The following is a 448,816-nucleotide window of genomic DNA, read 5'->3' on the forward strand; positions in this document are numbered from 1 at the left end:
CTTGATGATCGAGAAGAGGTAGTCCCAGCGCCCCGCGTTCAGACCGGAGGCGTGGTCGCGCAGCTCGTAGAGGATCTCGTCCATCTCGTAGGCGGCGGTGATCGTCTCGATCAGGACGGTGGCGCGGATGGTGCCCTGCGGAATGCCGCAGTGCTCCTGGGCGTAGACGAAGACATCGTTCCACAGCCGCGCCTCAAGGTAGGACTCGGTCTTGGGCAGGTAGAAGTACGGGCCCTTGCCCAGGTCCAGCAGCCGCTGCGCGTTGTGGAAGAAGTAGAGGCCGAAGTCGACCAGCGCGCCCGGCACCGCGCGGCCCTCCAGCTGGAGGTGGCGCTCGTCCAGGTGCCAGCCGCGCGGGCGGATCACAGCGGTGGCCAGTTCGTCCGCCGGGCGCAGCGCGTACGCCCGCCCGCGCTCGTCGGTGAAGTCGAGGCGGCGCTCGTAGGCGTCGGTCAGGTTGAGCTGCCCGCCGATGACGTTCTCCCAGGTGGGTGCGGAGGCGTCCTCGAAGTCGGCGAGCCAGATCCGGGCACCGGAGTTGAGCGCGTTGATGGTCATCTTGCGGTCGGTCGGACCGGTGATCTCCACCCGCCGGTCCTGGAGCGCGGCGGGGGCGGGCGCCACCTGCCAGTCGCCGTCGCGGACGTGCGCGGTCTCGGGGCGGAAGTCCAGCGCGCTGGTACGGGCGATCTGCGCGCGGCGTTCGCCCCGCGCGGCCAGCAGCTCGTCACGGCGCGGGGTGAACCGGCGGTGCAGCTCGGCCAGGAAGCCGAGCGCCGCGTCGGTCAGTACCTCGTCCTGGCGGTCGACAGGTGCGGCGTCGACGACGGCCGGCTGGGACGGCGCTGGTGCGGACATGTGCGGTCACTCCTTCGGCGAACGGTGTCCCGCAGCCGCCGGGTGCCTCCCCGAGCACCTGTGTGGCACCGGGTGCCACGCAGGGTCGGGGCGGGGCCGAGGCAGCCCGCGGGCGCCGTCGTCTGCCAACGGCGCTTCTGACCAGTGGAGAATAGTTTCCTTATGGTGGAACTTCAATAGTTTGTTGATATCGAGAGAGCCCGTGCCACTCCACGGTGCCCCGCGGTGGCGCGCGGTGCCACCCCGGACACGCCGCGGGTGGGCGCCGCGCCCTCTTGGTGCGGAGGTGGGCGGTGGCGGTCGCGCTACGACCCCAGGTAGCGCAGCACCGCCAGCACCCGGCGGCTGTAGCCCTCCGCGCCCGTCAGCCCCAGCTTCTCGAAGATCGCGTTGCTGTGCTTCTCCACGGCGCTCTGCGAGACGAACAGCCGCTCCGCGACCGCCGCGTTCGTGTGCCCCTGCGCCATCAGGTCCAGTACGGACCGCTCGCGCCCGGTCAGCCGCAACAGCGGATCGGTGTGCGTGCTGCGCGCGACGAGCCGCCGCACCACCTCCGGGTCGAACGCGGTCCGCCCCGAGCCGACCCGGGCCAGGGCGTCCAGGAACTCGTCGATCTCCACCACGCGGTCCTTGAGCAGGTAGCCGACCGCCTCCGTGTTGCGCTCCAGCAGTTCCGCCGCGTACCGCTTCTCCACGTACTGGGAGAGCACCAGCACTCCCACCGAGGGGTGCTCGGCGCGGATGCGCAGCGCCGCGCGCAAGCCCTCGTCCGTGTGCGTCGGCGGCATCCGCACGTCGACCACCGCCACGTCCGGCGGCTGCGCGGCCACGGCCGCGAGCAGCGCCTCGGCGTCCCCGACAGCGGCGGTCACCTCGTGCCCCTCATCCGCCAGCAGCCGGGCCAGCCCCTCGCGCAGCAGGGTCGAGTCGTCGGCCAGGATCAGGCGCATGGCAGCTCCGCGGTCACCACGGTGGGCCCGCCCGGCGGACTGCTGACGCGTAGGACGCCGTCCAGCGCGGAGACCCGCCGGGCCAGCCCGAGAAGCCCGCCGCCCCCCGGGTCGGCGCCGCCGTGTCCGTCGTCCTCGACCCGCACCCGCAGTACCTCCGAACCCTGGGTGACCCGCACGCTGACATGGCTGGCACCGGCGTGCTTGGCCGCGTTGGTCACCGCCTCGCTCACCACGAAATAGGCGACTGTGCGCACCGCGTCCACCGGCTCCTCCGTCAGATTGTCCGCCAGCCGGACCGGCAGCCCGGAGCGCTCGGCGACGGCTTCCAGCGCGGCGTGCAGACCCGCCTCGTCCAGCACCGCCGGATACACCCGCCACGCCACGTCGCGCAGTTCGTCCAGCGTACGGCGGGCCTCCTCGTGCGCCTGCCGTACGAGTTCGGCCGACCGCGCCGCGTCCTTGGTACGCCGGGCGCGGCCCAGCAGCATCCCGAGCGCGACCAGCTGCTGCTGCACGCCGTCGTGCAGGTACCGCTCGATCCGCCGCCGCTCGTCGTGCACCACGTCCAGCACCCCGGCCCGGCTGGTGGACAGTTCGGTGATCCGGCGGCGCAGCAGATCCTGGGCGCTGGGGCCCAGATGGTGCTGGACGAGCCAGGACTCCAGGGCGACGACGCCGAAGAGTCCGTTGACACCGAGGAAGGCCAGCAGGGCGCCGCCCAGCACGGCCGGGATGATCTCCTCCGACCCGCTCAGATCGAAGACCAGCCAGCCCCACACCAGCATCGACGCGTACAGCAGCCCCACCAACAGGGTCAGCAGCACCAGCCCGCCGAGCAGACCGACCAGCCAGCGCACCGCCACGTACCGCAGCGCACGGTCCGCCGGATACCTCTCCGCCGACTCCGTGTCGAAGTACCGGGCCAGCCGGCGACGCTCGCGCCGGGTCAGTGCCGCCGCGGCCGTACGCGCCCGGGAGAGCACCGCGCGCTGCCCACGGGGCGAGCCCAGCACCGGCAGCAGGCACAGCCCGGTGAGCAGCGTCAGCAGCAGACCGGCCAGCCCCGTCGCCGTCCCGGCCAGCACGCCGGCGGCGGTCAGGCCCGTACGGCGCAGCACTTTATGCATGATCACCACGTTAAGCGCTGCCCTGTCCGCAAGGGACTGCGGTTTTCCGCAGGAGTGCCGTGCGGTGACCACCATGGCCCCACCTGACCAGGGTTTTCTAGCCTTCCTCGTATGATCGAAGAATGGGCCACGGACCTCATGGAGTCCCTCGGCGCGCCGGGCGCCGGCATCGCCATCGCGCTGGAGAACCTCTTCCCGCCGCTCCCCAGTGAGCTGATCCTGCCGCTGGCGGGCTTCACCGCGAGCCAGGGGGACATGAATCTCCTGGCCGCCATCGTGTGCACCACCTTGGGCGCCGTGCTCGGCGCGTACGCCTTCTACGCGATCGGCGCGCTGCTGGGCCGGGACCGCACGGTCGCGCTCGCGGTGCGGCTGCCGCTGCTGAAGCTCTCGGACATCGAGCGCACGGAGGCGTGGTTCGAACGGCACGGCACCAAAGCCGTCTTCTTCGGCCGGATGATTCCGCTCTTCCGCAGCTTCGTCTCGCTGCCCGCCGGGGTGGAGCGGATGGGGCTGGTCACCTTCGGGGTGCTGACCGCGCTGGGCAGCCTGATCTGGAACTCCCTGTTCATCCTGGGCGGCTACGCACTGGGTGAGAACTGGCACGACGTCACCGACTACGTCGGCGCGTACTCCAAGGCGGTGCTGGGCGCGGTGCTGCTGTGCGTGGTCGCCTTCGCCGTGCTGCGGCTGGTGCGTTCGGGGCGTGGCAGCCGCCGGGCGCCGTGACGTCCGCCCCGGCGCCCGGCGGCTCGTCCGCCCCCTGCGGGAGGGGCGGTCAGGTGGCGCAGCCTTCCCGTTTCATGGAGCCCTTGAGGTAGGCGATGGTGAACTCCCGCATGTCGGCGCGGTGCTGCTTCTCGTCCGCCTCCAGCCGATCGGGCTGGGTGCTGAGGTCGAGATACAGGTAGGCGGGGCCGTCACCGCCGCACTTGACCGTGGCCAGCGAGTCCTCGCTGCCGGTCACGCCCGCCGCCCCGAAGGGCAGGCGTGGCATCCTCTGCGGGTCGTCAAGGTTTTGGCCGCCGCCGTCGGGAGACATCGGGGCGTAGTACTCCGGCACCTTGTTGAGCCGGGCGATGAAGACCATATGGCGGCCGACGCCGACTTCGCAGGTGCGGAAGGTGTCGTTGTTCTGCCCCAGGTACACCTTCGCGGAATCTCCCTTAGCAGGGAGCAGGGGAGCAAGTATCTCCTGGGGCACCTTGACGCCGCAGAGCGACCGCGGCACCGGTAGCTCCTTGTCCTGCGAGCAGGTGGTGATGAGCGACAGGAGGACGGCCCCGGCGGCCGTGCAGCAGGCCAGGCGTACGGAGCGGGTCGCGGCGGGCCTCAATCCTGGTCTCCCGTGCCGCCCTCGAACCGCTTGTTGCCGTCGTTCGCCGCGGAACCGATCTGGTCGTAGATGCCCCGGCCATCCGAGTAGCCCGTCTCGCCCTGCGCCCAGTCCTTGTTCACCTTGTACCACTGGTCGGCCAGCGCCGTCGCCTGGCTCTCGCGGGCCTTCCAGGTCGTCTCGTACTGCTCGTTGGCCTTCTCGTGGATGCGGGCCTGCTCGCCCTGAATCCACGCCTCGCTGGCGGCCGTGGCCCCGGCGAACAGCGGCGTACCGATACCGATCTTGCCTTCCCCGACGGGGATGCCCGGCACGTACTCGGAGCCGATCAGGGCGACCGAGTCGAACGCCTTCTTCTTCCAGCCCGCCTCGACCAGTTCCTCCTTGCTCCAGTCGCCGATGGCCTGGTGACGTGCCTCCTCCATGAAGCCGAGGGTGTAGCCGGCCCGGTTGAGGCTGTCCTCCGGATGCTTTCCGTCGCTCGGGTAGTCGGTGTCGGAGTTGAAGTCCGCCACCATGGCGTAGTTCATGCCGTTGTTGAGGATCTTGTAAGTCTCCGGGTCGCGGGAGATCTGCTTGGTGACCTCCATCAGGTTCGCCTCGTCGATCGGCGAGCCGCCCGCCTTCACGTTGCTCATCGCCTCGTGCACGATGTCGCCCTGGTTCGTCATCACCTTGGCCATCGAGTCGCGCAGCTCGGGGGGCATGTCGTCGCCCTGCGGGCCGAGCACGTCGATGGCGTGCTTCATGATCTGCCGCTGTTCCCCGCTGTGCGGTCCGGTGGGTGCGGAGTCGTCGCTCGGGGTCATCCCGGAGGTGGCGGCGAAGAGCGCTTCGCCGGTCGCGTCCCTCCACGCGCTGGGGCCCTCGTAGCCGTCCCGGCCCCCGCCGAAGCCGTCACGCCACACGTCGGTGTAGTCCGGGCGGTCGTCGAGCAGGTACCGCATCCGGTCCTTGCCCTCGTCGAAGAACTGCGTCGAGGCGTCCGGGTTGTGCGAGAGGGCCTTCATGTATCCGGTCATCGGGTCCGTGCCGGCGTCGTTCTCGTCCCCGAAGTGCATGAGGTTGTTCCGCGCGTAGCTGGGGTTCCTGTCCCAGGGCAGCACGTCCTCGCGGGACCCTTCCCGCGGGCCGGGGATCTCGACGTCCCCGGTCTGCTCCTTCTCGAACGCGAGCAGTCTGTCGCCGTACTCGGCGAGGAAGCCGGTCTCGTACTTCCCGTGCCGCATCAGGTTGCTCATCACCTGGAAGCCGTAGACCCGGACGCCGCTGCCGCCGCCGTGGCCGACCTCCTTGCCGCCCAGGGCGAGCGCCTGGCGTTCCCACTTCTCCATGGCCGTGCTGTCCGACTGCGTCGCCGTGGCCAGGGTGGTGCCGTAGGTCTGCTCCAGGCTCGCGAGCAGCTCCATGCGCTTTGTGGGGTCGTGGTCGCCGAAGTTGTCCTTGTCGGCGAGCCCGGCGTAGAACTCCAGCGAGGGGCGCGCCTTCATCTCGGTGACCAACTGCTCGGCGAAGACGTCGTTGTCCTGGTACTTCTTGCCCAGCGCGACCAGGCGCGCCAGCTCCTTGTTGTCGACGTTCTCCGGCTTCTGTTCCGCCAGCCGCTGGTACTCGGCCGCGTCCAGGATCACCTGCACCGACCCGTCGAAGTTCTTGAAGCCCTTCTCCCGGAAGTCGTACTTGCTCTTCGCGTGGTAGCGCAGTGCCCCGGCGGCCTTGGTGTCGGTGCGGGCGGCGGCCTGGAGGATCTCGCCGACCTCCTCGGCGGCGGCGTCGACCTCGGCCTGGGTGGGCCCGTCGGCCGGATCGGCGTAGCAGAGGGAGGGGCGCGCGACGCCCTTCGGGTCGATCGAGACGTTCTTCTTCGCCGCTCGCGCGACGGCCTCCTTGAGGTCTTCCTTGTGCTGCTTGAAGTCCGTGCAGGCGCCGTCGAGGATGGTGTGGATGCTGCGGGCGGCGGTGACCAGGTCGGCGAACTCGCCGGTCGCCTTGGTGACGAACGCCTTCATCTTGGTGGCGTTCTCCCCCTTCCACTCGGCGCCTTCGGCCCGGGACGCCAGGCTCGCCGCGGAGGCGCCCTCGTCCTTTCCCCCGTTGGCCACCTTGTCGAGCTTCTCCGCCATCTGCTGCCACTGGTCGGCGGCTTTCCTGAGCTTGCCCAGGCGCAGGTTCTCGAGATCGGAGTAGGAAACCAAGACTGCCCCCGTCAGTTGTCGATGTAGTCGGAGATCCGGGAAACAGTCATCAACTTGCCTTCCTCGTTCCTCATGTTCGTCTCGATCGTGTCCTCGTCCTGCTTGTGCGCCTTCTTGGTGAAGTCGAGGTGGTTGGAGATGTGCGCGCACGATTCGGTGAGGGTCCCCAGCTTGGTCTCCCAGGCGGCCTGCAGTTCGCCGAGCGCCGAACCGGTGTCCATGCCGTCCTCGGCGAGCCAGCTCTTCGCGGCGCTGGTCGCCTCGTCCGCGTGCTTGCCGTCCTTGGACAGGCGGCCGTGCAGCTCGTGCGCCATGTTCCCCAGTGCGCCCAGCTCGTCGTCGCGGACGGTCAGGTCTTCGCCGCCGCCGGCACGGGAGCCGTGCGGAGCGGGTATCTCGTTCAACCGCATTCGAACCGGCGGGTCCGCCGTACCGGTGGAGTCCGTCATGGGCCGTCCCCTCCTCGTTGATCTGCCGCTCTCTTCGAAGCCACACGGGAGGGTAACGAGGGCGGCCACAGGTGTCACCGTTCCGTCGCCGGAATCCAGCAGCCGCCCCAGCGGGCCTGCCGCCGCTGTGTGACGGGCCGCACCGCCCCGTCCGTTGGCGTACCTCTGGCATCCTGCGCCCTGCACGTGCCGGGGTGCGAGGGTCTTTGCCGGGTTGTTCCGGAATCATGACGCGCGGGCCGGGCGGGAGACAGGAGGCAGGCGGTGTACGAGTTCGCCCCAGCGGTTTCTCAGGAGATGATGACCCGGTGAACACACCGGGGCAGCGTCGGCGCAGGGCGCGAGAGGAAGCCGCTCGTCTCGACGGTCAGCTGACGGCGTTCGGCGAGATGCTGGCGGTGCATCCGTTCGCCACGGATCGGCCGGGCACCACGCACGTGATGGCCGTCGAGTTCGCCCGCGCCCTGGACGCCTACGAAAGCGCCACGCGGGAGGCCGTCCGTGACCCGGCGCTCGCGCGACGGGAACTGGACGAGGGCCTCGCGGCGCTCAACCGGCTCAATGCCCGCCTCGTCGGATCGCCGTCGACGGAGGCGGCGCAGCAGCCGGAGGACCGGAGCGCGTGGGAGGGGACGGTGAAGCCCCGTGCGCCGCAAGGCGGTCAGGACCGGGGTGAGAGGCGAGCGCAGCGGCCCCCGGACGGGGCGGCGATCGCCGGGCCGCACCACGCGTCCACGCGTTCCGGTGCCGCGCTGCCGTCCGGGCGGGCGAAGCCGCGGCTGCGGGACCGCCACGCCCCGGAACGGCTTCTGCTGTGGGCAGGTCTCACGGCCGTCGCCGCCTACTGCGTGCTGGTGGGTCTGCTGATCGCCTGGCCGGTGGCCCTCGTCTGCCTGCTGGCCGCGAACATCGGGGTGGGGCTCGCCGGTGGCGGACTCGTCTTCAGCCTGGTCCCGATCATCCAGACCCGGGGGGCTCTCAAGGGGGGACGGGTCGGGGCCGTCTACCGCGGCACGGAGAAGTCCCTCTCCCTCCGCTCCCCGTGGGAACAGCGCTACGTCCACAGGTGCGCCGACGGTAGGGAGGTGACGTATCGGCGCGGGGTTCCCAGCGAGTCCCTGGCACCGTTGCCGACCCGCCGTCTGTGGCTGGTGGCGGGGCCCAAGCCCGAGCTGATCACTTCCACGACGCTGTTCCTCACCCCGCTGTCGCTGATCCTCGGCCTCCCGCTCTTCCTGGCCGGGTCCGCGCTCACCATGGCGGCCGTTCCGGGCGTCCTGGTCGGGGCGTTGACGGGGCACCACTGGTGGTGATCCCCGGGAGGATGCCGGGGATCGCGGCAAGGGTCAGGGGGCGAGGCGGCCCAGGTCCTCGGGGGTGTCGAGGTCAGCCGGGTCGGCGACGTCGCCGCACTCCACCAGCGTGAGGCCGGCGGCGTGCGCGGCCAGGTACGCGCGTGCGCCCCGGTCGCCCTTCGCGGCCCGTACGACGCCCGGCCAGTGGTCCGCGCCGAGCAGTACGGGGTGGCCGCGCCGCCCCTCGTACGCGGCGGCGGCGAGCGAGGCGGCGGAGCGGCCCGCCCGGCGGACCCGGTCCACCGCCGCCGCGCCGATCCCCGGCTGGTCCACCAGCAGGACGAGCGCGGCGCCGCCGCGGGTGGCGTCGAGGGATGCGAGGCCGGTGCGCAGCGAGGAGCCCATGCCCTCCTCCCAGCGCGGGTTCTCCAGCAGGACGCACCCGCTCAGTTCGGCCCGCGTGCGCACCTGATCGGCGGCGGCGCCCAGTACGACGCGGACCGCCGGATCGCAGCCGCCCTCGCGCAGCGCCCGTACGGCGTGCTCGACCAGCGGCCTGCCGTGGTGGGTGAGCAGCGCCTTGGGACGGCCGCCCAGCCGCCGCCCGCCGCCCGCCGCGAGCAGCAGTGCGGTCACGGGCGGGGGCGTGGGGGAGTCTTGTTCCGACACGGTCGCCCAGCCTACGAGAGCGAGTTGCCTCCGGCGCGACGACGGGCGTCGGGAGGAAAGGGGACCTGAATTCCGGGAGTGAGCGTGACACAGGGCTATCTCGTGATAACAATGACGGCCTGAGTTTCGCCCTCCGTGTGGCAGGATGCGCGGAGAGTGGCGTTGACTGTGCCGATCTCTCCCGTGCGGACAGTACAGAGGGAGAGAGTTCGGCACCTGTGGGGGAGATCAGCCTTGCGTATCGAGATTGTGGGCCGGCGGGTCGTGGCGGCGGGCGGCGAGGACCCGCGCTGCGCCGCCCTGTGCCGGGCGATTGACCGGCTGCGGCGTGAACTGGCCGCCCATCCCGCGTACCTGGCGGACCGGCACGCGGCGGAGGAGGAGATGGCCGCCCTCGACGCGACGGCCCGCCAGGGCATATCCGATGTGCCCGGGCTGCGCCGCTCCCTGCTGCTGGTCACCGCGGCGCTCGGCTCGGTGAGCGCGCTGGCCGCGGCGCTGGCCGAACTGCGCCAGGCGATCGAGCTGTTCGGCGAGGCGTGACGCCGCACCGGCTTCCGTGCAGGCCTCCGTGCCGCCGCGGGCACCGCCCGCGCGCTCAGTCCGGCTGCGCCGCCCCGGCCAGCGCGGCGGACAGTTCGGCCGCGACCTCGTGCAGCACGGGGACGAACTTGTCCGTCGCCGCCTCGGTCACCCGCCCCGCCGGGCCGGAGACGGAGATCGCCGCGGCGGTGGGGGAGTCCGGTACGGACACCGCGATGCAGCGCACCCCGATCTCCTGCTCGTTGTCGTCCATCGCGTAGCCGTTCTCCCGCACCTGGGCCAGGGCCTCCAGGAAGGCGTCCGGGGTGGTGAGGGTCTTCTCGGTGGCCGCGGGCATTCCCGTACGGGCCAGCAGCGCCCGCACCTCACCGGCCGGGGCGTGCGCGAGCAGCGCCTTGCCGACGCCGGTGGAGTGGGGCAGGACCCGGCGGCCCACCTCGGTGAACATCCGCATCGAGTGCCGTGAGGGCACCTGCGCGACGTAGACGACCTCGTCGCCGTCGAGCAGCGCCATGTTCGCCGTCTCGCCGGTCTCCTCGACGAGGCGGGCCAGGTGCGGGCGGGCCCACGTGCCCAGCAGCCGGGACGCGCTCTCGCCGAGCCGGATCAGGCGGGGGCCGAGCGCGTAGCGCCGGTTGGGCTGCTGGCGGACGTAGCCGCAGGCGACCAGGGTGCGCATCAGCCGGTGGATGGTGGGCAGCGGCAGGCCGCTGCTGCCGGCCAGTTCGCTCAGTCCGACCTCGCCCCCGGCGTCCGCCATCCGCTCCAGCAGGTCGAAGGCGCGCTCCAGCGACTGGACGCCGCCCGGGGGTGCGGGGGCTGCGGAGGTGGGCTTGCGCTCGGCGGACGGCGGCACTTCGCGTTCCTTTCCTGGCGGACGTGGCGCATGCTACCGGTCCGCGGTGCCAGGTCCTGGGTGGCGGAGGGGTGTTGTCGCCGGTCACGGCCGTGCCGGCCTTGCGCGCGGGGGTCTGCCGAGTGGGCCGGGCAGGGTGGTGAACTTCTGTAGGTCGAGAAATTACTTCCGTTGTGCGGAATCTGTCAGAGGTGATCACCCTTGACGGGGGAGGGTGCGAGCAGGAAGACTTCTCAACAGAACGTTGAATTTCCGCTGTGCGGAATACGCCGCGCGACGGCGTGCGAGCAGGAGGAGGACCGCGTTGCCCCAGCTGCCCGGCGAATCCGAGGTATCGCTCGTCCTGCGCTCGACCCGCGCCGTCACCCCTGAGGGCGTACGGCCCGCGTCCGTCGCCGTGGCCGGCGGGCGGATCGCCGCCGTCCTGCCCCACCACGCGCCGTCGCCCCCCACCGCCCGGCTGGTGGAGCTGGGGGACGACGCGCTGCTCCCCGGCCTCGTCGACACCCATGTCCACGTGAACGACCCGGGCCGCAGCGAGTGGGAGGGCTTCCGCAGCGCGACCCGGGCGGCGGCGGCAGGCGGTATCACCACCCTGCTGGACATGCCGCTCAACTCCCTCCCGCCGACCACCACCGTCGGACACCTCGCGGTCAAGCGGGAGGTGGCGCGGGAGCGGGTGTACGTCGACACCGGCTTCTGGGGCGGTGCCGTACCGGGGAACGCGGGCGATCTGCGCCCGCTGCACGAGGCGGGGGTGTTCGGCTTCAAGTGCTTCCTCTCGCCCTCCGGCGTCGAGGAGTTCCCTGAGCTGGACCCGGCGGGCCTGGAGGCCGCGCTCACCGAGATCGCCGCCTTCGACGGGCTGCTGATCGTCCACGCGGAGGACCCCGAGCGGCTCGCCGCCGCCCCCCGGCGACAGGGGCCGCACTACGCCGACTTCCTCGCCTCCCGGCCGCGCGCCGCCGAGAACGACGCGGTCGCCCGGCTGATCGCGCTGGCCCGCGACCTGGGGGCGCGGGTGCACGTGCTGCACCTGTCCTCCGCCGACGCCCTGCCGATGATCGCCGCCGCGCGCGCGGAGGGCGTACGGCTGAGCGTCGAGACCTGCCCGCACTTCCTGACCCTGACCGCCGAGGAAGTCCCCGACGGCGCGACGGAGTTCAAGTGCTGCCCGCCCATCCGCGAGCGGACCAACCAGGACGCCCTGTGGCAGGGCCTGGCCGACGGCACCATCGACTGCGTGGTCTCCGACCACTCGCCCTGCACCGCCGACCTCAAGACCCCGGACTTCCAGGCCGCCTGGGGCGGCATCTCCTCCCTCCAGCTCGGGCTGCCCGCCGTGTGGACGGCGGCCCGCTCGCGCGGGCACACGCTCGGCGACGTCGCCCGCTGGATGTCCACCGCCCCGGCCCGGCTGGCCGGGCTGAGGGGAAAAGGCGCCATCGAGCCCGGCCGGGACGCCGACTTCGCCGTCCTCGCGCCCGAGGAGGCCTTCACCGTGGACCCGGCCGCGCTGCACCACCGCAACCGGGTCACCGCCTACGCCGGGCGGACCCTGTACGGCGTGGTCCGCTCCAGCTGGCTGCGCGGGCGGCAGATCACCGACCACGGCCGCACCACCGGCCACGCCACCCCGGCCCGCCCGGCGCCCGCCGCCGTGTGCACCGGACGACTCCTCGAGAGGAACTGAGCCCCGTATGACCGCAGATACCCCCGGCACCCCCCGCTTCACAGGCGACGCGAGCCCCTACTCCGGCGGCGATCCGTACGCCGACTACCGCACCGCCGACTTCCCCTTCACGGCGCTCACCGAACTCACCGACCGGCAGCTGGGCGCGGGCGTCATCGCCGCCAACGACGAGTTCTTCGCGGAGCGGGAGAACCTCCTGCGCCCCGAGGCCCCCGAGTTCGCCCCCGAGCGCTTCGGGCACAAGGGCAAGATCATGGACGGCTGGGAGACGCGCCGCCGCCGCGGCGCCTCGGCCGAGGTGCCGCACCCGCACGAGGACGACCACGACTGGGCGCTGATCCGGCTGGGCGTGCCCGGGACCGTGCGCGGCCTGGTCGTGGACACCGCCCACTTCCGCGGCAACCACCCGCGGGCGGTGTCCGTCCAGGGCGCCTCGGTGCCCGGTGCCCCCTCGCCCGAGGACCTGCTCGGCGAGGACGTCCTGTGGAGCGAGCTGCTGCCGCCCACGGCCGTCGGCGGCCACGCCGCCAACGGCTTCGCGGTCGCCGCCGAGCGGCGCTTCACCCACCTGCGGCTGCGGCTGCACCCCGACGGCGGCGTCGCGCGGCTGCGCGCGTACGGCGAGGCCCTGCCCGACCCGGGCTGGCTGACGGCCCTCGGCACCTTCGACCTGGTCGCCCTGGAGAACGGCGGCACCGTCCAGGACGCGTCCGACCGCTTCTACTCCTCGCCCGCCAACACCATCCGGCCCGGCCGCTCCCGCAAGATGAACGACGGCTGGGAGACGCGGCGGCGGCGCGACCAGGGCCACGACTGGATTCGCTACGCGCTCGCCGGCCGCTCCGTGCCCCGTGCCGTCGAGATCGACACCGGCTACCTCAAGGGCAACGCGGCGGGCTGGGCCACGCTGCTGGGCAGGGACGGCGCGGACGGGGAGTGGCGCGAACTGCTGCCGCGCACCCGGCTCCAGCCCGACACGGTGCACCGCTTCGTCCTGCCGGAGGGCCCGGCGGTCACCCATGCCCGGATCGACATCTTCCCCGACGGGGGCATCGCCCGGCTGCGCGTACACGGTTCGCTGACGGCCGACGGGGCGGCGGCGCTGGCCCGTCGGCACCAGGCGCTGGGCGGCTGACGCCCGCCCCCGGCGCCGTCCCGGCGTGCTCCCGGCGCGTGGATGGACGGCGGATGAAAGGCTCGTGCGCGGGATTGACAGGGCATCTACGCGCATCACCATGGAGGGCATGAGATTCCCCCCACACCGCGCGCGCCTGCGTACGCTCGCCGCGCTCCTCGGACTCACCGCCGCGCTGTTCGCGGGTGGCCCCGCCGTCGCCCACGCCCAGCCGCCGCCCACCCTCGGCGCCGCGGCCGCCGCCGTGGGCGACATCTGCCACTCGCAGCTGCCCCCCGAGGCACACGACACCCTCGAACTGATCGAGGACGGCGGCCCCTACCCGTACCCGCAGGACGGCACGGTCTTCCAGAACCGCGAAGGACTGCTGCCCGACCAGGACACCGGCTACTACCACGAGTACACGGTGGAGACGCCGGGCTCCGACGACCGCGGAGCCCGGCGCATCGTGACCGGTGAGCAGCAGGAGGAGGACTACTACACCGCCGACCACTACGAGTCGTTCGATCTGGTCGACCACAGCTGCTGAACACCGCGGCTCCCGCCGCCGGTGCCGGTCGGGCTCAACAGCCAGGCCGTCTGGCGGCGGGGGCCCCTGCGTAGACAGCGGCATCCTGGTGCCCGGCAGGTGCGACCCCCGAAGGTGCTCTCCAGCGCTCCGACCGGTAGCGTTCCCCCCTCAAGGTGAAGCGGCAGGCGGCGGCGCGGAGGTAGCGGTGACAGCTGGACCGGAGGCGGTGACCTGCGGCGAGGCGATGCTCCTCATGCTGGCCGAGCCGGGAGTCCCGCTCGACCGCGCGGTGCACTTCCGCCGCTCCGTGGCCGGTGCCGAGTCCAACGTGGCGGCGGGCCTGGCCCGGCTGGGGCACCGCTCCCGCTGGCTCGGGCGGCTCGGCGCGGACCCGGCGGGCGAGGCGGTCCTGCGGGAACTGCGCGCCGACGGTGTGGACGTCAGCCACGTGACCACGGACCCGCTGGCCCCCACCGGACTCCTGCTGCGCGACAGCCATCCCGGGCGCGCCATCGACGTGCAGTACTACCGCACGGGCTCGGCCGCCGCGGCCCTCGCGCCCTCGGACGTCGGCGCGGAGGCGCTGGCGGGCGCGCGCCTGCTGCACCTGACCGGCATCACGCCCATGCTCTCGGCGTCCGCCGCCGAGACGGTCCGCAGCCTGATCGAGCTGGCGCGGCGCGCGGGCGCCGCCGTCTCCTTCGACCCCAACGTGCGCCGCAAGCTCGGCACCGAGCACGAATGGATTCGTACGGTGGGCCCGCTGCTGCGCGAGGCCGACCTGGTGCTCGCCGGTGAGGACGAACTCGAACTGCTGCTCGGTGGCGGTGCCGAGGAGGGTGCCAAGGCACTGCTGGAGCTGGGCCGCTCGCGCGCGGTGGTCATCAAGCGCCGGGACCACTCGGCGACGGCGATCAGCCGCTCCGGGCGCTGGGAGCAGCGGCCCTTCGCCGTGCGGGTGGCCGATCCCGTCGGCGCGGGCGACGCCTTCGCGGCGGGCTGGCTCTCCGCGTGGCTGCGCGGCGTCGCGCCCCAGCGGGCGCTGGCCGAGGCCGCGTGCGTGGCCGCGCTGGTCGTACAGGCGCCGTCCGACACCGAAGGGCTGCCCACGGCCGAGTGCCGGGACCGTACGCTCGCCGCCCTCCAGAGCGGCGCCGACGCGGTGCACCGCTGAGCGACGGGCGGCACGCTCCGGGTGAAACGCCCGCAGAACGGACCGGAAGGACGGGGAACGGCACGTGTACCGCTGGGAGATCACCCAAGCCGCGCTGACGCAGCGCGTCCTGGCCATCGTGCGCCAGGACAGCGCCGAGCGCGCCGTCGCCACCGCCCGCACCCTGCTGGGCGCCGGGATCACCAGCCTGGAGATCTCGCTCACCACACCGGGAGCGACCAGCGCCGTGGCCGCCCTGAGCCGGGAGTACGGGGGCGACGGGCCGGGCGTGCCGGGCAGGCCGGACGGGCCGGGCGCGGTCATCGGCGCGGGCACCGTACTGGACGCCGCCGCGGCCCGCGCCGCCGTGGAGGCGGGCGCCCGCTTCCTGGTCTGCCCGCATCTGGAGCCGGAGGTCATCCGGACCGGACACCGCTACGGCGTGCCCGTCTTCCCCGGCGTCGCCACCGCCGGTGAGGCCGTCCGGGCGCTGGAGTCGGGCGCGGACGCGCTCAAGCTCTTCCCCGCCTCGGCCCTCGGCCCCCGCTGGGTCACCGACGTACGGGCCGCGCTGCCGCAGGCCCCGCTCGTGCCCACCGGCGGGATCACCGCGGAGCGCGCACCCGAGTGGATCGCCGCCGGCGCGGTCGCCTGCGGCATGGGCGGGTCCCTCGCCGCGGGCGGCGAGGGTGCCGTCCGCGCCCGGGTCGCCGCGCTGCTCGCCCGGCTGGCTGCGGCGGCACCCGCCCCCGGCCGGTAGCCGTCCCCCCCAGGTGCGGGTGTTCCGGACGGATCGTGTGGACGGAGCGTGCTGGCCGTCGAAGATCCACCGCGAACCGCCTAGCATGACTGCCCGGGTACGGCTCCCCGGGCGCCCGGACGGCAGACAGACGCGGCACCACGCCGTACCGAGGCACCCGGCCCGGCCGCACCTCCGCCCCCAGCCCCCGAGGACCGCCGAACCATGAGGATCACCGAATGCCGGAAGGGCGACGTCGCCCTGCTGGAGCGTCAGATGCCGTCACCGGGGGCGACCTCCCGGCACGCGCTGCGCTTCGCCCGGCACCGGGAAGGCACCGGGACCTTCCTCGTCGCCTGGCAGGGCACGGTGCCCGTCGGCAGCTGCGAGGTGCGCTGGGACGGCTGCGCCGCGCCGGAGGTGCGGGCCGCGCACGCCGACTGCCCGGAGATCAGCGGCTTCGGGCTGTGGCCGGGGGTGCTGCGCTCTCCGGGTGCCGGTGCCCTGCTCATCCGGGCGGCCGAGGACCTCGTGCGGCAGCGCGGGCTGCCGTCCGCCGGGCTGGGCGTGGAGAAGAACAACCCGCGGGCCGAGGCGCTGTTCGCGCGGCTGGGCTACCGGCTGTCGGTGGCCTATCTGGCCTACTGGTCCTACGAGGACGCCGCGGGGATGATCCACCGGGTGGCGGACGCCTGCACGTTCATGCACAAGTCGCTCGCCGGCCGGGCGGGCTGACACCCCGCCGGCCCGGCGGCGGGTCCGCGGCCGGGCGGTCAGTTCAGCAGGAAGTCGGCGTCACCCTTCTTCGCACCCTCGATGAACGTCTCGATCTCGTGCGGTGAGTAGATCAGCGCCGGCCCGTCCGGATCGCTCGACTGCCGCAGTGCCACGCGCCCGTCGTGCAGCTTCAGCGCCTCGACACAGTTTCCGCCGTTGGTCCCGCTCCAGGGCTTGTGCCAGCCCTGCGCGCCGAGATCCTTGGCCGGCATGCCGTTGTATATACGATCCATGGGTCAGAACTCCTTGCGCAGGTCACCGAGAATGCGCTCGGTGTCTCCTAGTGGCGCGGCTTGCGCGCCCATCCGGTCCAGGGCCTCCAGATAGGCCACGGTGTCCGGACGCTCGTCGTGGTAGACGGCCCCCGTCAGGCTTTCGGTGTAGACGATGTCGGGAAGCTCCGGGATGTCGAAGCGGAAGAGCTGGAACGGCCCGAACATCCCCGGGTGCGGGCCGGAGCTGAAGGGCAGGATCTGGAGCGTGACGTTCGGCATGGCGATGGCCGCCGCCAGCCGGTCGAGCTGGCCGCGCATGACCTCCGGTCCGCCCACGGGGCGGCGCAGCACGGTCTCGTCGATCACCGCCCACAGCCGCGGTGGACGGTCCCGCATCAGCAGCGCCTGGCGCTCCATCCGCAGCGCCACCCGGCGCTCCAGTTCGTCGGCGGGGCCGTTGGGGAAGCCCACGCGCAGCAGCGCGCGGGCGTAGTCGGCGGTCTGGAGCAGCCCGGGCACGCAGTGCGGCTCGTACGCCCGGATGAGGTCGGCGGCCTCCTCCAGGCTCACGTAGAGGCTGAACCAGCTGGGCAGCACGTCCCGGAAGCCGTGCCACCAGCCCGGGTTCCCGGCCTCCTCGACCAAGGAGAGGAAGGACTCGGTCTCCGCGGCCGGCACGTCGTAGACGTGCAGCAGCTTCTCCACGTAGACCGGCTTGAGGCCGACGTCGGCCTTCTCCATGCGGCGGATGGTGGTCTGGTTGACACTCAGCGCGCGGGCGGCTTCGTCGAAGGTGATCCCCGCCCGCTCGCGCAGGTCCCGCAGCCGGAGGCCGAGGACGATCTGCCCCACGGTCGGTGCTGATCGTGCGTCAGGCACCGTCCCCTCCCTCTCGGTCAGATTCATTGAGGCGTCAACAGCCCTGCTGGACATGCAGTGTTACATGCCATCCCGGGAACGAACAGCCTGCGCCACCTATTATGCAATTTGCAGAACGCCCCTTGCCATCTGCCCCTGGCGGGCTGGATAGTGTCAGGGAAGACAGTCGGTGGAACCCCCGTTACTGGCGGACGGAAGGCGGAATGGCCGTGGCCTTACCTCGTGGCACCACGGTGCTCGCTCTGCCGCAGCAGGACGGCGCGGACACCGAACTGCTCTGGGCGGGCTTCGAACTTCCCGCCCACGACACCGCCGTCGCGGACGCGCGCCGCCGCGTGCGCAGGCAGCTCCGCCGCTGGGCCTTCCCGGCGGACGTGTGCGACACCGCGCAGCTGCTGGTCTCCGAGTTGTTCACCAACGCAGTGCTGCACAGCGACAGTTCGCGGATCAGCTGTCTGCTGCACGGTGGGGGGACCAGGCTGCGGATCGAGATCCACGACCAGGGCAGCGAGACCAGGGTCCCGCTGCCCAGCTGGGCCACGCCCGATGACGAACACGGGCGCGGACTCCTGCTGGTCGACGCCCTTTCGGAGGAGTGGGGGGTGGACCGTACGGAGAACGAGGAGGGCCGGGTGGTCTGGGTGGAGCTGGGTCCCATCTCCACCTGACGGCGCGGTGGTCTCCGCGGCCGGGCACCGCCCGGCGGCGGCCGGTGCGGCGCGGGGGGACGTACCGGCCGCCGGGTCCGGCCCGGCATGCGGCCGAGCGGGTGCGGGCGGCCGATCCGTGCGGGCCCGCGCCCCGCCGCTCAGAAGCCGTACGTCCGCACCGCCCGCGTCGTGCACCTGATGCACCCGCGTGCCGGACGGTGCCCGCGCCTCCCCGTGCCCCTGACCGGCGGATCTCGGCGCCCACGAGGGCATTAGGTTGTCGCATTGTCCGGACAACCGAACGTACGGCTTCCGGCGTACCCGCACGGGCGATACCCTCCCCAGGTGGCCAAGAAGTCTCCGGTGGACCTCCAGCTCGGCGTGGACCGCAACAGCCCGGTCCCGCTCTACTACCAGCTCTCCCAGCAGCTCGAAGCCGCCATCGAACGGGGCAGACTCGCCCCGGGAAGCCTCCTGGGCAACGAGATCCAGCTTGCGGGACGCCTCGGCCTCTCCCGCCCCACCGTCCGGCAGGCCATCCAGGCGCTGGTCGACAAGGGCCTGCTGGTGCGCCGCCGCGGCATCGGCACCCAGGTCGTGCACAGCAAGATCCGCCGCCCGCTGGAACTGAGCAGCCTCTACGACGACCTGGAGGCGGCCGGTCAGCGCCCCGCCACCCGGGTGCTCACCCTGGAGACCAGGGCCGCCGACACCGAGACCGCCGCCGTCCTCGCGGTGAACGAGGGCACCGAGGTGCGGCTGCTGGAGCGGCTGCGGCTCACCCACGGCGAGCCGGTGGCCTACCTGCGCAACCAGCTGCCGGCCGACTTACTGCGCGCCGACGGCGAGGAACTGGAGCGCACCGGCCTCTACCGGCTGCTGCGCGGGGCGGGCATCACCCTGCACAGCGCCCGGCAGACGATCGGCGCCCGCGCGGCCACCCCCGCGGAGGCGGAGCTGCTGGGCGAGCCCGCGGGCGCGCCCGTGCTGACGATGCAGCGGGTCACCTTCGACGACACCGGGCGCGTGGTCGAGTACGGCTCCCATCTCTACCGCGCCTCCCGCTACTCCTTCGACTTCCAGCTGCTCGTACGGAGCTGAGGCGGGCAGGACCCGGTGGGGTACTTTCCGGCAGCGGTGACCGATACTTGTCCGGAAATCCGCAGAGATCGCGATGACCTGCGGCGAAGACCGCGTCGAAAGGACAGAACCACGTGTCCACGGTGGAGAAGGTCCGCAGGCGCAGCAGGCGGCTGCGGGCGAAGGGCGCCGTCCTGGCGGCCGTGATCGCCGCCGTCGCGGCGGCCGGATGCAGCAGCACGGGCGGCAAGCGCGCCGAGGAGGAGCGGGAGCGGGCGCAGGCCGGGGGCCGGTCCGCGGTCGACACCCCGCGCTGGAAGGTCGCCATGGTGACCCACTCGGGCGACGGCGACACGTACTGGGACATCGTCCGCAAGGGCGCCGACCAGGCGGCCGTCAAGGACAACATCGAGTTCCTCTACGAGCACGACGAGGCGGGCGGGCGGCAGGCACAGCTCGTCCAGTCGATGATCGACAAGGACGTCGACGGCCTGATCGTGACGCTCGCCAAGCCCGACGCCATGAAGCAGGTCGTCAAGAAGGCCGTCAAGGCGGGCATCCCGGTGATCACGATCAACTCCGGCCAGGACCAGTCCAAGGAGTTCGGCGCCCTCACCCACATCGGCCAGGACGAGAACGTCGCCGGTGAGGCCGTGGGGACGGAGCTGAACGGGCGCGACCGCAAGAAGACGCTCTGCGTCCTGCACGAGCAGGGCAACGTCGGCCACGAGCAGCGGTGCGACGGCGTCGGGAAGACCTTCGAGGGCAAGGTCGAGAAGCTCTACGTCGAGGGCACCAACATGCCCGACGTGGAGTCCTCCCTGACCGCGAAGCTCCAGGCGGACGACTCCATCGACTCCGTCATCACCCTGGGCGCACCCTTCGCCGCCACCGCCGTGAAATCGGTGGACCAGGCGGGCAGCGACGCCGAGATCGCCACCTTCGACCTCAACGCCAAGGTCGCCGCCGGGCTGGAGGACGGTTCGATCGGGTTCGCCGTCGACCAGCAGCCCTACCTCCAGGGCTACGAGGCGGTCGACCTGATGTGGCTCTACCGCTACAACGGCGACATGCTCGGCGGCGGACAGCCCGTACTGACCGGCCCGCAGATCCTCACCAAGAAGGACGCCCCCGTGCTCAAGAAGTACACGGATCGGGGGACGCGATGACGGCAGCGCCGACGGCCGGACCCGCCGAGAAGCGGCAGGACGACCGGCTGGCGCACCGCTCCCTGCTGCGGCGCGTGCTCAGCCGCCCGGAACTGGGGTCGGTCGTCGGCGCGGTCGCCGTCTTCGTCTTCTTCACCCTGGTGGCCGACAGCTTCTTCCAGACCTCCAGCTTCGCCACGGTCCTCTACCACTCGTCCACCATCGGGATCATGGCCGTGCCGGTCGCCCTGCTGATGATCGGCGGCGAGTTCGACCTGTCGACCGGCGTCATGGTCACCTCCTCGGCGCTGGTCTCCTCGATGTTCAGCTACCAGATGACGGCCAACGTCTGGGTGGGCGTCGGCGTCTCGCTGCTGGTCACCCTGGCCCTGGGCTTCTTCAACGGGGTCATGCTGGTGCGCACGAAGCTGCCGAGCTTCATCATCACGCTCGGCACCTTCCTCATGCTCACCGGACTCAACCTGGGCGTGACCAGGCTCGTCAGCGGCACCGTCTCCACCAAGAGCATCGGGGACATGGAGGGCTTCGGCTCGGCGCACGCGCTGTTCGCCTCGCACGTGACGCTCTTCGGCGCCGATTTCCAGGTCACCATCCTGTGGTGGCTGGGGCTGGTCGCCGTGGCCACCTGGATACTGCTGCGCACCCGCACCGGCAACTGGATCTTCGCGGTCGGCGGCGGCGCGGACGCCGCCCGCGCCGTCGGCGTCCCGGTGGGCCGCACCAAGATCGGCCTCTACATGGGCGTCGCGCTGGCCGCCTGGATCTCCGGCCAGCACCTGCTCTTCAACTACGACGTCGTCCAGTCCGGCGAGGGCGTGGGCAACGAGCTGATCTACATCGCGGCGGCCGTGATCGGCGGCTGCCTGCTGACCGGCGGCTACGGCTCCGCGGTCGGCGCGGCCATCGGCGCCCTCATCTTCGGGATGACCAACAAGGGCATCGTCTACGCCCAGTGGGACGCCGAGTGGTTCAAGTTCTTCCTGGGGGCGATGCTGCTGCTCGCCACCCTCCTCAACGCGTGGATTCGCAGGCGGGCGGAGGCCAGCTCATGAGCACCCTCGTCGAACTGACCGGGATCAGCAAGAACTACGGGAACATCAAGGCTCTGGAGGGGGTCTCACTCGAGGCTGAGCGCGGCCGGATCACCTGCGTGCTGGGCGACAACGGGGCGGGCAAGTCCACCCTGATCAAGATCATCGCAGGGCTGCACCAGCACGACGCGGGCACGTTCGCCATAGAGGGGGAGGAGACCCGCCTGCGCTCCCCGCGCGAAGCCCTGGACCGGGGCATCGCCACGGTCTACCAGGACCTGGCCGTCGTCCCCCTGATGCCGGTCTGGCGGAACTTCTTCCTCGGCTCCGAGCCCCTGATCGGCCGCGGCCCGCTGGCCCGCCTCGACGTGGGGCACATGCGGCGTACGACGCACGAGGCGCTGCTGCGGATGGGCATCGACCTGCGCGACGTCGACCAGCCCATCGGCACCCTCTCGGGCGGCGAGCGGCAGTGCGTCGCCATCGCCCGCGCCGTCCACTTCGGCGCCAAGGTGCTCGTCCTGGACGAGCCGACGGCGGCGCTGGGCGTCAAGCAGTCGGGCGTCGTGCTCAAGTACGTCACCGCCGCGCGGGACCAGGGCCTCGGCGTCGTCCTGATCACCCACAACCCGCACCACGCGTATCTGGTCGGAGACCGCTTCGTCCTGCTGATGCGCGGGACGATGGCCGGAAGCTACGCCAAGGACGAGATCAGCCTCGACGAACTGACCCGCCAGATGGCGGGCGGCAGCGAGCTGGAACAGCTGAGCCACGAGCTGTCCCGCCCCACGCCCTGACGGCCCCGCCCCGCCCGCCCCGGCCGCCGCCCCGCCCGCCCCGGCCGCCGGCCCGCCCGCGCGCACGCCGGGGTGCGGGGACCCTTGGTCCTGACGGGGCAGGGGAGACCCCGGCGTCCGCCGCCGCCGACCGATCCGGCAGGACCCGCACGGCGCGACCTCACGGGCCGCCCGTCCGGTCCGGGCCCCGCGGGGAGGTCCGGGCTGCTCACGACGGGCCTGCGGCCGTTTCGGCCGGATGCCCGGCCCCGGCGGCGGACGGCAATCGCGGGCGGTGCCGGACGGCGTGCGGGTGCGCGCCCGCACGCCCCCGTGCGCCCCCGCACTGCGCCGCACCGCACGGCCCGTCACCCCCACGTGGCACAATCGGCACGCGGGCTCTCATGCCAGTCCCGACCGACCACCGTGATCACGCAGAGACGAGACGACCGTTGCGCGCACCCACCCGCAGCCGCCATCGCACCCGCTCCGCGCAGAGCGCAGGTGTCGCGGAGTGAGCATGTACCGCGACCGCGCGTATCCGCGCAACGCGCCCAGCGCGAGCGTGCTGCGGACCGTCGGTACGCGTGAGCGCCGCTCCCACCTCTCCGCGCCCCGGGTGCCCACCGTCGGCATCGACATCGGGGGCACCAAGGTGATGGCCGGTGTCGTGGACGCCGACGGCCACATCCTGGAGAAGGTGCGGGCGGAGACACCGGAGAAGTCGAAGAGTCCCAAGGTCGTCGAGGACACCATCGCCGAACTGGTGCTGGACCTCTCCGACCGGCACGACGTGCACGCCGTCGGCATCGGCGCCGCGGGCTGGGTGGACGCCGAACGCTCGCGGGTGCTCTTCGCCCCCCACCTGGCCTGGCGCGACGAGCCGCTGAAGGACGCGCTGACCGCCCGCCTCGCGGTGCCGGTCATGGTGGACAACGACGCGAACACCGCCGCCTGGGGCGAGTGGCGCTTCGGCGCGGGCCGCGACGAGGACCACCTCGTGATGATCACCCTCGGCACGGGCATCGGCGGGGCCATCCTGGAGGACGGCCGGGTCAAGCGCGGCAAGTACGGGGTGGCCGGCGAATTCGGCCACATGCAGGTCGTGCCCGGCGGCCACCGCTGCCCCTGCGGCAACCGCGGCTGCTGGGAGCAGTACAGCTCGGGCAACGCACTGGTGCGCGAGGCGCGTGAGCTGGCCGCGGCCGAGTCGCCCGTCGCGTACGGGATCATCGCGCGTACGGGCGGCCAGATCGCTGACATCACCGGGCCGCTGATCACGGAGCTGGCGCGCGGCGGCGACGCCATGTGCGTGGAGCTGCTGCAGGACATCGGCCAGTGGCTGGGCATAGGGATCGCCAACCTCGCCGCCGCCCTCGACCCGGGCTGCTTCGTCATCGGCGGTGGGGTCAGCGCCGCCGACGAGTTGCTCATCGATCCGGCCCGGGAGGCGTTCCGGCGCCATCTGACCGGGCGCGGTTACCGCCCGGAGGCGCGTATCGCCAAGGCCCAGCTGGGGCCCGAGGCGGGCATGGTCGGCGCGGCGGACCTGGCCCGCCTGGTGGCCCGCCGCTTCCGCCGCGCCAACCGGCGAAGACTGGAGCGTTACGAGCGCTACGAACGCGCAGCCGACAACCTGCGCCGGGCGGTGGGTCAGTGAGCCAGGGCGCCGCCTCGAACGGCCAGGTGAGCACGTCCGCCGCGTCCACCGCGCCGAGCAATCCGACCACTCCGACCACCTCGAACACCCGCACCGCCTCCGGGGAGCCGATGGAACCGCGGTCGCAGACGCCGCCGAACGGGCAGCGTCCCCCGCACCGGCCGCGGCACCGCCTGGTCACACTGCTGATCGTCGTACTGCTGATCGCGATCCCGGCGGGCTATCTGGTGATGTCGGCCTTCGTCAGCCGGGAGAGCGGCCAGAAGAAGGAGCGGGAGGCCTCGCTGGACAACCTCACCTGGGACTGGCCCAGCAAGGTGCAGCGGCGCATCTACGACGTGCCGATCCCGCCCGGCTCCAGCTACGTGGCGCACTACGAGGCCAACTCCTGGAAGACCAGCTCGCTGCACGTGCAGTTCCGCACGACGGACAAGAAGCTGCGCTCCTTCCTCAAGGAGGTCGGCACCAAGCGGTCGGAGCTGGAGAAGGGCCGGATCACCATCAACGACAAGCAGGCCGAAGAGGTCGGCTGGCGCTTCACCGGCGGCGCAGAGACGTACTCGGGTCTGGAGTACCAGCGCTCCAAGAGCACACCGGAGCTGAACATCGTGGTGGACACCCGGGCCGAGGACCGGCCGCGCGTGTACGTCGTCTCGACCGTGCGGTTCACCGGGCCGTAGCGGGTCTGTGGCGAATTTCCTACCCGCGAAGCGGAAGGCGCGCCTCCCTCGATAGCGTGCAGGGGTGACCGAGACGAAGACCCTCCAGCACCGGACCGACGGCCCCGACGACGCCCCGCTGCTCGTGCTGGGCCCCGCCCTCGGCGCGACGTGGCACATGTGGGACCGGCAGATACCGGAACTCACCAGACACTGGCGGGTCCTCCGCTTCGATCTGCCCGGCCACGGCGGCGCCCCCGCCCACCCCGCCTCCTCCGCCGCCGACCTGGCGCAGCGGCTGCTGGCCACCGTGGACGCGCTGGGCGTGGACCGGTTCGGCTTCGCGGGCTGCTCGCTGGGCGGCGCCGTCGGCGTCCAGCTCGCGCTCGACCACCCGCAGCGGGTCTCCTCGCTGGCCCTGGTCTCCGGCTCGGCCCGGCACACCACCCCCGACGCCTGGCGGCAGCGGGGCGTCGTCGTGCGGACCAACGGGCTGGACCCGATCGCCGCGTCCACCCCGGAGCGCTGGTTCACCGCCGCGTTCGCCGCGGCGCAGCCCGCGATCGTCGAGTGGGCCGTGCAGATGGTCCGTACGACCGACCCGGGCTGCTACATCGCCGCCTGTGAGGCGCTGGCCGCCTTCGACATCCGTACGGAGCTGGGGCGCATCGGCGTGCCCGCGCTGGTGGTGGCCGGTGCCGAGGACGAGGCGACGCCGCCCGCCGACGCGCGTGCCCTGGTCGCCGGGATTCCGGACGCGCGGCTGGCGATCGTGCCCGGCGCCGCGCACCTGGTCCCCGTCGAGCAGCCGGGCGCCGTCAGCGAGCTGCTCCTCCGCCACCTGACGACCACCTGGCAGCAGTCGGCCGCCGGGCCGCCTGCCCCGGCCCCCGTCATCGCCCCCGTGCCGCCGCAGCCCGCCGCGGTGGCCGAACTGGAGGCCGGAGAGGCCTCGGCGGCCCGGATGGACCGGTACGAGGCGGGCATGAAGGTGCGCCGCGAGGTGCTCGGGGACGCGCACGTCGACCGCGCCGCCGAGACCGCCGACGACTTCACCCGGGAGTTCCAGGACTTCGTCACCCGCTACACCTGGGGCGAGGTCTGGGACCGCTCCGGCATCGACCGCCGCACCCGCTCGGTGGCCACGCTCTCCGTGCTGGTCGCCCGCGGCCACCTCGACGAGCTGGCCTTCCACACCCGCGCCGCCCTGCGCAACGGGCTCACCCCGGCGGAGATCAAGGAGGTGCTGCTGCACACCGCCGTCTACTGCGGGATGCCCGCCGCGAACGCCGCCTTCCACGTCGCGCGCGACGTCATCCGGGAGGAGACGACGCCGGGGGACTAGGGTCTTCCGCTCGGAGCCCGCCGTACGGTCCCGCCGGGGGCGGTACCGGCCGAATCCCGCACCGTGCGTTGCCGGGCACCGCATAATGGCGGACATGGAGCTGACGAAGAAGGGCCACGCCTGCGTACGCCTCGTGAAGGACGGCCGGACCCTGGTCATCGACCCGGGTGCGTTCAGCGAGGAGGACGCAGCCCTGGGCGCCGACGCGATCCTGGTCACCCACGAGCACGCCGACCACTTCGACGAGGCGCGGCTGCGCACCGCGCTGGAGGCGAACCCGGCGGCGGCGATCTGGACGCTGGCCAGTGTCGCCGGGAAGCTGTCCGCGGCCTTCCCCGGCCGGGTGCACACGGTCGGGCACGGTGACGCCTTCGAGGCCGCCGGATTCGAGGTCGAGGTGCACGGCGAACTGCACGCCGTGATCCACCCGGACATCCCGCGCTGCACCAACGTCGGTTACTTCGTGGAGGGCGCGGTCTTCCACCCGGGCGACGCCCTCACGGTGCCGGAGCGCCCCGTGGACACCCTGCTGCTGCCGGTGCAGGCCCCGTGGAACAAGGTGTCCGAGATCATCGAGTACCTGCGCGAGGTGCGCCCCCGGCAGGCGTACGACGTGCACGACGGCCTGCTCTCGGACTTCGCCCACCCCATCTACGGGCGGATGCTCGGGCCGAACGGCGCGGGCGTCGGCGAGACGGTGCACACCCGGCTGGCACCGGGCTCGAGCACCGTTGTCGGTGCCGGGCGGTAGGTTTTCCCCATGCGTATCGCGACATGGAACGTCAACTCCGTCACCGCACGGCTGCCCAGGCTGCTGGCCTGGCTGGAGTCCTCCGGCACCGATGTCGTCTGCCTCCAGGAGCTGAAGTGCTCCGCCGAGGCGTTCCCCGCCGAGGCGCTGCGCGAGCTGGGGTACGAGGCCGCGGTGCTGGGGGACGGGCGGTGGAACGGCGTCGCGGTCCTCTCCCGCGTCGGCATCTCCGACGTCGTGACGGGGCTGCCCGGCGGCCCGGCGTACGAGGGGGTCCAGGAACCGCGCGCCGTCGCGGCCACCTGCGGCGGCGTCCGCGTCCGGTCGGTCTACGTACCCAACGGCCGCGAGGTCGGCCACCCCCACTTCGCGTACAAGCTGGAGTGGCTGGAGGCCCTGCGCAAGGCCTCGGAGGCGGACGCGGCGGGCCCGCTGCCGTTCGCGGTCCTGGGCGACTACAACGTCGCGCCGGCGGACGAGGACGTCTGGGACATCGCGCGGTTCGACGGCGCCACCCACGTCACCGAGGCCGAGCGCGGCGCGCTGGCGGCGCTGCGCGGCACGGGCCTGTCCGATGTCGTACCGCGCCCGCTGAAGTACGACCACCCCTTCACCTACTGGGACTACCGCGAGCTGGGCTTCCCGAAGAACAAGGGCATGCGCATCGACCTGGTCTACGGGAACGCGCCGTTCGCCGCGGCGGTGCGGGACGCGTACGTCGACCGCGAGGAGCGCAAGGGCAAGGGCGCCTCCGACCACGCACCGGTCGTGGTCGACCTGGAGGTGTGACGCCGGCGCGGCGGGTCTCGCCGCGCCGACGCCCGTTCACGGCACGAGCTTGCGCAGGTCGACCGATTCGCCGAGTGCCGCCAGTCCCGCGTCGCCCGGATGCAGGTGGTCGCCGCTGTCGTAGACGGGCAGCATCCGCTCCGGCTGCGCCGGGTCGCGTACCACCGCGTCGAAGTCGAGCACGGCGTCGAAGGTGCCCTCGTTGTCGCGGACGAAGTCGTTGACGGCCTGCCGCCGTTCCTCGACCTTGGCCGTGCAGTCCTTGTAGCCGCCGCAGGGCGTGATCGTGGCGCCCACGACGCGCAGTCCCCGCTCCCGCGCCCGCTGGGCGATGGCCCGCATGCCCGCGATCACCTCCGCGGAAGTGGTGCCCCAGCGCACGTCGTTGACGCCCTCGAAGAGCACCACGGTACGGGCCCCGGTCTGCGCCAGGACGTCGCGCTCCAGCCGGTGCTGCGCGCTGACCCCGCCGGTGTCGGTGCTGATGCCGTCGCCCGGGTAGCGGTCGGTCACCACGCGGTTGGCCGAGATCCCGTGGTTGAGCACGCCGTACGCGGGCACGTCGCCGGGCGTGCCGTGCTGCTCCCGCAGCCGCCGCGCCAGGACGTCCGGCCAGCGCCGGTTGGTTCCGGGTGTCGACTTCACCCCGTCGGTGATCGAGTCGCCCAGGGTGACCACCGAGCCGGGGCCGCCCTGGACGTCGACACCGGTCAGATACGGCCACGTCTTCAGCGTCCCGGTGTAGGCCGCCCCGCCCCGCTCGCCCGTACGGTCGCCGCTGCCGTCCGCGCTCAGGTACGAGGTCTGGAGCGCCTGGCTGTGCACCGGGGCCGCCGCGACGGGGTCGGGCAGGTGCAGGCTGACCAGCAGGTTGGTGTCGGCGGGCACGTCGAAGCCGACGGTGTCGCTGAACACCTGCGCGCCCGCCGGGATCGTCACCTCGTCCCGTCCGCCGAAGCGCAGCGGGACGGGGTCGCCCTGTGCGGTGGCGCCCTCCGCCTGGACGGCGATCGAGGCGGCGCCGATGGTCACCGGCGCGGAGGCGAAGGTGTTCTCCAGCCGGACCCGGGCGCGCGGCCCGCCCGCCGAGGTGTGCACGACGAGCCGCACCGTCTGGTCCCGCCAGGGCCCCACGCTCGGATACCCGGCCATGCTGGTGGACCAGCTGCCGGTCCAGTCCCGGCTCTCCGCACGGACCGAGGCCGCGAAGACGTGCAGGTCCGCCCGCGGCCCGGGGTCGGCAGGGAGCGTGACCGAACTGATCTCCCGGCCCTGGCGCACCGGCACCGTCACGGCGTACAGCTTCGCCTTCTCCACGCGCTGGGCGCCGTCCTCGGTGTTGACATGCGGCAGGGCCACCGACTTGGTGCCCAGCGGGCCGCCGCGCCAGTCGGGGGCCCGCAGCTGGTAGGAGGACGAGGAGCCGTCGGCGTACCGGATCGTGCCGGTGCCGGCGACCTCGCCGCCGGGCACGCCCGGGGAGGTGGCGGCGACCAGGAAGGAGACGGCGTCGCCGCGTCCGGTCAGCCGCACCTGCTGCCCGTCGGCCCGTACGTTGTCCCGCTGGCCGGGGCGGCGGTCCGGCCAGCGCAGGCGGGCCGCGTCGATGTCCAGGTCCCGGCCCGGTCTCCAGCCCGCCGCCGTCAGGTCCTGGGCCGAGAGCGAGTTGCCCGCGCCGTCGAAGTCCGCGCGGCCGGGCCGGGCGTCGTCGCTCACAGCCCGGTTGTCGAAGAGCCGCTCCAGGGGGAGCGGCTTGGCGGGCGCCTCCCGCCCGGGCGCCGCCGCCTCCCGCTCTCCGGCGGAGAAGGCGGCGGGTGCCGCGGTGACGGTCAGACAGACGGCGATGACGGTGCTCCACAGACCTCTGCGCACGCTTGTGCCCCCTCCGGTGGAGACCGGCCGCCCGGTGCTCCGGGCGCGCCGGCCTCCCGGCTGTCTCGACGGTGGTGTGCCGTTGCCGATCCCACAGGTGCCGGGCGAAGCGGGAGCAGCGCAGGAGTGGCGACCAGGCACAGTCGCGGTGACACTACGGCTGCCACGCGGTGGCGAACGCCGCGCGCCTGTGGTGCTCGGAGCGGTACGGATGCCACCCTGAACCGTATGAACATCCCCTTCTTGGACAACTGGCGCAAGAGGCACGGAGAGTCCGGGGGAATCACTCTCACGGACGCACTCTCCCGTGACCCCGAGGGCGTCGCCCAACTGCTGTCCGAGTGCGAGCTGCTGCGCGTCCACGCGGAGCGGTCCGGGGTGGAACTCGACGACACGGCGGAGTCGTTGGCCGCGCTCGACCAACTGCTGCCGCGCTGGCGCGAGGACCCCGAGGTCGCGCCCTGGCTCGGCACGGACGCGGGGCTCTACCTGGGCACGGTCGTCGTGCGTACGGTCCCCGGCGCCGTGTGGCAGCTGGGGCCCGACGGGCAGCCGGAGGTGCGGCTGCCGTCGGGGCGGGCCGTGGACGTCCTGGCGGAGGGGCACACCTGGGCGGCCACCGGCACCCCGGAGCTGTCACAGGTCTGCGCGGAGGTGTCCGAGGTGTGAGACCGGGGGCCGGTGCGGCGCGGCCGGGCGGGACGGCTGGTCCGACCGGTCCGGAACCGGAGCGAGCAGTGCTCAGCCGGCGCGGTGGTTGCCCTTGCGCGAGCCGCCGGCCGCGGCGGGCGTGGTGGCGGCGCGGGTGACGTCGGCGACCAGTTCCACCACGTCGGGGCCGTACGCCTGCGAGTTGACGACCCGCAGCAGCAGGCAGAAGTTGCCGCCGACGCCGTACTTGCGGGCCAGCCGCGTGTGGTGCCGGGCGAGATAGCGGGCGGCGGCCTGGGCGGTGATGGAGCGCTGGCCGCAGAAGAGGAAGACCGGCCGGGTGTTCTGCGTCTGGCCGGCGGTGAGCCGGGCGAGGAGCACGTGCTCGGCGGTGCCGTTCTCCAGCCGGTAGCGCTCGTTGCCGATGAGGAAGGAGCCGCGGTCGGGTCCCGGCTCCATGTCGGCGTTGACCGAGACACCCGGCAGCAGCGACTGCATGTGCGCGGCCATGCGGCGGTGCGAGACGGGCCCGCCGACGCAGAACTCGGTGCGCTCGCCGAAGCCCTGGGGCGCCGTGTCGTGGGATATGACATCCGCGTGCGCGTCGCAGTCCTTGATCAGGGCGGACAGTTCCAGCATCGCGAACACGTCGTGCCGGGCGACGGCCCAGTCACCCGGACCGGCGTCGCGGTTGACCACCAGGACGCACTCGGAGCTGGTCGGCAGACCGAAGAAGCGCTGCTTGCGCCGGAGTCTGCGACGCCACAGGTAGGAACGGGCGAGCCAGCCAAGGGAGGCCGCGACCCCGGCCACGAGCACGCCGAGCACGATCTCGCGAAGGTTGTCTGTCATGGGGCGGCAGCGTACCGGTCGGACGGGACGGGTGTTCGAGGCGGTGCGTGCGTCACCGGAGGACTACTCTGCGCGTCAGACCGAACACCTGGAGGTCGAATGCACCGCCGCTCCGTTCGCGCCCTGTCCCTGCTGACGGCCACCGCCGCCGTCGCCGCCCTCACCGCCGCCGCCCCGCAGGCCGCGGCTCCGCAGGACGCCGCCCCGCCGGGCCGTTCCGCCGCGCCGCCCAAGTCGCCGGTGCAGGCCGGCCACGGCGGGGCCGTCTCCAGCGTGGACCCGGACGCCTCCGCCGCCGGCATCGAGGTCCTGCGCCGCGGCGGCAACGCGGCCGACGCCGCGGTCGCCACCGCCGCCGCCCTGGGCGTCACCGAGCCGTACTCGGCGGGAGTGGGCGGGGGCGGCTACTTCGTCCACTACGACGCGAGCAGCGGCGAGGTCGGCACCCTCGACGGCCGCGAGCGCGCCCCCCTCAGCGCGGACGAGGACCTCTTCCTGGAGGACGGCGCACCGCTGCCCCTGGACGAGGCGGTCACCAGCGGCCTCAGCGTCGGCACCCCCGGCACCCCCGCGACCTGGGAGGCGGCACTGGACGCCTGGGGCACCACCTCGCTGCGCGCGGCGCTGCGTCCGGCCGAACGCCTGGCGCGCCAGGGCTTCACCGTCGACGAGACGTTCCGCGCGCAGACCGCGCAGAACGAGGACCGCTTCCGGGACTTCCCCGCGTCCGCCGCGCTCTTCCTCCCCGGCGGCGAACTGCCAAGGACCGGCTCCACGTTGCGCAACCCCGACCTGGCGCGCACGTACCGCACCCTCGGCGAACACGGCGCGGACGCCCTCTACCGGGGCGCACTGGGACGCGACGTGGTGCGCGCCGTGCGCGAGCCGCCGGTGCGGCCGGGCGCGGGGCGTCAGGTGCGGCCCGGCGACCTGCGCGGTGCCGACCTGCGCGACTACGCGGTGAAGGCCCAGGCACCCGCCCGCGTCGGCTACCGCGGGCTGGACGTGTACGGCATGGCGCCCTCCTCCTCGGGCGGCACCACGGTCGGCGAGGCGCTCAACATCCTGGAGCGCTACGACCTGGGCGCGCCCGGACGACGCGGCGCGGCCGACGCCCTGCACCGCTACCTGGAGGCGAGCCGCATCGCGTTCGCCGACCGGGGCCGCTGGGTCGGCGATCCGGCCCACGAGGACGTGCCCACCCGGGGCCTGCTCTCCCAGCGGTTCGCGGACGCCCGCGGCTGCCTCATCTCGGACGGCGCGGCGCTCACCAGCCCGCTCGCCCCCGGTGACCCGCGCGCCCCGCGCGACTGCGCCACGCACGGCCGGGCCGCGCCGCTGACGTACGAGGGGGAGAGCACCACCCACCTGACCGTCGCGGACAAGTGGGGCGACGTCGTCTCCTACACGCTGACCATCGAGCAGACCGGCGGCAGCGGGATCACCGTGCCCGAGAGGGGCTTCCTGCTCAACAACGAGCTGACCGACTTCTCCTTCGCGCCCGCCGACCCGGCGGTCCCCGACCCGAACCTGCCCGGCCCCGGCAAGCGCCCGCGCTCCTCGATGTCCCCCACCCTCGTGCTGGAGGACGGCGAGGCGGTGCTGGCACTCGGCTCGCCGGGCGGCTCCACCATCATCACCACCGTGCTCCAGACGCTGGTCAACCACCTCGACCGCGGCATGCCGCTCGGCGAGGCCATCGCGGCGCCGCGGGCCAGCCAGCGCAACACCAAGGAGACCCAGTTGGAGGCGGGCCTGTGGGACGGCCCGCTGCGTGCCCCGCTGGAGGCGATCGGGCACCGGTTCGCGCGCAGCCCGGAGATCGGCGCGGCCACCGGCGTGCGGCGGCTGCCGGACGGACGCTGGCTCGCGGCGGCGGAGCCGGAACGGCGCGGCGGCGGCGCCGCCCGGGTCGTCCGCCCGGACCGGGGCTGACGGCACCGTGCCCGGACGGGGCGGAGGGCCGCGCACCCCCGCGCGCGGCTGCTCCGTCCGCCGTAGCGTGCCGAAGTGATCCCGCGACCTGATGCCGATGCCCTTGCCACCGTCCATACCGGGCTTTACGGTCGCATCCTTACGCGGATCTCCGCCGCGCCACGCGGATCTACGCGGGTCAATCCCGGCTGACGCCCGTTCAAAGGAGCTGTCCATGCCCGATGTTGTGCGCGCCGCGCTCGTGCAGGCGACCTGGACCGGCGACACCGAGTCGATGATCGCCAAGCACGAGCGGCACGCGCGGGAAGCGGCCCGCCAGGGCGCCCGGATCATCGGCTTCCAGGAGGTCTTCAACGCCCCCTACTTCTGCCAGGTGCAGGACCCGGAGCACTACAAGTGGGCGGAGCCGGTGCCCGAGGGGCCGACGGTCCGGCGGATGGCCGAGCTGGCGAGGGAGACCGGCATGGTCATGGTCGTGCCGGTCTTCGAGGTCGAGCAGTCCGGCTTCTACTACAACACCGCCGCCGTGATCGACGCGGACGGCACGGTGCTGGGCACCTACCGCAAGCACCACATCCCGCAGGTGCGCGGCTTCTGGGAGAAGTACTACTTCAGGCCCGGCAACCTGGGCTGGCCGGTCTTCGACACGGCGGTCGGCAAGGTCGGGGTCTACATCTGCTACGACCGGCACTTCCCGGAGGGCTGGCGGGAACTGGGCCTGGCCGGTGCCCAGCTCGTCTACAACCCCTCCGCCACCTCCCGCGGCCTCTCCGGCTACCTGTGGCAGCTGGAGCAGCCCGCCGCCGCCGTCGCCAACGAGTACTTCGTCGCCGCCATCAACCGCGTCGGCACCGAGGAGCTGGGCGACAACGACTTCTACGGCACCAGCTACTTCGTCGACCCGCGCGGCCAGTTCGTCGGTGACACCGCCAGCGACAAGGAGGAGGAACTGCTCGTACGCGACCTCGACCTCTCGCTGATCGACGAGGTGCGCCGGCAGTGGGCGTTCTACCGGGACCGCAGGCCGGAGGCGTACGGCGGGCTGGTGCAGCCGTGACCGCGCTCCACGACCGGCACCGCGCCGTCCTCCCCGACTGGCTCGCCCTCTACTACGAGCGCCCGCTGGAGATCACGCACGGCGAGGGGCGGCACGTATGGGACGCCGAGGGCCGCCGCTACCTCGACTTCTTCGGCGGCATCCTCACCACCATGACCGCGCACGCCCTGCCCGAGGTCACCAAGGCCGTGGCCGAGCAGGCCGGGCGCATCCTGCACACCTCCACCCTCTACCTGGACCGCCCGATGGTGGAGCTGGCCGAACGCGTCGCCGCCCTCTCCGGCATCCCCGACCCCCGGGTCTTCTTCACCACCTCCGGCACCGAGGCCAACGACACCGCGCTGCTGCTCGCCACCGCCTACCGCCGCTCGAACCAGGTCCTGGCGATGCGCAACAGCTACCACGGCCGCTCCTTCTCCGCCGTCGGCATCACCGGCAACAGCGCCTGGTCACCCACCAGCCTCTCGCCCCTCCAGACGCTCTACGTGCACGGCGGCGTGCGCACCCGCGGCCCGTACGCGCACCTGGGCGACGCGGAGTTCACCGCTGCCTGCGTCGCCGACCTCACGGACTTGCTCGGCCAGACCCGCGGCGGGGTGGCCGCGCTGATCGCCGAACCGGTGCAGGGCGTCGGCGGCTTCACGGCCCCGCCCGACGGGCTGTACGCGGACTTCCGCGAGGTCCTCCAGCGGCACGGCATCCTGTGGATCTCCGACGAGGTGCAGACCGGCTGGGGCCGCACCGGCGACCACTTCTGGGGCTGGCAGGCGCACGGCCGGGCCGGCCCGCCCGATCTCCTCACCTTCGCCAAGGGCCTGGGGAACGGCGCGTCGATCGGCGGCGTCGTCGCCCGCGCCGAAGTCATGAACTGCCTGGACGCGCACTCCATCTCCACCTTCGGCGGCAGCCCGGTCACCATGGCCGCCGGCAGCGCCAACCTCAACTACCTTCTGGAGCACGACCTCCAGGGCAACGCCCGGCGCGTCGGCGGCCTCCTGCTGGAGCGGCTGCGCGCGGCCTGCGCGGGCCTGGAGATCGTCCGGGAGGTGCGCGGCCGGGGCCTGATGATCGGCGTCGAGCTGGTACGCCCCGGCACCGACGAGCCCTCGAACGAGGCCGCGTCGCTGGTGCTGGAGGCCGCGCGGGAAGGCGGGCTGCTGCTGGGCAAGGGCGGCAGCCACCTGGGCAGCGTCCTGCGCATCGCGCCACCGATGACACTGACCGTCGCCGAGGCGGAGGAGGGCGCCGGCATCCTGGCGGACGCTCTGCGCACCGCCGAGGCCGAACTGGGAGGGAGTGCCCGCCCGTGAGCCGTACCGCGATCCGGGGCGGTCTCGTGATCACCGCCGCCGACGAACTGCACGCCGACGTCCTCATCGAGGACGGCCGCATCGCCGCGCTCGCCGCCCACGGCAGCGACTACGCGCAGGGCTGGACCGTCGACCACACCCTCGACGCCACCGGCAGGTACGTCCTGCCGGGCGGCGTCGACGCGCACACGCACATGGACTTCCCCTTCGGCGGCACCTTCTCCTCCGACACCTTCGAGACCGGCACCCGCGCGGCGGCCTGGGGCGGCACCACCACCATCGTCGACTTCGCCGTCCAGGCGCGCGGCCACGCGCTGCGCGAGGGCCTGGACCAGTGGCACGCCAAGGCCGACGCCAAGTGCGCCATCGACTACGCCTTCCACATGATCCTCTCCGACGTGCACGAGGGCACCCTCAAGGAGATGGACCTGCTGGTGGAGGAGGGCATCACCTCCTTCAAGCTGTTCATGGCCTACCCCGGCGTCGTCTACAGCGACGACGGCCAGATCCTGCGCGCCATGCAGCGCACGGCCGCCAACGGCGCGCTGACCATGATCCACGCCGAGAACGGCATCGCCATCGACGTCCTGGTCGAGCAGGCCCTCGCCGCCGGGCGCACCGATCCGCGCCACCACGGCGAGGTCCGCAAGGTGCTGCTGGAGGCCGAGGCCACCCACCGCGCCATCCAGCTGGCCCGGGTGGCCGGTTCACCGCTGTACGTCGTCCACGTCTCCGCAGGCGAGGCCGTGGCCGAACTGGCCGCCGCCCGCGACAAGGACCTCCCCGTCTTCGGCGAAACCTGCCCGCAGTACCTCTTCCTGTCCACCGACAACCTCGCCGAGCCCGACTTCGGCGGCGCCAAGTACGTGTGCAGCACCCCGCTGAGGCCGCGCGAGCACCAGGCGGCGCTCTGGCGCGGCCTACGCACCAACGACCTCCAGGTCGTCTCCACCGACCACTGCCCGTTCTGCTTCAGCGGCCAGAAGGAGCTGGGACGGGGCGACTTCTCCAAGATCCCCAACGGGCTGCCGGGTGTCGAGCACCGGATGGACCTGCTCCACCAGGCCGTCCTGGAGGGGCACATCGGCCGCCGCCGCTGGATCGAGCTGGCCGCCGCGGCACCGGCGCGGATGTTCGGCCTCTACCCCAAGAAGGGCACGCTCGCGCCCGGTTCCGACGCCGACGTGGTCATCTACGACCCCGCCGCCGAGCAGACCCTCTCCGCCGAGACGCACCACATGAACGTCGACTACTCGGTCTACGAGGGCAAACGGATCACCGGCCGGGTGGAGACCGTGCTCTCGCGCGGCGAGACGGTCATCGACCGCCGCACGTGGGTGGGCCGGGCGGGCCACGGCCAGTACACCCCGCGGGGGCTGTGCCAGTACCTCGAACACGGCAGCGCCGCCCGGGACCAGGGGAGCGTACGGCCATGAACCCCGGCACGCTCGACTTCGGCCTCGTCCTCCAGACCGACCCGCCCGGTGCCGCCACCGTCGGCCTGATGCGCCGCGCCGAGCGCAACGGCTTCCGCTACGGCTGGACGTTCGACTCCGCCGTGCTGTGGCAGGAGCCGTACGTCATCCACAGCCGCATCCTGGCGCACACCCAGCGCCTGGTCGTCGGCCCCATGGTGACCAACCCCGGCACCCGTGCCTGGGAGGTCACGGCCTCCACCTTCGCCACCCTCAACGAGATGTACGGCAACCGCACCGTGTGCGGCATCGGGCGGGGCGACTCCGCGATGCGCGTCGCCGGGCGGCGGCCCCACACCCTGGCCCGCCTCAGCGAGGCGATGTCCGTCATCCGCGACCTGGCCGAGGGCCGGGAGGCGGTGGTGGACGGCACCCCACTGCGCATCCCCTGGGTGCGGGACGGGAAGCTGCCGGTCTGGATGGCGGCGTACGGCCCCAAGGCGCTGGCCATGGCCGGGCGCGAGGCGGACGGCTTCATCCTCCAGCTCGCCGACCCGTACCTGACGGAGTGGATGGTCAAGGCCGTCCGCACCAGCGCCGCGCAGTCCGGGCGCGACCCCGACGAGATCACCGTCTGCGTGGCCGCCCCGGCCTACCTCTGCGAGGACACCCCGGAGGCGCTCGCGCACGCCCGGGAGCAGTGCCGCTGGTTCGGCGGCATGGTCGGCAACCACGTGGCCGACCTGGTCGCCCGGTACGGCACCGACACCGACCTCGTACCGGAGGCGCTCACCGCCTACATCGCCACCCGGCAGGAGTACGACTACGCCCACCACGGGCGTGCGGGCAACCCGGAGGCGGCCTTCGTGCCCGACGCCGTGGTGGACCGCTTCTGCCTGCTGGGCCCCGCCGAGGCCCACATCGACAAGCTGCGCGCGCTGCGGGCCCTGGGCGTCGACCAGTTCGCGCTCTACGCGATGCACGACGCGAAGGAGAGCACCATCGACGGCTACGGGAGCGACGTCATCCCCGCCCTGCAGCGCTGAGCCGGATCAGCGCTCACGGACCGGGGTAGCCCTGCCCGGGGTAGCCAGGCTCGTACGCCTGCACGGGCCGGCGCGGCCTGCGGAACCAGTCGGCGGCGGTCCCCTGCTTGAGCAGCACGACGATCGCGATCGCACCGGCCAGGGCGAAGATCCCGCCGGGGAGGCCCTGGGCGGTCCCGCCGAGTGCGAAGACGATCTGCACGCCCGCCAGCACGATCGACGTCCTGCGCAGGCGGTCGCCCCCCTTGCCGTAGAAGAACGCCAGCACGAAGAGCACGCAGCCCATCATGTTGGTGCTGAAGGACGCGCCGGCGTCCTCGGCGCTGCTGTTGATGCCGATGAGGACCGACATCGCCACACAGAGCGCCATCATCGCGAAGACCACGACCTGCGCACCGCGCACGCTTCCCGGCATGCGGGCCGGGGGAGGGGCGTACGGGAAAGGTATCTGCGGCGGTGGGTTCCCGTAAGGACCCGGCGGGTGCGGGTATCCGGTGGACATAGGTTCACCTTAGCAATCAGGAAATCAGGAGGGTCCTACCGCCCGTGCGGCGGGCGCAGGGTGGCGAGGGCCGGGCCCTCGGGGCGGACGGTGATGCCGTACGACGTCTTGGCGGGCCTGGCGTGGAAGTCCAGGGTGTGGGCGGGCAGCAGGAGTTCGAGGAGGGCGGTCGACTCGCGCAGCGCGAACTGCGTGCCGAGGCAGGCGCGGGGACCCATGCCGAACGGGAAGTACGCGCCCAGCCGGCCGGGGCGGGCGTCCGGGCCCAGGAAGCGGCGGGGGTCGAAGTGCTCCGGGTCCGGCCACAGTTGCGGGTCGCGGTGCGTGAGGTAGGGGCAGACCAGGACGTCCGTGCCCGCCTCGACGGCGAAACCGGCGAGCGTGTCGGCCTCCGTGGCGTGGCGGGGCAGCAGCCAGGCGGCGGGGTAGAGCCGCAGCGTCTCCTGGACCAGGGCCTGAAGGGCCGCGCGGCGCTCGGCCGAGCCCTCGGGCCCGGCGGCGAGCGCCTGCTGCCGGGCCTCGGGATGGCGGTCGAGGAGCATGTAGAGCCAGGTCAGCGTGGTGGCGGTGGTCTCGTGCCCGGCCGCGAGCAGCGTGACCAGCTCGTCGCGGATCAACTGGTCGGTGTATTCGGGGTGTTCGGCGGCGGCGTCGGTCAGGACGCGCAGCAGCCCAGGCCCCTCGGGTCCGGCGGCGGCATCCTCCGAGCGTGCCGCCCCGATGGCGTGCTCGGCGACCGCGTCGATCCGTGCGAGGTCGGCGGCGACGGTCTCCCGTGCGCCGGCGGCGTCGGAGGGCAGCGTCGGCAGAGCGGTCGCCACCACCTGCACGGCGTCCAGTTCCCGTTCGGTCCTGTCGTCGAGCGGGCGCCCGGTGAGGGAGCGCCAGATGGTGTCCAGCGCGAAGCGGTGCATCTCCCGTCCGACGTCGACGGGCTCCCCGGAGCGCGCGTACGCGGCCCAGCGCTCGGCGGCGCAGCGGGCGGCCTCCTCGATCCGCCGCTCGTGGCGGCGCATGCCCGCACCGGTGAACTGGGGTTGCAGCAGGCGGCGTTGCCGCTTCCACGCCGGCCCGGTGGCGGAGAGGACGCCGTCGCCGACCAGCAGCCGGGCCCGGTGCGAGCGCTTGACGTACCGGTCCGGGCGCTGGGCGAGCACGTGCTGCACCGCCTGCGGGCCGGTGACCAGGACGGTCGGGGCCGGGGCCGGACCGACGCGGAACGCGGCGACGCCGCCGCACCGCTCGCGCACCTGGGCCAGCAGGTCCACCAGTTCGCCCCCCGCCGAGAGCCACCGCTCCACCAGGGCGGGGTCGGCCTCGGGGACAGGGACGGGCTGCCCCGGCCGGGACGGGTACGAGGCGTCGGTCTCGGTCTCCACCGTGCTCCCCTTCGTGCGCCTGCGGTACGGTCCGCACGCTCTGCGGCCCCCCGGACTGTACGGGAGCGCGGCCTGTCGGTGACAGCGCGGTCGGTGACGGCGCGGTCGGGAGTCCGCGGCGTCAGGGGACGCGGGCGGTCCACTCGGGCGAGCTGAACTTCGTGGCCGCCAGCGCGAGCGCCCGCGTCCTCTCCTGTTCGGTCACACCGTCCAGGGTGAGGCCGTAGCGGTTCCGGAAGGTGGCGATCATCCGGTCGATGACCTCGGTGCGCGGCAGGCCGGTCTGGCGGCGCAGCGGGTCGACGCGCTTGCGGGCGCTGGCCGTTCCCTTGTCGGAGAGCTTCTCCTTGCCGATGCGCAGTACCTCGAGCATCTTGTCGGTGTCGATGTCGTACGCCATCGTCACGTGGTGCAGCACCGCGCCGGACCCGGCGGGACCGGGGGCCAGCCGCTTCTGCGCCGCACCCGCGATCTTGCCGTCGGAGGAGGTGATGTCGTTCAGCGGCTGATACCACGCCTGGATGCCCATGTCGGCGAGCGCGCCGATCACCCAGTCGTCCAGGTAGGCGTAGCTGTCGGTGAAGGACAGCCCGTTCACGAGTGCCTCGGGCACGCACAGCGAGTACGTGATGGTGTTCCCCGGCTCCACGAACATCGCGCCGCCCCCGCTGATGCGGCGCACCACCTCGATGCCGTGCCGCTCGGCGCCCGCCGGGTCCACCTCGTTGCGCAGCGACTGGAAGCTGCCGATGATCACGGCGGAGGAGGCCCACTCCCACACCCGCAGCGTCGGTGGACGCCGCCCCGCCGCGACCTCCTCGGTGAGCACCTGGTCCAGCGCCATGTGCAGCGCGGGCGGCTGCGGGCCCTCGTGCACCAGCTGCCAGTCGTAGTCCGCCCAGTCGGTGGCCTGCGCGACGGCACGGCGCACGGCGACGGCCACCGCGTCGGCCGAGAAGCCGAACATCACGGTGCCCTCCGGCAGCACCGCCCGGATGCGGGCGGCCAGCTGCGCCGCGTCCGCGTCGGCGGAGGCGCCCTCCAGGCCCTGGTCGATCAGTGCCAGCGCCTCGTCCGGCTCCAGGAAGAAGTCACCGGCGACCCGTACGTTCCGCAGGGCCCCGGCCACCACGTCGCAGTCCACCACGACCAGCTTCCCGCCGGGCACCTTGTACTCGCCGTGCATGCCGTCCCGCTTTCCGCCGCCGTCGTCGAAGATCACCTGCCACGATAGCGCGGGGGCTTCCTGCTGCCACGGTGCCCGGGAGCGGCCTGGCCGCGACCGTCGTTCCCACCGGCTCCTCCTGCCGTTACCGGTAGCCCGGGAGAAGCCTCCGGTAGGCTTCGCCGACGTCCCAGGCGGCCTTCCCGGGAGCGGCCTCGCCGGAGAGAACCTTCCGCAACGGCTCCGTGATCGGCTCCAGCAAGGAGTCGCCCTCGGGAATCCACGGGCGTTCGACGGCCGTCTCCACGGCCGGCCCGAAGAACTGGACCGTCCTGTTGTTCCTGACGGACGGCGCGGCGTACACCGAGGTGCGGGTGGGAAGCCAGTTGAGTTCCCTGGCGGCCCGCTGCTGCGTCTTCGCGGAGCTCATGTACCTGACGAACGCGTAGGAGGCTTCGAGGTTGGCGGAACCGGCGTGGACGGAGAGGTTCCAGCCGCTCTGCGAGGAGCCCCGCCGCCGGGAACCCTTGGGTACGACGGCGACCCCCAGGTTGTCCTTGTCGCCCTTGAACTCCCGCCCGGCCAGGACCTCCTCGACCGCCCACGGGCCGTCGAGCATCATGGCGACGCGGCCCGTCTTGAAGGCGAAGAGCTGCCGGTCGTAGCCGTCGAAGGCGTCGGTGACCGCCGCCTTCGAGGTGAGCAACTCCTTCATGACCGAGAAGGCGGCGGACCCGGGCTCGTCGTCGACCAGGACCTTCTTGGACTTGGTGTCGAGCAGGTCGCCGCCCTCACCGTAGAGGTAGGGCAGGTAGTAGTACGGGTTTTCGCGCAGGTAGAGGCCCGGATCGCCCGTGGCCTTCCGGATGGCCCGGCCGGCTTCGCCGAGTTCGGCGAAGGTGCCCGGGACTTCCAATCCCACCTCTCCGAACATCCGCCTGTTGTAGAAGAGCGCGAGGGTCTCGATGGTCTGCGGAACGGCGTACGTCTTGCCGGTGAACCTGGTGCTCGCGAGGGCCTGCGGCAGATGGTCCTTCTCGTCGTCCAGGGCCGCGGTGTCGTCGAGGGGCGCCAGATAGCCGCGCTTCGCGAAGTCCGCCACCCAGGTGACCTGTGCACGCATCACGTCGGGGCCGCGGCCGGCACCGGCCGCTGTCCTGAACTTGGCGTCGGCCTTGCCGGACACGTGCACCACCTTGACGTCGACCCGCGGGTGCTCCTTCGTGAAGCCTTCCGCGAGCTTGCGGTGAGTGTCCTGCTCCGGGCCGTTCGAGGTGTCCCAGAAGGTGACGGTGCCGGAGAGGTCGCCCGCCGTGCCCTGGCCCGAGCCCGTTGCGCCCGTCGCGCCGCCGCCGTCGCCGTCACCGAGAAAGCGCCACCCCGTGTAGCCGATGCCCGCCGTGCCCAGGGCAGCCGCGGCGGCCAGTATCCGGCGGCGGGTGGGTGCCGGAGTGCGCGTGGACCGGTTGTCCACCGCGGGCGGTGCTGGAGCCGCCGTGGTCCTCCTCAGGGCCGGCGGGGTGGGCGGGGCCCCCGGCGTCTGTCCGGGCCCCGGTGGGGAGAGGGCGGTCGGCGGGTGGGCCGGGGCCGGTGCGGCTGCCTTGCCGGGACGGGTGGGAGCCTGGTGGACGCCTGGTTCGGTGCCGCCCGCCGACGCGTCGTTCCCCGCCCCCGGCCCCTCCGCGGACTGCGCCTCCGGCTGCGGTGGCTCCGGTGCGGGCGCGCCGGCTTCGGCGCGGCCGTGTTCCCGTAGAGCCCGCGCCACCGGCCGGGGCAGCCAACTGCCGTCCCCGAGCGACTGGACCGCCTCCGAGTGGTCATCCGGCAACGCGCGGGTGAGGGTGCGTACGAGGGCTGCCGGGCCGGGCCGCTCCTGCGGCGACTTGGCCAGGCATGCGGCCACCACGTCCCGCAGCGCCGCGGGCAGGGCGCCCAGGTCGGGCTCTTCGTGGACGATGCGGTAGTGGAGCGCGTGGGGTGCACCGCCGCCGAAGGGACCGCTGCCGGTCGCGGCGAAGGCCAGCACCGCTCCCAGGGCGAACACGTCACTCGCCGGGCCGGGCCGTCCCTGCGAGGTCAGCTGTTCCGGGGCGATGAAGCCGGGGGTCCCGATGACGGCGCCGGTCCGCGTCAGAGCGCTGCTGCCGTCCGCTACCTCGGCCATGACGGAGATCCCGAAGTCGATGACCCGGGGCCCGTCGGTGGCGAGGAGGACGTTCGAGGGTTTGAGGTCCCGGTGGACGACCCCTGCGTGGTGAATGGCCCCCAGCGCCTCGGCGAGCCCGGCGCCGAGCGCCAGTACGTGCGGTGCCGGCCAGGGCCCGTACTGCACGACCGCCTCGCTCAGGGGGATGCCCGGGACGTACTCGGTGGCCAGCCAGGCGGGGGACCCCTCCAAGTCGGCGTCGACCACCCCGGCGGTGAAAAGGCCGGTGACCCGGCGGGCGGTGGCCACCTCCCGGGCGAACCGGCGCCGGAACCCGGGATCTTCGGCCAGCTCCGCCCGTACCACCTTCACGGCCAGGGCCCGGCCCCCGGGGGAACGCGCGAGGTAGACGCGGCCCATGCCGCCCGCGCCGATGCGGGCCACGATCCGGTACGGGCCCACGCGGCGCGGGTCTCCTGCCGCCAGCTCTGCCAACACCGTGTCACCCCTCCTGTTCGGTACCCGCCAAGATCAAACGTTGCGGGGCGCAGCAACGATACCCACGACCATGGATCGCTCGATCTCCGCCGGCACCAGGATCACCGGGTAGCGGACCTCCCTCGAACGGCCGCTGTGCCGCGTACGGTTGAGCAATCCCGTCGACTCCCTGGCCGGAGCACACGACGGCCCGCCACACCCCGCCCACGACGGCCGCACGCCCGGGCGCCTCCCTGAGACCACCCCCACCGGTCGCGCACGGAATACCCTCGCAACCATGGTCACCACCCGGCCCACCCTCCAGGGCACCTTCGGCATGGCCTCCACCACCCACTGGCTCGCCTCGCAGACCGCGATGGCCGTGCTGGAGGACGGCGGCAACGCGTACGACGCGGCCGTGGCCGCCGGTTTCGTCCTCCAGGTCGTGGAACCCCACCTCAACGGCCCCGCGGGCGAGGTGCCCGTACTGATCGCCCCCGCCGACGGCCGCCCGGTGCGGGTGCTGTGCGGCCAGGGCACCGCACCCGCCGGGGCCACCCTCGCGCATTACACCGGGCTGGGGCTCGAACTGGTCCCGGGCACCGGCCCGTTGGCGGCGGCGATCCCCGGAGCCTTCGACGCCTGGATGCTCCTGCTGCGCGACTACGGCACCCGCACGCTCGCCCAGAGCCTCACCTACGCGATCGGCTACGCCGCGGGCGGCCACCCGGCCGTGGAACGGGTGGGGGAGACCGTCGAGTCGGTGCGCGCGCTCTTCGAGACCGAGTGGACCGCCTCCGCCGAGGTCTACCTGCCCGGCGGGCGCGCGCCGCGCCCCGGCGCGCTGCTGCGCAACCCGGCCCTGGCGGCGACCTGGCAGCGGCTGATCACCGAAGCCGAGGCCGCCGGACCGGACCGCGAGACCCAGATCGACGCGGCCCGGCGCACCTGGCGGGAGGGGTTCGTCGCGGAGGCGCTGCTGCGCACCGCGGGCACCCCCGCCATGGACACCAGCGGCGAACGCCACCGCTCCACCCTGACCGGCGACGACCTCGCGGGCTGGAGCGCCACCTACGAGGAGCCGGTCACCTACGACTGGCACGGCTGGCGGATCTGCAAGGCGGGCCCCTGGACCCAGGGCCCCAGCCTGCTCCAGCAACTCGCGCTGCTGCCCGGCGACTGGGCCGAGTGGGACGGCCCGGAGGCCGTACACCGCCTGGTGGAGGGCACCAAGCTGGCGATGGCCGACCGCGAGGCGTGGTACGGCGACGCGGCGGGCGCGGAGACCGTACCGGTGGAGGCGCTCCTCTCGGACGCCTACACGGCGGAGCGGCGCACGCTGATCGGCGCGGACGCGTCGTACGCGCTGCGGCCCGGCAGCCCCGGCGGGCATGCGCCCCGCCTGGCCCGGCACGCGCGCGCCGCCGCCTCCACCACCGGCGAGGAGGCAGCCGCCGACGCGCACCGCCCCGTCGGCGCGGGCACCGGCGAACCGACCGTCGCCCGGGACGGCTCGACCCGCGGTGACACCTGCCACCTCGACGTCGTCGACCGCTGGGGCAACATGGTCAGTGCCACCCCCAGCGGCGGCTGGCTCCAGTCCAGCCCGCTCGTCCCGGAGTTGGGCTTCCCGCTGGGCACCCGGCTCCAGATGACCTGGCTGGAGCCGGGTCTGCCGGGCTCCCTCACCCCGGGCCGCCGCCCGCGCACCACCCTCACCCCCTCGCTGGCGCTGCGCGACGGCGTACCGGTGATGGCCTTCGGCACCCCTGGCGGAGACCAGCAGGAACAGTGGCAGCTGCACTTCCTGCTCGCCGTCGCCCGCCGCCCCCACGTGCGCGGCGGCCTCGACCTCCAGGGCGCGATCGACGCGCCCAACTGGCACACCGAGAGCTTCCCCGGCTCCTTCTACCCGCGCGCGATGCGGCCCGGCAGTGTCACGGTCGAGTCCCGCATCGGCGAGCGCGTCATCGCCGGCCTCCGGCAGCGCGGCCACCGGGTCACCGTCGGCCCGCCCTGGTCGGAGGGCCGCCTGTGCGTCGTCGCCCGCGACCCGGAGACCGGCCTCCTCAGCGCCGCCGCCAACCCCCGCGGAGCCCAGGGCTACGCGGTCGGCCGCTGACCCGGCGGGTCCGGTCTTGGTGTGCAGGGAACGTGCCGGGTTACGGCCATGACGTGGCCGTAACCCGGCACGGACGGGGGATCGATCCGCCTCAGCGCGGCCGAAAGCGGGCCAGGCGGCCCGTCTTGACGGAGTCCAGGAGCGTGCTCAGTACGGGGGCGGTGACCGTGAGTATGGTGTCCGGCTCCTCGCTTTCGCGGAGCATCACGGCGTCGCCAGCGGCGGCGACGTACACGCAGTTCGAGGAGTCTCCGCTGTGGGAGGACTTCTGCCAGACGCGGGCGGGGGTGTCCATGAGAGTCAGATACTCCGAGCGATGCGGTGGATGAAGTCGCGCGAGGCGGACTCTGTGAGTGCGCTTCGCTCCATCCGGTCGAGTACGGTCCGGTACTTGTGCAACTGAGCCTCGGAATCGAGGAACTCGCATCCGTGGTGGACGTCGAGTTGAACGGTGTCCAGCTGCGGTACGTCACCGCGAATGTAGTCGAACGGTTGGCCGTTCCCGGGGAAATCGCCCTGTTCGAAGGGGATGACCCGCACCGAGACGTTCTCCAGCTGGCTCATCTCGGTGAGGTGCGCCAGCTGTGCGCGGGCCGTGTCATGGCCGCCGAACCGCATCCGGAGAGCCGCCTCGTGGATGATCCCCGCTGAATCCCCCCTCGGCGCCCCATGAGGACGACTACGCGGGCCTGCCTCCCGCCTTCGGCGAGGAGTTGTGCGCGCTCGCGCTCGACTTCGCGCCGCAGTTGTTCGCCGTGGCTCAGGTCTCCGCGCCCGGCACCGATGAGGCGGACGGCCGGGTCGCGGCGTGGGGGATGGCGTACGAGGACGGGCACGCGCAGGTCGTCAGCGTCGAGGGCGGGCTGCGGATGCGGCTGCGCTCGCCCGAGGGCGCGGTGCGGTGGTTCGCGCGGCCGGAGGGGGTGGCCGCGCGGCTGGTGTGGCTCTCTCCTTCCGGTGCCGCCTCGCTCCGCCGGGAGGTCGGCGGGTGACGCCGGGGAACGGAAGCCGTGCTTCCATGGACGTATGATCGATGACGCGCTGGTCAACGGCGCCGAGGAAGCCGTACGCAAGGCCGTGGCCGAGGAGGTCCTGCCGCGCTGGCGGCAGCTGGCGGCCCACGAGGTGATCCAGAAGACGGGTCCGCACGACTTGGTGACCGTGGCCGACCGGCTGGCCGAGGAGCATCTCACCCGTTCGCTCACCGCGCTGCTGCCCGGCTCGGTCGTCGTCGGCGAGGAGGCGGTGCACGCCGACCCGGCCTCCTACGACGCGCTGCGTGGACCGGACCCGGTGTGGATAGTGGACCCGGTGGACGGCACCCGCCAGTTCGTGCGCGGGGAGGACGGCTTCTGCACCCTGGTCGCCCTCGCCCGGCACGGCGAGGTCCTGGCCTCCTGGACCTACGCGCCCGTGCTGGACCTGATGGCCACCGCCCGGCTGCGCGGCGGCGCCCTGCTCAACGGCGAGGCGCTGCGTGCCGGGTCCCCCGCACCGGACGCCGACCTCCAGGTGGCCACCTCGCACCCGGACTTCACCGACGAGGAGCAGAAGCGGGCGCTGCTGGGCCTGTGGACGGAGGGTGTGGCCGCGCGAGCGTGCGGCTCGGCCGGTCTGGAGTACCTCAACGTCGCGCGCGGCCTGCTCGACGCGGTGGCCTTCTCCTGGGAGCTTGCCTGGGACCACGCCGCCGGGCTGCTGCTGGTCTCGGAGGCGGGCGGTGCCTCCGCCACCCTCTCGGGCGATCCCTTCAAGCTCGCGGGCGGCAACGCGCTGCCCTTCACCGCGGCGCGTGACGGCGGAACAGCGCGTCGTATCCTGACTCTGCTTCAGCGGGCCAGCTGAGCCAAGCGGCGAGGGGAGAGCCGACGGTGCCGTCGATCCTGGACGCGGTGGTGGTGGGCGCGGGTCCCAACGGGCTGACGGCGGCCGTGGAGCTGACCCGGCGCGGTTACGCGGTGGAGCTGTTCGAGGCGCTCGACACCGTCGGGGGCGGTGCCCGTACCGAGGAGCTGACGCTCCCCGGCTTCCGGCACGACCCCTGCTCGGCCGCGCACCCGCTGGGCATCTCTTCCCCCGCCTTCCGCCGCATGCCGCTGGAGCGGCACGGCCTGGAGTGGCTGCACTCCGGGCTGCCGATGGCGCACCCCTTCCCGGACGGCACCGCGGCCGTCCTCGCCCGGTCCGTCGCCGAGACCGCCGCCTCCCTCGGCGCCCGCGACGCAGGTGCCTACCGTCGCCTGGTCGACCCGCACCTGACCCGGTGGGAGAGCCTCTCCGAGGACTTCCTCAGCCTCGGCTCGGCGCTCAACGGGCGGCTGCCGCAGGACCTGGTCTCGCTCGCACGCTTCGGGCTGACCGGGCTCCAGCCCGCCTCCTGGGTGAGCCGCCGCTTCCGGGACGAGAAGGCACGCGCGCTGCTGGCCGGGCTCGCCGCCCATGTCATCGCCCCCACCAGCACGTTCGCGACGGCCGGGGTCGCCCTGGTCTTCGCCCTGGCCGGGCACGCACACGGGTGGCCGGTGGCGCGCGGCGGCTCGCAGGCGATCTCCGACGCGCTCGCCGGGTACCTGCGCGAGCTGGGCGGCACGGTGCACACCGGCGTCGAGGTCAAGCGGCTGGACGAGCTGCCGCCCGCCCGCGCGTACGTCTTCGACACCTCGCCGACCGCGCTGGCCCGTATCGCCGGGCTCGGGCACGCGTACAGCGGATACCGCTACGGAGCCAGCCTGTTCAAGATCGATTACGCGCTGGACGGCCCGGTGCCGTGGACGGCGCCGGAGGCGCGGCGGGCGACCACCGTGCACGTCGCCCCCACCGCCGGGCTCATCGACGACGCGATGCGCCGCGCGGTGCTCGGCCGCGACCCCGAGCGGCCCTTCCTCATCACGGTCCAGCCCTCGATCGTCGACCCGTCCCGGGCGCCGGAGGGCAAGCAGGCGTTCTGGGCCTACGGGCACGTGCCGAACGGCTGGCGGGGCGACGCCACCGCCGTGGTCGAGCGGCAGATCGAGCGCTTCGCCCCCGGCTTCCGCGATCTCGTACTGGCCAGGGCGACCGCCGGGCCGCCCCAGCTCGCGGAGCGCAACGCCAACTACGTCGGCGGCGACATCGCGTGCGGGGCGGCCTCCGGACTCCAGCTGATGGTGCGGCCGAAGCTGACCCGCGTCCCGTACGCCACCGCGCACCCGGCGGTCTTCCTGTGCTCCTCCGCCACCCCGCCCGGCCCCGGCGTGCACGGCATGTCCGGCCACCACGCGGCGCGGGCGGTCTGGCGGCGGCTCTCCCTCGGCCGCTGACGCACTTCGGGTCTGTCCGCCGTGACCGCCCGCGGCGGTTCGGCCGCCACTGCCCACGGCTTCACCGCCTCTCGCGCGCAGGACGTCAGGCCGCCTCGCGGCGGTCGGCCAGGACCAGGTCGCGGACGGGGGCCGGGTCGAGACCGAGGCGCCTCAGGAGGTCCTGTGTCACGCGGTCGTCGGCGCGCAGCAGCCCCAGCACCAGGTGCTCGACGCCGATGCGCCGGTCCCGGAGCGCGACGGCCTCGCGCAGCGCCAGCTCCAGCGCCTTGTTGGCGGGAGGCGAATGGGATGTGCCCCGGCCCGGCCCTGTACGCACTGCGGGCCCGGACGGAGAATCCGTCCGGGCCCGCAGTGCGTACGGTCGGCTCAGCCCTGTGCGGCAGCCCGCGCCTCGCGGCGGTTGTCGCGGAAGCTGTTGACCCGGCGGGCCGTCGCGAAGAGCGGGATCACCGCGCCCAGGACGACCTGGAGCGCGCAGCCCGTCTGGAGGAGCAGCTCGCCGCCCGGCGCGTCGAAGGCCCAGGCCGCCAGCAGGCCCATGCTCAGCACGATCCAGCTGAGCATCGCGATCGCCAGCCGCCCGCGCGGCTTGGGGTACTCGACCCGGCTCACCATCAGCCAGGCGACGCCGACGATGGCCAGCAGCGTCGGGACGAACGGCAGCCCCAGCAGGACGATCGAGACGACCGTCAGCGCCCCGAAGGGGCTGGGCATGCCCTGGAAGATGCCGTCGCGCAGGGTGACGCACGAGAACCGGGCGAGTCTGAGCACCACCGCCAGCAGGACCACGACCGCCGCGACCACCGACACCCTCTGGTGCGCGTCGCTGGCGACCATGCCCCAGACGGCCACGAAGTACGCGGGCGCCAGCCCGAAGCTGATCAGGTCCGAGAGGTTGTCCAGCTCCGCGCCCATCGCGGAGCTGCGCAGCTTGCGCGCGACCAGTCCGTCGAAGAGGTCGAAGACGGACGCCAGGAGCATCAGGATGACGGCGGTGGCGGCGCTGTGCCGGGCCATGCCGCCGTCCTCGTTGCCCGCGAGGTGCGGGATGAGCACGCCGGTGGTGGTGAAGTAGACGGCGAGGAAACCGCAGGTGGCGTTCCCCAGGGTCAGCGTGTCCGCTATCGAGAGCCGCATGGACAGCGGCATCTCGTCCTCGTCCTCGTCGGCCTCGGGAACCCAGGCTGCCTGGGTGTCGGGATCAATCACGGTCAAGGCGCGTCACCCCAGCCGTCGTGGTCTGGCCGACCTCGACATCTGCCTCGACCCCCTGCGGGAGGTAGAGGTCCACCCGCGAGCCGAAGCGGATCAGCCCGATCCGCTCGCCCTGCTCGACCTTGGTGTCCTGCGGCACGTACGGGACGATGCGGCGGGCCACCGCACCGGCGATCTGGACCATCTCGACGTCGCCGAAGTCGGTGTCGAAGTGCCAGACGACCCGCTCGTTGTGCTCGCTCTCCTTGTTGAACGCCGGCACGAAGCCGCCCGGGATGTGTTCCACGGAGGCGACCGTGCCCGCCAGCGGAGCGCGGTTGACATGCACGTTCAGCGGGCTCATGAAGATCGCCACCCGGGTGCGCCCGTCCGGCCACGGCATGATGCTCTGCACCACTCCGTCCGCCGGGGAGATGAAGCGGCCCGGCGCGATCTCCCGCTCCGGGTCGCGGAAGAACCACAGCATGCCCGCCGCGAGCGCGGTGGCGGGCAGGGCGACCGTGGCCGCGGTCCGCGACCGGCGGGACCGGAGCAGGCTCACGGCCGCGGTGGCCACGGTCGGAACGAGCCACGGCGACGCTCCGCGCGCGAGGCGGAACCGGCCGCTGGGTGCAGACGATGGGCTGTGGGGCATGGATGACCTTCGTAGCGGAGGGTGGTGCCGCGTACAGAGAGGGGACGGCGGCTTTCCGGGATGCTATCGGTTACGGGTGGCAACTGGGCAAGCCAGAGGGCCAGTCCGCCTCCGGGAGCCCCGGCCGGGGTGCCGTCCTGACCTGCGGGACAACACCCCGAATCGGACAATCACCCCTGAAGGCGGTACTCCTCCAGCAGGCGGCGCCCGACGATCATTTTCTGGATCTCGGCGGTACCTTCACCGATCAGCAGCATGGGCGCCTCCCGGTAGAGCCGCTCGATCTCGTACTCCTTGGAGAAACCGTACCCGCCGTGGATACGGAAAGCGTCCTCCACGACCTCCTTGCAGTACTCGGAGGCGAGATATTTGGCCATCCCGGCCTCCAGGTCGTTGCGTTTGCCCGCGTCCTTCTTACGGGCCGCGCCCACCATCAGGGCGTGTGCGGCCTCGACCTTGGTGGCCATCTCGGCCAGCTTGAACTGGATGGCCTGGTGCTGGGCGATCGGCTTGCCGAAGGTGTGCCGCTGCTGCGCGTAGGAGATGCCCAGCTCGAAGGCGCGCTGGGCGACCCCGCAGCCGCGCGCGGCGACGTTGACCCGGCCGACCTCGACCCCGTCCATCATCTGGTAGAAGCCGCGCCCGGTGCTGCCGCCCAGTACCCGAGCTGCGGGAACGCGCAGCCCATCCATGATCATCTCGGTGGTGTCCACCCCCTTGTAGCCCATTTTCTCGATCTTGCCGGGGATGGTCAGGCCCGGCCGCACCTCGCCGAAACCCGGCTCCTTCTCGATCAGGAAGGTGGTCATCGACCTGTGCGCGGCGGTGCCCTCCGGGAGCCCCTCCTCGGTCCGGCACAGCACCGCCACCAGCGAGGCGGAGCCGCCGTTGGTGAGCCACATCTTCTGGCCGTCCAGGACGTACTCCTCGCCGTCCCGGACGCCCTTGGAGGTGATTGCGGACACATCGGAGCCCAGCGCCGGCTCCGACATGGAGAACGCGCCCCGCACCTCGCCCGTCGCCATCCTGGGCAGGAAGTGGTCCTTCTGCTCCTGGGTGCCGTGCCGCTCCAGCAGGTACGCCACGATGAAGTGCGTGTTGACGATGCCGGACACGCTCATCCAGCCCCGCGCGATCTCTTCCACGCACAGGGCGTAGGTGAGCAGTGACTCGCCCAGACCGCCGTACTCCTCCGGGATCATCAGGCCGAAGAGGCCCAGCTCCCGCAGCCCCTCCACGATTTCGGTGGGGTACTCGTCCCGGTGCTCCAGTTCGGTGGCGACCGGGAGTATCTCCTTGTCGACGAATCCCCGCACGGTGGCCAGGATCTCCCGCTGCACCTCGGTCAGCCCGTCGGTCCGCGCCAGCCTGCCCATGTCACTTCGCTCCCTTCGCGCCGCGCGGCGCGTCCACCGGTTCCGGGCGGCCCGGCGCTTCCCCGCCGCGCGCCTCGACGTACGCGGCGGTCGGCACCATCACCTTGCGGCGGAAGACGCACACCAGCGTGCCGTCCTGCTTGTGGCCCCGGGTCTCCACGTGCACCACGCCGCGGTCGTCCCGGGACCGGGAGGGGGTCTTGTCCAGCACGGTCGTCTCGCCGTAGAGCGTGTCGCCGTGGAAGGTGGGGGCCAGGTGCCGGAGCGACTCGATCTCCAGGTTGGCGATGGCCTTCCCGGAGACGTCCGCCACCGACATGCCCAGCAGCAGCGAGTAGACGTAGTTGCCGACCACGACGTTCCGGCCGAAGTCGGTGGAGTGCTCCGCGTAGTGGGCGTCCAGATGCAGCGGGTGGTGGTTCATGGTCAGCAGGCAGAAGAGGTGGTCGTCGTACTCCGTGACCGTCTTGCCGGGCCAGTGCTTGTACACGTCACCGACCGTGAACTCCTCGTATGTGCGGCCGAACTGCATGCTCACACCTCCGGTGCTTCGAAGCGGGACGTACGGGTGAGGCCGGCCGCCCGGCCCTTTCCGGCGATCACCAGCGCCATCTTGCGGCTGGCCTCGTCGATCATCTCGTCGCCGATCATGGCCGAGCCCTTCTTGCCGCCCTCCTCGGAGGTGAAGTACTCGTAGGCGTCCAGGATCAGTTCGGCGTGGTCGTAGTCCTCCTGGGACGGCGAGAAGATCTCGTTCGACGCCTCCACCTGCCCGGGGTGCAGCACCCACTTGCCGTCGAAGCCGAGCGCGGCGGCGCGGCGGGCCACCTCGCGGTAGCCCTCCACGTTGCGGATCTGGAGGTAGGGGCCGTCGATCGCCTGGAGGTCGTGGGCGCGGGCGGCCATCAGGATGCGCATCAGGATGTAGTGGTAGGCGTCCGCCGGATAGCCGGGCGGCTGCTCACCGACGACGAGCGTCTTCATGTTGATCGAGGCCATGAAGTCGGCGGGCCCGAAGATGAGGGTCTCCAGCCGGGGCGAGGCGGCGGCGATCTCGTCGATGTTGACCAGGCCGCGGGCGTTCTCCAGCTGGGCCTCGATGCCGATGCGGCCCACCTCCAGACCGACCGTCTTCTCGATCTGGGTGAGCAGCAGGTCCAGCGCGTGCACCTGCTGGGCGTCCTGCACCTTGGGCAGCATGACGCAGTCCAGGTTCTGCCCGGCGCCCTCGACCACAGTGATCACGTCGCGGTACGTCCAGTGCGTCGTCCAGTCGTTGACCCGCACGACCCGGGTCTTGCCGCCCCAGTCGCCCTCGTTGAGCGCCTCGACGATGGTGTGCCGGGCGCCCTCCTTGGCGAGCGGGGCGCAGGCGTCCTCCAGGTCCAGGAAGACCTGGTCGGCGGGCAGGCCCTGGGCCTTCTCCAGGAAGCGCGGGTTGCTTCCCGGCACGGCCAGGCAGGAGCGGCGCGGGCGCAGGCGGTTCACCGGGCCGGGGGAGGGGGCAGTCATGTGCGGATCTCCATGGGTTCGAGGGGCTGGAGGGCGTTCGCGCCGCGGATCTCGTCGACGATACGGCCGATGATCTCCGTGATGCCGAAGTCCTTGGGGGTGAAGACGGCCGCCACACCGGCGGCGCGCAGCGTCTTCGCGTCGGCGGCCGGGATGATGCCGCCGACGATGACGGGGATGTCCTCGGCGCCCGCCGCGCGCAGACGCTCCAGCACGTCGGGCACCAGGGCGCTGTGCGAGCCGGAGAGGATCGAGAGGCCGACGCAGTGCACGTCCTCCGCCACGGCCGCCGCCACGATCTCCTGCGGGGTCAGCCGGATGCCCTGGTAGACCACCTCGAACCCGGCATCGCGGGCCCGTACGGCGATCTGTTCGGCGCCGTTGCTGTGCCCGTCCAGGCCCGGCTTGCCCACCAGCAGCCGGAGCCTGCCGCCGCCGACGGTGCCCGCCGCGGCGGCCAGCTCGGACGCGGTGCGCTCCACCTTGCGCCGTACGGCGGCCAGGGCCGAGCCCGCCTCGGCGGCCACCGCCACCGGCGCGCCGCTGACCCCGGTCGGGGCCCGGAACTCGCCGAAGACCTCACGCAGCGCCCCGGCCCACTCCCCGGTGGTCACGCCCGCACGCGCGCAGCCGAGCGTCGCCTCCATCAGGTTGGCGTCGGTCGCGGCGGCCTCCCGGAGCAGCCGGAGCGCCTCGGCGGCGGGCGGGTGCACGTACGGCTCGTCACGCTCGGCCCGCCACCGGCGCACCGCCCGCACCACTCCCGCCTCGCCCGCCGGATCGACGGTCAGCACGGCGGTGTCCAGGTCGGCGGTGAGCGGGCTGGGCTCGGTGCCCTGGTAGCAGTTGACGCCGACGATCTTCTCCGCGCCGGACTCGATACGGGCGCGCCGCTCGGCGTGCGAGGAGACCAGCTGCGACTTGAGGTAGCCGGACTCCACGGCGGCCATCGCGCCGCCCAGCTCCTGGATGTGGTCGATCTCGGCGAGCGCCTCGGCGACCAGGGAGGAGACCTTCTCCTCCACCACGTGCGATCCGGCGAAGAGGTCGCCGTACTCCAGCAGGTCGCTCTCGTGCGCGAGCACCTGCTGGATGCGCAGCGACCACTGCTGGTCCCAGGGCCGGGGCAGACCCAGCGCCTCGTTCCAGGCGGGCAGTTGCACCGCGCGGGCGCGCGCGTCCCGGGAGAGGGTGACAGCCAGCATCTCCAGCACGATCCGCTGGAGGTTGTTCTCCGGCTGCGCCTCGGTCAGGCCCAGCGAGTTGACCTGGACGCCGTAGCGGAAGCGGCGCTGCCCCGGGTCGGTGACGCCGTACCGCTCGCGGGTGATCTGGTCCCAGATCCGGCCGAAGGCGCGCATCTTGCACATCTCCTCGACGAATCGGACGCCCGCGTTCACGAAGAAGGAGATCCGGCCCACGACGTCGCCGCGCCGGTCCTCGGGCACCTGCCCGGAGGCGAACACCGAGTCCAGCACCGCGATCGCCGTGCTCATCGCGTACGCGACCTCCTGCACCGGGGTGGCCCCGGCCTCCTGGAGGTGGTAGCTGCAGATGTTGATCGGGTTCCACCGGGGCAGGTGCCGGACGGTGTACGCGATCATGTCCGTGGTCAGCCGCAGGCTCGGGCCGGGCGGGAAGACGTGCGTGCCGCGCGAGAGGTACTCCTTGACGATGTCGTTCTGCGTCGTGCCCTGGAGCGCGGAGACGTCCGCGCCCTGCTCCTCGGCGGTCACCTGGTAGAGCGCCAGCAGCCACATGGCGGTGGCGTTGATGGTCATCGAGGTGTTCATCCGCTCCAGCGGGATGTCTTGGAAGAGCCGCCGCATGTCACCGAGGCAGGAGACGGGGACCCCGACCCGGCCGACCTCGCCGCGGGCCAGGACGTGGTCCGGGTCGTAGCCCGTCTGGGTCGGCAGGTCGAAGGCGACCGACAGGCCCGTCTGGCCCTTGGCGAGGTTGTTCCGGTAGAGGGCGTTGGACGCCTCGGCCGTGGAGTGCCCGGCGTACGTCCGCATCAGCCACGGGCGGTCCCGTGGTGTTCCGGACCCCATGTCACACGTCCCGGAAGCGGTTCAGCGCCTCGGCGTGCACGGCGCGCAGTTCGGGGTCGCGCACGCCCAGGCCCTCCGCAGGTGCCAGCGCCAGGACGCCGACCTTGCCCTGGTGGAGGTTGCGGTGCACGTCGTACGCGGCCTGCCCGGTCTCCGTCAGGGGGTAGGTCTTGGAGAGGGTGGGGTGGATGCGGCCCTTGGCGACCAGCCGGTTGGCCTCCCACGCCTCCCGGTAGTTGGCGAAGTGCGAGCCGACGATCCGCTTGAGCGACATCCACAGGTAGCGGTTGTCGTACTCGTGCTGGTAGCCGGAGGTGGAGGCGCAGGTGACGATCGTGCCGCCCTTGCGGGTGACGTACACGCTCGCGCCGAAGGTCTCGCGGCCCGGGTGCTCGAAGACGATGTCCACGTCCTCGCCGCCGGTCAGTTCGCGGATGTCCTTGCCGAAACGTTTCCACTCCCGCGGGTCCTGGCGGTGCTCGTCCTGCCAGAACCGGTAGCCCTCGGCGTTGCGGTCGATGATCGCCTCGGCGCCCATCCGGCGGCAGACCTCCGCCTTCTGGTCGCTGGAGACCACGCAGATGGGCGTGGCGCCGCCCGCGAGCGCGAACTGCGTCGCGTAGCTGCCCAGTCCGCCGGAGGCGCCCCAGATCAGCACGTTGTCGCCCTGCTTCATCCCGGCGCCGTTGCGGGAGACCAGCTGCCGGTAGGCGGTGGAGTTGACCAGTCCGGGCGAGGCCGCCTCCTCCCAGGAGAGGTGGGCGGGCTTGGGCATCAGCTGGTTGGACTTGACGAGGGCGATCTCCGCCAGCCCGCCGAAGTTGGTCTCGAAGCCCCAGATGCGCTGCTCCGGGTCGAGCATGGTGTCGTTGTGCCCGTCGGAACTCTCCAGTTCGACGGAGAGGCAGTGCGCCACCACCTCGTCGCCCGGCTGCCAGGAGTTGACCCCGGCCCCTGTGCGCAGCACGACACCGGCCAGGTCGGAGCCGATCACGTGGTACGGCAGGTCGTGGCGCTTGGCCAGCGGGGAGAGCCGCCCGTAGCGTTCCAGGAACGCGAAGGTCGGCAGCGGCTCGAAGATCGAGGTCCACACGGAGTTGTAGTTGACCGAGGAGGCCATCACGGCCACCAGCGCCTCGCCCGGCCCGAGTTCGGGCACCGGGACCTCGTCCAGGTGCAGCGACTCGCGCGGGTCCTTCGCCCTGCTCTCGAGCCCGGCGAACATCTCGGCCTCGTCCTTGTGCACGGTCACCGCGCGGTAGGACTCCGGCAGTTCGAGCGCGGCGAAGTCTTCGGCCGTTGTGTCGGACGCGAGGATCGCGTCGAGGATCTTGTTCACGGTAATGCCTCCGGCGAAGCGCGTTGGGAAACGCTCTGGGGGACGTCGGTGCTGAGGCAGTGCCGTCGGTTCGGCGTGACGTGCGGTGCGGGTTCCGCGGCGCCGGGTGGGCGCACGAGGGTGCCTGTGACGCAGGCGTCCGGGCACGCACGGGGGTGAGATCCATGGGGACAGCGCCCGGACTGGGGACGACGTTATGGCACCCAGTGCCAAGACGCAAGACACTGGGTGCCAAAAATTCCACTCGCATGTCGGGCGCTGTCCACAGATGAGCGCCTGGGTGTGCCCGGGGCGGCACTCAGTTCGTCGCGGGCAGCTGCGGCGGCTCGCCCTGGGTCCAGGTCAGGTGCATCGACTGGCGCTGGATGCGCCAGCCGTCGGGCGTACGCAGCAGCGCGTAGTCGTTCCATCCGCCGGAGGCGAACAAATGGTCGGCGGGACGCTCGCCGCGCAGCACGTGGATGCTCACCACGTTCGCCCGCACGGTGGCGCCGTCGCCGTCTCCGCCGAGGGAGATCGCGTAGTTCAGCCCGAGGTGCTGGGTGCGGGCGAAGAGGCCGATGCCCTCGGTGGTGGAGCGGGCGATCTCGGCGTGCCCCTCGGCGACGCCGACCGGGACCTCGATACGGGCGTCCGTGGTGTAGTGGTCTGCCGCCCACGCGAGGTCGAAGGGGCCCTGGTCCAGGGAGTGCTGGTAGCTGTCCAGCAGGGCGGTGATCTCCGCGTGGTCGGTGAGGGTGCGCAGCTGCTGAGTGATGTCGTGGGTAGTCATGAGCACAGGCTTGTACTTCAACCAAAGATGAAGTCAAGCTCCGGCGCCGGCGCCTGGGGCGACGCCCCTGCTCAGTGCTTGCGCAGCGCCTCTTCGATGGAGTTCATGATCGCGGCCAGCGGCGCGTCCGTACGGGCCACGGTGACCAGCACCTCGCCCCGCCGCGCCGTCTCCGCCGCCGAGGGCCGGCCGCCCGCGTCGGCGCGGCCCGCGCCGAAGCCGGTGCCGAAGGTGCGCCGCACGATCGCGAAGGCGTGGTCGAGCTGGGCCTCCACGTCGCCCGCGCCGCCGCCGCGCAGCCAGCGCCGCAGCACGTGGTTGTGCGCGGTGACCACGGCCGAGGCGGCGACCTCGGCGAGCAGCGGCTCGTCGAAGTCGCTGACCATGTCGCCGTGCGCCGCCTCGTCGAAGTGGCCCAGCAGATAGCGGGTGAACAGCCGCTCGTACCGGGCCACCGAGGCGATCTCGCGCTCGCGCAGCGCGGGCACCTCACGGGTGAGCTTGTACCGCTCGACGCTGCCCTGGGGCGAGGCGGCGTACATCTTCATGACCTCTTTGATGCCCCGGCACACCGTGTCCAGCGGGTGCTCGTGCGCCGGCGCCGCCTCCAGCACCGCCTGGGCCCGTACGAGGGTGTCGTCGTGGTCCGGGAAGATGGCCTCTTCCTTGGAGCGGAAGTGCCGGAAGAAGGTGCGCCGGGCGACTCCGGCCCGGGCCGCGATCTCGTCTACCGTCGTCGCCTCGTAGCCCTTGGTCGCGAACAGCTCCATCGCCGCGGCGGCCAACTCCCGGCGCAGCTTGAGGCGCTGGGAGGAGGCGGCGGGGGAACGGGAAGGCTTCGCGGGCTCCGGCATGTGGTGAACGCTACACGGTGTGACAGCTTCTGGCGGAGGTGTGCCGGACGGAGGGTCCAGCAGCCCGCCCCAGCCGCCGCCGGGCACTCCGGCGCCGGTCACCGCCGGGCGTACTCGCGGAAGCCACGGCCTGTCTTGCGGCCCAGACAGCCCGCCGCGACCAGGTGCTCCAGCAGCGGCGCGGGGGCGAGCCCCGGGTCGCGGAACTCCGCGTGCAGCACCCGTTCGATCGCCAGCGAGACATCCAGGCCGACCACGTCCAGCAGCTCGAACGGGCCCATCGGGTAGCCGCCGCCGAGCTTCATGGCGGAGTCGATGTCGTCGAGCGAGGCGTAGTGCTCCCCGACCATCTTCACCGCGTTGTTCAGGTAGGGGAACAGCAGCGCGTTCACGATGAAGCCCGCCCGGTCCCCGCAGTCCACCGGGTGCTTGCCCAGCGTCCCGCAGACCTCACGCACGGTGGCGTGCGCCTCGTCGCCCGTCAGGACGGTGCGGACCACCTCGACGAGCTTCATCGCGGGCGCGGGGTTGAAGAAGTGCATCCCGATCACGTCCTGCGGCCGGGAGGTGGCCCGGGCACAGGCGACGACCGGCAGCGAGGAGGTGGTGGTCGCCAGGACCGCACCCTCGCGGCACACCCGGTCCAGCGCGGTGAACAGCTGCCGCTTGGCCGCCAGGTCCTCCGCGACGGCCTCGACCGCCAGGTCCACCCAGGCCAGCGCCGTCAGCGAGCCCGTGGGCGTCACCCGCGCCAGCGCGGCGTCCCGGTCGGCCGCGCTCAGCCGCCCCTTGGCGACCGACCGCTCCAGCGACGCGGCCAGCCGGTCCTTCGCCGCCTCCGCCTTGTGCTGACTGCGCGCGGCCAGCACGGTCGGGTATCCGGCCTTCGCGAAGACCTCCGCGATCCCGGCGGCCATCGTGCCCGAGCCCACCACGCCGACCGACTTCACGGTACGGGCGGCGGCGCGGGCACCGGCGGCAGACGGCACCGCCGCGTCCGGCACCGCCTCGGTGCCGCCGGGGGAGGCGTAGGTGTAGAAGCCGCGGCCGGACTTGCGCCCGTGCAGCCCGGCGTCGCTCAGCTGCCGCAGGATCGAGGCGGGGGCGTGCAGCCGGTCGCGGGACTCGGCGTACATCGCGTCGAGCACGGTGCGCGCGGTGTCGATGCCGATCAGGTCCAGCAGCGCGAGCGGGCCCATCGGCAGGCCGCAGCCCAGCCGCATCGCCGCGTCGATGTCCTCCCGGCTGGCGTACCGCGACTCGTACATCGCCGCGGCCTGGTTGAGGTAGCCGAACAGCAGGCCGTCCGCGACGAATCCGGGCCGGTCGCCGACCGCGATCGGGTCCTTGCCCAGCTCGCGGGCGAGATGGGTGACGGCGGCCACGGCCTCGGGCGCCGTCAGCACCGAGGAGGCGATCTCGACCAGCCGCATGGCGGGCGCGGGGTGGAAGAAGTGCAGGCCCAGCACGCGTTCGGGCCGGTCCGAGTCGGCGGCCAGCCGGGTCACCGAGAGCGCGTTGGTCCCGGTGGCCAGAACGGTCTGGGGCTTGACGATGCCGTCGAGGGCGGCGAAGACCTGGCACTTGGTGTCGTAGTCCTCGGGCACCACCTCGATCACCAGGTCCGCGTCGGCGGCGGCGCGCAGTTCGGGGAAGGTACGGAAGCGCGCCAGCGCCTCCCGGCGCTCGGCGGGGGTGATCCGCCCGCGCTCGACGGCGCGCGCGGTGGAGTTCTCCAGCGCGGTCACCGCCCGGCGGGCGGCCGACGCGTCGATGTCGATGCCGATCACCTCGCGGCCCGCGCGCACGAGCAGTTCGGCGATACCGGTGCCCATGGTGCCCAGGCCGATCACGGCGATGGTGGTGAGGGAGGGACGGTCCATCACGGGACTCCAGAGAGTGTGTGCCACGGACCCCCGACGGGGGCGTGGCTGATGAGGGTTGCCGCGCGTCCACCCGCGCGGGGCGGGGGAGCGGGAGATCCGGCCGGCCCTGTCCCGGGGCCGTGCCGCATTCAGGTCGCCGAACCGACTGCACTCTCGGCGGCTGCGTCACCAGGCCGCCTGAGCGGTGGTACCGCTCTGATGAGCAGGCTAACCCGTCAGTAACAAGAACGCCAGAGGGTCGGCGATGTGACCTTGGAGGCGCTCGGGCTGCCTCTTGGCCACGCGCACGGCCCGCCGCGCTCTCCCCGGGCCGCCCCGGGCCGTTCCGCGCACTTCCGCGCGGGTACGGACTCTGTAGCCGCGCCCGCGCGTGCGGTTCAATGGCACCTGAGGGGGCTCTATGACAACCGGTGCACTGTCGGAACCGCAGGACAGCAGAGAGTTCGAGCAGCTCCTGAGCAGAGTCCGCGCGGAGACGGACCGGCGGGGTGCGAAAGCCGACCGGATGGAGCTGGAGGCGCTCGCGCGGGACTGCGGGCCTGGTGCGCGGGACGCGCTGGCGGCGGTGCTGGCGGAGAGCGGACGCCCTCTGTGGGCACAGGAGATGGCCGCGTTCGCGCTGGGCTGCGCGGGCGACCGGCGCGCCTTCGAGACCCTCGTCTTCCTGCTCAACTACCGCGACCCGCTGCGCGGCGCCACCGCCGCCCACGCGCTCGTACGGCTCCGCGACCCGCGCACCGCACGCGCCGCCGCGGCGCTGGCGACGAACGAGCTGCGGACGGCGTACGCCCTGCACCCCGTCCGGGTCCTGGTCGCCCTGCGCGCGCCCGAGTCCGTACCGGCGCTCGTCTCGCTGCTGGGCAGGCTGCTGGACGGGCCCGGTCCGCACTGGCCGCTCGCGCTCGCCTGCGTGGAGGGGCTGGGGCGTATCGGCGACGCGCGGGCCCGCCCCGTCCTGCGGGACGCCGCCGTCCACCACCGGCTGCGCCCGGCCGCGCAGGCCGCGCTGGCCAGAGCGGGCGGCTGAGGGTCAGCGGCGCGTGCGCGCGGGCGGCGGGCTCCCCGTGCCGTCCGCCGCGCCGGGTTCAGCCGCTGCCCGGCGCGGACTCCCGGCCGGGCTCTGCGGCCCACGCCGCCGTACGGTCCGCCAGCCGCCGTACGTACCGCACCTCCGGTACGGGCACGCCCTCCACGTCGTACGAGACGTGCGCCCCGTCGGCGGTGAAGCCCGCCCGCTCGTAGAAGCGCCGGGCGCGGGTGTTGCCCTCGACGACCCACAGCAGGACGCGCGGGAAGGACCGCTCGGCCGCCTGTGCCAGCGAGGCCTCCAGCAGCTCGCGCCCGGTGCCGGTGCCGATCCACTCCGGCCGCAGGTAGAGCGCGTACAGCTCGCCGTCCGAGGCGGAGGGCCGATCTCCGGGCGGGCCCGCGGCCGTGTCCTCCTGCGCTCCCTCCTCCGGTTCCTCGTCCCGGTACGGCCCCAGCGCCGCCCAGCCGATGACCTGGCCCGCGTCGTCCTCCACGACGAGGCTGCTGGTGACCGCGCGGGCGCGGGCGAAGGTCTGGCGCCCCCGCTCGGCGTCCTGCCGCGGGGACATCGCGTCCAGGTACGACTGCGGCATCAGCCCGGCGTACGCGAACTGCCAGCCCCGCACGCGCACCGCCGCCACCGCGTCGACGTCCGCCTCCGTCATCTCCCGTATCCGCATGCGTGCGATGTTCTCAGAGCCCCTCGGCCGGCCGCCGGGCGGGCGGCCGTGTCCGGAAGAGCCCGGGGGCCGGGCGTGCGCGCCAAGTCACGGAGAGTCGACGCCCCGACGGGGAGTAGGGTTTGCGGGTGAGATCACACGGAGCGAACGGGCGGCGGGTTTGTTGAGCGGGGACGCGAAGAGCGAGGCCGCCCGACGGCGTACCTTCGCCGTGATCAGTCATCCGGACGCGGGAAAGTCGACACTGACCGAGGCCCTGGCGTTGCACGCGCACGCCATCACCTCGGCGGGCGCGGTGCACGGCAAGGCCGGGCGGCGCGGCGTCTCCTCGGACTGGATGGAGATGGAGAAGGCCCGCGGCATCTCGGTGACCTCCGCGGTGCTCCAGTTCGAGCACCGCGGCGTGGTGCTGAACCTGCTGGACACCCCGGGGCACGCCGACTTCTCGGAGGACACCTACCGGGTGCTGGCCGCCGTGGACTGCGCGGTGATGCTCATCGACGCGGCCAAGGGCCTGGAGGAGCAGACCCGCAAGCTCTTCGACGTCTGCCGCCACCGTGGCGTCCCCGTCATCACCTTCATCAACAAGTGGGACCGCACGGGCCGGGACGCGCTGGAGCTGCTCGACGAGATCGAGCGCGAGTTCCGCCTCAAGCCCACCCCGGTCACCTGGCCGGTCGGCATCGCCGGACACCTGCGGGGGCTGGTCGACGTCCGCGACCCGGACCGGATGCTGCGCTACACCCGCGCACCCGGCGGTGCCAAGGAGGCCGTCGAGGAGGTGCTGAGCGCGGAGGAGGCCGAGGCCGACCACGCCGAGGAGTGGGAGCAGGCCACCGAGGAGCTGGCCCTGCTGCGCGAGACCGGCGGTGTGCACGAACCGGCGGAGTTCCTCGCGGGCAAGTCCACCCCGGTCTTCGTCGGCGCCGCCGTCTCCAACATCGGCGTACGGCTGCTGCTGGACGCCGTCGTGGACATGGCCCCGCCGCCCGGCCCGCGCGAACTGGACGGCGGTGGCGAACGCCCCCTGGACGCCCCCTTCTCCGGCCTCGTCTTCAAGGTGCAGGCCAACATGGACCGCGCGCACCGCGACCGGATCGCGTTCGTACGGGTCTGCTCCGGGGTCTTCGAGCGCGGCATGACGGTCAAACAGGCGGCGACCGGCAGGCCGTTCGCGACCAAGTACGCGCACAGCGTCTTCGGGCAGGACCGCACCTCGGTGGAGACGGCCTACCCGGGCGACGTGGTCGGCCTGGTCAACGCCGCCGCGCTCCGGGTCGGCGACACGCTCTACGCCGAACGCCGCGCGGTCTTCCCGCCGATGCCCACCTTCGCGCCCGAGCACTTCGCGGTGGTGCGCCCGGTGGACATCGGCCGCTCCAAGCAGTTCCGGCGCGGCATCGCCCAGCTGGACGAGGAGGGCGTCGTCCAGGTGCTGGTCTCCGACCGGCGCGGCGACCAGGCGCCGGTGCTGGCGGCGGTGGGGCCGATGCAGTTCGACGTCGTGCGGCACCGGATGGAGAACGAGTTCACCGCGCCGGTGCGGCTGGAGCCGCTCGCCTACAGCGCCGCCCGCGCCACCGATCTGGAGGGCGCCGAGGCGCTCAACCGCTCCCGGCTGGTGCACGGCGAGGCGATGCTGCGGGTGCGGGACGGCGTGTGGCTGGGGCTCTTCCCCAGCCGCTGGCACGTCAGCTCCTTCGAGCGTGAGTTCCCCGACTTCGCGCTGGAGCCGCTCATCGCCGCGCACCAGTAGCGCGCCCGGGGCATCCGTACGGCCGCCCGGCCGATACCCGACAGAGGATGTCGGGTATCGGCGCCAGCATGGGGCATGACGACACGGACGACACGGACCGCACGCTGGGGCGGCTTCGAGGCCGCCGCACCGGACCTCGCCGCGACCATCCGGAGCCGCTTCGGCGCGTACAAGCACCACGTCCTGGCCACGCTGCGGGCGGACGGCGCGCCGAGGCTGACGGGCCTGGAGGCGAACTTCAGCCGGGGCGAGCTGTGGCTCGGCATGATGCCCGGCTCCCGCAAGGCGCTCGACCTGCGGCGCGACGGGCGGTTCGCCCTGTACGCCAATCCCGGTCCGGGCGCCGAACTGGCGGAGGGCGACGCCCGCGTCTCCGGCCGCGCCGTGGAGGTGACCGACCCGGCCGAGCCGGCCCCCTTCACCCAGGACGCGCCCGAGGGTGAGGTGCCGGAGGTGTTCCACCTCTTCCGGGCCGAGCTGTCCGAGGTGGTCCGCACCTACCTGGTGATGCCCGACATCTGCATGGACGTCTGGCAGCCCGGCCGCCCCGTCCGCACGATCCGCCGGGGCAACGACGACGCCCCGCCCCGCGAGGACGCGTAGCCGGCCCGGCTGGCACAATCCCCGGGCGTAGGGACCGGGCGCGCGGGGGAGCGGGGGATGCGGTGGGGGAGCCGGACGGCGCGCGGGCGGCGACGGAGGCGGACGGTCCGGCCGGGCGCGGCGGGCCCGGCTGGCGGCGGGTGCGCCGGGCCGTACGGGTGCTGGCCTGGGGCGCCGGGGCGGCCTGCCTGGCGTTCACGGGGTGGTTCGCCTGGGCGGTGTACTCCTTCGCCACCACCGACGACCCCTTCCGCACCCATACGGAGATCAGCTGTTCGCGCGCCATGTCCTTCGCGCACGGCGAGCTTCCGCCAGCCGCCGCCGACGAGGACTGCTCGATGGCCGAATGGCTGGACACGGCCGTGGACGGGACGTTCCGGATGCCCCGCGCGCAGGTCGGGCCCTGGCTGCGGGAGAACTACCCGGACGCCGAGCCGGAGGAGTACTGCCAGCAGGACGTCTGCCTGGAGATGTCCTTCGACCCGGCCACCGCGGAGGGCGCCCACGTGGTGCGCCTCCAGGTGCGCCACGAGGCCGGGGGCGCGACTTCCCTGGTGACCCTGGAGGCGCTCACCACCTGAACCCGAGCCGCTCAGCCTGCCCCGAAAGTATTGCAACGATCAGTCCAGAACGTGGTACGTTACCGCCATGGCCCGACCGAGGACTTTCGACGAGGCGCGGGCCCTGGACGCGGCGATGCACGCCTTCTGGGCGAACGGCTACGAGGCCACCTCGACCCAGGACCTGTGCGATGCCACCGGCCTGGGCCGCAGCAGCATCTACAACACCTTCAGCAGCAAGCACGACCTCTTCCGGCGCGCGCTCGCCCACTACATCGACACCATGAACGCCCCGCAGTCGGCGCTTCTGGAGGACGTGTCGCGCCCGGCCGCCGAGCGCATCCGGGAGCTGTTCGCCGTGATCGTCGAGAGGGAGGCGGAGGGGCGGCGGGGCGGTCGCAGCCAGGGCTGCCTGACCGTCAACGCGACGGTGGAGCTGGCCGACCGCGACCCGGAGGTCGCCGCCATGCTGGAGCGCGACCTCGCGCTCCGGCTCGCCGCGCTGCGCGACGTGCTGGAGGCAGGGCAGCGGGCCGGTGACATCGCGGCGGAGCGGGACGCGGAATCCCTCGCCCGCTTCGTCAACGCGGTGATCGGCGGCATGCGGGTCTCCGGGCAGGGCGGCGCGGGCCGCGCCGCCCTGGAGGCCATCGCGGCCACGGCCATGGACGCGCTGACCCCCGGCCCTCGCTGACTCCCGCCGCTCCGGCGCCCGCCCCTCGCTGACGTTCCGCCAGACCTCCCACGCCTTCCGCCGATGGCCAGGTGCACGTGTGCCCAAGTTTCGTACCAATCAATCCAAAACTAGCCCAGGGAACCCCGCATGCCACGAGCCGTGTACCTGCTCGCCATGGGCATCTTCGCCATGGTGACCAGCGAATTCGTCGTCGCCGGACTGATGCCCCAGATGGCGGAGGGGCTGGACGCCACCATCCCGCACATCGGCTACCTCATCACCGCCTTCGCCCTCGCCATGGCCGTCGGCGGCCCCCTGCTGGCCGTTGCCGTCCTGCGGCTGCCCGGCAAGCGCGCCCTCCTGGTGCTGTTCGCCGTCTTCCTGGCGGGCAACGTGATGGCCGCCTCCGCCGCCACCTATGGGGTCATGCTCGCCGCGCGCCTCATCACCGGGACCGCCTCCGCCGCCTTCTTCGGCGTCGCCATCTCGATGACCGTCCAGCTGGTGCGCCCGGAGGTGCGCGGGCGGGCCATCGCGGCCGTCATGAACGGGCTGATGCTGGGCACGCTCCTCGGCCTCCCGCTGTCCACCCTGGTCGGCGAACGCTTCGGCTGGCGCAGCGCGTTCTGGGTCATCACCGCGCTGGCCGCCCTCGCCGCGCTGGCCACGGTGGCGGGCGTGCCCTCGGTGGCGCGGACCCAGAGCGCCGGCTTCCGGCAGGAGTTGGGCGCGTTCCGCAACGGCCGGCTGTGGCTGGCGTTCTCCACCAGCACCTTCCTGATCGGCGCGACCTTCTCCGCGTTCAGCTACTTCAACCCGATCCTGACCGAGATCACCGGATTCGCCACCGGCACCGTCCCGTTGCTGCTCATCGCGTACGGCGCCGCCACAGTGGTGGGCAACCACGTCGTCGGGCGGCTCGCCGACCGGTACACCCTCACCGTCCAGCTGTGGGGCCTCGGCCTGAACTTCGTCTTCCTCCTCGGCTTCGCGCTCCTGGCCGACGTGCGCGCGGCGGCCGTGCCCGCCATGCTCGGCATAGGCCTGGTGGGCGTCACGATGAACCCGGCGATGGCCACCCGGGTCCAGCGGACCGCCAACGCCCGGCCGCTGGTCAACACGGTCCACTCGTCCTTCATCACGCTGGGCGTCGTCATCGGCTCCTGGCTGGGCGGCCTCGGCATCGACCGGTACGGGCTGCGCGCGCCGCTGTGGCTCGGTGCCGCGCTGGCCGTGGCCGGGATCGGCACCCTGCTGCCGGACCTGCTGCGCCCTCGGCCCGCGGTGGCCGCGGCGGCGGTGCGGACGGGGGCGGCCCAGCCCGAGGCCGTACCGGCCGAAGCGGGGGCCCGCGGAGTCTGAGACCGCGGGCGGGCGGACGTGCGGGCCGTCCGCCCGCCGCGCGGCGCCGGGCGCCCCGGTCAGGCGACGGCGAACGCCTCGATCTGGAGCAGGATGTCGTCACGTACTAATCCGGTGACCTTGATCGCCGTGCTCGCGGGGCCGCGGTCCTTGTCGATGACGGCGTCGCGGGCCTCGCGCACGGCGGGGAGAATGCTGAAGTCGGTCATGTAGAAGGTCAGTTTGATGACGTCCTCAAGAGTCGCCCCGGCCTCGGCGAGGCACAGCCGGAGGTTCTCGAATATCTGGGCGGTCTGGGCGTAGGGATCGTCCTTCCCGACGAGCGTGCCGTGCGCGTCGAGCGGGACCTGGCTGGAGACGGCGATGAACCGGCCCTCGCCCCAGACGACGTGGCTGTAGCCGTTGCGGGGTGCGACCCCTTCGGGTGCGAAGACATGGGTGAGATCAGACATGCCGGGATCTTCGCACCGCGTGCCCGCACGCGCTATACGGCGACAACCAGCCTCAGAGCAGGGTCAGTTGGGTGCCCTGGCGCGCCTCGTCGGGCGCTCCGTCGCCGGGTGCCGCCCCACCAGGTGCGGCCTCGGCGGCCTGTCCGGGCGGCATTCGGTGTGCGCCCGGCGCGGACGGCCCGATCCCGTACTCGTTGGCCAGTTCGTGCACCTGCCCGGTGATCCGGCGCTGGTACCACGTGGGGGCGTAGGCGCCGTCGGCGTACAGCGCCTCGTAGTGGCGGACGAGCCGCGGGTGGTGGATGCCGAGCCAGCGCAGGAACCACTCGCGGGCGCCGGGCCGCAGGTGGAGGGTGAGCGGGGTGACGGAGGCCGCCCCGGCCGCCGCCACCGCCCGTACGGTGGCGCGCAGCTGGGCGGGCGAGTCGCTCAGGAAGGGGATGACGGGCGCCATCAGGACGCCGCAGGGGATACCGCTCCGGGCGAGCGTGCGCACGACGTCCAGGCGCCGGTCGGGTGCGGGTGTGCCGGGTTCGACCGTGCGCCACAGCTCCTCGTCGGTGAAGCCGACCGACACCGAGACACCGACATCCGCGACGGCGGCGGCCGAGCGCAGCAGGGCGAGGTCGCGGAGGATCAGCGTCCCCTTGGTGAGGACGGAGAAGGGGTTCGCGTAGTCGCGCAGCGCGGTGAGGATGCCGGGCATCAGGCGGTACCGGCCCTCCGCCCGCTGGTAGCAGTCGACGTTCGTGCCCATCGCGATGTGCTCGCCGTTCCAGCGCCGGGAGCCCAGCTCCCTGCGCAGCAGCTCGGGTGCGTTGGTCTTGACCACGATCTGGGAGTCGAAGCCGGTGCCGGTGTCGAGGTCCAGATAGCCGTGCGTGCGGCGGGCGAAGCAGTAGACGCAGGCGTGGGTGCAGCCCCGGTAGGGGTTGACCGTCCATTCGAACGGCATCCGGGAGGCGCCGGGGACCCGGTTCACGATCGACCGGGCGCGTACTTCGTGGAAGGTGATGCCTCTGAACTCGGGGGTGTCGAACGTCCGGGTGACGACGCTGTCGCTGTCGAACAGCGCGGCCGGGCCGTCGCCGCTGAGGTGGTCCCAGCGCATGGCGCCTCCTTCGTGGTCGTCGGGCGGGCGTCGGGCGGTCTGCCGTGTGCCGTGAATAGAACAACTGTTCCCATCGTAGCCGTCAAGCCGGATTTTGGCGGGGGGCGTCCGGATGGTTGGCTGGCCGACGAGTTCGGAGCGGTCCGCAGGCGACCGCCGGTGACCATCACAGGAGGAGCAATGGCGCAGGTCGAAGCGGCCACCCAGCGGGAGATCCAGGCGAAGCCCGAGGAGGTCTTCGGTGCGCTCGCCGACTACCGCGGAACGCGGCGGGAACTGCTGCCCGAGCAGTACAGCGAGTACGAGGTGCGGGAGGGCGGCGAAGGCGCGGGCACCCTCGTGCACTGGAGGCTCCAGGCAACCAGCAAGCGCGTGCGCGACTGCCTGCTGGAGGTGACCGAGCCCGCGGAGGGCGAACTGGTCGAGAAGGACCGGAACTCCTCGATGGTCACCACCTGGCGGGTCACCCCCGGCGGCGGCGCCGGAGCCGCGCGGGTCACCGTCACCACGGTCTGGGACGGTGCGGGCGGCATCGGCGGCTTCTTCGAGAAGGCCTTCGCGCCCAAGGGGCTCGCCCGGATTCACGACGCGGTGCTGGAGCGGCTCGCCGCGCGCACGGAGGGTTAGGGCCTGTCTGGCAATTTGCGTCGGGTCAGGCCGGGCGGTCCGGACCCGGTCAGAATCTTGCAGAGGTCTGGACCTCAGTAACCGCTGACCGGGGTACTGCCGGGGTCCGCGACGGCGTACCGTGGCACGTCATGAGCAAGATCCTGATCTCTGCGGACATGGAGGGCGCCACCGGCGTCACCTGGCCCGCCGACGTACTGCCCGGGACGCCGCAGTGGGAGCGCTGCCGCCCGATGTTCACCTCCGACGTCAACGCGGCGATCGCCGGGTTCCTGGACGGCGGCGCGGACGAGGTCCTCGTCAACGAGGCCCACTGGACCATGCGCAACCTGCTGCTGGAGCAGCTGGACGACCGCGCGCAGATGCTCACCGGCCGGCACAAGTCGCTCAGCATGGTCGAGGGCGTGCAGCACGGCGACGTGGACGGCATCGCCTTCGTCGGCTACCACGCCGCCGCCGGGGCCGAGGGCGTCCTCGCCCACACCTACCTGGCCAACTCCCTCACCGGCGTCTGGGTGGACGGCACCCGCGCCAGTGAGGGCCTGCTCAACGCCCTGGTGGTGGCCGAGTACGGCGTCCCGGTGGTGCTGGTCACCGGCGACGACCTCGCCTGCGAGGACGCCAAGGGGTACGCGCCGCAGGCCCGCACCGCGGCGGTCAAGGACTACGTCTCGCGCTACGCGGCGGTCTGCCGTACGCCCGCCGTCACCGCGCGGGACATCCGCGCCGCCGCCCGCGAGGCCGCGGCGCTGGCCGTACGGCACGAGCCCGCCGCGCGGGGGCCGCACGAGGTGGTCATGGAGTTCGACGCGGAGCACCTGGCCGGTGCGGCCACGGTCGTGCCCGGGGTGGAGCGCACCGGCGAGCGCCGGGTCGCCTACACCTCACCGAACATGTACGAAGGCATCCGGTGTTTCAAGGCGGTCACCACCGTCGTCTCGTCCGCCGTGGAGGAGCAGTATGGCTGACGCGTCCACCGCCCAGGAGACCCGCGAGGTCCAGGGCGCGCACATCGACCAGCGGGCGCTCGACGAGGTGGTCACCTACACCTCCGAGCTGATCCGCATCGACACCACCAACCACGGCCGCGGCGACGGCGTCGAGCGGCAGGCCGCCGAGTACGTCGCGGAGCGGCTGGCGGAGGCGGGCATCGAGCCGGTCCTTCTGGAGAAGGCGCCGGATCGCACCAACGTCGTGGCCCGCATCCCCGGTACCGACCCCTCCGCCGACGCGCTGCTGGTGCACGGCCACCTCGACGTGGTGCCCGCCGAGCCCGCCGACTGGACCGTCCACCCCTTTTCCGGCGAGATCCGCGACGGCGTGGTCTGGGGCCGTGGCGCCATCGACATGAAGAACGCGGACGCGATGGTGCTCTCCGTCGTCCGCGCCTGGGCCCGCGCCGGGGTGCGTCCCCGCCGGGACATCGTGCTGGCCTTCACGGCGGACGAGGAGGACAGCGCCGACTACGGCTCGGGCTATCTGACCGAGCACCACGCCGGCCTCTTCGAGGGCTGCACCGAGGGCATCAGCGAGTCCGGCGCCTTCACCTTCCACGCCGGTGACGGGCTGCGGCTCTACCCGGTCGCAGCGGGGGAGCGGGGTACCGGCTGGCTGCGGCTGACCGCGCGCGGCAAGGCCGGGCACGGCTCGAAGGTCAACCGAAAGAACGCGGTGAGCATGCTCGCCGCCGCCGTCACCCGCATCGGCGCGCACGAGTGGCCGGTGCGGCTGACCCCGACCGTACGGGCGGCGCTGACCGAACTGGCCCGCCTCCACGGCCTGGGCGCCCCCGACCTGGACGCCCCCGATTTCGACGTGGACGCTCTGCTGGCCCAGCTGGGGCCCGCCGCCGAGCTGGTCGCGCCCACCGTGCGCAACAGCTCCAACCCGACGATGCTGGAGGCCGGCTACAAGGTCAACGTCGTCCCCGGCAGCGCCACCGCCTTCGTCGACGGCCGGATGCTGCCCGGTGGCGAGGAGGAGTTCCGCACCACGCTGGACGCGCTGACCGGCCCGGACGTCGACTGGGAGTACCACCACCAGGAGGTCGCGCTCCAGGCGCCGGTGGACTCGCCGGCCTACGCCGTGCTGCGCGAGTCGCTGGAGCACTTCGACCCGGCCGGCCGCGTCGTGCCGTACTGCATGTCCGGCGGCACCGACGCCAAGCAGTTCTCCCGGCTGGGCATCAAGGGGTACGGCTTCACCCCGCTCAAGCTCCCGGCCGGCTTCGACTACCAGGCGCTCTTCCACGGCGTGGACGAGCGGGTGCCGGTGGATGCCCTGCACTTCGGCGTCCGCACCCTGGACCGCGCGCTGCTCCGGCTCTAGACCGGCCTCACCCGGCCTCATCCGGCACCGCTCGGCCCCCCGCCCCCTCGTCCAGGCTCCGAGGAGAACGAACTCCACATGACGCACATCCGGGCCCCCTACGGCAGCTGGCCCTCCCCGATCGACGCGACCCTCGTCGCCGCCCACGACGGCAGCCCGGAGTATCTGGGCGCCGTGGGCGACGAGATCTGGTGGACGGAACCGCGCCCCCAGGAGGGCGGGCGCCGCGCCCTGATGCGGCTCGGTGCCGACCGGAAGGGCCCCGCCCGCCCGGCGCTGCCCGCACCCTGGAACGTCCGCAACCGCGTGATCGAGTACGGCGGCAAGCCGTGGGCCGGAGCCGTCCGCGAATCCGGCGGCCCGCTGATCGTCTTCACCCACTTCGCCGACCAGCGCCTGTACGCCTTCGCCCCGGACGACCCGGGCACCGCGCCCTGGCCGCTGACCCCCGTCTCCCCGGTGGGCGGCGGGCTGCGCTGGTGCGACCCGGTGGTGCGGCTCGCGGCCCCGGTCCCGGACGCCGGGCCGGGCGCGGGGGCGGGCGTGGCGGTCTGCGTGCTGGAGGAGTTCACCGGTGAGGGCCCCAGCGACCTGCGGCGGCTGCCGGTGGCGGTGCCGCTGGACGGCTCGGCGGCCGGGGACCGGACCCGGGTGCGGGAGCTGACGAGCGCCGACCACCGCTTCCTCACCGGGCCGCGCTTCTCCCCGGACGGCAGCCGGGCGGTGTGGCTGGCCTGGGACCACCCGGCGATGCCCTGGGACGGCACCGAGGTCCGGCTCGCCGAAGTCGCCGCGGACGGCACCTTCACCGCCGTACGGACGGTGGCGGGCGGCCCGCAGGAGTCGGTCGCGCAGGCCGACTGGGCGGCGGACGGCTCCCTGCTGGTCGCCACCGACCGCACGGGCTGGTGGAACCTGCACCGCGTCGACCCGGACACCGGCGAGGCCGTCAACCTGTGCCCCCGCCAGGAGGAGTTCGGCGGCGGCCTGTGGAAGATCGGGCACCGCTGGTTCGCGCCGCTGCCCAGCGGCCTGGTCGCCGTCGTGCACGGGTGCGGCGGGGCGACCCTGGGCATCCTCGACCCGGCCAGCGGCGAACTGGCCGACGTGCACGGGCCGTGGACGGAGTGGTCCGCCTCCCTCGCGGTCGACGACACCCGCGTGGCGGGGATCGCGGCGGGACCGCACCGCTCGCACGAGATCGTCGAACTCGACACCCTCACCGGCCACAGCACCGTCATCGGCACCCCGCACCGCGACACGGTGGACCCGGCGTACTACCCCGAGCCGCGCGCCCGCGTCTTCCGCGGCCACGGCGGGCGCGACGTGCACGCCCACCTCTACCCGCCGCGCCACCCCGGCCGCGCCGCGCCCGAGGGCGAGCTGCCGCCGTACGTGGTCTGGGTGCACGGCGGCCCGACCAGCCGCGCGCCCCTCGTGCTCGACCTGGAGATCGCCTACTTCACCTCGCGGGGCATCGGCGTCGCCGAGGTCAACTACGGCGGTTCCACCGGCTACGGGCGGGAGTACCGCAACCGGCTGCGCGAGCAGTGGGGCGTCGTCGACGTCGAGGACTGCGCCGCCGTCGCCCGCGCGCTGGCCGCCGAGGGCCTCGCCGACCCCGCCCGGATCGCGATCCGCGGCGGCAGCGCGGGCGGCTGGACCGCCGCGGCCTCGCTGACCTCACCGGCCGCCGACGGCCTCTACGCCTGCGGCACGATCTCCTACCCCATCCTCGACCTCGCGGGCTGGGCGGACGGCGAGACCCACGACTTCGAGTCCCGCTACCTGGACTCCCTGGTCGGCTCCCCGGGGGCCACCGCCCGCGAGCGGTACCGCGAACGGTCCCCGGTCCACCGGGCGGAGCGGATCGCGGTGCCGTTCCTCCTGCTCCAGGGGCTGGACGACGTCATCTGCCCGCCGATCCAGTGCGACCGCTTCCTGGCGCGGCTGGCGGGGCGCGGGGTGCCGCACGCCTATCTGGCCTTCGAGGGGGAGGGGCACGGCTTCCGCCGGGCCGAGACGATCATCCGCGCGGTGGAGGGCGAACTCTCCCTCTACGCGCAGACGTTCGGGATCGCCCGGGACGACGTGCCGGCCCTGGAGCTGTCGCCGTGACCGGCGGCCCGGCCCTGGACGAGCCCTGCTGCGCGTTCCCCGGCCCGTAGCAGCAGCTGGCCGAACCGTCTGACCGTCATGCCTGGCGGATCGGCGCGCGCCGTCCGGCGCGGTGGAGCGCAAGGCGAGCTTGCACGGTGGCGAGGCGTCCTGGAGGGCTGCGTGCGCGCCCCTCGGCCCTGCGGGCCGGAGAGCCTGCTCAACTTCGTGGGCTACCCGGGCTTTCGGTCGACGCAGCGGTGAGGGGTCCCCCGTGCCCGCCCGGCCTCCGGCTGGACCCCGGCGGAGCGGGTACGCACCTGCCGCACGTTGCCCGGCGCGGTGTGCCCGCTCCCGGGAGGGGAGGCGTCCACCCCGGGCGGGGTTCTCTGCCGTCCGCTCCAGGAGTACGCGCGCCGGCCGACGCAGCGGTCAGGGAGTGCCCGGTGCCTGGGGCGGTCCCGGGCACCCGGACTCCCGACAGCGTGCCTCAGGCGTAGACCTGCTCCACGAAGGCGGCGATCTGGCTGTCGGACAGGTGGTGCGCGAGGTCGGCCTCGCTGATCATGCCGACCAGCCGCTTGTTCTCGATCACCGGCAGCCTGCGGATCTGGTGGCTCTGCATCTCCTCGAGCACCTCGCTGACATCCGCGCGGGCATCGATCCAGCGCGGCGTGCCCTGCGCCATGTCACCGGCAGTCACCTTGGACGGGTCCTTGCCGTGTGCCACACAGCCGACCACGATGTCGCGGTCGGTCAGGATGCCGCACAGCCGCTCCTCCGCGTCACTCACCGGGAGCGCCCCCACATCGAGGCGCCGCATCAGCTGCGCGGCGCGGTCGAGGGTCTCGGTGGCGGGAATCCACTGCGCACCGGGGTGCATGATGTCTCCGGCAGTGGTCATGGGATACCTCCGAACGGGTGGGTCCCCCCATCGTCCCGCGCCCGCGTGCTCCCGCAACCGGGCGGCGTCCGCCGCACGTCAGAGCTTCGCCACCGCCGCCAGAATCCGGGCCTGCGCCATGAGCTCGACGCTGCGGTCCAGATTCTCGTCCTCGACCACCGACCACAGCGTGTACTCGATGTGCCGGGCCACCGTCCATGCCCGTACGCGCCAGGGGTCCAGGTCGAGCAGGTCCGCGATCAGCGCGGTGCGGTGGGCGAGCACCGCGTGCGGGTCCGGCTTCGCGAACGGGTCGTCGACCTGCTCCAGCAGCGGCCAGGGGTCGAACGCCGGGTCGCCGGTCATCGGCTTCGGGTCGATCGCCAGCCACGGCCGCCGCCCGGCGGCGAGCAGGTTGCCCGGGTTGAAGTCCCCGTGCACCACCACCTGCCGCGAGGCCGTGCGCGGCAGGTCGCGCAGCAGTTGCGCGCCGAGGGTGAAGAGGCCGGTGTCCACGGCGGCCGGCCAGTCACGGGCCGCCCGCTCGTCCGCGAGGTCGGCCCACTCACCGGCGATCGTCGCGACCTCCTCCAGCTCCGGCCGCCGGGTCCCCAGCCGTTCCAGTCCGGTCCGCTCGGGTTCGGGCTGCTGCCGGGGGGCCTGTCGCGGCCCGGCCTCCGGCAGCGGTGCCGCCTCCCACAGCTCGCGCAGCACCTCCGCCGCGGCCGTGAGCCGCTCGTCCGCCGGTATGCCGTGGGCGGCGCCCAGCTCCGTGCCCGGGGAGCAGGACTCCAGGAGCAGCGCGTAGCGGTCCGGGTCGTCCTCGTACACCCGTACGGCGCCGTGGCCCGCCCACCGCCGCAGCATCGCGGCCTCGCTGTCGGCCTCGCGGTGCGGCCAGGTCAGCTTCAGCACCGCGGGCGTGTCGTCGGCGCGGCGGACCGGGGCCACCCACGAGCAGCTGCCGCCGTGGTAGGGCTCGCCCACCCGCAGATCCCACTGCCGTACCGACTCCTCGATCAGGCGCGGCAGTTCGGCGAGCCAGGACCGGCCGCTGGCGTGTGTGCCCATCTCGGAGACCACCGGCAGCGAGGAAGGGACGAGCTCAGGGGGCGTCATGGGCGCGATTCTCGCAGCCCAGGCGCACATGCCGGAGGCAGGGGCGGCAGAATACGTCCATGCCTACGACGTCATCGATCACCAGCCGCCTGGTCCTGCTGGACGCTCCCTCCAACCTCGGCCTGAAGCCGCCCTCTCCCGGCACCGTCCCCGGCTGCTACAAGCTCGCGGGCGCCCTGCGCGAGGCGGGCCTGCTGCGGCGCCTCGGCGCCGAGGAGGGCGGCGTCGTCGTGCCGCCGCGCTACGACCGGGGCGACTGGCAGCCCGGCGACGGCGTCTTCAACGCCGCCGCTCTCGCCGGCTACAGCCGCCGTCTCGCGGACCGGATCGAGGGCCACGTCCGCGCGGGGGACTTCCCCGTCGTCCTCGGCGGCGACTGCTCGATCGTGCTGGGCTCCTCCCTGGCGCTGCGCCGCCTGGGCCGCTACGGCCTGGTCTACCTCGACGGCCACGACGACTTCCGGCACCCGGGCGTCGACCCGCAGGGCGTCGGCGCGGCGGGCGGTGAGGACGTGGCGCTGGTGTCCGGCCGGGGCCAGGCCGACCTCACCGACCTGGAGGGCCTGCGTCCCTACGTCCGCGACGAGGACCTCGCGCTGCTGGGCCTGCGCGACGTGGAGAACGAGCCGGACAACAGCCAGGTGGAGCTGACCGCACTCGGTATCCACCACGCCCCCGTCGCCGCCGTGCGCCGCGACGGTCCTGAGGAGACCGCGCGCACCGTGCTCGACCGGCTCACCGCGTCCAAGGTGGCGGGCTTCTGGGTGCACATGGACGCCGACGTGCTGGACCCGCAGGTGATGCCCGCCGTCGACAGCACCGAGCCGGGGGGCCTGACCATCGAGGAAGTCCGCGCCCTGCTGCGGCCGCTGGTGTCCTCGCCGCAGTGCGCCGGGTTCCAGCTCACCATCTACGACCCCGACCTGGACCCCGACGGCTCGTCCGCCGTGCTGCTGGCCGAACTGCTGGAGGACGTCCTCCGCTGAGGGCACCTCCCGCAGGTTCCGAAGGGGGCGGCGGACCGTCCGGGGATAGCCCGCGGCGCCGGAGGGAAGGAACTCACCGCCGCCCCGTGGTGATCCACCGCGGGGCGGACGGGCCCGGAGCCCGGCGCGGCACGCGCAACCAGACCAGCAGCAGGCGGGCACCCTCCCGGGGCAGCCGGGCCCGCAGAGAGCGAGGCAGCCGTCGTGGCCACGACCGTACGCAGCAGCACCCTGACCCTGCCCGCCGCCGCCGTCGGCCTCGAGAACCCGCTCCCGCCCCTGCTGCCGCTGGCAAAGCCGCACACCCTCCCGGCCGCCGAACGCGCCGCGCTGCCCGCCGAGATGGCCCGCCAGGTGGGCTACGAGCCCCTGCGGTCCGTGCTGCCCGCCCGCATCCTGGACGGATACGGCCGCGACCGAGCGGAGACCGTCCTGGACACCCTGGTGATCGAGAACGACCGGCTGCGGGCCACCGTGCTGCCGGGGCTGGGCGGGCGCGTCCACTCGCTGCACCACAAACCGACCGGGCGGGAACTCCTCTACACCAACCCGGTGCTGCAGCCCGCCGGATTCGCGCTCAACGGCGCCTGGTTCTCCGGCGGCATCGAGTGGAACATCGGCGCGACCGGCCATACGACGCTCGCCTGCGCGCCCGTGCACGCGGCGCGCGTGCCCGCCCCCGACGGCGGCGAGATGCTGCGCCTGTGGGAGTGGGAGCGGCTGCGCGACACCCCCTTCCAGGTCGACCTGTGGCTGCCGGAGGGCTCGGACTTCCTGCACGTCGGTGTCCGCGTCCGCAATCCGCACGACCGCACCGTGCCGGTCTACTGGTGGTCGAACACCGCCGTACCCGAGGACGAGCGCACCCGGGTGCTCGTACCGGCCGAGGAGGCCTGGCACTTCGGCTACGAGCGCAGCCTGCGCCGTGTCCCCGTCCCGCACCGGCGCGGCGCCGACCGCAGCTACCCGCTGCGCGGCGACCTCCCGGCCGACTACTTCTACGAGGTGCCGCGCGCGGAGCGCAAGTGGATCGCCGCGCTGGACGAGCGGGGCCGGGGCCTCGTCCAGACCTCCACCGACCTGCTGCGCGGCCGGAAGCTGTTCGCCTGGGGCTCCGGGCCCGGCGGGCGCCGCTGGCAGCGCTGGCTCACCGAGCCGGGCACCCCCGGCTACGCCGAGGTCCAGGCCGGGCTCGCCCGCACCCAGCTGGAGCACATACCGCTGGAGGCGGGGGAGGAGTTCGCCTGGCTGGAGGCGTACGGACCGCTCGACGCCGACCCGGCCGCGGTGCACGGTGAGGACTGGGCCGCCGCCCGCACCGAGGCGGCAAACCGGCTGGAGGCGGTGCTGCCGCGCGCGGATGTGGAGGCCGCGTACGCCGCGTGGCGGCCCTGCGCGGACGCCGACCCGCAGGGGCCGCGGCTGGCCACCGGGTCGGGCTGGGGCGCGCTGGAGGTGGCGCGCGGCGGACACCGGCTGCCCGGCACGCCGTTCCCGGCGGACACGCTGGGGCCCGAGCAGCGTCCCTGGCTCGAACTGCTGACCACCGGCCGGCTCCCCGAGGCCGACCTTCGGGACGGCACGCCGCCGGGGCCCTCGCTGGTCTCGGCGGCCTGGCGCGACCAGCTGGAGTGCGCCCCCTCCGGCGCGCTGACCGACTACCACCTCGGCGTGGCCCAGTGGCACGCGGGCGACCGCGCCCAGGCCGTGCGCAGCTGGGAGCGTTCCCTCAAGGCGCAGGAGTCCCCGTGGGCGCTGCGCTGCCTGGCCGTCGCGGACGCGCACGACGCCGCGGCCGGGCTGCACCCGCAGCGGGCCGCGGACCGCGTACTGGGGGCGCTGGACCTGGTCGTCGACGTACGGGCGCTGTCCGCGCTGGTGCGCGAGGCGGTGCCGCTGCTGCTCTCGGCCGGGCGCCTGGCCGAGGCCCGGGAGGCCCTGGACCGCCTGCCGGCGGGCCTGCGGGCGGACGGGCGCTTCCGGCTGCTGGAAGCCCGCGTGCTGGGGGCGGAGGGGGATACGGAGGCGGCGCGCGCGGTTTTCGCCGACGGCTTCGAGGTCGCCGACCTGCGGGAGGGCGACGAGATCCTCCACGAGACCTGGGCGTCCCTGACGGGCGACCCACTCCCGGCGGCGTACGAGTTCCGGATGCGCCCCTGAACCGGGCGTACGTGGCCGGGCCGGCGCCGCTTCGGGTCAACTCCTGCCCGGAGTGCGGCTTCCGGCCCGGTTCCAGGCGATGTTCCGTATCTTTCTGGTGTTGCCGGACTCGGCGAGCAGGGCGAGCAGCGGCCGTGAAGCCGTCCCCTCGGCGAGGCGGCGCTGCATCCAGTCCGTGACCTGAGCCAGCTCGGCCGCCGTCGGTACGTGGCCTTCCTCCACGGACAGGCAGAAGATCCAGTCGTGGACGCGGCGACGGAGGAACGCGCGGTTGCCCTCGGTCCTCAGCCGGTCGGTCTGCGCCAGCAGCGCGGCCGACCACGCCCGGAACCCGGCCGGGCCGGTCGAACCGAGCGCGATGCTGTCCACGAGGGCGACCACCGCCGTCTTGGCCCCCAGTTCGTGGGGGTCGCGCAGGATCGCGGCCACGACGTCGTGGTCCCGCTCGCGGCTCTCCGAGTCGGCGATCACGGAAACGACGCGCTGGTACGCGGCCGACCGTACGTGCTCGTCCGCGACGGCTTCGCCGACGTCCACGTCCGCGATGCCGGCCTTGGCGAGCAGCGCGGTCACGTCTGCGTGCAAGGTCACCACTTCACCACACTTCATCACTGTCCCGAGAGCGGCTCTTGGCGGCCTTGTGCCGCTCCCGGTCCTCCCGCTCGTCCGGTGATCTTCCGCGACACACCCGTCGCCTGCTGTGCGGCGTCTGGCACGCGTCCCCTCGGCCCTTCGGGCCTGGGGAGGCCCCATGCTCGCCGCGTTGTCGGAGTCGCCCATGTACGGCCCGGTACGAGGGCGGTTCTCCGCCTTGTGAGCGCACGCACCAGACGCCGCACAGCCCGGCCTCCGGCCGGACGCCGTCATTTCGACGACAGAGCCTAAGGGCTGTCCCGTAATCCGCGGTGGATCAGCGCACGGCGTCAGATGCGGTGCCCTGCAAGGCGGAGGGTCGTCCTCATACCGGGCCGTATTCGGACGATCCGACAACGCGGCAGGGGACCGTAGCTGGCGTCGTGCGCCCGCCGGGGATTACGGGACGGCCCTTAGCGCCGCATCAACGGCCCTTGTGCTGTGGTGAAATGACGTGCCGTCCGGATTCCACTGTGGCGGCGCGCGTCCGGCAAGCTGTGCCGGTGCGGCAGAGCGCGTGCGGGTTCGTGAGATCGATGAGGACGAGGGCAGGCGGCTGCTGCGGATCATCCGTAGGGGCGCCGGGGCGGTGCTGACTTCCTGGACTCCGAGGGGGTGGTCGACGGCATCAGCCACGAGGGCTCGCGGGCCCTGCTCCGCGAGGAGGGAGTCTCGTTTCCACGTGCGGCACCTGTTCGCCGCCTACGACCTGGCCAAGGACAAGCTCTCAACCGCCACGCCGACGACCGGCGCCTACGGGCCGTCGTCGACAGGGCAAACGTTGCCTGCTGCGGCACGAGCGACTTGAGGACACTGGTTTCGAGTGATCTCGAGCGGAGAGGACGCCGGGACCATCAGCACTCCCGCCGTCAGTTCCCAGCGTGCCTTCGGGTCCGCGGCCCACTCCGGCTCGTCCGGCCAGTCGCTCAGGTAACGCCGTCCGAGATAGGCCGCCGCGAGCGGCGCTTCCAGCTGAACTGGCGGATCCTCCTCCATGAAGGACAGATCATCGTCGTCGGCGGGGACGAACCCGAGGTATGTGTTCGCAAACTGGGCGGTGATGCCGATCAGCTTCGCCAGGACGTCGGTGTTGCCCCGGTTCTCGTCGTAGTCCTCGTCCAGCCGGCCCTCGTCGACGGCGATCTGCACCATCCAGCTGTCATCGATGCGGACCGAGGCCACGAACTCCGAGGGGTCCGGAAGCCACACCTCCAGCGACGGCCCGAAGTCGGCGGGCGCGGTCCGGAAGCCCTGCCCCGCCAGGAACTCGGTGAGGCGCTGCCGGTCGGCCGGGGTGGGTTCGTCACGGTTGTCGTCGTAGGGAAGACCGATGAACCGGAACTTGTCGTCCATGGTGGCAACCTGTCATGTGCGGAGCGCATATCAGTAGCGCGATTCTTTCACCTCTCCGTGCTTCTCTGAGATTTCCCTCAGCCCCTTTGGACGTCGGACAGCGCTGGCCTGAAAAAAGAACTCGAGCTGCGCATCCGGTCGTAGACAGCAAGTGCGGCGACGTCGGAGCGCAGCGCCGTTTCTTCCGCGCCAGGTCGGCTCATGTACTCACCGCCGGCGGCTCAACCTGACCAGACCGACGTCAGGTCCCCGCACTCCACGTAGATGCGGGAGTCGGTCAGCGCGATCTCGTGCGAGCAGCCGGTGTCCAGCGGCAGCACTTCGTCCATGAGTACCGCCTCGTCACTCATCCAGTCCGCCATCCGTGTGAAGTCCAGCTGGAACCGGGTGACCTCGAAGTGCCGCGCCGGGGGGATTCTTCGTGCTTCCACTGGTTCGGCGTGAACCGGACCGACAGGGCGTCGCCCTTGCTCGCGGGCGTGGAGATCCCCGCCAGCTGCAGATCCTTCACACATCTGAGGCTGTGGAAGTCAAAATGGCCCGGCTCGGTGACGAAGCTCCGTGCACCGGGCGGCAGTGACTTGAGGAGGTTCGGCAGTTTCGCACGGTAGCCGCTCGGGTCGATATCGAACCCCGAGAACTCCGCATCCCATTCCACTTTCACGGGTGAGATAGCGGGCGGTTTCGGGGTCGTAGTAGCGGAAGTAGCCGGTCAGGTCGGTGATGATGGCGTGGAAGCGGGTGTCGCCAGTGAGGGGCTCCCGGTCGGTCTGAGTGAGGGGGCGGTGGGTGCTGGGGGCGTAGTCCCAGGTGCTGGTGGTGCTGTTGTGGGTGGTTTGTTCGGCGAGGCGGGTGGCGTCCCAGGTGAAGAGGAGGGTCGTGCCGGTGGGACCGGTCTTGCATATGCGGCGGCCGAGGGGATCGTAGGCGTAGGTCCATTCCTCGCCCTGGGGGTTGGTGGCGGATATGAGGCGGTCCTGGGCGCTCCAGGTGTAGGTCCAGGTGCGGGTTTGGCCGTTCAGGAGCTTGCGGGTCTTGCGGGTGAGGCGGCCCGCGTCGTCGTGTTCGTAGGTGGTGTTTCCCGCGTGCCGGATGACGGTGCCGTTGAACTCGCGGTCGCCTGGGGCGGGGTGGTCCGGTGCGGTGGCGTGGGTCGCGTTGCCTGCGGTGTCGTATGCGTACGTCTCACTCCAGCCGTGTGCCTGGGGGCCGGTCACGCGGCCGACGGGGTCGAGGGTGAAGTGCCGCGTGCCGGTGGTCAGTTCGCGGATCTCGGTGACGTAGCCGTCGGGGCGGTAGGTGTAGGTGCGGTGCTGGAGGGAGGTCGCGGGGGGAGGTTGAGGAGGCAACGGACTGGGCGGTCAGGCGGTCGGTGGTGTCCCAGTCCTGGATGAGAGTGACATCCGCCCAGAGCGCGTTCGACCTCGCGGCCTGCCGCGTCGTGGGTGTAGCGCAGCGTCTCGCCCAGGGCGTTCGTCGTGGCGATCAGGCGGCCCGCTGGATCATAGTCGTAGCGCCACTGCCTGCCTTGGGGGTTGGTGACGGTAGTGAGGCGCAGTTCGGTGTCGTAGGTGAAGGTGTAGTGCGTGCCGTCGGGGTCGGTGCGGGTGGCGGGGAGGTCGAAGTGGGTGCTCGTGTGGCGGGTGGTGCCTCCGGTCTGGTCGGTGTGGGTGACCAGGCTTCACGATCGCGATGACGGTGACCCGGTGCGCGGTCGGCTGGACCCCGCGGGGGCGCAGGCCTGGGGGAGGGCGCGTGCCCCCGGTTCAGGCGTCCGAGCCGTGGCGGCCCGCGCCCGCCGCGAAGCGGGCCGCGCCGTGCAGACCCTCCGCCAGCACGGCCCGGCCGTGGCGGAGTTCGGCCGCCAGCGCGTCCTCCTCGGAGCGGCCCTGCTGGTCCAGTACGGAGGCCCGGTCGCTGCGCAGGCAGTCCTGCGGGAGTTCGGCGAGACGCGCGGCCAGCTCCTCCGCCGCCGTACGGGCGGTGCCGTGCGGCACGAGGCGGTTGGCCAGCCCCATGGCGTGCGCCTCGGCGGCCGGTACCGGGCGCCCGGTGAGGATGAGGTCCAGCGCCCGGGAGGTGCCGATCAGCCGGGGCAGCCGCACCGTGCCGCCGTCGATCAGCGGGACGCCCCAGCGGCGGCAGAAGACCCCGAACACGGCGTCCTCCTCCGCGACCCGCAGGTCGCACCAGAGCGCCAACTCCAGGCCGCCCGCCACCGCGTGCCCGGCGACGGCGGCGATGACCGGCTTGGTCAGCCGCAGCCGGGTCGGCCCCATCGGGCCGTCGCCGTCCGGTGCGACGCGGTTGCCCCGCTCCGTGCCGACGGCCTTGAGGTCGGCGCCCGCGCAGAACGTGCCGCCCTCGCCCCACAGCACCGCGACCCGCGCCGCGTCGTCCGCCTCGAAGGCGCGGAACGCGTCGGCCAGGGCGCGGGCGGTCGGCCCGTCCACGGCGTTGCGGACCTCGGGCCGGCACAGCACCACCGTGCTGACGGGACCCGCCCGCTCCACCCGTACCGCGCGCGGCCCGGTGCTCATGCGGCGACCGCCTCCTCGCCGCCGGGACGGGCCCGCTCCAGGATCGCGGCCAGGTCCGCCCCGGCCGGCAGCGTCCCGAAGGCGTGCCCCCACTCGCCGCCCAGCCGCGAGGCGCAGAACGCGTCGGCCACGGCCGCCGGGCTGTGCCGCACCAGCAGCGAGCCCTGGAGGACCAGCGCCATCCGCTCGGCCAGCCCGCGCGCCCGCAGCTGCGCCGCCGCGGGGTCGGCCAGCCGGGCCAGCTGGGCCAGCTCCTCGCGCAGGGCGGCCACCGCCGCGTCCAGCCTGCGGTCCGCGCCGGCCGCCCGCTCCACCTCGGCCAGGAAGGCGTCCACCGTGCCGGGGTCCTTGACCAGCGCGCGCAGCACGTCCAGCGCGACGACGTTGCCCGAGCCCTCCCAGATGGAGAGCAGCGGCGCCTCGCGGTAGAGCCGGGGCATGCCGGAGTCCTCGACGTAGCCGTTGCCGCCCAGGCACTCCAGGGTCTCCGCCGTGTGCGCGCTGCCCCGTTTGCACACCCAGTACTTGGCCGCCGCCAGCCCCACCCGGCGCAGCGCCGCCTCGGCCGGGTCCCCGGCCAGCGATCCGTCCAGTGCGGTGGCCAGCCGCAGCGCCAGCACCGTCGCCGCCTCCGACTCCACGGCCAGGTCCGCCAGCACGTGGCGCATCAGCGGCTGTTCGGCCACCGCGGCGCCGAACGCGCGGCGGTGCGCGGTGTGGTGCAGCGCGAGGCGCAGGCCCGCCCGCATGCCGGCGGCCGAGCCCAGTACGCAGTCCAGCCGGGTCAGGTTCACCATCTCCACGATGGTGCGCACCCCCCGCCCCGGCTCGCCCACCCGCCAGGCCAGCGCGTTCTCGTACTCGATCTCGGCGGAGGCGTTGGAGCGGTTGCCCAGCTTGTCCTTCAGGCGCTGGAGGCGCAGCCCGTTGCGGGTGCCGTCGGGCTGGACGCGGGGGAGGAGGAAGCAGGTGGGGCCCTGCTCGGTGCGGGCCAGGGTGAGGAAGAGGTCGCTCATCGGTGCCGAGGTGAACCACTTGTGCCCGGTGATCCGGTACGCCCCGTGGCCGTCGGCCGGGGAGGGCAGCGCCCGCGTGGTGTTGCTCCGTACGTCCGAGCCGCCCTGCTTCTCGGTCATCGACATGCCGGCGATCAGCCCGGACTTGCCCAGCGGCCGGCGCAGCCCGTAGTCGTATTCGCGGGAGGCCAGCAGCGGTTCGTACGCTCGGGCCAGCGCGGGTTCGGCGCGCAGGGGGCCGACCGCCGCGTACGTCATCGAGACGGGACAGCCGTGCCCGGCCTCCGCCTGGGACCAGGCGTAGAACTTCGCGGCCCGCAGCAGGTGCGTGCCCGGGCGCGGCTCGGCCCACGGCGCCGCGTGCAGGCCCTGGCTGATGGCCGCCCGCATGAGCGCGTGCCAGGCGGGGTGGAACTCGACCTCGTCGATCCGGTGGCCGAACCGGTCGTGGGTGTGCAGCCGGGGCGGGTTCTCCTCCGCCTGCCTGGCCTGCTCCTGCACCTCGGCGGACCCGGCCCGCGCGCCCAGCTCCCGCAGTTCCGCCTCGCCCCAGCCCGCGCCGCCGCGCCGCACCGCCTCCAGCAGCGCGGGCTCGTCCGCCGTGCTGAAGGCGGTCAGCGGCGGAGCCTGGTTGAGGACTTCGTGAGTGGCCATACCTCGATGTTACGCCGATTCGATACGTGAGCAGAAGACGTAAGGCCGGAGGGTGGCGGGCCGCGGCGGCGTTAGGATCTGCGCTGAGATGGACGACCACGGAACTCTCACACTGCGGCCCTTGACGGCCCGCTCCATCGTGCTCAGCACGCTCCTGGGCCACCACCCGCCCCGGCTTCCGGTGCGGGCGATGGTGCGCGTCGGCGAGCTGTTCTCGATCGCGGAGGGCACCATCCGCGTGGCGCTCTCCCGCATGGTGGCGGCCGGGGACCTGGAACAGCGCGACGGGACGTACGGCCTCACCGCCCGCCTCCTGGAACGCCAGGCGCGCCAGGACGACAGCCGCTCACCGCGCACCCGGCAGTGGGACGGCGGCTGGGAGATCGCGGTCGTCACCGCCGACCGCCGCCCCGCGGGCGAGCGGGCCGCGCTGCGCCAGGCGATGGCGCGGCTGCGGCTGGCCGAACTGCGCGAGGGCAGCTGGCTGCGGCCCGCCAATCTGGACCGCCCCTACCCGTCCGTCGTGCGGGAGCAGTGCACCCTGCTCAGAGGCACCCCGGACGGCGACCCCGCCGCGCTGGCCGCACGGCTGTGGGACCTCCACGGCTGGGCCGACCGGGCCCGCGCCCTGGAGGCGGAACTGGCCCGGGCCCGCTCGGGCGTCCGTACGGGGGACGCCGCGCTGGCGGGCCAGTTCACCGTCTCGGCGGCGGTGCTGCGCCTCCTGCTGTCCGACCCGGTGCTCCCGGAGCCCCTGCTGCCGCCGGACTGGCCCGGCGCGCGGCTCCGGCGGCGCTACGACGCCTCGGAGCGGGAGCTGCACGAGGTGCTGCGGCAGTACGTCGGCCCCGGGCGCGGCCCGGCGTGAGCGGCCACGGCGGCTGACGCCTGGTGCTGCCCGGTGCCGCCCGTACTGTCAGGCGCCGACACCCTGGCGGTCGACGTACTCGAACACCGAGCCGTCGGGGTGCCGGGCCACCACGTTGCGCCCGGCGGGCGTCGGCTTGGGGCCCGCGATGATCTCGGCGCCCACCGCCCGCAGGTCGGCCAGCGCCTGGTCCACGTCCTGGACGGCCAGCGTGGCGACGATCCGGCGCAGCACGTCCAGATGCTCCTGCGGACCGCTCATCAAGAAGAACGGCCCGACGGCGGCCACCGTGACCGGACCCATCCGGAACCGGGCCGCCTCCGCGTCGGCGAGCTTCTCGTACACCGGAATCGCGGTGTCCAGATCGTCCACACACACCCGCAGCGCGGTCCCCAGAATCTCCATGCCCCGCAGGGTAGTTGCTCCCGGCGGTCCGGGTCAGCGCATCCCGCCCGCCGCCCTCGGGCTCCCGCCGGGACGGGCCGCCGCAGCCAGAAATCCGGCTGCGCTCGCCGCGCTCCCCCAAGAGGGTGGGGCCATGGATTCCGCACTGACCGAGGGCGACCCGGTCACCGTCACCCTGCACAAGCACCAGCGGCCCGAGGTGCGCTACCCGGCGACGGTGCTGGCCGACGACGGCGTACGCGTCGTCCTCAGCGCCCCCTGGGCCGGACCGCCGGTGCGCGACTTCGGGTTCGTACGCTTCGAGAGCGGCGACGTCTTCACCGAGCACTACTGGCGGGACCGCTGGTACGCGGTCAAGGAGGTGCGGGACGCCGCGGGCCGCCTCAAGGGCTGGTACTGCGACATCACGCGCCCCGCCCGCGTCGGACCGGGCACGCTCACCGTCACCGACCTGGAGCTGGACCTGTGGGTCGCCGCCGACGGCCGCGAGGTGCTCCGCCTGGACGAGGACGAGTTCCTGGCCGCCGGGCTGACCGAGACCGACCCGGACGCCGCCGCACGGGCGCGCCGGGCCCTGGACGAGCTGGACGCCCTCGCCCGCACGCCCGGTACGCGCGGCATCCGGGGGCTCACGGCGAGGTGAGGCGGTGGCGGAGCGCTGCCGCCGGTCGCCGTGCCGCCGTCCGCCGCCTCTGCGACAGTGGAGGCCACGTACGCGGACCGCGCGCGGGCCCGGGCGCGGGGACGAAGCGCTGGAGGCAGCCTGTATGCGGCACACCGACACGGCGACCGCCGCCAGCGGCTACTGGCGGCGGCGCGGCCTGCCCACCGGTCCCGCCCAGGTGGTCACCGCCCCCGGCGCACCGCTGCTGCTGCTCGCGCTGCTCGCCGCGGCGGACCGGGCCGCCGCGTCCGGCGACGCCCCCGTGGGCGGCGTGCTCCTGCCGCGCCCCGCCGCGGCCTGGCACGCGCCACAGGCCCGCCTGCTGGGCCGCCCGCTGCACCCCGTGCCGGTGCCCGCCGAGTGCGGCGGCGTACCCGATCCCGTCGCGCTCCGGGAGGCGGCCCGCCGGGCCCGTACGGCCGGGGGGGAACCCCGGCTGCTGCTGCTCTCGATCGCCGACGACCCCACCGGCACCGCCGTCCCGCCCGAACTGCTGCACGAGGTCTGCGAGGCGGCGTCGGACGAGGGCCTGCTCATCGTGAGCGACGAGACCTGGCGGGACACCTCGCACGAGCCGCACCACACCGTCGTCGTCAGCCCGGCCGAGATCCTCGGCTCCGCAGCGGACCAGCCGGTGGTGGTGCTCGCGGGACTGGAGGTGGCTCTGGCCCGGCCCGGCCTGCGCGCGGGCATCGCCCGCTTCCCGGACACCGGGCAGGGCCGGGAACTGGGCGGGCTGGTACGCGAGGTGCTGGCCGCGCTGGACACCGACCTGCGCGGTCCCGACGCCGCCGAGACGGCCGAAGCACTGACCGAACCCGCCTCCGTACGGGACCGGCGCGCCGCCGAGGCGGCCCGGCACGGGGAGCTGGCGACGGCGCTGCACGGCGCCCTCACCGAAGCGGGAGCGCTGTGCCGCCCCCCTCAGATCGGGCGGCACCTGTACGCCGACCTGGAGGAGCTGCGGCCCCGCCTCGCCGCGCGCGGCATCGGCGACGCGGCCGGGCTGGAGGCCGAACTCGTGCGGCACCTGGGGACGGGCGTACGCGGCGGGCACCGCTTCGGCGACGACCCGGAGGCGCTGCGGGTACGGCTGTCGACCGGCCTGCTGGCGAAGGGCGGACCGGCGCGTGACCCGGCGCTCGCCGAGGCGGCGCTGCACGCGCTGCGCACGGTGCTCACGGGTCCGCCCGCAGGCGCCTGACACGCGCCGCGCCACCGGGGCGGCGCGGCGGTTCCCGGTGGGGCGCCACCGTGGGCGTGTGCAGGCGCGGCCGGTCTTCCCGGATCAATGTGATGTGCAAGGCCGCGGCCGCGGCACAGGTGTCGATCTGTTCTGTGCGCAGTGCACTCGGCTCGGCATGTGAGTGGCTTCCTCGCGCGCCGCCGAAAACCCGGAGGCCGAACCGTTTGCGCATCAACGCCAGATGCCGTCGACAACCTCTTCGAAGGCCAGATTCCACTGTGATTCCTCGTCGGAAAAGGGAAGTGGATCGAACTCTGTGATCTCATCGCGCAGGGCGTCTACACGTTCCTCGACTGCATCGTCGTCCTTCTCGAGCTGCTTGCGCAGCGCCTCGAACCTGGTCAGCGCGTATACCAGGGATTCCACGTCCCGGTGGAGCGGGCGGTAGTTCAGTTCCTGTTCGCCGTCGGCGAGGGCGTATACGGTCCCCTTGTCCGGGTCGAGTGTGAGCGTGGTGTCGGCGAAGAGGCCGAGCACGAGCCAGTGCCGGCAGGAGTCGGGTACGGTGCCCCGGCTCGCGTACCAGCTGACGAGGTCGATGGGGTCGTCCGTGCGCAGGCTCGCCTTCGACATGAACCAATCGGTGTCGGGGAGGCCGATGGTGCTCAGGAGGAGCGCTGTGCGGTCGTCGAGCCGGTTGTGCCGTGCGCTGTGGCGGGGGAAGTGGATGACGCCCGTCAGGCCGAATGCCGAGCGCACGTCATCGGCGGTGATGGCGAAATGCATGCTGGAGCCTTTGCGTTTCCTGGTTCCGGCGTTCGTGGTCGGACTCGCTGCTTGGTGAACGGTCCTGGCTTCCTTGAGGTGGCCGGGGCCGGGCAGTACGCGCGGCGCCTGGAGAGGCGACGGGCACGTTCGTGCGGTCCGTGCCGTCGGCCGGGGCGCCTCACCCCGTCGCGTCGCCGCGACGGCGCCATGGGCGCCGGATGCGCCGCACGCGGCGGATCAGCGCGGGCAGCGCGCTCAGCAGCAGCGTCAGCCCGATCGCCGCCGCCACGCCCTGCCACGGCTCGGGGAAGAGCGAGCCGCCCGCGACGCCGATCAGCTGGTAGGTCGCCGCCCAGGCCAGGCACGCGGGGCCGTCGCCCCGTACGAAGTCCCGCATGCGCATCCGGGACATCAGGCAGGCCAGCATCACCGGAATCCGGCCGGCGGGCACCAGCCGGGAGATGACCAGGACCGTCACCCCGTGCCGGTCGAGCTTCTCGCGCGCCTGCTCCAGCCGTTCCGGCGCCGCCCGTTCGCGCAGCGCTTCCAGCCAGCGCGAGCCGTTGCGGGAGCGCATCCCGCGCTGCCCCAGCCAGTACAAGCCCAGGTCGCCGAGGAAGGCGGCGACCGAGGCGACCGCGAACACCACCAGTAGGGAGAACGCGGGCACGCTCTGGTGGAGGGCGACCACCGCCGCCCCGCTGACCAGCGCGCCCGTGGGCACCACCGGGACCAGCGAGCCGAAGACGACCAGCAGGAAGAGCGACGGGTAGCCGATGGCCTGCTGGGTGGACTCGGGGGGCACGGCCCGTGCGGCGGCGAGCACCTCGTCCCTGATGAGGCCGATCATCCGGACGGCTCCGGGCGTGCGGGCGGCGCCTCGACCCGGGCGGTCTCACCGTGCCGCAGCCGGTGCACCACGGCGTGGGGTGCGCGCAGCGCCGCCAGCCGTACGAACTCGTCGCCGGGGGAGTGGAACTCGTGCGGCCGGACCGCGTCCATCCCGATCGGCCAGTACGTCCCGTAGTGGACGGGCACCGCGCTGTGCGCACCGAGCCGCAGCAGCGCCTCGGCGGCGCGCCCCGGGTCCAGGTGCCCCTCGCCCAGATACGGGCCCCAGCCGCCGACCGGCAGCAGCGCGAGGTCCACCGGGCCGATCGCGCCGGCCATGTCGTCGAAGAGGCCGGTGTCCCCGGCGAAGTAGGTGCGCGCCTCGCCCGCCAGCACGAAGCCGAGCGCGGGTGCGCGATGCGCACCGTAGGGCAGCCGCCGTCCGTCGTGCGCGGCGTGGACGGCCCGTATCCGCACGGCGCCGACCCGCACCTCGTCCCCCGGCACGACCTCGGTCACCTCCAGGGACGCGGCCAGCCGCCGCAGCCCCGGCACCGCGCGGATCGCGCCGCGCGGCACCAGGACCCGGGTCCCGGCCGCGAGCCGGGCCAGGGAGCGCAGGTGCAGATGGTCGGCGTGCAGATGGGAGACGAGGACGACGTCGGCGAGGGCGGCCGAGGCGGGCGGCACCGCGCCGCGCCGCCTGCGCAGGTGGGCCATGCGCCGTACCAGCAGCGGATCAGTGAGCACGGTGACGCCCGAATCCCGCACAGTGGCGGTGGCATGACCCCACCACGTGACCTCCACCGGCACGGCCGCTCCTCTCCGTCGCGGACCCGGCACCGCCGCCGGCCGCGCGTACGGCCGCCCCGCGCGGAGCAGCTCGCCTCCGAGCGTAAGGGCTGCCCCGCGGGTGCCACCCGGTGCCCTGCGGCGCGGTGCCCGACAGCGGCCCGCGCGTGCGCCGTCCCCGCCGTCCCTGCCCGTGCCGCCCGCACCCGCACCCGGGCCCGCGCGCCGCAAAAGATCGTCCGTCCCGCCGCCCGCTGTGTGAAAGTGGAGGATGTCCCGTGCGGCTCTCGCGGCGCGCGGGGCCCGGGAACCTGCGGCGGCACCGCGGAGAGGACGAGGAGACCCGAGCGTGCGAGTGCGGATGCCCCCCTGGAGAGCCGTGGGCAGCACCCTGCTGCGGGTGCTCGCGGTATGGGCGGTCAGCACCCTCACCATGCTGCTGCTCGCGGGCGGCCTGCCCGACTTCCGGCTCACGGTCGACGGCGGCGACAGCGCGACCCGGATCGCCGTCACCGGCGCCATCGGCGCGGGCGCGTTCGGCGTCCTGAGCGCCCTGGTCTGGCCCCTGCTGGTACGCGCGCTGCTGCTGGTGCCCGCGCTCGTGCTCGGGCTGCTGGTCTTCTTCCTCAACGGCTCACTCCTGTGGATCGCGCTCCGCCTGGTGCCCGTGCGCGGCGACGTCAATCCGGAGACGGCCGTCGTGGTCGCGGCGGTGATGTCGGCCGCCTCGTCGGCCACGAGCACGTTCCTGGCCGTACGGGACGACGGCGCCTACCGCCGCAGGCTTGCCCGGCTCGCCGACCGGCGCCGCCGCCGCGCCGGAGCGGGCCCGCCCGAGGACACCCCGGGCACCGTCTTCCTCCAGCTGGACGGCGTGGGCTACGCGGTGCTGCGCGAGGCGACCGAGGGCGCCGTCCCGCTGATGCCCACCCTCGCCCGGCTCCGCGCCGACACCCACCGGCTCACCCGCTGGCGCACCGACTGGTCCAGCCAGACCGGCGCCAGCCAGCTGGGCATCCTGCACGGCAGCAACGAGGACGTGCCCGCCTTCCGCTGGTACGAGAAGGAGACCGGCGAGGTGCTGGTCAGCAACCGGCCCAGCGGCGCCGTCGAACTCCAGCGGCGTGCTGTCGCCCGCACCGGCGAGTACGGGCTGCTGGAGCGGGACGGCGCCAGCCGGGGCAACCTCTTCAGCGGCGGCGCGCGCCAGCTCGCGCTGGTGCTGTCCGTCGCCGCCCGGCGCGGCCGGTACACGCGTTCGCGCGCGGGCTATTTCGCGTACTTCGCGGACCCGGCGAACGCCACCCGCACCGCTGTCTCCTTCGTGGGCGAGATCTTCCGCGAGCTGACCCAGTCCGTCCGGGCGCGGCTGCGCGGGGAGCACCCGCGGGTGCGGCGCGGCGGCCTGTACCCGCTGGTCCGCGCGTTCGCCACCGTGGTGCAGCGGGACGTGGTGGTCGCCGCCGTGATCGGCGACATCTTCGGCGGGCGCACCGCCGTCTACGCCGACCTGGTGGCCTACGACGAGGTGGCGCACCACTCCGGGCCGCGCGGCCGGGACACCCGGCAGGTGCTGCGCAGCCTCGACCGGGCGGTGCGGCTGATCGTCAAGGCGGCCGACCACGCGCCGCGCCCGTACCGCATCGTGCTGCTCTCCGACCACGGGCAGAGCTTCGGGCAGACCTTCGCGGGCGCCTACGGGCTGACGCTGGAGGACCTGGTGCGGGCGGGCTGCGGGCTGCCGGTCTCGCGGGCGGCGGAGCGTACGCCCAGCGGGGCGGAGGCGCGGGCTGCGGCACGGGTGGCGCTGCACCGCCCCGAGGGGGCGGGCCGCCGGGGGGCGGCGGCACAGAAGCCGCCGCGCGGTGCGGGGCCGATCGTGCTGGCTTCGGGGAACCTGGGGCTGGTGTCCTTCCCGGACGTGCCGGGGCGCATGTCGCGCGAGGCGATCGAGGCGCGGCACCCGGCGCTGCTGCGGGCCCTGGCGGATCATCCGGGCATCGGCTTCCTGCTGGTGCACAGCGAGCGGCACGGGCCGGTCGCGATCGGGGCCGACGCGTGCGAGCACCGGCTCGCGACCGGGGAGACCGTCGGCGGGCGGGACCCGCTGGCCGTCTTCGGGCCCGGGGCCGCCGCCGCGGTGCGGCGTACTTCGGGCTTCCCGCACGCCGCCGACATCATGGTGAACTCCCGTGTCGATCCGGAGACCGGTGAGGTGCACGCCTTCGAGGAGCAGGTCGGCTCGCACGGCGGGCTCGGCGGTGAGCAGAGCGAGCCCTTCCTGCTGTCGCCGCTGCGGCTGTCACCGCCGGTGGCCGACGGCGGTGAACTGGTGGGTGCCGAGCAGGTGCACCAGGTGCTGCGCCGCTGGCTCCGGGAGGGACGCGCCGCCGGTGTCCGCCGGGCCGACGGGCGGCGCAGGCGCGTGGCGCGGGACGGGGCCGGGTCTCAGGAGGAGTCCGGGCCGCGGGACGAGCCGGTGGACGGGCCGCGGGACGAGCCGGGAGGCCGGGACGAGCCGGTGCACAGCGAGCGGGTGGGCTGAGGCGGGGGCGGCGCCCCCCGCGCCGCCCCGCACCACCCCTCCCGCCCCGGGGCGGTCAGACCGCCGCGCCGCTCTCGCGGATGGGCGCGCCCACCTCGTCCAGGTGGCGCAGCGCCTCACGCCAGGACTCGATCAGCCCCGTCTCGTGGTACGGCACGCCGATCTCGGCGCAGTAGTCGCGCACGATCACCTGCGCGCGGCCGAGGTGCGGGCTGGGCATGTTCGGGAAGAGGTGGTGCTCGATCTGGTAGTTGAGGCCGCCCATGGCGTTGTCGACCAGCCAGCCGCCGCGCACGTTGCGCGAGGTGAGCACCTGCTTGCGCAGGAAATCGGGGCGGTCGTTGCCCTTGAGCATCGGCATGCCCTTGTGGTTGGGCGCGAAGATCGAGCCGAGGTAGACGCCGAACACCGCCTGGTGGAGGAAGAGGAAGGCGAAGGCCATGCCCACCGGCAGGACGAGGAAGAGCGCGGCCAGGTAGCCGCCCAGGTGCGCGAAGAGCAGCGCGCCCTCCAGCAGCCGCTTCTTCATGTGCGGGGCGCGCAGCGCGCGCACGCTGGCGACGTGGAGGTTGAAGCCCTCCAGGGTCAGCAGCGGGAAGAAGAGCTTGGCCTGGTGGCGGCCCATGAAGCGCGGCAGTCCCTTGGAGGCGCGTGCCTGGTCCTGCGACCAGACCAGGATGTCGGGGGCGACGTCCGGGTCCAGCTCCTCGTGGTTCGGGTTGGCGTGGTGGCGCGTGTGCTTGTTCATCCACCAGCCGTACGACATCCCGATGCCGACGTTGCCGACGACCAGGCCGCCGATCTCGCTGGGCCGCCGCTTGCTGAAGACCTGCCGGTGCGCGAGGTCGTGCGCGACCAGCGCACCCTGGCCGAAGACCAGGCCCAGGAGCACCGCCACGCCCAGCTGCCACCAGCTGTCGCCCAGAACGAAGAACGCGGTCCAGGTCGCGACGAAGGCCAGCCCGATCAGGCTGAACCGGAGGGTGTAGTAACCGGGGCGCCGCCGCAGCAGCCCGGCCTCGGTGATCCGCCGGGAGAGCCGGGCGAAGTCGCTGCCCTGCCCGTCGCGTGCCGCGCCGGACCGCGCGGCGGGGAGCGACGGATCGAGCGGTGCCTCAATGCTTGTCGTCATGTACTCAGAGTCGCCCGCAGGGCGCGCCGGGCGACAGCCGCGCAGCACGCCTCTTACCCGGGGGGTGTACTCCCGGGCGAGAGGGGGTGCTGGCTACACCCCGGGGCATCCCTGAAGGGATCGCGGTGGCCGCGCGCCTCGCCGCGGGGCCTGCCTCACGTCCTGCTCCGGAGACGTCAACTCCGTCGCACCCGGAGCTATTCCGTGGTGAGGGAACCTTTTTCCGGGCGGCCCTCCGGAGCCCGCTCACTCCGCCCCGGCGGCGACGTTGAACAGGCCGCCGTCCGGGTCCCGCAGCCCGGCGTGGCGTACGCCCAGGTGGTGCGACGCCTCCTCGGTGACCGTGCCGCCCGCCTTGACGGCGGTGGCCACCGCCTCGTCCACGTCGGGCACGGTGAAGGACACGTGCCAGCGCGGCCGGATCTTCGGGTCGGGGGCCGACTCGACGCCGCCGCCGCGCAGCGCCGCCACCTGGTGGTTTCCCACCCGTACGACCACCGCGCCCTGCTCGTAGTCCACCGAGCAGTGGTCCGGCCGGTTCGCCGCCCATTCGAGGACCTCGCCGTAGAAGATCGCGGCGGCGAAGGCGTCGCGGGTACGCAGCTCCAGCTGGGCGGGGGGCGGGCTGTCCGGCGACTGCCAGCCGTGCCGCACCTGGCCCTCCCAGAAGCCGAAGGCGGCCCCGGCCGGGTCGGCGGCCAGCGCGGCGCGGCCGTTGCCGAGCGGCATGGGGCCGATGGCCATGGTGGCGCCGCGCTCCCAGACCCGCGAGGCGACCGGGTCTGCGCTGTCCACGTAGAAGTAGGGCGTCCAGGCCACCGCGACGCCGATGGTGGGGGTCACCGCCGCCACCCCGGCGACGACCGAGCCGTCGGCCACGGCGACGGAGAACTCGGGACCGAGCGCCGCGTCGGGGCGGAAGCTCCAGCCGAGCACCGACCCGTAGAACTCCTGGGCCGCCGCCAGCTCGCGGGTCGCCAGGCTCACCCAGCACGGTGCTCCGTACACCGGGCGTGTTCCGGACACGTGCGCTCGCCTCGTTTCCCTGCTGGTGAACCCGGGACGGCTGCCCGGGCCCGCCCCTCGCTCACTGTGCCACCGGCGCGGGCCGCCCGCAGCCGGAGCGCAGGGCTTCGGCGGCCGGGCCGTGTCCGGCAGATGGCTTCCCGGAGCCGGGAGAAGGCGTTGGGACGAAGCGAGCCACGCGAGCGCTGTGCACCGGACGCCGCCCGCCCCGCGGACGGACGGCGCCCTGTGCCGGCCCCGACGTAGCCGGCGGCTCAAGCCCCGGGCCGCCGCTCGGGCGCGAGCACCCGGGTGAGCGCCCCGCCCCGGGCGAGCAGCTCCGCCCAGGTCCCCGTCTCCGCGATCCGTCCCCGCTCCAGTACCGCGACGCGGTCGGCCCGCCGGATCGTCGCCTGCCGGTGCGCGATCACCACGGTGGCCCGTTCCGCCGCCGAACGGGTGAGCGCGGCGGCCAGCTCCGCGTCGCTCGCGGCGTCCAGCTGTGCCGTGGTCTCGTCGAGCACCAGCACCCGCGGCCGTACCAGCAGCGCACGGGCCAGCGCGACGCGGGCGCGCTGGCCGCCGGACAGGGTGGCGCCGCGTTCACCCACCAGGGTGTCCAGGCCTTCGGGCAGGGTGTCCGCGATGCGGTCCACGCCGCACACCCGGGCCACGGCGGCGACGCGTTCCGCGTCCGCGTCCGGCGCGGCCAGGCGCAGGTTCTCGGCCAGCGTCCCGTGGAAGAGGGGAGCGTCCTGGCCGACCAGGGCGACGGCCGACCGCAGTTCGGCGTCGGCGAGCTCCCGCAGATCGACGGGCTCCGCGCCTGCGGGCAGCAGTTCCACGGCGCCACCGGAGGGGTCCCAGAAGCGGGCCAGCAGATGCGCGCACGTCGACTTGCCCGCGCCCGACGCCCCGACCAGCGCGACCGTCTCACCTGGGGCCACGGTCAGATCCACCCCGTCGAGCACGGTGGCGTACGCCGCCGCACCGGCGGGCGCGGCACCGTAGCCGAAGCGCACGGCCCGCATCCGCACCCCCAGCGGCCCCGGCGGCAGCACCCGCGGCGCGGCGGGAGCCGGTGCGCTCGCGGGCGCCGCCGCCCCCGCGGCCACCCGCGCCGCCGCCTCCCGCAGCCCGGCCGCCCGGCTCGCGGCGGACCCCGCCTCGGCCACCGGGGCCAGCACGCCCAGCGCCAGCGCCATCGCCGCCGGTGCCCACGCGCCGTCCAGCTCCCCGGCGGCCACGGACCGTCCGGCCAGCGCGACGACGCCGAGCACGGACGCGACGACCAGCAGATCCCGTACGGCCGCGCCCGCCGCCTCCCGCGAGACCTCGGCGCGCTGCGCGTCACCCAGCGCGCGCCCCCGCGCGGCCAGCAGCTTCCGGCGCCTGCCCAGCGCACCGAACGCGAGCAGCTCCCGCAGCCCGTCCACCGTCTCCACGGTCTCCGCCGACAGGGCTGCCGCCTCCCGCCTCCCCCGGGCGCCCCGGGCCGCCCGGCCCGGCCCCTCCAGCAGCGGGACGAGCACCAGCAGCGCGGCGGCGGGCACCACGACGGCCAGCAGCACCGGCTGCGTGACAGCCAGGACGACGGTGCCCGCGCCGAGCACCGTGCCGGAGGCGAGGAACTGGGCGAGGGTGTGCGCGTAGAAGAACTCCAGCGCCTCCACGTCGCCCATCGCGGTCGCGGCGAGATCGCCGCTGCGCCGCCCCGCGACCCGGGCCGGGGCGCTGCGTGCCAGCCCGTCGAAGACCCGCACCCGCAGCGTCGCCAGCACTCCGTACGCCAGGTCGTGCGACAGGTCCATCTGCCGCCAGGTGGACAGCGCGCGGAGCAGTACCAGCCCGGCCAGCAGCGTGACCGTCCAGGGGCCGGGGGTCTGGCGCGCGGCCACGGCGGCGCCGACCGTGTGCGCGGCCAGGGTGGCCAGCAGGACCAGGGCGGCCTGGTCGACGAGGACCGCCGCGCAGGTGCGTGCCACCTCGGCGCGCCGCGCGGCCAGCGCGGGCAGCAGGGCGCGCAGTGATCCGGCGGGCGGGGCGGGGGCGTTCATGCGCGCGGCCCCCGCTCCTCGGCCGCTCCCGCCGCGAGGGCCGCTCCCGCCGCGAGGGCCGCTCCCGCCGCGACCAGCGCGGCGTAGGTGCCGCCGCCTCGCAGCAGCTCCTCGTGGGTGCCGACGGCCTCCACCCGGCCGGCGTCCAGGACGACGATCCGGTCGGCGTGCCGTACGGCGTCCAGCCGGTGCGCGACCACCAGGCAGGTGCGGCCGTGCGCCGCGTCCAGGAGTTCCCGGGTGATACGGGCCTCGCGCCGCTCGTCGACGGCGCTGGTCGCCTCGTCCAGGACGAGCACCGGCGCGTCGCACAGCAGGGCGCGGGCCAGCGCGAGCCGCTGCCGCTGGCCGCCGGAGAGGGTGGCGCCGCGCTCGCCCAGCACGGTGGCGTACCCGCCGGGCAGCGCGGTGATCTCGTCGTGGACACCGGCGGCGCGTGCGGCGCGCACCAGTTCGGCGTCGGTGGCCTCCGGCCGTGCCAGCCGCAGGTTCTCCGCGACGGTCGCGTGGAAGAGGTAGACCTCCTGGGAGACCGGCGCGATGCCCGCCCGCAACGCGTCGAGCGTGTACGCGGCGACCTCCTCGCCGGCCACCGTCACCCGGCCCCGCCGGGGGTCGCACCGGCGCGTGAGCAGGGCCAGCAGCGTGGACTTGCCCGCCCCGGAGGGACCCACGAGGGCGGTCGTACGCCCGGCCTCGGCGGTGAAGCTGACGCCGTCCAGGGCCGGCCGCCCCCCGGGGTCCCCTCCCGGGCCTCCCTCGCCGTAGCTGAAGGACACGTCCTCGAAGCGGATCGCGGGCGCGGGCCGCGGCAGGGCGGTGCGCCGCCCGGTGTCCCGTACGGCGGGCTCGGCGCGCAGCAAGGTGGCGATGCCGTCGGCGGCGGACACCCCGAGGTAGCCCGCGTGCCACTCCCGGGCCAGGTCGCGGACGGGCCGGAAGCACTCGGAGGCGAGCAGCAGCACGAGATACGTCCCGGTGGCCTCCGTACGCCCGGAGGCGGCGGAGGCGCAGGCCACCAGCGCCGCCGCGACCGTGCCGCCCTGAACGGCCAGGTCGGTGAGCCCGGTGTCGACGAGCGAGACCCGCAGTTTGGCCACCGTGGCCCGGTGCAGCGCCGCCGACCGGTCCTCCAGCCTGCCGCGCACCCGGGGGACGGCCCCGGCGGCGCGCAGCGCGGGCATGCCCTGGAGCGCTTCCAGGTAGTCCGCGCCCAGCGCCTCGTAGCCGTCCCAGTGCGCGCGGCCCCGGCGCGCCAGCAGCCGGTCCCAGCCGCGCGGTGCGAGCAGCGCGAGCAGCAGCGCGGGCACCAGCACCGGCAGGGCGTACGGCTCGGTCAGCGCGACCGCCACCAGCAGCGGCACCGGCAGCGCGCAGGTGAGCACCCACTGCGGCAGATAGCGCGACACATAGGCGTCCACGCCCTCCACCCCGTCCACCAGCGTGGTGCGTACGGCTCCGGCGCGGGCCGCCGTGTGGTGCGCGTCGCCGAGCCGTCCGAGCTGCGCGACCAGCTGGTCCCGCAGCTGTACCCGCACCAGGGCGCCCGCCCGCTGCGCCGCACGGCGCTGCCACCAGCTGAGCTGGGCGCGCAGCAGCACCACGGCGAGGACGCCGCACAGGAGCGGCGGCAGTTCACCGGACGCGCCGCGCGCGACGGCGGACAGCGCCAGCGCCAGCAGCGCTGCCTGCGCCAGCCAGGTGGCGGCCACGCCGGCCAGCAGCGCGGTGGCGGCAGCCAGCGGGCGGCGTACGCCGCGCGCGGCCCGCAGCAGTTCCGGATGGAGCATCACCCCGCTTCCTCCGCCCGCGCGTCCGGCGCCGTTCGCGCGCGGGGGAGGGGATGGTCGGGGAAGCACAGCGGCCAGCCGCCCTCCGGGTCGCGTCCCACCCGGCCGACCACGTCCAGCGCGTCGGCCAGCAGGCGCGGTGTGACCACCTCGTGCGGGGTGCCGTCCGCCACCACCCGACCGTCGCGCAGTGCGATCAGCCGCTCGGCGAACCGGGCCGCGTGCGCGAGGTCGTGCAGGACCATCACCACGGTCAGGCCCCGTTCGTCGCGCAGCCGCACGACCGTCTGGAGCACGTCCAGCTGATGCCGCAGGTCCAGGTAGGTGGTCGGCTCGTCCAGCAGCAGCACCCGGGTGTCCTGGGCGAGCGCCATCGCCAGCCGTACGCGCTGCCGCTCCCCGCCGGAGAGCGCGTCGACGGGGCGGTCCGCCCAGTCCTGGACGCCGACGTCGCGCAGCGCCCGGCGGCTGGCCGCGTCGTCCCCCTCGCGCAGCATGCCCAGCGGCCCGCGCGCCGCGTACCGCCCCTGGCGCACCAGCTGGCGGACGGTCATGCCCGGTACCTGGGGCGCCGACTGGTGCAGCAGCGCGACGTGGCGGGCCGCCTCGCGGCGGCTCAGCGCCGCCACGTCCCGCTCGCCGACCCGTACCCGCCCGCTTACGGGCTGCAGAAGTCCGGCGAACAGGCGCAGCAGCGTCGACTTGCCGCAGCCGTTGAGGCCGATCATTGCCGTCAGCTGACCGGGCGCGATCCGCAGGTCCACCCCGCGCAGCACGGGGCGTCCCGGGTAGCCGAAGGAGAGGTCCTCCGCCGTGATCCCCAGGGCTCCGGACGCGGGTCCGGCATCGGATTCGGTCATGTCGCCTCTCTCGTCCCGTGGTTCCGCGCGCCCGGCCGGGCCGCGCGGCTGTGTCCCCGCGTGTCGCGCGGGTCCTGCGCCTGGTGCCTCAGTACGGCTCACCGGGCCGCCGCCGTACCACCACGAGCAGCAGCACCGCTCCGGCGCAGGTGGTCAGCGCGCCGACCGGCAGGGTCAGCCGCTCGGCGTCCAGCAGCCCGGAAAGAAGGCGGGAGAGCAGCTGCGCGGCGGCGTCCGCGCCGCACACCACGACCGCCCCCGCCAGCGCGGCCCCCGGCAGCGCGACCCGCAGATCGGCGCCGAACAGGGCGAGCGCCAGATGCGGCACCAGCAGCCCCACGAACCCCAGCGCCCCGACGGCCGCCACCGCGCCCGCCGTCAGCGCGACGGAGCACACCAGCGCGGCGCCCCGTGCGGGGCCCGGGGCCAGTCCGGCCGCGCTCGCCTGCTCGTCGCCGCAGCGCAGCAGCGTGAGCGGTCCGGCCAGCAGCAGGACCGGTCCCGTCCACAGGAGCAGCCAGGGCCACAGGAAGTGCCAGTGCTCCCAGACGCGGCCCTCGGTGGTGCCGATCAGCCACTGCACCACGCTGCCCAGTTGGCCGGGCGCGGCCATCAGCACCACGGCGGTCAGCCCGCCCAGCACGGCCGAGACGAGCACGCCGTAGACGGCGGTGGTGGCCGCGTCGCCGCGCGTCCTGCCCGCGAGCAGCCACAGCAGGCCCGCACCGGCGAAGCCGCCGAGGCCGGCGGCCGCGGTGACCGCTGCCGGGGACTCCCAGCCCGCCAGGCCGAGCCCGCTCGCGGACACCGCGCCGAGCACCGCACCGGGTGTGACGCCGGTGACCTCCGGCCCGGCCAGCGGATTGCGCAGCGCGAACTGGAGGACCAGTCCGGCCATGCCGAGCGCGGCGCCCGCGCCGAGCGCCACCAGCAGCCGGGGGAGCCGCAGCCGGAGCACCAGATGGCGCTCCACGCTTCCGCCGCTGCCGGTGAGGACGTCCCACACGCCGGAGGGGGAGAGCGCCGGTCCGGCCAGCAGGTCGGCGGCGGCGCAGAGGAGGGCGAGCAGTGCGAGGAGGACGAGCCGGGTGCCCGCGCGCGTCCTCATGACCGCACCGCCCGCGCTGCCCGTACCGCTCGTACCGTCCGCGCTGCCCTGCCGGTCTCCCGCCGGGTGCGCAGCAGCACCACGCCCGCGGGCACCCCCAGCAGCGCCGTCCACGCGCCGACGGGTGTCTCCACCGGCGCCAGTGCCAGCCGGGCGGGCAGGTCGGCGGCGGCGACGACGAGCGCGCCCCAGCCCGCCGCCCACGGCAGCCGGCGTACCGCGTCCCCGTACGGCAGCAGCCGGCGGGCCAGCTGGGGCGCGAGGAAGCCGACCCAGGCCACCGGGCCGCAGACCGCGACGACCGGGGCGATCAGCACGACGGCCACGGCCAGCGCGGCGAACCGCGCGCGGTGTACCCGTACGCCCAGCGCCCGCGCGTCGTCGTCGCCGAGCCGAAGTACGGCCAGCACCGGGGCGCAGAGCACCAGCGCGGGCAGCGCGACGAGCAGCCACGGCCACAGCCCGGCCACCTCGTCCCAGGTCCGCGCGGAGAGCGAGCCGAGCAGGTAGCGGTAGATGAGCTGGAGGTCGAGCTGGTCGGCCATCACCATCAGGACGAGCAGCGCCGCTTGCAGCGCCGCGGCGACCGCCGCCCCGGTCAGCAGCACGGCGGACGGGCCGCGGCCGAATCCGGCGGCCATCAGCGTCAGTGCGCCGCCCAGCGCGGCACCGCCGAGCGCGAGCAGCGGCTGCGCCACGGCGGGCACCGACAGGGCGAGCACGAGTGGCGCGGCCACCCCGAGCGCGGCTCCGGAGGAGACGCCGAGCATCTCGGGCACCGCCAGCGGATTGCGCAGCGCCTCCTGGAGCACGAGCCCTGCCGCGCCGAGACAGGCACCGGCCAGCAGGGCGAGCGTGAGCCGGGGCAGGCGCAGTTCGGTGACGACGACGGCGGCCAGGTCCGGGTCCTCGGCCAGCAGGGCGGCGGGCAGTTCGGTGAGCGGGACGACGGGCGTGCCCAGGCTCAGGGTGCACAGCACGGTGGCGATCAGCGGCACGGTCAGGAGCAGCAGCCGGCGGACCGCGGGGCGGCGGGGCCGGGCGCCGGGCGCGGTGGCGCCCGGGCGGTCGTGGGGGAGGCTCACCGCAGTGCGGCGGTGGCCTGGTCGAGGACGATGCCGAGGGAGCGGGTGCCCCGGCCCTTGGCCCACACCTCGGCGTCGACCTCGTGCACGTCGCCGTTCCGTACGGCCGGAATCCGGCTCCACAAGGGGTTCTCGGCGAGCTTCTCCGAAAGCTTTCCCTTCTGGTCGCCGAAGCTGAGGGATTCCACGAAGAGCACGTCGACCTCGCGGGCGAGGATCTCCTCCATGCTGTAACTGCCGCTGACGCCGCGGGACTTCCACGGGTAGTCGGATATCCGGGGGAAGAGCCCGGCGGCCACGTCGGCGCCGGGTGCGGCCACGCCGAAGTTCTCGTCGCTGCCGAAGATGATGAGCGAGGTCTTGTCGCTCTTCGCCCGCTCGGCCGCCGCGAGTTTCGTGCGGAAGCGCTTCTCCGCCGCGAGTGCTTTGCCGGTGCGTCCGGTCAGGGCTCCCAGGTCCCGCAGATATGCCACGCTCTCCTGCCACTTCGTGGGCTGCACGGCCCAGAAGGTGGTGGCGCCCTTGAGAGCGGGGGCGAGTTTGCCGTGCGTGTCGTCGAGCCCGATGACCAGGTCCGGTTTGTGCGAAAGGATCGCCTCGATCTCGGGCGCGACGAACCCCCCGGGAATCACGGGTATGCGTGCGGCCTTCTTCGCGCCCAGGAAGTCCGGGTGGGACAGGAGCGTGTTGTTGGTGGCCGCGGGGGCCATACCCAGCTCGTGCAGGATGTCGTCGCAGAGGCCCACCAGGCAGACGACGCGCTTCGGCTCCTTCCCGGTGGTGACGGTTCTGCCCCGGACGTCGGTGATCTTCCGGGCGGGTTCGAGGGGCTCGACCTCGACGCTCGTACGCGCGTCCGGACCGCCGCTCCCGTCCTTCCCGCCGCTCCCGGCGTCGCCGGAGCCGTCGGCGGAGGTGCCGCAGCCCGCCAGCAGGAGAGTGCCCGCCAGGGCGGCGGTGAGCCGGTACCGGAGGGACCGGGCGGATATGCGTGGCATCGCGAACTCGCAGTTCTTCTCGGGGGAACGGGGCTGGTCCTGACGGTGGAGCCGCCGGGGCGGCGGCACCGCGAGCGATCATACACATGATAATCATTATCAACTAACACCCTCGGGAGCCCTCGGGGACAGGGGTGCCTGTGCCGTCCGCCCGGAGCCGGGTCCCCGACCCTGCGCCGACCACCCGGATACGCCCGGCGGGGTGTTCCGCGAGTGCTGCGCCGCACCGCGGGTTACGGTGAAGACACGCGGAAATCCATCACCCCATCGCCGTTCACCGGCAGGGAAAGGTGAGCGCAGTGTTCGAGGTGGAAGACATTCGAGAGTGGATCGGCCACGACGTCGTCGACGCGGCCCGCCGGAAAATCGGCGCACTGGAGTCGATCTACGTGGACACCGGAAATGACCAGCCCTTGTTCGCCACGGTGACGGTGGGTGTACCGACACGCCGCCGCCTGGTCTTCGTCCCGCTGCCCGGATCGACGGTGGGCCCCGGATATCTCCGAGTCCCGCACGACCGGAAAACCGTGAAGGACGCCCCGGCCATCGACTCCGACGGTGAATTGCTGGCGGAGGCCGAAGAGTCCGTATTCGCGCACTACGACCTGCCCTACGAGAACCGGGCAGGGGGCGAGCGGCGGCTCGCCCGCCGCTGACCCCCTCTTCCTCTTCCCCGGCCGCTTTCGTATCCCGACGGAGTGAGTTCCGATGGTGCTCGTTCTTCTGCTGCTCTTCGCGGCGATCGTGCTGGGTCTCGTCGGACTGCTCGCCGAAGGCCTGATGTGGCTGCTGGTGCTGGGCGTGCTGGTGCTGATGGCCGATCTGGTGCTGCTGGGTCTCCTGCTTGGCCGGGGCCCGGGCCGAGGCCGCGGCAGGCGTGGACGCCGCTGAGGACCCCTGCCGGGGCGGGGCGGTGGCTCGGTCGGCAGGGGGCGTACGTGGGCGGCTCCGGCAGCGCACGCGTGGGGTGCGAGCCCGCCACCCCTCCGGGAGAGACGCGTGCGCCCGCGGTCTCCGGCGGCCCTCAGCCCATCAGCAGGTGGAGGTTCTTCGCCGTCTGCGGGTCGGCGGGCAGGAGGGTCTCCACCGCCAGCTCGGAGACGGTCACGTCCATCGGGGTGTTGAACGTCGCGATCGTGGAGAGGAACGACAGCACCCGGCCGTGGTGTTCGATCACCATCGGCAGCGCGAAGAGGCTGCCCGGGTCTTCCTGCCCCGGCGGCTCCGCCGGGGCAGGGTCCGCGCACTCCCCGGCGAACGGCGCGAGCGGATACGCCGCCACCTCCTCGTACAGCGCGCGCAGCGCCGGCGAGCGCACCAGCGCCAGCTGCCGGTCCATCTGCTCCAGCAGATGGCCGCGCCACTGGCGCAGGTTGCGGATGCGTGGGGCGAGGCCCTCCGGGTGGAGGGTGATCCGCATGGCGTTCAGGGGAGGTTCCCGCAGGTGACCGGCGACACCGTCCATCAGCAGGGCGATGCCCCGGTTCGCCGCCAGCACCTGGTAGGTGCCGTCCATCACCAGCGCCGGATACGGCTCGTACGCCGCGATGACCCGCTCCAGACCCTCGCGCACGGCGGACATCGCCGGATCGGTGAGCGAGGTCTCCGCGTAGCGGGGCGCGTAGCCGGCCGAGACCAGCAGCGCGTTCCGCTCCCGTACGGGCACGTCCAGCTGGTCCGCCAGCTTCAGCAGCAGTTCGGGGCCGGGGCGGGCGCGCCCCGTCTCGATGAAGCTGATGTGCCGTGCGGAGGAGTCGGCACGCAGCGCCAGCTCCAACTGGCTGAGCCGGGCCCGCCGCCGCCAGCCGCGCAGCAGTGCGCCCACCGGGCTTTCTTCCTGGCGGTTCGTCATGGTCTCAACCCTATGCCGCCCTCCCGCTGCGTTCTCGCGTGGCAGGGTTGGCGGTAGCGCTCCGCCGGCACGCGTGAGCGCTACCGCCAGTACGCACCGTCGAAGGGAATCCCCGTGGCACCCGAACCGCTTTCCCCGCAGGAGACCGCCGAGGCCCTCGCGGAGCTGCCCGGCTGGCGGGAGGCCGAGGGCAAGCTCGCCCGCGAGTACTCCTTCCCCGGGCACCTGCCCGCCGCGGCGATGGTGATCCACGTCGCCGCGATCCAGGAGGAGCTGGGCCACCACTCGGACCAGGCGCTGAGCTACAACACCCTGGGCATCACGGTGAACACCCACAGCGTCGGCGGCCGGATCACCGAGCTGGACGTCGCACTGGCCCGCCGGATCGAGGAGATCGCGGCGGGCCACGGCGCGGGCTGACCCGGCAGGGTGGGCCTGCCCGTTCAGGACTTCGGCATCAGCACGGTGTCCACGAGGTACACGGTCGCGTTGGCCGTCGGGACATTGCCGCAGACCACGCTGGACGCCTTGTTGACCTTGTACGACTCGCCGGACCCGGCGGTCGTCAGCTCCGTCTTCTGGAGGGTCGGGTACGAGCCGCTCTCCAGGTCCTTGGGAGCCAGCTTCTCGCCCACCACGTGGTAGGTCAGCACCTCGGTGAGCATCGCCTTGTCGTTGAGCAGCGCTTCCAGGTCCTTCGCCGGGACCTTCTCGAAGGCGGCGTTGGTCGGCGCGAACACGGTGATGTTCTCCGCCGTGTTGAGCGTGTCGACCAGGCCCGCCTTCTTGACCGCGCTGACCAGGGTCGACAGCTCCGGGTTCGCCGAGGCGGCGGTGGCCACCGGCTCCTGGGCCATCCCCTCGAAGCTGCCCTTGCCGTCTTTCGGCACGGCGGCGCAGCCGGGGCCGAACGGACCCTTCGCCGCCTGGGCGTCGGTGCCCTCGTCGGCCGACGACTCCTTGGGCTCGGACTTCTTCGACTCGCCGGCGGAGCTGTCGGAGGAGCCGGAGTCGCCGCTGTCGTCCGAGCAGGCGGTGACGGCCAGCGGAAGTACGGCGACAGCGGCGACGGCGACGGCGGTGCGGCGGAATCGGCTGATGTTCATGAGAACTGCTCCTCGAGTTACGTGGACTGCCTGTCAAAGGTGCTGATGAGGCAGGGGTGGGTGATCTGGTACGGGTGGGATCGCGGCTGCTCAGTCGACGTTGACCACCACCGAATGCCGTCCGGTGGCCCCGTTGGGCACCGTCCCGGCCCGGTCCGCCGTCTGGGTGCGGCCGGTGCGGTCGGTCGCGCGGACTTCGAGGGTGTGCGAGCCCGAGGTCGCCGGCCACTGCCACACCCACTGCCGCCAGGTGTCCCTGGAGTCCTCCGCCGCCAGCCGGGCGCGCTGCCAGCTGCCGCCGTCCACCCGCACCTCGACCCGGTCGATGCCCCGGTGCTGCGCCCACGCCACCCCCGCGACCGGGACCGTGCCCGCCTTCGGGGTGGCGAACGGCTTGGGCGTGTCGATGCGCGACTGTGTCTTGACCGGGGCCCGCTGGGACCAGTCCCGCTTGACCCAGTAGGTGTCGTAGTCGTCGAAGGTGCTCAGCTCCAGGTCCTTGAGCCACTTGCAGGCGGAGACGTAGCCGTACAGACCGGGGACGAGCATCCGGACGGGGAAGCCGTGGGTGAACGGCAGCGGCTCGCCGTTCATGCCGACCGCGAGCATCGCGTCGCGCCCGTCGAGCACCGTCTCGACCGGCGTGCCCAGCGTCATACCGTCCACCGAGCGGGCGACGAGCTGGTCGGCGGGCCCGCCCGCGGACGGCGGGCGCACGCCCGCCTCGCGCAGCAGCTCCGCGAGGGGGACGCCCAGCCAGCGGGCGTTGCCCACGTACGGACCGCCTACCTCGTTCGAGACGCAGGTGAGCGTGATGTCCCGCTCGATCAGGTCGCGCTCCAGCAGGTCCTGGTAGCTGAGCGTCAGCTCCCGCGTGACGCCCCGGCCGTGGAGGCGCAGCCGCCAGCTGTCCGCGTTCACCCGGGGGATCACCAGCGCGGTGTCGACCCGGTAGAAGTCCGCGTTGGGCGTGGTGAACGCGGACAGCCCCGGCACGTCGGGACGCGCACCAGCGGGCACCGGGGCGGCCCGCGAGGCGGGCGCGGGCAGCCGGACCGCCTCGCGTGAGGCGACGGCCTGGGCCGCCCCGGCCGCCTGGAGCCGCCGCCCCGCCACCGCCGCACCCGTCGAGACGGCCGCCGCGGCGCCGGCCGTGAGGACGAATCCGCGCCGGTCGAACGAACCGGCCGTGCCGAAGCGCGGCGCGTCCTGGGACAGCCGCTGCCCGGTGCGCGCTGACGAAGCAGCCGGGCCGGCCGCAGCCGCCGGGGTGATGCGGGCCAGCCGCCCCGCGAGCAGGAAGAGCACCCCGGCCCCGGCCACGGCGCCCACCAGCGAGGGCAGCACGTCGGCGGCGCGGGACTCCGGGCGGCTGAGCGCGGCCACCACGCCCACGACCCCGAACAGCAGCACCCCGGCCGAGCCGGTCCGCCGCAGCCGCAGCGCCAGCACGCCCAGGGCCAGGGCGAAGAGGGTGAGCAGGGCCAGGATGCCCAGCTGGAGATAGAGCTTGTCGTCGTTCCCGAAGGTGCGTACCGCGAACTCCTTGACGGGCGTCGGGGTCAGGTCGATGACCGCTCCGCCGACCGCCGTGACCGGACTCGCCTCACGGCGGACCGGCACGGCGGCCAACTCCGCCACCGCCAGCGCCGAGGCTCCGGCGAGCAGCCCGCTGAACGCGCCCAGCGCCACCCGCAGCAGGGCCGCGCCCCGCCTCGGGGCCGCACCGGGCCGCCGCGTCGCTTCCGTGTCATCGCTCACGACGGCCATTCGGCGCCGGGGGCCGCCCGGATTGGTCGCGCACCCGGCCGGGTGAATTTCTCTCCGGCGCGCGGGCTTTTGCGCCGGCGACCAATCCGCGCGCGGTGCGGCGCCGAATGACACGGAGGGAGCTGACCCCTCGTCGTACCGGAGGGAGCACCATGTCCAAGGCACGGCATCGCACGGCCGTGGTGGGGAGCGGAATCGCGGGACTGACCGCCGCCTACATACTGCGCCGCACCCATGAGGTGACGCTGTACGAGGCCGACGACCGCCTCGGCGGCCACGCCCACACCCACGAACTGCCCGTCGCCGGGGGCCGGACGCACCACGTCGACTCGGGCTTCATCGTGCACAACCGGCGCACCTATCCCCACTTCCTGCGCCTCCTGGGCGAGCTGGGCGTGCAGACCCAGGAGACCGAGATGAGCATGTCCGTGCGCTGTGAGGGCTGCGGACTGGAGTACGCGGGGGCACGCGGTGTGCGCGGTCTCCTCGCCCGCCCGCGCAACGCCCTCGACGGCCGCTATCTGCGCATGCTCGGCGAGATCCCCCGCTTCCACCGCAGGGCCCGCGCCCTGCTGGCCGAGGACGGCACCGGTCGGCGGGGGCTCGCGACCCTGGGAGAGTTCCTGGCCGCCGGCCGCTTCTCCGCCTACTTCACGGCCCATTTCGCGATCCCGCTGGTGTCGGCGGTGTGGTCGTGCGCGCCCGGCACCGCGGCGCGCTACCCGGCGCGCTACCTCTTCCGCTTCCTGGACCACCACGGGCTGCTCTCCGTCACCGGCTCGCCCGCCTGGCGCACGGTGAGCGGCGGGTCGCACAGCTACGTGCGGCGCATCGGCAAGCAGCTGGACGCCGTGCGTACGTCGACACCGGTGCGTGCGGTGCGCCGCTTCCCGGACGGTGTCGAACTCGTGACCGAAGACGGCGCGGCGCACCACTACGACTCCGCGGTGCTTGCGGTCCACCCGGACCAGGCGCTGCGGCTGCTCGCCGACCCCACCGAGGCCGAGCGCCGCACCCTGGGCGCCTTCCGCTACTCGCGCAACGAGACCGTGCTGCACTCCGACAGCTCACTGCTGCCGCGCGGCCCGGCCGCATCCGCCTCCTGGAACTACCTGCTGCCCGACTGCGCGGCGGGCGCGGGCCGTGTCCTGATCAGCTACGACATGAACCGGCTCCAGCGGATTCCGGCGGAGGAGGGCGGAGGAGGGCGCTACGTGGTCACGCTCAACGGCGGCGAACGCGTCGAGAGCACCCGAGTGCTGGCCCGCATGGTCTACGAGCACCCCCTCTACACACCCGAGTCGGTGGCCGCCCAGCGCCACCTGCCCGCGCTGAGCGGCCCGGTGACCGCGTACGCCGGGGCGTACCACGGCTGGGGTTTCCACGAGGACGGCTGCCGGTCCGGCGCCGAGGCCGCCGCCGCGCTGGGGGTGACCTGGTGAGCACCGCGAACGGCACGGTTCCCGCGGCTGCGGTGACTCCCGCCCTCTACGAGTGCACGGTGGCGCACACCCGCGTCAGCCCCCTGCGGTACGCGTTCCGGCACCGCACCTTCCTCTGGCTCGTCGATCTCGACCGCCTGCCGAGGCTGCCGCCGCCGCTGCGCCCGTTCGCCCGCTTCGATCCCCGTGACCACTTCGGCGGCACCGCGCGGGACATCCGCACCGGCCTGGACAGGTTCCTCGCCGCCGTCGGCGCGGGGCCCCCGGACGGCCCGGTGCTGATGCTCGCCCACGCCCGGGTGCTGGGGCACGTCTTCAACCCGCTGACGCTCTACTGGTGCCACCGCGCCGACGGCACCCTCCAGTCCGTGGTGGCCGAGGTGCACAACACCTACGGGCAGCGGCACTGCTACCTGCTGGCCACCGACGAGCACGGCACCGCCCGCGTCCCCAAGGCCCTCTACGTCTCCCCCTACTTCCCCGTCGACGGCGCCTACCGGATGCGGCTGCCCGAACCCGGCGAGGGGCTGGACCTGACGGTTCAACTGGAACGGGACGGCCACCGCCCCTTCACCGCGACCGTACGCGGCCACCGCCGCCCGGCCACCGGCGCCGCGCTGCTGCGCGCGCTCCTGCGGCACGGCTGGTCCACCCTCGCCGTCTCGGCCGGCATCCGCGCCCACGGCATCCGGCTCTACCTGCGGGGGCTGCCCGTCGAGCCCCGCACCTCGCACCGATCCCAGGAGGGAATGGAGTGACCGCCGCCACCGAACCGCACGCCGGTCCGCCCGACGCGCCCGACGCCGCACCAGCGGCCGCACCCGGCGAGGGGCCCGACCCGCGCCGCTGGCCGGACGTGGCCGCGCGGCCACGTGCCGCGTGGCCGCGCACCGCCATCGCCGCCCGGCTCGTCCGCCGCGCGCTGGCCCGGCTCCCGCTGCGGGCGGAGCTGCCGGACGGAACGCGGCTGGGCCGGGGCGGCCCGCTGCTGCTCCTGCACGAGCCGGACGCCTTCCACCGCCGGATCGGCGCGGACGGACTGATCGGCTTCGGCGAGTCGTACCTGGCGGGGGAGTGGGAGGCCCCCGACCTGGTCGGGGTGCTGACCGTACTGGCCGAGAACGTCCGCACACTGGTGCCGCCGTCCGCCCAGCGGCTGCGGGCGGTGTGGGCACGACGCCAGCCCGGTCCGCACCGCAACACCCCGGAAGGCTCCCGCGACAACATCCACCGGCACTACGACCTGTCCAACGACCTGTTCGCGCTCTTCCTCGACCCGACCATGTCCTACTCCTCGGCGCTCTTCCAGAGCTTCCCCGCCCAACCCGCGCACCTGGCCGCCGCCCAGCACCGCAAGATCGACCGGATGCTGGACCTGGCCCGGGTCGGGCCCGGCACCCGGCTGCTGGAGATCGGCACCGGTTGGGGCGAACTGGCCGTACGGGCGGCCGGGCGCGGCGCGCATGTCGTGTCGGCCACGCTCTCGCGTGAACAGCTGGCCGCCGCCAGGGAGCGCGTGCACGGCGCCGGGCAGTCCGGCCGGGTGGAACTGCTGCTGCGCGACTACCGGGAGCTGACCGGGCGCTACGACGCGGTGGTGAGCGTGGAGATGATCGAGGCGGTCGGCGCGGAGTTCTGGCCCGACTTCTTCCGCACGCTCGACCGGCGGCTGCGCCCCGGCGGACGCGCCGCGCTCCAGGCGATCACCATGCCGCACGACAGGCTGCTCGCCACCGTCGGCACCCACACCTGGATACAGAAGTACATCTTCCCCGGCGGCATGCTGCCCTCCCTCCGGGCGATGTCCCGGACCGCGGCGGACCACACCTCCCTGCGCCTCGAGCGCTCCGAGGCGTTCGCCCCCCACTACGCGGAGACGCTCCGGCTGTGGCGCGAGGGCTTCACCGCACGGGCACCCGCCGTGCGCGCACTCGGCTTCGACGAGACCTTCCTGCGCATGTGGACCTTCTACCTGGCCTACTCCGAGGCGGGCTTTCGCTCCGGCTACCTCGACGTCCGGCAACTGCTGCTGACCAAGCCGGAGGAGGCGGGATGAACGGCTTCCACTGGGCCGCCTTCGCCGGCGGCCTCGCCGTGACCGCCGCGGTGTCCCTCGCGGTCATGCTGCTGTTCGCGGCACGCGGCTTCGCCAAGGGCACGCACCGCGTCGTCGACGCCGCCTGGGGCACCGCCTTCGCCGCCGTGGCCGCCGCCTCCTACGGGCTCTCGACAGGGCACGGAGACGACGGCCGGCGGCTGCTCCTGCTGGTGCTGACCGTGCTCTGGGGGCTCCGGCTGGCGGCACACATCACCTGGCGCTCCCGGGGCAAGGGCGAGGACCCGCGCTACGCCCGGATGCTCGGCCCCGACCCGCGGCCCCTGCGGGTGCTGGCCAAGGTCTACCTGCTCCAGGCGGCGCTTGTCTGGTTCATCTCCGCACCTGTGCAGGCGGGCATGTACGGCGGCGGCCCGCTGGGCGCGGTGGCCGTCGCCGGAGTGCTGCTGTGGGCGGTCGGCCTGTTCTTCGAGGCCACCGGCGACTTCCAGCTCGCCCGCTTCAAGGACGATCCCGCGCGGCACGGGATCATGGACGAGGGGGTGTGGCGCTACACCCGGCATCCGAACTACTTCGGCGACTTCTGCGTGTGGTGGGGCCTGTTCCTGGTCGCCGCCGGCAGCCGGCCGGTGGCGGCGGTGTCGGTGGCGGCGCCGCTGCTGATGAGCTACCTGCTGATCGGAGGCAGCGGCAAGGCGCTGCTGGAGCGGCACCTCGCCCAGCGGCCCGGCTATGCCGAGTACGCGGCGCGCACCAGCGGGTTCGTACCGCTGCCGCCGCGGAAGGGCCGGGACTGACGCGGACCCGCCCGCCCCGCCCCGCCTCGCCGTGTAACGCGGGGCCGGGCGGGACGGGCGGGGCTCAGGCGTCCGGGAACGCCATCTGGGCCAGCGGCTCGGACGTCGGCCGGGGCGAACCCCCCGCGGGCTCGACCGTGAGGCCCATCCCGGAGGCACCGGCGACCGAGCCGTCCATGAGCACCGTGTCGTCGGCCGCCGAGGCGTCCAGGAGCCCCGCCGGGCGCATCGTGTCCCCGTCGCTGAACCACAGCTGGTAGACCTTCCCGCTCGGCGGGCTGGGCAGGTCAGAGGCGAAGAAGGCCGCCCGGTCCCGTTCGCGGGAGACCACTACCGAGGCCGTGCCGCCGTCCGGCAGCGCACTCGCGGTCACCTTCGCGTCCGGTGCCGCCAGCACCGAGGCCAGCGACCCGGCCCGCGCCTCGGCGCGCTCCGCCTGCTGCCGGGCGTCCTCGGCGGCCTGGTACTGCCACACGGCGACCCCGCCCAGCGCCGCCGCCGCGGCCAGCGCCGCCGCCAGCCCGAAGTGCCGCAGGGCGCGGGCGGACCGGCCCCAGCCACCGCCGGAGCGCTCCGTGCGCGGCAGCCGGGGCGGCTCCTGCCGGACGCTGGCGATCTCCCGCAGCACCGCCTCCCGGAGCCCGGCCGGCGGTGTCGTGGTGACGGCGAGTCCCAGCCGCTCGGCGGTGGCCGTCAGCTCGCGGACCTCCTGGGCACAGGGCGGGCAGACCTCCAGGTGCCGTTCGAACTCGGCCCGCTCCGCGGCGGGCAGCGCGTGCACGCTGTAGGCACCCGTGAGCGTGTGCAGGTCGGGGGCGGTCACGCGCTCACCCCCAGGCAGTCGCGCAGCCGGATCAGACCGTCGCGCAGCCGGGTCTTGACCGTGCCCAGAGGCGTCGCCAGCAGTTCGGCCACCTCCCGGTAGGTGAGTCCGCGGTAGTAGGCAAGGGTCACGGACTGGCGCTGCACCTCGGTCAGCGTGCGCATGCAGCGCCGTACCTGCTCCCGCTCCAGCCTGGCCTCCACCTGCTCGGTGACCTCGTCGAACGCGGGGGTCTGCGACAGCATCGCCGCCCGGTGCTCGCGGTCGGCCGCGGACTGGGCGGAGCGGACCCTGTCCACCGCACGGTGGTGCGCCAGAGTGAGCACCCAGGACATGGCGCTGCCGCGCTCCGGACGGAAGCGCGCCGCGCACCGCCACACCTCCACGAGCACCTCCTGGGTGACCTCCTCGGACTGGGCCGGGTCCCGCAGGACGCTGCGGACCAGGCCCAGTACCGGGCCCGCGACGACGTCGTAGACCGCGGTGAACGCCTCCTGGTCACCGCGGGCCACCTGGCCGAGCAGCTCCCGCAGGTCGGGGCCGGGCTCCTGCGGACCGGCCAGGCGGGCGGACTGCCTCATGGGCGTCCCCCGCCGACGGCCGCCGCACGACGTGCGCGGTACGGCGGGGGGTGGGCGTCGGTAACTCTCATACGTTCCTCCGGGACGGGAGCGGGCGGGCACGCGGCCCGCACACGGGGACAACGGTGGTTCGTCGCCGGAGGCACTGCGGATTGGTCCGGATTCCGCCCTTCGCGCGGGAGCGGGCCACGGGCGGGCTCAGAAGTCGGCGTCGTCCGGGTCCGCGCCCAGCCGGGTGCCGGTGTCCAGGGCCGCGACGGCCGCCAGGTCGGCGGCGTCCAGCTCGAAGCCGAACACGTCGGCGTTCTCCTTGATCCGGGCCGGGGTGACGGACTTGGGGATGACGACGTTGCCCAGCTGGAGGTGCCAGCGCAGGATGACCTGGGCCGCCGTCCGTCCGTGCTTCTCGGCGAGCGCGACGATCGCCGGCTCCCGCAGGATGTCACCGCCCTGGCCGAGCGGGGACCACGCCTCGGTGAGGATGCCGTGGTCCGCGTGGAAGGCGCGCGGCACCGGCTGCTGGAGGCGCGGGTGCAGCTCGATCTGGTTGACCGCCGGGACGGTCCCCGAGTCCTCGATCACTCGGTGCAGATGCTCGGGCTTGAAGTTCGAGACGCCGATCGCCCGGGTGCGGCCCGTCTCGAGCAGCTCGCCGAAGGCGCGCCAGATCGTCACGTAGTCGTCGCGCATCGGCCGCGGCCAGTGGATGAGGTACAGGTCCACCTGGTCGAGCCCGAGGCGGGCGAGCGAGGCGTCCATCTCGCGCAGCACTCCGTCGCGCGTCCAGGTCTCGGACGCGCTGTTCCACAGCTTGGTCGTCACGAACACCTCCTCGCGCGGCAGCCCGGACGCCGCGATGGCCGCGCCGGTGCCCTTCTCGTTGGCGTACACCGCAGCCGTGTCGATGCTGCGGTATCCGGCCTCCAGCGCGAGGCCCACGGCGTGCGCCGCCTCGTCGTCGGGCACCTGCCAGACGCCGAAGCCGAGCTGCGGCATGCTGACGCCGTTGTTGAGCGTGAGGGCGGGGGCATGGCTCACGGGGATCGTTCCTCACCTGCTGATCGGGGATGGTGCTCTCTCCAGGGCCCGAACGAACACGGCGGGCGATTGATTCCGGCCGGGCGTCCCGCCGGGCGTACGGCCGGCCGGCCCGCATCGCGAGGCGCGGCGCGGGCTCAGGCGTGGTAGAGCGCCTGGATCTCCACGCCGTACGCCTGCTCGATGGCCTTCCGCTTCAGCTTGAGGGACGGCGTCAGCAGCCCGTGCTCCTCGGTGAACGGCGCGGCCAGTATCCGGAAGGTGCGGATGGACTCGGCCTGGGAGACCTGGGTGTTCGCCGACACCACGGCACGCCGGATCTCGGTCTCCAGATCCGGGTCCCGCACCAGGTCGGCGGCGCCCATCCCCGGCTTCCCCCGCGTCCCCAGCCAGTGCCGCACAGCCTCCGGGTCCAGGGTCACCAGCGCCGAGACGTACGGCCGGTCGTTGCCCACCACGAGGCACTGCGCCACCAGCGCGTGCGCCCGTACCCGCTCCTCCAGCGCGGCGGGCGAGAGCGTCTTGCCGCTGGAGGTCACCAGCACCTCCTTCTTGCGGCCGGTGATCGTCAGATAGCCGTCCTCGTCCAGGGCACCGAGGTCACCGGTCGCCAGCCAGCCCTCGCGGAGCGCTTCCGCGGTGGCGCGCGGGTTGTTGAGGTATCCCTGGAAGACCTGGCCGCCGCGCAGCCACACCTCACCGTCCTCGGCGATGCGCACCGTGGTGCCGGGCACCGGGCGGCCGACGGTGCCGAAACGTGTCTGCTCGGGGGGATTGGCGGTGGCCGCCGCCGTCGACTCCGTCAGCCCGTACCCCTCGAACACCCGGATGCCCGCGCCGTCGAAGAACAACCCGAGCCGCCGCTCCATCGCGCTGCCGCCGGACATCGCGTGCCGGCAGCGCCCGCCCATCGCCTCCCGCAGCCTGCCGTAGACCAGCTTGTCGAACATCTGATGGCGCATCCGCAGTCCCGCGGCCGGGCCGGGGCCCTCGCCGAACGCCCGGCGCTCGGACGCCTCCGCGTACCGCACCGCGGTCTCCACCGCCTTGTCGAACGGCGCCAGCTTCCCGTCCACCTCCGCCCTGCGGCGCGCGGAGGCGAAGATCTTCTCGAACACGTAGGGCACGGCGAGGACGAAGCTGGGCCGGAAGGAGGCCAGATCCGGCAGGAGCGCGGCCGAGGTGAGCTGCGGCTGGTGGCCCAGCCGGACCCCGCCGCGGATCGCCGCGACCTGGACCATGCGGCCGAAGACGTGGGAGAGGGGCAGGAAGAGCAGCGTGGAGGCCTGGTCGTCCGGCTTGGAGCGGAAGACCGGCTCGTAGCGGCGGACGATGTTGTCGGTCTCCGCCATGAAGTTGGCGTGCGTGAGGACACAGCCCTTGGGGCGGCCGGTGGTGCCGGAGGTGTAGATCACGGTGGCCACCGTGTCGGGGGTCAGGGCGCGCCGGTGGCGGTGCACCACCTCGTCGTCCAGGTGGGCGCCCGCCGCCGTCAGCTCCGTCTCGGCGCGCGCGTCCAGCTGCCAGAGCCGTTTGAGCGAGGGCAGCCGGCCGATGACGGAGCCGACCGTCATCGCGTGGTCCTCGTGCTCCACGACGGCGGCGGAGACGTCGGCGTCGTGCAGCATCCAGTACACCTGCTCGGCCGAGGACGTCGGGTAGACCGGCACCGGCTGGGCGCCGATCGTCCAGAGGGCGAAGTCGAACAGCGTCCACTCGTAGCGGGTGCGGGACATCAGGGCCACCCGGTCGCCGAAGCGGACCCCCTCGGCGAGCAGGCCCTTGGCCAGCGCGAGCACCTCATCCCGGAAGGCGCCCGCGGTGACCTCCCGCCAGACTCCCGCCGCGTCCTTGCGGGCGAGGGCGGGGCGGCCCGGGTCCGTGGCGGCGTGCTCGAACACGGCGTCCGCCAGCCCGCCTGCCTGGGGCGCCGTCGCCTCGGCGGGGACGGTGAACTCGTGCAATGGTGACGCTCCGGTGTGCGTGGTGCCGCGGTGCGCGGCGCCGTCATGCGGGGCACAGTGCCGCGACCGTATCGGATGGGAGGCGGCGGGGGGAGACGTTCGGTACTGGCCGGTAGGGCAATTGCGGTCACTTCGGAAGGCGCCTACCCGGTCGTTGCACAGCGCCCGTGATTCCTGCACGGAACCTCCCCGGCGGCGCCCGCGGTGCGGCGCTCAGGCCGTGGGAGCGGCGCCGCCGTCCAGGCCGCCGAGGTCGATGCGGTGCGCGCCCGCGTAGACGTTCATGGAGGCGCCCCGCAGGAAGCCGACGAGCGTCAGACCGGCCTCGTGCGCCAGGTCGACGGCGAGGGAGGAGGGCGCGGAGACGGCGGCCAGCACCGGAATCCCGGCCATCACCGCCTTCTGCGCCAGCTCGAAGGAGGCCCGCCCGGAGACGAGCAGCACGGTGTCCCCGAGCGGCAGGCGGCCCTGCTGGAGGGCGCGGCCGACCAGCTTGTCGACGGCGTTGTGGCGGCCGACGTCCTCCCGTACGTCCAGCAGTTCGCCGGCGCCGGTGAACAGCGCCGCCGCGTGCAGGCCGCCGGTGCGCTCGAAGACCCGCTGCTCCCGGCGCAGCCTGGTGGGCAGTTCGCTCAGGACCTCGGGGGTGAGCGGGCCCGGCCCGGCGCCGGCGGCCTCCAACGGCCAGCGGGTGCGCGTCCGTACGGCGTCCAGGCTCGCCTTGCCGCACAGCCCGCACGAGGAGGTGGTGTAGACGTGGCGCTCCAGACTGATGTCCGGTACGGCCACGCCCGGGGCCAGCCGCACGTCCACGACGTTGTACGCGTTGGCGCCGTCCGGGGTGTTGCCCGCGCAGTACGCGATGCGCGCGACCTCCGCCGCGGCGCCGACCACGCCCTCGCTGACCAGGAAGCCGGCCGCGAGCGCGAAGTCGTCGCCCGGGGTGCGCATGGTGATGGCCAGCGGGCTGCCGTTCAGCCGGATCTCCAGCGGCTCCTCGGCGACGAGGGTGTCGGGGCGCTCGGTGACGGCGCCGTCCCGTACGCGGATGACCGGGCGGCGCGTGGTGACACGGCCCATCGGCGTTCACTCCTGGCTGGCTCGTGCGTCGGCTGGTGCGTTGGCCGGTCCATTCTCGCGTACGCCGCGAGCCGCATGCCGCCGCTCCCTCATCCACCAGGAATTACGGGACAGCCCTTATACGCTGGCCGCGGGTGCGGTGCCGCCGTGGCGCCGCGGGAGCCGTGCGCGGGCGCGGGGTGAGGACGGGCGGATGACGCGAGCGCGCCCCCTGGCGGTGTTCGACCTGGACGGCACGCTGTCCGACACCCGCCACCGCCTCCACCACGTGCGTTCCTCGCCCCGCGACTGGAACGCCTTCTTCCGCGAGGCCGCCGCCGACCCGCCGCTGGAGGCGGGCGTGGCGCTGGCGCTGGAGTGGGCGCGGACCTGCGATCTGGGCTACGTCACCGGCCGCCCGGAGCGCTGCCGCCGCGCCACCGTGCGGTGGCTGGCCGAGCAGGGGCTGCCGACCGGCGACCTGTGGATGCGCGGTGCCGACGACCGGCGGCCCGCCCGTGTCACCAAGCTGCGGCTGCTGGAGCGGCTCGCGGGCGAGCGCACGGTCGCGGTGGTCGTCGACGACGACCAGTTGGTGTGCGACGCGTACCGGGCGGCGGGCTTCCGGGTCGTACGGGCCGACTGGATGCCCGACGCGCCGACGCTGGGCGAGGCGCAGGAGAAGCACGGCCGTACGTGAGGGAGGTTGGCGCCCGCCCCTTTGTCCTGACACTGGAGAAAGTTCGAAGGATTCCTGCACGACTTCTTCCCAGCCGTGCCCGCCGCTGCTACGTTCCTCGTGAATTCCCGGCCTGGGCTCCACGCACCGGGAGCCGGCGCCGGGACCGGTGTCCCCGTGCCGGCGGTCAGGGGAGGGAGGGGTGAAGTGAGGCGAATGACAGCTCGGCCCGCGAACGCACATCAGGCGCGGCTGCTCCGGCTGCTGCGTGACGGCGGGCCCAACTCCCGTGCCCGGCTGGGCGACGAGGTCGACCTCTCGCGGTCGAAGCTCGCCGTCGAGGTGGACCGGCTGCTGGAGACCGGTCTGGTGGTGGCCGACGGGCTCGCCGCCTCCCGGGGCGGACGGCGGTCGCACAACATCCGGCTCTCCCCAGGGCTCCGCTTCCTCGGTATCGACATCGGCGCGACCTCGGTCGACGTGGCGGTCACCAACGCCGAGTTGGAGATCCTGGGCCATCTGACCCAGCCGATGGACGTGCGCGAGGGACCGGTGGCGGTCTTCGAGCAGGTCCTGACGATGGCCGGGAAGCTGCGCGACTCCGGTCTCGCAGAGGGCTTCGACGGCGCGGGCATCGGAGTGCCCGGTCCGGTCCGCTTCCCCGAGGGCGTACCGGTCGCACCCCCGATCATGCCCGGCTGGGACGGCTTCCCCGTACGGGAGGCGCTCAGCCAGGAGCTGGGCTGCCCGGTCATGGTGGACAACGACGTGAACCTGGTGGCCCTGGGCGAGCAGCACGCGGGAGTGGCCCGCTCCGTGCGGGACTTCTTCTGCGTGAAGATCGGCACGGGCATCGGCTGCGGCATCGTGGTCGGCGGCGAGGTCCACCGGGGCACGTCCGGCAGCGCCGGGGACATCGGGCACATCCAGGTCGACCCCGACGGACGCCGGTGCGCCTGCGGGAACCGGGGCTGCCTGGAGGCGACCTTCAGCGGTGCGGCACTCGCCCGCGACGCCGAGTCGGCCGCCCGTGACGGACGTTCACCCGAACTCTCCAGCAGGCTGGAGCGGTCCGGGCGCCTGACCGCCGCCGACGTCGCCGCCGCCGCGGCGGCGGGTGACAGCACCTCGCTCGACCTGATCCGCGAGGGCGGCGCGTGCACCGGACAGGTCATCGCCGGACTCGTCAGCTTCTTCAACCCCGGACTGGTGGTGATCAGCGGCGGCGTGACCGGCCTGGGCCACACGCTGCTCGCCAGCATCCGGACGCAGGTCTACCGCCGGTCGCTGCCCCTGGCCACCGGAAACCTTCCCATCGTGCTCGGTGAACTGGGCCAGGCCGCCGGGGTGACCGGCGCGACCCGCCTCATCACCGACCATCTCTTCTCCCCGGCCTGAGCGCCGGGACCGCACGCCGAAGCCGCACCCCCCGAGGACCCCCGCACCCCGCGGTGCGCCGGTCGCCCCTGTTCAGCGCACCGCAGCAACCCCGGCACCGCAGCACCGCTGCCCGCCCGCACCCCTCGCACCCCCCTTACGGCTCCCCCCTGCCCGTATGCACGGAGGCTTCGCCATGGCACCACTGCTCACCATGTCCGGCATCACCAAGTCCTTCCCCGGCGTACGCGCGCTCGACGGCGTGGACCTCGACGTCGAGGAGGGCGAGGTGCACGCCCTCCTCGGCCAGAACGGTGCCGGGAAGTCCACCCTGATCAAGGTCCTCGCCGGCGCGCACCAGCCCGACGAGGGCGAGATCACCTGGCAGGGGGCGAAGGTCCGGCTCACCGGCCCGGTGGCCGCCATGCGCCTCGGCATCGCCACCATCTACCAGGAACTCGACCTGGTGGAGCACCTGTCGGTGACCGAGAACGTCTTCCTCGGCCACGAGGTCGCCACCCGGGGCTTCATCCGCCCCCGCGAGGCCCGCGCCCGTACCGCCGCACTGCTCAGCCGGCTGGGCCACGGCGAGATCGACCCGGGCACGCTGGTGGGCACGCTGCCCGCCGCCGGGCAGCAGATCGCCTCCATGGCACGCGCCCTCTCCCACGAGGTCCGGCTCATCGTGATGGACGAGCCCTCGGCCGCGCTCGACCCGGACGAGGTGGACAACCTCTTCCGGATCGTCGGGGACCTGACCGCAGGCGGCGTCGCCGTCGTCTACATCTCCCACCGGCTGGAGGAGATCCGCCGGATCGGCGACCGCGTCTCGGTCCTCAAGGACGGCCGGGTCGCCGCGCGCGGCCTGCCCGCCCGGACGACCGACACGCGCGAGGTCGTCGCGCTGATGACCGGGCGGGACATCGAGTACGTCTTCCCCGAACGCCGTACGCCCCCGCCCCCGGTCCCGTCCGAAGGCGCGGACGCGGACGCCGCCGCGACGGGCACCGGGCGAGGCCCGGCCCCGCCGCCGCCCGTACTGCGCGCCGAAGGGCTCAGCCGCGAGGGCGAGTTCGCTCCCCTCGACCTGGAGCTGCACGCCGGCGAGATCGTCGGGCTGGCCGGGCTCGTGGGCTCCGGCCGCTCCGAGATCCTGGAGACCCTCGCGGGCGCCCGGCGCCCCACCCAGGGCCGGATAGTGGTGAACGGCGAGCCGCTGCGCCCCGGTTCGGTGCCGGCCGCCGTTCGCGCCGGTATCGGGCTGGCCCCCGAGGAGCGCAAGGCGCAGGCCCTGCTGATGCTGGAGTCGGTCACCCGCAACGTCTCCCTCTCCTCGCTGCCGCGCTTCTCCACCGGCGGCTGGCTGGACCGCAGGGGCGAGCGCGCCGCCGCCCGCAGCGGCACCCGCGACCTGTCGCTGAGCCCCGGCGACCCGGACCGCCCGGTGCGCACCCTCTCCGGCGGCAACCAGCAGAAGGTGGTGCTGGCCCGCTGGCTGCTGCGCCGGTGCCGGGTGCTGCTGCTGGACGAGCCCACCCGGGGCGTCGACGTCGGCGCCCGCGCCGAGCTGTACGCCGTGATCCGCCGCCTCGCCGACGAGGGCGTCGCCGTCCTGATGGTCTCCAGCGAAGTGCCCGAGGTCCTCGGCCTCGCCGACCGGGTGCTGGTGATCCGCGAGGGACGGATCGTCCACACGGCCCCCGCCCCGGAGCTGGACGAGCACCGGGTCCTCGACCTCGTCATGGAAGGAACCCCGACGTGCTGAGCACCACGGCCAGTGGGCAGAAGACCACCCCGGAGCCACCGGTCAGGTCCCGGCGGAGGCTGGCGCTCGGCCGCCTCGACCTGGGCCACGTCTCCCTGATCGCCGTACTCGCCATCCTCACGCTGGTCGGCGGACTGACCAAGCCGGCCGAGTTCCTGAGCACCGACAACCTCCAGCTCATCCTCACTCAGGCCTCGGTCATCGGCGTGGTCACCGTCGGCGTCACCTTCGTGATCATCGGCGGCGGCATCGACCTCTCCGTCGGCGCCGTCGTCGCGCTCGCCTCGGTGTGGGCCACCACCGTGGCCACTCAGGAGTACGGGCTGATCGGCATCCTGGGGTGCGCCCTGCTCGTCGGCCTGGGCTGCGGGCTGGTCAACGGCCTGCTCATCGCGTACGGGCCGATGGTCCCCTTCATCGCCACCCTGGCGATGCTCGCCTCCGCCCGCGGACTCGCGGAGCAGATGAGCGACGGCAAGACGCAGATGGTCACCGTGGACGCGGTGCTCGACCTGGGCCTTCCGGACGCGTACGTGCTCGGCGTCCCGCCGCTGGTGATGATCTTCGCGGCCGTCGGCGTGATCGGCTGGCTCGTGCTCAACCGCACCACCTTCGGCCGCCGCACCGTCGCCGTCGGCGGCAACCCCGAGGCGTCACGGCTGGCCGGCATCGCAGTCAAGCGCCAGCGGCTGCTGCTGTACCTGCTCTCCGGCCTGTGCTGCGGCATCGCCGCGTTCATGCTGATCGTCCTGACCGGCTCCGGCCAGAACAGCAACGGCAACCTCTACGAACTCGACGCCATCGCCGCCGCGATCATCGGCGGCACGCTGCTCAGCGGCGGCCGGGGCACCATCACCGGCTCCGTGCTCGGTGTCCTCATCTTCACCACCATCACCAACCTCTTCGCTCTCAACAACCTGGAGAGCGCCGTCCAGGAGATCGCCAAGGGCGCCATCATCGTCGCCGCCGTACTGATCCAGAAGGGTCGTAAGACAGCATGAGAAAGATCGCGAAGACCCCGGTCGGCCCGCTGCTCTCCTCCCGCAGGGGACTGATCTTCGGCACCGCCGCGGCGGGCGCCCTGTTCGCCACCGGGTGCACCAGCAACGAGAGCAACGACGACGCGGACGGTGAGGACAAGCAGGCCGCGAACACCACGGACGACAAGCCGGGCAAGAAGGTCACCATCGGCTTCGCGGGCCCGCAGGCCGACCACGGCTGGCTCAACGCCATCAACGCGCAGGGCAAGGAGCGCGCGGAGGAGTACGAGGACGTCACCCTGGTGACCACCGAGGGCTCCAACGACACCGCCCAGCAGCTCGGCCAGATCGACACGCTGATCAACAAGAAGGTCGACGTCCTGATCATCCTGCCCGCCGACGGCAAGGCGCTGACCCGGGCCGGGCTCAAGGCGATGCGCGCGGGCATCCCCGTCATCAACCTCGACCGGATCTTCAACTCGCCCCAGGCCTACCGCTGCTACGTCGGCGGCGACAACTACGGCATGGGCCTCAACGCCGGGCACTACATCGGCGAGCAGCTCAAGGGCAAGAAGGGCGCCAAGGTCGTCGAACTGGCCGGGACGGACAGCCTGGAGCTGACCGGGCAGCGGACCCAGGGCTTCGACGACGCCCTCAAGAACTACCCGAACATCAAGAAGGTGGCTCGCCAGTCGGCCGAGTTCACCGTCGAGTCGGGGCAGGCCAAGATGGCCGAACTGCTCCAGGCCGAATCCTCCTTCGACGCGCTGTGGAACCACGACGACGACCAGGGCGTCGGCGCCGAACGGGCCATCAAGCAGGCCAGGCGCGACGAGTTCATCATGGTCGGCGGCGCCGGCTCCAAGCACGTCATGGACGCCATCAAGGCGGACGACACCGTCATGAAGGCCACCGTCCTGTATCCCCCCACCATGGCGGCCTCGGCCGTCGACCTGGCCCGCGCGCTCGGGCAGGGCAAGGGGGTGAGCGGCCTGGCGTCGCTGGAGATCCCGGCCTCGCTGACCCTCTACTCCGCCGTGGTCACCAAGGAGAACGTCGACGAGTACCTGCCCAGCGGCTTCAGCTGACCGACACGTCCCGACCGGGAGGAGCTACATGCCGTACGACACCTCCGCGCCCACCCTGGGCGTGGGCATGATCGGCTATGCCTTCATGGGCGCCGCGCACTCGCAGGGCTGGCGCACCGCGGGCAGGGTCTTCGACCTGCCGCTGAGCCCCGTCCTGAGCGCCGTGTGCGGTCGCGATCCGGAGGGCGTACGGGCGGCGGCCACGCGGCTGGGGTGGGCGGCCAGCGAGACGGACTGGCGGGCGCTGATCGCGCGCGACGACGTCGACCTGGTCGACATCTGCACCCCGGGCGACAGCCACGCCGAGATCGCCATCGCCGCGCTGGCCGCGGGCAAGCACGTGCTGTGCGAGAAGCCGCTGGCCAACTCGGTCGCCGAGGCCGAGGCGATGGCGGAGGCCGCCCGGGCCGCCCGGCGGCGGGGGCGGCTGGCCATGGTCGGCTTCAACTACCGCCGGGTGCCCGCCCTCGCGCTGGCCCGCCGCATGGTCGCCGACGGCCGGCTGGGCACCCTGCGGCACGTACGGGTGACCTACCTCCAGGACTGGCTGGTGGACCCGGACTTCCCGCTGACCTGGCGGCTGCGCCGGGAGCTGGCCGGTTCGGGCGCGCTGGGCGACCTGGGCGCACACGCTGTCGACCTCGCCCAGCACCTGAGCGGCGAGCCGCTGGCGGGCGTGTCCGCGCAGACCGCGACGTTCGTCGCCGAACGGCCGCTGCCCCCGGGCCGCACCGGCAGCGAGGACGGGGTGCGGCAGAGCGCAGGGAGCGGGGCGAGGCGCGCGGCCAGGGGCGCGGTCACGGTCGACGACGCGGCCCTTCTCCATGGCCGCCTCACCTCCGGCGCGCTCGCCTCCATCGAGGTCAGCCGGGTCGCGGCGGGCCGTAAGAACGCGCTGTGCGTCGAGCTGAACGGCACCCTGGGCTCGCTCTCCTTCGACCTGGAGCGGCTCAACGAGCTGTCCTTCCACGACGAGACGCTGGACGTGGCCGAGGCGGGCTTCCGCCGCATCCTGGTCACCGAGCTCGCCCACCCCTACCTGGAGGCGTGGTGGCCGCCGGGCCACGGGCTGGGCTACGAGCACACCTTCGTGCACCAGGCGCGCGACCTGGTGCACGCCGTCGCCGACGGCGCGGGCCCGCGCCCGGACTTCGAGGACGGCCTCCAGGTCCAGCGGGTGCTGGCGGCGATCGAGGAGAGCGCCGCGAAGAACTCCGTCTACACCGCCGTCCCCACGGACTGAAGCACGAAACAGAGGAGTTGCACGATGCCGCGATCCTTCACGCTCTTCACGGGGCAGTGGGCGGACCTGCCGCTGGAGGAGGTCTGCCGCCACGCCCGCGACTTCGGCTACGACGGCCTCGAACTGGCCTGCTGGGGCGATCACTTCGAGGTCGACAGGGCGCTGAACGAGCCCGGTTACCTGGAGGGCCGCCACCGCCTGCTGGAGCGGTACGGGCTGCGCTGCTGGGCCGTCTCCAACCACCTGGTGGGTCAGGCGGTCTGCGACGACCCGATCGACGAACGCCACCAGGCCATCCTGCCCGCCCGCATCTGGGGCGACGGGGAGCCGGAGGGCGTACGTCGGCGCGCGGCGCAGGAGATGGCGGACACCGCCCGTGCGGCGGCGGCCTTCGGGGTGCGTACGGTCGTCGGCTTCACCGGCTCCTCGATCTGGCACCTGGTCGCCATGTTCCCGCCCGTACCCCCGCACATGATCGACCGCGGGTACGCGGACTTCGCCGACCGCTGGAACCCGATCCTGGACGTCTTCGACGCGGAGGGCGTGCGCTTCGCCCACGAGGTGCACCCCAGCGAGATCGCGTACGACTACTGGACGACGCACCGCGCACTGGAGGCGATCGGCCACCGGCCCGCGTTCGGGCTGAACTTCGACCCGAGCCACTTCGTGTGGCAGGACCTGGACCCGGCCGGGTTCCTCTACGACTACCGCGACCGGATCTACCACGTCGACTGCAAGGAGGCCCGGCGGCGGCTGGACGGGCGCAACGGCCGGCTGGGCTCCCACCTGCCCTGGGGCGACCCGCGCCGCGGCTGGGACTTCGTCTCGGCCGGACACGGCGACGTGGCGTGGGAGGACGTCTTCCGGATGCTGCACTCCATCGGCTACGACGGCCCCGTCTCGGTGGAGTGGGAGGATGCCGGGATGGACCGGCTCCAGGGCGCGCCGGAGGCGCTGCGCCGGCTGAAGGCGTACGACTACGACCCGCCCGCCGGCTCCTTCGACGCCGCCTTCGGAGGCGGTGGGGAGGCCTGAGCATCCGGCGCGCACGCCGCGCCGTGAAGACGTCGTCCGTGGTCCGAGGGGGACCGCGGGCGGCACCGGCGGCGGGTGCGGGGACGCCGACCCCCGCCCGCCGCCGACCTGCGGACAGCCACGCAGGGTGAGCGCGGCCGGACGCCGTGCACTCTCCGTCCGGCGGGCCTTTACGCAGATGAGAACCGCCCCGAAGTCTTGGTATGGTGTTCCTCGTCGCCACGGCAAGCACTGTGGGGCATCACCCGTCCGGGTGGCGGAATGGCAGACGCGCTAGCTTGAGGTGCTAGTGCCCTTTACAGGGCGTGGGGGTTCAAGTCCCCCCTCGGACACTCCGGAGTATTGACGCAACGGCGTCCTGCGCGGTGGCGAAAGCCGCTGACGAGGGCGCCGTTTCGTCGTTCGCGTGGCCTGGTCCGGCCTGGGAGCGGCGGGGGGCGCGGGCTTCCGTGGCGTCACCGGCCGCCCTCATCCTCGTGGCGTGGCCATCTGCCGCGATCCTCTACAGTGCTGTAGATTCACGCTCGCTTCCGTCGACCCGCAAGAGGCCGCACGTGCGCCCGAGGGAGAAGATCAGCAGCGATGTTCGGAATCAGTGAGATCGCCGTCATTCTGATCGTCATCGTCATCGTGCTGGGGGTGAAAAAGCTTCCGGAACTGGCCCGTTCGGCCGGGAAGTCGGCCCGTATCCTGAAAAAGGAGGCCAAGGCGATGAAATCGGAGCACCCCGCCGACGGGGGCGGGTCCGCTACGCACACCACCTATCAGGCAGGCCGGGCGGACGTCGGGAACGCCCGTGCCGTGCCGGGGTCGGACGCCGCCGCGCAGGACGGCTCGGAGCGCTGAACCCCCTCGATGCGGTACTGGCGTGCGCCGCCCCGGCCTGCGGTGCGGGGCTGGCCCGCCGTGCGTTTTCAGCCGTTTCCTGATGAGTGGCCCGGAATATCATCCGGGCGGAGCCCGCCCCCCTATGCTTCTACACGCGTGTAGAGAATGCGAGTGGCGGCCCGGATGTGCCTGGCTGGGCCTGCCGGAGATACTCGCCGCGCCGGTGGCGGCTCCGTCCTCCGCCACGCAGTACGGGCACACCCGCAGGCGGTTGAAGGAACGACACGTTGACCAGAAGGAGTGGACGCCACGATGGTGTTCAAGCGGTTGCTCGGCTCGCTCGGTGTGGGCGGTCCCACGGTGGACACGGTGCTGACCCCCGACGGGGTGATGCCCGGCGGCACGCTGAGCGGTGAGGTCCGCCTGAAGGGCGGTGACAGCGACTTCACGATCGACTACATCGCCTTGCAGTTCGTGGCCCGCGTCGAGGCGGAGCACGAGGACGGGGAGGACGAGGGCGCTGTCGTCTTCGACCGGTTCAGCGTCGGCGGGAACTTTCGCCTCGCCGCGCACGAACTGCTCAGCGTGCCCTTCAGTGTGACGGTGCCATGGGAGACCCCGGTCACCGAACTGCATGGGCAGTCCCTGGGAATCGTGCTGGGAGTACGTACCGAACTCGCCGTTGCGGGCGCGAAGGACAAGGGCGACCTCGACCCTCTGGCCGTGTGCCCGCTGCCCGCGCAGCAGGCCGTCCTCGAAGCCCTGGGGCAGCTCGGATTCGGCTTCAGGTCCGCAGACCTCGAGCTGGGACACATCGGGGGCACCGGGCAGCAACTGCCCTTCTACCAGGAGATCGAGCTTGCCCCCGCTCCGCAGTACGCGGACCGGTTCAACGAGATCGAGGTGAGCTTTCTCGCTGATCAGGAAGGGCTGGGCGTGGTCTTGGAGGCCGACAAGCGCGGCGGTCTCCTCACCGGTGGGCACGACGCGTTGACGCTGTTCCGCGTCGGCCACCACGAGGTGGGACAGCTCGACTGGCACGCCGAAGTCGACGGCTGGATGCGCCGGCTGGCCGGGAAGCAGGCCGCCCACACCTCCCCAGGCGCCGCTGGCCACGGAGACGGCCACGGCCACCGGTCCGGTCCGGGCATGGGTACCGTCGTCGCCGCCGGTGCAGCGGGCCTCGCCGTCGGTGTGGTGGGCGGCATGGTCGCGGCCGAAGCCGTCGACGAAGTGGGTGACTTCTTCGAGGGCGACGACGAGGAAGGGGGGGAGGGGTAGGAGTCCGCCCCGCCCTGGCCGCCCGTGGACACCGGTACATCCCGGGCGGTCTTCTCCGCGCCTGTCGGGTCAGACGGCAGAGGGTGGCGGAGCCCCCGACGTGGAGTCCGCGCGGAAGACGTGCGTCAGGGACCCGGCGAGCGACTGGGCGACCGCCGTGGCGAAACCCGCGACGACCACCTGCGCGGGATGCCGCAGACGCAGCCGCCGCCACCCCGCCACGGCGGGACTCACCCGGACTCACCGGAATCCACGTTCATTCGCGCCGGGCGACGATTTCCCATCGCCCGCGGATGGGAAGCGGACATAGGCGGGAGTTCATGTGTCCGGCAGGCCGCGGTGGGTTTGCGCGGGCACCGGGCACCCGCGCCGAGCGCGCGACTCACGGGTCGCCCCGGCAGCGGGATGCGTACTCCGGTGAACGCATGGGCTCTCAATTGAGCTTTTCCTGACGAGGGTTGACAATTTCGTTGGTCTAGTCCAGTTTGGTGGAGCGCAGGTTCCGGTGCGGGGCGAATCGTGGCTCCTTGCCGGATTGCATACCGGGCGGCCGAAAGCATAAGTCCCCTGTGCGTTCCCGTCCTGTGCGCGGTGTCGAGCGCGAGGAGTCCGTCGCACGAGCAATCCACCGAACTGACCCCGCCGCCTCAGCCGCAGGCATCCGGGGCCACACATTTCTTCTTTGCGAGCCGGTCAGCAGAGCACTCTTGCCCGGTGCTCCTTCGTGCTGCGCCGACATCCTTTGTGTCACCGAAACACCAACTCTGGAGCGACTGCATGCCGACGCTCGGCCGATACTTACATCGTGCCTCTTCGGGAACCCCGTACTTCAGCTCGGACGCGGACACCTATCTGGCCGCGACACCGTTAAGGGACATCCGTAAGTCACAGAAACTCCGCGTGCTCTCGGAGGATGACTGGAACTTCTGGCAGACCTACGGATACGTCGTGGTGAAAGAGGCGATACCCGCCGCCGCGGCAGCGCGGCTGCTGGAATTCACCTGGCAGTTCCAGGGCCTCGACCCGGGCCGTCCGGACAGCTGGTACACGGAGCGCAGTTTCCGTTCGGACCTGGACCGGGACCTGTACATCTACGGATTCGTCGAGGCGTACCACCACCAGCTGATGTGGGACAGCCGGCAGGCGCAGCGGGTCTACGACGCCTTCGCCGACGTGTGGGACTGCGAAGAGCTGTGGGTGACCCTGGACCGGCTCAACCTGAACCCGCCCAACATCCGCAACCGGGACCGGGCCCTCATCGCCCCCACCGAGCGGGGATTCGACATCCGGCTCCACTGGGACGTCGACACCACTCTGAGCGTGCCGCCGCAGCGGGTCCAAGGGATCATCGCGCTGAACGACACCCGGCCCGACCAGGGCGGCTTCCAGTGCTGCCCCGAACTCTTCCGCCGGTTCGACTGGTGGAAGGCCCATCAGCCCGCGGACCGGGACCCGGTGCGGCCCGAGATCGACCGGGCGGAGTACCCCGTCGTCCGACCGGAGCTGAAGGCCGGTGACCTGCTCATCTGGAACGGCCTGCTGGCGCATGGAGTGGCCCCGAACACCTCCGAGCAGGGGGTGCGTGCGGTGCAGTACCTCTCCATGATGCCCGCGCTGGAATCCCACCACGAACTGCGGCGCTCCCGGATCGACTCCTGGCGCCGGCTGAGCACCCCGGAATGGAACCAGACGCTCGTCGGCGACCCGGTGCGGCACGAGTCCCTGCGGTACGGGACCGCCGAACTGGACAGCCTGGGCGCGAAACTCCTGGGACTCGACACCTGGGGCGGAAAAGAACCCGAAGGCGAGGGCTGAGAAGCGGATGCACAAGATCTGCCTGAGCCTTCCCACCAACAGGCCCTGCGTGCCGACCCTTTCGGCCGTCCTCGACGAAGCGGCCTACGCGGCGGCGCATTTCGACGTCGAGGTCCACGTGCTGGTCCTGGACTCCTCCGATGCGGGTTCCTTCGCCGAGCACGCCCGCGTGGTGAACAAGGCGCCCGGCACACCGAATGTCCTCGTGCGCCACCTCGGCGAACCCGAACAGCGAGAATTCCTGCGGCGCGTGATCCAGCGCGCCGAGGTCACCAAACCCGACCTGCTGCTCGACCTCATGCTCCCGGCCGGCGTCTCCTACGGCGCCTGTACCAACCGCGCGTTTCTCCTCGCCGCCGCGCTGGGCTGCCGATCGGTGCACCGCCGTGATTCGGACAGCAGTTACCAGGTGCTGGCCGGCGAGCCCGTCTTCCCCATTCACCACGAACTCGCCTCGCTCGGCAAGAAGGCCGCCGACGCGGCGGGCGGCGTGACCGAGACGGCTCTCGATCCCGCACACGCGTGCAAACCGGTGGTATTGGCGGGGAGTTCCTTCGTGGGTGAACTCTCCGTCGACATCGGGGAGATCCACCGGCTCGACCCGGACGTCTACCACGACGTCGTGAGCCTGTGGGCACCCGAGGACCTGCCGGAAGCGGAGAAGCGGGAACTGGTCGAGGAGTCCTTCAAGGGAGCGGGCACCGAGGTGTTCACCCGGGACCACTCGATCCTCACCCTGGTCGACCCCATGCGCGTCGACATGTGCAACGTCGCCTTCCACCAGGTGTACGAGGACGTGCCGCTGCCACCCGCGACCGACACCATCGGCAGCGACTACTTCCTGCTGCACCTGGTGCACGACGCCCGCCTGCCCGGGGTCTGGCACAACCGCCACATCGTGAACTTCCACACCCCGGAACGGCGTACGGACCCCGGCTTCCGCGCCTACCAGGTGCGCCTGGCCAAGTTCTTCCTGTCGATGCTCTACTTCCACTCCGTCTACCGCGCCATGGCGGCCGCCGGCGAGTCGCTGCTCGACGAGCGGCACCGCGTCCGCGCGCCGCGCGTCGCCGAGTTCGTCCGCGAGAGCACCTGGCTGGACACGGCGGAGAACGTCACCCGCCTCGAGCGCCTGGCGCGCGCCTACCGGCGGCTGGGCGGCCGGTACGCCGACTTCGCAGAGAGCCTGGACGTGCGGGGCCCGCGGCTGCTGGACGAAGTCCGCCAGGACACCGAGGACTTCGCCCTGCTGATCGACGCCTGGCGGGCACTTCTCGAGGCGAGCAGGGACACCCCGCTCGCCCCAGCCGCATCACCGGCGGACCGGAGGGACCAGCGGTGATCCGGATGAGCGCGGAGCTGCGGGCCGCGCTGGCGGCTGCCTCGGAGGACCAGATCGTCTTCGACCTGGCCGGGATCGGGCAGCGGTACGAGACGCTGGTGCACGAGTTGCCCGGCGTCGACGTACGGTTCGCCATGAAGGCCTGCCCGGTGGACGAGGTGCTCGACGCGCTCGCGGCCAAGGGCGCCGGATTCGACGCGGCGAGCCCCCAGGAGGTCGCGCAGGCGCTCCGCACCGGGGTGCCCGTCGGCCGGGTCCATCTGGGCAACACCATCAAGTCCGACCGGGACATCAGGGACGCGCACGCCCTGGGAGTCCGCGACTTCGCGACCGACAGCCTGGAGGACGTGACGGCGATCGCCGCCCAGGCCCCCGGAGCACGGGTCTTCTGCCGCCTCGCCACCGACGGCGAGGGGGCGCTGTGGGGCCTCAGCCACAAGTGCGGCGCCTCGGCCGCCGACGCCGTACGGCTGCTGGAGGCGGCGCGGGCCGCCGGGCTCAGCCCGGCCGGGCTGTCCGTCCACGTCGGCTCGCAGCAGATGACGGCCGAGGCGTGGCAGCGGGCGTTCACCCGGCTCGCCGACGTACTGGTGGCGCTGCGTGAGCGGGGAATCCTCCTCGACCACGTCAACCTCGGCGGCGGCCTGCCCGCGCTGGGCTACGTCGACGGTGACGGCAGGCGGCTGAACCCGCCGACGGACCGGATATTCGACACGATCCGGGTGGGCATGCGCGAGCTGCGGCGGCTGTCCGGGGGCGGCCTGGACTTCGTCCTGGAGCCGGGCCGCTATCTGGTCGCCGACCACGGCGTGATCAGGGCGCACGTCTCCCGGTTGTCCGTGCGGCAGCAGCTGGACGGAGAGCGCGAGTACTGGCTCTACCTCAGCTGCGGGAAGTTCAACGGCCTCTACGAGATCGACAGGCTCCAGTACCAGCTGGTGTTCCCCTCCCGCACCCGCGCGGAGTACGTGCCGGCCGTGATCGCGGGCCCCACCTGCGACAGCGACGACACCTTCCCGCACGGGCGCGAGCTGGTGCGGGTGCCCAAGGGAGCCGCCTCGGGCGACCCGGTCTGGATACTCGCCTGCGGCGCGTACGCCACGAGCTACACGACGCTGGGCTTCAACGGGTTCAGCCCGCTTCCCTACACCTGGGTCCACGGCGCGGGCGGCACCCGCAACGGGCTGCGGTACCAGCAGCCGTCGATCCGCCCGGACCTGTCGGACCTGACCCCGGCACACCCCGCGTAGAAGGAGTCACGTATGCGCCTCCGGCAACTCGCCGCACAGGACTGGGACGGCGTCGTGGCGCTGGAGGCCGGCGCGTACGGCGGCAGCGGACTGTCGGAGGAGCGGGCCGCGTTCGAGTCGCGGGCCCGCTCCTCGCCCGGCACCTGCTTCGTCCTGGAGACCGCGCGCCGCCCTGCGGGCTACCTGCTGGCGCTTCCCTACCCCATGTACCGCTACCCGGACCTCCAACGCCCGGAGGAGACCGTCTTCCGCACCTCCCACCTGCACCTGCACGATCTCGTCGTCGCGCCGGAACACCGCGGCGAGGGCCTGGCGAGGTGGCTGCTGCGCCATCTCACGCGGACCGCCCGAGCGCGGGGGTACGAGCGCGTCTCACTGATCGCGGTGGCGGGAAGCCGCGGCTTCTGGTCCGCGAACGGCTTCGACGCGCGGCCCGAGGCGATGCTCCCCGCGAGCTACGGCCCGCGGGCGGCGTACATGTCGAAGGCGGTGTAGCCCGGCCGGTCCAGCAGCCGCACCAGATCAGGCATCCGCCGCACCGCGCACGCACCGGAAGGCACCCCGCCGCATGCTTCAGCCGCCCCTTGTCCGCGATCAGTTCCGCCGCTCGCAACTGGCGATCGCCGCGCTCTTCTGCTTCCTCGGCTTCCAGTACGCCACCTGGGCCTCGCGCCTTCCCGCGATGAAGTCCGAACTCGGCCTCACCGCCGCCGACCTGGGTCTCCTGCTGCTGGCCTGCGGCGTGGGCGCGGCGGTCTCGTTCCCGCTCGTCGCGGTGCTGATGAGGCGGCTGGGTTCGCGCCGCCTGGCCTTCGCCTCCGCCGCGGGCCTGGGCCTGGTCCTGCCGGCGCTGGCCGTCACGCCGAACTACCCGGTCGCGCTCGCGGTCATGTTCCTCGACGGCGTCGGCGTCGCCTGCCTAAACGTCGCGATGAACGCGCAGGGCGCCGCGCTCGAGGTCGCCTACGAGCGCACGGCGATGGCCAAGCTGCACGCCACGTTCAGCGCCGGTTCACTGGCCGCCGCGCTGCTGGCCTCCGGCGTGCACACCGCGACCTCCTCGCTGCGGGTGCACTTCGGGACAGCCGCCGCCCTGCTGCTCCTGCTCGTCCTCTACGCCCGCCCGGGGCTGCTCACGGAGGACCTGCGGCCCCCGGAGAAGACCACCCGGCGCAAGTTCACCGTGCCCTCGCGCGTCACCGCCTGGATGGGCGGCGCGATGGTCTTCGGCACGGTCACCGAGGGGGCCATGAACGACTGGTCGGCGCTCTACCTGGAGGATGTCGCGCACGCGTCCGAACAGCTGGCGCCCATGGGCATCGCGGTCGTCTCGGTCATGATGGTGCTGGCCCGCCTCTTCGCCGACGGCTGGCGCACCCGCTGGGGCGACGGACGCATCGTCCGCGTCGGCAGCGCGCTGGCGGGCACCGGGCTGGCCCTGGCCCTGCTGGCCGGGGGAGTGGTGCCCGCGCTGATCGGGTTCGCCTGCGTGGGGCTGGGCATCGCGGCGGTGACACCGTGCGTCTACGTGGCCGCGGCCAAGCAGGGCCCGGACGCCCTGACCGTGGTCGCCGCCACCGGAGCCACCGGGCTGCTGGCCGGTCCGCCGGTGATCGGCTTCATCGCGGACGCGAGCGACCTGGCGTGGGGCATGGGCGCGGTCGCCGCCTCGGCGATCCTGGTCTCCCTGTGCGCCACCCGCATCCGCTGGCCCGCACCCGCGGACGACTGAGAGCCCAAGCGGAACCGGCTCGACACCGAGGCCGCGCCGCCGGTGCGCGGCGCGCACACGTCAGCCTCACCGTGCAAAGCGCGGGGACTGCGGCGTTTTCGGGGCACCGAGCCGGTCTCATCCGCCTTTCGGGAGAGCCCTCATACCCTGGTATGCCTCTCGTAGGTCGGAAGCGTCCGGGAACTGTCGGTGTTCGACGGCCGTCACCACTTCGAGTGCGCGCCAGTGGTTCGACGGAACGATGCGACCGGAAAGTATAGCCCGCTTCGCTGCGTCACAAGCCTCGTCCATCCGGTCGCTGCCGAGGAGTGCCAATGCCAAGTCGATGTTGGCCGAGGCTACGCGGCGCGGCCATTGGAGTGCACGTGTCGGGCGCAAGCAGCGTATCCAGCTCTGCCGCTGTGATCGACAGAACTCTTGCGATCTTCGGGCGTTGCCAAGGCTGCGGATCGTTGGCCCCGCTCTCCCAGCGCTGAACGGTCGAGCGGTCAACGCCTACCACTTCCGCGAATTCCTCTTGGTTGAGCCCGCACGCCTTCCGGCGCTCTGCCAACCTCCGCCGCCGACTGGTCATGTGGCCCCGTTCCTTCCCGCGCCGGTGCATCGTCCCTGGCCAGCGTAGCTAGTGCGGCCAGGGTGCGGCGCAACTGCGGCTTTTTTGCTGTGGTGATGCACGCATCAGATGCGTTTCCGTGGATCAACACCCAACATCCGAAGCAGGATTGAACGAACAGCGGGTTGGTGACCATGGTGAGTCAGACTACGACGCACACGAGCTCCACGGGAGCGGGTGCCTTTGATCTGTCGTCGGAGGCGGGGCCTCGCCGCCTTCCGGTTCCGGGGTGCGCGCACTGCGACGGTGTGGCCATAGATCGGGACCATGCGGAAGCGAACGGCGACGGTAGCCGGGTGAGCGACTGCAACGTCAGGCTGGAACGGCATCTCACCGACGCGCACTGATGGACAGCGCCGCCGCGTTGCCGGATATGCCGCCCGAGGTGGTGACCGTCTTGTCTGCGGCTCGACTCTCGGATTTTGAAGCGGAAGCAACGTGTCCCGGAAGTAATCCATGCACCGAGACCGTGAATTCACGCATTCGATGCTCCGTCCGGGCTGGATGCGGGACCCATTTTTCCCGATGAAGAACAAGCAAGGAGGGCTGTTGATGCCTGTGGAGAGTTTCCAGGGTGGTCCTCATGTGACCGTGTGGTCGGTGCGGGTCGGCGATGTGGTGCATGTGCGGGGTGGCTGGCGCATGGTGCGGGAGATGCGTGCCTGCTCGGGCGGGGACCGGCTTTTGATGTTCGAGGGCGGTATCACCTATCGGCTGCTCAAGGACGCCTCGTTGCGGGTGCGCGTCCATGCCGCTCCGGCGCCGTCGCCGGTGATCTGGCGTGCGGCTCCCGACCCGCGCCGGGACGCGGTGGCCCGGCAGGTGATGCAGTGCCTGGCCTGCAACGAGCAGTCCCGACCGGCCAACGCTTTGGAGTCGCTGCGGGAGTGGGTGACCTCCCATGCCCAGGCACACCCGTCGCACCGCAGCTACCGCCACCTGACCGTCCAGCCCTGGCACGCCACCCCCACCACCGGGGAGGCCGGGTGAGCGGCGGCAGTGGTCCGCGTGACAGCCGTCTGCGCAGCCTGCACTGCCCGCGCTGCAAACGCCACATCAAGATCAGCGTTCTTGAGGCCCGCCTCGAAGAGCACAACCGCCACGGGGACATTCCGTGCACGCTCTCGGGTGCGCTGGTCGAGGACCGCACCGGGACACCGACACCGGCCCCCTTTGGAGAACCGCTGATGCTCCAGTGCACCGCCACCGGCGAAGTCCCGCCCCCGCCACACCTACTGCCCCACGTCGAGACGGGCTACGCGCTGTGCGCGCTCGCGCAGGACCATGAAGGGCCCCACGCCGCGCACCTGTGGGACTTCGACCGCAACTGGGCCGTCTGGCGCCGTTGGAACGACGAGGACGCGCGCTTCGTCCTCCTCCCCTGGTGCACCCACACCACCACCGAAGACACCCACGGCGACGCCTGCGCCCTCTTCCGCAACCACCCCCACGCCCACACCTGGCACATCACCGACCCCACCCACGACGCCCTCCGCCAACACGCCACCCACCACCACCCCGACACCTTCCGCCAAACCTGACCCGCCCCCGTCCAGGCGCGGGCCGCGTGGGCGGGGGTGAGCCGTGCTCACCTCGGCTGGAGACGGGTGCGCAGGAGGCAGAACTCGTTTCCCTCGGGGTCGGCCAGGACGTGCCAGGTCTCGGTGCCGGTCTGGCCTACGTCGGTGGGGCGGGCGCCGAGGGCGAGCAGCCGTGCCAGCTCGGCATCCTGGTCGCGGTCGGTGGCGTTGACGTCGATGTGCAGCGGGAGCCGCCCGGTGCGCGGGTTGCTGCTGGGGCTGAGGATCAGGGTGGGCTGAAGGCCGCCGAAGCCGGTGTCGGGAGGCCCGATCTCGATGCTGCCGTCGTCCTCCCGGCCGAGTTCGACGTAGCCGAGGACCTCGCTCCAGAACGCGGCGAGCTGTTCGGCGTCGGCGGCGTTCAGGACCAGTTCGCTGATGCGGCATGCCATGGCCGCCAGTGTAGGCAGGCGGGGCGGCGGGTGCGTGGGTACGGGCGGCGCGTCCGTTGGGAGGAACGTCGGCCCGTGCCCAGGGTGTCTGCGGGCGGGTCCAGGGGCGGTCGCCCTAGTTTTCGATCATGAACAGCTCATATGTGCAGGTCGCCGCGGGCAACGGGTTGAAGATCGACTGGACGCGGATGCCGACGTACAACACGATCATGTCCCTTGCCGCCGGCGCGGGGCTGCTGCTGGTCGTGGCGCTGGGACACCGGCTGCTGACGAACCGTCGGATCGTCCCGGACAGCTGGGCGCTGGCCTTCGCCGGGATCGGGTTCACGCTGGTGGTCACGGGCCTGCACATGACGCTGACCTGGCCGCTGGCCGGGCAGGGCTTTCCGTTCGACAACATCATCTTCGGTGAGCCCGCGCTGGCCTTCGGCGTCTTCCTCAGCGCGGCGGCCTTCTATCTGTGGCGGCGCGGGGCCGCGCTGGCCGACGCCCCCGACCCGGCGCACAGCGCGTCCGTCCTCGCCGGTCCGATCTCGGTGTTCGTCCTGGGCATGGGCCTCGGCTGCTTCGGCATCGCCGCCGCCGGGTGGAAGTACACGCTCTTCGCCGCGCCGCCCGAGGAGCCGATCTCCGGTGAGTTCGCCGACCATCCGATGCTGGAGGCCACCTTCATCTCCAGCCTCTACGTGCTGGTCGGGGTGGGCGCCGTACTCTTCCCGCTGATCTTGCTGCGGCGCCCGCGCGCGGTGGCCGCCGTGGTCGGGGTGTGCTGGGGACTCGCGGGGCTGGCGTTCCTGCTGTTCGGCGGGTTGAACTACTTCACGCACATCGGACTGATCGTCAACACCATGTGACCGGAGAGAGGCGACATGTCGAAGATCCTTTTCGTGGTGACCGGCGCGGACCACTGGACGCTCACGGACGGCACCCGGCATCCGACCGGGTTCTGGGCGGAGGAGGTCGTCGCGCCGTACGAGGTGTTCACCGCCGCGGGGCACGAGGTCGTGGTGGCCACCCCGGGCGGCGTGACGCCGACCGTGGACCGGGCGAGCCTGGCGCCGGAGGCCAGTGGGGGCCAGGACGCCGCCGACCGGATCGCCGCCGCCCTCGCGTCGATTCCCGGTCTGCGGCAGCCGCTGCGGCTGGCGGACGTGGCCCTGGACGACTACGCGGCGGTCTTCTACCCCGGTGGCCACGGCCCGATGGAGGACCTGGCGACCGATGCTGCCTCCGGCACCCTGCTCGCCCGGGCGCTCGCCTCGGGCCGGCCGCTCGGGGTGGTCTGCCACGGACCGGCCGCGCTGCTGGCGGCCCGGGACGCCGACGGCGGGTCCCCCTTCGCGGGCTACCGGCTCACGGGGTTCACCAACGCGGAGGAGACCCAGGCGGGCCTGGCCGCCAAGGCTCCGTGGCTGCTCCAGGACCGGCTGACCGGCATCGGCGCCGTGTTCCAGGAGGGCGACCCCTGGGTGCCGAACGTCGTCGTGGACCGCAACCTCTTCACCGGTCAGAATCCGGCCTCCTCCGGTCCGCTGGCCGTGGAGCTGGCCGGTTGCCTGGACTGACCGGCCGCGGGCGCCCTCACCGGCCGGGCGGGGGCGGGGGAGTGGGGCGGGTGTCGCCCTCGATCACGTGCTCGACGATCTGGGTGACCGCGGCGAGCCCCTCGGGGGAGAGCTCCAGGGCGCGCAGCGCGAGATGGCGTACGCCCAGGTTGCGGGCCACCCGGGCCAGCTCGCTCTCGGCCGCGGCCTGCGCGGCGGTGGTGTCGTCGAGGAAGTAGGAGGGGGGCACGCCGAAGAAGCGGGCCAGCGCGGTGAGCAGCTCCGTGGAGGGGTTCCGCTTGGTGCCCTTGCGCAGGGCGGAGAGGTACGCGCCGCCCACCCGGATGCCGGGATGGACGTGCTTGACGGCGGTGGCGACTTCCTCGTTGGTGTACGGGCGCCCATGCGGGCCGTGCGGGCGGATGTCGTGGAAGAGCCGGTCCAGTTGGGCGGCCAGGGTCGGACGGTCGGCCTGCGCCGGTCCCGGCTGCCGTGCGTGCTCGGGCATCGCTCCCACCTCCACCGCGCGGCCATTCGGCCCGAAGCGACCCTAACTGGCCCTTTTCCAACGGTGGTTGACACCCGGGGCCGTCGCGAGTCTAGACTCACCCAGCGCAACCGCTCAACTACTAGTTGAGTTGAATGATGAACCAGTCACCGCAGTTGTCCGAGGCTCCGGGCGGAACGCAGTGGACCCCGTGCTTCCATCATGTCGGGAGAGGCAGTCGATGACCACCGTGCCAAGGCCAGCCGAGCAGAAGCACTGCGCACTGTGCAGGAAGCCGCTGACCGACCGGCTGACCGGCGTGCTGGACAGACTGGAGTGGGACAACAGGGCCTCCCGGGCCGCCGCCGGCGCCCGCCGCCACGGGCAGCCGCTCGCCCTCGTCCTCGCCGACCTCGACCGCTTCAAGGCGGTCAACGACACCTACGGACACCCGGTGGGGGACGCCGTGCTGCGCGCCGTCGCCGGAGCGCTGGACCGCATCGAGGGCAGCATCGTGGGCCGGTACGGCGGGCACACGGGGGACGAGTTCCTGATATTGCTGCCCGGCCTGACGGAGGAGGAGGCGCTCGGCGTCGCCCGGCGCACCCAGGAGACCGTGCGGCGGATGGCCGTCACCGCCCGCTCCAGTCGCAGCAGTACGGTCACGCTGACCGGCCAGGCGGTCTCGATGGGCGTCGCCTCCTGTACGGGCCACGGGGCGGCCCGCGCCAACCTCTCCGACCTCATGCTCGACGCCGACCTGGCGCTGCGCGCCGCGAAGCGCGCCGGCGGCGACCGGGCGTACGGCGAGCAGCCGGGTGCGGGCGCGGGCGCGGCGGTGAGCGCCCCGGCCCTGCTGCCGGACCGGCTGGACCGGCCTGAGCGACCCGACCGGCCTGACCGCCCGCCGCTGCCGCGCCAGCGGCGCCAGACGGCCCCGCCGCAGGCGCGGCAGCAGCCGGGGCAGCCCCGGCGGTCGGCCGCGGTCGGCATGGGGGAGCGGGGCGCCCAAGAGGTGCGCGTCCCGCTCGACTCGCTGGGCGCCGGTCCCCTGAGCGCCTCCGGCGAGCTGGTGCTCTCGTACGCGGGCGCGGAGCGGCTGCACGCCCTGCTCGGCGAGGCACTGGGCCGGGCCCCGGCGCACGCCCCGGCGCCCTGACCCGTCCCGGGCCGCCCGCCGCCGGGCTGCCGGCCGCTGACGCCGCCGAACCGGTGCGGGCACCGCATCGTCCGCACCGTCCGCTCTCCGCTGGAGGGAACATGTCCGCTCGCCCCCGCCGTACGGGCGCCCGGCTGGCCGCGCTGCTGGCCGGAGCCGGGGCGGCGCACTTCGCCGTGCCGAAGCCGTTCGACGCGATGGTCCCGCGCGGTCTGCCCGGCAGCCCGCGCGCCTGGACGTACGCGAGCGGGGCCGCCGAACTGGCGCTGGCCGCCGCCCTCCTCCATCCGCGTACCCGTCGGCTGGGCGGCCGGGCCGCCGCCGCCTACTTCGTGGCGGTCTTCCCGGCGAACGTGCGGATGGCCCGCGACTGGCGCGACCGCCCCGCGCCGCTGGGCGCGCTGGCCGCCGCCCGGCTGCCGTTGCAGGCCCCGCTGGTGTGGTGGGCCCTTCGGGCGGGGGCCGCGGACCCGGGCGCGGGCCAGGGTGCCGGGGGCTCCGCGAGCGCGCCCGGCGGGCACCGGGCAGGATGAGCACGTGCCCCACTACGACCTGGTCATCATCGGTACCGGCTCCGGGAACTCCCTGGTGGACGAACGCTTCGCCGGGTGGCGGACGGCGCTGGTGGAGAAGGGGACCTTCGGTGGGACGTGCCTGAACGTCGGCTGCATCCCCACGAAGATGTACGTGCACGCGGCTGATGTCGCGGCCACCCCCGCCGCCGGTGCCCGGCTCGGCGTGGACGCCGAACTGCGCGGCGTGCGCTGGCGTGACGTACGGGACCGGATCTTCGGCCGCATCGACCCGATCGCCCGCGACGGACGCGCCTACCGGCGTACGCACGAGGACAACGCCCAGCTGACGGTCTACGAGGGCCGGGCCCGCTTCACCGGGCACAAGCAGCTCACGATCACCTTTCCCGGCGGCGGCCCGGGGCACGGAGGCCCTGTGCGCGAGGACGAGACGGTGACCGCCGAGCGGTTCGTCCTCGCCGCGGGCAGCAGGCCCGTGGCCCCCGACATCCCCGGCCTTGCCGGGACCGGGTACCACACCTCCGACACGATCATGCGGATCGAGGAGCTGCCCCGCCGCCTCGTCATCCTGGGCAGCGGGTTCATCGCCGCCGAGTTCGCGCACGTCTTCGCCTCGTTCGGCGTCGAGGTGACGGTGATCGCCCGCTCCGGCGCGCTCCTGCGGGCGGAGGACGGGGACATCAGCACCCGGTTCACCGAGCTGGCCGCCCGGCGCTTCGACGTACGCCTGCACCGCACCACCGAGCGCGTACGGCGGACGCAAGCGGGATTCGTCCTCGACCTCATCGGGCCCGCCGGAGCGGAGACCGCCGAGGGTGACCTGCTGCTGGTGGCCACCGGGCGCCGGCCCAACTCCGACCTGCTGGACGTGTCCGCGACGGGGGTGTTGACCACGGACGAGGGCCGGGTGGCCGTCGATCCGCACCAGTGCACCAACGTGCCGGGCATCTACGCCCTGGGCGACGTCTCCTCGCCCTACGAGCTGAAGCACGTCGCCAACCACGAGGCCCGGATCGTCCAGCACAACCTGCTCCACCCCCAGCAGCCGCTCTCCGCCGACGACCGCCCGGTGCCGCACGCCGTCTTCACCGCGCCCCAGATCGCCTCCGTCGGGCTCACCGAGGAGCAGGCACGCAAGCGCGGCGTCCGCTTCGTCACCGCGACCCAGGACTACGCGGGCATCGCCTACGGCTGGGCCATGGAGGACACCACCGGATTCGCGAAGCTGCTCGCCGACCCCGCCACCGGGCTGCTGCTCGGCGCCCACCTCATCGGGCCGCAGGCCGCCACCCTGATCCAGCCGCTCATCCAGGCGATGACCTTCGGTCTGGACGCGCACACCATGGCGCGCGGGCAGCTGTGGATTCACCCGGCGATGCCGGAACTGGTGGAGAACGCACTGCTGGCCCTGCCGCTGGACCGCTGACCGCCAAGGGCGCCTCCCGCTCCCCGCTCCGCCGCTCGCCGCGCGCCCGCGAGCGACCGGGCCTACGCTCGATGCCGGAACCATCCACCGCAGGAGGGGACGCCATGCCCGCCACCAAGATCGCCGACCAGCTGGTCCAGGTCCTGATCCAGTCAGGGGTCGAGCGGGTCTACGGAGTGGTCGGCGACAGCCTCAACCCCTTCGTCGACGCCATCCGCCGCTCGGACGGCGCGCTGCGGTGGGTGCACGTACGCAACGAGGAGGCCGCGGCCTTCGCCGCAGCCGCCGAGGCGCAGATCACCGGACGGCTCACCGTCTGCGCGGGCTCCTGCGGCCCCGGCAACACCCATCTGGTGCAGGGCCTCTACGACGCGCAGCGCAGCGGCGCGCCCGTGCTCGCGATCGCCTCGCACATCCCCACCGGCCAGATCGGCACCGGCTTCTTCCAGGAGACCCACCCCGAGCTGCTGTTCAACGACGTGGCCGAGTGGTGCGAGATGCTCTCCCAGCCCGGCCAGATGCCCCGCCTCGCGCGGATCGCCGCGCAGCGCGCCCTGGGCGGCTCCACCGTCGCCGTGCTGGTGCTGCCCGGCGACGTCGGCGAGAAGCCCGCACCCAACCCCACCGGCCGCACCGTCCCCACCCCCGCCTGCGGCACCGTCAGCCCTGCGCCGGAGGTGGTCGACGAGCTGGCCCGCGCCCTGAACGCGGCGGACAAGGTGGCGCTCTTCTGCGGCGCGGGCGCGCGCGGCGCGCACCGCCAGGTGATGCGGCTGGCCGAGACGCTCAAGGCGCCCGTCGGGCACACGCTGCGCGGCAAGGAGTGGATTCAGTACGACAACCCCTACGACGTCGGCATGATCGGACTGCTCGGCTACGGCGCCTGCCACGATGCCCTGCACGGCGCCGACCTGACGCTGATGCTCGGCACCGACTTCCCCTACGACGCCTTCCTGCCGCAGGCCCGCACCATCCAGGTCGATCACGACGCGCGCACCCTGGGCCGCCGCACACCGCTGGAACTGGCCGTTCACGGCGACGTCGCCGCGACCCTGGACGCCGTGCAGCCGCTGCTGGAGCCCGCCGCCGACCGCCGCTTCCTGGACGGCATGCTGCGCAAGCACGAGCGCGCGCTGACCACCGCCGTCGACGCCTACACCCGCAACGTCGACCACCACGTCCCGATCCACCCCGAGTACGCGGCCAGCCTGCTGGACTCCCTCGCCGACGACGACACCATCTTCACCGTCGACACCGGCATGAACAACGTGTGGGCCGCCCGCTACCTCACCCCCAACGGCCGCCGCCGCGTGATCGGTTCCTTCACCCACGGCACCATGGCCAACGCGCTGCCGCACGCGGTCGGCGCCGCCTTCGCCGACCGCTCCCGCCAGGTCGTCTCCCTGTCCGGCGACGGCGGCCTCGCCATGCTGCTGGGCGAACTGCTCACCGTGCGCGAGCACGATCTGCAGGTGAAGACCGTCGTCTTCAACAACGCCTCGCTGGGCATGGTCCGGCTGGAGATGATGGTGGACGGCCTGCCCGCCTACGAGACGGACCACGCGCCCGTCGACTACAGCGCCATCGCGCGGGGCGTGGGCATCCCCGCCTGGCGGGTGGAGCAGCCCGGCGAGATCCGCGCCGCGCTGACCGAAGCCCTCGGCAGCCCCGGACCCGCGCTGGTGGAGCTGATCACCGACCCCAACGCACTCTCCGTGCCGTCGCACATCACCTTCGGCCAGGTCAAGGGCTTCGCGCTGGCGGCGGGACGCACGGTGCTGGACGGCGGCGTCGGCACCATGCTCGATCTCGCGCGCACCAACCTGCGCAACATCCCCCGGCCCTGACCGGGCGGCGCGCCGCCCGTCGGCTCCGTCCGCCGCCTGCCCGCTGCTTCCGCCGCCCGCTGCCCGCACTGCGGCAGGCGGTTCACTTCAGCAGGCGGGAGAGACGGCGGTCGGCCAGCAGCCTGCCGCCGGTCTGGCAGGTGGGGCAGTATTGCAACGACGAGTCGTGGAAGGCGACTTCGCGCACCGTGTCCCCGCAGACGGGGCAGGGCAGCCCGGTGCGCCCGTGCACCCGCATGCCGCCCCGCTTCTCCGCCTTCAGCTTCCCGGCGGCAAGTCCCCGGGACCGTGTGACGGCGTCGCGCAGGGTCTCGCCGAGGGCGGCGTACAGCGTCCCGACGTCCTCCTCGGAGAGCGTGCCCGCCGTCTTGTACGGGGACATGCGGGCGGCGTGCAGGATCTCGTCCGAGTAGGCGTTGCCGATCCCGGCGAGCACCGACTGGTCCCGCAGGACGCCCTTGATCCGGCGCCGTTCGCCGTCCAGCAGCGCGCGGAAGACCTCGGGGGAGAAGTCCTCGGCCAGGGGGTCGGGGCCCAGCCGGGCGATGCCGGGCACCTCGGCCGGATCGCGTACGACGTACACCGCGAGGCGCTTCTGGGTGCCCGCCTCGGTGAGGTCGAATCCGGCGCCCTGCACCGGTGGCCGCTCGTCCAGCAGGACGCGCAGGGCCAGCGGGCCCTTGCCGGGCCGGGCCGGGGTCGCGGGCGGCCGCTCGTGCCAGCGCAGCCAGCCGGCCCGCGCCAGGTGGATGACCAGGTGCAGTTCCCCAGCGGCCAGGTCGAGGAACTTGCCGTGCCGGGCGGCGCCCGTGAAGGACTCGCCCTCCAGCGCTGTCAGCGGCGGATCGTAGGTCTTGAGGACGTTCACGGACAGGGCGCGCACCTCGGCGACCGTCCGGCCGTCGAGCCGGTCGGCCAGGAAGTCACGGAGGGCGGCCACCTCCGGCAGTTCCGGCATACCGCCCATTCTGCCGCGAGGGTGCGGAGGCCGCCCGCCGGGCACGGCCGCGGTGCGGCGGCCTGGCGTGGCGGGCGGCCGGCCGAGGGCCGGGCTCGGAGCCCGACAGCCTCTCAGGCGAGCTTGGCCGACAGCGTGATCGTCGTGCCGGACAGGGCCTGGCTGACCGGGCAGTTCGCCTTCGCGTTCTCGGCCGCCTCGGTGAAGCCGCTCTCGTCCACGCCCGGCACCTCGCCCTCCACCGTGAGGTGGATGCCGGTGATGCCGGTACCCGGCTGGAAGGTCACCTCGGCCTGGGTGGTGAGCTTGGTCGGCGGGGTGCCCGCGCTGTTCAGCCCGTTCGAGAGCGCCATCGAGAAGCAGCTGGAGTGCGCGGCGGCGATCAGCTCCTCCGGGCTGGTCTTGCCGTTCGGCTCCTCCGAGCGCGCGGGCCAGGACACGGGGTAGGCGCCGATCCCGGACGAGTCGAGGGTGACGGTGCCCGACCCCTCCATCAGATTCCCGTTCCAGACCGTGTGTGCGGTGCGTGTGGTCGCCATGCGGAATGCCTCCTGTGTATGGGTCGGAATCAGCGTATGCAATCGGCGTGCAGGCCCGATCCTCCGCCCCCCGGCCGGTGTTGACCACCGTGACGCGCCGGGGCCGGGTCGCGGGGAGGCGCGGTGCGGTGCGGGGCGGGGCGACGGGACGCGGGGCGGCGACGGCCGGTAACCTCCGGGACTACCGCTTGTGCTCGGGGGATGGAAGGTGTGTAACGGCGATGACGGCACTCGACGACGAACAGGTCGACGCTACGGACGTACGCGAGGCCGGCGACCTGGACCGGGGAGCCGACCTGGACGGGAGCGCCGACCCGGACCGGAGCGCCGGGCCCCGCCGAGCCGCCGCCGGGCGCGAGCCTGCGCGGGACGCGGAGAAGCCCGCCGCGGACGCGGAGAAGCCCGCGCCGGACGCGGACGCCGAGGCGGTGCCGGAGCCGGAGTTCGACGCCGACCTCGCGGAGGAGCCCGACCAGCGCCCGCGCCGGACCAAGGCCTGGCACGCGCGCCGCACCCGCGCGGTGACCTCGGGTGTCGTGATGCTGGCCGTCGCCGGTGCGCTGGTGGTGCGCCTCGGCAGCGCCCCGTCCCTGCTGACCGTCGGCCTGTACGGCATCGCGCTCATACTGTCCGGGACGGCGATCGTGCTGAGCCGCCGCGGCCGTACGCGGGTGGCCACCGCCGTGCTCGCCTGCGGGTTCGTGCTGGTCGTCCTGGCCGAGCAGATGCTGCCGGACGGCGGCTGAGCCGCCACCCCCGCCACTCCTCCCGTCCTCACCCGGAACCTGCCGGGCCGTTCGTCGTGACGCGGACACGGCACATCGGCTAGGTTCCGTGCCCATGAGCCTCAAGGGGAAGCTGAGACGAGCGGGGTCGGCCGGGCTGTGCGGGGCGGCCCTGGTCGCCGCGCTCGGTACGGGCCAGGCCCAGGCGGCGGCGCAGGAGCGGGCTGCCGGGCCGGAGCGGGCGGCCGGTCAGGCATTCGGCGGGCTGGACTGGTCGCTCCAGGACAGCGGCAGTGACGCCCGCTTCCGCGGACTGGCGGCCGTCAGCCGCTCCACGGCGTGGGTGGCGGGCAGCGGCGGCACCGTACTGCGCACCCGGGACGGCGGGCGGCACTGGCGCGACGTGTCGCCGCCGGACGCGGAGGGGCTGGAGTTCCGGGACGTCGAGGCGTTCGGCGCGCGGCAGGCCGTCGTGCTGGCCATCGGGCCGGGCGAGGAGTCGCGGGTCTTCCGTACGGCGGACGGCGGGGAGAGCTGGACGGAGACCTTCCGCAACGGCACCCCCGAGGCGTTCTACAACTGCCTCACCTTCTTCGACAGCCGCAACGGACTGGCCGTCAGCGACCCGGTGGACGGCCGGTTCCGCATCCTCTCGACCTCCGACGGCGGGCGCTCCTGGCGCGTACTCCCCGACGACGGCATGCCGCCCGCCCAGCCCGGCGAGGCGAACTTCGCGGCGAGCGGCCAGTGCCTGGTGAGCAGCGGCCCGCGCGACGTGTGGATGGCCACGGGCGGGCCGGGGACGGCGCGGGTGCTGCACTCGGCGGACCGCGGGCGCACCTGGCGCGCGTCCGAGGCGCCGATCCCGGCGGGCGCGGCCGAGCGGGGGGTCTTCGGGCTCGCCTTCCGCGACGCCCGGCACGGTCTGGCCGTCGGCGGCGACTACCGGCCCGGGCAGGCCTCGCCCAGCGCTTCGGCGGTGACCGCCGACGGCGGGCGCGGCTGGACGGCGAGCGCCCGCCCGGTACCCGAGTACCGCTCGGGCGTGACCTGGCTGCCGCACTCCCGGCACGCCGCCCTGGCGGTCGGGCCGACCGGCACCGACGTCACCCTCGACGGCGGACGCAGCTGGCGCACGGTGGACGCAGGCTCGTACGACACGGTGGACTGCGCGGCCGACTTCGGCTGCTGGGCCTCGGGCGAGCGGGGCCGGATCGCCCGGCTGGAGCCGACCCGCTGACCCACTGGCCCGTCGCGGCGGCGCCGTGCGGCGGTGCCGCGACCGTGCCCCCGCAACTGTGCGCACCACCGCCGCCGGGCCGCCCGGCGCCGCGCGGCGTGCGGCGCGACGCCCCGTGCTCCACACACGGGCACGGGGCGTCGCTCACTGTGCACCGCCCCGGCCCGGGGGGGGGGCGTCGCCGGAGCGGTCAGGCGGTGTGGCCGCCGTCCACGGCGATGGCCGCGCCGGTGATGTAATCGCCACCGGGCCCCGCCAGGTGTGCCACGGTCGCGGCGACCTCCGAGGGCAGCCCGTGGCGGCCCAGCGTGGTGAACTCCCGCTGGAGCGAGGCTCCGGGGCCGTCCGCCGGGTTCATGTCCGTGTCGGTCGGACCGGGCTGCACCGTGTTCGCGGTGATGCCGCGCCCGCCCAGCTCGCGGGCGAGCGCCTTGGTCAGACCGGTCATCGCCGCCTTGCTGGTCGCGTACAGGGTGGCGCCGGGGAACGGCACCCGCTCGGTGATGCAGGAGCCGATCCCGATGATCCGCCCGCCGTCCGGAAGTTCCCCGACGGCGGCGCGCGCCATCAGGTAGGCGCCCCGCACGTTGACGGCGAGCACCCGGTCGATGTCCTCCAGGGAGAGTTCGCCGATCGGGCCCATCGTGCCGGTACCCGCGTTGTTGACGAGGATGTCGAGCCGCCCCAGCTGCGCGACGGTGCCCGCCACCGCCTCCGCGGCGTCCGACGCCTCCGCCAGGTCGGCCCGTACGGCCCACGCGCGACGGCCCGCCGCCACTATCCCGGCGACGACCTGCTCGGCCTGGTCCTTGTTGCTCCGGTAGGTCAGGGCGACGTCCGCGCCGTCCTGCGCCAGACGCCGCGCCACCGCCGCGCCGATGCCCCGGCTGCCGCCGGTGACCAGTGCGACCTTGCCGTCGAGCGGGGAGATGCTGGTGCTCATTCTCGGTCCTTGTCCGTTGCCTTGTTTCGGCCTGGACCGATATTCGCCCGGCGGGCGGGGGCCGGGCTGGCGGATTCCGGACACGGCTTCGCGATGCTGCCGCGGTCGGTCTCCGGCGGACAGACATCGCCGTCCGAGCGATAATCGGATGAATATCCGCAACAGGAGGGTTAGCGTCCGCATCGTGACCACTGTGGAATTTCATACCCTTCCCGAGGCGCACGTGGACCGCGCCCTGGACCACGCCGATCTCGTCTTCCACGAGCGGGCAGAGGAGAAGCGGCGCAAACAGCTCCGCGACACGCTGCTGCACTGCGAGCGGATCGGCGCCTACGAGGCGGAACGCCTGGTCGGACTCGCCGCCGCACACGACTTCCGGCTCTCCGTGCCCGGTGGCGAACTCCCCGCCGCCGGGCTGACGTTCGTCTCCGTCGCGCCCACCCACCGCAGGCGCGGCGTGCTCACCGGGCTGCTCGGCGACGCGATGCGGCGCGCCACGGCGAACGGGCAGCCACTGGCCGTGCTGTGGGCGTCCGAGGCCGCCATCTACGGCCGCTTCGGGTTCGGCGCGGCCACCTACGGCTGCACCGTGGAGATCGACTCCACCCGGCCGCTGGCCCTGCGCGTCACCCCCGACGAACGGCCGCTGCGGCTGGCCGACCTGGACGAGGTCCCCGAGCTGCTCGGCCCCGCGCACGCCGCCGTCCGCGCCGAGCGGGCGGGCCGGATCGCCCGCGACGAGCGGTGGTGGCGGGAGGAGGTCCTGCCGGAGGAGGACGAGGACGACAAGGAGCTGAGTCCGCCCCGCGTGGTGGCGCTGGGCGACGGAGCGGGCCCGCCCGCCGGGTACGCCGTCTACCGCACCCGGGGCGAGGACGAGGCGCGCGGCGCGCCCGGCCTGGTCCAGGTCTGCGAGCTGGAGGCCGACACCCCGGCCGTCGCCGCCGCCCTGTGGCGGTACCTCGCCTCCATCGACCTCACCGGCCGCGTACGCGCACACGGCCGCCCGCTGGACGACCCGCTGCTGCTCTTCGCCGAAGACCGCGACCAGGTCAGCGTCACCCGGCAGTTCCCGGCCCTGTGGCTGCGCCTGGTGGACGCCGCCGCCGCGCTCACCGCGCGGTCCTGGGCGAAGCCGGTGGACGTGGTGCTGGAGGTCTCCGACGCGAGGCTGCCCGCCAACGCGGGCCGCTTCCGGCTCACCGCCGGACCGCAGGGCGCGAGTTACGTACCCACTCCCCGCGCGGCCGACCTCACCCTGGACATCCGCGAGCTGGGAGCCTGCTACCTGGGCGGTACGGAACTGGAGCGGCTGGTCCTGGCCGGACTCGTCGCCGAGCACACACCGGGCGCCGCCCGCCGCCTCGACGCGGCACTGCGCACCGACTTCCTGCCGCACGCCACGGACGACTTCTGACGCGCCGGCCGGGGCGCGGAGAGGCGCGCCCCGGCCGCCCCCCCGAGGCGGTGATCGCGGATACTGGGGGCATGGACGAAGCCGCCGTCGACGCCTACCTGCGCCGCATCGGCGCCGACCGCCCCGCCGCCCCCGACGTGGCCGGGCTGCGGGCGCTGCACCGCCTGCACCTGATCGCCGTGCCCTTCGAGAACCTCTCCGTCCACCTGGGCGAGGACATCGTGCTGGAGGAGGAGGCGCTGCGGGCCAAGCTCGTCGACCGGCGGCGCGGCGGCTTCTGCTACGAACTCAACGGCGCCTTCGCCTCGTTGCTGCGCGCCCTGGGCTACCGGGTGGACCTGCTGGGGGCGCAGACCTTCCCGGACGGGCGGCCGAGCATCCCCCGCAGCCACCTGGCGCTGCGCGTCGAGGCCGGGGACGGCTCCCGGTGGCTGGCCGACGTCGGCTTCGGGAAGCACTGCACCTACCCGCTGTCCCTGGACGTGCCGGGCGAACAGCGGGACCCGGGCGGTGTGTTCCGCCTGGAGGAGGCCGCCGAGGGCCGCCTGGACGTGCTGCGGGACGGCCGGCTCGGCTACCGGCTGGAGCTGACCGCGCGTGAGCTGGCCGACTTCGAGCGCGCCTGCCTGCACCACCGCACCTCGCCCGAGTCGCACTTCACCCAAGCGCTGGTGTGCTCCCGGCTGACCGAGGACGGCGGCCGGATCACGCTCAGCGGGCGGCAGTGGGTGGCCACCGCAGCCGAGGGCGTACGCGCCGAACGCCGCCTGGGCCAGGACGAGGTGCTCGCGGTCTACCGGTCCCGATTCGGGCTGGAGCTGGAGCGCGAACCCCGGGTGGCACAGCCGTGACCGTGCCTGGGCGGCCCCCGTGGCCGGTGACCGAGGAGGAGGCGCGGGCGGAGCAGGACCGGCTGCGCGCCGCCGTCGAGTCCGCCGACACCAGCCCGGCCCCCGGCGCGGCGGGCACCCTGGTGGCCGGGGTGGACGTCGCCTACGACGACGCGCGGGACCTGGTCGCGGCGGCGGCGGTTGTCCTGGACGCGGGCACCCTGGAGGTCGTGGCGCAGGCGACGGCGCTCGCCCCGGTGCCTTTCCCGTACGTGCCCGGGCTGCTGGCCTTCCGGGAGATCCCCGCCGTGCTCACCGCGCTGGAGCGGCTCACCGTCGCGCCCGGTCTGGTGGTGTGCGACGGCTACGGCCGGGCGCACCCGCGCCGCTTCGGGCTCGCGAGCCACCTCGGGGTGCTGACCGGGCTGCCGACGATCGGCGTGGCCAAGACCCCGTTCCTCTTCCGGCACCCGCCGGTGGGCGCACGGCGCGGTGACAGCGCGCCGCTGCTCGACGGGGCGGAGGAGGTGGGGCGGGCGCTGCGGACGCGCGCGGGCGTCAAGCCCGTGTTCGTCTCGGTCGGCCACCGCACGGGGCTGGACACCGCCTGCGCGCACACGCTGCGGCTGGCCCGCGACTACCGGCTGCCGGAGACCACGCGCCGGGCCGACGCGCTGTGCCGTACGGCGCTGCGGGAAGCCTGAGTCGGCCCGGCGGGCTGACCCGCCCCGGGGCGCAGGCGGGACGTTCCCGTGCGGGGACGGTGTGGAGGCCGTGACCGGATTCGAACCGGCGTCACTCGCTTTGCAGGCGAGTCCCTGAACCACTCGGGCACACGGCCGTGTCGTGCGGATGACTCGACCGTACGGCGCGCGGCGGGAGGGGTACAGGCTTCGGGGGACACCGCCATGAGGCCGCAACATGGACGAAACACTCGGGGGCCGCAGACCCGCCGCCCAGCCCTGTCCGCCCCTCCGGCCCGCCCCAGACCCGCCGCTCGCCGTCAGCTGGGCCCGGGCCCCGGGGCCGCTTCCGCCTCCGCCGCCGCGCGGGCCGAGGCGAGCGCGCGGGTGCCCGGGGCGCAGCGCTCGCGCAGCTCGGCCAGTTCGCCCGGCGGCAGCCGCAGCGCAGCGCCGCGCCGAGCGCCGTCGAGCAGGGCCGCGCCCTGGTCGAGCCACCGGGGGTGTGGCGTGACGCCCAAGAACGCGGCAAGCCGGGCCAGTTGCTCGTGCGGCGCGTCCAGCAGCTCCTCGTACGCCAGCGAGGTGCGCTGCCCGGTGGGCAGATCGGACAGCTTGCTCCCGCACTCGGTGACCAGCCGTGACCACAGTGCGCCGAAGTCGGCCACGGGCATCGGCCGCTCCAGCAGCAGCGCCGGATCGAAGCGGTCGCGCAGCAGCCAGCTCAGGTCCGGCGGCAGCCGCTCGGCCTTCTGCGGGGTCAGTTCGCCCAGCGAACGGACTCCGGAGCGCCGGAAGATCTCCCGCAGCAGCGCGATCGAGCGGTACCCCACGTGGCGGCTCATGGAGAGCGCGCAGTCGGGGCCGTCGCGGTGGAGGTGGACGAAGCGCGCGTGCGGGAAAGCCGCGCGCAGGCGGGGCACGGCGCCCACGGAGTAGCCCGAGCGTTCGACCACGGCTCGCGCACCGCCGCAGCGGGCGCTGAGCGCGTCGAACAGGGCGGCGTACTGCTGGGCCGCCGGGCGCCGGGGCAGCGCGCGGATCTCCGCCTCGATCGCGTCGAGCAGCCCGTCCGGGTCCTCGCTCAGATGGGGCAGCACCATCAGGCTCAGCGCGGGGATGCCGCCCTCCTCCGCCGAATAGCGCCCCGGTTTCCGGTTGTAGAGGAACTCCGGGAGCGGCACGCCGCTGCGGGTCATCCGGTCGAAGAAGGCGTTCGGCTGCGTCAGGACGCGCCAGAACTCCTCGCCGGTGAACGGCGCGCGGGGCAGCGCGTCGTCACCGAGCGAGGCGAACATCTCGTTGAGGCTCAGCACCTCCGGATGCAGGTTGACGATCCGGGACAGCGCGGTCGACCCGCTGCGTCCGGTGCCGACGACGAAGGTCAGGGGGCGTTCGGGCACGTTCACTCCGTTCGGTCCGTCCAGGTGCCGGACAGTGCCGGACACTCTCGGGACAGTGCCCCGCCACGCCGCCCCGCACCCCCGCCCGACGGCACCGGTGCGGCTGCGCGGCCGTACGATGCGCCGTGCCCGCTGCGTCTCGGCTCCCTCTGCCTGCCCCGGGAGGCCGAGCGCACTCGCGAGGCGGAGGGCGGGGGGCCGGACCGTGCCACGCCGGGTGGATATCGTCGGGAGGGCAGCGCGGGCGAAGGAGGACTCATGAGCGACCCACGACGCGGCGTTCCGCCGGAATCCGAGCCGGACCACGGCGCGGATTCCGCCGCCGATCCGGACGCGGACGTCCGGCGGCTGGTGGCCGAGGCCGCCGGGACCGGCGAGGCCCCCACGGGCTGGTTCGAGCGGCTGTACGCGGCGGCGGCGGACGGCGAGGCGGTCGTCCCGTGGGACCGGCGGGCACCGCACTGGATGCTGGCCGAGTGGGCGCGGGCGCGCGGGCTGGAGGGGGCCGGACGGTCCGCCGTCGTGGTCGGCGCCGGGCTCGGCGACGATGCCGAGTACCTCGCCCGGCTCGGCTTCACCACCACGGCGTTCGACGTCGCCCCGTCCGCCGTGGCGGCTGCCCGCCGCCGCTTCCCAGGCAGCGCCGTCCGGTACACGACCGGCGATCTGCTGAATCCGCCACCGCGGTGGCGCCGGGCCTTCTCGCTGGTCTTCGAGAGCATGACGGTGCAGGCGCTGCCGCCCGACTACCGCGAACGGGTCACCGCCGGAGTACGGGAGCTGCTCGCCCCGGGCGGCACGCTGCTGGTCGTCGCCCACCTGCGGGACGAGGCGCGGGAGTCGGGAGGGGCGGCGGACGGCCCGCCGTGGCCGCTCAGCCGCGCCGAGGTCGACGCGTTCGCCGCCGACGGACTGCGGAGGGTGCGGGTCGAGGCCGTACCCGACCCCACGCGGCCGGAAACGCACCGCTGGCGCGCCGAGTTCACCCGCGTACCGGAGGGCGCGAGCCAGCGCACGCACCCGCCGGCACCCGGCGGGGAGGGGACCGTGGAGGGGTGACCTCCCCGCCGGACGCCCGGGCCTCCCGACGCCCAGGTATCCCCGACGCGCTGGCCTCCCGACGCGGGTCACTACACCTAGCGGCCGGTGGCGCCGTCCAGCCGCTCGCGCAGGATGTCCGCGTGGCCCGCGTGCCGCGCTGTCTCCTCGATCATGTGCACGAGCACCCACCGCAGGGACGGGGGCGCCGTCTCGCGCAGTGAACGTACGCCGGGCCGCCCCAGATCGGTGCAGCCCCGTACGGTCTGCCGGGAGCGCTCCACGGCGGCACGGTAGCGGTCGAGAACCTCCGCGACCGTGGCCGCGGCGGGTGCTGCCGCCTCGTCGTCCAGCTGCTCCTCGCCCTCGCCCTCGTACGCCCACACGAACCAGTTGTGCTCGACGGCCGTGAGATGCCGCACCAGCCACAGCAGGCTCGTCCCCGAGGACACCCCCGGCGCCCTGGCGTCCTCCTCGCCGACGCCGGAGAGCTTGGCGGCCACGGCCTCCCGCAGGTAGTCGAGGAAGGCGGAAAGCGTGGTGGCCTCGTCGGAGTTGAGGCCGGGCGGCCGGACGTCGGGCCGGGCTGCGGATTCGGTCATGCCGCCGACGATACGTGCCGTCAGTGCGCCTGTTCAGGTGCTTTACGCGGCAGCAGCCCTGACCCGACGCCGTCCACCCGGGTCATCAGGTCTCCGGTGTCGCGGGGCAGCAGCTTGTACGCGCCGAGCAGCGCGCCGCCGCCGAGCAGGATGTTGATGAGGAACATGGCGCGCCAGCCCAGGCCCAGCAGGTCGGCCTCGATGAGGAATCCGCCCAGCACCGGCCCGCCGACGGCGGACGCGCCGAGCACCGGACCGAAGGCGCTGAAGGCCTTGCCGAGCTGGTCGCGGGGGAAGACCGCCCCGAGAATGCCGAAGCCCTGCGGGATGAGCAGTGCGCCGAAGGCGCCCTGGAGCAGCCGGCTCACCACCAGGAACGTCGCGGAGGGCGCGGCACCGCAGGCCACACGCAGGGGCTGCACCCCACGGATCTGCAGTGCCTGAACCTGCTCGACCAGCAGGACGGTCCGCTGAGCACCGGCCGGATCGCGGAGCTGACCGGGCTGACCCCCGGCTCGGCGACGCGGCTGGTGGACCGGCTGACCAAGGGGGGCCTGGTCGAGCGGCAGCCGGACCCCAAGGACCGGCGCCGGGCGATGGTCGCCCTCGCGCCCGCCGCGCGGAAGCGCCTGTCCGAGTCGTGGGACGAGCCCGGTGCGGCCTACAACGAAGCGCTGGAGAGCTTCACGGACGGCGAACTGGCCGTCATCCGCGAGTACTTCCGCCGGACCTCGGCGGTGGGGCAGGCGCAGGCCGAGCGGCTGGGCGCAGCCCGGCCGGACGCCGCCGAGGACGCCGGGTAGTGCTGCCGGGCAGTGCTGCGGAAGGGCTTGTGAAACGGGGAACGCGTTCTTAGCATCACTGGTGTTACATCATTAGTGTCACAAGGTGCGGATGTCACGAGGGCTGGGGACGCGATGGCGACGGAGCACGGGCGGCGCGGCTCACCGGACGGGCCGCCCGGCGGGCCGCTCGACGGCGTGCGGGTGGTGGAGCTGGCCGGGATCGGGCCAGGCCCGTTCGCCGCCATGCTGCTGGCCGACCTGGGGGCGGACGTCGTACGCGTCGACCGCCCCGGCGGGCCCGCGCTGGGCATCGAGGCGGGGCAGGACCTGACCAACCGCAACAAGCGCTCGGTCGTCGTCGACCTCAAGAGCCCGGACGGCCCGGCCACCGTCCTCGGCCTCGCGGAGCGGGCCGACATCCTGCTGGAGGGCAACCGCCCCGGCGTCGCCGAGCGGCTCGGCGTCGGCCCCCGCGAGTGCCTCGCCCGGAACCCGAAGCTCGTCTACGGCCGGATGACCGGCTGGGGCCAGGACGGCCCGCTTGCCCAGCGGGCGGGCCACGACCTGGGGTACATCGCGGTCACCGGCGCGCTGGGCATGACCGGACCGGCCGACGGCCCGCCGTACGCCCCGGCCAACCTGCTGGGGGACTACGCGGGCGGCTCCCTCTACCTCGTGGTCGGCGTCCTGGCCGCGCTGCACCGCGCCCGCGCACAGGGCGGCGCGGGTCAGGTGGTGGACGCCGCGATCGTGGACGGCACCAGCCATCTGACGACCATGATCCACGGCATGCTGAACTCGGGTGACTGGCAGGACCGGCGCGGCGCCAACCTGTTCGACGGCGGCAGCCCCTTCTACGCCACCTACCCGACCGCCGACGGCGGCCACATGGCCGTCGGCGCCCTGGAGCCCCGGTTCTACGCGGAGTTCACCCGCCTGCTCGGCCTCGGCGACACCGTGCCGCCCCGCGAGGACCTCGCCCGCTGGGACGAGCTGCGCCAGGCCGTCGCCGACCGCTTCCGCAGCCGCACCCGCGACGAGTGGGCGCGCGTCTTCCAGGACTCGGACGCCTGCGTGGCCCCCGTCCTGGGACTGCGCGAGGCGCCCGGACACCCGCAGTTGGCGGCCCGCAAGACCTTCGTCGAGTACGAGGGCCGCACCCAGCCCGCGCCCGCGCCGCGCTTCTCCGCGACCCCGGCCGCGCTGCGGCGCCCGCCCGCCCGGCCGGGGCAGCACACCGCCGAGGTCGCCCGCGACTGGGACCTCCCCGCCCTCGGGCACCCCGGCGCCCCCGCCACCTCCCAGGACACGACGCCTCCCCCCGGGACCACGACGAAAGCGAAGTGAGCATGGAACGCCGGCTGTTCACCGAGGACCACGAGGCCTTTCGCCGCACCGTGCGGACCTTCCTGGCCAAGGAGGTCGCGCCGCACTACGCCCGCTGGGAGGCGGAGGGCATCGTCTCGCGCGAGGCGTGGCTGGCCGCCGGGCGGCAGGGCCTGCTGGGCCTCGCGGTCCCCCAGGAGTACGGCGGCGGGGGAGTGGAGGACTTCCGCTACGCGGCCGTGCAGGCCGAGGAGTTCGCCCGCGCGGGCGTGAGCGGACTGGCCGTCGGCCTGCACAACGACGTCATCGGCCCCTACCTCACCTCCCTGGCCACCGACGAGCAGAAGCGGCGCTGGCTGCCCGGCTTCTGCTCCGGGGAGACCATCTCGGCCATCGCCATGACCGAACCCGGCGCGGGCTCCGACCTCCAGGGCATCCGCACCGCCGCCGAGGACCGGGGCGACCACTGGCTGCTCAACGGCTCCAAGACCTTCATCTCCAACGGCATCCTGGCCGACCTGGTCGTCGTGGTGGCCAAGACCTCCCCGCAGGGCGGCGCGAAGGGCCTGAGCCTGCTGGTCGTGGAGCGCGGCGCGGAGGGCTTCGAACGGGGCCGCAACCTCGACAAGATCGGCCAGAAGTCGCAGGACACGGCGGAACTGTTCTTCACCGACGTACGGGTCCCCAAGGAGAACCTCCTCGGCGAGCGGGACGGCGCCTTCGGCCACCTGATGACCCACCTCGCCCAGGAGCGGATGACCATCGCCGTCGGGGCGGTGGCCGCCGCCGAATCGCTGCTGGAGATCACCACCGCGCACGTCAGGGAGCGCGAGGCGTTCGGCCGCCCGCTGGCCCGGCTCCAGCACGTGCGCTTCGAGATCGCCGAGATGGCCACCGAGTGCGCCGTGACCCGCGCCTACCTCGACCGGTGCATCGAGGACCACACCGAGGGGCGCCTGGACGCCGTGCACGCCTCGATGGCCAAGTGGTGGGCCACCGAACTGCAGAAGCGGGTGGCCGACCGCTGCCTGCAACTGCACGGGGGCTACGGCTACATGAACGAGTTCCCCGTCGCCCGCGCCTTCACGGACGGGCGCGTCCAGACGATCTACGGCGGCACCACCGAGATCATGAAGGAGATCATCGGGCGCTCGTTGCTCGACTGACCCGCCCGCCCGCCTGGCCCCGCCCACCGGCGCCGCCCCGCCCCGTACCCCCGAAAGGCTGCTGACCTTGACCACCGAAGCGTTCCTCTACGAGGCCATCCGCACCCCGCGCGGGCGCGGCAAGGCCAACGGCGCCCTGCACGGCACCAAGCCCATCGACCTGGTCGTCGGCCTCATCCACGAGCTGCGCCGCCGCCATCCCGGCCTGGACCCGGCCGCCATCGACGACGTCGTGCTCGGTGTCGTCGGGCCGATCGGCGACCAGGGCTCGGACATCGCCAAGATCGCGGCCATCGCCGCCGGGCTGCCGGACACGGTCGCGGGCGTGCAGGAGAACCGCTTCTGTGCCTCCGGTCTGGAGGCCGTCAACCTCGCCGCCGCGAAGGTCCGTTCCGGCTGGGAGGACCTGATCCTGGCGGGCGGTGTGGAGTCGATGTCCCGCGTTCCCCTCGGCACCGACGGCGGCGCCTGGGCGATGGACCCGATGACCAGCATGGAGACCGGCTTCGTGCCGCAGGGCATCGGCGCCGACCTGATCGCCACCGTCGAGGGCCTCAGCCGCCGCGACGTCGACGAGTTCGCCGCGCTCTCCCAGGAGCGCGCCGCCGAGGCGTGGAAGGACGGCCGCTTCGCCCGCTCCGTCGTGCCGGTCACCGACCGCAACGGGCTGACCGTGCTCGACCACGACGAGCACATCCGCCCCGGCACCACCGCCGAGACCCTCGCCGCCCTCAAGCCCTCCTTCGCCGACATCGGCGACCTGGGCGGCTTCGACGCCGTGGCGCTCCAGAAGTACCACTGGGTGGAGCGGATCGACCACGTGCACCACGCCGGCAACTCCTCCGGCATCGTGGACGGTTCGGCCCTGGTGGCCATCGGCAGCCGCGAGATCGGCAGCCGCTACGGGCTCACCCCCCGCGCCCGTGTCGTCTCCGCCGCCGTCTCCGGAGCGGACCCGACGATCATGCTGACCGGCCCCGCCCCGGCCACCCGCAAGGCCCTCGCCAAGGCGGGCCTGAGCATCGAGGACATCGACCTGGTCGAGATCAACGAGGCGTTCGCCGCCGTCGTGCTGCGCTTCGTCCGGGAGATGGGCCTGTCCCTGGACAAGGTCAACGTCAACGGCGGCGCCATCGCCATGGGCCACCCGCTGGGCGCCACCGGCGCCATGATCATCGGCACCCTCGTCGACGAGCTGGAGCGCCGCGACCTGCGCTATGGCCTGGCCACGCTGTGTGTCGGCGGCGGCATGGGCATCGCCACCGTCATCGAGCGCGTCTGAGTCCGCCCCACCCCCCTTACGGAGAACCAGAAACCATGGCCGAGCCCGCGAAGCCCACCCCGTCCGCGCAGCCCACCACCATCCGCTGGGAGCGGGACGGGACCGGTGTCGTCACCCTCGTCCTGGACGATCCCGGCCAGTCCGCCAACACCATGAACGCGGCGTTCAAGGAGTCCCTCACCGCCGTCGCCGACCGCCTCGAGGCCGAGCGCGACGAGGTGCGGGGCATCATCGTCACCTCCGCGAAGAAGACCTTCTTCGCCGGCGGCGACCTGCGCGAACTGATCGCCGCCCGCCCCGAGCACGCCCAGCACGTCTTCGACTCCAGCCTCGCGATCAAGCGCGACCTGCGCCGCATCGAGACCCTGGGCAAGCCCGTGGTGGCCGCCCTGGGCGGTGCCGCGCTCGGCGGCGGGCTGGAGATCGCGCTCGCCTGCCACCACCGCGTCGCCCTGAACGCCCCCGGCTCCAGGATCGGCTGCCCGGAGGCCACCCTCGGCCTGCTCCCCGGCGGCGGCGGTGTCGTCCGCGCGGTGCGCCTGCTGGGCATCGCGGACGCGCTGCTCAACGTGCTGCTCCAGGGGCAGCAGTACCGGCCGGCCAGGGCCGCGGAGGTGGGGCTGGTGCACGAGGTGGTGGAGACCGAGCAGGAGATGCTCACCGCCGCCCGCGCCTTCATCGACGCCCACCCAGAGTCCCATCAGCCCTGGGACCTGCCCGGCTACCGCATCCCGGGCGGCACCCCCGCCCAGCCCCGGTTCGCCGCCAACCTCCCCGCCTTCCCCGCGAACCTGCTCAAGCAGACGGCGGGAGCCCCCTACCCGGCGCAGCGCAACATCCTGGCCGCCGCCGTCGAGGGCGCGCAGGTCGACTTCGCCACCGCCGAGGTCATCGAGGCCCGCTACTTCACCGAGGTGGCCTGCGGCCAGATCTCCACCAACATGACCCAGGCGTTCTTCTTCGACCTCCAGGCCGTCAACTCCGGCGCCAGCAGGCCCAAGGACGTCGAGCCGCGCCCGGTGCGCAAGGTCGCGGTCCTCGGCGCCGGGATGATGGGCGCGGGCATCGCCCACGCCTGCGCGAAGGCGGGCATCGAGGTCGTCCTCAAGGACGTCTCGCGCGAGTCGGCCGAGGCGGGCAAGGCGTACTCCGCCGCGCTGCTGGACAAGGCGCTCGCGCGCGGGCGTACGACCGAGGCCGCGCGGGCGGCGCTGCTCGCCCGCATCACCCCGACCGCCGACCCGCAGGACCTGGCGGGCTGCGACGCCGTGATCGAGGCGGTCTTCGAGGACACCGCGCTCAAGCACAAGGTCTTCCAGGAGATCGAGGACGTCGTCGAGCCCGGCGCGCTGCTGTGCTCCAACACCTCCACCCTGCCGATCACCTCGCTCGCCGAAGGCGTCCGGCGCCCGGGGGACTTCGTCGGGCTGCACTTCTTCTCGCCCGTCGACAAGATGCCGCTGGTCGAGATCGTCCGGGGCGGCGACACCGGGGACGAGGCGCTGGCCCGCGCCTTCGACCTCGTCCGGCAGATCCGCAAGACGCCCATCGTGGTCAACGACTCGCGGGGTTTCTTCACCTCCCGGGTCATCGGCGGCTTCATCAACGAGGGCATGGCCATGCTGGCGGAGGGCGTGGACCCGGCCACCGTCGAGCAGGCCGCCGCGCAGGCGGGATACCCGGCGAAGGTGCTCGCGCTGCTGGACGAGCTGACGCTCACCCTGCCCCGCCGGATTCGCGACGAGACCCGCCGGGCGCTGGAGGCCGAGGGAGTCACGCTGCCCCGGCACCCCGCGGACACCGTGCTGGACCGGATGGTCGACGAGTTCGGGCGCACCGGCCGCAGCGGCGGCGCCGGGTTCTACGACTACGGTGAGGACGGCAGGCGCCTGGGGCTGTGGCCGGGGCTGCGCGAGCACTTCGGCCCGGCCGGCGGCGCCCCCGCACCGGAGGCGGTCCACCTGGCCGGGCTGGGCGAGCGGATGCTCTTCGCCGAGGCACTGGACTCCGTGCGCTGCCTGGAGGAGGGCGTGCTCACCTCGGTCGCCGACGCGAACATCGGCTCCGTCCTGGGCATCGGCTTCCCGGCCTGGACCGGCGGCGTCCTCCAGTACATCAACGGGTACGAGGGCGGCCCGGCGGGCTTCGCGGAGCGGGCCCGCGCGTTCGAGGCCGAGCACGGCGAGCGGTTCGCGGTGCCCGGGCTGCTGGCGGAGAAGGCCCGCACGGGCGAGCACTTCACCGACCCGTCCTGACCCCGGGCCCGTCCTGACCCGGGCTGTCCTGACCCGCACCGACCGCTGTGCGACGCCCCGGCTCCGGCACCGCCCGGAGCCGGGGCGCCCCGTCAGGTGGCCTCCGGCCCCGGCGCCGCCTCGTCGCCGCGCGCCCCCGGCTCCCCGCCCCCGCCCCCGCCCGCCGGGAACGCGTCGCGCAGTTCCTCCCGCAGCGAGCGCTGGAAGGCGGTGAGGAGGGCCTGCACCACCATCGGCTGCATGTGAGCGGAGAGGGACTTCATCGCCGCCACCTGCTCCGGGTCCGCCTCCTTCTCGCGGTAGGGGAACCACACCTCGTCCCGGAAGAGCCTGCTCAACTCGCGGGCCGCCGCCCGGGTGTGGTCGAGCACCACCTCACGGGCCGCGAGCAGCGTCTCCTGCGAGATGGGGACGTCCAGCAGCCGCACCCCGAGCTGGAGCAGGCCCGGATCGACCAGGAAGACGTCCGCGTCCGGGATGTCCTCGGCGGTGCCCTCCGCACCCCGTCCGGCGGGCTCCAGCACGTTCATCGCCGCGAGCCTGCGCAGGTCCTCGTCGGTCAGCTTCCGGCCGACCCGCGCCGCCAGCTGCTCCCGGCTCGCCTCGTCGACGGTGTCCGGCATCCAGGAGGCCACCAGGGCGCGGTGGATGGCCAGGTCGTAGGCGCTGATGTCGTCCGGGAGGCGCTGGAGGTAGCGTTCGATCGCGGCCAGCGTCATGCCCTGGCTCTGGAGTTCCTCGATCAGCGCCAGCCGGGAGAGGTGGTCGGGTCCGTAGCGGCCGACGCGGCGGGGGCCGATGGCCGGCGGTGGCAGGAGGCCGCGGGTGCTGTAGAAGCGGACGGTGCGGACGGTCACCCCCGCGCGGGCGGCCAGCTGGTCGACGGTCAGACTGTCCGCGTCTGCGTGCTGCTGCTCCATCGGCCGCGCCTCTCTTCCTGCCCACCGCTTCCGTCCGCGTTCAACAGTATTGCTGTCTCACCACTTCTGTGAAACCTGCGTGCGAAGGCACCGCGCCGACGCTGGCGTTGACCCGGGCGTCAAGGTCTATCGTCGAAGGCATGCGGATAGGGGAGCTGGCCGAGCGGGCGGGAGTGACGACGCGCACCCTGCGGTACTACGAGACGCGCGGGCTGCTGGCCGCCCGTCGTACGGCGAACGGATACCGGGCCTACGGCGAGGAGGACCTGCGGCTGCTGGAGCAGATCCGCACCCTCCAGGACTTCGGCTTCGGCCTGGAGGAGACCCGTCCCTTCGTCGAGTGCCTGCGCGCCGGGCACCCCGCGGGCGACTCCTGCCCGGCCTCACTGGATGTCTACCGCAGCAAGCTGGCGGAGCTGGACGAGGTCATCGCCCGGCTGGACGCCGTACGGCGCCAGGTCGGCACGGAGCTGGCGCGCGCTGAACTGGAGCGCGCCGGGGCCGAGCCGCGCTGCGAGTGGGGCACGCACGCAAGGGACGCGGACGAGAGGGCGGGACAATGACACGACGGACGGCCGAGGCCGTGACCGAGGCGAAGGCGGCCCCGGCACCGGGCGCAGCCGCGGTCACCGCGGTCACAGAGGTGACGGACGAGACCTTCGCGGCCGAGGTACTGGCGGCCGAGGTGCCGGTGCTGGTGAAGTTCACCGCCTCCTGGTGCCCTGGCTGCAAGATGATCGCCCCCGTGCTGGCGGAACTGGCCCCCGAACTGGCCGGCCGCCTCCGGATCGTCACCCTGGACGTGGACCGGAACTCGGTGACGCCCGCCGCCTACGGCATCATGGCGATGCCCACGTTGCTGGTCTTCCGCTCCGGCGAGCCGGTGAAGTCCCTGGTGGGCGCCCGCCCCAAGCGCAAGCTGCTCCGGGAGCTGGAGGGCGTGATCTGAGGGAGCGCGTGTGCGGGAGCGGCCACGAGCAGGCCGCTCCCGCACACGTTCCTCTGCCGAGGCGGTGTGCGGTCAGTGCTCGTGGTGGTGCGACGCCTGGATCTTGCGCCAGGACTTCGGCTCCTGCGGCGCGGTGGCCCCGGCGCGGTCCCCGCCGGCCGCCGCGGGCGCCTCCGGCCGCGAGGGCTGGTACAGCCAGGTGTCGAAGAACGCGCCGAGCTGGCGGCCGGAGACCTTCTCCGCATACGCCGTGAACTCGGCGACGGTGGCGTCACCGCCGGCGCGCTCCTCCTGCCAGCCCTTGAGGATCGCGAAGAAGTCCTCGTCGCCGATCTTGTTGCGGAGCGCCTGGAGGGCGAGCGCGCCCCGGTCGTAGACCGCCTCGTGGAACTGGTTCTCCGGTCCGGGGTCGCCCGGCCTGACCTTCCAGAACTCGTCGTCGGCCGGGTGCGAGGAGTAGATCCAGTCGGCCAGTTCCTGCGCCGTGCCCTCGCCCTGCTCCTCCGACCAGAGCCACTCGGCGTAGCTGGCGAAGCCCTCGTTGAGCCAGATGTCCTGCCACCGGCGCAGCGAGACGCTGTCGCCGTACCACTGGTGGGCCATCTCGTGCACCACGACGGAGACGTTGGCGCCGCGGGCGAACTGCCGCGGGCTGTAGAAGGGCCGGGTCTGCGTCTCCAGCGCGTACCCGGTGTCGGTGTTGGGCACGTAGCCGCCGAGCGCGTTGAAGGGGTAGGGCCCGAAGAGGCCCGCGAGCCACTCGGTCACCTCGCCGGTGCGTTCGAGGCTGGCGCGGGCGGCGCCCTCGTGCTTCCCCAGGTCCTTGCTGTAGGCGTTGAGCACCGGCAGGCCCTCGGCCGTCTCGTCGGTGGTGAAGTCGAACCGGCCGACCGCCAGCGTGGCCAGGTAGGTGGCCTGCGGCTGGTCCGAGCGCCAGGAGAAGCGGGTCCAGCCCGCTTCGGAACGGCGCGAGGTGAGCACGCCGTTGCTGACCGCCTCGTGGCCGTCCGGCACGGCCACGCTGACGTCGTACGTCGCCTTGTCGGTGGGGTGGTCGTTGCTGGGGAACCACCACCACGCGGCCTCCGGCTCGTTGGCCGCGACCCCGCCGTCCGGTGTGCGGTGCCACGAGGTGAAGCCGTCCACCTCCACCTCGGAGGGAGTGTCGGAGTAGCGCACGACCACGGTCAGGCGCTGCCCCTCGGCCAGCGGCCGGGCCGGGGTGATCTCCAGCTCGTGGGCGCCGGAGGTGGCGAAACCGGCCTTGCGCCCGTTGACCCGCACCTCCTGGACGTCGAGGGCGAAGTCCAGGTTGAAGCGGGACAGCGCCTGGGTGGCCTCGGCCAGCACGGTCGCGGTGCCGCTGAGGCGGTCGTCCTCAGGCTGGTAGCGCAGCCGCAGGTCGTAGTGCGCGACGTCGTATCCGCCGTTGCCGTAGTCGGGGTAGTAGGGGTCGCCCGCGCCCGGCGCACCCGGTGCCGGTTCCGCCGCCGATGCCGGGATCGCCAGCAGCAGGGCGAGGGCGAAGGCCGCAGGGGTGAGGTAGCTGTGGCGCACGAGTCCTCCAACTCCTTGGGGAAAGGATTCGCCGGGGCCCGCGCGGCCCCGTGAGGAGATGTCTACTCCCGGTAAGATCGCCATGTCCATGAAGCGCGGATGGCAGTCGTGTCACATCCGCCGGGGCGCCGTACGGACGAGCCGCGCGGCGTCCTGCGCGCAGCCCCAGGAGACGGTGATCCCCGCCCCGCCGTGGCCGTAGTGGTGCACTCGGACGCCGCCGTCCGCAGCCACCTCGCGCTCCAGCCGCACGGCGGGACGGTACGGGCGCAGCCCCACCCGGTGCTCCCGCACGGCCGCGTCCGCGAGACCGGGGCACACCCGCGCACAGCGGGCGACGATCGCCTCCGCCGTCGCCGGGTCGGGGTCGAGACCGAAGGCGCCGTCCTGCGCGGTGCCGCCCAGGATCAGCCCCCAGGGCTGCGGCAGCAGGTAGACCGGGGCGGCGGAGGCCGGGTCGGCCGCCACGTACCACTCCCGTACGCCCGGGTTCTCCACGATCACCAACTGGCCGCGTACGGGGCGCACCGAGGTGTCGGGCACCAGTTCGCGGGCGCCCAGACCGGTGCAGTTGACGACGACCGGAGCCTCCTCGTCCGCCTCCGCCAGTGAGCGGACCGCCCGCTGCTCGCACCGCCCGCCCGCCGCCTCCAGCCGCTGTCGCAGGTAGCGCAGATAGGCGGGAGTGTCGATGAGCGGGGTGACCGGCGGGCTGCCGGTGAGCGCCGTCCAGGCGGGCGGCGCCCAGCCGTTCTCCATGCGGCCCGCCACCTGCCGCACCCCGGTCCGCTCCGGGTCGCCCGCCAGCGCCGCGAACACCGCGAACGAGCGCAGCGCCCAGTCCAGGGCCGCCCCGGCCGGCTCGATCCGGTAGGGCCAGCACAGGCCGCCGGCCACGGCCGAGGTCGTCTCCCGCACCGGATCACGGCTCCACAGCCGGACCCGGGCGCCGCCTTCGGCCAGCACGACCGCCGTCGTCAGCCCGATGACGCCGCCGCCGATGATGAGCACCTCGCGCATGGCCGCACGTTAACGGCCGCGCCCCCGGCCGTCACCCCCGCCCGCGCTCCGGCTCCCCGTCGCGTACAGACCCTGCCGGGGACGGGCCGGGCCGAGTGCGTTCCCGGGCGGGCGTGCGGGTGGCGTACCAGACGGTGGCTACGACCAGGACGCTGCCGCCGATCTGCCAGAGCGTCGGCCGCTCCGCCAGCGCCACCACCCCGACCAGCACCGCCAGCACCGGCTGGAGGAGCAGCAGCGCGGCCCCGACGTTCGGTGCCAGCCGGGGGAGCGCGGCACCGATCAGCAGCCACGCCAGCACCTGCCCGACAAGGGCGAGTGCGGCCAGCCAGCCCCACGCGGCAGCGGTGTCCGGCAGCGTGATGCCCGTCCAGGCGCCGCCCAGCACGGCCGCCGCCGCAGCCGCCGCCGCGGTGGAGACGCAGACCGGCTGCACGGTGTGGCGCCGGCCGCCCGCCAGCCGGGTCAGGAAGAGGTAGCCCGCGTACGCGACGCCCGACGCGGTGCCGTACAGCACGCCGGTCACCGGGTCGCCGCCCCCGCCGGAGCCGCCCACCGCGCCGCCGGCCAGCGCCACACCGGCCAGCATCACCGGGATCGCCAGCAGGAACCGGCCCGGCAGCCGGGTGCCGGACACCAGGCGGGCCAGCAGCGGGAAGACGACGACCTGCACGTTGAGCAGCACGGCGGCGATAGAGGCGCCCAGGTTCAGGACGCAGGCCGACCACAGGACGAAGTCGATGCCCAGCAGCACCCCGGCCGCCGCGTCCAGCCACAGCAGCCGCCCCGCACGGGCCCCCACCCGCAGGTACTCCCGCACGGCGAACGGCACGAGCACCAGCAGCGCCAGGGCGCAGCGCAGGAAGGCGGCGGTCCCGGCGTCCGTGCCCGACAGCTTCACGAAGACGCCCGAGGCGGCGGTGCACGCCGCTCCCGCCGTCAGCAGCAACGCCGGGCCCCGCAGGTCGAGCGGGCCGCCGGGCGGCCCGGCGGAGGCGGCGGCAACACTGCGGCCGGGCGCGGACGCACGGAGGGGGGCGGAGGGCATGACCTCTACTGTGGGGGCCGGGAACGAGAAGTAAAAGCGATCTTTTGTGCCGGGTACCCGGTAGCGTCGCTACCGTGTTCAGCATCGACCGCCTCCGCGCTCTCTCCGCCGTCGCCGCCCACGGCTCGATCGCCTACGCCGCCCGCGCCCTGCACGTGACCCCCTCCGGCGTCTCGCAGCAGCTGGCCAAGCTGGAGCGCGAAGCGGGCCACCGGCTGCTGGAGCCGGACGGCCGCAGCGTCCGCCTCACCCATGCCGGGCGGGTCCTCCTCGCGCACGCGGACCGCGTACTGGCCCAGCTCGCCGACGCCGAGAACGACCTCGCCGACCTGCGCGAGGAGATCCTCGGACCGCTGCGGCTGGGCGCCGTCGGCAGCGCCATCCGCACCCTGCTGCCGGGCACGCTCGCCGCGCTCACCCGGGACCACCCACGGCTGGTCCCCACCGTGCGGGACGGCGAGGCCGTGGACATGCTGCCGCTGCTCCAGCCGGGCGATTTGGACCTGCTGGTCATCGAGAGCTGGAGCAACCGCCCGATAGCGCTGCCCGCCGGGGTCGCCCACCAGACGCTGGTCCGCGAGGGCGCGCGCGTCGCGCTCGCCGCCGAACACCCGCTCGCCGCCCGCGAGTCGGTCGACCTGGCCGAGCTGGCCGACGAGATCTGGGCCAGCTGCCCGCCGGGCACCGAGCCGCGCGAGGCGCTCGTGCAGGCCCTGCGGGCGCGCGGTGCGGAGCCCGAGGTCCGCTACACCGTCGCCGAGTACACCACCCAACTCGCACTGGTCGAGGCCGGGTTGACCGCAGCCCTGGTGCCCGCGATGGCCTACCGGCCCGCCCCGGCGGGCGTTCGGTTCGTCGACTGCGAACCCGCCCTGGAACGCCAGGTGCTGGCCGCCTGGCGCGCCGGGTCGCGCAGCCCGACGATCCGAGCGTGTCTTGCGGCGCTGGAGCGCCATGTGCTGTGCTGCTGACCATGGCCTCCACCAGTGCCCGTCCCCACCCCACGGTCCCGCTCCGTCCGATGACGGTTCCCGCTCACGAGGCGGAGGAGCGCGCCCGCGGCTTCTACGAAGTCATGTCCCAGCGCCGTACGGTCCGCGACTTCGACCCGCGCCCCCTGCCCGACGGCGTCCTCGACTGGGCGGTGCGCACCGCCTCCACCGCGCCCAGCGGCGCCCACGTCCAGCCCTGGCGCTTCGTCGCCCTCACCGATCCCGCCCGCAAGACGCGGCTGCGCGAGGCGGCGGAGGCGGAGGAGCGGGAGTTCTACGGGCGGCGCGCCTCGGCCGAATGGCTGGACGCGCTTGCCCCCATCGGCACGGACGAACACAAGCCGTTCCTGGAGATCGCGCCCGCCGTCCTCGTCGTCTTCGAAGTGCACAAGGGCCCGCACTCCCCGCGGCCCTACTACACCAAGGAGTCCGTCGGCATCGCCGTCGGCCTGCTGCTGGCCACCTTGCACCAGGCGGGCCTGGCCACCCTCACCCACACCCCCAGCCCGATGCGCTTCCTCAACGAGATCTGCGACCGCCCCAGCGAGGAGCGCGCCTCCTACGTCATCCCCGTCGGGTACCCGGCCGCGGACGCCCGCGTCCCCGACCTGGAGCGCAAGCCCCTGGACGAGGTGCTCATCCGCCTGTGAGCAGCGCGGCCCGTGCCGTTGACGGTCCGCCTCCGTGGAGGGCCAGGCGCTCCAACAACCCCCCCCAGGCAACGGCGTTGGAGATGCGCGTGCGGGAATGGGCCGCGGGCGGACCGCCTGCGCGCGAGGGCTCCCACACGGCCTCATCGGACGGAAGCCCCCGCGCAGAACCATCACCCTACGTCATTCCCTGCCTACGCAAGGGCCTGCGGCAGATTTCCCCGCCAGCCAACTCCCGTCCCCTGCATGGCGGTTCGGCGGCCGAGCCGCCCGGCGCGACCCGTCACGAGTGGCCGGATCGCGCCGTGCCGTCCCATGGGCTTCAGCCCTTGCGGGCCACCAGCGCGTAGCCCAGCGAGTCCGTGGCGGGGGGAAGCGGCTCGGGCACGGTGTCGGGGGCATGCCACCGCTCCACCGGCACGATGCCGGGTTCGATCAGGTCGAGACCGTCCACGAGGCCGGCCACCTCCTGGAGCGTCCGGTGGTAGACGGCGGGCATGCCCGCCGCGCGGTACACGGACTCGGCCCGGGCGCTGGCCTCCGGTACGTAGTCCGCCGTGGCGTGGGTCATCGTCAGCGCGCTGCCGGCGGGCAGGGCGTTCATGAACCGTCCGATCACCGCGTGCGGGTCGCTGTCGTCCCCCAGGAAGTGGATCACCGCGTTGAGGCACACCGCGACCGGCCGCGTCAGGTCCAGCGTGTCCGCCACCGCCGGGGCGCGCAGGACCTCCTCCGCCTGGAGCAGGTCGCCCTCCAGCGTGGCCACCCGCCCCTCCGGGCCGCTGATCAGCTGGGCGCGGCAGCGCAGGACCGCGTTGGGGTCGTTGTCGACGTGCACGACGCGCGCCGCCGGTGCCACGGCCTGCGCCGCCTCGTGCAGGTTGGCGCCGGTGGGCTGGGGCAGCCCGGCACCGAGGTCGAGGAACTGGCGGATGCCCTCCTTCGCGAGGTAGGCGGGCGCCGCGAGCACGAACCGGCGGTTGGCCCGCACGGATTCGCGGATGTTCGGCAGGATGGCGACGATCTTCTGCGCGATGTCGGCGTCCGTGGGGTAGTGGTCCTTGCCGCCCGACCAGCTGTCCCACGCGCGCGAGACGTTGGGGCGTGCGGCGTGCGGCGCCTGCTGCGGGCGGCCGGAGTCGGCGTCGGCGGGGCCGGTGGTCGGATCGGGCAAGGCGTCTCCTGTGGGCGGCCGGTGGCTGTCGGTGTTCCGGCGGGATCTCAGCGTGTCCGCCCCCGGCCGCGGACGGCAGCCCCGATCCGGCCACGTCCGGGACACCCCGGCCATCGCGACCGCTCCGACCGGCCGGCCCCGCCCGGCGCGGCGGATAAAGAGGGGCGCGCGGCCCGCCGTCTTCGCTAGGATCACCGCCTCATGTCTGCCACTCTCGTCGCCAAGGATCTCGCCGCCGGTCACGGCGACCGTGCGCTCTTCGCCGGGCTCGACCTCGTCGTCGGCCCGTCCGACGTGATCGGGCTGGTCGGTGTCAACGGCGCGGGGAAGTCCACCCTGCTGCGGATGCTCGCCGGGCTGACGGAGGCGGAGGAGGGCACCGTACGGCTGAGCCCGCCCACCGCGACCGTGGGGCATCTGCCCCAGGAACCCGACCGCAGGCCCGGCGAGACGGTGCACGGCTTCCTGGCCCGGCGTACGGGCGTCGCGGCGGCGCAGGCCGCGCTCGACGCGAGCACCGAGGCACTGACCCGGGAGCGGCCGGGTGCGGAGGACGCGTACGCGCTCGCGCTGGAGCGCTGGCTCGCGCTCGGCGCCGCGGACCTGGCGGAGCGGGCCGCCGAGGTGACCGCGCAACTCGGCCTGGACACCGGGCTCGACCGGGAGATGACCGCGCTCTCCGGCGGGCAGGCGGCGCGCGCCTCCCTGGCGTCACTGCTGCTCAGCCGCTACGACGTCTTCCTGCTGGACGAGCCGACCAACGACCTCGACCTGGACGGCCTGCGACGGCTGGAGACGTTCATGGCGGGCCTCCGCTCCGGCACGGTGCTGGTCAGCCACGACCGCGAGTTCCTCACCCGCACGGTGACCGACGTCCTCGAACTCGACCTGGCCCAGCAGCGCGTGCGTCTCTTCGGCGGCGGCTACCAGGCGTACCTGGAGGAGCGGGAGCGCGCCCGCCGCCGGGCCCGCGAGGAGTACGAGGAGTACGCCGACACCCGCGCCGGGCTGGAGGCCCGCGCCCGTACCCAGCGCGGCTGGATGGACAAGGGCGTGCGCAACGCGCGGCGCAAGATGAGCGACAACGACAAGATCGGCCGCAACGCCCGGATCGAGACCACCGAGAAGCAGGCGGCCAAGGCGCGCCAGACGGAACGCCAGATCGAACGGCTCGAGGTGGTCGAGGAGCCCCGCAAGGAGTGGGAGCTGCGGATGGACATCGCCGCCGCCCCCCGCTCCGGCGCGGTCGTGGCGACGCTGCGCGCGGCCGAGGTGCGGCGCGGCGACTTCCGCTTCGGCCCGGTCGACCTCCAGATCGACTGGCGCGACCGGGTCGCGGTGACGGGGGCGAACGGCTCGGGCAAGTCCACCCTGCTGGCCGTACTGCTGGGGCGGCTGGAGCTGGACGCCGGAGCCGCCGCCCTCGGCTCCGGTGTGCTGGTCGGCGAGGTGGACCAGGCGCGGCGGCTGTTCTACGGCGACGAGTCGCTGCTCGACGCCTTCGGAACCGCCGCCGCGCTGGAGCCTGCCGAGGCCCGTACGCTGCTGGCCAAGTTCGGGCTGGTGGCCCGGCACGTGCTCCGCCCGGCCGCGACCCTCTCGCCCGGCGAGCGCACCCGTGCCGCGCTCGCGCTGCTCCAGGGGCGCGGGGCGAACCTGCTGGTGCTGGACGAGCCGACGAACCACCTCGACCTGCCCGCCATCGAGCAGCTCGAATCGGCGCTGGCCGCGTACGAGGGGACGCTCCTGCTGGTCACCCACGACCGCCGGATGCTGGCGGCGGTGCACACCACGCGCCGGATCGAGCTGGCGGAGGGCAGGGTGCGGGAGCACCGGGCGGACTGAACCACACGTGGTCGCACGCGCGGTCGTCTCCGCGCCGCGGTGGGTCAGGCCTGTGCGCGGGCCGCCTTGCGAGCCGCGCGCGCCGCGAGCCGCTCGTCGAACTTGGCGGCCTCGCCGTCCAGGCCGCTCATGAACAGGCCCAGCTCCTCCTGCGCCCGCAGCCCCTCCGGCCCGAGCCCGCCGATCTGCATCACCTTGAGGTAGCGCAGCACCGGCTGAACCACGTCGTCGTGGTGGATGCGCAGGTTGTAGACGCCGCCGATCGCCATCCGGGCGGCGGCGCGCTCGAAGCCCGGCATGCCGTGACCCGGCATCCGGAAATTGACCACGACGTCGCGCACCGCCCGCATGGTCAGGTCCGGGGCGATCTCGAAGGCCGCGGCCAGCAGGTTGCGGTAGAAGATCATGTGCAGGTTCTCGTCCGCCGCGATGCGGGCGAGCATCCGGTCGCAGACCGGGTCGCCGGACTGGTGGCCGGTGTTGCGGTGAGAGATGCGGGTGGCCAGCTCCTGGAAGGCGACGTAGGCCACCGAGTGCAGCATGCTGTGCCCGTTGTCCGACTCGAAGCCCTCGGACATGTGCGCCATCCGGAAGCGCTCCAGCTCGTCCGGGTCGACGGCGCGGGAGGCCAGCAGGTAGTCGCGCATGACGATGCCGTGGCGGCCCTCCTCCGCCGTCCAGCGGTGGACCCAGGTGCCCCAGGCGCCGTCGCGGCCGAATATCGAGGCGATCTCGTGGTGGTAGGAGGGCAGGTTGTCCTCGGTGAGGAGGTTGACCACCAGCGCGATCCGGCCGATGTCGGTGACCTTGGACTGGTCGGGCGCCCACGCCTCGCCGTCCAGCGGACCGTCGAAGTTGCGGCCGTCGCTCCAGGGGACGTACTGGTGCGGCATCCAGTCCTTGGTGACGGCCAGGTGGCGGTTCAGCTCCTTCTCGACCACCTCCTCCAACGCGTAGATCAGACGGGCGTCCGTCCACTCGTCCGTACCTGCGTGCTGGTGGGTGGTGAGGCTCACGGCGGCTCCTGACAACGGGGACGGTGGGGCACGGGGGTGCGCGGGCGGGCCTCGGGGAAGGCGCCACCTACGGTGCCGTAGGTTACGATACCGTAGGTTGAAGCCGCAAAAAAAGGCAAGGCCGGAGCCCTGACCAGCGACTACATGCTCCCGCAGGACACCGTGGTCCGCATGTCAGCAGACCCGGAGGGCCGGCGCCCCTGCCCGATGAGCACCGGGTGGGACGAAGACCAGCCCTGCGCACCCGCACCGCCCCCCCCGGCGAGCGCGGCGCGGCGGCGGACACGCGCATCCCCGGAACAAGTGGTCGCCGGCGGGCGCCGGGCGCGATCGGGGGCCGACCGGCGAAGTGCCCGAGGGCGGGACGTCCCTCGCCGCGGCTGTGGACGCGGAGGTCGGCGTAGCCGCCTTGATCGATCGGCCGACTTCGGCTACGGCGAATTCCTCGCACGCGTCCACGGCTGCGGGCTTCATGGCTACGCTGTCTGCATGACAGGCTGGCAGTCCGTACGGCCGACCGCCGATCCGTCCGTGCGGTAGGCCGCCGGCCGCCGCCGGCCGGGGCCGTCTGCCGCGTACCCGGTCCGGCCTGCCGTCCAGGTGCAGACCCGCGACCGGTGGCCTGGAGGAGGGCTCGTACGTCTGCCCGGCGCGGGCGGCGGGGCTGTCGGCAGGTCCCGGCCTCCGGCAAGCGCCTCACCCACACGAGGTTCACGAGAAGTTCATCGGAGAGCAGCAGGTACGGCCCGGCTCCCACGGCCGCGGCACGTACGTTGCGGGCCCCTCGGCGGCGAGCCGTACGGAGTCGCCGAGCACGCCGCCGCCCCTTCGTCGGCCTCGCGCCCGGGCTGTGACTCCCGGGGTGCGCCGACGGCGCCGCGTGGCCCCCGTCCTTCGCCCGACCACGGCAGCTGCCGGACCTGTTCACCCCGGGCACCGCCCTCACCTCCGCGTGCCGCCGCGCCGGCGGAGCACTCGTGCTCCTTCCGGAGCGCCGTCCCCGGCCCCCCGAAGGGGGCTCGTCGGACCTGCTGCCGGACGTCTCGGAACCGTGTTGCCGCGGGCGGCAGCCGAGGCCCGCGGACCCGCTTCCGCAGAGTCGGCGCTACCCGAACGACGCCGATAATCGCGTCTACTGCACCCGGCCGCGGCGGCCCAGGGGCACGGTTCGAGCGCCGCGCCGAGGGGCTGTCCGTAAGATGAGAAATCTCTCCTTTTTGAGCAGACGGGCCGAATCCGGCGGCACACTGACCGGATGTCCTTCGGGAAGTTAGCTGCGCTTTTCGCTTCGATTCTCGTTCTCGCGACCACGGGAGTGGCTGTCGGGCACGGCTTCGCCAGTGATCGTCCGCCCAATCTGGGGCAGCCGGTCGTCGTCCAGGGTGACGAGGCCGCGCTGCGCCACGCACCTTCCGCTTTTCTGGCCCAGTCCGCGTCGGCACTGATCCGCACGATCGAAGGCTCCTCCTGCGAACGCGCCCGCCCGAAGCCTTCGCTGTCGCCCTCCACCGAGGCGACCGAATCGGTGACCGGCGGCAGTCCCGTGCCCGCCCCGTCGCCGCCGCGCAGCGACGCGACGATCTCGCCGGACCGCGACGAGCGCGACCGCCGCCTCCCCACCACCACTGGCGAAGTCGTCGGCGATGACGACACCGAAGACGACTCCGAAGACGACTTCGAAGAGACCGATGACGCCGACGACGCCGACGACGCCGACGACGCGTTGGGCGACGAGAGGGGAGACGAGGACATATCCGAGACCGATCGGGAGGGGTGAGCGGTGCCTGGGCGCACCCTGAGCGCCAGATCGCGCATCGTGGGGTGGATGATGCTGCTCGTGGGTATCGCCCTGGTCGCACCCGTCGTCGGCATCACGGTGATATGGCAGACGCAGCTCGACGGCCAGATCGACAAGGAGATCCGGAGGGAGTTCGACCGGCTGCGCCTGTTCGCGGAATCGGCGCGCGAGCATGACACCGGGAAGCCGTACCAGACATCCTCCGCGCTGCTGACCGCTTTCATGTCCGTCCATCTGCCCAACCACGACGAGACGTTCTTCAGCATGGTGGAGGGCCGCGCGGCCCGCCGCAGCCCCTCTCCGCCGCCCGCCCGGCTGGACCGGGACCCCGAGGCGCTGGCGAAGCTGGCAGCCGTCGAGGACGTGGGCACGGGTTGGCTTGACTCCTCAGCCGGGATGGTGCGATACGGCGTGCTGTCCGTACGCGTGGCGGGCGACGATCGGGACACCCGGCTCGTAGTGCTGCAGTTCCGGGACCGTCAGCTCGGTGAGGAGCAGCAGCTCGCACAGACATTGCTGGTGACCGCGTTCGGCGCGCTCCTGGTGGCCGGTGCCGCCAGCTGGTGGCTCGCCGGGCGGGTGCTGTCCCCGGTGCGGATGGTGCGGCAGACCGCCGAGCGGATCGGGGAGACGGACCTGACGGAGCGGCTGACCGTCACCGGCACCGACGACGTCGCGGATCTCGCGCACACGTTCAACCAGATGCTGGACCGGCTGGAGAACGCCTTCGTCACGCAGCGCCGTTTCCTGGACGAGGTGGCGCACGAACTGCGTACACCGATCACCGTCATCCGCGGCCACGTGGACCTGATGGACATCGGCGGAAAGCTGCGCGCGCCTGCCTCCCCCGGCTCGACCGCGCACGGAATCGTCGTCGACGAACTGGGCCGCATGAGCCGCATCGTCGACGACCTGCTGCTCCTGGCCAAGGCGGAGCGGCCGGACTTCCTGTCCGTCGGCCCGACCTGCCTCACCGATCTGACCGTCGACGCCGTAGCGAAGGCCAACGCCCTGGGAGACCGGCACTGGCGGCTCGCCGGGATCTCCGAGTCGGTCGTGCTGCTGGACGGCCAGCGGCTCACCCAGGCGCTGATGCAGCTGGCCGCCAACGCCGTACGGCACACCAGCGAGGGCGACCTCATCGAGATGGGCTCGCTGGTGCGCGGCGGCTCCGTGCTGCTGTGGGTGCGGGACACCGGGCCCGGCGTGCGTCCGGAGGACCAGGAGCGCATCTTCGAACGGTTCACGCAGGTCAACCGCGAGCCGGCGCGCGACGCGGTGAGTTCAGGCATCGGGCTGGGGCTGGCTCTCGTACGGGAGATCGCCCACGCTCACGGGGGGACCGCGCGGGTGGAGGACGCAGGCGGCGGAGCCCGGTTCGTGATCAGCCTGCCAGCACGCTTTCCCGCTCAGTCGGACGTCCCCAACGCCTTACTCGGACAGGAAGGCAGTGATGAACCGGATTCTCATAGCGGAGGACGAGTCCAGGATCACCTCGTTCGTCGAGAGCGGTCTGCGCCGGCACGGCTTCGTCACCGTGGTGGCCGCTGACGGCGCCACCGCCTACGAGCAGGCCCTCGGCGGGAACTTCGACCTGCTGATCCTCGATCTCGGCATCCCGGTGTGCGACGGCTTCACCGTGCTGCGGATGCTCCGCGAGAGCCGGGCGCGGCTGCCCGTCATCATCCTGACGGCGCGGAACAGCCTGTCCGACGTGGTGGCCGGGCTGGAGGGCGGCGCCGACGACTACATCTCCAAACCCTTCGCCTTCGAGGAACTGCTGGCCCGGGTGCGGCTGCGGCTGCGCAGGCAGAGCACCGCGGAGGTCTCCCAGCTGCGCGCCGGTGATCTGATGCTCGACCTGCGCACCCGGCGCGCGCACGTGAACGGGCGCACGGTGGAACTCTCGGCCCGGGAGTTCGCCCTCGCGGAGGTGTTCCTGCGCAATCCGGACCGGGTTCTCACCCGGGAGCAGCTCCTGAGCCGCGTCTGGGGCTTCGACTACGACCCCGGGTCGAACATCGTGGACGTCTACGTCCGCTATCTGCGCCGCAAGCTCGACGCCGACCGGGTGGAGACCGTGCGCGGCGTGGGCTACCGGCTGCGCGTCTGAACGCCCTTCCCTGCCACGGGCATTCCGCTTCCCCCTACGGCGGCTGGACGGGAGGTGCCGCGCGCGTGCGGGCGTGTGCCGACGCGCGTCGGCACACGCCGTGCGTGCTCCTGTACATGCCAGCCGCACGTGCCGCGTACCTGCACGGATGCGCCGTGGGTCGGCGCGGAACGCCGCCCGCGTAAATCATCCTGCGATGAGAACTCTCTCACTGTGGTCTCACGGTCGGCCAATACGTCGCTCACATGCTTCTCAGACCGCATTCCGCTCCGGGATGCCGAACCCCGAGAGGCGATCATGAGGGTACTGCTCGCGCAAGCGCGCACCTTTCAGCACCGAATGACCGCTGAAACCGAGATGCTGCAAAAGTTCGCCACCGGTCAGGCGCCATCCGTCCTGTTCATCACGTGTTCCGACTCCCGCGTCGTGCCGACCCTGATCACCGGGGCGCGGCCCGGGCAGCTCTTCGAACTGCGTACCGCGGGGCACATCGTGCCGCCCCACCAGCCGGGGCACGCGTGCAGCGAGGCCGCCACCATCGAGTACGCGGTGGAAGTCCTCAAGGTGAGCGACATCGTCTTGTGCGGGCACTCGCACTGCGGCGCCGTCGGAGCCCTGGCCCGCAACGAGGATCTCACACCGCTGCCGAAGGTGGCCCAGTGGCTCGACCCGGCCCGCAAGGGCCTGGACGGCGCGCTCGGCGTGGACGCCGAGGACCCGGCGCTGCCGGGCACGGTGCAGCAGCACGTCGTCACGCAACTGGAGGTGCTGCGCGGCTATCCGGAGGTCAGCCGGCGGACGGCGGCGGGCCAGCTCACGCTGCACGGCTGGTACTACCGCGTGGACACGGCCGAAGTGTGGGAGCTCGACCACGCAAAGGGGGTCTTCAGCCGGTACTGACCAGCCCGGACCTCCACACCCCCCCTGGGGCAGCGCTCGTCCCCCCAGCGCACGCCACATCGTTGTGGCGTGATCGAAAGGACTCACGTGCCCACCACCTTCTCTTTCCCCAGACCAGGTGCACGTCACTCATCGACCGCGTCACCGGGCAAGAAGCCCGGCAGGATCGACGCGCAGACCATCGGCCAGGACTTCCTGGCTTCGCTCGTGGTCTTCCTCGTAGCAATCCCCCTGTGTATCGGCATCGCCGCGGCCTCCGGAGTGCCCCTCGCACTCGGGATTCTCACCGGCATCATCGGCGGCTGCATCGTCGGCTGCCTGCCCGGCAGCAGCCTCCAGGTCAGCGGCCCGGCCGCCGGACTCGCCGCCCTCGTCCTGGAGTTCGTCACCGATCACGGCATCGGCATGCTCGGCCCCGTGGTCCTGCTGTCCGGTCTGCTCCAGATCGCGCTCGGCCTTTTCGGCATGGGCCGGCTGTTCCAGTCCATATCCCTCTCCGTAGTGCAGGGCATGCTCGCCGGTATCGGACTCCCCCTGGTGATCAGCCAGCTCTACATGGTCAGCGACGCCGAGCAGAAGGGCTCCGCGCTGGACAACCTCGCCGGGGTCCCGACCCTGGTGGGCGACATCCTCAGCAGCCAGGAGATGGCGGCCGCGCTCGGCCTCGGAGTCTTCGCGGTCGTGGTGTGCTTCTGCTGGCGGTTCGTGCCGGGGCCGCTGGGCAAGGTGCCCGCGGCGCTTGTCGCCGTGCTCGTCGGATCGCTCATCTCGGCGGCGCCGGGCTTCGACGTCGACCGGGTGACCGTCGGCGGGGTCATGGACGCCATCGACATCACCGGCCCCGGTGCGATGGGCGACGTCTTCGCCTTCGAAATCCTCACCATGGTCGTGACGTTCACGGTCATCGCCTCGGCGGAGAGCCTGTTCAGCGCATCCGCCGTGGACCGCATGCACACCGGTCCACGTACCAAGTTCAACAAGGAACTGTGCGCCCAGGGCATCGGGAACACCCTGTGCGGACTTGTCGGCGCGCTTCCCATGACCGCGGTGATCGCGCGCAGTTCCGTCAACGTGACCGCGGGCGCCAGGACCAAGGCGTCCCGGGTCATGCACGGCTTCTGGATTCTCGGCTTCGCGCTGCTGTTCCCCAACGTGCTGAAGCTCATTCCCGTGACGATCCTGGCGGGCATCCTGCTGCACGCGGGCTGGAAGCTGTTCAACCCCCCGGCCTTCTGGAAGATGTGGCGCCTCGACCGCGGTGAAGGCGTCGTCATGTTCCTGACCACGCTGGCCATCGTCGTCACCAACCTGCTCGAGGGCGTGCTCGTCGGACTCGCCGCCGCGGTCGTCCTGACCGCCCTGCGGATGTCCCGCATCACCATCCGCGACACCTCGGACGACGACAACTCCCGGCTGGAGGTCAAGGGGCGCGCGACCTTCCTGCGCATGCCGCAACTCATCGACGCGCTCGACCAGATCCCCACCGGGAAGCCCGTCCAGATCGACATGACCGGCGTCACCCATCTCGACCTCGCCTGCCGCAGCCAGGTGGAGAGCTGGGCGGCGCAGCGCCGCGGGACCGGCGTGGACCTCGTGGAGGTGCGGATGCCGGACGACGCCGTACCGGTCGAGGAGCACGACTTCGAGCCGCTCCCGGAACGGGAGGCCGCATCCCTCTCCAGCCGCACCCCCTGAGCGGCCGCGACCCCTCGTGGCCGCACGGCATGAGGGTAACGGGCCCCGCCATCGCCGGCGGGGCCCGCGCGGCGTGCGCGGGGGCGTCAGCCGCCGGAGCCGCCCAGCAGGCCCGCGCGGCGCAGCGCCTCGGCCATCTCGCTGTTCGCCGGGGGCGCCGCCGCCGCGCCCCGCTTGCCCTTGGCCGCGCCGCCCCGACCGCCCTGGCCACTCGGGCCGCCCTGCCGGCGACCGCCGCCGCCCTGGCTCCGGTCCTGACCGCCCTGCCGGTCCCGGCCGCCCTGCCCGCCGCCCTGCCGCTGGCGGGGCGTGGTGGCCCCGCCGCCGCGACGGCCGCGGCCCTCGCCGCCCTCACCGTCCGCGGGTGCCTGCTCGTCCAGCCGCAGCGTGAGCGAGATCCGCTTCCGCGCCACGTCCACCTCCTGGACCTTCACCTTCACGATGTCGCCGGGCTTGACCACGTCGCGCGGGTCCTTCACGAACGTCTTCGACATCGCCGACACGTGGACCAGGCCGTCCTGGTGCACGCCGACGTCGACGAAGGCACCGAACGCGGCCACGTTGGTGACCACGCCCTCCAGGACCATGCCCGGCGCCAGGTCGCCGAGCTTCTCGACGCCCTCCATGAAGCTGGCCGTCCGGAACGCCGGACGCGGGTCCCGGCCGGGCTTCTCCAGCTCCCTGAGGATGTCGGTGACCGTCGGCAGCCCGAAGGTGTCGTCCACGAAGTCGGCGGGCTTGAGCGTGCGCAGCACCTGGGTGTTGCCGATCAGGGACGGCACGTCCGCCCCGGCCGCCCGCACCATCGTGCGCACCACGGGATACGCCTCCGGGTGCACCGCCGAGGCGTCCAGCGGGTCGTCGCCGCCGAGGATGCGCAGGAAGCCGGCGCACTGCTCGTACGCCTTGGGGCCCAGCCGTGCCACAGCCTTGAGGTCCTTGCGGTTGCGGTAGGGGCCGTTGCCGTCGCGGTGGGCCACGATGTTCTCCGCGAGGCCGCTGCCGATGCCGGAGACCCGGGAGAGCAGCGGGGCGGAGGCGGTGTTCACATCGACCCCGACGCCGTTGACGCAGTCCTCGACCACGGCGTCCAGTGAGCGGGAGAGCTTCACCTCCGACAGGTCGTGCTGGTACTGCCCCACCCCGATCGACTTGGGGTCGATCTTGACCAGCTCCGCCAGCGGGTCCTGGAGCCTGCGCGCGATCGAGACGGCGCCGCGCAGCGAGACGTCCAGGTCGGGCAGCTCCTGCGAGGCGAACGCGGAGGCGGAGTAGACCGAGGCGCCCGACTCGGAGACCATCACCTTCGTCAGCTTCAGCTCGGGCCGCGCGTCGATGAGTTCACCGGCGAGCTTGTCCGTCTCGCGGGATGCCGTGCCGTTGCCGACGGCGATCAGTTCGACGCCGTGCTCGGCGGCCAGCGCCGCGAGCCGCTCCCGGGCCGCCTCCCACTGCTTCTGCGGCGCGTGCGGGAATACCGTCTCCGTCGCGGCGACCTTGCCGGTGGCGTCCACGACGGCGACCTTCACGCCCGTACGCAGGCCCGGGTCGAGCCCCATGGTCGCGCGGGTGCCGGCCGGGGCGGCGAGCAGCAGGTCGCGGAGGTTGGCCGCGAAGACGCGCACCGCCTCGTCCTCGGCGGCGGTACGCAGCCGCAGCCGCAGGTCGATTCCCAGGTGCACCAGGATGCGGGTACGCCAGGCCCACCGCACGGTGTCCGCCAGCCATTTGTCACCCGGGCGGCCCTCGTCGGCGATGCCGAACCGCCGCGCGACGGCGCTCTCGTACGCGCTCGGGGTGCGGGGCCGCTCGGCCGGAGGCCCGGCCGCGCCGGCGGCGTCCGGCGAGCCGGGGGGCTCCGGGTCGAGTGTGAGGTCGAGGACCTCCTCCTTCTCGCCGCGCAGCATCGCCAGCACCCGGTGCGAGGGCAGGTCGGTGAACGCCTCGGAGAAGTCGAAGTAGTCCTTGAACTTGGCGCCCGCCTCCTCCTTGCCCTGCCGCACCCGGGACGCGAGCTGCCCGCGGCTCCACATCCGCTCGCGCAGCTCGCCGATGAGGTCGGCGTCCTCCCCGAACCGCTCGGTGAGGATCGCCCGCGCGCCCTCCAGCGCTGCTGCGGCGTCGGCGACGCCCTTCTCCGGGTCCACGAACGCGGCCGCGGCGGCGAGCGGATCGACGCCGGGGTCGGTCAGCAGGGCCTCGGCCAGCGGCTCGAGCCCGGCCTCACGGGCGATCTGCGCCTTGGTGCGGCGCTTGGGCTTGAAGGGCAGGTAGATGTCCTCCAAGCGCGCCTTGGACTCGGCGCCGCGGATGCGGGCCTCCAGGGCGTCGTCCAGCTTGCCCTGCCCGCGTACGGACTCCAGGATCGCCTCGCGCCGCTCCTCCAGCTCCCGGAGGTAGCGCAGCCGCTCCTCGAGGGAGCGCAGCTGCGCGTCGTCCAGCAGCTCCGTCGCCTCCTTGCGGTAGCGGGCGATGAAGGGAACGGTCGAACCGCCGTCGAGCAGCTCGACCGCGGCCTTGACCTGCCGCTCCCGTACGCCGAGTTCTCCGGCGATCCTGCCTTCGATGCTGCTCGTCACGTTGATCCGTTCCGCTTCTCGGTGCCGTTCGTCCCAGACCGGATGCCACCCGGTGAGCCTGCATTGTGGCAGGTGGCACCGACAGGCGGCCGGTGGGACGCGCACGGAGCACCTCGGTGGCCCCGGTCAGCGGCGTCCGCCTGCCCGCGAGGCACCTCCGAACAGGCGGGCCAGGGCGCGGAAGGGAAGGGTCACGATCGTGGCGATGGCGCCGCCGATCATGCGGAATATGTCTGCGATGGCCTTCATGGACGCCGAGTTGCCGCAGCCGCCGTCGCCAAACCCCGGCCCGGCCGCGAGGTGGCCGGGCGGCGGCCGCCCGGTGGTCAGTCCTTGCCGAGGAGGTCGGCCGGGAAGGCGCCGTTGCCCAGCGCGGTGGTGGTGAAGCCGGTCGCCAGCTCGGTGAGCCGGGCCACGCCCTCCGCGCCCAGCACCTCGTACGGGCGCCGGTCCAGCTGGTCCGTCTCCTCCTCCAGCCGCTTGCGGAGCGTGCGGCCGGCCTCGGTCAGCGCGCCCGCCTCGTCGAGCAGGCCGCGCTCGCGCAGCCGGTCCTGGGCGGCCGTCCAGTCCTGCCGGTCGTAGCCGCGGGTCGCAAGAATCCACCGCGATGCCATGCCGTGCCCGCTGGCGGTGTGGCTGACCAGCGCCTCCAGCGGGTCCAGGCCGGCGTGCTGGAGCACCGCCAGGTGCGCGTCGCCGCGGTGTTCGCGCAGCAGCGTGGCCGCGTGCCAGAGCGCCAGGTGCGGGGTCTGGGGGACCGGCAGGTCCGCGTGCGCGGCATAGAGCGGACGGCCCGGACGGGTGCAGCCGCGTGCGGCGCGCAGCGCCAGCCCGGCCGCCTCGCGTACTTCCGCCGAGGCGAGGGTCTTCTCGCCGAGCAGCCGGGCGAGAGTGGCGTCCGCCGCGCGCAACCGGGCGGCCAGGACGGTGTCGGGGGAGGCGAAGTCCCAGACCTCGGGCACGAAGCGGGCGACCAGGGCGTGGCTGAAGTGGTAGAAGGCGGCGGTCACCGTACCCGCGCCGACCGTCCCCATCGCCGCGGCACGGCTCGCCAGGTAGGCCGCGTTGGGGTCCTCGATGCCGTACGGCGCCAGTTCCCGGGCCAGGTCGGGTGAGAAGTAGACGGTGGAGTGCAACGGGTTGAGCACGTGCTGGCAGCGCCGACCGGCACGCGCGGGGAGAGTCGTCATGCTCTCACGTTACCGAGCGGTAATGGAGAAGAGGAAGGGGCGCGGCGCAACGCCGGGGAGGGTGGCGGCGCGGCGTGTTCAGCCCGGCCAGCGGAAGCGCGGCGCCCGCCGCTCCAGGAAGGCGGCGATGCCCTCGGCCGCCTCGCCGCTCGCGGCGGACTCCTCCTGCCACCGCGCCAGGCGGTCCGCGTCCGCGCGGCCGTCGGTGAACTCCTTGGCGGCGGTCTGGGTGAGCCGCGACCGCGTCGCCAGCAGCGCGCCGAACTCGGCCACCCGTCTCTCCAGCGCGTCGTCCGGTCCGCCGGGATGCACCTCGTCGACCAGCCCGCAGCGCAGCGCGCGGTCGCTGCCGATCAACTCCCCTGAGAAGAGCAGGTACTTGGCGGTGGCCGGGCCGACGAGCCGCGCCAGGCGCCCGGTGGAGCCCGCCGGGTAGACGATGCCGAGCTTCGCCGGGGTGACGCCGAAGAGCGCGTCCTCGGCGGCGAAGCGCAGGTCGCAGGCGGCGGCGAGCTGGCAGCCGCCGCCGACGCAGTGTCCGCGCACGGCCGCCAGGGTGGGCTTGGGGAAGGCGGCCAGCGCCTCCTCGGCCGCCACGGTCAGGCCCTGGGCGGCCGGGGTCTGTGTCCGCAGCGTGCCGATGTCGGCCCCCGCGCAGAACGTGCCCCCCGCGCCGGTGAGTACGAGCACCCGCACCGCGGGGTCGGCGGCGAGCGATTCCAGGAGAACGGGAAGCCGCCGCCACATGGCCGGGGTCATCGCATTCCGCTTCGCCGGGTGGCTGATGGTCACGGTGGCGATTCCGCCGCTCCGCTCCGTGCGCAGCGTGGCTTCTGCTGACTCCATGCACCTGATCGTATCCGCCGCCCTGGTCACGCTGCGGCACACGGCTTATGCAAAAACGGTCACATCGGATTCCGCTTCGAACAGGACACGCCAAAACTTATCGATAAGTGTCGACTTGCGGTCACTGGACCAGGGGTGAGGTGTGAGATCTCAACACTCGATACAAGAACAGATGCAAGAACAGATGCAAGAACACTCGATAGGAGCGGGGTGCGGGAGATGGAAATCCGCGGGAGTCTGCCGGCGGATGCGGGTGGCCGGGCCTCGGTCGCGACACCGGTACAGGACCGCGCGACGCCGCTCTGGTACGAGGGGACGTGGCGTTTCGCGGCGCCGGTGGCCGACACCTCGGTCCCGCAGCTGCGGCACGCCGTCCGGGACCTGGTACGGCGGCAGCGGGCCCCCGTCCCCGGCGAGCTGCTCCAGGGGCTGCTGCTGATCGTCTCCGAACTGGTCACCAACTCCGTGCGGCACGCGGCGCTGCTCTCACCGGAGATCGGCGTGGAGGTGTCCCTCGGCGCCACCTGGGTGCGGGTCGCCGTCGAGGACGGCCACCCCTACCGGCCCAAGGCGCTGGCCGCCGACCCCGACCAGGAGCACACCGGAGGTCGCGGTCTGCTCCTGGTCAAGACGATCACTCAGGAGGCGGGCGGGGTCTGCGACGTGGAGCAGACGGGCAGTGGCGGCAAGGTCATCTGGGCGGCGCTGCCGCTGCCCGCCGCCGGGAGACCAGGGGCCGCGCCTGCGCTGTGAGCCCGCTTCACCAGCCGGCCGCCGGCCCGGTCACCTCCCGTACGGCCGGCCGGGCCGCGTCCAGCACCGTCATGAACCAGGCGGAGAACGGCCCCTCCGCGTGCAGTTTCTCCAGCTCCTCCGGAGTGACGAAGGCCGTCTCGGCGATCTCCTCCGCGTCCGGCCGCAGCGGGTCGGTCACCAGACCGGTGAAGAGGTGGTTGAACTCCTGCTCGACCAGCCCGGACGCGGGGTCGGGGTGGTTGTACCGCACCGTGCCGCCCGCCCGCAGCAGGGCGGGCGCCGCGCCCAGTTCCTCGCCCACCCGCCGGGCGGCGGCCACGAAGGGCGGCTCGCCCGGATAGGGGTGGCCGCAGCAGGTGTTGGACCAGACGCCGGGGGAGTGGTATTTGCCCAGCGCGCGCCGCTGGAGCAGCAGACGGCCGGAGGTGTCGAAGAGGAACACGGAGAAAGCCCGGTGCAGTTGGCCCGGCGCGATATGGGCGGCGAGTTTCTCCTCGGTACCGATCGTGGTGCCGTCCTCGTCGACCAGTTCGAGCATGATCGGGGCCGCTGAGCTGTTCGCCATCTTCGTCCTCTTCTCGGCTTGTCCGGTTACCCGGTTACCCGGTCGGTCTGCCGTGTCAGTCTGCCGTATTCAGTGGCACAACTTGGCCTCGTGCGCGGCATGTCCAAGGGGTTCCAGCTGGAAAGTACAGTGCTCGACATCGAAGTGCTCACCGAGGCAGCCCTGGAGTTCGTGCAGTATCCGCTCGTGCCCGACGGCGTCCAGCGCCTCCTGGTCCACCACCACGTGCGCCGAGAGTACGGGCATTCCCGAGGTGATCGTCCACACGTGCAGATCGTGCAGGCCCTCGACACCGGGCACCGCCAGAATGTGCGCGCGCACCTCGTCCATGTCCACGTCACGCGGAGCCGACTCCAGCAGCACGTCCAGCGCCTCCCGTGCCAGCCGCACCGTGCGCGGCACGATCATGAGGCCGATGAGGATCGAGGCGATCGGGTCGGCGGGCTGCCAGCCGGTCAGCAGGATGATCCCGGCCGAGAGGAGCACCGCGACCGAGCCCAGCGCGTCGGCCAGCACCTCCAGGAACGCGCCGCGCACGTTCAGGCTCTCCTTCTGGCCCCGCATCAGCAGCGTGAGGGAGACGAGGTTGGCGAGCAGGCCCAGCGCGCCGAAGAGCAGGGTGAGCCCGCCGTCGGTCTCGGCGGGGGTCACGAAGCGTTCGACCGCCTCGAAGAGGATGTAGCCGCCGACGCCCAGCAGCAGCAGACAGTTGGCGAGCGCGGCGAGGATCTCGGCCCGCGCCAGGCCGAAGGTCCGCCGGTCGTCGCTGGGGCGGTTGGCGAAGTGGATCGCCAGCAGCGCCATGCCCAGCCCGACGGCGTCGGTCGCCATGTGGCCCGCGTCGGCCAGCAGGGCCAGGGAGTCCGCCGCCAGCCCGCCGACGATCTGGATGAGCATCACCGCGAGCGTGATGCACAGCGCGGTCCGCAGCCGCCCCCGGTACGCGGCGGAGGCCGTGCTGCCCGCCCCCGGCCGGGGCCCTCCGTGATCGTGTCCCGCGCCCATGCTGCCGCCTTCCGCATCGCTCCGAACGTACTGGCGATCACCAGTGAACTACGGGCGGGGGGTATCTTGCAACGCGGCACTGAACACCGTTGTCATGTGCTCTGACCAGGGCTTTTGCTTCGCAGGTCAGGGGGTTGGCGGCGGCTTTACGGGGGACGAGGCGCCGCGGCTGTCGCCGCCCGGCCCGGAGGTGACGGGACAGTCCTTGGAGACCGTCGTTTGTGGCCCGTGCCATGATCGGACATGCTGTCCCGCGGCAGGGCAACCCCGCCGCGGTGAATGCGTGGTGAACGCCCGCCGTCACGCATCGGATAGCCTCTGCCGACACGCCGCCGTCCCACGAACGAGTGAGGGGCGCGCCTGGACCTGCGCCCTGCCCACGGCGGCCCGCCGTGCGCCGGCCGCATCAGCGCATCCGCCGTTCCGCCGCCAAGGAGTGAGTTCCGCTGTCCACCGCCATCCTCACCGGCCCGCCGGTCGCCGGGTCACCGCTGGAGAGCGGCCTGCGAGCACTGGGGTTCGACGTGCGGCGGGCGGACGACGACGCCGGTGTGCGCGCCGCGCTGGCTGCGGTCCCGGACCGGGAGCGGGTCGCCCTCGTGGACCCGCGCTTCGTGGGGCACCCGCACAGCCTGCGGCTCGCCCTGACCGACCCGCGCTTCGCCGCCGCGGCGGTGCCCGGCGCGCTCACCGTCCAGCCGGAGAGCCGCGGCGCGCTGTCCCGCGCGCTGGCCGCACCGGACGCCGAGCCCGGTACCGCACCGGCCGCCGGGACGGCGACGGCCGCACCGGCTGCGACGCGGACCGAAACCGACACCCGCACCGGCCCGCACCCCGCGGCCGTCCGCACCCTGCCCGACGTACTCGCCGACCGCCTGGCCGCCGACGGCGTCCCTCTGCACCGCCCGGAGCTGGGCGTGCTCGTCGCCACCGTCCCGGCCGGCCCCCAGGAGCGCGCCGAAGCCGAGGCGGCCGTCGCCCGCACGGACGACGAGGCCGTACGGCTGCGCGGCGCGGTCAAGGCGCGGGACGGCTTCTTCACCACCTTCTGCGTCAGCCCCTACTCCCGCTACCTCGCCCGCTGGTGCGCCCGCCGCGGCTTCACGCCCAACCAGGTCACCACCGCCTCGCTGATCACCGCGCTGATCGCGGCCGGGGCCGCCGCCACCGGCACCCGCGCCGGGTTCGTCGCGGCGGGCGTGCTGCTGCTCGCCTCCTTCGTGCTGGACTGCACCGACGGCCAGATCGCCCGCTACTCGCTGCGCTACTCGACGCTGGGCGCCTGGCTGGACGCCACCTTCGACCGGGCCAAGGAGTACGCCTACTACGCGGGCCTGGCGCTGGGCGCCGCCCGCGGCGGCGACGACGTGTGGGCGCTGGCGCTGGGTGCGATGGTCCTCCAGACCGCCCGGCACGTCGTCGACTTCTCCTTCAACGAGGCGAACCACGACGCCACCGCCAACACCAGCCCGACGGCCGCCCTCTCGGACCGTCTCGACAGCGCGGGCTGGACCGTCTGGGTCCGGCGCATGATCGTGCTGCCGATCGGCGAGCGCTGGGCGATGATCGCGGTGCTCACCGCCTGCACCACCCCGCGCATCACCCTGTGGGTGCTGATCATCGGCTGCGCCCTGGCCGCCTGCTACACCACCGCCGGACGGGTGCTGCGCTCGCTCACCCGTAAGGCGCGGCGCACCGACCGTGCCGCGCGGGCACTGGCCGACCTCGCCGACAGCGGCCCGCTGGCACTGGCCGTGGCGAGCGCCGGGCGCGGCCTGGCCGCGCCGCTGGTCGCCGCCGCGGGCGGCGCGGTGGTGGTGGCGACGGCGCTGTGGGCGCCCGTGGGCAGCTGGTGGCCGGTGCTGGGCGCCGCGCTCTACGCGGTCACCTCCGGCCTGGCCGTGGCCGCGCCGCTCAAGGGCGCGCTGGACTGGCTGGCGCCGCCGGTCTTCCGGGCAGCGGAGTACTCCACCGTCCTGGTGCTGGCCGCCCGGTCCGAGGTGAACGGCGCACTGCCCGCCGCTTTCGGGCTGGTGGCGGCGGTCGCCTACCATCACTACGACACGGTGTACCGCATCCGCGGTGGCACTGGTGCGCCTCCGCCCCAGCTGGTGCGGGCGATCGGGGGGCACGAGGGGCGGACCCTGGTGGCCGCCGCCGTCGCCGCCCTGTGGCTGGGCGGCGGGGAGAGCCAAGGACAAGGTTTCACCATCGCGCTGACCGTGCTCGCCGCGGTCATCGCTGTGGCGGTGCTCAGCGAGAGCATCCGCTTCTGGGTGTCCTCCAAAGCACCCGCCGTACACGACGAATCAGGAGAACCCGCATGATCGGCCTTGTGCTGGCAGCCGGCGCCGGACGGCGCCTGCGTCCCTACACCGACACCCTGCCCAAGGCACTGGTCCCGGTGGGCCCGGAACCGGAGGGGGGCGGCGAGGCCAAGACGATCCTCGACCTGACCCTGGCCAACTTCGCCGAGGTCGGCCTCACCGACGTCGCCGTGGTCGTCGGCTACCGCAAGGAAGCCGTCTACGCGCGCAAGGAGGAGCTGGAGCGCACGTACGGCGTCTCGCTCACCCTCATCGACAACGACAAGGCCGAGGAGTGGAACAACGCCTACTCCCTGTGGTGCGCCCGTGACGTGATCAAGCAGGGTGCCCTGCTGGCGAACGGTGACACCGTGCACCCCGTCTCCGTCGAGAAGACGCTGCTGGCCGCGCGCGGCCAGGGGCAGAAGATCATCCTGGCGCTCGACACGGTCAAGGACCTCGCCGACGAGGAGATGAAGGTCGTCGCCGCCGAGGGCAGCGGAGTCCGCCGGATCACCAAGCTGATGGACCCGGCTGAGGCGACCGGCGAGTACATCGGCCTCACGCTGATCGAGCCGGAGGCCGCCGAGGAACTGGCCGACGCACTGAAGGCCACCTTCGAGAAGGACCCCGACCTCTACTACGAGGACGGCTACCAGGAGCTGGTCAACCGCGGCTTCACCATCGACACCGCACCGATCGGCGAGGTCTCCTGGGTCGAGATCGACAACCACGACGATCTCGCCAAGGGCCGGGAGATCGCATGCCGGTACTGACCCGACTGATCCCGTCCCCCCTGACGGTCGACATCCGGGCCGGTGCCCTCAACGATCTCGCGGGACTGCTGGCCGACCAGCGGATCTCGCCCGGCGGCAAGCTCGCCGTGGCCATCAGCCCGCGCTCGGGCCAGGCCCTGCGGGACCGGATCGCCCCGGCGCTGCCGGGTGCCGACTGGTTCCATGACGCCGACGGCACCATCGACGGCGCCGTCCGGCTGGCCGACGCCATCAAGAAGTCCGGCCGCTACGACGCGGTGGTCGGCCTCGGCGGCGGCAAGGTCATCGACTCGGCGAAGTACGCCGCCGCGCGCATCGGTCTGCCGATGGTTGCGGTGGCCACCAACCTCGCCAACGACGGCCTCTGCTCGCCCGTCTCCACCCTGGACAACGACGCGGGGCGCGGCTCGTACGGCGTCCCGAACCCGATCGCGATCGTCATCGACCTGGACGTGATCCGGGAGGCCCCGGTGCGCTACGTGCGCGCCGGGATCGGCGACGCGCTCAGCAACATCTCGGCCGTCGCCGACTGGGAGCTGTCGCACCGCGTCACCGGCGAGGCGTTCGAGGGCCTCGCCGCGGCGATGGCGCGCAGCGCGGGCGACTCGGTGCTGCGCAACCCCGGCGGCATCGGCGACGACGAGTTCCTCGTCATCTACGCCGAGGCGCTGGTCCTGACCGGCATCGCCATGTCCATCGCCGGGGACAGCCGCCCCGCCTCCGGGGCCTGCCACGAGATCTGCCACGCGCTGGACCTGCTCTACCCCAAGCGCTCCGCGCTGCACGGCGAGCAGTGCGGCCTGGGCGCCGCCTTCGCGATGCACCTGCGGGGCGCGCGCGAGGAGACGGCGCTGATCACGAGCGTGCTGCGGCGGCACGGCCTGCCGGTGCTGCCCTCCGAGATCGGCTTCGACGTGGACGAGTTCGTCAAGGCGGTCGAGTACGCACCGCAGACCCGCCCCGGGCGCTACACGATCCTCGAGCACCTCGACCTGTCCGCCGACCAGATCAGGGACGCATACGCCGACTATGCACAAGCCATCAGTAGCTGAACTCCGCCCGATCGTTCACCCTGACGGGGTCAAGGACCGCCGCAGCGGGGAGCACTGGGCCGGGCGCCTCTACATGCGCGAGATCTCCCTGCGCTGCGACCCGTATCTGGTCAACACCCGGATAACGCCCAACCAGCTCACCTACCTGATGATCGTCGCGGGCGTCGCGGCGGGCGCGGCGCTGCTGGTGCCGGGGCTGACCGGGGCGATCCTGGCGGCGCTGCTCATCCAGCTCTACCTGCTGCTGGACTGCGTCGACGGCGAGGTCGCCCGCTGGCGCGGCCAGACCTCCATCACGGGGGTCTACCTCGACCGCGTGGGCCACTACCTCTGCGAGGCGGCGCTGCTGGTCGGCTTCGGCGTCCGGGCTGCCGACGTCTTCCAGACCGAGGGCGACTCGGCGAACTGGATGTGGGCGTTCCTCGGCACCCTGGCCGCCCTCGGCGCGATCCTCATCAAGGCGGAGACGGATCTCGTGGACGTCGCCCGTGCCCGCAGCGGGCTGCCCGCCGTGCAGGACGAGGCGGCCGTGCCGCGCTCGTCCGGCCTGGCGCTGGCCCGCCGGGCGGCGGCGGCGCTGAAGTTCCACCGGCTGGTCGGCGGCGTCGAGGCGTCGCTGCTGATCCTGCTGGTGGCCGTGCTGGACCTGATCCAGGGCGACCTCTTCTTCACCCGGCTCGGCGTCGCCGTGCTGGCGGGCATCGCGCTGCTCCAGACGCTGCTGCACCTGGTCTCCGTCCTGGCTTCCAGCAGGCTCAAGTGAACAGCCCGGCGGCACCCGGCGAGGCGGCCCCCGGCCCGGCACCGTCCCGCACGGCGGCAGGCGGTACGGCGACGCGGCTCGGCGCGGTCATCCTCACCATGGGGAACCGGCCGGCGGAGCTGCTCGCCCTGATCGCCTCCGTCGCCGCGCAGGACGGCGACCCGGTCGAGATCGTGGTCGTCGGTAACGGGGCACCGCTGCCCGCGTTGCCGGAAGGTGTACGCACGGTCGAGCTTCCGGAAAATCTCGGCATCCCCGGCGGGCGCAATGTCGGTATCGAGGCTTTCGGCTCCGGCGGCACCGATGTCGACGTCCTGCTCTTCCTGGACGACGACGGGCTGCTGCCGCGGACCGACACGGCGCAGCTGTGCCGCCGGGCGTTCGAGGCCGATGCGCGGCTGGGCATCCTCAGCTTCCGGATCGCCGACCCCGACACAGGGGTGACCCAGCGCCGCCACGTGCCCCGGCTGCGCGCCTCCGACCCGGCCCGCTCCTCGCCGGTGACCACCTTCCTCGGCGGCGCCAGCGCGGCCCGTACGCGGGTGCTGGCGCAGGTGGGCGGGCTGCCCGACGAGTTCTTCTACGCCCACGAGGAGACGGACCTGGCCTGGCGGGCGCTGGACGCGGGCTGGGGCATCGAGTACCGCGCCGACCTGGTGCTGCACCATCCGACCACCGCCCCGAGCAGGCACGCCGTCTACCACCGGATGGTCGCCCGCAACCGGGTGTGGCTGGCCCGCCGCAACCTGCCCGCCGTACTGGTCCCGGTCTACGTGGGTGTCTGGCTGCTGCTCACCCTCGCGCGCCGGCCCTCACGGCAGGCGCTGCGGGCCTGGCTGGGCGGCTTCAAGGAGGGGTGGACCACACCGTGCGGCCCCCGTCGGCCGATGCGGTGGCGCACGGTCTGGCGGCTGACCAGACTGGGCCGCCCTCCTGTGATCTGACAAGCTCGTATCTGAGAACATCGGGGGCTCGAGTCACTTGCAGAGTGAGGACGAAAGTTTCAACGTGAGCGAGACTACGCACAAGGGTGCGGTCGCTGTGAATTCCCCGCCGTCACCGGATGAGAGCCTGCCGCCGGCGGAACTGGCGGCCAAGTACGGCCTGACGGTGAGCGGTGCGCGCCCCGGCCTGGCGGAGTACGTCCGCCAGCTGTGGGCGCGGCGCCATTTCATCCTCGCCTTCTCCCAGGCCAAACTGCACGCGCAGTACAGCCAGGCGAAACTGGGCCAGGTGTGGCAGGTGCTCACACCGCTGCTGAACGCCACGGTCTTCTTCTTCATCTTCGGTGTGCTGCTCGGCGGGCGCGGCGGGATGGCGAACGACGAGTACATTCCCTTCCTGGTCACCGGCGTGTTCGTGTGGACGTTCACGCAGCAGTCGGTGATGTCCGGCGTACGGGCGATCGCGGGGAACCTGGGCCTGGTGCGGGCACTGCACTTCCCGCGCGCCTCGTTGCCCATCTCCTTCTCGCTCCAGCAGCTCCAGCAGCTCCTGTACTCGATGATCGTGCTGGCGGTGATCCTGGTCGGGTTCGGGCACTACCCGACCCTGCTGTGGCTGCTGATCGTGCCGGTGCTGGCCCTCCAGTTCGTCTTCAACACCGGGCTCGCGCTGATCATGGCCAGGCTGGGCAGCAAGACCCCCGACCTGGCCCAGCTGATGCCGTTCGTGCTGCGTACCTGGATGTACGCGTCCGGCGTGATGTTCCCGCTGGAGTACATGCTGGAGAAGCGGGACACCCCGTCCTGGCTGACGGACGTGGTGGCGGGCAACCCGGCCACCGTCTACATGGAGCTGATGCGGTACGCGCTGATCGACGGCCCGCACCACCAGAGCATCGGCGGCCACGTGTGGCTGCTCGCGGTCGGCTGGGCGGTGCTCGTGGGCATCGGCGGATTTGTGTTCTTCTGGAAGGCGGAGGAGCGTTATGGCCGTGGCTGAGAAGTCGACCGAAGCGAAGGCTCCCGGAGCGGAGCTTCCCGCTGTGGCCGGGGGCCCCCGGGTGCCCACGGTCATCGCGGAGGAGCTGCACATCGTCTACCGCGTGAACGGCGGCGCCCGCGGCAAGGGCAGCGCCACCGCCGCCCTCAACCGGATGATCCGGCGCGGTACGGACAAGGGCGTACGCGAGGTGCACGCCGTCAAGGGCGTCAGCTTCACGGCCTACCGGGGCGAGGCGATCGGCCTGATCGGCTCGAACGGCTCCGGCAAGTCCACCCTGCTCAAGGCCATCGCGGGCCTGATCCCCGCCGAGCGCGGCAAGGTCTACACCAACGGCCAGCCCTCGCTGCTCGGGGTCAACGCGGCGCTGATGAACGACTTGACGGGGGAGCGCAACGTCATCCTCGGTGGGCTGGCGATGGGCATGACGCGCGAGCAGATCCGGCAGCGCTACGAGGGGATCGTCGACTTCTCCGGGATCAACGAGAAGGGCGACTTCATCACGCTGCCGATGCGCACGTACTCCTCGGGCATGTCGGCCCGGCTGCGGTTCTCCATCGCGGCGGCCAAGGACCACGACGTGCTGATGATCGACGAGGCGCTGGCCACCGGCGACAAGAAGTTCCAGAAGCGCTCCGAGGCCCGTATCCGCGAGCTGCGCAAGGAGGCCGGTTCGGTCTTCCTGGTGAGCCACAACAACAAGTCGATCCGGGACACCTGCGACCGGGTGCTGTGGCTGGAGCACGGGGTCCTGCGGATGGACGGGGAGACCGGGGAAGTCCTCAAGGAGTACGAGAAGTTCACCGGCAAGTAGCGCATCCGCGGGCCCGCCGTTCGCGGCGGCCCCACCGGTCGCACAGGAGCCCCCGCGCCTGGCGCGGGGGCTCTTCGTGTGCCGGGCTCCGGTCCCGGCGGCCGGGGCGTCAGACTCCGGCGGGTGTACGGTCCCTGGCTTCGTCCGGGCCGCCCTCCTCCAGACCGACCTTGCTGTGCAGCCGCCGCAGGGCGGCGGGCGCGTACCAGGCGGTGCGGCTGCCCAGCACCCGCATCGCGGCGGGCACCAGCACCCCGCGTACGGCGACCGCGTCGATCAGGATCGCCAGCCCGCTGCCGAGGCCGAACATCTGGAGGAAGCTGACCTGGCTGGTGCCGAAGGCGAAGAAGCTGACCGCCAGCAGGCCCGCCGCCATGGTGACGATCCGTCCGGTGCGGGCGAGCCCCTGGGTGACGGCGGTGGTGTTGTCGGCGCCCGCGTCGTGCAGTTCCTTGATGCGGCTGGTGACGAAGACCTCGTAGTCCATGGACAGGCCGAAGACGATGCAGAACAGCAGCACCGTCATCGAGGTGTCCATCGGCATCGGGGAGAAGCCCAGCAGCGAGGACAGATGGCCGTCCTCGAAGATCCACACCATCACGCCGATGGCGGCCGTGAGGCTGACGCCGTTGAGCAGGAGGGCCCGCAGCGGCTGCACCACGCTCCCGGTGAAGAGGAAGAGCAGGATGAACGTCGTGCCGGCCACCATGCCCACCGCGGCGGGCAGGTTGTCGCTGATCGCCGTCTTGGAGTCGACCAGCTGCGCGTCCGCGCCGCCGACGAGGGTCTCGACGCCGCCGGGGCCGGGGATGCCGCGCACCTCGCGGACCAGGTCCTCCGCCGCCGGGGACTTGGACTCCAGCGTGCTGGTGACGGTGAGCCGCTGCGCGCTCGGCCGGTCCAGCGCCGCGTGGGCCTCGCCGGGTGGGCTGGACCCCTCCGCGGTGTACGTGCCGGTGCCGGCCTGGACGCGCGCGACGCCGTCCAGGGCGCTGAGCTTCCCGGCGTACGCCGCCAGTTCGTCCGCCTGGACGGGGCCGGTGGTCACCACCTGGATCGCGTTCGCGTCGTTGCCCGTGAAGCCCTCCGCCACCGCGGTCGAGACCAGCCGGCTCTTCGCGTCCTCGGGCAGCACCCGCTCGTCCGGGGTGCCGAAGGTGACCCCGAGCAGCGGGCTGGCGGCGAGCAGCAGCAGCGCCAGCACCGGCAGGGCGGTCAGTGCGGGGCGGCGCATGACGGTGGCCGCGATCCGGCCCCAGACGGGGGCGTCAGGGCGGCGTACGGACTCCGCCCAGGGCAGCCGTCCCTTGTTGACCCGGTGCCCCAGTACCGCCAGCAGCGCCGGGACCACGATCAGGGCGGCCAGCGCGGCGATGGCGACCACGCCGATGCCCGCGTAGGCGAAGGAGCGCAGGAAGAAGGGCGGGAAGAGCAGCAGTGCGGAGAGGGCGGCGACCACAGTCGCGGCGGAGAAGGCGATGGTGCGGCCCGCCGTCCGCACCGTCGTGCGCAGCGCCTCGGGCACCTCGTCGCCCTCGCCCAGCCGCTCGCGGAACCGGCTGACCAGCAGCAGCCCGTAGTCGATGCCCAGGCCGAGGCCGAGCGCGGTGGTGAGGTTGATGGCGAAGACCGAGACGTCGGTGACGCTGCCGAGGACGTACAGCTCGGCGAAGGTGCCCAGGATGGCGATCATGCCGATGGCCAGCGGCAGCAGCGCGGCGACGAGGCTGCCGAACGCGAGGATGAGCAGGATCAGGGTGAGCGGCACCGCGATGGCCTCGGCCACCAGCAGGTCGCGGGAGACCTGCTCGGTGATGTCGTTGTTCAGCGCGGCGGGACCGCCCGCCTGCACGGTGACCGCGCCCCGGTCGCCCGCCCAGGCGTCGACGACCTCCTTGGCGTACTCGGCCTGCTTGGCGCTGCCGCCCCCGACATGGGCCAGCAGCAGCGCCTCGTTGCCGTCCTTGGAGGCCAGGCTGGTGCTCTCGGCGTCCCAGTAGGAGACCACGTTGGTGACGTGTGCCGCGCCGCGCACGCCTTCGGTGATCTCGCGGCCGGCCTGCCGCACGGCGGGAGAGTCGAGGCCCCCCTCGGCGCGTATGTGCAGGATGAGGTTGCTGTCGCCGCCGAACTCGTCGTCGATGACCTTCTGCGCCCGCGAGGACGCCGCGTCGGGGTCCTCGAAGCCGCCCGCCTGGAGCTTCCCGAAGGCTCCGAAGCCGAGGGCACCCATCGCCACCACGGCGACGAGAGTCAGGAGCAGGAGTGCGCGGGCCCGCCGCAGGCACAGCTCCGCGATCCGGTGCAACATGGTCTTCCCCTTTGATGTTTACATCGTCAACATCTCACTCTTCCAGGGGATGTTAATGCTGTCAACATGAGGCAGGATGGCAGCCATGGAGGACAACTCGCGGAAACCCGGCTCCGCGCGGGGTGCCGGTGGCGGTGCCGTCGGCGGGGGCAGTGGCGGCTCCGTCGGCGGCAAGGCGGCCTACCACCACGGAGACCTGCGGAACGCCCTGATCGAGGCGGCCCTCGGGCTGGCACGCCACGGGGGTCCCGATGCGGTCGTGCTGCGCGCCGCCGCCCGCGCCGTCGGGGTGTCACCCACCGCCGCCTACCGGCACTTCGCCGGACAGGGCGAGCTCCTGGCGGCGGTCAAGGCGGTCAGCCAGCACCGCCTCGCCGACCGGATGGCCGGGGCCGCCGGTCCCGGCGGCGAACGCCCGGCCCGGGACACCGAGGCGGTCGAGCGCCGGATACTCGACATGGGGCGCGGCTACGTCAGCTTCGCCCTGGAGGAGCCGGGCCTCTTCCGCTCCGCCTTCTGCGACACCCCCGAGCTCGAAGTCCCGGTGAACGCGGCGGGCGTGCCGCAGCCGGCCGGGCAGTGGCCGCAGTTCCGCTCCTTCCAGCTCCTGATCGACGTGCTCGACGACCTGGTGTCCGCGGGCCGGATGCCGCCGGAGCGCCGGGCGGGCGCCGAGTTCACCGCCTGGTCGCTCGTGCACGGCCTGGCCACGCTGCTGCTGGACGACAGGATGTTCGCCCGGCTCTCCGCGCGGCAGCGGGATGCGGTCGTGGAGCGGGCGCTGCGCACCCTGGTCGCGGGCTTCACCGCGCCCTGATCCGCGGCAACCCACCGTCCTCGCACGCGGAGTCGATGTTCGGCGTAAGCTGGACCGGTGCGAAAATCGCGGCTACCGGGGATGTGCGGCCACGGCGGCATCGCTGGTCGGGCACCCGCCTGACCGGCAAGCCGCGCAGGTCAGCCCGCGCGGCGTGTCCGAAATACGCGTTCCCGGAGCGACAGTGTAGAAACGGAGATGTGACGGCAATGGCTCCTGGCAGCGCGTGGTGACCGCGGAGGCGGACGCGCACGCCCATACGGTGCTGGCCAAGGCCGCGCACGAGAACTTCCCCGTGGCCCCCCGCTTCCTGCCGGCCGCCTGGCGCGACGACCTGATGGCCGTCTACGGCTTCGCGCGCCTCGTCGACGACATCGGTGACGGCGACCTGGCGCCCGGCGGCCTGGACGCCGCCTACCTCGGCGTCGACCGGGCCCAGCGCGAGGACCGCCTGGCCATGCTGGACGCCTTCGAGGCCGACCTGCACCGGGTCTTTCGGACCGCGGCCCCGGCCGTCGGCGGCTCCGCGGACGGCAGCGCCGCCGCGAGCAGCGCCGCCGCGGGCGGTGCCGAGCCGGGCCACCCGCTGCTGCGGGCGCTGGTCCCCACCGTGCGCCGCCGCGCGCTGACCCCCGAACCCTTCCTCGGCCTGATCGAGGCCAACCGCCAGGACCAGAAGGTCCGCCGCTACGCCGACTTCGGGGAGCTGCTGGCCTACTGCGAGCTGTCCGCCAACCCGGTGGGGCGGCTCGTGCTCGCCCTCACCGGCACCGCGACCCCCGAGCGCGTCCGCCGCTCGGACGCCGTCTGCACCGGGCTCCAGATCGTCGAGCACCTCCAGGACGTCGCGGAGGACCTCGCGCGCGGCCGGATCTACCTGCCCGCCGCCGACATGGCCCGCTTCCACGTCAGCGAGGCCGACCTCGCCGCGCCGACGGCGAACGCCTCCGTACGCACCCTGATCGCGTTCGAGTCGGAACGCGCCCGGCAGCTGCTCAGCGAGGGAGGGCCGCTGATCGACAGTGTCGGCGGCAGGCTCAGACTGCTGCTGGCGGGATTCGTCGGCGGCGGTCTCGCGGCGCTGCGGGCCATCCGCGCCGCGGGCTACGACGTACTGCCCGGACCACCCGTACCCACCAAGCGCGGTCTGCTGCGTGAGGTGGGTACCGCACTGCGAAGAGAGGGGTGAGCCAGACCGTGGACCGAAGCCCGCCACTGCGGCAGGTGTCCCCACCGGTAATCGCCGCGTACAGCTACTGCGAGACCGTCACGGGGCAGCAGGCCCGTAACTTCGCGTACGGCATCCGGCTGCTGCCGTCCGGGAAGCGCCGGGCGATGTCCGCCCTCTACGCCTTCTCCCGGCGTGTCGACGACATCGGCGACGGCGATCTCGACCCGGCCGTCAAGCAGACGCGGCTGGAGGACACCAGAAGCCTGCTCGGCCGCATCCGGGACGGCGAGGTACCCGAGGACGACACCGACCCGATCGCCGTGGCGCTCAGCCACGCCGCCCGGCGCTACCCCATCCCGCTGGGCGGCCTGGACGAGCTGATCGACGGCGTCCTGATGGACGTGCGCGGCCAGGAGTACGAGACCTGGGCCGATCTCCAGACCTACTGCCGCTGCGTGGCGGGCGCGATCGGCAGGCTCTCGCTGGGCGTGTTCGGCACGGTACCGGCGCCCGCCGGGGGCGTACAGGACTCCGCGCGCGCCGCCGAGTACGCCGACACCCTCGGCCTCGCGCTCCAGCTCACCAACATCCTGCGCGACGTACGCGAGGACGCCGCCGACGGGCGCACCTACCTGCCCGCCGAGGACCTCGACAAGTTCGGCTGCTCCGCCGGGTTCCACACCGACACGCCGCCGCCGGGCAGCGACTTCGCCGGGCTGGTGCACTTCGAGGTGCGCCGCGCCCGCACACTGTTCGACCAGGGGCTGGCCCTGCTCCCGCTGCTCGACCGCCGCTCCGGCGCCTGCGTCGCCGCCATGGCCGGCATCTACCGCCGCCTGCTGGACCGCATCGCCGGGGACCCGCGGGCGGTGCTGCGCGGCCGGGTCTCCCTCTCCCCACGGGAGAAGGCGTACGTGGCGATGCGGGGGCTCTCCGGCCTCGACACCCGGCAGGCCGCCCGCCGCGCCGCCCGGCGGAGCGGCTGATGGCACCACGGCACACGGCATCCGGGCGGACGGGGGGGCGGCCCGGCCCGGCCGTCGTCGTCGGCGGCGGACTGGCGGGCACCACGGCCGCGCTGCGGCTGGCCGACGCCGGGCACCAGGTCACCCTGCTGGAGAGCCGGCCCCGGCTGGGCGGCCTCGCCTTCTCCTTCCGCCGCGACTCCCCGGCGGGCGAGCTGACGGTCGACAACGGCCAGCACGTGCACCTGCGCTGCTGCACCGCCTACCAGTGGTTCCTGGAGCGGATCGGCGGCGCGCCGCTGGCCCCCGTGCAGCGGCGGCTGGACGTGCCCGTACTGGACGTGGCCGCGGGCCGGCTCGGCAGGCTGCGGCGCACGGCCCTGCCCGTACCCCTGCACCTGGCCGCCAGCCTCGCCGGCTACCCGCACCTCTCGCTCGCCGAGCGCGCCGGGGTGGGCCGCGCCGCGCTCGCGCTGCGCGGGCTCGACCCGGCCGATCCCGCCCTGGACGGCACGGACTTCGCGACCTGGCTGCACCGGCAGGGCCAGTCCCCGCGCGCGGTGGAGGCCCTGTGGGACCTGGTGGGGGTGCCCACCCTCAACGCGCGGGCACCTCAGGCGTCGCTCCAGCTGGCGGCCAAGGTCTTCCGTACGGGGCTGCTCTCCGCCCCCGGCGCGGCCGACATCGGCGTCTCCGCCGCCCCGCTGGGCGACCTGCACGACCTGCTGGCCCGTGCCGCGCTGGACCGTGCGGGGGTGCGCACCGTCCTGCAGGCGAAGGTGCGCGGCCTGGCCCCGGCCCCCGGCGGCGGCTGGCGCGTCACCGCGCGCTCGGGCCGGGAGGCCCCGGAGGAGCTGGACGCCGCCTCGGTGGTGCTCGCGGTGCCGCAGCGCGAGGCGCACCGGCTGCTGCCTGAGGGCGCGCTGGCCGGCCAGGACCGGCTGCTGGGCATCCGCGACGCGCCGATCCTCAACGTCCACGTCATCTACGACCGCCGGGTGCTGCGCAGGCCCTTCTTCGCCGCGCTGGGCTCACCGGTGCAGTGGGTCTTCGACCGCACCGGACCCTCCGGCCTGACCGGCGGCGGCCAGTACCTCGCGCTCTCCCAGTCGGCCGCACAGGACGAGATCGACGACCCGGTGGCCCTGCTGCGGAAGCGTTACCTCCCCGCGCTGGAGCGGCTGCTGCCCGCCGCGCGCGGCGCGCTCGTACGCGACTTCTTCGTGACCCGTGAGCGCACCGCCACCTTCGCCCCCGACCCGGGGGTGGGCCGGCTGCGTCCCGGCGCGGGCACGGCGCTGCCCGGCCTCTCGCTCGCCGGAGCGTGGACCGACACAGGCTGGCCCGCAACGATGGAAGGCGCTGTGCGCAGCGGAATCGCCGCCGCCGGAGCGGCGGCTGGTGTGGTGGACCGCCCGTACGACGACGATCCACCGCACCGCACGGACGGGAGGGCGGCGGCATGAGCGAGACCCGCGGCGCCGGCAAGGCCAGCAGCACCGGCAGGACCAGCAGTACCGAAGAACTTGGAGGAGACCCCGTGACCACGGACCAGCTCAGTGGCAGCGTCGGCAGCAGTGGCGCCGCGGACGTCAACGCCCTGCTGGAACGCGGCCGTACGCTCTCCACGCCCGGCCTGCGCGCCGCGGTGGAGCGGCTGGCACCCCCCATGGGGACCATCGCCGCCTACCACTTCGGCTGGATCGACGCCGAGGGCCGTCCCTCGGACGCCGACGGCGGCAAGTCCGTGCGGCCCGCGCTGACCCTGCTGGCCGCCGAGGCAGCGGGCGCCGAGGCGGAACGGGGCCTGCCCGGCGCCGTCGCCGTGGAGCTGGTGCACAACTTCTCACTGCTGCACGACGACCTGATGGACGGCGACGAGCAGCGCCGCCACCGGGACACCGTCTGGAAGGTGCACGGCCCGGCTCAGGCCATCCTGGTCGGTGACGCTTTGTTCGCCCTCGCCAACGAGATCCTGCTGGAGCCGGGCACCCCCGAGGCGGGCCGGGCCACCCGCCGCCTCATCTCCGCGACCCGCAAGCTGATCGACGGCCAGGCCCAGGACATGGCCTACGAGCACCGCGAGCGGGTGACCGTCGCCGAGTGCCTGGAGATGGAGGGCAACAAGACCGGCGCGCTGCTGGCCTGCGCCACCTCCATCGGCGCCGTGCTGGGCGGCGCGGACGACCACCTGGCGGACGCCCTGGAGTCCTACGGCCACCACCTCGGCCTGGCCTTCCAGGCGATCGACGACCTGCTGGGGGTCTGGGGCGACCCGGTGTCGACCGGCAAGCGGACCTGGAGCGACCTGCGCCAGCGCAAGAAGTCGCTGCCGGTCGTCTCCGCACTGGCCGCCGGGGGTCCGGCGGCCGACCGCCTCGCCGAACTCATGGCCGCCGACGTCAAGAAGACCCAGCGGGAATTCGCGGACTTCGACGAGGAAGAGTTCGCCACCCGCGCGGCGTTGATCGAGGAGGCGGGCGGCAGGGAGTGGACTTCGGCAGAGGCCCGGCGCCAGCACGCTACGGCCGTCGAGGCGCTGCACGGCGTCGAGATGCCGGAGACCGTGCGCGGCCAACTGGTCGCGCTCGCCGACTTCGTGGTCGTGCGCCAGCGGTGACGTGACACGTCCGGGCTGCGCGCGGGGCTCTCAGCGGACACTGCGGAAGGGGAAGCGATGACAGCTACGGCCGACGGCAGCACCGGGGCGGTACGGCCCCGCGCACTCTCCGAGGCACCAGACGGCGGGACATCGGACGGCGGCGGGGGAACCGCAGAAGAGCGCACGGCACGGGCCGCGGAGCGCACCAACGCGCGCGCGGTGAAGTACCTGCTGGCCCGTCAGGACTCCGCGGGCTGGTGGAAGGGCGATCTGGAGACCAACGTGACCATGGACGCGGAGGACCTGCTGCTGCGGGAGTTCCTCGGCATCCGGGACACGCGGACGACGGCCGCCGCCGCCCGGTTCATCCGCGCCCAGCAGCGCGCGGACGGCACGTGGGCCTCCTTCCACGGTGGCCCCGGCGAGCTGTCCGTGACGATCGAGGCGTACGTGGCCCTGCGGCTGGCGGGCGACGCGCCGGAGGCCGCGCACATGGCCACCGCTGCGGCCTGGGTCCGTGAGCGGGGCGGCCTCGCCGACAGCCGGGTCTTCACCCGCATCTGGCTGGCGCTCTTCGGCTGGTGGCGCTGGGAGGACCTGCCGGAGCTGCCCCCGGAGATCATCTATCTCCCCAAGTGGTTCCCGCTCAACATCTACGACTTCGGCTGCTGGGCCCGCCAGACCATCGTCCCGCTCACGGTGGTCTCCGCCCTGCGCCCGGTGCGGCCGGCGCCGTTCGCGATCGACGAGCTGCGCGGCGCCGCGTCCGGCGCCGTCGGTGCCGCAGCCCCGCGCCGTACGCGCCGCTGGGCGCCGGTCACCAGCTGGGACGGCGTCTTCCAGCGGCTGGACTTCGGCCTGCACGCCTACCGGCGCGTCGCCGTGCGCCCGCTGCGCCGCGCCGCCCTCAAGGACGCCTCGCGGTGGATCATCGAGCGGCAGGAGAACGACGGCTGCTGGGGTGGTATCCAGCCGCCCGCCGTCTACTCGATCATCGCGCTGCGGCTGCTGGGCTACGACCTCGACCACCCCGTGATGCGGGCGGGCCTGGAGTCGCTGGACCGCTTCGCCGTCTGGCACGAGGGCTCGGCGAAGGAGGGCGCCGCCGACGAGGGGCCCAGCCGGATGATCGAGGCGTGCCAGTCGCCGGTCTGGGACACCTGCCTGGCCACGATCGCGCTCGCCGACGCGGGCGTGCCCCCGGACCACCCCGCGCTCGTCAAGGCGGCCGACTGGATGCTGGACGAGCAGGTCGTACGGCCCGGGGACTGGTCGGTGCGCAGACCGGGACTGGCGCCCGGCGGCTGGGCGTTCGAGTTCCACAACGACAACTACCCCGACATCGACGACACCGCCGAGGTCGTGCTGGCGCTGTGCCGGGTGCGGCACCCCGACCCGGCCCGGGTCGAGGCGGCCATCGAGCGGGCGACCCGCTGGAACCTGGGCATGCAGTCCAAGAACGGCGCCTGGGGCGCCTTCGACGCCGACAACACCAGCGGCTTCCCCAACCGGCTGCCCTTCTGCGACTTCGGCGAGGTCATCGACCCGCCGTCGGCCGACGTCACCGCGCACGTGGTGGAGATGCTGGCCGCGACGGGCCTGCGCGACCACCCCGGCAACCGGCAGGCGGTGACCTGGCTGCTGGCCGAACAGGAGGCCAACGGCGCCTGGTTCGGGCGGTGGGGCGTCAACTACCTCTACGGCACCGGGTCGGTCGTGCCGGCCCTGGTCGCCGCCGGGGTGCCCGAGTCGCACCCGGCGATCCGGCGGGCGGTGAACTGGCTGGAGAGCGTGCAGAACGAGGACGGCGGCTGGGGCGAGGACCTGCGCTCCTACCCGGACCCGGACTGGATCGCCCGCGGCGAGTCCACCGCCTCGCAGACCGCCTGGGCGCTGCTGGCCCTGCTCTCGGCGGGGGAGCGGGACTCCAAGAGCGTCCAGAGCGGCATCGAGTGGCTGGCCAGGACCCAGCAGGAGGACGGCTCCTGGGACGAGCCGCACTTCACCGGTACGGGCTTCCCGTGGGACTTCTCCATCAACTACCACCTCTACCGCATGGTGTTCCCGCTGACCGCGCTCGGCCGTTACCTGCACGGCGCCGAGGGGGCCCTCAAGCCGCTGGCGGCGGGCGGGGCGCGGGACGCCTGATGCCGAAACCGACCGGTGCGGTGGGCCCGCTGCTGATCGCCTGCGCGCTCGGCATCGAGCGGTTCGCCCTGCGCCGGGGCGACCGTGGACCGGTCACCGTGCTGCGTACCGGCATGGGTCCGCAGGCCGCGGAGCGCGCGGTCGCCCGCGCGCTGCGCGGCGAGCCCGTGCCGGGCGGTACGCCGGTCATCGCCACCGGCTTCTGCGCCGGGCTCGATGGCGGCATGCACCCGGGCGACCTGGTGCTCGCCACCGAGACCCGGGACGCCGCGGGCCGTACGCCCTGCGTGGAGACCGAGCGCCTCGCCGAGGCGCTCGCCCCGCTGGGCCGGCTGCACGTCGGGCCGCTCGCGGGCTCCGGACACGTGGTCCGGGGCGCCGAGCGGGCCCGGCTGCGGGCCACGGGAGCACTCGCGGTCGACATGGAGTCGGCGGTCACGCTGCGCACGGCCGTACGGGCGGCGCCGGGCCGCCCGGTGGCCGCCGTCCGGGTGGTCGTGGACGCCCCCGAGCACGAACTGATCAGACTCGGGACACTGAAGGGGGGAATATCCGCCTTCCGTGTCCTGCGTGCAGTACTGCCCGCTTTTTCGCAATGGCACCGAAATTTGCTGCTCCCCCGGAGGTGAGCCAGGAATGGCCATGCCGCTTCGCCAGACGTTCCGCATCGGCACCTATCTCATGGAACAAAAGCTCCGCAAGCGGGAGAAGTTCCCGCTGATCGTCGAGCTGGAGCCCCTCTTCGCCTGCAACCTCGCCTGCGAGGGCTGCGGCAAGATCCAGCACCCGGCCGGGGTGCTCAAGCAGCGGATGCCGGTCGCGCAGGCGGTGGGGGCCGTGCTGGAGTCCGGCGCCCCGATGGTGTCCATCGCGGGCGGCGAGCCACTGATGCACCCTCAGATCGACGAGATCGTAAGGCAGTTGGTGGCACGGAAGAAGTTCGTCTTCCTCTGCACCAACGCCATGCTCATGCGCAAGAAGATGGACAAGTTCACCCCTTCCCCGTACTTCGCCTTCGCGGTGCACATCGACGGGCTGCGCGAGCGGCACGACGAGTCGGTGGCGAAGGAGGGGGTGTTCGACGAGGCCGTGGCGGCGATGAAGGAGGCCAAGCGGCGCGGCTTCCGCGTCACCACCAACTCCACCTTCTTCAACACCGACACCCCGCAGACGGTCATCGAGGTGCTGGACTACCTCAACGACGACCTGAAGGTGGACGAGATGATGATCTCGCCCGCCTACGCCTACGAGAAGGCGCCCGACCAGGAGCACTTCCTCGGCGTCGACCAGACCAGGGAGCTGTTCCGCAAGGCGTTCGCCAGCGGCAACCGCCGCCGCTGGCGGCTCAACCACAGCCCGCTCTTCCTGGACTTCCTGGAGGGGAAGGCCGACTTCCCGTGCACGGCCTGGGCCATCCCCAACTACTCCCTCTTCGGCTGGCAGCGGCCCTGCTACCTGATGAGCGACGGCTACGTGCCGACGTACCGGGAGCTGGTGGAGGAGACTGACTGGGACAAGTACGGGCGTGGCCGGGACGACCGCTGCGCCAACTGCATGGCCCACTGCGGCTACGAGCCCACCGCCGTGCTGGCCACCATGGGGTCGCTCAAGGAGACGATCAGGGCCGCGCGGGAGACGGTGGGCGGCAACCGCGGCTGAGGACTGTCCGGGCCGCACCGCGGCAATGGCCGAGTGGGAGACGGAGACCGAGGAGGGCATCGTGTGAGCCATTTCGACCTGGCCAAGCTGCTGGCCGAGCGCGGCGGGGAGGGTTACGCGCTGCACTCCCGGTATCTCAACCACCAACTGCCCCGGATGCTGCGCACCATCGGCTTCGACAACGTCTACGAGCGGGCCGAGGGCGCCTACTTCTACGACGCCGAGGGGCGGGACTACCTCGACATGCTCGCCGGCTTCGGGGTCATGGGCCTGGGCCGGCACCATCCCGTCGTGCGGCAGGCGCTGCACGACGCGCTGGACGCCTCGCTGGCGGACCTCACCCGATTCGACTGCCCGCCGCTGCCCGGGCTGCTGGCCGAGAAGCTGCTGGCACACGCGCCCGGAATGGAGCGGGTCTTCTTCGGCAACAGCGGTACGGAGGCAGTGGAAACCGCCCTCAAATTCGCCCGGGCCGCCACCGGAAAACCACGAGTTCTCTATTGTGACCACGCTTTTCACGGACTCACCACAGGTGCGCTATCAGTCAACGGCGAGGGTGGATTCCGTGAAGGTTTCGCACCGCTGCTGCCCGACACGGCGATTCCGCTCGGTGATCTGGACGCGCTGGCGCGGGAGCTGAAACGCGGTGACGTGGCCGCGCTCGTGGTCGAACCGATCCAGGGCAAAGGCGTGCACGCGACCCCGCCGGGGTACCTCAGGGCGGCGGGGGAGGCCCTGCGCCGCCGGGGCGCGCTGCTGATCGTGGACGAGGTCCAGACGGGGCTGGGCCGTACCGGCGACTTCTTCGCCTACCAGCACGAGGAGGGCGTCGATCCGGATCTGGTCTGCGTCGCCAAGGCCCTCTCGGGCGGGTACGTGCCGGTCGGCGCGACACTGGGCAAGGAGTGGATCTTCAAGAAGGTCTACTCCTCGATGGACCGGGTGCTGGTCCACTCGGCCAGCTTCGGTTCCAACGCGCAGGCCATGGCGGCGGGCCTGGCCACCCTCCAGGTCATGGAGGACGACGACCTCACCGCCCGCGCCCGCCGCGTCGGCGACCTGCTGCGCTCCCGGCTGGCCGAGCTGGTCGGCCGCTACGAGCTGCTGCACGAGGTGCGCGGCCGGGGCCTGATGATCGGGATCGAGTTCGGCCGCCCGTCCTCGCTGCGCCTGCGCAGCCGCTGGACGATGCTCCAGGCTGCCCGCAAGGGGCTTTTCGCGCAGATGGTGGTGGTGCCCCTGCTGCGCCGCCACCGCATCCTGACGCAGGTCTCCGGGGACCACCTGGAGGTGATCAAGCTGATCCCGCCGCTGATCGTCGGCGAGCCGGAGGTCGACCGCTTCGTCACGGCGTTCACCGAGGTCATGGAGGACGCGCACAACGGCGGCGGGCTGATGTGGGACTTCGGCCGCACCCTGATGAAGCAGGCGGTCGCGGGCCGCCGGGAACCGTAGCGCCGAGCCGCCCGGCCTCCGGCCGCGGGCGGCTCGGCCCGGGTCACCCCGGCCCGTCGAGCAGCCGCTCCCGCAGGCGCTCGCGCGTGGCGGGGGAGAGGCGCAGGCCCTCGGTGAGGTAGGCCTCGGTGCCGCCCCAGCCGTCGTCCATCGCCTCGAAGGCGGCAGCCAGGTAGCCGGGACGGGCGTCGAACAGCGGCGCCAGCAGCTCCAGGACCTCCGCGGAGAGCCCGCCCTCGGCGCCCTCGGAGCGGTGCACGCGGTAGCGGTGGTGCGGGGCGTTCGACTCCAGGTAGTCGCTCTCGATGGCCTCCCGGTGCACGCCCACGGCCAGCAGGGTCACAGCCACCGTGAGGCCCGCCCGGTCCTTGCCCGCCGCGCAGTGCAGCAGCGCGGGCACGCTCTCCCGCGCCAGGGCGTGCAGGACCCGGCTGTGCTCCGCGGTGCGTTCGTGCACCATGGCGCGGTACGTCTCGGCCATCCGTGCGGCGGCCTGCCCGTCGGAGAGCACCGCACGCAGCTGGGTGAGGTCGCCGTCGCGGACCATCTTCCAGAACTCGACGCCCTCGGCGGGGTCGCTCAGCGGGATGTTGACGTTGCGGGTGCCCGGCAGTGCCGCGTCCGGGCCCTCCAGGGCCTGGTCCGCGGCGTTGCGGAAGTCGAAGACGGTGTGCAGCCCGAGGCCGCCGAGGAAGGCGACGTCCTCGGCGGTCGCGTGCGCGAGGTGCCCGCTGCGGTAGAGGACGCCGTGCCGCAGCCGGCGCCCGCCGGACGCCGGGAGGCCGCCGACGTCGCGGAAGTTACGCACCCCGCTCAGTGTGGGCCTGGCGGACTCCTGTGTCACGGGTAACTCCTTCGATCCGCGGTCGCCTTCCCGCCGGGAGCGGAGAGGCACGAGAGACGCGGTACGAGAATACGCAGAACGCCGACATGGATGCCGGGGGCAACGAGTCTCCGGCCGGGGCCGTGCGCCAGGATGATCCGCCCCGGCGCGGCATATGACTCCGGGGTCATGCTGCGGAGGGCCCCGGTTGACGTTCCGGTTCCGCCTGGAACGCATTGGCGCGGGCGGCTCCGCGCATTCCGTTTCGGCCCCGTCCTGCGGCGGGAGCGTGGGGGGTCGGGCCTTCACCGACCCCTGGTCATGTAACTTCCCTATTCCACAAGGGAGTTATGATCTGTGCGCCCGTTCAAACGCGTGCCCGACAGGTTCACTCGTTAGGAGCTGGCGTGGGGTGGCGAATATGTCATACGCGCCTGCTCGGCGTCGTCGTGACGGTTAGCGTGGCCACGGCACTGTGAGAGTCGGCGTGCCCTCGAGCAAGCCCGACAGACAGACCTCAAGTCAACCGAGGAAACCGATGCCTGAACCCCCGAGTTACGCGGTGCAGACAGGAAGGGGAACTTCCGCTCCCGCTCACGCGGTCGCGGTCCCGTCCAGCTCGCCCGAGCCGCACGCGCGGCCCGGCCGCGGCCACGCGCGTGAGACGGCCGGCGACGCGGCGCTCCGCCGCCGTATGGTCCGCCTCGCCGTCCTGCCCACCAGCCTCGTGGCCGTGCTGGCCGCCGCCGTGGTGACGTACGTGATCACCGCCCAGGGCGCCGACTCCGGCGTCGACGGAGCGACCCTGTGGGGTCTCCTCGCCGGCTCGCTGCTGGTGACCTGCGCGGTGGCGGTCGGCGCCGGACTCTTCGCCTCCTCCGAGGCGCGCACCACCATCGAGCGGTACGCCGCGCTGCGCCGCGCCTCCGAGCGCAGCCAGTCCGAGGTCCGCGCCCAGCTGCGGCGGCTCGAGCGGGGTGAGCGGCCCCAGCCGGCCGGCCTGCCCGCAGTCCCGGCCGCGGCCGAACCCTCCGGCGACGCGCTGGACGCGCTCGCCCAGGAGCTGACCCTCGCCCAGCGCACCGCCGAGACGGCCGTGCTGGAGGCGGCGTCCCTGGTCCGCGCGGGCACCAGCGGCAGCGAGGAGAAGGTCGAGGTCTTCGTCAACCTCGCCCGCAGGCTCCAGTCCCTCGTCCACCGTGAGATCGAACTGCTGGATGAGCTGGAGAACGAGGTGGAGGACCCGGACCTGCTCAAGGGCCTCTTCCATGTGGACCACCTGGCCACCCGCATCCGACGGCACGCGGAGAACCTCGCCGTGCTCGGCGGCGCCGTGTCCCGGCGCCAGTGGACCCGCCCGGTGACCATGACCGAGGTGCTGCGCTCCTCCATCGCCGAGGTGGAGCAGTACTCGCGGGTCAAGCTGGTCCCTCCGATCGAGGGCACCCTGCGCGGCCACGCGGTGGCCGACGTCATCCACCTGCTGGCCGAACTCGTCGAGAACGCCACCGTCTTCTCGGCCCCGCAGACCCAGATCCTGCTGCGCGCCCAGCACGTGACGGCCGGACTCGCCGTCGAGGTGGAGGACCGCGGCCTGGGCATGGACGCCGACGAGCAGCAGCGCATGAACACGCTGCTCTCCGATCCCGAGCAGTTCGACGTGGGCGAACTGCTCTCGGACGGCCGGATCGGCCTGTTCGTGGTCTCCGCGCTCGCCCGGCGGCACGGCATCGTCGTCCAGCTCCAGAGCAACATCTACGGCGGTATCCAGGCGGTGCTCGTGCTGCCGCAGGTGCTGCTCGGCGACCCGGGCGAGGGTGCCAAGCAGGCGGCGGCCCCGGCGCAGAGCGCGGTGAACGCGGCGGCGCAGATGCGCGCGGAGCGGGCCGAGCTGTCGCACGTCGAGGAGCACCACCGGGCGACGGCCGCGCAGTCGGCCCAGTCCGCGGGGCAGCAGCCGCCCGCGCACGCCGCCGTACCCCCCGCCCGGTCCGTGCCGCACGCGCACTCGGCTCCGCAAGGGGAGTTCACGCGGGAGACGCAGTACGGGCAGCACGGGCAGCACGGCGGCCACGGGCAGCACGCACGGCCCCCGGAGCACGGCGCCCCGGCGCAGCCGGGCCCCTACGCGTCGTCCGCCGACCCGTACGGGCAGCACGGTGCGTCGCTGCCCGCCCCGTACCGGACCGAGCCCGCGGGTGCGCACGCCTCGCCCGTGCCGCCGCCCCCAGGTCCGCCGGCCGCACCGCACCCCATGGCCGCCCCGGCTCCCGAGGCGTCCGGCGGTCCGCGGCCCCAGCTGCCCAAACGCCGTCGCCAGGAGCACCTGGTGGCGGAGCTGCGCGAGCCGCCACGCGCGCCCGCAGCCTCGGACGAGCCGGAGGCCGGACACGATCCGGGCCTGATGGCCGCCTTCCGCCGGGGCACCCACCTCGCGGACGCGACCGGCGAGACCCCCTCCACCCAGGCCGGGGACACTCCCCGGCCCGCCCCGTAAGAGTTCCGCAGAGCATGAGTGACCGATCAGCTCGCGGTGTCCGCCGCGCCGCGTCCTGCACCGTCCCGGCTCCGCTCCCGGTTCCCGGACGCCGGGCGGGCGCGTGCCGGGCACCGCGAGCCGATCGCCGCTTCGGTGCGGAGTTCCCCCGGTGCCCCCGCCCTTCCGTCCCGCTCGCGGAGCCCGGCAGGCGTGACCGCCCCCGGTCGCACCGGGAGCCGCGCGGCGCCGGGGCGTTCGGGCAGGCCGCCGCCCCCGACCACGAGGAAGCTCCTCCGTCTTGCAGTTGCACGCGCCTGCCTCCCCCCGGACCGGTGGGCCCGGGGGCAGGACGGTGCCACTTTGAAGAGACCCCCTGGGGGCCGCCGCCGACGCTCCGCCCCGCCCATGGCTCCACCCCTTCGCGGGGTGCCTCCCGGACCGGCAGGTCCGGGAGGGGGCGGTCCCGCGTCGACGACAGCCCCAGCCGCCCCTCGCCTCTCAAGGAGAAGAACGCGATCATGGTGAGCGAAGCGCCCATCGGCCAGACGCCGGATCTGTCCTGGCTGTTGACCGGACTCGTCCAGCGCGTACCGCACTCGCGCAGCGCCCTCCTCCTGTCCTCGGACGGCCTGGTGAAGGCCGCCCACGGGCTGGATACCGACACCGCAGACCATCTGGCCGCCCTCTCCTCCGGGCTCTACTCGCTGGCGCGCAGCGCGGGCGTGCGGTTCGGCGACGGAGGTGAGGTACGGCAGGTCGTCGTCGAACTCGACACCTCCCTGCTGTTCGTCTCCACCGCCGGGCAGGGCGCGTGCCTGGCCGTGCTGGCCGGGAGCGAGTCGGATGCCGCCGTGCTGGGCTACGAGATGGCGATGCTGGTCAAGAGCGTCCGCCCGTACCTGGCGACGCCTGTCCGGCAGCCGGCGGGGCACTGAGAGGATGACCGAACCCGTGGAGGGCCCGTGGCTGGACGGTGATGCGGGACGGCTCGTCCGTCCGTACACCGTCAGCGACGGCCGTACGAAACCCTCGGCACACTTCGACCTGTTAACCCTGGTGATGGCCACCGGGACACGCCCCAACAGCTACCTGGGCCCCGATCACTCCCATGTGCTCGGCCTGTGTGGCGGTCCCCTGTCCGTCGCCGAGATCGCCGCGCACATCCGACAGCCCGCCGTGGTCACCAAGGTCGTGCTCTCGGACCTGGTGGACTGCGGTGCCATTACCGCCCGCGCGCCCGAGCGGGCGCCGCTTGGCTCCGACCCGACCGACCGAGACCTGCTGGAGGCGGTGCTGGATGGGCTCCGTAAACGACTCTGACCTCTTTCCGACCGCGCTGAAGATCCTGATCGCCGGGGGGTTCGGGGTAGGCAAGACCACCCTGGTCGGCGCGGTCAGCGAGATTGAGCCGCTGAGCACCGAGGAACTGCTGACCCAGGTCAGTGTCGCCACGGACAGCCTGGAGGGGGTGGAGAAGAAGACCACCACCACGGTCGCCATGGACTTCGGCCGGATCACGCTCAGCGCCGACCACGTGCTCTACCTGTTCGGCACCCCGGGCCAGGAGCGCTTCTGGTTCATGTGGGACGAGTTGTCCGCGGGCGCGCTGGGCGCCGTCGTCCTGGCGGACACCCGGCGGCTGGAGCAGTGCTTCGCCGCCGTGGACTTCTTCGAGCGCCGCGGCATCGGCTTCATCGTCGCGGTCAACCAGTTCGACGGCGGTTTCCACTACGACCCGGAGGAGGTGCGTGCGGCCATAGACCTGAAGCCCGACGTCCCGGTGGTGCTCTGCGACGCCCGGCAGTCGGGTTCCGGCACCCAGGTACTCGTATCCCTTGTCCAGCATCTGATCGACTCCAGGAGTCAGCATGTCAACGTCCTATGACCCCACGTCCCACCTGCTTCTGACTCCGGAGGACACCGACGCGCCCGAGCGGGTCGTGCGGCTGCGGGAGCTGGGGATAGGGGAGGCCCCCGTCCCCGAGTTCGACGAGTTCGCGCGCAGGCTCGCCAACATCACGGGCGCGCCGTACGCGATGGTCAACTTCATCGACGAGAACCGGCAGTACTTCGGGGGCCTGTACGCGCCCGCCGCCGACCACGCGGTCGGCCTGGGCCCGGCCGCGCCGCAGACCACGGGGGTGGGCCGGGTGATGGCCCGCGACCACGGCTACTGCCCCCATGTCGTGGTCCGGCGCAAGGCCCTGGTGCTGGAGGACGTCTGCGACTACCCGCGTTTCGCGGGCAATCCGGTGGTGGACGAGATCGGTATCCGCTCCTACATGGGGGCCCCGCTGATCGACCGTACGGGCATGGCGCTGGGGACGGTCTGTGTGGTCGCGCAGGAGCCGCGCCCGTGGGGGCGCCAGGGTCTGGAGACCATCAAGGCGATGGCCGCCGAACTGGTGGACCAGATCCACCAGCGGGAGCACGAGGGCGCGTGAGGGCGCGGGGCGGGGCCGGGACGCGCACGGAACCCGCCCGGCACGACTGAGCCGGACGCGCCTGGCGGCGCCGTCCGGTTCAGCGGGCGCGGTGCGGTGCTGCGGGCGCGGCCCGGCCCGGCGGGGTGCGGCGCCGTGTGACCGCGCGCGGGCCGGGTCAGCACAGCGCGGTCGGTTCCCGCTGGACCATCTCGGCCAGCTGGTGCGACCAGGCGTCCTTCGCCGTGCCCAGCGCCACCTCCCCCAGCCGCAGCCGCTGGACGTCCGAGGTGCCCGCGGGGGCGAAGATGTGGTGCGCGTCGCGCAGGTAGCGCTCCACGGGCCGGTCGGTGAAGAGCCCGGACGCCGCGTGGATCTCCATCGCGTTGCGGGCCGAGTCGAGGGCGTACTCCACGTTCACCAGCTTCGCGTTCATCAGCTCCGCGTCGCAGGACACCCCCCGGTCCAGCAGGTGCACGGCGTGGTAGGCCGCGAGCCGGGCCGTCATCAGCCGGGACTGCATCTGGCCCAGCTTCAGCTTGATGGCGCCGAGATCAGCTAACGGGGCTCCGTAGCGCTGGCGTTCGGTGCAGAAGCGGGTCGTCTCGTCCAGGATCGCCTGGTGGATGCCGAGGGAGACGGCCGTGAGGTTGGCGCGTCCGTAGAGCACGCTGGAGGAGTAGGCGACGGCGAGGCCGTCGCCCTCCGCGCCGAGCATGTTCGCCGCCGGGACACGGCAGTTGTCGAACCGCAGCTCCCCGAAGCTGAAGCCGTGCAGCCCCATGGCGGGCTGCTGCTCGCCCAGGCTGAAGCCGGGCCGGTCGGACTCCACCAGGAACGCCGTCAGCCCCTTGGAGCCCGGGCCGGTGCGCACGACGACACCGTGCAGGTCGCCCACGTGGCTGTTGCCGACGAAGACCTTGCTGCCGTTGAGGAGGTAGTCGTCACCGTCGCGGACGGCGCTGCTGGTCATGCCCAGCACATGGCCGCCGGAGCCCGGCTCGGTCACGGCGATGGTCGGCAGGCAGTCGCCGGAGGCGATGGCCGGCAGCCAGTTCTTCTTCTGCTCCTCGTTGCCGAAGTGGACGATCTTGGCGACGCCGAGCTGCGACGCCTGCACCATCGCGCCCATCGCGCCGCTCTCGCGGGACAACTCCTCGATGATGACGGTCTTGGCCAGGTGGCCTGCGCCCATACCGCCGTAGCCGCGCGGCACGGTGGCGCCGATCCACCCCTGACGGGCTATCAGCCGGGACAGCGCGTGTGACACCGTCCGCGCTTCTTCCATCCGGGGTATCCGGGGCCTGACCTCCCGCTCCGCAAACTCTCGCACTTCCTGACGCAGCTGTTGATGGTGCTCGTCGGTGAAGTAGCGATCCATGGTGAGTCCTCCTTGGCGAGGTCCTCCGCTCGCGCACCGAGCGGGGTCGTGCTGCGGCAGCGTCTACCGTCCTCGTCGCGACCGACACCCCCACATCGTCTACGGCCGCGAGAATAGTTCAAGATCGTTCCGTCAGGTTGTCCGAATCCCCATCCATCGCGATGCCGGCGACGGCGTGCGGGCTCGCCCGGGGGCCGTCCGGACCGCGACCGGTGAGCGTACCCCGTGAGCATTACCCACTGGCATACGCGCGCTACCCCCCGAAGTCGCCAAGGATGAGTGGGAATTGCGGAGCTGTGGTGCCTGTGCGGCGCGCGTCCCGCGTATTTTCGCGACGGTGTGCGAACAACCTCGACGGAGAGGCGGAAATCGGACAGGAGTGTGCCGCGTGCGAGGTGCGCCCGGTGTGGTGAGATGGCGGCACGCGCCCTGCCGTACATCCTTCACGCCGGGCCGCGCGGCGGCTACGGTTACCCGCTGCGGGTGATCGACACGAGAGGGGCGGCACGGTGGACGTACGGGACGACTTCACACCGGCAGCGGACGGCACGCCCGTCGCCACCCTCACCTGGCTGCCCGAGGGCCCGCCGCGCGCCCTGGTGCGCCTGGTGCACGGCGCGGCCGAACACGCCCGCCGCTACGACCGCTTCGCCCGCGTGCTGACCGCCCGCGGCTACGCCGTCGCCGCCTCCGACCACCGGGGCCACGGCGGCACCGCGGCGTACACCGGCGGCCTGGGCGTGGTCGGCCCCACGGACGGCTGGCGCGCCACCGTGCGCGACCTGCGTGCCGTCGGCGACCGGCTGCGCGCCGAACTCCCCGACGGCACCCCGCACGTCCTGCTCGGGCACAGCATGGGCTCCCAGCTCGCCCGCGACTACGCGCAGGAGCACGGCGCGGAGCTGGCCGGGCTGATCCTCTCCGGCACCTTCCGCTCGCTGCCCGGCTGCGAGCCCGAGAGCGCGCTGCGGCGGCTGGAGGCGGAGATCGAGGAGGGCGGCCGGTCGGCCCTCTCCGGCTTCCTCCCCGAACTCTTCGGCGCCTTCAACGACCCCTGGACGCACCGGACCGGATTCGAGTGGCTCTCCCGCGACGACGCGGAGGTCGACCGCTACGCGGCGGACGCACGCTGCGGCTTCCCCTTCAGCGCCGGGCTCTCGCTGGACTGGGTGCGCGGGGTCCGCAAGATCAACGCTCCGGAGCAGCAGGCCCGAATCCCGCGCGGACTGCCCGTCCACCTCGCCGTCGGCGACCAGGACCCCTGCCACGGCGGCATGAACCTGGTGTACGAGCTGCTGGAGGACTTCCGCTACGGGGGCGTCCGCGACCTCGGCTGGCGCGCCTACCCCGGCGCGCGGCACGAGATCCTCAAGGAGACCAACCGCGACGAGGTCACCGCGGACCTGCTGGAGTGGCTGGACGCCCACCTGCCGGCCGCGGGCGTCGGCCGGTGGTGACCGGGGGCGGGTGCCGGCCGCCTGCCCGGCCCGCGGCCACCCGGGCGGGCCTCAGCCCGGCGGCGTGCTCCCGGGAGCGCCCAGGATGCCCTTGGACCAGCAGGCGTTGATCTCGCTCGGCGAGGAAGGCCGCGCGTAGTACCAGCCCTGCGCCGTGTCGCAGCCCAGCTCCCGCAGCTGCTGCGCCTGCGCCTCCGTCTCCACGCCCTCCACCGTCACCCGCAGCCCCAGCGCGTGCGCCAGCGACACGATGCCGCCCACGAACGTGACGTCCACCGGGTCCGCCGGGTGCCGCTGGAGGCCCTGGGTGAAGGAGCGGTCCAGCTTGAGCGTGGTGGCCGGCAGGCGGCGCAGGTTGGCCAGGTTGGAGTACCCGGTGCCGAAGTCGTCGAGCGCGATCTCCACGCCCATCTCCGCGAGCTGGCGCAGCGGCTTCAACTCGTCCTCGTCCGCGCCTATCAGCGCGCTCTCGGTGACCTCCAGGCACAGCGTGGACGGCGCCACCCCGGCCGCCTCCAGCACCGCGACCGTGTCGGGCACCAGATCGGGGTGGTGCAGCTGGCGCGGCGAGAGGTTGACGTTGACCCGCAGCGGCTGGTCGCGGTCCTGCTCCACCCCGGCCGCCGCCAGCTGGTGCTCCCACGTGCACGCCTGCCGTACCGCCTGCTCCAGCACCCAGCGGCCCAGCGGCACGATCAGGCCGGTGTGCTCGGCGAGCGGGATGAAGCGGTCGGGGCCCAGCCGCCCGTGCACCGGGTGGTGCCAGCGCACCAGCGCCTCGGCGCCGTCCACCCGGCCGTCGCTCATCCGGATCAGCGGCTGGTACTCGAGGAAGAACTCGTCCCGCTCCAGGGCGCCCGGGAGCCGGGTGGTCAGGCTGTGCCGGTCTATCGCGCGGGCGTCCGAGTCGGGGTCGGCCAGCTCGTAGCGGTTCCCGCCGCCGTCCTTCGCGCGGTACATGGTGATGTCGGCGCTGCGCATCACCTCGGCCGGGCCCAGCTCGCCGCTGGGGCCCTCGACGATGCCGATGCTGGCCCGTACGGACAGCTCCCGGCCGTCGATGGTGATCGGGGTGGCCAGGGCCGCCAGGGCCTGGCGGGCCAGCTCGGTCACCTCGTCGCGGCCGGACGGGTCGGTGATCAGCGCCACGAACTCGTCGCCGCCGATCCGTGCCACCAGGTGGCTGGGCGAGGTCGCGCAGGACTGGAGCCGTTCGGCGACCGAGATGAGCAACTGGTCGCCGACGGCGTGCCCCAGGCTGTCGTTGACGGCCTTGAAGCCGTCGATGTCGAGGTAGCAGAGGCCGAACCGGCGCGAGTGCTCCCCGGAGGCGAGGACCCGCTCCAGCCGCTCCGTGAACAGGGTGCGGTTGGGCAGGCCGGTCAGCTCGTCGTGGGTGGCCTCGTAGCGCAGCCGCAGATGCAGCAGCCGCCGCTCGGTGATGTCCTCCATCAGCGCGAGCTGGTAGCGCGGCTCGCCCTCGGCGCCGCGCAGCAGCGAGAAGGTGAGGTTGGTCCACAGGACGGTGCCGTCCGGCCGCGGGTAGGGCTTCTCGACCCGGAAGTGGTCGCGGTCGCCGCGCACCAGGTCCCGGTGCATGCGCCACAGGTCGGGGGCGTCGCCGGGGTGCACCCAGTCGTTGACGGTGCGCCGCCGCAGCTCCTCCTGGGAGCGGCCGAACATCCGGGCCATCGCCTCGTTGACGTCGCGGATGCGCCCGTCCATGTCCGCGATGCCTATGCCGATCGTGGCGTCGTCGAAGACCGCGCGGAACCGCGTCTCGCTGGTGTGCAGCGCCTCCTCGACCGCCGTCTGCGCGGCCAGCGCGGCCCGTGAGAGCGACTCCTGCTCGGACCGGGTGCGCTCGCGCAGGGAGCGGGAGAAGCCCGCCGCGATGGCGTGCTGGAGCCGGGCGCAGCGGGCGCGGCACTCGTCGACCGGCAGCGACGCGCCTGCGGTGCTGTAGAGGACGAGGTAGGACTCGACGACCCCGAGGATGTGCGGCAGCGAGGCCGGATCGGTGCAGTGCCCGGCGACCAGGGCCTCGCCGACCTCGACCCCGACGGCGGGGGAGAAGGGGTGGCCGTGCAGCGCGTCGCTGAGGCGCCCGGCCAGCGGCAGGAGGTACTCCTCGAACTCGGTACGCGTCATGGAGGTGGCCGTCGCCGGATAGACCGCGCGGCTCCAGATGGTCGCGAAGCGGCGGAGGCCGTCCGTCTCGGCCGACCTCGGTGCGTCCGGCGCGCGCTTCACCCGGGGTGCCCGGCCCGGGCGGGCTTGACGCCCACGCCGCACAGGCCCGTGAAGACCACCGGGTCCTCCTGCTCGGGCGGAGTCTCGGGACGCCAGCGGGGCATGGGGACCAGGCCGGGGTCGAGGATCTCGAACCCGTCGAAGAAGCGCCGCAGTTCGTCGCGGCCGCGCAGCGACAGCGGGGAGCCGATGCTGCGGTAGACGTCCATGATCTCGTCGCCGCGGGCCGGCCTGCGGGCCTCGTTCTCCGTGCTGGCGTGGCTGATGACCAGGACGCTGCCGGGCGCGAGCACGTCCCGGAACTCCCCGACGGTCTTCAGCGGGTCGTCCTCGTCGCCGATGAAGTGCAGCAGGGCGACCAGCAGCAGGGCGACGGGCCGTTCGAAGTCGAGGACCTCGGCGGCCTCGGGGCTGTGCAGCACGTCCTGCGGGGCGCGGAAGTCCGCCGAGACGACGGCTGCCTGCTTCGAGCCCTGGAGCACGGCGCGGCTGTGCGCGACCGCCACCGGGTCGCTGTCGACGTAGAGGACGCGGGCGTCGGGGGCCAGCCTGGTGGCGACCTCGTGCGAGCTGCCGAAGGTGGGGATGCCGGAGCCGATGTCCAGGAACTGCGTCACGCCCTGTCCCACCGCGTAGCCGACCGCGCGGCGCATGAAGGCACGATTCGCCTGTGCGATCTTGGGAACCCCCGGCCAGCCCTCGATCGCCTTCCGCGCGGCAGCCCTGTCCACCTCGAAGTTGTGCGATCCGCCGAGGTAGTAGTCGTACATGCGGGACACGCTCGGGACAGTCAGATCTATGCCCTGTGGGGCCCAGGCGGGACGTTCCATCAAGGTCTCCAGCTTTGTCATCGGCTTGCCGGTCGGGACCGAGGTTACTGACCCCACGGCGGCGGGGGTGCGGAAACAACGACTCAACGGCTGGATCTTGTCACGAAGTTCAGGCCTCCGACCCTTGGGAAGGGAAACTCTGTGCGATACGGAGGGCCTGTCTCCGTTCTACCCTCCGCGCCGTGCCGCACTCGCGCCGCGCCGGTGCGCACCGGCGTCCCACCCCCCCTCGGGGCAGGGCCGACGGCTCCCGGGTGCCGCCCGGGCGGCGACGCCTGCGGACGGTCGGCGGACCGCCGGTGCCGGGCCGCCCGCGCGGGCATCCCGTCGCGGTACATGCCGTGCGCATGTGCACACATCGGATGAAGGGCCGGTGAACAGACCGGGAAGCGCCGGTACGAGGATCGGCGCGTACGCCCCCGCGTGTGCGCCCGGCATCCCGGCCAAGCGCCGCGAGCCGACCGGGCGCCGGAAACCGGCCCCGCCGCGACGGCGGGACATGGTGTTTAATTGCGAGCTGTTCGCAATAACGTTTTATCTTCAGTACCAGTGAGTATGGGGACAAGGAGTGCCATGAAGACGGCCCGCACCGTACGCACGGTGGCCGCCGCAGCGACGGCCTCCGCGCTGCTCGTCGGCACCGCGGCCTGCTCGGACCCGAGTGCCGACGACGGTGGCGCCGCCACGGACACGCTGACCGTCGGCATAGCCCAGGAGCCGGACACGCTCAGCCCGCTGCTGGGCTACGGCAAGGACGGCAACTCGAAGATCTTCGACGGGCTGCTGCGGCACGACACCGACATGAACCTCAAGCCCGCGCTCGCCGTGCGGCTGCCCGAGGTGAGCGCCGACGGCAAGACGTACACCTACACCCTGCGCAAGGGCGTGGAGTTCAGCGACGGCACCCCGTTCAGCGCGGACGACGTCGTCTTCACCTACCGGACCGTGCTCGACGAGAAGACCAACAACCCCAGCCGCGGCGAACTCGACGCGATCAAGAGCGTCGAGGCCAAGGGCGAGCGGGGCGTCGTCTTCACGCTCAAGTACCCCTACGCCGCCTTCGCCGAGCGCACCGTGCTCCCCATCGCCTCCAAGAAGGCCGCAGGCGGACAGGACGTCAACACCGGCTCGTACAACACCAAGCCCGTCGGCACCGGCCCCTACCTCGTCTCCGGCTGGAGCAAGGGCGAGAAGCTCAGCTTCAAGGCCAACCCCGGCTACTGGGGCGGCGCGCCCAAGGTGAAGAAGTTCACCATGGCAATCATCAACGACGACGACGTGCGCGCCACCAGGCTGCGCGCGGGCGACCTCGACGCCGCCGTCCTGCCGCCCAACCTCGCCAAGACGTTCAAGGGCGACTCGGACAAGCGGACGCTGGCCGCGAAGAGCGCCGACTACCGCGCCGTCACCCTCCCGACGGCCAACAAGGTCACCGGCGACTCCGCGATCCGCCGCGCCCTGGACCTGGCCGTCGACCGCGAGGCCATGGTCAAGTCGATCCTGGAGGGCGCCGGGAAGGCGGCCTACGGACCGGTGCCCGCGGACAGCCCCTGGTTCGCCCAGGGCACCGAACGCGAGCACGACCTCGACGGTGCGCGGCGCATCCTCGACGAGGCGGGCTGGAAGAGCGGCAAGGGCGGCGTACGGGCCAAGGACGGGCAGCGCGCGGCGTTCAACCTGCTCTACCCGGCGGGCGACCGGCTCCGCCAGGAGCACGCCCTGGCCTACGCCACCGACGCCAAGAAGGCGGGCATCGACATCACCGTCGAGTCCGGCAGCTGGGAGGTCATCGATCCGCGGATGAAGAAGGACGCGGTCCTGGCGGGCGGCGGCAGCCCCGCGGACCCCGACTTCGACCTCTACACCCTGCTGCACTCCACGCTCGCGCTGGACGGCTACAACAACATGGCCGCCTACGACAACCCCAAGGTCGACACAGCCCTGGAGAAGGCGCGCGAGAGCGACGACAAGGGCGCGCGCGAGAAGGCGTACGCCACCGTCCAGGAGGAGCTGGCCAAGGACCCGGGCTACACCTTCCTCACCCACATCGACCACCTCTACGTCATGTCCGACCGCTGGACGGGCGTCAGCACGCAGGTCGAGCCGCACGACCACGGTCTGAGCCACGGGCCCTGGTGGAACGTCGAGGACTGGCAGCCGAAGAAGTGAGCGCACCGCAGCGCACGGCCGTCCCCGTCCCCGCCTCGAAGGGGACGGGGACGGCCGCGCCCGGCGCCGGACGCCGCAGGGCCATGGCCCGGCTGGCCGGCCGCAGGCTGCTGGCCGCGGTACCCGTGCTGCTCGCGGTGACCTTCGGCGTGTTCGCGCTGGCCGCCGCCTCGCCCTTCGACCCGGTGGCCCAGTACGCGGGGACGGCCGGGCGCAGCGCGTCCCAGGAGACGCTGGACGAGCTGCGGGAGAACCTGGGCGCCGACGGCTCGTTCGTGCGGCAGTGGTGGCAGTGGCTGACCCACGCCCTGACCGGCGACCTCGGCGACTCGCACGCCCTGCGGCAGCCCGTCGCCGAGGTGATCGGCGAGCGCATCGGCTGGTCCGTGCTGCTGTGCGCGGTCGCCTTCGTGCTCGCCGTCGTGCTGGGCACCGGGCTGGGCGTGGCCGCCGCCCACCGCCGGGGCGGCCTGTTGGACCGCTGCGTCACCGGCCTGTCCTACCTGCTCCAGGCCGCGCCGCCGTTCTGGACGGGCCTGCTGGCGGTGTGGCTCTTCGCCCTGCAACTGGGGATCTTCCCGGCGGGCGGGCTCTCCGACACCGGCAGCGACACCGTGACCGCCGGTGCGCTGCTGAACCACCTGGTGCTGCCCGCCGCCGTCCTCGCGCTCTCCCAGCTGCCGTGGTTCGCGCTGTACGTCCGCCAGGGCGTCGCGGACGCGCTGGAGGAGGACCCCGTACGCGGCGCCAGGGCGCGCGGCCTGCGCGGGCGCACCGTGCTGCTCGGGCACGCGCTGCGCTCCGGCCTGCTCCCCGTACTGACCCTGATCGGCTCCCGCGTCCCCGAACTGATCACCGGCGCGCTGCTGGTGGAGACCGTCTTCTCCTGGCCGGGCATCGCCTCCGCCACCGTCGAGGCCGCGACCGCGGCCGACTTCCCCCTGCTGGCCGCGCTCACGGTGCTCGCCACCCTCGCGGTGCTGGCCGGGAACCTGCTCGCCGACCTGCTCTACGGGCTGGCCGACCCCCGGGTCGCCTTCGAGGAGATGTGACCCGATGGCTCGCCAAGAACCGTCCCCGGTGGAGAAGGCCCGGCGCACCGGGCCCGGCGGCTGGACGGCCGCCCGTACGGCCGGCTCCGCCCGCGGCACCGGCCGGACCGCCCGCACCCTGCGCGTACGCGTCAGCGCCGTGCTGCTGGCCGCCGTCGTGCTGGCCGTACTGCTCGTGCCGCCGCTCTTCCCGCTGGACCAGCAGGCCGTCGACCTGACCGCCAAGCTCCAACCGCCCTCCTGGGAGCACCCCTTCGGCACCGACAGCCTCGGCCGCGACCTGCTGCTGCGCTGCGTCTACGGGCTGCGCGTCTCGCTGCTGGTCGGGATCGTCGCGGCGCTGGTCGCGAGCGTGCTGGGCACCGCGGTCGGTGCCGCCGCCGGGGCGCTGGGCGGCCGGGCCGACCGGCTGATGATGCGGCTGGTGGACGTCTTCTCCTCGGTGCCGCACCTGATGCTCGGCATCTTCATCGTGGCGATGTTCCGGCCCGGCGTCTGGCCGGTGGTGCTCTCGGTCGGACTCACCCACTGGCTGTCCACCGCCCGGATCGTCCGGGCCGAGGTCCTCTCGCTGCGCTCCCGCCCCTACGTCGACGCGGCCATCTCCGGCGGGGCCTCGCGCACCCGCGTCGCGCTGCGCCACCTGGTGCCGGGAGTGCTGCCGCAGGCCCTGCTGGCCGCCGTGCTGATGGTGCCGCACGCGATCTGGCACGAGTCGGCGCTGTCCTTCCTCGGGCTCGGACTGCCCGCCCACCTCGCCAGCCTGGGCGGGCTCACCGAGGCGGCGCGCGGGTCGCTGCTCGCGGGCGACTGGTGGCCCACCCTCTTCCCCGGCCTCTTCATCATCATCCCCACCCTGGCCATCGCGGGTCTCGCGGGTGCCTGGCGGGAGCGGATCAACCCGCGGCGCCGATCGGAGCTGATGCTGTGAACCCCCCGAGCACGCTGCCGCCCCCGGACACGCTGCCGCCCCCGGACACGCTGCTGTCCGTGACCGGTCTGTCCGTGCGCTTCCGCATGCGCGGCGGCCGACACGTCAACGCCGTCACCGACGTCTCCTTCGACCTGGCCGCGGGGGAGTGCCTCGCGCTGGTCGGCGAGAGCGGCTGCGGAAAGTCCGTGCTGGCCTCCGCGCTGCTGGGCCTGCTGCCCGGCAACGCCCAGCTGCGCGGCGGCGCACGGCTCGCCGACGGGCTCGACCTGGTCGAGGCGGACGAGCGCACGATGGCGGGCACCGTACGCGGGCGGCGGCTCGGCCTCGTCCCACAGAGCCCCGCCGCGCACCTGTCGCCGGTACGGACGGTGCGGTCGCAGCTGGCGGAGACCGTCCACGAGCTGACCGGCACGCCCCGCCGCGAGCTGGACGCCGCCGTACTCGCCGCCGCCGAGCGCGCCGCCTTCCCGGCGGACCACCTGGAGCGCTACCCGCACCAGCTCTCCGGCGGCCTGGCCCAGCGCGCGGCGACGGCGCTCGCGCTGGTCGGGGACGCGCCGCTGCTGATCGCCGACGAACCGACGACGGGCCTCGACCGCGACCTGATCGAGCACACCGTCGCCGAACTGCGCCGGCACGCCGACGACGGCCGGGGCCTGCTGATGATCACCCACGACCTGGCGGCGGCCGAGCGGATCGCCGACCGGGTGGCGGTGATGTACGCGGGCCGGGTGGTCGAACTCGCCCCGGCGAACGAGTTCTTCGGGGAGCCGGGCCCCCGCCACCCGTACGCGCACGGGCTGCTGGCCGCCCTCCCGGAGCGGGACTTCCGCCCCATCCCCGGCATGCCGCCGGAACTGGGCGCACTGCCCGAGGGCTGCGCGTTCGCGGCCCGCTGCGACCACGCGGCGGACGCCTGCGCGCGGATACCCGAGTTGACGGACGGCACCGCCTGCCACTTCCCGCTGCCACCGGCCGCCGGGGCGCCGGGTGCGGCCGTACGGCTGCCGGTGGCAGCGGCGCCGGGGGAGAAGCGGTGACCGGCCCCGAAGCACGGTCCGCGGCCGAGTCCGGGGCGCCGCCCGCGTCCGGGCCCGCCGCCGTGCTCCAGCCGTCGGACGCGCCCGCATCCCCCGCATCCCCCGCGCTCGAGCTGCGCGGCATCACCGCGGGTTACGACCGCCGCGCCCCCGTCCTGGCGGACGCGACGCTGACCGTCGAGTCCGGCGAGGCCGTGGCGCTGCTCGGACCGAGCGGCTGCGGCAAGTCCACGCTGGCGCGCGTGGCCGCGCTGCTGCACGAGCCCTGGGCGGGCAGCGTGCTGCTCGACGGGGAGCCCGCGCGCGGCTGGCGGCACCGTGCGCCGCGCGCGCAGCGCATCCGCGTCGGCGTCGTCTTCCAGCAGCCGCGGCAGGCCGCCGATCCGCGGCTGACGCTGAGCCGCCTGATCGCCGAGCCGCTGCGCGCCAACGGGCGCGGCGCCGAGGCGGCGGAGCGGTGCGCCGTGCTGGCGCGCTCGGTCGGCCTGGACGCCGAGCTGCTCGCCCGGCGCCCGCACGAGGTCAGCGACGGCCAGTTGCAGCGCGCCTGTCTGGCGCGCGCGCTGGCGCTGCGGCCCCGGCTGCTGGTGTGCGACGAGATGACCGCGATGCTGGACGCCTCCACCACGGCCGCGCTGGTCGCGGTGGTGGAGGAGTACCGCGCGGAGAGCGGCGCGGCGCTGCTGGCGGTCGGCCATGACCGGACGCTGCTGGAGCGCTGGTGCGACCGGACGGTGGAGCACGGCGCGGCAGCGGAGCACGGCGGGGAAGCGGAGCACGGCGCGGCGGCACCGGGCGGGAGCTGACCGCGCGCCGTCGGCCTGGCCCTCTTTGGCGCGGCGGGCGGACACTGGAGGCGGGGCCCGCCGCGGAGCGCGGCGGGACCGGCCGTCGGAAGGTGGTGACACCCATGCCGCACCGCAGCCCGAAACGCCCGCGCACGGCACCGCCGGAGCCCGTACCGAGGTCGCGCTCCGGGGTCATCGGGCGACGCTGGGAGCGCACCGGTACCGAGCCGGTCACCGCCCGCAGCGCGCTGCGGGTGCGCTATCTGCTCTCGGTGATCTTCCTGCCGCTGTTCGTCGCCGCCACCGGCGCCTTCTGGTACTGGATGAGCCGCAGCGGCCCCTCGGACGCTCCGAGTGAGGGGTCGCTGCGGCTGCTGACGGTGACGTGCGCGGCACTCGCGCTCTTCGCCCTGGTCGACCTCGTGGTCGTGGTGCGCCGGCGGCGGCGCGAGCGGCCGGCTCCTCAGATGCCGACGCCGCGCCCCCGGAGGTAGGCGAGCGGGTCGATGTCCGTGCCGTATCCGGGGCCTGTGCGCACCTCGAAGTGCAGATGCGGGCCCGAGGAGTTCCCGGTGGTGCCCGAACGGCCCAGCCGCTGGCCGGAGTTGACGGCCTGGCCGGCGCGCACGGAGATCGCCGAGAGGTGGGCGTACTGGCTGTACTTGCCGTCGTTGTGCCGCAGCACCACCTGATAGCCGTAGCTCCCCGCCCAGCCCGCCGAGACCACCGTCGCGTTGCTCACGGCCTTGACGGTCGTGCCTGTGGAGACGGGGAAGTCGACGCCCGTGTGGTAGCCGGACGACCAGCTGGCGCCCGATGCGCGGTACGCGGTGCTCGGGCTGACGCCGCTGACCGGGGCGCTGGCCTTGGCGGAGGAGACCTGCTTGGACTCCTGCTTCGGCGCGGGTCTGGGCTTCGGTTTCGGCTTGGCCTCCTGCTTGGGCGCGGGCTGCGGCTTGGGCGCGGCCTTGGGCGGCGCCTTCGGCTGGGCCTGCTGCTTGGGTGCGGCCTGCTTGGGTGCGGCCTGCTTCGGAGCCTCCTGCTTGGGTGCGGCTTGCTTGGGCGCGGCCTGCTTCGGCGCGGCCTGCTTGCGTGCCGGTTGCTCGGGCCGCACCTCCGGGCGCGGTGCGACGGCCGGGCCCGTCAGCCGGAGCCGGTCGCCCGGGTGGATCAGGTCGGGGTCGCCGCCGACGGTGTCGCGGTTGCGCTCGTACAGCGACTGCCAGCCGCCGTTGACGTCCTGGTCCTGGGAGATGGAGAAGAGCGTGTCGCCGCCGACGACCTCGTACGTCGTGGCCTTCTTCTGCCGCTCCGCCCTGGCCTGCTCGGCGCGCGCGGCCTTGGCCGCCGCGTCCGGCTCGGCCGCCCGGCCGGAGTCGTCCCCCGCGGCGGACCGCTCCGCCTTCGCGGTGCCCGCCGACGCGGGGCGCGGATCGGGCTTCGGGGCCGGCGCCGCCGGAGCGTCGCGGCTCAGACCGGCCTGGGGCCCGCAGTTCGGCCAGGCGCCGGGGCCCTGGCCGTCGAGCACCTTCTCCGCGATCGCTATCTGTTCGGCCTTGGTGGCCTGATCGGCCCGGGGCGCGTACTGCGTGCCGCCGAACGCCTCCCAGGTGCTCTGGGTGAACTGGAGGCCGCCGAAGTAGCCGTTCCCGGTGTTCACCGCCCATCTGCTGGTGCTCTCGCACTCCGCGACCTTGTCCCAGGTGTCCTCCGGTGCCGCCTGTGCGACACCCGCTCCCACCAGAGGCAGGGCCAGGCCCGCGCCTCCGGCGGTCACCGTCAGGGAGGCGCGGGTGACGGAACTCGGCTTGTAGCGGCGATGACGTCCTCGTGCAGGCACAGACATGTCCTCCCTACGCCCGTACGGCGTCGTGCTGCGGCAACGGGGCTCCCCAGGCGGGGGAGTTGGCGAGCAGGCCAAACACTACGGGGCGGTCAAACCCGCCCACAAGGCCCGCTCGGGGGCACGGGCGGCCGGTGCCGTGCGCCCCCTCGCGACGTGGTGCGCGGGTCACAGGTCTATGCCCCGGTCCCGTGCGCGGCGGCGGGCCGCCTGGTCGGCGCCCGTCTCCTCCAGGTAGACCTCGCACACCAGCCGTCCGGTGCTGGAGAGATTGTGCTCCAGCTCGTACAGGCTCATCTCGGTGCCGTCCGCGAGCAGGAACGCGTGCTCGTAGACCGAGCACCACACCTGGAACGGCGGCGCGCACGCGTGCGGCTTGGGCACGTGCACGATCTCGTGCCCGCACGCGGTGGAGAGCAGCCGCAGGGTCTCCTCGCCGGGCCGGTCGGAGTTCTCGGCGCGGCGCATCAGCCGCCGGGCGTGGTCGGGGGAGTCGCCCTGGTGGTAGTCGCGGGCCCGGGCGGCCTGGCCCGCGGCGGCCAGGAAGTCGACGAAGCCGCGCCCGGGGAGCGCTGGGTCCGGGCCGTGCGCACCGGAGGGGCCCTCGCCGGAGGCGGTGCCGGTGCCGGACCCGTCGGCGCGGTGCGCGCCGCCCGCGCCGGTGCCGCCGGCGCCGCCCGTGCCGCCCGTGCCGCCCGAGTCGGCGCCGTCCAGCGCGGGATGCGCCCGGCGCCGGGCGAGCCGGAGCGGCTCCTCGCGGTCGTAGATCTCGTACCACGGCGGGCCGTCGTCGCCGCCGCTCTCCAGCCGCAGCTCCCACAGCGACACCGAGTGCCCGTCGGCCAGCAGGAAGACGTGCCGGTAGGTGCTGCAACGCGCCGCCGGCGGTGGGGCGTTGCGGTGGTGCCAGCCCTGGAGTTCGACGTGGCACAGCACGGCCTCGCCCAGCAGGGCGAGGGTGAAGTCCGCGACGTCGAACGGGTTCTGCGCGCGGGCGAGCAGCATCCGCAGATGCTGCGACGGTGTCGCGTCCACTGCCTCGCCCATGCGGATTCCTCCCGGCCCCGGCCCTGCCCGGCCTTCGATCCACCCCCGCGAGCACTCACGGTAGCGCTCCGGATGCGGTGCGCGTGGGCTTTCGGCGGAACTCGGGCCGCGGAGGCGGAGCTTGCCCTGCCGGTAGGGCGGTCGGCCCGACCGCCGGTGACGCGTGAGCCGCCCCCTGGCGGGCATCACAGCTGGGGCCGCGTCCTCGCACGTGGCCGGTCGGAAGCGGGCCGACGGGCGCGGCTTCTGACGCCTGGCGACGTGAGGAGAGGGCCGCCGTGACCACACTGCCCCTGGGCTACGAGTCGTACTGGATGCTCTCCGCCACCGGCGATCCCCACCCGCCGCTCGCCCCCGACAGCGTGACGGAGGTGGACACCGTGGTCGTCGGTGCCGGGATCGCCGGGCTGTCCGTCGCCTGGGAGCTGGCTCGCGCCGGACAGGCCGTCGCGGTACTGGAGTCCGACCGGATCGCCGCCGGGGTGACGGGCCACACCGCCGGGAAGCTCTCCGCGCTGCACGGCTTCGTCTACGCGCCGCTGCGTGGTACACACGGCGCGGACGGGGCGCGGCTGTACGCCCGTTCGCAGCTGGACGCGGTGGAGCACGCCGTGGCGGTGGCCGGACTGCTGGGCGTGGGGCGGGAGATGGAGCGTCGCCCCTCGTACACCTTCGTGGAGTCCCCGGAACACGAGGACCCGATGCGGGCCGAGGCGGCGGCGGCCCGCGAGGCGGGGCTCCCCGCCTTGTACGTGACCGGGAGCGGGCTGCCCTTCCCGGTGCGCGGCGCCGTACGCCTGGAGGGTCAGATCCAGTTCCACCCACGCCGGTACCTGCTGGCGCTGGCGCGCGATCTGCGGCGGAGCGGCGGCCTCATCCACGAGCGCACCCGTGTGGTGGGCCTGGAGCAGGGCGAGCCGTGCCGGGTCACCGCGGAGAACGGCGCGGTCGTGGCGGCCCGCGACGTGGTGGTGGCCACGCACTACCCCGTCTTCGACCGGGCGCTGATGTTCTCCCGGCTCACCCCCCGCCGCGAGCTGGTGATCGCGGCGACGCTGCCGCCGCGCGACGACCCCGGCGGCATGTACCTCACCCCGGAGCGGCACACCCGCTCCGTGCACACCGCGCCCTACGGTCCGCCCGGCGGCGAGCGGCTGCTGGTGGTCACGGGGGAGAAGTTCATCCCCGGCACGGCCGGCATCGGCTCGGTCAACGCGCGCTACGAGCGCCTGGCGGCCTGGACCTACGAGCACTTCCCCGCCGCGCGGCTCGTGCACCGCTGGGCCACCCAGGACAACGAGACCACCGACCTGCTCCCCTACATCGGCCGCTTCCACCCCGCCGCGCAGCACACTTACGTGGCCACCGGCTTCGGCGGCTGGGGCATGAGCAGCGGCGTCCTGGCCGGGCGGCTGCTGGCCGCGCACATCACCGGCGCCCGGCTGCCCGCGTGGGCCGGCCTCTACGACCCGGTCCGACTGCGGCCGAGGGAGACCCCGGCGCTGCTGCGGCGCCAGTCGACGGTCGCCCGGCACTTCCTCGGCGACCGCCTCAGCTCCTCCTACGTCGACTCGCCCGAGGAGATCGCGCCGGGCGCGGGCGCGATCGTGCGGATAAGGGGCCGGCGCTGCGCGGTCCACCGGACCGCCGAGGGGGAGGTGCGGGCGCTGTCGGCGCGCTGCACGCATCTGGGCTGCCTGGTCCGCTTCAACGACGCGGAGGGTGCGTGGGAGTGCCCGTGCCACGGGTCGCGCTTCGCGGTGGACGGCACGGTGATCCAGGGGCCCGCCACCCGGCCGCTGGAATCCCGTGATGATCTGACCGGGTGACGCGGGCGTGCGGATCGCGGGTCGCGGGCGGGCGCCGGGAAGGGTCTTGCGCAGGCCGTCCATCCGCGGAGGTGTGCTGTGTCGTCGTCAGAGTGCTCAGGACCGGAGGCCTTCGGCCCCCGTGACCGGCCGGGCCGCCCCCGCCGTACGGGCAGGCCGCGGCGCGCCCTGGTCGCGGCGGGGGTGTGCGCCACGCTGGTCTGCGGCGCCGCCGTCGGCGCGGACGCGGTGCGGCTGCCGCTGGCGCTCGCCGTGCCGCGTACCGACGTCTTCGGGCCCGGCAAGCGGCCTGCGGACGGTCCCGGCCTCAACTTCCTGCTCGTCGGCCTCGACCGGCGCGCGGGCATGTCGGACGCCGAGAAGGACCGCCTGCACGTCAACGGCGAGCAGTGCGACTGCACCGACACCATGATGCTGCTGCACGTCTCGGCCGACCGCCGCCGGGTCAGCACGGTGAGCATCCCCCGCGACTCCTACGTGCCCTTCCCCCGCCCCGCCGCTGCCGCCCCGGCTGCCGGGTCCACTCCGCCGGGCAAGCCGTTCCCCCGGGCCGGGAAGATCAACGGTGCCTACAAGCTGGGCGGCCCCGCGCTGACGGTGCGCACCGTGGAGGCGGCCACCGGGGTGCGCGTCGACCACTACCTGGAGGCGGACTTCACCCGTTTCGTGCGGACGGTCGACGAGCTGGGCGGCATCACCGCCTGCACGAGCAAGCGGCTGCGGGACAAGGACTCCGGACTCTCCCTCGGTCCCGGCACCCACCGGCTCGACGGCCGCACCGCCCTGCGCTACGCCCGCGCCCGCCACATCGCGCCCTCCGGCGACCTGGGCCGGGTGCGGCGCCAGCAGCGGCTGATCGCCGAGACGCTCGACCACTTCCACGACCAGGGCGTCTTCAAGGACCCGGTGGCGCTCGCCCGCACGGCGCACGCGCTGCTGGACACCCTCCGCGCCGACGAGAACCTCACCACCGCGCGGCTGCGCACCCTGGGCCGGGCGCTGCACGGGCTGACCTCCGCGCATACCGAGTTCGCCACCGTGCCCATCGCCGAGTTCGACCACCGGGTGCCGGGCTGGGGCTCCACGCTCGCCTGGGACCGGAAGCGGGCTGGCCGGCTGTTCGCGGCGCTGCGCGAGGACCGCCCGCTGACCGACGGGCGGGCGTACGCGCAGCCCGCGCCCGGCGTGCCGGTGGCCTGGCCGCCCCAGGAGATCGAGCTGCGGGTGCGGGCGGCACCCGGCCGCGTGGAGGCGGCCGCAGCGCTGGAGCGGGGCCTGCGCGCGGAGGGGTTCCAGGTACGCACCGGGCTGCCCGCCGCCCCCGGCGGGGCGCCGGACGGCGGCACGCCCGTGCGCACCCGCGTCCTGTACGACCCGCACTGGGAGCGGCAGGCGGTCACGCTGGCCGCCGCCCTGCCGGGGGCCGAGCTGCGGCCGGCCGAGGGGCGTTCGCGTGTCTTCGAGGTGCGCCTGGGCAGCGGGCGGCAGCCGGTCGCCCGGATCGTCCACGACCGCAGCAGCGTGGAGGGCGCCCCGGTGGCGGGGGACGAGCTGGACTGCGACGACCCGGTGCGGTAGGCGGCGCCGACCGCGCCCGCGCGGCTCAGCACCTGCCGCGGAAGGTGCGGCGCAGGTCCTCGACCCAGCGGTCGGGCAGCTCCCAGGGGATGAAGTGGCCGCCGCCCTCGTGTGCGGTGAGGTTGACGTGCCGGTACCACTCGGCACGGTCGCCGTCGAGCCAGTTCCGGACGCGCTCCTGGGGGGTGCTGACACCGGGCGGGTCCTCGTGGCCGACGAAGGTGATGCCGGTGGGGGCCTCGATGGCCGGCCGGCGGTCGTGCGAGGGGGTCCAGGGGTAGCGGTTGGCGTTGGCGTAGTAGCGCATCGAGGTGCCGATGGTGTTGCCCGCCCAGAAGATCGTGGCGTGGGTGAGGAGGTCGTCCTTGGAGAAGACGTCCTCCACGCTGCCGCCGGGGTGGCCGCTCCAGGTGTCCCAGCGCTCCAGTATCCAGGCGAGCAGGCCGACGGGCGAGTCGCTCAGCCCGTAGGCGAGTGTGCTGGGCGCGAGCATGTGGGCGGCCAGGTGGACGGCGAACCGCCGCTCCAGCGCGACGAGCCGCCGGTGCACGGGCCCGGGCAGACCCTCGGGGATCGGCCGGCCGCCGCTGAGATCCCAGGCCCGGTCGCCGTTGAAGAAGGTGAGCTTCTGGCCGGAGCCGATGTGGATGCCGTGCAGCGCGTCGGCGTACTTGTGGCCGAGCTGGCCGGTGACCAGCGCGCCGACGTCGCATCCGGCGGCGGCGTACGTGCGGTGGCCGAGCGTGTCGGTCATCAGGGTGTGCCAGAGGTCGGCGACCTTCCAGAAGTTCATGTCGGGGTGGTCCGGCAGCGGTGCGGAGAAGCCGAAGCCGGGCAGGGAGGGGACGATGACGTCGAACGCGTCGGCCGGGTCCCCGCCGAAGGCAGCCGGGTCGGCGAGGGCGTCGACGACCTTGGACCAGTGCCAGAAGGTCCAGGGCCAGCCGTGCGTGAGGATGAGCGGCGTGGGAGCGGGGCCGACACCGGGCCTGCGCATGAAGTGGACCGGGACGCCGTCCACCCGCACCTGGTAGTGCTCGTAGGCGTTGATCCCGGCTTCGGCCCGGCGCCAGTCGTAATCGTGCAGCCAGTGGTCGGCCAGCTCCTGGAGGTAGCTCCGCCGGACGCCGTAGAACCCGTCGTCGTTGCCCGCGTCGTCGGGCCACCGGGTGAGCCGCAGCCGCGTGGCGAGGTCGTCCAGCACGGCGTCGGGGACGTGTACGGGCTGGGGGACCAGCGAAAAGGGTGCGGGGCCTGTCATGAGGTTCCTTTCCGGGACGGGGCACGCGACGGGGCCGGGGGTCAGCGCGCCGCGTCCTCCATGAGCGCGGCCATCCGGGCCAGCGCGGGCAGGGCGGCGTCGATGGCGTGCCGTTCCTCGGGGGTCAGCTGGTCCGCCATCTCCGCGAACCGGCGTACCCGGTCCTCGTGCCGGGTCCGGATGACGTGTGCGCCTGCGGGGGTCACCCGGACAAGGACCGCGCGGCGGTCCTCCGGGTCCGGGCAACGCTCCACCAGCCCGTCGCGCTCCAGCCGGCTGACGAGCTGGGTGATGGCGGGCTGGGTGATCTGCTCGGTCACCTTCAGCGCGGTCAGCCGCATCGGGCCGTGGTGGGTCAGGGTGTGCAGGACCGACAGCGTGGTGAAGGTGTGCTTCTCGGTGCTGGGCAGCCGGATGGAACTGCGGGTGAACCGCCCCAGCACGGTGGCGAGTTCGTCGGCGTCGAGACCGGGGCGGTGCGGTGGTGGCATGGCCTCAACGTATCACCAACTTATTTAATCTGCTTATGTAATTTGCCCGTGAGTCTGGCGAGCCTCATGACCTGCATCGCCGCGTCCAGCTCCGGCCCCCACGCCCGTCAGACGTGCGCCGTGGCCGTCCACACCGCCGCGACCCGGGCCGCCAGCCGCACGTTCCCGCGTACCGCTGCGACGACGGCCTCCTCCGCCGCGCCGCCGGTGTGCCGCACGAGGTGGTCCAGCAGGTACGGGGTGACCGCCTGCCCGGTCACCCCGTCCCGCTCGCAGGCGGCGAGCGCGTCCGCGAGCACCCGGTCGTGCGTCGCCGGGTCGAGCTGCTCCCCGGCCGGTACCGGATTGCCCACCACCAGCGCCGTGTCCGGCCCGCCCAGCACGTCCTGCGCGCGCATCGCGGCGGCGATGTGGCGCGGGTCCTCGACCGTCCAGCCGACCGGTTCGCCGGAGCTGGCCAGGCAGCAGGCGGGGAAGGTGCCGGTGCGGTAGCCCAGCACCGACACTCCCAGGGTCTCCAGCCGCTGGAGCGTGGCGGGCACGTCCAGGACCGAGTGCACCCCCGCGCACACCACCGTGATCCGCGTGCGGGCGAGCAGGTGCAGATCGGCGGACTCGTCGTGCGCCTGGGGCCAGCCCCGGTGCACGCCGCCGAGCCCGCCGGTGGCGACGACCCGGATGCCCGCGTGCGCGGCGAGGAAGGCGGTGCCCGAGAGGGTGGTCGCGCCGCTGGCGCCCGCCGCCATCGCGGGGGCGAGGTCGCGGCGGCCGAGCCTGCGCAGCCGGCCGTCCTCGGTGATCCGCTCCAGCTGCGCCTTGTCCAGCCCGATGTGCGGCCGTCCGTCCAGCACCGCCACGGTGGCGGGCACCGCCCCCGCGGCCCGTACGGACTCCTCCAGCTCCGCGGCCACCGCCAGGTTGCGGGGGTGCGGCAGGCCGTGCGCGAGGAGGCTCGACTCCAGGGCCACCACGGGGCGTCCGTGCGCCTTCGCGTCCCGTACTTCGTCCGCCAGCGCGAGGGTCATCGCGGGTTCCCTCCGTATATCGTCAGGATTATGTGCAGAAGCATCAAGACACTCCGTCCCCCGTACGCCGAGTCCGTAACCGAGGAGGACACGCGGGCCGCCGCTTTGCAGTACGTGCGGAAGGTGTCCGGTTTCCGGGAGCCCGCGCCGCACAACGCCGCCGCCTTCGAGCGCGCGGTCGACCAGGTGGCGGCGGCCACCACCGAACTGCTGGACACCCTGGTGGTGCGCGGCCGCTGACCGGCGGTGCCCGGGGCTCAGCGGTCCTTCGCCCGGCTGGGCTGCACCCGCTTGGGCTCGCCCGCCATCTTCGGATGGTCGGGCGGATAGGGCAGGTCACCCAGGCCGTGGTCGTGTTCGTGCCGCTCGGCCAGCTCCAGCACGGCGTCCAGGCGGCACGGCTCGTCCGCCATCCCGGCGTGCACGTCGCCCACCGCGGCGTAGCGCTCCGGCATGGTCGCCAGGTCGAAGTCCTCGGGGCGGGCGTCGGCCACCTCGTCCCAGCGCAGGGGCGCGGACACCCGGGCGCGCGGGTGCGGGCGCACGGAGTAGGCGCTGGCGATGGTGCGGTCGCGGGCGGTCTGGTTGTAGTCCACGAAGACCTTGGCGCCGCGCTCCTCCTTCCACCAGGCGGTGGTCACCCGCTCCGGCATCCGCGCCTCCAGCTCGCGGCCCACGGTGATCGCGGCCCGGCGCACCTGCGTGAAGGTCCACTCGGGGGCGATGGGCACGAAGAGGTGCAGGCCGCGCCCGCCGGAGGTCTTGGGCCAGGCGTGCAGCCCCAGGTCCTCCAGGATCGGGCGCAGCTCACGGGCGGCGCGCAGCGCGTCCTCGTAGGTGGTGCCGGGCTGCGGGTCGAGGTCGATCCGCAGTTCGTCCGGGTGCTCGGTGTCGGCACGGCGTACGGGCCAGGGGTGGAAGGTGAGGCAGCCCAGGTTCGCGGCCCACAGCACGGCGGCGGCCTCGGTGGGGCAGATCTCGTCCGCGTGCCGGCCGCTGGGGAAGGAGATACGGGCGGTGGGAATCCACTCGGGGAGGTTTCGGGGCGCCCGCTTCTGGAAGAAGGACTCGCCCGTCACGCCGTCCGGGTAGCGCTCCAGGGTCGTGGGGCGGTCGTGCAGCGCGCGCAGCACGCCGTCGGCGACGGAGAGGCAGTAGCGGGCGACGTCCAGCTTGGTGAAACCGCGCTCGGGGAAGTACACCTTGTCCGGGTTGGACAGCCTGACCGTGCGCTCACCGACCGTGAGCTGCCGCGCCTCGCTCATGCAAGCACGCTAAGCCGGGCCGTCCGCGTCCGCCTCCCGGCGGGCGCCCGGCGGGAGGCGGCGGCACAATCTTGACCATGGACCTGCCGGTGATGCCGCCCGTGAAACCGATGCTCGCCAAGTCCGCGGCGAAGATCCCGGACGGCATGCAGTACGAGGCGAAGTGGGACGGTTTCCGGGCGATCGTCTTCCGGGACGGCGACGAACTGGAGCTGGGCAGCCGCACCGGCAAGCCGCTCACCCGCTACTTCCCCGAACTGGCCGCTGCCCTGCGCGCCCGGCTCCCGCGGCGCTGCGTGCTGGACGGCGAGATCGTCATCGCCCGAAAGGGGCGGCTCGACTTCGAGGCGCTGCTGGAGCGCATCCACCCCGCGGACTCGCGGGTCCGGCACCTCGCGGAGACCAGCCCCGCCAGCTTCGTCGCGTTCGACCTGCTGGCCGTTGAGGACACCGCGCTGCTGGAAAACCCGCTGACCGAACGCCGGGAACTGCTGGCCGCCGCGCTGCGCGACGCGGAGGACCCGGTCTTCCTCGCCCCGGCCACCCGTGACACCGCGCTGGCACGGAGCTGGTTCGCGCGGTACGAGGGAGCCGGGCTGGACGGGGTGGTCGCCAAGCGGCTCACGCTGCCCTACCGGCCGGGGGAGCGGCTGATGGTGAAGGTCAAGCACGAGCGCACCGCGGACTGCGTGCTGGCCGGGCTGCGGGAGCACAAGAGCGGCCCGGTCGTCGGCTCGCTGCTCCTGGGGCTTCACGACGAGGACGGACGGCTCCAGCACGTCGGCGTCTGCGCCTCCTTCCCGATGCGGCGGCGCCAGGAGCTGATGGAGGAGCTGGCGCCGCTGCGGATGGAGTCGGTGCGCGGCCACCCCTGGGCGGACTGGGCGAGCGGGGAGGCGCACGAGCACAGCAGGATGCCGGGCGCGCCCAGCCGCTGGACGGGCACCAAGGACCTGGGCTGGGTGCCGCTGCGCCCGGAGCGGGTGTGCGAGGTGGCGTACGACCACATGCAGGGCACCCGCTTCCGGCACACCACGCAGTTCCGGCGGTGGCGGCCCGACCGCGACCCGGCGGGGTGCACGTACGCGCAGCTGGAGGAGCCGGTGGGCTACGACCTGGCCGAGGTGCTCGTGCCGCCGGAGCAGGCCGCGGAGCAGGCGTAGGAGCAGGGTTCGGCGCGGCGTCGGGTGTGCGTCGCGCCGCGCGGGAATAGCGGGGGAGGGGAAACCGTTCCGGCGTGTAGTTGAAGAATAAACTACATGGAGGGATGAGTCCGATGCAGTTCGGCATCTTCACCGTCGGCGACGTCACCACCGACCCCACCACGGGCCGCACGCCGACCGAGCACGAGCGGATCAAGGCGATGGTCGCCATCGCGCGGAAGGCGGAGGAGGTCGGCCTCGACGTCTTCGCGACCGGCGAACACCACAACCCGCCGTTCGTGCCGTCCTCTCCCACGACCATGCTCGGGCACATCGCGGCGACGACCGAGCGGCTCATCCTCTCCACCTCCACGACGCTGATCACCACGAACGACCCGGTCAAGATCGCCGAGGACTTCGCGATGCTCCAGCACCTGGCGGACGGACGGGTCGACCTGATGCTGGGCCGCGGGAACACCGGGCCGGTCTACCCCTGGTTCGGCCAGGACATCCGCCAGGGCATCCCGCTGGCCGTGGAGAACTACGCGCTGCTGCACAAGCTGTGGCGCGAGGACGTGGTGGACTGGGCGGGCCGCTTCCGCACCCCGCTCCAGGGCTTCACCGCCACGCCCCGCCCGCTGGACGGCACCCCGCCATTCGTGTGGCACGGCTCGATCCGCAGTCCGGAGATCGCCGAGCAGGCCGCCTACTACGGTGACGGCTTCTTCGCGAACAACATCTTCTGGCCCAAGGGACACTTCCAGCAGCTGATCGATCTCTACCGGCGGCGCTACGCCCACTACGGCCACGGCACCCCCGAACAGGCCGTCGTGGGACTGGGCGGCCAGGCTTTCATCCGGCGCAACTCCCAGGACGCGGTGCGCGAGTTCCGCCCCTACTTCGACAACGCGCCGGTGTACGGCCACGGGCCCTCGCTGGAGGAGTTCACCGAGCAGACGCCGCTGACGGTCGGCAGCCCGCAGGAGGTCATCGACAAGACGCTCACCTTCCGTGAGTCCTTCGGCGACTACCAGCGCCAGCTGTTCCTGATGGACCACGCGGGCCTGCCGCTGAAGACCGTGCTCGAACAGCTCGATCTGCTGGGCGAGGAGGTCGTGCCCGTGCTGCGCAAGGAGTTCGCGGCCGGCCGCCCGGCGCAGGTGCCGGACGGGCCCACGCACGCCGCCCTGGTGGCGCGCGGGGCGGCGGCGGAAGCACCGGCCGCCGCCGGGACCAGCGCCTGAACGGGGGGCGCGCCGCCGAGGCGGCGCGCCCCCACCCCCACCGCACACGAGAACCGCCCGGCGAGTTCCGGGAGACGGGAGAGAGACCATGGACAGGCCGCTGAAGCTCGTCGCCGTCACGGCCGGGCTGAGCAAGCCGTCCTCGACGCGCCTGCTGGCCGACCGGCTGGCGGAGGCGACGGCCCGGCACGCGCCCACCGAGGTACAGGTGATCGAGCTGCGTGACCTGGCCACCGCCGTCGCCCACCACATGGTGACCGGGTTCCCCGGCGCGGACCTGCGGGAGGCGCTGGACGCGGTGGCGGAGGCGGACGGCGTGATCGCCGTGACCCCCGTCTTCACCGCCTCCTACAGCGGGCTGTTCAAGTCGTTCTTCGACGTCATGGACAACACCGCGCTGGAGGGCAAGCCGCTGCTGATCGCGGCGACCGGCGGCACCGACCGGCACTCCCTCGTCCTCGACCACGCGATGCGCCCGCTCTTCGCCTACCTGCGCGCGCTCGTCGTGCCCACCGGCGTCTACGCGGCCTCCGCCGACTGGGGTTCCGAGGGCGACACCCGTACGGACCCGCTCGCCGAGCGCACCGAGCGGGCGGCGAGCGAGCTGGCGGACGCGATGCGGGCGCGGGCGGCGGCGGCCCCGTCGCCCGGCGAGTCCGCGGAGCGGCTGATCCCGTTCGCCGAGCAGCTGGAGGCGCTGCGGGTGTGAGCGGGCCCCGCAACGGGCCGGGACTGGGAGGGGCGGCGCGGACCGGGCGGCGCGGGCGGCTCAGACGGTGAAGGAGTCGGGGCGCGCGGCCTCCCAGTCCCGCGCCCAGCCGCCGGGCAGGCCGCCGCCCTCGAGCAGCCGCCCCGGCTCCAGCCACTCGTACAGCTCGGCGTAGGAGGAGACGGTGTGCGGGGCCGAGCGGCGGCGCAGCATGTGCGGGCGCAGCTGCTCGGGCCCGTCCGCGCCCATGGCCGCCATGATCTCCAGGGCGCTGTGCACGGCGGCCTGCTGGAACCGCTGCACGCGCGCGTACTTGTCCGCCACCACCAGCGCGCGCCCGTCGCGGGTCCTGGGTGGTGACCCCGACCGGGCAGGTGTTGGTGTGGCAGCGCTGCGCCTGGATGCACCCGACGGCGAACATCATGGCGCGCGCCGCGTTGGTGTAGTCCGCGCCCTGGATGAGCCGCTTGACGATGTCGGAACCGGTGGTGACCTTGCCGCTGGCGCCGATCCTGATCCTCTCCCGCAGCCCGGTGCCCACCAGCGCGTTGTGCACCGTGATCAGGCCCTCGGTGAGCCGGTCCCGACGTGGTCCACGAACTCCAGCGGCGCCGCCCCGGTGCCGCCCTCGGAGCCGTCCACCACGATGAAGTCCGGCGTGGTGCCCTGGGCCAGCATGGCCTTGCACAGGGCCAGGAACTGGCCGCGGCTCCCCACGCACAGCTTGAATCCCACCGGCTTGCCGCCCGCCAGCTCGCGCAGCCGCGCCAGGAAGAGCACCAGCTCGCGCGGCGTGGAGAACACACGGTGGTAGGAGGGCGAGACCACCGTACGGCCCTGGGGGACCCCGCGGGTGCGGGCGATCTCCGCGTCGACCTTGGCCGCGGGGAGCCAGCCGGGGCCGCCGACGGTGACGCGGGGCGGTTCCTTCGGGGCGGGCCGGGGTGCGATCGAGTGGACGAAGTGCTCGGCTCCCGTCGCGTAGACGGACAGCTCGGTGCCGAACGGGTCCTGGTCGGCGGTGCCCTTGGCCCGCTCGTAGACGAGTGAGCGGGTGTCCCGGTCGAAGAGCCGGCCGTCGACGTTCCGCTCGATGAAGTACTGCTGGACCTCGGGCCGTACGTACTCCAGCAGGAAGCGCAGATGCCCGATCACCGGGTAGTTCCGCAGCACCGAATGCCGACGCTGGCCCAGGTCGTACAGGCCGGTGCCGGCGGCCAGGGCGAGGGGGACGGCGGCGCACCACCACCAGCCGCTCAGCGCCACCGCGCCCGCGACTCCCGCGGCGGCTGCCAGCACCACCACGGCTACGGCCAGCCGGCGCAGCATGACGGACCCCTCTCGGCGGCGGCACCGGCTGCCGCCCGTCGTTCCACTGCAGGAGCAGAGGCGGGAACGAGCCGGAAGAGGTCCGTCACCCGAACGGCGTTTCCCGGAAGGAGGTCGGGCACCCTGGGGAACAAGCTGGACGCAGGAAGGCCGCCCACGCCGTCTGCCTGTAGCCGGTAACCGTGACCATAGCCAGGGGTGACACGATGCCGACGTTCTCCGTGGCACAGACCCTCTCGTCCGCCGTACCACAGGTGTTCGACTTCCTCGCCGACCCCCGGAACATGCCGAAGTGGAACTCCGGGGTCGCGGAGGTCGACGACCGCAGGATCGACCCCTGTGAGGGGGCGCGCTACCGGTACCGGTTCCCGGGCCGCCACCGCTTCCACCATCTGGTCTGCAGCGCCTACCGGTCGCCCTCCCTGCTCGGGTTCCGGGGGGAGCGGATGTGGACCCCGCTGGGCGCCCAGACCGTCGCCTACACCTTCCGGGTACGGTCGGCGGAGAGCGGTAGCAGACTCGAGGTGACGGTCGACGTGTCCGTGAACCTGGGCATGATGCTGCTCATCCCCGTCATCACCCTGGGGTGGCGCCGTGACCTGCCCGAGGACCTGCGGCGGCTGCGCGACACCTTGGACGCCGCGCCGCCGCCCGCCGGCGCGGGCGGGGGCTCCGGCGCGGTGGCCGAGCCGGGCCAGGACACCCGCGTCCGGATTCCGCCGGTGCCGGAGCCCGCGGCGCGGCACAGTGGAGGAGGCGGCTCCACCGAGCCGTGAACGACGCGGAGCAGGAAGGGAGCGACGGTGGACGCGCTGATCCCCCGCCCGCGCACCCGGCCCGCGCCGGGCGCCGTACACGTGCCCGGCTGGCTCACCCTCGCCGAGCAGCGCACCCTGGTCGAGTCCTGCCGCGTGTGGGCCACCGGCCCCGTCCCGCTGCGGCACACCAGGCTGCCGCGCGGCGGCGTGATGTCCGTACGGACGGTGTGCCTGGGCTGGCACTGGCAGCCCTACCGCTACACCCGCACCGCCGACGACGTGAACGGCCGCCCCGTCGCCCCGCTGCCCTCCTGGCTCGCCGACCTGGGCCGCCGCGCGCTGGCGGACGCGTACGAGGACCCGGCGGCCGGGGCCGGGTACGCCCCGGACACCGCGCTGATCAACTTCTACGACGCGCAGGCCCGGATGGGCATGCACCAGGACAAGGACGAGCGCTCCGAGGCGCCCGTCGTCTCGTTCAGCATCGGCGACAGCTGCGTCTTCCGGCTGGGCAACACCGAGAACCGGGGCCGCCCCTACACCGATGTCGAGCTGGCGTCGGGCGACCTGTTCGTCTTCGGCGGACCCTCCCGGTTCGCCTACCACGGCGTCCCGCGCGTCCGCCCCGGCACCGGCGATCCGGCCACCGGGCTGACCGGCGGCCGGCTGAACCTCACCCTGCGCGTCACGGGCCTGCCGGCGCAGTGACCCCCAGGGGGTGCCGCGGTCGACGTGGCAGGGTGCGGTGCGTTCGTCACCTCGCCGTATGACTGATCGCGCAGGCGAGCGCGGAGCAGCAGAACCGGGTTCCGTGTGCGTCAGCCGCTGGACAAGGTCCCGCCCGCCGCCGCAACAGGCAGCGTCGGACCAGGGCGCCAGGACGAGAGAGGGAGACCAGGATGAGCAATCCGATTCGGCTGTACATGTCGATGTCGCTCGACGGCCGTATCGCCGGCCCGGACGACCGGCCGGGGCAGGAGCTGGGGCGCGGCGGCGGACGGCTCTTCAACTGGCTCGACGATCGCGCATCCGACGGCCCGAGCGGCCAGATCTACCGTGAGGCGATGGCGACCGGCGCGGTGATCTCCGGCCGTCGGACCTTCGAACTCGCCGGGCGCTGGCAGGGCGACCATCACGACGGCGTTCCGATCTTCGTCCTCACCCACCGGGTGGACGACGGGGACGTGCCACCCGGCCACGCGCGTTTCGTCACCGATGTCGAGGACTGCGCCCGTCAGGCCCGTGAGGCCGCCGGGGACCGGCCGGTCATGGTCCATGGGGCGGGTGCGGCCCAGGCACTTCTGCGAGCCGGGCAGCTGGACGAGATGGAGATCCACCTCGTCCAGGTCCTTCTCGGGGACGGCCGGCGGCTGTTCGACCACCTGGGCAGTGACCACATCGAGCTGGACCTCGTCCGACGGCTTGAGGACCGAGACCTCACGCACCTGCGCTACCGGGTCCGCCGACCCGGCGAACCCGCGTGAAGACGCATCTCGCCGCCTGCCGCGTCACCGGCCGGGACCGCTCGCCACCGGTGGCCTCGCCCGAACCGGGCCACCGTCCCTTGGACGGACGCGCCGAGGTGGGCAGCCGTTTGGCCCACCCCGCCCGCGGGCCGCCGTACCAGGCGGACGAGTGGCGAAGATGAGTACGGCGACTCACGCGCGCTCAGCGCCCGCCGCCGACGATGAAGGTCACCATCGTCGAGACCGGGGGAGCGCTCATGCTCGGCCATGCCGCCCGCATTCTGGTACCTGCCGTCGGCCGCCTGTCGGTGACCACCGAAGAGGGCGCCGTCCTCGCGCCGGGCAGCATCATCGCCGCGAACCACACCTCACTCGCCGACCCCGCCATCGTGATGGCCGCACTGCACCGCCTCGGCGTCGAGGCGGTCGTCATGGCCGCCGCAGGACTGTGGCGCGTCCCGCTGCTCGGCCGCGCCCTCGCAGGCGAGGGGCACATTCCCGTCTTCCGCGGGGACCGGCGTGCCGCGGCTGCCCTGGACGCTGCCGCCGAGGCCCTCGCACGGGGGCGGCTGGTCCTCGTCTACGCCGAGGGCGGGCTGCCTCGCCGCAGGGACGCCGCGGAAGCGGCCCCCGGGATCTTCCGCAGCGGTCTGGTCCGGCTCGCCGAGCGTACCGGCGCACCCGTGGTGCCCGTGGGCCAGGCCGGTGCCCGCCGAGTCACCTCCGGCGGTGCGGTCAAGCAGTTCGCGGGTCTCGCCACGGCCCCGTTGCGCCGACCTGACCTGCACGTCCATATCGGCACACCGCTGGCACTGACCGGCGACTGCGCCCTGCGGACGGCGCGGGCCCGGACCGCGGTGACTGCCGCGTGGCGCACGGCAGCCGCCCACCTGGGCGAGCCCGCCGCCCTCGCTGCCCACTCCGCGGGCCGCCGAACACGGTGAACGGGCACGCCGGGACGCCCTGCGATCACGCCACCGGGTGGGCCTGCCACTGGGGCCTCAGCCGCCGCCGCGTTGTCGGAATCGCCCACGTACGGCCCGGTACCAGGGCGATCCTCCGCCTTGCGAGCGCACGCACCACACGCCGCACAGCCCGGCCTCCGGCCGGACACCGTCATTTCGACGACAGAGCCTAGCGCCAGGTCGCGGTGTCGGGATCGATGCCGTGAGCGCGCGCGGCGGCGTCGACGATCCGGCGGAACCACGTGGCGAGGCCGTCGCGGATGCCGTCGTAGTGGCCGGCGAAAGCCGGATCGGCCTCGTACATGCGGCCGAGGCAGACCTGCATCTGCCTGGTGAGGGGAAAGTACGAGGAGAACACCTCACGGTGCCACTCGACGAGCCGATTCGCCTCCGGGCTGCCGGGTGTGACACCGGCGTCCATCGCGTCCCCGAGGGCGCGGTCCAGATCGGCCGTGGCGTCGGCGACGGCCTGCCACTCCGCCGGACCACGGGAGGCGGAGCGTTCGGCGTACTGCCGCCATTGCGTGGTGTCTCCGTAGCGCTGGCGGGCCTGGACGGGCGAGTCCGGGTTCCACCGGGGGCCGAAGACGGCGGCCTGCTGCTCGGTGGTCAGCAGCAGGCCGTGCTCGTGGGCGTCGATCATCCGGTCCAGTCCGGTGCTGAGCTGCTGAAGGCGGTCGATCCGCTCGGCGACCTGGGTGCGCTGCGCGCGCAGCGCACCGGGCACGTCGGCGGTCGAGTCGTCCAGGACGGTCCGAATCCTCTCCAGGCTCAGGCCGAGTTCACGATAGACGACGATGCGGTTCAGGCGCTCCAGGTCCTCCGTGGTGTAGAGCCGGTACCCGGCGGCCGTGCGCAAGGACGGCCGCGCCAGTGCGATGTCGTCCCAGTGGTGCAGCGCCCGGACCGTCACACCCAGGCGTGTGGAGACCTGACCGACGGTCAGGCCGTCTCCTTCGCCGACGTCAAGCATGTCCCTCATTGTCGCCGGGGGCGCTGCCGGGAGGGAGGATACCCATGGCCTCGAGGTTCCGTGCTTCCTGGCCGGCCGGATCAAAGGGCTGGGCCGCGGTGAAGACGACCCGTGCGTTCTCGGGGGTGATCACCTCCACATCGCGGGTGTTCCAGGGGGTGTCCCGTGGACCTTCGACCGCGTCCGGGCGCAGCGCACGGCATGCCCCGGCAAGGGAGTCGACCTGGCTGAGCACGCCCGAGAAACTGAAGCCCATCGCGGGCGGCTCCTCCGGAACGCTCGCCGCCGAGACGAGGAGCACGTCCTGGAACGCCCACCGGCGCAGATGCACCATCGTGCCGGGGACGCTGAACAGTTCGAAGAACCCGAGCCCGCGAATCCAGAAGTCCGCCGACGCCGCCAGGTCGTCCGTGGGGATCGTCACGAAGGCGGGCATTCCGTAGATGCCGCGGAACGGCTCCGGCGGCACCGCGTCGGGGCCGGGGGCGGGCACGGGGCTTATCTCGAACGCGTCGTAGTAGTCGCTCATGGCCCCCACCTTCGGCCCTCACGTGGCGTGAGGGTCAAGTCGGACGAGCCGCCCCCGCCGCGACCCGCTCCGCACCGCTACGACGAGGCGACTGCGCCGTGCCAGGGCCGGTTAGGTTGGGTGCCATGAGCAACCTCGACCGCCAGGCGGTCCCCTCGCTGTGCGGCGGCCGGGGGTTCGTCGCCCCCGAGCCCGTGCACGAACTCCTCAGCCCGCGCCGCGTCCGGCTCGGCGAGTCCACCGAGGTGCGGCGGCTGCTGCCGAACCTCGGGCGGCGCATGATCGGTGCCTGGGCCTTCGTCGACCACTACGGTCCCGACGACATCGCCGACGAGCCGGGCATGCAGGTGCCGCCGCACCCGCACATCGGCCTCCAGACCGTCAGCTGGCTGCACGAGGGCGAGGTGCTGCACCGCGACTCGACCGGTAGCCTCCAGACGATCCGCCCGCGCGAGCTGGGCCTGATGACCTCGGGCCGGGCGATCTCCCACTCCGAGGAGAGCCCCGCCTCGCACGCCCGCTTCCTGCACGGAGCGCAGCTGTGGGTCGCCCTGCCCGACGCGCACCGGCACACCGACCCGAAGTTCGAGCACCACGCCGAACTGCCGAAGGTCACCGCCCCCGGCCTGGAGGCGACCGTGCTCCTCGGCACCCTGGACGGCGCCGAGTCGCCCGGCTCGGCCTACACGCCGATCGTCGGCGCCGACCTCAGCCTCGCCGCCGGTGCCGAGGCCCGGCTGCCCCTGGACCCCGATTTCGAGTACGGCGTGCTCGCCATGTCCGGCGAGGTGCGCGTGGACGACGTGCCCGTGCTGCCCGGCTCGCTGCTCTACCTCGGCTGCGGGCGGACGGAGCTGCCGCTGCGTGCCGCCTCCGACGCGGGGATCATGCTGCTGGGCGGGGAGCCGTTCGCCGAGGAGCTGATCATGTGGTGGAACTTCGTCGGCCGCACGCAGGAGGAGATCGAGCAGGCCCGCCGGGACTGGATGACCGGTGACCGGTTCGGCGCGGTGCAGGGCTACGACGGCGCTCCGCTGCCCGCCCCCACCCTGCCCGCCACCCCGCTCAAGCCCCGCGGCCGTACCCGCTGACCCAGGCCGCAGGCCGCCGGGGACGCGGCGCTTGACCCTCACGTGACGTCAGGCGGCATAGTCGGGCCCGTGGAAGATCACTGGACGGTGGGGCGCGTGGCCGAGCTGGGTGGCGTGAGCGTCCGCACACTGCATCACTACGACGACATCGGGCTCGTGCGCCCGTCGGCGCGGACCGCGGCCGGGTACCGGGCCTACTCGGCGGACGACGTGGAGCGGCTGCGGGAGGTACTGGCCTACCGGCGGCTGGGCTTCGGTCTGCGGGAGGTCGCGGAACTGGTGGGCGACTCGTCCACCGACGCAGTCGCGCACCTGCGCCGACTGCGTGGCCTGCTGCTGGAGCGGCGGGATCGCGCCGACGCCATGGTTGCGGCCATCGACAGGGAACTTGAGGCACGGGCGAGGGGACTGAAGGTGACACCTGAGGAGCAACTGGGGATGCTGGGTGCACGGTTGTACGACGCCATCGGCGGCGCTTACACGGCGACGCGGCGTACCGAGCCCCGGTTCGCCCAGCAGATCCTGGACGCGCTCGGCGACGCGCGGACGGTGCTGAATGTCGGGGCCGGCACCGGCTCCTACGAGCCGACTGATCGTGAGGTGACCGCGGTGGAGCCGTCGGAGGTCATGCGGCGTCAGCGGCCTGCCGGTTCGGCGCCGTGCGTGGCCGCCGCCGCGGAGAGCCTGCCGTTCGAGGACCACTCCTTCGATGTCGCGATGGCCGTCTCCACTGTTCACCACTGGGGAGACCCGATAGCGGGGCTGCGCGAGATGCGGCGCGTAGCCCGCCGCGTGGTGGTGCTGACGTTCGACACCGACGAGCCCGGCTGGCAGGACCGGTTCTGGCTCACCCGCGACTATCTGCCCGAGTTCGCCACCGTCCTCGCGGAATTTCCCTCACTTGCGGGGATGGCCGACGCGATCGGCGCCCGCGCTGAGCCGGTGCCCATCCCGTGGGACTGCACTGACGGCCTGTTCGAGGCGTACTGGCGCAGACCGGGGGCGTATCTGGAGGAGCACGTCCGCCGTGCGGTGTCGGTGTGGACGAGGGTCGGGCCGGAGGCCGAGCGGCGGGCGGTGCGAAGCCTCGGCAACGACCTCGAATCCGGCCGGTGGGCCGAGCGCAACCGCGACCTCGCCGGCCTCGACGAGGCAGACCTGGGCCTGCGCCTCCTCATCGCCTGACACCGCGGACACCGGCCACCGCAGCCACCGCGGCCACGGCGCTCGCGCGCTTCCGGCGGGCTCTCAGCGTCCCCTGCGGACCCGCGCTGCCTTCCGGGCCTCCGCCATCTTGCGGGCTTCGGCCGCCTTGCGGGATTCCTTGGCGGGGCGGCCCGTGGGGGTGCCCAGGCCCCGGAAGGGGGCGTTGGTGTGCTTCCCGGCCCCCTCCGGAGGGCGCTTGGCGCCGGTGATGCTGCTCAGCTTCTCCTCGCCGGACCGCACCTGTGTGACGGTCGGCCGGAGCCCGGCGTCCGCCATCAGCCGGTTCACCTCGCCCCGCTGGCCGGGGGTGACCAGGGTGACCACGCTGCCGGATGCGCCCGCCCGCGCCGTACGGCCGCCGCGGTGCAGGTAGTCCTTGGCGTCGGCCGGCGGGTCGACGTTGACCACGAGGTCGAGCTGGTCGATGTGGATGCCTCGGGCGGCGACGTTGGTGGCCACCAGCACCGTGATCTTCCCCTCCTTGAACTGGGCGAGCGTGTGGGTGCGCTGCGGCTGGGACTTCCCGCTGTGCAGGGCACCGGCCGGTACGCCGCTGCCGCGCAGGTGGCGGGTGAAGCGGTCCACGCCGAGCTTGGTGTCCAGGAACATCAGCACCCGCCCGTCCCGGGCGGCGATCTCCGTGGCGGTGGCGTACTTGTCGGCCGGATGGACGTTCAGCACGTGGTGCTCCATCGTGGCGACCGAGCCCGCCGCCCGGTCGACGGAGGCGAACACCGGCTCGTGCAGATAGCGCCGGACCAACTGGTCGACATCGCGGTCGAGGGTGGCCGAGAACAGCATCCGCTGCCCCCCGGGGCGCACCTGGTCCAGCAGCGCCGAGACGGGCTGGAGGAACCCCAGGTCGCACATCTGGTCCGCCTCGTCCAGCACCGTGATCATGACCTGGTCCAGCTGGCAGTCGCGCCGGCCGACCAGGTCGGCCAGCCGCCCCGGCGTGGCGACCACGACCTCGGCCCCCGCCCGGATCGCCTGCGCCTGCCGCCCGATCGACAGCCCGCCGACCACCGTCGCCAGGCGGAGGCCGAGAGCGTCGGCGTACGGCGCCAACGCGTCGCTCACCTGCTGCGCGAGCTCCCTGGTCGGCACCAGGACCAGCGCCAGCGGCCGCTTGGCCTCGGCGGTACGCCCCGCCGTACGGGCGAGCAGCGCGAGCCCGAAGGCGAGCGTCTTGCCCGAGCCGGTCTGCGCCCGTCCCAGCACGTCGCGGCCGGCCAGGGCGTCCGGGAGGACGGCCGCCTGGATCGGGAAGGGCTCCCGCACCAAGAGGGCGGTCATCGTCCGCACCAGCTCCGGCGGCAGGTCCAGCTCGCCGAAGGACGAGGCGGGCGGCAGGCCCGGAGCCATCTTCCCGGGCACGGAGAGTTCTCCGCGCGGTGTCGCCGTACGGCTGGTCCCGCCGGTGCCGGAGCGCCGTGAGGCTGAGGACTTCGCGTTCATGGGGCCCTTCCCTGGTCGGCGCCCGGAACGGACCGGAGCCCGTACCCCTGCTCGGTACGGGCCCAGCTGTGTCGAAGCGTGGTCCGATTTTACCAGTGCGCCCCAACCCGCACCCGGCCCGGCGCTGACGGGGCCCTCCCGGGGCCGCTCGGGGCATCCCTCGGCCCTCCGGGCCTGGGCAGGCCCCGTGCGCCGGCAGGAGGACGGGGCCGCCGGAAAAGGGTCCGAGACGAAGTGAGCAGGGGTCTCCCTTCCCCCCTGCCCGCAGGGCCGAGGCAGGCGAACGCAGTGCACCGGACTCCCCGCGGGCCTGGTGATCCGGGAGGTGCCCCCGCAAGCGTGAACGACCGCCGTCCCGCCGGCGGCTCTCCGCGCCCGCGCCGCCGGGTCCGCCACCCGGGCCCGTTCGCCGTCGTACCTCCCCGTGCCGTCCGGACCGGTGGGGGCCTCCGGACACGGCCCCCGCCGGTGACGTGCCGGGCGGGAAGCCGGTCAGGCCCGGAGGACCAGTTGCAGCTCCGCCAGCGCGTCCGCGGCACCGGCGAGCGGGCCCGACGAACGGCTCTTGGCCAGCGCGCGGTTCAGGTGCCGCCGGGCGGCCTCGCCGTCGCCGCGCAGACGTGCGGCGTGCCCCAGACCGATCTCGGCGCGGAACTCGCCGCGGCTGTACGCCCGTTCGGCCGAGAGGGAGAGCGCGCGCCCGTACAGTTCCGTCGCCCGGCTGGTGTGGCCGCCGGCCAGGGCGGTCCGGCCGAGCCACGTCAGCGTCTCGACGACCTCGGTCCACAGCCCGAGTTCCTCGGCCACCAGGAGGCCCTCCCGGTGCAGCCGTTCGGCCCGTGCGTGGTCGCCCTCGCGTTCGGTGGCGAGCGCCAGTGCCCGGGTGGCGCGGAGCTGCCCCCAGCGGTCCCCGAGCTCGTGGAACAGCGCGGCGCCCAGTTCCGCGTGGGGCTCGGCCTGGTCCGGGGCGTGGCCGGCCAGCTCGACCAGGGCTGCGGCCTCGCCCCAGCGGTCCCGGGCGGTGCGCGCACCGGTCAGGCTCGCCTCCACCAGCTGCCGCCCCACGCGGTGGTGGCCGCAGCCGGTCAGCCCGGTGCCGACGAACCACTGCAACCGGGCGCGCAGCGCCGGGTCCTCGAGGCCGGCCGTCGGGTCCGTACCGGCCGGGACGGACGGGGCGTCGGCCGGTGAGGTGCGCAGTTCCATTCCGGCCAGCCAGACCCGCGCCGTCAGGCGCGCGGCCGGAGCGGTCCCACCGGCGGCGGTGTCACCAGCGGCGGTCAGCGCCGCCCGGAGCGACCGACGGGCCTCGGTGAGCCGCCCGCGCAGGAACCAGTACCACGTCAGCGCGTTCACCAACCGCAGCGCGTGTCCGGCGTCGCTCTCGCCGACGGCGAGGTCGAGGGCTCGGCGCAGGTTGACCGACTCCGCGTCCAGGCGCTCCAGGCAGTGGCGCTGATACGGGCCGCGCAGCCGCGCGTCGTGCCGTTCGGCCAGCTCGGTGTGCCACCGCACGAACCTCGCGCGGACGGCGGCCGTCTCCTCCGCCTCCGCGAGCCGTTCGGCGCAGTAGGCGCCGACCGATTCGAGCAGCCGGAACCGGCCCGCCTCACGGACCACCAGCGAACGGTCCACCAGCCGGGACAGCAGGTCGGGCACCCGCGCGGCGGGCAGGTCGCCGTCGGCGCACACGGCCTCGGCCGAGGGCAGGGTGGCGCCGTCGGCGTGCACGGCCAGCCGCCGCAGTACGGTCTGCTCCTGCGGGGTCAGCAGCTGCCAGCTCCAGTCGAGCATGTCCCGCAGCGTCTGCTGCCGGGCGGGCAGCCCGCGCGCCCGGACTCCGGGCGCGGGGAGCCGGCCGTCCAGGCCGGCGGCCAGCTCGGCCGGGCTGAGCGTTCGCAGCCGGGGGGCCACGAGTTCCAGCGCGAGCGGAATGCCGTCCAGCCGACGGCAGATCGCGGAGACGGCCGCCGCGTTGTCCGCGGTCAGGGCGAAGCCGGGCACCGCTGCCGCCGCCCGCTCCACGAACAGCTCGACGGCGCTGGACCGGGCGACCGCTCCCGGGTCGGCGTGCTGCGGCAGCGCCAGCGGAGGCACCGGACGCACCACCTCGCCGGGGATGCCCAGGGCTTCCTGGCTGGTGACCAGCAGGTGTCCGCCGGGCACCGCCGACAGCAGGGCTTCGGCGAGTGCGGCGACCGGCTCGATCAGATGCTCGCAGTTGTCCAGCAGGATCAGCAGGCGCTTCTCGGCCACCGCCTGGCACAGCCAGCCCACCAGGTCTTCCAGGTTCGGTTCCGAGGCTGCTGTGTCGCACAGTCCCAGCGTGGTGATGACCCGTTCGGCGATGTCGTCCGTGCCCGAGGCGGCGCCCAGACCCGCCAGTTCGACCCACCACACGCCGTCAGGGAAGCGGCCGGCCAGCTCACGCGCCGCGGCTGTCGCCAGCCGTGTCTTCCCGACCCCGCCGAGGCCGGTGAGGGTGACCAGCCGGGTGCCCGCGTCCGCACCCAGCGAGGCGCGTACCTGGTCCACCGCCGTCCGCCGGCCGATCAGCGCGGTCAGCGGCGCGGGCAGGTTGGTACGGCACGAGAGCGACTCGACGGTCGGCGGTGCCAGTTGCGGCTCCTGGCGCAGGATCGCCTCGTGCAGCGTGGTGACCTCCGGTCCGGGCGCGACCCCCAGCTCCTCGTCCAGCTGGCGCCGCAGCTCCTGGAAGCTCTGCAAGGCGTTGACCTGCCGCCCGGCCCGGTACAGCGCGCGCATGTGGGCCATGCGCAGCCGTTCGCGCAGCGGGTGCCGCGCCACCAGTTCGCCCAGCTCCGCGGCGAGTGCCGTGTGCTCGCCCAGCGTCAGCCGCGCTTCGGCCTGGTCCTCGAGGACGGTCAGGCGCAGCGCCTCCAGCCGGGCGATCTCGCCGCGGGCGAACAGGTACTCGGCGACGTCGGCGTAGGGCGTGCCCCGCCACAGCGCGAGCGCGTCGGCGAAGAGTTCTCCCCTGGCCGCCGGTGTCTCGTGGGCGCGGGCGCGTGCGGCCAGCTCCTGGAACCGCAGCGCGTCGAGCGCGTCGTCCGCCAGGACCAGCCGGTAGCCCGCGGGCTCGCGGACCACCTGGTCCCGGCCCAGCACGCGGCGCAGCTGGGAGATCTTGGTCTGGAGGGCGTTGACCGGCCCTCCCGGCGGGCTGCCCGCCCACAGGTCCTCGATGAGGCGGTCCGCGGGGACCGGCCCGCCCCCGTGGATCAGCAGGTCCGCCAGCAGGGCGCGCACTTTCGCCTCGGGGACTCGAACAGACTGCCCCTCGGCGTTCCAGACGGTCAGCGGGCCGAGTACCCCGTAGCGCATGGTCACAGTGTAGGGCTGGTGACCATCAGGAAATCGTGCGCGCCGGTCGGCACAGTGCCTTCGCACCGTTCCGGAACCGAAACGCACAGGAGTGTCATGAGCGCTACGACCGTACGCAGGGCAGGCCCGCGGGAGTGGGGAGGGCTGGCCGTCCTCTCGCTGCCCACCGTACTGCTGGGCCTCGACGTCACCGTGCTGTACCTCGCCCTGCCCTCGCTGGCGGCGGACCTGCGCCCGAGCGGCACCGAAACGCTGTGGATCATGGACGCGTACGGCTTCCTGATCGCCGGCTTCCTGATCACCATGGGCACGCTGGGTGACCGGATCGGCCGCCGGAAGCTGCTGATGATCGGCGGCGCCGCCTTCGGCGCCGTCTCGGTGCTGGCCGCCTGCTCCGACAGCACCGAACTGCTCATCGCCGCACGCGCGGGGCTGGGGATCGCCGGTGCCACCCTGATGCCGTCCACGCTGGCCCTGATCAGCAACATGTTCGCCGACCCGCGCCAGCGCTCGGTGGCGATCGGCGTCTGGGCGACGAGCTTCGCGCTCGGCATGGCGCTGGGGCCGGTGGTCGGTGGCGCGCTGCTGGCCCACTTCTGGTGGGGTTCGGCGTTCCTGCCGGCGGTCCCGGTCGCGATCATCCTGCTGGTGGCCGCACCGCTGCTGATCCCCGAGTACCGCGCGCCGCGCAGCGGCCGGTTCGACTGGCCCAGCGTCGCGCTGTCGCTGCTCGCGATCCTGCCGGTGATCTACGCGGTGAAGCGGGTCACCAAGGACGGCCTCGCGGCCCCCGTGCTCGTCGCGGCGGTTGTCGGCCTGGTGGCCGCGGTGCTGTTCGTCCGGCGCCAGGGCAGCCTGGAGAGCCCGCTGCTGGACATGCGGCTGTTCACCGACCGCACGTTCAGCGCCGCGCTGAGCGTCCTGCTGGTCGGGCTGGTCGGCGTCGGCGGCGCGATGCTGCTGATCACGCAGCAGCTCCAGCTCGTGGAGGGACTGCCTCCGGTCGAGGCGGGCATGTGGATGGGGCCGCCCGCGCTGCTGATGTTCGTGGCCGCGATCGGGTCGCCGCTGGTCGCGCGCCGCGTGCCGCCGGGGATCGTGGTGGCCGTCACGCTGGCGCTGTCCACGCTCGGGTATGTGCTTTTGACCCAGGTGGACGCCAGGGGCGGCGTCGCCCTGATGGTGATCGGCTTCGGGCTGGTCTACCTCGGCCTGGGGGCGATCGCGGCCCTGGGTACGGACCTGGTGGTCGGCGCCGCGCCGCCGGAGAAGGCCGGTTCGGCCTCGGCGATGTCGGAGACCGTGCAGGAACTGGGCCTCGCCCTGGGCGTGGCGATCCTCGGCAGCCTGGCCACCGTCGTCTACCGCGGCCATGTCGACGAGTTCCCCGCCGGCACGCCGTCCGAGGTGGCCGAAGCGGCGGGCGACAGCCTCGCCGGCGCGTCCTCGCTGGCGGACCGGCTCCCCGCCGGCTGGCTCGACCAGGCCAGGGAGGCCGCCACCTCCGGGCTGAACGTCGCGATGCTGGCCGCCGCGGTCAGCACCCTGGTGCTCTCGTTCCTCTCCGCCGTCTTCCTGCGGCACATCGGCGTCATCGAGGGCGGCGAGGAGGGCGGCGAGCCGGCGGCCGAGGAGGCCGTACCGGGAGAACCCGCCAGATCGGAACTCTGAACGCGGCGGATTCCCCCGGCCCCGGGCCTGCGCCCGGGGCCGCCGGGCGGCCGTCGGCCGATAGGGTCCCGGTGTGGAGATTCCCCGCCTGCTCGACGGCCGGCTGAAGTTCCGGCACCTGGTTCTGGTCGACGCCCTCTCCCGGCAGGGGAGCGTCGTGGGCGCCGCCGCGGAGCTGCATGTGACGCAGCCCGCGGCGACCCGGAGCCTGCACGAGCTGGAGGACATCCTCGGGGTGCAGCTCTACGAGCGGGGGCCCCGCGGGGTGACCGCCACCGTCTTCGGCGCGGCGTTCACCCAGCACGCGCGGGCGGTGCTCGCGCAGCTGACGCAGGCCGGGCGCCATGTGGTGGAGCTGGCCGCCGCCGACCGGGGGACCGTCATCGTCGGCACGCACCTGGCCGGTTCGAACGTGCTCCTGCCCCGTGCCATCGCCGGGATCAAGCAGGAGCGCCCGTACCTGACGGTGGTCGTGCGCGAGGCGTCGCCCGAGGCACTGCTGCTGGAACTGGAGGCGGGCCGCATCGACTTCGTCGTCGGACGGCTGACGGGCCCCTCGGCGGAGGGGATGGTGCGGCACAAGCTGTACGACGAGTCGGTCGCGCTGGTCGTACGGGCCGGGCACGCCCTTGCCGGGCGGCCCGCGGTCGAACTGGCGGAACTGGTCGACTACCCGTGGATTCTCCCGGGCGCGGAGACGGCGCTGCGCCGGGAGGTCGAGGAGTTCTTCACCCGGCACGGCTTCGCGCTGCCGCTGAACCGGGTGGAGACCACCTCGTTCCTGACCGTCCGTCAGCTGCTGCTGGAGACGGACGTGGTCGCGGTGCTGCCCAGCCTGATCATCCGGGACGACACCCGGATAACGCGGCTGCCGGTCGGGCTGGACCCGATCGGGCACAGCGTCGGGCTGACCTTGTCGGCCGCCCGTACGCTGAGCCCGTCCGCCGAGGTGCTCATCCGCAGCCTGGAGGAGACCGCCGCCGGGATGGCACGCCCCGAGGCGCCCTGAGCGGGCCGGCTACCGGGGGCGGTCCGCGGCCAGGCCGAGGTACCGCTCGGCGTTGCCGTGCGAGATCAGGTCCCGGACCGCGTCGTCGAGGAAGACGCTCTTGCGGACGACCTCGCCCACCGGCCGCTCGCCCAGCGGGTACGGGTAGTCGCTGCCGACCATCACCCGCTCCGGGCCCACCGTCTCGACCAGCAGCCGCAGCGCGCGCTCGTCGAAGACGACCGAGTCGACGTAGAAGCGGTCCAGGTAGTGGGAGGGCGGGAACTGCGAGGTGCCGATGACGTCGTTGCGCCCGTGCCAGGCGTTCTCCATCCGGCCCAGCCAGAAGGCGAAGGAACCGCCGCCGTGTGCGAAGCAGATCTTGAGGCGGTCGTCGATGCGGTCGAAGACCCCGCCCAGGATCAGCGCGAGGATCGACAGGTGCGTCTCGGCGGGCATCGCGGTCAGCCACTGCGCCATCCAGCGGTCCATCCGGGGAGAGCTGGCCATGTCCCAGGGGTGCACGAACACCGGTACGTCCAGCGAGGCGCAGTGCTGGAGGAAGGTGACGACGCCCTCGCTGTCGAGATCGAGGTCACCGACGTGGTTGCCGATCTCCACGCCCCGGTGCCCGTTGGCGATGCTGCGCTCCAGCTCGCGGCAGGCGGCATCCGGGTCCTGCAACGGCACCTGGCAGAAGGGGAGGAGCCGCTCGGGCGCGGGGGCGGTGATCTCCAGGGCCAGGTCGTTGAAGATGCGGGCGATCTTCGCGGCCTCCGGGCCGCTGCGGCCGTAGGTGAAGAAGGCCGGTGTCGGGGAGACCACCTGGGTCCCGATGCCGTCGGCGTCCATGTCGCGCAGCCGGATCTCCGCGTCCCAGCAGTCTGCCTGGACGCGGCGGAACTCCCTGGTCCCCATCATGATCATGGCGTCGGCCTCGGAGTCCACCCGCAGCCACGGTGCTTCCGGACCGGCCTCGGCCGACAGGTCCGGCCAGCCGCGGGGCACGTAGTGGGTGTGGATGTCGATCATTCGGTCCACGGTCGTCAGCCCTTTCCGGGGTGCAGCGCGCCGCAGCCGGGGCAGACGCGCGCCGCCTCGTCCGCGTAGAAGCCCTCGAACACCGGCGGCAGGTCGCGGACGATGTCCCGGACCTGGAGCTCGACGCGGTGCACCAGCGCCGAGCAGTGGGGGCAGTACCAGTGGAACTGCTCCAGCGTGCCCTCCTCCCGTACCCGCTCGATGACCAGGCCGATCGAGTCGGGGTCGGGCCGCTGCGGGGAGTGCGGGATGTTGCCGGGCAGCAGCCAGGTCTGGCCCTGTCCGATATGCACGGTCCGCGGCCCGTGCTCGGTCATCAGGTCGACGTGCATGTCGCCCCGGAACTGGTAGAACCACTCCTCGTACGGGTCGAGGTGGTAGTCCGTGCGCTGGTTGGGGCCGCCGACGATCTGGACGATGAAGTCCTGGCCCATGGCCATGGTCCGGTTGTTCACCGGCGGCTTGAGCAGGTGCTCGTGCTCGGTGATCCAGCCCTGGAAATCGATGACCTGCGGGATGCCTGGAATGTCGGTCATGACGTCGCCTCCGTGCTGTGCGCTGCGTCTGATGGGTGAGAGGGGTGGGGCGGGTCAGCGGGGTGGGACGGGTCCGGCGGGGGCGCCGCCGTCGCCGGGCGGGCCCGCGGCAGGTGGGCCACGGCCTGTATCTCGATGAGCAGGTGCGGGTGCGGAAGCTGGTGGACCGCCACGGTCGTCCGCGTCGGGCCCCGCTCGTCGAAGTACTCGGCCCAGACCTCGTTGTACCCGCCGAAGTCGTTCATGGAGACCAGGTACGCGGTGACCTGGACGAGGTCGTCGAGGCCTGCGCCCAGCTCGCCGAGCATCGCGCGGATGTTCTCGATCACCGCGCGGGTCTGCACCCGGATGTCGAGGTCCGTGGTGCCCAGCGCGTCGACCTCGACGCCCGCGAAGGAGTTGTCCGGCCGGCGTGAGCTGGTGCCGGAGACGAAGACCAGGTCGCCGGCCACCTTCACGTGCGGGAAGCGTCCGCGCGGGGTGGCCCGCCCCGCGATGACGCGCGCCCCGCTCACGAACGGCCCCGTACGGAGACCGAGCCCAGCCCGGCGACCTCGCAGCGGGTGACGCCGGGCGCCAGCGGCACCGCCGCCGTCGCCGCGCCGGCGAGCACCACGTGCCCGGCCCGCAGCGGGAGGGCGCGGCGCCGGCACATGGCCAGCAGCGCGTGCAGCGCGCGCACCGGGTCGCCGAGGACGGCGGCGGTCGAGCCGACGGACTCCGTACCGCCGCTGAGCAGCCGCACCGCCCGGTTGCCCACGCCCGCCATGGGGCGCCAGGGCCCGATCGCGTACGCCGCCGCGGAGGTGTTGTCCGCGACGACGTCGGTGTAGGTGAACCGGAAGTCCCGGTAGCGCGAGTCGATGATCTCCAGGGCCGGGGCGACCGCGTCGACGCACGCCTCGATGTCGGTGGTCGGGTCGTCCGGGTCCACGTCGCGGCAGAGCCGGTAGGCGACCTCCGGCTCCACCTTGGGGTGGATGAAGCGGGCGAGGTCGACGTCCTCGCCGTCCGCGATGCGCATCGCGTCCGTGAGCCGCCCCACGATCACCTCGGAGACCCCCATCTGGGCCATCTTGGCCTTGCTGGTGAAGCCCAGCTTGAGGCCGGTGGGCCGTTCGCCGCGCGCCTCGCGGCGGGCCAGCAGCGCCGCCTGGATCGCGTACGCCTGCTCGATCCCGAACTCGTGCGTGTCGGCGAGGCTGAGGGTGTCGGTGCGGGAGGTCTGCGCGGTGTCGAGCCGCTCCGCCAGCGTCTCCAGGGTCTCCTGGGTGATCACTTGGTGCTCCTGTCGGTGGCGGACCCGCGCTGCGCGGCCAGGTCCAGGGCGATGTCGACGAGCATGTCCTCCTGGCCGCCGACCATCTGGCGGCGTCCGGCCTCCAGCAGGATCTCCCGGGTGTCCAGGCCGTAGCGGCGGGCGGCGCGTTCGGCGTGCAGCAGGAAGCTGGAGTAGACACCGGCGTAGCCCAGGGTGAGGGTCTCGCGGTCCACCTGGAGGGGGCGCTCGCGCAGCGGGCGGACGAGGTCGTCGGCCGCGTCCTGGAGTGCGAACAGGTCGCAGCCGTGCTCCCAGCCCAGCAGGTCCGCGACGGCGACGAACGGCTCCGCCGGGCAGTTGCCCGCCCCGGCGCCCTGGCCCGCCAGCGCCACGTCCACGCGGTAGGCGCCGTGCTCGACGGCGGTCACGCTGTTGGCGACGGACAGCGAGAGGTTCTCGTGGGCGTGGATGCCGATCTGGGTGCCCTCCGCCAGCACCTGCCGGTAGGCGTCGACGCGTTCGGCCACGTCCCGCGTCGTCAGCCGGCCGCCGGAGTCGGTGACGTACACGCAGTGCGCGCCGTAGGACTCCATCAGGGCGGCCTGCCGGGCCAGGCCCGCGGGCGAGTTGAGGTGGCTCATCATCAGGAAGCCGGACACGTCCATGCCGTGCTCGCGCGCCCACGCGATGTGCTGCGCGCCGACGTCGGCCTCGGTGCAGTGGGTGGCGACGCGGACGCTGCGCACCCCCAGGTCGTACGCCCGGCGCAGGTGCGCGATGGTGCCGATGCCGGGCAGCAGCAGGGTGGTCAGCTTCGCGCGTTCGAGCACCTCGGCGGCGGCCTCGATCCACTCCTCGTCGGTGTGCGCGCCGAAGCCGTAGGTGGCGCTCGACCCGCCGAGGCCGTCGCCGTGCGCGACCTCGACGGCCGCGACTCCGGCCCGGTCCAGCGCGGTCACGATCCGGCGTACCTGGTCGAGGGTGTACATGTGCCCCATGGCGTGCATGCCGTCCCGCAGGGTCACGTCCTGGACGTAGAGGTTCACGCGGTCACCCATCCTCGGAGAGCTGCGACCTTCTCGGCCGTGCGTAGGGCGGCGGAGGTCATGATGTCGAGATTTCCGGCGTAGTCGGGGAGGTAGTGGCCCGCGCCCAGCACCTCCAGGAACACCGAGACCCGCACTCCGGTGAACCGTCGCCCCAGGGCGGGGACCACGGTGTCCTCGACCGGGTCGAACTGCACGTCCTGCTTGAGCCGGTAGCCGGGCACGTACTCCTGTACGGCGCTCGCCATCTGCCGTACCGAGGCGGTGATCCGGCCTCGCAGGGCCTCGTCCACCACGCCCTCGACCAGGCAGTACACGGTGTCGCGCATGACGACGGCCGGCTCGGCCGGGTTGAGCACGATGACGGCCTTGCCCACCGCGGCGCCGCCCACGGCGCGGATGGCCTCGCCGGTGGTCTCGGTGAACTCGTCGATGTTGGCGCGGGTGCCCGGCCCGGCCGACTTCGAGGCGATGGAGGCGACGATCTCGCCGTACGCGACCGGGGCGACTCGGGAGACCGCGGCCACCATGGGGATGGTGGCCTGGCCGCCGCAGGTGACCATGTTCAGGTCCGGGGCGTCCAGGTGCTCGTCCAGGTTGACCGGGGGCACCACGAACGGGCCCAGCGCCGCCGGGGTCAGGTCGATCATCAGCTTCCCGTGCTGCCGGGCCAGCTCCGCGTGGCGCACATGGGACTTGGCGGAGGTCGCGTCGAAGAGGACGCCGATCTCCGCGAACTCCGGCATCGCCACCAGGCCGTCGATGCCCCCTGCGGTGGTGGCGACCTTGAGCCGCTCGGCGCGGGCGAGGCCGTCGGAGGCCGGGTCGATCCCGGCCATCGCGCCCATGCGCAGGGTTTTCGACAGGCGCAACACCTTGATCATGAGGTCGGTTCCGATGTTGCCGGACCCGAGGACGGCGACCGCGACGGTGCCGTCGGCTGCGGAACTCACCTGGACTCCTCCTGGAGTGCTGACTGCGCGGGTGTTCGGGGTGTCGGGGGCGCCGGTTCGGCAGGCCCCTCGAGAACGGCTTCGACCTCGCCGAGCCCGTCCAGCTCCAGCCGGAACCGTGCCGGTCCGCCGACCGGGACCATCGGGCCCAGCGCTCCGGACATGACCACGTCACCGGCCCGCAGCGGCTGCCCGCGCCCGGCCAGTTCGCGCGCCAGCCAGGCCACCGCGACGACCGGCGAGCCCAGGCAGGCGTGGCCCGCGCCGAAGGAGACCGGTTCGCCGTCCTGGTGCAGTGTCATGCCGACCCGGGCGAGGTCGCGTCCGTCCAGCGTGTGCGGGACGGTGCCCAGCACGACCGCGCCGCTGGAGGCGTTGTCCGCGACGGTGTCGGTGATGGACAGGTCCCAGTCCGCGATCCGCGAGTCCACGATCTCGATGGCCGGGAGCACGAACTCGGTGGCCCGCAGCACGTCCGCGACGGAGGCGCCGGGCAGGTCGAGGTCGCGGCCGAGCACGAAGGCGATCTCGCCCTCCGCGCGCGGCTGGAGGAAGCGGGCCAGCGGCAGCGGCTCGGTGTGGGCGTACACCATGTCGTCGAAGAGCACGCCGAAGTCCGGCTGGTACACGCCGAACTGGCGCTGGACGGCGGGCGCGGTAAGCCCGATCTTGGCACCCACCCGGCGTGCTCCGGCCGCGCTGCGGGCGGCGGCGACGCGGCGCTGCACCTCGTACGCGGCGGCGACGTCGGTCCGGCCCAGCTGCGCCCGTACCGGTGCGCACGGGGTACGGGTGGCCGCGGCGGCCGTCAGCAGCGCGGCGGCGGCCTCGACGGGGGCGGCGGAGGTGGCGGTGTCGGCGGAGGTCTCGTTGTCGGGGAGTCGGTTCACAGCTGCACGCACACATTCGTCGGCTCGGTGTAGAAGTGCAGGGAGGACGCGCCGCCCTCGCGGCCGAGGCCGGAGAGCCCGACGCCGCCGAAGGGGGAGCGCAGGTCGCGCAGGAACCACGTGTTGACCCAGGCCATGCCGACGTCCATCGCCTGCGCCACGCGGTGCCCCCGGCGCAGGTCCTGGGTCCACACCGAGGCCGCGAGGCCGTAGTCGGTGTCGTTGGCCAGCGCGACCGCCTCGGCCTCGGTGTCGAAGGGGATCAGCGCGGCCACCGGGCCGAAGATCTCCTCGCGCACCGCACGGTCGGTGTTGCCCAGCCCGGTCCACAGCGTGGGCTCGATCCACGAACCGCCGTCGAGCCCGGCGCCCAGCTCGGGCACGCCGCCGCCGGTGAGGACCGTGGCTCCCGACCGCTCGGCCAGTTCGAAGTAGCCGAGCACCTTGTCCCGGTGTGCCTGCGAGATCAGCGGGCCGGTGGTGGTCGCCCCGTCCGTGGGGCGCCCCAGCCGCAGGCCGCGGGCACGCTCGGTGAGTCCGGCAGCCACCTCTTCGAAGACGGACCGCTGCACGTAGACCCGCTCGGTGCACAGGCACACCTGGCCGGTGTTGGTGAACACCGACCTGGCCAGCCCGGTGAGGGTCTCGTCCAGGTCTGCGTCCGCGAAGACGACGGCGGCGTTCTTGCCGCCCAGTTCCAGCGAGACGGGCCGGACCCGGGGCGCGACCGTCTTCATCACGTGCGAGCCGGTCGCGGACGACCCGGTGAAGGTCACCCCGTCGATACCGGGATGGGAGGTCACGTACGCGCCGGCCGAGCCGCCGCCGTACCCGTGCACGACGTTGTACACACCGGCCGGGAGGCCGGCCTCGGCCAGCACCTCGGCCAGCAGGGACGCCGTGGTGGGGGTCTCCTCGCTGGGCTTGACGACCACGGCGTTGCCGCAGGCGAGGGCCGGTGCGATCTTCCAGGTGAGCAGCAGCAGCGGCAGGTTCCACGGCACGATGACCGCGACGACGCCGAGCGGCTTGCGCACGGCGTAGTTCAGCGCCTGCCGCCCGCCCGGGAGATCGGTGAGGAAGGACTCCTGGCCCGCGGCGGCGACCAGGTCGGCGAAGGTACGGAAGTTGGCCACGGCCCGTGCCACGTCCAGCTCCCGTGCCTGGGTGACCGGCTTGCCGGTGTCGGCGACCTCGGCGGCGACGAACTCCTCGAAGCGCTCCTCGATCCGGTCCGCCGCACGGCGGAGCAGCGCGGTCCGCTCGCGCACCGGCGTCGCTGCCCAGCCCTCGTGGAGCGCCCGCCGTGCCGCCGTGACCGCGCGGTCCACCAGGGTCTCGTCCGCCTCGTGGACGCGGGCGCGGACCAGGCCGGTGGCCGGGTCCACCTTCTCGAAACTGCGGTTCTCGTCGGGGTCGACGAAGTGCCCGTCAACGAAGTTGCGGACCCACCGCCCAGTGTCTGCCGTCATGCCCCCACTCTGGGAGGCGCCGCCATGCCGGACAAATGAGATTCTTGTGAGGTGGCATATCCGTATTGGTATGGCAGTTTCCAGCCATCGATGAGGGTGCGTGGGGGACTGGCGAGAGGAGAGGGATGGCCTGGATGAGACGGAGGGGTGGAGGCTACGAGCGACGGAGACATACCCAGGCTGATATGCCAACTTCCCGATTTGGCATTTGTGCGTCATGTCTCACGGGATTCAGTATCCACGGACAACGCGTGGTGAACGCCGGCTTCACGAGCGGCCTCGCGCGGAGCGGATGCCCGCTATCACCCCATTGACAGGTCGGACAGGTCACCTCATGAGCGATTCATCCCCAGCAGGAAGCGCGGGCGGACCCAGGACCGCGCCGCGCAAGACGGCCGCCGCCACCCTCGTCGGCGCCACTCTGGAGTGGTATGACTTCTTCCTCTACGGCACGGCTGCCGCACTCATCTTCGACAAGCAGTTCTTCCCCGAACTGAGCCCCGCCGCAGGCACCCTGGCCGCTTTCAGCACCCTCGCGGTCGGCTTCGTCGCCCGCCCGCTGGGCGGTCTGGTCTTCGGCCACTACGGGGACCGCATCGGGCGGAAGGCGACCCTGGTCGTCTCCCTGCTGCTGATGGGCATCGGCTCCACGCTCATCGGCCTCATCCCCAACTACGCCTCGATCGGCTTCTGGGCGCCGGTGCTGCTGGTCGTCCTGCGCATCATCCAGGGCATCGGCCTCGGCGGTGAGGGCGCCGGGGCGACGCTGATGTCCATGGAGCACGCCCCGAAGGGGAAGCGGAACCTGTACGCGGGATTCCCGCAGATGGGGACCCCCGCCGGGCTGGTGCTGGCCAACCTCAGCTTCCTCGCCACCAACTCGCTCATGGGCGACAGCGCGTTCACCTCGTGGGGCTGGCGCATCCCGTTCGTACTGAGCTTCCTGCTGGTCGTGGTCGGCCTGGTCATCCGGCTCCGGGTCACCGAGTCCCCCTCCTTCAACCGCGTGCTCGCCCAGGACAAGGTCGTCAGGTTCCCGCTGGCGGAAGCGCTCAAGGTCGGGTATCCGCGGCTCGGGCTCACGCTGGTCGCCGTGGTCGCCAACTCGGCCATCGCCTACGTGTTCATGGTCTTCACGCTCTCCTACGGCAGCAAGACGCTCGACTACGACAAGAAATTCCTCATCCTGGGCGTCACGGGCGCCGCCGTGCTGTGGTTTGCGACCATCCCGGTGTGGACGAGAGTCGCCGACCGGTACGGCCGGAGGACCATGTTCCTCAGCGGTTCCGCCGCGATCCTGGCGTGGTGTGCCGTGTTCTTCCCGCTGATCGACACGGGCAGCTCGGCCCTCACCCTGCTGGCACTCGGCGGAATGGGCCTGATCATCCCGGTGACGCACTGCGTACAGGGCAGCATCATCGCCGACACCTTCCCCGCACACGTCCGGTACTCGGGCTCCTCGCTCATCCTCCAGAGCGGCGCCATCCTCGGCGGCGGACTCGCCCCGATGATCTCCGCCGCGCTGCTGAACTCCGGGGGTTCCTCGACCGGGGTGACCTGGTACCTGCTGGCGGTCTGCACGCTCAGCCTGGCCGGCGCCACCGCGCTGTTCCGCCTGGTGCCCGACAGCTCCACCGGCCCTGACGCGCCGGATGACGCGGACGGCTCCAAGGGTGCGGACAGCTCCGACGCGCTCCCCGCGCAGGCCTCGTCCGGGGCCTGAGCCGTACGCTCCGGCGGAGGCGGGCGCGCGGTCACGCCTGCCCGGCCCGGCCCGCCCTGGTCCCCCCGCCCGTCGTCCGCAGCGCCTCCGGAGGTCATGCATGAACGTTCCTGCGACGGTCAGGTCCGGGCCGATCCGCTATGCCACCGCGGCCCGCTTCGCCCGGCCCCACCCCCTCGCGCCGCAGGACGCGGGCAGGTCGGGCGGCGAGATCTGCCCCCAGCCGCCGTCCCGGCTCGACGCGGTGATGGGCCCGCCGCTGGACCCCCGCCCCCAGGGCGAGGACTGCCTGAACCTGACCGTCACCGCACCGGCCCGCGAGGCGGGCCTCCGCCCGGTCCTCGTGTGGTTCCACGGCGGCGGGTTCAGCAGCGGCGCCGGGCTCCTGGGCTGGTACGACGGCGGCGCGCTCGCGGCGCAGGGCGACGTGGTGGTGGTCAGCGTCAACTACCGCCTCGGCGCACTCGGCTACCTCTGCCTCGGCGGTGTCAGCGAGGGCAACCTCGGCCTCCGCGACCAGTTGGAGGCGCTCCGCTGGGTACGTGCCCACATCGCCGCGTACGGGGGCGACCCCGCCCGGGTCACGGTGGCCGGGCAGTCCGCGGGCGCGCTGTCCGTACGGATGCTGATGGAGATGCCCGAGGCGCGGGGCCTGTTCGGGCGCGCGATCCTGCAGAGCGCCCCGCTGGCGATCGCCGCGCGCCCGCGCGCCGAATCCCTCGCCCTGGGCCGGATCTTCGCCGAGCGGCTCGCCGCGGAAACCGGCGGCGCCGACCCGTTCACCGCCGGGCTCCCCGCCCTGCTGGCGGCCCAGCGCGCGACCGCGCTGGCCAACCTGCGGCGCTCCGGCAGCACCCTGGAGCCCCCGTTCCTCCCGGTCGAGGGCGCGGACCCGCTCCCCGCTCCCGGCGCCTCCTTCGACGCCAACGTGCGCGGCCTGGACGTGCTGTACGGCTGGAACGCCGACGACATGTCCGCCTTCCCCGGCGAGGGCGACCGCGAAGGCGCCGACACGGCGGAGCTGACCCGGCGCACGTACGAGGAACCGCTGACCCGCTTCGGGGCGCGGCTGGCCCGGGCCGGTGCCCGGACCCACGCCTACCGCCTGGACTGGCGGCCGGCCGGGTCGCCCTTCGGTGCCACCCACTGCGTCGAACTCCCCCTGCTGCTGGGCACCCGCGAGGCATGGCGTGCCGCTCCGATGCTCGGGGACGAGCGCTGGGAGGAGGTGGAGGGGATCGGCCGGGCCGTGCGCGCCGTCTGGCTCGGCTTCATCCGCACCGGCACCCCCGGCGCGGCGCCCGCGCCACTGCACTGCGGACCCGGGCCGGGGGCCGGCGCTCCGCCGACGGCTTCCGAGGAGTGACTCGGCAAAGACCTGCCGTTACTCGGCAACGGCGGGACGGGGCCGCAACCTGCGCCCGTAGCCGGCGCTTGCGTCCCGCGCCTCGGACGGGCAGCACGCGGCGTTCGGCCGATCGGCACCGAGCCGCCGCCCGAAGGCGTGCCCCCTCCGCTCGGCAGAGGGCATCCGACTGGCCGGGCGCGGGAACCAGCTATGCGGTCCGGGCCGGCAGACCGGCCTCGATGACCTCGGCGATGAGAGCGGCGCCGCGGCTGTTCTGGTGGATGTGGTCGGTCGTGAGCACGAGACCTCGCCGCCGCGAGATCGTGTCGAGGCTGCGACGCAGCACCGCGTGCTGGACGAGGACGCCGATGACCGCTGCGGGCGTCGCGTCCCGGTAGGAAATCGGCTGCGGGTCCGCCTGGCGCAGTTCCTCGACCTGGCGTTCGTGGAGCGGAAGGTAGGCCACCTCGTGGGCGGCGGCGACATCGGCGATGATCCGGCTGTACGCTTGCGACGCCTGTGCCGCTGCTCCGTCGAGTTGTTGGCCGAGTACCGGTAGCGACAGCAGACCGATCGTCGCGTCGGTCTCCGCCCGCAGCCTTGCGACGACGGCTTCCAGACACTGTCGGAACCAGTCGGCCGACGGGCGAGCGGGGAGCTTTTTGCGCTTCATGGCCTGATCGAGGGGGTAGCCGGCAAGGCTCGCCCGGGCGTCGTTGGTCCCGATCAGCACGGTGATCACATCGGGTGGGTTCGTGACCACGGCATCCAGGCGCTGCAAGAGGTTGTAGGCGAAGTCGCCGTTGGTGCCGAAACGGGCAAGCCGCACGTCACCGGCAGGGTGGCCTCGTTCGAGAAGATCCAGGTAGTCGGCGCTGAACTGCGCGCGGGTGAGGCTGTCGCCGAGGCACGCGATGCGTATCGTCACGGCGCTTCCTCCCCGCCGGGCGTGCCGGGGTGCTCGGTCGGGCGGGTGCCGGTCCGAGGACGGTGCTCGGTGCCGAGGGTCGCGGTGATGGACAGGAGGGACGTCGGCCCCTCCATGTCGACCACGTGCCATACCCCGGCCGGGTTGATGGTGGCCTCGCCCGGCCCGAGCGAAACGTGCTCGGGCACCCCGTCCACGTCGCGGGTGACCGTCACGGACCCGCTGAGGCAAACGACCAGTTCGTCGCCCGCGGGGTGGCTCTCCCAATGGTCGCCGCGCCCCGCGCCGTCGAAGATCATCACCATCCGGCCTTCGGCGCCGTCTGCCGCGACCGCGGCGCTGTAGGCCTGGAGAACCTCTGGTTCCCAGGCGAAACCCGCGATCGGTTTCGCCCTCGATCCCAGTCCGAGGTGCACAGGGGTGGTCCGCAGGTCCATGGCATTGCGTTCGTGATTGACGAGTCTCATGCCGATGATCGTCCACGTCAGCGAGCGGGCGGTCTTGAAGAAATGGGAAGAGAAGCCGAGGTGAAGGGCGGACGGCTGGCGGCTACCCGGCTCCGAGGAGGACTTCGCCGCGACGCCAGGCCGTCGGCGATCGGCCCGTGAACTCGCGCCAGTCCCGGACGAGATGGGCCTGGTCGGCATAGCCGGAGACGGTTGCCACATCGCTCCACGGGAGCGGGGCCCGCGCCGCCGCCAGTTCGTGCGCGTGCTCGAAGCGCAGGACCCGGGCGAAGGTCTTCGGCGACAGGCCCACCTCACCGCGAAACCGCTCGGTGAGGTGCCGACGGCTCCAGCCGAGTTCCGCGGCGACCGCACCCACCTGGAGACGACCCCGCGCGGCGACGAGGCGGCGCCATGCCTCGGCTACCTCGGGACGCGCCCCACGCACATGGTCGTCGCAGGCGCCACGGCCGACAGCTCGGAGGAGCAGTTCGTCCAGCGCCGTGAACCGCGCCGCCCATGTTGTCGCCGATCGGAGCCGGTCGACCAGCTCGACCGCGAGCGCTCCGAGAAGCTCGTCAAGCGGGACCAGCTGGTGGGCCAGCTCGGCGGACGGCATGCCGTAGAGGACGCGGGCCCCGAGCGGTGTCAGTGATACCTGAACACCTTGCTGGCGTCCGTCGTGGTGAATCGCGACGGACCGGCACATCAGACCGCCGGCCACGCTGCCGAATCGGGTGACCGGTGACCCGTCGTCGACGCCCGCCGCCACCTCCAGAGGATCGGAGAGGCTGATCACCACAGTGAGCGCGCGGCTCGGCGGGCCGCAGTGCACCCCCCTGGGGAGCCCGCGCAGGTCGAAGCCGACATACGAGTCGACGTACTCCCGCAAGCCGGGCGCCGGACGTGCACCGAGAATCCCGGTGGCCGTGGGGTCCTCCATCTCGTCAGTGTACGAGCCGCCCGGCCCAGGAAGATCACAGTCCACGGACGGTTACCGCCGGTCGCGGCTGGTGACATGGTTGCTACGGGCGCCCCGTCACGCAGCGCCGGATGTCCGTCGGTCGCAGCTGCCCGCTCGATAAGGACGTGGCCCAGATCCACGCCCCAAGACAATGCGCCGAAACGCGGATGCTCCGCCCCGTACCGTTCTGGGATCATGCCGGGATGGACCACCTCCTCGAATCGCTGGTCATCCGGCATGCCCGCCGTCTCCCCGTCCCTTCCGGACCCTCCGGCCAAGGCGGCGTGGCAGCGCGGCAGTTCGACGCCGCGCTGATGTCCGCGGGCTTCAAGCTGTCGGCGCCCCTGCTGGAGCGGCTGTCGGGGCTGTCCGAGGAATCGGTCGTCGCCCTCGCCACGCGCGCGCTGGACACCGCCCGCGAAATCGTCGGCGACCACGTGCGGCACAACGCCTACTTCATCGACTTCCCGGCCAACGTGCCGGACACGTACGACTTCTGGACGCGGTGCGTATCCGAGGCGCTCGCCGACGATGCCTCGCGTGAGAGCACCTTCGCCCAGCTGCGCACCGGCGTGGTCGACCTGCTGACCCTGCCCTCCTACGGCGACTACCAGCACTCGTACGCCGAACTGCTCGCCGCCCATGACGAACTGCTCGCCGCCGCCGGTGACCGCCTGACGGTCCTGCACCCGGGCCGCTCCCTGGAGGAGGAAGTCACCGAGCTGTACCTGGCGTTGGCGGCCAGCACCACACCCCTGGGCGAGGAGGACCTGGGTGACCTCTCCACGCTCGCCGGGCACTGCGTCGACGGCCCGCAGCCGCAGGAGATACCCGTCCGGGAGAACCGCGCCGTCGTCAACGAGTCCCGCCTCTACGGCGGAGCGGACCTCCTGCTGGACACCGTCACCGATGTGCTCCGCCTGGCCTGCGCACTCTCGGGCGGCGACGTGACCCTCACGGTGCCGACCCGCATCCAGTCGCTGCCCCGTCCCATGCGTCGCGCGCTGCTCGCCGGTCTGGACTCGGTGATCGCGGCGGCCCCCGCCAAGCTCGCCGACGTCCACGCGCACCGCGAGGCGTTCAAGCGCCTCGGCGAGCGCCTGCACCCGCACGAGTACCCGCGCTGGCCGCACGCCGCCGAGGTCTTCGCCGTCGCCCGGGGGGAGAAGGAGGTTCGGTCCTTCGACAGCCGCCTCGAGGAACTGCTCGCAGACCACGACGTCACCGGAGCCGCGCGACTGCTTACGGCCGCCCCCGGGAAGCTGTTCCGCTCCCTGGACCGGCTGCTGCGCATGTGCCGCACCAAGGAGGAGCGCGACGCCGTCGTCACGGCCGCCGAGCAGGTGGCCCCCCAGGTCTCCGGCCGGGTCCTGCTGTCCGTCCGCGAGCACCTCCACAACCGCACGGGCCGCCCGGCGGCACGGCGCGTCTTCGTCAACAGCCGCGCCCGCGCCTGGGCCACCGCCGACACCCGCGCGCCCGTGCGGGGGCCTGAGCGGCAGCGCCTGATCGCCGCCCTGGACGACGAGTCGCGCCGCCGCCTCCCGGAGCCTGGCCACCTCTTGATCGACCCGGACGTCCTCGACGTCGCACTGCCGCTCAGCGGCAAGGCCACGGCCGCCGGTCTCGGCGTGCTGCCCCGAGGCTCCCTCTCCCCGGTCGACGGTGAACTGCTGCGCTTCTTCGTGCACTGGAAGCAGTCGAGGGAGATCACCGACTACGACCTGTCGGCGCTGATCCTGGACCACTCGTACCAGGTCAGCTCCTGGCTGTCGTACACCAACCTCAAGGCGATCGGGGGCGAGCACTCCGGCGACATCACGTCGGCGCCCAAGGGTGCCTCGGAGTTCATCAACCTCCGGCTGGAGGCCGTACAAGGAGCCTTCATCGTCCCGCAGGTCAACATCTACTCGGGCGAGGGCTTCGAAGAGGTCGAGGAGTCGTTCTTCGGCTTCATGCTGCGCGACACCGAGCAGCAAGGCCGCCCGTTCGAACCGCGCACCGTGCGCATGAAGTCGGAGCTGCGCGGCCCCGGCAGAGTCGCGCTGCCGCTGGCGTTCCTGCGCGGGAGCGACGGCAGGTGGCGCGCCAAGTGGCTCCACCTGTACCTCCAGGGCAACCCGAGCTACAACCGCGTCGAGGAGAACCGGGTGTCGGTGGCCACGCTGCTGCGCGGCATCGTCGAGCGCGACTACCTCACGGTCCGCCACCTCACCGGCCTGATGGCCGGCCGCGCCACGGCCACCACGCTGTGGGACGGCGCGACGGTCCCGGACGGCCCCGTCACGTTCATCGGCCTGGAACGCCCCGGCGGACTGCACCCGGACTCCCGGATCATCACCCCGGAAAACCTGCGCGACCTGATCACCGACTGACTGCTAGGCTCGGCCGCAGCGAGGCCATGGACGGACTTCCTTCTCACTGCTGATGACCTAGTCCCTCCGCTCTCCTCGCTCTCGACTCCCGCCCGGGGTGCCCACCGGCACCCCGGGCGCCGTCATCTCCGTCCCCTGCACCGGTGCCGCCGCAGGGCGAGAACGCGCTGCACGGGACAGCCTTCAACTCACGGAGCCGGGATGGTCTCCACGGCTACGCCGGGGAGTTCATCGAACCTCGCTCTGGCGTCGGTGGTCAGCACCGTCCGGTTCGTGGCGACCGCTGTCGCCGCGATCATCAGATCGTGCGCACCACGTGGCTTGTCCGACCTCCGGGTGTGCGCCAGCAACCGGGCATGCACACGCGCCACCTCCAGCGTGTAGTCGTCCACGGGCACTACGGCGAGCACCGCGTCGACGAAGGCCTGACGGCGGTGGGCAGTGAGCTCGTCGGCCGCGAACTCCACACCCTGCAGCAGTTCGGCCGCCGTGACCGCGGCGATGGAGATGTCGTCATCCCGCGTGCGCAACAGCTTGGCCAGCTCAAACCGACCGCGATCGGCCGCCGCGAGCACCCCGGTGCCCAGGATCACCCTTCCCACGGGTCCTCCAGGGTCAGCAGCTCACGGGTCTCCAGCACATCGGCCGCGAAGTCCTCATCGAGAGCCCCGGCGTGTTCTTCCAGCACGTCGGCAAGCGCGGCGCCGTTCCCGCTGGGCGCCGGGCCGAGGATGGCCAGACGCCTCCCGTTGCGAGTGATTTCGGCGCCGTCCAGGAGACCTCATCAAGCCGGACACTCGACGCGGCCGGCGTCAGCCGATGCGTCGCCGGCGGAGGCGGTAGCGGAGGGTCATGGGCTGCCACCAGGGGCGGAGCGGTGTGCGGGGATGATGTCCCGGTTGGTTCACGACGTTGTCCCGGTTGGGGCCTGGCAGCTCCCGCAGCGCCGGGCGGCGCCTAACGTTCCTGGTCGCAGGGCCGTGCACCGCTGCACCGGTACGGCGTCGGCCCTGCGTACGTTTCCGCTCTGACAACACACGGGGTACGGCGAGATGGCGTTGCATGACAGCACTTCAAGTGGCAGATCTTCCCGGCGGCGCGTACTGCGGCTGGCCGGGGGCGGTCTCACGCTGGCAGTCCTGACGGCCGGGGCGACCGGCTGCCGCGAGGACACGGCGGATGCCGGTAGCTCTGGCGGGTCCGGCCCAGACAAGCCGTCCGACGGCGGCACTCCCGGCAAGGACGGCGCCCGCGAGGACGGACAGGCCCCCGAGCCGCTGTGGACGAAGTCGACCTCGGCGCAGACCTACGGCGACAACGACGAGCTGGTGGCCGTGGCAGGCGTGGTGATCGCGAGCGGCGCTCCGCTCGCCGCCCTCGACGCGGCGAGCGGCAAGGAGCGGTGGTCACTGCCGGACGGCGCGGTCCCCGGTGCGCCGATGCTGATCGGCGACGGCACCCTGTACCTGGCCAGCGGCAAATACGACGGCACCGTCGCCGGTTACGACCCGGTCTCCGGCAAGGAGACCTGGCGCAGCCATCTGGGCAAGGACGTCCGGCAGCCGAAGCCGATCGCGGTGGACGGCGAGCAGGTGTACGTCATCGCGGAGATCCTCGAGGACGACGGCTCGTCCCGGACCAACATGATCGCCGCGCTGAACAGCGCCACGGGCAAGCCCGCGTGGAGCGAGCAGCGCGATCTGGGCACCGTGCAGAACGGGATTCACGCCGCCGTCAAGGGCCGCTCTCTGGTCTACACCGACTTCAAGAAGAACCTGACGGTCCGCGACACCGCCACCGGCAGGCAGGTGTGGACACACAAGACGACGAAGACGAACTACGGCCCCTTCGTCGTCCATCAGAATCTGGTGATCGTCCCGCAAGGTCAGAAGCTTCAGGCGTTCAGCCTGGCCGACGGTGCCGAGAAATGGTCGGTGAAGTCCGAGCACCTCACCACGTTCCGGGAGCCGGCCGTCGTGGAAGGCGTGCTGTACATCGCCGACAGCAGCCGGACGCTGCGGGCGATCGATCCGCGGACCGGCAAGAAGATCTGGCAGTCGAAGTCCCTGGCGGAGGCGGAGGTCCAGGTGCCCCGGCAGTACGTCAAGGCGGGTGGCGTCCTCTACGGGGCCACGGACCTCGACGAGCAGGGCGGAATCGTCGCCATCGACCCGAAGACCGGTGAGCTGCGCTGGACGTTCAACGACAAGTCCGGCGACCATCACGCCTGGCTGGTGGCCACCGACGGCAAGCGGGTCTTCGCCCTGCACGGCAAGAAGCTGCACGCGCTGCCCGCGTAGGTCCCCTCCGGGGCCGGACCCCAGCCGCGGGCAGATCCCTCCCGGCCGCGGTGCGCGCGGCCGGGAGGGATCTCGGGTGCGGAGAGGACCGACTCTCCCTACACCCGGTCCGAGGCGCGGGCGGCGTCCGCTTCGCGCTGCGGTTCCGCCGGGTCCGCGGGCTCCACCGAGTCCACGGTGGAACCGGCCGAACCAACCGCCGGTTCCGCCGCCTGCTCGCTGATGCCGTAGCGCCGGTGGAAGCGGCGCAGCGGCGCGGGCGCCCACCAGCAGGCGCCGCCCAGCAGCCGCATGAAGGCGGGCAGCAGTATGCCGCGGATGAGCGTGGCGTCCAGCAGGATGGCCAGCGGCATGCCCAGGCCCAGCGCCTTCATGTAGCTGAGGCCGGAGGTGATCATCACGACGAAGACCAGGGAGAGGATCACCGCCGCGTACGTGATGACCTTCCCGACCCGCTCCAGACCGATGGCCACCGACATCCGGCTGTCACCGCTGCGGTCGTACTCCTCCTTGATGCGGGAGAGGATGAAGACCGCGTAGTCCATCGACAGGCCGAAGCCCAGCGCGGCGACCATGATCGGCACCGACCAGCTGACCGAACCGGTGTTGATGAAGTCGCCCACGAGCCACCGCAGATGGCCGTCCTGGAAGACGAAGACCAGCGCGCCGAAGGTGGCCGAGAGGCTGAGCGCGCTCAGCAGCATCGCCACCAGTGGCAGGACGACGCTGCCGGTGAGCAGGAAGAGCAGCAGGTACGTCCCCAGGGCCAGGATCGCCAGCGCGAGCGGGAGGCTGCTCCAGAGGGTGTCGAAGGTGTCGACGGAGACGGCCGGCTGTCCGCCGACGAGCACCTCGAACGGCGCCTCCGCGGCACGCAGCCGGTCCACCACCTGGGCGCCCTCCGCGGAGAGACCGTCCACCGCGGGGATGACCGAGAGGTAGCTGCCGTGCGCACCGGCGTACTGGCGGGAGAGCGGGTTCGGCGGTGCCGACTGCTCGCCTCGGGTGTAGCTGCCGGTCAGGGCGTCCACGCGGGCCACACCGGGCAGGTCGGAGAGCCTGCCGGCGTACGCGGCGATGTCCTCGCGCCGGTCGGCGGGCGAGCCGAGGCGGGGCGCGACGACCTGCAGGGCCTGCGCCTCGCGGCCGTCGAACCCGGCCCGCAGGTCCTGGGCGACCTGTGCCGACTGGGCGGACTCGGGCAGTGACTGCTCGTCCGGCAGCCGCATGTTCAGGTCGAGCGCCGGGGCGGCCAGTACGCCCATCAGCGCCAGTACGCCCAGCAGTAGCGGCACCGGCCGCCGCATGACCAGGACGGCCAGCCGGTGCCAGGGCCCGGTGCCGGTGGCAGCGGAGGTGCCGGTCGTGCCCGCGCCCGCGGGGCGGCGGCGCCGCACCAGCCGCAGCTTGTCGATGCGCGGCCCGGCCCACGCGAGCATCGCCGGTACGACGACCAGCGTCGCCGCGGCGGCGGCCAGCGTCGTCGCCGTGCCGCCGACCCCGATGGAGCGGAGCATGCCGAAGGGCATCACGACCAGCGAGAGGAAAGCGATCGCCAGCGTGATCGCGGAGAAGACGACGGTACGGCCGACCGTGCGCATGGTCGCCCGGATCGCCTCCGGGATCGGCACGCCCCGCTCGGTGTGCTCCCGGTAGCGGGTGATGAAGAGCAGGCTGTAGTCGATGGCCAGGCCGAGCCCGAGGAAGGTGCAGGTGTTGACGATGAGGTTGTTGGCGTCGAAGAGGAAGCTCAGCCCGTAGAGCAGCCCGAAGACGGTGAGCATCGTGGCCAGGGCGACCGCCAGCGGTACCGTCGCCGCCACCAGTGAGCCGAAGATGAGCACCAGCACGATCAGCACCAGCGGGAAGACCAGGGTCTCCGCCCGTGCCGCGTCCTTCGCCGCGGTCTCGGTGCTCTCGAAGTTCATCAGCGCGCTGCCGCCGAGGGTGACCTCCAGGCCCTCCACGGTGCCGGTGTACTTCGCGCGCAGCTTCTCCACCCGGTCGTTGACCTGGTCGAAGTCGCCCTTGATCCGGCCGCTGACCAGTGCCTGCCGGCCGTCCTTCGCGCGCAGCGAGGCCGGCTCGTCCAGCGACCAGTAGGACACCACGTTGGCGACCGTCCGCTCCTGGGCCAGCCGCTCGGTCAGCCGCAGCCCGGCCGCGCCCGCCTTCGCGGAGTCCACGCCGCCGGGCGCCTCGACCAGCAGGGTCAGGTTCGGCTTGCCCTGGCCGAACTCCTCCTCCAAGGCGGCCTCGGCTTCGGCCGCCTCCGTGCCGGGACTCTCGTAGCCGCCCATGGTCAGACGGTCGCTCAGCCCCATGGACAGGGTGCCCACGCCGAGGACGATGACCAGCACGGCCAGCAGGGTGCGCCGGGCCCTGGTGATGACCAGGTTCACCAGTCTGTCGAGCATCGTCGTTCCTCTCGTCGCCTTCCGCGCCTTTCGCGTGCCGTCCGCCGCGCCAGGCGGTGACACCTCCAAGAGGTTCCGGGCGGGCGGGAATGTGACATCGGCGGCTGGACGGAGGCGCATGTCACATTCCGGCGGCCCCCTTCCGTCCAGGGGGCAGCACAGCGGACAGCCAGGACGGAGTACAGGGATGACGGACACGGGGCGGGAGACCGGCCAGGAGACGGCGACGGCGGTGTTCACGGACCACCGGGAACTGCTGTTCTCGATCGTGTACGCGCAGTTGGGCACCGTCGCGGACACCGAGGACGTGCTCCAGGAGACCTGGTTCTCCTGGGTCGCGGCCCAGCACCGGGAGATCGCCAGCCCCCGCGCCTACCTGGTGCGGATCGCGGTGAACCAGGCGCTCTCGCGGCAGCGGCAGCTCGGCCGCAGCCGGGAGACCTACGTGGGCCCGTGGCTCCCCGAGCCGGTGCTGGCGGGCCCGGACCTCGCGGACTCCGGCGCCGACGCCTCGGCCGGAGCCGAGCGGGCCGAGACCGTCTCGCTCGCGCTGCTGGTCGTGCTGGAGACCCTCTCGCCGCTGGAGCGGGTGGTCTTCGTGCTGCACGAGGCGTTCGGCTACCCTCACGGCGAGATCGCCGAGCTGATCGGCCGCACCCCCGTCGCCGTACGCCAGCTCGCCCGCCGCGCCCGCGCGCACGTGGCCGCCCGGCGCCCGCGCTACGAGCCCGACCCCAAGGTGCGCCGGGAGGCCACCGAGCGGTTCGTACGCGCCGCGCTCGGCGGCGACCTGCGGGGGCTGGTGGACGCGCTCGCGCCGGACGTCACGCTGTGGTCGGACGGCGGCGGGGTCGTACCGGCGGCGCGCCGGGTGGTGCGGGGGAGGCACAAGGTCGCCCGGCTGCTCGCCGCAGTCGCCGCCAAGCACCCGCAGGGCGTGGAGGTCCGCTACCGGGCGCTCAACGGTGTCCCGGCGGCCCTGCTGTTCGCGGGGACGTCGTCGTACGCGGCGGTGCACCTGGAGCTGTGCCCGCAGGGCGACCAGGTCGCGGGCGTGTACGTCGTGGTCAACCCGGACAAGCTGGGCGGGCTGGCCGCCGCGGCGCCTGGGCGGTGATCGGCGCGGTGCCGGTGCGGGCCGCGCGGTCTCAGGGCTGTCCCTTAGGCTGAGCGCGAAGCGCGGGCGTGCGCCCGCGGGGCGGGCCGACGGGGGCCGGGGGAGCGGGGGCGCGGCGTGATCGAGGACATACTGCCGGGCAGTGCCGTCTCGCGGGAGCTGTTCGGCGATCCGGAGTACACCGAGGGCGTGCTCTTCCCCGAGGAGGAGGAGCCCATCGCCCGCGCCGTCGCCTCGCGCCGCGCGGAGTACGTCACCGCGCGCCTGTGCGCCCGGCGCGCGCTGGCCGGGCTGGGGCTGCCGCCGGTGCCGATCGTCAAGGGGGAGCGCGGAGCGCCGCACTGGCCCGAGGGCGTGGCCGGCAGTATCACCCACTGCGCCGGATACCGCGCGGCGGCGGTGGCCCGTACCGATGCGGTCCTCTCGCTCGGCATCGACGCGGAGCCGGACGGGCCGCTGCCCGAAGGCGTGCTGGGCAGCATCGCGGGCCCGGAGGAACTCGACTGGGTGACGGACGCCGGACCGGTCCCGGCGGGCGGCGGCGGGCCGTACCGGGACCGGCTGCTGTTCAGCGCGAAGGAGGCCGTCTACAAGGCGTGGTTCCCGCTGACCGGCCGCTGGCTCGGCTTCCAGGACGTGGTCGTCACGGCCGACGCGGAGCGCCGTACGTTCACCGCGCGCCTGCTGGTGCCCGGCCCCGCCGTCGGCGGCCGGCCGCTGCGCGCGTTCACCGGGCGCTGGACCTCGGGGCACGGCCTGGTGGCCACCGCCGTCGTCGTGCCCGCCCCGGCGGTGGCCCGGCCGCCGGCGGTCTGAGACCGGCGGCGGCCCGGCGCTCGCCCCGGCCGCTCCGTCGCCGGGGCCCGACCGCACCGCTCAGATGAGGCCCTGGGCGAGCATGGCCTCCGCCACCAGCTCGAAGCCGGCGATGTTGGCGCCGACCACGTAGTTGCCCGGCGCGCCGTAGCGCGCCGCGGTCTCGTGGCAGGAGTCGTGGATGTGCCGCATGATCTCCGCGAGCCGCTCCTCGGTGTGGGCGAAGGACCACGAGTCGCGGGACGCGTTCTGCTGCATCTCCAGCGCGCTGGTCGCCACGCCGCCCGCGTTCGCCGCCTTGCCCGGCGCGAACGCCACCCCCGCCTCTTGGAGGACCCGGACCGCCGCCGGGGTGGTCGGCATGTTCGCGCCCTCGGCGACGGCCTTGACGCCGCCTGCCACCAGGGTTGCGGCGTCCTCCTCGGTCAGCTCGTTCTGCGTCGCGCAGGGCAGGGCCACCTCGCACGGCACTGACCACACCCCGCGTCCGGCGACGAAGCGCGCGTCGCTGCCGCGCCGGGCCGCGTAGTCGGCGACCCGGCCGCGGCCCTCCTCCTTGATCTCCTTCAGGAGCGCCAGGTCGATGCCCTTCTCGTCGACCACGTAGCCGTCGGAGTCGGAGCAGGTGATCACTCGCGCGCCCAGCTGCTGTGCCTTCTCGATCGCGTAGATCGCGACGTTCCCCGAGCCGGAGACGGCCACCCGTCGCCCGTCCAGGTCCTCTCCCCGCACGCGCAGCATCTCCGCGGTGAAGAGCACGCAGCCGTAGCCGGTGGCCTCCGTGCGGGCCTGGGCGCCGCCCCAGCCCACGCCCTTGCCGGTGAGCACACCGGACTCGAACCGGTTGGTGATCCGCTTGTACTGGCCGAAGAGGTAGCCGATCTCACGCCCGCCGACCCCGATGTCCCCGGCGGGCACGTCGGTGTACTCGCCCAGGTGCCGGTGCAGCTCGGTCATGAAGGACTGGCAGAACCGCATGATCTCGGCGTCGCTGCGGTTCTTCGGGTCGAAGTCGCTGCCGCCCTTGCCGCCGCCGATCGGCATGCCGGTGAGGGCGTTCTTGAAGACCTGCTCGAAGCCGAGGAACTTGACTATCCCCAGGTTCACCGAAGGGTGGAAGCGCAGCCCGCCCTTGTACGGGCCCAGCGCGCTGCTGAACTCCACCCGGAAGCCGCGGTTCACGTGCACGCCGCCCTCGTCGTCGGCCCACGGCACCCGGAAGATCAGCTGCCGCTCCGGCTCGCAGACGCGCTCGATGATCCGCGCGTCCACGAGTTCGGGGCGCTTGGCGAGCACCGGGCCGAGCGTCTCCAGGACCTCGCGTACGGCCTGGTGGAACTCCTTCTCACCGAGGTTGCGGCGCAGTACTTCCCCGTACAGCTGTTCGATGAGGCGGTTCTCGGTCTCGTGCGGCGTGTGCGTCTGCGGTGCCGGCGGCATGTGGTCCCTTTCGCGTCGGGGTGCTGCGGTGCGGGCCCGTACCGTGGGCGGATGTCACCGCCCGCCGGCACCGGCAGAGGGATGACCGGACCGCGGGTCCCGGGCGCGGGACCCGCATCGAGCTTAATCGGTGCGGTTCGGACAGGACCGGGCGCCTGTCGGCCAACCATGCTCACCGTCGGACTTCACGTGAGAGTCGCGGAGGCCCGGGTACCCGGCCCGACGACCGTGCACGCAGCCTTCAGGGACGGGGTGAGGACGATGCCCGCCGGATCGAACCGCAAGCGGGAGCGCCAGTACGAGCACATCAAGAAGGGTGCCGAGGAGCACGGCTCCAGCGAGAGCCGGGCCAAGGAGATAGCCGCCCGGACGGTGAACAAGGAGCGCGCCCGCGCGGGTGAGGCGCGCACCGCGAGCCGGACCTCCACCGAGGACATCTCCTCGGCCCGGCGGGGCGGCAAGCGGTCGCACAGCGGACCGGGCGGCCCGACCAAGGAGCAGCTGTACGCGGAGGCGCGGCGACGCGGCGTCGAGGGCCGCTCCACGATGGACAAGGCCCAGCTCAAGCGCGCGCTGGGGCGCTGAGCGGCCCGGCGCCCGGCACCGGTCCGCGCCACGCCGCGCGGAGGCCGTACCCGGTTTCCGGGTACGGCCTCCGCGGCCTGTCCGCGGTCCGCGCACGCTCTTCCACGCACGAACCGGGCAGTGCGCGCCCGTACAGCCGACCGGTACAGCCGTACGGGCACTTCTCCGGCGGCCGGTCGCAGGACCGTCGGAGCCAAGCCGCCGGGTTACCAGGAACGGGGAAGGTAAGCCCGCGGAGTGCGGCGAATGTGCGGCGCGCCGGTACGGATTCGGCGGCCGGCGGCAAGGTCGGCGGCAGGTCGAGAGGGGTCCGGCGGTGATCCGGCCGCAAGATAACGGTTTTGTCTCGCCGAGGGCGGGCACAGTACCCCTCGTGCTTCAGACAGCAGGCACCCGCGAGAGCGACACGTTCGGTCGCTGCTCACCCGGGCTGTGTCTGCTCACGCGGTGTATCCGAGAATTGGACCACTGTGTGAAGGGAAGCGACACACATGACCCAGACTTCCGCCCGTACTCCGAAGCGCAAGCGGCACCCGCACGACGACGCCCCGGACACCGCGGAGGACTTCCGCCGGCTGGCCGCCATGCCCGAGGGCCGGGCCAAGGAAGAACTGCAGCGGCTCGTCGTCCAGGCCTGGATGCCCATGGCCCACCGCCTGGCCCGCCAGTTCCGCAACCGTGGCGAGGATCTGGAGGACCTCCAGCAGGTCGCCTCGCTGGGACTGGTCAAGGCGGTGAGCCGCTACGATCCGGCGCACGGCAGCGCCTTCGAGAGCTTCGCCGTCCCCACCATCGTCGGTGAGGTCAAGCGGCACTTCCGTGACCACATGTGGGGCCTGCACGTCCCCCGCCGGGTCCAGGAGCTGCGCAACCGCGTCCGCGGCAGCCTGCGTGAGCTGAGCGTCACCCTGGACGGCCGTACGCCGACGGGGGCGGAGGTCGCCGAGCACAGCGGCCTGACCGAGGAGGAGGTGGCCACAGGCATGGAGGCGCTGGAGAGCTACCGCGCACTGTCCCTGGACGCGCAGCTGCCCGGCTCCGAGGACGGCTACTCGCTGGCGGACACGCTCAGCGACCAGGAGTCCGGCTTCGACCTCGTCGTCTACCGCGAGGCGGTCAAGCCCCGGCTGCGTCGGCTGCCCGAGCGCGAGCGTCACATCCTCTACCTGCGCTTCTTCCACGACATGACGCAGGGGCGGATAGCCGAGCGGCTGGGCATCTCCCAGATGCACGTCTCCCGGCTCATCAGCCGCACCTGCGAGCGTATCCACGACGAGGTCGAGGCGGACATCGGCGCCGACGCGGTCAGTGCGGAGCGCCCGGTCCCCGCCGAGCGGCCGGTCGGCGCTGGCAGCCCCGCCCGCGCCGAGCACGCGGGGCTGCCCGCGCAGCGGCGGCGCTCCACCGTGAAGTGCGCCACGCGCCGCCACTGACCAGGCCGCGCCGCCATGGCGCCGGCCCCGGGGGGCAGGGACCGCGACGACGGGATCCGACGACAGGATCTAGAGGGAGTCGCGGTCCAGGTCCTCGGGGGCCAGGCGGGTGCGGACGACCTCGGCGGCCAGCTGGCGCAGCTTCACGTTGAGGTTCTGCGAGGCGCGCAGGAGCAGGTGGAACGCCTCCTGTGAGCCGAGCTTGTAGCGCTCCATCAGGATGCCCGTGGCCTCGCCGATGTGCTGGCGGCTGTCGACCGCTGAGTGGAGCGAGTCGACCAGGGCGGCGTGCGAGACGGCGATCGCCGCGTGCGCGCTGTAGACGGCGGCGGTCTGCAGGGCCGTGTCGTCGAAGGCGTGCGGGCGGAAGGCGTACAGGTTCAGCGTGCCCATCGCCCCGTGCTCTCCGGGCAGCGGGCAGACCAGTGCGGACCGCACCCCCGGCTCCCGGGCGTGTGCGGCGAAGCGCGGCCACCGCTGCTCGGTGGCCAGGTCGGTGATCCGCAGCACGGTTTTCCCCGTGACCGCGTCCAGGGCGGGGCCCTCGCCCAGGCTTCCCTGGACGCGGTCCAGTTCGCCCACCCGGTCGTCCGTCTGCGCCGGTATCTCGATCCCCTTCTTGCGTATGAAGGTCACACTCGCGTACTCGGCTCCCTCCACGGTGGCCGCCGCCAGCTCCACGACCTGCTGGAGTGTCTGCCCCACCGAGGGCTGCTGGTCCAATGCCTCGGCCAGCGAGGCGAACATCGCCGCGAGCCTCATAGGCTCGTAATCCGCCATCGCCACTTCACCACTCTTTCACCCGTCCGGCCCATTGTGTCCCCGCAGCCCAGGATGCTAGCCGGAAAGCCGGAGCGTGGTCGCCGCACGGGTGCCGCTCGGCCTGCCGGGACCCTCCGTCCGGCACACCAGCCCGGAATGCGGACGCCGACGCGTGCGGGTAGCTTGGGAAGGCGCTGGACCAAATCGGGCCAAACATCCACGGAATGCCTTGAGCAACTCGGTCAGCAGGCCATTTGCGAGGGGAGAGCCGAATCATGACCCCAGACGGTGCGCGCGCCAGGCGGGTGCGGCACTCGCATCACGACGCGCCCGACACCTCCGCCACCTTCGCGCGCATCGCGTCGATGGCGGACTCCCCGGAGAAGGAGGCGCTGCGCCAGGACGTGGTGCGCGCCTGGACCCCCATGGCACACCGGCTGGCCGGACGCTACCGGGACCGCGGTGAGGCCCTGGAGGATCTGCAGCAGACGGCCGCGCTCGGCCTGGTCAAGGCCGTGGCGCGGTACGACCCGGCCCGCGGCACGGCCTTCGAGAGCTACGCGGTGCCGACGATCGTCGGCGAGATCAAGCGGCACTTCCGGGACCACACCTGGGACCTGCACGTCCCGCGCCGCGTCCAGGACCTGCGCAACCAGGTACGGGCCAGCACCCGCGAACTGCTGCTCACCCGCGACGGCCGGGCGCCCTCGGTGGCCCAGATCGCCGCGCACAGCGGCCTGACCCCGGAGAACGTGCTGCTCGGCCTGGAGGCCATGGAGAGCTACAGCACACTCTCCCTGGACGCCGAACTGCCCGGCGCCGAGGACGGCTACACCCTCCAGGACACCCTGGGGCAGCCGGAGCCCGCATTCGATCTGATCGTCCGCCGGGAGTCCGTGCGCCCGCACCTGCGCAAGCTGCCCGAGCGGGAGCGGCGCATCCTCTACCTGCGGTTCTTCTGCGACATGACGCAGAGCCGCATCTCCGAGGAGATGGGCATCTCGCAGATGCACGTCTCGCGCCTGATCATCAAGTCCTGCGAGCAGATACACCGCCGCCTCGAGGCCGCGGCCCGCCAGCGCCAGCCGACCGCGTAGGCGCCGCCGGAGGCGGGCCGGGCGGACCTCCCGCGGCTTGGCCTCCAGCCCGTGGATCTTGCTGGTTCGGGCCCTCCGCCATGTCTGCCCGCTGCCCGATGAGCGCCCCCCGCCGGCACCCGGTCGGGCCTGGCGCCGCAGAAGCCGTTGACACCGCCTCCGGGACGGCCGAAGACGTACGCGATGCCCCGGGCGCGCAGCCGGGACAGCACGGGGGCGGCGGCTTTCTCAGCCATGGACGGGCTCCTCACGTGTGGGGCCGGCCGGCAGGGGTGGTGACCGTGGCCGGGCAGCCCGTCGAACACGGCGGAAACCACCGGGTGGACGGTGCTCCCTGCAATCGACCCGCCTCCTGGGTGCATACGTTCGGGAGTGCGGGGCATTCGGTGGTGCACCGCCGAAGAACGCGGCGGCCGCACCGTTCCTCTCATCCGGGAGGGCAGGAGGATGGCAACGACGCGGAACAAGGACGACGAGAGCGGAGAGAGCGTGCTCTCACTGGCGGAGGCGATGCACGAAGCCGCCGCGCAGCTCGCCCAATTGCTGCGCAGCGAGCCTGGATCGGTCTCCTCCATGAAATCCGTCGACGACGGATGGACCGCGGATGTGGAGATGGTGGAAGTCGAACGGATTCCGGACACCTCCAGCGTGATGGCGACCTACCGGGTACGCCTGGACGGGCAGGGAGCGCTGATCGGATACGAGCGCGTACGCCGTTACGCGAGGGGGCAGATCGACCGCCGTTGACGGTTCCCCCCTCCTTTCCCTTTCGCGCAGATCCGCTCGCAACGAAAGGATGACCAAGCATGAGTGTGGTACCCCAGACAAATGCCTCAAACGCCTCGGGAGGCGGTTCGGGCAACCTCTACGACGTCCTCGAACTCATTCTGGACCGGGGCCTCGTCATCGACGCCTTCGTACGGGTTTCGCTGGTCGGAATCGAGATACTGAAGATCGATGTCCGGGTCGTGGTCGCCAGCGTGGACACGTATCTCAAGTTCGCCGAGGCGTGCAACCGGCTGGACCTGGAATCGGGCCGGAAGGCGCCCTCGCAGCTGACCGACGTCATGGGAGAGGCGACCGAGAGCGGCGCCAAAGGAAAGTCCAAGGGAGCGCTGACGGGTGCGGTCGAGGCCTTCAGCGAATCCCTCCAGGGCAAGCGCGGCGAGGAGGAGCCCGCGGAGCGCGAGCCGAGGAAGTCCACCTCGTCCACGAGCAAGGGCCGCACCACGCGCCGTCGGGAGGACTAGCCGTGTCCACATACGTTTACGCGATCACCAGGGCGGGCCACCCGATGGCCCTGGAGGACCTCAAGGGCGTCGGTGACCCCGGTGGCGAACTGCGCACCTTGCGCACCAAGGAGCTGGGCGCGGTGGTCAGCGAGGCGCCGCAGGACCTCAAGGCCAAGCGGCGCGACCTGGCCGCCCATCAGCAGGTGCTGGAGCGGCTGATGCGCGACGGAGCGGCGTTGCCGATGCGCTTCGGGCTGGTGGGGCCGGACGACCAGCAGGTACTGGACGCACTCGAGGAGCACCGCGAGGCGTACAGCGAGCGGCTCGCGGACCTCGATGGGTGCGTGGAGTTCCATCTCAAGGTCGCCCGCGACGAGGAGGACCTGCTGCGGGAGATCGTCTCCGACTCCGAGGAGATCCGCCGGCTCAACGCCGTCACGCGGCAGGACCCCGCCGCGCACGACGACAAGGTCGCGCTCGGCGAACTGGTCTCCCAGGAGGTGCAGAACCGCCAGGACAGCGAGGCGGCGGCGCTGCTGACGCAGCTCGCCCGCCATGCCCGGCAGCACGTACTCGCCGAGCCGACGATGTCGCATTTCCTCAACGTCTCGTTTCTGGTCCAGCGCACGGAGACCGAGGAGTTGACGCAGGCGGTGGACGCCGAGTCGGCGAAACGGGGCGAGGCGTACACGCTGAGCCTGCACGGGCCGCTGCCGCCGTACAGCTTCGTGTGACGAAGAGCGGGAGATTCCCATGGGCCTCATCGGACAGATACTCACCCTGCCGCTGGCGCCCGTACGCGGCACCGGCTGGGTGATCGACCAGCTGCTGCTGACCGCCGAGCGCGAGTACTACGACCCGGCGCCGGTGCGCGCGGAACTCGCGGCGCTGGAACAGGAACTGCTCGACGGCACCATCGAGGAGGACGAGTTCGACCGCCGGGAGGACGAACTGCTCGAACGGATGGAGTGGCTGGAGAACGAGCAGCGGCGGCTGCGGGCACGTTCCTGAATTCCCCCGGCACAACCCCTGAAGTGTGGAGAGAGAGGTGTGAGAACAGTGATGTGCAATGCCAAGATCGGTGTCGCGCTCGTCGGAGGGTATTTCCTCGGGCGCACGAGAAAGGCCAAACTGGCCATCGGAATGGGCATGTTCCTCGCGGGGAAGAAACTCGACCCGCAGCAGCTCATGAAGACGGTGACGGACAATCCGCTGCTGAGCGGTCTGAGCGACCAGGTCCGCAAGGACCTCGTCGGCGCGACGACGACGGCCGCGGCCGGTGCCCTCACCAAACGGGCGGGCGGCCTGGCCGATTCGCTCCGCGAGCGCACCCTGGACCTGGACGAGCCGCAGGGCGGCGCGGAGGGTGCGGAGCGGGGCGAGGAGGAGGAAGAGAGCGCGGCCGGCGCGGACAGCGCGGACGGGTCGCCGCCGCCGCGCCGCCGGGCCTCGTCATCGTCGGCCGCCTCGGGGAAGGCGAAGGCGGGCAAGGCGGGCAAGGCAGGACAGTCGGGCAAGGCGGCGAAGCCGGCGGCCCGCAAGGCGGCCTCGTCCAGTGCCCGCAAGGCGGCCTCCGGTGCCAAGCGCGCCGCGAGCGGCAGTGGAGGCGGCAATGGCTGAATCGACGCTGAGCAGGTTCAAGGACGAGGTGGCGAACAGCCCGGCCACCGACCGGCTCAAGGAGGAACTGAGCCACTACCTCCAGGCGCGCGCCCAGCACGCGGTGACCGGTCTGGGCAGCAAGCTGGGGGAGACGGTCAGCAGGATGGGCGAGCCCGGACGGGCCGGGGGGATGGCCAAGAGCCTGGCGAAGGGCGGCGAGGCCCTCCGTGAAGGCGACTCCCCGGCGAAGGCGGCCATGGCCGTCGGCGCCTCCCAGCTCAAGGACACGGTCAAGGAGAAGGTCAAGGGCCTCTTCGGCAAGGGCGGTGGCCGGGGCAGGGGCGGCGGCGGAAAGTCCAAGAGCGTCACCCTCGTCGAGGACATCGACGTCGGCGTCCCGGTGCGCGAGGCGTACGACCAGTGGACGCAGTTCCAGGAGTTCAGCACGTTCGCCAAGGGCGTCGTCAGCGTGGAGAAGACCGACGACACCAGCAGCAACTGGAAGGTGAAGGTCGCCAAGTCCACCCGCAGCTGGCAGGCGAACGTCACCGAGCAGATCCCCGACGAGCGCATCACCTGGACCACGGAGGGCGCGAAGGGAACCGTCAAGGGGGTGGTGACCTTCCACGCCCTCACCGACGACCTGACGCGGGTGCTGCTGGTCATCGAGTACTTCCCCAAGGGCCTGTTCGAGAAGACCGGCAACATCTGGCGGGCCCAGGGACGCCGGGCCCGGCTGGACCTCAAGCTGTTCCGCAAGTTCCTCATGCTGCGCGGCGAGGCCACGGACGGCTGGCGCGGGGAGATCCGCGACGGCGAGGTCACGGTGGCGCACGAGGACGCGGTCGAGGAGGAGGAGCGCGCCCGGGCGGAGGCCGAGGAGGTGTCCGACGAGGCCGAGACGGACGAGGCCGAGGACGACGAAGCCGACGAGGCCGAAGCCGAGGCGGACGAGGACGAAGAGGACGAAGAGACGGACGAGGACGCGGTGCCCGAGGAGGACCTCGACGCGGAGGAGGACGAGCCGCTCGAGGACTCCGAGGACGACGCCGACGCCGACGAGGCGGAGGAAGCCGAGGACGACGAGCGGCTCGCCCGCCGCTGACGCGGCCGAGCACCGCAGGAAGGGGCGTACACACATGTCCGATTCAGTGGCCGGCCGCATGGCTTCGACCCGAGGGACGGCCCCTTACGACCGGCAGGGATCGTCGGCCAACCTCGCCGACATCCTGGAGCGTGTCCTGGACAAGGGCATCGTCATCGCCGGTGACATCCAGATCAACCTCCTCGACATCGAACTGCTGACCATCAAACTGCGGTTGCTGGTCGCCTCCGTCGACAAGGCGAAGGAGATGGGCATCGACTGGTGGGAGCACGACCCCTCGCTCTCCTCGCACGCCCGCCCCGCCGCCGCGAGCGGGTCCGCCGCCGGCAGCGCACGGCTCAGCGACGAGAACGCCCGGCTGCGGGCGGAGATCGCCGAACTGCGCGCCGCCGCGGCCCTCCCGGCCGCGGAGCCGGCCGAAGACACGCAGGGGAGGGACCGATGACCACGCAGCTGTGCTACCTGTACGCCGTCGGCCGCCGGCAGAGCCTGGAGGGCATGGCCCCCGTCGTCGCGGGCCAGGACGGCTCCGCGCTGCGTACGGTGTCCGCGGCCGGCCTGGGCGCGCTCGTCAGCACCGTGTCCGCCGCGAGCTTCGGCGAGGAGGGCCTGCGGGCGCAACTCGAGGACCTGGAGCGGCTGGAGGCCGTGGCCCGCTGCCACCACGGCGTCGTCGCCGCCGCGTACGAGCACGCCACCGTGCTCCCCATGCGGCTGGCGACCGTCTACCGGGACGACGCGGGCGTGGCCGCGATGCTCGCGGAGCACGCCGAGGACTTCTTCGGCCTGCTCGCCCGCCTGGAGGGCCACGTCGAATGGGGCGTCAAGATCTACGTCGACGCGGAGCAGGCCGTCTCCGTGCCCGAACAGCCCGGACCGCCCGCCGCCGAGAGCCCCGGCCGGGCGTACCTCCAGCGCCGCCAGGAGACGCGGCGGACGCGGCAGCGGATACACCGGGACGTGGCCGCGGTCGTCGAACGCGTCGCGGAGGCGGCCGGGACGGTGGCCGAGGCGCGGGTGTCCCACCGCCCGCAGCAGGGCGAACTGGCCACCGGGCTCGGCGAGAACGTCACCAACGACGGCTATCTGGTGCCTGTGGAGCGCGGCGAGGAGTTCCGCGAACTCGTCGCCCGCCAGGCCGAGGGCGTGCCCGGCGCCCGGATCGAACTGACCGGGCCGTGGGCCCCCTACTCGTTCGCGGTGCCCCGTGAACACTGAGCGCGGCGGGGCAGGCGGCGGCCAAGGCACGGGCGCGCGCACCGCGGACGGCTTCCCGTACGACCTGGCCGCCGCGCACGGAGCGGAGGCGCCGGAGCCGCTGGACGCGCTCGCCGGACGCCAGGTCGCGCTGATCGACCTGCTCGACCGGCTGCTCAGCGGCGGCGCCGTGCTCACCGGGGACCTCGTGCTGTCCATCGCCGACGTCGACCTGGTGCGCGTCAACCTCCGCGCCGTCATCCACTCGATCACACCGGACGACCCCGCGCCCTGGTGAGGCGACGGGGCGCGGGAGGAGAGGAGCGAACGTGCGGCCAGACGCACACGAGCGGTCACACCAGCGGTCACACGAGACGCCGCACGAGCACGGGGCGCCGCCCGCACGCGCGTCGGCGCCCGAACGTCCCGACGGCGGCGCGGGGCCCCGGCTGGACGAAGTCGCACGGGCCGCCGCCCACGCCTTCGACCTGCTGCCCGCCGGACCCGGCGAGGACCGCCCGGCAACGCCCGCGCAGCGGCTGCGGACCGACCCCGACACCGTGGAGCGCGACCTGATCAAGCTGGTGCTCACCGTTGTCGAACTGCTCCGCCAGTTGATGGAGCGCACGGCCCTGCACCGGGTCGACGAGGGCGACCTGAGCGGGGATCAGGAGGAGCGCATCGGCATGACGCTGATGATCCTGCACGACCGCATGAACGAACTCTGCGAGCGCTACGGGCTCTCCATGGCCGACCTCAACCTGGACCTCGGCCCCCTCGGCTCCCTCCTGCCGCCCGGCGGAGACGTGAAGTGACGGCACGTCAGGCACGGTGCGGGCCACGTCCGTCGGCCGACGGACGTTTCACCCGCCGCCGCCGGGCTACCCGGAGTCCATGGCTAAGGAAGAGACCAACGAGCGAACGACAGGCAACACGACCAACGGGACCACCGGCAGCATGACAAGGACCGCCGCGAAGACCGCGCCCAAGAAGGCCCGGCAGCAGGCCGGCGAGCAGGCCGAGCCGAAGTCGCCGCTCTCGTCGCTCCCGGCCGCCGAGGAGGCCCTCAAGGCCACCCTGCGCGCGCCGCAGGCCGCGGCCAGTGCCACCTGGGTGGCTGTCACGGCGCGGAAGGCGCTGGTCACCGGAGTGGGCGCGGCCGTGGTGACGGCCGGGGCCGTCTCCTTCCTGGTAGGCCGCCGCACTGCCATGAGCGGGGCCGGGCCGCTGACCCGGGCGACCGGCGGACGCATCTGAGGAGTCGGCCGCCACCTGACGGGGCCGCCCCGGGGAACGCGGGCGCCCCGGGGCGGCCCGCACGGACGGAACCCCCGCCTCACCCGAACAGGGCGAGGCGGGGGTTTCGTCGTGCGGCAGCCGGGATACCCGGCAGCCATGCGATCGGACGAAAAGGATGACGCGGAACCCCTGACCCCCGACCTGCCGCCCCTCGAGGACGCCCCCGATCTGGGGCCGACTCCCGAGGAGCAGGATGAGCGGAAGGACCCGGACGGGCGCCCGGACGACGGGACCCGCACGGGCAAGCGCCGCGTCGACGACCACCGGCCCGAGGAGGACGGCGCGCCCGAACCTCCCGACTGAGCGCTGTGCCCGGCCCGCCCGGCCCGGTGTGACCGCCTCGCGGCCGGGAGCCACGCCACCCCTGACGAAGCCGTCCCGCCCCCGGGCCCGTGAGGTGCACATGGAGATCGGCTACAAGCTCGCGTCCGAGGCGTTCGGCCCCGGCGAACTCATCCGCCAGGCCGTGCGGGCGGAGGCCGCCGGATTCGACTTCGTGGAGATCAGCGACCACTTCCACCCCTGGCTGGACGTCCAGGGGCACTCGTCCTTCACCTGGACCGTGCTGGGGGCGGTCGCGGCGCGTACCGAGGCGCTCGGGCTGGCGACCGGTGTCACCTGTCCGACCGTGCGCTACCACCCGGCCGTCATCGCGCAGGCGGCCGCGACCCTGGCGCTGGTCTCCGAGGGCCGGTTCGTCCTGGGGGTGGGCTCCGGGGAGCGGCTGAACGAGCACGTCGTGGGCCGCGGCTTCCCCGCGGTGCGCACCCGGCACGCGATGCTCCGCGAGGCGCTGGAGATCATCCGGCTGCTGTGGCGTGGCGGATACCGCTCGTACGACGGGAGGTACCTGCGGCTGGAGGACGCGCGGGTCTTCGACCTGCCGCCGGAGCCGCCGCTGATCGCCGTCGCCGCGAGCGGCCCGGCCTCGGCGCGCATCGCGGCTGAGCTGGGGGACGGTCTCTTCGTCACCGAGGCGAAGGCGGAGATCGTCCGCGACTACCGGCGGGCGGGCGGCACGGGCCCGGGCTACGCCGAGGTCCCCGTCGCCTGGGCGCCCGACGAGCAGACCGCGGAACGCGCCGCGCTGGACACCACGCGCTGGGCGGTCACCGGCTGGCACGTGATGAGCGAGCTGCCCAACCCGGTGAACTTCGAGGCCGCCACGGGCACCGTACGGGCCGAGGACATGCGCGCCGCCTTCGCCTGCGGCCCCGACCCCGCACGCTTCGTGGCCGCCGCACGGCGGTTCGCCGACGCGGGCTACGACCGGCTGGTGCTGATGAACGCCGGGCCGGACCCGGACGGCTTCCTCGACTTCTTCACGGACGCACTGCGGAAACCCCTGCGCGAGCTGACCCCGACGGCCACCGCGCCACCTGGGGCACGCTGAGCCTGCGGCCCCGCGGCCCCGCGGACTCCGCGCAACCCCTGCGGAACCCTAGGAGAGAGGCCCCGATCCATGCCGGAGACGCCGGAGACTCCTTCCGCGCTGGCGGACGAGGAACTGGCCGCGCTCGACGCTCACTGGCGCGCCGCCAACTACCTCGCCGTCGGCCAGATCTACCTGCTGGACAACCCGCTGCTGGCCGAACCGCTGCGCCCCCAGCACATCAAGCCCCGCCTGCTGGGCCACTGGGGCACCTCACCCGGTCTCAACCTCCTCCACACCCATCTCGACCGCGTCGTCAAGGACCGCGACCTGGACGCGATCTGCATCTGGGGGCCCGGCCACGGCGGCCCCGCCGTGCTGGCCAACTCCTGGCTGGACGGGAGCTACAGCGAGGTCTACCCGGACGTGAGCCGGGACGCCGAGGGCATGGCCCGGCTGTTCCGGCAGTTCTCCTTCCCCGGCGGGGTGCCCAGCCATGTCGCGCCCGAGACCCCCGGCTCCCTCCACGAAGGCGGCGAGCTGGGCTACTCGCTCTCGCACGCCTACGGCGCCGCGTTCGACAACCCCGGCCTGCTGGCCGCCTGTGTCATCGGCGACGGCGAGGCCGAAACCGGCCCGCTGGCGGCATCCTGGCACTCGAACAAGTTCCTCGACCCCGTGCACGACGGCGCGGTGCTCCCCGTTCTGCACCTGAACGGATACAAGATCGCCAACCCGGCCGTACTGGCCCGCCTCCCGTGGCCCGAACTGGCGGACTACCTGCGCGGCTGCGGCCACGAGCCGGTCCTGGTGGACGGCGACGACCCCGCCACGGTCCACCGCGCCCTGGCGGCGGCCCTGGACGACGCCCTGGACGCGATCGCCCTCATCCAGCACCGGGCCCGCGCCGAGGGCGTCCGCGAGCGCCCGCGCTGGCCGCTGATCGTCCTGCGTACGCCCAAGGGCTGGACGGGCCCGGCGGAGGTCGACGGAGTGCCGGTGGAGGGCACCTGGCGCGCGCACCAGGTGCCGCTCGCCGCCGTGCGCGAGGAGCCGGAGCATCTGCGGCTGCTGGAGCGCTGGCTGCGCTCCTACCGCCCGGACGAACTCTTCGACGGCCACGGCCGCCCGCGTCCGCGCGTCCTCGCCGCCGTCCCCGGGGGGGACCGCCGGCTCGGCGCGAACCCGCACGCCAACGGCGGGCGGCTGCTGCGGGACCTGCCCCTCCCGCCCCTGGACGACTTCGCCGCGCCGGTGGAACCCGGCAGGCCCGGGGCCACCTCGCACGAGCCGACCCGAGTCCTGGGCCGTCTGCTGGCGAGACTGATGGCCGACACGTCCGAGCGCCGCGACTTCCGGATCGTCGGCCCGGACGAGACGGAGTCCAACCGGCTCCAGGACGTCTACACCGCCAGCGGCAAGGCCTGGCAGGCGCGCGTACTGGAGGTGGACGAGAACCTGGACCGGCACGGCCGCGTGATGGAGATCCTCTCCGAACACACCTGCCAGGGCTGGCTGGAGGGCTATCTGCTCACCGGCCGGCACGGGCTGTTCTCCTGCTACGAGGCGTTCGCGCACCTCGTCGACTCCATGGTCAACCAGCACGTCAAGTGGCTGCGGGTCACCCGCGAACTGCCCTGGCGGCGGCCCGTCGCCTCGCTGAACTACCTGCTCACCTCGCACGTGTGGCGGCAGGACCACAACGGTTTCTCCCACCAGGACCCAGGCTTCGTCGACCACGTCCTCAACAAGGCGCCCGAGGTGGTACGGGTCTACCTGCCGCCGGACGCCAACAGCCTGCTGGCGGTGGCCGACCACGTGCTGCGCAGCCGCGACTACGTCAACGTCGTCGTCGCGGGCAAGCAGCCCGGCTTCGACTGGCTCACCCTCGACCAGGCCCGCGCGCACTGCGCCCGAGGAGCGGGCGTCTGGGAGTGGGCGGGCAGCGAGGACGGCACCCGGCCGCCCGACGTCGTCCTCGCGGCGGCGGGCGACGTGCCCACCCAGGAAGTACTGGCCGCCGCCATGCTGCTGCGCGCCCATCTGCCGCGGCTGGCCGTACGGGTGGTCAACGTCGTGGACCTGGCCCGGCTGCTGCCCCGGCGGGAGCACCCGCACGGCATGACCGGCGCGGAGTACGACGCGCTCTTCACCACCGACCAGCCTGTGATCTTCGCCTACCACGGCTACCCCTGGCTGATCCACCGCCTGGCCTACCGCCGCACCGGCCACGCCCACCTTCACGTACGCGGTTACAAGGAGATCGGCACCACGACCACGCCCTTCGACATGGTGGTGCGCAACGACCTCGACCGCTACCGCCTGGTGATGGACGTGATCGACCGGGTGCCCGGTCTCGCCGTGCGGGCCGCCGCCCTGCGCCAGACGATGGAGGACACGCGGCTGCGCCACCACGCGTGGATACGGGAACACGGCAGCGACCTCCCCGAGGTCGCCGACTGGGCCTGGATACCGCGCTGAGCGGCACCCGCCGCCCGCGACCGCTGCGCAGGGAGGAGCCACGATGGACATCCGCGGCCTGCTGCGACGCTGGCCCGTCTACCGCCAGCTGACCGGTGCCGACCCGCTGGGACGCGGCCAGGCTGTGACCTCGCCCCGCACCGGAGGGCTCAGGCCGCGCACCGGCACCGCCGATCGGGTGGTGCCGTCCGTCTGCCCCTACTGCGCGGTGGGCTGCGCCCAGCAGATCTACGTCAAGGACAACCGCGTCGTGCAGATCGAGGGGGACCCCGACTCCCCGGTCAGCCGCGGCAGACTCTGCCCCAAGGGCTCGGCCACCCTCCAGCTGACCACCGGCCCCGCCCGCCGCCATCAGGTGCTCCACCGGCGCCCGTACGCGAAGGACTGGGAGGTGCTGGATCTGGAGGCGGCCATGGACATGGTCGCCGAGCGGGTCCTCGCCACGCGCCGCGCGCACTGGCAGTGGGAGCACGAGGGTCTGCGGGTGGCCCGCACGCTGGGCATCGCGAGCCTGGGCGGCGCGACTCTCGACAACGAGGAGAACTACCTGATCAAGAAGCTCTTCACGGGCCTCGGCGTCGTACAGGTGGAGAACCAGGCGCGGGTGTGCCACAGCTCCACCGTCGCCGGGCTGGGCACCTCCTTCGGGCGGGGCGGCGCGACCACCTTCATGCAGGACCTCCAGCACTCGGACTGCATCGTCATCCAGGGGTCGAACTTCGCCGAGGCACACCCGGTCGGCTTCCAGTGGGTGATGGAGGCCAAGGCGCGCGGGGCGACCGTCATCCACGTCGACCCGCGTTTCACCCGCACCAGCGCGCTCGCCGACCTTCACGTGCCTCTGCGCGCCGGCTCCGACATCGCCTTCCTCGGCGGGATCATCCACCACGTCCTGGCCCACGACAAGGACTTCCGCCGTTACGTCCTCGCCTACACCAACGCCGCGACGCTGGTCGGCGAGGACTTCCGCGACACCGAGGACCTGGACGGCGTCTTCTCGGGGCTCGACGAGGAGCTGCACACGTACGACACCGGCAGCTGGCAGTACCAGGGCACCGACGTCCAGGCGTCCGCCGGCGACCGCGACACGCGGTACGAGCAGCGGGTGCGTGCGGCGCAAGGGCGGACTGCGGGGGAGCGGGCCGCCCAGGGCGCGGGCGCCGCCGAGACCCACGGGTCCGGCGGCCCGCGGGCGCACCCCGCCCCCGAACGTGACGAGACGCTGCGCCACCCGCGCTGCGTCTACCAGATCCTCAAGCGCCACTACGCGCGCTACACCCCGGAGCTGGTCGAGCAGGTCTGCGGTGTCCCGCAGGAGGCGTTCCTGCGGGTCTGCGACGCGCTCACCACCCACTCCGGCCCGGAGCGCACCAGCGCCTTCGTCTACGCGGTGGGCTGGACGCAGCACTCCACCGGCGCCCAGTACATCCGCGCCGCGAGCATCCTCCAGCTGCTGCTGGGCAACATCGGACGCCCCGGCGGGGGCATCCAGGCTCTGCGCGGCCACGCCTCCATCCAGGGTTCCAGCGACATCCCCACCCTCTTCAACCTGCTGCCCGGCTATCTGCCCATGCCGCACGCGCACGCGCACCAGGACCTCGACGCGTACGTGGCCGCCAGCCGTACGGAGAAGGGTTTCTGGGGCGAGATGCGGGCCTACTCCGTCAGCCTCCTCAAGTCCTACTACGGGGACGCCGCTCGCGCGGACAACGACTACTGCTTCGACCACCTGCCCCGGCTCACCGGTTCCCACAACACCTACGACACGGTGCTCGCCCAGCTCGACGGTGTCTGCAAGGGGTACTTCCTGATGGGGGAGAACCCGGCGGTCGGCTCCGCCAACACCCGGCTCCAGCGACTCGGGATGGCCGAGCTGGACTGGCTGGTGGTCCGCGACTTCTCGCTCATCGAGTCGGCGACCTGGTGGCGGGACGGGCCGGAGATCGAGTCGGGCGAGCTGCGCACCGAGGAGATCGGCACCGAGGTCTTCTTCTTCCCCGCCGCCGCGCACACCGAGAAGTCAGGCTCCTTCACCAACACCAACCGCTGGGTGCAGTGGCACCACGCCGCCGTGGAACCTTCCGGCGACGCCCGCAGCGACCTGTGGTTCACCTACCACCTCGGACGCCGGATCAAGGCGGCGCTGGCCGCGTCCACCGACCCCATGGACCGCCCCGTGCAGGACCTCACCTGGGACTATCCGGAAGAGGGAGAACTGCGCGAACCGGTGGCGGCGGCGGTGCTGGCGGAGATCAACGGCCGCGGCCGGGACGGAAGTCCGCTCAGCGCCTACACGCAGCTGCGGGACGACGGGTCCACCTCCTGCGGCTGCTGGATCTACTGCGGCGTCTTCGCCGACGGCGTCAACCAGGCCGCCCGGCGCACCCCGCACACCGAGCAGGAGTGGACCGCCCCCGAGTGGGCCTGGGCCTGGCCGGCCAACCGTCGCGTCCTGTACAACCGCGCCTCCGCCGCGCCCGACGGCACACCCTGGAGCGACCGCCGGGCGCTGGTGTGGTGGGACGCCGAGGCGGGTCGGTGGACCGGGCACGACGTGCCCGACTTCATCGCCGACCGCGCGCCGGACCACGTGCCGCCCGCGGGCGCCCGGGGGCCGGACGCGCTGCGCGGCGACGACCCGTTCATCATGCAGGCCGACGGCAAGGGCTGGCTGTTCACCCCCGCCGGGCTGGTGGACGGCCCGCTGCCCACCCACTACGAGCCGCAGGACTCCCCTTTCCCCAACGCGCTGCACCCGCGCCGCTCCCGCTCGCCGGTACGGCTGCTGCACTCGCGCCCGGGCAACCGCTACCACCCCAGCGGGGATGAACCGGGTGCGGAGGTCTACCCGTACATCGTGACCACCCACCGCCTCACCGAGCACTTCACGGCCGGCGGGATGAGCCGCTGGTCGCCGTACCTGGGCGAACTGCAACCGGAGTTCTTCTGCGAGGTCTCGCCCGCGCTCGCCGCCGAACGCGGGCTCGAGCACACCGGCTGGGCCACCATCGTCACCGCGCGCAACGCCGTCGAGGCCCGCGTGCTGGTCACCTCCCGGATCGCCGCACTCACCGTGCACGGCCGGACCGTGCACCAGATCGGGCTGCCCTTCCACTGGGGTCCCAACGGGGTGGTCACCGGCGACGCGGCGAACGAACTCGTCGCCATCGCCCTGGACCCCAACGCCCACATCCAGGAGGACAAGGCGCTGACCGCGGACATCCGCCCGGGCCGCCGCCCGCGCGGCGCTGACCTGGGCCGGCTGGTCGCCGACTACCGGCGGCGCGCGGGCATCACCGCCATGACAGGCAGGGAGACCACACCGTGACCGGCAACCTCCTCAGCGGCCCGGAGCCGGACCCCGCGGGCGACGCGGGCCACCCGGACCCGCCGCCCCGGGTCGGCTTCTTCACCGACACCTCCGTCTGCATCGGCTGCAAGGCGTGCGAAGTGGCCTGCAAGGAGTGGAACGCGCTGCCGGAGGACGGCCTCTCGCTGAGCGGCATGTCGTACGACAACACCGAGGCACTGGGCGCGTCCACCTGGCGGCACGTCGCCTTCATCGAACAGCCGGTCTCGCCGCAGGGGCGCACCGAACTGCCGCTGGCCGACCCGGAGTCGGCCCTGACGTCGGCCCCGGAGGCGGGCCCTGCGGCGGACGGCGTGCGCTGGCTGATGTCCTCGGACGTCTGCAAGCACTGCACCCACGCCGCCTGCCTGGACGTGTGTCCCACCGGTTCACTCTTCCGCACCGAGTTCGGCACGGTCGTGGTCCAGGAGGACATCTGCAACGGCTGCGGCTACTGCGTACCGGCCTGCCCGTACGGCGTCATCGAGCAACGCCCCACCGACGGGCGGGCATTCAAGTGCACCCTGTGCTACGACCGGCTGGGCGCCGGCCAAGAGCCCGCCTGCGCCAAGGCGTGCCCCACCGAGTCCATCCAGTTCGGCCCGCTGGAGGAACTGCGCGAGCGCGCCGCCCTGCGGGTCGATCAGCTCCAGGAGGCCGGCGTCACCGGTGCCCGGCTCTACGGGCACGACCCGCACGACGGCGTCGGCGGCGACGGCGCGTTCTTCCTGCTGCTGGACGAGCCCGCGGTCTACGGGCTGCCACCGGACCCCCAGGTCACCACCCGCGACCTGCCCGCCATGTGGCGGCACGCGGGCGCCGCCGCGCTGTCCCTGGTGGGCGGCGCGCTGCTGTCGTACAAGGCGCCCGCAGCTCTGCGGTCCGCCGCACGGGCCGTGCGCGCGGGGAGGGGAGCGGCATGACGGACGCTGGTGCCACGAGCCGGCCGGATCAGGGCGGACGCGGAGGACCGAACGAGGACGCCGGTCGCGGCGCGCGGCGTGGACGGCGCGGCTCCGGCGGGAAGCGCGGTGAGGAGCCGATGGTGCCCCGCGCCCAGTTCCAGGACTACTACGGGCGGCCGGTGATCAAGGCGCCGTCCTGGGCCGCCCGCGACATCGCCGGATACTTCTTCCTCGGCGGCCTCGCGGGCGCGGGCTCGGTGTTCGCCGCCGGCGCCCACCTCACCGGCCGCACCCGGACGGCGACCGCGCTGAAGGTCTCCTCTCTCGGCGGTGTCTCGCTGGCGACGGCCGCCCTCGTCAACGATCTGGGCAGACCCGCCCGGTTCGCCCACATGCTGCGGGTCTTCAAGCCCACCTCGCCGATGAGCGTGGGGTCCTGGCTGCTGGCGGCCTACGGACCGGCGGCCGCGGCAGCCGCCGCCAGCGCCGCCACCGGCCTGCTGCCACGGGCGGGCGCGGTGGCGACGGGCGCCGCCGCCCTGCTGGGGCCCGCGGTCGCCACCTACACCGCCGTCCTCGCGGCGGACACCGCCGTGCCGGCCTGGCACGGGGCACACCGTGAACTGCCCTACCTCTTCGCCGCCTCCGCCGCGGCCGCCGCCTCCGGCATGGCTCTGGCGGCCGGACCGCTGCGGGAGAACGCCCCCGCGCGGTGTGCCGCCGTGCTGGCCGCAGCCGCCGACACGGCGGCGGACCGGGCCGTCGAACGGCGCCTGGGCATGGTGGCCGAGACGCTCCGCACCGGCCGTGCGGGCAGGCTGCGCCGCGCGGCCCGGGTGCTGACCACGGCGGGCGCCGCCGGCGCGGCCCTGCTGGGGCACCGCAGCCGCCCCGCCGCGGTGGCGGGCGGACTGGCGCTGCTGGCGGGATCGGCGTGCACCCGGTTCGCCGTGTTCGCGGCGGGCGTCGCTTCGGCAGAGGACCCGGTGTACACCGTCGCGCCCCAGCAGGCCCGGCTGGCGGAACGGACGGGGTGAGGGACGGAGGGTGGCCGACGTGCCCGGGTGACCGCGCGGTCACCCGGGCGAGTGCGCGGCCCAGGTCAGCCCGGCGGGGCGGCGCCCCCGTCCCGGCGGTCCCCGCGAGCGGGCCCGTCGGTCTCCGTGGTCTCGGCCGCGCCTGGGGCCTCGGCGGCTTCCGCGGCTTCCGCGGCCTCCCTGGCCGGGTCGGCCGGGGTGTTCTGCGCGGTGAGGTCGTGCGGGCCCCGCCTGCCGTCGCCCCGTGGCGTCGGGGTGGGCACGGGCGCGTCGCGGTGCCGGTCGCCGGCCCGGTGCCGGGCCGGCGGCGGGGGTTCCGAAGGCCGCAGATCCCCCCTCCGGCGCAGGCGCGTGCCGTAGCCGACCGCCACGATCAGAGCCACGACGATCACCAGGCCGATCACCAGCGGCCCCACGCCGACCATCAGGTCGCGTGCGGCGGCGAAGGGCATTCGAGCGGGGTCCGCGGTTGCGGTGTCTGCTGCGCGTGCTGGGTACATGGCGCAACGGGTGCCCGCAGCGCCGGATGTCACTCGGCCGCGCACCCGCCGGTCCCGGGGCACGGTGCGACCCGCTGTCCCCGTCCGGTGACCTGGGGGAGTGCCGGGCCTCGTTCCGCGCGGCGGATGCATTCGTCGGGGATCGTGGGGCACCCGGGAGTGGACAGCGCCGCAGGTGACCCGAGAACAACCGGGAGTTTCCATGCAACTCGCACTTCTGCGGCCGGTCCTGGACCGGCCCGGCCCGTGGGCCTCCGTGTACGCGGACACCACGCACACGAGCGAGGACGCGGCCAAGCAGCGCGACCTCTCCGCCCGAGCCGCCGCCGACGAACTGGCCGCGCTCGGCGCGGACCGTGCCACCTGCGGCGCCGTGCACGACGCGCTGATGACCGACGTGCCCGTCGGCGGCCCCGGGAGGCGCAGCGGACGTGCGGTGCTCGCGACCGAGGGCACGGTGGTGATCGACACCCCGCTCGCCGGGCCGCCCACGCGGCCGTTCGCCGACTGGGCCGTCCTGCCGAGGACCGCTCCGCTGCTGCGGGGCGTCGGCGAGGACCCGCTGTGCCTGGTGGCGTACGTGGACCGCACGGGTGCCGACTTCGAACTGCGCGGCGACACCAGGCGGGAGGACGCCGGGCAGGTCCAGGGAGCCGACTGGCCCGTGCATCGCGTCCCGACGGCCGACTGGTCCGAGAAGCACTTCCACGCCAGGGTCGAGAACACCTGGGAGCAGAACGCGGGGGAGATCGCGGAGGCCGCCGCCGAAGCCTGTCGGCGCACGGGCGCCGACCTGCTGCTCCTGGCGGGCGACCCGCGCGAGCGCCGCGCCGTACGGGACCGGCTGCCCGCGCCGCTGGCCGCGGTCGCGGTCGAGAGCGAGCACGGGGGCCGGGCGCCGGGCTCGCGAAGCCCCCGGCTGGAGCGCGACATCGCGGAGGTGCGCGCGGTGCATGAGGCCGGCCGCACGGACGAGGTGGTGGACCGCTACCAGGCGGCGCGCGGGAACGGCGGCGCGAACGCGTCGACGGCCGCCGGGCTGCCCGCGCTGGTGGAAGCCGCGCGGGAGCACCGCATCTCGGCCCTCCTGCTGGCCCAGGACGGCCCGGACGTCGGCCGTACGGTGTGGGTCGGCCCCGATCCCGACCAGCTCGCGACGCGCCGTACGGAGCTGCGCTACCTGGGGGAGGCGCAGCCGATGACGGCGCGCGCGGACGACGCGCTGCTGCGTTCGGCTGCGGCCAACGGCGCCGAGGCCGTCATGGTGCCCGATCCGGCCCGGGCGCCGGACGGCGGGCTCGGCGCGCTGCTGCGCTGGCCCAGCCCCTGACCAGCAGCGGTCTATGCGGCGGTCCCGGCGGCGGCCGGCGGCGGCTCCCTGTCGGCGGCGGGGCCGCCGCATTGGGCCGCCCCAGCCGCCGCCCTCGCGGGCTCAGCCCGGCTGCCGCAGCCGGGAGCGGATGCCGCGGAAGTGCTCGCTGATCGCCTCGTGCAGCGCGGCCTCGTCCTTGGCGCGCAGGGCTTCGAGGATCTGCCGGTGCCGGCGCGCGGTCAGGGCGGCGGTGTCCGCGGCGCGCGGGAGGTCGGGGTCGAGCGCGTCGAAGACCTTCCAGAACACCTGGAGCAGGTCGAGCACCAGCTCGTTGTCCAGCGGGCGGTAGAGCGTCTCGTGGAACGCCCAGTCCAGCGCCGGGGTGTGCCGCCCCTCCTCGGCCTCCCGCTCCATCCCGGCGACCGCCTCGTCCAGCGCCGCGAAGTCGAGCAGGTCGTAGGCGCCCAGCACGCGGCCGACCAGCCCGGCTTCGAGCACCTCGCGGACTTCGAGCAGGTTGCGGATGTCGGCGTAGTCCCCGCGTACGGACAGCGCGCCGCGGAAGGACAGCCCCGCCTCCAGCGCGGAGAAGGGCACCGAGCCCACGTACGTGCCGTGGCCGTGGCGGATGTCGACGATGCCGACCGCCTCCAGGGCCTTCATCGCCTCGCGCAGCGGGTGCCTGCTCACCTCCAGCTGCCGCATCAACTCCGCCTCGGTGGGCAGCAGCGCGCCCGCCGCGAACCCCCGGTCGACGATCAGCTGCTTGATCGCCGCCTGGAGCGCGCGCTGGTTGGCTCGGGCGCCGCCGGCGGGCTTGCGTGTCGCCGAAGTACTCACGTTCCAGAGTCTAGTGCTGTGCCAGGCGGCATCCGCCGTGCTGCCACCCGCCTGACGCGGTACCCGCGGGGGAGTGCCCGGGAGGGGAACCGGGTGGAATTCCCGTGGGGCAAACGCTTGCGTGGCCGCCGCGGCCGACGGTAGCTTGCGCGGACATAGGACATCCTATGTCTCCCGTTACCGGAGGTCCCGCCCGTGGCAACCTCGGCGCCAGCCACCCCGCACTCCTTCCGCAGCCTCACCGGGGCGCAGCGCAAGGCGTTCTTCGCCGCCTGGCTCGGCTATCTGCTGGACGGATTCGACTTCGTCCTGATCACTCTCGTCCTCACGGAGATCGCGGACGACTTCGACATCAGCCTCACCAAGGCCGCCACCCTGGTCTCGGCCGCGTTCGTCTCCCGCTGGCTGGGCGGGCTGGTGCTGGGCGCGATCGGGGACCGGTACGGCCGCAAGCCCGCGATGCTGCTGGCCATCCTCGCCTTCTCGGTCGGCAGCGGCCTGTGCGGATTCGCCTGGGGCTACTGGTCGTTGTTCATCTTCCGCGCCATCGTCGGCATCGGCATGGCCGGGGAGTACGGCTCCAGCGCGACGTACGTCATGGAGTCCTGGCCCAAGTCGATGCGCAACCGGGCCACCGGCTTCCTGCTCTCCGCCTACCCGATCGGCACGGTGCTGGCCGCCCTCGCCTACGAGGTCATCGTGCCCGTGGCGGGCTGGCGCTGGCTGTTCTACGCGGGCATCGTCCCGATCGCGCTCACCCTCTACCTGCGGCGCGCGCTGCCCGAGGCGGCCGAGTGGCAGGCCGAGGTCGGCGACCGCCCGGAGGTCACCACCTCCTCGGTGCTGCTCGCCCCCCGCAGGAGAGTGGGCAACGGGGCGCTCGCGGTGCTCCTGTCGGCCGTGCTCGTGCTGCTCTTCAGCCAGAACGCGGGTGCCGCCGCGTGGCCGCTGGCCGGGGTGGCCGTGCTCTGCCTGATCGCCTTCACCGTCCAACTGGCCGGACGTCTCTGGCCGGTGATGCTGGCGATCATGGTCACGACGTTCTGCGCGTTCCTCTACTCCTGGCCCATCCAGTCGCTGCTGCCCACCTACCTCAAGACCGAACTCGGCTACGACGCGGGCCAGGTCTCGGACGCCCTGACCTGGGCCGGGCTCGGCTACGCGGCCGGGTCCTGCCTGGCCGGGGTCGTCGGTGACAAGCTGGGCACCCGGCGCACCTACGTCTTCGGCCTGTTCCTCTCCCTGGCGTTCGTCTTCCCCGTGTTCGCCCTGGACTCGGGCAACGTGGTGCTCCTGTGGCTGTTCCTGTTCGTGATGCAGGCGACCAGCCAGGGCATCTCCGGGCTGCTGCCCAAGTACATCGCCGACCACTTCCCCACCCGGGTACGGGCGGCCGGGCTCGGCTTCTCGTACAACGTCGGCGCGCTCGGCGGTGCCGTCGCACCGCTGGCCGGAGCCTCCATCGCGGAACGCACGGGCCTGGGCACCGCGCTCACCCTCCTCGCCGGGGTGCTCACCGCCGTGGTCGCGCTGATCATCGGCTTCAACCTGCCCGCCCGCATCGGACGCGCGCTGCGGATCGAGTCCGACGCGCCCGCGCTCGCCGCCGCCCCGAACACCCCCAAGGACACCCCCTCCGAAAGGACGGCCCCTCGTGGTCTCTGACTCCGCACTCTCCCTCGGCGGCGTGATCCCGCCGCTGGTCACCCCGACCGACGCCGCCGGGGAGATCGACCGCCGCTCCCTGGAGCGCCTGATCGGCTTCCAGCTCGGCGCGGGCGTGGACGGCGTCTTCCTCGCCGGATCGTCCGGCGAGGCCGCCCTGCTGGACTCCGGCCGGCTGCGTACGGTCACCGAGGTGGCCGTCGGCGCGGTGGCAGGCGCCGTGCCGGTGCTGGTGGGCGCCGTCGACACCGGGACCCGGCGGGTCATCGAGCACGCCCGGCTGGCGGCGGCGGCCGGCGCGGACGCGGTGGTGGTCACCGCGCCGTTCTACGTGGAGCCGCACCCGGCAGAGGTGGTGGAGCACTACCGGCGGGTGGCGGCGGCCGTCGACGTGCCCGTCATCGCGTACGACATCCCCGGAGCGGTGGGCACCCGCCTCACCCCCGCCATCGTCGCGGAACTGGCCGCCGAGAAACTGGTGATCGCCCTCAAGGACTCCAGCGGCGACCTGGCGCACTTCCGGGAGGTGCTCCGCCGCACCGGCACCGCGCTGCCCACGCTCACCGGTTCGGAACTGCTCGCGGACCTGGCGGTCACCCTCGGCGCGGCGGGGATCGTGCCCGGCCTGGGCAACGTCGACCCGCACGGCTACGTACGGCTGCACCGCGCCGCGCGGGAGGGCGACCTGGCCGCCGCCCGGGCCGAACAGGACCGGCTCGCTCGGCTGTTCCGGATCGTCGACGTCGCCGACCGCACCCGGATCGGGGCGACGGCGGCGGCGCTGGGCGCGTTCAAGGCGGCGCTCGCCCTGCGCGGTGTCCTCGCCGACCCGGCCACCCTCCCGCCGCTGCTGCCGCTGGACGCGGGGGAGCGGCGGGGCATCAAGGAGATCCTGGCCGAGGCGGGTCTTGGGGCGGTGGGCGGCTGAGGGGGCGGCCGGGGGCGGGCGCGGGCGGCGGGCGCGGTGGCCGAGCCCGGCCCCGTGCATGATGATCATACGACCGGGGCAGTCCGGTGGCGGTGGGAGATCGCAATCGCACGACGAGGAGGGCCCGGATGACGGACACGGCAGAGGGCAACACCGCGTACGGCAGGAAAGCGTTCAAGCGGTCCACGAGCCACTTCACCGACCGCGTCACGGCAGACGGCGCGGACGGCTGGCCCGTCGAGGCGGGCCGCTACCGGCTGGTCGTCAGCCTGGCCTGCCCGTGGGCGAGCCGGGCCCTGGTCTCCAGACGCCTGCTCGGACTCGAAGGAGCCCTCTCCCTCGCCGTCACCGACCCGATCCAGGACGACCGCAGCTGGCGGTTCACCCTCGACCCCGGCGGCCGGGACCCCGTCCTGGGCATCCGCTACCTGAGTGAGGCGTACGACGCGCGGGAGACGGGCTACCCCGGCGGGGTGAGCGTCCCGGCGATCGTCGACGTGCCCAGCGGGCTCCTGGTCACCAACGACTTCCAGCAGATCACCCTGGACCTGGCCACCGAGTGGACCGCCCTGCACCGGCCCGGCGCCCCCGACCTGTATCCCGAGCCGCTGCGGGACGAGATCGACGCCATCGCCGACGAGGTGTTCCGGGACCTCAACAACGGCGTGTACCGCGCCGGTTTCGCCACCGGCCAGGAGGAGTACGAGGGCGCCTACCGGGACGTCTTCCGCCGCCTGGACGCGCTCTCCGCCCGGCTGGCCGACCGCCGCTACCTGGTCGGGGACACCCTCACCGAGGCCGACATCCGGCTGTTCACCACGCTGGTGCGCTTCGACGCCGTCTATCACGGCCACTTCAAGTGCAACCGCCGCAAGCTCGCCGAGGACCCGGTGCTCTGGGCGTACGTACGCGACCTCTACCAGACCCCGGGATTCGGGGACACGGTCTCCTTCGACCACATCAAGCGGCACTACTACGCGGTGCATCGGGGGATCAATCCGACGGGGATCGTCCCCGTCGGGCCCGACCCCGCGGGCTGGCTGACACCGCATCACCGCGAGCAGCTCGGCGGGCGCCCCTTCGGCGACGGCACGCCCCCGGGCCCGCCCCCGCCCGAGGAGCGACTCGCGCCCCCCGCTCCGGCCTGACACCGAGCCCGCCGGTCCCGCCGAGCCCGCTGCTCCCACCGCTCCCGTCCGACACCGCGCCGGACGGCATTCTCCGCAGGGCCCGGACCCTTCTCGATACACCAGTGTATCCGATACGCTCATGTATCGAGATTCCGGGACCGGGAGGTGCACGATGCCGTCAGCAGCGACCGAGGAGGGCGCGCCCGCCGCAGGACCGCGCCGCGTCACGGCGCGGCGCGCCCGTACGCGGCAGCGGCTGCTGGACGCCGCGCTGGAGGTCTTCGCCGAGGAGGGCTTCGGCCGCTCCACCGTCGAGCAGGTCTGCGAGCGCGCCGGATACAGCCGGGGCGCGTTCTACTCCAACTTCTCCTCGCTGGACGAGATGTTCCTGAGCATGTGGGAGGACCGCTCGGCGCGCATGCTCGCCGACATCCGCACCGCCCTGGACGAGGTGCCCCAGGACCCGGAGAAGGCGCTGCGCGCCGCGCTCGCCGCGATACCCCTGGATGACGCGTGGTACCGGGTGACCGCGGAGTTCACCGCGCACGCGCTGCGCAACCCGCCGCTGCGGCGGGTGATGGCCGCGCGCGAGCAGTCCTTCCAGGAGGCGATCCTGCCGGTGGTCGTCGGCGCGCTCGCGCGTACCGGCCGCCGCGTCGGGGACCCCGCAGCCCTCGGGCACGCGCTCGTGGCCGCGCACGACGGCACGGCTGTCCAGGTGCTGCTGGAGCCGGGGGGCCGCGAGGCGCGCCGCCGCCGCGAGGAGCTGTTCCTGCACGTCCTGCACGCGTACAGCACACCGGTCGCGGTCGCGGACGAGGCGCCGTGACGGCCCCGGCGGGCGGCAGGACCGCGCTCGTGACGGGCGCCTCCTCGGGCATCGGCGCGGCGGTGGCCGCCGCGCTCGCCCGGCGCGGCTACCGCGTCCTGGGCACCAGCCGGGACCCGGCCTCGGTGGGCGCCCCGGTCCCCGGCGTGGAGTACCTCGCGCTCGACCTCGCCGACGAGGCGGGCATCGAGGCGTGCGCGCGTGCCGCCGGCCCGGTGGACATCCTGGTCAACAACGCCGGTGAGAGCCAGAGCGGCCCGATCGAGGAGCTGCCGATGGAGGCGGTCGGACGGCTCTTCCAGCTGAACGTCTTCGGTGCCGTGCGCCTCACCCAGCTGGTGCTGCCGGGCATGCGGGCCCGCGGCTACGGGCGGGTGGTGATGGTCGGTTCGATGCTGGCCAGCTTCCCGCTCGCCTACCGCTCCTCGTACGTGGCCTCCAAGGCGGCCGTCAAGGGCTTCGCGATCGCCGCGCGCCGCGAGGTCGCCCCCTACGGCGTCGGCGTCACCACGGTCGAGCCCGGCTCGATCAGCACCGGCATCAGCGAGCGGCGCACCCAGTACGTGGCGCCGGACTCCCCCTACCGGGGCGAGTACGACACCATGCTCGCCGCCCTGAACGCCAACGAGGCGCGGGGCGTCCCGGCGGAGCGGGTGGCGGGCACCGTGGTCCGGGCGATCGAGGCCGCCCGGCCGAAACCGCTGTACGCGGTGGGCAGCAACGCGCCGCTGGCCTTCGCGCTGCGCCGCCTCACCTCCCGTACCGCCGCCGAGCGCCTGGTCTCCCGCCGTCACGGTCTGCGCTGACCGCGCCCTCTCGCTGCGGGGCTCCGCCCGCGAGGCCGGACCGGTAGGCGAAGACGACCAGCTGGGCGCGGTCCCGCGCGCCCAGCTTCGTCTTGGCCCGCTGGATGTGGGTGCGTACGGTCAGCGGGCTGACGAACAGCTCCTCGGCGATCTCGGTGTTGGACTTCCCCTCTGCGGCCATGGCCGTCACCTCGCGTTCGCGGGCGGTGAGCGTAACCAGATCCGCGGCGAGTTGCGCGTCGGCGCCGTGCTCGGGGGTGGCCAGGAAGCGGGTGATGAGGGAGTGCGTGGCCGCGGGGGAGAGCAGCGCGTCCCCGGCGGCCACGGTGCGGATGCCCTCCAGGAGCGCGTCGGCGGAGACGTCCTTGCCCAGGAAGCCGCTCGCGCCGACGCGCAGCGCGCGGGCGACGTGCTCCTCGGTCTGGAAGGTGGTGAGGATCAGGACGCGGGTGCTCCGCAGCCCGGGGTCGGCGCAGATGGCGCTGGTGGCCGCGAGACCGTCGGTGCCGGGCATGCGGATGTCCATCAGGACGACGTCGGGGCGGTGGGCGCGCGCGAGTTCGACGGCCCGTCCGCCGTCCTCGGCCTCGTCCACCACCTCCATGTCCGCGCAGGAGTCGATCAGGATGCGGAAGGTCGCCCGCAGCAGGGTCTGGTCGTCGGCGAGTAGCACGCGGATGGTCATCAGGGCTCTTTCGGGGATCAGGAGTGGAGGGGCAGTTCGGCGGTGACCAGGAAGCCGCCCCCGGGGCGGGGGCCGGTACGGAGGCGGCCGCCGGCGGACCGGGCGCGCTCCCGCATGCCGACGATCCCGAATCCTCCGCCGGGGACCGGCGGGAGCGGGGAGGGGCCGCCGTCGTCGCTGACCGTGAGGGTCAGCCGGTCGTGGACGTAGGCGAGTCCGACGCGCGCCGTGCTGCCGGCGGCGTGCTTGGCGACGTTGGTGAGCGCCTCCTGCACGATCCGGAACGCGGTGAGGTCCACCCCGGGCGAGAGCGGCCGCTCCTCACCCTCGACGGTGACGGCGACCTGGAGTCCGGCCGACGCGAAGGCGGCGACCAGCTCGGGGAGCCGGGCGAGCCCGGGGGCCGGGTCCAGCGGCTCCTCGGGATCGTCCGGCCGGCGCAGGAGGCCGACGGTGGCCTGGAGTTCGCGCAGCGCGGCGGCGGTGGTGGTGCCCAGCTCGTCGAGGAGGCGCGCGGCCTCCTCGGGGCGTTCGCGGGCGAGGTGGGCGGCGGTGCCCGCCTGGGCGTGGGCCAGTGCCATGTGGTGGGCGACGACGTCGTGCAACTCGCGGGCGATGCGCACGCGTTCCTCGGCGACGCGCCGGCGGGCCTCCTCCTCGCGGGTGCGCTCGGCGTTTTCCGCACGGGTGTGTACGGCGTCCAGATACGCGCGCCGCGCCCGTACCGCCGACCCCTGGAGGACGGGCAGCAGCAGCCAGAAGGCGGGCGCGACCGCCCTGTCGGCCAGGGGCTGGTCCGGCTGGTCGAAGACCAGCGCCGTGAGGGCGATCAGGGCGGCGGCGGCGAGGTGGTGCGCGTACGCGGTCCGCTGCGGGAGGCGGACCGTCAGCTCGTAGAACGCGACGATCAGGGGGAGCAGCAGCAGCGCGGAGACCTCGTACCCCAGGCCGCTGGAGAGGACGGCGCAGGCGGCGGTGGCCGCGACGACGCCGCGCGGGTGGCGCCGCCGCCACGGCAGTGCGAGGCAGGCGGCGGTCGCCAGGGGCAGCCCGGGCCACCAGCCGGGTCCGCCTTGGTCGTACTGCTTGGCCGTCGCGACGTAGAGCAGCAGCACGAACGCCGCCTCGACGAGGCGGGGGTGGTGGTCGGCGTACCGTCGCCAGCTGGTGGACATGGCCTCCTCCGGTCGGGCATCCGGTCTCGTTCTGGACTCATGGTGGGTCACGCGGCGCCGCCCCGGCCAGGCGCGGGCCGCCCGCGCCCGGCCCGGGGCGGGCGGCCCGCCGCCGTCAGACGGGCACCCGGCCCGGCGGGCCGTCCTCGGCCGGGGCGGGGAGGGCGGCCCGCTCCCGTAGGGCCTCGCCCTCCACGTCGACGCGCGGCAGCAGCCGTTCCAGCGGGCGCGGCAGCCACCAGGCGGCCCTGCCGAGCAGGGCGAGGACGGCGGGTACGAACGCCATCCGGACCACGAGGGCGTCGAAGATGACGGCGACGGCCAGTCCGAAGCCGACCATCTTGACCATGGAATCGTCGGCGGTCATGAACCCGGCGAAGACGCCCACCATGATCAGCGCCGCCGCCACCACGATCGGGGCGCTGAGCCGGAAACCGGTCACCATCGCCTGCCCGGGCGGCTCCCCGTGGACGTACGCCTCACGCATCCGGGACACCAGGAAGACCTGGTAGTCCATGGCGAGGCCGAAGACGATGCCCACCAGGAAGATCGGCATCATGCTCATGATCGGCCCGGTCTGCTCGACGCCGAACAGCCCGGCCCCGTTGCCGTGCTGGAAGACGGTGACGACCGCGCCGAAGGAGGCGAGGACCGAGAGCAGATAGCCCACGGCGGCCTTGAGGGGCACCAGCACGGAGCGGAAGACCAGCATCAGCAGCAGGAAGGCCAGGCCGACCACGACCGACAGGTAGGGGACCAGCGCGTCCTGCATCTTCTGGGCGACGTCGATGTCGAGCGCGGTGGTGCCGGTCACCTCGAAGGTCGCGCCGGTGGCGGCCTCGATGGCGGGGCGTCCGCCGCGCAGGGTGTGGACGAGGTCCTTCGTCCGCTCGCTGGTGGGTGCGGTGGACGGGACGGCGGCGAGCACCGCGGTGTCCTCCGCCTCGTTGAAGCGGGCCGGGGAGACGGAGGCGACGCCCTCGGTGCCGGCGAGCTTCGCGGCGACCGCTTCCGTCGCGGCCCGGGTGTCGTCGGCTCCCCGCGCGTCCACGACGACGGTGAGAGGCCCGTTGAACCCCGGGCCGAAACCCTTGGCGAGGGCGTCGTAGGCGCGGCGCTCCGTGGTCGCGGTGGAACGGGCCTCGTCGCCGGGCATGCCCAGCCGCAGATCCGCCGCCGGCACGGCGAGCGCGCCCAGGCCCAGGACCGAGACGACCAGCACGAGCACCGGGCGGCGCAGCACGAACCGCGCCCAGCGCTCGCCCGCGCCGCCCGTCCGCCCCCGCTCCGCGGCCGGGACTGTCGCACCGCCGCGGCGGTCTCCCCGGCGGCCCCGGCCTCCCTTGCGGACCCGGCGCGCCAGGACCGCGTCCGGCCAGAACCCGAGCAGCGCGGGGACCAGCGTCAGCGCGATCAGTACACCCATGAGCACCGCACCCGCCGCGGTCAGCCCCATCTTGGTCAGCATCGGGACACCGACCACGGAGAGCCCGGCCAGCGCGATGACGACGGTCAGCCCGGCGAAGACCACCGCGGAGCCGGCGGTGCCCGCAGCCAGCCCGACGGCCTCGCGGGGGGCGTGCCCCCGGGCGCGCTCCTCGCGGTAGCGGGAGACCACGAACATGGAGTAGTCGATGCCGACCGCGATCCCCAGCATCATGGCCAGCTCGCCGTTGGTCGAGGACAGGCCGAGGACGCTGCCCAGCGCGATGATCGCGGAGACGCTGATGCCCACGCCGAGCAGGGCGGTCAGCAGCGGCAGCCCGGCGGCGGCCAGCGAGCCGAAGGTGATCAGCAGTACCACCGCGGCGATGCCGACGCCGATCACCTCACCCGTCCCGGCCGCCGACTCCGTCTCCAGCGCCGAACCGCCCGCCTCGACGGTCAGTCCCGCGTCCCGGGCCCTCTCGACGGCCCGCTCCAGCGCCCCGGTGGCGGCGTCGGTGAGATCTCCCTCCCGCACCTCGTAGGTGACGGCTGCGTACGCGGTGGACCCGTCCTCGCTCACCGCCCGCCCCTCGAACGGGCCCACCACCTCGGCCACCTGCGGCCCCTGGGCCACCTCGGCCACCAGGGCCTCGACGGCCGCGCGGTCGGGGCCGGAGGTGACCTTCCTCCCGTCCTCGGCGACGAAGACGATCCGGGCGTCCGCGCCGTCCGCCTCGGTCCCCGGGAACCGCTCGTTGATGAGGTCGAACGCCTCCTGGGACTCGATCCCCGGCATCGAGGACGAGTCGTCGGGAGGCTCTGCTGCGTGGAGGGCGGCGAAGACGGCGACGGCCGGCACCGCCACCCACAGCAGCGCTACGCGGCGGCGCCGCCTGAAGGCCCAGCGGCCCAGTCGGTACAAGAAGGTGGCCATGGAATGAGGTCTCCGTATCTGTTCCGGGGGACCTCACCAGCCTTTCCGGACGGGCCCGGGCCCGTCGTCCTCCGGGCCGAGCGACCCGGCTGCTCAATAACGAGTACGGGCTCGGCCGGGCCCTCGTCCCCCACGGGTAGGACGGGGCCGCCGCGGCGGGCCGGCTCACCCCGCGGGGGCGACGAGCACCTCCACGCCGCTGGCCTGGAGCGCGTCGAGGTCGTACGCCGGTATGCCGGCGTCGACGATGACGAGGTCGAACGCGGTGACGGGGGCGAGCTGATAGAGGCCGCGGCGCTGGAACTTGGTGTGGTCGGCCAGCAGGACCTTGCGGTCGCAGGCGTCCATCAGCGCCCGCTTGACGCCCACCGTCTCCTGCGACTGGTGGTAGCAGTGGCCGCGGGTGATGGCGGTCGTGGAGACGAACAGCGTGTCGGCGCGCAGGCTGTTGACCGCGTCGATGGTCCGTATGCCGAGGAACGCGTCGTAGGCCGGGTAGTACGCGCCGCCGAGTGAGATCAGCTCGATTCCCGGACTGCCGGCCAGGACCTGGATGACGGGTACGAAGTTGGTGATGACCGTCAGCGGCGCCCGCTGCGAGAGCAGTCCGGCGAGCGCGAGGCCGGTGGTGCTCTCGTCGACGATGAGGGACTGCCCGGGCTGGACGAGGGGGAGGGCGGCCCGGGCGAGCGCGCCCTTCTCCTCCGCCATGGCCTGGGTGCGGTGCCGGATGTCCCCGTGGAACGCGGTCGAGGGCTGCGCGGTCGCCCCGCCGCGCACCTTCCGCAGCCACCCCTTGCCCTGGAGATAGTCCAGATCGCGCCGGATCGTCATCGGTGTCACGCCCAGCTCGTCGGCGAGCCGTTCGATGCGCACGAAGCCCTCGTCGACCACCCGGCTCTTGATCCGCTCCCGCCGCTCGCGCGGTCCGCGACCGCCGCCGTCGGTGGCCGGATCTAGCTCTTCCTCCATGGACTCCCTCTGTTCCCTTTCTGTTAACAGAACATGTGCCGGGTGTGTCTTTTTGATCTCGCCCGTGGCTCGCCTCCCATCTGCGAGGAGCGTGCTACAGCTCGGTCCATGGCGCGCTCTTCGGGGAGCATGACACACCGATGTTCACCTGTGCCAGGTGAGTGAACAGCTCTGATGATTAATGAATCATGCTTCGGTGTTCACTTCTCGGAGTGTGTTGACACCTGCCGAACACGCGGGTTTCTTGTGCGGTACATCACAGCGGGCCGGCCGACGGCTGCGCGGTCCCGGATCAAGGAGCGGAACCATGAGAAAACTGGCCAGCGGTGTTCTCACCGGCATCCTCGCCGTGGGCGTTCTCACCGGATGCGCCGAGGAGCCGGATTCCGGGAACGCCAAGGAGGGCGGCGGCAACGGCAAGGGCAAGGTCGCGTTCCTGATGCCCGACCTCGCCTCGCCCCGCTACGAGCAGTACGACGCCCCGCTGTTCAAGAAGCGGATGGCCAAGCTGTGCGCGGACTGCAAGGTGATCTACCAGAACGCCGACAGCGACGCCTCGCTCCAGCAGCAGCAGGCCAACTCCGCGATCGCGCAGGGCGCCAAGGTGCTCGTGCTCGACCCGGTCGACTCGGCCGCGGCGGCCACGATCGTGCAGACCGCGCAGTCCCAGGGCGTCAAGGTGATCGCCTACGACCGTCCGATCCCCAAGAAGGCCGCCGACTTCTACGTGTCCTTCGACAACGAGGCGATCGGCGAGTCCATCGCCCAGTCGCTGGTCGACCACCTGAAGAAGACCAAGGCCAAGGGCGGGCTGCTCCTGGTCAACGGGTCGCCCACGGACGCCGCCGCCGCGCTGATCAAGAAGGGCATCCACAACGCCGTCGACGACAGCGGCTACAAGCGGCTCGCCGAGTACGACACCCCGGACTGGTCGCCGGAGAAGGCCCAGCAGTGGGTGAGCGGTCAGATCGCCCAGTACCGCGGCAAGATCGCCGGTGTGGTGGCGGCCAACGACGGCACCAGCGGCGGCGCGACCGCCGCGTTCAAGGCCGCGGACGTGCAGGTCCCGCCGATCACCGGCAACGACGCGGAACTGGCCGCGATCCAGCGAGTCATCGCGGGCGACCAGTACAACACCATCTCCAAGCCGATCAAGACCGTCGCCAACGCGGCGGCCGAGGTCGCCCACCAGCTGATGCAGGGCGAGAAGCCCAAGGCGGAGACCGAGCTGTTCGACACCCCGTCGCAGCTGTTCGAGCCGACCGTGGTGACCCAGGAGAACCTCAAGAAGGTCATCTTCGGGCCGGACGCGGTGGTCGAGGTCAAGGACGTGTGCACCAAGAAGTACGCCGCCGACTGCGAGCGCCTGGGCATCAAGTAGCGATCCGAAGTCTGAGGGCTGCGGACACCGAGAGAAGAGGGCCATGATGACAGGCACCGCGGTTACCGGTGCGGGCACGGACACCGTGTTGTCGCTGAGGGGAATCTGCAAGCGCTTCGGCGCGGTCGCCGCGCTGACCGATATCGACCTCGACGTCTCCGCCGGCGAGGTGGTGGCCATCGTCGGGGACAACGGCGCGGGCAAGTCGACGCTGGTGAAGGTCCTTTCGGGGGTCTACGCACCCGACGCGGGCCAGATCTTCCTGCACGGCAAGGAGGAGTCGCTCGGCTCCCCGGCACTCGCCCACGCGAGGGGCATCGCCACGGTCTTCCAGGACCTCGCCCTGTGCGAGAACCTCGACGTCAAGGCGAACCTGTTCCTGGGCCAGGAGCTGCGGCCCTGGATGCTGGACGAAGTCGCCATGGAGAAGCGCTCCTGGGAGCTGCTGCGCCAGCTGTCGGCCAAGATCCCCACCCTCAGCGTCCCGGTGGCCGCCCTCTCGGGCGGTCAGCGGCAGACGGTCGCCATCGCCCGGTCCCTCCTGAGCGATCCCAAGATCATCCTGCTGGACGAGCCGACGGCCGCGCTGGGCGTCGCGCAGACGGCCGAGGTCCTCAACCTGGTCGAGCGGCTCAAGCACAACGGGCTCGGCGTGGTCATGATCAGCCACAACATGGAGGACGTCCGCGCCGTCGCCGACCGCGTCGCGGTGCTGCGACTGGGCCGCAACAACGGCGTGTACGACGTCGGCGACGTCTCCTCCGAAGAGATCATCGCCGCCATCACCGGCGCCACCGACAACGTGGTCTCGCGGCGCGTCGCACGCCGCGCGGCCTCCCCTCGGGCAGAGAAGGAAGTGCAGTGACCTCCACCGACACCGCGGTGGCAGCGGCCACCGACCAGCAGGACGAGCGTCTCGTGACGCCGCAGGGCATCGCCGACAGCGTCCGGGCCTCGATCCGCCGCGTGCGGGACGGAGACCTGGGCATGCTGCCCGTCGTCGCCGGCATCGTGGTGATCTGGACGATCTTCCAGTCGCTGAACCAGACGTTCCTCTCCAGCACCAACCTGGTGAACCTGACCTTCGACATGGTCCCGGTGGGCGTCCTCGCGCTGGGCGTGGTGTGCGCCCTGCTGGTCGGCCAGATCGACCTGTCCATCGGCTCGGTCAGCGGCGTCTCGGCCGCTATCACGGCCGTCGTCATGGTCAAGCACGAGCAGTCGATGTGGCTGGCCCTGCTCGCCGCCATCGCCGCCGGCTGCCTGATCGGCTGGCTCTACGGACAGGTGCTCAACCGCTTCGGCGTGCCCAGCTTCGTGGTCACCCTGGGCGGACTGCTGGCCTTCCTCGGCGTCCAGCTGTGGCTGCTGCGCGGCCAGAACGCGATCAACCTGCCCTACGACTCCCAGCTGGTGAAGTTCGCACAGCTGTGGTTCGTCCCCGGCTGGCTCTCCTACGCCCTGGCGGTGGCGGCGGCGGGCGGCTTCCTGGCCAACGGCTGGGTACGCGCCCGTACTCGCCGCGGCGCCGGGCTCTCGTCCTCCTCGCTGCAGTGGCTGCTCATGCAGTCCTCGCTGCTGCTGGCCGGACTGCTGCTCACGGTCTTCTACCTCAACCGCACCCGCGGCGTCGCCTGGATGTTCGTCTTCTTCGTCGCGCTGGTGCTGGTGATGCACTACCTCTTCACGCGCACGAAGTTCGGCCGCTCGCTCTACGCGGTCGGCGGCAACGCCGAGGCGTCCCGCAGGGCCGGCATCAACGTGCGGCGCGTCTACACCTCGGCGTTCGTGATGTGCTCCGCGCTGGCCGCGCTCGGCGGCATCCTCGCCGCCTCCCGGCTGGCCGCGGCGAACCAGAGCACGGGCACCGGGGACGTCAACCTCAACGCCATCGCCGCGGCGGTGATCGGCGGTACCAGCCTCTTCGGCGGGCGCGGCTCGGCCTTCGCCGCGCTGCTCGGCGTGCTGGTCATCCAGTCGATCTCCAGCGGGCTGACGCTGCTCAACCTCGACTCCTCCTACCGGTTCATGATCACCGGTGCGGTGCTGCTCATCGCGGTGGGCCTGGACTCCGTCGCCCGGCGCTCGCGCCAGGCGCACGGGCGGGGGTGACGCGCATGACCGCCATCGCCATCGATGCGGGCACCACCACCATCAAGGCCGTCGGCTACGGCGACGACGGGACGGAGCTTGCCGTCAGCCGCCGGCCGACCCAGGTGCGGCGGCCGAACCCCGGATGGGCCGAGCAGGACATGGCGGAGGTCTGGACCGCGGTCGCCGCCGCCGTACGCGAGGTCGCCGACGCGCTGCCCCGGCCACCCGGCATGGTCGCGGTCACCGCCCAGGGCGACGGCGCCTGGCTGGTCGACGGCCAGGGCCGCCCCACCGGACCGGCCGTGCTGTGGAACGACGGACGCGCCACCGCCCAGATCGCCGCCTGGGAGCGCGAGGGGGTCGCGCAGGAGGCGTTCGGGATCTGCGGGTCGCGGATCTCCACCGGGATGCCCAACGCCGTGCTGGCCTGGCTGGGCGAGCACGACCCGGACCGGATGGCCCGCTCGAGCCACCTGCTGACCTGCGGCGGCTGGGTCCACCTCAAGCTGACGGGGCAGCCCGCCGTCGACGAGTCGGACGCCTCCGCGCCGTTCCTGGACCTGCGCCGCCGCGAGTGGTCCGACCGGCTCTTCCCGCTCTACGGACTGGAGTGGGCCCGGCGGCTCCTGCCCGAACTGCGCGACGACGACCACCGCGTCAGCACGCTCAGCGCCTCGGCGGCGGCCGAGACCGGACTGCCCGCGGGCGTCCCGGTGGTGCTGGCCCCCTACGACATCTGCGCCACCGCCATCGGCGCCGGCGCGGTCAACACCGGCCAGGCCGCCTGCATCCTGGGCACCACGCTGGCCACGGAGGTCGTCACGGACACCGTGGTCACCGACGAGCGGGTGGGCATCACCGTCACGCTCGGCGTCCCCGGCCGCTACCTGCGCGCCTTCCCGACCATGAGCGGCGGCGACGTACTCGACTGGGGGAGGGGGATGCTCGGGCTGGCCTCCGTCTCCGAGCTGATGAGCCTGGCGGCGCGGGGCAGCCGGAACACCGCCGGAGTGCGGTTCGTCCCCTACCTCTCGCCGGCCGGCGAGCGGGCCCCCTTCTTCGACCCCGCCGCGCGCGGCTCGCTGACCGGCCTCTCCCTGGAGGCCGGCCGCGAGGACGTGGCCCGGGCGCTGGTGGAGGGCGTCACCATGACCATCCGCGACTGCCTGGCCGCGGCCCCCGGCGCCCCCGGCACCCTGGCGCTCTGCGGCGGCGGCACCCGGAGCGACTTCTGGATGCGGCTGATCGCCGACGTGACCGGCCTTCCGGTGACGATCCCCGCCGACACGGAGGTCGGCGCGCGCGGCGCCTGGCTGACCGGCCTGGTCGCCACCGGCCAGGAACCCGACTTCGTCTCCGCCGCCGCCCGGCACGTGGCGGTCGCCGCCACCCACCGGCCCGATCCGGCGGCGTTCGAGGGCTTCAGCGAGCGGTACGCCGACTTCCTGCGCCTGCGGGAGCTGAACCGGCCCCTGTGGCGAGAGGGCCAGACGCCCACGCACGACGGAGCCGGCGCGTGAGGGCCCTCTCCGGGGACGCCTGGCTGGGCGTCGACCTGGGCACGCAGGGCGTCCGCGTGGTCGTCGCCACGGCCGACGGCACCGTGCTGGGCACCGGCTCGGCCCCGCTGACCAGCAGCCGCACGGGCGACCACCACGAGCAGGACCCCGAGGAGTGGTGGCGCGCGGTGTGCACGGCCATCGGCCAGGCCCGTACGGCGGGCGCCGACCTGCGCCGCGTCCAAGGGGTGGCCGTGGACGCCACCTCCGGCACCATCACCCTGCTGGACCGCCGCGGCGCGGCCATGACCCCCGCGCTGATGTACGACGACGGGCGCGCCGGTACGGAGGCGGAAGAGGTCAACGCCGCCGGGGAGCGGCAGTGGGCCAGGGCCGGATACCAGCGGATGCAGCGGTCCTGGGCGCTGCCCAAGCTGCGCTGGCTGCTCAAACGGTTCCCCCGCGCGGCCCAGGACGGCTGGCGGCTGGCGCACCAGAACGACGTCGTCAACCGCAGGCTCGCGGGCCGCCAGGTGGCCGCCGACACCAGCAACGCCCTCAAGACCGGCGCCGACGCCGCGCGGGTGAGCTGGCCCGAGGAAGTGCTCGAGGCGCTGGAGATCCCGCGCGCGATGCTGCCCGAGCTGGTGCTGCCCGGCACGGTCATCGGCCAGGTCTGCGCCGCTGCGGCGGCCGAGACCGGCCTCGCCGAGGGCACCGCCATCGTCGCCGGGATGACCGACGGCTGCGCGGCCCAACTGGCCTCCGGCGCGACCTCTGTCGGCAGCTGGAACTCCGTGATGGGCACCACCCTGGTACTCAAGGGAGTCACCGAGGACCTCGTCCACGACCCGCACGGAGTCGTCTACTCGCACCGCTCGCCCTCCGGCCACTGGCTGCCCGGCGGCGCCTCCAGCGTCGGCGCCGGCCTGGTCGCCCGGGAGTTCGCCGACGCCGACCTGGACGTGCTCACCCAGGAGGCCGCGGCACTGCTGCCCACCGGCCTCCTGCGCTACCCGCTGGTCTCCCCGGGCGAGCGCTTCCCCTTCCTCGCCCCCGGCGCACGCGCGTTCGGCAGCCGTGAACCCGCCGGCCGGGCCGAGTCCTTCGCCGCGCTCATGCAGGGCGCCGCGTACGTCGAACGGCTCTGCTTCGACTACGTGGACCAGCTCGGCGCCCCGACCGGCGGCGCGGTCGTGCTCACCGGCGGAGCCACCCGCAACCACCTGTGGAACCAGCTGCGGGCCGACGTGCTGCAACGCCCGGTGACCCTGCCGCGCCACGCGCAGCCCGCCCTCGGCATGGCGGTGCTGGCCGCGTCGAGCCGTACCCCGCTGGACGCCGTGGCCGCCGCCATGGTGCGGCTCGACCGGACCCTCGAACCACGCGGCGCGCACCGAGCCGCGCACGAGGAGGGCTACCTCCGGCTGCTCGACCTGCTTGTCCAACGCGGCTGGCTCCCCGGCGTCGTCGCGGCCCACGCACGAGAGAGGACGGCGCTATGAGCCTCCATGTCATCTTCGTCCGGCACGGGGAGACGGTGTGGCACGCCGAGAACCGGTATGCCGGCAGCTCCGACATCGCGCTCACCGAACGCGGCCGCCGCCAGGCACACGCGCTCGCGGACTGGGCCGAGAAGGCGGACCTGACCGCCGTCTGGGCCTCCCCGCTGACCCGTTCGCAGGAGACGGCGCACGACAGCGCGGAGCGCGCCGGACTGCCCGTGAACGTGGACCCGCGCCTGCGCGAACTCGACTTCGGCATCGCCGAGGGCCTCACCCGCGCGGAGATGCGGGAGCGCTTCCCCGAACAGCTCGCCGCCTTCAAGGCCGACCCGGTGGCGAACCACCTCCCCAGCGGGGAGCACCCCCGCGACGCCAGCGACCGCTACCGCGAGTTCCTCGCCGACCTCCAGGCCGAGCACCGCGAGGGCCGCGTCCTGGTGGTGGCGCACACCACCGCCATCCGGCTCGCGCTGTGCCGCATGCTGGGCCTGCCGCTGCGCGAGTACCGCCGGATCTTCCCGTTCCTGGACAACTGCGCGCTCAACGAACTCATCTTGCGTGACAGCGGGCCCTCGCTGCTCACCCTGAACCGACCCGTGACCCCAGGAGCCTTCAGGTGACCACCATCCTGACCGCCGGTGACCACTTCGTCCTCAACTCCCTGCTGACCGAACGGCTCCGGCCGGTGGCACCGGAGGCGGCCTTCCGTGAACTGACCCTGCCCTGGCCTCTCGAGCCGTTCGGCGACGTGGCCGAGGTACGGGAGGCGTCCGGCACCGAGGACCAGCTCATCGAGGCGCTGCACGGCGTGGACGTCTGCGTCACCCAGATGGCGCCGCTGACCGAGCGCGTCCTGAAGGCCAGCCCGGACCTGCGCCTGTTCTGCGTGAGCCGGGGCGGCCCCGTCAACGCCAACCTCCAGGCCGCCACCCGGCACGGCGTCGCCGTCTCCTTCGCCCCCGGCCGCAACGCCACCGCCACCGCCGAGCACACGGTCGCCCTCATGACGGCCGCGGCCCGCCGCGTCCCCGCCACCCACGCGGACCTCGCCGCGAGCACCTGGCGGGGCGACTACTACATGTTCGAGAAGGTCGGTCCCGAACTCCAGGGCAGCACGGTCGGCATCGTCGGATACGGCGCCATCGGCTCGCGCGTCGCCCGCATCCTCCGCGGCTTCGGCGCGCACGTGCTCGTGGCCGACCCCTTCGTGCGGGCCGAGGACGCGGCACCGGCCGAGGTCACCGACCTGGCCGACCTCATGCGGCGCTCCCAGTTCGTCACCGTCCACGCCCGCGCGACGCCGGAGACCGAGGGCCTCATCTCCCGGCAGCTGATCGGCCTGATGCCCGCGGGCGGCGTACTGGTCAACTGCGCCCGCGGATCGCTCGTCGACTACGACGCCGTGTGCGACGCCCTGGACTCGGGGCAGCTCTTCGGCGCGGCCTTCGACGTCTTCCCGCAGGAGCCGCTCCCCGCCGGCTCGCGGCTGCTGACCACGCCCCACCTCGTCATGACGCCGCACCTGGCCGGGGCCAGCAAGCAGACCGCGCACAACGCCGCCGCCATCGTGGCCTCGGAGGCGGCCAGGTTCCTGGCGGGCGAGCCCCTCGTGCACTGCGCGAATCCCGAGGTGCTGACGGCCTCCGGCTGAACGCGCGGCGGTGCCCGCCTCCGTGTGGGGGAGGCGGGCACCGCGCGGCGGCGGGCGCTGGGCCGGCCGTCAGCCGCCCGCGGAGCTGGTCTGCCGCGGAGAGGGGGCCGCAGGCTCCGGCACCACCGCGAGCGCCGGAACCGCCGCGGGACCGCCTTCACTGAGGCCGAAGCGCCGGTGCAGCTTCCGCAGCGGGCCGGGCGCGTACCAGGCCGAGCGCCCCAGCAGGCGCATCGCGGCGGGTACGAGGACACCGCGTACGGCGACGGCGTCGATGAGGATGGCCAGACCGCTGCCCAGGCCGAACATCTGCATGAAGCTGACCTTGGACGTCCCGAAGGCGAAGAAGCTCACCGCCAGCAGCAGCGCCGCCGCGCTGACGATGCGCCCCGTGTGCCCCAGGCCGTTGACCACCGCGCTCTCGTTGTCCTCGCCCTGATCGTGGAGTTCCTTGATGCGGCTGGTGACGAAGACCTCGTAGTCCATCGAGAGGCCGAAGGCGATGCAGAACATCAGCACCGTCATCGCCGTCTCCATCGGCTGCGGGGTGAAGCCCAGCACGGAGGCGAGGTTGCCGTCCTGGAAGATCCAGGTCATCACGCCGAGGGCCGCGCCCAGGCTGATCAGGTTGAGGACCAGCGCGCGCAGCGGCTGGAGGAGGCTGCCGGTGAACAGGAAGAGGAGGAGGAAGGTGCTGAGGGCCACCAGGGTCACCGCGAGCGGCAGCCGGCCGGCGATGGAGTCCTTGGAGTCGATCAGTTCGGCGTCGGTGCCGCCCACCAGGGGGCGCGACCCCTGCGGCGGCTCGGTCGCCCGTACCTCCTTGACCAGATCCTGCGCCGCACCCGACTTCGGCGCCAGGGTGCTCACCACGGTGATCCGCTGGGCGTCGGGACGGCCGAGTGCGGCCTGGCCGGGCGCGGTGGACTCGCCGTCGAGATACGTACCGGTGGCCGACTCGACGCGGACGACGCCCTCCAGGCGGGAGAGATCGGCGGCGTAGGCGCCCAGCGCCGCCCCGTCCACGCCCTCCTGGGTCACGACGTGGATCGCCGCGTCGTCGTTCCCGTCGAAGTTCTCCCGCAGCGCCGTCGCCACCTCGCGGCTCTCGGCGTCCTTCGGCAGCACCCGCTCGTCCGGCGTGCCGAAGCTGATGCCCAGCAGCGGGCTCGCGGCCAGCACCAGCACCGCCAGGACCGGCAGCGCGGTGAGCGCGGGCCGCCGCATCACCACGCGGGCCAGCCGCCCCCACACGGGAGCGCGGGTGCCGGCGCGCCCCGCCGTCCTCGCCCACGGCATCCGCCCCTTGTTGACCCGGTGCCCCAGCACGGCGAGCAGGGCGGGCATCACGAACAGCGTGCTCACGGCGGCGATGACGACGACCCCGACGCCCGCGTAGGCGAACGAGCGCAGGAAGTACTGGGGGAAGACCAGGAGCGCGGCGAGTGCGACGGCCACGGTGGCGGCGGAGAAGGCGACCGTACGGCCCGCGGTGCGCACGGTGTGCCGGACGGCGTCCTCCACCTCCGCCCCGCCGGCGAGTTGCTCCCGGAACCGGCTGATCATCAGCAGCGCGTAGTCGATGCCCAGCCCGAGTCCCAGGGCGGTGGTGAGGTTGGTCGCGAAGATGGAGACATCGGTGACGCCGCCCAGCAGGGCGAGTTCGGCGAACGTGCCCGCGATCGCGACCGTGCCGATGACCAGCGGCAGCAGGGCGGCCACCACGCTCCCGAAGACGATCAGGAGCAGTATCAGGGTCAGTGGCACGGCGATCATCTCGGCCAGCAGGAGGTCCTTGGGCACCTGTGTGGACAGGTCGGCGCCCACGGCGATGCCGCCTCCGGCGGTGACGGCGAGCTTGCCCCCGTAGGTGCCGGTGTAGGTGTCGAGGATGCTCTCCGCGTTCTTCGCCCGTTCGGTCTCGTCGCCCTCGACGTGGGCGAGCACCATGGCCTCGCGGCCGTCCTCGGAGCGCAGGGCGGGGCTGTCGGTGCCCCAGTACGAGACCACGTTCTCCAGGTGCGCCTCTTTCTCGAGGTCGGCCACCAGCGCCCGGCCCGCCCGTTCGGCCGAGGGGGCGTCGACGCGGCCCTGGGGCGCGCGGACCAGGAGGATCAGGTTCGTCTCGCCGCCGAACTTCTCCTCGATGAGCTGCTCGGCCCTGGTGGACTGGGCGTTCGGGTCGTCGGTGCCGCCCTCCACCAGCTTGCCGAACGCGCCGGCGCCCACCACTCCCATGACCACGAAGGCCACGGTGGCGATCACGAGTACCAGCCGGGACCGGCGAATTGCCAGTTCGGCGATGCGTTCAAACACGCATAATCTCCTTCGGATTCCCACGGTGAAAAGGCATAGCTGAAAAGGCGTGGGCCACTTGACGGCCAGGCCAGGCAGCGGGGGCGCAAGCCGTGCGTCCGTGCCGGACGCCGCGAAGACGACGCGGGCCGGGACCCGGGAGCGCGGTGTCGCACTCCTCGTCGCCGCTGTCGACGTTAGCGAGGAGCAACAGGGTTTGGCAGTGTGAGAATTTCTTCACAGGGTGCACATCGCGCCGGTGGACGCCGTACGGTCGCTGCATGTCCCCAGCCGAACCCGAAGCGCCCGTCCCCACACTGCGCCAGCGGCGCCGGGCCGCCGCCGCCCGCGAGATCCTCACCGCCGCCGAGCACCACATCACCGAACACGGGCCCGCCGCCCTGTCCCTGCGCGCGGTCGCCCGGAGCCTGGGCATGACCGTGCAGGCGCTCTACCATTACTTCCCGAGCCGGGACGACCTCGTCACCGCGCTCGTCACCAAGACCTACGACGACCTCGCCGCCGCCGTGCGGGCCGCCGCCGACTCCGCGGCGGACCACCCGGGCGTGCCGGGCCTGGTGGTCGCCGCCGAGGGCTACCGCGGCTGGGGCATCGCACACCCCGAGCTGTTCCAACTCCTCTACGGCGCACCGCTGCGGCACTACGAGGCGCCCGTCGGAGGCTCCACCACCCAGGCGGTCCGCCGGATGGCCGCGATCTTCCAGCGGGAGATGTTCCGCGGGTTCACCCCGGCGCAGCTGGCCGCGGCCGAGACCTCCGCGCTCTCGCCTCCGCTGCGGACCTACCTGGAGGCCCTGCCGCGAGACGGCCTCGGAGACCTGCCGCCGCCCGCCGTGACCCTCTTCCTGGGCGCCTGGGGGCACATGCACGGCCTCGTCGTCCTGGAGGTGTTCGGGCACACCGCGTTCCTCGGCGCCCACCGGGCCGAGATCTTCCGCATGGCCATGCGGAACATGCTCGCGGACATCCACCGCCGGATTCCGAACGGGTCCGGAGCCGCCCCGGAAGCCGGACCCGCGCCCCCGTCCGCGCCCCCTCTGCTCTGAGCTGCCGTGAGGTCCGCGACTCCGGAGAGCCCCGCGGCGGCCGCGGGTGCTCCGTTTCGGCGCGCCCCAAGCGTCGTCACCCCGCCCTCCCGGTCCGGCCCGTCAGCTCGCGCCGAGGCAGAGCAGGGACCCGCCGCTCCGTCAGCCGTGCGCACCGAGTGGGCTGATCGTGGGCGGTGCGGGTAAGTTTCGGTGCGAGGCCGATCAGGAGCTCGGTGGTGCATCGCAACAAGGGGGCGGGATGGAGGAGTTGGCCGCGGAAGATCCGCGGCAGGTCGGGGCGTACACGCTGCGCAGGCGGCTGGGTGAGGGCGGGATGGGACGGGTCTTTTTGGGCCGTTCTCCCTCCGGCCGGGCGGTGGCGGTCAAGACCGTACATCCGCACCTGGCCCGCCAGGCCGGGTTCCGGCGCCGGTTCGGCCAGGAGGTCGCGGCCATCCGGGCCGTCGGCGGCGCCTTCACCGCGCCGATCGTCGCCGCCGAGGCCGACGGGGACCCGCCCTGGCTGGCGACCGTGTACGTGCCCGGGCCTGATCTCGCCGAGGCGGTGGCCAAGGCGGGCCCGCTGCCACTGGCCTCGCTGTGGCCGCTGGCCGCCGGGCTGACCGAGGCGTTGCAGGACATCCATACCGCCCAGGTGCTGCACCGGGACGTCAAGCCGTCGAACGTGCTGCTGGCCGCCGACGGGCCCCGGCTCATCGACTTCGGTATCGCGCGTGCCCTGGACGGCACCGCGCTGACCACCACGGGCATGGTCATGGGCACCCCCGGCTTCATGTCGCCCGAGCAGGTCGACGGCGCCGAACAGGGGCCCGGAAGCGATGTGTTCGCGCTCGGCGCCGTCCTGACCTTCGCGGCCACCGGGCGGGGGCCGTTCGGAGAGGGGGCACCGCTGGCCCTGCTGCACCGCATCGTGCACGGCGCGCCCGACATCGACGCCGTGCCCGAGAGCCTGCGGGACGTGGTCGCCGCCTGCCTGTCCAAGGACCCGGCCGACCGGCCGACGCCCACCGCACTGCTGCAGACCATCGCCTCGCTGTGGAGCCCGCCGGACAAGTGGCCGGCCACCACGCTCTGGCCGCACGCGATCACGCTCCTGCTGCCGCAGCACGCGCCACCGGGCCCCGGCGCCCCGCAGGCCGACAAGAGCACGGTCACCGAACCGTCCACCTCCCGTCCGCAGGAGCCGACCCGCCGCTACACCGAGGCCGCGCACACGGCGACGAGCGTCGGCCCGCTGGCCGCGGCCCGGTTGATGGAGCAACTCGCCGCGGACCAGTCCCGGACCCTGGGGCCGGACCACCCCGACACGCTCAGGAGCAGCCACGACCACGCCATCTATCTCGGTCAGGCCGGGGAGCACGCGGAGGCCGCCCGGGTGATGGGGCAGGTGGCCGCAGCCCGGGTGCGGGTGCTGGGTCCGGACGACGTGCAGACGCTGTCCAGCCGTCACCATCACTCCTGGAATCTGGGTCAGGCCGGTCAGCATGCGGAGGCTGCCCGCCTGATGGAGCAGGTCGCTGCGGATCGGGCGCGGGTGCTGGGTCCGGATGACCCGTCGACGTTCTACAGCCGTCATTCCCACGCCTGGGATCTGGGGCATGCGGGGGAGCATGCGGAGGCCGCCCGCCTGATGGAGGCGCTTGCCGTGGACCGGGTGCGGGTGCTGGGTCCGGACGACCCGCAGACCCTCTCCAGCCGTCATTCCCACGCCTGGAACCTCAGCCATGCCGGGGGCCATGCGCAGGCCGCCCGCCTGATGGAGGTGCTCGCCGCCGACCAGGCCCGGACCCTGGGGCCGGATCACCCGGACGTGCTCAACAGCCGCCACGACCACGCCGTCTACCTCGGTCACGCCGGGGAGCACGCGGAGGCCGCCCGGTTCATGGAGCAGGTGGCCGCCGACCGGCTGCGGGTCCTGGGCCCCGACGCCCCGCAGACCATCTCCAGCCGTCACCATCACTCCTGGAATCTGGGTCAGGCCGGTCAGCATGCGGAGGCTGCCCGCCTGATGGAGCAGGTCGCTGCGGATCGGGCGCGGGTGCTGGGTCCGGATGACCCGTCGACGTTCTACAGCCGTCATTCCCACGCCTGGGATCTGGGGCATGCGGGGGAGCATGCGGAGGCCGCCCGCCTGATGGAGGTGCTCGCCGCCGACCGGGTGCGGGTGCTGGGTCCGGACGACCCGCAGACCCTCTCCAGCCGGCACTCCCACGCCTGGAACCTCGGCCAGGCCGGTCAGCACGCGGAAGCGGCCCGGCTGATGGAGCGGCTCGCCGCCGACATGACGCGGGTGCTGGGTCCGGACGACTCGCAGACCATCCGGTGCCGTCGCAACCACGCCTGGAACCTCGCGCGGATCACCCGTTCCTGACGGCCCCCGCCCGGCCGGTCCCCGCGCCGCGAAGTCGGCGCCGCGAGGGACCGGCCGTGCGGGCCGTCGGCGGGGCATCGGGGCAGCGTGCGGCTGACGGCGGATGCGCGGCGCTGCCCGCTCGCTGTCCCGGGCGGCCGGCGGCCGGTGATCGCGTAGGTGCCGTTCGGGTGGTCAGGCCCCTTCGCGGTGGGCACGGCGATGAGTTTCGGCAGCGCGCCGGGTCTGTCCGGTGCGACGGTCTCCGAAGCCCCCGGCGTCCGTACGGACACCCACCGCCCCACCGCACGCGAGGAGAGCGACATGAGTGCTACCTACACCTTCGACGTCTTTTCCAGCCTTGACGGCTACGGTGCCGCCGGCGGGGACTGGACCGGCTACTGGGGCAAGCAGGGCCCCGAACTGCTCGAGCACCGTCACTCGCTGTACGGACCGGAGCAGCGGATGGTCTTCGGTGCCCGCACGTACCGCATGTTCGCGCAGATGCTGGCCGCGAGCACCGAGGAGTCCGACGTACGTGACCCGTGGGTCACCCGGATGAGGAGCCTGCCGGCGACGGTGGTGTCGACGACGCTGGAGGGTCCCCTCGACTGGCCGGACGCGACAGTGCTGAGCGGTGACGCCGTCGACGTCGTCGCCCGGCTCAAGGAGGAGTCCGCGGTGCCGTTGCGCTCGCACGGCAGTCTGTCGATGAACCGGGCGCTGCTGGCCGCCGGCCTGGTCGACCGCCTCCAGGTGACGCTCTTCCCCGCCCTCACCGGCCGGACCGGGCTGGACCCGATCTTCCAGGGTGCGGCGGACTTCGACCTGGAACTGCTCGAGAGCCGGACTCTCGACGGCCGTATCCAGGAGCTGATCTACCGGCCCACCCTCCACTGACCTCTCCCGGGAGGCGCCGATTCCGCCGCCGACTCCGGTGCCGAGCGCGGTGCCGAGCGCGGTGCCGAGGGGCCGGGAGGCCCGGCCGCACCGGGGGTCCACCCCGCCACCTCCACCGGCGGGGTGTGGGTTCCTCCACAGTCTTTCCTCCCGGCCCCCTCTTTGACCTGGGCCTCGATCCGCTGATAATCCATGAAGCCCCCGACGCTCGCCAGGCGTCGAGAGCTTCGACGGTCTTCCCCCAGGCGCTGGACCAGGGACCGGCGAAACCCACCCATTCCGCTCCGCTAGCACGACCGGCCTCACGGTGTCCACCCTGATCGCCCGTTCTTCCCCGGAAAGGCATGCGTCTAGTCGAAGCATGCGCTGCTACCGAAAACTAACAAATCGGCTGAAAATTGACATCTATAACTTCACGAATATCTGCACAAGTGCACCGCATATCTGCCGTGTGCCGTCAGCCGCAGGCGATGTTGTGGGTCACGGCGGGTGTGGCGACTCTCGGGTTCTTCATCGCGATGGAGATCGCTGCGCATCACTACGGTCTGCCGGGGCCGGTCGCCACTCAGGCACGAGAGGTGATATTCACCCCGAAATCAGGGCCGCTGCTGTACGCCAGCATGGCGTTGATGATGGTGGTGCTCCCCTGGCGGCAGCGGATCATCGGAACCGCCGCCGCGATCAGCATCGATATCGCCTACCTGCCCGTGCGGTGGGCGGTCGACGCGAAGATGTACTTCGGCAACGGTGCGCTGTGGGTGATCCTGGCCTTCGCGGTCATCGCCGTCACGCGCCGCACCGGCCGGGAACGCATCCTGCTCCTGAAGGGCGTCGGGCTGGGCCTGGTGCTGGTGGCCGGCCGCAAGACCGGCGAGACCTGGCTGCTCATCACTTCGACGACCCGTACCACGGTGCTCGACCAGTACGTGGCGACCGCCGATCACGCGCTGGGTGATCCGTCGTGGGTGGCGGGTCGGATCGTCAGGGCCACCGGCCCGATCGGTACCGGCATCCTCGACTGGGTCTACGTGCAGCTCGCGTTGGCGGCGGTCATCGTCGCGGCGTATCAGATGCGCCGTGTGGCGGACGAGGGCCGGTTCCCGAGTCATCATCTGGTGCGCACCTTCCTGGTGATCGGCCTTCTCGGGCCGGCCATCTACATGATCTTCCCGGTGGTCGGACCGATCTACGCCTACGGCGCCGACGGCGGCCCCTGGGCGGTGGCCAACCTGTGGCCGGACACGCCGCCGCCGATCGAGACGCCGCAGTGGATGCCACACGACGAGATCACCCCGCGCAACTGCATGCCGAGCCTGCACACGGCATGGGCTGTCGTGATCTTCATTCATTCCCGCAGGGGCCCGCGCATGCTGCAACTCCTGGGCACGCTCTGGCTGATCGCCACACTCGGCGCGACGCTGGGATTCGGTTACCACTACGGCGTGGACATCATTGCCGGAGTGGTGTTCGCTGTCACGATCGAGGCGGCGCTGCGTGCGTTCGACCGCGGCTGGGACCGGTCGGGAATCCAGCTGGTCGCCTATGGCACCACCGTCTTCGCCGTGTTCCTGGTCTCCTACCGCTATCTGCCGATGGAGATGGCCACGTATCCGTGGGTGTTCGGCCCGCTGTTCCTCCTGGCGACTGCCTCGGTGGTTCACCTCTACGTGCGCACCACCAGGTCGTGGGAACCGAAGCCCGCACCGGTGCCGCCGACGCAACGGGAACCGCAGCCCGAGCTGGTCTGAGGCGCGCTTGCGTCAGGTCGTCCCACCGGCCCCACCGGCCCGGCCGGGCCGGTGGGCTCCGGGGCCCTGCGCCCGAACCACCGGACGAGGAGAGGGGATGCCGTCATGGGGCAACGCTCACGCGAGTCTATCTACGGGAATTACGCCGATGCGTGCACAGCGAATCTCGACCGCGTCCGGCAGTCGTACCTCGAGGTCGCGCTGACGGCCGACATGGACGAGGCCGAGACCGCGCAATCGCTCGCCGACACCCTCGCCTCCTGGCGCGCCCCCGCCGAGGGGCTCGCTCCGCTGGAATCCGCCGTGGTTGCCGAGGGGCCGGAGGCGGTGGCCGCCCGCGCCCTCGCAGCAACCAGGGCGTTGGAGCGTTTCGGAGTCGTCGTGCTGCGGGCGATCACGGCGCGTCCCGCAGAGCGGGAGGACCACATACTGTTGGCCAAGGAAGCCTACGGGCCAGCGTACAGAGCGTACATCGACTTTCTCTACGACGCCGCCGAGTGCCTGGGGGAAGCTGACTTCTTGCGGACCAGGTCGTAAGGGGAAGCGATGGTACGGGGAACCACAAAGGACTCGCCATGGCACAAGGGGAAACTTTCGCCAGTTGGGGGCGGTAAAGCATGGGGATCTCGACAGGACGAGAAGTCTTCGGCGATGCCGATACGGCCCTCCACTGGGTTCGTGATGCCGACCTGCCGCAGCTTGACAGGCAGAACTTCAATCGATTCATCAAGCGATTCCCTTCACTTTCTTTCGCGAGGGACACCGAGGCTTCCTTGGCGCAAGTGGAATCCGGGTACGGCCTCGTGTTGCCGCCGCATATTCAACGCTCCAGGCTCGCCCTCTCCTTTACCCACTCGCCGCTTCTGGCACTGTTCGACGGATTCGACTACGAGTGCGGCGCGTCCGACCTGGAGGGCGACATCTGGTACAGCATCGGCCTGGGTAACGCTGGGGATGAGCTGCTTGCCGAACTTGTGGAACACGCACACGGCTATGTGATCGGGGGGTCGCACGGTTCGGAAGACTCCTACCTGTTCGTCGACACCAGACATACGGAGGACGAGCGCATCTTTGAGTGCGACGGGTATATCTTCGCGGACGCCGTCGCCGACGGAGATCCGGTGGAAGAGGTCATCGCGCCGGCATTCGCCTCGTACTCAAGCATGCTCGGCCACATTGTCGCCCTGCGTACGTGGGCGGGCGAGGTCACCACGGCGCGCCAAAGATGATCCCGTCTCCAGAGGGTCAGTGCGTGGACGCGTTGCCGAGCGGCGTGTGCGTCCGTGGCGCTGTCAGCTCGCGGATCTCCAGGCAACGGCTGGCGTAGTAGGCCGCGAGTTCGTGATTGTCGACGTAGTCGTCGAACCCGACACGGTAGGCGAGCGTCAGTTCGACCGGCGAGGGTGCATCGTCGAACGGCCTGTTCGCGCGGATGGCCTCGAGGACGTGCGGCATCGCGTACTGGAACCGCAGGCCGCTGCGGACGTAGTGCGGCAGGCCGTCGATGCTGCGTACCTCGGCGTCCTCGGCACCCGCTCCGGAGTAGATCGGGCGGGTCGCGTTGTCGTAGCGGAAGATCTCGTTCAGCAGCGGCCTGTGCCGCTCGGGCACCTTCGGCAGGATCGCCTCATCCCACCACCGCTGGAAGACCGGCCCGAACCTCGGGTCGGCGTAGAGCTTGTGCAGCGACTCGACGACCACGCCGGAATCGGTGAACTCGCGGCCATGACCCAGTAGTTCGGCGACGGCGGGATCGGCCGAGTCCTGGAACCAGTCCGACAGGATCAGCAGTACGGCGCTCTGGGTGAGCCCGGCGAGTTCCCGCAGCGGCACCCAGATGTGCCGGAAGTACATGTTCTCGCTCATCATCCGGGCCCAGAACATGAACCGCTGCATCATCGTGTTCTCCGCGACCGTGACGGTGCGGTTGGCGAGAACGTACTCGAAGTCGTCGTTGTCGCCGCGCACGGTGACGAAGCCGTGCTCCTCGCGGTGCTCCGTGTAGTGCGTGTTGGGCAGCAGCAACAGCGGGTAGACGGCGATGCGGGAGACGTGTTCGGACAGCCGGTCGTAGCCCGTCAGGAAGGAGTCGACCGTCTCACCCGGCGCACCCCAGATCAGCTCGGCGTAGGCGTCGAGCCCCTCCGCCGCGAGCCATGCCGCCAGCTCCTGCCACTCGTTGAGCCGCATGTTTCTCCTGCCCATGTCACGCAACGCCGTGTCGTCCAGCGTCTGCAGAGCCACGGTGAACGAACTCTGGAACCCCTCGGCCTTCATCCGGCGGATGATGTTGTGGAACGTCTTGGACTTGTTCTTCGCCCACGAGGTCTCCAACGACTGCGGGAATCCGTACTTCTCGCGCGTCCTGACGAGGTCCTCGACGAACTCCGCGTCCGGCTGCCGCATGCCGAAGTTCGAGTCGCACAGCACCACCGTCGGAATCTGGTGATAACCGAAGAGGTCGAGTTCCGCGCGCAGCCGCTCGCGGGAGAAGTCGCGCATCCGCTGGCCGACCGCGCCACCCCAGTAGCAGAACGAGCACTTGTACGGACAGCCGCGGTTGGTCTCCATCAGCGCCACGTCGTAGGGGAACCGGCCCTTGTGGTCGAGCAGTGGGATGGCCCCCGTCAGAAATGGCGAAGGAATGCTGTCCAGGTCTTCGATGCGCGGTGCTTCGGCAGTGGTGTGGACCGTGCCTTCCTCGTCGCGGTAGGAGATACCCGGCACCTGCGCCAGATCGTGCGGCGACTTCTCCTCGAGGACGGCGAGCAGCAGGTCGCGGAAAGTGAACTCGCCCTCGCCGTTGGCGACGATGTCGACCTCGGGGAAGCGCCGGAAGACGCGCTCCGCCTGGTGTGCGACGTGCGTTCCGCCGAAGACGACCCAGCCGTCCGGGCGCACCGACTTGTAGGTCTCGGCGAGCGCGCCGAACTGGTTGAAGTTCCAGCCGAAGACGGAGAACGCCAGCACGTCCGGCATCACCCCGGAGAAGATCGTGCGCGCCATCGAGCCGAGCGATTCTCCACCGCGGAAGTTCTGTATTCTCACCTCGAACTCGGGTCCCACCACGGGATCGGCCTGTGCCGCGGCTGTGAGATAACCGGCGGCGAGCGGCATCGATTCCTTGGGCATGTCCCAGGCGCCTTGTTGCACGAGCAGCGCGCACCCGCGCTGCTCCCGTGGTCGTGGTCGTGGTAACGGAAGTGTGGACCGACTCACTGTTCTGCCCCTATGCCGCCAGGCCGCCAGGTTCCCGCGGGCGCTTGCACGCCGTACACCGTGTGAAATGTGGTTGTCCAACTGGCTCCGACGCTCAACCGCGGACATCAGCGCGGCGCCCGTGCACCGTCGAGGCGTCCATCGGCGGCGGGCGGACGTGGAGTGTGATGCAGGTGGTGCAGCGGTCCACCACCGCCGCCACTAGAAAGACCGGGTATCCGTCCGGAAGCTCACCCGGCCGAGCCGTCCATGGCGCGGCGCAGGGAGGCCGGACGCAGGTCGGTCCAGTTCTCCTCGACGTAGGCCAGGCACGCCGCCCGGCCGTCCGGGCCGTGCACCACTTGCCACCCGGCGGGCAGCGGAGCGAACTCCGGCCACAGCGAGTGCTGGTCCTCGTCGTTGCGCAGCACCAGGAACACTCCGTTCTCGTCGTCGAACGGGTTGGTCGTCTCAGCCATGCCGCCTCCCAGTCGCCGCACAGTACAACGGGCCGCCGGGTGGTCAACACTCCCGCTTTCCACGGCGTGCGGGGACGGCACGCCAAGGCGAACGCCGGCCGGATCACCGGGACAGCCGGAAGGACCGGGGCGACCGGGTGGGACGACACCGGCGATCCGCAGGAGCCGCCCGAGGCACCCCAGCCGCGGCTGCGTGGCGGGCCTGCTCGTCCTCCTTCGCGAGGACGCCCCGGCCCGCCCGTGCGGGCGGGCCGGGGCGGTGGGATCAGATGCGGTAGCCGAGGCTGCGCAGCTGCTGACGGATCGCCTCGTCGTCGGCCGTAGCGGTGCCGCCGGCAGCGGCGCCCGAGTCGGTCGGAACGAGTGCGACCTGCTCCTCACGAAGGTTGTCGTTCACTGGTTCTCCTTTCCTGGCTTCGGTGTTCATCCTTGTCCGGTCGGACAAGCTCGGTGCCGCCTAGGGTGGCGGTATGGACGGCGACATGGATGACCTGGCCTACGACGCGACCGGTACGCCGGCGGTTCGGCTGCGCCGATGGGAACGGTGCTGGCCACCGGACGACCCGCATGCCAACTTCAAGGCCGAGGTGGTCGACTACGGGCTCCTCGATCCGCTGGAGACCGTGCGCGGCATGTCCCAAAACCTGGACATCCCCGTCGGTGCCATCGTCCGGTACGTGCTGGCGAAGTGGGCCACCGGCGGCAGCGGCGGCCTGCTCGAACTCGGTCCGGTGATGGTGCCGCGACTGTGGGAGCCGATCGCGGCCGCGGAGGAGGCCGATTCCGACGAGCAGCGGCTCGCGGCCTACCACCAGCTCCGGCAGATGATCTCTTGGCTGAAGGTGCCGCTGGACGACCCCACGGTCTACCCGGCCCAGTAGCCGGGCAGGTGGCCGGCTCTCAGTGCGCACGGCGCACCACCCCGGTCACGCAGCCGATCCCGCCGGCCGCACGCAGGTACGCGCCGGCGTCGATCTCGTCGACGGCCGTACCCGCTCGCTCCAGCGTCCGCCGGATTCCCGGGCAGCCCGCGGGCATCAGCACCCGCCCCGGTGCGAGCACCAGCAGGTTCATCCCGCGCCGCACCAGCAGTTCCTCGTCCGGCGGCAGCGCGATCACCCGGTAGCCGTACTCGGCGAGCAGCGCCGCCAACTCCGGTGTGCTCGCCGCCCGGTGGACGACGGCGGTGGACGAGTCGAGGAACATCACGGTCCCCAGCAGGTGCTGTACGCCCGGCGCCAGCGGCACCGTCACCACCCGCGCCCCCAGTCCCGCGACCGCCGAGGCGACCTCGGCCGCGCCGGCCGCGTTCGTGCGGAACCCGGTCCCGACGATCACCGTCGACGGGTCGATCCACAGCGCGTCGGCGCCCTCGAACACGGCGGTGCCGGACACCGTCCGCAGGATCGGGAACCCGGCCTCGGCCAGCGCGAGCGCGGCGTGCCGTTCCTCGCCGGCCCGCTGCGCCGACGCCATCCGCGCCAGCACCGCCCCGGCCGGGGTCATCCAGAACAGGTCCCGTGCGAACACCGCGTTCGGCGCCGCCGCGGGGGAGGCGAGGTGGACCTCCACCCCGTACTCCCGCAGACGGTCGGCCAGCGCGTCGCACTGCGCGCGCATCGCCGGGAGATCCACCGGCCCGAGCATCAGCGAGGCCCCCGGCTGTCGCACCGCGGCGAGGCTGTCCGGCGGGCGGACCAGCAGCACCGACCGCAGCGCGGCCGTCTCCGACCGGTACCCGCACGGCGCCCACACACTCCCGGCCGCGACTTCGTCCACATGCGACGCCACCCGGGGGACCCACCCCGGGCCGCCGTGGGTGCTCAGCTCAGATCCAGTGGTCGTCACGGGCATAGCCGAGCCTCTCCGCCATCGCGAGCACGTCTGCGCTCAGCGCGGACCGGACTTCCTCCTCCCGCGCCCGCCACCGGCCGGGGCGTGGTGCGGCGGTGGCCACAGCGGCGGCGACGCCGTCGTCCGCGGCCCGCTTCAGCGGCCCGTCGAACGGGATGCCCAGCCAGTCCGCGATCCGCCCGACGGCGTCCGCGCGGGCGTGCGCACCGCTGATCAGGTCCTCGAACCGCACCGTGTGATCCGCCCCGTGCGCGAGCACCGCACGGTGACTCGAGACCCACTGGTGGGCGCAGACCCGGGGCAGGGGGGCGGCGGTGTAGGCGGGCCAGCGAGGTGGCAGGTCGAACTTCCACCAGTGCCGGTCGGCCGGCCGCACGTCGGTGTATCCGGCGATGCGCAGCGGTTCGTCCAGCCGGTACGCGTGGAACCCGTGGTGCAGCCACCCGTCGACCAGGCCGTTGACGGAGGCGGCCGGGTTCCTGGTCAGATGCAGCACCCGCAGGCGCGCGTGGGGGAACACCGCCCGCAGGAAGCCGAGCCGGTAGGCGTTGCCAGGCGTCTTGATCACCAGTGGCTTGGTGGCGAGATCGTGTTCGTCCGCGGGCCGCCAGGGACGTGGGAGGACGAAGGGCGGCTCTTCGAGCAGCACGTCACCGGGCGGCCCGGCCGGTCGTGGTCCCGGTGACTTCCCGGGAAGGTCGTAGTACCACGGGTTCACGCCCGCCCTGCCGATCAGCGCCCGCGCGAACCGGGGGAGATCACGGTCCAGTACGGACTCGGCGGTCCGCACCAGGTCGACGGGATCGAGGTCCAGCCCCGGCCACTGCACGATCAGCCGCCATGCCGCGTCCGCCGCCAGGTTCTCCACGCCGGTGCCCGGAGAGCCCGCGTCCAGCGCCAGCTCCGCCTCGAAGAACGCCCGGGCCCGCGGCTGGAGCCCGTGCCAGTGCGCCGCGTCCAGCACGTCGCATCCGGTGCCGCTGTGCGGGTGATCGAGGCCGACCAGCCGCAGCAGCGGATTCAGCTCACCGCGCAGGTGCAGCAGGTGCGGCGAGGACCGCAGCAGTTCGGCGAGCATGCTCGACCCGCCTCGCGAACTCGAGGCGACGACGACGAGATCGCGCACCTTCGTGCGGAAGTGCGGCACCGGCGTGCCCCGCAGCGGCCGCAGCGCCTCCAGCCCGCGCACGACCTGGGCGACCGGGCGATCCACCGTGCGGCTAAGCATGGCCGGGCTTCCGCACCGAGTAGACGCACCACCGCCACCGGTCGCGCACCGAGCCGTCCGGCAGCACCTCGAAGGGGTGTACGGCGCGCACCTCACGCGGCGCGTCGTAGTAGAGGCGGTAGATCTCCTGCCGGCTCACCGGTGTCGTCTCGTGGGTGTCGATCCACCGGTCGATCGACTCCCACAGGAAGTACTCCTCCATCCGCACGTCGGTGAACCCGCCGCCGGTGAGCAGCGCCCGGAAATCCTCCTCGCGGAACATCTGGTACAGCAGCGGCTGCTTCTTCTTGAAGACGCGGAACATCCAGAACGCGTCCACGTCCGCGTACGGCACGATCTGCCCGACGATGAACTGCCCGCCCGGCCGCAGCACACGGAAGATCTCCGACACCGGCCTCTCCGGCTGGGGCAGCAGATGCAGCACCTCCCGGGTGACCACGAGGTCGAAACTGGCGTCGGGGAACGGCAGGTCGTAGACGGTGCCCTGGTGCACGACGTCCAGCCGGGTGGCGGCGAGCGCGGCCATCTCCGGGGTGAGGTCCAGCCCGACCATCTCGCCGACCCGGCCGCGGAACGCGCCGCCGACGACACCGCTGCCGCAGCACACGTCCAGCATCCGCGCGTCCGGCGGCATCGCGCACAGCTCCGCGTGCCTGCCGAGCAGGTCCTCGTCGGTGAGCCAGGCGCACGAGTCGTGCCAGTCCTTCGACCGTATCCCGAACTGCCGCTGGTAGACCGCGTAGTCGACCTCGACGGCCCGGGTCCGGGAGCGGGCTGTCCGCCCGGCCAGCCGCGCGGCGAGCCGGGCCCGGCTCGCGTCGACGGCCCGTTCGGCGATGCGGCGGGCCAGTTCCGGGTCGGCCGCCAGCGCCCGCCGCGCCTGCTCGGTGACGACGTCGAACACGCGGGCGCCCGCGGCGTCGTTGCGCAGGGTGCGTTTGGTCTGGCCGTCGAACCGCGCGTCCGGAATCCGGATCGCGATCACCGCGGTCAGCCCCTCCAGGATGTCGACCACGGTCATCTTGTCCGCCGAGGGGCCGAGATGGTCGGCCACCACCTCGGCCAACGCGCTGCGCAGGGCGTCCACATGCGACCCGCCCAGGTCGGTGCGGATGGTGTTGACGTAGCTGAAGATCTGCTCCGCGTACCCCTCGGTCCACTGGACGGCGGCGTCGATCACGCACCCGTCCCCGTCCCAGGTGAGGGTGACCGGCTCGGCGTGCACCTTCTCGGTGTCGCGGGCGCGGTAGGCCAGCAGGCCCCGTACCCCGGTCGCCTCGTACAGCGACTCCTGCCGCCCGGTGCGGTGGTCGGTGAGATCGACCCGCAGGCCCGGGTGCAGGTACGCGATGTCGAGCAGCCGCGCGTGCACCAGGTCCGCGTCCAGTACGCAGGAGGAGAAGATCTCCGGGTCCGGCCGGAACCACACCCGGGTGCCGCTGCGCCCGCTGTCGCCGACCCGCTTGAGCGGGGTCTCGACCGCGCCTCGGGCGAACGACTCGCTGTGGTGCGCGCCGTCGCGCCACACGTCCAGCCGCAGCCACTCCGCCAACGCGTTCACACAGGCCAGGCCGACGCCGTGCAGCCCGGCCGAGGTCGCGTACGAGGAGTGGTCGAACTTGCCCCCCGAGTGCAGCGTGGTGAGCACGAGTTCACACGCCGGCATGCCGGCCTCCGGGTGCGGGTCGGTGGGGATGCCCCGGCCGTCGTCGGTGACCGAGCAGGAGCCGTCGCCGTGCAGCTCCACCAGGATCGCGCCGCAGTGCCCGGCGGCGGCCTCGTCCACGGCGTTGTCGACCAGTTCGAGCACCAGGTGGTGGGCGCCGTCCGGGCCGGTCGACCCGACGTACATCGACGGGTTGCGGCGCACCGCCTCCAGCCCGGAGTAGACCGTGATCGCCTCGGCGGTGTAGTCGGTGGTCATGGCGCTCCGTTCCCGGCGAACCGCGGCTCGGCCATCCCGGTGAGGGCCTGCTCCAGCCGGTCCACATGCGTCTTCTTCAGCGTGCGCAGCGTCTCCAGCCAGCTCGCCACATCGGCCACGCCCTCCGCGTGCGCCCGCGCCGCCAGGCCGGGGTAGCGTTCGGTGGCCTCGCCGAGGTCGCCGCTGATCGCCGCGGCGAGGTTGCGGCGGGTGTCGCCCCCGTTCGCGCGGCCGGTGCCCGGAGCGTCGCCGCCCAGCAGGTCGCGCAGCACATCCAGGTGCCCGTGTGCGGCGCAGGCCACGCTCTCGGCAAGCTCGTCGAACACATGGGCCGCCTCCGTGTGACCCTCGATCTCGGCGACCTGTGCGAAGTAGGTGTACCGCGCCGCGCTGGCCGCCTCGGCGAGGAACGCGGCCCGCACGCCGTCGGCAAGTGACTGGTCCGGTTCCATGTCAGACCCTCGTTCCCGAGGCGACGACGAACAGCATGTGGTCGGTGATCCGCCCGTCCGCCTCGGCCACCGCGTGCCGTGCGCGGAACGCGGGCGACGCCCTCCCGTAGCGGTCCCGGATGGCCTGCCGCGCGTCTTCGCCGATCGCGCCGTTGTCCGCCCACACGTCCACGTCCTCCACCGACACGTACCGCTGCGAGCGCACCGGGTCGCACCCCGCGCCGGCGAGCAGGGCTCCGACATCGGCAGGCCGGAAGAAGTGCCGCCGGGCCGGGTTGCGCAGCCGCAGGATCTCGAAGTAGTCGTCGCGGTCGTCGTCCCCGTAGGCGCACAGGTGGGTCAGCACGATCCGCCCGCCCGGCCGGGTCACCCGGACCATCTCCCGCACCGCGTCCGGCAGCGTCATGAACTGGATTCCCTGACGGCACACCACGAGGTCGAACGTGCCGTCATCGAACGGCAGCTCCTCCGCCGGGGCGATCACCAGTTCGTCGAGCAGTCCGCGCGCCTGCTCGGCCATCTCCGGCGTGATGTCCACGCCGACCAGCCGCCGCACCCGTCCGGCGAACAGCCGTGACACCAGTCCGGTGCCGCACGCCACGTCCAGGACCGCATCGCCCGGTTGGGGCTCGGCTGCGGACAGCATCAGCTCGCCGAGCGCGTCGTCGGTGCACCACGAGCTGGACCGGTCGTAGGTGCGCGCGCGGTCGGCGAAGTGCGTACGGACGCTTCCCGTTTCGTTCATCTGCTCTCTCCTGCCGGAAACAGGGCGCGGCCGGGTGTCGCGCGGCGGCGCAGCCGGCGGACGGTGGCGTCGCGCCGCCAGCGCCGGAAGTGGTTGCGGTCGGTGCACAGTGATCGCGCCTCCACCGCGAGCCGCACCGTGAGCCCGCGCAGTGCGACGCCGAGCGGACCGGGGGCCGGTTCGTCCAGGGAGGCCCGCTCGAACGGGTAGCCGAGCGTCTCCATCGCCCGCGCGGCCACGCTCTCCACCTGCCGCCGCTCCCGGTCGGACAGCCCCCGCCGGTGGGCGCCGATCCGGGCCGTGGTGATCGGGTCGCCCGCCGTACGCCAGGAGGCGGACAGCGACGCGGTCACCCGGGCGTTGCCACGCAGGTGATGCGCCAGCATCGCGGGCTCGACGGCCTCACCGACGAAGTCGCAGATCGCCCGGATCTCCCGGTCGGGCGCGGACACCAGGTCCTCGTACCGCACCAGGTGCACCACTCCCGGCCCCCACCGCTCCAGGGCCGCGCGGGCGAGTGCCTGTTCGGCCGTCCACCGCAGCGCCATCCGGTACGGGTGGCAGTAGCCGAACACGGCCCGCTTCGCCGACGCGACCACATCGCGGGGATCGCGCACCAGCCACAGGAACCGCGCGTCCGGGAGCTCGGCGAGCACCTCGTCGACGTGCTCGACCATGAACGTGCTCTTGCACCCCCACCGGGCCGCGCCCTCCGCGACGCGGTACTGGTCGTAGATCGCCGACACCACCCCGAACAGCGAGAGGCCGGCCGCCTCGGTCACCGCGGCCCGGTCGATCACGTGCGGCCACGGGTGGATGTGGTGGCGCAGCAGCCACATCGCGTCGCCCACCATCGCGTCGACATCACCGTTGTACGGGATGCCGGACAGGTACCGCATGAAGTGCGGCGGGTGCGGGACCGCGATCCGCGAGTGCGCGTCGAGCACCAACCGCAGCAGGTTCGACCCGGATCGCTCGGTCCCGATGATCAGGATCGGGCCGTCCTGAGTGGACACCGGTCAGACCTCGACCGCGAGCTTCTTCGCGCCGCAGTCCATCAGGGTGCTCCCGACCTCGGCCACCGCCGCGTCGGCCACCTTGTCCAATGTGTACCGTTCGGAACCGGGAACCAGGGGCGCGGCGGCGGAACTCCACCCCGCGCGCCAGCCGGACCCGGCGTACGACGTCGAACGCTCGGTGCCGTCGGCCGGCTGCGGGTGGAAGTACTGGAAGTGCTCCGGCCAGTGCTGGAAGTCCATCACCGGTCCGGGCTGGTAGGCGTCGTAGACACGCTTGTACGCGTCCCGGCAGACGCGCTCGGGCAGCCCGCTCACGTTCAGGAACTCGTCCTCGTGCAGCGCCTGTTCGACCGAGAGCCAGTTCAGGTGGTCGACCTCGGTGCGGATCACCTTGTTCCGCACCGCGTCCTGGTACACCGTCGTACCGGGCATGGCGGACAGGTACTTCACCCGGGTCACGTGGTTGTACTGCTCGGCGAACTTCACCATGTCCGACAGGGACTCCTCGGTCTCGTTCGGCAGACCGACGATGAGCAGCGAGCCGAACCGCACGCCGCCGTCGAACGTGGTGCGCATCGCGCGGACGGTCAGGTTCTCGCTGCTGCCCTTGCGGGCCTCGCGCAACACCTCGCGGCCCAGCGACTCGACGCCGTACAGGATGATGTCCGCACCCGCCTCCCGCATCGCGTCGATGCGCGGTACGTCCATGTCGGCGCACCGGGTCAGACAGGTCCACCGCAGATCGTGCTGGGAGATCACGTCGCACATCTCGATGGTCTGGCCGCGGTGCGAACTGAACGTGAGGTCGACGAAGAAGCAGAACTCCACGCCGTACTGGGTTTTCAGCCAGTCGAGGTCGCGGTCCATCTTCTCCGGCGACTTGGCCCGCACCTGCGGGGTGGTGCGGTAGCAGAACGAGCAGTCCATCTTGCAGCCGCGGCTGTAGGACGAGATCACCTGCGGCTGCATTCCCAGCGGTGACCGCGCCTGGGGCCACAGGTCGAGCCGCATTCTGGGCAGCGCGTCGAGATCCATCATCTGGCCGCGCGGCGGCGTGCGGCGCGCCTTTCCCTTCTCGTCCCGGTAGCAGATGCCCTTGACGGTCGGGAGATCCCGCTGCCACGAGCCGCGGGCGTAACTCTCCATCAGCTCCAGGATGGTGATCTCGCCCTCGCTGATCACCGCGATGTCGCAGTCGGTGTCCGACATGAACACCGAAGGAGCGGAAGTGACCAGCGAGCCGCCGCAGATGATCGGTATGTCCGGGTGCGAATCGCGGACCATCGCCATCAGCGCGCGGCAGAACGGGAAGTTGTCCTCGAACGTGCACACACCGAGCACGTCGGTGCCTGCGATGATCTGTTCGTACGCCGCCTGCAGCGGGTCGGGGGTGTAGCGGACGTCGACGATGCGCACCGGGTACCCGGCGTTGTGCAGCACGGTCGAGATGTACGTCGCACCTTCGTAGGGTGAGGTGAGGAAGAACTCCCAGCCGCGCGGCATGGTGAACGGCGAGGGTCCGACGACGAGGGTGAACCTCGGCAGCGTGGGATCGGCCGGCACCGGTTCGGCGTCCTGGTTGCGCATCTGCTCGATATAGCGCTGGTCGACGGTGTCTTTCGCGTCGGCATACAGCTCAAGGGCCAGGGATAACTTGCGCGCCATGTGAATTCTCCCTCGCGTCACGGTCGTGGACGCTCCGCCAGGTAACTGTAGTGGCGGGATGTGCTGTTCAGCATTGGTGTTCATACCGCGCAGTTCGCCGTTGTCGAACGCGGGGAGCCCGTTGCTAGCCTTCGGTGCCGCTGGCGTCGACAGAGAAATACAGAGGAATCCCGGTGACCACACAGCCGAACATTCTCTTCATCTCCCTGGACACCGTGCGCGCCGACGTGGCGTATTCGGGGAAGTACCCCGGCGTGGAGCGGCTGCGTGCGGGCGGGGTCAGCTTCACGCAGGCGATCTCGTCGTGCCCCCTGACGCCGGTCAGCCACGCCACGGTGTTCACCGGGCTCCAGCCGCCCCGCCACGGGGTGCGGCACCTGTTCCGCGAGGCGCTGGACAAGCGGGTGCCGACGCTGGCGGAGTGCCTGTCGGCGGCCGGGTACACGAACGGCGCGGTGGTCTCCTGCCCCGGACTGAACCAGTGGTACGGGATCGACCGCGGGTTCGACTTCTACGACGACGAGATCCCGCGGCTGCCGGACGGCCGTGACCCGCTGTCGGTCGGCGACGTGAAACTACGCGGACTGGCGCTCAAGCGCGCGCCCCTGGTGGTCGAACGCGCCACCCGCTGGCTCCAGACGCTGGACGGCACCAGCCCGTTCTTCCTGTTCGCGCACTTCTTCGACGCGCACTGGCCGTACGAGCCGCCGGAGGATGTCGGCGTCGAGGTGGCGAACCCGTACGAAGGCGAGATCGCCTACACCGACCACTACGTCCAGCTCCTGCTGCGCCGCATCGCCGAGATGGGCCACGATCTCGAATCGATGCTGGTGGTGTGCTTCTCCGACCACGGCGAGGACCTGGCCGGGTGGTACCCCAACGACCACGCCGGCGACCTCGGCCACCCGTACGAGGAGGGCCACGGCTGCCTGCTGTTCGACGCGACCCAGCACGTGCCGCTGATCATCAGCGGCCCCGGGGTGCCGGCGGGGATGCGTGTGGAGCGCCAGGTGCGGCTGGTCGACATCATGCCGACGGTGCTCGACCAGCTCGGGCTGGACCCCCGGTCCTCCGACGGTGCCTCGCTGACCGAGTTCTTCGCGGACGGCACCGGGGCGTCCCGCGAGGCGTACTCGGAGACCTACTTCCCGCAGGAGCGGGCCGCCGCCTCGGACGACTACCCGGACCTCAGGGCGCTGCACGCGGTGCGCGCGGACGGGCGCAAGGTGATCTGGGAGGCGGATGGGCGGCAGGTGTGGGCCTACGACCTCGCCGCCGATCCCCACGAACTCGGCGGGCGGGCCCTCGTGTCCGATGAGGACGCGTGACACCAGGGGTGACCTCGTCACCTCGTTCGGTCCGCCGGGTGCTGATCGCGAGCACCATCGGCACCGCCATCGAGTGGTACGACTTCTACCTGTACGCGACGGCGTCCGCGCTGGTCTTCGGCCCGCTGTTCTTCCCGGGTTCGTCGGCTGCCGGCGGTGTGCTCGCGTCGTTCGCCACCTACGCGGCCGGGTTCGTCGCGCGTCCGCTGGGGGGCCTGCTGTTCGGCCACTTCGGCGACCGGGTGGGCCGCAAGTCGATGATGGTGTGGACGTTGCTCGTCATGGGCATCGCCACGTTCGGCGTCGGCCTGCTGCCCACCTATGACACCGCCGGTGTCCTCGCGCCGGTCCTGCTGGTGACGTTGCGCGTCGCGCAGGGCATCGGCATCGGCGGCGAATGGGGAAGCGCGGTGCTGCTCAGCACCGAACACGGCCCGCCCGGACGCCGGGGCTTCTTCAGCAGCTGGCCCGCGATGGGCTTCGCGGTGGCGCTGTTCGGCAGCAACCTGACCTTCGTGCTGATCTCCAAGCTGCCCGAGGAGGACTTCCTGACCTGGGGGTGGCGGCTGCCGTTCCTGGCATCGAGCGTCCTGGTCGGCATCGGCATCTGGGTCCGCCTGGGGGTCGATGAGACACCGGAGTTCGTGCGTGGCCGGGCGGAGAACCGCGCCGCCCGGGTGCCGGTGATCATGGTGCTGCGGCGGTGGCCGCGCCGGGTGGTGATCGGCATTCTCGCATCGCTCGGCACCGGTTCGGTGATCGCGATGTTCACCGTCTTCCTGGTGGCGCACGCGGCGAAGGCCGGGCCGGAGGTGCGGTCGACCGTGCTGACCGGGCTGATGATCGCGGCCCTGGGAGAGTGCGTGACGCTGCCGGTGTTCGGCGCGCTGTCCGATCGCTTCGGCCGCCGGCGGGTCATGATCTTCGGCTACGTGGCCGCTGTGGTCGCGATGATCCCGGCGGGCGCCTGGCTGTCCTCGGGCGATCCGATGCTGGTCGCCCTGGTGTTCATCCCCGCGCTGACCCTCGCGCACGGCGCGATCTACGGGGGCCTGGCGGCGTTCCTGGTGGACCTGTTCCCGACCATGGTGCGGTTCTCCGCGATCGCCGTGACCTACCAGGTGGGCGTCACGATCTCCAGCTTCTGGCCGCTGGTCGCGGTCGCGATCACCGGCGACTCCTCGTCGCTGCTTCCGGTGATCGCGCTGTTCGCGGTGGTCGAGATGGCGGCGGCGATCGCCGTGGCGTGCGCGCCGGACTCACGCGCTGACGCGGACCTGGCCGCGGACCCGGCCGGCGAGCGCCGACCAGTCAGCCGCGCAGTCCGTGGCGAGGTCGGCGACGACCGGTGACCAGCGCTGGGGGACGGCGGCGGCGAGGCGGTCCCATTGCGCGGCGTCGAGGGTGTTGGCGTCGAGCAGCCGCAGGAGCGCGCGGCCGATCTCGGAGAACCGCAACGAAGGATCGGTGCGCAGCGAAAGCAGGAACCGGCCTCGTTCCGCGCACGGCGTGCCGATGGTGCCGTTGACGCCGCCGGTGTTGCTGCCCGGCGCGTTGCTTTCCGTGCGGTTTCCGGCGGAAAGGCGATGCCGCGGCGGAACAGGGTCCTCGCCGCGGCGCATTCTTTCCCGGACATCACGGGCGGTGCCGACCGATATTCCGGCGATTCGGGCGATCTCCCGCAGTGAAAGATCTGGATTCTTGGAAATCGCCCGACCCGCAATCATGCGGCCGTGTGAGGCGTCGAGTGGCCGCACTTTCCCGTCGCGGCCGAGGCGGGTGTTCAACTGAGTCATTTCCCCGGTTGAACGCTTCCGGATCGCGGCCACCGTCTTGGTGGACAACCCGGCTGTCGACGCGATCAGGCGGTCCGACAAGTGCGGATGCGAGGAGAGTATCCGGGCGGCGGCGGCCGTGCGGTCGGCCAGCGTCAGCGGCAATCCCTGGGTCACGTTGGCGCTCACGGCCAGCACGAACGCGTCCTCCTCGGTGCCGTCGACGAACCGCACGCCGATGGTGGCGTCCCCGCGCAGCTTGGCCGCGCGCAGGCGGTGCACGCCGTCGATCACCTGCATGGTCGGCCGGTGCACGAGGATCGGCGGGAGGTCGTCCGGGCACTGCGCGAGCGCGCTGACGTGGTCGGGAGAGGAGCCGGCGACCCGCACGAGACGCGTTTCGGTTAACTGGTCGACCGGCACGAACGTCGGTGGTGTGTCTCTTGACGGCGTACCCGGCGATGTCCCGCTCATCCGAACTCCTCCAGATGGGCCAACCCATTTCCGAGCAGACTTGGTCACGCTCGGCGGCGCGTAACTGATCAGTTCTCGGGAAGCGGCTGCAAGATGCTGGCCAGGTTATAGCACCGCACAGACCGGCGGGACAAAGATTTCATGAGCAAGTTCTCATAATTGCCATTGCTCTCGGCGCACCGGGTGCGCGCCGAGTAAGTACCTCGCCGACTCGTTGACACCGATCCGCGTCATGGGACAGAGTTCCCCCCGTTCCCCTAATGGATTTCCGTGGGTCACGGAGTGTGAAACCGCAGTGGACGCGCGATTAGACAAGGTGAATCCCTTACCGGCCGAGACGATGGTGGGGATGTTCCGGCGCCAGGTCGCCCGGGCCCCGGAGTCGATCGCTGTTGTCACCGGTGACGGCACGCTCTCCTACGGGCAGCTCGACGCCCGCGCATCCGCGGTGGCGGGCGGGCTGCGCGAGCGCGGAGTGGGACCGGACGACATCGTCGCCGTCACGATCCCGCGCGGCGCGGACATGGTGGTGGCCGTCGTCGCGGTGCTCGCCGCGGGGGCCGCGTACCTGCCGGTCGACTCCGCCCAACCGCCGGAGCGGGTGGCCGCCGTGCTCGCCGACGCCCGTCCCGCCCTGATGCTGACGCCGGAGGAGCTGCGGGCGCTGGAGGCCACGCCGGTGTCCGCCGCCCCGCGGGCGGAACCAGATCCTGCGTGCGCCGCCTACGTCATCTACACCTCCGGCTCGACCGGAAGACCCAAGGGCGTGGTCGTTCCCCATGCGGGGATCGCGCATCTCGTCGCGGCGCAGCAGGAACGCTTCGGTGCCCGCCCGGGTGCCCGGGTGCTGCAGTACGCGTCGGTCGGCTTCGACGTGGCCGTCGCCGACCTGTGCATGGCGCTGCTCACCGGGGCTGCGCTCGTTCTCGCGCCGCCCGAGGGCCTGCCGCCCGGCGAGCCGTTCGCCCGGTTCGTCGCCGAGCACGGCGTCACCCACGTGTGCATGCCCCCGAGCGCGCTGGCCACCCAGCCGGACATGGCGCTGCCTTCGGTCGCCTGCCTGATCGTGGCGGGGGAGGCGCTGGGCCCGGACCTCGTCGCCCGGTGGTCTGCCGGGCGACGGATGATCAACGCCTACGGCCCGACCGAGACGACCGCGTGCGCCACCATGAGCGCGCCGCTCGCCGGCGGCCCGGTGGTGCCGATCGGGGCGGCGATCCCCGGCACCGAACTGCGTGTGCTGGACGAGGCGTGCGCCCCGGCCGCCGAGGGCGAGCTGTACGTCGGCGGCGCCGGGGTCGCGCGCGGCTATCTGGGCTGCCCCGGGCAGACCGCGCAGCGGTTCGTCGCCGACCCGTGGGGTCCGCCCGGCTCGCGCATGTTCCGCACCGGCGACCTGGTCCGCGTACTGCCGAACGGCGACCTGCTCTTCCTCGGCCGGGCCGACGATCAGGTGAAGATCCGCGGCCACCGGGTCGAACCGGCCGAGGTGGAGGCCGCGCTCGGCGCTCACCCGGCGGTGGAGCGGGCGGCGGTCGTCGCCCGCTCCGGACCGCTCGGCGCCTGGCTTGCGGGCTACGTGGTGCCGCGCCGCGGGGCGAGCGTGCCGGACCTGCGCGCGCACCTGGCCGAGCGGCTGCCGGAGCACCTCGTCCCGGACATGATCGAGGTGGTCGGGCACTTCCCGCTGACCCCCAACGGAAAGCTGGACCGGGCCGGGTTCGCCGAGCCCGCGCCGCGGGCGTCGGGTGCGCTCGCCGACGACCTCGCCCGGCTGTTCGCCGAGGTGCTGTCGGTGGATTCGGTCGCGCCGGACGACGACTTCTTCGCCCTCGGCGGCACCTCGCTCATGGCCGCCGCGCTGGTCAGCCGGATGCGGGTCGAACTGGCCGTGGAGGCGTCCGTGGCCACCGTGTTCGATGCCGCCACCCCCGCTGATCTCGCCAAGGCTCTGTCCGCGGTGGACCCGGTGGACCCGGTGGCGTCGCTGGACCCGGCCAGGGGCCGGACATGAACGTCGTCATCGTCGGGGCGGGTATGGCCGGAACGATGCTGGCGATCCGGCTGGCCCGCCGCGGCCACCGGGTGGACGTGGTGGAGCGGCGCGGCGACCCGCGCGGCAAGGAGGGCCCGGAGGCCGCGTCGATCAGCGTCGGGCTGTCCGAACGCGGGCGGGCGGCGCTGCGCGATATCGGCCTCCTCGAGGGGGCCCTGGCCGAAGCGGTTCCCATGCGCGGGCGGATCGTCCACCACGGCGGCCGGGCCACCTACCAGCCCTACGGCGCGGACGACACCGAGGTGCTGCACTCGGTCCGCCGCCACGACCTGAACATCGCCCTGCTCGACGCCGCCGAAGCGGTGCCCCGGGTGCGGCTGTGGTTCGGGCACCGCGTCACCGGCCTGGCCGGCACCGAGGTGCGGACCCCGGCCCGGACGTTCTCGGCGGATCTCGTCGTGGGCGCGGACGGCGCGTACTCGACCGTGCGCACGCACCTGCGCCGCCGGGTGCGCGGCGAGTTCCACCAGACGCACCTGGACTGGGGCTACCGGGAGTTCACCATCCCCGCCGTCGACCGGCCGGAGGCGTTGCACGTGTGGCCGAGCAGGCGCGGGCTGGTGGTGGCACACCCCAACCCGGACGGATCGCTGACCGGCACCGTGTTCCTGCCCTTCGACGGCGAGACCGGGTTCTCGGGGCTGCGCGACCCGGCGCGGGCCGGGGCGTTCCTGGCCGAGGAGTTCGGCGACCTGACCGATCTGGTGCCGGACCTGGTCACGCAGTTCCTCGCACACGAGCCGGGCAGCCTGGTCTCGGTGCGCACCGCGCCCTGGCAGCACGACGGTGTCGTCCTCGTCGGCGACGCCGCGCACGCCGTGTTCCCGTTCTACGGCCAGGGAATGAACGCCGCGTTCGAGGACTGCGCGGTGCTCGACGCGTGTCTCGCCGCGTACGCCCCCAGCGACGCGCTCGCCGCCTTCGAGGCACGCCGCCGCCCGCACACCGACGTGCTCGCCGAGTTGTCCGCGCGCAACTTCGTGGAACTGCGCGACCGGGTGCGGTCACCGGTGTTCCTGGCCCGCAAGCGGATCGACTTCGCGCTCGCCCGCCTGCTGCCGGGGTGGCGGACGCTGTACGCGATGATCAGCCACAGCAGCCTCCCGTACGGCGACGCGCTCGCCCGGGCCCGCCGCCAGGACCGCCTCCTCGGCGGACTCGCCGGGCTCGGCGGAGTCGCGCTGCTCGCTGCGGCGCGGCGGAAGCGGAGCGGGAGATGCTGAGCCATCCGGCGGGTGACGTCGCGCTGTTCGAGCCGGACCACCCGGACCTGCCTGCCGCCGCCGAGGTGGTGCTGGCGTGGGCGCGGTCCTACCTGTGCCGGCCGCACCCCGATCTGGGGCGGGGCGGCGACGTCTGCCCGTACACGGCCGTCTCGCTGGAGCGGGGCGCGCTCTTCCTCGCCGTGCATGCCGGACGGCCGGACCTGCGGGCGGTGATGACCGCCTACCGCGACTGGTTCCCCGACCTGCCGCCGCGCGAGGGGCCGCAGGCCAGGTACCGGACGGTCCTGGTGGTGCTGCCGGACGTCGCACCCGTGGACATCGACCGCACGCAGCGGGAGCTGAAGCCCGGGTTCGTGGAACGCGGCCTGATGATCGGCGAGTTCCACCCGGGACCGCCGTCCGCGCCCGGTCTGTGGAACGCGGACTTCCGGCCGATGCGCAGCCCGCTGCCGCTGCTGGCGGTGCGGCACATGGTGGCCGCCGACGCGCCGTTCCTGCGAGCGGACCCGGAGCATCTGGCGGCGTACCGGCGCCGGTTCGGAGACCGGGGGGCGTACCGATGACGCTCCCGCTCCCGCCCGGGGCCCGGCGGCTGTGGTTCCTCGAGGCGTTCGCCGACGGCGCGCCCCTGCACAACAACCCGGCGGTCTTCCGGCTCGCCGGCCCCGTGTCCGTGGACGCGCTCCGGCGCGCGGCGGATCTGGTGGTGGCCCGGCACCCGGTGCTGCGGACCACGTTCGAGGAGGTCGACGGCGAGCCGGTCGGACGGGCGGGACCGGCGGGCGCCGCCGATGTCGTGATGCGGACGGTGCCGGACGCGGAGGCGTTCGCGGCGCAGGCCGTACGGGAGCCGTTCGACCTGCGCACCGGGCCGTTGTTCCGCATCCGTCTGGGCCGGATCACGCCGGCCGACCACGTACTGGTGATCAACACGCATCACGCGGTCGTCGACGGCAGGTCGCTGTCGGTGCTGTGCGGGGAGATCAGTGCCTTGTACGCCGACCCGGCCCGGCCCCTGCCGGACCCTGGAGCGCCGCCGGACACCCTCGACTGCGACCCCTCCCGCCGGGTGTCCGACCTGGCGGGTGTGCCGGACCTGCTCACCCTGCCCACCGACCGGCCCCGCCCCAGGATGCGCGCCTTCCGGGGGGAGCTGCGCCGCCACGCCGTCCCCGAGGGGCTCACCGCGCGGGTCGACGCGCTCGCCCGTGCCACCCGTACCACCCGCTTCGTCGTGCTGCAGGCCGCGTACGCCGCCACGTTGGGCACGACGGCGGGTCAGGACGACGTGGTGGTCGCCACGCTGGTGTCCGGGCGGCCGGGGCCGGAGTTCGCCGACGTCGTCGGAATGTTCGTGAACCCGGTGCCGTTGCGGGTGGGGATCGGCGGCGATCCGACGTTCCGCGAGCTGGTGGACAGGGCCCGCCGCGCGGTCGCGGCGGGACTGGGCGGCGCGGCAGTCCCGTTCGACCGGATCGTCGAGGCGGTCGGTGCCTCCCGCGACCCGAGCCACGCGCCGCTGTGCCAGGCGCACCTCGTGATGCAGGACCCAGCCGAGGTGGTCCTCCCCGGCGTACGGGCCGACCGGATGCTGCCGGACACGGGCACGGCCGACGTCGACCTCACCGTGATGGTGGAGTCCGGCGGCACGGAGATGGCAGTGGTCACCGAGCACGACACGGACCTGTTCGACGGTGCGACGGTCGACGGTCTCGCCGGGCGGCTGCTGGCGTTGCTGGACCGCGCGTGCGCCGGCCCCGATCACCGGCTGTCGGCGCTGACGGCAGGGTCTTCGCCGGTGACTGCACCGGCGGCCGGGCCGGCCGGTGCTCCGGCGCCGTCGACCGTGCTGGAGCTGATCCGGTTCGGCGCGGACGGGCTCGCGGTGGGTGAGTTGTCCTACGCCGAGCTGGAGCGCCGTTCGGCGGCGTTGGCCTCGGTATTGCGGGCGAGGGGCGCCGGGCCGGAGCAGTGGGTCGCGGTGGACCTGCCGCGCGGCACGGACCTGGTCGTGGCCCTCCTCGGGATCTGGCGGGCGGGCGCGGTGTACGTGCCGGTGGAACCGTTGTGGCCCGAGCCGAGGCGCCGGGCGGTCACCGAGGCCGCCCGCGTGGTGCTGACCGAGATCCCGGACCTGCCTAAGGAGTTCGCGCGCGTCGATCCCGGAATCACGCCCGAGTCACTGGCGTACGTGTTCCACACCTCCGGGTCCACCGGCCGCCCGAAGGCGGTGGGCGTGCCGCACCGCGCGGTGGCCGGGATGCTGGCCCGGTCGACGGCGCTGGCGGGGCTGGGCGCGGGGGACGTGGTCGCGGCCATGACTTCCCCGGCGTTCGACATCTCGGTGTGGGAACTGGTGGGGCCACTGACGGTGGGCGCCCGGGTGGCGGCCGTACCGCCGGAGATCATGGTGGACGGTCCCGCGCTGGCGCGGCGTCTGAGGGCCGAGGCGGTCACGGCCGTGCAGGTCACCCCGTCGGTGTGGGCGGTGCTGGTGGCGGCCGGGGGAGTGCCGGAGTGCGTGCGGGTCCGGGTGTCGATCGGGGAGGTGCTGACGCCGGAGCTGGCCGGCTCGCTGACGGCTGCCCCGCAGTCCGCGGTGTCCGCGGCGGAGGAGCACACGGCCCCGGACGCGGCGCCTGGGGCCGAGCTGTGGAACGCGTACGGCCCGACAGAGACGACGATCTGGTCGACCGCCGGACGGGTGCACCAAGGCAGCCGGTTCGGCATCGGCGACCCGCTCGGCGGGGTGGCCGTGTACCTGCTGAACGCGGGCCTGCGGCCGGTGGACGACGACGTGGTCGGCGAGGTGTACGTGGGCGGCTTCCCGCTGGCGCGCGGCTATCTCGGCGCGCCCGGCCAAACGGCGACGAGGTTCGTCGCCGACCCGTTCTCGCCACTCCCCGGCGCGCGCATGTACGCGACGGGCGACCTGGCGCGGCGTCGGCCGGGCGGCGTCGTGGAGTTCGTCGGGCGGGTGGACGCGCAGCTCAAGGTGCGTGGTCACCGGGTGGAGCCGGCCGAGGTGGAGGCGGCGCTGCGGGCGGACCCGGAGGTCGCCGACGCCTGCGTGGCCGGTGACGGCGACCGCCTGGTGGCCTACGTGGTCCCGGCCGCCGGGCCGCCTCGCTGGCCGGTCGTGCGGGAGCGGCTGAGCCGTGTCCTTCCCGCCTACCTGGTGCCGTCGGCGATGGTGTCCGTGGACGCGTTCCCGTTGACCAGCTCCGGGAAGCTGGACGTACGCGCGCTGCCCCCACCGGCGGACGATGTTGCCGCCCCTGATCCCCGCCCGGGGCTGGAGACCACGATCGCGGAGATCTTCGCGCGCCTGCTGGCTCACCCGGTCAACCGCGACGACGACTTCTTCCTCTCCGGCGGCCATTCCCTGGCGGCGGTGAAGGCCGTCGCCGAGATCCGGGCCTCGGCCGGCGTGGAGGTGACGATCAGAACCCTCTTCGCCCACCCCACCGCCGCCGCCCTGGCCGCCGCGATCGAGGCGGGCCAGGGCAGTCCCGGGACTCCGCAGTTCCCCGGCACCCCGGGGCCGGCGCCCGTCCCACCGGGACGGCTTTCCGGCCCGCAGCACGGACTGTGGATCCTCCACGAGGCGGGCCAGGACAACGGCGCCTACGTCGTGCACGCCGCGTTCCGGCTGGCGGGCGCGCTCGACGAGGCGGACCTGCGTGCCAGGTTCGCCCGCATCCTGGCCACCCACCCCGTCCTGCGGTCGGCGATCGTCGTCCATGACGGCACTCCGCTGCTGAGCGCGGCGCCCTGCACGGACGAGTTGTCGGCGAGGGCCTGGCGCACCACCGACCTCAGCGCGCACGCGGACCCGTGGCCGGAGGCCGAACGCCTGGCCGCCCGGGACGCCGACCACCCCTTCGACCTGACCCGGCGCCCGCTGGTGCGAGCCCACCTGATCAGAACCGCCCCCACGACCCATCTCCTGACGCTCACCGCTCACCACATCATCTGCGACGACACCTCGATAGCGAACCTGCTGACGCTCCTGGCCACCGCGGATGCCCAGGGGCCGCGGGCCGCGCTCAGCGCGCGGAGCAGTGCACCGGAACTGCCGGGCCCCGCACCGGCAGCCGTGGGTCCACGGCAGGCAACCACCGCGTTCTGGGCCGAGACACTCCGCGACGCCCCGCCCGTCTCCGGACCCTTGGCCGACCACCCTGCCCCGGCCCGCCCCCGCCGCGCGGGCGTCCCCGGTGCCACCCACCGGTTCACCGTCCCGGCCGGGCTCGCCCACCGTTTCGCCACCTGGTGCCGGGGAGAGCGGGCCACCACCTTCGCCGGTCTCCTCGCCGTCTTCGCCCTCGTCTCCTCCACCCGGGACGGTGGTGACGACCTCGTCGTCGGCGCCCCGGTCAGCACCCGCCCGGCCGGGTGCGACGACGCGATCGGCATGTTCGTGACCACCCTCCCGCTCCGGCTCCGCACGAACCGTCGAGCCACCCCCCGCGACCTGCTCGCCGACGCCACCAAAGTGGTGGCCGACGCGATGGACCACGCCGACATCTCCCTGGCCGACATCCTCACCACGGTCCCCACCCCGCGGGAGGACCACCCGCTGATCCGGACGATGCTGGTCCTCAACCGCGGGACGGCACCCGTCACCTTCACCGGTCTGACCACCACCCCGCTGCCGATCGACCGCGCCACCAGCCGTTTCGACCTCACCCTCCACCTCAGGGAGGGTGAGGGCGACTGGCCCGCCCTCATCGACTACCGCACCGACCGGTACGAGGCGGACACGATCAGCAGAATCGCCGACCAGGTGCTGGCGGTCATGGAGGCCGTGACCCGCCACCCCGGTCTTCCGCTGGCACACCTGGACCTGTTGTCCCCGGCCGACAGCGCCGTCCACACCGCCCTCGGCACGCGGTCCGACCCGGCCTCCCCCGGCGGAGCGGACACCCCGTACACCGGCCCGGCCGCGCACATCCGCCCGGCCGCCACGACGGTGGTCGACCTGATCGCGGCCCACACCGCCCGAACGCCTGACGCCACCGCCGTCCTCGACCTCGCCGCCGCCCCCCTCACCTACCGCGACCTGGACCGCCGATCCTCAGCCGTCGCCCGCCGCCTGCGCGAGGCCGGTATCCGGAGCGAGGACCCGGTCGCGATCACCATCCCGTCCAGCGCCGACGCGATCATCGCGATCCTCGGCGTGCTCAAGGCGGGCGGATGCTTCGTCCCCGTCGACCCCGCCCAGCCGCCCTCCCGCCAGCGCGCCCTGATCACCGCCAGCGGGGCGCGGACCGTCCTGACCCGCGACGCCCTCCCCGCCACCGGCGACCACGAACCTGTGCCCCTCCACCCGTTGCAACTCGCCTACGTCGTCCACACCTCCGGCTCCACCGGCGAACCCAAGGGCGTCGAGGTACAGCACGACACGCTCCTCAACCTCACCACCGCGTTCATCGCCGAACACGGCCTCACCGCCGCGCACCGCCTCCTCATGGTCCCGCCCCCGCACTTCGACGCCGCGTTCGGCGACATCTTCCCGGTCCTCGCGGCCGGAGCCACCCTGGTCATCCACCCCGACCCGGGCGGCCTCACCGGACCGGACCTCCTCAAGCTCTGCGCCGAGCACCGGGTCTCCGCGGTGGACACGGCGGCTCCCCTCTGGCAGCGCTGGGTCGCCGATCTCGCCGGGGAACGCCTCCCGTTGGAGATCATGATGGTCGGCGGCGACATCGTCCCGGCGGCCACCGTCCGGGCGTGGGCGCAGCACGGCATTCCCCTCCACAACCACTACGGCCCGACGGAGGCCACCGTCTGCGCGACCAGCCATCGCACCGTCGACGGCCGCGAGCACCCCACCCGGCTGCCGATCGGCCGCCCGCTGCCACACGTCCGCGTCCACCTCCTCGACCGGACTCTGCGCCGGGTGCCCGTCGGCGTGGTCGGTGAGGTCTACATCGGAGGGATGGCGCCCGCCCGGGGGTACCGGGGATACCCGGCCGCGACCGCCGCGGCCTTCGTCGCCGACCCGTACGGCGCCCACCCCGGCGCCCGCATGTACCGGACCGGCGACCTCGCGAGGCTGAACCCGCGCGGCACGCTCGAGTTCGTCGGCCGGGCCGACGACCAGGTCAAGATCCGCGGCAACCGGGTGGAGCCGGGGGAGGTGGCGGCCGTGCTCGCCGCGCACCCGGCCGTCGCGGAGGCCGTGGTGGTGGCCAGGGGCGACCGCCTCATCGGCTACGTCGGCGCCCCGACCGCGACCACGCCCACACCCGCCCCGGCCGCGACCACGCCCGCCCGGAACGCACCCGGTCCGGCCACCCCCGACTCGCGGGTCGCCGTCCCGGACGCTCCCGGCCTGCGAGCCTTCTGCGCCGCCCGACTGCCCGCGCATCTCGTGCCGGACACCGTGGTCGTCCTCGACGCCCTGCCCACCACAAGCACCGGCAAGGTCGACAGCACCGCCCTCCCCGAACCCCTCACCACCCCCTGTGCCCCGGCAGATCCGCCCCGGACCCCCACGGAGCGGGCGGTCGCCGCCATCTGGGCCACCGTTCTCGACCGGCCCGACGTGGACCGCACCGCGGATTTCTTCGCCATCGGCGGTCACTCGCTCCTCGCCGCCCACGTCCTCGCCGCCGTCCGCGACCGCCTCGGCGTCACGGTGCCGATGCGCACGCTGTTCACCGCCCCCACCGTGGCGGCGTTCGCGGCAGCCGTCGACGACGGTGCCTCGGCGGACCTGCCCACGGTCGACCGCCTGCGCGCCGACGCCGTGCCCCCACCCGGAATCCGCCTCCGCGGCGTCCACCCACCCGGCGTCCCCTCGGCCGGCCCGCCGCGCCGGATTCTGCTCACCGGCGCCACCGGCTTCCTCGGCCGCCGCCTCCTCGACCAGCTCCTGGCCCGGACCGACGCCCGGATCCACTGCCTCGTCCGCCAGGGCTCCCTCGGCCGGCTGCCGGCCGACGACCGCGTGATCCCGGTCCCTGGCGACCTGTCCGCACCCGGCTTCGGCCTGTCCGCGGAGGATCACCACACCCTCACGACCGTGGACGCGATCTACCACAACGCCGCCGTGCCCCACTTCGCCGCGCCCTACGACGCCCTCAAACCCGTCCACGTCGACGCCACCGCCGCGATCCTGCGCCTGGCCGGTGACAGCGGCGCCCCGCTGCACCTGATCTCCACCCTCGGCGTCTTCCTCGGTGACGCCTACGACGGCCGCGTCGTCACCGAGGCCGACGCTCCCGCCGACCCGAGCGGCCTCACCAGCGGCTACGACCTCAGCAAATGGGTGGCCGATGCCATGGCCGCCGCCGCCCGCGGCCACGGCCTGTCCGTCTCGATCCACCGCATCGCGGCCATCGTCGGCGACACCGCCACCGGCGCCGCCGACCCGCGCTCCGCGTTCAGCCGCTGGCTGACCGGATGCGCCGCCGCGGGCGCCGTACCGGACACCGCCGAAGTGCTGGACATGGTGCCCGTGGACACGGTGGCCGCGGCGATCGTCGCGCTCTCACAGGCCCCGAACGACCGCTGCCGGGACCACCATTACCACGGCGACGGCGGCCTCACCCGTGCCGCCCTCGCCGCCGCCCTCACCTCGTACGGCCACCCGACCGAGGTGGTGCCGTACCACCGGTGGCGGGAGCGGATGCTCGCCGACCCGGCCGGGCCCTTCGCCCCGCTCGCCTTCTCCCTGCCCGAACGCCCCCGCCCACACCCGCGGTTCGACTGCTCCCGCACCTGGGCCGCCGCGGCCGGGGCGGGAGTGGGGTTCCCCCCGGCCAACGAGCGAATGCTGCGCAGGCACCTGGACTTCCTCACCGGAGCCGGCGCGCTTTCCGGAAGTGGATGACCATGCCCTTGCCCGAAGAATCCCCTGGTGTCCCGGCTCCGGTACTGGACCGGCTCGGCGCGGCCGGGTACCGGGCCATGATCGCCGGTGTCCGGCTCGGGGTGTTCACCGCGCTGGAAGCCGGCCCGCTGTCCGTCGAGGAGCTGGCCACCACGATCGGCGGTGACCCGCGGGGGGTGCGCAGCCTGGTGAACATCCTGGTGGCCTTCGGCTACCTGCGGCACGACGAGGCCGGAGTCACGACCGCTGCGACGCCCGGCTCACAGGACGTCGAACTGTTCTGGCACGAGGTCCTGTTCGAGCAGTGGGCCGACATCGAGGACACCATCCGTACCGGCACGCCCCGCCGCGGCTTCTACACCTGGCTGAGCGAGCGCCCCGCCCACGCGGCCCGGCTGCGCCGGATGCTCGCCGGCGCCGCCGTGGAACTGGCCGATGACATCGCCGCCGCGCTGCCTCCCGCGGCGACCGTCCTGGACATCGGGGGCGGCCACGGCGACCACACCGTCGAACTGTGCCGCCGTCGCCCGGACGTGCGGGTCACCGTCTTCGAACTGCCCGAGACGGTCACGGCCCTCCGCGAAGACGCCCCGCCGGACCGGGTGACGGCGCGGGCAGGCGACTACCTCACCGACGACCTGGGCTCCGGGCACGACCTGGTGCTGCTGTTCAACGTCCTGCACGGCCACCGCCCCGAGGAGTGCCGCGAGCTGTTCCAGCGCGCGGCGAGATCGCTGTCCCCCACGGGAAGCATCGCCATCCTCGACCACGACCGGGAGCCACCGGCCGGCTCGGGCCCGGCCGCGGCCGGGTTCCTCGGCATGTTCGACCTGACCCTGTGGCAGGGCCACGGCGGCGGCGTGCACCGCTACACCGACCTCGCGGCATGGCTGGGCGAGGCCGGGCTCACCGAGGCGCGGGTCGTACCGCTTGCCGCGTCCCCGCTGGAGAAGCTGCTGATCGCCGGTCGCCCGTCGTGACCGCCGATCCGTACCCGGGCTACGCCTGGTTGCGCGAGCACGACCCGGTCTGCCCCGTCAGCGGCCCGCACGTCCCGGGCCGGATGTGGCTGGTGACCCGGTACGACGACGTCCGCGCCTGCCTGGCGGACCGCCGCCTGGGCAGCGGCGCGCCGGTCAACCCCGACCCGCACCTGCCCGGACTGTCCAACCTGGACGACCCCGGGCACACCAGGCTGCGCCGGCTCGTCGCCGCGGCGTTCACCCCCGCCGCAGTGTCCCGGCTGCGCGAGCGCACCGCCCGGACCTGCGCGCACGCCCTCGAGGCGTTCGCCGGACGGGGACGCGCGGACCTCGTCGCCGAGTACACCCGGCAGGTACCGGTTGCCGTCATGCACGACCTGCTCGGCGTCCCGGAAGCCGAGCGAGCGCCCGCCGCCGACGTGCTGGAGATGTGGTTCGGCGCGAAGTTCCAGCAGCCGCGTGACGAGGTGAAGCTGGCCGAGGTGCTGGGATACGTCCGGAAGCTGGTGGCCTACAAACGCTCGCACCCGGGGGACGACCTGCCGACGCGGTTGATCGAGTCGGGCGCGCTGACCGGGGAGGAGCTGGAGGTGATGGTCATGACGCTGATCGGCGCCGGCCACATCACCACGATCCAGTTCCTCGGTACCACCATCCTGCGCCTGCTCGACGACCCCGGCCGGCGAGCCGCCCTGCTCGGCGGCGACGTCGACTGGTCCCACGCGATCAACGAGCTGCTGCGCCTGGACTCGCCGTCGCATGTGGCGGAATACCGGTATGCGGGCGAGGACATGACGATCGCGGACGCCCGCGTGAGGGAGGGCGACGTGGTGCTGCTGTCGCTGGCGGCGGCGAACCGCGACCCGAACCGGTTCCCCGACCCCGGCGCCCTGGACCTCACCCGTGACGCCCGCCCGCACCTGGCGTTCGGCCACGGCGCGCACACCTGCCTGGGCAGCCATCTGGTGAAGCTGGAGACGGAGATCGCGATCACCACGCTGTTCGGTCGGCTGCCGGATCTGACCCTGGACATCCCGAGCGGCGAGGTCGACTGGGAGTACGCCCCGACGTTCCGCGGCCCGCGAACCCTCCCGGTCACCTTCACGCCCCCCAAGTAGCGGGTCTCCCAAGGTGTATCCGGATGCGGCTGGACGGGCTGATCGACGAGCCCCGCTCCGGCAGGCCGGCTCCGATCCTGCCCGACCGGGTCGAGGGGCGCGCCGCCGGTACACGGTGACGGGGTGGAGTGTCAGGTCCGCGGCGTCGGATCGATGCCTCGTCTCGTGGCGCGGACGTAGCGGGCGGCGAGGTCGGCGAACGCGGTGGCCAGTTGGGGCGGGCCGATGACGTCGACATCGGTGTCGAAGCGGCCGATGGTCGCGGCGAGTCCGGTCCATGACCAGGAGCCGAGGACAAGTCGGCAGCGGTGGGAGTCGAGTTCCTCGACGATTCCGTCCTGGGCGAAGGGCGCGATGTCGGCGGCCGGGCGGTGAAGAATGACTTCGCCCAGGCAGGGCCAGTCGGTGGTGGTGCCCTCGTTGCCGCGGAATCGGCTGACGATGAAGGTGGAGACGTTGCCGCCGGGGAGCTCGCGGGGGGCGAAGCGGGGGCCGGTGGGTGTGCGGGGCCGGATGCGGTCGACGCGGAAGGTGCGCCAGTCCTCGCGGTCGAGGTCCCAGGCCACGAGGTACCAGTGATGACGCCAGGTGACCAGGTGGTGGGGTTGCACGCGGCGAGGAGCGTCGGCTGAGGTGCTCGGGCCCGGGGTGTAGTCGAAGCGCAGTTCCTCGCAGGCGTGGAGGGCGCGGCTCAGGTCCACCAGGACGCGGGTGTCGACCTGAGGAACGTCGCGGGCCGCGGGCAGTGGGACGGCGGTGACGCGCAACAGGTCGATGCGGTGACGCAGCTGCGGTGGCATGACCTGGCGGAGCGTGGCCAGGGCGCGGAGGGCGTCCTCGGCGACGGTGGTGCCGGTGGCTGCGGTCTGCAACGCGACGGCCAGGGCGACGGCCTGGCCGTCGTCGAACAGCATGGGTGGCATGTGCGCGCCGGCCTCCAGACGGTAGCCGCCGGCCGGCCCCTTGACGGTCGTGATCAGGTAGCCGAGTCCGCGCAGCCGGTCGATGTCACGGCGCACGGTGCGCGAGGTGATGCTCAGGCGGCCGGCGAGATCCTCGCCGGACCAGTCACGGTGCGTTTGAAGCAGCGAGAGCAGCGCGAGCAGCCTGGAGGATGTTTTATGCATGAGATCCATTTTCCGCTCGGTAGCGGACACGTCCTGTCCGCTACCTCCGCCAGGGTGGCACATGAGCCGTTCGGGAGGCATCGCTCCTGGCCACGGCGGCCGCCGGGCTCGGACGGTCGGCGGCGTATCCGTCACATCGAGGCAAGGAGCAGGTCATGCCCGTCACGACCACCACTCACCTGAACTTCCGGGGCTCTGCACGGGAGGCGCTGGACTTCTACGCGTCCGTCTTCGGCGGACATACTGTCGCGGTCACCTACAAGGACGCGGGCGCCGTGCAGAACGAGAGCGAGGCGGACTGGGTGATGTGGGGCGAGGTGGCCGGCGACAACGGCTTCCACGTCATGGCCTACGACGTGCCCTCGCCACTGCCCTGGAACCAGGGCGAGAACCCGTTCTTCGTCTCCGTACGCGGTGACGACGCCAAGGAGATCAGCGCCCTGTGGGGCAAGCTCGCCGAGGGCTCGGCCATCGTGCGTCCGCTGGGGAGCGCGCAGTGGGCGCCGCTGTACGGCATGCTCACCGACCGCTTCGGCGTCAACTGGGTCCTGGACGTCACCGCCCCGTACGACGGCTGAACCGGCCCACCTGGCATGCCCGCGCCGTCCGGTCCGCCGCAGCCACCGAACCCGTACAGCAGCGAAGGTGAACGGGACACGGTGCGGATGCGGAAGCGGTGGACGGACGGGCATCGGAGTCAGCGCCTACCGCCTGGGCACCACGTGCCAGCTCGACAACCTGCCCGCCGGGTGCCACCCCCGCCTCGGCGAGCCGCAACAGGAGAACGCAATGACCGTCCTCGACAGCCGCGCCCTCAACCGCGCCACCCTCGCCCGCCAGCACCTGCTCACGCGCAGCGACACCTCCGCGCCCGAGGCGGTGGCCCACCTGTGCGGTCTGCAGGCTCAGGAGCCCCAGGAACCCTTCATCGGGCTGTGGTCGCGCCTGACCGACTTCAAGCCCGAGCAACTGGACGAGGCGCTCACCGGCCGCACGGTGGTGCGCACCCACATGATGCGCCGCACCGTCCACCTCATCACCTCCGCCGACGCAATCGCCTGGCGCGCCCGTCACGACGCCATGCTGCGCCAGCGAGGGCTGGGAGCCTACCGGCGCGAACTGGCCGGTATCGACGTGGACGAGGTCGCCGCCGCCGGCCGCGCGGTCATGGCCGACCGGCAGCCCCGCACGATGAGCCAGCTCGTACAAGCCCTCGAAGACCGCTGGCCCGGCCCGCCACGCCGCGCGCTGGGCGAACTGCTCGTCGCGGCCCTCATCCCCATGGCCCAACTCCCGCCCCGCGGTCTGTGGCACCGGACTGCCAACGTGCGCAACCTGCCGTTGGCCACCTGGCTGGAACGGGACATCGCCCCCCTGCCCGCCGACGACAGTGATCCCGTCGGGCAGCAGCTGCTACGCCGCTACCTCGCCGCCTACGGGCCCGCCGCCGGTGCGGACCTGCGCGCCTGGTGCGGCCTGGCCGGTCTTCCCGCCGCCGTCAAGGCCGCCCGAGAAGAACTCGTCGCCTTCCGCGACGAACGCGGCCGTGAACTGCTCGACCTGCCCGACGCACCCCGCCCCCACCCCGAGACCCCTGCCCCCGTCCGGTTCCTCCCGGCTTTCGACAACGCCATCCTCGGCTACCGCGACCGTAGCCGCATCATCGACGACCCCCACCTCGGTCTGTCCGTCGCGGGCCATCGCACCGTCCTTGTCGACGGCCGCGTCACCGCTACCTGGACCGTGCGCAGCCACCAGCTCCGCATCAGCCCCCTGAGGCCCCTCACCGCCCAGGAGCAAGAAGCCGTCCACGCCGAAGCCCAGGACCTGGCCACGTTCCTGGACGAAGGCATCGCGCACATCCAACTCGACGCCCAGAACTGACGATCACGCGCTTCAGGACCCGGCCTGACGGGCCCTCGGATGACGCTGGTTCGGCATCGCGATCATCTGCCGTGCCTCAACTGCTCGCAGCGCCGCGGGCGGACAGATATCGGATCGCTTGAGGTGGTCGCCGGCTGGTGGGAAGTTTCAGCGCTGCTGCGGGCCGAGGCGGTCTCGCACGCGATCATCGACGGTGACTTCATGGGGCAGGTGCATCCTGCACCGGAGGGGGACCCTCACCGCGCGGCGATTACCGAGAGCAATCTGACTGCCGTGTGGGCGAACTTCGCCCAGCGCGGCTACCGACGCCTGATCTATACGAACACCATGAGTGTGCTTCCTGAGTCGACAGGCATGTTCGAGCGCGCCATGGGGGTCAGGGTGGGGATCGTACGAGTCCTGCTCACCGCCTCCGATGCCACCGCCCGCGAACGGCTGGTGGGCCGAGAACTCGGTTCAGAACTGGAACAGGAGCTGGAAGGAAGTGTCCGCAAGGCACGGCTCCTGGATCAGCGGGCCCCCGCGCAGACCGTGCGAGTGGCGACGGACGGACGGCCTGTCGTGGACATCGCGTGGGAGGTGGTGGCCGCCACCGGTTGGGCGGGGACTCACAGATCATGAGCGTGTTGGCGTGCCGGTCCGGGAACGGCCACGGCCGCCGGTGATCATCAGTCCTGCCCGTGGGCAGGACAGGTTCGAGGCGCTGAAGGGCCGCATCGCGCCGCGGTTCGCGCGGGTGGAACCGGCGGCGCCGGGCCCGGGAGTTCGCCCTTGGCCTGTTGTCGGACCTTCCGAGCGGCCACGGGGCCCGGCGGCCCGTGGCGCTCCTACGGTGACGGTCCTACCGTGGTGCGCATGACCGGCCTTCCCGTCCCGGTGCGCGTCAAGGTGCGGCTACCCAGATCCACGTGAGGAGCCGGACGGGCGGGCGCCCGGCCACGGTCGACGGGACTTCGTCCCGTCTTGGAGCCCCGTTCAACGCCCGGATATGGGAGCCGTCAACCACTGCCGGGAGAAGTCCAGGGCGTTCGCGCCACGGAGCTTGGCGAGGAGGACCTCGTGCAGCCAGGGCCACACACCGGCCTCGGTCCATTCGGCGAGGCGCCGCCAGCAGGTCATGCCCGAGCCGAAGCCGAGTTCCCGCGGCAGAACAGGTCAGCTGTCTCGTAGCGTCCTGACGACCGCGATGGCCTGATCCAGCAAGTCGATGGGACAGCCCCAGTAGTCGTAGATGCCGCCGCGGGCGCGGTTGCTGCCACAGACAACAAATACACCGGTTCCCAGCTCAGCCTTGAGGTGGGTGGCCAGCCAGCCGACGAAACCGCTGTTGTCCGCATGGTCGGCGAAGTGGAAGGAGAAGATTCCGAAGCGTTCGACGTCATCGCCCTCCTGGGTGAGCGGGCCCAGGCGGCTCCAGCTCTCCTGGTCCCGAACGACTGCCAGCGTCTCGGCGGTAAGCGCTGGCGGCTGGTCGGCCGGAGACTCTTCGAAGCACCAGACGCCGTCGTGCACGACGAGGTCAGCCCGGGCGATCACACGCCGTAGCCGCTGCTCGGTCTTTGCTGCGCTCTCCGTACTCACACTGACCATCAGCGGGACTCCTTGATTCGGAAGCGTGATCCCCCCCGGGGATCATCGTGCGATCGCCTCCTCTGTCGGGAGACCGACTTCAGACAGGGCAACCGTCGTAGCAACGTCCTCTCTGTCTCGTCTATTTCGCAAGCGGCCTTCCTCGTCCCGGGAGCCTCCGACGGGCAAGATCGTGATCTCTACGTGGTGGCTGCCTGTCGTCGCTAGTGGCCGGCGCGCGCTCGGGCCGGACTGCCAGGGTGAATGAAGAGTCGCTGTATCTCGTTGAAGGACAGCGGGATCAGCCCGTCGGGGGTGACGTGCTGGGAGTATTCCTCGGCCCGAACCACGGTGAGGAAGGCGTGGGCGAGCATGGCCAGAGTGACCCAGCGGGTCCAGGAGGGATCGACCGGATTCGGCAGAACAGGCGTCGTGTCCGCCGCATGGGTTGGCTCTCACCTCCCCGACGGTCCGGCGTCGACCTGCATACCGATGCCGCCGCCGCGGGGGTGGCGGCAGCATCGGAGCGATGCGGGTCCACAGGTCATCGGGCACAAGATCGCTGATCACGCCCCAGAAGCGTGGCGGAAGACCTCGCTGAGGTGGGGCGATCAGGCCGAGCGCGATCGCGTAGCCGTCCAGCGTGGGCGGGACCTGCCGCTCCAGGAAATCGTCGGGCTTCAAGACGGGTGAAGGTCTCCGCTGGTGCGCGGCCGGCCGTATCGTTCGACGAGGGCGTTGCCGATCGAGGCCAGGCGGTCTCGGACGCTCGGAGGGCCGGTCACCTCCACCCATTCGATCAGCCCGGAGAGCTCGCCGGCGAGGATGTACTCATTGGGGCCGCGGATCACGACCTCGATGCGGCCGTCGGTCGTGGAGCCTCCCACGTCGAGCCGGTCGCCGAGCGCCATCCGGAGTATGCCTGTCCCGTCAGGTGTGCATACCGCCTGGACCTCCAGCGGCGTTCGTTTGCGATCGACCTCTTCGGCGATCTCATTCCAGCTCTCGGCAAGGTTGAAGTCCCCGGGTCGGTGCACGGGGTCGCCGGTCGTGTCGGCGGACGACACGCGGTCGATCCGGAATACCCGTCGGCCGGTCTCGGTGTTGGAGACGAGGTACCACACAGGACCTTTGGCGATGATGCCCAGCGGGTGGACGGTTCTCCGGGTTTTGACGCCATTGCTGTCGACGTAGCCGAGCGACACCTGGACGCCGCTGATCACCGCGTCCTGGAGTTCGTCGAGGAAGCGGGGCGGCCGGTGCTCGATCCGGCTCGCCCCCCATCGCTGCGGGTCTACGACCAGCGACGACGCTGCTGCCTCGGCCTGCACCTGGAAGGGCTTCGGTAGAGCGTGGACGAGCTTGCGCAGAGCTGCTTTCACCGCTGGCGTCGCATCCGAGGCCGGGCCGACAGCCAGGAACAGGGCGCGTGCCTCACTGGCGGTCAACCCGGACAGGTCGGTACGAGCGCCGCCCACGAGGCGCCAGCCGCCGCCTCGGCCCTGCACGGAGTACACCGGCACCCCGGCCATGGCCAGGGCGTCGAGGTCGCGGCGGGCGGTGCGCTCCGAGACGTCCAGCTCCCGGGAGACTTCCGCGGCTGTCACCTGCTCGCGCCGTTGCAGCAAGAGAAGTATGGCCACCAGCCGATCGGATCGCATACAGACAAAACTCTCATAAAAACCGGTCACAAGGTGACCGGTTTGGATAGCAAGCTGGCGACATGACCTCATCGAGGAGGTCTATCGCCGGCGAGCGCCCTCAGAGAGGAAGTGCAGTGTTCAACCAAGCAGAATTTCCCGAGCCCACCCTCATCCAGGTCAACGGTGTGGAGCTGGAAGTCTTCGAAGCAGGTCGGGAAAACAAGGGCAAGCCCATCGTGCTCTGCCACGGCTGGCCGGAGCACGCCGTCACCTGGCGTCGCCAGCTGCCCGTCCTCGTCGCTGCCGGTTACCACGTCATCGCGCCGAACCAGCGGGGATATGGCAATTCCTCCCGCCCGGCCGAGGTGACCGACTACGACATCGAACACCTGACGGGCGACCTCGTCGCGCTCCTGGACCACTATGGCTACGAGGACGCCACCTTCGTCGGCCACGACTGGGGCGCGTTCGTCGTCTGGAGCCTGGCCCAGTTGCACCCCGGCCGGGTGAACAAGCTGATCAACCTGAGCCTGCCGTACATGGAACGCGGAGAAACACCATGGATCGAGGTCATGGAAACCTTGCTCGGCGGCGACTTCTACTTCGTCCACTTCAACCGGCAGCCGGGCGTCGCGGACGCCGTGTTCGATGCCAACACCTCCCAGTTCATCCGCAACCTCTACCGGAAGAACGTGCCCCCCGCGCTCCCTGAGCCGGGCATGGCATTCATCAATCTCGCCAAGGCGGAAGCACCGCTCGGTGAGCCCGCTATGAGCGAGAGTGACCTGGCCGTCATCATCTCCGCGTTCGAGACGTCGGGATTCACCGGCGGCATCAACTGGTACAGGAACCTCGACCGCAACTGGCACCAACTGGCGGACGCGGACCCGATCATCAAGCAGCCCACCCTCATGATCTACGGCGACCAGGACTGGGCGAGCCCGAGGTTCGAAAGACTGGCAGAGTTCGTGCCCAACGTGGATGTGGTCGGCCTGGACTGCGGTCACTGGATCCAGGGGGAAATGCCCGAAGAAACCAACCGCGTGATCTCAGAATGGCTGGACCGGCAGGGCTAGTGTCTCGTGATCCGGTTCGTATCACGTGAAGGCCCCGAGGCAGGACAAAGTGACAGGCCATTGGCCGCCAGCCCGGTCGCGCCTGTCCACACTGGGTGGCGCCGCCACTGGTGCGGCCGCGGTGGTGGGTGCTGAGCGGCGATTTCCGCACGATCACCGGGGCAGGTCGCTCGCTCAGCGCCCACCTCTCCCCGGCGGCTCCCATTCCGTCGGCGCCCCTGAACGCTTCGCTGAGGGTGTCGCAGGGAACTCACCAGCCCGGTCCCGTACGTGATGATCATGGTCACTGGTCGCACGTAGTCTGATCAGGGCTTTTCCCTGTACCGTGTCCCCAGGTGGTCCCGCCGACGTACCGTCAGGCTGATGTCGTGTCAGGTAAAAGATAAAGGCGCCCTGAGCTGGGATTACTCCCTGCTCAGAGCGCCTTCGTACACCGTCGGGACGACAGGATTTGAACCTGCGACCCCTTGACCCCCAGCTTAGCCAGCTGGGAAGAGCCATCGCGTCTGGCGATGCTGTGACCTGCCTGTATGGGTGATGTTTTGGCAGGTCAGGGTGGGTGCTTCGACTCCTGGTGCTGCGATCTTGCGTTCTGCCTACACTCTCAGATCGCTTTGAGTACAGCCTGAATACGCAAGATCAACTCCCCGTTGGCTCCCAGAACATGGCGCGGCCCCCTCCTGGGGGGAGAGGGCCGCTGTGCCGGGGCTCAGAGCAGGGGACCACCCGACTCGTCCCCGGCACGTCTCTTACTTGTTCAACTACGCCTTGGTCGAGCCGTCACGCCCCACGGGCAGTGACTTGTGTCACTGGCATATTTGCTGATGACTGCTTACCCCGGCAGATCATGATCCAAAACTGTACGGTTTACGATACAGACTTTCGATCTTGGTCTGGTGAGCGTTGGCGGAGTGCCGTCTGCCACCCCGCCGCCCGCCTGGATCGTCGCCCAACGCCAGATCACAGGCGACCGAATCCGAGCCGCCCGCATAGCGCGCAACCTCACCCAAGAACGTCTCGGCGAGGCGGCCGACATCGACCGGCAGGCGATCAACCGGATCGAGCAGGGGCACGCGTCGCCGCGGCTGGACACGCTCCTGCGGATCGCGGATGCGCTGGAGGTGCCGCCCTCAGACTTGGTCGCCAGCGAACGGGCGCGCTGACCGGGCCGAGGTCAGCGGACGGCGGCGGTGTACGCGAGGAGTGCCACCCCGGCCGCGACGATCAGCGCGAGGCAGATGCTCCAGGCGGGGACGCCGAAGAAGCGGGTGCCGTCGCTGTCCTCGTGTGGCTCGGGATTGGTGCACTCGGGGTCGGCGCACAGGCCGACGGTGCGGATCTTCACGCGGATCGCCTCCGGGCTCGGGTGAGGACGGTCGCCACGATACCGACCGCGACCGCCGGTAAGGGTAAGGCGACCATGCAGCCGGACGAGCCGCCCGCGGTGCCCTGGTCGCCGCCGGGTGGGGGCTTGCTGTGCTTGCCGCCGGCGCCGTCCTTGACGTGCTTGCCCTTGGGCGGACGGTTCTTCCCGCTGGCCTTGTCCTCGTACTCGCCGTAGTCGCTCACGGGTCTCCTTCGGGTGGGTGGGGCCGGGTGGTGCCGCCGCCGGGAGGCACCACCCGGAGCGCGGGGTCAGCGGTTGGTCTCGTTGTGGCGGATCTTCAGCTCGTCCGCGCGCGTCTCCGCGACGTGGGTAGCGATGGCCTTGAGCTGCGGATCATCGGTCTCCCGGGCCTCGCGTGACGCGGCCCCCATTTCGGCAATCAGCTCGTCGGTGTCCCGCTGCTCGTGCGGCCTGCGCTTGCTCATGACGGCTCCGCTCCTCGGCGTGGTGGTGGGTTGCCCCCGGGCCGCGCGGTGACGTGGCGCGGGCCGGGGACGGGCTCCGGGTGGCCGCGCCGGGGGCGGTCACGGCGGGCCGGAGCCGGTCTTCACGCCGCATCCGGCGGCGGCGGTGCGGGCCGCAGGCGCGGGGCTGTGCGTCCCGCGTCGAGCGTGGCGAGGTCGTCGGCGAGCCAGCGGTGGCCCACGCCGTGCAGCAGCAGCGTCCGGGCGCACGGCAGGCAGCCCAGCGGGACGCGCCCCGGGCCGGAGCCGCTTTCGATGTAGGCCACCGCGACCCGCTCCGGCGCGTGCTCACCGCACAGGCAGCACACCCCGGCGGGTTCGATGAGGTCGTCTGCGGTGACGGCTGTCATGGGGTCCTCGGCTCGGTGGGGATGGTGCGCCAGGGGCGGCGGATGATCTCCCGGTAGATGGTGTGGGTGGGCAGCCGTCCGCTGTGCTCGAGGGCCCAGCGTTGGGCGGCGGCGAAGTCCGTGTAGCCGGCGGAGGTTTTGGCGCAGATGGTGCACTGCATGGCGTGGGTGACGGGTTCGGCGTCGGGGTGGTGGTCGGGGGTGCAGTGCCACTGGCGTGGGGGCTCTGCGGCTGGTGGTGCGGGGCTGTCCAGGGGGACGTTGACCAGGAGGCGGTAGGTGATGCCGCCCTCGAAGAAGAGCAGCTTGTCCCCGCCCGGCAGGGCTCGCAGGTTGAGTACGACGCGTGGGGCGCCGTAGACGCGGACGGTGTCCCCGATGTGCACCGTCTGCGCCGACACCACCGCCTCGGGCCGCCGGCTCACCGCGGGGCCTCGTCTTCGTCTTCGAGGTAGGCGAGGAGGGCGCGGCAGTCGGTGGTCAGGAGGAAGCAGTGCGCGTGCGCGATCACCGGCGTGGTCGCGGGCGGCCAGTCGAGGGTGTGCCGCACCATGTCCAGCCGGGAGCGCTTCTGCCACCAGGCCAGCGAGCCGTGCCACAGGTCCTCCGCCTTCGCTGCTGCCTCGGCTGCGGCTAGGAGCGCGGTGGCGTGGGCGCGTAACTCCTTCTCGAGCGGCGCCAGATCGGGTCGGCCGGGGTCGGCGAGCGCGGCCTGCGCGCGGTCTATCACCGCCCTCACCACAGCGGCATCGGGCGGGGCAGGCACAGGTGGGGCGGGCGGCATCGGGCACCCCCGGGAGAGTGAGTGATCAGGTACTCACAGACCGTAGAGAAGGGTGTCGTGTGGTCACCATGACAATTTCCCGGCGCCGCACCACCAAGTATCAAGATTTCACAGCGGGAGCCTCACAGCGTCGGCCAACTCCCGCATCTGCGGCGTCAGCGTCCGGCGCCTCGCGACCACATCCGACATGATGTCTCGCGCGTACCGCTGCTTCCCGAGCCACTGCGGAGCATCCGTCCGGATCTCATCCAAGATGCCTACGCACGCATCCGCTTCACGGAGCCGCAGATGGGCGTGGGCGACATCCAGCATGTGCCGATAGTGCCCGCTCTTCCCACCGCCGCGGGCTGGGCGCCAGCCCCGAACCTCCTGATGCAGAGTCAGCACCCGGTCTGGCCGCCCCTTGATCGTGGCGTGCTCCGCACGCTGTTGTACCACCGTGGAGGGCCCGAAGTGCCGCATGTAGTCCGGGCCCGTGATCACGTCGCGGCCTAGGGCCACGGCCGCCATCTGCGCCATACGCGTCGCTCGCTCCGCCTCCTTCGGGCGGTTGTCCCGCACAGCGGCGGCAGCCACACGGAGCATGAGCCCACCCCAGGCTGCCCACTCCTCCGGCCGGGCCGTCGACACGCGGGGCTCCACCTCTGCCGCCCACCTCGTAGCCAGCTCCCCGACCACGCTCAACTGCCCCTGCGACAGCAGAGCCTGGCACTGCGAGTTGATGCTCGCGGCGCTCTCCAGCGCAGTGTCTGACAGGCTCAGTGCCCGCTGGAGCGCGAGGTCCGCCGACTCACGCTGTCGGGCTTGCCCCAGCAGAGAGCCTGCCACCTGGTAGACCTGCACGCGCAAAGGGCGAGCTTCCGGCACATCGGCCAGAGCCTCCGCGTCCCGGATCAGCGCGGGCAGCAGCCCGGCCAGTTCGGCGTATCGCTCCGTTGCGAAAAGGGCGCGGGCGCCAGCGAGTGTGCCGGCCACTCCGACCTGCGTGGGTTGCTCGTCGCCCTGCTGAGCGGGCGGTGTTTCCAGAGCCCGGCTCACCTGACGCCACGGCGAGGCGGCTGGTTCAGCGGAGTGCGCTGCGTCGTGCCCGTCCCTGCTCACCAGGTCAGAGGTGGCGACATCGAGGGCGACGGCGAGACGGTGGGCGGTTTCCAGGCGAGTGTTCAGCAGCTCCCCCTGCTCCAGCTTGCTGACCAGGGACAGAGAGACGCCGGATGCACGAGCCAGCTCCCTCTGGCTCATTCCGCGCCTTTTCCGGGCTCCTCGAATTCGGGCGCCGATGTGCGTGTCACTGCTTTCGGGCATACTGGTGCTCCTCGTTCTGGTGTCGGGCAGACACCCAGAACGGTACGCCCGCCCCGCAGTTGGGTGGTAGCGATCGGCCCTCACCTCACCCGGTGGGGGCCTTCGCCATGCCCGGCGCGTCAGCCGAGCGCGCGGTCTGGCCGGCACACGTCGCAGGCCGCCGCCTGGCCCTCCTGGTGCGCCTGCTCCGCCTCCGCCGCCGTGATCCGCCGCATCTCCCCGTGCGCCTGCCAGCAGTCCGCGCGGTGCAGCCACCACGCCGGGCCATCCGCGGTGGGCATCCGCACCCGCGCGAGCAGCCACTGGCGGCCAGCCACCGCACCCGTGGTCGGCAGCGCGCCGTACCGCTCACCCGGGATGGGGGTGATGTGCTGCTCGTGCACGGTGATCGCGGTCGGCGCCGCCGTCGGTCGCGCGGCGCCGTCCGCGTCCTGCCACCGGTCCGGCAGCAGCACCTCGCAGGCGTACCACCAGGCCCCGTCAGGGGTGCGCTCCCGGCTGGTGACGATGACGTCCAGGGTCTGGCCGTCCGGGAGGGTGGCGCGGGCCCACGGCCCCGCACGCTCCCGCCAGCTGTCCCCGGTCATCACGATGTTCGATATTAGTTCGAATGCAGTCCAGGGTGCCCGGTGGGCCAGGATGACCCTCATGGGATTCAGGCTGATGCCGCTGTACGGCGGCCCGCTGGACGGGCAGGAGCTGGACGCGTCCGCGCTGACGGATGCCGAGCTGCGCGAAGGGCTCGCGCTCATCGCCGAGGCGGGCACGTTCGGCCCTGGCGGGCGGGCGCTGTACTCCCTCGCGGAGGACGGGTGCATGCGGTGGGACGGGGACGTGCCGTGAACGGGTTGACACCTTGCAGCACGTGATGCAAGGATTGGGTCATCGCCAAGGGCAACCGCCCAAGGCACAGGAGAAGGAGCCTCCCATGACCACCACCCGCAGCGACGTCCGCCACCAGGTCGCCACCGCCACCGACGCATCCGAGGGCACCTACGACGTCGACGCCATCGTCGCCGACATCATCGAGCAGCACGGCGCCGTCGACATCGACACCCTCGACCACGACGAGTTCTGGGCGACCGTCGGAAAGCACGCCACCGACGACACCGCGCACTACGCCATTGAGGTATCCGACGACGGCGTCACCTGGCAGGCCGAGAAGGACGAGGCGCACGGCGCCCTCGCCCTGGATGGCGAGGCGCCGCAGACCGTCGCCGCCGACCTGCTGGACGACCGGATCACCGACCTCCGCAACGCAGGCAGCCAGCCCGGCCCCATGCGCGTGATGATCTGGGAGAGCAAGGACTCGGCCGACAGCGGGGCGGACCCGATCGCGGTCGCCACCCACCAGATCTGACCCCCAGCGCAGCGAGCGGCCCGCCACCCGACGCATCCGGGGGCGGGCCGCTCCAGCACGGAAGGAGCCCGCACCATGCCCGACGATACGCCCGAGCCTGAGCTGTGGGACGTCCAGCAGGTAGCCGCCTACCTGGGCGTACAGCCCGGCTCCGCACGCGGCCAGCTCACCCGCTGGCGCATCCCCCGCACACACCGCGTCGGCCCCGACGGCCGCGCCCGCGCCTACGTTCACGCCGACGCCGTACGCGCCGCCCACGCCGCACGCCCCGGCCAAGGCGTCCGCCCCAACCGCACCTGACCCCGGACGCACGAACGCGCCCCCGCCGCCTGCCGAAGCAGGTGGCGGGGGCACGGTGCGTCTACGGGTATTGGCGTCGTGTCGGGTCCAGCGCGCGGGCCTCGGGCGTGCCGGGGTCGCCTGCCGGGGGCGCGCCGTCGCGGCGGCACACCAGCGCATCCGGATCACCGGCCGGGGCCTGGAGGCTGTAGCCGTCCGGGCATGCCGGGCCCGGCTCCCCAGCGGGACCGCGCTCACCTGCGGGACCCTGCTCGCCAGCCGGGCCGCGATCTCCGGTCGGCCCCGGCGGGCCAGCCGGACCGGTCTCGCCCTGGGGTCCGTCGACGCCGTCCTGCCCGTCGGCGCCGTCAGTGCCGGGGTCTCCGGCCGGGCCCGACTCCCCGTCGCTGCCGGACCGGCCCTCACCGCCCTCGGCACCGGGCGTACCGGGCTTGCCCGAGGGGCCGCGCCCGCCCGGCTTCCCGTCTGATCCGGGTGGGCCGGGGATCGGCACCGGAACCTCCGCCCGCTCCGGCAAATCCGCCACCGCCTCCGCCGGGTCCGGCGCGTCCGGCACCTCACCGTCCGCCTTCAGCTGGGCGCGGAGCGTCCGCACGTCCGTGGCCAGAGTGGAGACGGCGGTACCGCGCCGGTCCGCTTCCGTCCGCAGCTCGTCCGCCCGTCTGGCTTCCTGGTCCACCCGCACCCACACCACCGTCACCGCCCCGCCCAAGAAGAGCAGCGCCGCGACGATGTACAGCAGCCACCTTCGGCGGTACAGCATGTGCTCCGCGCGCGTCACGGCGTCCCCCCGAGCTGCTGCACCAGCAGACGCAGCCGCGCGATCTCCAGCTCCAGCGTCGCGACCTTCGTCTCCGCCGCCGCCTGATCCCGCTCAGCCTTGTCCCGCTCAGCCGTCAGCCGGCCGGTGAGACTGTCGTATCCGGTGATCACTCCGCCCTCCCGCTGTGCCCGCCCGGCGAGCCGGGAGCCGTACACCGCCGCCGCCGCGGCCACCGGCGAGGCCAGCAGAGCACCTATCGCCGTGACCATGGCAGCGTCCATACGCCCTCCCGGCCGCGCTCATCGGACAGGATCAGACCCGGGGCGCCGCAGAGGCGCTCTGCCGGTCGCCGATCAGCCGGGACGCCAGGCCCTTCACCAGCGATCCGGCGGCAGCTACCCCCGCCGCGCCGACGGTCTCCCAGAAGCTCGCCGAGAACATGTCGGCGGGGCCGGCGGCTACGGCCACACCGGCAGCGGCCACCACGAAGGTGGAGGCGACGCGCTCGGCCAGGTCCACGGCGTAAGTACGGGCGCTGCGGAGGATAGTGGTAGGCGTGCTCATGGTCAGTTCTCCTTCGTCAGGGTGTCGCCGAGGCGGTCGAGGGCAGCTCGGGCGCCCGCTTCCGCAGCGGCGGTGATCTCGGCGGCGGTGAGCCCGCCGCCCGCGGCGAGCCGCTCCAGGACCGCGTCCCGGGCGGCACCCCGCGCGGCCAGCTCGGCCACGGCGGCCTGGAGGCCCTTGACCCGGCTGCGGGTCTCCCGCGCCACCTCACCGACGTGCCGCAGCACGCTCTCCGGCGCCCACTCGGGGTTGGTGTCCGTGGCCCACGGCACGGTGAAGAACCCGTCCCTGCGCCACACCCGCTCCGCGATCAGGTCCGCATCTGCCCTGCTGATGGCCATGTCCTCGTCCTCCTGGTCTGTGTCTCCGCCCCAGCCGGGCGCGTGCTTGAGCCGCGCGGCCACATCCCGGCGGAAGGTGGCCATACTGAAGGTGGGGTCGATCTTGCGGCGGGTGCCTTCCTTGTGGCCGATCACGCTGTCCGCCGACCACTTGTGCGCCCGGCAGATCGCCGCAGCCCAGCGCACCGCCTGGTCGTACTGCACCGCCGGGTACGGGTCCTTCCCGTCACCGCGGTTCTCGATCTCGATGCCGTAGTAGTGCCGGTTACCGTCGACCGGCTCGGCCGCGTCGGGCCGCGGATGGGTGGACGACTCGGCGACCACGGCGTCGTGCGCGTTCCGCGCGAACGTGCCCGCGTGGTTCGCCCGGCCCGCGCTGAGCATGGTGGCGGTGCCGTCCTTCGCCAGGTGGGTGTGGCACAACGGACCCGGCAGCGAGCTGGTGCCCGACCAGCAGAGCGCCAGCGAATCCCGCCCGGCCGTGTGGTGGATGACCAGCCCGTTCACCCCGCCCCACGCACCCTTGTGGTTCCGGTCGTGACTGCGCCAGCCCGAGCGCTCCTTCACGCGCACGCCCTCAGTCTTGAGCGCCGCCAGCAGCGCGGACGCGGACAACGGTGTAGCCATAGCGACTCCTCATGTGGCGGTCTTGGGTGGCGCCCCGGGTGGTGGCGGGGGTGCGGGCGTGCTGCCCTTGATCCACTGGACGACGGTGCCCACCGTGGCCGTATCCAGCGCCGCCAGGGCGGTCACCGCGGCGGTATCCCGGGGCGCCAGGCGCACATCGGCGGCCTGGAGCGCGTCCAGGAGCATCCCCTCGTGGGTGTCCTCCCGCACGCTGTCGCGGCGGCGTTCGCGGCGGGCAGCCGCGCGGCCCCTCGTGGGTGCCGGGCCGCGGTTGAGGTCATGGAGGGTGCCCTGGTCGGCCGCCGGGGCTGCCCGTGGGCGGATCGGTGCAGGCTGGGCGGGCATGAGATCTCCCATCACAGGCTGTAGAAGCATCCGTTGAGGCTGATCCAGGGCGGCTTGTCATTCGTGCCGGTGCCGATGACGGCCAAGTGCCCGCCCGGCTGCGCGTCCAGCTTGAGTGAGGTCACCACGGACGAGAGCACCGAGCACGGCACACCGTTCGTCCGCAGGGTGGTGGGGCGGGCGGCCGTCGGCAGCGCTGTGGACGTCAGCAGTCCGCCGTTCGGCAGCGAGCCCGACGGATAGGTCAGGCCGACCCCGCCGCGGAGCATCACAGTCCGCTCCCCGAAGAGGTTGACGATGCGGTACTGGGCGGGGCCGTTGTCGTTTCCGTTATGGGAGTAGCCGGACGCCAGCGGGATCGTCGTCCAGGCCTGCGTGCCCGCCGCGAGGACCACCCAGCCGGTGCCGTCGTACCCGGTGAAAATCTTCTCCGCGGTGCACCAGGCGACCATGCCCGCGATCGGGCTGGTCAGGGTCGCGTTGCGCTCGGCGGCGTCCGCGAAGCGCATCACCGAGCGGGGTACCAGGCCGTCGGCGAGGTCGCGGGTAAGTCTGCTGGCATCCGGTGCATCAGTGAGCACGGCGAGCTGGACGCCCTGCCCGTAGTCGTCTGTGGTGGGCACGCGGCCCTCCTAGTCCAGGTAGTAGGTCCAGCCGTCCAGGCACACCCAGGTCGGCGGAGACGTCGATTCGAAAGTGCGCAGGCTGCGGGTGCCGGTGGCGATGGCCAGGCGCACCACGGCCGGGGAGACCGTCGAGTTCCGCACCCCCGCGTAGCCGATCTCGCCGGTGCTGGTGGGCACGATGTCGGTGGGGAGGGTCGCGAGTGTCGCGCCGCTGGCGATGGTGCCGCTGGTCGGCTCGATACGGCCGCGCAGCGTGATGCGTCGGCCCTCCCGCAGGTATGCGGCGGTGTAGCCGTGGCCGGGCCACCGGTAGCCGGCGGCGAGGGTGAGGGGCGTCCAGGCGCCGGGGCCGTCGTCGGTGGGGCCGATCGCGAGCCAACTGCCGGACCCGTTCCGGGTGATGACGATGATGTCGCCGACGGCGGGCAGGGGGTAGGTGGGCAGGCGGCGGGCGCGGATCTGCCCGCAGTCCACCGTCCCGTCCGACCCCACGGCGGTGACCGTGTTGAGGTGCCAGTCGGCGCCGCGCACCGCCGGGGTGCTCTCGCCCTGGTGGCGGGCCGCGCCCGCGATGGCTGACGCCAGAGAAGCGCTGCTGCTGGTCATGCGTCCTCCTTGCCGCCGATGAGCTGAATGTCGAAAGCGCCGCCCGGGGACAGGTCGAGGGTGAAGGCTTCGACCTGGTAGAGGGTGCGGCGGCCGTCTCCGTGCACGGCGCGCAGGACATCCCCGGGGGCGAGCAGAGGATTGGGCAGGCTGGAGAGGTCGGCGGTGTAGGCCGCCTTCACGCCGTCCCGCAAAAGTTTGTTCGCGGCGCCCTGCGCCGCGTTGGTGGTGGTGAGAGTGGGCGAGGAGTAGAAGTGCGGCACGCGCCCGAAAGGCCCGTCGACCCAGGTCGGTGACGTGGGGTCCTCGTCCTGCGCCATCGCCGACACCGGCGGGGTATCCGTCTCCGTGTTCTCGCCGGTGGCGACGACGATGTTGTAGATGCCGGTGCGGGACCAGCCGCGGGACACGGAGATCAGCGCCCCGCCCTCGCCCGCCGCGACTTCCCACGCCACCGGAGCGGTCAGCAGATCCGGCAACTCCGCGATCACGAATTGGCCGTCCGCATCGCAGAAGGCCTCGGCGCCGACGGCGGTCGCCAGTTCCTGCACGGCCGTCCACCGGTCCGCCTGCGCGTCCCATGTGCGGGGCCCCAGCGGCTCGTCGGAGACGCTGGAGGTGATCACCGCGTCCGGGAGTGTCCCGCGGATCAGGCCGGTGATCGCGGTGACCGCCGCTGATGCGGCCCGCGTCGAATACGGCGCGGTGAACTTGTCGTCCGCGATGCTCGACTCGAGGCCGGAGGCGGTGAGGGTGACCGGGCCGGTGTCCGGATCGCCCTCCAGCGAGTCAAGGCGGCCGGTGAAGACCGGCACCAGCTCCGGCTCCTCCCACCCCGGATACCGGATACCGGAGAGGATGCGAACCCGGCACCCGGCGACCGCGAGGAACTCGGCCGGGCCATACGGCAGGAGGCCCGGGTCGGGAAGTTCCACTGTCGCGGTGCGGCGCACCGCCTGCCCCCGGTCGACCGTCACGCTGCCCCCGGTGTGCGGCAGGACGTCCACCCGCCCATCGGGCCAGTGCAGCTCCACCCGGGAGGCCAGCACATGCGACTCGGTCAGCGCCGCGAGAAATCGCGGTGAGGGCGGCGGATACATCACGCTCCCATCTGGGTGCCGAAGAAGACGTCTTCCCAGGTGGCGTACCGCTCCGAGACGTGCTGCCAAGTGTCGTGCTCAGAGAGGACGTCCTGCCAGGCGCGGCCGGCGGTGCCGGCCACCCCCACCGCGGTGGGCATATCGGCCTGCCGCAGCGGCAGCGTCCAGGCACGCCACGGCTCCAGCGCCGTGCCCGCCGTCCGCCCCTCCACCACGTCACCGACCGTCACATGCAGGCCCTCATCCAGGCCGTAGCCGGGCGCCGCCTGCACCAGGAGGGTGTGGCCCGAGTCCAGCAGCCAGTGCAGCGCCGCGCGCTGCGCGTCGTCCTGGGTCCACACCGCGAGGTCGCCCTCCAGTCCGCCCCGCACATCCGAGAGGGTCACCGGGTTGCGGCGCCCGCGCACCTGGTACTGGGCCTGGGCGATAGGCCTCGTCCAGTCGGGGCCCCGCTGCACCAGCACCTTCATGTTGCGGTGCGGCATCCCCGGGTCCTTCAGCCAGACCAGGTTGCCGTCGCCGGGGTCGATGGTCGCCGTGGCGGTCTGCCAGGTGCTGGTGACCGCGCCGGTGATCGGGTCGTACGCCTCGGCGTAGTAGGACACCGGCACGCCCAGCGGCGCCTCGTAGTCCTCGACCCTCAGCTCGTCGCCCTCCAGCGGCACCCGGTCCAGCAGCCCGGAGGGGCCGCGCACCAGCGTCCGCTTCCCGTCGGGCGTGATCCGCCACACGGTGATCAGGTCGCCCGTTGACGCCTCCCGCACCGTCACCGTCATCCGGGCCAGCAGCCCGTCCGGTACCGCCGATGACAGCGGCAGGACCTGCCGCAGCGACACCGCGTCCACATACAGCGCGGACGCGGCGGCCGTCGCCGTGACCTCGACCTCCAGCCGCGCCGACACCGCCCCCGCAGGCGGCAGCACGTCATCGGAGATGATCCACCACGAGCCCGTGGTAGGCAGGGTGAAAGTGCCGGTGTCGCCGCCGAGGGACAGCTCCGCCCCGCCCGCGTCGTACCACCGAACCAGGAGGTCGACATCCCAGGAGGAGGCGCCCGCCGCGTGCGCCACGAAGATCTCCGCACGCCACGAAAGGCCCTCGGCGATCGGCCCGAACTGCTGCGAGCGCAGCACGCTCGCACCGGCCGCCGAAGAGACCCGCATCGCGTAACTCCCCGCGGGCATCACGGCTGCCCACGGGGTGGTGCGGGCCGCCGTCGCAGCCCCCGAGGCGACCGACCACCCGCCCAGGCCCTGCTCGAAAGAGGCGTCCTCCTCCGGGATCACCGAGCCCGCCTTCAGCGGCGTCGCCGGCTTGATGACGACGCCCTCCACGTCCAGCTTCTGTCCGGCTGTCGCCCCGGTCATCCCCACCGCCACCTCGCAGGTGGCGGTGCCGACCGGGGAGATGCCCGACACCCGCTGCCGGTAGAAGCCGGTACCCGGAGGTGCCAGCACGCCGCGCTTGCTCAGCAGCAGCACCCCGCCCGCGTCGTAGAAGCGCAGCTCCACCCACGGCACGCTCACCGCCGTCGGTGGGCCCAGGTAGGCGTAGCCCTGGTAGTCGACATCCGGTGAGGCGATCACCCGCTCCGTGCACCGCATCACCGCATCACCGGCCGCCACTGCGGTGAGCGTCATCAGATGGCCGCCGGAGAGGTACCAGTCCACCGGCCACGACCGGACCGGAACCCTGCGGGTGACCGCGGCGTTGGTCTCCGCCTCCCACCCGGTGGTGTCCAGCTCCCCGCCGGACTCCACCTGAAACGGCAACAGGTTGCCCTGCGTGCGGATCGGCAGGCCCAGGTAGATGTTCTCCCAGTAGTGGACCGCTGGCGCGGCCGTGGTGCTGGAAAGAAGCAGGCGGGCGCGGGAGGCACCCGCCGGGCACACCCCGGCCACCGACACGCGGTGCCACGTCGCGGACGCTGCTGTCGTTGTCATCGACCAGGTGATTGTGCCGACCGCCGCCAGCGACTCGTCCAGCCACTCGATGCCGATCCGCTCCGGCTGAGCAGCGCTGGAGGTGTCGGCGAAGGCGAAGTACACCTCTCCCGCCACCACGGGGTAGGCGGTGACCGTCTCCGCCTGCATCTCGCCCGCGGCGACGGACACCAGACCCAGCACGCCCGGACCGTTCCGCCCCCCAGCGCCCAGCGAGATCGTGCAGTTCAGGCGGACCCTCCACCCGCTCGTGTTCGGGTCGACCTGCTCCGTCGTGGGGGCCAGAAAATTCCCGGGGATCGCCACCGCGTCACCTCCTTCCCGCGCGGAGCGCCGTCGCCAGCTGCTGCTCGCTGGTGCGCACCTCGGTGCGGACGATGTCGGTGATCTCGCGGTCGCCGACGTAGACGGCGACGTGCAGGTCACCGAGTGACGCGGCCCCGTCTGATCCGCGCGCAGCCGCACCCGTCAGCGCGGACATCTGCTGCCTCGTCAGCACGGGCTCGGGGCGGCCGGTGCCGTTGTAGACCGTGGACAGGCCCGGAGGGAGGTAGCCGCCGGAGTCGTAGCCGCCGGGCCGCGACATGCGCGCCGCCCAGCCCTTGCCGTACCGGGAGCGGGCGTACCTGATCCCGGCGTAGATGTTGGCGTACGGGTCATACGCACCGCGGCTCTTGTACCGCCCCGCGTACGCGTTGAAAGTGGGGTCGATCGTCTGGATCAGACCCTTCGACGGGGTGCCCCGATCCGCGTTGGAGTCCCACAAGTTGATCGCGCGCGGGTTGCCTCCGGACTCCTTCGCGATGGTGCGGAGCACGGCGTCGAGGTTGTATTTCGAGTAGATGCCCAGCTCGCGCAGCACCGCCGAGGCGACGCCGCGCCAGCGTCCGGCGCCCTTCCCGGAGCCGCCCCCGCCGCCCGTCAGGTACGGCATCGGGTCGGTCGGCTTCCCGTGCCTCCGGGCTTCCAGGTGCAGGTGGGGGCCGGAGGTGTTGCCGGAGGCGCCGACCTTGCCGATGGTCTGCCCCCGGTCCACCGCACCGGACTTGAGCGCCATGGAGGAGAGGTGCGCGTACAGGCTGGACAGGCCGCCGCCGTGGTCGATCGCAATGTGCTGCCCGTAAGGGCCCCCGTTGCGCGCCGCCGCGACGCTGCCCTTGTCGACCGCGCGCACCGTCTTCCCCGTCGGCGCCGGGAAGTCCAGGCCGGTGTGCCGACCGGAGGACCACATGGCGCCGCGCGCGCCGAAGCGTGTGCCGTACTTGGCGTCCACCGGCTTGGCCCACTGCCCGGACCCCATCTGCGAGTCCTCGGACCCCTTGATCGCGTTCAGGGCCTCGTCCAGCAGGCCCTTCGGCAGCGCCGTCGCGAGCTTCCCGAATCCGGACTTCCCGCCGGGGATCTTCCCGATCAGGTCGCGGATCGGCTTCGCCGCAGCCTTCACCCCGGCATACACGCCGCCGAGGGCCAGATCCTTCAACTTCCCGACAGCGCCCTTGACCTTGCTGACCGCGCCCTTCGCGGCGCCCTTGACGACCCCGGCCGTCCAGTCGATCGGGCCGCCATGCGCGCCGGTGGGGGCGACAGCGCCGCCCTTGGCGTAGGCGGTGCCGGACCGGCGGGCTGCGGCGCGCATGGACTCCATCGCCGCGTGACCGCCCGCACCCCGCACCTCCTTCGCCGTCCACACGTGCTCGTTGTGGGACAGCGCGGCGGGAATGGAGTCTGACGTCTCGGTACCCGCCCCGTAGACGGGGCCGCCTGTCGCCCAGCCATCGACCTTGAACTTGTCCTTGATTGGTTTAATCGGCAGGACCTTGGCGGCGGCATTCCAGAGACCACGAATGCCCTTGTTGTAGACCATGTCGATGATCCAGGCGATCGGCTTCTTCGTCAAAGTCTTCAGCTTGTTCCAGGCTTTGCCGATGCCGTCCTTCGCCGTAACGAAAGCATCCTTGACCTTGCCGACGGCCGTCTTGATGGCGTCGAATTGAGGCTTGATGCCCTTCCGGTACAGCCATTTTGCTTTGTCGGAAATCCAGTTGAAGACCGGGCGGATCACCTTGTTCCACAGCCAGGAGGCGACAGATCCGATACCCCGGAATGCGGGGGCGAGGGCCTTTTGCCACAGCCACTTTCCCACCGCCGCGAGGAACCGGAGAATCGCTATCCACGCGTTGACCTGCGGCCTGATGATCTTCTGCCACAGCCAGGAGGCGACCGCGGCGATCCCCCGGAAGACCGGGGCGAGCACCTTCTGCCACAACCACCTGCCGACCGCCGCAAGCAGCTGGAACGCGACGACGATCGGGCCGACGACGAGGACCGCCACGATCATCAGCAGCCACTTCGCGACAGTGGCGATGCCCTGGAAGGCGGGCCAGATCGCTTTCCGCCACAGCCACACGGCGATACCGCCCACGAATTGCAGCGCCGCCCAGATCGCGTCAAGTGCAGGCTTCAGGACGGAATTCCACGCCCACGACGTGGCTGCGGTGATCCCGTCCCAAGCCGCCTGCACCGCAGTGCGGAACCAACCAAAATTTTTGTACGCGTAGACGACGGAGGCGACGAGCAGCACGATCAGCGAGATGATCCGCACAATCGGATTCATGTTGATGACCAAATTGAGTAGGACGAGAGAGAGCGTCCACAGTTTGGTTGCGACCCATACCAGGTAAAGGAGTTGGAGCAGCCAGGGCAGCGATTCCGAGATGGACGCGATCGCGCGCGCCACACCGCCGAGGATTTGCAGCAGCGGACCCGACAGCGGCGACAGTGCGCGCGATACTTCGAGTACCGCACTCGCGATGTCCCCGAAAGTGGCCGCGAGTTGTGGCCCCATCTCCGCCGAGTAGGAGAGGAACCCCTCGAACTCCGGCGATCCCTTCAGGTTGGTGCCCCAGTCGGCGAACCCTCCGGTGATCGACTGCATGCGGGCCGAGATCGAATCCATGTGCGGCAGGAACGCGGCGATGATGCCGCCGACGCCCTTGCCGATGTTGCCGAGGGCGACACCGAGACCGACGACCGCAGGCCGCACCGACCCGGACAGGTCCTTCTTGAACTCGGCCCAGCCAGCCGACTTGAAGCCCCTGCTCGCCTTGTCCTGGAGTTCTCCGATGGCCTTCGCGGCCTCCAGGACGAACGGCGTCAGCCCCGGCAGGCTGTTCCTCATCCCGTTCAGCGCGCGCGTGAAGATCGGCATGACCGCAGGCTGAAGAGCCCTCGACCATGCCGTGAACGCGCTGCGCAGAGACACGAACGCGTCGAACGTGCCCCTCGCCGACGGAGTCAGCTTCGCCAACGCGGCCTGGTACTTGGCCTGCGCGGTCGCCGCAGCGTCCGCACCGCCAGCGGTCCGGATCTGCGCCGAGCGGACCTGCGCCTCCGCAGCGGCGATACTGTCCGCCGCCGACTGCCGTGCCGCCGCCACCTGCCGCTGAGCCCGCGCCACCGACTGCGCGGCCTGCTGCTCCGCCGCACCCACCGCCGCCTGAGCGCGCGCCACCGAGCGCGCACCCTCCTCCTGAACGCGAGCCACATTCCGCTGCGCGACCGCGACCCTCTCCTGCGCCGAAGCGATACCCCGCGAATTCGCGACCTGCTGGCGGGCCATCTCCTCCCGCGCCTTGGACAGGCCCGCCTCCTGGGAGGCGACACCGCGCTGCGCCGCGACCAGCCGCTCCTGCGCGGACCGCACCCGCTCCGTGCCGTCCACGCCGGACTTGTCGGCGGCGCGCTTGTCCGCGGCGAGGCGCTTCGTGTCCAACTGCTGCTCGCGCAGGCGTTGGACCGCCTGGTCATACGCCAGCTGCGCGCGCTGCTGCTCCAGCAGCGTCGCCTTAGACCCGGCCACCTGCGTGGCGCGCAGCCGCGCCTGCGCCTCCTGCACGGACAGCGTCGCGTCCCGCTCGGACAGCTGCGCACCGGCGAGCCGAAGCGACAGATCCTGAAGCTCCGCCGCCGCATCCCGGCGGGCCTGAGTCAGATCCGTCTGCGCCTGCCGGGCCGTGCGCTGCGCATCCGCCAAGGACTGCTCGGCAGCCTGCACCCGCTCGCCCGCCGCGCGCATCCGGTCCGCGGCCTGCTCGTAGGCGCCGGCGAGTGCCTGCCGGGCCGTGCGCACCTGCGCGGCAGCCGCCGTGCTGGCCTGCGCCGCCTGCCGCACCGCATCGGCCACGCCCTGCTCGGCCTGGGCAACACGCGCCGCACCATCCCGAACGGCGTCCGCGACACCCCGCTGCGCCTGGCCGATCTGCTGCCCCGCATTACGGTGCGCCAGCGCCAGCTGCCGCTGCGCACCGGACTGCTGGAGTGCCTGCCGGGCCGCCGCCGCAGCAGCCTGCCCACCCTGGCCAGTCGACTGCGTGGCGGCGTCCTGCGCGGCCTTCTGCGCTTCCAGGGCCCCGGCGATGTCCTTGATGGCCGGGGCTGCGGCGAGTCCGAGCGCGCCGACGCCCGCCGCTGCGGCGGTTGCCGCTGCGGCGATCGACCCGATCCCGGCGGCCAGCACCGGTATGGCCGGGATGGCGGCGAGCCCGGCCACCGCGATGGCGAGCTGGAGCACCGCGCTCCGCGCCTGCCTCGTGGAGACGTTGATCTCGGCTCGCTGCCCGTCAAGGGCGGACACCATCGCCTGCACGGTGGCCAGCTGCGCCATCGCCGCAGCGGCATCCACACGCACAGCGACGTCCGCGTTAGACGCGGACAGCCGCTCCAGGCGGGCCTGGAGGTCGGCGACCTTGGCGGCGGCTGTTGCGGCGTCCATGTCGACGCCGATACGGACATCCCGCAGCGCGGTGAGCTGGCTGCGCAGGGATGCGATCTCCGCCTGCGCAGGGCTGGTGTCGGCCCCGATGTTGATGTTGGGGAGGGCAGCCTCGGCCTGCTGCACCGCGACGCGGAGCCGCTGCCCGAAGGTGCCATCGGTCTCGACCCGCACCCGCGCGGGATCAGCGGAGATGCGGTCGATCTCCGCCCGGACGGCAGCCAGCTCAGCGCGGGCCCGCGCAGTGTCCGCGCGGACCGTCACGTCCGGGTGTGACGCGCCGAGCCTGCGCAGCTGCTCCTCGATCTCCTCGATCTCGGCGCGGGCCTCCGCCGCGTCCAAGTCGACGCCGATCGTGCGGCCGGACAGCGTCTCCATGCGGGCACGGAGCGCCTGAATATCAGCGTCAGCTTCCGAGGTGTCGGCGCCGATCGTGACGTCCGGCAAAGACCTGAAAGCCGCCTCGATCCGGGCACGGGCGGACCGCGCGAACGCCCCGCCGGTCTGCTCGCCCTGCCGGGTCGCCGCAGGACGGGCAGTGCGCCCGCCCTGGGTGATGCCGTCCCGCAGAGCGCCCCGGATCTCCGCCGTGATGCGGGCGGCGATCTGCGAGCCGATCTGCTGCCCGATCTGGAGGCCGATACCGCCGACCTCGGACCGCATCGCCGGGCCGAAGCTGCGGCCGGCGGCGTTGCCCGCGTCCTCCCCGGCGCGGGTCGCCGCCGGAACCAGCGCGCCCCGCAGCTGGGTGTAGATGCCGCGGGTGTTCGGGACGACATCGACCTCGACGCTGCCGACACTGATCGCCACGAGAGGACCCCCTCTCGCGGTGGAGCGCCTATGCGGCGCCCCCGTTGATCAGCCGGAACAGCACCTCGGCGGCGCCGTCGGTCATGGCGGCCGTCTTCTTCTTCGGCGGCTTCGCACCCGGCCGACGGATCGGCTCCGGCGCTTCCGGCCGCTGGCTCTTCTTCTCGGTGTTGACGCAGATCAGCACGTACTCCAGGCGGGCGATCCGGTCAGCCATGAGCGCGAGGAGCTGCTCGGTCTGCGACCATCGGCCCCGCTCGGGCTCACCCTGCTCGGACTGCTCCGCCAACTCCTCGTCCGACATCGAGTTGCGGAGCGCGGTCATCGTGTGGGACTCGGGCGGCAGATGCTGGATCAGCACCCGCAGCCTGCGCCACGTCATGAGCCCTCGGTGCACATCAAGGACGTCGTGCCCGCGGTCGAGGAGGTCGGCCTCTACCGCCTCCGCGTGCTCCTCGAGGACCCGCGCGGTCCACTGGATTTCCCCAGGGCCTCCCCGGACTTCTGCGCGACGTCCCCGGCAAACTTGCCGAACGAGTCCATGTCAGGGTCGAGATCCTCGAAGATCTCGTAGTCGTCCTCATGCAGGCTGGCCCGCATGAACGCGTCGATGTCGCCGTTGTTGAGTGCGCGGATTGTCGAGGAGCGCCAGCGGCCGGACGGGACGCAGCGGACATCCTTGGTGACCCCGTCATACCCCGCCAGCGGCACGGTGACGTACTCGACATCCTCCGCCTCCGCCTCCTGCGCTTCGGCGGCGGCTTCGGCGAGGGCTTTCTTCGTGGTGGGCATGGCGCGGGCCTCCTGATGGCATTCGCATGAGCAGTAGAGGATGTAGTCGGAAGTGGTGAGCCAGGTACAGCCGCGGTGCAGGCCGTCGGCGCACATGCCGCTGAGGGCCTTGTGGCTTTGGAATTGAGTGCTGTTGATCAGGTCCGCGAGGAAGTCCTCGTCGGACATGTGTCTGCCCATGGCGCGGGCCTCCTTGTGGCGCGGGACTTGGTTGTGCAGGTGGCGGGCCGGGCCCGCGCCAGGGACGGCCCGCCACCCGTTCAGGACGCCGGTTCGGCGGGCGTGGCAGGTACGGAGTCGGCGTGGTAGACGGTGTTTCCGGCCTCGTCGGGGTAGGCGGTGACTGTGATCTCGTAGCCGGACATTTCGTCCTGCTTGAACGTCACGTCGGACCGGTCGGACACCTCGCCCTGGGGGACGTAGAAGCCCTTCGCGGTCTCCCCGTCCATCACCAGGAACCACCAGGCGCGGCGGTCCGGGACCGGCGATGCGGTCTCCGCGAAGCTCGTGAGGCCGCCGACGGGCTCCAGGTCAGCGGCGGGCAGCCGGTACATGACGGACTGGACGGCGACGCGGGAGGTCTCCCACAGGGTCACCCCGAACGTCCGCACCGACTTGGTGATCATCGTGCGGAAAGGAGAGGTCAGACCCCACGGAGTGAACTCCTCGGAGTCCTCATCGAAGCCATAGACGAGCCCGTCGTCCGACGTCGCGCCGAGCGGCTCCCACGGAGTCAGAGGTTGAGTGAGCGGCGTCGCGGGCGCGGCCGTTCCGGTGGGCGCGACCCATCCGCCGCCGTTCGCGCCGACGACCGTAAGGTCCGAGGCGCGCGTGATGTTGACCATGAGGTCTCCCAACATGCAGAAACCCCAGCTCAGGGCTGGGGTTCAGGGGTTACAGGACCGGCGCGGGCCTGCCGGTCAGGAGACCGGGTGTGCGTAGATCTGATACGTCGCGCCCACACGGCGGAGGGCGGTGTTCTCGTAGGGCCTGGAGCTGGGGGCGGAGATGGTGACCACGCGGCCGACGACCGCCGTGTCCGTTGCGGAGCCCCGGAGGTCGGTGAGGAGCCAGCCGCGAACCTGCGCGGCCAGCGCGACCGCCTCGCCGCGGGTCGCGGCGTACACGTCGACGTCGACCAGCGCGGCATCGAGTCGCAGCCCGTCATCGGCGCCGCCCACCCGCTCCACCTGAATCGTCGGCAGCTCGTCCACCAGGTTGTTGTCCAGCTCGTCACGGACCACGACCGACAGACCAGCGCGGGCCTGGAGCCAGCCGATCAGCAGCACCTCGACATCCACCGAGCCGACGGCCGCCATCAGTTCCGGCCCCCCACCTGGGCGGCGCGCAGCAGCACATGATGCGCAGGGACGCGCTCCGTGCCGTACTCCACCCACCGGGCGTACGCCGCCGAGTTGGACACGTACGCGACCGCCCGGTCCCGGTTCCTGCCGCCCCGCCGCGTCGACGTGACGTGCCAGGAGGACCGGTACAGGCCCGGGTGCGGGTCCCACGCCGCCGTACCCGTCGGCGAGGTAGACACCGCGACACCTCGAATGACGTGGGCGCGGCGCAGCATCTCCGCCTCCACCATCGGAGACCGCAGCAGCTGGCCGACGCCTCTGCTCGACATCCTGAACTTCGCTGGCATAGCCGCCTCCTATCCGGTGATCCGGTCTGCGGCGAACTCCACCGGGGCGCCGGTGCCGGTGAACGGGCTGCGGAACCAGTTGCCGGGCTCGCCGGTGATCTCGCAGACTTCGCCGCGGACACGCACCTGGTCGGTGGTGAGCCAGTCCCGTCGATGCGGGTCATAGACGGTCCAGCCGACGATGACGGTGTCCCGCGCCTGCTGGTCCTCGCCCCCAGGTGTGGGTGTCTCGTCCACCCGCGGGGCAACCACGCAGCCCGGCATGTCCGTCTCGATCAGCGGCCCGGGGATCGGCTGGCCGCGCGGGTCCCGGCCCGGTGACGGCCCGCGGCGTAGCCGTACCACCGTCTCGCCATGGGCGATCACAGCGCTCTCACCTGAGTGGTCCCCGCAGCGCGCCGATAGCCTCCCGCGGTGAGCTGCGCACGGTCCTCGCCGGTCATCGCCACGGCGGTTCCGGCTCCGGAGCCGTCCGTGCGGTAGGAGTAGGGGCCCATCGTCTCGCCGGTGACGCTGCCCGCCACGGTCGGCGCGGTCAGGGTGCGCAGCACCATGCGGCACACGACTGCCAGGACGTCCGCCGGGGCGGTCGCCTGGCCGTGGGAGTACGTCACCTGGTAGGTATCCGGTAGCGGGCCGCTCCAGTTCAGGGGCCACGACCCGGACGGTCCTGCGCACGTCAGGTCGACCTTGTCGCGGCCGTCCCACACCCAGCCGGACAGCGCGCCCACCGTGCCCCCGTCCGGGCCCACCGCGGCGAGGGAGACGACGGCGGTCACCGGGCGCTGCGGAAGGCGCAGCACCGCACCCACCGGGCGCAGCACGATCACATCGTCCGCCACCGCGGTGAACTGCTGCCGGGTGTAGCCGCGCACCAGTGCGCTGGCGTCGGCCAGGAGTGCGTCCGCCCGAGCGGTCTCCTCTAGCGTGAGGTCCCGTCCGAGCCGGGCCTCCAGGTCAGTCGGGGTTGCGAGAGGTTCCACAGGACACCTCCCTCTCGGCGAGCAGGCCGGTCATGGCGCCTGGGGTGCGTGCTGCGCGGTAGCGCTGGTAGAGGGCACGCCCCGCGGGCGAGCCCCAGCGCAGGGACTCCCGCTGCTGGGGCGGGTGCCACAGATGGTGAAGCGGGGCGGTGCCTCGCCACGGGCGCCCGGCCAGCATGCGCAGGGCCAGCGCCCACGCCTCGTCCTCCTGACCCCACCCGGCGAACCGCGCGTCCAGCGGCACCCGTTCGTACGTGTCGCGGGGCAGGATGGTGATGCCGCCGCCTTCGTACCCCGGGTACGGAGGCCGGTCCAGACCTCCCGCGAGAGGGCCGCCCGCCAGAACATCAGCCGTGGCCGCTTCGCCCAGGCGTCTCACTTGCCCGTGCGGCACCGCCCACGGCGCCCCGGCGCGTACCGCGGCCACCGCGTCGGTGACGCCCTCGCACCACACGTCGGCGTCCGCGATGATCAGCAGGTCGCCGTCGGCGCGGTCGAGCCCAGCGGCGACCGCTGCGGCCTTGCACCACGGGCCGTCCGGCGCAGTACACAGCACAATTCCGTATCCGGCCGCCTGCCATTGGCTCACCACCCACCGCAAAGCAGCCTCGCGGTGGGGGCAGCCGCCGCGCCACGGAATGATGACGGAGGCGGTCATGGGCGGCACTTGGTGACCGCGCGGCGCGATCCGGTGCCGGTGTGCGCGAACACGCCCGGCGTCAGCTGCGCCACCCCGCGCAGCCCGGCCGCATGCGCCCGAGCCTGCGCTTCCCGCTCGCCAGTCGCTGGCCAGAGCGCGGAGGCGGCGGCCGTGCGCACCAGCGTGGGGTTCGTCGTGTAGTGCGCCTGGGTCGCCTGACGCCAGGCGCCGCGGTCCCGCCACACCAGGCGCTGCTTCGTGTGCATGTGGTAGGGCAGCGTCCGCTCGACGGCGTGGCGCAGCCGCACCTGGAACACCTCGTCGTGGTCGGCCAGGATGCGGCGCGCGTCGTCCAGCCAGCCGTCGTGATCCGGGGTGGCCTTCCAGTCGTCCTCGATGTGCAGCCAGTAGGTGCGGCCTGATTCGGCGGCAAGCTTCGCCAGGTGCGAGGTGGCGTCGCCGATGGATGCCCGGTCCGCCCGGTGCTCGACGTGGTCGATGGCATCGCCGTGCTCGGCGAGGACCTCTGCGGTGTCCGGGTCGGCGCCGTTGTCGAGCGCCACCACGTGCGCGGTTTCCAGCAGCCCTGGCGCCGTAGCGCGAAGGGCGGACAGGGTGTCGGCGAGCAGTTCGGGGCGGTCGCCGGTCAGCAGCGTGACCACCACGTCGGAGGCGTCCACGCGTACGGCAGTGCGGGGGCGCACGAGGGCCATCGGCTTCCCACCGGTGGCCAGCCGTTCGACCTGTGCGCCGGCCCGTTCCCATGCGTCCAGTGCGGCGATCTCGCCGGGCCGGTCGGCATCGTCGAGGAGCAGCACGGCGTCCTGGGCCAGGTGCGGAGTGAGCGCGTCCAGCGCGGCGGCCCGACCGCCCTCACCTTCCGGCGGACCGTCCACCAGCGCCAGCCCGACACCGTCCGGCAGCACGGTGTCGTACCACGGCCCGGCCGGCGTGTGGTGCAGCGGAGCCAGGCGCAGGTCCACGTGCTTGGACAGGCCCCGCTCGGCGAGGAGTCCGGCGGTTGCGTCCCGGTACTTCGCCTGGTGCTCCAGCGTGACGACGCTGGCCCCGGTGTCGCGGGCGTACTCCGCCAGCAGCACCGTCGAGGAGCCCGACCCGGCCTCCACCACCACGGTCGGCTTGTGCTCGGCCAGCTGCGCGGCGAGCGTACGGGCTCCTCCCGCGTCGAGTGCCCAGCCCCGCCACAGCGCCGCATCGTCAAGCGCGCCCGCGGAGTCCGGTTCCGGCGTCACGCCGGAGAGCAGGCCGCGCAGCCGCTCGGCGTGGTGGCCGACGTCGGCCACCACGCCGGCGTCGAGGCCGTCGCGGAGTACCTCGCCGACCGCCGACGGTCCCTCTGCCGCGGCGGCCACCATGGGCGGCCACAGCCGCCGTAGCTGCGCGGTCACAGCCTTCCGTGACGGGGAGCCGGTGCCGGATGCGGGCGCGGTCGTCAGCGAGCCGCGCCGCCGGTACCGGTCATACAGCGGCTGCTCCACCACCGTGGCCGCGCCGGATGCCAGGGCTGTGCCCGTGAGCATCGTGTCCCAGGCGATGTCGTAGTCCGGCCGCGGCCCGCCCACCTTGCGTAGCCAGGAGGTACGCCACAGCCCGGCCATGTGTGCATGGTGCCGGAACCTGCCGTCGCTCCAGGGCACCACCGGCTCCACCGTCGCCTGGCCCCGCAGCGCGTGCACCCGCTGAGCGGTGAGCACCACGTCCGCACCCTCAGCGGCGTCGAGCATGCCGGTGAGCCAGCGCGGATCGGCGGCGTCGTCCGCGTCGTGCGGCGCGAACCACTCGCTGTCGCAGGCAGCCAGCACGACCGCGTCCGCGAAGTACCGCCCGCGGCGCTCCGGCAGATCGAAGCGGACCAGCCGCGGGTCGTCGATGTCCTCCAGGGCGGGCCAGGGCGGCGACTCGCTGTCGCCGTCGTTGACGACTACGCATGTCAGATCCGTCCAGGTCTGGCCGAGGACCGCGTCCACGGCACGCCGGACGGTGTCCGAGCAGCCGTGGTACGGCATGGAGACGGTCACGGTGGCCACTGGCACCTCCAGCAGGAAGAAGAATGAGGAAGGGGGTGCGCGGCCCGCCATGGCGACGGGCCGCGCGGGCCTGCGGACTGCGATCAGGACCCGGTGCCGTCGTCCAGCCCGGTGATCTTGCCGTGAGCCTTCTCGTTGCCGTACTTCAACCCGATCTCGCCGTAGACCTGGGAGCGTTCGGCCGCGCCCACCTTCGCCAGCGGCTCCACGAACAGGAACCCCTTGCCCGGGATGAGCAGGAACGTCGGGGCGCACTGCTCCAGGGACACGGCCGCGATCGTGTCGGTGGGCATGTACCGGTTGAGCATCACGTTCAGCTCGCCGAAGTCGGTGATGATCCGCGATACGGACACGCCGCCGATCTCACGGGTCTGCTCCTGGTAGTTGGCATCCGTGACGAACAGCTTCGTGAGCATCCGCTTCTGGTAGCCGTTACACATCAGCGTCGCCGTCCCCGACTCCTGAATGCCACCGGACTCCCACACCATCTGGAGCAGGTCGATCACGGTGTCATGGGTCAGCGCGGCACCGGCCGCCGCGATAGCGTTCGTGGTGATCGCGGGCAGAATCCCACGGGTCTTCCGCGGCGTGCTGTTGTTCGCCGGGTTCTGGAACGTCCCCGCCAGGAAGGTGACCTCGATGTCCCGTGCGATCTGCTTCAGCGCCTGGCTGATCTGCCAGTCCGCCTCGTTCATCACCGGGTTCGCCCCGGCGATCCCCACGGAGCCGGGGTGTGTCGAGCCGGTCGAGTTGTACTGGCCGCTCGCGGCCAGCTTCGTGTAGGAGATCTCGACGGCCTCCTGGTGGATCTCCACGACGTTCGTGACGTTGAACCGCGCCCGCCCTTCGGCGGTCGGCGCGTTCGCGCCCTCCACCCGCTGCCGGTCAACGGCAGCGTCCCGCAGGTCGTAGCCCTGCCACTGGAACAGGGTGGTCGCCGCAGCTTCGCCGCCGGTCAGCCCGCCGATCGCGGACAGAAACGGGGTGTCCTGCGGGCTCTCGGCGAACAACTCTCCGACGTAGTTCGGCAGGTTGAACGTGGTCCCCTGCCCGGTGATCCCGGCCATTTCGGCCTCACTTTCTGGCAGGGGGCTCCTGCCGTTAGGTCCCGCTGGTCATGTTGATCAGTTGCTGTGTCTTGAGCCGCCGCGCCTGCCCCCAGTCGCCGGCCTGCTCGGCGGCGGTGATCTGCTCGGGGAGCGTCGGAGGCTTCGGCGTGGGCAAGCCGCCAGGCCGGAGGCGCTCGGGCGGCGTAGGCGGTGCGGGCTCGCCCTCCGGTGCGGCGTCCGTACCGGCGGCGGGCTCTGGCGTAGGAGCCTTGTTGGCGCTGAACACGGTCAGCAGGTCTTCCGCATCAGCCTCCAGTTCCTCGCGGGTCGCACCCACAAGGCGCCGGGCCTGCGCCGCGGTCAGCCCCTTCTCGGCGGCGACCTCGTTGCGCAGCAGCTTCTGCTCGGCCTCAGCCGCGCGCTTCTGCGCCTCGGTGAGCTGCTCGTTGAGCTTCTCCTCAGCGGACTTCCGCGCCTCGCGCGCCTTCTCCGCCTCGGCCGCCAGCGGCTCCAACTCCTTGAGTCGGGCCTCCAGCTCCTTGCGCTGCCGCGTCTCTTCCCGGCGTGCCTGGCGCTCTTCCGCCAGCGCCTTCTTCCCGGCGTCCCCGAGGCCAGCGCTCTCCTGCTTGGGTGCCGCCTCGTCGCCCGTCGCAGGCGTCTCCGGCGTCTCGTTGTTCTCGATCTCCTCGTCAGCCATCGCGGCCAACTCCCTTTCCTTCACCCCCGCCCTCGCGACGGGGAAACTCATGCAGCCTGGCGGCGCTGTGCGTTCACATGCGCACGCCACGCGCGCAACGCTGCCGGGCCCGAAGTACCGCGCGTCGCCTGCTGCCACTGCCGGTACAAGTCCTGCACCTCCGGCGGCTCCGCCTCGCGCCGGTAGAGCAGCTCCGGCGTACACGCACACCAGTCATGCGCCTGAAAGCGGGCGGTCGCCTTGGTGTACACGGCCCCACGGCCGATCAGCGCCAGGCAGAAGGGGCACGGCTGCGCCCGCCCGGCGATCCGCCGCCAGCCCGCCACATCCCCCGAGTCCTGGGCCGTGCGCAGCACCGTGCCGCGGTCGCCCTCCCGGACCAGCCTCGTCGCCGACCCCGCCAGCTGGTCGGCCATCGTCCGAACGCTGGCGTCCGGGCTGCCGCTGATCCTCATGTGCTCCCGGAAGGCCACCGGCCCGGTGACGCGCAAGCTCGTGGCCACCTGCTCGGGCACCGGCTGCCACTGCGCCACACCGTCCAGCCGTACGCCCTCCAGCCGGGCATGCTCCACCAGGTATCCGCGCGCCAGCCGCGCCAGCGCAGACTGCCCGGCCAGGATCTCCTCCTGCACGGCCGGCGCGATACGGTCCCACCAGCCGTCAATGTTCTCCGCGTCGGCCCGCAGCGCGGCCGTACGCAGGCGGCGCGCCAGCAGCTCAGCCAGCCGCACCACGGTCTGCCGGTGCCGGCGCGTCAGCGCCCGGGCCCGCGAGTTCGGCATCCTCCACCCCCGGCGTCTCCTCGGCGCCCGGCAGCGGCGAAGCCAGCAGCGCGGCCATCTCCTCCATACCGGCGCGCTCGTCCGCACTCTTCTCCCACCGCTGGATGTCCTGCTGCGTCACGCCCGGGACCCGCTCCCACAACTCCCGCGGCGGGATCTCCAGCTGCGCCGCGAGTTTGCCCAGCGCGTCAGCAATCTGCGCGAGGGACCGCGGCGTGGTGTCACGCCACACCACCTGCGCGGACCGGTCCTCCCACGCGGCCTCGTCGCCCATGGCGCGCCCGCACAGCCGCAGCAGCTGCTCATTCGACTCCCCGAAGCTGGTCTTATGCTCGGCGATGTCCTGCTGATGCCCGGCCTCCAGCGCGGCCAGAGCCTCAGCAGACACGTTGCTCACCGCGTTGCCGACGACCAGGGAGTGCGGCGGGATCTGCCGCGCACTGGCGACGTAGAGCAGCGTCTTGTCCCGGCTGTCCAGGTAGCCACTGAGGTTGGTCTCGGCGAAGTCACCGAACTTCGTGTCCGGCGACTCGGCGTGCCACACCCGGTTGACCGCCGCGTTCCACGGCTCGACCGGATTACCGTCCGCATCCTCCGGGATCGCCATGCCCGTGACCCACCGCTGCCGGAAGGCTTCGTACAACTCAGCCATGCTCAGACCGAACGTCGTCTGGTTCAACTGCCGCTGCGCGGGCAGCATCGGCCACACCACGCCCTCCGGCCCGTCATCCAAGTCACCGAACGAGTCGAGATAGCGCACCACCGGACACACGCCCATGCCGTGTTCGGCGACCGTGACCCTCGCCGCGTCGATCGCCAGGCCCTCGAACGGCAGATACTCCGAAAACGCCCCGTGCGCCGCCGGAGTCACCATCTCGGCCGGCACCTCGAACGTGTACACCGCCACATCGTCATGCACGGTGATGTCGGTGACCATGTGGGGACTCTTCGCGTCCAGCACCGGCCGCGGAATCCCCACCGACACCGCGTACCGCGGCCACTCGTCGTTGATCGGATCCGCGTACAGCGCCGTCATCCGCCGCGGCGACCACGGCGTGATCACCGGATGGCCCTCCTCCGCGTCCTCCTCGGCCGGCAGCACCGTGGCGTAGGAGTAGCCGTACCGCAGCGCGGCCCGGTACAGACCCGCCTGGCGGGCATCCATCCGGTTCGCCTGCCACACCGTCCACGTCCCGGCGTTCGCCGACAGGCCCGCCGGCCGGTAGCCGTCCACGAACAGGTTCTGCGCCAGGGAGCTGACGAGCAGCGGCAAAATGTTGAACCGCGCCTGAGCGACCAGCTTGCGGTACTCCGCCGTCGCCGAGGCCGGCACGTAGATGTCGTGCACCTCGCCGCGCACCCACTGGTGGATCAGTGACAGGCGCCCCGACTCCGCGCGGCGGGCGGACAGCAGCCAGGAGGAGATGTTCGTCAGCTCGGACTCGGTCATCGGCACGGCTCGCTCACCCCCATGTCACGACGCGGCCTGCCCGCTTCTTCGGCCCCGCCTTGTACTTCGCCCACGCCGTGCTCGCCAGCAGCACCCTGCGCACCATCCGTGCCCCGATCGCGCACACCGCCAGGTCGATCTTCTTCGGGGACTCGCGGCCCTCCTTCGCGATGGACACGCCGTACTTGTTGGGGCGGCGCCGCGCGTTGAGGATGTGCCGCTGGAGCCGGGAGTCCCCGTCGTGCGTCACATCCCGCTCCCGAATGTCCAGCTCCATCCGCTCACACGCCTCAGTGAAATCCCGCCCCCGGGCCCGCATGTCCCACGCGACCGAGTGTGCGTACCGGCCGACCGTCCCCTGAACCAGCAGCTGCTCGCCGAAGGCTTCCGCCCACGCGTCGATGTAGGACTCGAACTCGGCCAGGTCGGCGAAGAACGCGACCACGCTGCGGGTGGCGAACACCTGCCGCACCACGCGGTCGACGTCCGCCCGGTCCACCTGCCACCCCTTGCCCGCAGGTCCTAGGGGCTTCTCCCAGCAACCCAGGGTCATCAGGTGCCCGGTCTCCACATCGCAGCCCACCAGTGCGCTGGCGTCATCCGACTTGGACCCGTCGAAGAACATCACCATCGGCGCATCATCCGCGACGATCCGCTCGACGTCCGCGCACGCCGCCCACAGCGGATGCGTCGTCCACGCATCCCGGTCCGCGGTCGGCTGGTTGAAGAAGTACCGGCGGGATTCCTCGATGTCCTTCTCGATGTTCCAGAACTCCGACTCGATGATGCCGTCCAGGTCCAGCGCATCGGCGTGCGGCCCGTACACCTCCCGCAGCGCGGCACGCATCTGCTCCAGGTCCGACAGGTCCACCTCGGCCGGGGCCTCGCGGTGGTCCAGCAGCAGGCGGTGCTCACGCGTCTTGCCTTCCGCAATGAGCTTCGCTCGCTCGTGGAGCTTCTCCAGCACGCTGTCCTCGCCCGGCTGGTACATGGTCGAGGTCAGCAGCGCCCATGGGGCCGCCTCGCGGCGCTTCCGCAGGTTCCGGTCCACCGTGCGGTACATCTGCCGCAGCTCGGGCAGCACGTACAGGTGCGGCTCGTCGAAGACCGCGAGGGTCTCCTTGCCGCCGTCCCGGGAGGCCGCCGCAGCAGTGGAGGGCCGGATCTCCCCACCCTGTGGAAGGAAGATCCGCGTCATCCCGGCGACACCGGACGGCAGATCCTCCGCCAGCGGCCCGTGCTCCAGGTTGAACAGGATGTTGTCGTAGGTGTTGCCTGACTGGGACTCCTCCGTCGCCAGGCACCGGATGAACGGGTACGTGATCGGCCGGCCCATCGGCTCGCCCGGCTCGTACTCGTATACGAAGTCCCGCCAGCGGTACTGCTCGCCGCCGGTGGCCCACCCGGCGAAGCGGACCGGCGCGAACGCCTCACCCAGGCCGATGAACCCGGCCAGCTCCGACTTCGCCCGGCCCTTCGCCCGCGAGATCGCCACCGTGTCGTACAGGCGCCGCCCGGTCTCATCGTGCGCGTAGCAGTCCAGGATCAGCCCGGCGAACTCGTCATCCAACGGCAGAGACTCGCCGCCGTGCCGCGGATGCAGCGGAACGCCCTGCACATCACCCGGGCCGTGGACGCAGAACCATTCGATCCACGCCAGCGCCACCCCGAGAGACCGCGTCCGCGTGTGTCCCGGGGCGCGGACCAGTTCACGAGGCATCGGTCAGGCGCCGGCGGCGCGACGTCAGATCTGCCACGCCGGCCGGAGCCGCGGACGGCGGCGGCTTCGGCGCCTCCACCTTGATCCGGCCCCGCAGGCGGTCCATGTGCGTTGCGCCGAGAAGGCCTTCGTTGAGCCGGATCTCCGCCAGCAGCTTCGTGGACGGCTCCAGAAAGTAGGCATCCACCAGCGGCGCGAGCATGATGAGGCGCTGCCAGTCCGTCCCGCCGAACGCGGCAGCCTGGGGAGCGGAGCGCCACGTGTCGTACCAGGCGAGGGTCTGCGGCCCGAACAGCGCGGCGTGCGGCAGCTCCGGGCCCCGCAGCTCGGTGTCCGCCGAGACGGTCACCGACTGGTCCTCGAACTCGTCCGCGTTCCGGCGCCGCTTGTTCTCGCTCGGCGGGGGTCCGTAGCCAGACATGGCCACCACCCCCTCGCCGTCACGTCAGTTCTGCAACCACTTCGGACAGGTCAGCCAGCAGGGCCGGGCAATCCCCGTACCGCTGCTCCGACATGGCGATGTACCGGCCCTGCCCGTACACCTCGATATGCGCGCCATCCGCGCGCCGAATCCGGCGACCCTGCCGCACCTCGCCACGCCCCCAGATGTGCAGGCCCGTCCCCGACGGGGACACCTCCACGAACGTCTCCGGGCACCGCTCCAGAATCCGCCGAGCCCACGGAGCCAGTCGGCCGCCGTCCAGGCAGTGGTCCAAGTCGATGCACACGATGCCATCACCCTCGGCAAGCACGAAGCCCAGCCCGACACCGTGCGACGAGGCGGCAGCCGCACGGTACGGCGACCAGGTAGAGGGCGCCGACACCGACGCCAACGCCCGCGGGCAGTCCACCCGCAGCGGCTCCTTCGCCGGACCGCGGCGCACCCACCGATCACGCTGACGCAGCTCGGCCGGCGCCCGCCGATCCCGGTGAGCAGCCACGCGGCAACGCGGTGAGCAGTACGTAGGCACCCGCCCCCGCCCGGCGACGGGAAGAGACTCCCCGCACCGACCGCACCCAGGACGCTCCGTAGCTGACATGTCCTCAGTCTACCGTAGCTGTGTAACGACTAGGAGCCCTGAACAGGCGTTTCCCCTTGAACCCTCTCACGCCGACCGCGACGCTCCGGCATCACCGCAGGTCATAGACCCGTACAGACCGCGAGTTGCTATGCCAACCCGATGGCCTGACTGGGATGATCTTGGGTCACCCCCCAGGGGTGATCTTGGTCAGGTGGTCGACCGAACGGTCGGCGGATGGGATCTCCCCTGGTCAGAGTCCCGGCCACCGTGCACGTGTGCAGCTCATCCGCCGGCCTGGTGCTGCGGGTCGGCGTCGATGCGTGTGATGGTGGCGCCGCTGGCTGAGGGGATGGCGAGGCAGGGTCCGTGCGGGTCGGCGAGTACGGCCCAGCCGTCGCGGATGTCGAGGGTGAGGTGCTGGTCCTCGATGAGGAGGTCCTCGCCCTTGCCCTTGGGGTACCGGATCAGGTAGGCGGTCGGCGTCTCCCGCTTGACCCGGATGCACCCTCCGAGGCCGCCGCATCCGCAGTTGGCGCAGTGCTCACAGAAGGGCATGTCCTTGTAGTTGCGGTAGACGACCTCGGGGCTTCCGCAGACGCAGCAGACTTCACTCGGGGCGGCGGCCATGGCGCTCAGCTTCCGTTGCCGACGCTGCCGAGCATGACCGTCTTGGTCAGCTCGAAGGCTTGGGGTTCGGTGAATCCGGCGGCGATGTAGGCGGTGTACAGCTCGTGGAGCTGGGCTGCCGCTGCGGCGAGTTCGGTGATGGGGTCTTCGGGTTCACCCATGGGCGCGGGCCTTCCTGCTCAGTCGTCGTGTTCGGCGCGGATGGACACGCGGCGGGCGAAGAGGGTGAGGGTGACGCGCACCAGCTCGTCGGATCGGGTGCTCATCTCGTGCACGATGACGGGGTCGTCGGCTGATGCGGCGAGCGACTGTCCGTTGATGCGTACGTCGTTGGGTGCGATGACGCTGCCGCCGGTGGTGTCGTCTGTGGCCCGGCCCTTCTCGATGATCTCGATGACGGCGCCCCGCGGTGGCGTGCTGTCGTCGGCGCGCCAGGTGCAGGTGCACGGCGCGCCGTTGATCAGGAGGCGGTCGCAGTCGGGCTTGGGGCACTTGTCCGTGCTGTGCACGGGGTCGCCCATGCGGTAGGCCATGGCGTGGGCCTTTCGTCAGAGGAGTCCGGGGTGTTGTTCGGGGGGCCGTCGTCGTCCTGGTGGGGGGTTGGCTGCTCGTGCGGCGTTGCCTTCGGCGCTGGACTTGTACCGGTGGCAGTGGGGGGGCACTCGGTCGTGGGCCCAGTCGAGGTTGTCGAGGCTGTGATCGTCGCCCGGCTGCTTGTGGTCGAGGTAGTCCCCGCCCGGGTCTCCGCACAGGTGGCAGATGTGATCGGGATTGCGGGCGTGTGCTGCGGGGCGGATACGGGTGCGCCAGTCTGCCGGGAGCCGGGATCGGCGCGTGCTGCCCTGCCAGCCGCCGCTCATGGCGCTGGCCTTCCGTCAGTGTCGCCTCGGTACTTGGCGAGGGCTTGGCTCACGCGTTCCTCGCCCCAGTCGCTGGAGTCCCACCACTCGACTGCCTTCCACACCTCGGTGAGCCGTTCTAGGCGTGCGGTTGCTCGCACTTCCCACTGCCGCAGCAGGAGGAGGAGTCCTTCGGTTTCGCGTGCAGCGTCTTGTGCGTAGCCGAGTCCGGCGAGCCGGGTGGCCATCTCTTCGAGGTCGTAGCGGTGGGCTTGGAGGTCTTCAAGGTCTTGGACCGCGCAGAGGTAGTTGTACGAGCCGCCGCTCATGGTGCGATCAGCGGCCCCGTGTTGACCTTGCAGTCCGGGTGGTGCGGTACGTCCCCAGTTTGAAGTGCTCGCCACGGTTCGCATGTGCAGGTGACGGCCGGATCAATCCGGTCGGCGATGTGGTCGTAGGTGCATCGGGGGCAGCCGAGGCCGCCATTGCACATGTAGTGCTCTGGCGCCGCCTGGCGGATCGCTTCGGCGACGACGCGCAGTTCAGTCACAGCGTGGCCTCCGAATGCTCGGCGGCGGGCCATCGGATCGGCTGCCCATCGGCGTCGACCGCCACCTCGTTGGCGGGGATGGCGATGGTCTCTTCGAAGACGAGGACGCAGCGGGCGCCGATCTGCTCGGCCACGGACGGGCGGCTCAGCAGTCGCTGTTCGCCTTCCACCGGGATGAACGGCCCTTCGGTCATGCCGAGGGCGGCGGCGATGGTTTCGTCGGCTTGGTCGACGATGAGCACGAACGGCGGCCGAGCGTCGTCGGCGCCTTCGGGCAGTTCGAGGATCTGGAGGCGGGCCATCAGGTCACCGCCTCAGCTTCGTCCTGGCGCTCGGCCCGGAGGATGTCGCCGATCTCCAACAGGGCCTGCGCGACGGCGACGGTGGCGATGGCCTGCGCCTTGGCGGCGCGCGCTTGAATCTCGGCGCTGGCCACCTGGCCCTGCGGCATTGCGTTGAGGTCTTCGGCGGCCTGCCCGAGAGTGCGGCTGGCGAGTTCGCGGTAGCTGGGTACGGCGGCCATCAGTCGGCCACCTTCTCGTCGCCCGGCATGCGGACGATGCTGAGGACGTTGCTGTCGGGCACGAGCGCGACGGTGCCGTCATCGTCGTCGACGAACCTGTAGTGGTCCTCGGACGCTTCGTGCTGGACGGATGCGGCGGCGACTTGCTCTTGGTCACCACTGGTGTAGGCGATCGTGTAGCGGGCCATGGCGCGGGCCTTTCGTCAGTCGTCGTCTTCGTCGGTGAGGGCGTAGCCGGAGTTCTCGACGGCTTGCGCGGCGGTGATCATGCCGAGGCCGGTGATCCAGTCGAGGGATTCGGAGCGGCCCTTGGTGATCGATACGCTGCCGTCGGCTTTGAGGGTCTTGATGATGACGATGGCGTCGAGAGGCATGTCGTCGCCGTCGATGTCTACGGTGACGCCGAGGGTGTCGAGGATCTGCCCGACGGACTGGTAGGCCATGGCGGCTCACCTCCGGCTAGCACGGACGTCGGGAAGTGGGTGGTGGCCCGCCCGCCGCCTCGGTTCGGGCGGGCCACTCGCGCCGCGCGCCGCTGGTGGGGCCAGGGCGGGCGCGTCTCAGTCGTCGTCGGGTGCGCGTTCGGTGTCGGAGGCGAGCGCGAACCCGATGCCGGGCTTCGATGCAGGCTCGGGTGCGGCGTCGAGGAGGCGGCGGGCGGTGCCTTCTGCCGCAGCGAGCTTCTTCCGGGACTTGCCCTTGATGCGGACGTGGACCTCGCGGTCGCCGGAGGTGACAGAGATGCGCATGCCGGTCAGGCGGGGTCGTACGTGGCGGCGAACACGTCCGGCTTGCAGGGGTAGAACCTGCCGGGCTGCTTCTCGGGGATGATCCAGTCGCCGTGACGGGCAACCGCGAGTTCACCGTGGACGGTCCGGACATTCATGGCGATGAAGTTCGGACCATCTTCACCGCAGGTGTCGGACGCCTCGCTGGCGCTGATCTCACGCGCACCACCGGGGTTGGCGTCCTTGAAGGCGTCGCCGAGGAACTCGCACACCTCGCTCCAGGTAGTCCAGCGGAGCTGCACGGCGTCGATCTCTACGGGGCGCTTGCGGTAGCGGGCCATGGCGCGGGCCTTCCTGTCGGCAGAGGTTGGGCCGTGCAGGGCGGGGCCAGCAGCACCCTTGCTTGTGGACGTCCCGCCCTGCGCGGGGTACTGGGGGGTCAGGCGGCGGCGCGGTCGAGAACGCGGGCGGCGCGGGGCCGGACGGTCTTCTCGGCGGCGGCGATCTGCTGCTGGGTGTAGATGCGGCGGCCGTGCTCGTCCCGGTGGGGGTCGGTGAGGATGCCGCGCCGTTCCCAGCTGTAGATGGTCTGCACGGAGCGGCCGGTGAAGGCGGCGGCCTGCCGGATGGTGAACCACAGGGTGCCGGCCGCGTCTTCGCGCGCGGTGTCGTCCACTGTCACCTCCCGGGTACGACGAACCCCCGCACGGTGGCGGGGGTCCGGGTGGCTGTGGGCGCACGTGTGGCGCTGCTGCCGATTATGCGTAGCACCAATCAGCTAGTCAAGCGCCAGCCTGGATGGTGCCGGTGAATTCCGGGGACGTTCCCTCGCCGAGGGGGTCGGCTTCGCTGACTCGCTCGAGGAGCACGACGATCTTCCGGCCGTACCGCTTGCCGAAGCCGTAGTCCTCGGTTTTCACGGTGGTGACGCCTGGTGCGAGGCGTCCTTCGAGTGGGTCCATTTCGTCGGTGGCGTAGGCGGACGCTTCGCCGCCGGAGGTGCCGCCTTCGACGGTCGTGCTGAGGTCGTCGAGCACGGCGGGCTGGTCGCCGCTGTTGGTGATCTTGATCTTGAGGCGGAAGCCCAACTCGCCGGGCTCTTCGTCCCAGCCGGGGATTTCGCGGGCCTCGGTCACGGTGACCTTGATGTCGCCCCAGTCGTACGTCTGACCGAAGGTCAGGTCCGTCTTCTGCGCCTCCTGGTCCTCGCCGCACTGCTTCATCCATTCGGCTTGGGAGAGCTGGGAGTCAGGGCCGCAGTCGGCTGCGGCGCCCTTGGTGGACGCGGGCTTCTCGTCGGTGGCCGGCGAGCTGGTGTCGTCGCTGCCGCAGGCGGCGGTGAGCGCGAGGCCTGTTGCCAGCGCCACGGCGGAGCAGGTTCGTCGGATTCTCATGTGCGGTCGCTCCAAGGCGTGATCATGGCGGAGCGGGGGGTGACGGTGACGACCATGCCAGATGACGCCGGGCTATGTGGGCGCTTCTGGGTGGAATGCGCTGGCCCCGCCCAGGGGTTGGGCGGGGCCGTTGGAGGTCAGCCGGAGGCGGCGGTCACGACTTCTCGGGCGGGGGCTGCTTCTCCGCTTCCCGCTTCTCCCGGCTCTGCTCGTTGCGGCGGGCGAGGTCCTCGCGGCTGATGGTGCGCTGGAATGCCATGATCAGTAGTCCTGTCTCCTGGTTGGGGATGGGCCGGGGCGGCCGTTGCTTGGCGGTAGGGGCCGCCCCGGAGCTGGCGGTGTGCTCAGGTCTGGTCGACGGTCGGATCGGCGCCCGGTGGCGCCGGAGTCGTGCTCGGGGCGATAGCCGCGTCGAGGGCGGCGGCGGCCTGGCGGGCGATGTCGTTTGACTGCGTCGGCGTCGGCGTCGTCGTCGGCGCCGGCTTCGGCTTCGGCGGCTTCGGCCGCTGCTCGGACAGCGCCGGTACGCCCGCGGCTTCGGCGGCCTGGGCGTACAGCGCGGCGGAGACGAGCAGGAGGGTCGCCAGGAAGTGGAAGCCGAGTGTCTGCAATGGGCCGGCGAGGTACTCGTTCCAGAAGGCGGTCAGTTCGGCGTCAGGGATGTGGACGAGCAAGAAGTCGCGGGCCACTCTGCTGTAGAAGACGGTGAAGGCGAGCAGCATCACCGCTGCCAGTGGGGCTCGGAGCGCGATGTGCAGGGCCACGCGGGGGCGGGACATCGCGCCTGCCGCGCGGGCGGCGGCCAGGGGGCCGTAGAGCTTGCTGCACGCCTCGTCGAACTTCCTGTCGCCGGTCGACCGCTTCGCTGCTCCTGCTGCTTTGGTGATGGGCTCGAACAGGTCGGCAAGGTTCCGGTGGTAGTACGGCGAGTTGAGCAGGCGGTGACCTTCTCGGGCGTGCTTGCGGATCTGCCGGTCTTCCTCAGCGCTCAGCTTCTCGACGGGCACGGTGGCGACGGGGGTGATGTCGGGTACGCGGCCTTGAGCGCCGAGCGCGTTGATCCATACCCGCATGGCGGGGTTGCTGGGTGAGGCGAGGTGGCCGCCGAGGCGGTCGAGGACAGGTTGCGTGGTCTTGCCCACGTAGCGGATGGTCCCGTCGCGGGGGTCGCTGAGGGTGTAGATCGTGCCGTCGCCGGTCTTGGTCACGAGGGTGGGTTCCTTGGTCAGTGAGTGAGGTGGATGGCGCTGCCGAAGTGCCGCCCGAGATCGGTGTCATCCACACCGGACCCCTTCTGAGAGGGGTCGGGAGTGGGGCCGCCGCGTGTGGATTCCCGCAGGTCAGAATCGCTCTCCACGTGCGGAGAGCGGGGATGTGGAGCGGGGTCGGGGAGTGGGCCGGGCAGATCCTCGAGCAGCTGCTCGATGGTGCTCCTGCGCACCCCTGTGCGTCCGCTGATTCGCCCTACCCGGAGGGTGCGGTCGACGCCCACCTCGAAGTGGTCGAGCATGCGCCGCATCTGGGGGTCGGTGAGGTGGGCCAGGGCGGGCCTCGCGCGCAGCCTGGCGTAGAGGTCGGACAGGTGGATGCCGGCGCGGTCGCGGGTGGCCTCGTCCAACCAGCGGGCGAGGGCTGCGCGGAGCCTGTCGTGCTCGGCGGCGCTGTGCTCGCCGTGCCCCGTCTTGTGGCTGCCGTCCTGCTTGGGGTCCTCGGCGGACGGCGGGGCCGCGCGCCAGGCGGCCCAGCACCACCAGCCGGTCAGCGCCCACATCAGCCACGGCAGGGCGCGGAGAATCTGACAGGCGAGCCAGGCCGCGCCCGCCAGCACCGCGAGGCGCAGGAGGGGGCCGAGGACTGCGCGCCAGCCGGTCAGGTCTTCGCGACGCCCGGCCCGTATCCAGGCGATGAGGCGTTCACGCTGTCGGGCGGCCAGGATGCTGGAGCCTGCGGCCAGGCGGCGGGCGGCGCGGGTACGTCCAGCCCACGCGGTGATCAGGCGCTTCACAGCAGGCCCTTACCGGAGTTGAGCGCGGCGACGGCGTGCGCGCCGAGGGTGTTGATGCTGTCGGGCAGCCACGAGAGGGCCGCGGCGACTCCGGGCAGGAACCCGAGGATCGCGAAGGTGACGAGGCCGCCGAGGATGCGGCGGCGGTCCTTCTTCCCGGAGGCGCGGTAGAGGAGGATCACGCCGACCAGGATGAGGCAGACGACGGCGCCGCCTGCGGGGGTGAGGACGCCCATGCGGGCGGTCTCCAGCGGGGCGCTGCCGGTGCCGGTCGTGGAGGTGACGGCCTTGTCTCCGGCGCGGGTGGAGAGCCCGGCGATACCGGAGGCGCCCCAGCCGAGCGCGCCTCCTACGCAGATCGTGGCGAGCGCGCCGAGAATCGCGCCGGACCCGTAGGGCAGCAGGGCCTTCGGGTCGCGCTTCCCTTCGGTCCACCAGGGGCGGAGGTTGGCCCAGAGGATGGCGAGGGCGACGACGATGCCGCCGAGGCTCAGTGCGACGTTCACGGGTGGACTCCGGTGAGTGCGGTGATCGGGTCGAAGAGGCTGATGGCGCCGGTGGCGCCGATGCAGGTGGTGACCAGGAGGAGTCGCGCCCACCAGGTGCGGCGACGCAGGTCGGCGAGCACCGCGAAGGTGAGGGCGAGTCCGGCGAGGGTGTAGGCGGCGGGGATGCCGGCCTCGGTGCGGCACTGGTGGGTGGTGGCGGCCCAGGCGGTGGCGGTGCTGTGGCCGGACGGGGGGATGGGCATGACGGCGAGTGCGGCGGCGATGAGGGTCTGCCAGGGGCGTATCCAGGCGCGGAGCCAGGACCAGTCGCGGCGGGGACGCTCCGGCTCGATGTGCGGCTCGGCGAGCTGGACCGTGACGTGGACCTCGAGCGGTGCCGGGCGCTCCGGCGGGGCGGGCCAGGGCCACGCCGCCGCCGGCGGGGGGATCGGTGGCGGGGGTGGTGGGGCGGCGGGTGCGGGGGTGCGCCAGGGGGGTATCGCGTCTGCGGCGGGCGGGCCGGGCGGCAGGGGCGCGGGCAGCGACTGCCCGGCGGGGATGATGCGGCTCGGAACGATCGGCCCGTCAGTCACGGCGCACCCCGCACTCGTGCCCGCGGGCGTCGGCGAGTGCGCGGGCGAAGGCGCGTGCCGGGTAGCCGGTGGTGACGTGGCGGCAGGTGCCGCAGCGCCAGGCGTAGCCGTGCTCGGTCCACTCCCCGCGGGTGCTGCGCAGGGTGTACTCGGCCCGGTGGAGGTGCACGGCGGCGCCGGAGCGGCCGGTGACGGTGGTGATCACCCCGGACAGCGGCGGCCCGCCCGCGGCACGCTGTACGGGCGCGAGGTGCGGCACGGGGCCGCGGTCGTCGGCGGGGTGCCGCTCGGGCGCGTACGAGTAGCCGGGCGGGAGCGGCGGCAACGCTGCGGCAGCAACGGTGTTGCGGTCCTGGAGTCGCATCACTGGTCTCCGGTGTTGGTGGTGCCACGCTCGGCTGTGAGCTGGCGTTGCAGGCGCTGCGCGGTCTTCTGTCCGATGCCCAGCGCACGGATGAGGGTTCGCAGCGAGGGCACGTCCCGGTCCGGCGCGGATGGCAAAGCCCGAGCGGCTGCGAGGTGGTCTTGTTGCGGCGGTCGTTGCGCGTTACGTCGCCTTGCAGGCCGTGTTGCGGTGGGCCGCTGCTTCGCGATGTACCGGAACACCTCGGGTGCCAGGTCGAACCACTCGGTATTGCCGTTGCGGTAGTCGGCGAAGCGGGCGTGCAGCGCGCGCTCCAGTTCGGGACCGCCGTGCAACGCCAGTAGCACGCTGTCCGGGCGCAGCGCGAGGGAACCGAGGCGACTGGCGAGGTTCGAGGTGTACCCGATCTTGACTCGGCCGCCGTTCGCCACGAAATAGACGATGGTGTCGTGTACGCCGCCCAGCAGCGCATCGATTGCTGCAACGCGTGCCGCCCCTATGAGGTCCATGCGTGGCGGCGGCGTGGCGGTGTGCTGTTGCGCCGCGGCAAGCTGGTCCCGGAGAACTTCGGGGACGACCGTCAGGGCGACTTCGAGGCGATGGGGTTCGCAGAGCGGCACGGGGTGTTGCATGACTGGCTCGCGGTGGCAGCGACGACCGTCGTCGTCGGCGTTGCAGTGCTTCATGTCGGTCCTTCTTGGAGGGCGGCAACGTGCTCGGGCGCGAAGTGGAGCCGCCCGCTGGCGTCACGGTGGACAGGTGCGATGCGTTTCCGGTTGACCCAGGAGCGGACTGTTGCGGGGCTGACGCCACGGGCTTCGGCGACTTCGGCCACGGTCATCAGGCGGGCGTGGGTGGCGGATTCTGCATCGGGCGTTGCGTCGGGGAGCGTGGCGTGCACGTCGACGCGGCGGGGTGTTGTTGCAAGGGCTGCGACGGGTGCCGACATCGCGGTGTGCGGGTGCGTTCCCATGGGCGCGAGATCGAGGATGAGCCTGCGCTTCGGCGCGGGATCGGGGCCGCGGGTGGCAGGCGTGGCAGGGGGCGTTGCGTATGTTGCGGTGCTGTCGCGGTGGGTGCCGATGGCGATGCGGACCTGCGTCTCGGAGACGACCACGCCGTGCTCCGTGCACAGGGAGGCGATCTCTGCCGGAGTCGCTTCGGGTTTGGCGGCGGCCACTCGGCGCACCGCGTCGAGTGGGTGCATGTGGGTGAGTTGCTGGTGCACGAGTGCGGCCGGGGTGCGCGGGGTGGCGGGCGGCTGCTCGGGCTGCCACGGGGAGGCCAGCTCGACCGTGGACAGCTGCGCAGCGCCGCGGCGCCCGGCGAGCTGCCGCATCAGCTGATGCCGCTGCTCCCCGTCGAGTGCAGCGCCGGAGCGGGTGACGGCGGCGGCGAGGCGGGCGCGTCCCCAGGGCGAGAGCCAGCGGCGGGAGGCGAGGCGCACCGCGCGGGCGGTGGCGCGGTCACGCGAGATTTGCTCCGCGCTCCGGTCCCGCACCGCGAGGCCGAGGCGGGACAGCAGCCGCTCGCGAAGCTCGCGGGCGAGCACTGCGGGCAGGCCGGAGGAGCGCGCGCCGGGCTTCGCGTGGCGCAGTTCGATCCCCATTGCCAGGTGCCACAGCAGCGCGGCGAGTACCGGCCCGACGAACGCGCGGACCGTTCCGCCGACCGCGCCGGATTCCGAGAAGGCTGGCACGATCTGCACCCCGGTGATCACCCACACCAGGACGCCGGGCGTTCCGGGGGCGCCGGACTGCCGCAGGTTCTGTCGGGCCATCAGCGCGCACGAGAACAGGGCCAGCTCGGCCGCGGCGAACATGGCGGCCCGCTCGATCGAGTCGGTCATGCCGAGCCGGTGTTCGGCGAACGCCCAAGAGGTGTCCGCGCTGTAGGCGGTGCAGGCTGCCGCGGCGAGCCCGGCGACGAGCACGGCGGCCGGGGGACGGCGGGCGGCCCGAACGGCGCACACCGTCGACCAGATGGCAGTGGTGGCCAGCAGGAGTACGGCCGCGCCGAGCCCGGCTGCGGGGTAGGGGTGCGTACCGGCCCAGCGGACAGCGGTGTCCAGGTCCATGACGAAGGGGCTCCCGGGGAGGGGCCGGGCCGCCATGCGCGGCCCGGCCGGGGTGGGTCAGCTGCGGTCGGCTCCGGCGGCCTCGTTGCCGTTGCTGCGGGCCTGGCCGAGCTGCTCCCGGGCGGTGGCGGCGCGGGCCGTGGCCCCGGCGTAGTCGTCAGCGGCCTGCGCGAGGATGCGCGCCGCCTCCGGGCTGGGCGCGGTCGTGGGCTGGTCGGTACGATCCGACATGGTCATCTCCTGGTGAAGTCAGGTGGATGGCTGGCCCCGGTGGAGGTGCAACTTCGCCGGGGCCGTTCTGTTCACGGACGGAGGAGGGTCCCCGAGCCGTTGTGTAGGCAGACTACACACGTGTAGGCTCACTACACAAGACGGCAGGACGACCGCCTCCCGAGCCCGGAGAGGTGCGGAGATGAGCGACCAGGCGAAGGAGGTGGAGCGCGTGCTCGAAGCGGTCGATGCGGTTGCAGCGGGCGAGCCCCCGGCGGTACGGGCCAAGCGGCTGGCCAAGATGCTGGACTCGGTACGCGAGCGGGTTCGCAGGGAGCGGCAGCAGGCGGTGCGGGAGATGCACCAGAGCGGAATGACCTACCGGCAGATCGCCAAGGAGTTGGAGATCAGCTTCGGCCGTGTTCGGCAGATCCTCGCCGAGGAGACCGGGCCGCCGCCGGAATGAGAGAAGGCCGAGCGGTGTGGAAGACCGCCCGGCCGAGAGCACCCAACAGAGAGAAAGGCGCTCCATGGGCGTACCGAATGGGTCAGTGAGTGGCGCAATGGTTCACCCTGGCGCCGCCATCAAAGGTAGTAGCGAAACGGCTGTCTACCGGCTGTACGGCAAGTCGGATCGCCTGTTGTACGTGGGTATCGGCCGAAGCCCGATGGCCCGTTGGGGCGCGCACGCAGAACTCCCGTGGTGGCTGGACGTCGCCCGGTTCACGGTGACCTGGTTCTCCACGAGGCGGGAGGCACTCGCAGAGGAGTTGAAGGTTCTCCACGAGGAAGACCCGTTGCATAACGTTCAGGGGACAGCGCGCGGTGCGCTGGCCACCGGCAACGGCGTACGTGCGGCGTTGGCCCGATCTCGCCAGCATCAACAGCAGGCGTCCGAGCAAGCCGAAGGAGACTCCCCCTGATGAAACTCGCGACGGAACGGGATAGGCCCGCCGCTGTGTACCGGCTGTACGACGCAGACGAAACCCTCTTGTACATCGGGTCGAGCTACGACCCGGACCGTCGTTGCCGAAACCACTACGGCAAACCGTGGTGGTCCCAAGTCGCCCGCCGGGTGGATCAGTGGTGCCCGTCCAAGACAGCGGCTCTCGCCGCAGAGGCGGCAGCCATCACGGCAGAGAACCCAGCCCATAACGAGATCGGCACGCCCCGCTATGAACCGCCCGCGAAGAAGGCGGAGGCTCGGGTTGCGAGCGCAGACCTGTCGATAGCGCAGATCGTTGCGCGGCACGGGGTCACCCGTCAGACGGTTCACACGTACCGCCGCCGTGGCGTCTTCCCTCGGCCGGTCGAGGGTGAGGGCAGTACGCGCCCTCGGTTCCATGCGCAGGAGGTGGCGACCTTCTTCGCGCAGAACCCGAAGCAGCCGGGCAAGCGAACAGACCGCGCCCCTGACCAGCAACGAGGAGCCACCATGGCCGACACCTTGACCGCGTTCATCCGCGCCCGGCTGGCCGAGGACGAGCAGGCGGCGCGGCTCATGGAGGAGCACTATCCGAGCCCTTGGGATCTTGCTGACCGTGGGTGGATGGCGCATGTCGTCGCCGATCGCCCGGACTACCGTGAGGTGACGCGGCTGGAGCGGTGGGCCGGGCAGCCGGAAGGGTCGGGGGCCCCGGACTTGGGGGAGATCGTCGCTCACATCGCCCGGCATGATCCGGCCCGCGTGCTGCGCGAGGTCGAGGCGAAGCGGCGGATCGTGGCCCTGCACGAGCGGCTGCCTGTCGGGGAGTTCTGCGCCACGTGCGACGCCCCACTGGGCATCCCCGGTCTCTCTGATGGGTGTGCCACGCTCCGGCTCCTCGCCACGACGTACGCCGATCACCCTCAATTCCGTGAGGAGTGGCGGCCGTGACCGACGGCCCGATGTGGAGTCGTGACGTCTGGGAGGCGGTGCTGGAGGCGCAGGACGGCCGGTTGGCCTACTTCTGCCCGTTCTGTCCGAATGACGGTCTAGTCGTCTTCGGGTCCGGCCGCGTGCTCCAGCTGCCCGTGTACCGGAATGCAACGGGTTTCACGATCACGGTGGAGGGTGACGGGCCGTCCGTGGTGACGTGGCGACCATGCGGCCACCGTGTCGTGGTGGAGGGGCGCCTCGACCAGCCGTAGCCGCGCCCGTACGCACGGAAGCGCCCACCCCAGCCGGGGCGGGCGCTTCGTCGTGCCGGGGCTAACCAGCGTCGGGTTTCCGGCAGGTGTGGAAGCGGTAGGTGCGTCCGCCCCAGGTGCGCCACTCGCCCGTGAAGCCGTCGCAGTCCTTGGTGAGGCACACGGTGCTGGGGCGCCGTCGACGCGGCGGCTCGGGTGTGGCGTCTCCTGGCGGGGCCAGGACCGATTCCGCCCGCCACGGGGGCGTGTTGACGGCACGCTGCGGTCCGGCGGGGAGCCAGCCGCCCTCGTCGTACTGCTCCGAGACTGGGCTCACGCGATGGCCTCCTGCTCATCTCGGGTCGCGATGGCGACGCGGGCGGCGAGGGCGAGATCGTCTCGGGTGTACAGGCTGCCGCAGGCACAGCACTCCACGTACGTCTGCCAGTCCTCCTCCACGAGCGCCAGCTCGGAGCAGGCCGCGCGGGGGCAGGGTTGGGTGACGGGGCGCCGGCGGGGCCGGGTGCGGGTGATGCCGCGGATGGTGGCCATCATGTCGCTGATCTCGCGCGTCATCTCGGGTATCCACGGCTGCGCGCAGCACCAGTCGAGGTGGGGCGCGAGCCAGGCGGCGAGCTGTGCTTCGTCCGCCCGGATGGGTCCGCGTAGGCGCCGTTTCTCGGCGACGAGCCGCACCCAGGAGGTGAGGGTGCTGGAGATGGGCAGCGGCCCGTGCTGGTCGCCGTACGCGTCGCGGACGTCACCGCGGGCCGCCGGGCCGAGGAGGTTGAGGACGTCCTCTCGTCCGGGGAGCGGGGCGGTGCGGCTTCCGGCGACGCGGGTGCCGCCGCCGGTCTCCCGCTGACGGGACCCGCGCAGCACAACCATTTGCGCGGGGAGTTCGGCGAGCCAGCCGCGCATGCGGTGTTCGCAGGGGTGGCAGGCCCAGCGGCCGTGCTCGTCGTCGCGGAGGGTGCGCGGGCAGCAGGCGCAGAGGGTGGTGTGGTCCACGAGGGTGCTCCCTTGGTGCGGGCGGTACGGGGTGCGGGGCCCGGCCGCAGGGGGACGGCCGGGCGAGGGGGTCAGCGGTGTCGGGGGGGCGGGCCCGCGGTGTCGTCTTCCCATGGGCGTATGTGGCACCAGGTCTCGCATCCGGTGGCGCGGCCAGCCGAGCAGTACCAGCAGGTGTGGGGGCAGGTGTACGGGTCGGCGCACGTGCACGGGGCGGCTGTGTGCCCGTCTGAGGCTCGAACTCCCGTCCCGGCGACCGCTGGTGTGTCCGCGCCCTTCTGGGGCGTCACAGCGCCCGTGTGGCCTGCGTGGCGGGGCGGTTGGGCGGCCCGGTGGGGCGCGTCGTTGGCGGCGGCCTTCGCGGCGAGCCGCTCCCGCTGGACACGGAGCAGCGCCTGGTGCGGCGTCTCCGGCTGGGTGAGCGCGTCGGCGGAGGCGTCCGCCCACGCGGCGAGGGCGCGCATCTGGCGGGCGGCGGCGCGCAGGTGATGCGCCTCGTACTGCTCGGTCATCTGCGCCTCCTGGTGAGCCGTTGGGTGGCGGCGCGTATGGGGTCGGGTCCGGGGGTGGCGGCGGTGTGGCCGAGGGGCAGCGCGGTGACGGTGCACACCAGCGCCACGTAGGCGAGCAGGGTCAGCACGGCGGTCTCCCCGGGCCGGTGACTTGGGCGAGGAAGTACGCCGTGCCGCTCTTGCTGCGGCAGTACGTCTCGCGGTGCCCGGCGGGGCGAGCGCAAGGCGGGTAGTTGGTGCCGCACGCGGACTCCGTTCGGCCGCACAGAGGCACTTCGCGGTCCGCCTCGGGCTGCTGGGCGCTGTCGAGGTGCCTGCGGATGCGGTCGGCGAGGGCGCATCCGGCGCACGCCAGGTCGGGGCCGAGGCGGTCGTGCGCTCCGCCGTGCCGGTGCAAGGCATCGGTGAGGCGCAGCTGCTCGGCGAGGAGTTCGCGGGCGGCGGCGAGGTGCTGCTCGAGGCGGGCGCCGTCTTGCTCGAGCGTGACGGCCACCGTGCGGGCGCGGTCCCGCTCGGCGTACAGGGCGTCGAGCTGGTCGTCAGTGATCTCGCTGGCGGTCGGGCGGTCGGCCATCACGCACTCCTCGTCTGCTGGCTGATGGGGTTGGGGCGCTTCGCGCAGGCAGCGCAGACCGCGAGGCGGGCGCCGTTGCCGACGGGCACGTCGCGCTTGCCGCAGGCGGTGGTCACGAAGTTGCTGTTCGGCACGTAGCGGCCGACATGGCGGACTCGGCCGCCGAGGAAGGCGACGCGCAGCGGGTAGGGGTCGGTCATGTCAGGCTCCGGTGGTGTCGTCGGGGCGGTGGGTGAGGTAGTGGCAGGGGCACTGCCGTGTCACGCGGGGGTCGCAGCCGTCCGTGCAGTCGGCCGGGTCCGGGGCGGTGCAGTCGCATTTCGCGTCACGGCGCCAGCGCTCCCAGACGCGGCGGTCGTAGGTCTCGGCGGGGCGGGCGGTTGGTGCCAGGACGCAGCGGCTCGGGGTGCTGGTCTGCCAGCCGGTGCCGGGCATGTCGCATGCGATGACGGCGGGGTGGCGGTCGACGTAGTCGTAGGTGGTGGCCAGGCCCTCCATGTGGGCGTCGCAGACGAGACTGAATCGGCCTGCCGGGGCGAGGAGCCAGGCGATGTGCCACTTGGCGGCGTGGTCACACCGCGGGTCGGTGGGCCAGGTGCGGCCTCCGCAGCGGAGCTCACCGGAGTAGGGAACGGTGCTGCCTGTCGGGGTCCTCATGCTGTGCCCGTGGTGTCGTCGGGGCGGGCGAGGCGGCGGAGTTCGGTGGCTACTGCCCCGGCGCCGTTGCTGGCCTCGGAGTTCGCGGCTGCGTGGTATCCGGCGGCGATCTCCTCGGCCACGTCAGCGGCGTCGTCGTTCGCGGCGGCGCGGACCTCGGCGGCCTGGGTGGCGAGCTGCGCGGTGAGGCGGGCGATCTGGCCCTGCTGGTCGAGCAGGGTCTGGGCAATCCGCGTGTGGTCGAGGTAGTTGGTCATCGGGTCCTCCGGTGGGTGTGGTGTGCTGGCGGTGGGCCCGCGCTACTGCTTCAGCAGTGGGTTGCCGGTTCCGTAGGTGGCGAGGTACTCAAGCGCCGCCTGGTGATGGTTTTCGTGAACACCGACGACGAAGTTGCAGTAGGTGCAGAGCAACGCTCGGACGACGCCGGTGGCGTGGCAGTGGTCGACGCTGAGCCGCTTGCCTGGAGCGGGGGGCTTGCGACAGATCGCGCACATGCTGTCTTGGGCATTGACCATCGCCGCGTACTGCTCGGCGGTGAGTCGGTAGTCCTCCCACAACTTCCGCTTGAGGCGTTGCTCCCGCGTTTCCCGACGCTTCTCGCGACCCTTCTGCTTGCGGTAGGCAGCGCGGCAGAGACGGCATATCGTCATGAACTTCTTGTCTCTGCCGTTCTTGTGAAATCCGGACTCGGGCTGGGACTCACCGCACCGGCGGCAGCGTTTGAGGACTTCTACGGGTTCGAGGAAATCGAACAGGGTAAGGGCCATGAGCTCTCCGGCGTGGTTGGGTTCGAGGCGTGGTCCACTCCCGGCTCGAACGGGAGTGGACCGCTTGCACATCTCGCCTCGGGGCGGGCCTGCTGCGGGTCAGCGGATGGCGCCGCGGGTGACCTTGGCGGCCAGGCGGGTCAAGTAGTCCGCGGTGGACTCCCGCGAAGTGGCGGACTCGCGGGCCTTCTTCAGCAGCCACGCGGCGAACTTCGCGTCGCGGGCCTGCGCGACCTCGGCGTCGTACGCGCCTGGCACCTCGCGGGCCTCGTCTCCGTCGCGGTGCCAGGCGGAGACGGCGGCCTGGGTAAGGACGCCAGCGCGTAGCCGGTCAATCTCGGCGAGGAGCGCGGGCACGTCCTGCCGGGCCTGGGCCATGAACTCGGCGTCGGCGACGTCGCCTTCGGTCGCAGCGATGCGGCCGATCGCTCTAAAGGCCGGACTGCTGCTCTCGCCGGCCCAGACTTGGCATGTGAAGGAGTCGGTGCACTCCACCTGCTTCCACGGGCCAGGCGTCGCCGCGGATTCACGGGCGCGGATCTCCTGTTCGCGTGCGGGTGTCAGGTGGGTGATGGGCTGGGTGGTCATCGGTGCCTCCAGGGCGAGTTGTCCGGTCACGGGTGCGGCCGGGTGTCGGGACGGGACGGCGCCGGACGGCGGCGCCGGGGGGTGAGTCTTGCGATGGCACACCCGGCCCAGCCCGCGGCGGACCGACTCCGGGTCCCGCAGCGGACGCTTGCAGGCAAGGCACTTCGGCGGCGGGTCGGGGTCGGGGGCGGTCACCGCTTGCCCTCCGCCCAGCAGGCGGGACAGATGTCCCTGCCGCCGGGCCGCAGCCGCCAGCCGTCGGAGCGTCGCAGCCTGCGGACATCGCCGACGGTGTACGCGAAGGCGTGATGCGTCTCGGCGTCACATTCCGGCCGACCGTCGCAGCGGATGACGGGGTACGAGGCGGCGGTCACGCGGGCACCTCGCCGAGGTCGAGCACGCCCTGGGCGAAGCGGTCGCGAGCGAGGTCGTGGTACTCGGCGTTCAGGTCGATGCCCACGTACTTGCGGCCGAGCTGCCGGGCCGCGGCGCCCGTGGTGCCGCTCCCGCTGAACGGGTCGGCCACGACGCCGCTCGGTCGGCAGCCGGCCTTGATGCAGCGCAGCGGAATGTCGATCGGGAACACCGCGAAGTGCGCAGCGGGATACGGGCGGGTTGCGATCTCCCAGACGTCGCCGGGGTTGCGGCCGCGGGCGTCGGGCCCGGCGTAGGCACCAGTCGCGGTGCGCCGGTGATTCAGGTCGCGAGCCCGGAACGCTCGGCTGCCTGCGCGCCGCTCGGGAGCGGTGTGCGGCTCACGGATCGCGTCGAGGTCGAACCGGTACCGCGGGCTGCGGCTGAACATGAACAGGTGCTCATGCCGACCGCTGAGCCGGTCGGTCACGGACTCCGGCATCGCGTTGGGCTTGGCCCAGATGATCTCGTTGCGGAGTATCCACCCGTCGTCCTGGAGTGCGAACGCCACCCGCCACGGGATGCCGAGCAGCTGCTTCGCTGCCAGCCCGCCGCCGGACTTGCCGCCGCTTCCGGCGGGGGTGGTGCCGTGGTTGCTGCGCCCTGCCAGCCCATCGGTCTTGGACTCGCTCCCCTTCGGCGGACAGGCGTAGCTGTCGCCCAAGTTGAGCCACAGCGTGCCGTCGTCGGCTAGCACCCGGCGCGCCTCGGCGAAGACGGTGCGCAGCTGGTCCACGTAGGCCGCGGGGGTGTCCTCCAGCCCGTACTGGCCGGGCGTGCCGTAGTCGCGGAGTCCGTAGTACGGCGGGCTGGTCACGATGCAGTCCACGCTGGCGTCGGGGAGCGTGCGCAGTACCTCCAGCGCGTCGCCGAGGAGCAGGGTCACCTGCTCGTCGCGGTAGTACGGCACGGTCGTCACTTGTCCTCCAGGGGGAGCAGGGTGAGTTGGTCGGGGTGCAGGTCGTGCGGGGGCGGTCACGCGGCGGCGTCCAGGTCCAGGACGAGCTGGTCGGCGGCGAGGTCGCGCCAGCGCGACGGCTCGTGCACGAGCGTCCACCGGTAGCCCCGCCCGCCGTCCGCGTCCGCGAGGTCCAGCCGCCACACGGTGAGGCCGCGGGCCATCGGCTGGAAGATGTACACGTGGGCGCCGATGGTGCGCTGCCACTGGCCGGGCGCGTCGTGGTAGCCGAAGCCGCGGCCGTAGAGCCGCATCCCGCCAAGCCGGGCGGGGGCGGTCACGCGGCACCCCCTGCGCGGCCGGCGACGGGGACCACGGTCAGCGGGGCCTCGCTGAAGAGGTCCAGCGCCCCCTGGCCGGCCAGGGGGCGGTTGGACCACACGACTTCGGTGCGGCTCTTCGCGCCGATGGCGTTGCCGGTCATGGTCTGCTGCTCGTATCGGTGCCAGCCGTCGTACAGCTCGGCGTACAGCGGGCTGGCGTAGCCGGAGAGCACCACCGCGGCGGCGCAGTCCCGGAGCGCGGCCGCGAGTTCACGGTGATCCGTCTCGCCGCGCATCTCGCAGCGGTAGTTCGAGTGCGGCCGCGTACTGCCGAGGTAGGGCGGGTCCACGTACAGCAGCACCTCGGGCTGCGCCCCGTACTTCCCAATGAGCGTCAGCGCGGGCAGGCACTCCAGAGACACGCCCTGGAGGCGCTCCGCAGCGGCGGCGAGCCGGTCGACGTAGGCGGCCATGTAGCCAGGCATCGAGGCTCCTGATCCGGCCGGGTCGATGTAGTGCCGCCAGCCCGTGGTGCGAAGCGTTCCGGAGCGGCCTTGCGCCAGGCGGCACCAGATCCGCCGGGCCAGCTCCAGCTCGTCAGTGGTCGGCTCGAAGGTGGCGGCCAGCTCGGTGCGTGAGTGCGGGGTCAGCGCGCAGGCGCGGACCAGGTCGTCCGGCCGGTCGCGCAGCACCCGCCACATGGTCATCAGCTCGCCGTCGAGGTCGTTGACGGTCTCCATCGCGCTGGGGCGCTTGGCCAGCAGCACGGACAGGCCACCGCAGTACGGCTCCACGTAGTGCCCGTGCGCCGGGAGCAGCCCGGCAATCCAGGACGCGATGCGGGCCTTGCTGCCGAAGTACGGCACCGGCGGCTTCACGCGGCACCGCCTGCGCGGGCCGGGCCGGAACCGGATACCGCGGCGGCGGGCCAGAGTGCGGCGGTCGGGTCTTCCCCGCGTACGACGGCGAGCAGTAGGACCCCGTGGCAGTGGTCCGGCTCGCCGGGCTCCGGTACGGCGCACCAGCAGGCAATGTCCCAGCCCGCCAGCTCGGCGCGGATCTCCTCGTCCGACGGGTACGCGACGAGGAGTTCCGGCTGCGGGAAGCTGCGGCGCGCGACGAGGAGGTTCGCCAGCAGCAGGGTGGCGCCGTACCGCTCGGCCGGGCTGGAGTCGTACGCGCGGTACGGGGTGCCGTACTTCGAGCCGCGGCCGACGTACTTCGCACCGGCGGGCATGCCGCCGCCCTTGGTGCGGGTGCGCTGGACTCGGCGTGGGGTGCGGGTGGTCATCAGGCGGCGCTCCTGGCGGTGTCGGTGTCGGCGGTCGTTGTGGCGGCTATCTGTTGTGTGGTGGGTATGGCGTGGAGGTGGCGGGGGCGGTGGGCCTCGTCGTAGACCCAGGTGCCGAGCGCGGCTGCGAGGTCGGCGGCGTGGCGCAGCTGCTCGTCGGCGGGGGTGGCGTACGTGCGGGGCGGCTGCGGTGCGGTGTACTCGCCGCCGAAGGTGCCGGTGGGCAGCTCCTCCAGCAGCAGCCGCTCCTGGGGCGTCACGACGAGGCCCTCGCGTGCGCGGCGCATTCCCAGCGGGAGCGGAGGTTGTCGCGGTAGTAGTCCATGGTGATCAGCTCGGTGGTGATCCCTTGGCGGGCGGCTTGCTCGCGGTCGCCTCGGGTGGGGTTGAAGTGCCGGTGCGCCTGGTCGGCGGTCGCGAGAGTGCGGCTGTTGACGACGGCGAGGACGACGGAGACGACGCAGCCGCAGGGCCGTCGTTCGAGCCAGCCGCAGTCGTCGAGCGGGACGGACTCGCCGTTGACGGTGACGGTCAGGGTGTTGGTCATGAGGCGCTCCGGATCTTGGCGGTGGTGGTGCCTGCGCAGCGGGCGCAGCGGTGGTCTGTGCGGCGTGGGAGGTGGCGGGTGCCGCAGTCGGGGCAGCGGGCGAAGTCGGTGACGGTGCCGAGCGGTTGAGCGGCGGGTGGCGGCGCGGTGTCGTGGTCGTCTTGTCCTGGGACTGGATGATCGTTTTGGGGTCCGGCACCCGGATCTACCTGAGGTGGGGAAGAGACCTCGGCCGCGTCATGGGGTAGTTCCTTGGCTATCCCTGGGTTGTTCGGGTCGCGGGGGCCCGAACCAATCGGGTCGCGGGGGCCCGAACTCGGTGGGGTCGCGGTCACCCGAACTTCGTCGTCCGTACCGCCGGTAAGTTCGGGTCGCGGGGGCCCGAACTGGTTCGGGTCGCGGTCACCCGAACTTTCTTCGTTGTCCTGCCACGGCGCGGGGCTCTTTCCTGACTTCCTCGGGGCTGCCGCCAACACCGCCTCACCCGCTGCCCAGTCCGGCCACGGCGTGAGTACGAGGACGTACAGCGTCGCCTTCCCGCGCTTCTGCTCGCCCTTCACCGCGACGACACCAGCGGCGATCGCAGCCCGCAGATAGCGGCGGGTGTCCTTCTCGCTCGCGCCGGCCGCCCGTGCGATGTCCTGGATGCGGATCGGTTTCCGGTCGCCGGAGAACCGCAGCTCCCCCGAGGCGTTGGCCATGGCGCGGAGGGCGTAGAGCAGGGTCAGGATGCTGCGGCGCAGCCTGGTCGGCATGGCGGGCGCCCACTTCCACGCGAGTGCGTTCCCGAACGCGTTGGGGACGCTCCCGGGAGCCCTGCCGTCCTGACCCTGCTCTGTGCTCAACTCGACCTCGGATCGTGCGTGCGTACGGGGGGGCAATGCCGGGATGGTGGTGCTACTCGCGCTGCCTATCGAGCAGCGGGTACTCGTCCGGGAACTGCATGCCGGGGCGGCCGTTGACGAGGTTCGGCTTCAGGTGCACGCGGCAGCCGGCCTCGCGGGCCTGGATGACGATGCGGGCGACCCAGTCGAAGGGCGGAGCGAACGCGGGCACGACACCGCCGGGCTGCCGCGTCTCGGTCTGCGCGCCGATGACGACCCAGTCGAAGACGGACAGGTCGGTGAACTCCAGCGGCTCCTTGAGGGGCTCCAGCGACAGCCACTTGACCGCAGGACCGTCGATCTCCCGGAAGGCGTTCTCGGCGATGCGTACGCGCTTCTGCTCGTCCACGCTGGTGCCCACCCAGGCGCCCGGCGGCATGTCCAACCCGACGTAGCGGGCCGGGAACTTGGTGAGGGTGATGTACTGCCAGGCCGGGTTGGCGCACATGGAGGCGTGGACGGCCTGGATCCACTCGTCGGGGACCCAGCGTCCGTAGAGGTCGGCCATGGAGCAGACGAAGACGCGGCGGTAGGCGCACACCTTGCATTCGCCGTCGGCGCATCCGGGGTGCTGGTCGTCGCGGTACGCGGCCGGGATGACGGTGTTCGCCGGGGCGTCGAGGCGCTCGTGGTGGTAGAGCGGGGTGAAGCCGGTCGGGTAGGCGCCGGCGTACCGCTCGTCGGTGGCGATGGCGCGGGCGTAGCAGTAGTTGCAGCCGTGGAGGCAGCCGGTGACGGGGTTCCAGGACCAGGCGGCCCAGGAGATGCCGGTGCCGCGGGACTCGTTGAATGTGGCCTTGGCGGCGGGCTGCGGGTAGTTCACCGGCTCGCCGGTGTGGGTGCGCAAGGTGAGCGTGACCGGGCTGGGCTTCGGCGCGGGCTCGGGCTTGGGCAGGGCGGCTATGCGCTGCTTCCGCTGCCGGTCCGCCGCGTCCAACGCCAGAGCACCCGCACGAACCTGGGCGGCGAGATCCGGCGAGTCCCGCACGACGGCCTTCGCCTGCTGCACCGCCCGACCCGACGCGCCGACAGCGCGCGCGGCCATAGTGGTCGACTCCCGCTCGCGGCGGTCCGGTCCAGCTTCCCGCAGATCTGCGGGAACCGTCGAGCTTGTGACCTGCGCATTCACCTTCTCTGCGGTCTGACGGCCAGCCGCTCGCTGCGCTTCCTTCGCTGCCGCCGAGTAGTGCCGCTCGTACTCCAGTGCCATCAGCGCTTTCTGTCCGGCGTTGAGCTGGCGGCGGGCGAGGTTCTTCGACACGATCAGGTCGAGGACCATCGCCTCGGTGTAGCGCTCCGGCAGGGCTTCGAACACCGGGTCCGCTCCGGCTGCTTCGCACGCCCGGTACCGGTTGCGGCCGTCGATCAGGACCGTCCGGTCGTGGTTGAGGGCGATCGGCTCGCGCAGGCCGTTGCGCTTGACGTCGCGGACGAGTTCTTCGAATTCCTCGCCGTCGATCAGCGGGAAGGCGTCAGCGAACGGGTGCACCTCGTAGGGCCCGAGCTTCGCCATGTCAGTTCTCCTTGCCGTGGATCTTGCAGTGGCAGCGGTGGCACACCGCCGCAAGGTTTTCCGGGACGTCGAACGCGCCCCAGGGCGGATAGCGCCAGTGGTGCGGTTCTGTCGGCGGGCGCACTCCGCAGTGCTCGCAACGGCCACCGGCCCGCTCGAACACCGCGCGCCGCACCGTGAGGAACCGCGGGTGCCGCAGGTACTCGGCGTAGGTGCGGTACGGCTGGTCGACGCCGGGGCGGGGTGGCGCGTAGTGGCGGGTCACGCCGCGGCGTCCAGGTCGAACAGCGTCAGGTCCCCACCGGAGTCGGGCAGGGCATCGGCGGTCGGCGCGACGGGGCGCGGGATCATCGCGAGCCGCTGGTCGCTGCTCGCCGCCATCCATTCGCGTTCCCGGCCACTGATCTGCTTCAGCTCCGACTTCTGCAAGAAGAGCCGCAGGAGAAGGTCGTCGAACTCGCCGCAGTCCTGCCGCCACCAAGCAATGCTCACGGACCGGTTGCAGCCCTTCGCGCTTTTCCGGGCCGCGTGGTCGGTCTTGTGCCGCCACTTCTCGGCTGTCGCCACGAGATACGCCCACTGCGCTTCGTCCTGGTCGAGCGCGGCGAGTGACAAGTCGCGGTACTCGGGCAGTGCGTACTGCTGTTCCCGCACAGTGGAGAACCACTTGATGCGGACGTCGATGCTGTTCCGCTTCAGGCCGGCCGGGTTGCACCCCATGGTGGACAGGCAGCGGAACAGCCTTGCCCTGGAAGCAATCTCCGCCGCGAAGGTGGAACGCATCGCCCACTCAGTGATCGCGTTCGGGTCGTTGACGACGAATACGGCGGTGTCTCGGCCGATGTCGGTGACGTCGGCGTCCGCGCCGCTGCCGAACTGGGCGACGACGGTGGACTTGCTGACCGGGTGGGCCCACGTCTCGGAACCAACTGCGAGGTAGCCGAGACCCGGCAGGTTCGCGTCGAGATTCCCGAGGAGCCGGTCGTAGTTGGCCACGGCGATTTCGTGGAGGCGAACGCTCACCGGTATGCGGCAGGTCGCCGCGTAGTAGGAGAGGATGCCCGGCGAGCAGGCGCGGTACCAGGTCTCGCCCTCAACGGGAGCGGCGTCACCCGCGGTGAGGTCGTACCAGATCCCGCGGCGAACGCCGAGGCGCGGGATGACCCCGGCCTCCTGGCCGACGATGCTCCGCAGGTAGTCGTGTTTGATGGGTGTGCGCCAGCTGCGGCCGACGTCCATGTGCTTGGTCACGGGATGTCCTTCCGGTGGGTGCAGGTGGCCGCGTGGGTGCGGCGGATGGTGGTGACGAAGGCGGCCACTGCGTCCCCGCTGGCCGAGTCCGCCCAGCCGCAGCGCAAGCAGAGGTAGTCGGCGGCGGGGTACCGCACCCAGCTGGCGCCGCCGCGGGACTGCTGGCCGCAGTCGACCCGCAGCCACGCCGTGACGGTCACGGCACCCCGCCGCGTCACGCGGCGGCCCTGGTTTCGGCGCGGCGGGTGCGCCGGTAGAGCAGGGAGCGCTCGTCCTCCGTGAGGCCGCCGCGTACGCCCCACCTCGACTCGGCGCGCTGACCGCCCTCGTCCCGCATCGCCTCGGCGAGGCAGGCGGCGCGGACACGGATCGGGCAGGCCGCGCACACTTCGCGGGCCTCCCGGATACCGGATGCGTCGGCGGGCGAGGGGTACATCGCGTCCGGGTCGATGTCCGGCCAGGCGCAGCGCTCCTCAGCGCGCCAGGCGGTCATGACGCACCGCCCGTCGCCGGCTGAGGCGCCTTCCGCTTCCGCTGGCGGTTGCACGCCTTGCAGTAGGTGGTGCCGTCCGGCGCGTACCGGCCGTGGACGTCCTGGTCGTGCCCGTGGGCGCACTCCTCGGCCCGCTTCTGGCCGCCCGTGAGGTACCGCAGCTGCTCCCTGGTGCGGAGTCGGGCGGCGGTGTCGTCCACGTGCTCGGGGGCGACGCAGTGGGGGATGCCGCACTCGGCGCGGGCGTATCCGACTGGGTCTCGGCCGGTGCGGATGCGGAACGCGATCCGGGCCGCGGTGAACTTTTCCTCCCGGTAGCTCAGGATCGGCGTGTGGCTGACGGGCTGTCGCTGGCCCAGCCATTCCAGGTGCCCGCCCCTGACGGGCCGTGTCAGCGTCCGCCACCTCTGCTCCAGCGTCAGCGGCTGCGGGGACACGTTCGGGATGCCCAGGTCGCGGCGGATGCGGGCCACGCGGTGCCGGTCGCAGCGCAGCCGCTGGCTGATGGCGGTGTTGGTCAGGCCCTGATGCAGCAGGACAGCGATCTCGGCCTCGGTCGCGTTCTGATTCACCGCCGCACCTCCTCATGGTCGGGCAGCACGAACAGCGCGTCCGGCCCTTCGGGCCCGGGCAGGCTCACCGCGGCCACAGGCTGGGCCGGGGCAGACAGCGGCGCCGTCTCACCCCGTTCGACCTCGGCCATGTCCGCTTCTTCGGCGAGCCACGCCAGCCCGGCCGGGGAAGACTTCCACTCATCGAGTCGCCTCCGGCCTTCCTCTGTGAGGACGAGGCCGTCGCAGCCGTACGCGAGGAGTCCGCACCAGCGGCCGGTCACAGCGTTGTTGGACACGCCGTGGACCCGGTAGCTCTCGAAGTCGTATGTCAGGGTTCCGGCCTCGGCCATCAGGAGGTAGCCCAGGTGGTACCAGGTGAGGCGCTCGGGAGGCTGCTGGTACTTCACGCGGCATCGCCTCCGATGCGCCAGATGCGGATGACCGCGCCGGGCCCCGAGCGCAGCACGTCGCTCGCGTCGTCTCCGACGTAGTGCTTAGCGAGGCGGCGGTACTCCACCACGCGGGCGTCGTCCTTCCACGCCCCGGCGTCGGTGAGCGCGTCCTCGGTCGACCGCAGCAGCTTCGAGAGGTCCGGCATCGAGGCGGGCCGCCACATCAAGGTCTTGGACCAGCGGACTCCGGCCGGCCACCAACTCGGCTTACTCGTCGGGCGGTGCCTGATGGTGAAGGTGACGGCGACGGAGAGGGGGCCGTCCAGGGGCTGCCATGTCTCGTCGCCGGTGTGCATGGCCTGGAGCGCGGCCGTTTTGACGTCCTGCCGCCAGGGCTTGACCTTCTTGGAGGACTCGACCATCACCCCGCGGCCGACGTGGCGTTTGCTGCCTTGGGGGCCGGGGGTGCCGTGGACGGTGATGGTGAGGGCGGGGGCCGCCCCCGCCGTGGTGGCGGGGGCGGCAATCTGCGGGGTGGTCACCGGATATCTCCCGCCGGGCGCAGCTCGGCGAGGGCCTGCCCGTACAGGGCGCAGAAGCCCGTGCAGTACCAGCGGGCGGGCTCACGGGAGCTGGTGATGTGTACCCGGGTCATCCGGGTGGGGGTGCGGCGGCCGGGGGTGACCACGATGCCGCACCGCTCGGCCGTGCACGTTCCGGGGCGGGTGACTTCCCGGCCCGGCGCGGAGGGCCCGGTCATGCCCCGGTTCCACTCCTGGCGCGTCTGCGGGGCGGTCACCGTGCACTGCCTGCGTACGGGCGGGGGCGCGGGAGGGGGCGGCCGGTGCCGCACGTGCACGTCTCCATGTCCCCGCCGCAGGGGCACCGCGGGGCGGTGGTCTCGGGCTGCTCAGACATGGGTCAGTCCTCCGTGGTGGTGGTGAGGTGGGTGACGGCGCCGCACAGGGCGCACGTGTACTCGCCGTCGCCGGACGGCTCGTGCGGGGCCTCGGAGGGGCCGCGGTCAGCGCAGGGCATCCACGCCACGTCAGCCGCCTCGAGGGCGGCGGCGTCCGCGTACGCACGCTCGCGAAGCGCCGCGATGACCTCGTCCTCGGTCAGCCAGCGGGCGACCCGCGGCCGGTCGAGGTGATGGAGGCGGCGGCGCAGCCGGGCCGCGCGGGCCCAGGCGCCGGCGGCGGCGAGCGACGCGCCCAGCCACAAGGCGGCCACGTACAGGGCGGTCGTCACGTCGTCACCTCGCCCGGCCCGCGGGTGACCGCGTCGTACACGTCGCGGGCCCAGCGGGCGTCACCCATCGCGGTGTGCGCCACACCCCAGCCCGGCGGCTCGACACCCACCGCGCGGGACACGCCGTGCGAGGAGTACGGCACAGCCGGCGCCGGTTTCCTGCCGGGGTCCTGGGCGCCATCGCGGGCGCCGTGCATGTACCCGGCCGCCAGCGTCGTCACGTCGACCGTCCGGTAGTGCCAGGGCGGCTGCATGCCGCTGGCGCGCAGGATCTTGGCGAGGAACGCAGCGTCGAAAGCGGGATTCGAGCCGATCAGGATCGCGTCCTCCAGCGCGAGGCGGATCTCACCGGCGAGTTCGTACGGCCCCAGCGCGCCAGGGGGCGAGCACGTCATGTCCGCAGCCGGGTAGGGGCCCTGGACGGCGTGCCGCTGGTAGTAGCCGCCGATGGTCAGGGCTTCGGGCTGGGCGAAGTGCAGCGGCACGCGGGCCTGCCACAGGTACTCGCGCTCGGTGCCGTCCGCTTCGCGGCGGATGACGGCGATCTCCCACGCGTCGTGCAGGCGCGGGTCCAGGCCGGTGGTCTCGGTGTCGGTGAAGGCGAGCGCGGTCACTGGGCACCGCCCGAGCCAGGCTGAGCAGCGGCCGGCCAGCCGGCCGCGGGCTCGTCCACGAACTCCGCGTCGATCGGACCCTCGTCGTCGGCGAGTTCCACGGGCTGCGGCGGCATCGGCGCGTCCGCGGCGGCCAGCTCGCCCGCGACTTCCGCCGCAGCACGCAGCTGTTCCCGACGGAACTCCGCGCTCGTGGGAACCCACTTCGTGAGCCTGCGCACGGCGGTCTTGAGCCACATCGCCTCCTCGTTCGTGTTCCACGGGGAGTACTCCGAATTGCGGCCATCCGACTTGGCCTTGGCCTCCATCACCTGCTGGCGGTTGAGGATGACCACCTTGGAGGTGGCGCCGTCCTTCATGACCGCGTACGCGTACACGCCGACCAGGTCACCGCGGTCCCCGCCGAACCAGTCGACATCGTGGACGGGCCGGTCGTCCTGGCCCAGGACGTACCGGAAGGAGTCACGCTCGCGGACGGATTCCACGATCACGCTGGAGACGGCCCCAGCCCGGTAGATCAGCTCGATGAACCCCTGGTAGCCGACGATGCCCTTGACGACCATCCGCCCCTTGACCTTGCGGGGGGTCAGGTAGAACTGCTCAGTGCCCGGCTCCAGCCCGAGGCGGGCGGCGGTGCGCAGCTCGCGGAGGAACGTGCCGATGTCGTTGGTGGCGGCCTGGACGAGCTTGACGTCGCCGCGGATCGCGCCGACCGCCAGGCGCACCCACTGGTCGGGATTGATGTGGGAGGGCATCAGGGCGGCGTACTCGTCGCGGTACTGCTCGACCATGGCGGCCGGGCCGGTGTCGCGGACGGCGACAGCGGCGGTCACGGTGTTCTCGGTCATCGGGCGTTCCTTCGGGTGCGGGCGGGCAGGAGCTGGTAGGTGCGTCCTCCGCGGACGGTGCGGGTGGCGATCCGGTCGCCTTCGTAGGTGGCGCGGCGGCCGGTGCCGATCGCGTCCAGCAGCAGGGACTTGCAGGCGGTGAGTTCGTCCTCGGCCGCCCACGCGCCGTCTTGCGCGGCGTGGAAGCGGCCCCGCAGCTGCTCGGGGATGGGCACGTCGACGTCGTCCATGCCGTCCGGGATGGCCTTGACGGCCTGGTAGGTGGCGGTGTGGCCGTCGATCGGCGGCGGCGTACCGGCGGCCAGGGACGCCATGAACGCGGCGCCGCGGGTGAGCATCAGCTCGGTGTCGGCCTGGTCCGGCTCGATGACGTACTCGCGGTACTCGCACCCGGCGATCAGCACCGCCACATGGGCCCGTCGGGCGCCGAGTGCTGCGCAGTACCAGCGGACCTGCGCCCGGTAGTGCACCGGGATGTCATCGGTACCGGGCTCGCCCCAGCCCTCGTCATCCCGGCTGGTCTTGGCTTCCACGATCTCGACCGCGCCGTCTGCGGCGACGGCGAGCCGGTCGGGGTTGGCGATGTGCCAGGGGCGGCCGGCGGCGGCGTAGGTGGGCGCCGGGTGCAGCACCACCTCGGGGTGCCGCCGGGCGAACTCGTCGCAGATGGTGGGCTCGTGGCGCTTCCCCCAGTACATGACCTCCGTCTCCTCCGGCGGCGGCACCGTGCCGCGCTTGCGGTGCCACAGCGAGAACGGGGACTCGTAGGGGGAGAGGCCGAGGACGGCGGCGATCTCGCTCCCGCCGATCCCCGCCGCTCGGGCCGCGTGCCACTCCGGCGACCCGGGCTCGAACCAGCCGACGACGGCGGCCGGGGCCGAAGCGGCCCCGGCCAGCACGGTGGTGGTCATCGACTCAGCTCCCCGCCGTGCTCAGCGATCAGGGACCGCAGCAGGTGAGACGGCACGGACCGGTAGTCGCCCGACCCCTCGGGGTCGGCGTACGGAGCCCACGACGCGGGCGGGATCACGTACGTGCCCAGCAGGACGTCGAACCAGTTGAACTGGCCATCGGCCGGGTGCTCACCGTCAGGGCAGGGCATGGACGTCACCGACATCCAGTACTTGCTGCGTCCGGGGCCGTCCCCGTCGGCGAGGTGGATCATGCGCGGGTAGATGCCAGTCCCGTCCAGGACCAGGCGATCGAGGAGTGTCATGCTCATGCGCTGCCTCCGGTACGTGCTGCGCGGCGGGCGCGCATGCGGGTGAGGATCTGGGGCTGGGTGGGCTTGGCCCAGCGGTGCCAGCGGGCCATGGGCGTCTTCTGGGCGTGGCCTCGGGCGGGCGGTGTAGTAGCGGCGCCCGTGGGCGTCGTGCAGCGTGAGGGCGCCCCGTCGGGCGAGCGTCTTGAGGTCGCCGCGCGCGGTGGCGCGGCCGGGGGCGGCTCCGGTGGTCCGGTAGAGCCGCATGACGCGGCCGGTGGTCCACTGCCCGCCGGCGCGGGCGACCTCGTGCCGCAGCAGGTCGAGGCGGGCGGTCACTGGCTACCGCCTTCGGTGGCGATCCCGGTGAGCCAGTCGTCGCCGGTGAGGTACTCAGGGCGGCACGCCGCCCACAGGGCGATGGCCGCGGCCAGGTCCCGGCGAGAGAACTCGTCCAGCCCCCGCTGGCTGATGTGGTGCCGCCACGAGGCGCGGCAGGCGGTGTAGGCGCGGTAGGAGACGTCGTAGCCCGCGCCGGGGTCGACGTCAGCGGCGGGCACACCGCGGGCCAGGCACACGGCGGCCCGCGCGTCAGCGAGCGCGGTGTCCCGGTCAGCGGCGGTGGCGGCGTCGTGGGCGGGCCACAGGAGGAGGATGTCGGCCATGCGCTGCGCGGCGCGCTGGGCGGGCGTCATCGGGGGTCTCCCGAGCGGTGCCGGGCGGGGTTGTCGCGCCGGTCGGCGCGGCGGTGGCGCCAGTCGCCGATCAGGTCACCCGCGGTCGGCACCGCGACGAAGACGAGCGCAACGGTGCCGCCGAACAGGGCGATGGAGGCGAGGACGGTCCAGAGGATGTCCCAGATGGATTGCGTCACGACGCACCGCCCGTCGTCTCGTCGCGCGCGGCCTGGTCCTCGGCAGCGCGCTGCCGGGCGAGCGTCGGGCAGGACGGGCACGACTCGCAGCACGGCCCGCAGTCCTCCGGGTCACAGCAGCCGTCCGCCCGGTGCAGGTGACAGCACACGGCCGCGCCCTCGCCCAGCTCGTACGGCACCGGCCCGGCCAGGTCGGCGCGGAGTGCGGCGGCCCGCTCCGGGTCCAGCTCCAGCACGTACGGCCCGCCGGACGGGCCGGACAGCAGCACCGTCACCGAGTCGTCGTCGCCCCACTCGATGTCCTGCGGCGACCAGCGCAGCTCCAGCGGCGGCACGTCTCCGGTGTCCTGCTCGGCGTCGTCGGCCATGCCGTACAGCGCCTGGGCTGCCTGCGCGGCAGCCCACTCGCGGTCCTCGGCCAGGTCACCGCCCCTGGAGCGGAGTTCCTCGGCTACCTCACCGACCGCAGTGCCAGCCTCGCGCAGCACCTCGGCGCGGCGGGGGCGGGCGGCCAGCTCGGCGCGCAGCCGGTCGATCTCGGCGAGCAGCTCCGGGACGTCCTCGTGCGTCTCGGTGCCCCGCGCCAGCGCTGCGAACACCCGCACGTACGGGTATACGGGGTGGCCCGGCAGCAACGCGCGGCCCCGCTCCTCGATCGCGGCAGCGACCTGCTCCCGCGTATCGCGCTCCAGCGCGGCGGCACCCTCCGGTGTCTGGTGCATTCCGGCCGCGTCGACCGCGAACGCGATGCCCATCGGCGTCCGATCCTGCGCCAGCGCCCGGTGGATCACGCCTGCCAGCGCGTTCAGCGCCCTCGCGGTACTCACGCCGTCACCCCGAGGTCAGCCGTGCGGCACACCGAGTCCCGATCCAGGTCCACCAGCTGGTGGTGCTGCTCAGCCGCACGGCCCTCACTCAGGTACGCGTCCGACACCGCCAGCGGGATGATCGCGGTCACCTCGATGCGCACATCCCGCCACACCGTGGTCAGCACGTGGCTGCGGTACCGCTCGCCGCCGTGCTCGTAGTCGCGTCCACGCGGCCGGATGCAGCCGCCGAGGGCATGGGCGTAGGCGCCCAGCGCCTCGAAGTTGGCGTACGCGCCCTGGAGCCAGCCGCGCAGGACGGGCCGCTCCTGGTCGATGCTCCAGCTCGCGGGGAACCGGCCGGCGAGATCAGGCTGAGAGGTGAGGAGTTGCACCAGCGCGGTGGCCGGGGCGGTCTGCGGGATAACCTTGGCGGTCATGGCCCGTCCTTTCGAGGTTGTGGGTGGGTCAGGGGTCGCTCGGGGATCAGCCGGGCGGCCCCGCTTGTACGTGGGGGGTCAGGCGCTGATTGGCTGCACCGCACCGAGCACCGAGTTGAGGCGGATGTCCTCGGCGGTGAATGTGATCCGGCCACCGTCGTTGTGGTGGTGCACCTCACGTCGGTACGCCTTGATCTTCAGAACGCGCGGGCTGCCGTACGGCATCAGCCGCTTCTCGACGACTTCCTCGGGGGTGTAGCGCCGCAGCTCGGACTCGCTGGTGGGGTCCGGGGCGGGGGGCTTGTGCGTGGCCGTGGTGGACACGTCTTCTCCTCGGGTGATGTCTGCGGGCGGCACCCCCAGCGCCTCCGCGATGCGGAGAAGCCTGTCGGCGGATGGTTCCTTGATCAGTCCCCGCTCCAGGCGAGACAGGTATCCGTGATCAAGTCCGGTGAGCTGCGAAAGGCCACGGATGCTCAGTCTCTGGACCTTCCGGTGGGCTCGAATGGCGGTGCCGTTTGGTGTCACGTTCAGAGACTAGGCATTCAGGGTGCACGATGGCAAGTGTCTGTGCTCAGTTTACGTACAGAGAATGCACATGGTGACGCGTGTAGTGCACTCGGGGCGCACTCTGCGTTCGTCGCGTGCAACCCGTGCGCTGCGAATGCGCTGCTCACTAGGCGAGATGTGGCCTGCCGTGGTGCATTCGGATGCGGCATGATGTGCCGCATGACCCGAGACTGGGCGCGACTGGGCGCACAACTGAAGGCGGCGAGTAGGCATCGCGGCCTTCAGCAGCAGGATGTTGCCCAAGCCGTAGGTGTGGGGCGTGGGGCGATTCGCAACATCGAGCAGGGCAGCGTCGCGAAGATGACGCTGACGATCAGGGAGTACGCACGCCTCGTCGGCTGGACTGATGACTCGCCCGAGGTTGTACTTGCAGGCGGCGAGCCGACCATGCGCGGCGAGCCGCCCTCAGGCGCCGACACCCAGATTCCGCCTGCGGGGGCGTTCTCGCCCGACGCGGATGACCTGTCACTCGCAGTGAGGCACGCGCTCGGTGAAGGGCCGCTGCTGGACTCGAAAGTGATCACCGTGCCGACCGCTGGCGGCGCCCTCACCGCCACCATCGTCGTACGCGGCCAGCCGGACGCGAGTGACGAGGACCTGCACCGTGCGCTGCGGGAATGGCGCGACCGAGAGCCAGACCTGCGACGTCTGGAAGATGACGACACGTCAACTCCCGGGCAGTAGTACAGGGTTCAGATTCTTTGCCCCCATACCTACACAACCCGTCACTCATATGGTCTGATGTGATTTCTCAGAGTGAGGGGACCACCGCTAGGTCTGGGGGATCTATGCGGACACTCCACCGGGCCCGCGTCCACCGCGTCCAGGGCATGCCGCACGGCGTGCGCATGTGGATCGAGCCCACCGGACCCAACCGGGCCGACGTGTACCTCTGCGCCGACACGTTCACCGAAGAGGAGGCCCACAGATTGGAAGTACAGCTCAACGACGAGACAGGGGGACATGGGGATGGACTCCCCAGCAGGTGACTTAGCTGAGACGCTGCGTCCCCCCCACCACCCCGGATCTCACCGGGGTGCCGCGCAGCTCTCCACGGATGAGAGCAGCACGCAGTGGCATACCCGGAGAAGCGCAGGGGCCGAGACGGCAAGGACTACTACCGGGCCCGCTACAAGCGGCCCGACGGCAAGACGGGGACCGTCTGCGGCGCAGACGGCAAGGCCATCAAGTTCCCCACCAAGCGCACCGCACTGAAGGCCGGCCAGGAGACTGAGCGGGAAGCGGACGCCGCCGTAGGCCGCGGGGGGTGGGTCGCACCCGAAGTCGGCCGCATCACCTTCCACGAGTTCGTCCTCGGCGAGCCCGATACCACCGACGAGGGCTGGTACGCCGAGCAGGAACTCGCTGACTCGACGCTTCAGACGTACGGGCACAGCCTCAAGCATCTGCTGCCGACCTTCGGCGACATGGCGCTCGCGGCGATCACCCGAAAGCACGTCGAGTCCTGGGAGCGTGCCAAGCGAGCGGAGGGGGCCACAAGCGTTGACGCATACCGCTCCCTGCTGCACCTCATACTCGGCGACGCCGTAGATCAAGGGCTGATCGGCTCCAATCCGGCGGCCCGCCGCCGCAATCGAGGTAAGCGCGCCGGGCGGACATCCGCCCGCGGGCCCGAGAAGGCGATCACGGGCCCGCTGGGCGCACTGCTGCTCGCCGAACGGGCATCGCTACTGACCGGCCGGGGCGATGAGTTCGTCGCCACGATCATGAAGTTCTACACCGGCATGCGCTGGGGTGAAGTCGTCGGCCTGGAGCCCGAGTACGTCCGCGAGCGGCTGATCCGCGTCGAGTGGCAGCTCTACGAACTCGACTCGGGCGCGCTGGTGCGCTGCCCGCCCAAGGACGACAGCTACCGGGGCATCGATACCCCCGAGTGGCTCGCCCGCCTCGTCGCCGGGGCCGCGGCCCCGGCGAAGTGTCCATGCCACGGCCGCGCCTACGTCTACCGCGGCCGTGGCCCGGCCGGAGGAGGAGCGCGCAGGGACGGCGCGACACTGGCCGACGTCGCCCGCGAGGCGGGCGTCTCCGCCGGCACCGTTTCCAACGTCCTGAACCGGCCCACCCGCGTCTCCGAGCTGACACGGGCGCGGGTGGAGAAGGCCGTCGCCCAGCTCGGGTTCGTGCGCCGGACGGGCATCTCTGGGGACGGGGTCCACTGGAAACGATCCGGGTACTCGACCTGGGTTTTTGAGCCTGCCGCGACGGGCTGGTACCCGCCGAAGGCGCCGTACGAGCGGCGGCCGGTGCCCGTGACCGCGACTCCGTGGCCGGGCGTACCCGTTCGCGGGCGCGGCTCGGCCGCGCGGGCGGAGGCGTGCTGGCTGCCGATCCGGCACGGTCTCACGCGGCACGGCCTGCGGCACGCCCACCGCACGCTGATGGAAGACCTGGGCACGCCCAAGGTGCTCATGGACGAGCGGATGGGTCACTCGGACAGCTCGGTGTCGGGCCGGTACGCGCACGTGACGGACTCCATGCGGATCAGGCTCGTGGATGCCCTGACAGAGCAGTGGGAGGTGTCGCTGGACGAGCGCCTGGCCCTGTGCCGGACCTCGGCGGTGCCGGTGCTGGAGCGGCTGCTGCGGGAGCGGGAAGCGGTGCATGACGGCTCTGTGGGAGTCGTCTCCCAGCTGGCTCCCAGAAGGCACCGCACATAGCTGAGGGGCTCACCTCCATTTAGGAGATGAGCCCCTCACCTGCGTAAACACCGTCGGGACGACAGGATTTGAACCTGCGACCCCTTGACCCCCAGTCAAGTGCGCTACCAAGCTGCGCCACGTCCCGGTGACCCGTGCGGCCTGGGGTTTCCCCCGTGCCGGTCGGGCATGAGAACAATACCGCACTCTGTGAGGTGATCGCGCGCCCCGGGGGGCGGCACCCCGGGGCAGGGGCTGTGACCGGGGTGGTGGTCAGACCTTACGGACCTCTGACGCCTGGGAGCGGCGCCCGCCTGTGCGGGACGTGCGGCCCTAGCGTGGGCTCATGCGCGTACTGGTCACAGGCGGAGCGGGCTTCATCGGCTCGCACATCGTGGACGCTCTCCGGGAGGCGGGTCACGAGCCCGTCCCCCTCGACACGGCGGCTTCGGCGGCCTCGGACGCGGGCTCGCCGCCCGTCGTCAGCGGCGACGTACGGGACGCCGCGGCCATGGCCGACGCGCTGAAGGGGGTGGACGCCGTCTGCCACCAGGCCGCCATGGTCGGCCTGGGAAACGGCTTCGCCGACGCCGCCGCCTACGTCAGCTGCAACGACCTGGGCACCGCGGTGCTGCTGGAGCAGCTGGCCGCGGCCGGGGTGCGCGCGCTCGTGCTCGCGGGCTCGATGGTGGTCTACGGGGAGGGCCGGTACGTCTGCCGGAGCCACGGGGTGGCGCGGCCCGGCCCCCGGTCCGTACGGGATCTGGACGCCGGCCGGTTCGAGCCGACCTGCCCCCACTGCGGCGACCCGCTCGATCCGGGCCTGGTCGGCGAGGACGCCCCCGCCGACCCGCGCAACGTCTACGCGACGACCAAGCTGGCCCAGGAGCACCTGGCGGCCTCCTGGGCACGTGCCACCGGCGGCCGTGCGATCAGCCTGCGCTACCACAACGTGTACGGCGACAGGATGCCCCGCGACACCCCCTATGCGGGCGTCGCCTCCTTCTTCCGCTCCGCGCTGGAGCGCGGTGAACCGCCGAGGGTCTACGAGGACGGGGCGCAGCGCCGCGACTTCGTGCACGTACGGGACGTGGCGGCGGCGAACGTGGCCGCGCTGGAGGCGCTGGCCGGGCCGACGGGGCGGGAGCTGCCCGAGGGCGGTCTGCGGGCGTACAACACGGGCAGTGGCGAGCCGCACACGATCCTGGAGATGGCGGGCGCGCTCGCGGCGGCGTACGGCGGGCCGGTGCCCGTGGTGACGGGGGAGTACCGGCTCGGGGACGTCCGGCACATCACCGCGTCCTCGCAGCGGCTGCGCGACGAGCTGGGCTGGCGGCCCCGGGTCGGGTTCGAGGAGGGCATGAAGGAGTTCGCGCACGCGCCGCTGCGTCCGGGCCGCCGCTCGGGGCAGGTGGGAGGCGGGCAGGTGGGAGGCGGGCAGGCGGGAGGCGGGCAGGCGGGAGGCCGGTAGGCACCGACGGCGCTCCGCCCTCCCGCTCGGGGGTCAGCGCGGCCGGGACCGCCAAAGCCTCCGTGCCCTGCGGGCCCGGCCGCGCCCCACCGTCACCGGAGTCGCCGGATGTCGCCGCGGACGCGGTAGAAGCCGCCCGCCGCCACGTGCAGGGCGTCCACGACGTACCGCGCGCCGGGCTCGCGTATCGCGCGCGGGAACTGGACGTTCCAGGCGGGGTCGTAGCCCTGGGACACGACGTGCACGCGGAGGGTGCCAGCCTCCTGGAAGCACTCGACCACGATCGCTCCGGAGGGGGCCTGGGCGATCGTGGTGACCGCGTCGACGGCGGTGGCCGGTGCGTAGGTCGGGAGCGCCGCGGCGAGCTTGACGTCCCGCGCCACCGGCACCGTGCCCTGCTGCGCCGCGGCGATGGCCGCCTCGCTCGCATCCACGCACACCAGCGAGCCGGCCGTGGTGACCAGGTAGAGCCGCTCGTCGTGGTACTGCATCGACAGGGCCGAGCCCTCGCCCGTGCCGAGCTTCCACAGGCGGGTGCCGTCCCGGTCGAAGCAGTAGACGGACGAGGCCGAGTCCCCGGCGAAGACGAACCGTCCGCCGGGCGAGGTGGCGCACGAGTACACCGGGCTGTCGCAGGCGTAGGTGGCCTCGATCGCGCCGCCGGTCTTGGAGAGCCGCTGGACCACGCGGTGCGACGTCCCGGCGTACACGGAGTCCTCCTCCTGCCAGCCGAACAGGACGTCGCCCCGGGTGGGTGTGTGCCACAGTTCGCCGCCCCCGTCGGGCGCGTACGCGGTGACGCCCCGGTGGTGGCCGTGGTAGACCGCGCGGCCGTCGGCGCGGACCATCCAGGCGTACTCGCCCTGGCTGCGGCGGGCCCACTGGTGCTCGTCCTCGTGGTCGATGACGGTCAGCCGGCCCGCACGGTCCGAGACGTTCAGGACGCCCTCGTGGATGTCCAGCCAGAAGATGTCGACGTCCGCCGCGATGTCGTACGCCGCGAACGGCAGCTTGGAGGACAGGTCGTAGACCCGGCCGTCGTCGCAGCCCGCGTAGATCCAGAAGTCGTCGGCGACCAGGCACTTGACGCCGTCCGGCAGGCCGAAGCGGGCCAGTACGCCGCCCTCGTGGTCGAGGGTGAAGACGTCGCCCGCCTCGTTGCCGACCCAGCAGCGCTCGTCGTCGACATGGATGCCGAAGGCCGAGGAGCCCGTGCGGAACCGCCACAGCACGGGGGCGGCGGCGCGCGCGGTGGACGGCGCCGAGGTCACCTGGCGGCGGGAGACCGCGCGCGGGGCACGCTGGCCGGGGACGGCCGGGGCGTATCCCTTGCGCGCCTTCTCCGCGAGCTTCTTCGCCGCGGCGGCCCGCGCCTTCTCCGGCGTGGGGAACGTCGAGGTCTGCGTCTGCCCGGCGGCGCCGATCCGCCCGTACCGCACCGTCACCACCTGGCCGTCGACGGACACTTCGTAGAACTTGTGCGCGCCGCCGCCTTCCTGCGACAGCTCCAGATACGTCGTCGATGCCGTGGACCCGGTGGCCGTGGCAGCCATGGCAGACCCCTCCCCTTGGGCGGACCCGCGGCGTTTTCCGGCAGGTCCAGTGGCCACACCGTAAGCGCGGCCACTGACAGCCCTCTCGGCGGCCTCACTTCACGCGGCGGGGAGGGTGACCTCGAAGCGGCAGCCGCCCGGTACGTTGCGTACGGCCGCCCGGCCCGCGTGCGCCTCCACGATCCCCCGCACGATGGCCAGCCCGAGACCCGCCCCCGCGGGCGGGGTGCGGGCGTGGGTGCCGCGCCAGCCGGTGTCGAAGACCCGGGGCAGGTCGTCGACCGGAATACCGCCGCAGCCGTCCGTGACCGACAGCACCACGCCGTCCGCCTCGCGCCGGGCGGCGACGGCGACGGTGCCGTCGGCGGGCGTCCGGTGGATGGCGTTGACCAGGAGGTTGGCCAGTACGCGGGTCATCTCCTTGCCGTCCACCTCCACCGGTACCGGCTCCACGCCGTCGTCGGCCAGGCGTACGCCGCGCTCGGCCGCCAGCGGGTCGGCACCGGCGATGGCGTCGCTGATCAGGTCGTAGACGGACATCCGGGTGGGGCTCAGGGCGAGTGACCCCGCCTGGATGCGGGAGAGTTCGAACAGGTCGTTGACCATCGAGGAGAGCCGCTCCACCTCGCCCCGTATCCGCCGGTGGTAGCGGGCGGGATCGTCCGCGATGCCGTCCTCCAGGGCCTCCGCCATGGCCCGCAGGCCCGCCAGCGGGGAGCGCAGGTCGTGCGAGATCCAGGCCACCAGCTCGCGGCGCGACTCCTCCAGGGCCCGCTCGCGCTCCCGTGCCACCGCAAGCTTCTCGCTCGCGTCGGCCAACTGGCGCGCGAGTGAGGTGAGTTCGGCGGACATCGGGGCGCTCGGGCGGGTGAATCCGCGGCCTTCGCCGAGGGTGCGTGCGGCCTGTTCCAGCGCGCGGTGGCCGCCGATCACCCAGCGGCCCAGCAGCAGCGCGGTGAGCATCGAGGCCGCCGCGGCGACGGCGCACACCGTGGTCACGACCGTCAGGTCGTGCGAGGAGAGGAACATCGCCCGCGCCACCGTCAGCGTCCCGGCGAGCATCGCCCCCACCGCGACGGCGGTCAGCACGGCCAGGGAGACCCCCACCGAGCGGCGGCGCACCACGCGCAGCGCGAGCGCGCCCGCGAGCCCGGCCGCGGCGGCGCCCAGCGCCGCGTACAGCGCGATCAGCAGCAGGTCACGCACCGGCGCCACCGCCGCCCGGGGCGTCGAGGGGACGGGCCGGGCCACCGGGATGGCCGTCCCCGCCGGAGGCCGCCGGGCCGGAGTCCTCCGCGTCGAAGCGGTACCCCACCCCCCACACGGTCCTGATCAGACGCGGGTGCGCCGGATCGCCCTCCACCTTGTGCCGCAGCCGCCGCACATGCACGGTCACCGTCGACAGATCGCCGAAGTCCCACCCCCACACCGCCGACATCAGCTCCTCCCGGCTGAAGGCGCGCCCCGGATGCCGCAGGAAGTGCGCCAGCAGGTCGAACTCGCGCAGCGTGAGCGCCAGCGGCCCCCGCGCGTCGGAGGCCGTACGGGCCGCCGGGTCCAGGGTGATCCCGCCGCCGCGCGAACGCGGGCCGCCGAGGCCGGGCGCGCCCGCCCGGCGCAGCACCGACTCGATCCGCAGCACCAGTTCACGCGGGCTGAACGGCTTGGTCACGTAGTCGTCCGCACCCACCTCCAGCCCCAGGATGCGGTCCTCCTCGTCGCCCCGCGCGGTGAGCATCACCACCGGCACCGGCCCGCGGGCGCGCAGGCGCCGGCACACCTGGAGGCCGTCCAGACCGGGCAGCATGAGGTCCAGGACCACGAGGTCGGGCGGCGCCGCCTGGGCGCGGGCGAGTGCGGCGGGCCCGTCCCCGGCGCGGTCGACGAGGAAACCCGCACGGTCGAGGTAGCCCGCGACGACCTCGGTGACCGTGGGGTCGTCGTCCACGACCAGGACACGCCGCTGTGCTGATTGCTGCATACGGCCGACTTTCGCAGCTCCGCGCCCTCGCCGGGGGGCCGTCCGGCGGCGGAGTGGCCGATGTCCGTGTTTCGTAAGGAGGGAGAGTCCGTTTCGTCCGTTCCGCGTTCGTAGGGTGTGGGAGATGACCAACATTCCGCCTCTGTACGGGGACGTAGTCCTTCCCTGTCTCAACGAGGCCGAGGCGCTGCCCTGGGTACTCGGCCGCATCCCGGACGGCTGGCGTGCCCTCGTCGTGGACAACGGCTCCACCGACGGCTCGGCCCGGATCGCCCAGGCGCACGGCGCCGTCGTGGTGGACGAACCGCGCCGCGGCTTCGGTGCCGCCTGCCACGCCGGGCTGCTCGCGGCCGAGGCCGAACTGGTCGCCTTCTGCGACTGCGACGCCACCCTCGACCCCGGCGCGCTGCCGCGGATCGCCGCCCCCGTGCGGGCGGGGCGGGCCGACCTGGTGCTGGCGCGCCGACGGCCCACCACGCGTGGCGCGTGGCCGCTGCACGCGCGGGCCGGGAACCGGGCGCTGTCGCGGATGGTGCGGCGCCGCACCGGCGTCCGGCTGCACGACCTCGGGCCGCTGCGTGTGGCCCGGCGCCAGCCGCTGGTCGCGCTCGGCCTCACCGACCGGCGCAGCGGCTACCCGTTGCAGATGGTCGTCCGCGCCGCCGACGAGGACTGGCGGATCGAGGAGACGGAGGTCGACTACCTGCCGCGTACCGGCGTCTCCAAGGTGACCGGCACCTGGCGGGGCACCTGGCAGGCCGTACGCGACATGCGGGCGGTGCTGCGGTGACCGGCGGCCCGCGGTCGGGCGGCACGACGCTGCTGGTGATCGCCAAGGAACCGGTGCCCGGCCGGGTCAAGACCCGGCTCACCCCGCCGTACACGCCCCAGCAGGCGGCGCTGCTGGCCGAGGCGGCGCTCGCCGACACCCTGGAGCTGGCCGCCCGGCTGCCCGTACGGCGCCGCGTGCTGGTGCTGGCCGGCCGCCCGGGGCCCTGGCTGCCCGAGGGCTTCGAGGTCGTGCCGCAGAGCGGCGGCGGACTGGACGAGCGCATCGCCGCCGCCTTCGCCCTGTGCGACGGGCCCGCGCTGATCGTCGGCATGGACACCCCGCAGCTCACCCGCACATTGCTGTGGCCCGCGCTGGCCCCGGACGCCTGGGACGGGTGCGACGCCTGGTTCGGGCCCGCCGCCGACGGCGGATTCTGGGCGCTCGGCCTGGCCGTGCCCGATCCGGCGCTGGTGCGGGGTGTCCCCATGTCCGCCCCCGACACCGGTGCGGCGCAGCGGCACCGGCTCCTGGCGGCCGGACTGGCCGTACGGGAGCTGCCCGTGCTCAGCGACGTGGACACCGCGCGGGACGCCGCCGAGATCGCCGCCCTGTGCGAGCGGGCCGCAGCGGCGGCAGAGCCGGGAGGCGGGGCAGACGTGGCGGACGGGGAAGACACGGCAGGCGGCACGGGCGGCGTGGGCGCGGGGAACGGCAGCCGCTTCGCCGCCGTCTTCGCGCGGCTTCAGCCGGAGGCCGCCCGGTGAGCGCCCCCTCGCGGTCCTCACGGCCCTCACAGCCCTCGCCACCCTGGCACCCGGACCTGTACGGCGACGCGCTGCGCACCGGCCGCGGCCCGCTCTTCCTGCGCCGTACGGACGGCTGGCTGCTGCCGCTGGAGGTGGAGCGCTGGTGCGCACGGGCGGACGCGGCCGATCTGACGGTGCTGCGGCGCTGCGCGGGCGCCGTCCTGGACATCGGCTGCGGACCGGGCCGGATGGCCGCCGCCCTCGCGCGGCGGGGCAGCACCGTACTGGGGATCGACACCTCCCCGGAGGCGGTCGCACGCGCCCGGCGGCGCGGGGTGGACGCGCTGTGCCGTTCGGTCTTCGACGAACTGCCGGGTGAGGGCCGCTGGGGCAGCGCCCTGCTCCTGGACGGCAACATCGGCATCGGCGGCGACCCGGGCGTACTGCTGGCACGCGTCGCCGATCTTCTGGCGCCCGGCGGACTGCTGCTCGCCGAGGCGGCGCCGGCCGACGTGGAGGAGCACGTCGAGGTTCGTCTGGACGACGGCAGTGGCGGGCACGGTCCGGCGTTCCCCTGGGCGCGGCTGGGGCCCGACGCGCTGCGCCACCGGGCGCAGGCGCAGGGGTGGGCGGTGAGCACGCAGTGGTCGGTGCGCGACCGCGCCTTCCTGGCGCTGCACCGCGCGAGCTGACGGTGCGGTGCGGGGCGGGGCGGTGCGGGCCGCCGCACCGCAGCGCCTGGTCAGCGGCCGGGCGGAGGCGGCGTGCCGCCCGGCCCGCCGTCGCCTCCGCCGTCCTCCGCCCGGCCGGGGCGCCCCTCGTCCCGCTCGCGCGCCCGGGCCCGCTGCTGTTCCCGCGCCCGTGCCCGCTCCTCCCGCCGCGTGCGCCGCCGCTCGGCCGCGGCGCTGACCCGCACGGCCGTGCGGGGCCCGAGCAGCAGCGCCAGGGTCACCACGGCGGTCAGCGCGAGCAGGAGGAGCCAGTTGGCCGTGTAGTCCAGCGGCAGCGAGGAGGTGTAGCGCGGGTCGTCCTGGCGCAGCAGCGGCGGCAGCGCCACCACCGTGAGGCAGCCCGCGACGATCAGCCCGCCGCGCAGCGCGCCCGGCAGCCGCCGCACGCCGCCCACCCGTCCGAAGGGACGCACCAGCACCGCACCGGTCAGCAGCACCAGCGGAGCCAGCAGGCCGTCGTGCACCGCCACCGCGCCCACCAGCCAGAGCACGGTCTGCCCCGGGGTGCCCGGCGAGGTGTCGACGACGAGCAGCCAGCAGCCCCACCCCAGCAGCGCGGTGCCCGCCACCGCGAGCGCCACGCGCAGCCCGGTCACCGCAGCACCTCGATCCGGGTGACCCACTTGGTCTGGAGCACACCGGGCCGGTTCGGCGCGATGACGCGCGCCGGGTAGCCGTGGTCGGCGTCGAGCACCTCGCCGTTCAGCCGCAGGGCCAGCAGCGTGAGCGGGTCGCGGGCATAGGACGCGCCCATCTGCGAGACGCCGTACCCGCCACGGCGCTGGAGCGAGACGATCCGGAGGGTGGCACCGGGCGGGGCGCCGGCGCGGTCCAGCAGGTCGCGCATCCGCACGCCCCGCCAGTGGGCCATGGCGCTCCACCCCTCCACGCACGCGATCGGCAACTCGGCCTCGTGCTGCGGCAGCGCGGCCAGCTGCGCCCAGGTGAGCGTGTACGGGCGCGGCCCCGCCACCCGCAGCCGCCAGTCGCGTACGGCGGCGGGGGAGACGCGGGCGGCGGCGGCCGTACGGTTGACGGGGAGGCCCTGCGGGCCGTGGTCGGGGTGCCTCGGCGCGAGCAGGTCCAGCGGGCGCAGCGGGGTCAGCGTCTGACCGGCCGTCACGGCGGTCACCGCGCCCACGGCGGCGCCGACGCCCAGCAGCAGCGCGCGCCGGTCGGGCTGGTCGTGCGGCTCGTCGGGCAGCCGCCTGGTGCCCGCCGAACGCCGCCGCCAGTGCGCGGCGATCCGCGGTGCCTGGACGGCCAGATGCAGCAGCAGCGCGCCGGTGAGCACCCACGCCAGCGCCCAGTGCACCGGCCGGAAGGAGAACGGCCAGGGGTACCACTGCGTGATGTTGACCAGCCCGAGGAAGAGCTGGAGCAGCGCGGCGGCGACGAGCACGCCGACCGCGAGCCGCTCCAGCGCGTGCCGTACGCCGCGTACGGGCGGCCAGGCGAACAGCCGGGGATAGACCGCCCAGAGCTTCGCCAGCAGCAGCGGGATCGCCGCGATGCCGGTCGCGACGTGCACGCCCTGGGTGATCCGGTAGCCGCCCGCCGGACGGGACGGCAGCCGGTCGGCCAGCAGGCGCGGCGGTTCCTGGAGCACATGGCTGATCAGACCCGTCACGAAGCAGACCAGCACGGCGGCGCCCAGCCACCGCCCGATGACCGTGGCCGTACGGGGATCATGCAGCCGTCCGTGGAAGCGGGGCGGTGAAAGGGACTTCATACCCTCCATCAGAACCCGAAGGGCGGCCGGATTCCGGTAGCCGGAGCCTTACGGAACGCGTACGTCGAGCGGGCGGGCGGGCGCCTGCCGTGCCGGGCGGCCGAAAAGCGGAAGGCGAACCGGAAATCACCGGCGGCGGCGGGTGGCGACGAGGCCTCCGCACCCTCGCCGAAATCCCGAGCGCGCCCTGGCGAATGCGCCGGGAATCCTCGCGGAATGCCTCGCCCGGAATCGCAAAGGGAACCGGCCCGGAGGTGGCCGACGACACGCGGTGCCAGGGCGCCCATTCGATCAATTCGGCGGCGTTCTCCGCTGTGCACAAGGGAATTGAGACACCGTCATCCCGCGTCGGCGGGGTACGGCCTCCTACCAGCCGGTGATCACCAGATGGTTCACGGTCAGCGCGAGGGCGGCCTGCGCACCCAGCCACCAGCGGGCGCCGCGTGCGGGCAGCAGTGCCGCCGCCGGGAGCAGCCACAGGGTGAAGGGCAGCCAGATGCGCTCGGTCTCCGCCTTGCTCATGCCCGACAGGTCCGCGGCCAGTAGGGCGCACCCGGCCGCCGTGACCAGCAGGGCCAGCGCGGCGCTCCCGGTGGCCGGAGCGTGCCGCAGCCCCCGTACGGCGCCGGGCAGGGCCGCCGAGGTCCGGCGCAGCCCGGCCACCACCGCGAGGCCGACCACGGCCACGTTGGCGGCCAGGTTCGCCCAGACGAAGTAGCTCGCGGGCCGGATGCCGCCCGCGCCCTGGTAGTAGCGCTCGACCAGGGTGGTGTACCCGTCGTACCACCAGAACCCGCCCGCGGTGAACGCGGCGAACCACGGGGCCATGCCCAGCAGCACGTACGGCACCGGGCGCAGCGTACGGGCCGACGCCAGCACCCCCAGGCACACCACCCCCATCAGCACCAGGCCGTACGACAGGTGGCACACCAGTCCGAACAGCACACCGGAGCCCAGCGCCGCCGCCCGCGGCGCGCGCACCGCGCGGGTCGCCGCGAGCGCCAGCAGCGCCACCGCCCAGGCGCTGACGGCCGCGAAGTAGCCGTCGGCCGACACCCCGAGCCAGACGGCGGCCGGCGCCAGCACGAGGAACGGCGCCGCACGCCGCGCCGTCGCCTCCCCGCACAGCGCCCGCACGGCCACCAGCACTGCCACGGCCGCCGAGGAGGCCACGGTGACGCACCAGGCCGCCGCCCACGCGCCGCCGCCCAGCCCGACGGCGTCCAGCCCGGCGAAGGTGAGCACCGCTCCCGGCGGGTGCCCGGCGACGTGGGCGGGCCAGTGGTCGGGGCCCAGCAGGATGTGGTCGGTGAAGGTGCGCAGCGTGGTGCCCAGGCCTGACTCCCGCACCCGGTCGACCGCCTGGAGGTACTCGTACTTCGTCGTCAGCCGTTCGGCCGCACCGCGGTGCCAGCCGTCGATCAGCGCCAGCGACCAGATCCAGGCCATCGAGGCGCCCCACGCGGCGGGCAGCAGCGTCCGCCAGCGCAGCCGGGCGGCGAGCACCGGCCCGTACGCCACCACCGCCACGGCCACGGCCGCCGCCGCGGGGGTGCCGGGTCCCCAGTGCGGCAGCCAGTACGCGTACAGCGGGGGCCAGCGCAGGTGCAGGGTCCCCTGGTGCTCCTCGATGGACCGGCCGACCAGCAGGGCGGCGGTGAAGAGGAGGACCGCGGCGGCTGCCGCGTACAGGTCCCGCCGGGCGGACCGGGCGCGCGGCGCGGCCCCGGCGGCCTCGGCGGACGCGGTCGTCCCAGGCGCAGCGGTCGTCTCGGCCGCCTCGGGTGCCTGGCTCCCCCCGGCGGCCGGGGCGGATCCGCAGCGCGGGGCGGATCGGCCGGGCCGGATTGCTCTCACCGCTCCACCGTAGGCCGCCGGGCGCCGCGTTCCGCGCTGGCGGCGGCAGATGTCACCGTGCCGTCAGATCCGCCCCGGAGGCCGGAGGGAGGATCTCGCCGACCAGCGTGCGGTGCCACCAGTGCCCGGTCTCCCGCCGCTCCCGCCAGGTGGTGAAGCGGTAGCGGTAGAGCAGCACCCGCACGTGGGTGGGCGGGGAGTGCGGGAACGGGTCGAAGCGCAGCAGGCGCCGTGTCGGCGCGTCGTGCGCCAGCAGGCGGGCGGCCAATGCGGTGAGCCAGCCGCGCGCGGCGGCGGGGGAGAGCGCCGCGAACCACAGCTGCCAGTCCAGCCGGAGGTGGTACGGCGCGAACTGCCGCGGCCGCCGCCGCACGTCCCCGGGCTTTCCGCGGAAGCCGTACTCGCGCCAGCGGGTGCCGGGCCCGGGCTCCGCCGCGTCCGTGCCCTCGATGACGACCTCGTGCCGCAGCCGGGTCACGCTGCCGAAGGCGCCGTAGGTGTTGACCAGGTGCAGCGGGTCGAAGGACCGGTTCATCTGCTGGCGCCGGCTCAGCAGGTTGCGCACGGGCCGGTAGCTGAGCACCGCGACCAGCGCCGTGACGGCGCACACCAGCGCCGCGTACCAGGGCGGTACGGGGCCGTACGCGCGCGGCGCGGTGACCGCCGCGGTGTCCAGGGCGGACAGGGCGAGGGCGATGGTCAGCCAGTTGAGCCAGGAGAAGTTGCCGGAGAGCACCAGCCACAGCTGGGTGACGATCATGAGGACGGCCGCGGCCCCGGCCACGGGCCGGGGCAGGAAGAGGGCGAACGGGACGAGCAGTTGGGTGACGTGGTTGGCCGCTGCCTCGGCGCGGTGCAGCGGCTTGGGCAGCCGGTGGAAGTACCAGCTCAGCGGGCCGGGCATCGGCTGTGTCTCATGGTGGTGGTACAGGCAGGTGAGCCGGCGCCAGCAGGGGTCGCCGCGCCACTTGATGAGCCCCGCCCCGAACTCCACCCGGAAGAGCAGCCAGCGCAGCAGCCACAGCACGAGCACCGGCGGCGCGGCGCGCTCGTTGCCCAGGAAGACGGCCAGGAAGCCCGCCTCCAGCAGCAGCGACTCCCAGCCGAACGCGTACCACAGCTGTCCGACGTTCACGATCGATAGGTAGAGCGCCCACAGCAGCGCCCACACCAGCATCGCGGCCCACAGCGGCACGGTGTCGGCGGCGCCCGCGGCGACCGCGGCGGCCAGGAGGGCACCCGACCAGGCGACCACCCCGAAGAAGCGGTCGGAGTAGTGCCACTGGAAGAGGCTCGGCGCCGCCCGGAAGGGCGCGTGGCGCAGAAAGCGCGACACCGGCAGCAGCCCCGTCTCGCCCGCCAGCGGACGGAACTGGAGCGCCGCGCACACGAACGCGACCACGTACACACCGGCCAGCGCCCGCTGCACGAGCAGCCGGCTCAGCCACAGCTCGGGTGCCGCGAACCACTCCATGGGGTCATGCGTACCACCGCGCCGCGCCGGTAGGGCGGAGCGGCGCCGTCAGCCCGGGTGCGACGCGCCGTCAGTCGGGGGAGCCGCTGAGCAGCCTGGTGATCTTCTGGGTGGCCTCTTCGGAGGCCACCTTGACGTCCGCGCCCTCCAGCACCTGGGTCTGGAACTCCTTGATGGGGTTCTTGGCCTCCAGGTTGCCCCAGTGCGGGGACGCCGGGGTGGCGTGGCCGTTCACCGCGGCCTTGGCCATCGCGGCGGCACCCGGGTCGTCCTCCAGGGCGCCGGCGAGCGTGGTCTTGTTGGGCACGTAGCTCATCGTCTCGGCCATCCGCTTCTGCCAGGTGTCGCCGGCGAGCAGCTTGATGAACTCGTACCCCTCGTCCTGCCGGTCGCTCTTCTCCGGCATGATCAGCACCGACCCGCCGGTGAAGACCGCACCCGGCTCGGAGCTTTTCTTGCCGGGCACGGGGAAGAAGCCGAGCTTGCCCTTCAGCTTCGGGTTGGCGGCCGTGATCAGCTCGGCGGAACCCGGCACCGCGATGATCTGCGCGATGTCGCCCTTGGCGAAGGTCTCCAGCTCGTTCGGCTTGGACTCGTCGGAGTCGGTGCTCGCGTCGCCGTAGGCGTGCAGCTTCTGGTAGAACTCCATGCCGCGCTGCGCCTCGGGGGTGTCCAGGGAGCCCGCCCACTGCCCGCTCAGCTCGGTGGCCAGGTCACCGCCCTCGTCCCAGACGAAGCCCGCCAGCACGTACCAGTTCTGGCCGGGCAGGTAGATGCCCTGCTGGCCCTCGGGCGCGTCGAGTTCGGCGCTGTCCTTCAGCCACTCCGCGCGGTTCTTGGGCGGGGAGGTGATCCCCGCCTCCTCGAAGAGGTCGGTGCGGTGGATGACGACGCGGTTGGCGGCGTAGAAGGGGATGCCGTACTGGTACCCGTCGATCTGGCCGGAGTCCTTGAGCCCGGGAATCCAGTTGTCGCCGTCCAGGTCGATGACGTTGGTGGTGAAGTTCCGGACGCCGCCGCTCTCGACGTACTCCGCCAGCTGGGTGTTCCCCGCCTCGATCACGTCCGGCCCGTGCCCCGACTTGAGGGCCTTCCTGACCTTCTTGTTGATCCCCGGCCACTCCTGGACGGTGATTTCCACCTCTACCCCGGGGTTACGGGATTCGAAGTCCTTGACGAAGGATTTCGTGAGCGTGTCGGTGAGGCTCCCCTTCATCAGCCAGACGTCGAGCGTCTTCGTGTCGTCACCCGAATCCGAAAACGCGCCGCAGCCTCCGACGAGCGCGGTCGTCACGGCGAGCGCGAGAAGCCGCCGGGCCGTTCTGGGGGCGCGGCTCGTACGTCTCGCGCTGTACCGACTGAGCATGGGTAACCCCTCCAAGGAGGCTCTTGCAATTTGCCACGCGGGGGGTGGTGTGGGGATACAGGATTGGCATAGACCAATCGGTCGGTCAAGAGGTTACCTGAGGGAAACCGAAACCGCGGGCGAGGGGGTAGGACGCCATGGCGGGGCTTCGGCGGCCGGAACCGCATCACGGGTCGTGGAGAGCCGCCGCGTATTCACCGTATCGCGCCGGGCTTCGACGCGTGAGGGTTCTGAACAGGAAATCGGCGGTGCGCCGGACCGCCTCCCACAATGGCATATCCCGTCGTGTCCCTATCGTGTCCGTTCCGTGTCCTGCGTCCTCGCCCCCGGTGCTTCCGGGCGCCACCGGGGGCCGGGGTCCGGCGCCTGCGGGGTCAGGCCCGGGCGCGTCCCGCCGCAGCGCCGACTGCCGTCCCCAGCACGATGAGCAGCAGGCTCGCGTAGATCTCCAGCCCGTCCAGCAGGGGGACACGCTGGACACCGGCCCACAGGTGGAACCAGCCGCCGGTCAGTTCGTTCAGCACGGAGCCGACGCCCTGGGAGATCAGGATGAAGCTCAGGAATCCGAGGAGGTTCTTCATGCCACGAGGCTAGAAAGGCGGACTCACCGCGGGCATCGGCCGTCGGCAGCGGAGGTGTCGACGAAAGTCGCGAATCGGCTGCCTCCCGTCGTCCGAAGGTCGCGGATTCCGCCCCGCGGTGGACCACGCCGGGCGGGTGGAAAGTAGATTCACCGACCATGCGCCGTACCTTTCGCGACTGGACCACTGACATCGGCCTCTGCCTGGGCTCGGCGGTCTTCGCGGTGATCACCTCCGACGGGGTGGCGATCGACGAGGACATGTCCGAGACCGCGCGGCTCCTCGACCAGACGGCCGCCGCGGCGGGCTGCGCCGCGCTCTTCCTGCGCCGCCGCTGGCCCGTGCAGCTGACGGTGGTCCTGCTGGTCGCGGGCAAGTTCGGGCACTTCATGACCGGGCCGACCCTCGTCGCCCTCTTCACCGTCGCCACCCGCCGCCCGCCCCGGACGACGGCCTGGGTCGCGGCCCTCGGACTCAGCCCGATCGCGGTCTTCCTGGCCGAGGGGCCCGACCCGCGCTCGCCCGCCACCACCTCGTCCCTCACCTACTTCGCACTCGTCGCCGGGATGACGGGCTGGGGCCTGTACGTGCGCTCCCGCCGCGAGTTGCTGGCCAGCCTGCGCGAGCGCGCCGAACGGGCTGGGGACGAGGCCCGCAGGCAGGTGCGCGAGGACATCGCCCGGGAGATGCACGACGTACTGGCCCACCGCCTCTCGCTGTTGAGCGTTCACGCCGGGGCGCTGGAGTTCAACCCCGACGCGCCGCGCTCCCAGATCCAGCGGGCCGCCGGGGTGATCCGGGAGAGCGCGCACCAGGCGATGGAGGACATGCGCGGCATCCTCGGCGTGCTGCGCGACCCCGAGGACGGCGGCAGACCGCAGCCCGGCCTGGCCGACCTGGAGCGGCTCGTGGCGGAGGCGCGGGCCACCGGGGCGCGGGTCGAACTGCGCCGGCGGGTGGCCGAGCCCGCGGCGGCACCGGCGCTGGTCGGCCGTACGGCGTACCGCATCGTGCAGGAGGGGCTCACCAACGCCCGCAAGCACGCCCCCGGCGCCGCGGTCACCGTCACGCTGCGCGGCGGCCCCGGTGAGGGCCTCACCGTGGAAGTGCGCAACCCGCAGGCCGCCGCCCCCGGTCCGCACCCAGGCGCCCCCGGGACGGCGATGCCAGGTGCGGGCCAGGGGCTGATCGGGCTGGCCGAACGGGCGAAGCTGGCGGGCGGGGAGCTGGAGCACGGCCCGTCCGCCGCCGGGTTCCAGCTCACCGGCAGGCTGCCCTGGAAGCTCCGGCGCGACCTACCGTCCGCCGCCGCGGAGGCCCGTGACGAGCCGGACCTCGCCCGCTGACTACGGTGGCCCCATGGCCATCCGTGTGCTCCTCGTCGACGACGACCCCCTCGTACGCGCCGGTCTGCGGCTGATGCTCGGCGGCCTGGCGGACGTCGAGGTCGTGGGCGAGGGCGGGGACGGCTCGCAGGTGCCGGAGTTGGCCGGGAGCACCGCGCCCGACGTGGTGCTGATGGACCTGCGGATGCCCGTGGTCGACGGACTGACCGCAACCGAACGGCTGCGCGCGCGGCCCGGCGCGCCCGAGGTCGTCGTCCTCACCACCTTCGACGCGGACGAACACGTGCTGCGCGCGCTGCGTGCCGGTGCGGCCGGGTTCCTGCTCAAGGACACCCCGCCCGCCGAGATCGTCGCGGCGGTGCGCAAGGTCGCTGCCGGCGAGCCGGTCCTCTCGCCCGCCGTCACCCGGCGGCTCATCCGGCACGTGGCCGCCTCCGCGCAGGACACCCGTCGGGCACGCGCCCGCGCCGCGCTGGACGCGCTGGGGGAGCGGGAGCGCGAGGTCGCGCTCGCCGTCGGGCAGGGCGGCTCTAACGCGGACATCGCGGGCGCGCTCCACATGAGCGTGCCGACGGTCAAGACGTATGTCTCGCGCGTCCTCGCCAGGCTGGAGCTGAACAACCGGGTGCAGATCGCGCTGCTGGCCCACGACGCGGGCCTGCTGGAGGAGGGCGCGGGCGGGTGAACGGCGCGGGAATCGGGGGTGCGGGCGTGCGCGTTGTGCGGGACATGTTCCCCGCCGAACCGGCTGCCGCCGTCCCCGCCGCCGACGCCGTCCCTGCCGCTGACACCGCTGCCGGCGCTGCCGCACCCGCGCTTCCCGAACCGACGCGCTTCTCCGTCCTCGACCGCTCGCTGACCCGCGCCGGCCGGCACCCCGCCGAGGCGCTGCGCGCGACCGTGCGGTTCGCCCGCCAGGCGGAGGAGCTGGGCTACCACCGGTTCTGGGTCTCCGAGCACCACGGCGTGCCCGGTGTGGCGGGCTCCGCCCCGACCGTCCTGGCCGCCGCGGTGGCCCAGGCCACCTCGCGCATCCGGGTCGGCACCGGCGGGGTGATGCTGCCCAACCACGCACCGCTGGTGGTCGCCGAACAGTTCGGCGTGCTCGCCTCGCTCTTCCCGGGGCGCATCGACATGGGGCTCGGCCGCTCGGTCGGCTTCACCGGCGCGGTGCGCCGGGCCCTGCGTACGGACAAGGCGGCGGCCGACGCGTTCGAGTCCCAACTCACCGAACTCCTCGGCTACTTCGAGGACACCGGCGAGGCCGCTGGCGAGAACACCGGCGAGGCCGCCGGTGAGCGCGGCGCCGCGGCGGGCGGTGAGTCGAACGCCGGGGTGCACGCGGTGCCGTCGCGGGGCCTGCGGGTGCCCGCCTTCGTCCTGGCCACCGGCGCGGGCGCGGACATCGCCGCCGCGCACGGCCTGCCCCTGGTCATCGGCGCGCTGCGGGACACGGCGCGGATGCACGCCGCGATCGGCCGCTACCGCGAGGGATTCCGCCCCTCCGCCCACGCGCGGAGCCCGTACGTGGTGGTCGCCTCGAGCGTCGCGGTCGCCGCCGACCGGGCGCGGGCGGAGCTGCTCCAGGTCCCGGAGGCGTGGGCGACGGCGGTCTCCCGTACGCGCGGGGTCTTCCCGCCGCTGGTACCGGCGGCCGAGGTGCGCCCCGCGGACATGTCCGAGCGCGAGCGCGGCTACTTCGAGGAGGCGCGGCAGTCGCAGCTGTACGGCACCGGGGACGAGGTGGCGGACGCGCTCGGGCGGCTGGTGGCGGACTCGGGCGCCGACGAGGTGCTGCTGACGCTCAACACCCATGACCCGGCCGACCGGCTGGAGTCCTACCGGCGCCTCGCCGAACGCCTCGCGCTCCCGGGCAGCTGACGAACCGGCGGCGACACAGGTGCGGCACGCGACGCAAGAACGTACTGCCGTCCAGCGGGACATATAGGTTGAGCGCTGTCCGTTTCTGCCCCACTTCGTGGAGAGATCTCTGCCATGCGCCTCCGTCACGCCGTCGCCGCCGCCGGTGCGGCCCTCGCCCTCGCCCTGAGCCTCCCGGGCTCCTCCTTCGCCGCCGAGGGGACCTTCGTCTACCACTACTCCAACGGCGACTACGTCGCGCTGGAGGGCACCCTCGCCGCCCCGCCGAGCGAGGAGTGCATCAACCTGCCCGAGGTCGAGTACCGGCCCGGTCTCTACGCCTTCGGCCCGCACAACACCACCCGCTCCACGGTGACGGTCTTCCGCGACGAGCACTGCCAGGGCGAGTACTACACCCTCCGGCCCGGGGGCAAGGCGTCCGACCGGCTGCTGATGAAGTCGGTCGTCTTCTCCTGAGCGAGGTGGCTCTGCCGGCCGGGCCCGCCGTCCGGCCGGCGGGCCGCGGCGCTACCTGCGCCCGGCCGCGCGGACCAGGCGCAGGTAGCGGTCCCAGTCCCAGAGCGGGCCCGGGTCGGTGTGGTCGGCGCCGGGCACCTCGTGGTGCCCGATGATGTTCGTGCGGTTGACCAGGATGCCGTGCTCCGCGCAGATCGCGGCGGTCAGCGCGGCGGAGGAGGCGTACATCGCGTCGGTGAACCACTTCGGTTCGTCGATCCAGCCCTCGTGCTCGATGCCGATGCTGCGCGTGTTGTAGTTCCAGTTCCCGGCGTGCCAGGCGATGTTGCGGTCCTCGACCAGCTGTGCCAGATGGCCGTCGCGGGAGCGTACGAGGTAGTGCGCGGAGACGGCGCGCGCCGGATTCTGGAAGATGTCCACGGTGTCCGCGTACGTCTCCTGGGTGACGTGGATGACGACCAGCTGCACGGGGTACGACGAAGGCCTGCTGCTCGCCGTGTAGTTGGCCGGGTCGGCCGGTATCCACTCGGCGCCGGGGCGGACCTTCGCCCGCCGCCGGCGGCCCTGTGCCGCTGCGCCCGCACCGGGCAGGGCCGCCGTGGTGGCGGCGAGGCCGAGTACGGCGCCGCCGCGCAGCAGGTCCCGGCGGGCGGGGCGGTGGCTGCGGCCGTGTCGTGCGGGGTCCATCGCGGCTCCCGGTGTGGGGGAAGGGGTGGGAAGGGGCCAGCAAGAGACAAGTGCATGACAAGCCCCGCTTGTCATGGTGACCCGCCCGCGCGGCGGTGCCAAGCCTCGCGCCGCCCCGCCATTGGGCCGACCAAAGGCGCCGCTCAGCCGCGTGGGCGGGCCGGAGCCGCGGTGTCTGCGTGCGCGCTCCCCGCCCCGTACCGGAGCGGGTCGGCCAGTACGGCCCGTACGGTGGAGTGCGCCGCGCCCAGCAGCGGGCCCTCGTCTCCGGCGCGGGCGACGAGCAGCTCCGGCACCGCGTCGGGCGCGGCGGTGCGCGCCGCCAACTCCCGCTCCAGCGGCGGCTGCAGCCAGGGAGCGAGCCGAGCCAGCGAACCGCCCAGCACCACCGCCAGCGGGTCCAGCAGGTTGACCGCCCCCGCCAGCGCGATGCCCAGGGCCGTACCCGCCGCGCCCAGGGCCCGCAGGGTGGCGGCGTCGCCCCCCTCGGCCCGTTCCGTCAGCAGCGCCGTACGGCTGCCGGTGCCCCGGTAGGGCAGGCCCGCGGCCCGCAGTACGGCCTCCTCGCCCGCGTACAGCTCCAGGCAGCCGTGCCCGCCGCAGGGGCAGCCGGGGCCCCCGGGACGCACCGGGACATGGCCCAGTTCGCCCGCGAACCCCCGTGCGCCGCGCAGGAGTTCGCCGCCCAGCACGACGGCTCCGCCGATGCCGATCTGGGCGGAGACATGGAGGAAGTCGCGCGGGACGACACGGTTCCCGCCGAGCCGGAGTTCGGCCAGCGCACCGAAGTTGGCCTCGTTGTCCACCGTGAGCGGCAGCCCGCGCGGCAGCGGCAGCAGCGGGGCGACGTCGGTGTCCCGCCAGCCGAGGTTCGGTGCCCGCACCACGGTGGTGGTGCCGCGGGCGACCAGGCCGGGCGCGGCGAGCGCGAGTCCCGCCGGGCGCAGCCCCGCCTCGCCCGCCTCCCGCACCACCTCGGCCACCAGCTCGCCCAAGCGGGCCAGCACGGCGGCCGGTTCGCTGTCGCGGTTCGCCATCGGCACGCTCCTGCGCGCGCGCACCGTGCCGCGCAGGTCCACCGCGCACACCGCGAGCCGGTCCACGCCGATCTCGCCGCCCAGGCCGCACGGGCCCCGGTCGGTGACCGCCAGGTGGGTGCCGGGGCGTCCCACGCCGCCGGAGCGGCCCGGCCCCAGCTCGACCAGCAGCCGCGCGCGCAGCAGCTCGTCGACGAGCGTGGAGACGGACGCCCGGGTGAGCCCGATGTGTGCCGAGACCGTCGCGCGGGAGACCGGGGCCTCGCGCGCGACGGTGTGCAGGACGCGCGAGAGGTTGCGGCGGCGCATCTCCTGCTGCGAGTTGGGCACGGGGGCTGCCATGTCGGTACTCCAGCGGCGCGGGGGACTGCGGGTCTGCGGGGGTTCGGCGGCGTGACGGCCTCACCCTCGACGCCCTCGATTGTCCGTGGGGGAGGGAGCGGTGTCCGGGGCTTCGCGTCCCGGACACCGCGACGCCGCTGCCCGTCGTGGGAGAGGCCGTCAGCGCAGCAGCGTATCCGCTCGGGTGAGCGAGCCCTCCAGCCGGGTGAGCGCGGACTCGTCGCGCGGCACCGCCTCGTGGACCGGTCCCGCCGCCGTCGCCCAGCGCCGGGCCACCGCCGCCGCGTCCTCGCCCAGCAGCAGACCCGCCGCCTGTGCCGCGGCGCCCAGCGCGACCAGCTCGCGCGCTCGCGGCACCTGGACCGGCCGGCCCGAGAGGCGCCGTACGGTCTCCCGCCAGGCGGTGCCCTGGGCGCCGCCGCCGATCAGCAGCAGCGGCGCGTCCGCGGCGTCCTCCCGGGCCGCACGGCCACCGCGATCCGGCTCGCCTGACCCCTCCGGCCCGGTTGCCCGATCCGCCCAGCCCAGCACCTGTGTCAGGGCGCGCAGCAGCGCGAAGACCGCGCCGTCGTAGGCGGCCTGGAGGATCTGACCCCGGCTCGTGTCGTGGCGCAGCCCGTACAACAGCCCGGACGCGTACGGCAGATCGGGGGTCCGTTCGCCGTCGAGGAAGGGCAGCATCGTGGCCTCGCCGCCCGGCTCCACCGCCTCCCGGTCCAGCCCGAGCAGCGCGGCCACCCGGTCCACGGCGAGGGTGCAGTTCAGGGTGCAGGCCAGCGGCAGCCAGCCCTCGCCCGCGGCGGCGAACCCGGCGACCGTGCCGGTGGGGTCCGCCGGGCGCCGGGAGGTGAGGGCGTAGACGGTGCCCGAGGTGCCCAGGCTCAGCACGGGGGTGCCGGGGCGCAGGCCGAGGCCGAGGGCTGCCGCCATGTTGTCGCCCGTCCCGGCGGCGACGAGGGTCCCGGCGGGCAGCGGCAGCCCCTCCGACACGGTCCCCGCCGCCTCGCCGGGGCCGAGCACCCGGGGGAGCAGGGCGGCGGGGAGGCCGACGTGTTCGAGCACCGCCTCCTCGTAGGTGCCGGTACGCGCCGCCCACCAGCCGGTGCCGGAGGCATCACCCCGGTCGGTGCTGCCGGCGCCCTCCGGGCCCTGGCCGGTGAGCCGCCCGGTGAGGTAGTCGTGCGGCAGCCGTACGGCGCGGGTGGCCGCGGCGGCCTCCGGCTCGTGCTCGCGCAGCCAGGCCCACTTGGTGACGGTGAAGGCGGGGGCGGGCACGCTGCCCAGGCGGTCGGCCCACCACCGTGGCCCGCCCAGCGCCGCGACCAGGCGGTCGCGCTGCGGCGCCGAGCGCACGTCGTTCCACAGCAGGGCGGGGCGGACGGGGTGTCCGTCC

General features: G+C 72.8%; 448 protein-coding genes, 3 tRNA genes and 8 pseudogenes (2 of these 459 cut by a window edge). 215 read left to right on the forward strand and 244 right to left on the reverse strand.

Annotation, left to right across the window (positions count from 1 at the left end):
• From aceB to H299_RS0103140, 3 genes are all read right to left on the reverse strand, one after another.
• On the reverse strand, positions 1–858 hold the 5' portion of the coding sequence (gene aceB / locus H299_RS0103130) for a malate synthase A (RefSeq protein ID WP_027747216.1). It extends 756 nt beyond the left edge of the window; only the first 858 of its 1,614 coding nucleotides appear in the window; it begins with the start codon at positions 856–858; its stop codon lies off the left edge, out of view.
• A gap of 305 nt (positions 859–1,163) precedes the next feature.
• Positions 1,164–1,808, reverse strand: coding sequence for a response regulator transcription factor (locus tag H299_RS0103135; RefSeq protein WP_027747217.1), 645 nt, complete (start codon positions 1,806–1,808; stop codon positions 1,164–1,166).
• Positions 1,799–2,938 carry a histidine kinase gene (locus H299_RS0103140; protein ID WP_027747218.1) on the reverse strand — a complete coding sequence of 380 codons (1,140 nt, stop codon included), beginning with the start codon at positions 2,936–2,938 and terminating at the stop codon, positions 1,799–1,801. The genes H299_RS0103135 and H299_RS0103140 overlap by 10 nt, the downstream gene beginning before the upstream one ends.
• A 111-nt stretch (positions 2,939–3,049) precedes the next feature.
• On the opposite strand from H299_RS0103140, the gene H299_RS0103145 reads away from it, so the two are divergent.
• On the forward strand, positions 3,050–3,667 hold the full coding sequence (locus H299_RS0103145; protein ID WP_027747219.1) for a DedA family protein: 618 nt from the start codon (positions 3,050–3,052) through the stop codon (positions 3,665–3,667).
• Between the two features lie 49 nt (positions 3,668–3,716).
• On the opposite strand, the gene H299_RS0103150 is transcribed toward H299_RS0103145, so the two are convergent.
• From H299_RS0103150 to H299_RS0103160, 3 genes are read right to left on the reverse strand one after another with little or no spacing between them, the layout of a single operon-like run.
• Positions 3,717–4,274, reverse strand: coding sequence for a hypothetical protein (locus H299_RS0103150; RefSeq protein WP_027747220.1), 558 nt, complete (start codon positions 4,272–4,274; stop codon positions 3,717–3,719).
• Positions 4,271–6,469: a hypothetical protein gene (locus tag H299_RS0103155; protein ID WP_027747221.1), complete on the reverse strand. Its 2,199-nt coding sequence runs from the start codon at positions 6,467–6,469 to the stop codon at positions 4,271–4,273. Before H299_RS0103155 ends, H299_RS0103150 begins: the two co-directional genes overlap by 4 nt.
• A gap of 11 nt (positions 6,470–6,480) precedes the next feature.
• The gene (locus tag H299_RS0103160) at positions 6,481–6,918 is read right to left on the reverse strand and encodes a hypothetical protein (protein WP_051262087.1); all 438 of its coding nucleotides are present in this window, start codon (positions 6,916–6,918) and stop codon (positions 6,481–6,483) included.
• A gap of 308 nt (positions 6,919–7,226) precedes the next feature.
• On the opposite strand from H299_RS0103160, the gene H299_RS31910 reads away from it, so the two are divergent.
• The gene (locus tag H299_RS31910; RefSeq protein ID WP_051262088.1) at positions 7,227–8,231 is read left to right on the forward strand and encodes a hypothetical protein; all 1,005 of its coding nucleotides are present in this window, start codon (positions 7,227–7,229) and stop codon (positions 8,229–8,231) included.
• Between the two features lie 33 nt (positions 8,232–8,264).
• On the opposite strand, the gene H299_RS0103170 is transcribed toward H299_RS31910, so the two are convergent.
• A complete protein-coding gene (locus H299_RS0103170) occupies positions 8,265–8,882 on the reverse strand; it encodes a nucleotidyltransferase family protein (protein WP_078512431.1) in 618 nt (205 codons plus the stop codon).
• A 234-nt stretch (positions 8,883–9,116) separates the two neighbouring features.
• On the opposite strand from H299_RS0103170, the gene H299_RS0103175 reads away from it, so the two are divergent.
• A complete protein-coding gene (locus tag H299_RS0103175) occupies positions 9,117–9,425 on the forward strand; it encodes a DUF5955 family protein (RefSeq protein WP_486587130.1) in 309 nt (102 codons plus the stop codon).
• 55 nt (positions 9,426–9,480) lie between these two features.
• On the opposite strand, the gene H299_RS0103180 is transcribed toward H299_RS0103175, so the two are convergent.
• Entirely contained in the window at positions 9,481–10,281 is an 801-nt protein-coding gene (locus tag H299_RS0103180) for an IclR family transcriptional regulator (protein ID WP_027747225.1), read from the reverse strand.
• A gap of 304 nt (positions 10,282–10,585) precedes the next feature.
• On the opposite strand from H299_RS0103180, the gene allB reads away from it, so the two are divergent.
• From allB to H299_RS0103210, 6 genes are all read left to right on the forward strand, one after another.
• On the forward strand, positions 10,586–11,974 hold the full coding sequence (gene allB / locus H299_RS0103185; RefSeq protein ID WP_027747226.1) for an allantoinase AllB: 1,389 nt from the start codon (positions 10,586–10,588) through the stop codon (positions 11,972–11,974).
• 7 nt (positions 11,975–11,981) lie between these two features.
• The gene (gene alc, locus H299_RS0103190) at positions 11,982–13,109 is read left to right on the forward strand and encodes an allantoicase (RefSeq protein WP_027747227.1); all 1,128 of its coding nucleotides are present in this window, start codon (positions 11,982–11,984) and stop codon (positions 13,107–13,109) included.
• A gap of 109 nt (positions 13,110–13,218) precedes the next feature.
• Positions 13,219–13,638 (forward strand): ribonuclease, encoded by a 420-nt coding sequence (locus H299_RS0103195; RefSeq protein WP_027747228.1) that lies wholly within the window; start codon positions 13,219–13,221, stop codon positions 13,636–13,638.
• A 187-nt stretch (positions 13,639–13,825) separates the two neighbouring features.
• Positions 13,826–14,794, forward strand: coding sequence for a PfkB family carbohydrate kinase (locus H299_RS0103200; RefSeq protein WP_037757648.1), 969 nt, complete (start codon positions 13,826–13,828; stop codon positions 14,792–14,794).
• A 64-nt stretch (positions 14,795–14,858) separates the two neighbouring features.
• On the forward strand, positions 14,859–15,533 hold the full coding sequence (locus H299_RS0103205) for a bifunctional 4-hydroxy-2-oxoglutarate aldolase/2-dehydro-3-deoxy-phosphogluconate aldolase (protein WP_027747230.1): 675 nt from the start codon (positions 14,859–14,861) through the stop codon (positions 15,531–15,533).
• Between the two features lie 204 nt (positions 15,534–15,737).
• Complete coding sequence (locus tag H299_RS0103210) at positions 15,738–16,247, forward strand: GNAT family N-acetyltransferase (protein ID WP_027747231.1); 510 nt, start codon at positions 15,738–15,740, stop codon at positions 16,245–16,247.
• Positions 16,248–16,285: 38 nt separating this feature from the next.
• On the opposite strand, the gene H299_RS0103215 is transcribed toward H299_RS0103210, so the two are convergent.
• On the reverse strand, positions 16,286–16,522 hold the full coding sequence (locus H299_RS0103215; RefSeq protein WP_027747232.1) for a DUF397 domain-containing protein: 237 nt from the start codon (positions 16,520–16,522) through the stop codon (positions 16,286–16,288).
• Between the two features lie 3 nt (positions 16,523–16,525).
• Positions 16,526–17,383 carry a Scr1 family TA system antitoxin-like transcriptional regulator gene (locus H299_RS0103220; protein WP_027747233.1) on the reverse strand — a complete coding sequence of 286 codons (858 nt, stop codon included), beginning with the start codon at positions 17,381–17,383 and terminating at the stop codon, positions 16,526–16,528.
• Positions 17,384–17,586: 203 nt separating this feature from the next.
• Here H299_RS0103220 and H299_RS0103225 point away from each other — a divergent pair, with 203 nt between their 5' ends.
• The 10 genes from H299_RS0103225 (at position 17,587) to H299_RS0103270 (ending at position 27,293) form a co-directional block, all read left to right on the forward strand.
• Positions 17,587–18,051, forward strand: a complete 465-nt coding sequence (locus tag H299_RS0103225; protein WP_078512432.1) for an ATP-binding protein — start codon at positions 17,587–17,589, stop codon at positions 18,049–18,051.
• Positions 18,052–18,396: 345 nt separating this feature from the next.
• Entirely contained in the window at positions 18,397–19,134 is a 738-nt protein-coding gene (locus tag H299_RS0103230; protein ID WP_027747235.1) for a GntR family transcriptional regulator, read from the forward strand.
• Positions 19,135–19,286: 152 nt separating this feature from the next.
• On the forward strand, positions 19,287–20,282 hold the full coding sequence (locus H299_RS0103235; RefSeq protein WP_027747236.1) for a sugar ABC transporter substrate-binding protein: 996 nt from the start codon (positions 19,287–19,289) through the stop codon (positions 20,280–20,282).
• Positions 20,279–21,334, forward strand: a complete 1,056-nt coding sequence (locus H299_RS0103240) for an ABC transporter permease (RefSeq protein WP_027747237.1) — start codon at positions 20,279–20,281, stop codon at positions 21,332–21,334. The genes H299_RS0103235 and H299_RS0103240 overlap by 4 nt, the downstream gene beginning before the upstream one ends.
• Complete coding sequence (locus H299_RS0103245) at positions 21,331–22,110, forward strand: ATP-binding cassette domain-containing protein (protein ID WP_027747238.1); 780 nt, start codon at positions 21,331–21,333, stop codon at positions 22,108–22,110. Before H299_RS0103240 ends, H299_RS0103245 begins: the two co-directional genes overlap by 4 nt.
• 493 nt (positions 22,111–22,603) lie before the next feature.
• The gene (locus tag H299_RS0103250) at positions 22,604–23,749 is read left to right on the forward strand and encodes an ROK family glucokinase (RefSeq protein WP_027747239.1); all 1,146 of its coding nucleotides are present in this window, start codon (positions 22,604–22,606) and stop codon (positions 23,747–23,749) included.
• Complete coding sequence (locus tag H299_RS31915) at positions 23,746–24,429, forward strand: hypothetical protein (protein ID WP_486587131.1); 684 nt, start codon at positions 23,746–23,748, stop codon at positions 24,427–24,429. The genes H299_RS0103250 and H299_RS31915 overlap by 4 nt, the downstream gene beginning before the upstream one ends.
• 64 nt (positions 24,430–24,493) lie before the next feature.
• Positions 24,494–25,753 (forward strand): bifunctional 3-oxoadipate enol-lactonase/4-carboxymuconolactone decarboxylase PcaDC, encoded by a 1,260-nt coding sequence (gene pcaDC / locus H299_RS0103260; RefSeq protein ID WP_027747240.1) that lies wholly within the window; start codon positions 24,494–24,496, stop codon positions 25,751–25,753.
• A gap of 94 nt (positions 25,754–25,847) precedes the next feature.
• A complete protein-coding gene (locus H299_RS0103265) occupies positions 25,848–26,504 on the forward strand; it encodes an MBL fold metallo-hydrolase (RefSeq protein WP_027747241.1) in 657 nt (218 codons plus the stop codon).
• 9 nt (positions 26,505–26,513) lie between these two features.
• Positions 26,514–27,293, forward strand: coding sequence for an exodeoxyribonuclease III (locus H299_RS0103270; RefSeq protein ID WP_027747242.1), 780 nt, complete (start codon positions 26,514–26,516; stop codon positions 27,291–27,293).
• Between the two features lie 36 nt (positions 27,294–27,329).
• On the opposite strand, the gene H299_RS0103275 is transcribed toward H299_RS0103270, so the two are convergent.
• Positions 27,330–29,165 (reverse strand): SGNH/GDSL hydrolase family protein, encoded by a 1,836-nt coding sequence (locus H299_RS0103275; protein ID WP_027747243.1) that lies wholly within the window; start codon positions 29,163–29,165, stop codon positions 27,330–27,332.
• Between the two features lie 228 nt (positions 29,166–29,393).
• Here H299_RS0103275 and H299_RS0103280 point away from each other — a divergent pair, with 228 nt between their 5' ends.
• Entirely contained in the window at positions 29,394–29,834 is a 441-nt protein-coding gene (locus H299_RS0103280; protein WP_027747244.1) for a DUF6278 family protein, read from the forward strand.
• Between the two features lie 72 nt (positions 29,835–29,906).
• Here H299_RS0103280 and H299_RS0103285 read toward each other — a convergent pair whose 3' ends face one another.
• A complete protein-coding gene (locus tag H299_RS0103285; protein WP_027747245.1) occupies positions 29,907–30,668 on the reverse strand; it encodes a hypothetical protein in 762 nt (253 codons plus the stop codon).
• Between the two features lie 99 nt (positions 30,669–30,767).
• Between H299_RS0103285 and ggt the strand changes: the two genes are divergently transcribed.
• The 5 genes from ggt to H299_RS0103310 all read left to right on the forward strand — a co-directional run bounded on the left by ggt (position 30,768) and on the right by H299_RS0103310 (position 37,431).
• Complete coding sequence (ggt, locus tag H299_RS0103290) at positions 30,768–32,603, forward strand: gamma-glutamyltransferase (protein ID WP_027747246.1); 1,836 nt, start codon at positions 30,768–30,770, stop codon at positions 32,601–32,603.
• Between the two features lie 214 nt (positions 32,604–32,817).
• Positions 32,818–33,660, forward strand: a complete 843-nt coding sequence (locus H299_RS0103295) for a nitrilase-related carbon-nitrogen hydrolase (RefSeq protein WP_027747247.1) — start codon at positions 32,818–32,820, stop codon at positions 33,658–33,660.
• Positions 33,657–34,970 carry a class-III pyridoxal-phosphate-dependent aminotransferase gene (locus H299_RS31920; protein ID WP_037757653.1) on the forward strand — a complete coding sequence of 438 codons (1,314 nt, stop codon included), beginning with the start codon at positions 33,657–33,659 and terminating at the stop codon, positions 34,968–34,970. The genes H299_RS0103295 and H299_RS31920 overlap by 4 nt, the downstream gene beginning before the upstream one ends.
• Entirely contained in the window at positions 34,967–36,406 is a 1,440-nt protein-coding gene (hydA, locus tag H299_RS31925) for a dihydropyrimidinase (protein ID WP_051262089.1), read from the forward strand. Before H299_RS31920 ends, hydA begins: the two co-directional genes overlap by 4 nt.
• Positions 36,403–37,431 carry a TIGR03842 family LLM class F420-dependent oxidoreductase gene (locus H299_RS0103310; protein WP_027747248.1) on the forward strand — a complete coding sequence of 343 codons (1,029 nt, stop codon included), beginning with the start codon at positions 36,403–36,405 and terminating at the stop codon, positions 37,429–37,431. Before hydA ends, H299_RS0103310 begins: the two co-directional genes overlap by 4 nt.
• A 13-nt stretch (positions 37,432–37,444) precedes the next feature.
• On the opposite strand, the gene H299_RS31930 is transcribed toward H299_RS0103310, so the two are convergent.
• From H299_RS31930 to H299_RS37985, 4 genes are all read right to left on the reverse strand, one after another.
• Positions 37,445–37,834, reverse strand: a complete 390-nt coding sequence (locus H299_RS31930; protein ID WP_037757656.1) for a hypothetical protein — start codon at positions 37,832–37,834, stop codon at positions 37,445–37,447.
• Positions 37,835–37,968: 134 nt separating this feature from the next.
• A complete protein-coding gene (locus H299_RS0103320; RefSeq protein ID WP_027747249.1) occupies positions 37,969–39,312 on the reverse strand; it encodes a cytochrome P450 in 1,344 nt (447 codons plus the stop codon).
• 121 nt (positions 39,313–39,433) lie between these two features.
• Complete coding sequence (gene lplAB / locus H299_RS0103325; RefSeq protein WP_027747250.1) at positions 39,434–40,498, reverse strand: lipoate-protein ligase LplAB; 1,065 nt, start codon at positions 40,496–40,498, stop codon at positions 39,434–39,436.
• 124 nt (positions 40,499–40,622) lie between these two features.
• Positions 40,623–43,121, reverse strand: coding sequence for a serine/threonine-protein kinase (locus tag H299_RS37985; protein ID WP_486587132.1), 2,499 nt, complete (start codon positions 43,119–43,121; stop codon positions 40,623–40,625).
• A gap of 277 nt (positions 43,122–43,398) precedes the next feature.
• On the opposite strand from H299_RS37985, the gene H299_RS0103335 reads away from it, so the two are divergent.
• The gene (locus H299_RS0103335) at positions 43,399–45,222 is read left to right on the forward strand and encodes a gamma-glutamyltransferase (protein ID WP_027747251.1); all 1,824 of its coding nucleotides are present in this window, start codon (positions 43,399–43,401) and stop codon (positions 45,220–45,222) included.
• A gap of 91 nt (positions 45,223–45,313) precedes the next feature.
• On the opposite strand, the gene H299_RS0103340 is transcribed toward H299_RS0103335, so the two are convergent.
• Together H299_RS0103340 and H299_RS31940 are read right to left on the reverse strand one after the other, a co-directional pair.
• On the reverse strand, positions 45,314–45,517 hold the full coding sequence (locus tag H299_RS0103340; protein WP_037757658.1) for a DUF397 domain-containing protein: 204 nt from the start codon (positions 45,515–45,517) through the stop codon (positions 45,314–45,316).
• A gap of 5 nt (positions 45,518–45,522) precedes the next feature.
• Positions 45,523–45,897, reverse strand: a pseudogene (locus H299_RS31940) (DUF5753 domain-containing protein); the annotation flags it as partial.
• 38 nt (positions 45,898–45,935) lie between these two features.
• On the opposite strand from H299_RS31940, the gene H299_RS31945 reads away from it, so the two are divergent.
• The 3 genes from H299_RS31945 to H299_RS0103360 are packed head-to-tail and all read left to right on the forward strand — an operon-like array spanning position 45,936 to position 48,521.
• A complete protein-coding gene (locus H299_RS31945) occupies positions 45,936–46,214 on the forward strand; it encodes a hypothetical protein (protein ID WP_486587133.1) in 279 nt (92 codons plus the stop codon).
• 34 nt (positions 46,215–46,248) lie between these two features.
• The gene (locus H299_RS0103355; protein ID WP_027747253.1) at positions 46,249–47,067 is read left to right on the forward strand and encodes an inositol monophosphatase family protein; all 819 of its coding nucleotides are present in this window, start codon (positions 46,249–46,251) and stop codon (positions 47,065–47,067) included.
• Between the two features lie 26 nt (positions 47,068–47,093).
• Entirely contained in the window at positions 47,094–48,521 is a 1,428-nt protein-coding gene (locus H299_RS0103360) for a phytoene desaturase family protein (protein ID WP_027747254.1), read from the forward strand.
• Positions 48,522–48,606: 85 nt separating this feature from the next.
• Here H299_RS0103360 and H299_RS39840 read toward each other — a convergent pair whose 3' ends face one another.
• The 11 genes from H299_RS39840 to H299_RS0103415 all read right to left on the reverse strand — a co-directional run bounded on the left by H299_RS39840 (position 48,607) and on the right by H299_RS0103415 (position 60,163).
• On the reverse strand, positions 48,607–48,840 hold the full coding sequence (locus tag H299_RS39840) for a Clp protease N-terminal domain-containing protein (protein ID WP_027747255.1): 234 nt from the start codon (positions 48,838–48,840) through the stop codon (positions 48,607–48,609).
• A 50-nt stretch (positions 48,841–48,890) separates the two neighbouring features.
• On the reverse strand, positions 48,891–49,739 hold the full coding sequence (gene pssA, locus H299_RS0103370) for a CDP-diacylglycerol--serine O-phosphatidyltransferase (protein WP_027747256.1): 849 nt from the start codon (positions 49,737–49,739) through the stop codon (positions 48,891–48,893).
• Entirely contained in the window at positions 49,726–50,373 is a 648-nt protein-coding gene (locus H299_RS0103375; RefSeq protein WP_027747257.1) for a phosphatidylserine decarboxylase, read from the reverse strand. Before H299_RS0103375 ends, pssA begins: the two co-directional genes overlap by 14 nt.
• A gap of 170 nt (positions 50,374–50,543) precedes the next feature.
• Positions 50,544–51,749, reverse strand: coding sequence for an acyl-CoA dehydrogenase family protein (locus H299_RS0103380; protein WP_027747258.1), 1,206 nt, complete (start codon positions 51,747–51,749; stop codon positions 50,544–50,546).
• Between the two features lies 1 nt (position 51,750).
• Complete coding sequence (locus H299_RS0103385; RefSeq protein ID WP_027747259.1) at positions 51,751–52,281, reverse strand: MaoC family dehydratase; 531 nt, start codon at positions 52,279–52,281, stop codon at positions 51,751–51,753.
• 2 nt (positions 52,282–52,283) lie between these two features.
• A complete protein-coding gene (locus H299_RS0103390; protein WP_027747260.1) occupies positions 52,284–53,261 on the reverse strand; it encodes an HpcH/HpaI aldolase/citrate lyase family protein in 978 nt (325 codons plus the stop codon).
• Positions 53,258–55,315, reverse strand: coding sequence for a protein meaA (locus tag H299_RS0103395; protein WP_078512434.1), 2,058 nt, complete (start codon positions 55,313–55,315; stop codon positions 53,258–53,260). Before H299_RS0103395 ends, H299_RS0103390 begins: the two co-directional genes overlap by 4 nt.
• Position 55,316: 1 nt before the next feature.
• On the reverse strand, positions 55,317–56,654 hold the full coding sequence (ccrA, locus tag H299_RS0103400; RefSeq protein ID WP_027747262.1) for a crotonyl-CoA carboxylase/reductase: 1,338 nt from the start codon (positions 56,652–56,654) through the stop codon (positions 55,317–55,319).
• 298 nt (positions 56,655–56,952) lie between these two features.
• The gene (locus H299_RS0103405) at positions 56,953–57,426 is read right to left on the reverse strand and encodes a nuclear transport factor 2 family protein (protein WP_027747263.1); all 474 of its coding nucleotides are present in this window, start codon (positions 57,424–57,426) and stop codon (positions 56,953–56,955) included.
• Positions 57,427–57,497: 71 nt separating this feature from the next.
• Positions 57,498–58,280: a TetR family transcriptional regulator gene (locus H299_RS0103410; protein WP_027747264.1), complete on the reverse strand. Its 783-nt coding sequence runs from the start codon at positions 58,278–58,280 to the stop codon at positions 57,498–57,500.
• Between the two features lie 98 nt (positions 58,281–58,378).
• Positions 58,379–60,163: a 3-hydroxyacyl-CoA dehydrogenase family protein gene (locus H299_RS0103415; protein WP_027747265.1), complete on the reverse strand. Its 1,785-nt coding sequence runs from the start codon at positions 60,161–60,163 to the stop codon at positions 58,379–58,381.
• Positions 60,164–60,566: 403 nt separating this feature from the next.
• Between H299_RS0103415 and H299_RS31950 the strand changes: the two genes are divergently transcribed.
• On the forward strand, positions 60,567–61,193 hold the full coding sequence (locus H299_RS31950) for a HEAT repeat domain-containing protein (RefSeq protein WP_486587134.1): 627 nt from the start codon (positions 60,567–60,569) through the stop codon (positions 61,191–61,193).
• A gap of 58 nt (positions 61,194–61,251) precedes the next feature.
• On the opposite strand, the gene H299_RS0103425 is transcribed toward H299_RS31950, so the two are convergent.
• Positions 61,252–61,875 carry a GNAT family N-acetyltransferase gene (locus tag H299_RS0103425; protein WP_106965712.1) on the reverse strand — a complete coding sequence of 208 codons (624 nt, stop codon included), beginning with the start codon at positions 61,873–61,875 and terminating at the stop codon, positions 61,252–61,254.
• A gap of 163 nt (positions 61,876–62,038) precedes the next feature.
• Between H299_RS0103425 and H299_RS0103430 the strand changes: the two genes are divergently transcribed.
• From H299_RS0103430 to H299_RS31955, 5 genes are all read left to right on the forward strand, one after another.
• Positions 62,039–63,631, forward strand: coding sequence for a peptide chain release factor 3 (locus tag H299_RS0103430; RefSeq protein ID WP_486587135.1), 1,593 nt, complete (start codon positions 62,039–62,041; stop codon positions 63,629–63,631).
• A gap of 75 nt (positions 63,632–63,706) precedes the next feature.
• Positions 63,707–64,234, forward strand: coding sequence for a pyridoxamine 5'-phosphate oxidase family protein (locus tag H299_RS0103435; RefSeq protein WP_027747268.1), 528 nt, complete (start codon positions 63,707–63,709; stop codon positions 64,232–64,234).
• Between the two features lie 62 nt (positions 64,235–64,296).
• The gene (locus H299_RS0103440) at positions 64,297–64,815 is read left to right on the forward strand and encodes a hypothetical protein (protein WP_051262092.1); all 519 of its coding nucleotides are present in this window, start codon (positions 64,297–64,299) and stop codon (positions 64,813–64,815) included.
• Between the two features lie 67 nt (positions 64,816–64,882).
• Positions 64,883–65,488 carry a TetR/AcrR family transcriptional regulator gene (locus tag H299_RS0103445; protein WP_027747270.1) on the forward strand — a complete coding sequence of 202 codons (606 nt, stop codon included), beginning with the start codon at positions 64,883–64,885 and terminating at the stop codon, positions 65,486–65,488.
• A 129-nt stretch (positions 65,489–65,617) separates the two neighbouring features.
• The gene (locus tag H299_RS31955; protein WP_078512436.1) at positions 65,618–66,832 is read left to right on the forward strand and encodes an MFS transporter; all 1,215 of its coding nucleotides are present in this window, start codon (positions 65,618–65,620) and stop codon (positions 66,830–66,832) included.
• Positions 66,833–66,891: 59 nt separating this feature from the next.
• Here the strand turns inward: H299_RS31955 and H299_RS0103455 are convergent, their stop codons facing one another.
• On the reverse strand, positions 66,892–67,284 hold the full coding sequence (locus H299_RS0103455; RefSeq protein ID WP_027747271.1) for a RidA family protein: 393 nt from the start codon (positions 67,282–67,284) through the stop codon (positions 66,892–66,894).
• 52 nt (positions 67,285–67,336) lie between these two features.
• Complete coding sequence (locus H299_RS0103460; protein ID WP_027747272.1) at positions 67,337–68,395, reverse strand: Rv2578c family radical SAM protein; 1,059 nt, start codon at positions 68,393–68,395, stop codon at positions 67,337–67,339.
• A 180-nt stretch (positions 68,396–68,575) separates the two neighbouring features.
• Between H299_RS0103460 and H299_RS0103465 the strand changes: the two genes are divergently transcribed.
• The 4 genes from H299_RS0103465 (at position 68,576) to H299_RS0103480 (ending at position 73,468) form a co-directional block, all read left to right on the forward strand.
• Positions 68,576–69,022 (forward strand): SRPBCC family protein, encoded by a 447-nt coding sequence (locus H299_RS0103465; protein ID WP_027747273.1) that lies wholly within the window; start codon positions 68,576–68,578, stop codon positions 69,020–69,022.
• 131 nt (positions 69,023–69,153) lie between these two features.
• Positions 69,154–69,990 carry a M55 family metallopeptidase gene (locus H299_RS0103470; RefSeq protein ID WP_027747274.1) on the forward strand — a complete coding sequence of 279 codons (837 nt, stop codon included), beginning with the start codon at positions 69,154–69,156 and terminating at the stop codon, positions 69,988–69,990.
• Positions 69,983–71,350, forward strand: a complete 1,368-nt coding sequence (locus H299_RS0103475; protein ID WP_027747275.1) for a M20/M25/M40 family metallo-hydrolase — start codon at positions 69,983–69,985, stop codon at positions 71,348–71,350. Before H299_RS0103470 ends, H299_RS0103475 begins: the two co-directional genes overlap by 8 nt.
• A gap of 78 nt (positions 71,351–71,428) precedes the next feature.
• Positions 71,429–73,468, forward strand: a complete 2,040-nt coding sequence (locus H299_RS0103480) for an LpqB family beta-propeller domain-containing protein (protein WP_027747276.1) — start codon at positions 71,429–71,431, stop codon at positions 73,466–73,468.
• Between the two features lie 469 nt (positions 73,469–73,937).
• Here the strand turns inward: H299_RS0103480 and H299_RS0103485 are convergent, their stop codons facing one another.
• Together H299_RS0103485 and H299_RS0103490 are read right to left on the reverse strand one after the other, a co-directional pair.
• Entirely contained in the window at positions 73,938–74,351 is a 414-nt protein-coding gene (locus H299_RS0103485; RefSeq protein ID WP_027747277.1) for a CBS domain-containing protein, read from the reverse strand.
• 78 nt (positions 74,352–74,429) lie between these two features.
• A complete protein-coding gene (locus H299_RS0103490) occupies positions 74,430–75,449 on the reverse strand; it encodes an aminoglycoside phosphotransferase family protein (protein ID WP_027747278.1) in 1,020 nt (339 codons plus the stop codon).
• Between the two features lie 59 nt (positions 75,450–75,508).
• Here H299_RS0103490 and H299_RS0103495 point away from each other — a divergent pair, with 59 nt between their 5' ends.
• Positions 75,509–76,435, forward strand: coding sequence for an arginase family protein (locus tag H299_RS0103495; RefSeq protein WP_027747279.1), 927 nt, complete (start codon positions 75,509–75,511; stop codon positions 76,433–76,435).
• Between the two features lie 204 nt (positions 76,436–76,639).
• Positions 76,640–78,595, forward strand: a complete 1,956-nt coding sequence (locus tag H299_RS0103500; protein ID WP_027747280.1) for a DUF5107 domain-containing protein — start codon at positions 76,640–76,642, stop codon at positions 78,593–78,595.
• A 36-nt stretch (positions 78,596–78,631) separates the two neighbouring features.
• Here H299_RS0103500 and H299_RS0103505 read toward each other — a convergent pair whose 3' ends face one another.
• Entirely contained in the window at positions 78,632–79,186 is a 555-nt protein-coding gene (locus H299_RS0103505; RefSeq protein WP_027747281.1) for a hypothetical protein, read from the reverse strand.
• Positions 79,187–79,819: 633 nt separating this feature from the next.
• On the opposite strand from H299_RS0103505, the pseudogene H299_RS40160 reads away from it, so the two are divergent.
• A pseudogene (locus H299_RS40160) lies at positions 79,820–79,912 on the forward strand (helix-turn-helix domain-containing protein); the annotation flags it as partial.
• 69 nt (positions 79,913–79,981) lie between these two features.
• On the opposite strand, the gene H299_RS39845 reads toward H299_RS40160, so the two are convergent.
• The 5 genes and pseudogenes from H299_RS39845 to H299_RS0103525 all read right to left on the reverse strand — a co-directional run bounded on the left by H299_RS39845 (position 79,982) and on the right by H299_RS0103525 (position 84,791).
• Positions 79,982–80,581: a hypothetical protein gene (locus H299_RS39845; RefSeq protein ID WP_027747282.1), complete on the reverse strand. Its 600-nt coding sequence runs from the start codon at positions 80,579–80,581 to the stop codon at positions 79,982–79,984.
• Positions 80,582–80,802: 221 nt separating this feature from the next.
• Entirely contained in the window at positions 80,803–81,012 is a 210-nt protein-coding gene (locus tag H299_RS37315) for a hypothetical protein (protein ID WP_051262093.1), read from the reverse strand.
• Between the two features lie 276 nt (positions 81,013–81,288).
• Positions 81,289–82,262 (reverse strand): annotated as a pseudogene (locus tag H299_RS37320) (type IV secretion protein Rhs); the annotation flags it as partial.
• An 85-nt stretch (positions 82,263–82,347) separates the two neighbouring features.
• A complete protein-coding gene (locus H299_RS0103520) occupies positions 82,348–83,121 on the reverse strand; it encodes a crotonase/enoyl-CoA hydratase family protein (protein ID WP_027747283.1) in 774 nt (257 codons plus the stop codon).
• Positions 83,118–84,791, reverse strand: coding sequence for an acyl-CoA dehydrogenase family protein (locus tag H299_RS0103525; RefSeq protein WP_027747284.1), 1,674 nt, complete (start codon positions 84,789–84,791; stop codon positions 83,118–83,120). Before H299_RS0103525 ends, H299_RS0103520 begins: the two co-directional genes overlap by 4 nt.
• An 88-nt stretch (positions 84,792–84,879) precedes the next feature.
• On the opposite strand from H299_RS0103525, the gene H299_RS31965 reads away from it, so the two are divergent.
• Positions 84,880–85,659, forward strand: coding sequence for a PaaX family transcriptional regulator C-terminal domain-containing protein (locus H299_RS31965; RefSeq protein WP_037757664.1), 780 nt, complete (start codon positions 84,880–84,882; stop codon positions 85,657–85,659).
• Between the two features lie 48 nt (positions 85,660–85,707).
• On the opposite strand, the gene H299_RS0103545 is transcribed toward H299_RS31965, so the two are convergent.
• Positions 85,708–86,064 (reverse strand): VOC family protein, encoded by a 357-nt coding sequence (locus H299_RS0103545; RefSeq protein ID WP_027747286.1) that lies wholly within the window; start codon positions 86,062–86,064, stop codon positions 85,708–85,710.
• Between the two features lie 133 nt (positions 86,065–86,197).
• Between H299_RS0103545 and H299_RS31970 the strand changes: the two genes are divergently transcribed.
• Together H299_RS31970 and H299_RS31975 are read left to right on the forward strand one after the other, a co-directional pair.
• Positions 86,198–86,707: a ribonuclease FAU-1 family protein gene (locus tag H299_RS31970; protein ID WP_037757666.1), complete on the forward strand. Its 510-nt coding sequence runs from the start codon at positions 86,198–86,200 to the stop codon at positions 86,705–86,707.
• A 124-nt stretch (positions 86,708–86,831) separates the two neighbouring features.
• On the forward strand, positions 86,832–87,932 hold the full coding sequence (locus H299_RS31975; RefSeq protein WP_051262095.1) for an aminotransferase class I/II-fold pyridoxal phosphate-dependent enzyme: 1,101 nt from the start codon (positions 86,832–86,834) through the stop codon (positions 87,930–87,932).
• Between the two features lie 213 nt (positions 87,933–88,145).
• Here H299_RS31975 and H299_RS0103560 read toward each other — a convergent pair whose 3' ends face one another.
• The 3 genes from H299_RS0103560 to H299_RS0103570 all read right to left on the reverse strand — a co-directional run bounded on the left by H299_RS0103560 (position 88,146) and on the right by H299_RS0103570 (position 90,326).
• Complete coding sequence (locus H299_RS0103560) at positions 88,146–88,700, reverse strand: SUKH-4 family immunity protein (protein WP_027747287.1); 555 nt, start codon at positions 88,698–88,700, stop codon at positions 88,146–88,148.
• Positions 88,701–88,860: 160 nt separating this feature from the next.
• Positions 88,861–89,532 (reverse strand): VTT domain-containing protein, encoded by a 672-nt coding sequence (locus H299_RS0103565; protein WP_051262096.1) that lies wholly within the window; start codon positions 89,530–89,532, stop codon positions 88,861–88,863.
• On the reverse strand, positions 89,529–90,326 hold the full coding sequence (locus H299_RS0103570) for an MBL fold metallo-hydrolase (protein WP_027747289.1): 798 nt from the start codon (positions 90,324–90,326) through the stop codon (positions 89,529–89,531). The genes H299_RS0103565 and H299_RS0103570 overlap by 4 nt, the downstream gene beginning before the upstream one ends.
• Before the next feature lie 340 nt (positions 90,327–90,666).
• Between H299_RS0103570 and H299_RS31980 the strand changes: the two genes are divergently transcribed.
• The gene (locus H299_RS31980; RefSeq protein ID WP_199782387.1) at positions 90,667–92,850 is read left to right on the forward strand and encodes a phage holin family protein; all 2,184 of its coding nucleotides are present in this window, start codon (positions 90,667–90,669) and stop codon (positions 92,848–92,850) included.
• A 55-nt stretch (positions 92,851–92,905) separates the two neighbouring features.
• Here H299_RS31980 and H299_RS0103580 read toward each other — a convergent pair whose 3' ends face one another.
• From H299_RS0103580 to H299_RS0103615, 8 genes are all read right to left on the reverse strand, one after another.
• Positions 92,906–93,982 carry an acyl-CoA desaturase gene (locus H299_RS0103580; RefSeq protein ID WP_027747290.1) on the reverse strand — a complete coding sequence of 359 codons (1,077 nt, stop codon included), beginning with the start codon at positions 93,980–93,982 and terminating at the stop codon, positions 92,906–92,908.
• A 246-nt stretch (positions 93,983–94,228) separates the two neighbouring features.
• Positions 94,229–94,969, reverse strand: coding sequence for a VOC family protein (locus H299_RS0103585; protein WP_027747291.1), 741 nt, complete (start codon positions 94,967–94,969; stop codon positions 94,229–94,231).
• Positions 94,970–95,262: 293 nt separating this feature from the next.
• Positions 95,263–97,044, reverse strand: coding sequence for an ABC transporter ATP-binding protein (locus H299_RS0103590; RefSeq protein WP_027747292.1), 1,782 nt, complete (start codon positions 97,042–97,044; stop codon positions 95,263–95,265).
• Positions 97,041–98,837 (reverse strand): ATP-binding cassette domain-containing protein, encoded by a 1,797-nt coding sequence (locus tag H299_RS31985; RefSeq protein WP_051262097.1) that lies wholly within the window; start codon positions 98,835–98,837, stop codon positions 97,041–97,043. The genes H299_RS0103590 and H299_RS31985 overlap by 4 nt, the downstream gene beginning before the upstream one ends.
• Positions 98,834–99,694, reverse strand: a complete 861-nt coding sequence (locus tag H299_RS31990) for an ABC transporter ATP-binding protein (RefSeq protein WP_051262098.1) — start codon at positions 99,692–99,694, stop codon at positions 98,834–98,836. Before H299_RS31990 ends, H299_RS31985 begins: the two co-directional genes overlap by 4 nt.
• Positions 99,695–99,782: 88 nt before the next feature.
• On the reverse strand, positions 99,783–100,802 hold the full coding sequence (locus H299_RS0103605) for an iron chelate uptake ABC transporter family permease subunit (RefSeq protein ID WP_027747293.1): 1,020 nt from the start codon (positions 100,800–100,802) through the stop codon (positions 99,783–99,785).
• Positions 100,799–101,815, reverse strand: coding sequence for an iron ABC transporter permease (locus H299_RS31995; RefSeq protein ID WP_106965728.1), 1,017 nt, complete (start codon positions 101,813–101,815; stop codon positions 100,799–100,801). Before H299_RS31995 ends, H299_RS0103605 begins: the two co-directional genes overlap by 4 nt.
• 68 nt (positions 101,816–101,883) lie before the next feature.
• Positions 101,884–102,885 (reverse strand): ABC transporter substrate-binding protein, encoded by a 1,002-nt coding sequence (locus H299_RS0103615; protein ID WP_027747294.1) that lies wholly within the window; start codon positions 102,883–102,885, stop codon positions 101,884–101,886.
• Positions 102,886–103,184: 299 nt separating this feature from the next.
• Between H299_RS0103615 and H299_RS0103620 the strand changes: the two genes are divergently transcribed.
• Positions 103,185–103,541, forward strand: coding sequence for a PRC-barrel domain-containing protein (locus H299_RS0103620; protein ID WP_027747295.1), 357 nt, complete (start codon positions 103,185–103,187; stop codon positions 103,539–103,541).
• A 52-nt stretch (positions 103,542–103,593) separates the two neighbouring features.
• Positions 103,594–103,776, forward strand: coding sequence for a hypothetical protein (locus H299_RS0103625; protein WP_027747296.1), 183 nt, complete (start codon positions 103,594–103,596; stop codon positions 103,774–103,776).
• Between the two features lie 133 nt (positions 103,777–103,909).
• Here the strand turns inward: H299_RS0103625 and H299_RS0103630 are convergent, their stop codons facing one another.
• Positions 103,910–104,737 (reverse strand): helix-turn-helix transcriptional regulator, encoded by an 828-nt coding sequence (locus tag H299_RS0103630; protein WP_027747297.1) that lies wholly within the window; start codon positions 104,735–104,737, stop codon positions 103,910–103,912.
• 114 nt (positions 104,738–104,851) lie between these two features.
• Here H299_RS0103630 and H299_RS0103635 point away from each other — a divergent pair, with 114 nt between their 5' ends.
• Positions 104,852–105,157 (forward strand): 4a-hydroxytetrahydrobiopterin dehydratase, encoded by a 306-nt coding sequence (locus H299_RS0103635; protein WP_027747298.1) that lies wholly within the window; start codon positions 104,852–104,854, stop codon positions 105,155–105,157.
• Between the two features lie 23 nt (positions 105,158–105,180).
• Here the strand turns inward: H299_RS0103635 and H299_RS0103640 are convergent, their stop codons facing one another.
• Positions 105,181–105,843, reverse strand: a complete 663-nt coding sequence (locus H299_RS0103640; protein WP_027747299.1) for a fasciclin domain-containing protein — start codon at positions 105,841–105,843, stop codon at positions 105,181–105,183.
• A 90-nt stretch (positions 105,844–105,933) separates the two neighbouring features.
• Positions 105,934–107,604 (reverse strand): molybdopterin-dependent oxidoreductase, encoded by a 1,671-nt coding sequence (locus H299_RS0103645; RefSeq protein WP_486587136.1) that lies wholly within the window; start codon positions 107,602–107,604, stop codon positions 105,934–105,936.
• A 161-nt stretch (positions 107,605–107,765) separates the two neighbouring features.
• Between H299_RS0103645 and H299_RS0103650 the strand changes: the two genes are divergently transcribed.
• Genes H299_RS0103650 through H299_RS0103665 form a run of 4 tightly spaced genes read left to right on the forward strand, consistent with a single transcriptional unit; the run spans position 107,766 to position 111,908 of the window.
• Positions 107,766–109,055, forward strand: coding sequence for an FAD-dependent oxidoreductase (locus H299_RS0103650; protein WP_027747301.1), 1,290 nt, complete (start codon positions 107,766–107,768; stop codon positions 109,053–109,055).
• A 32-nt stretch (positions 109,056–109,087) separates the two neighbouring features.
• The gene (locus H299_RS0103655; RefSeq protein ID WP_027747302.1) at positions 109,088–109,813 is read left to right on the forward strand and encodes a DUF1365 domain-containing protein; all 726 of its coding nucleotides are present in this window, start codon (positions 109,088–109,090) and stop codon (positions 109,811–109,813) included.
• Positions 109,810–111,111: an SAM-dependent methyltransferase gene (locus tag H299_RS0103660; protein WP_027747303.1), complete on the forward strand. Its 1,302-nt coding sequence runs from the start codon at positions 109,810–109,812 to the stop codon at positions 111,109–111,111. The genes H299_RS0103655 and H299_RS0103660 overlap by 4 nt, the downstream gene beginning before the upstream one ends.
• Positions 111,108–111,908, forward strand: a complete 801-nt coding sequence (locus H299_RS0103665; protein WP_027747304.1) for a DUF1295 domain-containing protein — start codon at positions 111,108–111,110, stop codon at positions 111,906–111,908. Before H299_RS0103660 ends, H299_RS0103665 begins: the two co-directional genes overlap by 4 nt.
• Positions 111,909–111,972: 64 nt before the next feature.
• Here the strand turns inward: H299_RS0103665 and H299_RS0103670 are convergent, their stop codons facing one another.
• The 5 genes from H299_RS0103670 to fdhD form a co-directional block, all read right to left on the reverse strand.
• Positions 111,973–112,731 (reverse strand): anti-sigma factor, encoded by a 759-nt coding sequence (locus tag H299_RS0103670; protein WP_027747305.1) that lies wholly within the window; start codon positions 112,729–112,731, stop codon positions 111,973–111,975.
• The gene (locus H299_RS0103675; protein ID WP_027747306.1) at positions 112,728–113,312 is read right to left on the reverse strand and encodes a sigma-70 family RNA polymerase sigma factor; all 585 of its coding nucleotides are present in this window, start codon (positions 113,310–113,312) and stop codon (positions 112,728–112,730) included. The genes H299_RS0103670 and H299_RS0103675 overlap by 4 nt, the downstream gene beginning before the upstream one ends.
• A gap of 198 nt (positions 113,313–113,510) precedes the next feature.
• On the reverse strand, positions 113,511–114,350 hold the full coding sequence (locus H299_RS0103680) for an aldo/keto reductase (protein WP_027747307.1): 840 nt from the start codon (positions 114,348–114,350) through the stop codon (positions 113,511–113,513).
• 137 nt (positions 114,351–114,487) lie between these two features.
• Entirely contained in the window at positions 114,488–116,314 is a 1,827-nt protein-coding gene (locus H299_RS0103685; RefSeq protein WP_027747308.1) for a long-chain fatty acid--CoA ligase, read from the reverse strand.
• A gap of 213 nt (positions 116,315–116,527) precedes the next feature.
• Positions 116,528–117,394 carry a formate dehydrogenase accessory sulfurtransferase FdhD gene (gene fdhD, locus H299_RS0103690; protein WP_027747309.1) on the reverse strand — a complete coding sequence of 289 codons (867 nt, stop codon included), beginning with the start codon at positions 117,392–117,394 and terminating at the stop codon, positions 116,528–116,530.
• A gap of 193 nt (positions 117,395–117,587) precedes the next feature.
• Here fdhD and H299_RS0103695 point away from each other — a divergent pair, with 193 nt between their 5' ends.
• From H299_RS0103695 to H299_RS0103770, 15 genes are all read left to right on the forward strand, one after another.
• Complete coding sequence (locus tag H299_RS0103695) at positions 117,588–118,073, forward strand: phosphatase domain-containing protein (protein ID WP_027747310.1); 486 nt, start codon at positions 117,588–117,590, stop codon at positions 118,071–118,073.
• Positions 118,074–118,268: 195 nt separating this feature from the next.
• Positions 118,269–119,450, forward strand: a complete 1,182-nt coding sequence (locus H299_RS0103700) for an ROK family transcriptional regulator (RefSeq protein ID WP_027747311.1) — start codon at positions 118,269–118,271, stop codon at positions 119,448–119,450.
• A 175-nt stretch (positions 119,451–119,625) separates the two neighbouring features.
• Complete coding sequence (locus H299_RS0103705; RefSeq protein WP_027747312.1) at positions 119,626–121,194, forward strand: sugar ABC transporter ATP-binding protein; 1,569 nt, start codon at positions 119,626–119,628, stop codon at positions 121,192–121,194.
• Between the two features lie 59 nt (positions 121,195–121,253).
• Complete coding sequence (locus H299_RS0103710; RefSeq protein ID WP_486587166.1) at positions 121,254–122,195, forward strand: ABC transporter permease; 942 nt, start codon at positions 121,254–121,256, stop codon at positions 122,193–122,195.
• Positions 122,192–123,262, forward strand: coding sequence for a substrate-binding domain-containing protein (locus H299_RS0103715; RefSeq protein WP_051262099.1), 1,071 nt, complete (start codon positions 122,192–122,194; stop codon positions 123,260–123,262). Before H299_RS0103710 ends, H299_RS0103715 begins: the two co-directional genes overlap by 4 nt.
• Before the next feature lie 28 nt (positions 123,263–123,290).
• On the forward strand, positions 123,291–124,505 hold the full coding sequence (locus H299_RS0103720; RefSeq protein ID WP_027747315.1) for a Gfo/Idh/MocA family protein: 1,215 nt from the start codon (positions 123,291–123,293) through the stop codon (positions 124,503–124,505).
• A 24-nt stretch (positions 124,506–124,529) separates the two neighbouring features.
• Positions 124,530–125,540: a sugar phosphate isomerase/epimerase family protein gene (locus H299_RS0103725; protein WP_027747316.1), complete on the forward strand. Its 1,011-nt coding sequence runs from the start codon at positions 124,530–124,532 to the stop codon at positions 125,538–125,540.
• Between the two features lie 247 nt (positions 125,541–125,787).
• Positions 125,788–125,872, forward strand: a tRNA-Leu gene (locus tag H299_RS0103730).
• 250 nt (positions 125,873–126,122) lie between these two features.
• Positions 126,123–126,386, forward strand: a complete 264-nt coding sequence (locus H299_RS32000) for a twin-arginine translocase TatA/TatE family subunit (protein ID WP_037757670.1) — start codon at positions 126,123–126,125, stop codon at positions 126,384–126,386.
• Positions 126,387–126,680: 294 nt separating this feature from the next.
• Entirely contained in the window at positions 126,681–127,649 is a 969-nt protein-coding gene (locus H299_RS0103740) for a sporulation protein (protein ID WP_027747317.1), read from the forward strand.
• 777 nt (positions 127,650–128,426) lie between these two features.
• A complete protein-coding gene (locus tag H299_RS0103750; protein WP_027747318.1) occupies positions 128,427–129,464 on the forward strand; it encodes a phytanoyl-CoA dioxygenase family protein in 1,038 nt (345 codons plus the stop codon).
• Positions 129,465–129,471: 7 nt separating this feature from the next.
• Positions 129,472–130,806, forward strand: a complete 1,335-nt coding sequence (locus H299_RS0103755; protein ID WP_027747319.1) for a DUF6271 family protein — start codon at positions 129,472–129,474, stop codon at positions 130,804–130,806.
• 5 nt (positions 130,807–130,811) lie between these two features.
• A complete protein-coding gene (locus H299_RS32005) occupies positions 130,812–132,056 on the forward strand; it encodes a type III PLP-dependent enzyme (RefSeq protein WP_078512494.1) in 1,245 nt (414 codons plus the stop codon).
• Between the two features lie 12 nt (positions 132,057–132,068).
• Positions 132,069–132,551 (forward strand): GNAT family N-acetyltransferase, encoded by a 483-nt coding sequence (locus tag H299_RS0103765; protein ID WP_027747320.1) that lies wholly within the window; start codon positions 132,069–132,071, stop codon positions 132,549–132,551.
• A gap of 73 nt (positions 132,552–132,624) precedes the next feature.
• Complete coding sequence (locus tag H299_RS0103770) at positions 132,625–133,788, forward strand: MFS transporter (protein ID WP_027747321.1); 1,164 nt, start codon at positions 132,625–132,627, stop codon at positions 133,786–133,788.
• 274 nt (positions 133,789–134,062) lie between these two features.
• On the opposite strand, the gene H299_RS38000 is transcribed toward H299_RS0103770, so the two are convergent.
• Entirely contained in the window at positions 134,063–134,392 is a 330-nt protein-coding gene (locus H299_RS38000; protein ID WP_486587137.1) for a helix-turn-helix transcriptional regulator, read from the reverse strand.
• Between the two features lie 561 nt (positions 134,393–134,953).
• Between H299_RS38000 and H299_RS0103775 the strand changes: the two genes are divergently transcribed.
• Both H299_RS0103775 and H299_RS40165 read left to right on the forward strand, forming a co-directional pair.
• A complete protein-coding gene (locus H299_RS0103775; RefSeq protein ID WP_027747322.1) occupies positions 134,954–135,391 on the forward strand; it encodes a DUF7848 domain-containing protein in 438 nt (145 codons plus the stop codon).
• Positions 135,388–135,942 carry a hypothetical protein gene (locus H299_RS40165; RefSeq protein WP_051262100.1) on the forward strand — a complete coding sequence of 185 codons (555 nt, stop codon included), beginning with the start codon at positions 135,388–135,390 and terminating at the stop codon, positions 135,940–135,942. Before H299_RS0103775 ends, H299_RS40165 begins: the two co-directional genes overlap by 4 nt.
• A 47-nt stretch (positions 135,943–135,989) precedes the next feature.
• Here H299_RS40165 and H299_RS0103785 read toward each other — a convergent pair whose 3' ends face one another.
• Positions 135,990–136,373, reverse strand: coding sequence for a VOC family protein (locus H299_RS0103785; protein ID WP_027747324.1), 384 nt, complete (start codon positions 136,371–136,373; stop codon positions 135,990–135,992).
• Positions 136,374–136,501: 128 nt separating this feature from the next.
• On the opposite strand from H299_RS0103785, the gene H299_RS0103790 reads away from it, so the two are divergent.
• Positions 136,502–137,227, forward strand: coding sequence for a DUF981 family protein (locus H299_RS0103790; RefSeq protein WP_027747325.1), 726 nt, complete (start codon positions 136,502–136,504; stop codon positions 137,225–137,227).
• A gap of 15 nt (positions 137,228–137,242) precedes the next feature.
• Positions 137,243–137,938: a type 1 glutamine amidotransferase domain-containing protein gene (locus H299_RS0103795; protein ID WP_027747326.1), complete on the forward strand. Its 696-nt coding sequence runs from the start codon at positions 137,243–137,245 to the stop codon at positions 137,936–137,938.
• Between the two features lie 16 nt (positions 137,939–137,954).
• Here H299_RS0103795 and H299_RS32010 read toward each other — a convergent pair whose 3' ends face one another.
• Entirely contained in the window at positions 137,955–138,425 is a 471-nt protein-coding gene (locus H299_RS32010; RefSeq protein ID WP_051262101.1) for a helix-turn-helix domain-containing protein, read from the reverse strand.
• A gap of 220 nt (positions 138,426–138,645) precedes the next feature.
• On the opposite strand from H299_RS32010, the gene H299_RS37330 reads away from it, so the two are divergent.
• The 4 genes from H299_RS37330 (at position 138,646) to H299_RS0103820 (ending at position 143,369) form a co-directional block, all read left to right on the forward strand.
• On the forward strand, positions 138,646–139,563 hold the full coding sequence (locus H299_RS37330) for a GGDEF domain-containing protein (protein ID WP_027747327.1): 918 nt from the start codon (positions 138,646–138,648) through the stop codon (positions 139,561–139,563).
• Between the two features lie 101 nt (positions 139,564–139,664).
• Complete coding sequence (locus tag H299_RS32020) at positions 139,665–140,096, forward strand: hypothetical protein (RefSeq protein WP_051262102.1); 432 nt, start codon at positions 139,665–139,667, stop codon at positions 140,094–140,096.
• Between the two features lie 4 nt (positions 140,097–140,100).
• Positions 140,101–141,522: a mycothione reductase gene (locus tag H299_RS0103815; RefSeq protein WP_027747328.1), complete on the forward strand. Its 1,422-nt coding sequence runs from the start codon at positions 140,101–140,103 to the stop codon at positions 141,520–141,522.
• Positions 141,523–141,626: 104 nt separating this feature from the next.
• The gene (locus tag H299_RS0103820; RefSeq protein ID WP_027747329.1) at positions 141,627–143,369 is read left to right on the forward strand and encodes a pyruvate dehydrogenase; all 1,743 of its coding nucleotides are present in this window, start codon (positions 141,627–141,629) and stop codon (positions 143,367–143,369) included.
• 82 nt (positions 143,370–143,451) lie between these two features.
• Here H299_RS0103820 and H299_RS0103825 read toward each other — a convergent pair whose 3' ends face one another.
• Entirely contained in the window at positions 143,452–144,327 is an 876-nt protein-coding gene (locus tag H299_RS0103825) for a DNA-formamidopyrimidine glycosylase family protein (RefSeq protein WP_027747330.1), read from the reverse strand.
• Between the two features lie 113 nt (positions 144,328–144,440).
• Complete coding sequence (locus H299_RS0103830; protein ID WP_027747331.1) at positions 144,441–144,866, reverse strand: OsmC family protein; 426 nt, start codon at positions 144,864–144,866, stop codon at positions 144,441–144,443.
• 221 nt (positions 144,867–145,087) lie between these two features.
• Between H299_RS0103830 and H299_RS40170 the strand changes: the two genes are divergently transcribed.
• Both H299_RS40170 and H299_RS0103840 read left to right on the forward strand, forming a co-directional pair.
• Entirely contained in the window at positions 145,088–145,612 is a 525-nt protein-coding gene (locus H299_RS40170) for a hypothetical protein (protein WP_486587138.1), read from the forward strand.
• 94 nt (positions 145,613–145,706) lie between these two features.
• On the forward strand, positions 145,707–146,831 hold the full coding sequence (locus tag H299_RS0103840; RefSeq protein WP_027747332.1) for an oxidoreductase: 1,125 nt from the start codon (positions 145,707–145,709) through the stop codon (positions 146,829–146,831).
• Positions 146,832–147,021: 190 nt separating this feature from the next.
• Here H299_RS0103840 and H299_RS0103845 read toward each other — a convergent pair whose 3' ends face one another.
• Complete coding sequence (locus H299_RS0103845) at positions 147,022–147,774, reverse strand: 3-oxoacyl-ACP reductase family protein (RefSeq protein WP_027747333.1); 753 nt, start codon at positions 147,772–147,774, stop codon at positions 147,022–147,024.
• Positions 147,775–147,922: 148 nt separating this feature from the next.
• Here H299_RS0103845 and H299_RS0103850 point away from each other — a divergent pair, with 148 nt between their 5' ends.
• From H299_RS0103850 to H299_RS0103860, 3 genes are all read left to right on the forward strand, one after another.
• Complete coding sequence (locus tag H299_RS0103850) at positions 147,923–149,191, forward strand: GNAT family N-acetyltransferase (protein ID WP_078512442.1); 1,269 nt, start codon at positions 147,923–147,925, stop codon at positions 149,189–149,191.
• 71 nt (positions 149,192–149,262) lie between these two features.
• Positions 149,263–150,042 (forward strand): arylamine N-acetyltransferase, encoded by a 780-nt coding sequence (locus H299_RS0103855; RefSeq protein ID WP_027747335.1) that lies wholly within the window; start codon positions 149,263–149,265, stop codon positions 150,040–150,042.
• Complete coding sequence (locus H299_RS0103860; RefSeq protein WP_051262103.1) at positions 150,039–150,725, forward strand: endonuclease V; 687 nt, start codon at positions 150,039–150,041, stop codon at positions 150,723–150,725. Before H299_RS0103855 ends, H299_RS0103860 begins: the two co-directional genes overlap by 4 nt.
• A 62-nt stretch (positions 150,726–150,787) precedes the next feature.
• On the opposite strand, the gene H299_RS0103865 is transcribed toward H299_RS0103860, so the two are convergent.
• Positions 150,788–150,862 (reverse strand) — tRNA-Cys (locus H299_RS0103865).
• Between the two features lie 162 nt (positions 150,863–151,024).
• Positions 151,025–152,104, reverse strand: a complete 1,080-nt coding sequence (locus H299_RS32030; protein ID WP_106965714.1) for a sulfotransferase family protein — start codon at positions 152,102–152,104, stop codon at positions 151,025–151,027.
• 258 nt (positions 152,105–152,362) lie between these two features.
• Here H299_RS32030 and H299_RS32035 point away from each other — a divergent pair, with 258 nt between their 5' ends.
• Complete coding sequence (locus H299_RS32035; protein WP_078512443.1) at positions 152,363–153,163, forward strand: class I SAM-dependent methyltransferase; 801 nt, start codon at positions 152,363–152,365, stop codon at positions 153,161–153,163.
• Positions 153,164–153,240: 77 nt separating this feature from the next.
• Here H299_RS32035 and H299_RS0103880 read toward each other — a convergent pair whose 3' ends face one another.
• Together H299_RS0103880 and H299_RS0103885 are read right to left on the reverse strand one after the other, a co-directional pair.
• Positions 153,241–153,744 carry a DinB family protein gene (locus H299_RS0103880; protein ID WP_027747337.1) on the reverse strand — a complete coding sequence of 168 codons (504 nt, stop codon included), beginning with the start codon at positions 153,742–153,744 and terminating at the stop codon, positions 153,241–153,243.
• A gap of 20 nt (positions 153,745–153,764) precedes the next feature.
• Entirely contained in the window at positions 153,765–154,166 is a 402-nt protein-coding gene (locus H299_RS0103885; RefSeq protein ID WP_027747338.1) for an MFS transporter, read from the reverse strand.
• A gap of 24 nt (positions 154,167–154,190) precedes the next feature.
• On the opposite strand from H299_RS0103885, the gene H299_RS38005 reads away from it, so the two are divergent.
• The 5 genes from H299_RS38005 (at position 154,191) to H299_RS0103910 (ending at position 160,558) form a co-directional block, all read left to right on the forward strand.
• Positions 154,191–154,547, forward strand: coding sequence for a MarR family winged helix-turn-helix transcriptional regulator (locus tag H299_RS38005; protein ID WP_486587167.1), 357 nt, complete (start codon positions 154,191–154,193; stop codon positions 154,545–154,547).
• A 114-nt stretch (positions 154,548–154,661) separates the two neighbouring features.
• Entirely contained in the window at positions 154,662–155,876 is a 1,215-nt protein-coding gene (locus H299_RS32045) for a CaiB/BaiF CoA transferase family protein (RefSeq protein ID WP_051262105.1), read from the forward strand.
• A gap of 2 nt (positions 155,877–155,878) precedes the next feature.
• Entirely contained in the window at positions 155,879–157,021 is a 1,143-nt protein-coding gene (locus tag H299_RS0103900) for an acyl-CoA dehydrogenase family protein (RefSeq protein ID WP_027747339.1), read from the forward strand.
• Between the two features lie 67 nt (positions 157,022–157,088).
• Complete coding sequence (locus tag H299_RS0103905; protein ID WP_027747340.1) at positions 157,089–158,303, forward strand: acetyl-CoA C-acetyltransferase; 1,215 nt, start codon at positions 157,089–157,091, stop codon at positions 158,301–158,303.
• A gap of 35 nt (positions 158,304–158,338) precedes the next feature.
• Entirely contained in the window at positions 158,339–160,558 is a 2,220-nt protein-coding gene (locus H299_RS0103910) for a 3-hydroxyacyl-CoA dehydrogenase NAD-binding domain-containing protein (protein WP_037757676.1), read from the forward strand.
• 92 nt (positions 160,559–160,650) lie between these two features.
• Here the strand turns inward: H299_RS0103910 and H299_RS32050 are convergent, their stop codons facing one another.
• The gene (locus H299_RS32050) at positions 160,651–161,478 is read right to left on the reverse strand and encodes a MerR family transcriptional regulator (protein ID WP_051262106.1); all 828 of its coding nucleotides are present in this window, start codon (positions 161,476–161,478) and stop codon (positions 160,651–160,653) included.
• 140 nt (positions 161,479–161,618) lie between these two features.
• On the opposite strand from H299_RS32050, the gene H299_RS0103920 reads away from it, so the two are divergent.
• Together H299_RS0103920 and H299_RS0103925 are read left to right on the forward strand one after the other, a co-directional pair.
• Positions 161,619–162,041: a MerR family transcriptional regulator gene (locus tag H299_RS0103920; protein WP_027747342.1), complete on the forward strand. Its 423-nt coding sequence runs from the start codon at positions 161,619–161,621 to the stop codon at positions 162,039–162,041.
• Positions 162,038–162,427, forward strand: coding sequence for a thioredoxin domain-containing protein (locus tag H299_RS0103925; RefSeq protein WP_078512446.1), 390 nt, complete (start codon positions 162,038–162,040; stop codon positions 162,425–162,427). The genes H299_RS0103920 and H299_RS0103925 overlap by 4 nt, the downstream gene beginning before the upstream one ends.
• A gap of 72 nt (positions 162,428–162,499) precedes the next feature.
• Here H299_RS0103925 and H299_RS0103930 read toward each other — a convergent pair whose 3' ends face one another.
• From H299_RS0103930 to H299_RS32055, 3 genes are all read right to left on the reverse strand, one after another.
• Positions 162,500–163,984, reverse strand: a complete 1,485-nt coding sequence (locus tag H299_RS0103930) for a M1 family metallopeptidase (protein ID WP_027747344.1) — start codon at positions 163,982–163,984, stop codon at positions 162,500–162,502.
• A 111-nt stretch (positions 163,985–164,095) separates the two neighbouring features.
• Positions 164,096–165,004, reverse strand: a complete 909-nt coding sequence (locus tag H299_RS0103935; protein ID WP_027747345.1) for an FAD-dependent oxidoreductase — start codon at positions 165,002–165,004, stop codon at positions 164,096–164,098.
• Positions 165,005–165,035: 31 nt separating this feature from the next.
• Positions 165,036–166,052, reverse strand: coding sequence for a DMT family transporter (locus tag H299_RS32055; RefSeq protein ID WP_078512447.1), 1,017 nt, complete (start codon positions 166,050–166,052; stop codon positions 165,036–165,038).
• Between the two features lie 74 nt (positions 166,053–166,126).
• Here H299_RS32055 and H299_RS0103945 point away from each other — a divergent pair, with 74 nt between their 5' ends.
• Complete coding sequence (locus H299_RS0103945) at positions 166,127–167,023, forward strand: LysR family transcriptional regulator (RefSeq protein WP_027747346.1); 897 nt, start codon at positions 166,127–166,129, stop codon at positions 167,021–167,023.
• A gap of 50 nt (positions 167,024–167,073) precedes the next feature.
• A complete protein-coding gene (locus H299_RS0103950) occupies positions 167,074–167,694 on the forward strand; it encodes a nitroreductase family protein (RefSeq protein ID WP_486587139.1) in 621 nt (206 codons plus the stop codon).
• Positions 167,695–168,016: 322 nt separating this feature from the next.
• Here the strand turns inward: H299_RS0103950 and H299_RS32060 are convergent, their stop codons facing one another.
• A complete protein-coding gene (locus tag H299_RS32060; RefSeq protein WP_051262107.1) occupies positions 168,017–168,868 on the reverse strand; it encodes an SAM-dependent methyltransferase in 852 nt (283 codons plus the stop codon).
• 201 nt (positions 168,869–169,069) lie between these two features.
• Here H299_RS32060 and H299_RS0103960 point away from each other — a divergent pair, with 201 nt between their 5' ends.
• On the forward strand, positions 169,070–170,713 hold the full coding sequence (locus tag H299_RS0103960; protein WP_027747348.1) for an ABC-F family ATP-binding cassette domain-containing protein: 1,644 nt from the start codon (positions 169,070–169,072) through the stop codon (positions 170,711–170,713).
• A gap of 44 nt (positions 170,714–170,757) precedes the next feature.
• On the opposite strand, the gene H299_RS0103965 is transcribed toward H299_RS0103960, so the two are convergent.
• Positions 170,758–171,729 (reverse strand): acyl-ACP desaturase, encoded by a 972-nt coding sequence (locus tag H299_RS0103965; protein WP_027747349.1) that lies wholly within the window; start codon positions 171,727–171,729, stop codon positions 170,758–170,760.
• 1,255 nt (positions 171,730–172,984) lie between these two features.
• Between H299_RS0103965 and H299_RS39460 the strand changes: the two genes are divergently transcribed.
• The 5 genes from H299_RS39460 (at position 172,985) to H299_RS32065 (ending at position 178,235) form a co-directional block, all read left to right on the forward strand.
• On the forward strand, positions 172,985–173,506 hold the full coding sequence (locus H299_RS39460; RefSeq protein ID WP_027747350.1) for a hypothetical protein: 522 nt from the start codon (positions 172,985–172,987) through the stop codon (positions 173,504–173,506).
• A 48-nt stretch (positions 173,507–173,554) separates the two neighbouring features.
• Complete coding sequence (locus tag H299_RS0103975; RefSeq protein WP_051262108.1) at positions 173,555–175,078, forward strand: ATP-binding protein; 1,524 nt, start codon at positions 173,555–173,557, stop codon at positions 175,076–175,078.
• Entirely contained in the window at positions 174,981–175,640 is a 660-nt protein-coding gene (locus H299_RS0103980; RefSeq protein ID WP_027747352.1) for a response regulator transcription factor, read from the forward strand. The genes H299_RS0103975 and H299_RS0103980 overlap by 98 nt, the downstream gene beginning before the upstream one ends.
• 297 nt (positions 175,641–175,937) lie before the next feature.
• Positions 175,938–176,540: a carbonic anhydrase gene (locus H299_RS0103985; protein WP_027747353.1), complete on the forward strand. Its 603-nt coding sequence runs from the start codon at positions 175,938–175,940 to the stop codon at positions 176,538–176,540.
• A gap of 69 nt (positions 176,541–176,609) precedes the next feature.
• Positions 176,610–178,235, forward strand: coding sequence for a SulP family inorganic anion transporter (locus H299_RS32065; protein ID WP_486587140.1), 1,626 nt, complete (start codon positions 176,610–176,612; stop codon positions 178,233–178,235).
• An 86-nt stretch (positions 178,236–178,321) separates the two neighbouring features.
• Here the strand turns inward: H299_RS32065 and H299_RS0103995 are convergent, their stop codons facing one another.
• The 4 genes from H299_RS0103995 to H299_RS0104010 form a co-directional block, all read right to left on the reverse strand.
• Positions 178,322–180,814: a Tex family protein gene (locus tag H299_RS0103995; protein WP_027747354.1), complete on the reverse strand. Its 2,493-nt coding sequence runs from the start codon at positions 180,812–180,814 to the stop codon at positions 178,322–178,324.
• A gap of 126 nt (positions 180,815–180,940) precedes the next feature.
• The gene (locus H299_RS40175) at positions 180,941–181,063 is read right to left on the reverse strand and encodes an LPFR motif small protein (protein WP_486587141.1); all 123 of its coding nucleotides are present in this window, start codon (positions 181,061–181,063) and stop codon (positions 180,941–180,943) included.
• Between the two features lie 77 nt (positions 181,064–181,140).
• A complete protein-coding gene (locus H299_RS0104005) occupies positions 181,141–182,004 on the reverse strand; it encodes an SCO6745 family protein (RefSeq protein ID WP_027747355.1) in 864 nt (287 codons plus the stop codon).
• Between the two features lie 78 nt (positions 182,005–182,082).
• Positions 182,083–182,850, reverse strand: a complete 768-nt coding sequence (locus H299_RS0104010) for an enoyl-CoA hydratase/isomerase family protein (protein WP_027747356.1) — start codon at positions 182,848–182,850, stop codon at positions 182,083–182,085.
• A 219-nt stretch (positions 182,851–183,069) separates the two neighbouring features.
• Between H299_RS0104010 and H299_RS0104015 the strand changes: the two genes are divergently transcribed.
• Positions 183,070–183,603 (forward strand): ATP-binding protein, encoded by a 534-nt coding sequence (locus H299_RS0104015; protein ID WP_027747357.1) that lies wholly within the window; start codon positions 183,070–183,072, stop codon positions 183,601–183,603.
• Positions 183,604–183,610: 7 nt separating this feature from the next.
• On the opposite strand, the gene idi is transcribed toward H299_RS0104015, so the two are convergent.
• Together idi and H299_RS0104025 are read right to left on the reverse strand one after the other, a co-directional pair.
• Positions 183,611–184,171 (reverse strand): isopentenyl-diphosphate Delta-isomerase, encoded by a 561-nt coding sequence (idi, locus tag H299_RS0104020; RefSeq protein WP_027747358.1) that lies wholly within the window; start codon positions 184,169–184,171, stop codon positions 183,611–183,613.
• Positions 184,172–184,240: 69 nt separating this feature from the next.
• Entirely contained in the window at positions 184,241–185,176 is a 936-nt protein-coding gene (locus H299_RS0104025) for a cation diffusion facilitator family transporter (protein ID WP_027747359.1), read from the reverse strand.
• A gap of 446 nt (positions 185,177–185,622) precedes the next feature.
• Between H299_RS0104025 and H299_RS0104030 the strand changes: the two genes are divergently transcribed.
• From H299_RS0104030 to H299_RS0104060, 7 genes are all read left to right on the forward strand, one after another.
• Positions 185,623–187,503 (forward strand): CDP-alcohol phosphatidyltransferase family protein, encoded by a 1,881-nt coding sequence (locus H299_RS0104030; protein ID WP_078512449.1) that lies wholly within the window; start codon positions 185,623–185,625, stop codon positions 187,501–187,503.
• Entirely contained in the window at positions 187,500–188,258 is a 759-nt protein-coding gene (locus H299_RS0104035) for a phosphocholine cytidylyltransferase family protein (RefSeq protein ID WP_027747361.1), read from the forward strand. Before H299_RS0104030 ends, H299_RS0104035 begins: the two co-directional genes overlap by 4 nt.
• Positions 188,246–189,310 carry an iron-containing alcohol dehydrogenase family protein gene (locus H299_RS0104040; protein WP_027747362.1) on the forward strand — a complete coding sequence of 355 codons (1,065 nt, stop codon included), beginning with the start codon at positions 188,246–188,248 and terminating at the stop codon, positions 189,308–189,310. Before H299_RS0104035 ends, H299_RS0104040 begins: the two co-directional genes overlap by 13 nt.
• Positions 189,288–190,073: a CDP-alcohol phosphatidyltransferase family protein gene (locus H299_RS0104045; protein WP_199782388.1), complete on the forward strand. Its 786-nt coding sequence runs from the start codon at positions 189,288–189,290 to the stop codon at positions 190,071–190,073. The genes H299_RS0104040 and H299_RS0104045 overlap by 23 nt, the downstream gene beginning before the upstream one ends.
• Before the next feature lie 98 nt (positions 190,074–190,171).
• Complete coding sequence (locus tag H299_RS0104050; protein ID WP_037757875.1) at positions 190,172–191,017, forward strand: glycosyltransferase; 846 nt, start codon at positions 190,172–190,174, stop codon at positions 191,015–191,017.
• Positions 191,018–191,081: 64 nt separating this feature from the next.
• A complete protein-coding gene (locus tag H299_RS0104055; protein WP_078512450.1) occupies positions 191,082–192,017 on the forward strand; it encodes an ABC transporter permease in 936 nt (311 codons plus the stop codon).
• The gene (locus H299_RS0104060; RefSeq protein WP_078512451.1) at positions 192,004–192,831 is read left to right on the forward strand and encodes an ABC transporter ATP-binding protein; all 828 of its coding nucleotides are present in this window, start codon (positions 192,004–192,006) and stop codon (positions 192,829–192,831) included. Before H299_RS0104055 ends, H299_RS0104060 begins: the two co-directional genes overlap by 14 nt.
• A gap of 109 nt (positions 192,832–192,940) precedes the next feature.
• Here H299_RS0104060 and H299_RS0104065 read toward each other — a convergent pair whose 3' ends face one another.
• Positions 192,941–195,142 (reverse strand): MMPL family transporter, encoded by a 2,202-nt coding sequence (locus H299_RS0104065; RefSeq protein ID WP_027747367.1) that lies wholly within the window; start codon positions 195,140–195,142, stop codon positions 192,941–192,943.
• A gap of 76 nt (positions 195,143–195,218) precedes the next feature.
• Between H299_RS0104065 and H299_RS0104070 the strand changes: the two genes are divergently transcribed.
• The 9 genes from H299_RS0104070 (at position 195,219) to H299_RS0104110 (ending at position 205,959) form a co-directional block, all read left to right on the forward strand.
• The gene (locus H299_RS0104070; RefSeq protein WP_486587142.1) at positions 195,219–195,959 is read left to right on the forward strand and encodes a TetR/AcrR family transcriptional regulator; all 741 of its coding nucleotides are present in this window, start codon (positions 195,219–195,221) and stop codon (positions 195,957–195,959) included.
• Positions 195,960–196,185: 226 nt separating this feature from the next.
• Positions 196,186–197,148, forward strand: coding sequence for a squalene synthase HpnC (hpnC, locus tag H299_RS0104075; protein ID WP_027747369.1), 963 nt, complete (start codon positions 196,186–196,188; stop codon positions 197,146–197,148).
• Positions 197,149–197,183: 35 nt separating this feature from the next.
• Positions 197,184–198,116 (forward strand): presqualene diphosphate synthase HpnD, encoded by a 933-nt coding sequence (gene hpnD / locus H299_RS0104080; protein ID WP_037757877.1) that lies wholly within the window; start codon positions 197,184–197,186, stop codon positions 198,114–198,116.
• Positions 198,116–199,561: a hydroxysqualene dehydroxylase HpnE gene (gene hpnE / locus H299_RS0104085; RefSeq protein ID WP_037757683.1), complete on the forward strand. Its 1,446-nt coding sequence runs from the start codon at positions 198,116–198,118 to the stop codon at positions 199,559–199,561. Before hpnD ends, hpnE begins: the two co-directional genes overlap by 1 nt.
• Positions 199,558–200,715 carry a polyprenyl synthetase family protein gene (locus tag H299_RS0104090; protein WP_051262111.1) on the forward strand — a complete coding sequence of 386 codons (1,158 nt, stop codon included), beginning with the start codon at positions 199,558–199,560 and terminating at the stop codon, positions 200,713–200,715. Before hpnE ends, H299_RS0104090 begins: the two co-directional genes overlap by 4 nt.
• Before the next feature lie 57 nt (positions 200,716–200,772).
• The gene (gene shc / locus H299_RS0104095) at positions 200,773–202,845 is read left to right on the forward strand and encodes a squalene--hopene cyclase (protein WP_027747373.1); all 2,073 of its coding nucleotides are present in this window, start codon (positions 200,773–200,775) and stop codon (positions 202,843–202,845) included.
• Positions 202,845–203,474, forward strand: a complete 630-nt coding sequence (locus H299_RS0104100; RefSeq protein ID WP_027747374.1) for a phosphorylase family protein — start codon at positions 202,845–202,847, stop codon at positions 203,472–203,474. Before shc ends, H299_RS0104100 begins: the two co-directional genes overlap by 1 nt.
• A gap of 7 nt (positions 203,475–203,481) precedes the next feature.
• Entirely contained in the window at positions 203,482–204,504 is a 1,023-nt protein-coding gene (hpnH, locus tag H299_RS0104105; protein ID WP_027747375.1) for an adenosyl-hopene transferase HpnH, read from the forward strand.
• 63 nt (positions 204,505–204,567) lie between these two features.
• The gene (locus H299_RS0104110; RefSeq protein WP_027747376.1) at positions 204,568–205,959 is read left to right on the forward strand and encodes a class-III pyridoxal-phosphate-dependent aminotransferase; all 1,392 of its coding nucleotides are present in this window, start codon (positions 204,568–204,570) and stop codon (positions 205,957–205,959) included.
• A gap of 43 nt (positions 205,960–206,002) precedes the next feature.
• Here the strand turns inward: H299_RS0104110 and H299_RS0104115 are convergent, their stop codons facing one another.
• Complete coding sequence (locus H299_RS0104115; RefSeq protein WP_027747377.1) at positions 206,003–206,803, reverse strand: tyrosine-protein phosphatase; 801 nt, start codon at positions 206,801–206,803, stop codon at positions 206,003–206,005.
• 517 nt (positions 206,804–207,320) lie between these two features.
• Between H299_RS0104115 and H299_RS32070 the strand changes: the two genes are divergently transcribed.
• The 5 genes from H299_RS32070 to H299_RS0104140 all read left to right on the forward strand — a co-directional run bounded on the left by H299_RS32070 (position 207,321) and on the right by H299_RS0104140 (position 211,705).
• The gene (locus H299_RS32070) at positions 207,321–209,279 is read left to right on the forward strand and encodes a sensor histidine kinase (protein ID WP_078512452.1); all 1,959 of its coding nucleotides are present in this window, start codon (positions 207,321–207,323) and stop codon (positions 209,277–209,279) included.
• A gap of 500 nt (positions 209,280–209,779) precedes the next feature.
• The gene (locus tag H299_RS0104130; RefSeq protein WP_027747379.1) at positions 209,780–210,196 is read left to right on the forward strand and encodes a roadblock/LC7 domain-containing protein; all 417 of its coding nucleotides are present in this window, start codon (positions 209,780–209,782) and stop codon (positions 210,194–210,196) included.
• Positions 210,197–210,200: 4 nt separating this feature from the next.
• On the forward strand, positions 210,201–210,581 hold the full coding sequence (locus H299_RS38010; RefSeq protein ID WP_078512453.1) for a DUF742 domain-containing protein: 381 nt from the start codon (positions 210,201–210,203) through the stop codon (positions 210,579–210,581).
• A complete protein-coding gene (locus tag H299_RS0104135; protein WP_027747380.1) occupies positions 210,559–211,146 on the forward strand; it encodes an ATP/GTP-binding protein in 588 nt (195 codons plus the stop codon). The genes H299_RS38010 and H299_RS0104135 overlap by 23 nt, the downstream gene beginning before the upstream one ends.
• Positions 211,130–211,705: a GAF domain-containing protein gene (locus tag H299_RS0104140; RefSeq protein ID WP_027747381.1), complete on the forward strand. Its 576-nt coding sequence runs from the start codon at positions 211,130–211,132 to the stop codon at positions 211,703–211,705. Before H299_RS0104135 ends, H299_RS0104140 begins: the two co-directional genes overlap by 17 nt.
• 157 nt (positions 211,706–211,862) lie before the next feature.
• Here H299_RS0104140 and H299_RS0104145 read toward each other — a convergent pair whose 3' ends face one another.
• Complete coding sequence (locus H299_RS0104145; RefSeq protein WP_027747382.1) at positions 211,863–213,065, reverse strand: acyl-CoA dehydrogenase family protein; 1,203 nt, start codon at positions 213,063–213,065, stop codon at positions 211,863–211,865.
• A gap of 509 nt (positions 213,066–213,574) precedes the next feature.
• Here H299_RS0104145 and H299_RS0104150 point away from each other — a divergent pair.
• Positions 213,575–214,522, forward strand: a complete 948-nt coding sequence (locus H299_RS0104150; RefSeq protein ID WP_027747383.1) for an alpha/beta hydrolase — start codon at positions 213,575–213,577, stop codon at positions 214,520–214,522.
• A 51-nt stretch (positions 214,523–214,573) separates the two neighbouring features.
• On the opposite strand, the gene H299_RS32075 is transcribed toward H299_RS0104150, so the two are convergent.
• Positions 214,574–216,775 (reverse strand): GGDEF and EAL domain-containing protein, encoded by a 2,202-nt coding sequence (locus tag H299_RS32075; RefSeq protein ID WP_051262168.1) that lies wholly within the window; start codon positions 216,773–216,775, stop codon positions 214,574–214,576.
• Positions 216,772–217,605, reverse strand: coding sequence for an SAM-dependent methyltransferase (locus H299_RS0104160; protein WP_027747384.1), 834 nt, complete (start codon positions 217,603–217,605; stop codon positions 216,772–216,774). The genes H299_RS32075 and H299_RS0104160 overlap by 4 nt, the downstream gene beginning before the upstream one ends.
• A 573-nt stretch (positions 217,606–218,178) precedes the next feature.
• Here H299_RS0104160 and H299_RS0104165 point away from each other — a divergent pair.
• The 6 genes from H299_RS0104165 to H299_RS0104190 all read left to right on the forward strand — a co-directional run bounded on the left by H299_RS0104165 (position 218,179) and on the right by H299_RS0104190 (position 224,082).
• Entirely contained in the window at positions 218,179–219,774 is a 1,596-nt protein-coding gene (locus tag H299_RS0104165; RefSeq protein WP_037757686.1) for an ABC transporter substrate-binding protein, read from the forward strand.
• A gap of 83 nt (positions 219,775–219,857) precedes the next feature.
• Positions 219,858–220,826, forward strand: coding sequence for an ABC transporter permease (locus H299_RS0104170; protein WP_027747386.1), 969 nt, complete (start codon positions 219,858–219,860; stop codon positions 220,824–220,826).
• A gap of 4 nt (positions 220,827–220,830) precedes the next feature.
• The gene (locus H299_RS0104175) at positions 220,831–221,757 is read left to right on the forward strand and encodes an ABC transporter permease (RefSeq protein ID WP_027747387.1); all 927 of its coding nucleotides are present in this window, start codon (positions 220,831–220,833) and stop codon (positions 221,755–221,757) included.
• Positions 221,758–221,843: 86 nt separating this feature from the next.
• Complete coding sequence (locus H299_RS32080) at positions 221,844–222,800, forward strand: ABC transporter ATP-binding protein (RefSeq protein WP_078512497.1); 957 nt, start codon at positions 221,844–221,846, stop codon at positions 222,798–222,800.
• Between the two features lie 62 nt (positions 222,801–222,862).
• The gene (locus H299_RS32085; RefSeq protein WP_051262169.1) at positions 222,863–223,606 is read left to right on the forward strand and encodes an ATP-binding cassette domain-containing protein; all 744 of its coding nucleotides are present in this window, start codon (positions 222,863–222,865) and stop codon (positions 223,604–223,606) included.
• Between the two features lie 104 nt (positions 223,607–223,710).
• A complete protein-coding gene (locus tag H299_RS0104190) occupies positions 223,711–224,082 on the forward strand; it encodes a DUF6343 family protein (protein ID WP_027747388.1) in 372 nt (123 codons plus the stop codon).
• Here H299_RS0104190 and H299_RS0104195 read toward each other — a convergent pair.
• A complete protein-coding gene (locus tag H299_RS0104195) occupies positions 224,052–225,428 on the reverse strand; it encodes a transglycosylase family protein (protein ID WP_027747389.1) in 1,377 nt (458 codons plus the stop codon). The genes H299_RS0104190 and H299_RS0104195 overlap by 31 nt on opposite strands.
• A gap of 171 nt (positions 225,429–225,599) precedes the next feature.
• Entirely contained in the window at positions 225,600–226,478 is an 879-nt protein-coding gene (locus tag H299_RS39850) for a DUF6227 family protein (RefSeq protein ID WP_027747390.1), read from the reverse strand.
• 278 nt (positions 226,479–226,756) lie between these two features.
• On the opposite strand from H299_RS39850, the gene H299_RS0104205 reads away from it, so the two are divergent.
• Both H299_RS0104205 and H299_RS0104210 read left to right on the forward strand, forming a co-directional pair.
• Positions 226,757–228,307 (forward strand): FAD-dependent oxidoreductase, encoded by a 1,551-nt coding sequence (locus H299_RS0104205; protein ID WP_027747391.1) that lies wholly within the window; start codon positions 226,757–226,759, stop codon positions 228,305–228,307.
• Between the two features lie 78 nt (positions 228,308–228,385).
• Positions 228,386–229,885, forward strand: a complete 1,500-nt coding sequence (locus tag H299_RS0104210) for an LCP family protein (RefSeq protein WP_027747392.1) — start codon at positions 228,386–228,388, stop codon at positions 229,883–229,885.
• Between the two features lie 25 nt (positions 229,886–229,910).
• Here the strand turns inward: H299_RS0104210 and H299_RS0104215 are convergent, their stop codons facing one another.
• The 3 genes from H299_RS0104215 to H299_RS0104225 all read right to left on the reverse strand — a co-directional run bounded on the left by H299_RS0104215 (position 229,911) and on the right by H299_RS0104225 (position 232,662).
• Positions 229,911–231,146: an epoxide hydrolase gene (locus H299_RS0104215; protein WP_027747393.1), complete on the reverse strand. Its 1,236-nt coding sequence runs from the start codon at positions 231,144–231,146 to the stop codon at positions 229,911–229,913.
• A gap of 41 nt (positions 231,147–231,187) precedes the next feature.
• Positions 231,188–231,637: a MarR family transcriptional regulator gene (locus H299_RS0104220; protein ID WP_027747394.1), complete on the reverse strand. Its 450-nt coding sequence runs from the start codon at positions 231,635–231,637 to the stop codon at positions 231,188–231,190.
• A gap of 107 nt (positions 231,638–231,744) precedes the next feature.
• A complete protein-coding gene (locus H299_RS0104225; protein WP_027747395.1) occupies positions 231,745–232,662 on the reverse strand; it encodes a pseudouridine-5'-phosphate glycosidase in 918 nt (305 codons plus the stop codon).
• Between the two features lie 30 nt (positions 232,663–232,692).
• Here H299_RS0104225 and H299_RS0104230 point away from each other — a divergent pair, with 30 nt between their 5' ends.
• Entirely contained in the window at positions 232,693–232,902 is a 210-nt protein-coding gene (locus H299_RS0104230) for a DUF2277 domain-containing protein (RefSeq protein ID WP_027747396.1), read from the forward strand.
• A 17-nt stretch (positions 232,903–232,919) separates the two neighbouring features.
• On the opposite strand, the gene ligD is transcribed toward H299_RS0104230, so the two are convergent.
• Positions 232,920–233,927: a non-homologous end-joining DNA ligase gene (ligD, locus tag H299_RS0104235; RefSeq protein ID WP_027747397.1), complete on the reverse strand. Its 1,008-nt coding sequence runs from the start codon at positions 233,925–233,927 to the stop codon at positions 232,920–232,922.
• A 77-nt stretch (positions 233,928–234,004) separates the two neighbouring features.
• Between ligD and H299_RS0104240 the strand changes: the two genes are divergently transcribed.
• The 3 genes from H299_RS0104240 (at position 234,005) to H299_RS0104250 (ending at position 237,022) form a co-directional block, all read left to right on the forward strand.
• Positions 234,005–235,090 (forward strand): ATP-dependent DNA ligase, encoded by a 1,086-nt coding sequence (locus H299_RS0104240; protein WP_027747398.1) that lies wholly within the window; start codon positions 234,005–234,007, stop codon positions 235,088–235,090.
• Positions 235,091–235,203: 113 nt separating this feature from the next.
• The gene (locus tag H299_RS0104245; RefSeq protein ID WP_027747399.1) at positions 235,204–236,313 is read left to right on the forward strand and encodes an LLM class flavin-dependent oxidoreductase; all 1,110 of its coding nucleotides are present in this window, start codon (positions 235,204–235,206) and stop codon (positions 236,311–236,313) included.
• Between the two features lie 88 nt (positions 236,314–236,401).
• Entirely contained in the window at positions 236,402–237,022 is a 621-nt protein-coding gene (locus H299_RS0104250) for an FMN reductase (protein ID WP_037757690.1), read from the forward strand.
• A 60-nt stretch (positions 237,023–237,082) separates the two neighbouring features.
• On the opposite strand, the pseudogene H299_RS32090 reads toward H299_RS0104250, so the two are convergent.
• Positions 237,083–238,351: pseudogene (locus H299_RS32090) on the reverse strand (glutamate synthase-related protein).
• Positions 238,352–238,533: 182 nt separating this feature from the next.
• Here H299_RS32090 and H299_RS0104260 point away from each other — a divergent pair.
• The 4 genes from H299_RS0104260 to H299_RS0104275 all read left to right on the forward strand — a co-directional run bounded on the left by H299_RS0104260 (position 238,534) and on the right by H299_RS0104275 (position 241,519).
• Positions 238,534–239,127 (forward strand): SRPBCC family protein, encoded by a 594-nt coding sequence (locus H299_RS0104260; RefSeq protein ID WP_158692264.1) that lies wholly within the window; start codon positions 238,534–238,536, stop codon positions 239,125–239,127.
• 27 nt (positions 239,128–239,154) lie between these two features.
• Positions 239,155–239,817 (forward strand): alpha-ketoglutarate-dependent dioxygenase AlkB, encoded by a 663-nt coding sequence (locus tag H299_RS0104265; protein ID WP_027747402.1) that lies wholly within the window; start codon positions 239,155–239,157, stop codon positions 239,815–239,817.
• A 191-nt stretch (positions 239,818–240,008) separates the two neighbouring features.
• The gene (locus H299_RS0104270; protein ID WP_027747403.1) at positions 240,009–240,593 is read left to right on the forward strand and encodes a dihydrofolate reductase family protein; all 585 of its coding nucleotides are present in this window, start codon (positions 240,009–240,011) and stop codon (positions 240,591–240,593) included.
• Positions 240,594–240,796: 203 nt separating this feature from the next.
• Positions 240,797–241,519 carry a lysophospholipid acyltransferase family protein gene (locus H299_RS0104275; protein WP_486587143.1) on the forward strand — a complete coding sequence of 241 codons (723 nt, stop codon included), beginning with the start codon at positions 240,797–240,799 and terminating at the stop codon, positions 241,517–241,519.
• Positions 241,520–241,709: 190 nt separating this feature from the next.
• Here H299_RS0104275 and H299_RS0104280 read toward each other — a convergent pair whose 3' ends face one another.
• Positions 241,710–242,513, reverse strand: coding sequence for a MerR family transcriptional regulator (locus H299_RS0104280; protein ID WP_027747405.1), 804 nt, complete (start codon positions 242,511–242,513; stop codon positions 241,710–241,712).
• On the reverse strand, positions 242,506–243,042 hold the full coding sequence (locus tag H299_RS0104285) for a VOC family protein (protein ID WP_027747406.1): 537 nt from the start codon (positions 243,040–243,042) through the stop codon (positions 242,506–242,508). The genes H299_RS0104280 and H299_RS0104285 overlap by 8 nt, the downstream gene beginning before the upstream one ends.
• 125 nt (positions 243,043–243,167) lie before the next feature.
• Between H299_RS0104285 and H299_RS0104290 the strand changes: the two genes are divergently transcribed.
• The gene (locus tag H299_RS0104290; protein WP_027747407.1) at positions 243,168–244,133 is read left to right on the forward strand and encodes a pirin family protein; all 966 of its coding nucleotides are present in this window, start codon (positions 243,168–243,170) and stop codon (positions 244,131–244,133) included.
• 87 nt (positions 244,134–244,220) lie between these two features.
• Positions 244,221–245,318: a MerR family transcriptional regulator gene (locus H299_RS0104295; protein ID WP_027747408.1), complete on the forward strand. Its 1,098-nt coding sequence runs from the start codon at positions 244,221–244,223 to the stop codon at positions 245,316–245,318.
• A gap of 63 nt (positions 245,319–245,381) precedes the next feature.
• On the opposite strand, the gene H299_RS0104300 is transcribed toward H299_RS0104295, so the two are convergent.
• On the reverse strand, positions 245,382–246,797 hold the full coding sequence (locus H299_RS0104300; protein ID WP_027747409.1) for a DEAD/DEAH box helicase: 1,416 nt from the start codon (positions 246,795–246,797) through the stop codon (positions 245,382–245,384).
• Between the two features lie 492 nt (positions 246,798–247,289).
• Positions 247,290–250,142 carry a BTAD domain-containing putative transcriptional regulator gene (locus H299_RS32095; protein WP_037757697.1) on the reverse strand — a complete coding sequence of 951 codons (2,853 nt, stop codon included), beginning with the start codon at positions 250,140–250,142 and terminating at the stop codon, positions 247,290–247,292.
• Positions 250,143–250,238: 96 nt separating this feature from the next.
• Between H299_RS32095 and H299_RS32100 the strand changes: the two genes are divergently transcribed.
• Both H299_RS32100 and H299_RS0104315 read left to right on the forward strand, forming a co-directional pair.
• The gene (locus H299_RS32100) at positions 250,239–251,813 is read left to right on the forward strand and encodes an MFS transporter (protein ID WP_037757700.1); all 1,575 of its coding nucleotides are present in this window, start codon (positions 250,239–250,241) and stop codon (positions 251,811–251,813) included.
• A 73-nt stretch (positions 251,814–251,886) separates the two neighbouring features.
• The gene (locus tag H299_RS0104315) at positions 251,887–252,822 is read left to right on the forward strand and encodes a LysR substrate-binding domain-containing protein (RefSeq protein ID WP_027747410.1); all 936 of its coding nucleotides are present in this window, start codon (positions 251,887–251,889) and stop codon (positions 252,820–252,822) included.
• 9 nt (positions 252,823–252,831) lie between these two features.
• Here H299_RS0104315 and H299_RS0104320 read toward each other — a convergent pair whose 3' ends face one another.
• From H299_RS0104320 to H299_RS0104355, 8 genes are read right to left on the reverse strand one after another with little or no spacing between them, the layout of a single operon-like run.
• Positions 252,832–253,833 carry an amidohydrolase family protein gene (locus H299_RS0104320; RefSeq protein ID WP_027747411.1) on the reverse strand — a complete coding sequence of 334 codons (1,002 nt, stop codon included), beginning with the start codon at positions 253,831–253,833 and terminating at the stop codon, positions 252,832–252,834.
• Positions 253,834–253,847: 14 nt separating this feature from the next.
• Entirely contained in the window at positions 253,848–254,378 is a 531-nt protein-coding gene (locus H299_RS0104325; protein ID WP_027747412.1) for a 3-hydroxyanthranilate 3,4-dioxygenase, read from the reverse strand.
• On the reverse strand, positions 254,375–254,893 hold the full coding sequence (locus H299_RS32105; protein WP_078512455.1) for a RidA family protein: 519 nt from the start codon (positions 254,891–254,893) through the stop codon (positions 254,375–254,377). Before H299_RS32105 ends, H299_RS0104325 begins: the two co-directional genes overlap by 4 nt.
• On the reverse strand, positions 254,890–255,657 hold the full coding sequence (locus H299_RS0104335; protein ID WP_027747413.1) for a 4-oxalocrotonate decarboxylase: 768 nt from the start codon (positions 255,655–255,657) through the stop codon (positions 254,890–254,892). The genes H299_RS32105 and H299_RS0104335 overlap by 4 nt, the downstream gene beginning before the upstream one ends.
• Positions 255,654–256,685, reverse strand: coding sequence for a 4-hydroxy-2-oxovalerate aldolase (dmpG, locus tag H299_RS0104340; RefSeq protein WP_027747414.1), 1,032 nt, complete (start codon positions 256,683–256,685; stop codon positions 255,654–255,656). Before dmpG ends, H299_RS0104335 begins: the two co-directional genes overlap by 4 nt.
• Complete coding sequence (locus tag H299_RS0104345; protein WP_027747415.1) at positions 256,682–257,638, reverse strand: acetaldehyde dehydrogenase (acetylating); 957 nt, start codon at positions 257,636–257,638, stop codon at positions 256,682–256,684. The genes dmpG and H299_RS0104345 overlap by 4 nt, the downstream gene beginning before the upstream one ends.
• The gene (locus H299_RS32110; protein WP_199782389.1) at positions 257,635–258,528 is read right to left on the reverse strand and encodes a fumarylacetoacetate hydrolase family protein; all 894 of its coding nucleotides are present in this window, start codon (positions 258,526–258,528) and stop codon (positions 257,635–257,637) included. The genes H299_RS0104345 and H299_RS32110 overlap by 4 nt, the downstream gene beginning before the upstream one ends.
• A complete protein-coding gene (locus tag H299_RS0104355; protein ID WP_027747416.1) occupies positions 258,525–260,000 on the reverse strand; it encodes a 2-hydroxymuconic semialdehyde dehydrogenase in 1,476 nt (491 codons plus the stop codon). Before H299_RS0104355 ends, H299_RS32110 begins: the two co-directional genes overlap by 4 nt.
• Positions 260,001–260,334: 334 nt before the next feature.
• Here H299_RS0104355 and H299_RS32115 point away from each other — a divergent pair, with 334 nt between their 5' ends.
• Both H299_RS32115 and H299_RS32120 read left to right on the forward strand, forming a co-directional pair.
• Complete coding sequence (locus H299_RS32115) at positions 260,335–261,723, forward strand: MFS transporter (protein ID WP_051262115.1); 1,389 nt, start codon at positions 260,335–260,337, stop codon at positions 261,721–261,723.
• Between the two features lie 100 nt (positions 261,724–261,823).
• Positions 261,824–263,089, forward strand: a complete 1,266-nt coding sequence (locus tag H299_RS32120) for a carboxylesterase family protein (RefSeq protein ID WP_051262116.1) — start codon at positions 261,824–261,826, stop codon at positions 263,087–263,089.
• 190 nt (positions 263,090–263,279) lie between these two features.
• Here the strand turns inward: H299_RS32120 and H299_RS0104370 are convergent, their stop codons facing one another.
• The 3 genes from H299_RS0104370 to H299_RS0104380 form a co-directional block, all read right to left on the reverse strand.
• The gene (locus H299_RS0104370; RefSeq protein WP_027747417.1) at positions 263,280–263,999 is read right to left on the reverse strand and encodes an SGNH/GDSL hydrolase family protein; all 720 of its coding nucleotides are present in this window, start codon (positions 263,997–263,999) and stop codon (positions 263,280–263,282) included.
• Positions 263,996–264,466, reverse strand: coding sequence for a cupin domain-containing protein (locus H299_RS0104375; RefSeq protein WP_027747418.1), 471 nt, complete (start codon positions 264,464–264,466; stop codon positions 263,996–263,998). The genes H299_RS0104370 and H299_RS0104375 overlap by 4 nt, the downstream gene beginning before the upstream one ends.
• 82 nt (positions 264,467–264,548) lie before the next feature.
• On the reverse strand, positions 264,549–265,388 hold the full coding sequence (locus tag H299_RS0104380) for a helix-turn-helix domain-containing protein (RefSeq protein ID WP_027747419.1): 840 nt from the start codon (positions 265,386–265,388) through the stop codon (positions 264,549–264,551).
• Positions 265,389–265,612: 224 nt separating this feature from the next.
• Between H299_RS0104380 and H299_RS0104385 the strand changes: the two genes are divergently transcribed.
• Positions 265,613–267,784 carry a hypothetical protein gene (locus tag H299_RS0104385; protein WP_027747420.1) on the forward strand — a complete coding sequence of 724 codons (2,172 nt, stop codon included), beginning with the start codon at positions 265,613–265,615 and terminating at the stop codon, positions 267,782–267,784.
• Between the two features lie 188 nt (positions 267,785–267,972).
• Here H299_RS0104385 and H299_RS0104390 read toward each other — a convergent pair whose 3' ends face one another.
• Complete coding sequence (locus H299_RS0104390; protein WP_486587144.1) at positions 267,973–268,377, reverse strand: PIN domain-containing protein; 405 nt, start codon at positions 268,375–268,377, stop codon at positions 267,973–267,975.
• A gap of 459 nt (positions 268,378–268,836) precedes the next feature.
• Here H299_RS0104390 and H299_RS0104400 point away from each other — a divergent pair, with 459 nt between their 5' ends.
• Positions 268,837–270,084 (forward strand): PQQ-binding-like beta-propeller repeat protein, encoded by a 1,248-nt coding sequence (locus H299_RS0104400; protein ID WP_027747422.1) that lies wholly within the window; start codon positions 268,837–268,839, stop codon positions 270,082–270,084.
• A gap of 98 nt (positions 270,085–270,182) precedes the next feature.
• Here H299_RS0104400 and H299_RS32125 read toward each other — a convergent pair whose 3' ends face one another.
• A complete protein-coding gene (locus H299_RS32125; protein ID WP_051262117.1) occupies positions 270,183–272,501 on the reverse strand; it encodes an MMPL family transporter in 2,319 nt (772 codons plus the stop codon).
• A gap of 187 nt (positions 272,502–272,688) precedes the next feature.
• Between H299_RS32125 and sigJ the strand changes: the two genes are divergently transcribed.
• Positions 272,689–273,618 carry an RNA polymerase sigma factor SigJ gene (sigJ, locus tag H299_RS0104410; protein ID WP_027747423.1) on the forward strand — a complete coding sequence of 310 codons (930 nt, stop codon included), beginning with the start codon at positions 272,689–272,691 and terminating at the stop codon, positions 273,616–273,618.
• Positions 273,619–273,735: 117 nt separating this feature from the next.
• Positions 273,736–274,434, forward strand: coding sequence for a 4'-phosphopantetheinyl transferase superfamily protein (locus H299_RS0104415; protein ID WP_027747424.1), 699 nt, complete (start codon positions 273,736–273,738; stop codon positions 274,432–274,434).
• Between the two features lie 60 nt (positions 274,435–274,494).
• Here H299_RS0104415 and gdhA read toward each other — a convergent pair whose 3' ends face one another.
• Positions 274,495–275,874 carry an NADP-specific glutamate dehydrogenase gene (gdhA, locus tag H299_RS0104420; RefSeq protein WP_027747425.1) on the reverse strand — a complete coding sequence of 460 codons (1,380 nt, stop codon included), beginning with the start codon at positions 275,872–275,874 and terminating at the stop codon, positions 274,495–274,497.
• 261 nt (positions 275,875–276,135) lie between these two features.
• Here gdhA and H299_RS0104425 point away from each other — a divergent pair, with 261 nt between their 5' ends.
• On the forward strand, positions 276,136–276,459 hold the full coding sequence (locus tag H299_RS0104425; RefSeq protein ID WP_027747426.1) for a hypothetical protein: 324 nt from the start codon (positions 276,136–276,138) through the stop codon (positions 276,457–276,459).
• A 491-nt stretch (positions 276,460–276,950) separates the two neighbouring features.
• A complete protein-coding gene (locus tag H299_RS32130) occupies positions 276,951–277,892 on the forward strand; it encodes a SigB/SigF/SigG family RNA polymerase sigma factor (RefSeq protein WP_078512459.1) in 942 nt (313 codons plus the stop codon).
• 69 nt (positions 277,893–277,961) lie between these two features.
• Here H299_RS32130 and H299_RS0104435 read toward each other — a convergent pair whose 3' ends face one another.
• Entirely contained in the window at positions 277,962–278,672 is a 711-nt protein-coding gene (locus H299_RS0104435) for a GAF and ANTAR domain-containing protein (RefSeq protein WP_078512460.1), read from the reverse strand.
• A 257-nt stretch (positions 278,673–278,929) separates the two neighbouring features.
• On the opposite strand from H299_RS0104435, the gene H299_RS0104440 reads away from it, so the two are divergent.
• From H299_RS0104440 to nrfD, 18 genes are all read left to right on the forward strand, one after another.
• Positions 278,930–279,751 carry a SigB/SigF/SigG family RNA polymerase sigma factor gene (locus H299_RS0104440; RefSeq protein ID WP_027747428.1) on the forward strand — a complete coding sequence of 274 codons (822 nt, stop codon included), beginning with the start codon at positions 278,930–278,932 and terminating at the stop codon, positions 279,749–279,751.
• 447 nt (positions 279,752–280,198) lie between these two features.
• The gene (locus tag H299_RS0104445) at positions 280,199–280,498 is read left to right on the forward strand and encodes a gas vesicle protein GvpO (protein WP_027747429.1); all 300 of its coding nucleotides are present in this window, start codon (positions 280,199–280,201) and stop codon (positions 280,496–280,498) included.
• A 59-nt stretch (positions 280,499–280,557) separates the two neighbouring features.
• On the forward strand, positions 280,558–281,001 hold the full coding sequence (locus H299_RS0104450; protein WP_027747430.1) for a gas vesicle structural protein GvpA: 444 nt from the start codon (positions 280,558–280,560) through the stop codon (positions 280,999–281,001).
• Between the two features lie 2 nt (positions 281,002–281,003).
• Positions 281,004–281,717 (forward strand): GvpL/GvpF family gas vesicle protein, encoded by a 714-nt coding sequence (locus H299_RS0104455; RefSeq protein WP_027747431.1) that lies wholly within the window; start codon positions 281,004–281,006, stop codon positions 281,715–281,717.
• A gap of 19 nt (positions 281,718–281,736) precedes the next feature.
• Positions 281,737–281,994: a gas vesicle protein GvpG gene (locus tag H299_RS0104460; RefSeq protein WP_027747432.1), complete on the forward strand. Its 258-nt coding sequence runs from the start codon at positions 281,737–281,739 to the stop codon at positions 281,992–281,994.
• Between the two features lie 51 nt (positions 281,995–282,045).
• Positions 282,046–282,603 carry a hypothetical protein gene (locus tag H299_RS0104465; RefSeq protein WP_486587145.1) on the forward strand — a complete coding sequence of 186 codons (558 nt, stop codon included), beginning with the start codon at positions 282,046–282,048 and terminating at the stop codon, positions 282,601–282,603.
• The gene (locus tag H299_RS0104470) at positions 282,596–283,690 is read left to right on the forward strand and encodes an SRPBCC family protein (RefSeq protein WP_027747434.1); all 1,095 of its coding nucleotides are present in this window, start codon (positions 282,596–282,598) and stop codon (positions 283,688–283,690) included. Before H299_RS0104465 ends, H299_RS0104470 begins: the two co-directional genes overlap by 8 nt.
• A gap of 34 nt (positions 283,691–283,724) precedes the next feature.
• The gene (locus H299_RS0104475; protein WP_027747435.1) at positions 283,725–284,135 is read left to right on the forward strand and encodes a gas vesicle protein; all 411 of its coding nucleotides are present in this window, start codon (positions 283,725–283,727) and stop codon (positions 284,133–284,135) included.
• On the forward strand, positions 284,132–284,908 hold the full coding sequence (locus H299_RS0104480) for a GvpL/GvpF family gas vesicle protein (protein WP_027747436.1): 777 nt from the start codon (positions 284,132–284,134) through the stop codon (positions 284,906–284,908). The genes H299_RS0104475 and H299_RS0104480 overlap by 4 nt, the downstream gene beginning before the upstream one ends.
• Positions 284,909–284,972: 64 nt before the next feature.
• Positions 284,973–285,185, forward strand: a complete 213-nt coding sequence (locus H299_RS0104485; protein ID WP_037757893.1) for a gas vesicle protein — start codon at positions 284,973–284,975, stop codon at positions 285,183–285,185.
• Between the two features lie 151 nt (positions 285,186–285,336).
• On the forward strand, positions 285,337–285,702 hold the full coding sequence (locus tag H299_RS32135; protein ID WP_037757894.1) for a gas vesicle protein K: 366 nt from the start codon (positions 285,337–285,339) through the stop codon (positions 285,700–285,702).
• A 79-nt stretch (positions 285,703–285,781) separates the two neighbouring features.
• Complete coding sequence (locus tag H299_RS32140) at positions 285,782–286,144, forward strand: hypothetical protein (protein WP_158692265.1); 363 nt, start codon at positions 285,782–285,784, stop codon at positions 286,142–286,144.
• A 138-nt stretch (positions 286,145–286,282) separates the two neighbouring features.
• The gene (locus H299_RS0104500) at positions 286,283–286,489 is read left to right on the forward strand and encodes a hypothetical protein (RefSeq protein WP_027747438.1); all 207 of its coding nucleotides are present in this window, start codon (positions 286,283–286,285) and stop codon (positions 286,487–286,489) included.
• Positions 286,490–286,589: 100 nt separating this feature from the next.
• A complete protein-coding gene (locus H299_RS0104505; RefSeq protein ID WP_027747439.1) occupies positions 286,590–287,579 on the forward strand; it encodes a TIGR03557 family F420-dependent LLM class oxidoreductase in 990 nt (329 codons plus the stop codon).
• A gap of 69 nt (positions 287,580–287,648) precedes the next feature.
• Positions 287,649–290,039: a phosphoketolase family protein gene (locus tag H299_RS0104510; RefSeq protein ID WP_027747440.1), complete on the forward strand. Its 2,391-nt coding sequence runs from the start codon at positions 287,649–287,651 to the stop codon at positions 290,037–290,039.
• Positions 290,040–290,082: 43 nt separating this feature from the next.
• Positions 290,083–293,367 (forward strand): formate dehydrogenase, encoded by a 3,285-nt coding sequence (gene fdh / locus H299_RS0104515; RefSeq protein WP_027747441.1) that lies wholly within the window; start codon positions 290,083–290,085, stop codon positions 293,365–293,367.
• On the forward strand, positions 293,364–294,311 hold the full coding sequence (locus tag H299_RS0104520) for a 4Fe-4S dicluster domain-containing protein (RefSeq protein ID WP_027747442.1): 948 nt from the start codon (positions 293,364–293,366) through the stop codon (positions 294,309–294,311). The genes fdh and H299_RS0104520 overlap by 4 nt, the downstream gene beginning before the upstream one ends.
• 119 nt (positions 294,312–294,430) lie before the next feature.
• Complete coding sequence (nrfD, locus tag H299_RS0104525; RefSeq protein ID WP_027747443.1) at positions 294,431–295,330, forward strand: NrfD/PsrC family molybdoenzyme membrane anchor subunit; 900 nt, start codon at positions 294,431–294,433, stop codon at positions 295,328–295,330.
• Between the two features lie 65 nt (positions 295,331–295,395).
• Here nrfD and H299_RS37335 read toward each other — a convergent pair whose 3' ends face one another.
• Positions 295,396–295,782, reverse strand: coding sequence for a DUF6479 family protein (locus H299_RS37335; protein WP_051262119.1), 387 nt, complete (start codon positions 295,780–295,782; stop codon positions 295,396–295,398).
• A gap of 250 nt (positions 295,783–296,032) precedes the next feature.
• Here H299_RS37335 and H299_RS0104535 point away from each other — a divergent pair, with 250 nt between their 5' ends.
• Complete coding sequence (locus H299_RS0104535) at positions 296,033–297,160, forward strand: baeRF2 domain-containing protein (RefSeq protein WP_027747444.1); 1,128 nt, start codon at positions 296,033–296,035, stop codon at positions 297,158–297,160.
• Between the two features lie 102 nt (positions 297,161–297,262).
• Here the strand turns inward: H299_RS0104535 and H299_RS0104540 are convergent, their stop codons facing one another.
• Complete coding sequence (locus tag H299_RS0104540; RefSeq protein WP_027747445.1) at positions 297,263–297,982, reverse strand: FadR/GntR family transcriptional regulator; 720 nt, start codon at positions 297,980–297,982, stop codon at positions 297,263–297,265.
• Positions 297,983–298,177: 195 nt separating this feature from the next.
• On the opposite strand from H299_RS0104540, the gene H299_RS32150 reads away from it, so the two are divergent.
• The 5 genes from H299_RS32150 (at position 298,178) to H299_RS0104565 (ending at position 303,340) form a co-directional block, all read left to right on the forward strand.
• Positions 298,178–299,647, forward strand: a complete 1,470-nt coding sequence (locus H299_RS32150) for an MFS transporter (RefSeq protein WP_051262120.1) — start codon at positions 298,178–298,180, stop codon at positions 299,645–299,647.
• Positions 299,637–300,575, forward strand: coding sequence for a dihydrodipicolinate synthase family protein (locus tag H299_RS0104550; protein ID WP_027747446.1), 939 nt, complete (start codon positions 299,637–299,639; stop codon positions 300,573–300,575). The genes H299_RS32150 and H299_RS0104550 overlap by 11 nt, the downstream gene beginning before the upstream one ends.
• A 128-nt stretch (positions 300,576–300,703) precedes the next feature.
• Positions 300,704–301,723: a glutathione S-transferase C-terminal domain-containing protein gene (locus tag H299_RS0104555; protein WP_027747447.1), complete on the forward strand. Its 1,020-nt coding sequence runs from the start codon at positions 300,704–300,706 to the stop codon at positions 301,721–301,723.
• A 154-nt stretch (positions 301,724–301,877) separates the two neighbouring features.
• Positions 301,878–302,534 (forward strand): TetR/AcrR family transcriptional regulator, encoded by a 657-nt coding sequence (locus H299_RS0104560; RefSeq protein WP_027747448.1) that lies wholly within the window; start codon positions 301,878–301,880, stop codon positions 302,532–302,534.
• Positions 302,531–303,340, forward strand: coding sequence for an SDR family oxidoreductase (locus tag H299_RS0104565; protein ID WP_027747449.1), 810 nt, complete (start codon positions 302,531–302,533; stop codon positions 303,338–303,340). The genes H299_RS0104560 and H299_RS0104565 overlap by 4 nt, the downstream gene beginning before the upstream one ends.
• Here the strand turns inward: H299_RS0104565 and H299_RS32155 are convergent.
• From H299_RS32155 to H299_RS0104595, 4 genes are all read right to left on the reverse strand, one after another.
• Positions 303,285–304,025 carry a response regulator transcription factor gene (locus H299_RS32155; RefSeq protein WP_078512461.1) on the reverse strand — a complete coding sequence of 247 codons (741 nt, stop codon included), beginning with the start codon at positions 304,023–304,025 and terminating at the stop codon, positions 303,285–303,287. The two genes, H299_RS0104565 and H299_RS32155, sit on opposite strands and share 56 nt — an antisense overlap.
• Before the next feature lie 17 nt (positions 304,026–304,042).
• The gene (locus H299_RS0104585) at positions 304,043–305,200 is read right to left on the reverse strand and encodes a sensor histidine kinase (protein WP_027747451.1); all 1,158 of its coding nucleotides are present in this window, start codon (positions 305,198–305,200) and stop codon (positions 304,043–304,045) included.
• Between the two features lie 115 nt (positions 305,201–305,315).
• Positions 305,316–307,562, reverse strand: coding sequence for an MMPL family transporter (locus H299_RS0104590; protein WP_027747452.1), 2,247 nt, complete (start codon positions 307,560–307,562; stop codon positions 305,316–305,318).
• A 165-nt stretch (positions 307,563–307,727) separates the two neighbouring features.
• Complete coding sequence (locus tag H299_RS0104595) at positions 307,728–308,534, reverse strand: DeoR/GlpR family DNA-binding transcription regulator (protein WP_078512462.1); 807 nt, start codon at positions 308,532–308,534, stop codon at positions 307,728–307,730.
• 307 nt (positions 308,535–308,841) lie between these two features.
• Between H299_RS0104595 and H299_RS0104600 the strand changes: the two genes are divergently transcribed.
• Genes H299_RS0104600 through H299_RS0104630 form a run of 7 tightly spaced genes read left to right on the forward strand, consistent with a single transcriptional unit; the run spans position 308,842 to position 316,664 of the window.
• Complete coding sequence (locus H299_RS0104600) at positions 308,842–309,915, forward strand: ABC transporter substrate-binding protein (protein ID WP_027747454.1); 1,074 nt, start codon at positions 308,842–308,844, stop codon at positions 309,913–309,915.
• A 43-nt stretch (positions 309,916–309,958) separates the two neighbouring features.
• Complete coding sequence (locus tag H299_RS0104605) at positions 309,959–310,780, forward strand: ATP-binding cassette domain-containing protein (RefSeq protein WP_199782391.1); 822 nt, start codon at positions 309,959–309,961, stop codon at positions 310,778–310,780.
• Positions 310,777–312,027: an ABC transporter permease subunit gene (locus H299_RS0104610; RefSeq protein WP_027747456.1), complete on the forward strand. Its 1,251-nt coding sequence runs from the start codon at positions 310,777–310,779 to the stop codon at positions 312,025–312,027. The genes H299_RS0104605 and H299_RS0104610 overlap by 4 nt, the downstream gene beginning before the upstream one ends.
• 5 nt (positions 312,028–312,032) lie before the next feature.
• Complete coding sequence (locus H299_RS0104615) at positions 312,033–313,529, forward strand: FGGY-family carbohydrate kinase (RefSeq protein ID WP_027747457.1); 1,497 nt, start codon at positions 312,033–312,035, stop codon at positions 313,527–313,529.
• Positions 313,526–315,013, forward strand: coding sequence for an FGGY family carbohydrate kinase (locus tag H299_RS0104620; protein ID WP_027747458.1), 1,488 nt, complete (start codon positions 313,526–313,528; stop codon positions 315,011–315,013). The genes H299_RS0104615 and H299_RS0104620 overlap by 4 nt, the downstream gene beginning before the upstream one ends.
• Positions 315,010–315,633 carry a histidine phosphatase family protein gene (locus H299_RS0104625; protein ID WP_027747459.1) on the forward strand — a complete coding sequence of 208 codons (624 nt, stop codon included), beginning with the start codon at positions 315,010–315,012 and terminating at the stop codon, positions 315,631–315,633. Before H299_RS0104620 ends, H299_RS0104625 begins: the two co-directional genes overlap by 4 nt.
• Positions 315,630–316,664, forward strand: coding sequence for a 2-hydroxyacid dehydrogenase (locus H299_RS0104630; RefSeq protein WP_027747460.1), 1,035 nt, complete (start codon positions 315,630–315,632; stop codon positions 316,662–316,664). The genes H299_RS0104625 and H299_RS0104630 overlap by 4 nt, the downstream gene beginning before the upstream one ends.
• Positions 316,665–316,733: 69 nt before the next feature.
• Here H299_RS0104630 and H299_RS0104635 read toward each other — a convergent pair whose 3' ends face one another.
• Complete coding sequence (locus H299_RS0104635; RefSeq protein WP_027747461.1) at positions 316,734–318,980, reverse strand: MMPL family transporter; 2,247 nt, start codon at positions 318,978–318,980, stop codon at positions 316,734–316,736.
• 260 nt (positions 318,981–319,240) lie between these two features.
• Between H299_RS0104635 and H299_RS32160 the strand changes: the two genes are divergently transcribed.
• The 6 genes from H299_RS32160 to H299_RS0104665 all read left to right on the forward strand — a co-directional run bounded on the left by H299_RS32160 (position 319,241) and on the right by H299_RS0104665 (position 326,256).
• Complete coding sequence (locus H299_RS32160) at positions 319,241–320,026, forward strand: TetR/AcrR family transcriptional regulator (RefSeq protein ID WP_037757708.1); 786 nt, start codon at positions 319,241–319,243, stop codon at positions 320,024–320,026.
• A gap of 241 nt (positions 320,027–320,267) precedes the next feature.
• Positions 320,268–322,400: a tetratricopeptide repeat protein gene (locus tag H299_RS37340; protein ID WP_078512463.1), complete on the forward strand. Its 2,133-nt coding sequence runs from the start codon at positions 320,268–320,270 to the stop codon at positions 322,398–322,400.
• Between the two features lie 303 nt (positions 322,401–322,703).
• The gene (locus tag H299_RS0104650) at positions 322,704–323,279 is read left to right on the forward strand and encodes a dihydrofolate reductase family protein (protein ID WP_027747462.1); all 576 of its coding nucleotides are present in this window, start codon (positions 322,704–322,706) and stop codon (positions 323,277–323,279) included.
• Positions 323,280–323,749: 470 nt separating this feature from the next.
• Positions 323,750–325,027 carry a phosphatase PAP2 family protein gene (locus H299_RS0104655; RefSeq protein WP_037757711.1) on the forward strand — a complete coding sequence of 426 codons (1,278 nt, stop codon included), beginning with the start codon at positions 323,750–323,752 and terminating at the stop codon, positions 325,025–325,027.
• Between the two features lie 105 nt (positions 325,028–325,132).
• Complete coding sequence (locus H299_RS0104660) at positions 325,133–325,564, forward strand: hypothetical protein (RefSeq protein ID WP_027747464.1); 432 nt, start codon at positions 325,133–325,135, stop codon at positions 325,562–325,564.
• An 80-nt stretch (positions 325,565–325,644) separates the two neighbouring features.
• Positions 325,645–326,256 (forward strand): hypothetical protein, encoded by a 612-nt coding sequence (locus H299_RS0104665; protein ID WP_027747465.1) that lies wholly within the window; start codon positions 325,645–325,647, stop codon positions 326,254–326,256.
• A 16-nt stretch (positions 326,257–326,272) separates the two neighbouring features.
• Here H299_RS0104665 and H299_RS0104670 read toward each other — a convergent pair whose 3' ends face one another.
• The 3 genes from H299_RS0104670 to H299_RS40180 form a co-directional block, all read right to left on the reverse strand.
• Positions 326,273–328,180 carry a KedN5 family methylcobalamin-dependent radical SAM C-methyltransferase gene (locus tag H299_RS0104670; RefSeq protein WP_027747466.1) on the reverse strand — a complete coding sequence of 636 codons (1,908 nt, stop codon included), beginning with the start codon at positions 328,178–328,180 and terminating at the stop codon, positions 326,273–326,275.
• Positions 328,181–328,476: 296 nt separating this feature from the next.
• Entirely contained in the window at positions 328,477–328,704 is a 228-nt protein-coding gene (locus tag H299_RS0104675; protein WP_027747467.1) for an MbtH family protein, read from the reverse strand.
• Between the two features lie 265 nt (positions 328,705–328,969).
• The gene (locus H299_RS40180; protein WP_486587146.1) at positions 328,970–329,101 is read right to left on the reverse strand and encodes a hypothetical protein; all 132 of its coding nucleotides are present in this window, start codon (positions 329,099–329,101) and stop codon (positions 328,970–328,972) included.
• A gap of 73 nt (positions 329,102–329,174) precedes the next feature.
• On the opposite strand from H299_RS40180, the gene H299_RS0104685 reads away from it, so the two are divergent.
• The gene (locus tag H299_RS0104685; RefSeq protein WP_027747468.1) at positions 329,175–329,585 is read left to right on the forward strand and encodes a DUF6027 family protein; all 411 of its coding nucleotides are present in this window, start codon (positions 329,175–329,177) and stop codon (positions 329,583–329,585) included.
• A 19-nt stretch (positions 329,586–329,604) separates the two neighbouring features.
• Here H299_RS0104685 and H299_RS0104690 read toward each other — a convergent pair whose 3' ends face one another.
• The 7 genes from H299_RS0104690 to H299_RS0104720 are packed head-to-tail and all read right to left on the reverse strand — an operon-like array spanning position 329,605 to position 337,591.
• Positions 329,605–330,552, reverse strand: a complete 948-nt coding sequence (locus H299_RS0104690; protein ID WP_037757903.1) for an arginine deiminase family protein — start codon at positions 330,550–330,552, stop codon at positions 329,605–329,607.
• Positions 330,533–331,786, reverse strand: coding sequence for a sulfotransferase (locus tag H299_RS0104695; protein ID WP_027747470.1), 1,254 nt, complete (start codon positions 331,784–331,786; stop codon positions 330,533–330,535). Before H299_RS0104695 ends, H299_RS0104690 begins: the two co-directional genes overlap by 20 nt.
• A complete protein-coding gene (locus H299_RS0104700; RefSeq protein ID WP_027747471.1) occupies positions 331,779–333,710 on the reverse strand; it encodes a methyltransferase domain-containing protein in 1,932 nt (643 codons plus the stop codon). The genes H299_RS0104695 and H299_RS0104700 overlap by 8 nt, the downstream gene beginning before the upstream one ends.
• Positions 333,707–334,162, reverse strand: coding sequence for a rubrerythrin family protein (locus tag H299_RS0104705; RefSeq protein WP_027747472.1), 456 nt, complete (start codon positions 334,160–334,162; stop codon positions 333,707–333,709). The genes H299_RS0104700 and H299_RS0104705 overlap by 4 nt, the downstream gene beginning before the upstream one ends.
• Position 334,163: 1 nt before the next feature.
• Positions 334,164–334,907 carry a methyltransferase domain-containing protein gene (locus H299_RS0104710; RefSeq protein ID WP_027747473.1) on the reverse strand — a complete coding sequence of 248 codons (744 nt, stop codon included), beginning with the start codon at positions 334,905–334,907 and terminating at the stop codon, positions 334,164–334,166.
• Positions 334,904–335,923, reverse strand: coding sequence for a sulfotransferase family protein (locus H299_RS0104715; protein ID WP_027747474.1), 1,020 nt, complete (start codon positions 335,921–335,923; stop codon positions 334,904–334,906). The genes H299_RS0104710 and H299_RS0104715 overlap by 4 nt, the downstream gene beginning before the upstream one ends.
• Before the next feature lie 3 nt (positions 335,924–335,926).
• Positions 335,927–337,591: a B12-binding domain-containing radical SAM protein gene (locus H299_RS0104720; RefSeq protein ID WP_027747475.1), complete on the reverse strand. Its 1,665-nt coding sequence runs from the start codon at positions 337,589–337,591 to the stop codon at positions 335,927–335,929.
• A gap of 173 nt (positions 337,592–337,764) precedes the next feature.
• Between H299_RS0104720 and H299_RS0104725 the strand changes: the two genes are divergently transcribed.
• Positions 337,765–338,919: a sulfatase gene (locus H299_RS0104725; protein WP_027747476.1), complete on the forward strand. Its 1,155-nt coding sequence runs from the start codon at positions 337,765–337,767 to the stop codon at positions 338,917–338,919.
• Positions 338,916–340,271 (forward strand): MFS transporter, encoded by a 1,356-nt coding sequence (locus H299_RS0104730; protein ID WP_027747477.1) that lies wholly within the window; start codon positions 338,916–338,918, stop codon positions 340,269–340,271. Before H299_RS0104725 ends, H299_RS0104730 begins: the two co-directional genes overlap by 4 nt.
• On the opposite strand, the gene H299_RS0104735 is transcribed toward H299_RS0104730, so the two are convergent.
• Positions 340,179–341,168, reverse strand: coding sequence for a ParB N-terminal domain-containing protein (locus H299_RS0104735; protein WP_037757717.1), 990 nt, complete (start codon positions 341,166–341,168; stop codon positions 340,179–340,181). The genes H299_RS0104730 and H299_RS0104735 overlap by 93 nt on opposite strands.
• 340 nt (positions 341,169–341,508) lie before the next feature.
• Between H299_RS0104735 and H299_RS0104740 the strand changes: the two genes are divergently transcribed.
• The 6 genes from H299_RS0104740 to H299_RS0104765 are packed head-to-tail and all read left to right on the forward strand — an operon-like array spanning position 341,509 to position 354,394.
• Complete coding sequence (locus tag H299_RS0104740; RefSeq protein ID WP_037757718.1) at positions 341,509–343,182, forward strand: non-ribosomal peptide synthetase; 1,674 nt, start codon at positions 341,509–341,511, stop codon at positions 343,180–343,182.
• Positions 343,179–344,447 (forward strand): FAD-dependent oxidoreductase, encoded by a 1,269-nt coding sequence (locus H299_RS0104745; RefSeq protein WP_027747480.1) that lies wholly within the window; start codon positions 343,179–343,181, stop codon positions 344,445–344,447. Before H299_RS0104740 ends, H299_RS0104745 begins: the two co-directional genes overlap by 4 nt.
• Positions 344,441–345,013 (forward strand): DUF6875 domain-containing protein, encoded by a 573-nt coding sequence (locus H299_RS0104750; protein ID WP_027747481.1) that lies wholly within the window; start codon positions 344,441–344,443, stop codon positions 345,011–345,013. Before H299_RS0104745 ends, H299_RS0104750 begins: the two co-directional genes overlap by 7 nt.
• Positions 345,010–352,293, forward strand: coding sequence for a non-ribosomal peptide synthetase (locus H299_RS0104755; RefSeq protein WP_027747482.1), 7,284 nt, complete (start codon positions 345,010–345,012; stop codon positions 352,291–352,293). Before H299_RS0104750 ends, H299_RS0104755 begins: the two co-directional genes overlap by 4 nt.
• A 2-nt stretch (positions 352,294–352,295) precedes the next feature.
• Positions 352,296–353,273, forward strand: coding sequence for a methyltransferase (locus tag H299_RS0104760; protein WP_486587147.1), 978 nt, complete (start codon positions 352,296–352,298; stop codon positions 353,271–353,273).
• The gene (locus H299_RS0104765) at positions 353,270–354,394 is read left to right on the forward strand and encodes a cytochrome P450 (RefSeq protein ID WP_027747484.1); all 1,125 of its coding nucleotides are present in this window, start codon (positions 353,270–353,272) and stop codon (positions 354,392–354,394) included. Before H299_RS0104760 ends, H299_RS0104765 begins: the two co-directional genes overlap by 4 nt.
• Before the next feature lie 131 nt (positions 354,395–354,525).
• On the opposite strand, the gene H299_RS0104775 is transcribed toward H299_RS0104765, so the two are convergent.
• Positions 354,526–355,521, reverse strand: a complete 996-nt coding sequence (locus tag H299_RS0104775) for a WYL domain-containing transcriptional regulator (RefSeq protein WP_027747485.1) — start codon at positions 355,519–355,521, stop codon at positions 354,526–354,528.
• 155 nt (positions 355,522–355,676) lie between these two features.
• Here H299_RS0104775 and H299_RS0104780 point away from each other — a divergent pair, with 155 nt between their 5' ends.
• The 3 genes from H299_RS0104780 to H299_RS0104790 all read left to right on the forward strand — a co-directional run bounded on the left by H299_RS0104780 (position 355,677) and on the right by H299_RS0104790 (position 358,026).
• Positions 355,677–356,099 carry a VOC family protein gene (locus tag H299_RS0104780; RefSeq protein WP_027747486.1) on the forward strand — a complete coding sequence of 141 codons (423 nt, stop codon included), beginning with the start codon at positions 355,677–355,679 and terminating at the stop codon, positions 356,097–356,099.
• Positions 356,100–356,310: 211 nt separating this feature from the next.
• Entirely contained in the window at positions 356,311–357,405 is a 1,095-nt protein-coding gene (locus tag H299_RS0104785; RefSeq protein WP_027747487.1) for a winged helix DNA-binding domain-containing protein, read from the forward strand.
• Between the two features lie 39 nt (positions 357,406–357,444).
• On the forward strand, positions 357,445–358,026 hold the full coding sequence (locus H299_RS0104790) for a hypothetical protein (RefSeq protein WP_486587148.1): 582 nt from the start codon (positions 357,445–357,447) through the stop codon (positions 358,024–358,026).
• Between the two features lie 311 nt (positions 358,027–358,337).
• Here H299_RS0104790 and H299_RS38900 read toward each other — a convergent pair.
• The 4 genes and pseudogenes from H299_RS38900 to H299_RS0104810 form a co-directional block, all read right to left on the reverse strand.
• A pseudogene (locus tag H299_RS38900) lies at positions 358,338–358,554 on the reverse strand (IS5/IS1182 family transposase); the annotation flags it as partial.
• A gap of 6 nt (positions 358,555–358,560) precedes the next feature.
• A complete protein-coding gene (locus H299_RS0104800) occupies positions 358,561–358,995 on the reverse strand; it encodes a DUF6196 family protein (RefSeq protein WP_027747489.1) in 435 nt (144 codons plus the stop codon).
• A gap of 242 nt (positions 358,996–359,237) precedes the next feature.
• A pseudogene (locus H299_RS38020) lies at positions 359,238–359,375 on the reverse strand (IS701 family transposase); the annotation flags it as partial.
• Between the two features lie 279 nt (positions 359,376–359,654).
• Positions 359,655–360,635, reverse strand: a complete 981-nt coding sequence (locus H299_RS0104810) for a WYL domain-containing protein (RefSeq protein ID WP_027747490.1) — start codon at positions 360,633–360,635, stop codon at positions 359,655–359,657.
• Between the two features lie 116 nt (positions 360,636–360,751).
• Between H299_RS0104810 and H299_RS0104815 the strand changes: the two genes are divergently transcribed.
• Positions 360,752–361,693 carry an alpha/beta hydrolase gene (locus tag H299_RS0104815; protein WP_027747491.1) on the forward strand — a complete coding sequence of 314 codons (942 nt, stop codon included), beginning with the start codon at positions 360,752–360,754 and terminating at the stop codon, positions 361,691–361,693.
• A gap of 911 nt (positions 361,694–362,604) precedes the next feature.
• The gene (locus H299_RS0104820) at positions 362,605–362,856 is read left to right on the forward strand and encodes a helix-turn-helix domain-containing protein (protein WP_027747492.1); all 252 of its coding nucleotides are present in this window, start codon (positions 362,605–362,607) and stop codon (positions 362,854–362,856) included.
• Positions 362,857–362,867: 11 nt separating this feature from the next.
• Here the strand turns inward: H299_RS0104820 and H299_RS39465 are convergent, their stop codons facing one another.
• The 8 genes from H299_RS39465 to H299_RS0104860 all read right to left on the reverse strand — a co-directional run bounded on the left by H299_RS39465 (position 362,868) and on the right by H299_RS0104860 (position 366,633).
• Positions 362,868–363,038, reverse strand: a complete 171-nt coding sequence (locus H299_RS39465; protein ID WP_158692266.1) for a hypothetical protein — start codon at positions 363,036–363,038, stop codon at positions 362,868–362,870.
• Positions 363,035–363,262, reverse strand: a complete 228-nt coding sequence (locus H299_RS0104830) for a hypothetical protein (RefSeq protein WP_027747493.1) — start codon at positions 363,260–363,262, stop codon at positions 363,035–363,037. Before H299_RS0104830 ends, H299_RS39465 begins: the two co-directional genes overlap by 4 nt.
• Before the next feature lie 66 nt (positions 363,263–363,328).
• Complete coding sequence (locus tag H299_RS39470) at positions 363,329–363,505, reverse strand: hypothetical protein (RefSeq protein ID WP_158692267.1); 177 nt, start codon at positions 363,503–363,505, stop codon at positions 363,329–363,331.
• 122 nt (positions 363,506–363,627) lie between these two features.
• Positions 363,628–363,894, reverse strand: a complete 267-nt coding sequence (locus H299_RS32175; protein ID WP_037757721.1) for a hypothetical protein — start codon at positions 363,892–363,894, stop codon at positions 363,628–363,630.
• Complete coding sequence (locus H299_RS40185) at positions 363,891–364,319, reverse strand: DUF7848 domain-containing protein (protein ID WP_486587149.1); 429 nt, start codon at positions 364,317–364,319, stop codon at positions 363,891–363,893. Before H299_RS40185 ends, H299_RS32175 begins: the two co-directional genes overlap by 4 nt.
• Complete coding sequence (locus H299_RS0104850; protein WP_027747494.1) at positions 364,316–364,624, reverse strand: DUF6415 family natural product biosynthesis protein; 309 nt, start codon at positions 364,622–364,624, stop codon at positions 364,316–364,318. Before H299_RS0104850 ends, H299_RS40185 begins: the two co-directional genes overlap by 4 nt.
• Positions 364,625–364,786: 162 nt before the next feature.
• The gene (locus tag H299_RS0104855) at positions 364,787–365,983 is read right to left on the reverse strand and encodes a helix-turn-helix domain-containing protein (protein WP_027747495.1); all 1,197 of its coding nucleotides are present in this window, start codon (positions 365,981–365,983) and stop codon (positions 364,787–364,789) included.
• A gap of 119 nt (positions 365,984–366,102) precedes the next feature.
• Positions 366,103–366,633: a DUF6233 domain-containing protein gene (locus H299_RS0104860; protein ID WP_486587150.1), complete on the reverse strand. Its 531-nt coding sequence runs from the start codon at positions 366,631–366,633 to the stop codon at positions 366,103–366,105.
• Here H299_RS0104860 and H299_RS32185 point away from each other — a divergent pair.
• The 3 genes from H299_RS32185 (at position 366,632) to H299_RS0104875 (ending at position 367,643) form a co-directional block, all read left to right on the forward strand.
• Positions 366,632–366,826: a hypothetical protein gene (locus tag H299_RS32185; protein WP_037757724.1), complete on the forward strand. Its 195-nt coding sequence runs from the start codon at positions 366,632–366,634 to the stop codon at positions 366,824–366,826. The two genes, H299_RS0104860 and H299_RS32185, sit on opposite strands and share 2 nt — an antisense overlap.
• A gap of 85 nt (positions 366,827–366,911) precedes the next feature.
• The gene (locus H299_RS0104870; protein ID WP_027747497.1) at positions 366,912–367,343 is read left to right on the forward strand and encodes a hypothetical protein; all 432 of its coding nucleotides are present in this window, start codon (positions 366,912–366,914) and stop codon (positions 367,341–367,343) included.
• 75 nt (positions 367,344–367,418) lie between these two features.
• A complete protein-coding gene (locus tag H299_RS0104875) occupies positions 367,419–367,643 on the forward strand; it encodes a hypothetical protein (RefSeq protein WP_027747498.1) in 225 nt (74 codons plus the stop codon).
• Between the two features lie 61 nt (positions 367,644–367,704).
• On the opposite strand, the gene H299_RS0104880 is transcribed toward H299_RS0104875, so the two are convergent.
• From H299_RS0104880 to H299_RS39485, 48 genes are all read right to left on the reverse strand, one after another.
• Positions 367,705–368,424 (reverse strand): collagen-like protein, encoded by a 720-nt coding sequence (locus H299_RS0104880; RefSeq protein WP_027747499.1) that lies wholly within the window; start codon positions 368,422–368,424, stop codon positions 367,705–367,707.
• Positions 368,421–368,687: a hypothetical protein gene (locus H299_RS0104885; protein WP_027747500.1), complete on the reverse strand. Its 267-nt coding sequence runs from the start codon at positions 368,685–368,687 to the stop codon at positions 368,421–368,423. Before H299_RS0104885 ends, H299_RS0104880 begins: the two co-directional genes overlap by 4 nt.
• Before the next feature lie 31 nt (positions 368,688–368,718).
• On the reverse strand, positions 368,719–368,970 hold the full coding sequence (locus H299_RS0104890) for a hypothetical protein (RefSeq protein WP_027747501.1): 252 nt from the start codon (positions 368,968–368,970) through the stop codon (positions 368,719–368,721).
• 2 nt (positions 368,971–368,972) lie between these two features.
• Positions 368,973–369,938, reverse strand: a complete 966-nt coding sequence (locus H299_RS38025) for a peptidoglycan recognition protein family protein (protein ID WP_027747502.1) — start codon at positions 369,936–369,938, stop codon at positions 368,973–368,975.
• A 9-nt stretch (positions 369,939–369,947) separates the two neighbouring features.
• A complete protein-coding gene (locus tag H299_RS0104900; protein ID WP_027747503.1) occupies positions 369,948–370,283 on the reverse strand; it encodes a hypothetical protein in 336 nt (111 codons plus the stop codon).
• An 11-nt stretch (positions 370,284–370,294) separates the two neighbouring features.
• A complete protein-coding gene (locus H299_RS0104905) occupies positions 370,295–370,906 on the reverse strand; it encodes a hypothetical protein (protein WP_027747504.1) in 612 nt (203 codons plus the stop codon).
• A 9-nt stretch (positions 370,907–370,915) separates the two neighbouring features.
• Positions 370,916–371,515, reverse strand: coding sequence for a hypothetical protein (locus H299_RS32190; protein ID WP_037757727.1), 600 nt, complete (start codon positions 371,513–371,515; stop codon positions 370,916–370,918).
• Positions 371,512–372,615, reverse strand: coding sequence for a DUF5047 domain-containing protein (locus tag H299_RS0104915; RefSeq protein WP_027747505.1), 1,104 nt, complete (start codon positions 372,613–372,615; stop codon positions 371,512–371,514). The genes H299_RS32190 and H299_RS0104915 overlap by 4 nt, the downstream gene beginning before the upstream one ends.
• Positions 372,615–374,864 (reverse strand): hypothetical protein, encoded by a 2,250-nt coding sequence (locus tag H299_RS0104920; protein ID WP_027747506.1) that lies wholly within the window; start codon positions 374,862–374,864, stop codon positions 372,615–372,617. Before H299_RS0104920 ends, H299_RS0104915 begins: the two co-directional genes overlap by 1 nt.
• Before the next feature lie 4 nt (positions 374,865–374,868).
• Positions 374,869–379,992 (reverse strand): peptidoglycan DD-metalloendopeptidase family protein, encoded by a 5,124-nt coding sequence (locus tag H299_RS0104925; RefSeq protein ID WP_486587151.1) that lies wholly within the window; start codon positions 379,990–379,992, stop codon positions 374,869–374,871.
• 175 nt (positions 379,993–380,167) lie between these two features.
• Positions 380,168–380,521 (reverse strand): hypothetical protein, encoded by a 354-nt coding sequence (locus tag H299_RS0104930; protein WP_027747508.1) that lies wholly within the window; start codon positions 380,519–380,521, stop codon positions 380,168–380,170.
• A gap of 53 nt (positions 380,522–380,574) precedes the next feature.
• Positions 380,575–381,111, reverse strand: a complete 537-nt coding sequence (locus H299_RS0104935) for a hypothetical protein (RefSeq protein WP_486587152.1) — start codon at positions 381,109–381,111, stop codon at positions 380,575–380,577.
• 80 nt (positions 381,112–381,191) lie between these two features.
• A complete protein-coding gene (locus H299_RS0104940; RefSeq protein WP_027747510.1) occupies positions 381,192–381,776 on the reverse strand; it encodes a phage tail tube protein in 585 nt (194 codons plus the stop codon).
• Positions 381,777–381,851: 75 nt separating this feature from the next.
• The gene (locus H299_RS0104945; protein ID WP_027747511.1) at positions 381,852–382,250 is read right to left on the reverse strand and encodes a phage tail termination protein; all 399 of its coding nucleotides are present in this window, start codon (positions 382,248–382,250) and stop codon (positions 381,852–381,854) included.
• A complete protein-coding gene (locus tag H299_RS0104950) occupies positions 382,250–382,582 on the reverse strand; it encodes an HK97 gp10 family phage protein (RefSeq protein WP_027747512.1) in 333 nt (110 codons plus the stop codon). The genes H299_RS0104945 and H299_RS0104950 overlap by 1 nt, the downstream gene beginning before the upstream one ends.
• 9 nt (positions 382,583–382,591) lie before the next feature.
• On the reverse strand, positions 382,592–382,948 hold the full coding sequence (locus tag H299_RS0104955; protein ID WP_027747513.1) for a hypothetical protein: 357 nt from the start codon (positions 382,946–382,948) through the stop codon (positions 382,592–382,594).
• A complete protein-coding gene (locus H299_RS0104960) occupies positions 382,945–383,565 on the reverse strand; it encodes a hypothetical protein (protein WP_027747514.1) in 621 nt (206 codons plus the stop codon). Before H299_RS0104960 ends, H299_RS0104955 begins: the two co-directional genes overlap by 4 nt.
• A complete protein-coding gene (locus H299_RS37350; protein ID WP_158692268.1) occupies positions 383,540–384,223 on the reverse strand; it encodes a glycosyltransferase family protein in 684 nt (227 codons plus the stop codon). Before H299_RS37350 ends, H299_RS0104960 begins: the two co-directional genes overlap by 26 nt.
• Complete coding sequence (locus tag H299_RS37355; RefSeq protein WP_027747516.1) at positions 384,220–386,253, reverse strand: glycosyltransferase; 2,034 nt, start codon at positions 386,251–386,253, stop codon at positions 384,220–384,222. Before H299_RS37355 ends, H299_RS37350 begins: the two co-directional genes overlap by 4 nt.
• Positions 386,254–386,336: 83 nt before the next feature.
• A complete protein-coding gene (locus H299_RS0104975) occupies positions 386,337–387,320 on the reverse strand; it encodes an SU10 major capsid protein (RefSeq protein ID WP_027747517.1) in 984 nt (327 codons plus the stop codon).
• A 34-nt stretch (positions 387,321–387,354) separates the two neighbouring features.
• Complete coding sequence (locus tag H299_RS32205; protein ID WP_051262122.1) at positions 387,355–387,999, reverse strand: hypothetical protein; 645 nt, start codon at positions 387,997–387,999, stop codon at positions 387,355–387,357.
• Between the two features lie 47 nt (positions 388,000–388,046).
• The gene (locus tag H299_RS37360; protein ID WP_027747518.1) at positions 388,047–388,781 is read right to left on the reverse strand and encodes a VG15 protein; all 735 of its coding nucleotides are present in this window, start codon (positions 388,779–388,781) and stop codon (positions 388,047–388,049) included.
• Positions 388,717–390,231, reverse strand: a complete 1,515-nt coding sequence (locus tag H299_RS32215) for a phage portal protein (protein WP_051262123.1) — start codon at positions 390,229–390,231, stop codon at positions 388,717–388,719. The genes H299_RS37360 and H299_RS32215 overlap by 65 nt, the downstream gene beginning before the upstream one ends.
• Positions 390,232–390,244: 13 nt before the next feature.
• Complete coding sequence (locus H299_RS0104995; protein ID WP_486587153.1) at positions 390,245–391,801, reverse strand: Terminase; 1,557 nt, start codon at positions 391,799–391,801, stop codon at positions 390,245–390,247.
• 139 nt (positions 391,802–391,940) lie between these two features.
• Positions 391,941–392,372, reverse strand: coding sequence for a phage terminase small subunit (locus H299_RS0105000; protein ID WP_051262124.1), 432 nt, complete (start codon positions 392,370–392,372; stop codon positions 391,941–391,943).
• Positions 392,373–392,391: 19 nt separating this feature from the next.
• Positions 392,392–392,892 (reverse strand): BT4734/BF3469 family protein, encoded by a 501-nt coding sequence (locus tag H299_RS0105005; protein ID WP_486587154.1) that lies wholly within the window; start codon positions 392,890–392,892, stop codon positions 392,392–392,394.
• 363 nt (positions 392,893–393,255) lie between these two features.
• Positions 393,256–393,600: a hypothetical protein gene (locus H299_RS40190; RefSeq protein ID WP_486587155.1), complete on the reverse strand. Its 345-nt coding sequence runs from the start codon at positions 393,598–393,600 to the stop codon at positions 393,256–393,258.
• 5 nt (positions 393,601–393,605) lie between these two features.
• Positions 393,606–393,761, reverse strand: a complete 156-nt coding sequence (locus H299_RS39475) for a hypothetical protein (protein WP_158692270.1) — start codon at positions 393,759–393,761, stop codon at positions 393,606–393,608.
• 18 nt (positions 393,762–393,779) lie between these two features.
• Positions 393,780–394,133, reverse strand: a complete 354-nt coding sequence (locus H299_RS0105020; protein ID WP_027747523.1) for a hypothetical protein — start codon at positions 394,131–394,133, stop codon at positions 393,780–393,782.
• A gap of 15 nt (positions 394,134–394,148) precedes the next feature.
• A complete protein-coding gene (locus H299_RS38030; RefSeq protein WP_027747524.1) occupies positions 394,149–394,460 on the reverse strand; it encodes a hypothetical protein in 312 nt (103 codons plus the stop codon).
• A complete protein-coding gene (locus H299_RS0105030) occupies positions 394,457–394,768 on the reverse strand; it encodes a hypothetical protein (RefSeq protein WP_027747525.1) in 312 nt (103 codons plus the stop codon). Before H299_RS0105030 ends, H299_RS38030 begins: the two co-directional genes overlap by 4 nt.
• The gene (locus tag H299_RS39480) at positions 394,765–394,989 is read right to left on the reverse strand and encodes a hypothetical protein (RefSeq protein WP_158692271.1); all 225 of its coding nucleotides are present in this window, start codon (positions 394,987–394,989) and stop codon (positions 394,765–394,767) included. The genes H299_RS0105030 and H299_RS39480 overlap by 4 nt, the downstream gene beginning before the upstream one ends.
• Positions 394,986–395,291, reverse strand: coding sequence for a hypothetical protein (locus tag H299_RS32220; RefSeq protein WP_051262125.1), 306 nt, complete (start codon positions 395,289–395,291; stop codon positions 394,986–394,988). Before H299_RS32220 ends, H299_RS39480 begins: the two co-directional genes overlap by 4 nt.
• Complete coding sequence (locus tag H299_RS0105040; RefSeq protein ID WP_027747526.1) at positions 395,291–395,512, reverse strand: hypothetical protein; 222 nt, start codon at positions 395,510–395,512, stop codon at positions 395,291–395,293. The genes H299_RS32220 and H299_RS0105040 overlap by 1 nt, the downstream gene beginning before the upstream one ends.
• Positions 395,512–395,700, reverse strand: a complete 189-nt coding sequence (locus tag H299_RS0105045; protein ID WP_027747527.1) for a hypothetical protein — start codon at positions 395,698–395,700, stop codon at positions 395,512–395,514. The genes H299_RS0105040 and H299_RS0105045 overlap by 1 nt, the downstream gene beginning before the upstream one ends.
• A 15-nt stretch (positions 395,701–395,715) precedes the next feature.
• Positions 395,716–395,955 carry a hypothetical protein gene (locus tag H299_RS0105050; protein ID WP_027747528.1) on the reverse strand — a complete coding sequence of 80 codons (240 nt, stop codon included), beginning with the start codon at positions 395,953–395,955 and terminating at the stop codon, positions 395,716–395,718.
• A 117-nt stretch (positions 395,956–396,072) separates the two neighbouring features.
• Positions 396,073–396,261 (reverse strand): hypothetical protein, encoded by a 189-nt coding sequence (locus H299_RS0105055; protein WP_027747529.1) that lies wholly within the window; start codon positions 396,259–396,261, stop codon positions 396,073–396,075.
• A 5-nt stretch (positions 396,262–396,266) separates the two neighbouring features.
• Positions 396,267–396,581 carry a hypothetical protein gene (locus H299_RS32225; RefSeq protein ID WP_037757731.1) on the reverse strand — a complete coding sequence of 105 codons (315 nt, stop codon included), beginning with the start codon at positions 396,579–396,581 and terminating at the stop codon, positions 396,267–396,269.
• A gap of 98 nt (positions 396,582–396,679) precedes the next feature.
• Positions 396,680–396,916 (reverse strand): MerR family DNA-binding transcriptional regulator, encoded by a 237-nt coding sequence (locus H299_RS32230; RefSeq protein ID WP_037757734.1) that lies wholly within the window; start codon positions 396,914–396,916, stop codon positions 396,680–396,682.
• 106 nt (positions 396,917–397,022) lie between these two features.
• Complete coding sequence (locus tag H299_RS0105070) at positions 397,023–397,607, reverse strand: hypothetical protein (protein ID WP_027747530.1); 585 nt, start codon at positions 397,605–397,607, stop codon at positions 397,023–397,025.
• 371 nt (positions 397,608–397,978) lie between these two features.
• Positions 397,979–398,842, reverse strand: coding sequence for a hypothetical protein (locus H299_RS0105080; protein ID WP_027747531.1), 864 nt, complete (start codon positions 398,840–398,842; stop codon positions 397,979–397,981).
• A 17-nt stretch (positions 398,843–398,859) separates the two neighbouring features.
• Positions 398,860–399,639 carry a hypothetical protein gene (locus H299_RS32235; protein WP_051262126.1) on the reverse strand — a complete coding sequence of 260 codons (780 nt, stop codon included), beginning with the start codon at positions 399,637–399,639 and terminating at the stop codon, positions 398,860–398,862.
• A complete protein-coding gene (locus H299_RS32240; RefSeq protein ID WP_037757736.1) occupies positions 399,636–400,145 on the reverse strand; it encodes a hypothetical protein in 510 nt (169 codons plus the stop codon). Before H299_RS32240 ends, H299_RS32235 begins: the two co-directional genes overlap by 4 nt.
• Positions 400,142–400,720, reverse strand: coding sequence for a hypothetical protein (locus H299_RS32245; RefSeq protein WP_037757739.1), 579 nt, complete (start codon positions 400,718–400,720; stop codon positions 400,142–400,144). Before H299_RS32245 ends, H299_RS32240 begins: the two co-directional genes overlap by 4 nt.
• The gene (locus tag H299_RS0105095) at positions 400,713–401,084 is read right to left on the reverse strand and encodes a hypothetical protein (RefSeq protein ID WP_027747532.1); all 372 of its coding nucleotides are present in this window, start codon (positions 401,082–401,084) and stop codon (positions 400,713–400,715) included. Before H299_RS0105095 ends, H299_RS32245 begins: the two co-directional genes overlap by 8 nt.
• Entirely contained in the window at positions 401,084–401,770 is a 687-nt protein-coding gene (locus H299_RS37365; RefSeq protein WP_027747533.1) for a GIY-YIG nuclease family protein, read from the reverse strand. The genes H299_RS0105095 and H299_RS37365 overlap by 1 nt, the downstream gene beginning before the upstream one ends.
• On the reverse strand, positions 401,767–403,161 hold the full coding sequence (locus H299_RS37370) for a helix-turn-helix domain-containing protein (RefSeq protein ID WP_051262127.1): 1,395 nt from the start codon (positions 403,159–403,161) through the stop codon (positions 401,767–401,769). Before H299_RS37370 ends, H299_RS37365 begins: the two co-directional genes overlap by 4 nt.
• A gap of 57 nt (positions 403,162–403,218) precedes the next feature.
• Positions 403,219–403,392, reverse strand: a complete 174-nt coding sequence (locus H299_RS39485) for a hypothetical protein (protein ID WP_158692272.1) — start codon at positions 403,390–403,392, stop codon at positions 403,219–403,221.
• 181 nt (positions 403,393–403,573) lie between these two features.
• Here H299_RS39485 and H299_RS0105115 point away from each other — a divergent pair, with 181 nt between their 5' ends.
• From H299_RS0105115 to H299_RS0105130, 3 genes are all read left to right on the forward strand, one after another.
• A complete protein-coding gene (locus H299_RS0105115; RefSeq protein ID WP_027747534.1) occupies positions 403,574–403,837 on the forward strand; it encodes a helix-turn-helix domain-containing protein in 264 nt (87 codons plus the stop codon).
• Between the two features lie 456 nt (positions 403,838–404,293).
• Entirely contained in the window at positions 404,294–405,247 is a 954-nt protein-coding gene (locus H299_RS40195) for a DUF6221 family protein (RefSeq protein ID WP_051262128.1), read from the forward strand.
• Complete coding sequence (locus tag H299_RS0105130) at positions 405,244–405,501, forward strand: hypothetical protein (protein ID WP_027747536.1); 258 nt, start codon at positions 405,244–405,246, stop codon at positions 405,499–405,501. Before H299_RS40195 ends, H299_RS0105130 begins: the two co-directional genes overlap by 4 nt.
• Before the next feature lie 61 nt (positions 405,502–405,562).
• Here the strand turns inward: H299_RS0105130 and H299_RS0105135 are convergent, their stop codons facing one another.
• The 39 genes and pseudogenes from H299_RS0105135 to H299_RS40215 form a co-directional block, all read right to left on the reverse strand.
• Positions 405,563–405,817 carry a hypothetical protein gene (locus tag H299_RS0105135; protein ID WP_027747537.1) on the reverse strand — a complete coding sequence of 85 codons (255 nt, stop codon included), beginning with the start codon at positions 405,815–405,817 and terminating at the stop codon, positions 405,563–405,565.
• Positions 405,814–406,491, reverse strand: coding sequence for a hypothetical protein (locus H299_RS0105140; protein ID WP_027747538.1), 678 nt, complete (start codon positions 406,489–406,491; stop codon positions 405,814–405,816). The genes H299_RS0105135 and H299_RS0105140 overlap by 4 nt, the downstream gene beginning before the upstream one ends.
• Positions 406,492–406,562: 71 nt before the next feature.
• The gene (locus tag H299_RS0105145; RefSeq protein WP_027747539.1) at positions 406,563–407,003 is read right to left on the reverse strand and encodes a hypothetical protein; all 441 of its coding nucleotides are present in this window, start codon (positions 407,001–407,003) and stop codon (positions 406,563–406,565) included.
• Positions 407,000–407,131, reverse strand: coding sequence for a hypothetical protein (locus tag H299_RS40200; protein WP_486587156.1), 132 nt, complete (start codon positions 407,129–407,131; stop codon positions 407,000–407,002). Before H299_RS40200 ends, H299_RS0105145 begins: the two co-directional genes overlap by 4 nt.
• A complete protein-coding gene (locus H299_RS38915) occupies positions 407,125–407,577 on the reverse strand; it encodes a hypothetical protein (protein WP_027747540.1) in 453 nt (150 codons plus the stop codon). The genes H299_RS40200 and H299_RS38915 overlap by 7 nt, the downstream gene beginning before the upstream one ends.
• Positions 407,577–407,777, reverse strand: coding sequence for a hypothetical protein (locus tag H299_RS38920; RefSeq protein WP_027747541.1), 201 nt, complete (start codon positions 407,775–407,777; stop codon positions 407,577–407,579). The genes H299_RS38915 and H299_RS38920 overlap by 1 nt, the downstream gene beginning before the upstream one ends.
• Position 407,778: 1 nt before the next feature.
• Positions 407,779–408,234 carry a hypothetical protein gene (locus H299_RS0105165; RefSeq protein ID WP_027747542.1) on the reverse strand — a complete coding sequence of 152 codons (456 nt, stop codon included), beginning with the start codon at positions 408,232–408,234 and terminating at the stop codon, positions 407,779–407,781.
• Positions 408,231–408,491: a hypothetical protein gene (locus H299_RS0105170; RefSeq protein ID WP_027747543.1), complete on the reverse strand. Its 261-nt coding sequence runs from the start codon at positions 408,489–408,491 to the stop codon at positions 408,231–408,233. Before H299_RS0105170 ends, H299_RS0105165 begins: the two co-directional genes overlap by 4 nt.
• Positions 408,492–408,533: 42 nt before the next feature.
• Complete coding sequence (locus H299_RS37380; RefSeq protein ID WP_051262129.1) at positions 408,534–409,001, reverse strand: endonuclease VII domain-containing protein; 468 nt, start codon at positions 408,999–409,001, stop codon at positions 408,534–408,536.
• 99 nt (positions 409,002–409,100) lie between these two features.
• A complete protein-coding gene (locus H299_RS39855) occupies positions 409,101–409,589 on the reverse strand; it encodes a hypothetical protein (protein WP_037757743.1) in 489 nt (162 codons plus the stop codon).
• Between the two features lie 96 nt (positions 409,590–409,685).
• Positions 409,686–409,784 (reverse strand): annotated as a pseudogene (locus H299_RS40205) (DUF6011 domain-containing protein); the annotation flags it as partial.
• Entirely contained in the window at positions 409,781–409,963 is a 183-nt protein-coding gene (locus tag H299_RS39490; RefSeq protein ID WP_027747544.1) for a hypothetical protein, read from the reverse strand. The gene H299_RS39490 and the pseudogene H299_RS40205, both read right to left, overlap by 4 nt.
• Positions 409,960–410,922, reverse strand: a complete 963-nt coding sequence (locus tag H299_RS0105190) for a DNA methyltransferase (protein ID WP_106965722.1) — start codon at positions 410,920–410,922, stop codon at positions 409,960–409,962. The genes H299_RS39490 and H299_RS0105190 overlap by 4 nt, the downstream gene beginning before the upstream one ends.
• 56 nt (positions 410,923–410,978) lie before the next feature.
• Positions 410,979–411,242 (reverse strand): hypothetical protein, encoded by a 264-nt coding sequence (locus H299_RS0105195; RefSeq protein ID WP_158692273.1) that lies wholly within the window; start codon positions 411,240–411,242, stop codon positions 410,979–410,981.
• Positions 411,239–412,102 (reverse strand): DNA adenine methylase, encoded by an 864-nt coding sequence (locus tag H299_RS32285; protein ID WP_051262130.1) that lies wholly within the window; start codon positions 412,100–412,102, stop codon positions 411,239–411,241. Before H299_RS32285 ends, H299_RS0105195 begins: the two co-directional genes overlap by 4 nt.
• Positions 412,099–412,515, reverse strand: a complete 417-nt coding sequence (locus tag H299_RS32290) for a DUF4326 domain-containing protein (RefSeq protein WP_051262131.1) — start codon at positions 412,513–412,515, stop codon at positions 412,099–412,101. Before H299_RS32290 ends, H299_RS32285 begins: the two co-directional genes overlap by 4 nt.
• A complete protein-coding gene (locus H299_RS0105210; RefSeq protein ID WP_158692274.1) occupies positions 412,515–412,775 on the reverse strand; it encodes a hypothetical protein in 261 nt (86 codons plus the stop codon). The genes H299_RS32290 and H299_RS0105210 overlap by 1 nt, the downstream gene beginning before the upstream one ends.
• The gene (locus H299_RS0105215; RefSeq protein WP_027747548.1) at positions 412,772–413,062 is read right to left on the reverse strand and encodes a hypothetical protein; all 291 of its coding nucleotides are present in this window, start codon (positions 413,060–413,062) and stop codon (positions 412,772–412,774) included. Before H299_RS0105215 ends, H299_RS0105210 begins: the two co-directional genes overlap by 4 nt.
• The gene (locus H299_RS39495; RefSeq protein WP_158692275.1) at positions 413,059–413,907 is read right to left on the reverse strand and encodes a hypothetical protein; all 849 of its coding nucleotides are present in this window, start codon (positions 413,905–413,907) and stop codon (positions 413,059–413,061) included. Before H299_RS39495 ends, H299_RS0105215 begins: the two co-directional genes overlap by 4 nt.
• A 52-nt stretch (positions 413,908–413,959) precedes the next feature.
• Positions 413,960–415,459: a DUF5131 family protein gene (locus H299_RS0105225; RefSeq protein ID WP_027747550.1), complete on the reverse strand. Its 1,500-nt coding sequence runs from the start codon at positions 415,457–415,459 to the stop codon at positions 413,960–413,962.
• A gap of 1 nt (position 415,460) precedes the next feature.
• Positions 415,461–415,724: an HNH endonuclease gene (locus H299_RS0105230; protein WP_027747551.1), complete on the reverse strand. Its 264-nt coding sequence runs from the start codon at positions 415,722–415,724 to the stop codon at positions 415,461–415,463.
• The gene (locus H299_RS0105235) at positions 415,721–416,710 is read right to left on the reverse strand and encodes a hypothetical protein (RefSeq protein ID WP_027747552.1); all 990 of its coding nucleotides are present in this window, start codon (positions 416,708–416,710) and stop codon (positions 415,721–415,723) included. The genes H299_RS0105230 and H299_RS0105235 overlap by 4 nt, the downstream gene beginning before the upstream one ends.
• A complete protein-coding gene (locus H299_RS32295) occupies positions 416,707–416,910 on the reverse strand; it encodes a hypothetical protein (RefSeq protein ID WP_158692276.1) in 204 nt (67 codons plus the stop codon). Before H299_RS32295 ends, H299_RS0105235 begins: the two co-directional genes overlap by 4 nt.
• A gap of 14 nt (positions 416,911–416,924) precedes the next feature.
• The gene (locus H299_RS0105245; protein ID WP_027747553.1) at positions 416,925–417,203 is read right to left on the reverse strand and encodes a WhiB family transcriptional regulator; all 279 of its coding nucleotides are present in this window, start codon (positions 417,201–417,203) and stop codon (positions 416,925–416,927) included.
• The gene (locus H299_RS32300) at positions 417,200–417,775 is read right to left on the reverse strand and encodes a hypothetical protein (RefSeq protein WP_051262132.1); all 576 of its coding nucleotides are present in this window, start codon (positions 417,773–417,775) and stop codon (positions 417,200–417,202) included. Before H299_RS32300 ends, H299_RS0105245 begins: the two co-directional genes overlap by 4 nt.
• On the reverse strand, positions 417,772–418,164 hold the full coding sequence (locus H299_RS0105255) for a hypothetical protein (protein ID WP_027747554.1): 393 nt from the start codon (positions 418,162–418,164) through the stop codon (positions 417,772–417,774). The genes H299_RS32300 and H299_RS0105255 overlap by 4 nt, the downstream gene beginning before the upstream one ends.
• A complete protein-coding gene (locus H299_RS0105260) occupies positions 418,161–418,691 on the reverse strand; it encodes a RusA family crossover junction endodeoxyribonuclease (protein WP_027747555.1) in 531 nt (176 codons plus the stop codon). Before H299_RS0105260 ends, H299_RS0105255 begins: the two co-directional genes overlap by 4 nt.
• Positions 418,688–418,909 carry a hypothetical protein gene (locus H299_RS0105265; RefSeq protein WP_051262133.1) on the reverse strand — a complete coding sequence of 74 codons (222 nt, stop codon included), beginning with the start codon at positions 418,907–418,909 and terminating at the stop codon, positions 418,688–418,690. The genes H299_RS0105260 and H299_RS0105265 overlap by 4 nt, the downstream gene beginning before the upstream one ends.
• A 161-nt stretch (positions 418,910–419,070) precedes the next feature.
• Entirely contained in the window at positions 419,071–419,400 is a 330-nt protein-coding gene (locus tag H299_RS0105270; RefSeq protein ID WP_027747557.1) for a hypothetical protein, read from the reverse strand.
• A complete protein-coding gene (locus tag H299_RS0105275; protein WP_027747558.1) occupies positions 419,397–420,014 on the reverse strand; it encodes a 3'-5' exonuclease in 618 nt (205 codons plus the stop codon). The genes H299_RS0105270 and H299_RS0105275 overlap by 4 nt, the downstream gene beginning before the upstream one ends.
• Positions 420,011–420,862 (reverse strand): recombinase RecT, encoded by an 852-nt coding sequence (locus H299_RS0105280; protein ID WP_027747559.1) that lies wholly within the window; start codon positions 420,860–420,862, stop codon positions 420,011–420,013. The genes H299_RS0105275 and H299_RS0105280 overlap by 4 nt, the downstream gene beginning before the upstream one ends.
• On the reverse strand, positions 420,859–421,773 hold the full coding sequence (locus H299_RS0105285; protein WP_051262134.1) for a lambda-exonuclease family protein: 915 nt from the start codon (positions 421,771–421,773) through the stop codon (positions 420,859–420,861). The genes H299_RS0105280 and H299_RS0105285 overlap by 4 nt, the downstream gene beginning before the upstream one ends.
• Entirely contained in the window at positions 421,770–422,402 is a 633-nt protein-coding gene (locus H299_RS0105290) for a hypothetical protein (RefSeq protein WP_027747561.1), read from the reverse strand. The genes H299_RS0105285 and H299_RS0105290 overlap by 4 nt, the downstream gene beginning before the upstream one ends.
• Positions 422,399–422,758, reverse strand: a complete 360-nt coding sequence (locus H299_RS0105295) for a hypothetical protein (RefSeq protein ID WP_027747562.1) — start codon at positions 422,756–422,758, stop codon at positions 422,399–422,401. Before H299_RS0105295 ends, H299_RS0105290 begins: the two co-directional genes overlap by 4 nt.
• Positions 422,755–422,937, reverse strand: a complete 183-nt coding sequence (locus H299_RS0105300; protein ID WP_027747563.1) for a hypothetical protein — start codon at positions 422,935–422,937, stop codon at positions 422,755–422,757. The genes H299_RS0105295 and H299_RS0105300 overlap by 4 nt, the downstream gene beginning before the upstream one ends.
• On the reverse strand, positions 422,934–423,764 hold the full coding sequence (locus tag H299_RS0105305) for a hypothetical protein (protein ID WP_027747564.1): 831 nt from the start codon (positions 423,762–423,764) through the stop codon (positions 422,934–422,936). The genes H299_RS0105300 and H299_RS0105305 overlap by 4 nt, the downstream gene beginning before the upstream one ends.
• A complete protein-coding gene (locus H299_RS0105310; RefSeq protein WP_027747565.1) occupies positions 423,761–424,183 on the reverse strand; it encodes a hypothetical protein in 423 nt (140 codons plus the stop codon). The genes H299_RS0105305 and H299_RS0105310 overlap by 4 nt, the downstream gene beginning before the upstream one ends.
• Before the next feature lie 78 nt (positions 424,184–424,261).
• On the reverse strand, positions 424,262–424,507 hold the full coding sequence (locus H299_RS40210) for a hypothetical protein (protein ID WP_037757750.1): 246 nt from the start codon (positions 424,505–424,507) through the stop codon (positions 424,262–424,264).
• Between the two features lie 27 nt (positions 424,508–424,534).
• Positions 424,535–424,711, reverse strand: a pseudogene (locus H299_RS40215) (helix-turn-helix domain-containing protein); the annotation flags it as partial.
• Between the two features lie 201 nt (positions 424,712–424,912).
• Here H299_RS40215 and H299_RS0105320 point away from each other — a divergent pair.
• Complete coding sequence (locus H299_RS0105320; RefSeq protein WP_158692278.1) at positions 424,913–425,437, forward strand: helix-turn-helix domain-containing protein; 525 nt, start codon at positions 424,913–424,915, stop codon at positions 425,435–425,437.
• Positions 425,438–425,826: 389 nt separating this feature from the next.
• Positions 425,827–427,431 carry a LacI family DNA-binding transcriptional regulator gene (locus tag H299_RS32310; protein WP_051262135.1) on the forward strand — a complete coding sequence of 535 codons (1,605 nt, stop codon included), beginning with the start codon at positions 425,827–425,829 and terminating at the stop codon, positions 427,429–427,431.
• A gap of 53 nt (positions 427,432–427,484) precedes the next feature.
• On the opposite strand, the gene H299_RS0105335 is transcribed toward H299_RS32310, so the two are convergent.
• A tRNA-Pro gene (locus H299_RS0105335) sits at positions 427,485–427,558 on the reverse strand.
• 198 nt (positions 427,559–427,756) lie between these two features.
• On the opposite strand from H299_RS0105335, the gene H299_RS32315 reads away from it, so the two are divergent.
• Positions 427,757–428,881, forward strand: coding sequence for an NAD-dependent epimerase/dehydratase family protein (locus tag H299_RS32315; protein ID WP_051262136.1), 1,125 nt, complete (start codon positions 427,757–427,759; stop codon positions 428,879–428,881).
• Between the two features lie 92 nt (positions 428,882–428,973).
• Here the strand turns inward: H299_RS32315 and H299_RS0105345 are convergent, their stop codons facing one another.
• From H299_RS0105345 to H299_RS32320, 3 genes are all read right to left on the reverse strand, one after another.
• A complete protein-coding gene (locus H299_RS0105345) occupies positions 428,974–430,434 on the reverse strand; it encodes a WGR domain-containing protein (protein WP_027747568.1) in 1,461 nt (486 codons plus the stop codon).
• A gap of 99 nt (positions 430,435–430,533) precedes the next feature.
• Positions 430,534–431,640 (reverse strand): sensor histidine kinase, encoded by a 1,107-nt coding sequence (locus H299_RS0105350; RefSeq protein ID WP_027747569.1) that lies wholly within the window; start codon positions 431,638–431,640, stop codon positions 430,534–430,536.
• Positions 431,633–432,415, reverse strand: a complete 783-nt coding sequence (locus H299_RS32320) for a response regulator transcription factor (protein WP_051262137.1) — start codon at positions 432,413–432,415, stop codon at positions 431,633–431,635. Before H299_RS32320 ends, H299_RS0105350 begins: the two co-directional genes overlap by 8 nt.
• A 124-nt stretch (positions 432,416–432,539) precedes the next feature.
• Between H299_RS32320 and H299_RS0105360 the strand changes: the two genes are divergently transcribed.
• Genes H299_RS0105360 through H299_RS40225 form a run of 3 tightly spaced genes read left to right on the forward strand, consistent with a single transcriptional unit; the run spans position 432,540 to position 434,625 of the window.
• The gene (locus H299_RS0105360; RefSeq protein WP_027747570.1) at positions 432,540–433,205 is read left to right on the forward strand and encodes a glycosyltransferase family 2 protein; all 666 of its coding nucleotides are present in this window, start codon (positions 432,540–432,542) and stop codon (positions 433,203–433,205) included.
• Positions 433,206–433,234: 29 nt separating this feature from the next.
• Complete coding sequence (locus tag H299_RS40220; RefSeq protein ID WP_486587168.1) at positions 433,235–433,951, forward strand: TIGR04282 family arsenosugar biosynthesis glycosyltransferase; 717 nt, start codon at positions 433,235–433,237, stop codon at positions 433,949–433,951.
• Positions 433,948–434,625 (forward strand): class I SAM-dependent methyltransferase, encoded by a 678-nt coding sequence (locus tag H299_RS40225; protein ID WP_051262138.1) that lies wholly within the window; start codon positions 433,948–433,950, stop codon positions 434,623–434,625. Before H299_RS40220 ends, H299_RS40225 begins: the two co-directional genes overlap by 4 nt.
• Before the next feature lie 50 nt (positions 434,626–434,675).
• Here H299_RS40225 and H299_RS32335 read toward each other — a convergent pair whose 3' ends face one another.
• The 6 genes from H299_RS32335 to H299_RS0105400 all read right to left on the reverse strand — a co-directional run bounded on the left by H299_RS32335 (position 434,676) and on the right by H299_RS0105400 (position 441,674).
• Positions 434,676–435,260, reverse strand: coding sequence for a hypothetical protein (locus tag H299_RS32335; RefSeq protein ID WP_199782394.1), 585 nt, complete (start codon positions 435,258–435,260; stop codon positions 434,676–434,678).
• Positions 435,257–436,405 (reverse strand): molybdopterin-dependent oxidoreductase, encoded by a 1,149-nt coding sequence (locus tag H299_RS0105380; protein ID WP_027747571.1) that lies wholly within the window; start codon positions 436,403–436,405, stop codon positions 435,257–435,259. Before H299_RS0105380 ends, H299_RS32335 begins: the two co-directional genes overlap by 4 nt.
• Before the next feature lie 357 nt (positions 436,406–436,762).
• On the reverse strand, positions 436,763–438,088 hold the full coding sequence (locus H299_RS32340) for a hypothetical protein (protein WP_051262173.1): 1,326 nt from the start codon (positions 438,086–438,088) through the stop codon (positions 436,763–436,765).
• A 217-nt stretch (positions 438,089–438,305) separates the two neighbouring features.
• A complete protein-coding gene (locus tag H299_RS0105390; protein ID WP_027747572.1) occupies positions 438,306–439,727 on the reverse strand; it encodes a lipase maturation factor family protein in 1,422 nt (473 codons plus the stop codon).
• A 70-nt stretch (positions 439,728–439,797) separates the two neighbouring features.
• On the reverse strand, positions 439,798–441,093 hold the full coding sequence (locus tag H299_RS0105395; RefSeq protein ID WP_051262139.1) for an extracellular solute-binding protein: 1,296 nt from the start codon (positions 441,091–441,093) through the stop codon (positions 439,798–439,800).
• Positions 441,094–441,467: 374 nt separating this feature from the next.
• Positions 441,468–441,674 (reverse strand): hypothetical protein, encoded by a 207-nt coding sequence (locus tag H299_RS0105400; RefSeq protein ID WP_027747574.1) that lies wholly within the window; start codon positions 441,672–441,674, stop codon positions 441,468–441,470.
• A gap of 158 nt (positions 441,675–441,832) precedes the next feature.
• Here H299_RS0105400 and H299_RS32345 point away from each other — a divergent pair, with 158 nt between their 5' ends.
• The 4 genes from H299_RS32345 (at position 441,833) to H299_RS0105420 (ending at position 445,357) form a co-directional block, all read left to right on the forward strand.
• Complete coding sequence (locus tag H299_RS32345) at positions 441,833–443,020, forward strand: histidine kinase (protein WP_037757753.1); 1,188 nt, start codon at positions 441,833–441,835, stop codon at positions 443,018–443,020.
• Positions 443,021–443,033: 13 nt separating this feature from the next.
• Positions 443,034–443,705 carry a response regulator transcription factor gene (locus H299_RS0105410; RefSeq protein ID WP_027747575.1) on the forward strand — a complete coding sequence of 224 codons (672 nt, stop codon included), beginning with the start codon at positions 443,034–443,036 and terminating at the stop codon, positions 443,703–443,705.
• Between the two features lie 26 nt (positions 443,706–443,731).
• Complete coding sequence (locus H299_RS32350) at positions 443,732–444,901, forward strand: MsnO8 family LLM class oxidoreductase (RefSeq protein WP_486587157.1); 1,170 nt, start codon at positions 443,732–443,734, stop codon at positions 444,899–444,901.
• Between the two features lie 114 nt (positions 444,902–445,015).
• Entirely contained in the window at positions 445,016–445,357 is a 342-nt protein-coding gene (locus H299_RS0105420) for a hypothetical protein (RefSeq protein WP_027747576.1), read from the forward strand.
• Between the two features lie 51 nt (positions 445,358–445,408).
• Here H299_RS0105420 and H299_RS0105425 read toward each other — a convergent pair whose 3' ends face one another.
• From H299_RS0105425 to H299_RS0105435, 3 genes are all read right to left on the reverse strand, one after another.
• Positions 445,409–446,044 (reverse strand): peptidoglycan recognition protein family protein, encoded by a 636-nt coding sequence (locus tag H299_RS0105425; protein WP_027747577.1) that lies wholly within the window; start codon positions 446,042–446,044, stop codon positions 445,409–445,411.
• A 143-nt stretch (positions 446,045–446,187) separates the two neighbouring features.
• The gene (locus H299_RS32355) at positions 446,188–447,423 is read right to left on the reverse strand and encodes an ROK family protein (protein ID WP_051262140.1); all 1,236 of its coding nucleotides are present in this window, start codon (positions 447,421–447,423) and stop codon (positions 446,188–446,190) included.
• A 159-nt stretch (positions 447,424–447,582) separates the two neighbouring features.
• On the reverse strand, positions 447,583–448,816 hold the 3' portion of the coding sequence (locus H299_RS0105435) for an FGGY family carbohydrate kinase (protein ID WP_027747578.1). Its footprint extends 266 nt past the window's final position; the window shows 1,234 of its 1,500 coding nt (coding positions 267–1,500); its start codon lies off the right edge, out of view; it ends in the stop codon at positions 447,583–447,585.

The organism is Streptomyces sp. CNH287 (assembly GCF_000424825.1).

What these genes read in the sequence shown, in the direction of transcription:
- H299_RS0103135 (WP_027747217.1), bottom strand. Translation starts at nt 1,808, where the DNA reads ATGCGCCTGATCCTGGCCGACGACTCGACCCTGCTGCGCGAGGGGCTG.
- H299_RS0103140 (WP_027747218.1), bottom strand. Translation starts at nt 2,938, where the DNA reads ATGCATAAAGTGCTGCGCCGTACGGGCCTGACCGCCGCCGGCGTGCTG.
- H299_RS0103145 (WP_027747219.1), top strand. Translation starts at nt 3,050, where the DNA reads ATGATCGAAGAATGGGCCACGGACCTCATGGAGTCCCTCGGCGCGCCG.
- H299_RS0103160 (WP_051262087.1), bottom strand. Translation starts at nt 6,918, where the DNA reads ATGACGGACTCCACCGGTACGGCGGACCCGCCGGTTCGAATGCGGTTG.
- alc (WP_027747227.1), top strand. Translation starts at nt 11,982, where the DNA reads ATGACCGCAGATACCCCCGGCACCCCCCGCTTCACAGGCGACGCGAGC.
- H299_RS0103195 (WP_027747228.1), top strand. Translation starts at nt 13,219, where the DNA reads ATGAGATTCCCCCCACACCGCGCGCGCCTGCGTACGCTCGCCGCGCTC.
- H299_RS0103210 (WP_027747231.1), top strand. Translation starts at nt 15,738, where the DNA reads ATGAGGATCACCGAATGCCGGAAGGGCGACGTCGCCCTGCTGGAGCGT.
- H299_RS0103215 (WP_027747232.1), bottom strand. Translation starts at nt 16,522, where the DNA reads ATGGATCGTATATACAACGGCATGCCGGCCAAGGATCTCGGCGCGCAG.
- H299_RS0103225 (WP_078512432.1), top strand. Translation starts at nt 17,587, where the DNA reads ATGGCCGTGGCCTTACCTCGTGGCACCACGGTGCTCGCTCTGCCGCAG.
- H299_RS0103240 (WP_027747237.1), top strand. Translation starts at nt 20,279, where the DNA reads ATGACGGCAGCGCCGACGGCCGGACCCGCCGAGAAGCGGCAGGACGAC.
- H299_RS0103245 (WP_027747238.1), top strand. Translation starts at nt 21,331, where the DNA reads ATGAGCACCCTCGTCGAACTGACCGGGATCAGCAAGAACTACGGGAAC.
- H299_RS0103265 (WP_027747241.1), top strand. Translation starts at nt 25,848, where the DNA reads ATGGAGCTGACGAAGAAGGGCCACGCCTGCGTACGCCTCGTGAAGGAC.
- H299_RS0103270 (WP_027747242.1), top strand. Translation starts at nt 26,514, where the DNA reads ATGCGTATCGCGACATGGAACGTCAACTCCGTCACCGCACGGCTGCCC.
- H299_RS0103280 (WP_027747244.1), top strand. Translation starts at nt 29,394, where the DNA reads ATGAACATCCCCTTCTTGGACAACTGGCGCAAGAGGCACGGAGAGTCC.
- H299_RS0103285 (WP_027747245.1), bottom strand. Translation starts at nt 30,668, where the DNA reads ATGACAGACAACCTTCGCGAGATCGTGCTCGGCGTGCTCGTGGCCGGG.
- ggt (WP_027747246.1), top strand. Translation starts at nt 30,768, where the DNA reads ATGCACCGCCGCTCCGTTCGCGCCCTGTCCCTGCTGACGGCCACCGCC.
- H299_RS0103295 (WP_027747247.1), top strand. Translation starts at nt 32,818, where the DNA reads ATGCCCGATGTTGTGCGCGCCGCGCTCGTGCAGGCGACCTGGACCGGC.
- H299_RS0103310 (WP_027747248.1), top strand. Translation starts at nt 36,403, where the DNA reads ATGAACCCCGGCACGCTCGACTTCGGCCTCGTCCTCCAGACCGACCCG.
- lplAB (WP_027747250.1), bottom strand. Translation starts at nt 40,498, where the DNA reads ATGCACGGCGAGTACAAGGTGCCCGGCGGGAAGCTGGTCGTGGTGGAC.
- H299_RS0103335 (WP_027747251.1), top strand. Translation starts at nt 43,399, where the DNA reads ATGGTCACCACCCGGCCCACCCTCCAGGGCACCTTCGGCATGGCCTCC.
- H299_RS0103340 (WP_037757658.1), bottom strand. Translation starts at nt 45,517, where the DNA reads ATGGACACCCCCGCCCGCGTCTGGCAGAAGTCCTCCCACAGCGGAGAC.
- H299_RS0103355 (WP_027747253.1), top strand. Translation starts at nt 46,249, where the DNA reads ATGATCGATGACGCGCTGGTCAACGGCGCCGAGGAAGCCGTACGCAAG.
- H299_RS0103375 (WP_027747257.1), bottom strand. Translation starts at nt 50,373, where the DNA reads ATGCCCCACAGCCCATCGTCTGCACCCAGCGGCCGGTTCCGCCTCGCG.
- H299_RS0103380 (WP_027747258.1), bottom strand. Translation starts at nt 51,749, where the DNA reads ATGGGCAGGCTGGCGCGGACCGACGGGCTGACCGAGGTGCAGCGGGAG.
- H299_RS0103385 (WP_027747259.1), bottom strand. Translation starts at nt 52,281, where the DNA reads ATGCAGTTCGGCCGCACATACGAGGAGTTCACGGTCGGTGACGTGTAC.
- H299_RS0103390 (WP_027747260.1), bottom strand. Translation starts at nt 53,261, where the DNA reads ATGACTGCCCCCTCCCCCGGCCCGGTGAACCGCCTGCGCCCGCGCCGC.
- H299_RS0103395 (WP_078512434.1), bottom strand. Translation starts at nt 55,315, where the DNA reads ATGGGGTCCGGAACACCACGGGACCGCCCGTGGCTGATGCGGACGTAC.
- H299_RS0103405 (WP_027747263.1), bottom strand. Translation starts at nt 57,426, where the DNA reads ATGACTACCCACGACATCACTCAGCAGCTGCGCACCCTCACCGACCAC.
- H299_RS0103410 (WP_027747264.1), bottom strand. Translation starts at nt 58,280, where the DNA reads ATGCCGGAGCCCGCGAAGCCTTCCCGTTCCCCCGCCGCCTCCTCCCAG.
- H299_RS0103415 (WP_027747265.1), bottom strand. Translation starts at nt 60,163, where the DNA reads ATGGACCGTCCCTCCCTCACCACCATCGCCGTGATCGGCCTGGGCACC.
- H299_RS31950 (WP_486587134.1), top strand. Translation starts at nt 60,567, where the DNA reads ATGACAACCGGTGCACTGTCGGAACCGCAGGACAGCAGAGAGTTCGAG.
- H299_RS0103425 (WP_106965712.1), bottom strand. Translation starts at nt 61,875, where the DNA reads ATGCGGATACGGGAGATGACGGAGGCGGACGTCGACGCGGTGGCGGCG.
- H299_RS0103435 (WP_027747268.1), top strand. Translation starts at nt 63,707, where the DNA reads ATGACGACACGGACGACACGGACCGCACGCTGGGGCGGCTTCGAGGCC.
- H299_RS0103445 (WP_027747270.1), top strand. Translation starts at nt 64,883, where the DNA reads ATGGCCCGACCGAGGACTTTCGACGAGGCGCGGGCCCTGGACGCGGCG.
- H299_RS31955 (WP_078512436.1), top strand. Translation starts at nt 65,618, where the DNA reads ATGCCACGAGCCGTGTACCTGCTCGCCATGGGCATCTTCGCCATGGTG.
- H299_RS0103455 (WP_027747271.1), bottom strand. Translation starts at nt 67,284, where the DNA reads ATGTCTGATCTCACCCATGTCTTCGCACCCGAAGGGGTCGCACCCCGC.
- H299_RS0103460 (WP_027747272.1), bottom strand. Translation starts at nt 68,395, where the DNA reads ATGCGCTGGGACCACCTCAGCGGCGACGGCCCGGCCGCGCTGTTCGAC.
- H299_RS0103465 (WP_027747273.1), top strand. Translation starts at nt 68,576, where the DNA reads ATGGCGCAGGTCGAAGCGGCCACCCAGCGGGAGATCCAGGCGAAGCCC.
- H299_RS0103470 (WP_027747274.1), top strand. Translation starts at nt 69,154, where the DNA reads ATGAGCAAGATCCTGATCTCTGCGGACATGGAGGGCGCCACCGGCGTC.
- H299_RS0103475 (WP_027747275.1), top strand. Translation starts at nt 69,983, where the DNA reads ATGGCTGACGCGTCCACCGCCCAGGAGACCCGCGAGGTCCAGGGCGCG.
- H299_RS0103480 (WP_027747276.1), top strand. Translation starts at nt 71,429, where the DNA reads ATGACGCACATCCGGGCCCCCTACGGCAGCTGGCCCTCCCCGATCGAC.
- H299_RS0103485 (WP_027747277.1), bottom strand. Translation starts at nt 74,351, where the DNA reads ATGACCACTGCCGGAGACATCATGCACCCCGGTGCGCAGTGGATTCCC.
- H299_RS0103490 (WP_027747278.1), bottom strand. Translation starts at nt 75,449, where the DNA reads ATGACGCCCCCTGAGCTCGTCCCTTCCTCGCTGCCGGTGGTCTCCGAG.
- H299_RS0103495 (WP_027747279.1), top strand. Translation starts at nt 75,509, where the DNA reads ATGCCTACGACGTCATCGATCACCAGCCGCCTGGTCCTGCTGGACGCT.
- H299_RS39845 (WP_027747282.1), bottom strand. Translation starts at nt 80,581, where the DNA reads ATGGACGACAAGTTCCGGTTCATCGGTCTTCCCTACGACGACAACCGT.
- H299_RS0103520 (WP_027747283.1), bottom strand. Translation starts at nt 83,121, where the DNA reads ATGAGCACCGGGCCGCGCGCGGTACGGGTGGAGCGGGCGGGTCCCGTC.
- H299_RS0103525 (WP_027747284.1), bottom strand. Translation starts at nt 84,791, where the DNA reads ATGGCCACTCACGAAGTCCTCAACCAGGCTCCGCCGCTGACCGCCTTC.
- H299_RS31965 (WP_037757664.1), top strand. Translation starts at nt 84,880, where the DNA reads ATGGACGACCACGGAACTCTCACACTGCGGCCCTTGACGGCCCGCTCC.
- H299_RS0103545 (WP_027747286.1), bottom strand. Translation starts at nt 86,064, where the DNA reads ATGGAGATTCTGGGGACCGCGCTGCGGGTGTGTGTGGACGATCTGGAC.
- H299_RS31970 (WP_037757666.1), top strand. Translation starts at nt 86,198, where the DNA reads ATGGATTCCGCACTGACCGAGGGCGACCCGGTCACCGTCACCCTGCAC.
- H299_RS31975 (WP_051262095.1), top strand. Translation starts at nt 86,832, where the DNA reads ATGCGGCACACCGACACGGCGACCGCCGCCAGCGGCTACTGGCGGCGG.
- H299_RS0103560 (WP_027747287.1), bottom strand. Translation starts at nt 88,700, where the DNA reads ATGCATTTCGCCATCACCGCCGATGACGTGCGCTCGGCATTCGGCCTG.
- H299_RS0103565 (WP_051262096.1), bottom strand. Translation starts at nt 89,532, where the DNA reads ATGATCGGCCTCATCAGGGACGAGGTGCTCGCCGCCGCACGGGCCGTG.
- H299_RS31980 (WP_199782387.1), top strand. Translation starts at nt 90,667, where the DNA reads ATGCCCCCCTGGAGAGCCGTGGGCAGCACCCTGCTGCGGGTGCTCGCG.
- H299_RS0103580 (WP_027747290.1), bottom strand. Translation starts at nt 93,982, where the DNA reads ATGACGACAAGCATTGAGGCACCGCTCGATCCGTCGCTCCCCGCCGCG.
- H299_RS0103590 (WP_027747292.1), bottom strand. Translation starts at nt 97,044, where the DNA reads ATGAACGCCCCCGCCCCGCCCGCCGGATCACTGCGCGCCCTGCTGCCC.
- H299_RS31990 (WP_051262098.1), bottom strand. Translation starts at nt 99,694, where the DNA reads ATGACCGAATCCGATGCCGGACCCGCGTCCGGAGCCCTGGGGATCACG.
- H299_RS0103605 (WP_027747293.1), bottom strand. Translation starts at nt 100,802, where the DNA reads ATGAGGACGCGCGCGGGCACCCGGCTCGTCCTCCTCGCACTGCTCGCC.
- H299_RS0103615 (WP_027747294.1), bottom strand. Translation starts at nt 102,885, where the DNA reads ATGCCACGCATATCCGCCCGGTCCCTCCGGTACCGGCTCACCGCCGCC.
- H299_RS0103625 (WP_027747296.1), top strand. Translation starts at nt 103,594, where the DNA reads ATGGTGCTCGTTCTTCTGCTGCTCTTCGCGGCGATCGTGCTGGGTCTC.
- H299_RS0103630 (WP_027747297.1), bottom strand. Translation starts at nt 104,737, where the DNA reads ATGACGAACCGCCAGGAAGAAAGCCCGGTGGGCGCACTGCTGCGCGGC.
- H299_RS0103640 (WP_027747299.1), bottom strand. Translation starts at nt 105,843, where the DNA reads ATGAACATCAGCCGATTCCGCCGCACCGCCGTCGCCGTCGCCGCTGTC.
- H299_RS0103650 (WP_027747301.1), top strand. Translation starts at nt 107,766, where the DNA reads ATGTCCAAGGCACGGCATCGCACGGCCGTGGTGGGGAGCGGAATCGCG.
- H299_RS0103665 (WP_027747304.1), top strand. Translation starts at nt 111,108, where the DNA reads ATGAACGGCTTCCACTGGGCCGCCTTCGCCGGCGGCCTCGCCGTGACC.
- H299_RS0103675 (WP_027747306.1), bottom strand. Translation starts at nt 113,312, where the DNA reads ATGAGGCAGTCCGCCCGCCTGGCCGGTCCGCAGGAGCCCGGCCCCGAC.
- fdhD (WP_027747309.1), bottom strand. Translation starts at nt 117,394, where the DNA reads ATGGGCCGTGTCACCACGCGCCGCCCGGTCATCCGCGTACGGGACGGC.
- H299_RS0103695 (WP_027747310.1), top strand. Translation starts at nt 117,588, where the DNA reads ATGACGCGAGCGCGCCCCCTGGCGGTGTTCGACCTGGACGGCACGCTG.
- H299_RS0103700 (WP_027747311.1), top strand. Translation starts at nt 118,269, where the DNA reads ATGACAGCTCGGCCCGCGAACGCACATCAGGCGCGGCTGCTCCGGCTG.
- H299_RS0103705 (WP_027747312.1), top strand. Translation starts at nt 119,626, where the DNA reads ATGGCACCACTGCTCACCATGTCCGGCATCACCAAGTCCTTCCCCGGC.
- H299_RS0103715 (WP_051262099.1), top strand. Translation starts at nt 122,192, where the DNA reads ATGAGAAAGATCGCGAAGACCCCGGTCGGCCCGCTGCTCTCCTCCCGC.
- H299_RS0103720 (WP_027747315.1), top strand. Translation starts at nt 123,291, where the DNA reads ATGCCGTACGACACCTCCGCGCCCACCCTGGGCGTGGGCATGATCGGC.
- H299_RS0103725 (WP_027747316.1), top strand. Translation starts at nt 124,530, where the DNA reads ATGCCGCGATCCTTCACGCTCTTCACGGGGCAGTGGGCGGACCTGCCG.
- H299_RS32000 (WP_037757670.1), top strand. Translation starts at nt 126,123, where the DNA reads ATGTTCGGAATCAGTGAGATCGCCGTCATTCTGATCGTCATCGTCATC.
- H299_RS0103740 (WP_027747317.1), top strand. Translation starts at nt 126,681, where the DNA reads ATGGTGTTCAAGCGGTTGCTCGGCTCGCTCGGTGTGGGCGGTCCCACG.
- H299_RS0103750 (WP_027747318.1), top strand. Translation starts at nt 128,427, where the DNA reads ATGCCGACGCTCGGCCGATACTTACATCGTGCCTCTTCGGGAACCCCG.
- H299_RS0103755 (WP_027747319.1), top strand. Translation starts at nt 129,472, where the DNA reads ATGCACAAGATCTGCCTGAGCCTTCCCACCAACAGGCCCTGCGTGCCG.
- H299_RS32005 (WP_078512494.1), top strand. Translation starts at nt 130,812, where the DNA reads ATGAGCGCGGAGCTGCGGGCCGCGCTGGCGGCTGCCTCGGAGGACCAG.
- H299_RS0103765 (WP_027747320.1), top strand. Translation starts at nt 132,069, where the DNA reads ATGCGCCTCCGGCAACTCGCCGCACAGGACTGGGACGGCGTCGTGGCG.
- H299_RS0103770 (WP_027747321.1), top strand. Translation starts at nt 132,625, where the DNA reads ATGCTTCAGCCGCCCCTTGTCCGCGATCAGTTCCGCCGCTCGCAACTG.
- H299_RS38000 (WP_486587137.1), bottom strand. Translation starts at nt 134,392, where the DNA reads ATGCACCGGCGCGGGAAGGAACGGGGCCACATGACCAGTCGGCGGCGG.
- H299_RS0103775 (WP_027747322.1), top strand. Translation starts at nt 134,954, where the DNA reads ATGCCTGTGGAGAGTTTCCAGGGTGGTCCTCATGTGACCGTGTGGTCG.
- H299_RS0103785 (WP_027747324.1), bottom strand. Translation starts at nt 136,373, where the DNA reads ATGGCATGCCGCATCAGCGAACTGGTCCTGAACGCCGCCGACGCCGAA.
- H299_RS0103790 (WP_027747325.1), top strand. Translation starts at nt 136,502, where the DNA reads ATGAACAGCTCATATGTGCAGGTCGCCGCGGGCAACGGGTTGAAGATC.
- H299_RS0103795 (WP_027747326.1), top strand. Translation starts at nt 137,243, where the DNA reads ATGTCGAAGATCCTTTTCGTGGTGACCGGCGCGGACCACTGGACGCTC.
- H299_RS32010 (WP_051262101.1), bottom strand. Translation starts at nt 138,425, where the DNA reads ATGCCCGAGCACGCACGGCAGCCGGGACCGGCGCAGGCCGACCGTCCG.
- H299_RS37330 (WP_027747327.1), top strand. Translation starts at nt 138,646, where the DNA reads ATGACCACCGTGCCAAGGCCAGCCGAGCAGAAGCACTGCGCACTGTGC.
- H299_RS32020 (WP_051262102.1), top strand. Translation starts at nt 139,665, where the DNA reads ATGTCCGCTCGCCCCCGCCGTACGGGCGCCCGGCTGGCCGCGCTGCTG.
- H299_RS0103820 (WP_027747329.1), top strand. Translation starts at nt 141,627, where the DNA reads ATGCCCGCCACCAAGATCGCCGACCAGCTGGTCCAGGTCCTGATCCAG.
- H299_RS0103825 (WP_027747330.1), bottom strand. Translation starts at nt 144,327, where the DNA reads ATGCCGGAACTGCCGGAGGTGGCCGCCCTCCGTGACTTCCTGGCCGAC.
- H299_RS0103830 (WP_027747331.1), bottom strand. Translation starts at nt 144,866, where the DNA reads ATGGCGACCACACGCACCGCACACACGGTCTGGAACGGGAATCTGATG.
- H299_RS40170 (WP_486587138.1), top strand. Translation starts at nt 145,088, where the DNA reads ATGACGGCACTCGACGACGAACAGGTCGACGCTACGGACGTACGCGAG.
- H299_RS0103840 (WP_027747332.1), top strand. Translation starts at nt 145,707, where the DNA reads ATGAGCCTCAAGGGGAAGCTGAGACGAGCGGGGTCGGCCGGGCTGTGC.
- H299_RS0103845 (WP_027747333.1), bottom strand. Translation starts at nt 147,774, where the DNA reads ATGAGCACCAGCATCTCCCCGCTCGACGGCAAGGTCGCACTGGTCACC.
- H299_RS0103850 (WP_078512442.1), top strand. Translation starts at nt 147,923, where the DNA reads ATGAATATCCGCAACAGGAGGGTTAGCGTCCGCATCGTGACCACTGTG.
- H299_RS0103855 (WP_027747335.1), top strand. Translation starts at nt 149,263, where the DNA reads ATGGACGAAGCCGCCGTCGACGCCTACCTGCGCCGCATCGGCGCCGAC.
- H299_RS32035 (WP_078512443.1), top strand. Translation starts at nt 152,363, where the DNA reads ATGAGCGACCCACGACGCGGCGTTCCGCCGGAATCCGAGCCGGACCAC.
- H299_RS0103880 (WP_027747337.1), bottom strand. Translation starts at nt 153,744, where the DNA reads ATGACCGAATCCGCAGCCCGGCCCGACGTCCGGCCGCCCGGCCTCAAC.
- H299_RS32045 (WP_051262105.1), top strand. Translation starts at nt 154,662, where the DNA reads ATGGCGACGGAGCACGGGCGGCGCGGCTCACCGGACGGGCCGCCCGGC.
- H299_RS0103900 (WP_027747339.1), top strand. Translation starts at nt 155,879, where the DNA reads ATGGAACGCCGGCTGTTCACCGAGGACCACGAGGCCTTTCGCCGCACC.
- H299_RS0103910 (WP_037757676.1), top strand. Translation starts at nt 158,339, where the DNA reads ATGGCCGAGCCCGCGAAGCCCACCCCGTCCGCGCAGCCCACCACCATC.
- H299_RS32050 (WP_051262106.1), bottom strand. Translation starts at nt 161,478, where the DNA reads ATGGAGCAGCAGCACGCAGACGCGGACAGTCTGACCGTCGACCAGCTG.
- H299_RS0103920 (WP_027747342.1), top strand. Translation starts at nt 161,619, where the DNA reads ATGCGGATAGGGGAGCTGGCCGAGCGGGCGGGAGTGACGACGCGCACC.
- H299_RS0103925 (WP_078512446.1), top strand. Translation starts at nt 162,038, where the DNA reads ATGACACGACGGACGGCCGAGGCCGTGACCGAGGCGAAGGCGGCCCCG.
- H299_RS0103935 (WP_027747345.1), bottom strand. Translation starts at nt 165,004, where the DNA reads ATGCGCGAGGTGCTCATCATCGGCGGCGGCGTCATCGGGCTGACGACG.
- H299_RS32055 (WP_078512447.1), bottom strand. Translation starts at nt 166,052, where the DNA reads ATGCCCTCCGCCCCCCTCCGTGCGTCCGCGCCCGGCCGCAGTGTTGCC.
- H299_RS0103950 (WP_486587139.1), top strand. Translation starts at nt 167,074, where the DNA reads ATGACGGTTCCCGCTCACGAGGCGGAGGAGCGCGCCCGCGGCTTCTAC.
- H299_RS0103960 (WP_027747348.1), top strand. Translation starts at nt 169,070, where the DNA reads ATGTCTGCCACTCTCGTCGCCAAGGATCTCGCCGCCGGTCACGGCGAC.
- H299_RS39460 (WP_027747350.1), top strand. Translation starts at nt 172,985, where the DNA reads ATGTCCTTCGGGAAGTTAGCTGCGCTTTTCGCTTCGATTCTCGTTCTC.
- H299_RS0103975 (WP_051262108.1), top strand. Translation starts at nt 173,555, where the DNA reads ATGATGCTGCTCGTGGGTATCGCCCTGGTCGCACCCGTCGTCGGCATC.
- H299_RS0103980 (WP_027747352.1), top strand. Translation starts at nt 174,981, where the DNA reads ATGAACCGGATTCTCATAGCGGAGGACGAGTCCAGGATCACCTCGTTC.
- H299_RS0103985 (WP_027747353.1), top strand. Translation starts at nt 175,938, where the DNA reads ATGAGGGTACTGCTCGCGCAAGCGCGCACCTTTCAGCACCGAATGACC.
- H299_RS40175 (WP_486587141.1), bottom strand. Translation starts at nt 181,063, where the DNA reads ATGAAGGCCATCGCAGACATATTCCGCATGATCGGCGGCGCCATCGCC.
- H299_RS0104005 (WP_027747355.1), bottom strand. Translation starts at nt 182,004, where the DNA reads ATGACGACTCTCCCCGCGCGTGCCGGTCGGCGCTGCCAGCACGTGCTC.
- H299_RS0104010 (WP_027747356.1), bottom strand. Translation starts at nt 182,850, where the DNA reads ATGGAGTCAGCAGAAGCCACGCTGCGCACGGAGCGGAGCGGCGGAATC.
- H299_RS0104015 (WP_027747357.1), top strand. Translation starts at nt 183,070, where the DNA reads ATGGAAATCCGCGGGAGTCTGCCGGCGGATGCGGGTGGCCGGGCCTCG.
- idi (WP_027747358.1), bottom strand. Translation starts at nt 184,171, where the DNA reads ATGGCGAACAGCTCAGCGGCCCCGATCATGCTCGAACTGGTCGACGAG.
- H299_RS0104025 (WP_027747359.1), bottom strand. Translation starts at nt 185,176, where the DNA reads ATGGGCGCGGGACACGATCACGGAGGGCCCCGGCCGGGGGCGGGCAGC.
- H299_RS0104035 (WP_027747361.1), top strand. Translation starts at nt 187,500, where the DNA reads ATGATCGGCCTTGTGCTGGCAGCCGGCGCCGGACGGCGCCTGCGTCCC.
- H299_RS0104040 (WP_027747362.1), top strand. Translation starts at nt 188,246, where the DNA reads ATGCCGGTACTGACCCGACTGATCCCGTCCCCCCTGACGGTCGACATC.
- H299_RS0104045 (WP_199782388.1), top strand. Translation starts at nt 189,288, where the DNA reads ATGCACAAGCCATCAGTAGCTGAACTCCGCCCGATCGTTCACCCTGAC.
- H299_RS0104050 (WP_037757875.1), top strand. Translation starts at nt 190,172, where the DNA reads ATGGGGAACCGGCCGGCGGAGCTGCTCGCCCTGATCGCCTCCGTCGCC.
- H299_RS0104060 (WP_078512451.1), top strand. Translation starts at nt 192,004, where the DNA reads ATGGCCGTGGCTGAGAAGTCGACCGAAGCGAAGGCTCCCGGAGCGGAG.
- H299_RS0104065 (WP_027747367.1), bottom strand. Translation starts at nt 195,142, where the DNA reads ATGTTGCACCGGATCGCGGAGCTGTGCCTGCGGCGGGCCCGCGCACTC.
- H299_RS0104070 (WP_486587142.1), top strand. Translation starts at nt 195,219, where the DNA reads ATGGCAGCCATGGAGGACAACTCGCGGAAACCCGGCTCCGCGCGGGGT.
- hpnE (WP_037757683.1), top strand. Translation starts at nt 198,116, where the DNA reads ATGGCACCACGGCACACGGCATCCGGGCGGACGGGGGGGCGGCCCGGC.
- H299_RS0104090 (WP_051262111.1), top strand. Translation starts at nt 199,558, where the DNA reads ATGAGCGAGACCCGCGGCGCCGGCAAGGCCAGCAGCACCGGCAGGACC.
- shc (WP_027747373.1), top strand. Translation starts at nt 200,773, where the DNA reads ATGACAGCTACGGCCGACGGCAGCACCGGGGCGGTACGGCCCCGCGCA.
- H299_RS0104100 (WP_027747374.1), top strand. Translation starts at nt 202,845, where the DNA reads ATGCCGAAACCGACCGGTGCGGTGGGCCCGCTGCTGATCGCCTGCGCG.
- hpnH (WP_027747375.1), top strand. Translation starts at nt 203,482, where the DNA reads ATGGCCATGCCGCTTCGCCAGACGTTCCGCATCGGCACCTATCTCATG.
- H299_RS32070 (WP_078512452.1), top strand. Translation starts at nt 207,321, where the DNA reads ATGCCTGAACCCCCGAGTTACGCGGTGCAGACAGGAAGGGGAACTTCC.
- H299_RS0104130 (WP_027747379.1), top strand. Translation starts at nt 209,780, where the DNA reads ATGGTGAGCGAAGCGCCCATCGGCCAGACGCCGGATCTGTCCTGGCTG.
- H299_RS38010 (WP_078512453.1), top strand. Translation starts at nt 210,201, where the DNA reads ATGACCGAACCCGTGGAGGGCCCGTGGCTGGACGGTGATGCGGGACGG.
- H299_RS0104135 (WP_027747380.1), top strand. Translation starts at nt 210,559, where the DNA reads ATGGGCTCCGTAAACGACTCTGACCTCTTTCCGACCGCGCTGAAGATC.
- H299_RS0104140 (WP_027747381.1), top strand. Translation starts at nt 211,130, where the DNA reads ATGTCAACGTCCTATGACCCCACGTCCCACCTGCTTCTGACTCCGGAG.
- H299_RS0104145 (WP_027747382.1), bottom strand. Translation starts at nt 213,065, where the DNA reads ATGGATCGCTACTTCACCGACGAGCACCATCAACAGCTGCGTCAGGAA.
- H299_RS0104160 (WP_027747384.1), bottom strand. Translation starts at nt 217,605, where the DNA reads ATGGAACGTCCCGCCTGGGCCCCACAGGGCATAGATCTGACTGTCCCG.
- H299_RS0104165 (WP_037757686.1), top strand. Translation starts at nt 218,179, where the DNA reads ATGAAGACGGCCCGCACCGTACGCACGGTGGCCGCCGCAGCGACGGCC.
- H299_RS0104170 (WP_027747386.1), top strand. Translation starts at nt 219,858, where the DNA reads ATGGCCCGGCTGGCCGGCCGCAGGCTGCTGGCCGCGGTACCCGTGCTG.
- H299_RS0104175 (WP_027747387.1), top strand. Translation starts at nt 220,831, where the DNA reads ATGGCTCGCCAAGAACCGTCCCCGGTGGAGAAGGCCCGGCGCACCGGG.
- H299_RS32080 (WP_078512497.1), top strand. Translation starts at nt 221,844, where the DNA reads ATGCGCGGCGGCCGACACGTCAACGCCGTCACCGACGTCTCCTTCGAC.
- H299_RS0104190 (WP_027747388.1), top strand. Translation starts at nt 223,711, where the DNA reads ATGCCGCACCGCAGCCCGAAACGCCCGCGCACGGCACCGCCGGAGCCC.
- H299_RS39850 (WP_027747390.1), bottom strand. Translation starts at nt 226,478, where the DNA reads ATGGGCGAGGCAGTGGACGCGACACCGTCGCAGCATCTGCGGATGCTG.
- H299_RS0104215 (WP_027747393.1), bottom strand. Translation starts at nt 231,146, where the DNA reads ATGACAGGCCCCGCACCCTTTTCGCTGGTCCCCCAGCCCGTACACGTC.
- H299_RS0104220 (WP_027747394.1), bottom strand. Translation starts at nt 231,637, where the DNA reads ATGCCACCACCGCACCGCCCCGGTCTCGACGCCGACGAACTCGCCACC.
- H299_RS0104225 (WP_027747395.1), bottom strand. Translation starts at nt 232,662, where the DNA reads ATGACCCTCGCGCTGGCGGACGAAGTACGGGACGCGAAGGCGCACGGA.
- H299_RS0104230 (WP_027747396.1), top strand. Translation starts at nt 232,693, where the DNA reads ATGTGCAGAAGCATCAAGACACTCCGTCCCCCGTACGCCGAGTCCGTA.
- ligD (WP_027747397.1), bottom strand. Translation starts at nt 233,927, where the DNA reads ATGAGCGAGGCGCGGCAGCTCACGGTCGGTGAGCGCACGGTCAGGCTG.
- H299_RS0104240 (WP_027747398.1), top strand. Translation starts at nt 234,005, where the DNA reads ATGGACCTGCCGGTGATGCCGCCCGTGAAACCGATGCTCGCCAAGTCC.
- H299_RS0104245 (WP_027747399.1), top strand. Translation starts at nt 235,204, where the DNA reads ATGCAGTTCGGCATCTTCACCGTCGGCGACGTCACCACCGACCCCACC.
- H299_RS0104250 (WP_037757690.1), top strand. Translation starts at nt 236,402, where the DNA reads ATGGACAGGCCGCTGAAGCTCGTCGCCGTCACGGCCGGGCTGAGCAAG.
- H299_RS0104270 (WP_027747403.1), top strand. Translation starts at nt 240,009, where the DNA reads ATGAGCAATCCGATTCGGCTGTACATGTCGATGTCGCTCGACGGCCGT.
- H299_RS0104275 (WP_486587143.1), top strand. Translation starts at nt 240,797, where the DNA reads ATGAAGGTCACCATCGTCGAGACCGGGGGAGCGCTCATGCTCGGCCAT.
- H299_RS0104280 (WP_027747405.1), bottom strand. Translation starts at nt 242,513, where the DNA reads ATGCTTGACGTCGGCGAAGGAGACGGCCTGACCGTCGGTCAGGTCTCC.
- H299_RS0104285 (WP_027747406.1), bottom strand. Translation starts at nt 243,042, where the DNA reads ATGAGCGACTACTACGACGCGTTCGAGATAAGCCCCGTGCCCGCCCCC.
- H299_RS0104290 (WP_027747407.1), top strand. Translation starts at nt 243,168, where the DNA reads ATGAGCAACCTCGACCGCCAGGCGGTCCCCTCGCTGTGCGGCGGCCGG.
- H299_RS0104300 (WP_027747409.1), bottom strand. Translation starts at nt 246,797, where the DNA reads ATGAACGCGAAGTCCTCAGCCTCACGGCGCTCCGGCACCGGCGGGACC.
- H299_RS32095 (WP_037757697.1), bottom strand. Translation starts at nt 250,142, where the DNA reads ATGCGCTACGGGGTACTCGGCCCGCTGACCGTCTGGAACGCCGAGGGG.
- H299_RS32100 (WP_037757700.1), top strand. Translation starts at nt 250,239, where the DNA reads ATGAGCGCTACGACCGTACGCAGGGCAGGCCCGCGGGAGTGGGGAGGG.
- H299_RS0104320 (WP_027747411.1), bottom strand. Translation starts at nt 253,833, where the DNA reads ATGATCGACATCCACACCCACTACGTGCCCCGCGGCTGGCCGGACCTG.
- H299_RS0104325 (WP_027747412.1), bottom strand. Translation starts at nt 254,378, where the DNA reads ATGACCGACATTCCAGGCATCCCGCAGGTCATCGATTTCCAGGGCTGG.
- H299_RS0104355 (WP_027747416.1), bottom strand. Translation starts at nt 260,000, where the DNA reads ATGACGGCAGACACTGGGCGGTGGGTCCGCAACTTCGTTGACGGGCAC.
- H299_RS32115 (WP_051262115.1), top strand. Translation starts at nt 260,335, where the DNA reads ATGAGCGATTCATCCCCAGCAGGAAGCGCGGGCGGACCCAGGACCGCG.
- H299_RS32120 (WP_051262116.1), top strand. Translation starts at nt 261,824, where the DNA reads ATGAACGTTCCTGCGACGGTCAGGTCCGGGCCGATCCGCTATGCCACC.
- H299_RS0104375 (WP_027747418.1), bottom strand. Translation starts at nt 264,466, where the DNA reads ATGAGACTCGTCAATCACGAACGCAATGCCATGGACCTGCGGACCACC.
- H299_RS0104380 (WP_027747419.1), bottom strand. Translation starts at nt 265,388, where the DNA reads ATGGAGGACCCCACGGCCACCGGGATTCTCGGTGCACGTCCGGCGCCC.
- H299_RS0104385 (WP_027747420.1), top strand. Translation starts at nt 265,613, where the DNA reads ATGGACCACCTCCTCGAATCGCTGGTCATCCGGCATGCCCGCCGTCTC.
- H299_RS0104400 (WP_027747422.1), top strand. Translation starts at nt 268,837, where the DNA reads ATGGCGTTGCATGACAGCACTTCAAGTGGCAGATCTTCCCGGCGGCGC.
- H299_RS32125 (WP_051262117.1), bottom strand. Translation starts at nt 272,501, where the DNA reads ATGCTCGACAGACTGGTGAACCTGGTCATCACCAGGGCCCGGCGCACC.
- sigJ (WP_027747423.1), top strand. Translation starts at nt 272,689, where the DNA reads ATGACGGACACGGGGCGGGAGACCGGCCAGGAGACGGCGACGGCGGTG.
- gdhA (WP_027747425.1), bottom strand. Translation starts at nt 275,874, where the DNA reads ATGCCGCCGGCACCGCAGACGCACACGCCGCACGAGACCGAGAACCGC.
- H299_RS0104425 (WP_027747426.1), top strand. Translation starts at nt 276,136, where the DNA reads ATGCCCGCCGGATCGAACCGCAAGCGGGAGCGCCAGTACGAGCACATC.
- H299_RS32130 (WP_078512459.1), top strand. Translation starts at nt 276,951, where the DNA reads ATGACCCAGACTTCCGCCCGTACTCCGAAGCGCAAGCGGCACCCGCAC.
- H299_RS0104435 (WP_078512460.1), bottom strand. Translation starts at nt 278,672, where the DNA reads ATGGCGGATTACGAGCCTATGAGGCTCGCGGCGATGTTCGCCTCGCTG.
- H299_RS0104440 (WP_027747428.1), top strand. Translation starts at nt 278,930, where the DNA reads ATGACCCCAGACGGTGCGCGCGCCAGGCGGGTGCGGCACTCGCATCAC.
- H299_RS0104445 (WP_027747429.1), top strand. Translation starts at nt 280,199, where the DNA reads ATGGCAACGACGCGGAACAAGGACGACGAGAGCGGAGAGAGCGTGCTC.
- H299_RS0104450 (WP_027747430.1), top strand. Translation starts at nt 280,558, where the DNA reads ATGAGTGTGGTACCCCAGACAAATGCCTCAAACGCCTCGGGAGGCGGT.
- H299_RS0104460 (WP_027747432.1), top strand. Translation starts at nt 281,737, where the DNA reads ATGGGCCTCATCGGACAGATACTCACCCTGCCGCTGGCGCCCGTACGC.
- H299_RS0104465 (WP_486587145.1), top strand. Translation starts at nt 282,046, where the DNA reads ATGTGCAATGCCAAGATCGGTGTCGCGCTCGTCGGAGGGTATTTCCTC.
- H299_RS0104470 (WP_027747434.1), top strand. Translation starts at nt 282,596, where the DNA reads ATGGCTGAATCGACGCTGAGCAGGTTCAAGGACGAGGTGGCGAACAGC.
- H299_RS0104475 (WP_027747435.1), top strand. Translation starts at nt 283,725, where the DNA reads ATGTCCGATTCAGTGGCCGGCCGCATGGCTTCGACCCGAGGGACGGCC.
- H299_RS0104480 (WP_027747436.1), top strand. Translation starts at nt 284,132, where the DNA reads ATGACCACGCAGCTGTGCTACCTGTACGCCGTCGGCCGCCGGCAGAGC.
- H299_RS32140 (WP_158692265.1), top strand. Translation starts at nt 285,782, where the DNA reads ATGGCTAAGGAAGAGACCAACGAGCGAACGACAGGCAACACGACCAAC.
- H299_RS0104500 (WP_027747438.1), top strand. Translation starts at nt 286,283, where the DNA reads ATGCGATCGGACGAAAAGGATGACGCGGAACCCCTGACCCCCGACCTG.
- H299_RS0104505 (WP_027747439.1), top strand. Translation starts at nt 286,590, where the DNA reads ATGGAGATCGGCTACAAGCTCGCGTCCGAGGCGTTCGGCCCCGGCGAA.
- H299_RS0104510 (WP_027747440.1), top strand. Translation starts at nt 287,649, where the DNA reads ATGCCGGAGACGCCGGAGACTCCTTCCGCGCTGGCGGACGAGGAACTG.
- fdh (WP_027747441.1), top strand. Translation starts at nt 290,083, where the DNA reads ATGGACATCCGCGGCCTGCTGCGACGCTGGCCCGTCTACCGCCAGCTG.
- nrfD (WP_027747443.1), top strand. Translation starts at nt 294,431, where the DNA reads ATGGTGCCCCGCGCCCAGTTCCAGGACTACTACGGGCGGCCGGTGATC.
- H299_RS37335 (WP_051262119.1), bottom strand. Translation starts at nt 295,782, where the DNA reads ATGCCCTTCGCCGCCGCACGCGACCTGATGGTCGGCGTGGGGCCGCTG.
- H299_RS0104535 (WP_027747444.1), top strand. Translation starts at nt 296,033, where the DNA reads ATGCAACTCGCACTTCTGCGGCCGGTCCTGGACCGGCCCGGCCCGTGG.
- H299_RS0104555 (WP_027747447.1), top strand. Translation starts at nt 300,704, where the DNA reads ATGACGGACACGGCAGAGGGCAACACCGCGTACGGCAGGAAAGCGTTC.
- H299_RS0104560 (WP_027747448.1), top strand. Translation starts at nt 301,878, where the DNA reads ATGCCGTCAGCAGCGACCGAGGAGGGCGCGCCCGCCGCAGGACCGCGC.
- H299_RS32155 (WP_078512461.1), bottom strand. Translation starts at nt 304,025, where the DNA reads ATGACCATCCGCGTGCTACTCGCCGACGACCAGACCCTGCTGCGGGCG.
- H299_RS0104585 (WP_027747451.1), bottom strand. Translation starts at nt 305,200, where the DNA reads ATGTCCACCAGCTGGCGACGGTACGCCGACCACCACCCCCGCCTCGTC.
- H299_RS0104590 (WP_027747452.1), bottom strand. Translation starts at nt 307,562, where the DNA reads ATGGCCACCTTCTTGTACCGACTGGGCCGCTGGGCCTTCAGGCGGCGC.
- H299_RS0104595 (WP_078512462.1), bottom strand. Translation starts at nt 308,534, where the DNA reads ATGGAGGAAGAGCTAGATCCGGCCACCGACGGCGGCGGTCGCGGACCG.
- H299_RS0104600 (WP_027747454.1), top strand. Translation starts at nt 308,842, where the DNA reads ATGAGAAAACTGGCCAGCGGTGTTCTCACCGGCATCCTCGCCGTGGGC.
- H299_RS0104605 (WP_199782391.1), top strand. Translation starts at nt 309,959, where the DNA reads ATGATGACAGGCACCGCGGTTACCGGTGCGGGCACGGACACCGTGTTG.
- H299_RS0104615 (WP_027747457.1), top strand. Translation starts at nt 312,033, where the DNA reads ATGACCGCCATCGCCATCGATGCGGGCACCACCACCATCAAGGCCGTC.
- H299_RS0104625 (WP_027747459.1), top strand. Translation starts at nt 315,010, where the DNA reads ATGAGCCTCCATGTCATCTTCGTCCGGCACGGGGAGACGGTGTGGCAC.
- H299_RS32160 (WP_037757708.1), top strand. Translation starts at nt 319,241, where the DNA reads ATGTCCCCAGCCGAACCCGAAGCGCCCGTCCCCACACTGCGCCAGCGG.
- H299_RS37340 (WP_078512463.1), top strand. Translation starts at nt 320,268, where the DNA reads ATGGAGGAGTTGGCCGCGGAAGATCCGCGGCAGGTCGGGGCGTACACG.
- H299_RS0104650 (WP_027747462.1), top strand. Translation starts at nt 322,704, where the DNA reads ATGAGTGCTACCTACACCTTCGACGTCTTTTCCAGCCTTGACGGCTAC.
- H299_RS0104655 (WP_037757711.1), top strand. Translation starts at nt 323,750, where the DNA reads ATGTTGTGGGTCACGGCGGGTGTGGCGACTCTCGGGTTCTTCATCGCG.
- H299_RS0104660 (WP_027747464.1), top strand. Translation starts at nt 325,133, where the DNA reads ATGGGGCAACGCTCACGCGAGTCTATCTACGGGAATTACGCCGATGCG.
- H299_RS0104665 (WP_027747465.1), top strand. Translation starts at nt 325,645, where the DNA reads ATGGGGATCTCGACAGGACGAGAAGTCTTCGGCGATGCCGATACGGCC.
- H299_RS0104675 (WP_027747467.1), bottom strand. Translation starts at nt 328,704, where the DNA reads ATGGCTGAGACGACCAACCCGTTCGACGACGAGAACGGAGTGTTCCTG.
- H299_RS0104685 (WP_027747468.1), top strand. Translation starts at nt 329,175, where the DNA reads ATGGACGGCGACATGGATGACCTGGCCTACGACGCGACCGGTACGCCG.
- H299_RS0104695 (WP_027747470.1), bottom strand. Translation starts at nt 331,786, where the DNA reads ATGCTTAGCCGCACGGTGGATCGCCCGGTCGCCCAGGTCGTGCGCGGG.
- H299_RS0104700 (WP_027747471.1), bottom strand. Translation starts at nt 333,710, where the DNA reads ATGACCACCGACTACACCGCCGAGGCGATCACGGTCTACTCCGGGCTG.
- H299_RS0104705 (WP_027747472.1), bottom strand. Translation starts at nt 334,162, where the DNA reads ATGGAACCGGACCAGTCACTTGCCGACGGCGTGCGGGCCGCGTTCCTC.
- H299_RS0104710 (WP_027747473.1), bottom strand. Translation starts at nt 334,907, where the DNA reads ATGAACGAAACGGGAAGCGTCCGTACGCACTTCGCCGACCGCGCGCGC.
- H299_RS0104720 (WP_027747475.1), bottom strand. Translation starts at nt 337,591, where the DNA reads ATGGCGCGCAAGTTATCCCTGGCCCTTGAGCTGTATGCCGACGCGAAA.
- H299_RS0104735 (WP_037757717.1), bottom strand. Translation starts at nt 341,168, where the DNA reads ATGAGCGGGACATCGCCGGGTACGCCGTCAAGAGACACACCACCGACG.
- H299_RS0104740 (WP_037757718.1), top strand. Translation starts at nt 341,509, where the DNA reads ATGGTGGGGATGTTCCGGCGCCAGGTCGCCCGGGCCCCGGAGTCGATC.
- H299_RS0104745 (WP_027747480.1), top strand. Translation starts at nt 343,179, where the DNA reads ATGAACGTCGTCATCGTCGGGGCGGGTATGGCCGGAACGATGCTGGCG.
- H299_RS0104750 (WP_027747481.1), top strand. Translation starts at nt 344,441, where the DNA reads ATGCTGAGCCATCCGGCGGGTGACGTCGCGCTGTTCGAGCCGGACCAC.
- H299_RS0104755 (WP_027747482.1), top strand. Translation starts at nt 345,010, where the DNA reads ATGACGCTCCCGCTCCCGCCCGGGGCCCGGCGGCTGTGGTTCCTCGAG.
- H299_RS0104760 (WP_486587147.1), top strand. Translation starts at nt 352,296, where the DNA reads ATGCCCTTGCCCGAAGAATCCCCTGGTGTCCCGGCTCCGGTACTGGAC.
- H299_RS0104775 (WP_027747485.1), bottom strand. Translation starts at nt 355,521, where the DNA reads ATGCATAAAACATCCTCCAGGCTGCTCGCGCTGCTCTCGCTGCTTCAA.
- H299_RS0104780 (WP_027747486.1), top strand. Translation starts at nt 355,677, where the DNA reads ATGCCCGTCACGACCACCACTCACCTGAACTTCCGGGGCTCTGCACGG.
- H299_RS0104785 (WP_027747487.1), top strand. Translation starts at nt 356,311, where the DNA reads ATGACCGTCCTCGACAGCCGCGCCCTCAACCGCGCCACCCTCGCCCGC.
- H299_RS0104790 (WP_486587148.1), top strand. Translation starts at nt 357,445, where the DNA reads ATGACGCTGGTTCGGCATCGCGATCATCTGCCGTGCCTCAACTGCTCG.
- H299_RS0104800 (WP_027747489.1), bottom strand. Translation starts at nt 358,995, where the DNA reads ATGGTCAGTGTGAGTACGGAGAGCGCAGCAAAGACCGAGCAGCGGCTA.
- H299_RS0104810 (WP_027747490.1), bottom strand. Translation starts at nt 360,635, where the DNA reads ATGCGATCCGATCGGCTGGTGGCCATACTTCTCTTGCTGCAACGGCGC.
- H299_RS39470 (WP_158692267.1), bottom strand. Translation starts at nt 363,505, where the DNA reads ATGAGCAAGCGCAGGCCGCACGAGCAGCGGGACACCGACGAGCTGATT.
- H299_RS32175 (WP_037757721.1), bottom strand. Translation starts at nt 363,894, where the DNA reads ATGACAGCCGTCACCGCAGACGACCTCATCGAACCCGCCGGGGTGTGC.
- H299_RS0104855 (WP_027747495.1), bottom strand. Translation starts at nt 365,983, where the DNA reads ATGCCCGAAAGCAGTGACACGCACATCGGCGCCCGAATTCGAGGAGCC.
- H299_RS32185 (WP_037757724.1), top strand. Translation starts at nt 366,632, where the DNA reads ATGGGATTCAGGCTGATGCCGCTGTACGGCGGCCCGCTGGACGGGCAG.
- H299_RS0104860 (WP_486587150.1), bottom strand. Translation starts at nt 366,633, where the DNA reads ATGAGGGTCATCCTGGCCCACCGGGCACCCTGGACTGCATTCGAACTA.
- H299_RS0104870 (WP_027747497.1), top strand. Translation starts at nt 366,912, where the DNA reads ATGACCACCACCCGCAGCGACGTCCGCCACCAGGTCGCCACCGCCACC.
- H299_RS0104875 (WP_027747498.1), top strand. Translation starts at nt 367,419, where the DNA reads ATGCCCGACGATACGCCCGAGCCTGAGCTGTGGGACGTCCAGCAGGTA.
- H299_RS0104885 (WP_027747500.1), bottom strand. Translation starts at nt 368,687, where the DNA reads ATGGACGCTGCCATGGTCACGGCGATAGGTGCTCTGCTGGCCTCGCCG.
- H299_RS0104890 (WP_027747501.1), bottom strand. Translation starts at nt 368,970, where the DNA reads ATGAGCACGCCTACCACTATCCTCCGCAGCGCCCGTACTTACGCCGTG.
- H299_RS38025 (WP_027747502.1), bottom strand. Translation starts at nt 369,938, where the DNA reads ATGGCTACACCGTTGTCCGCGTCCGCGCTGCTGGCGGCGCTCAAGACT.
- H299_RS0104900 (WP_027747503.1), bottom strand. Translation starts at nt 370,283, where the DNA reads ATGCCCGCCCAGCCTGCACCGATCCGCCCACGGGCAGCCCCGGCGGCC.
- H299_RS32190 (WP_037757727.1), bottom strand. Translation starts at nt 371,515, where the DNA reads ATGACCAGCAGCAGCGCTTCTCTGGCGTCAGCCATCGCGGGCGCGGCC.
- H299_RS0104915 (WP_027747505.1), bottom strand. Translation starts at nt 372,615, where the DNA reads ATGTATCCGCCGCCCTCACCGCGATTTCTCGCGGCGCTGACCGAGTCG.
- H299_RS0104925 (WP_486587151.1), bottom strand. Translation starts at nt 379,992, where the DNA reads ATGCGGTCCGAGGTCGGCGGTATCGGCCTCCAGATCGGGCAGCAGATC.
- H299_RS0104930 (WP_027747508.1), bottom strand. Translation starts at nt 380,521, where the DNA reads ATGACGTGGCGCAGGCTGCGGGTGCTGATCCAGCATCTGCCGCCCGAG.
- H299_RS0104935 (WP_486587152.1), bottom strand. Translation starts at nt 381,111, where the DNA reads ATGGGCAGACACATGTCCGACGAGGACTTCCTCGCGGACCTGATCAAC.
- H299_RS0104940 (WP_027747510.1), bottom strand. Translation starts at nt 381,776, where the DNA reads ATGGTCAACATCACGCGCGCCTCGGACCTTACGGTCGTCGGCGCGAAC.
- H299_RS0104945 (WP_027747511.1), bottom strand. Translation starts at nt 382,250, where the DNA reads ATGGCGGCCGTCGGCTCGGTGGATGTCGAGGTGCTGCTGATCGGCTGG.
- H299_RS0104950 (WP_027747512.1), bottom strand. Translation starts at nt 382,582, where the DNA reads ATGCCAGCGAAGTTCAGGATGTCGAGCAGAGGCGTCGGCCAGCTGCTG.
- H299_RS37350 (WP_158692268.1), bottom strand. Translation starts at nt 384,223, where the DNA reads ATGACCGCCTCCGTCATCATTCCGTGGCGCGGCGGCTGCCCCCACCGC.
- H299_RS0104975 (WP_027747517.1), bottom strand. Translation starts at nt 387,320, where the DNA reads ATGGCCGGGATCACCGGGCAGGGGACCACGTTCAACCTGCCGAACTAC.
- H299_RS32205 (WP_051262122.1), bottom strand. Translation starts at nt 387,999, where the DNA reads ATGGCTGACGAGGAGATCGAGAACAACGAGACGCCGGAGACGCCTGCG.
- H299_RS37360 (WP_027747518.1), bottom strand. Translation starts at nt 388,781, where the DNA reads ATGCCGAACTCGCGGGCCCGGGCGCTGACGCGCCGGCACCGGCAGACC.
- H299_RS32215 (WP_051262123.1), bottom strand. Translation starts at nt 390,231, where the DNA reads ATGACCGAGTCCGAGCTGACGAACATCTCCTCCTGGCTGCTGTCCGCC.
- H299_RS0105000 (WP_051262124.1), bottom strand. Translation starts at nt 392,372, where the DNA reads ATGTCTGGCTACGGACCCCCGCCGAGCGAGAACAAGCGGCGCCGGAAC.
- H299_RS40190 (WP_486587155.1), bottom strand. Translation starts at nt 393,600, where the DNA reads ATGGCCGCCGCCCCGAGTGAAGTCTGCTGCGTCTGCGGAAGCCCCGAG.
- H299_RS39475 (WP_158692270.1), bottom strand. Translation starts at nt 393,761, where the DNA reads ATGGGTGAACCCGAAGACCCCATCACCGAACTCGCCGCAGCGGCAGCC.
- H299_RS0105020 (WP_027747523.1), bottom strand. Translation starts at nt 394,133, where the DNA reads ATGGCCTACCGCATGGGCGACCCCGTGCACAGCACGGACAAGTGCCCC.
- H299_RS38030 (WP_027747524.1), bottom strand. Translation starts at nt 394,460, where the DNA reads ATGAGCGGCGGCTGGCAGGGCAGCACGCGCCGATCCCGGCTCCCGGCA.
- H299_RS0105030 (WP_027747525.1), bottom strand. Translation starts at nt 394,768, where the DNA reads ATGAGCGGCGGCTCGTACAACTACCTCTGCGCGGTCCAAGACCTTGAA.
- H299_RS32220 (WP_051262125.1), bottom strand. Translation starts at nt 395,291, where the DNA reads ATGGCCCGCCTCCAGATCCTCGAACTGCCCGAAGGCGCCGACGACGCT.
- H299_RS0105040 (WP_027747526.1), bottom strand. Translation starts at nt 395,512, where the DNA reads ATGGCCGCCGTACCCAGCTACCGCGAACTCGCCAGCCGCACTCTCGGG.
- H299_RS0105045 (WP_027747527.1), bottom strand. Translation starts at nt 395,700, where the DNA reads ATGGCCCGCTACACGATCGCCTACACCAGTGGTGACCAAGAGCAAGTC.
- H299_RS0105050 (WP_027747528.1), bottom strand. Translation starts at nt 395,955, where the DNA reads ATGGCCTACCAGTCCGTCGGGCAGATCCTCGACACCCTCGGCGTCACC.
- H299_RS0105055 (WP_027747529.1), bottom strand. Translation starts at nt 396,261, where the DNA reads ATGCGCATCTCTGTCACCTCCGGCGACCGCGAGGTCCACGTCCGCATC.
- H299_RS32225 (WP_037757731.1), bottom strand. Translation starts at nt 396,581, where the DNA reads ATGGCCCGCTACCGCAAGCGCCCCGTAGAGATCGACGCCGTGCAGCTC.
- H299_RS0105095 (WP_027747532.1), bottom strand. Translation starts at nt 401,084, where the DNA reads ATGCGACTCCAGGACCGCAACACCGTTGCTGCCGCAGCGTTGCCGCCG.
- H299_RS37365 (WP_027747533.1), bottom strand. Translation starts at nt 401,770, where the DNA reads ATGAAGCACTGCAACGCCGACGACGACGGTCGTCGCTGCCACCGCGAG.
- H299_RS37370 (WP_051262127.1), bottom strand. Translation starts at nt 403,161, where the DNA reads ATGGACCTGGACACCGCTGTCCGCTGGGCCGGTACGCACCCCTACCCC.
- H299_RS39485 (WP_158692272.1), bottom strand. Translation starts at nt 403,392, where the DNA reads ATGTCGGATCGTACCGACCAGCCCACGACCGCGCCCAGCCCGGAGGCG.
- H299_RS0105115 (WP_027747534.1), top strand. Translation starts at nt 403,574, where the DNA reads ATGAGCGACCAGGCGAAGGAGGTGGAGCGCGTGCTCGAAGCGGTCGAT.
- H299_RS40195 (WP_051262128.1), top strand. Translation starts at nt 404,294, where the DNA reads ATGAAACTCGCGACGGAACGGGATAGGCCCGCCGCTGTGTACCGGCTG.
- H299_RS0105145 (WP_027747539.1), bottom strand. Translation starts at nt 407,003, where the DNA reads ATGACCGAGCAGTACGAGGCGCATCACCTGCGCGCCGCCGCCCGCCAG.
- H299_RS38915 (WP_027747540.1), bottom strand. Translation starts at nt 407,577, where the DNA reads ATGGCCGACCGCCCGACCGCCAGCGAGATCACTGACGACCAGCTCGAC.
- H299_RS38920 (WP_027747541.1), bottom strand. Translation starts at nt 407,777, where the DNA reads ATGACCGACCCCTACCCGCTGCGCGTCGCCTTCCTCGGCGGCCGAGTC.
- H299_RS0105165 (WP_027747542.1), bottom strand. Translation starts at nt 408,234, where the DNA reads ATGAGGACCCCGACAGGCAGCACCGTTCCCTACTCCGGTGAGCTCCGC.
- H299_RS0105170 (WP_027747543.1), bottom strand. Translation starts at nt 408,491, where the DNA reads ATGACCAACTACCTCGACCACACGCGGATTGCCCAGACCCTGCTCGAC.
- H299_RS37380 (WP_051262129.1), bottom strand. Translation starts at nt 409,001, where the DNA reads ATGGCCCTTACCCTGTTCGATTTCCTCGAACCCGTAGAAGTCCTCAAA.
- H299_RS39855 (WP_037757743.1), bottom strand. Translation starts at nt 409,589, where the DNA reads ATGACCACCCAGCCCATCACCCACCTGACACCCGCACGCGAACAGGAG.
- H299_RS32290 (WP_051262131.1), bottom strand. Translation starts at nt 412,515, where the DNA reads ATGACCACCCGCACCCCACGCCGAGTCCAGCGCACCCGCACCAAGGGC.
- H299_RS0105215 (WP_027747548.1), bottom strand. Translation starts at nt 413,062, where the DNA reads ATGACCAACACCCTGACCGTCACCGTCAACGGCGAGTCCGTCCCGCTC.
- H299_RS0105225 (WP_027747550.1), bottom strand. Translation starts at nt 415,459, where the DNA reads ATGGCGAAGCTCGGGCCCTACGAGGTGCACCCGTTCGCTGACGCCTTC.
- H299_RS0105245 (WP_027747553.1), bottom strand. Translation starts at nt 417,203, where the DNA reads ATGACCGCCTGGCGCGCTGAGGAGCGCTGCGCCTGGCCGGACATCGAC.
- H299_RS0105265 (WP_051262133.1), bottom strand. Translation starts at nt 418,909, where the DNA reads ATGACCGGGCCCTCCGCGCCGGGCCGGGAAGTCACCCGCCCCGGAACG.
- H299_RS0105280 (WP_027747559.1), bottom strand. Translation starts at nt 420,862, where the DNA reads ATGACCGAGAACACCGTGACCGCCGCTGTCGCCGTCCGCGACACCGGC.
- H299_RS0105285 (WP_051262134.1), bottom strand. Translation starts at nt 421,773, where the DNA reads ATGACCACCACCGTGCTGGCCGGGGCCGCTTCGGCCCCGGCCGCCGTC.
- H299_RS0105295 (WP_027747562.1), bottom strand. Translation starts at nt 422,758, where the DNA reads ATGACGCCCGCCCAGCGCGCCGCGCAGCGCATGGCCGACATCCTCCTC.
- H299_RS0105310 (WP_027747565.1), bottom strand. Translation starts at nt 424,183, where the DNA reads ATGACCGCCAAGGTTATCCCGCAGACCGCCCCGGCCACCGCGCTGGTG.
- H299_RS0105320 (WP_158692278.1), top strand. Translation starts at nt 424,913, where the DNA reads ATGACCCGAGACTGGGCGCGACTGGGCGCACAACTGAAGGCGGCGAGT.
- H299_RS32315 (WP_051262136.1), top strand. Translation starts at nt 427,757, where the DNA reads ATGCGCGTACTGGTCACAGGCGGAGCGGGCTTCATCGGCTCGCACATC.
- H299_RS0105345 (WP_027747568.1), bottom strand. Translation starts at nt 430,434, where the DNA reads ATGGCTGCCACGGCCACCGGGTCCACGGCATCGACGACGTATCTGGAG.
- H299_RS32320 (WP_051262137.1), bottom strand. Translation starts at nt 432,415, where the DNA reads ATGCAGCAATCAGCACAGCGGCGTGTCCTGGTCGTGGACGACGACCCC.
- H299_RS0105360 (WP_027747570.1), top strand. Translation starts at nt 432,540, where the DNA reads ATGACCAACATTCCGCCTCTGTACGGGGACGTAGTCCTTCCCTGTCTC.
- H299_RS0105380 (WP_027747571.1), bottom strand. Translation starts at nt 436,405, where the DNA reads ATGGAGGGTATGAAGTCCCTTTCACCGCCCCGCTTCCACGGACGGCTG.
- H299_RS0105390 (WP_027747572.1), bottom strand. Translation starts at nt 439,727, where the DNA reads ATGGAGTGGTTCGCGGCACCCGAGCTGTGGCTGAGCCGGCTGCTCGTG.
- H299_RS0105395 (WP_051262139.1), bottom strand. Translation starts at nt 441,093, where the DNA reads ATGCTCAGTCGGTACAGCGCGAGACGTACGAGCCGCGCCCCCAGAACG.
- H299_RS0105400 (WP_027747574.1), bottom strand. Translation starts at nt 441,674, where the DNA reads ATGAAGAACCTCCTCGGATTCCTGAGCTTCATCCTGATCTCCCAGGGC.
- H299_RS32345 (WP_037757753.1), top strand. Translation starts at nt 441,833, where the DNA reads ATGCGCCGTACCTTTCGCGACTGGACCACTGACATCGGCCTCTGCCTG.
- H299_RS0105410 (WP_027747575.1), top strand. Translation starts at nt 443,034, where the DNA reads ATGGCCATCCGTGTGCTCCTCGTCGACGACGACCCCCTCGTACGCGCC.
- H299_RS0105420 (WP_027747576.1), top strand. Translation starts at nt 445,016, where the DNA reads ATGCGCCTCCGTCACGCCGTCGCCGCCGCCGGTGCGGCCCTCGCCCTC.
- H299_RS0105425 (WP_027747577.1), bottom strand. Translation starts at nt 446,044, where the DNA reads ATGGACCCCGCACGACACGGCCGCAGCCACCGCCCCGCCCGCCGGGAC.
- H299_RS32355 (WP_051262140.1), bottom strand. Translation starts at nt 447,423, where the DNA reads ATGGCAGCCCCCGTGCCCAACTCGCAGCAGGAGATGCGCCGCCGCAAC.